This window comes from Stenotrophomonas sp. 220_Sma (assembly GCF_056487375.1).
Genome location: NZ_CM151348.1, coordinates 3432037 through 3887573 on the forward strand (window position 1 = coordinate 3432037; position 455537 = coordinate 3887573).

The following is a 455537-nucleotide window of genomic DNA, read 5'->3' on the forward strand; positions in this document are numbered from 1 at the left end:
CCGGCCAGCTGTTCCAGCAGTTTTTCGACCGGCGTGTTGACCAGTTCGGCAAGCTTGCGGATGGTGGTTTGCTGCGACATTCGGATCCTATGATCTTGTGGGCGCCCCCCCGCATCTGGAGGTGGCGCGGATTCTACGCCCTGAGCGGCTCAGGGCCCTGTTCATTGCCGGCTCATTCGCCGCGTTCCAGTCGGGCGATCTCCTCGGCACGTGCGGCCAGGATCAGCGCAGCGGCGCGCGCCTGATCCAGCCCTTCGATGCCGAAGTCCATGACCTCGTCGGCGGCCAGGTCGGACAGATCCTCACTGGTACGCACGCCGTGGCCGGCCAGCGCATACGCGGTGGCTTCGTCCATGCCCTTCAGGGACAGCAGGTCCTGCGCCGGCTGGCCGTCTTCAAGGCCTTCCTCGACTGCCAGGGCCTCATTGAGCAGCGCATCGCGGGCACGAGCGCGCAGCTCTTCGACGATGTCTTCGTCGAAACCTTCCACGGCCAGCAGTTCGCCAACCGGGACATATGCGATTTCCTCGACGGTGCCGAAGCCTTCGCTCACCAGGATGCCGGCGATCTCTTCGTCCACTTCCAGCTTGTCCATGAACAGCTGGCGGGCCGAAGCCTGCTCGGCCTCCGACTTGGCGGTGACCTGGTCCTGGGTCATCACGTTGAGCTGCCAGCCGGTCAGGCGGCTGGCCAGGCGCACGTTCTGGCCGCCCTTGCCGATCGCCTGGGCCAGGCGGTCTTCGGCAACGGCCAGGTCCATCGAATGCTTGTCTTCATCGACGATGATCGACTGCACTTCGGCCGGCGCCATCGCGTTGATGACGAAGTTGGCCGGGTTGTCGTTCCACAGCACGATGTCCACGCGCTCGCCATTGAGCTCGTTGGACACGGCCTGCACGCGCGAACCGCGCATGCCGATACAGGCACCGATCGGATCGGTGCGCTGGTCGTGGGCGAGCACGGCGATCTTGGCGCGATCGCCCGGATCGCGGGCGCAGGCCTTGATTTCCACCAGGCCCTGGCCGACTTCCGGCACTTCCAGCTTGAACAGCTCGATCATGAATTCCGGGGCGGCGCGGCTGATGAACAGCTGCGGACCACGCGGTTCCGAACGGACTTCGGCCAGGTAGCCGCGCACGCGGTCACCGGCGCGCAGCACGTCGCGCGGAATGCCCTTGTCCTTCGGGATGAAGCCTTCGGCGTTGCCACCGAGGTCGACATAGATGTTGCCGCGCTCGGCGCGCTTGACCACGCCGGTGATCAGCTCACCCACGCGATCCTTCCACGCATCCACGACCTGCTGGCGCTCGGCTTCGCGCACGCGCTGGACGATGACCTGCTTGGCGGCCTGGGCAGCAATGCGGCCGAAGTCCGGGTTCTCGATCTGCTCTTCGATGTAGTCGCCGACGTCCACGCCTTCGGCTTCATCGACGGCGTCCATCAGGCGGATCTGGCGGTCCGGCGATTCCATGACCACGTCATCGGCCACCACTTCCCAGCGACGGAAGGTTTCGTAGCTGCCATCCTTGTGGTCGATGACCACGCGGGTCAGCACTTCCTCGTCGGGATAGCGCTTCTTCGCTGCCGAGGCCAGGGCGGCCTCGATGGCATCGAAGATCACTTCACGCGGCACGCCCTTCTCGTTGGCGACCGCGTCGACTACCAGCAACAGTTCCTTGCTCATTGGCTCACTCCGCGCGCGGCTTCTTTGCCGCCGGCTCGTTGGAAGAAGAATTCGTGTTCGGCTTCGGACGCTTCGGTGCCGGACCGGTCGGCTTGCTCGGGGCCAGCCCCAGCGCCACCCAGTCGGGCATGATCCGTGCCTTGTCGATGTTGTCGGCCGACACGACCACTTCGGCCTTGTCGACGATGAAGGTGATGGCACCTGCGGTCTCGTCGATGGCTTCGATGCGGCCCTGCAGGCGGCGACGGTTGTCCTGCGGCAGCTTCAGCGTGACCTTGGCCATTTCGCCGAGGTGACGGCCGAACTGCTCCAGGTTGAACAGCGGACGATCGACGCCCGGCGAAGACACTTCCAGCGTGTAGTTGCCGCTGATCGGGTCTTCGACGTCCATCTGTGCCGACACTTCGCGGCTGACCCGCTCGCAGTCGTCGACATTGATGATGCGCTCGGGCTGTTCAGCCAGCGGCACGTCGATGTAAAGGCGCAGGGTCGCACCGCCGGGGGCCGGCAGATACTCAACGCCCAGCAGCTCCAGGCCCAGCGACACAACGGTCGGGGCGAGCAGATTCGCGATGTCGGTTGCCTTGTCGCTCACAGCCTGCCTTGATCTCTTGGTTGGGTGCCGGCCTTGGCCGGCATGGAAACATGACGCCCCGGAAACGACAAAGGGCCCGCTGGGCCCCTTTTCCGGAAAGACTCCGGTGACTGGATTCCGGTTGCAACCTGCAGTGCCTGCCGGTTGCGGCCCTCCTTCCGGGTCCGGACTCCCGCTGGGAGGCCGCCTTCAGGGGTATTGCTAGGCCGCTGATGATAGCGACTGCACCGCGCTGGTGCAAGGCTTGGGCCGGCCTTGCCGCACCGGCAGTCGAGCATGGCTCGACTCTACAAAAATGCGGAACCCCAAAGAAAAACGCCTTCGAAGCAGGACTTCGAAGGCGATCTGTTTACTTGGTAGCGGGGGCAGGATTTGAACCTGCGACCTTCGGGTTATGAGCCCGACGAGCTGCCAGACTGCTCCACCCCGCATCAGAAGCGGAATTATGAGTGAATGCTTCAAAACATGCAAGCCTTCCCTCATTCATCAAACCGGTTGGCGCCGATATGAAGTTGGTAGCGGGGGCAGGATTTGAACCTGCGACCTTCGGGTTATGAGCCCGACGAGCTGCCAGACTGCTCCACCCCGCACCGGAAGTGTTTGAACTGCTGCCCCGCTCTTTCGAGGAGGGCTACCGCAACGATGTTCTGGCTGAACCGCTGCAGTGACAACTCAGGCTGCGCATATTACACGAATCGCGCAGCTTTGTGTCAACTTTTATGCAAGATGCGCAAATGCCTGCTGGCACCAGACCATGATCGGGTTCCATGCCAGGCCCAGCGCCAGCAGCGCCAGCGCGTTCACGCCCAGGACCAGGCCCAGCACGCGGTCATTGCTGCGCGGCATGGCCTCGCCCACCGGCTCATCGAAGTACATGACCTTGATGACGCGCAGGTAGTAGAAGCAGCCGACCACGGCACACAGCACGCCGAGAATGGCCAGCCACAGCAGGCCACCGTTGACGGCCGCGCCCAGCACCGCCAGCTTGGTCCAGAAGCCCAGGAACGGCGGGATGCCAGCCAGCGACGCCATGATGCACAGCACCAGGCCAGCCATCCACGGGTTGCGGGCATTGAGGCCCTTGAAGTCTTCGATGTTCTCGGCTTCGAAGCCGGCACGCGACAGCGCGATGATCGCGCCGAAGGCGGCGGTCGACATGATGGCGTAGGCCAGTGCGTAGAACAGTGCGGCGGCATAGCCCTGCGAGCCGCCACCGGCAATGCCCATCAGCAGGAAGCCGATGTGCGAGACGGTGGAAAACGCCAGCATGCGCTTGAGGTTGCTCTGCGCGATGGCCATCAGGTTGCCGATGACCAGCGAGACTGCGGCCAGGCCGGCGATCAGCAGCTGCAGTTCGGTCGACAGCGGGCCCACGCCCATTTCCAGCAGGCGGTAGGCCATGCCGAAGGCGGCCAGCTTCGGCGCCGAGCTGATGAACAGTGCGATCGGTGCCGGGGCACCCTGATACACGTCCGGCAGCCACATGTGGAACGGCGCGGCACCCAGCTTGAAGGCGACGCCGGCGATCATGAACACCGCACCGGTGATCAGCAGCACGCGCTCTTCCGAGTGCGGGATGGCCTCGCGGATGACGTCCAGGTGCAGGCTGCCGGTGGCGCCGTAGATCAGCGACATGCCGTACAGCAGCAGGCCAGAAGCCAGCGAACCCAGCACGATGTACTTCATCGCCGCTTCCGAGGCCAGGCCGTTCTCACGGTTGCTGGCAACCAGCGCGTAGGAGCACAGCGCCAGCAGTTCCAGGCCCAGGTAGACCATCAGCAGGCTGCCCGCCGAGACCAGGATCATCATGCCGGCGGTGCCGAACAGGATCAGCACCGGGATCTCGCCCTGGAACAGGTTGCGGTCGCGCAGGTAGCGCCAGCCGTAGACCAGGGTCAGGCCGCTGAGCAGCACGATCCCGGTCTTCATCACGTCCGCGGCGGTATCGCGCACGAACATGCCATGGAAGACCTCCCCCTGCCCGCCCACGCCGGTGGCCAGCATGAACAGCACCACGGCCAGCGCAGCGAGCGAGAACAGGTGGGTGACGATCTTGTTCCGGTTGCTGACGAACAGGTCGAGGATCATCAGGGCGAAGGCGCTGCCGATCAGCACCAGCTCGGGAGCGAGCGGTGGCAGGTCAGCGGCGGTCAATGGCAGCAGCGGCGAGGTGGTCATCATCAAATCCTGGAATTACAGCAGCTTGCTGGATGCGATCTGCATCGCCAGCTTCGCGATCGAGGGCTCCATCAGGTCGGTCAGCGGCTTGGGGTAGATGCCCAAGGCCAGCACGCCGATGGCGAACACGCCCAGCACCAGCCATTCGCGGCCGTTGATGTCCTTCAGTTCGGCAACGTGGCTGTTGGCCACTTCACCGAAGAAGATGCGCTTGTACAGCCACAGGGTGTAGGCGGCGCCGATGATCAGGGTGGTGGCCGCGCCCAGCGCGATCCACGGATTACGCTGGAAGGCCGCGAGGATGACCATGAACTCGCCGACGAAACCGCTGGTGCCCGGCAGGCCTGCATTGGCCATGAAGAACAGCATGGCGAAGGTCGCAAACCAGGGCATCACGTTGACCACGCCGCCGTAATCGGCGATGCGGCGGCTGTGCATGCGGTCGTACAGCACGCCGACGCTGGAGAACATCGCACCGGACACGAAGCCGTGCGAGATCATCTGCACCATGGCGCCCTGCAGGCCCAGGCGGGCGGCATCGGCGTTGCCGGCTTCACGCACCAGCCACAGGGCAATGAAGGTGCCCAGGGTGACGAAGCCCATGTGCGCGATCGACGAATAGGCGATCAGCTTCTTCATGTCGTCCTGCACCAGGGCGACGAGGCCGACGTAGATCACCGCGATCAGCGACAGCGCGATCACCAGCCACGCCCATTCCTGCGACGCGTCCGGGACGATCGGCAGGTTGAAGCGCAGGAAACCGTAGCCACCGATCTTCAGGGCGATGGCGGCCAGGATCACCGAACCGGCGGTCGGCGCTTCCACGTGGGCATCCGGCAGCCAGGTGTGGACCGGGAACATCGGCACCTTGACCGCGAAGGCGATCAGGAAGGCGAAGAAGATCCAGGTCTGTTCCTTGGCCGACAGCGGCAGCGCGTACAGGTCGGCCAGCTGGAAGCTGCCGCCCTTCATGTACAGGTAGATCAGCGCCACCAGCATCAGCACCGAGCCGAGGAAGGTGTACAGGAAGAACTTCAGCGCGGCGTAGATGCGACGCGGGCCGCCCCAGACACCGATGATCAGGAACATCGGGATCAGCATCGCCTCGAAGAACACGTAGAACAGCATCGCGTCCGTGGCCGAGAAGATACCGACCGTGACGCCTTCCAGGATCAGGAAGGCGGCCACGTACTGGTTGACGCGCTTGTCGATGGCGCTCCAGGCGCCGATCAGGGCAAGCACGCTGACCAGGGTGGTCAGCAGGATCAGCGCCACGGCGATGCCGTCCACGCCCAGGTTGTAGCCGATCTTGTACGCCGGGATCCAGGCATGGGTCTCGACGAACTGCAGACCGTCGATGCCCGCGTTGTAGCCGCTCAGCAGCGAGAGGCTCGCCACGAACGTCAGCACCGCTACGCCCAGCGACGCCCAGCGGGCGGTCTGCGCATCACGGATCGCAAGGATCAGGGCACCACCGATGATCGGCAGCCAGATGAGGACACTGAGTAGAGGCCAGTTCGACACGTCTTCTTATTCCGTACAGGTCATCAACGCAGGTAATGCATCAGCACGCCCAGAAGGGCAATCAGGCCGATGATCATCGCGAAGGCGTAGTGATAGAGGAAACCGGATTGGGTACGACGCAGCATGCCGGCTGCGACGTCCACAACACGTGCCGAAAGATTGACCACGCCGTCGACGATGTTGCTGTCGATCCAGCGTGCGACCTTGCCCAGCTTGACGCTGCCACCGGCAAAGCCATCGATCCACAGCTTGTCGAAGCCGTACTTGTTTTCCAGCACCGACACCAGCGGAGCGAAGGTCTTGCGCGCCTTGCCCGACAGGTCCGGCTTCCACAGGTAGAACAGCGCAGCCAGCAGGAAGCCCGCCAGGGTCAGCCAGAACGGCGGCAGCATCATGCCGTGCAGCGCGAACGCCACCGGCCCGTGGAACTCTTCGCCCAGGAAGGCAACGGTGTTCTTGGCCGGATCGTAGAAATCGACGATGCCGGTGAAGAACGTGTTGACCTGGCCCTTGATTGCGTCGTGTGCATGGTGGCCGGCCCAGTCGGTGCCGTGCAGCATCGGACCGATGCTGAAGAAACCGATGGCGATCGACGGGATGGCCAGCAGGATCAGCGGCAGGGTCACCACCCACGGGGTTTCGTGCGGCTCATGCGCACCGTGGCCATGGCCGTGGTCGTCATGGTGCGCGTCCCCATGATGGGCGTCAGCAGGGTGCGCATCTGCGGCGTGGTGATCGTCATGGGCATGGCCGTGATCATCATGCGCGTCGCGGAAGCGCTCCTTGCCGTGGAAGGTCAGGAACAGCAGGCGGAAGCTGTAGAAGCTGGTCACCAGCACGCCACCCAGCACTGCCCAGTAGCCATAGGTGGCCACCCAGCTGTTCTGCATGTGGGCGTGGATCTCGGCCGCCTCGATGATGGTGTCCTTCGAGTAGAAGCCGGAGAAGAACGGCGTACCGACCAGGGCCAGGGTACCGATCCACATGGTGACGAAGGTGATCGGCATGTACTTGCGCAGGCCGCCCATCTTGCGCATGTCCTGCTCGTGGTGCATCGCGATGATGACCGAGCCGGCACCCAGGAACAGCAGCGCCTTGAAGAAGGCGTGGGTCATCAGGTGGAACACGGCGGCCGAGTACGCCGACACGCCCAGTGCAACCGTCATGTAACCCAGCTGCGACAGCGTGGAGTACGCGACGACGCGCTTGATGTCGTTCTGCACGATGCCGATCAGGCCGGTGAAGAACGCGGTGGTGGCACCGATGAACAGGATGAAGTTCAGCGCGGTCTGCGACAGCTCGAACAGCGGCGACATGCGGGTGACCATGAAGATGCCGGCGGTCACCATCGTCGCGGCGTGGATCAGTGCCGAGATCGGGGTCGGGCCTTCCATCGAGTCCGGCAGCCACACGTGCAGCGGGACCTGGGCCGACTTGCCCATGGCACCGATGAACAGGCAGATGCAGATGACGGTGGCGATCGACCAGATCACCGGCTCGTTCAGCAGCTGCATGCCGAACAGGGTGCCGTCCCAGATCTGCAGCTGGGCGCGCGGGTCAGCCAGCATGCCGGCCTGCGAGAACACCTGCGAGTAGTCCAGGGTGCCGAACACCCACAGCACGCCGGCGATACCGAGCAGGAAGCCGAAGTCACCAACGCGGTTGACCAGGAACGCCTTCATGTTGGCGAAGATCGCGGTCGGGCGCTTGAACCAGAAGCCGATCAGCAGGTACGACACCAGGCCCACCGCTTCCCAGCCGAAGAACAGCTGCAGGAAGTTGTTGCTCATCACCAGGGTGAGCATCGAGAAGGTGAACAGCGAGATGTAGCTGAAGAACCGCTGGTAGCCCGGATCGTCCTGCATGTAGCCGATCGTGTAGATGTGGACCAGCAGCGACACGAAGGTCACCACCACCATCATCATCGCGGTCAGCTTGTCGACCATGAAACCGACGTGGGCCGAGTACTGGCCGACTTCGAAGAACGTGTAGATGTTCTGGTTGAACGGCTGCGCGCCGCCCCACAGCAACTGGTAGAGCGTGTACATCGACAGGCCGCAGGCAACCGCGACGCCGAGGATGGTGATGGTCTGCGCGCCGAAGCGCTTGACCTGGCGACCGAACAGGCCGGCGATGATGCTGCCGAACAGCGGTGCAAGCACCACTGCGATCAACAGACTCTTGGAGAGAGTGATTTCCATCTGTGGATCAGCCCTTCAACGAATCGACTTCGCCGACATTGATCGTGCGGCGGGTACGGAACAGGGTCACCAGGATCGCCAGGCCGATGGCGGCTTCCGCGGCGGCGACGGTCAGGATGAAGAACACGAACAGCTGGCCGGACGGATCGCCCAGCTGACGCGAGAAGCCGACGAAGTTGATGTTCACCGACAGCAGCATCAGTTCGATCGACATCAGCAGGACGATGACGTTCTTCCGGTTGAGGAAGATGCCGGCCAGGCTGATGGCGAACAGCACCGCGCCCAGCGCAAGGATGTGGCCAAGGGTAATCACGGCTGGGTCTCCTCGCCGGCGGCCGGCTTGCTGTTGCTGTGCACGACCGGCGCTTCGGCGCCCATCTTGACCATGCGCAGGCGCTGGCCGGCCTTGACCATGGTCTGCTCACCCGGGTTCTGGCTCTTCACGCCGGTACGGCGGCGCAGGGTCAGCATCACGGCGGCAACCACGGCCACGGTCAGGATGACGGCGGCGAACTCGAACGGCAGCAGGTACTCGGTGAACAGCGTACGCGCCAGCCAGGTGACGTTGGAGCTGTCGGCAGCGACCGCAGCGGCGTTGTCGGCCGGGAACGGGTTGACCGCCCTGCCCTTCACGCCGATCAGGATCAGCATCTGCACCAGCATCGCCACGGCAACAATGAGACCGACCGGCAGGTAGCGGACCCAGCCCTCACGCAGCTTGGTGGGGTCGATGTCGAGCATCATCACCACGAACAGGAACAGCACCATCACCGCGCCGACGTAGACCAGCACCAGCGCCACGCCGAGGAACTCGGCGCCGACCAGCAGCCACACGCAGGCAATGGAGAAGAAGGTCAGCACCAGGCAGAGCACGGCGTGAACCGGGTTGCGCACGCTGATCACCGCACCGGCCGAAACCGTTGCCGCGATGGCGAACACCCAGAAAGCGATATTTACCCAATCCATCTCTCGACCTCAGCGGTAAGCGGCATCGGCGGCGCGACGCTCGGCGATCTCGGACTCGAGACGGTCGCCCAGGGCCAGCAGCTGCGGCTTGGTAACGATGTTTTCGCCACGATTCTCGAAGTGATACTCGAGGATGTGGGTTTCGACGATCGAGTCCACCGGGCAGCTTTCTTCGCAGAAGCCGCAGAAGATGCACTTGAACAGATCGATGTCATAGCGCGTGGTACGGCGGGTGCCGTCTTCGCGCTTGGCCGAGTCGATGGTGATGGCCAATGCAGGGCACACCGCTTCGCACAGCTTGCAGGCGATGCAGCGCTCTTCACCGTTGGGGTAACGGCGCAGGGCGTGCAGGCCACGGAAGCGCGGCGACTGCGGGAACTTCTCCATCGGGTACATCATCGTGTACTTGGGCTTGAAGCTGTACTTCAGCGTCAGCCAAAGGCCGCCCAGCAGTTCGAGCAGCAGCAGGCTCTTGAAGTAATGGGTAATCCTGTTCATCACTTAGACGCCCTTTTGAATCACGCCGAAGAACACCATGACGGCGGTAACCGCGATCCACAGAATGGCCAGCGGGATGAAGACCTTCCAGCCCAGGCGCATGATCTGGTCATAGCGGAAGCGCGGGAAGCTGGCACGGAACCAGATGTAGGCACTGGCGAAGAAGAACACCTTGACGAACAGCCACGGTGCACCGCCCTTCCAGATCCAGTCGACCAGCGGCGAGACGTCGCCGAAGTTGACCCAGCCCTGGATGGGGCTCAGCCAGCCGCCGAGGAAGAAGATCGAGATCAGGAAGCTGATCAGGATCATGTTGGCGTATTCGGCCAGGAAGAACAGCGCGAACGCACCGCCCGAGTACTCGACCATGTGGCCAGCGACGATTTCCGATTCACCTTCCACCACGTCGAACGGCGCGCGGTTGGTTTCGGCAACGCCCGACACCCAGTAGATGACGAACAGCGGGAACAGCGGCAGCAGGAACCAGTCGAAGAAACCGGAATTGCCGGCCTGCGCCATCACGATGTTGCTCAGGTTCAGGCTGCCCGACGCGATCATCACGCCGACCAGGGCGAAGCCCATGGCGATTTCGTAGCTGATCATCTGCGCCGAGGCGCGCATCGCACCCAGGAACGCATACTTCGAGTTGGATGCCCAACCGGCCAGGATGATGCCGTAGATGCCCAGCGAGGTCATCGCCAGCAGGTACAGCAGGCCGGCGTTGGCGTTGGACAGCACGATCTGCGAATCGAAGGGGACCACCGACCAGGCCGCGAAGGCCGGAGCCAGGGTGATCAGCGGGGCCAGCAGGTAGATCGCCTTGTTGGCGCTGCTCGGCTGGACCACTTCCTTGAACAGCAGCTTGAAGACGTCGGCGAAGGCCTGGAAGATGCCCATGCCCACGTACATCGGGCCGTGGCGGACGTGCATCCAGCCGATCAGCTTGCGTTCCCAGACCACGTAGAAGGCCACCGAGATGATCACCGGAACGGTGATCACCAGGATCTTCAGGATGATCCAGATCAGCGCGCCGATGTCACCAAGGCCAAGCAGCCACTGGTGCAGCGGATCGACCGCGTTCAACAGCAATTCGTTCATGCAGCCACCACCGTTACGCGAGCGGCACCCAGCGGCGCGGTCGCGCCGTGGCCCGATTCAATCCAGACCGAACCCGCAGCGACGCGGGCGTCGATCACCACCGGCAGGGTGGCCTTGCCGGCATCGGTGCCGACCTTGGCCATCTGCCCTTCCTGCAGCTGCAGGCGAGCGGCATCTTCAGCGTTCAGCACGATGCGCGGGGCGTTGTTGAGCGGATGCGACTGCAGCGCCGGGGCGCGACGGACCACCGCATCGGTGCGGTAGATCGCGGCGGTCGAAGCCACTTCCAGGCCTTCGCCGGCAACCACCGGCTGTGCCGAGGCGGCAACGGCGACCGACACCGGGGCCAGGCTGGCGCGCAGGCCGGCCAGGTCGGTGAAGTCGAAACCGGCTACCGCCAGCTCACCGCCCAGGGCGCGCAGCACGCGCCAGCCCTCACGGGCCGCGCCCGGCAGCTTGCCGCCGGCACGCGCCGACTGCTCGCGACCATCGAGGTTGGTCAGGGTGGCGTCGATTTCCGGCAGCGCACCGATCGGCAGGATCACGTCGGCAACGTCGCGGGTGGAGACGCAGGCGAACTGGCTGAAGGCCACCACCTTGGCGCCGACCAGCGCCTTGCGCGCGGCGGGAGCGTCGGCGAAGTCCAGGCCCGGCTCCAGGCCGTAGACCACGTACGCCTGGCGCGGCTGCGCCAGCATCGCGGCGACGTCCTTGCCGGCCGGCAGCACGCCTGCGCGGGTCAGGCCAACGGCGTTGGCACCCTGCGGGATGCGGCACAGCTTGGCACCGGTCGCAGCAGCGAAGTCACGCGCGGCGGCGCGGATCGCGGCAGCCTGCGGATGGTTTTCGGCGATGCCACCGACGATCAGCACGGTGTTGTTGCCGCCCTGCACCGCCGAACGCAGCTCGGCGTTGGCCAGCGCGTCGACGAACTTCGACGGCGCGACGATCTGCTTGCCGGCGATGCTGAAGGCGAAGTCGAAGTCCACCGGGTTGACGACGTGGATCTTCGCGCCGTTGGTGGTCTGCGCCTTGCGCAGGCGGGCGTGCAGCAGCGGCAGTTCGTGGCGGATGTTGCTGCCCAGAACGACGATGCGGTCGGCGCCTTCGATCTCGGCGAGCGGCAGGCCGAACACTTCGGCGGTTGCGGCGTCGGAGAAATCGCGGTTGTTGATGCGGTGGTCGATGTTGCTCGAGCCCAGGCCCTTGGCCAGGCGGGCCAGCAGCGCGCCTTCCTCGTTCGAGGTGGACGGGTGCACCAGCACGCCCAGGTTGTCGCCCTGGTTGGCCTTGAGGATCTCGGCGGCCGCGGCCAGGCCTTCGGCCCAGCTCACTTCCTTCCACTCGCCATTGACCTTGCGCAGCGGCTTGACCGCACGGTCTTCGCTGTACAGGCCCTGGTGCGAGTAACGGTCACGATCGGACAGCCAGCACTCGTTCACCGCTTCGTTGTCGCGCGGCACGGTGCGCAGCACTTCGCCGCGACGCACGTGCAGGAACAGGTTCGAACCCATCGCGTCGTGGTAGCCCAGCGATTCGCGCGCGGTCAGTTCCCACGGGCGGGCGCGGAACTGGAACACCTTGTTGGTCAGCGCGCCGACCGGGCAGACGTCGACGACGTTGCCGGACAGCTCGGTGGTCAGCGGCTTGCCGTCGAAGGTACCGATCTGCAGGTTCTCACCGCGGTACATGCCACCCAGTTCGTAGGTACCGGCAACGTCGGCGGTGAAGCGGACGCAGCGGGTGCACTGGATGCAACGGGTCATCTCGGTGGCGACCAGAGGGCCCATGTCCTCGTCCGGCACCACGCGCTTGCGCTCGTTGAAGCGGCTGACCGAACGGCCATAGCCCAGCGACACGTCCTGCAGCTCGCACTCGCCGCCCTGATCACAGATCGGGCAGTCCAGCGGGTGGTTGATGAGCAGGAACTCCATCACCGAGCGCTGGAACTTCAGTGCCTTCTCGCTGCGGGTGGCGACCTTCATGCCATCCATCACCGGGGTGGCACAGGCCGGCGCCGGCTTCGGCGACTTTTCCACGTCCACCAGGCACATGCGGCAGTTGGCGGCGATCGGCAGCTTCTCGTGGTAGCAGAAGCGCGGAATCGAAATGCCGGCCTTGTCGGCCGCCTGGATGATCATCGAACCCTTGGGCACGACCAGCGACTTGCCATCGATTTCGATGGTCACGTGATCCGGTGGCACGTTCGGGTTTACGGGTTGCGCGCTCATGCGGCGGCTGCCTCCACCTTCTTGCCGTCAACCATCGAATGACCGTTGACGATGTAGTACTCGAATTCGTCCCAGAACTGGCGCAGGAAGCCCTGGATGGGCCATGCAGCCGCTTCACCGAACGCACAGATGGTGTGGCCTTCGATCTGGCCGGCCACCGCCTTCAGCTGGTGCAGGTCTTCCATCGTGGCCTTGCCGGCGACGATGCGCTCCAGCACGCGGTGCATCCAGCCGGTGCCTTCACGGCACGGGGTGCACTGGCCGCACGATTCCTTGTGGAAGAACTGGCTGATGCGGCAGGCGAACTTGACGCAGCAGACGCTGTCGTCGAGCACCACGATCGCACCCGAACCCAGGCCGGAGCCCAGCGCACGGATGGTGTCGTAGTCCATCGGCAGATCCTGCAGCTCGGCCGCGGTCAGTACCGGCATCGACACGCCGCCCGGGATCGCGCCCTTGAGGGTGCGGCCCGGACGCAGGCCACCGGCCATTTCCAGCAGGTCGTGGAACTTGGTGCCCAGCGGCACTTCGAAGTTGCCGCCGTTCTGCACGCAGCCGGACACCGAGAAGCACTTCGGACCGCCGTTGGCGGTCAGGCTCAGGCCCTTGAACCACTCCGGACCGTTGCGGATGATCGCCGGCACCGAACCATAGGTTTCGGTGTTGTTGATCGTCGACGGCTTGCCGTACAGGCCGAAGTTGGCCGGGAACGGCGGCTTGTAGCGCGGCTGGCCCTTCTTGCCTTCCAGCGATTCCATCAGCGCGGTTTCTTCGCCGCAGATGTACGCGCCGGCGCCCAGCGCACCGTAGATGTCGATGTCCACGCCCGAGCCCATCACGTTCTTGCCCAGCCAGCCATTTGCATAGGCGTCGGCCAGGGCCTGCTCGAAGTGCTCGAACGGCTCGTGGTGGAACTCACCGCGCAGGTAGTTGTAACCCACGGTCGAACCGGTGGCGTAGCAGGCGATCGCCATGCCTTCCACCACCGAATGCGGGTTGTAGCGCAGGATGTCGCGATCCTTGCAGGTGCCCGGCTCGGATTCGTCCGAGTTGCAGAGGATGTACTTCTGCATGTTGCCCTTGGGCATGAAGGACCACTTCAGGCCGGTCGGGAAGCCTGCGCCACCGCGGCCACGCAGGCCCGAGGCCTTGACCATCTCGATGACCTGCTCCGGCGGGATCTTCTCTTCGAGGATCTTGCGCAGGGCGGCGTAGCCACCGGTCTTCAGGTAGCTTTCGTACGACCACGGGGTGTCGTAATGCAGGGTGGTGTAGACCACCTGGTGCGGCAGCGGCGCGGGGCCGACCGGACCCTTGGATTCGTGGTGATGTGCCATGCCCTTACTCCAGCCCGTCCAGCAGCTCGTCGACCTTTTCCAGGGTCAGACGCTCATGGTAGTGACCGTTGATGACCATCATCGGCGCGCCGCCACAACCGGCCAGGCACTCTTCCTCGCGCTTGAGGTAGACGCGGCCGTCCGGGGTCGATTCACCGTGCTTGATGCCCAGCTTCTTCTCGCAATGGCGGACGATGTCCTCGGCGCCATTGAGCCAGCAGCTGATGTTGGTGCAGATGGCCACGTTGTTGCGGCCCACCTTCTCGGTCTCGAACATCGAGTAGAAGCTGGCGACCTCGTAGGCCCACACCGGCGGCAGGTCGAGGTACTTGGCCACGCCGGCGATCAGTTCGTCGGTCAGCCAGCCCTCGTTCTGCTCCTGGGCCGCATGCAGGCCCTGCAGCACGGCAGAGCGCTTGCGGTCCGGCGGGAACTTGGACAGCCAGTGATCGATGTGAGCGCGGGTCTTGTCGCTCAGCACCACCATCGGGTCGACGTCGCGCGCCGCCTCGAAATTACCTGTCGCCTTCATCGGCCGACCTCAGCGAAATGCATAACGTGAAATTCCAGAAACTGCGGCGCCGGCTTGCGCCGGCTGCCTGCAGCGGGCGTTGGCGTGGCGGACGGCATTACCGGTCAACCTCGCCGAACACCAGGTCGTAGGTACCGATCATCGCCACCACGTCGGCCAGCATGTGGCCGCGCACGATCGAATCGATCGAGGACAGGTGGGCGAAGCCCGGTGCACGCAGGTGCACGCGGAACGGCTTGTTGGCGCCATCGGAGACCAGGTAGCAGCCGAACTCGCCCTTGGGCGCTTCCACTGCCGCGTAGGTTTCCCCGGCCGGCACGCAATAGCCTTCGCTGAACAGCTTGAAGTGGTGGATCAGCGCTTCCATGTCGTCCTTCATGTCCTCGCGCTTGGGCGGAGCGACCTTGAAGTTCTTGACCATGACCGGGCCGGGGTTGGCCTTCAGCCACGCCACGCACTGCTTGATGATGCGGTTGGACTCGCGCATTTCGGCAACGCGGACCAGGTAGCGGTCGTAGCAGTCGCCTTCCTTGCCCAGCGGGATGTCGAAATCGACGGCATCGTACTTGGCATACGGACGCTTCTTGCGAAGGTCCCAGGCAATGCCCGAGCCACGCAGCATCACGCCGGTCATGCCCCACTGGTGGGCCAGTTCCGGAGTGACCACGCCGATGCCGACGGTACGCTGCTTCCAGATACGGTTGTCGGTCAGCAGGGTTTCGTATTCGTCGATGCGCTTGGGGAACTCGACGGTGAAGTTTTCCAGGAAGTCCAGCAGCGAGCCTTCGCGCGAAGCATTGAGCTGCTTCAGCGCCTTGCCCTTGTGCCAGCGCGATTCCTTGTACTTCGGCATGTGGTCCGGCAGGTCGCGGTAGACACCGCCCGGGCGGTAGTACGCCGCGTGCATGCGCGCGCCGGAGACCGCTTCATAGCAGTCCATCAGCTCTTCGCGCTCGCGGAAGGCATACAGCATCACCGCCATCGCACCCAGGTCGAGCGCGTTGGAGCCCAGCCACATCAGGTGGTTGAGGATGCGGGTGATTTCGTCGTACATGGTGCGGATGTACTGCGCACGCTCCGGCGCTTCGATGCCCATCAGGGTCTCGATCGCGCGCACGTAGGCGTGCTCGTTGCACATCATCGACACGTAATCCAGGCGATCCATGTAGCCGATCGACTGGTTGAACGGCTTGGACTCGGCCAGCTTTTCGGTACCACGGTGCAGCAGACCCACGTGCGGGTCGGCGCGCATGATGGTTTCGCCGTCCATTTCCAGGATCAGGCGCAGCACACCGTGCGCGGCCGGATGCTGCGGGCCGAAGTTCATGGTGTAGTTGCGGATTTCCTGCCGGCTTTCGGCGGCGTTGCTGGCGAAGGCTTCGCCGGCCTGGTGTACGTGGCTCACTTCACTGCCTCCTGCGCGCGCTCACCTTCTGCGGTCTGCAGACGGGCGTCGTCGCGGATCACGCGCGGCACGCCGACACGCGGCTCCACCGAGGTGACCGGTTCGTAGATCACGCGCTTCTTTTCTTCGTCGTAGCGGACTTCGACATTGCCGATCAGCGGGAAGTCCTTGCGGAACGGATGGCCGACGAAACCGTAGTCGGTCAGGATCCGGCGCAGGTCCGGGTGGCCTTCGAAGATCACGCCGTACAGGTCGAACGCTTCGCGCTCGAACCAGTTCAGGCCCGGCCAGATGCCGGTCAGCGAGGACACCACCGGCAGCGCTTCGTCAGGGGCGAAGCAGCGCAGGTGCATCATCAGGTTGTGCTGGTACGAACGCAGCTGGGCGACCACGGCGAAACGCTGGGTCGGCATGTGCTGCGGGCGGGCACCGTCGGCGCCGTTTTCCTCGGTGGGGAACTCGCCCCACGCGAAACGGCCCTGGGCCTTGCCTTCGACGCCACGGCTGAAGCCCTGCGAGGACACGTCGGCGGTGTCCCATTCGTCGGAGCCATAACCGAGGTAGTCGACGCCGCAGAGATCCACGGCCTGCTCGAAACCAAACTCGTCACGCAGCGCCAGGGCGGTGGCGTGCCACTCGGCGGCAGGCACTTCCAGCGTCACTTCGCCGCGGGGTTCGACCACGATGACCTTCGCACCTGCGAAACGTGCGGAGAGTCGGTCGATGAAGGATGCTTGCTCTGCCATGGGGGCTTGGCGCGCTCTTGTCAGGTGAAGGGGTCAGCGGGCGATGGTCTGTGTACGCCAGATCTTCTTCTGCAGCTGCAGGATCCCGTACACCAGCGCCTCGGCGGTCGGCGGGCAGCCCGGGACGTAGACGTCCACCGGCACCACGCGATCACAGCCGCGCACCACAGAATAGGAGTAGTGGTAATAGCCGCCACCATTGGCGCAGCTACCCATCGAGATGACCCACTTCGGGTCCGGCATCTGGTCGTAGACCTTGCGCAGCGCCGGGGCCATCTTGTTGACCAGGGTACCGGCCACGATCATCACGTCGGACTGACGCGGCGACGGGCGGAACACCACGCCGTAGCGGTCAAGGTCCAGGCGCGCGGCGCCGGCGTGCATCATTTCGACCGCGCAGCAGGCCAGACCGAAGGTCATCGGCCACATCGAGCCGGTGCGCGCCCAGTTCAGCAGTGCATCGACGCTGGTGGTGACGAAGCCCTTTTCCAGCAGCGGGTTGTCACCTTCCGGCCGCAGGATGTCATCAACCCGGCCTTCCGGCGTGGGGTTGTTCATGAGGCCATCGAGAGTCTGAATCACTCCCATTCCAGCGCTCCCTTCTTCCAGACGTAAATGAAACCGAGGAACAGCATGCCGACGAACAGGCCCATGGTGATGAGCGAACGGGCACCCAGCTCCATGAAGACCTGGGTCCACGGCACGATGAAGATGATTTCCAGGTCGAAGACGATGAACTGGATCGCGATCAGGTAGTAGCGCACGTCGAACTTCATGCGCGCGTCTTCGAAGGCCTCGAAGCCGCACTCGTACGGCGACAGCTTTTCCAGATCGGGGCGGCGGGGACCGAGGAATCGACCAACCAGCATCAGCGTAATGCCGATACCGGTGGCAACGATCAGAAACAGCAGAGACGGCAAATATTCGGCCAGCACAGCGATTCTCTCTTGCCTCTGCCGCCGCGCCTGCAGGCGCTTTGGCATGGGGGAGTGGACGGGAATCTGCCTGGCGCCTTGCGCGCCAGACGAACCCGCTTTACTTACAAATGGTGCCCAAGAGGGGACTCGAACCCCTACGACTTGCGTCGCTACCACCTCAAGGTAGTGCGTCTACCAATTCCGCCACCTGGGCAAACGATCACATCAGACTATCTTCCCGATGCGCCGCGTATTGTAACCGGCTTCAGTCTTTCTGGGAGCCTTCCGAAGGCTTTTCTTCACCAGAAACCGAAGATTCCGCCTGAGCCGGCACATTCGCGGCCGGAACCGGGGCGGCCGGGACCGCATCGGCCTTCGGAACGGCCGGCAGTTCACCCGCCGGAGCCGCCGGAGCGACTGCCGCCGGTGCGGACATCAGGCCCAGATCCTGGTCGGCCGCCGGGCGGCTGCCATGACCGGCATACCAGGCCATGAAGAGGCTGATGCCGAAGAACACGACAGCCAGCCACTTGGTCGACTTGGACAGGAAGTTCGAGGCACCGCGCGCACCGAACACCGTACCCGAGGCACCGGCACCAAAGCCCGAACCCGCCGCCGCACCCGAGCCACGCTGCATCAGGATCAGCGCGATCATGGCCACAGCGACCAGCACGTAGACGACATTGAGGATCAACATCAGCATTGGAAACCGCCCTCGGACAATACTTCTAGGATTAGTTCGCGGCCGCCGCCCGTGCGATGGCCAGGAAGTCCGCGGCCACCAGGGAGGCGCCGCCGACCAGCCCACCATCGACATCCGGCTGCGCGAACAGTTCCCCGGCATTGTCGGGTTTCACGCTACCGCCGTAAACAATGGGCAGTGAATCAGCGATTCTAGCATCGATACGCGCGACTTCGCCACGGATGAACGCGTGCACCTGCTGTGCCTGCTCCTTGGTCGCGGTACGGCCGGTACCGATGGCCCAGACCGGCTCGTAGGCGACCACGGCCTTGGCGAAACCGGCCGCGCCGACCAGCTCCAGCACCGGCGCCAGCTGGCCGGCGATGACTGCTTCGGTCTGCCCGGCCTCGCGCTGTTCCAGGGTCTCGCCCACGCACAGCACCGGCACCAGGCCGGCGTGCTGGGCGGCGGCGAACTTGCGCGCGACCAGCTCGCTGCTCTCGTGGTGGTACTGGCGGCGCTCGGAATGGCCCACCAGGCCATAGCGGGCGCCGACCTCGACCAGCATGGCGGCGCAGACCTCGCCGGTGTAGGCGCCCTTCTCGTTGCTGCTCACGTCCTGCGCGCCAAAGGCCAGGCCGGTCTCGCCGAAGTCCTCGACCAGCTCGCCCAGGTACGGCAGCGGCGGCAGGATCACCACGTCCACCCCCTCCAGCGGCAGCCCGGCGGCGACCTGCCCCAGCAGTTCATTGGCGAATTGACGGCTGCCATGCAGCTTCCAGTTTCCGGCGACGATCTTGCGGCGCATGAGCGGGTGGCTCCTGTGTGAAGTCAGCCGATCATGATACCCGTTACGGCAAAAATCCGTTTCCGTGTAAGCGGTTACATGGATTTTCAGCCAACGGCGCAGCCCCTCGTGGCGGGGGTGGGGTTGGGTTGGTCGCGGAGAGCCCGGTTGGATTTGGGGCTTGGCCGGGCGGGTGGGACTGCGCAGGGGGCGCTGCAAGTCCCCCTCCGGGGCCCGGCCCAGCCGCTGGCGGCTGTGCGTTCGGGCGCTTGCGAAGCAGTGCTTCGCAAGCAAAGCGCCCTCCCCCCTGTAAGCTCGGTCGCCGCTTGCTCGTGTGCGCTGTCCTGCACACACGAGCAAGACCCGGGTTGGGCGTCCTGCCCAACGCGCCCGAGGCATGCCTCGGGCCCATGCGGCTCACGCCCCTGCGCAGCCCCACCCGCCCGGCCTCTGACACATTCCGGCGGTTCCGCCCGCCACGGAAAGAAATAAGAAGATCAAAAGCAAAAGCGGCAGTGCGGGTAGCTGCCCGCACCCATGGCGTGGATCTAGCGTGTCGACCAAGGTCGACACCTACCGGAAATCCCGATTTACCCACCGCCACCGGGAAACTGTCGAAGGCGGGGAGGTGTCGGATGGCGGGGTGTCCGCGGCATGGATGCCGCGGCCAAGCCCCCAGGGACGGGTTCACGGCGTCCCCGCCATCCGACACCTCCCCGCCTCCCTACGGGACACCCCAGAGCCGCTTTGGCTTTGGCTTTGGCTTCGGCCTCTGCGGGTGCAGGGCGCAGCCCTGTGACTCGTCCTGCCATAGGTTGACACCGATGGGTGGATGGTCCGGCCGCCGTCAGGCGGCCAAGAACGCCCGATGCATCGCATCGGGCGTCTGCATTTTAAGGGACAGGTGGGGGCGCTCAGCGTTGTAGATGTCTACGGCCTCAGCCACCATCTGGCGGGCTTGCCCCAGGTCCCGTGGGCGATGAAGCAGGAACTCGCACTTGAGGATCCCGTTGACTCGCTCTGCCAGAGCGTTCTGATAGCAGTCGTAGCCGTCGGTCATCGAGCAGGTCAGGCCGTGCCGCGCATGGATCTTCTGGTAGTAATCCGAGCAGTACTGGATTCCACGATCAGAGTGATGGATCAGCTTCTGCGATGTCTTTCTCCCTTTCAGCGCCATCTCCAGCGCCTGAGCTACCTGCTCTGTCTGTAGCGTTTCATGCACGCTCCAGCCCACGATCTTGCGCGACCAGGCATCGGTGACCAGGCTCAGATACACGAACTTCCCCTGCGTCGGCAGATAGGTGATGTCCGCCACCCACACCTGCTCGCTACCGGTTGGTATTACGCATCCTTGGCCAGGTTTGAGCAGATTCGGATGCCTGCGAAAGCGATGATGGCTGTCGGTAGTCTTGTGATAAGCCCGACGTTTCGGTACCAGCAGGCGCGCTTCCCGAAGTACGTCAAACAACCGGTCACGTCCCATGGTGATTCCCGCCGCCTGCAGCTTCGGTCCGATCAAATGGTGCAACTTGCGCGTCCCGATCCGTGGCTGCCGCACGCGGCAATCGCTCACCAGCGCCAGTGCTTTGGTCTCGCTGGCGCGTCGTCGTTGATGCCGGCACCCCGCTTGATAGAACGCCTGTCGACTGATGCCGAAATGGCGGCAAGCCCTTGCCACGCTTACGCCTTTGAGGCGCCCTTGCGTGAGGACTTGCCTGAAGGCTTTTTTACGATGCGCACCCCGTAATCCTCTTTGAGGACATCCACGATGGCTTCGAAAAGCTGTGCTTTCTCGTTGGCCTCCCGTAACTGGACCTGCAGGGCCTTGATCTGTTGTTCCGGCGTCAGCGGCGTGGCCGGTCCACTTTTGGGAGAAGTCGTCATGGGGGCAGATGATGCACCACCTGACCAATCCTGCCGACCATGGCGGCGAAGCCACTTCAGAACCGTGCTGCTGCCTTGGATACCGTATCGCTCCTGAGCCTTCTTATAGGTCAGTTCTCCACGCTCGACCTGATCGACCACGGACAACTTGAAGGCCAGCGAGTAATCCCGCTGACTGCGCCTGATTGTTGATTTCATTGAACATTCCTTTTCCAGAGGGAAAAGGTGTCAACCCAATTCAGGACGGGTCACTGCAAAGGAAAAGGCCGCCTTTCGGCGGCCTTCACTTCTTATTACTTCAGCTTGATCTCGCGCAGGCGTTCCTCGAGGAAGCCGTGGGCGGTGATCGCCTCCGGGTACCGGCTCGGGTTCTCCGGGGTGATGCAGGACGGCAGCACGTCGATCAGATAGTCCGGGTTCGGGTGCAGGAAGAACGGCACCGAGTAGCGCGGCTGGCGCGCCAGGTCACCCGGGGGGTTGACCACGCGGTGGATGGTCGACGGATACACGTGGTTGGTCAGGCGCTGCAGCATGTCGCCGATGTTGACCACGATGGTGTCCGCGTCCGAGGTGAACGGCACCCATTCGCCCTCGTGCGACTGCACTTCCAGGCCCGCGGCACTGGCACCGACCAGCAGGGTGATGAAGTTGATGTCGCCGTGGGCACCGGCACGCACGTTCGGAATGTCGTCGGTGGTGATCGGCGGGTAGTGGATCGGGCGCAGGATCGAGTTGCCGAAGTTGGTCTTGTCGGCGAAGAAGTCTTCCGGCAGGCCGATGTGCAGGGCCAGCGCCGACAGTACGCGCGAACCCAGGTTGTCCAGCGCCTGGTACAGGCCGTAACCGCGCTCGCGGAAGCCCTCGACCTCGGTCGGCCACAGGTTCGGCGCCATCACGTCGCGGTACTTGGAGTCGTCGGCGATCTCGCGACCGATGTGCCAGAACTCCTTCAGGTCGAAATGCTTGGAGCCCTTGGCGGTCTCCACGCCGAACGGGGTGTAGCCGCGGGCGCCGCCACTGCCGGCCACGTGGTACTTGCGCTTGACCTCCTCCGGCAGGGCGAAGAAGGCCTTGAAGGCATCGTAGGCCGCGTCGATGTCGGCCTGCGGGATGCCGTGGTTGCGGATGCCCGCGAATCCCCATTGGCGGTAGGCCGCGCCCAGCTCGGCCACGAAGGCCTCGCGGTCGCTGTCGAAACGGGTGATGTCGAGGGTGGGGATCTGGCTCACAGCGGTTCCTGGCTTGTCGTTGGGTCTGGAAGGGCCAGCGCATTCATGGCCCACCTGAACATTGTGACAGATCGCCCGGGGGACGCCACTCGATACGAAGAAACAAACCGATACAATGCGCAACCCGCGCGCGGATTAACGATTCCGTCACAACCGGGACTCCCGCCCCTGCTCCACCTGCCGCCTCCGTCCTTCATGCGCCCTGCTGCTCCTTCTGCCAACACCTCCCTGCCCTCCGGCCCGGCACGTCACTGGCGCCGATTGGCCTGGTGGTCGCTGTTCGTGGCCGGCAACGCGCTGCTGGCGATGGCGATCACGCTCGGCAACGTACCGCTGGCCGACAACCCCGGTGGCGCAATCGGCCTGGTTTACCTGTCCGTCGCTCTGCCGGGGCATCTGCTCGCCTTCGGTGCCCTCGCAGGCCTGCTGCCGCTGCTGCTGGGCCTGTGGCCGCGCAGCGCGCGCACGCTGAGCATCAGCGCCGTGCTGCTGCAGGGCCTGTGGCTGTGCCTGCTGCTGGTTGATGCGAAGGTTTTCACTCTGTATCGGTTCCACCTCAATGCCATGGTGGTGAACATGGTGTTCGGCGGCGCGCTGCAGGACCAGGTCGCGTTGTCCTGGAAAACCTGGCTGCAGGCCGGACTGCTGGTCGCCGCCATCTTCGCCGCCGAAGGCCTGCTGGCCTGGGCATGCTGGAAGCTGTTGCCCGCCCTGCCCCGCCGCCGCCGGGTCCTGCAGGCCTGGGCGGTGGTCGCTCTGCTGATGGGGGGGGGCCAGGTCGCCACCGCCTACTACGATGCCCGCGGCGACCGTGACGTCATCGCGCAGTGGAACTACCTGCCCTGGGCGCAGCCGATCACCGCCAAGAGCTTCATGCGCAAACTGGGCGTTGTCAGCGAACAGCAGGCTGGCCTGCCTGACCCGCGCCATGCGCAGCTGCTGTATCCGCTGCAGCCCCTGCGCTGCCAGAACCCACATCGGCCGAATGTGCTGATGGTGGTGCTGGAGTCGCTGCGCCAGGACGCCATGACGCCGCAGCTGATGCCCAATACGACGGCACTGGCACAGGCTTCGCGCGTGTACGACCAGCATTTCAGCACCGGCAACGCCACCCGCTACGGCCTGTTCGGCCTGCTCTACGGCCTGCCCGGCGGCTACTGGCAGAGCATGCTGGACGAACAGCGCGGCTCGCAGCTGTTCCAGGTGCTGGGCCAGCAGGGCTACGACCTGCACCTGTACGGCAGCGCGCCGCTGTACAGCCCGGAGTTCGACCGCACCGCCTTCGCCGACGTACGCGACCAGCTGCACCAGGGCCCCTCCGCCCTGACACCCGACAAGCGTGACGCAGCCATCGTCACCGCGCTGCAGAACGACATCCGCACCAGCCAGGCCGCCCAGCACCCGTGGTTCGGCTTCGTGTTCCTCGACTCCACCCACGCCGGCTACCACCTGCCCGCCAGCTACCCGCCGGTGGCCACGCCGATGGCCAAGGAGATCGACTTCCTGTCCTTCGGCCCGGACCACGACCCGACGCCGGAGCTCAACCGCTACCGCACCGCCGTGCACTACGCCGACAGCCTGGTCGGCTCGCTGCTGGACGACCTTCGCGCGCAAGGCCTGGCCGAGAACACCATCGTGCTGGTCACCGGTGACCATGCCGAAGAGTTCAACGACCTCAAGCTGAACTACTGGGGCCACAACGGCAACTTCTCCGACTACCAGCTGCAGGTGCCGTTCGTGCTGCACTGGCCAGGCCAGGCCAGCGGCCATGAGATGCGCACCAGTTCGCATGAGGACTGGGTGCCGACATTGATGCGCCACGCACTGGGCTGCGAGAACGCCCTGAGCGACTTCAGTACTGGCCAGGACCTGCTGGCCGCGCCCACCACCAGCGAACGTGCGCTGGTGGTGGAGAGCTGGTCGCAGCGCGCGGTACGCCATGGCGATGCCATCTACGTGTTCGACAAGTTCGGCAACGCCACCGCGCTCGACCGGCACTACCGTCCGCTGCCGCAGCAGGCACCGGACGGCGCCGCCATCCGCTCCGCATGGGAAGCGCTGACCCGCTTCCGCAACCGCTGAACTTCAAGGACCGATCCTGCATGAACCGTCCGCTGCGCATCCTGCATACCGAAGCCGCCAAGGGAATGGGCGGGCAGGAGATCTACATCTTCCGGCACATGCAGGTGATGCGCGCGCGTGGCCATGAAGTGTCGTTGCTGTGCCAGCCCGATGCGCGCCTGGCCACACTGGCACGCGACGACGGTTTCACCGTGCATACGCTGCGCATGGGAGGCCTGGCACGCCTGCTGCGCGGCGTGTGGTCGGTATCGCGACTGGTGCGCCGCGAACGCTACGACGTGGTCAACACCACCAGCCGCCGCGATGCGCTGATCGCCGCCGCCGGTGCACGCCTGGGCGGCACGCCGCTGGTGGTGCGCTCGCGCCACCTGATGAGCCCGGTCAATTCGCTGCTGACCTATACCGGGCTTCCGCACCGGGTTTTGACCGTCAGCAGTTTCGTCAAGCAACTGCTGGCCGACCGTGGCATTCCGGCCGAGCGCATCGGCATCGTGCCGCCGATTGCGGTTCCGCCGCGCTGGAGCGAGATCCGCAAGGCCGATCCCTGGCAGTGCCTGCAGGACGCGCGCGCACAGGTGCGTGCCGAGCTCGGTTTCGGCGAACAGGACATCGTGGTCGGCTGCGTGGCGGTACTGCGCGAGCCCAAGGGCCATGCCGACCTGCTGCAGGCGATGATCCCGTTGTGCAAGGCCAACCCGGACCTGCACCTGGTGATCGTCGGTGATGGCCAGGCCGTGACGGAACGACTGCAGGCGATGTGCGCCGAGCACGGCCTGCAGCGCCAGGTGCACCTGCTCGGCTACCGCGATGGAGCCTGCCGGCTGATGGCCGGCTTCGACATCTTCGCGCTGGCCTCGCACAAGGAAGCGGCCGGCACCGTGTTCCTGGAAGCGGCTTATGTGGGCGTACCGATCGTAGCCACGCGGGTGGGTGGCGTGCCGGAGATGGTGGTCGATGGCAGCAATGCGATCCTCACCCGTTTGGGAGACAATGCCGCCCTGACAGGTGCCTTGCGCCTGCTGGTGGACGACCCGGAACGGCGGCGGCAGATGGGCCGCGCTGGCTGGGACTGGATGCACGGCGCGCACCGCTTCACGCCGGACGGCCACGGTGAAGCCACCGAACACTACTACCACCAGTGGCTGAAGGAGCTGGGACATGGCTGATGCGCGAACCGTTCCGGTGCTGATGCACCACCATGTCAGCCCCTCGCCGGGCATGATCACCGTGTCGCCGGAAAACTTCGAAAGCCAGATCGCGTGGCTGGCAGGCAATGGCTGGACCTCACTGACGCTGGACCAGTACGCCGGCTTCCTGGCCGGCAAGCCGGTGCCGCGCAAGTCGATCGTCATCACCTTCGACGATGGCTACCTGGACAACTGGGTGTATGCCCATCCGATCCTGCAGAAGTACGGCATGCATGCCGTGGTGTTCGTGGTCACCGGCTGGATGGGCGAAGGCCCGGAACGTCCGCATGCCGGCATTGCCGGAGCGACGCTGCCGTCGACGCCGGACCATCGCGGCTGCGAAGCGGCGATCTACGAGCAGGACCGCAGTGACGATGTGATGATGCGCTGGAGCGAAGCACGTGCAGCCATCGCCGCCGGCACCTTCGAAGTGCATTGCCACACCCATACCCACACCCGCTGGTTGCGCCGTGACGATCTGGACCGTGCGCAGCGCCGTGCGGGCCTGAGCCGGGATCTGGCGATCTCGCGCGAAGTCCTGCAGGACAAGCTTGGCGACGTGTCCGATACCTTGTGCTGGCCGTACGGTGATTTCGACCAGGATCACATCGAAGTGGCGCGCGAGCAGGGCTTCCGCTACCTGCACACCACCCACCCGTTCGGCCGCAACGTGATCGGTGGCGACCCGGAACGCATCTATCGTTTCGCGATCCGCAACCGCCCGGCCAACTGGCTGCGCAAGCGCATCCGCCTGAGTTACAACCCGCTGATCGCGCCGCTGTTCAATGGGTTCAAGGCACGCCAGAAGAAGATGGTGCCGGGGCCCTGAACACGCCATCCACCCTGGCCGCCGCAAAAGAAAACGCCCCGGAATTCCGGGGCGTTTTCTTTGTACGGATGTGCAGTCGCCTCAGCTGGCGGCTTCACGCACCGCAGCGGACAAGCGGTCCAGCGTCTGCTGCATCAGCGTGGCGTCATCGGCTTCCACGGTGACCCGAACCACCGGCTCGGTACCGGACGGCCGCAGGAACGCGCGGCCACGGCCGGCTACGGCCTGCTGCGCCACAGCCAGCGCGGACTGCACGCTTTCAGACTGCACCGTGGCCTTGGCCGAGACATTGCCCAGACGCACGTTGACGGTCTTCTGCGGCACCCGCACCAGGCCCTTCAGTGCCTGGCGCAGGGTCTGCCCACTGTTGCGCAGCGCGACCAGCACCTGCAGAGCGCTGACGATGCCATCACCGGTGGTGGCCCGGTCCAGGCACAGCAGATGGCCCGACGCTTCCCCACCGAGTACACCGCCGCCCTCGACCAATGCCTGGTGCACGTAGCGGTCACCAACGTTGCTGCGCACGAACGGGATCTGCAGATCGGCGAAAGCTTTCTCCACGCCGTAGTTGCTCATCAGCGTGCCGACCACCGGGCCGCGCAGGCGGCCTTCGTCCTTCCAGGCGCGGGCCAGGATGTACAGCAGGTCGTCACCGTCGACCGGGTTGCCCTGGTCGTCGGCCATCAGCACACGGTCGCCATCACCATCGAACGCGATGCCGAGATCGGCACGGGTCTCGCGGACTTTGGCCGCCAGGTTGTCGATATGGGTGGAACCCACGCCGGCATTGATGTTGACGCCGTTGGGCTCGGCACCGATGCCGATCACCTCAGCCCCCAGTTCGCGGAACAGCAGCGGTGCGATCTGGTAGGTGGCGCCGTGTGCGCAATCCAGCACCAGGCGCACGCCACGCAGGTCGAACGCGCGCGGCACGCTGGCCTTGCAGAACTCGATGTAGCGGCCGACCGCTTCACGCGCACGCGATGCCTTGCCCAGCTTCTCCGATTCGGCGGTGGTGAACGGAACGTCCAGCGCCGCTTCCAGGGCAAGTTCGGTGGCATCGTCGAGCTTCTCGCCCTGGGCCGAGAAGAACTTGATGCCGTTGTCGTAATGCGGGTTGTGCGAGGCGCTGATGACGATGCCGGCGTCCACGCCCAGCGTGCGGGTCAGGAACGCCACCGCCGGGGTCGGCATCGGCCCCAGCAGCTGTACGTCGGCGCCGGCGGCGACCAGGCCGGCTTCCAGTGCCGCTTCGAACATGTAACCGGAAATGCGGGTGTCCTTGCCGATCACCACGATCGGCCGGCGCCCGTCCTGGCCGCGCTGGGCAACCAGGACACGGCCCAGGGCATTGCCCAGGCGCAGCACGAAGTCGGCCGAGATCACGCCCTGGCCGACCCGCCCACGGATGCCATCAGTACCGAAGTACTTGCGGCCTCCCATCACGCCACCTCCGGCGCCGGCTGACGGCCCAGCATTGCCAGCAGATCGGACAGGCGGTCGCGCATTTCGCGGCGGTCGCAGATCTGGTCGATGGCACCGTGCTCCAACAGGAACTCCGAGCGCTGGAAGCCTTCCGGCAGCTTCTCGCGCACGGTCTGCTCGATCACGCGCGGGCCGGCGAAGCCGATCAGCGCCTGCGGTTCGGCGATGTTGATGTCGCCCAGCATCGCGAACGAGGCCGACACACCACCGGTGGTCGGGTGGGTCAGCACCGAGATGTACGGCAGGCCCGCTTCACGCAGCTTGCCCAGCGCGGCCGAGGTCTTGGCCATCTGCATCAGCGAGAACAGGCCTTCCTGCATGCGCGCACCGCCGCTCTGCGAGAAGCACACGTACGGGGCGCCGATCTCGACCGCGGTTTCGGCGGCCAGCGCGAAACGCTCACCCACCACCGAGCCCATCGAGCCACCCATGAAGGCGAAGTCGAAGGACGAGGCCACCAGTGCACGGCCCTTGAGCAGGCCGCGCATGGCGATCAGCGCGTCATATTCGCCGGTGTTCTTCTGCGCGATCTTGATGCGCTCGCTGTACTTCTTCTGGTCCTTGAACTTGAGCAGGTCGGTCGGGCCCAGGCGCGCACCGATCTCGGTGGTGCTGTCGGCGTCGAACAGGGCGGCCAGGCGCGCACGTGCGCGGATCGCCATGTGGTGGCCGCACTTCGGGCAGACCTCCAGGTTCTCTTCCAGTTCCGGACGGTACAACGCGCTGCCGCAGTTGCTGCACTTTTCCCACAGGCCCTCGGGGACACTGCGCTTCTTGCTGGGGGTGTTGTCGGTGCGGATGCCGGACGGCATCAACTTGCTGAGCCAACTCATGCGGGAGGACACTTCCGTTCAGGGCGGCCCAAGGGCCGCAAAGGCGGACAGTCTAGCTCCGCTTTCCCCGCCCGTGCACCCCCTTGCCGGACACGGGGCCGCCGGAAAAAACCATGCTGGGACGTACGTTTAGCGCGGCAACGCCGTGCGGGTAGCGCCGCGCCATGCCCGGCGGATACCCTTGCGCCCCGCACCGCCGGGCATGGCCCGGCGCTACCGTTACTGGTCCAGCGCCTGCCGCAGCGGAGCCAGGAAGGTTCGAGCGCGCTGTGCGGCCTCCTCAGCCGAGCCCGCTTCGGCCAGCGCCGCCACCAGCGCGCTGCCGACCACCACGCCGTCGGCCTGGCGGGCCATCGCCGCAGCACTGTCGGCATCCTTGATGCCGAAGCCGGCCACCACCGGCACCGAAGCGCGCGCGCGCAGGGCCTGCAGGCGGGCACTGGCGGCATCGCTGTCCAGGCGCTCGGACGCGCCGGTGACACCGGCAAAGCTGACGTAGTAGAGGTAGCCACGGGCCAGCGCCAGCAGCTTGTCGGCGCGCGCCTCGCTGGTAGTCGGCGATGCCAGCAGGACCAGTGCCAGGCCCGCTGCATCGAAGGCCTGCTGCGCTTCGCCGGCTTCTTCCGGCGGCAGGTCGACCAGCAGAACGCCGTCCACACCCGCCTCCACGGCTGCCGTTGCGAAGGCCGCGTAGCCATGGATCTCCACCGGATTCAGGTAGCCCATCAGCACCACCGGCGTCTGAGCGTCACGCTCGCGGAACTGCGCAACGGCCTGCAGCACGTAGCGGCTGCCAGCACCACGCGCCAGCGCACGCTCGGAGCTGCGCTGGATGGTCGGGCCGTCGGCCATCGGGTCGGAGAACGGCACGCCCAGTTCGATCACGTCGGCGCCGGCGTCCACCAGTGCGTGCATGACCGGCACGGTGGCCTCCAGCGAGGGATCACCGGCGGTGATGAAGGGAATCAGCGCCTTGCGCTGCTGCTCGCGCAGTCGCTGGAAACAGGCATCGAGTCGGGAAACAGGCATCTCAGGCACATCCTTCAATCAGTTCAATCGCATCGCTGGTCCCCCAGTACATCTGGATGACCCTCCCTTCAAACAGTTCCACGCGGATGCCTAGGGCCGAGCCCGGGTCCTGCCAGGTGAGGTACTCGCCCTGGTCACCGTCGTAGGCATGCGGGCTGGATACCGGCGGCTTCGGGAACTGGGCCATGGCCTGGGCGCGGGTCATGCCGACACGCAGGCCGAACGGCCCGGGCTGCTGGGTCGGCGCCCCGCTCTCCGGATCCAGGCCGAGATCGAAACGGACCACGCGATCTTCATCGGTCATCATCGACACGCCCGGCGGCAGCCCCTTGCCGTCGTAGTACTCGCAACTGCCGCCGATGGCTTCGACCGCCCCTTGCGCGGTCCACGGCCCGAGTGCCTTCAGATCGGTCATATGCTGGCCGATCAGCACCTCACCGGCATGGTCCAGCGCCACCGAGGCCACCGCGGGCGCGTCATCGCTGTCCTTACTTTCCACAGACGGCGGATCTTCGATCGGCGTACGCGCCATCGGGTCAAGATCATCGTTGGCGGCCTGCTGCACAGGCTGCGTGGTGGCCTTGGCGGCCGGTGCCAGCACCGGCGGCTCCGGCGGCTGGCACGCAGCCAAGCCCAGTGCCAGCAGCAGCACGCCACTGTTCCGCAGCAGCGCGCTCACAGCACCAGCCCTTCGCGCGCGGCGATGGTATGCACGTCCTTGTCGCCACGCCCGGACAGATTGCAGAGGACGATCTGGTCACGCGGTCGCTCACGCGCCAGCTTGATCGCCTGTGCCAGCGCATGGCTGGACTCCAGTGCCGGCAGGATGCCTTCGGTGTGCGCCAGCAGATGGAAGGCCTGCAGCGCTTCCTCATCGGTGATGCCGAGGTAGCGTGCGCGGCCGGTATCGGCCAGGAACGCGTGCTCCGGCCCGACACCCGGATAGTCCAGGCCGGCTGATACCGAGTGGGTCTCGATGATCTGGCCGTCGTCGTCGCACAGCACATAGGTGCGGTTGCCGTGCAGCACGCCCGGCCGACCCGCCGCGATGGAGGCGGCATGGCGACCGGTGCTGATGCCATCACCGGCGGCTTCGGCGCCGACGATCTCGACCTGGCGATCATTGAGGAAGGCATGGAACAGGCCGATGGCATTGCTGCCGCCGCCGACGCAAGCGGTGATCGCATCCGGCAGGCGGCCGTACTCGGCCAGCATCTGCTCGCGTGCTTCGCGGCCGACGATGGCGTTGAAATCGCGCACCATGCGCGGGTACGGATCCGGACCAGCCACGGTGCCGATGATGTAGAAGGTGTCCTGCACGTTGGTCACCCAATCGCGCATCGCTTCGTTGAGCGCGTCCTTCAGGGTGGCCGAGCCGGAGGTGACCGGCACCACCGTCGCACCGAGCAGCTTCATTCGGTAGACGTTGATCTTCTGCCGCTCGATGTCGGTGGCGCCCATGTACACCACGCATTCCAGGCCCAAGCGCGCGGCAACGGTGGCACTGGCCACGCCATGCTGCCCGGCACCGGTCTCGGCGATGATGCGCTTCTTGCCCATCCGCGCGGCCAGCAGCGCCTGGCCGATGGTGTTGTTGATCTTGTGCGCACCGGTGTGGTTCAGGTCCTCGCGCTTGAGCAGGATCTGCGCACCGCCGACATGATCGCTCAGGCGCTGGGCGTGATAGATCGGGCTCGGCCGGCCCACGTAATGGGCCAGGTCGCGGTCGTAAGCGGCCTGGAATGCCGGGTCCTGGCGGGCCTGGTCATAGGCCTGGGCCAGTTCCTGCAGCGGGCCGACCAGGGTTTCGGCGACGAAGCTGCCACCGTAGCGGCCGAAGTGGCCCTGGGCATCCGGGAAGGCGTGGTAGTCGGCAATGGGGGAGGCAGACATGGAAGCGACCGCTGGTTCGAGACAGGTGGATACTCTAGCGCACGGGTCGTGACCGGAAAATGGATATTATCTGGCGCATATCGTCAGGAAATCTCACATGAGTCGTTCCCTGCTGCCTCCCCTCAATGCGCTGCGTGCGTTCGAGGCCACCGCCCGTCTGGGCGGGGTTGGGCGCGCCGCGCAGGACCTGCATGTCACCCACGGCGCGGTCAGCCGGCAACTGAAGCTGCTGGAGGATCATCTCGGCCTGGCATTGTTCCAGCGTGCCGGCCGCGGGCTGCGCCTGACCGCTGCGGGCACGCGACTGCAGGCCGCGTGCAGCGAGGCGTTCAGCGGCATCGAAGACTGCGTGCGCGAGCTGCGCCGGCCGACGGCGGCCCCAGCACTGGTGCTGGGCTGCAGCGGCAGCGTACTGGCGCGCTGGATGATCCCGCGCCTGCCCGTGCTGCAGGCCGCCCTGCCCGGCGTGCGCCTGCAGTGGTCGGCGCTGGATGGCAGTTTCACCGAAGCACAGGCTGCGCTGGATGCCGTACTACTGCTGGCGCAGGGGCCGTGGCCACGGGGCTGGCAGGTGCGTGAGCTGGCGCCGGAACGGGTCGGCGTGGTGGTGGCACCCTCGCATCCGGCCGCGCAGCGCCTGCGGCAGGTACCGCCCTCGGCGCTGCTGCAGGAAACGCTGCTGCACACCAGCTCACGGCCGCAGGCGTGGCCGGCGTGGGCGCAGGCGCACGATCTGGACACCGCGAAGCTGCAGCTGGGCACCGCTTTCGAACATCTGTACTACCTGCTGGAAGCAGCCGTGGCCGGGCTGGGCCCGGCGATCGCACCGGAGCCACTGGTGGCCGAAGATCTGGCAGCAGGCCGGCTGGTCGCACCGTGGGGGTTTACCGCCACCGGCGGCTTCTGGGTGCTGGCGCGGCCGGATGGCCCGGCCGATGCACGGGTGGACGCCCTGGCCGACTGGGCAGCAGCGCAACTGCAATGAGACGAGGCCCCGGGCGGCGTTCACCGCCCGGAGCCGGCAACACAGGCCTCAGCGACCGCCCATCGCGACCCGCTGCTGCTCCTCATGCACCTGCTGCTGGTGCGAAGGATCTGCCAGCAGCTTGGCACTGGTCTGCTCCAGCGACGGCGGCGCCTGGGCCAGGTCGACCGCGGTGCGGAAGCCCGGCGTCGTGCCCATCACGAACGCCTTGCCATCCTGCACCGTGATGCTCTGCAGCTTGTCGGCCGCGTCGATTCCGTTCTGCTTTGCATGCAGGGTGATATTGGCGGCAGCCTCTTCGGAAAACACGCTGGGAAGCTTGCTGCGGACGGCGTTGTGCAGTGCGTGGTCCGGATGCGATGCATCGTTCAGCGACGGCCCCTTCGGTACAGCCGCTGCAGGTTCATGGCCCTGCGCACGGCCCGCCGCCAGCGCGGCAGCGGTCTGGCGACCGACAATTCCATCGGCCACCAGCCCCTGCTGTTTCTGCAGCGCGATCACCGCTTCGCGGGTGTGATCACCAAAACGACCATCCTCTGACAACCGATGGCCCTGCGCATCACGCACACCGAGCTGGTTGAGAGTCTGCTGCAACGCCTGCACGTCCGCGCCACGCTGCCCCTGCTTCATCACCTCGCTGGCGGCCGCGTGTGATGCAGCCGGCTGCACGGTGGCGGTTGGCCGGGACAGCGCAGGTTCGCCATTGCCGTGCAGCGGCGCGCGCACCTGGAATTCCGGCTTCGGTGTCAGCGCACCAACGATGCGGGTGCTTCCGCCATCCCAGTACCCGCCCGGCCGGATGGTGACTTCGGCCGGCCCGGTGCTTCCCTGCGAGCCGATGAACTGGATGTTTCCCTGCGCGTCGTAGCCTTTGAAAATGCCGACATGCTGGCCCTGCGACGAGGAGAACATCAGGATGTCGCCCTGCTTCAGCGATCCGTTCGGTTTGCGTGCTTCGGCAGCCGAGGTCACATCGAAATGCTCGCGTGCGTAAGCCGTGGTGTTCGCACCATTGAACAGCGTCGACGTAGTGAACCCCGCAGCGTTCTCGCCACGCACGTCGTAACCCGCGTTCTTCAGGCCTCGCCATACGAACGCCGAGCAATCCACGCCGAAGCGTCCGTCACCATCGAGGTCACGCTCCAGCCGGCTGCTGTCGCGACCCGGGCGCGGATGGTCCGGGCGCCCGTATTCGTACTGGCGGCCTGAGGCCATGAAATGCTGATAGGCCTCGTTGTAGAGCGCGGCACTGCCGACTGCAGCCACGGCCTGGCCCGCAGCAGGCGCCGCCGCTGAAGGCGTCTGTACCTGCGGTTGGGTCTGGGTCTGCACGGGCGCGGCCGCCGGAGTGCGCGTGGGTGGCTGCTGCGTGGCAACCTCACCCGGCTGCCAGCCCTCGAAACGGCGGATGCCGTCGGCCAGCACTTCACGCTCGCGCACGCTCATCTGGCCGACGGTCTTCGAGCGCAGGTCGACACCCTGGCGATCGCCTTCGGCATAGATGGTGGCCGCCTGCTCCTTGTGGTGGGTGGTGCCGCTGTAATCCTTGGTGGAGTAGCTCGGCAGCATTTCCTCCACGGTCTTGTCGCCGAACCGGCGTTCGAGCAGCTGGATCTTCGCTACCCGGCCGGCTTCATAGCTTTCGAAAACCGCGTTGCCCCATTGGTCGAGATCGACCACGCCCTTGTAGCGCCCCTGCGCCGATTCCAGCGCCTGCTCGCGGGTACGCGGATTGGTCACCGTCTTGTCCGCGCTGCCGGCGAATTCAAACTTGAGATTGCCAGGATTGTTGTTGCGCCACGAGACGCTGCCGCCTGATCGTTCGACGACACTGCCATCGTCCATTTCCAGCGTGCGCGTGGTACCTACGCTGCTGACCAGCCGGGTGATTTTCGGATCCGACATGAGCTGTTCCTTTGCCAGTGGTTGATTGGACCGCTCCCCTGGCGGTGATTACATTCCGTTGGAAAACACGTCGAGCACGTCCGCACTGACCCAGCCCTGTGCGCAGTTCCCGGCGTAACGTCCCGGCGCCGCCGCATGGCAGGCCTCGCCCCCCGTGGTCACCAGGCCAGTGATCGGCCTGTCGCCATAGGTGTCACACAACGTGTTGCCCTTGCACTTGCCGACCGTCGCAGCGGGAACCGCAACGACGTAATAGAACAGCGGATTCTGTCCGGTGCGTCCGATGCCCTGCACGCAGACCAGCTGCCCCTTCGACAGCTTCGCGGTCACGCTGGCCTTGCTGCCGGTGGATGGCACCGCACTCAACGTCTCCACGCCCTTGGCATCGGCTACGCCAGCGAAGAAACCCTGGTCGCCACAGTCCGGCAACAGTTCGACATCGTAGAAATCACCGCTGTCCACATCGCCCGCCGTGCAGCCGCTGCCTGTACTGGCGTTGCTGCATTTCACGCCACTGGCCTGGATCAGCGCAGCCAGGCCGTCGGCTGCCGGTGCTGCCGCCGGAACCGTGGCCGGTGCTGTGGCAGGTGCATCTGCCGGTGCGGCAGCGGCCGGTGCCGATGCGGTCGGGGCGGATGAGTCACCGGCCGCACACGCGCCCAAGGCGAGCAGCAGGCTGGGCACGAGCGTCAGGCGGGCCAGGCGGATACGGCGGGAAGAGAGATGGGGCATATCCATTGCGTCCTCGTTCGAAAGGTAAGGCGTATCTCAGGGGCGCGGCCAGCGACACGCACGCGGCATCGCACCCAGCCAAGACAGGCTGGGCGCATTGTGTCCGATCAGATGTTCGGGGGGTGTCGACTTTTTGGCGCTGGAACCTGAATTACCCGAAAGCGTGATACTCATCGCATTCAGGATTCGCCCGCCTTCACGGCACGGCGGAATGCACCGTCGACGATGACATTCCGGGTGACCCCTCAGGTGACGCGGATCACTCCAGAACGGTGCAATCCGCGCGACGCACTTCTTCGACGAAGGTGCGCATCTTGTAGCCGTCCTTGATGCCCGGCTCCAGCTCGATACCGCTGGAGACGTCCACGCCCCACGGCAGCGTCGCCAGCACGGCATCGTAGACGTTCTCAGGGTTCAGGCCACCGGCCAGCAGGAACGGCCGGTGCAACCCGGTCGGAACGCGGCCCCAGTCGAACGCCACGCCGGTGCCGCCACCGCCACCCGGGGCGTGGCTGTCGAACAGGAAGCCGGCAGCGCTGGGGTAGCGCAGCTGCAGGGTGCGGGCGTTGACCTCTTCACGGCCGCCCATGGCGATCGCCTTCAGGTACGGCATGTTGAAGCTGCGGCAGAAGCTTTCGTCTTCCTCACCATGGAACTGCAGCAGGGTCGGACGTACCGTACGCAGCACCTCGCGCACTTCTTCCTTGCTGTTGTTGCGGAACAGCGCCACCACGTCGACCATCGGCGCGATCGCCTGGCGCATCGCGCGGGCCTCGGCCGGTGCAACCCGGCGGCTGCTCTCGCGGGCAAAGATGAAACCCACTGCGTCCACGCCCAGCTCACCGGCCAGGCGGACGTCGCCGGCACGGGTCATTCCACAGAACTTGATGCGCGTACGGTAGTAGGAACGGCTCATAGCGTGACCTCGGCGGGCAGATGCCAGTTGTCGGGGTACAGGGGCCCAAGGAACACCAGGCCCTGCGGCGGTGCGGTGGGACCAGCTACGGTGCGGTCGCGCCCGGCCAGCAGTTCGGCGATCCATTCCACCGGTTTTTCGCCGCTGCCCACCAGGATCAACGATCCGACGATATTGCGGACCATGTGATGAAGAAATGCATTGCCACGTACTGCGACTTCGATCACTTCGCCATGACGGCTGACCTGCAGCGACTGCAGTTCACGCCGCGCATGCAGCGCCTGGCACTGCACCGAACGGAACGCGCTGAAGTCATTCTCACCAAGCAATGCCTGGCCGGCGGCATGCATCAGGGTCTCGTCCAGCGCACGGCGCTCCCAGCTCAGGGTCTGCCGGTCCAGCGCCGGCCGTACCTCGCGGTTGAGCAGCCGATAGCGATAGCGGCGCGCACGCGCGGAGAAGCGGGCGTGGAAATCATCGGCTACCGGCACGCACCAGCGCACCGCGATCGAGCGCGGCAGGCGGGTGGTGGTGCCGAGCATCCAGGCGCGCGGATCGCGCACCACGTCGGTATCGAAATGCACGACCTGGCACTGACCATGCACGCCGGCATCGGTGCGGCCGGCGCAGACCACCTGCAGCGGCGCATCAGCCACCGATGACAGGGCCTGCTCGAGGCTGGCCTGCACGCTGGGACCACCCTCGCCCAGGTTCTGCCAGCCCCTGAAATCGCTGCCGTCGTACTCGACGCCAAGCGCATAACGCATGTGCTACCTCGATGTTGCGGATGGGGCGGCGCTCAGGCCGGATCGCGTTCGGACCAGACCGCCAGTTCGTTGCCACCGGGCTCGACGAACTGGAAGCGGCTGCCACCGGGGAAGGAAAACACCGCGCGCACGATCTCGCCGCCGGCTTCGCGCACGGCGGCCTCGACCGGTGCCAGTGCGTCGGCATACAGCACCAGCAGCGGTGCACCGCTGTCGCTGGCCCGCTGCGGCTGGCCACGGAAGAAGCCGCCCTGCAGGCGGCCATCGTCGAACGCCGTGTAGTCGCTGCCGTAGTCGACGAACGACCAGCCGAACACCTTCTCGAAGAAGGCACGGCTGGCAGCCGGGTCGCTGGACGCGAATTCAACGTAGTCGATGCGGCGTTCGCGGCTCATGGCAAGGTCCTTGTCGGCAGGTTCGGTCACGGCAGGCGCGCCAGCAGTTCACGGGCCTGGGCCTGGCTGTGCAGGTCACCGCCTTCGGCGACTTCCAGCAACAGGGTGCGCGCCGTCTGCGCGTCGCCCAGATCGAGGTAGGCAATGGCCAGTTCCACGCGCTCCTGGCCGGCACGTGGCGACCAGCCGGCGTCGCCGGCAGGCGCGGCTGCGCTCGACGCGATGTCGTCGGAATGAGAGGCCTCGATGCTGCCATGGTCGATGCCGTCGATGGCTTCGGGATGAGCGGCATCCGCCGGCGCCTCGTTGTCATGCGCGTCGGCCGGCAGATCGAACACGCCGCGGAACTGCGGCTGCTGTTCGGCATGCAGTGCGTAATCCGGCACCGCCACGTCGGCCGGCGCCTGCGGTACAACGCGTTCGTCCTGCAGCGGCGCGGCGACGACAGCCTCGTCGGCGGTGGTTGCGGAATCGTCCCAGCGCGGCAGATCGGTCACCGCTTCGGGCAAGGCCACCGCGTCCTCGTCGCGCAGCGTGTCGGCCTGCCAGTCGGCCCGTACCGCGTGCTCGACGACGGGTTCGGCGACCACTACGTCGTGCACTTCGGTTTCGGTCGCCCAGTCGGGCATCGCCGGTTCCTGGCGGCCGTTGCCGGCAACAGCCGATGACCACGAGGACTGCTCGGCCAGCGTATCCAGCGCCGCACCCGCCGGCACCGCTGCGGCCAGGCCGGCGGCATCGTCTTCCTCACGCAGCGGCGGCAGCGGCGACGGCTTGCGACGACGCAGCAGCCAGGCGGCGCCCGCCGCCAGCAGCAGCACCGGCAGCCCCAGCCAGTACCACGGCGTTGCCGCATCGCGGGCATCCGGTGCCTGCGCCAGGCGCTGCTGCGCGGCGGCCAGGTCGTTGTCCTTCATCGCGATCAGCGACTGCTGCTGTTCCTTGAGCTTTTCCAGGTCGGCCACGCGCTGCTTCAGCTCGCCGATCTCGGCATCGCGGGTGGCGATGTCCTCACGCGCCTGGCGCAGTTGTTCGTTGCCCAGCATGTCACCCTCGCTGCCGGCAGCGGTGCCGGTGGTTGTGCCCGCGTGCGCGGCGTCGGACGCCAGCGCCGGAGCGATCTCAAGTCGTGCCCCATTGGCCGCAGCCGGGGAAGAAGCATTCGTGGCAGCCGCCTTGGCAACCGGTGCGGCCATGCCCACCGGTTGCGGCACGGTACGCGCCTGCCTCCATTGCGCGGCATGCTCGCGCACGAGCGTCGCCGCTTCGGCAGCGTCGACCGCAGCAAGCGCATCACTGCCGGGCATGCGCAGCACCGCACCCTGCTTGAGCAGGTTGACGTTGCCGCGGATGAAGGCTTCGGGATTGGCACGCAGCAGGGCAATCATCGCGCGGTCGCGACTGACCTGGTTGCCACGTGCCACCGCACTGGCGATCTGCGACAGGGTCTGCCCGCGCTGCACGGTGATGCTGCCATCGGCCGCCGGTGCAGCAACTGGCGCGGAGGCCGCACGCGGGCGTGCCGGTGCTGGCGCCACCGCTGGTGGCGGCGTCGTGGGCGTCTCTGCTGCTGGCACCGAAGCCGGTGCAGGTTCGCGCACGATGGTATTGGAGAGCGTACCGGCCGGCGCGACGATTTCCGGCTCGGCCACGGCCAACGCACTGGGCGGCGCATCGACCAGTGCCGAGTACTCACGCACCAGGCGGCCCTGGCCCCAGTCGGCTTCGATCAGGAAGCTGAGCGACGGCGTCTCCACCGGCGCCTGCGAGGTGACGCGCACCACCGCCCTGCCCTGCGTGTCGCGGGTCAGTTCGAACTGCAGTTCACTGACCAGTCCGGTTGGCCGCTGCAGGCCGACACGTTCGAAGGTGACCGGTGAGGCCAGCGCCACGCGCAGGTTTTCCAGTTCGGACGGGTCCGCCGAGACCACCGGGATTTCGGCCAGCAGGGGCTGGCCCGGCTTGGACAGGACCCGGATGTCGCCCAACCCCAGGGCAAGCGCCGAACTGCTGGCCAGGGCGAGCAGTGCGGCGGACAGATAGGTGAGCGGGCGCTTTGCGCCCTTGGCCCGTTTATTCATGGGCGACACTATAAAGCGTGCGGACCGGGGTCCGCACCCACCGATGGGAGACCGTCGGTAGTGCCGGCCGCTGGCCGGCATACACGCACGCCCCCATCACGGCAATACCGGCCAGCGGCCGGCACTACCGGTGAGGCAACCGCTGTGATCAGCGCTGCTCGGCGGCGACCAGCTCGGCCAGCTGCACGGCATTCAACGCCGCGCCCTTGCGCACGTTATCCGACACGATCCACAGGTTCAGGCCGCGCGGGTGCGACAGGTCCTCACGGATGCGGCCGACGTACACCGCGTCGGTGCCCGACGCATGCGTGACCGGGGTCGGGTAACCACCGGCTTCGTGACGATCGACCACTTCGATGCCCGGCGACTGCTCCAGCAGCGCGCGTGCTTCGGCGACGGTGACCTTGTCGCGGGTCTCGATCGCCACCGACTCGGAGTGGCCGTAGAACACCGGCACGCGCACCGCGGTCGGGTTCACCAGGATGCTGTCGTCGCCGAGGATCTTGCGGGTCTCCCAGATCAGCTTCATCTCTTCCTTGGTGAAGCCGTTGTCCTGGAAGTCGTCGATGTGCGGGATCAGGTTGAAAGCGATCTGCACCGGGAAACGCTGCGGATCGATTTCCTGGAAGCTCAGCAGCTGGCCGGTCTGCTTGCCCAGCTCCTCGGTTGCCGAACGGCCGCCGCCGGACACCGACTGGTAGGTGGAGACGTTGATACGCTCGATGCCGTACTTGCGGTGCAGCGGCGCCAACGCCACCAGCATCTGCATGGTCGAGCAGTTCGGGTTGGCGATGATGCCGCGCGGACGGTTGGCGACCTGCTCCGGGTTGACCTCGGACACCACCAGCGGCACGTCATCGTCGTAACGGAAGGCCGAGGAGTTGTCGATCACCACTGCACCCGCTGCGGCGAACTTCGGTGCGTATTCCTTCGACACGCTGCCGCCGGCCGAGAACAGGGCGATCTCGACGCCGCTCGGATCGAAGGTGGCCAGGTCCTGGACCTTGACCTTCTGGCCGTTGAACTCGATCTCGCCGCCGGCCGAACGCTCGGAAGCGAGGACACTCAGGGTACCGACCGGGAAGTCACGCTCGGCCAGGATCGACAACATGGTCTCGCCGACCGCACCGGTGGCACCGACGACGGCGACGTGGAAACTGCGCTGTGCATTGCTCATGGGGGAAACTCTCACGAAAACGGGGATGGGGAAAAACACGCACGACAGCTGGGTTCGGGGAACCTCCTCAAGCAGGGCGCGCGGAGGTTCCCTATCGTTTCCCGGTTTTTTTGCCCAGAGTCACGCGCGCGGCCATCGCCGCGTCAGCGTTGATCGCGCTCGGCATGCGCGACGGGCCGCCGTCCAGGCCGAGCCCGGCAACCAGATTATCCACGGCCAGCTGTACCATCGCCGTGCGCGTAGCCAGCGAGGCGCTGCCGATGTGCGGAGTGAGCACGACGTTGCGCAGCGCCAGCAGTTCGGGGCGTACCTTTGGCTCGCCTTCGTACACATCCAGACCCGCTGCAGCAAGGCGGCGGTTGGCCAGCGCATCGGCCAGCGCGATCTCATCGACCAGGCCGCCGCGGGCGATGTTCACCAGCGTCGCCGACGTCTTCATCTTCGCCAGCGCGGCGGCATCGATCAGGTGGTGCGAGGCAGGGGTATACGGCAGCACCAGCAGCAGGTGATCGGACTGCGCCAGCAGCGTGTCCAGGTCCACATAACGGGCCCCCACCTCCGCTTCGATCGCGGCCGGAAGCTGCGAACGGTTGTGGTACAGCACCTTCATGCCGAAACCATGCGCGCCGCGGCGGGCGATGCCCTGGCCGATGCGGCCCATGCCGAGGATACCCAGCGTACTGCCGTGGATGTCGGCACCGAGCATGGTCTGGAACGACCACTGCTGCCACTGGCCTTCGCGCAGCCAGCGCTCGGATTCAGTGATGCGGCGCGCGGTGGCCATCAACAGAGCGAAACCGAGATCGGCGGTGGTTTCAGTCAGGACGTCCGGGGTATTGCTGGCGAGGATGCCGGCCGCGCTGAGCGCGTCGACGTCCAGGTTGTTGTAGCCGACACCGACATTGGCGATCACCTGCAGCTGCGCGGCATCGGCCACCTGTGCTGCGCCGATGCGCTCGTTGAGGGTGATGATGGCGCCGTCGGCGCTGGCCAGCTGTTCGGCGATCTGGTCGGGCGACCAAGCGGTGACGGTGTCGGTGCTGCGCAGCTGCACGCGATCGCGCAGCGGCGCGATGGCCGCGTCGATCAGCGGCTGGCTCACCCACACGGTCGGCCGCGTGTCAGCCATCGATCTGCCCGGGAATGCGCGGGGTGATCGTCCCGACATCGCCGCACTGCGCGCGATGACGCAGCGCCTGGTCCATCAGCACCATCGCCACCATCGCCTCGGCGATCGGAGTGGCGCGGATGCCGACGCAGGGATCGTGGCGACCGGTGGTGACCACCTCGACCACGTTGCCGGCCGTGTCCAGTGACGGGCCCGGCAGGCGCAGGCTGGAGGTCGGCTTCAACGCGATCGACGCGACCACCGGCTGGCCGGTGGAAATGCCACCGAGGATGCCGCCGGCATGGTTGCTGGCGAAGCCCTGCGGGGTCAGCAGGTCGCGGTGTCCGGTGCCCTTCTGCGCTGCGCTGGCGAAACCGTCGCCGATCTCAACGCCCTTCACCGCGTTGATGCTCATCAGCGCGGCGGCCAGTTCGCCATCGAGCTTGCCGTAGATCGGCTCGCCCCAGCCTGGCGGCACGTTGTCGGCCACCACGTCCACGCGCGCACCGACCGAATCACCGGACTTGCGCAACGCATCCATGTACGCCTCCAGTTCCGGCACCTGTGCGGCGTGCGGCCAGAAGAAGGGATTGTCTTCCACCGCCGACCAGTCGAAACCGGCCGGGGTGATCTCGCCCAGCTGCGACAGGTAGCCGCGCACGGTCACGCCGAAGCGCTCGGCCAGCCATTTCTTGGCGACCACGCCGGCGGCCACGCGCATGGTGGTCTCGCGCGCGGAAGAACGGCCGCCACCGCGCGGGTCGCGGATGCCGTACTTGTGCCAGTAGCTGTAGTCGGCATGGCCCGGCCGGAACTGCTGGCCGATGTTGGCGTAGTCCTTGCTGCGCTGGTCGGTGTTGCGGATCAGCAGGGCGATCGGCGTGCCGGTGGTCAGGCCCTCGTACACGCCGGACAGGATCTCGACCTCGTCCGCCTCGCGGCGCGCTGAGGTGTGCCGGCTCTTGCCGGTAGCGCGACGCTGCAGGTCGTGAGCGAATTCGGCCGCGTCCAGCGCCAGCCCCGGAGGGCAGCCATCGATCACGCAGCCGATGGCCGGCCCGTGCGACTCGCCGAACGTGGTGACGGTGAACAGCTTGCCGAACGAATTGGAACTCACGGGCGCTGCGCCGCCAGTTCGGTGATGCGCGCGCTGTGGGCGATCAGCTCGCGGCATTCGACCGCGAAGATGCCCATCTGGCCGACCTTGAATTCGATCCAGGCGAAGTCGACTTCCGGCAGCAGTTTGATCAGGTGCTGCTCGGACTCGCCCACTTCACAGATCAGCAGACCGTCTTCGCTCAGGTGCAGCGGCGCATCGCGCAGGATCTTCAGCACCAGGTCCAGGCCGTCGTCGCCGGCACGCAGGCCCATCTCCGGCTCGTAGGAGTATTCCTGCGGCAGGGCATCGGTCTCGTCGTTGGTGACGTACGGGGGGTTGGTGACGATCAGGTCGTAGTGGCGACCGGTCAGGCCGTTGAACAGGTCCGACTTGAGCAGGGTCACGTTGTGCGCCTGCAGGCGTTCCTTGTTTTCCTCGGCCAGCGACAGCGCGTCGTCGCTCAGGTCGACACCGTCCACTTCCCAGTTCGGGTAGTAGTGCCCCATGGCGATGGCGATGCAGCCCGAACCGGTGCACAGGTCCAGTGCACGATGCACGTCACGACCTGCCAGCCACGGCTCGAAGCCGCACTCGATCAGTTCAGCGATCGGCGAGCGCGGCACCAGGGCGCGCTTGTCGCTCTTGAAGCTCAGACCGGCGAACCAGGCCTCACCGGTCAGGTAGGCGGCCGGGATGCGTTCGTCGATGCGGCGCTGGAACAGTTCCAGCACACGCACCTTCTCTTCCTGCAGCAGGCGCGCCTGGCCGTAGGCCGGGCCCAGATCGTGCGGCAGGTGCAGGCTGTGCAGCACCAGCTGGGTGGCCTCATCCAGCGCGTTGTCGTAGCTGTGCCCGAAGGTCAGCCCGGCTTCGTTGAAACGGCTGGTGCCGTAGCGGATCAGATCGATGATCGTGTGGAGTTCGGCGGCCGTTTCAGCGGTCATGGCGGTACTGCGGGCAAAGTGGCCCCCGATTATAGGGGCTGGCGCCCGCGGCGGCATCCGTTGCGGCAGAAACGATCGGGCCGCAGCCGGTATGATGGAGCCCACTTCGCGCGGGGGCTCCCATGTTCAATCGCAACGCCGGCATCATCCTGCTGATCGCCCTGGCGGCGGGTCTCGGCCTGCTGGCCGCCCAGCAGGTGTTCGCGCCGAAGCCGCCGGCCAATGCCCCGGCCACCGAAGCGATCACGCTGTACCCGCAGCCGCGCGAACTGCCCGACTTCAATCTGGCCCAGTCCGACGGTACCCGCCTGATCCCGGGCGAACTGAAGGGTCACTGGACCCTGGTGTTCCTGGGCTTCACCTTCTGCCCGGACGTCTGCCCGACCACCCTGGCCGAGCTGGCCGGCGCGCAGAACCAGTGGGAGGCCCTGCCCGACAGCCTGCGCCCGCGCGTGCTGTTCATCTCGGTCGACCCGGACCGTGACAGCGCCGCCCGCCTCGGCGAGTACGTGCACGGCTTCCACAAGGACACCCTGGCCGCCACCGCCGATGTGCCCTCGCTGGAGCGCTTCGCCACCTCGCTGGGCTTCGTGTTCCAGAAGGTGCCAGGCAAGCACTTCGACGAGAACCCCGAGGATTACACCGTCGAGCACTCGGCCAGCCTGGCCGTGCTCGACCCGCACGGCCGCCTTGCCGGCCTGGTGCGGCCCCCGTTCAACGCGCCGGCGATTGCCCGCGACCTGCAGAAGCTGACCGAGAAAACCGCCCCATGAGCCTCACCACCGCCCTGACGTACGCCCTGCCCCACCGCCTGCTGTCCTCGATGGCGCGTTCGCTGGCGTACTCGGACGATCCGCGCGTGTCGCGCTGGCTGATCGACACGGTCACCCGCAAGTTCAACGTCAATCTGGACGAAGCGGCCAACCCGGACCCGCGCAGCTATGCCACCTTCAACCAGTTCTTCACCCGTGCGCTGAAGCCGGGCGCGCGCGTGGCCGATGCCGATCCGCGCAGCCTGGTGATGCCGGCCGATGGCCGCATCAGCCAGCTCGGCAGGATCGAAGCCGGCCGCATCTTCCAGGCCAAGGGCCAGTCGTTCACCGCCGCCGAACTGCTGGGCAGTGACGAGGATGCCAAGCCGTACAACGAAGGCCTGTACGCCACCGTGTACCTGTCGCCGCGCGACTACCACCGCGTGCACATGCCGTGGACCGGCACCCTGCGCGAAACCGTGCACGTGCCCGGCCGCCTGTTCAGCGTCGGCCCGGCCGCCGTCAACGGCGTGCCGCGCCTGTTCGCGCGCAACGAGCGCCTGGTCTGCCATTTCGACACCAGCTTCGGCCCGATGGTCAGCGTGATGGTCGGTGCGCTGCTGGTGTCCGGTGTGGAAACCGTGTGGAGCGGCGAAGAAATTCCGGCCTACGGTGACCGCATCACCCGCAAGGACTACCGCGGCCAGGGCATCCAGCTGGAGCGCTTCGCCGAGATGGCGCGCTTCAACTACGGCTCGACCGTGATCGTGCTGCTGCCGCCGGGCGTGGCCGAGTTCGCCCCGCAGCTGGGCGCCGAAAGCCCGGTGCAGCTGGGCCAGGCGCTGGCGAAGCTGCGCTGACAAAAAGGGGACGGAGGGGATTAAGTCGTTTATGCATAAACGACTTAATCCCCTCCGTCCCCTTTTTCCACAACGGAATGCCGGCCAGCGGCCGGCACTACCGGTACGCGCGTTACTGCAGGGCCGGGGCCGGGCCGACGTCCATGCCGTCGTAGTCTTCCACGCCCTTTTCCGCGGCCAGCGCAGCGAATTCCTGGTTGCGGCGGTCCAGCGAGGCTTCGTCGTGGATCTCCACACGCTCCACGTGCAGCACGTGGAACGGCGCGTCGCCCTCTTCCGGCTCCTGCTCGAACAGTTCCACGAAGGTGTAGCCCTGCGCCTGCAGGTGCTCTGCCAGCGCCTGCAACGGCTCAGCAGTGGAGTGCACGAAGAAGTACCCCCACAGCAACGGGCCGTTGATGTCCCAGTCGGTGTTTTCGCGGAGGTTGGCGAACAGGTTGCGGGTGTCTTCGAGATCCATGTGGGTTCCAGAGGTCGTGGGGGATTACTTGTCGCAGCCCTGCAGCTTCAGCGTCTGGCCGTGGCGCAGGCTGTAGGCCGGGGCCTTCAGGCCGTTGGCGCGGGCCAGGGTCGGCACGTCGCACTGGAACTTCGCGGCAATGGCGCCCAGGGTCTCACCCCGGCCCACCTTGTGGCTGCGCACCGGCTTCGGCCGTGCCGCCGGGCGCGGCGTGGCTACCGGAGCGACCGGTGTGGTCGGCACGCTGGTGGAGGCCGCGGCGTCGGCCAACGGCACCACGCCGCCCACGGCCACGCTGCCGGTGTAGCTGGCGGCGGTCGGGCGCTTGATCGCCGCGTTCAGATCGGCGGTGATCAGGGTGCGGGCCAGGTCGGCACGCGGGCCACTGACGCAGTTGCGCTGGTACAGGCCGGCAATGCGGGTGGTGGCGTTGATCAGCGTGCCGGCCGGAATCCAGCCATCGGCCTCATAGCGCGGATTGAGATTGCGCAGCGCGCGCATGTAGCCATCACGGGTGCCGTGGCTGCCCAGGCAGATGGTCAGTTCGTAGATGGTGGTGGACTTGGCCAGGCGCAGCGTGGCCGGCTGCGCACTGATCTTCGGCAGCTCCACACCGTACTGCTGCGGGTGCAGGAAGATCCAGGCCGCGGCGATCACCATCGGCACGTAGTCCTTGGTTTCACCGGGGAACTGGTTGTAGACGCTGTCGGTCCAGAAACTCTGGCCACCGCTCTGCTTGAACACTCGCGCGGCGCGGCCTTCGCCACCGTTGTAGGCGGCCACCGACATTTCCACGTTGTTGTTCAGTTCGCGCAGGCGCTCGTTGAGATAACTGGCGCTGGCCTCGGCGGCACTGCGTGCGTCAAAGCGCGTGTCGAAGCCGGTGCCGTCCGGGCCCAGGCCGAAGCGGCGGCCGGTGGCCGGCATGAACTGCATCAGCCCGGCGGCGCCGGCACGCGAGGAGGCATGCACACGGCCGTTGGACTCCTTGGCCATGATGCCGAACAGCAGCGCTTCAGGCAGGCCACGCTTTTCCCACTCCGGCCACATCACCGCGCGCAGGTTCTGGTAGTTCTCGTAGCTGGTCAGCAGCGCCGGGCGCATGTCGGTCAACCAGCGGCGGATGCCGGCCTGCACGGCGGGGTTGTACTCGACCATGGTGTCGAAGGCATGTCGCTTGTCGTTGAGCAGCGCTGCAGCGCGCGCGGCCTCCGGCACGTCGGCGGTAAGCGGGCCGATATGGTCGGGGTCGGCTTCCAGGCGGTCACCGCCCTCATCGGCCACGTCATCGCTGGCAGCGGCATCAGCATCATGCTTGAGCAGGCGCTTGTAGCTGGCCAGCAGGGTGCCCATCTGGCAGCCCTTCTGCTTCACGCAGTCGTTGAGGACATCTTCCATGTCCTCCAGCGCGGCGTCCGCCTCGTTGCTGCCCTTGGGGTCGGCATTGGCGACCAGCAGCAGCGCATCGCTGTAGCGCTTCTCGGCGGCGGTCATGCGCTGCTGCAGCGCATCCACCTTCACCTTGTCCCGGGCCGAAACCCGCTGCGCATGGGCGTCGGGCGCCAGGGAAACCAGGCCGGCCAGGGCCAGCAGCGGCCAACCGCGGGAAATCAGGACAGGAACGGGCATTGATGGCACTGTGTGCGAAACAGGCAGGCAGAGTAGCGGCGCCGCCAAGGTCCGGGCAAGCCGACCTTCGGCCCGTCACCGCCGGCGGTTAACATTGGGCTATTCACCACAAGGGCTGGACCATGGATCCGATTCTGCTCGGCAAAGGCATCACCGACGATATTGCCGTCACCCTGCTGCCGAAACTCGGCAACCGCCACGGCCTGGTGGCCGGCGCCACCGGTACCGGCAAGACCGTGACCTTGATGACCCTGGCCGAGGGCTTCTCGCGGCTGGGCGTGCCGGTGTTCCTGGCCGATGTGAAGGGCGATGTGTCCGGCCTGGCCGTGCCCGGCACCGGTGCCGAGAACCTGCTCAAGCGCGCCGCCGAGATCGGCGTGGCCGACTACGCGCCGGCCGCCAGCCCGACCATTTTCTGGGACCTGTACGGCAAGCTCGGGCACCCGGTGCGCACTACGGTCAGCGAAATGGGCCCGACCCTGCTGGCACGCATCCTCGAGTTGAACGACACCCAGGCCGGGGTGCTCGATATCGTATTCAAGCTGGCCGACGATCGCGGCCTGCTGCTGCTGGACATGGATGACCTGCGCGCCCTGCTCGGCCTGGTTGCCGAGGAACGCAAGGACATCTCCACCGAGTACGGTCTGGTCAGCGCGCAGTCGATCGCTGCGATCCAGCGCTCGGTGTTGCGCCTGGCACAGGATGGCGGCGAGAACTTCTTCGGCGAACCGGCCTTGGAACTGGCCGACATCATGCGGGTCAATCACGACGGCCGCGGCGTGATCGGCATTCTCGCCGCCGACCAGCTGGTGCTCAAGCCCAAGCTGTATTCCACCTTCCTGCTGTGGCTGCTGTCGGAGCTGTTCGAGCAGCTGCCGGAGGTGGGCGACCTGGACAAGCCGAAGCTGGTCTTCATCTTCGACGAGGCCCACCTGCTGTTCGACGACGCACCGGCCTCGCTGGTGCAGCGCATCGAGCAGGTGGTGCGCCTGATCCGCTCCAAGGGCGTGGGCGTGTATTTCTGCTCGCAGTTCCCCGACGACGTACCGGGCAACATCCTCGGCCAGCTCGGCAACCGCGTGCAGCACGCACTGCGTGCGTTCACACCGCGCGACCAGAAGGCGGTGAAGACCGCTGCCGAGACCTTCGTGCCGAATCCGAAGCTGGACGTGGCCAAGGTGCTCAGTCAGCTCGGCACCGGCGAAGCACTGGTCTCCACGCTGCAGGACAAGGGCGTGCCGATGCCGGTGCAGCAGACGATGATCGCACCGCCGCGCTGCCGGATGGGGCCGATCATCGAGGCCGAGCGCGCCCAGGTGCGTGCCGGCAGCCCGGTCGGCACCCGCTACGACACCGCGATCAACCGCGAATCGGCCGCCGAGCTGCTGGCCCAGCGCGCGCAGAAAACAGTCGAGCAGGCGCAGGCTCCCGCCGCCCGCAGCCGCGAGCAGGACGAAGCGCAGGAAGGCGGTTTCGGCCAGGCGATCAAGGATGCGATCTTCGGCACCAAGCGCCGCCAGGGCATGATCGAGACCATGGCCAAGCAGACCACGCGTACCGTTGGCACCAAGCTGGGCAACCAGATCGTGCGCGGCCTGCTGGGCGGCATCTTCGGCGGCAAACGCTGACCTGCCCTCCCGGGGGCGGAGGCCTTTCCTGTGGAAAGGAACCGGCCCCATCGTTCCCCTGAAAAGAAGTCGCACCACATGTCGCGTTGGCGCCCCCCTGCAGAAAAGAGTACCGCCCTGATCACCGCCTCCGGCCACGCCCGGTTGAAGGCCGAACTGGATGAGCTGTGGCGTGTGCGCCGCCCGGAGGTGGTGAAGGCGCTGGCCGCTGCTGCAGCGGAAGGCGACCGCTCCGAGAATGCCGAGTACACCTACCGCAAGAAGCAGCTGGGCGAGATCGACCGCCGCGTGCGCTACCTGACCAAGCGCCTGGAATCGCTGCGCGTGGTCGATACCACGCCGACCGATCCGCAGGCGGTGTTCTTCGGTGCGTGGGTGGAACTGGAGAACGTGGACAGTGGCGACACCAGCCGCTATCGCATTGTCGGCCCGGATGAGACCGACGCAGGCCTGGGTTGGATCAGCATCGATTCGCCGCTGGCACGTGCACTGCTGAAGAAGCGGCTGGATGATGAATTCTCGGTGGAGCTGCCCGGCGGCCAGTTCACCTTTGCGGTAATCGGGGTGGAATACGAGCCGTTGTAGAGTCGACTGTCAGTCGACTACCGCGCGAAGCGCGGCACAAACCTCCGCAGCCGGACGGCAAACGCACCGCGATCCTCAATCGCGGTTGATGACTCGCCGAAGCCATCTGTCAGGCGTTCACGGCCTCGGAACGAAGAGCAGTCGACTGACAGTCGACTCTACATAGCCCCGTGCAACGGCGGCGGATACTGGCGGGCGGCACGCAACGGGCGGAAGTACTCGGCATCTGCATAGAAGTCGGCGTCCTGTCTCTCGTGCCAGCCCGGAACTCCAGCCAACGGCAGCGGACGCAACTGCAGGGGATCGGTCACTGCCCTGCCTTCGGCAATGGCCGCGGTCACCGCGTCAACGCAGGCAGCATCGGCATCACCCTGCACCACCACGCACTTGCCCACCAGCAATCGCCCCGGCAGCAACGCCTGTTCCATCAGCGCATGCCCGAATACCGCGGCAATGGCGATGTCACCGCCCTGCCAGCGCGTTGGCTCGAACAATGCAGGCCAGTCATGCCCATCCCACGCGCGCAGCAATGTGTCATCGCGCACACGCACGATCACGCCGGTTTCGTCGAACTGGGTCAAGGCGGCCTGCGCGCGGTTGCGCTGTCCGGGTGGCATGGCCTCGATATGCCGACATTGCTGCACGTTGAGTGCCCGCTTCAGTTGCGGGTGGGATGCCCACACCAGTGCATTGAACAGGTCATGCCAGTTGTCGGCACGGGTGGCGATGCGCCCCTGCGCGATGCGGGCCTCGTAGTGCAGGCCATCGGCCAGCAACGCGGCATCCTGTTCGACCAGCTGCCAACCCGGCAGGGACAGGCGTGCGTCAAGTGCCGCGATGGACGGCCAATCGGGGCCAACCAGCAGATCACGGACGTCCTGCAGCCCGGCGAACAGCGGCTGCCCGAACACCTGCGGATCGACCGCCGCACGCGGCGGCGGCACGAAGCGGCGGACGCCGCCCCCGTCACCGGCGGCGGTCGTCGCCGCAGTCACAGCATCTTGAGATCGAATGCCGGGCGGGTGGCGGCCGGCAGCGCGTCACCGTACAGGTCGTGCTCGTCGCTCTCGGTGATGTCCACGTCGACGAACTCACCCACGCGCAACGGCACCTGGTCGGCATTCTGGATGTGCACCAGGCCATCGATCTCCGGGGCATCGGCCTTGGAACGGGCCACCGCGATATCGCCTTCGATGGCGTCGACCAGGCACTGCTGCACGGTGCCGATCTTGGCCTCCAGGCGCGCAGCGGAAATCTGCGCCTGCTTTTCCATGAAGCGGGCCAGGCGCTCCTGCTTCACTTCCTCCGGCACCGCATCGGGCAGGTCATTGGCGGTGGCACCCTCGACCGGCGAATAGGCGAACGCGCCGACGCGGTCCAGCTGCGCTTCGTCGAGGAACGACAGCAGCTCTTCGAACTCGGCCTCGGTCTCGCCGGGAAAGCCGACGATGAAGGTGGAACGCACGGTGATGTCCGGCGCGATACGGCGCCAGTTCTGCACGCGCTCCAGGGTCTTCTCGACCGCGCCGGGGCGCTTCATCAGGCGCAGGATGCGCGGGCTGGCATGCTGGAACGGGATGTCCAGGTACGGCAGGATGCGGTTTTCGGCCATCAGCGGCACCACCTCGTCCACGTGCGGGTACGGGTAGACGTAGTGCATGCGCACCCACGCATCCAGCTCGGACAGGCCTTCGCACAGCGCCTTCAGACGGGTCTGGTAGGCCTTGTCGCGCCACATCTTCTCGGCGTACTTCACGTCCACGCCGTAGGCCGAGGTATCCTGCGAAACCACCAGCAGCTCGCGCACGCCACCACGCACCAGGCGCTCGGCTTCACGCAGCACTTCATCCACCGGGCGCGAGACCAGCTTGCCGCGCATCGACGGAATGATGCAGAAGCTGCACTTGTGGTTGCAGCCCTCGGAAATCTTCAGGTAGGCATAGTGTCGCGGGGTCAGCTTGATACCGTAGTCGGGCACCAGGTCCACGAACGGATCGTGCTTGGGCGGCAGCGCTTCGTGCACCGCTTCCATCACGCTCTGGTAGTCCTGCGGGCCGGACACCGCCAGCACGTTGGGGTACGCCTCGCGGATCTGCTCCGGGCGCTTGCCCAGGCAGCCGGTGACGATGACCTTGCCGTTCTGGTTCATCGCCTCACCGATCGCGTCCAGCGACTCGGTCACCGCCGAATCGATGAAGCCGCAGGTGTTGACCACCACCACGTCCGCCGAATCGTAGGACGGCACGATGTCGTAGCCTTCCGAGCGGAGCTGGGTAAGGATGCGTTCGGAATCGACAAGGGCCTTCGGGCAGCCAAGGCTGACGAAGCCGACTTTGGGGTTCAGCTGGGACATGGAATCGCGGGACTCTGGGGGCCTGGGCCCCTGCCGTCGTGGCAGGGGTTCCTGGGGGCCGGGGCCTGAAAGGGCGCCAGTATACCGGGGTTGGCGGCCGCGCTCTGAATGGCCAGCCGCCCGATCACGCACAGCCGCTGACACCGCGCTAACCCACGCAGCGCCGACAATGCGGTTCTGTTCCCCGCAACGAGATGGAAACGATGGCCGAGTGGATCACCCTGGATACGCATCACGGCCCGGTACGGGCCTGGCACGCCCTGCCGGAGGGCACCCCGCATGGCGGGCTGGTGGTGGTGCAGGAAATTTTCGGCGCCAACCCGCACATCCGCGGCGTGGCCGAGCGCTTCGCGGCCGAAGGCTATGCGGTGCTGGCGCCGTCCTTTTTCGACCTGATCGACGGCACAGAAGCCGATCCGGATGCCCTGCCCTATGACGCCGACGGCGTGAAGCAGGGCCTGGAACGGGTGACTGCACTGGGCATGGAGAAGGCGCTGGAGGTGGTCCGTGCCGCAGCGACCCGGCTGGCCCCCTACGGCAAGGTCGGCACGGTGGGCTACTGCTGGGGCGGTACCGTGGCGATGCTGTCGGCAGTGCGGCTGGGCCTGCCCTCGGTCAGCTACTACGGTGCGCGCAACGTGCAGTTCCTCGATGAGACGCCCAAGGCCCCGGTGATCTTCCACTTCGGCGCCCAGGACAAGAGCATCCCACCGGAGGCGGTCCACGCCCACCGCGAGAAGCTGCCGCAGATGGCCACCTTCGTCTATCCGGCCGATCACGCCTTCAACCGCGAGGTCGGACATGCGTATGATCCAGACAGCGCTACCCTGGCGCTGCAACGCACCCTGGACTTCTTCTCGGAGCATCTTGGATGAGCGAATTCGAACTCGATTCACGCCTGGCCACCGATAGCGTGCTGGTGGCCGAAGGACCGTTGTCGCAAGTGCGGCTGATGAACGACGAACGATTCCCCTGGCTGGTGCTGGTACCGCGCCTGGCCGGGGTGACCGAGTGGATCGAGCTGGACGGCGAGCAGCAGGACAAGCTGCGCACCGAGCTCAACCGCGCCTGCAAGGCCCTGAAGGGCGCCGACGGGGTTGAAAAGATCAACATCGGGGCGCTGGGCAACATCGTGCGCCAATTGCATTTCCACGTGATCGGCCGCCATGACGGCGACCCCGCGTGGCCGGGCCCGGTCTGGGGCAGTGGCCCCGCGCACCGCTACGAGCCGGGTGCGCTGGACCAGCATGTCGCCTACTGGAAGGAACGGCTAGGATATCCAGCCCAGTCCTGAGCGTTTGCCGACCCGATGCGATTCAACCTCGTTGCCGCCGTCCTGCTGATCCTGATCGGCCTGTTCATGCTCGCCAGCAACCTCGGCTGGACGCACCTGAACCTGTCCAAGCTGCTGTTGACCTGGTGGCCGGTGGCACTGGTGGGCGTGGGCATCGCGATGCTGTTCGGTCGCGGGAAATAAGCTGGCGCCGGGCCATGCCCGGCGAGCGCAGCGTGTGGCCGCACCCATGAAAACGCCGGGCATGCCCGGCGTTTTCGTCATGCGATGGCGCGCCGCTCAGGTCCGCGGCAGGGTCACGCCGGTCTGGCCTTGGTACTTGCCACCACGATCGCGGTACGACGTCTCGCAGATGTCATCGGCGGCCGCCTGGAAGAACAGCATCTGCGCCACGCCTTCATTGGCGTAGATGCGTGCCGGCAGCGGCGTGGTGTTGCTGAATTCCAGGGTGACGTGGCCTTCCCACTCCGGCTCCAGCGGGGTCACGTTGACGATGATGCCGCAGCGCGCGTAGGTGCTCTTGCCCAAGCACACCACCAGGGTGTCGCGCGGGATGCGGAAGTACTCCACGGTGCGCGCCAACGCGAAGCTGTTGGGCGGGATGATGCATTCATCGCCGACGATATCCACGAAGCTGCCCGGATCGAAGTGCTTGGGATCGACGATGGTCGAGTTGATGTTGGTGAACACCTTGAACTCGCGCGAGCAGCGCACGTCGTAGCCGTAGCTGGAGGTGCCATAGCTGACGATGCGCTCGCCGTTGGCCTGCTTGACCTGCCCGGCCTCGAACGGCTCGATCATGCCGTGCTGCTCGGACATGCGGCGGATCCAACGGTCACTCTTGATGCTCATGCTTTGTCCTGGGGTACGAGGGGGCGCGAGGATTCTAGCAGGGGGCCGGGCGTCGCCGGCGGCCCCTGCCCTGGCACTTACAGCAGCGACGACAGGATCGGGATCGAGGCACGCGGACGCTTGCCAACCTCCTCGATCAGGCGCTGGGCGGCATGGCGGTAGGCCTGGGCCGGGACCGAATCCGGCTGGGCCACGGTGATCGGGGTACCGGAATCGCCCTGCTCGCGGATGCCGATCTGCAGCGGCAACGAACCCAGCAACGGCACGCCGTACTGCGCGGCCATGCGCTCGCCGCCGCCCTCGCCGAACAGGTGCTCGACATGCCCGCAGCTGCTGCAGGTATGCACCGCCATGTTCTCGACGATGCCGAGCACCGGCACCTCGACCTTCTCGAACATCTTCAGCGCCTTCTTCGCATCCAGCGTGGCGATGTCCTGCGGGGTGGTGACGATCACCGCGCCGGCCAGCGGGATCTTCTGGGTCAGGGTCAGCTGGATGTCACCGGTGCCCGGTGGCAGGTCGATCAGCAGGTAGTCCAGGTCATCCCACAGGGTGTCATTGAACAGCTGGGTCATCGCCGAGGTGGCCATCGGTCCACGCCAGATCATCGGCGTGTCTTCTTCGATCAGGTAGCCGATCGACATGGTGTCCACGCCGAACGCACGCAGCGGCTCGATGCTCTTGTTGTCGGGGCTTTCCGGGCGACCGGACAGGCCCAGCATGGCCGGCACGCTCGGCCCGTAGATGTCCGCATCAAGCACACCCACGCGTGCGCCGAGCTGCTGCAGGGCCACGGCCAGATTGACCGCAGTGGTCGACTTGCCGACGCCGCCCTTGCCCGAACCAACCGCGATCACGTTGCGGATGCGGGCATGCGGCGTAAGTCCCTTCTGGACCTGGCTTGCATGGGGACGGCGGGGAGAACTGTTCACAACGAGCACCGGCGGGGTCAGGGGGAATAACCGAGCATCATACAAGCTGGACGTAACCTGACTGAAATTCAGGATTGCTACAGATTCGTGCACAGATTGTTAAGTTCATGTTACGTTCGACCCGCACTGTTTTGGGCTGCGGAGCTGGCATTTCCAGCCCGCGCGATGGCGCATGCGCAGTGCCGTTTTTGTTTTTGCTCTCCAATGGAACTACATGAACTACGTAAGCAACACCGCACGTCGCAACACGCTCGCCGTCGCCCTGATTTCCGCTCTGATGGCCGCCGCCCCGGCAATGGCCCAGGACAAGGCGACCAACCTGGACAAGATCACCGTCACCGGTTCGCTGATCCCGCAGACCCAGGTTGAAACCCAGACCCCGGTGATGTCCATCACCGCCCAAGACATCCAGACCCGCGGCTTCAGCAGTGTTGCTGAAGTGCTGCAGCAGTCGTCGCTGACCACCGGCGGCCTGCAGGGTGGCCAGACCTCGGGTTCGTTCACCCAGGGCGCCGAAGCTGCCGGCATGTTCGGCCTGAACCCGGGCTACACCAAGTACCTGATCAACGGCCGCCCGATGCTCTCGTATCCGGCGCTGTACAACGGCAGCGAAACCTTCAACAACATCAGCGGCATTCCGATCGACATCGTCGAGCGCATCGAAGTGCTGCCGGGCGGCCAGTCCTCGCTGTACGGCTCGGACGCGATCGCCGGTGTGGTCAACATCATCCTGAAGGAGCGCATGGACGGCGGCACCATGACCCTCCGTGGCGGCACCTACACCGAAGGCGGTGGCAGCAACATCCGCTTCAGCGCCGCCAAGGGCATCAACGCCTTCGACGACCGCTTCCATGCACTGTTCAACGTGCAGATCGAGAACGGCAGCCCGATCTGGGGCTACCAGCGCGACATCACCCGCCAGAACAACCCGGTCGGCTACACCGCCCAGGTCCCGTCGAACGACTTCGCCGTCATCACCAACGCTGACAACAAGCTGCTGATGATGGACCCGAGCCGTTGCGCGAACGTCGCTGGGCTGTATGACGGCACCACTGTGGTCGGCCAGCGCCCGTCGGGCGAGTCCTGCGGTTCGGTGTACAGCGCCGGCTACAAGACCCTGAAGAACGGCAAGAACAGCGGCCAGTTCTACTCGTCGATGACCTTCGACGTGAACGACAACTTCCAGCTGTTCGCCGATGTGCTGTACAGCAAGGAAAAGACCGAGTTCACCTCCGGCTCCAGCGCCCTGTGGTGGGGCACCAAGTCGAGCCTGGGCAGCTTCTACGACCAGGGCCTGGGCAAGGTCGTGAACCTGCAGCGCGCCTTCGCGCCGGAAGAAATCGGCCCGGGCCACTACAACAACATCATGAACTCCGACGAAAGCCGTGCCTACCAGGTCACCCTGGGCGGCAAGGGCATGGTCGGCGACTGGGACTACAGCGCCAGCTTCACCCGTGGTGAGTACCGCCTGGACCAGAACCGCTTCGTGCGCTGGAAGGACAAGATCGATGGCTTCTTCGGCGACAACGTGCTGGGCCCCAAGCTGGGCACCACCGCTGATGGCTTCGACATCTACAACCCGGACTACGCGGCCTTCTACTCGCCGATCACTCCGGACCAGTTCGCCAGCTTCACCGGCTACGGTACCCATCGCAGCAAGACCTGGCAGAACCTGGGCCGCGTGCAGGTGACCAACGGCTCGCTGTTCAGCCTGCCGGGCGGTGACGCCGGCCTGGCCGTCGTGCTGGAAGGTGGCAGCGAAGGTTGGGACTACTCGCCGGACCAGGCGTTCGTCAAGGGCAACGTATGGGGCACCACCGCCGTCGCCGGTGCCGGCCACCGCAGCAACTACGCGGTCACCAGCGAGCTGCGCATGCCGCTGCACGACAAGCTGACCGTCAGCGCGTCGGGCCGCTATGACGCCTTCAAGATCGCCGACAAGACCGTCGACAAGGCCACCTACAGCATCGGTCTGGAATTCCGTCCGATCGAGAGCCTGCTGCTGCGCGGCAAGTACGGTACCGCCTTCCGCGCGCCGACCCTGTCCGATGCCTTCCAGGGCATGAGCGGTTCGTACTCGTCCGGCCAGAACGACTACTACCGCTGCAGCCAGCTGGGCTACGGCCTGCGTGACGAGGCCTGCTCGTTCTACAAGAACACCTCGGTGTACAGCGAAAAGTCCGGCAACCCGGACCTGAAGCCGATCACCGCCGACGTCTGGAGCGCAGGCGTGGTGTGGGCCCCGGTCAGCAACTTCTCGCTGTCGGCCGACTACTACAACTGGAAAATCAAGAACGAGGTCAAGACCCTCAGCAGCGACCAGCTGCTGCTGGCCGAGTACCAGTGCCACAACGGCCTGCCGAACAACACCTCGGCCAGCTGCGGTGACGTGACCAACTGGGTGTCCCGCGATGCCGGTGGCAACCTGACCCGCGTGTACACGCCGAAGCTCAACGTTGCCAGCCAGAACCTGGAAGCGGTGACCGTGGCGGCCAAGTACCAGCAGGATATCGGCCGCTTCGGCTCGCTGATGTTCTCCGGCAACTACACCAACATGCTGAAGCGTGAAGTGCAGCCGATGCCGGGTGCCGCCAAGCTGGATCTGCTGAGCGATCCGTACAACATGTGGTACTACGACAACTTCGCCAAGGTCCGCGGCGATCTGTCGGTGGCCTGGAACATCGCCAAGTTCACCACCACCGTGTACGCCAACTACGTCGGCAGCACCCCGAACTACCTGGCCTACACCGGCCGCAGCTACGGCTACGTCCACTCCTCCGGCGCCAAGGCCGGCAAGTGGGGTTCGTACACCACGTACAACCTGAGCATGAACTACCAGGCACAGGAAGATCTGGTCCTGTCGCTGATGGTCAACAACGTGTTCAACAAGCTGCCGGAAGGCCAGCGCTACAACTACCCGGGCAACGAATCGACCCCGTTCAATGACGGCTTCTACAGCGTCTACGGCCGCCAGATCTCGGCCCAGGTCAAGTACAACTTCTGATCCCGTCGTTTTCCGGACTTCGTGTCTGGACCAGGCCCCGCTTCGGCGGGGCCTTTTTTTTGGTTCCAGGAAGCCTTCGGTAAGGCACTGATGCAGAAGCAGCAAATGCACTACGAAAGAATGCCCTTCATATCGCCATCTTTTGAAACATTCCAAAACAATTGGCGTTAGTCATTGATATATCGCCATTTTTCAGGCAAAAGCCCGATTGACGAAATGACGATCGTGTGTTCCCTGCGTTAAGTGCGTGTTACGGTCAGGCTGAATGGAATGCAACTGAACAGATCGTTAAGCCGACACGGAAGCCGGTAGCCAAGACATCGCTCACTACGGGGATTTTCCATGTCTCGCCATCGTTCCACACTCTCGCGCCACCCACTGACGCTCGCCCTGCTCGGCACACTGCTCGCCTCCGGCACGGCCCTGGCGCAAAGCGGCAACGCACCGACCCAGCTTGACCGCGTGACGGTCACCGGTTCGCTGATTCCGCAGACCGAGATCGAGAACCACACGCCGGTCCTGACCGTGACCGCAGAGGACATCCAGACCCGCGGCTTCACCAGCGTTGCCGATGTCCTGCAGCAATCCTCGCTGTCCACTGGCGGCCTGCAGGGTGGCCAGACCTCGGCCTCGTTCACCCAGGGCGCCGAAGCCGCCGGCATGTTCGGCCTCAGCCCGGGTTACACCAAGTACCTCATCAACGGCCGCCCGATGCTTTCATATCCGGCGCTGTACAACGGCGGCGATACGTTCAACAACATCAGCGGCATTCCGATCGACATCGTCGAGCGCATCGAGATCCTGCCGGGCGGCCAGTCCTCACTGTATGGCTCCGATGCGATCGCTGGCGTGGTCAACATCATCCTCAAGGAACGCATGGATGGTGGCGTCCTCAACGTCCGTGGCGGCGCCTACAGCGAAGGCGGCGGCAACAGCTTCCGCTTCAGCGGCGCCCGCGGCTTCAATGGTGTCGATGACCGCTTCCACGCGCTGGTCAATGTGCAGTACGAAAAGACCAGCCCGATCTGGGGCTACCAACGCGATCTGACCAAGGTCAACAATCCCGACGGCTACAGCCCGCAGTATGTCTCCAACGATTTCCTGGTGCTGCTGCCGGCCAACAACAACCGTTACGCGATGATGGACCCGAACCTGTGCGCCAACGTCGCCGGGCAGTTCGATGGCACCACCGTGCTCGGCACCCGGCCCACCGGCCAGGCATGCGGCTCGACCTATGGCACCGGCTACAAGACCATCAAGAACGGCAAGGAAAGCGCGCAGATCTACAGCTCTGCCACCTTCGACGTGAATGACAATTTCCAGCTGTTCGGCGATGCGCTGTACAGCCTGGAAGAGGTCAAGTACGCGACGGGTTCCGGCTACACGTGGTGGGGCACCTCTTCCGGTTGGGGCCGCTTCTACGACCAGGCCAGCGGCCAGTACATGAACCTGCAGCGCGTGTTCGCCCCGGAAGACATCGGCGGCGCCGGCTACCGCGACATCATGAACACCGACCGCAACAAGGCCTATCAGGTGACGCTGGGCGGCCGCGGCACGGCCGGCAACTGGGACTACAGCCTCAGCTTCACCCGCGGCGAGTACAAGCTGACCGAGCGCAACTTCGTGCGCTGGAATGACCCGATCAACGATTACTTCGAACAGCGCGTGCTCGGCCCGGTGCTGGGAACCACCAGCACCGGCTACGACATCTACAGCCCGAACTGGGAAGCCTTCTACGCGCCGCTGCCGGCCGGTGACTTCCAGACCTTCACCGGCTACAGCTACAGCCAGAGCCGCACCTGGCAGAACCTGGCCCGTGCACAGGTCACCAATGGATCACTGTTCAAGCTGCCCGGCGGCGACGCCGGCCTGGCCGTGGTCGTTGAAGGTGGAAGCGAAGGCTGGGACTACAGCCCCGATCCGGGCCTGATGGATGGCAGCGTCTGGGGCACCACGGCGGTCTCCGGTGCCGGCCACCGCAGCAACTATGCGGTGACCGGCGAACTGCGCCTGCCCCTGCATGACATGCTGACCGTGACCGGTTCCGGTCGCTACGACGCCTTCAAGATCGGCAGCAACACCGTCGACAAGTCCACCTACAGCATCGGCGTCGAGTTCCGTCCGATCGAAAGCCTGCTGTTCCGCGGCAAGTACGGTACGGCGTTCCGCGCTCCGACCCTGTCCGACGCGTTCCAGGGCCGTAGCGGCTACTACGCCAACGGCTCCACCGACTACTACCGCTGCGGCCAGTTGGGCTACGACCCGGCCAACACCACCGGTTGCCCGTATGACAGCGTCTCGGTGTTCGGCACCCGCGCCGGCAATCCGGACCTGGAACCGATCACCGCCGACGTCTGGAATGCAGGTGTTGTGTGGGCACCGATCAACAACCTGTCGCTGTCGGTGGACTACTACAACTGGAAGATCAAGAACGAGGTCGATACGCTCAGCTCCGACCAGCTGCTGCTGGCCGAGTACTACTGCCGTGGCGGCCAGGCCAACAACACCTCGGCCAGCTGCCAGAACGTCAACGACTGGATCACCCGCGATGCGTCCGGCGTGCTGGACGAGATCTACACCCCGAAGATGAACGTCGCCCGCCAGAACCTGGAAGCGCTGACCGCCAGCTTCAAGTACGTGCACGACATGGGCCGCTTCGGTTCGCTTCAGTTCTCGGGCAACTACACCGACATGCTCAAGCGCGAACTGCAGCCGCAGCCGGGCGATGAGTTCCTGGACCTGCTGCGTGACCCGTACGCGATGTGGGTGTACGACTCGTACGCCAAGGTGCGCGCCGATGGTTCGGTCGGCTGGGCCAAGGACAAGTGGACCACCACCCTGTATGCCAATTACATTGGCAAGACGCCGAACTACATGGCGTACGTGGGCAATGGCTACGACTACGTCCACAGCTCCGGCTACAAGGCAGGCAAGTGGGGCTCCTACACCACTTACAACCTGAGCGTGAACTACCGTGCATTGGACAACCTGACCCTGTCGCTGATGGTCAACAACGTGCTCAACAAGATGCCGGACAACCAGCGCTTCAGCTTCGCCGGCACCAGCGGCCAGCCGTACAACAATTACCTGTACAACGCCTACGGGCGTGCCATCTATGTGCAGGCCAAGTACGAGTTCGGCGATCACTGATCCAGGCCCTTGCCGCACCAAAGACCCCGCCCCGGCGGGGTCTTTTTTTGCTGGCCGTCCCTCCAGGGCGTGACGCGCGCCCGGGCATTCACGCCAAGTTGACTGGATTCACGTCTTCGTTCATCTTCAGGTCATATTGATGTGCCCGCCACAAGGACCCTGCCGACCATGGAACTGCGCTTGTCCCCCGCCCGCCTTGGCGCCGCCGCACTGGCGGCGCTGTGCATTGCCCCTGCCCTCGCAAGCCCTCTGCCAGCCGAGGATTTCGCCAAGATCCCCACCATCCAGTCGGTCACCATGAGCGCCGACGGCAAGCAGCTGGTCGCGATCATCGCCGCGCCCGGCAGCGACAACAGCGATACCGCCCTGGCCAACTGGAACCTGGATAACCTCGGCGCCGGCCCGGTCGCCATCACGCCATCCGGTGACCGGATGAAGTTCATCGCGGCAAGCGCACTGAAGGCGGGACGCAACCTCGTCATCGGGCGCCAGGAATGGACAGGCAAACTCGGCGGCTGCGGAGAAGGCAACAGTACGGGAGCCACCAAGACCTTCCTGACCAAGGCCTACCTCACCGACGCCACCCAGACCAAGTTCGACGAGGCGTTCGCCAACAACACCCGCACGCTCGGGGTCAGCCCCGAGACCCTTCGCTGCCTCGAACTTGCGGGTACCGCCTCGCTCGTCCATGGGCTGCCGCTGGATGCAGACAGGGTCATCATCAGCCAGCTCAATGAGGCCACGCTGCAGGCCAACTACTACCGCTTCAACCTGCGCACGGGCCAGACCGAACTGCTGTTCAAGGGCAGCTCCCGCACGTCACCCGGCCTGTTCCATCCCCGCACAGGTGAAGTCCTTACCCAGACCCAGGTCGAATCCGCCGGCTCCGACGATTTCGAACAACGCATTCTGATCAAGAACAGCGCCGGCCAGTTCGAAGTGCACGCCCCCCTGACCACCCGACTGAGCGAACGCTATACGGTGGAAGTCGTCGGCATAGACGATGACAGCGGCAAGCTGTACGTGCTGACCGACCAGTTCTCGGATCTGGTGCAGGCGCGACTGTACGATCCTGCCAAAAAGGAGTTCGACAAGGAGCCTCTGGCCGCCCATCCGTCCTTCTCGATCAGTTCACTGATCCTGGGCACGCGCAAGAGCAACTTCAACCAGGTCCTCGGCTTCTATATCGACGGTCCGCAGCGACAGGCCGTGTACGTGGATCCGCAGATGAAGGCCCTGCAGGAGGGCCTGCAGAAAGCCTATCCCGGCCTGAGCATCTACATCACCGGCTACAACGACGACCTTTCGCGCGTCCTGTTCACCACGGAAAGCAACCGCAACCCGAAGAGCTACTTCATCCTGGCCGATCGCAAGAATGTCGTGCCGCTGGGCAGCGAGCGCCCCTGGGTGGACAGCAAGCAGATCGGTGAACAACGCTGGGTGACCTACACCGCACGCGATGGGCTGCAGATTCCAGCGATTCTGGATCTCCCGCCGGGCTGGAAGCAGGGCGACGGCCCGCTGCCGGCACTCGTTCATCCGCACGGCGGGCCGTGGGCGCGCGACTACACTGGCTGGGATGCATCCGGCTGGGTGCCGTTCTTCACTTCGCGCGGCTACGCCGTGTTGCGCCCTCAGTACCGCGGCAGCGCCGGCCTTGGCCGCAAGCTCTGGCTGGCAGGTGACGCCGAGTGGGGCCAGAAGATGCAGGACGACAAGGATGACGGCGCCGCCTGGCTGGTCTCACAGGGCATCGCCGCCAAGGACCGTATCGCGATCTTCGGCTATTCCTACGGTGGTTTCGCGGCTGCCGCTGCAACGGTCCGAAGCCCATCGCCCTACCAGTGCGCCATCGCGGGTGCCCCGGTCACTGATCTTGGCCGACTGGGCACCTCCTGGAGCCAGAACCGCCTGCAACGCATTCTGCAGGGGCGCACGGTGAAGGGCATGGACCCGATGCAGAACACCGCGAAGGCCACGATTCCTCTGCTGACCTTCGTCGGCGACCGTGACGTACGCACGCCGTCCTTCCATGCGAGGAACTTCTACAACGGCGTACAGGGCAAGGTCCCAGCCCGGTTCGAGCTGATCCCCGACATGCCGCACAGCATGCCGTGGTACCCCGCGCACTTCCGGACGACATTGACGCTCATGGCCGACTACCTGAGCAAGGATTGCGGCCCCGGCGGCCTCTGATCCGTCCCCGGGCACCCTCGCTTTCACCAAGCCCCTGCCGGCCAGGCAGGGGCTTTTTCATGCCCCAAATACTGAATTTCCCTATAACAACAGCAAGTTAAGAGATTTTAATATTCATGTTGCATTTACTTTACGCGACTCATACACTCCATTAACCGAAGCATAACAAGTGGGGATCAAAACGAAATGCGCAACGCCAACCGCCAATCTAAGCCAAGCCGCGTCCCGTTGACTCTTGCTGTGCTGGCCTGCCTGCAGGTCGCACCGGCTCTGGCCCAGGAATCCACCCAGCAGGAAGCAAAGGCGTCAAGCAGCTCAAGCACTTCCACCCGCGCAACCGATCTTGACAAGGTCACAGTCACCGGCTCCCTGATCCGCCGTGCGGACTACGAGACCACTTCGCCGGTGTTCACCATCAACGCCGAAACCAACGCGAAGCAGGGCCAGGTCAACGTGGCCGAGTTTCTGCAGAAGTCGGCCATCGGTTCGGCCGAAACCCAGATCACCCACCAGTTCGGCGGCTTCGTCGTGGACGGCGGCACCGGCGTACAGACCGTGTCGCTTCGCGGCCTGGGCGCCAACCGCACCCTGGTGCTGCTTGATGGCCAGCGCCCCGGCCCGGCCGGTACCCGTGGCGCCGTCGGCGCCTTCGACCTGAACGTCATTCCCACCGCCATCCTGCAGCGTGCCGAGATCGTGAAGGACGGTTCGTCCTCGATCTATGGTTCCGACGCCGTGGCCGGTGTGGTCAACCTGATCACCAAGAAGAACATCGAGCGCCCGGAGCTGACCGTTACCGGCCGCGTCCCGACGGAAGGCGGCGGTGAAGTGTTCTCGGCGTCGCTGGCCAATGGCTGGAACTTCGAGAAGGGCAGCATCATCGCTGCCGTCGAGTGGTATCAGCACAACGAGCTGACCCGCGGCGACCGCGACTTCCTCAACTGCAGCAACGACCTGGTCAAGGACGCCGACGGCAACCGCATCGACCGCGAAGATCGTTCGCTCAATGCCGGTACGCCGCTGGCCAACTGCGTCAACATGCTGCACAACGTGGTCGACATCGGCAGCACCCGCTATGTGCCGTCGGGTGATGGCACCACTGTCGGCCCGCTGCCGGGCTACCGCCCGCGCAAGACCCAGAGCTACGCGCGCGGCCAGGCCTTCTTCGATGAGCCGGTGAACTTCGCGCGCTGGGGCCAGGGCCACATCATCAACAAGCAGGAGCGGAAGACCGCCTACGTGGCCACCGACTTCGGCTTCGATTCGGTCAACTGGAAGACCCAGTTCCTGTTCAACCGTCGCGAAACCGAGACGTTCTCCTGGCGCCAGTTCTTCCCGTATGCCTACATCCCGGGTACCGAGATCGTCGCCAACCCGGTGATGCTGTTCAAGTCCCAGCAGGATGTCACCGTCGATTACTTCTACGCCGCCACCAAGCTTGACGGCCTGTTCAAGGGCACCGACACCTGGGCGTGGGAAGTCAACGCGAACTTCAGCCACTCCAGTGGCAAGTACGGCAATCTGGCCATCCAGGCCTCCAAGAGCGGCGACCTGGACTACACCGACGCGCCGCCCGCGGTGAACTACTTCGACCCGGACTACCTGAGCGGCCGCAAGGTCGACGAGCTGGTCGACAAGCTCGGTGCGTGGGACTGGGGCAAGACCACTTACAAGCAGGCTACCATCAACGCCGTCGTCAGCGGCGACCTGTTCGAGATGCCGGCCGGTGCGGTCGGTTTTGCGGGCGGCCTGGAATACCGCTATTACTCGCTCAACGACCAGCCGAGCGAACTGTCCCGCACTGGCGACATCTGGGGCTCGTCCTCGGCTGATGTGACCAAGGGCAACGACAAGGTCAAGGAAGCCTTCGTCGAGTTCGACGTGCCACTGCTGAAGGGCCTGCCGGCGGTGGAATCGCTGAGCCTGAACGCCTCGGGTCGCGTGTTCAAGTACGACAACGTTGCCGATTCGGACAATGTCTGGAAGGTCGGCCTGAACTGGCAGGTCATTCCGTCGCTGCGTCTGCGCGGTTCGATCGGCACCTCCTACCGCGCGCCGGGCCTGTACGAGCTGTACCTTGGCAACGAGACTGGTTTCTTCCAGCAGGCGAACGATCCGTGCGTACGCTGGGGTGAAAGCTCCAATACCAATTACCAGGCCAACTGTGCGGCCGCAGGTATCCCGGCCGACTATGCCGGCGGCGGCAGCAGCGGCACGGTGTACCGCCAGGGCGGTGGTAATTCGCTGATTCCGGAAACTTCGCGTGCGAAGACCGCCGGTATCGTGTTCACCCCGACCTTCGCCAACCTGAGCGTGGCCATCGATTACTTCGACTACGAAGTGAGCAATGAAATCGCGCAGCTGGGCAGCACCAACGTCATGCGTGGCTGCTACGGCGGCACGGTGTACCCGAACAGCTACTGCGATCTGCTGACCCGCAATCCGGCCAGTGCTACCCAGCCGTATGCGGTGACCCAGATCCAGAACAAGTTCATCAACATCAACAAGCAGCGCACCCGTGGCTACGACCTGACCGCAAACTTCGACCACGATTTCTCGTTCGGCAAGTTCTCGGCCGAGACCCAGGTCACCTACACGATCGAAGACACCCAGGAAGTGTTCTCCAGCGCAGCTGCGAGCGGCCTGGAATCCTCGGAGCTGCTGGGTGACATCGGCCGTCCGAAGGTGGTGGGCAACCTGGCGCTGAGCCTGACCCGTGGTGACTGGTCGTACAACTGGCTGACCACCTACATCCACAAGACCGAAGACATCGATCTGAGCCCGGTGTTCACCTACCAGGGTCGTCCGAACTCCTATCGTGACATCGTGGCCGACTCGCGCATCTACCACACCGCTTCGGTCAGCTACGCGCAGGCCGATTGGGAAATCCTGGTGGGCGTCAGCAACATCTTCAACAAGACCCCGCCGTTGGTTTCCATCGGTGTCGCCGATTCCCGCTACGGCAACGTACCGGCCTTCGCCACCCAGTACGACTACTACGGCCGCACCCCGTTCGTGCGTCTGAAGTACAAGTTCTGATCCACGCCTGATCGCAGTACCCCGACAGACCCGGCTTTTGCCGGGTCTGTCTTTTCCGGGCCACGAAGTGGCCCCCTTGCGCCCGGCCATGACCTTCGACACCCTTGCAGGGCAGGCCGGCGGCGTATTGTTCGGCCCACGGCCGTCCCCGCGGCCCTTCCCTGACTCACTCGGCCTGGAGGCCATCAAAGTGACCCGTACTCCCAAGATCGTGCTGCTGACCCTGGCCGTTTCGGCCGCGCTGGTCGGCTGCGGCAAGAACGAAACCCCGGCCAAGGATGCCACCGCCTCCACGCCGGCTGCGGCCGAAGCCACCAACTACACGCTGGACGAGAGCAAGCTGCCGGCCTACAACGCCTTCCAGCCCAGCGATCTGGATGCCAGCAAGGACGCCTGTGGCGCCTTCGGCGACTACGTGAACAGCAAGTGGCTGGCCGCCAATGAAATTCCGGGCGACCGCACCAGCTGGGGCGCGTTCACCATCCTCGACGAGCGTTCGGTGGCCGTGCAGCACCAGCTGGCTGAACAGGTCGCGCAGGTCAAGAACCCGAACCATATCGAGAAGATCGTCGGCGACCTGTGGGCCACCGGCATGGACGAAGCCAAGATCAATGCCCAGGGCATCGAGCCGCTGAAGGCCGACCTGACCGCGATCGACGGCCTGCAGGACAAGGCGGCCATCGCCGACTACCTGCGCAGCAGCGCGGCCAAGGGTGACAACGTCCTGTTCGGCTTCGGCGCCGAAGCCGACTTCAAGAACTCGGCCGTCAACCTGGCCTACGCCAGCCAGGGCGGCCTGGGCCTGCCGGACAGCACCTACTACACCGATGCCAAGAACGCCGACAAGCTGAAGGCCTACCAGGCACACGTCGCCAAGGTGCTGGAGCTGTCCGGCGTCGCCGCTGCCGACGCTGCCAAGCAGGCCGAGGACGTGGTCAAGTTCGAGACCCGCCTGGCCAAGGCCTCCAAGTCGCGCGTGGAGCTGTCGCGCAACGTCGAGCTGTACTACAACCCGGTCACCCTGGCCGACGCGGACAAGCTGACCCCGAACTTCAGCTGGACCGAGTTCTTCAAGTCGCAGGGCGTAGCCGCGCCGGAGAAGTTCTCGCTGGCCATGCCGGCCTTCCATGAGGAAGTGAGCAAGGCGCTGGGCGATACCGATCCGTCGGTGTGGCGCGCCTACCTGCGCTTCCACACCGTGGACAGCGCCTCGCCGTACCTGGCCGATGCCTTCGTGCAGGAGAACTACGAGTTCTACGGCAAGACCCTCAATGGCCAGAAGGAACAGAAGCCGCGCTGGAAGCGCGTGCTGGGCACCATCGAGAACGACGCCGGTGAAGCCTTCGGCCAGCTGTACGTGAAGGTTGCCTTCTCGCCGGAAGCCAAGGCGAAGATGGAAGAGCTGGTGAAGAACCTGGCCGCTTCGCTGAAGGAACGCATCCAGGGCCTGAGCTGGATGAGCGATGAAACCAAGGCCAAGGCCATCGCCAAGTGGGAAACCTTCACCCCGAAGATCGGTTACCCGGACAAGTGGCGTGACTGGGCGGGCCTGCAGACCCAGCGCGACAGCTACCTGGGCAATGTGCGCGCAGCCAGTGAGTTCAACTACAAGTTCAACCTGTCCAAGATTGGCAAGCCGGTGGACAAGACCGAGTGGGGCATGACCCCGCAGACGGTCAACGCCTACTACAACCCGCTGCAGAACGAGATCGTATTCCCGGCCGCCATCCTGCAGCCGCCGTTCTTCGATCCGAAGGCCGACGACGCACTGAACTATGGCGGCATCGGTGCGGTGATCGGCCACGAAATGACCCACGGTTACGACGACCAGGGTGCACGCTTCGGGCCGACCGGCAACATGGAAGACTGGTGGACCGCCGCTGACAAGAAGAACTTCGAAGGCTTGACCGGCAAGCTGGTCAAGCAGTTCGACCAGTACAAGGTCGACGGCCAGGCCGTGAACGGTCACCTGACCCTGGGCGAGAACATCGCCGACCTGGGCGGCCTGGCTACCGCCTACGACGCCCTGCAAAAGGCCTCCGCCGGCAAGGAAGATGCAAAGGTCGATGGCTTCACCCGCGACCAGCGCTTCTTCTTCAACTGGGCCACCGTGTGGCGCACCAAGTACACCCCGGAAAACGCCAAGGTCCGCCTGGCCACTGACCCGCACGCGCCGGCGCAGTTCCGCGCCATGGGTGCGCCGTCGAACCTGCCGACCTTTGCCGCGGCCTTCCAGTGCAAGGCCGGTTCGCCGATGGCCCGCGCCGGCGAGCAGCAGGTGGTGATCTGGTAAGCCCTGGCTGATGCCAAGGTAGACCTGCAGAGGCCCGGGAATTCCCGGGCCTTTGTTTTTTGCCGCGCCCGTCATCCACGCATGGCGTGGATCTGCTGCGCCTGTGCAGGCCCACGCCATTGGCAGATGCCGACCTTGGTCGGCACACGGCACGGCGGAGCCACCGTGATGCGTGCATGCGGTGTCGATGCCACACACCCGGTAGCGCCGGGCCATGCCCGGCGGATGCGCCGTGATGCGTGCATGCCGCGCCCATGCACGGCTTGCTATAGTGCGCGCGCCCTCAATCCATCACGGATTCGTTCCACATGCCCAATTTCCGTCCGCTTGCCATCGCCCTGGGCATCAGCCTGGCGACTCTGGTCCCGACCCACGATGCCTTCGCCGCCAAGAAAAAGGCCGCGCGTGCCCCGGCTGTCAGTGCCCAGTGCAGCGACTTCTACGACGCCACCAATGCAGGCTGGCTGAAGGCCAACCCGGTGCCGCAGACCGGCGCCACCACCGCGCTGGGCCAGCTGGTCGACCGCAGCCGCCAGCAGCAGCGTGAACTGCTCGACGCAGCGATGAAGGCGCCGCAGGGCAACGTGCAGAAGCTGCTGGGTGACTTCTGGGCCAGTGGCCTGGACGAAGCGGCCGTGGAAGCAGACGGCTCCAACCCGATCGCCCCGCTGCTGACCCGCATCAACGCCATCAAGAAGGCCAAGGATGTGCCGGCCTCGATCGCCGCACTGCACCAGGTCGGCATCCCGGTGGCATTCAACTTCGGCCCCGACGTCGATCTGAAAGCGCTGGACCGTCACATCGGCTACTTCATGCAGGGCGGCATGGGCCTGCCGGATCCGGCGTTCTATACCCGCACCGACGCCGACACCGTGGCGCTGATGGGCCGCTACCGCAACTACGTCAAGCAGATCCTGGCGCTGACCGGCACCCCGGCGGCCAAGCTGGATGCCGAGTCGCAGGCGGTGATCGCGCTGGAAACCGAGCTGGCACGCAATGCACAGTCGCTGGCCGGCATCAACAACCCGTTCAACAACTACGCGCCGATCTCCACCAAGGAGCTCAACAGCCGCTACCGCAACCTGCAGCTGGATGCCTTCCTGAAGGCACAGGGCGTGGATGACGACCTGGTCTCGCTGGCCGACCCGGGCCTGTTCAAGCAGCTCGACGGCATGGTCACCAAGCTCAAGCCGGACCAGTGGAAGGCCTACCTGCGCTGGCGCGTGGGCGACTCGATGGCACCGTACCTGTCCAAGGCCTACCGCGATGCCGAGTTCGAATTCCGCGGCCGCGTGCTGCGTGGCGAAACCCTGCCGCCGCAGCGCTGGGAAGACGTGCTGGAGGCGATCAACGTAGCCGCTGGCCCGATGGTCGGTCGCGAATACGCCGCCCGTTACCTGTCCGCCGAAGATCGTCGCCAGGCGGCGTGGATCGTCGACAAGGTGCGCGAAGTGCAGATCGAAGCGGTCAAGAACAGCAGCTGGATGAGCACCGAAGCCAAGGCCGAAGCGCAGGCCAAGCTGGCTGCGCTGAAGATCGAGATCGGCACCCCGCTGCGCGACCTCGACTACAGCGTGCAGCCGATGGGCCGCGGTTCGTTCGGTGGCAACATGCTGATTGCTTCGACCTGGCGCCATCGCGAGGAAATGAAGCGCATCGGCAAGGGCAACGCCGACCGTCGCTGGGACGTGCTGCCGCAGCAGCCGTCGCTGGCCTACGATCTGGCCCAGAACCGCCTGATCGTCACCGCCGCGATCCTGCAGGGCCCGGTGTTCAACGCCAAGGCCGACGCTGCCGACAAGTTCGGTAGCTTCGGTGGCCTGGTCGGCCATGAGCTGACCCGCGCGATCGATGCCAAGGGCGCGCTGGTCGACGCCAAGGGCGAGCTGCGCAGCTGGTGGACCCCGGCCGACAAGACCGCCTGGACCCTGCTCGGTAACCGCGTGGCCGCGCAGTACAGCGCCTACGACTTCCCGGGCGTGAAGGGTGCCAAGGTCAACGGCACGCTCACCCAGGAAGAGAACCTGGCCGACATCGCCGGTCTGGAACTGGCCTGGGCGGCGTATGTCGCGCAGGAGCCGAAGGCCAAGCAGGCCCAGCAGCAGGGCTTCTTCCGCGCCTGGTCTGCGCTGTGGGCGCAGCAGCTGGCGCCGAACGAGGCCGTACGTCGCCTGACCGCCGACATCCGTGCACCGGGCCTGTGGCGCAGCAACGGCACGCTGGCCAACCTGCCGGCCTTCGGCGCCACCTTCAGCTGCAAGGCCGGCCAGCCGATGCAGCGCAGTGAAGCCGAGCAGATCAAGGTCTGGCGCTGATCCAGCTGCCACACGGGTAACGCAGAGGGCGCCTTCGGGCGCCCTCCTTTTTTGCAGGTGCAGCACGATCCCGGATTAACACCGCGCATGCTATCGCTGCGGCTTCGTCCAACGTGGAGCCCCGACATGGCACACAAGAACACGATCTGTGTCTGGTATGACAACGGCGCGCTCGAGGCCGCCACCTTCTACGCCAGTATCCTGCCCGACAGCGCGGTGACCGCCGTGCATCACGCCCCCGGTGACTATCCGGACGGCAAGGAAGGCAACGTACTGACCGTTGAATTCACGGTCTGCGGCATCCCCTGCGTCGGCCTCAACGGCGGCACCGCGTTCAAGCACAGCGAAGCGTTTTCCTTCCAGATCCAGACCGAGGACCAGGCCGAGACCGACCGCCTGTGGAATGCGATCGTCGGCAACGGTGGCCAGGAGAGCCAATGCGGCTGGTGCAAGGACCGCTGGGGCATCTCCTGGCAGATCAGCCCGCGCATGCTCATCGAAGCGGTGACCAGCCAGGACAAGGCACTGGCCAAGCGCGCATTCAACGCGATGATGCCGATGAAGAAGATCGACATCGCCACCATCGAAGCAGCGATCAAAAAAGGGGACGGAGGGGATTAAGTCGTTTTTTCCCCATTGCCGGTGCCCCCATGCGAATTGCGACTTAATCCCCTCCGTCCCCTTTTTCCGAGGTGCAGATGACCTGGGATGCGATCATCGTTGGTGGTGGCCACAACGGCCTGGTCTGCGCGGCCTATCTGGCGCGTGCCGGAAAGAAGGTGCTGGTGCTGGAACGTCGCGGCGTTCTTGGCGGCGCTGCGGTCACCGAGGAATTCCATCCCGGCTTCCGCAACTCGGTGGCGTCGTACACGGTGTCATTGCTGCAGCCGAAGGTGATCGACGACCTGCAGCTGCATGCGCATGGGCTGCGCATCGTCGCGCGTCCGGCCAACAACTTCCTGCCGTTGCCGGACGGCCGCTACCTGTTGTCCGCGCCAGGCCGCACCCAGGCCGAGGTGGCGAAGTTCTCCGAGCGGGATGCGCAGCGCTTGCCCGCGTACGAGGCACGCCTGGAGATTTTCGCCGACGTACTGCGCGCATGGGCCCTGCGCACGCCGCCGGACCTGGGTGCAGCAGGCGGTTGGCGTGCCCTGCCCGCCCTGTGGCAGATGGGCCGTCTCGGTCGTGAACTGGCGACGCTGGATGCCTCGCTGCGGCAGGAACTGCTGGACCTGTTCACGCTGTCGGCGGCCGAGTACCTGGATCGCTGGTTCGAGAGCGAGCCGATCAAGGCGCTGTTCGGCTTCGATGGCATCGTCGGCAACTACGCAAGCCCGTATACACCGGGCAGTGCCTACGTACTGCTGCACCACGTATTCGGCCAGTGCAATGGTGTGAAAGGTGCATGGGGCCACGCGATCGGCGGCATGGGCGCGATCAGCCAGGCGATTGCGGCCTCGGCACGTGAGGCCGGTGCGGAACTGCGCGTGGAGGCCGGTGTACAGCGCGTGCGGATTGAACAGGGCCGCGCGGTGGGTGTGGAACTGGCCAACGGCGAGATCCTGCGCGCACGCGCGGTGGTCGCCAACGTCAATCCGAAGCTGCTGTACGAACAGCTGCTGGAGCCGACGCAGGTACCCGCTGCCACACGCGAACGCATGACGAACTGGCGCTGCGGTTCCGGCACCTTCCGGATGAACGTGGCGCTGTCGCGGTTGCCGGACTTCCGTGCCCTGCCCGGCCCCGGCGATCACCTCAGCGCCGGCATCATCATGGCCCCCAGCCTGGACTACATGGACCGCGCCTGGCTGGATGCGCGCCGCGAAGGCTGGTCGCGCGAACCGATCGTAGAGATGCTGATTCCGAGCACGCTGGATGATTCACTGGCGCCGCGCGGGCAGCATGTGGCCAGCCTGTTCTGCCAGCACGTGGCGCCGGTACTGCCCGACGGGCGCCACTGGGATGATCACCGCGAGACTGTGGCGGACCTGATGATTGCCACCGTCGAACGGTATGCGCCCGGCTTTGCCGGCAGCGTGCTCGGTCGGCAGGTGCTGTCGCCGCTGGATCTGGAACGCACCTTCGGCCTGGTCGGCGGCGACATTTTCCACGGTGCGCTCAGTGCCAACCAGTTGTTCTCGGCACGGCCGATGGTCGGCCAGGCCGGCTATCGCGGTGCCCTGCCCGGCCTGTACCTGTGCGGTGCGGGCACCCATCCCGGCGGTGGCGTCACCGGTGCGCCCGGGCACAATGCCGCGCAGGTGGTGTTGCAGGATCTGTAGGGCCTCGCCATCGTGGAGGCGCGTGTACCCCGTCGCCTGCATCATCTGCTGTTGGTAGGTGCCAACCTTGGTTGGCACGAGGCAGCAAAGCGTGCCGACCAACGGTCGGCACCTACAGCATCAAATGATCCCGTTCAAAGCGCGCCAACCAAGGTTGGCACCTACCCGCGTGGGAGAAGGTGTGCCAACCAAGGTTGGCACCTACCCGCGTGAAGCGAGGCGCATCGCGCCTCACTTCACGCTGCGCAGATGGTTCGGGCGCTTCGGTGGGCCGGGCGGGCGGCGCTTGTTGAACGGCGATTGTCCGCGCCAGTAGCGGATCAGCAACCAGCCGAACAGCATGCCGCCGAGGTGTGCGAAGTGGGCCACGCCCGGCTGCCAGCCGGTCATGCCCAGCACCAGCTCGCCCACGCCGAACAGGATCACGAAGGTACGCGCCTTCATCGGGATCGGCGGGAACAGCAGCATCACCCGCTGGTTGGGGAACAGCATGCCGTAGGCCAGCAGCAGGCCAAACACGCCGCCGGAGGCGCCCAGCACCGTGGCCGGGTTTTCCAGCAGCGTACCCACCAGCAGCTGGCAGACACCGGCACCGGCCACGCACACCAGGTAATACAGCAGGAAGCGCTTCTCGCCCCAGGTCTGCTCCAGCGGCGCGCCGAACATGAAGACCGCCAGCATGTTGAAGAACAGATGGCCGAAGCTGCCGTGCAGGAAGCCGTAGGTCAGCAGCTGCCAGGGCTGGAAGTTGCCGCCCGGCGAGAATGCGTCGAAGCCCTGCTGCAACGGTTGCAGCATGAACGGCTCGAAGGTCTGCATGCCGAGCAGGAACGGCTGCTGCAGCAGGAACAGGATCGCATTGGCGATCAGCAGGGCCTTGGTGACGGTAGGCAGTCGCGGGAACATGGGAGCACCGGCATGGAACGGCCTCCATCATAGCCGCAGCACCGTGTCTTGTTGGCGACCGGCAGGCGCGGCCTGTTCAGTCGCCAGCGGTGCTCAGCCCGGACCCCACACAGCGGCATCCAGTGCTGCCGCCGGATCAGCCGCCGTCATCCGCACCCGGCCGTTCTCCACCACCACGCCCTCCGCGCGCAACCGCTGTGACTGCTCGCGCCAACCAGCCGAACCTTCCTCCATGGCAATGCGCCCATCCGAGCGCAGCACGCGATGCCAGGGCAGGTCCGGGTCGTCGTTCTGGCCCAGGATGCGCGCGGTCAGGCGCGCACGCCCGGGCAAGCCCGCGCGCATCGCCACCTGCCCATAGCCCATCACCTGCCCCGCCGGGATCGCGCGGATCACCGCCAGGATGCGCGCGCGCGCCTGCTCAGGCGTCAGCGCCGCAGGCGTGTTACCAGCAGAACGCCGATCAGCACCAGCACGGTGCCGGCGATCTGCGCCGGCCCCATCGGTTCGTCGAGCAGCCATAGGCTCATCACGATGGTGGAAACAGGGCCCAGCATACCGACCTGCGCGGCCAGCGACGAACCCACGCGCTGCACCGCCAGCATGATCGCCAGCACTGGCAGCACCGTGCACACGGTGGCATTGACCAGCGACAACCACTGCACCGGCGCCGGTGCCTGCCACAACAACGGCAGCGGATGGGTCACCGCGAAATGCAGCAGCACCAGCACGCTGGCCACGCAGCTGGCGTAAGCGGTCAGCCGCACCGCTCCGATACGCGCGACCACCTGCCCGCTGCCGAACAGGTACAGCGCATAGCTGAGCGCGCTGCCCAGCACCAGCAGGCTGCCAACGATGATCTGCCCACCCTCGCGCTGCAGGTCATGGCCGAACGCCAGCAGCACGCCCAGATAACTCAGCACCAGCGCACCGATCTGCCATCGGCCCGGCCGCTGGCGCGCCAGCAGCACGTTGATCAGCAGCACCAGGGTCGGATTCAAGTACAGGATCAGCCGTTCCAGCGTCACGCTGATGTACTGCAGGCCCTGGAAGTCGAGCAGGCTGGACAGGTAGTAGCCGGTGAAACCCAGCCACAGCACGCGGGCACGGTCGGCCCAGGACAGTGGTTCGGCCCGACGCGCGGCCCACAGCGCCATCAGTACGAACAGCGGCAGCGCCATCAGCATGCGCAGGGCAAGCAGCGTGGTGGCATCCACGCCGTGACGCAGGCCGAGCTTGACAATGATCGCCTTGCCGGAAGCAGCGATGGCGCCGATCGCGGCCAGGCCGATACCCCCCAGCGCAATGCGTGGGGAGGCGGTGGCGATACGGGAAGCGGGATTGGACATCAGGACGACGGCGGGCCGCTCGGAGCGGCCCGGGAAAGCGTGGGGGCGCCCATTGTCGCACGGAGCCGTCCGGTGCCCGCCCTGTAGAGTCGAGCCAAGCTCGACTGTCTTTCCACCGCAGTCGAGCATGGCTCGACTCTACAAAGAGCGACGGCCGAGCATGGGCTCGGCTCTGCAGCAACCGCAGGTCAGCGCATCAGCACCACTTCCTCGGCCGAGGTCGGGTGGATCGCCACGGTGTCATCGAACTGGGCCTTGGTCGCGCCCATTTTCACCGCCACCGCGAAACCCTGCAGGATCTCGTCGGCCGCTTCGCCCAGCAGGTGGATACCTACCACGCGTTCTTCCGGGCCGGCGCAGACCATCTTGAACAGGCTGCGCTGGGTACCGTTGGCCAGCGCCTGCAGCATCGGTCGGAAACGGCTGTGGTAAACGCTCACCTGGTCGAAACGCGCGCGCGCTTCTTCCTCGCTCATGCCCACCGCACCCAGCGGCGGGTGCGAGAACACCACGCTGGCCACGTTCTCGTAATCCATCTTCGACTGCGGGCGGCCACCGAACAGGCGATCCATCAGGCGCCGCGACGCCGCCACCGCCACCGGAGTCAGGCCGACCTTGCCGGCGATGTCACCCACCGCGTGCACGCTCGGCACGCTGGTGGTCTGCCATTCGTCCACCTGCACCTGCTGATGTTCGCCAATGCCGATGCCGAGCGCTTCCAGGCCCAGATCACGACTGTTGCCGCGGCGGCCGGTGGCGAAGAACACCGCGTCGAACACGCTGTCGAGCGGGCCGTCATGGCCGAACGCACGTACGCGTTCGCCATCGCGCTGCAGTTCGCGCAGGCGGTAGTCGAAATGGATGCGCACGCCCTGCTGTTTCAGGTTCTCGGACAACTGATCGGTCAGCTCGTAGTCGAAGCGCTCCAGCAGCCGCTTGCCGCGCACCAGCAGGCTCACGCGGCTGCCCAGCGCCTGCAGCAGGCCGGCCAGCTCCACCGCGATGTAACCGCCACCGATGATCGCCACCTCGGCCGGCGCCGCGCGCAGGTCGAAGAAATCATCGGAGACCATGCCCAGTTCCGCGCCGGGGATATCTGGACGCAGCGGGTGCGCGCCGGTGGCGATCAGGATGTGCTCGGCGCTGTAACGCACGCCATCACTGCAGGCAACGGTATGCGCATCGAGCAGATGGCCGCGCGCCGGAATGCGCACCACGCCGGTCTCATCCAGGCGTTTGTGGTAGCTGGTGTGGATGTTGCTGATGTAGGCCTGGCGATGGATCACCAGTTCCTTCCACGACAGCGCCGGGCGCGCCTGAACATCGAAGCCCATCGCACTGGCCAGGCCGATGCGCTCGTGCAGGTCGGCCGCCAGCCACATCGCCTTCTTCGGCACGCAGCCGACATTGACGCAGGTCCCGCCCAGCTCACCGGGCTCCAGCATGGCCACGCGCTTGCCATGCTGCGCGGCACGGATCGCACCAGCCAGGCCGGCGGAGCCGCCGCCAAGGACGATCAGGTCGTAATCATAGGGTGCAGTGCTCATCGGAATCGCTCGGGTCGGTAAGGGGCAGGATCGATCGCTGGCGTGCGGCCGCAGACGAGATCGGCGATCAGCTGGCCGGTGCCGGCGCTCATGCTGATGCCGAGCATGCCATGCCCCGCTGCAAGCCAGACGTGAGGATGCGCGGGCGCGCGGCCGATCAACGGCACGTCGTCCACGCTCATGGGGCGCCACCCGCACCATTGCTCCTGCAGCTGCGCACCGCGCGGCGCGCGCAGGTAGCGGTCGGCGGCCTGCTGCAGGGCCTGCAGGCGGGCCGTGCGCAGCTGCGGGTCGGCACCGGCGAATTCCATGGTGCCGCCCAGTCGCAACGCTTCGCGCCAGGCAATCACGAACACGGAATGGTCCTTCAGCACCACCGGGCGCTGCGGCACCTGCACCGGTCGCGACCAGGTCAGCGAATAGCCCTTGCCGGGCTGGATCGGCACGCGCAGATCCAGTTGCCGTGCCCAGCGCGGCGACCACGGCCCGGTGGCCAGCACCAGCTCGCGTGCGTGCAGCGTGCGTTCGCCGACGTGCACGCGCACACCCTGCGCGTGGGCGCTGAAATCCTGCACGACCGAGTGCTCTTCGATCACCACGCCCTGTGCACGCAGCACGCGCGCCAGTTCGGCGGTGTAGCGGTCCGGACGCAGCTGCGCATCGCCGGGGAAGTGGATCGCGCCGGCAATGCGATCATGGAAAGCTGGATTGTCGCGCGCATAGTCAGCGCCATCGATGCGCGCCGTGGCGATGCCCTGCGCGTTCAGTGCCTCACACTCAGCGGCGTGGTGATCGAAATTGCGGGCATCGCCAAACACGTAGTCCAGCCCGCGGGTATCGAACTCACAGTCCAGTGCATGCACCTGCACCCACTCGGCCAGGCGCAGCCGGGAATCATTCAGCAGCGCAGCGCGGGCGCGCGTGGCCTGCAGCCAGTCGCGGGCATTGCAGCGTGCGCCGAACTGCAGCAACCAGCGCCACAACGTTGGATCCAGCCGCATACGCACGTACAGCGGCGCGCGTGGATCAAGCATCCATCGCAGCGCGCGCAACGGTATGCCAGGAGCCGCCAGTGGCGGTGCATGGCTGGGAGTCACAGTGCCGCAGTTGCCGTGCGACGTGGCCGCGCCGATGCGCCCACGGTCGATCACCCGCACCTGCCGCCCCTGCGCGCGCAACGCGAGCGCGGCGGCCAGGCCGATGGCACCGGCGCCGACCACGATGACATCCTCGCGCGCGCCCTGCATCGATCAGCCCTGCCCAGCCCCGCGCCGCATCGGCGGCCACTGCCGGTAGGTCATCGCCCGCCACAGCCATTCCATGGGCCCGAAGCGGAAGCGGCGCAACCACGCGTGCGAAATGCCCACCTGCACAGCGAACAGCAGTAGTGCGAACAGCAGCTGCACGCTGCGCGGCATCACCTCGAACCATCCCAGTCCGTAGTGATAGAAAAGCAGCGTGCAGACCAGCGACTGCGCCAGGTAATGGGTCAGCGCCATGCGCCCCACCGGCGCCAGCCAGGCCAGCCGCGTGCGCCAGTGCACGATCCACGCCAGATAGCCCAGGCACATCGGCAGGCCGCCTATGGTCACCAGGCCCATCGCCGCCGTCACCGGAAGGTTGTAGGCGCCCGGTGCCAGGTAGGGTTTCCAGGCAACGCCGATCAACGTGACCAGCAGGCCCAGCGGCAACGCGACCCAGCGCAGCGACGCGTACAGCCGCGGGAAGCGCTCCGGCGCCGCCAGCGCGCCACTGCCGGCGAACCAGCTGCCGATCAGGAACATGCCCAGCACTTCCGGGCCGGTGATCAGCAGCGCCCCCATCGACGTACCGAACTCATTCAGGCGCTGCACATTGGCCTGCGCCCAGCTGCCCTGCCCGTACACCTGCCGCTGCAGCTCAATGCTCCGCTGCGCCTCGGCAAGCATGCCCTGCCCATCTTCGGCCGAAGCCATCGACACCATCGCGCCGACCAGCAGCATCATCGCCACACCGCCGAGGTAGACCATCAGCCCCATCCACGGCAGCCAGCTGCGTGGCGCCTCGCGGCAGGCCAGCAGCGGCAACGAGATCAGTGCATACATCACCAGAATGTCGCCGGACCAGACCAGCAGTGCATGGCACAGACCGATCAGCAGCAAGCCAGCGCTGCGGCGCAGGTAGAACGGGGTGAAGTCGCGCCCGGCGGCCTCAGCGCGCTGCGCCATCACCGCGAAGCCGGCACCGAACAGCAACGAGAACAGGGTGAAGAACTTGCCCTGCACGAACACGTAGACAAAGGCATCGGCCCAGTAGTCGATGCCCTGCCAATGCACGTCGATGCCGGTGAACGCCAGGTCCAGCGGCCCGCTGAAGGCCTCGATGTTCATCAGCAGGATGCCCAGCAGCGCAGCACCGCGCAGCACGTCAAGCACGGCGATGCGTTCGCCGGAAGCCACCGGCTGCAGGGAAGGAGAAGCGGCGTTCACAGGGCGTCCGTCGGGCAGGTCCGCCATTATGCCGCCGGCCTGCGCGCCATGGATGGCCGCGCCGTGTTCCACAAACGCAACGGCCCGCCGAAGCGGGCCGTTGCTGCCATCACGATCGCGCTGCGATCAGTGCTGGTGACCGCCGTCGCCGTGGACGTGGCCGTGGTCGATTTCTTCCTTGCCGGCTTCGCGCACATCGACGATTTCCACGTCGAAGTGCAGGTCCTTGCCGGCCATCGGATGGTTCAGGTCGACGTCGACGACGCTCATGCCGACCTTCTGCACGGTCACCGCACGCGGGCCGAAGTTGGTCTGCAGCACGACCTGCTGGCCCGGAGCCAGCCTGGTGTTGCCGAAGTGCTTCTTCGGCACGCGCTGGGACAGGCCCTCACGACGCTCGCCGTAGGCATCGGCAGCGTTGACGTCGACGCTGAAGGTCGCGCCGGCTTCCTTGTCCATCATGGCGTTTTCCAGGCCCGGGATGATGTTGCCGTGGCCGATCAGGATCGCCAGCGGCTCGCCGCGGTCCTTGGACGATTCGATCGGCTCCTGGCCGACTTCGGAAACGGTGTAGTGGAAGCGGACAACGCGGTCTTTTTCGATCTTCATGCGCAACTCTGTCTGGATCTGCCGGAGGCAGGCGGGTTGGGGCGGGTTGTCGCCCGGCGGGGACGCCGCCATCATGACGGCCAATCCTAAGGTGGCGCATTATCCGGAGATCATGCACATCACGCCAGTTTCGTCCGGCCTGCGCCGGCTCCTCGCCCCGGCCCTGCTGCTGGCCCTGCCCGTGCTGATGACCGCCTGCGGCGGCGGCAAGGCCACCCGCCCCGCGCCACCACCGCCAACCGCGAACTGGCCGAAGACCGTGCCGGACAATCCCGAGGCGGCCAACTCGGTGCTGATGCGCGCCATCAGCCTGGTCGGCACCCCCTATCGCTATGGCGGCAATACCCCCGACTCCGGCTTCGACTGCAGCGGCCTGGTGGCCTACGTCTACCGCGAGATGCTGGACCTGAAACTGCCGCGCACCTCGCGCGACCTGGCGGCGGTACAGGGCCCGAAGATCGACCCGCAGCGCCTGGCCACCGGCGACCTGGTGTTCTTCGGCAGCCGCGGCAGCGTCACCCATGTCGGCATTTATGTGGGTGAAGGGCGCTTCGTGCACGCGCCGAGCACCGGTGGCACGGTCCGGCTGGACTCGCTCAGCGGTCCGTACTGGAAGGACCACTACACCGGGGCGAAACGCGTCCTCCGCTAAGATGAACAGGCGATATGTTCAAAATTGTGACGCACATCACCATACAACTAACGATTTACTAACGGAATTTTTAACTTATTGCCGCTTTTACAGGGCATGATGCCCCATCGTTTTTTTCCTGTGACCGACGCGTGACGACTGACGACCTGAAAAGCGAAGGCCAGACTTCCGTATCTTCACGTAGTGCCCGCCCGCTGTTGCTTGGCCTGGCACTGTGTCTGACCAGCCTTCCGGCCTGGTCGCAGACTGCTCCGAACCGTTCCGATGTGACCCCGGCCCCGGTGGCCGAGAGCACCGCCCGACCGGCCGCCAAGGCCGAGGCTGCCGCTCCGCAGCGCAGCCGCGTCGATGCCGCCGCCAGCGCCACGCTGGCCGCCCTGCTGCCGCACCTGGCCGCCAATGACACCATTCCGCTGATGGACCGCTCGGCCGTGGTAGCCGGTGATCTCAGCCGCCTGCTCGCCAACTACGACACCAGCAGCGCCGCCAATGGCAGCGTTGTCGGCACCGCCGCCGACAACGGCAAGGTGCAATCGCTGCTGCGCCGCGCGATGACCCTGCTGGGCACCCCGTACCGTTGGGGTGGCAGCAACCCGGACAGCGGTTTCGACTGCAGCGGCCTGGTCGGTTACGTGTTCCGCTCGGCCCTGGGTATCGAGCTGCCGCGCGTCTCCCGCGAAATGGCGCACGATGACAACGCCGAACTGATCAACGACCGCACCGCACTGGCTGCCGGTGACCTGGTGTTCTTCGGCCGCAAGGGCCGCGTCGACCACGTCGGCATCTATGTTGGCGATGGCCGCTTCCTGCACGCACCGAGCTCCGGCAAGGACGTCCGCGTGGACACCCTGCTCAGCGGCTACTGGGGCAACAAGTTCATGCAGGCCCGCCGGGTCGATCTCTGATCTGACCGGTTGGCGCTACCGCGCCGCCTGACACGAGAAAGCCGCTGCCCTGCAGCGGCTTTTTTGTTTGCGCCCCCACTGGGTGCCGACCTTGGCCGGCACTGCGCCACCTGCCCCAGTGGGTGCCGACCGTTGGTCGGCACTGCGGCCATCCACGCATGGCGTGGATCTACCAGGGACCTACCCTGATCGGCACCGCGCCAGTCAGCTCCAAAACAAAAAGCCCGCCGGTCAGGGCGGGCTTTTCATCTCCACGCAACCTCAGGCGCGTGGCGGTGTCGGGTCGGGATCATCCACACCCACATTGCTGGACGGGTTGTCATACACCGCCTGGTCAAGCAGGCCGGTTTCCTTGGCCACGATCACCGGCACCAGCATCTGGCCCGTCACATTCGTCATCGTACGCATCATGTCCAGGATGCGGTCGATGGCATACAGGTAGCCGATGGTCTCCAGCGGCAGGTTGGCTGCGCTCAGCACCACCGTGGCCATGATCACCGCGGTACCCGGCACGCCGGCGGTACCGAAGCTGCCCAGCACCGAGGCGATCAGCACCACCACGTACTGTTCCGGGGTCAGCGGCACACCGCTGTACTGCGCGATGAACACCGCGCACAGCGCCGGGTAGATCGCGCCGCAGCCATCCATCTTGATGCTGGCACCCAGCGGCACCGCGAACGAACCGTAGTCCTTGTTCACGCCCAGGTTGTGGGTGATCGAGCGCAGCGCCACCGGCATCGCTGCGAAGCTGGACGAGCTGACGAAGGCGACCTGCATGCCCGGCGCCGCGCCACGGAAGAACTTCAGCGGGTTCAGGCCGTGCGCCAGCAGCAGTGCGCTGTAGACCACCACGATGTGCAGTGCGCAGGCCACGTACAGCGCCAGCACGAAGTGGCCCAGCGGCAGCAGCTTCTCGAAACCGTAGCTGCCGACCAGGCCGGCAATCAGGCCGAAGGTGCCGATCGGGGTGACTTCCAGCACGAAGCGCGTCACCTGGATCATGATGTCGCTCATCTGCCCGACCAGCTTGCGCGCCTCGGTCACCTTCTCGCCCAGCTTGACGATCGCAAAGCCCACCAGGCCCGCGAAGAAGATCACCGGCAGGATCGAGCCGCGACCGGCAGCCAGCACGGTTTCACCGGCCGCATTGACCTTGGTGCCGATGCCGGACAGCGCGTAGAAGACATTGGCCGGCACCACGTCCAGCAGCACCTGCACCACGCTGGGCACTTCGCGCGGCACGTAGTTGCTGGCCATCGACAGCTGCAGGCCACCGGCGCCGGGCTGCAGCACGGTGCCCACGCCCAGGCCGACGCACACCGCCAACGCGGCGGTGATCACGAACCACAGGAAGGTGCGGCCACTGAGCGCGGCGACCGACTTCTGGCCGTGCAGCGACGAGATTGCGTTGATGACCGCGAAGAACACCAGCGGCACGGCGATCATCTTGATCAGGGTGACGTACAGCTCGCCGAGCGGGCCGAACCACGTTTCCGCGGCCGGGCCGAGCGCCCAGCCGGCCAGCGCGCCGAGCACGAAGCCACCGACCACGCGCTGCCAGAATGGAATCCGCAGCCAGGCAGAGACCAGCTTCATAGGCAATCCAGAGGGGAAGGAAGGGATGCTGGCACGATAGCCCAAGGCGGCCCGCGGAACGACCGCCCGGCCGGCAAATCAGTGTGTCATCGGCGTGCCTTGCGAGGGCGGGCATAATGAACGTCCCGTTACAGTTTGTGAGATCCCAGCGTCCATGCGCCGTTCCGTCTCCCTGTTGGCCGCCTGCGCCACCACCCTGCTGCTGGGCGCCTGCGCCAGCACCACCCCCGCGTCCGCCCCGGCCGGCCTGAAGGTCGCCGTCGACCCCGTTGCCCATCCGGCCGGCGAGACCCCGCAGTGGTGGTACCGCAGCGGCGCCGCCCAGGCCGCCGCCAACGGCGCGATGTCCGGCAAGGCCAAGAACGTCATCCTGTTCCTCGGCGACGGCATGAGCCTGACCACGGTGGCCGCCTCGCGCATCTACGAAGGCCAGCAGAAGGGTGGCTCGGGCGAGGAGAACCTGCTGTCCTGGGAGCGCTTCCCGGCCACGGCGTTCAGCAAGACCTACAACACCGATTCGCAAACCCCGGATTCGGCCGGCACCATGACCGCCATCACCACCGGCGTGAAGACCCACATGGGCGCGATCGGCGTCAGCGCCGGCAGCCGCACCGACTGCGCCGACAGCCTGTCCAAGGGCCTGCTGACCTGGCTGCAGCTGGCCGACAGCGCCGGCCTGGCCACCGGCGTGGTCTCCACCGCGCGCCTGACCCATGCCACCCCGGCCGCCACCTATGCGCACTCGCCCGAGCGCAACTGGGAAAACGATACCGACCTGACTGAAGCCGCCAAGGCTGCCGGCTGCAAGGACATCGCCCAGCAGCTGCTGTCGACCTCGCGCTATGGGCGCGGCCCGCTGGTCGCCCTCGGCGGCGGTCGCGGTGAATTCACCACTGTGGAAGAGCGCGATCCGGAATACGACGACAAGGTCGGCCAGCGCCTGGACGGCCGCAGCCTGGTGCAGGAATGGCAGCAGGCGCATCCGCAGGGTGCCTACGTGTGGAACAGCAAGCAGCTGGCCGCCGCCGCGAATGCGCCGGCCATCCTTGGCCTGTTCGAGCCGGACCACATGCGCTACGAGTACGAGCGCCCGCAGGATCCGGGCGGTGAGCCGAGCCTGGCCGAACTGACTGCCGCCGCGATCAAGAATCTGGCCAAGCACCAGGAAGGCTACGTGCTGATGATCGAAGGCGCGCGCATCGACCACGCCAACCACAGCGGCAACGCCTACCGTGCGCTGACCGAGACCGTGGCCCTGTCCGACGCGGTGCGCGTGGCCAACGAACTGACCTCGGCCGACGATACCCTGATCATCGTCACCGCCGACCACTCGCACACCCTGAACTTCGTCGGCTACCCGGCGCGCGGCAACCCGATCCTGGGCAAGGTGAAGGACAAGGGCGGCGAAGACGGCGCCGGCAAGCTGGACTACGCGCTGGACGGCACCGGCCAGCCGTACACCACGCTGAGCTACGCCAATGGCCCGGGCCATACCGGCAGCAGCAACCAGCAGCCGGCCGGTCCGAAGCGTTACCCGCACAACCCGAGCAGCTTCGAACCGGCCAACGGCCGCCCGAACCTGCGCGAGGTCGACACCGAGCATCCGGACTACATGCAGGAAGCACTGGTGCCGATGAAGTCCGAGTCGCACGGCGGCGAAGACGTCGGTATCTGGGCACGCGGCCCGGGCAGCAAGGCGATCCGCGGCACGCTGGAACAGAACGCGATCTACCACATGATCGTGCAGGCCACCCCGGCCCTGCGCGAACGCCTGTGCCAGGCCGGCACCTGCGATGACAAGGGCGTGCCGGTACAGCTGCCGGCGCCGACCGCATTCGAGCGCAAGGCCGAGGCCAAGTGATCGTGAGGCAGGCCCACCCTGCCCCTGCCAGCGGCCGCTTCGCGCGGTCGCTGGTCCTGCTTGGCGTGCTGGTCAGTGCCAATGCAGCGGCACAGGCACCGGCGTGCAAGCTGCTGACCGACGAACACGGGTTGTGGCCGCTGCCCAACTGCGAAGTGGTCGATCACCGGCCGAAGATCAGTGCCGACACCTTGAAGGACCTGAATTACGACGACCATGGCCTGGCCGTGGTGTACGCCGACCAGGGCTTCCACTACGTCAACCGCAAGGGCCGCAGCCTGCCGGTACTGACCTGGGACAACGGCCCGGAAACGCCGCAGGAAGGCCTGCTGCGCGCCCGCGTCGGCAACCGCGTGGCCTACTTCGATCTGAAGTTCCGCCAGGTGGTGCCCGGCACGTTCGATTTCGGCTGGCCGTTCCAGGATGGCGTGGCCGAAGTCTGCAATGGCTGCCGGCGCGGCACGCCGGATGCCGATGGCCACACGCCGATGGAAGGCGGAGAGCGGTTCCGGATCGACCGCTCGGGCCGTCGGGTAAAGTAGGTTTTTCGGCAGGGCTGCGCCCTGCACCTGCCGAAGCCGAAGCCAAATCGAGATCAAAAGCGGCTCTGGTTTCCTGTGAGTTGGGCGGGGCGGTGTGGGTGGTCAGGACACGCCGTAAACCCGTCCATGGGGGCTCGATGGCGCCATCCATGGCGCCAACGGTCCTGCCCACCCACACCGCCCCACCCCCGACAGATTTCCGGTGACGGTTGGACCATCCACGCCATGCGTGGATCAGATCTGTCAGATATCGAATTGAATCCGGGGTCAGATCCGTTTTCCTGCGGAAAACGGATCTGACCCCAAGAGCATTTCCGACAGATCGTGAATATCTGTCGAAGGCGGGATGGGTCCGGTTGCGGGAGTGTCCGCGGCATGGATGCCGCGGCCAAGCCCCCATGGATGGGTTTACGGCGTCTCCCGCAACCGGACCAACCCCGCCAACCCTCAGGAAACCAGCTTCTGCTGTTGCTGTTGCTTGTAACGGGTGCAGGGCGCAGCCCTGCCGAGCAACCCTATACTTGCCGCCGTGACCGAATTCCCTGCCCTCGTTCCGCTGGATGCGCCCGTGCTGGTGGGCTACAGCGGTGGTGTCGACTCCACCGTGCTGCTGCACTGGCTGTGGCGCTGCGCACAGGCCTCCGGCACCTCGCTGCGCGCGGTGCACGTGCACCATGGCCTGCAAGCCGATGCGGACGACTGGGTGCTGCACTGCCAGCAGCAATGCGCGGCACGGGGCATCGAACTGGCCGTGCGCCACGTGCAGGTTGAAAGCGGTACGGGGCTGGGTCTCGAAGGTGCGGCACGGCAGGCGCGACGTGCCGCGTTCGCGGCCGAACTGCGCAACGGCGAAACACTGGCGCTGGCGCAGCACCTGGACGACCAGGCCGAGACATTCCTGCTGCGCGCCCTGCGCGCTTCCGGCGTCGATGGCCTGGCGGCGATGTCCACGCACAGCCGCCTTGGCGAAAAGCCTCTATGGCGACCGCTGCTGGCAGTGCCACGCAGTGCACTCCTCGACTACGCCCGCCAGCATGCACTGCACTGGATCGAAGACCCCAGCAACGCCGACGACCACGCCGATCGCAACTTCCTGCGCCTGCAGGTGCTGCCGCTGTTGCGCCAGCGCTGGCCGCATGCCGCTGCGGCGCTGGCGGGCAGCGCAGTGCACTGCGGGCAGACCCGCGAGCTGCTGGACGAGGAAGACGCCGAGCTGATCGCACACCTGGAAGTCGCTCCACGCGTGCTGTCGCTGCAGCTGCTACGCCAGGTCTCACCGGGGCGCGCCGCGCGCGTACTGCGCGCCTGGGTGACCGGCCACGGTGCGGCACCGCTGCCGGCCACCGTGCTGCAGCAGGCGCTGGACGAGCTGCTGCCGGCCGACAACGATCGCCAGGCGCGGGTGCGCTGGCACGATCACGCGATCCAACAGTGGCGCGACCACGCCTACCTTCTGCCGGCCCGGCTGCCTGCGCTTCCCCACGAGTGGCAGGCCGAATGGGATGGACGCGCACCGCTGGCACTGCCAGATGGCGGACAGCTGCGCCTGCAGGGCACCCCGGCCTTCGATCGCCCGCTGCAGGTCCGTGCACGCGTGGGCGGTGAGCGCATTCTGCTGCCCGGTCGCCAGCATTCGCACGCGTTGAAGGACTGCCTGCAACGCGAACACCTCGCCCCCTGGCGGCGCGCGCAGCTGCCGCTGATCTTTGATGGCCCGCAGTTGCTGGCCGCCGCCGACGTGGTCGTCGCCGCACCGCTGCAGGCCTGGCTGCAGGCGCATGGCGCACAGTTGCAGTGGCGCCCGGGCGGCTGGTGAATTGACCCCCGCGCGCGGCCCGTCCACACTTGCCGCATGGCCAAGAAGTCCCCCGAAAACGCCTCCCCGGTCGCCCAGTTCGAGCAGTCGCTCGAATCGCTGGAGCAGCTGGTGGAGCAGATGGAAACCGGCGAGCTGAGCCTGGAAGCTTCGCTCAGTGCTTACGAACGTGGCGTCGGTCTGTATCGCCAGTGCCAGCAGGCGCTGGAGCAGGCCGAGCTGCGCGTGCGCCTGCTCAGCGATCCGGCGCAGCCGGAGGCATCCGAGCCTTTCGATCCGCCCAGCCATGACGGCTGAGGTTCTGTTCGCGCGCTGGCGCGACCGTATCGAAAGCCAGCTCGACGCCGCGCTGCCCTCGCCTGCCGAAGCGCCGCAGCGCCTGCACCAGGCCATGCGCTATTCGGTGCTGGGCGGTGGCAAACGCATGCGCCCGCTGCTGGTCTATGCCAGTGGCCACCTGTTCGGTGCGCAGCCGGAAAGCCTGGATGCGGCCGCCATGTCCGTCGAACTCATCCACGCCTACTCGCTGGTGCATGACGACCTGCCGGCGATGGATGACGACGCGCTGCGTCGCGGCAAGCCGACCACCCACATCGCCTTCGATGAAGCCACCGCGATTCTGGCAGGCGACGCGCTGCAGACCCGTGCCTTCGGCCTGCTGGCCGATGCACCGCTGCCGGCCACGCTGCGCGTGGCCTGCCTGCAGACCCTGGCCCACGCGTCCGGCGCCGCTGGCATGTGCGGCGGCCAGGCGCTGGATATCGATGCCACCGGCCAGCAGCAGACGCTGGCGGCATTGACCCGCATGCATGCCCTGAAGACCGGCGCGCTGATCCGTGCGGCGGTGCGCATGGGCGCGCTGTGCGGCCAGGCCCACGAACCTCAGCTGGCCCAGCTGGACAGCTTCGCCGACGCACTCGGCCTGGCCTTCCAGGTACGCGACGACATCCTCGATGTCGAGGCCAGTTCCGAGCAACTGGGCAAGACCGCCGGCAAGGACCAGGCGCAGGACAAGAGCACCTTCCCCGCCCTGCTCGGCATGGACGGGGCGAAGGCCCAGCTGCACGAACTCGCGGCACGCATGCAGGCGATCCTGGCCGGGTATGGCGAAGAGGCCGATGCACTGCGTGCACTGGCGACGCTGGCGGTCGAACGCGATCATTGATCGCTCGCCGGGCACCGCCCGTCGCGCCCCGCACATGAAAACGCCCGGCAATGCCGGGCGTTCTCAATTCCGCATGCCGCCGGTATTACTTGATCAGGCGCAGTGCGAACGGGTAGCGGTAGGCTTCGCCGTTGTTGGCCTTGACCGCTGCGATGATGCTGAACACCAGGCTGATGATGCCCACGATCGGGGCCAGGAACACGCCGATGATCACGATGGTCAGGATCATGCTGATGACCATGGCGATGGTCACGGTGATCTGGAAGTTCAGGGCTTCCTTGGCCTGGTCGGTCACGAAGGCCTTGCCCGCGTCATCCTTGTTGATCAGCCAGATGATCAGCGCGCCGATGAAGCCGGTGAAGATGCCCAGCAGGTGCGCGGCCAGGGCCATGGTGCGCTGGTCGGCCGGCACGTCGGTGGTGGCCGGCGGCGGCGGGACGTTATCGAATTCGCTCACGACAAAACTCCTTTTCATTGGGTGGTCTTGACCCACCAGCACCAAGCTGGTTGCGTCAGGCGGGCATAGCTTACGCCATCGACGCCATCAATCATTACCGGCGATGGTCATCCGCCCCAGCAGGATCGAACCGGTCCGGATGTGCGAGCGCGGGTCGACGTCACTGCCGACCGCTTCGATGCTGCTGAACATCTCGCGCAGGTTGCCGGCGATGGTGATGCCATCCACCGGGTACTGGATCTCACCATTCTCGACGCGGAAGCCGCCGGCACCGCGCGAGTAGTCGCCGGTCACCCCGTTCACGCCCTGCCCCATCAATTCGGTCACCAGCAGGCCATCGCCCATCTGCCGGGCGATGTCCTGCAGGGAGCCCGCGTTGGCGGCCAGCTGCAGGTTGTGCACGCCACCGGCATTGGCGGTGGTCTGCAGCCCCAGCTTGCGTGCCGAGTAGCTGCCCAGCACATAGCGCTGCAGCACGCCGTCACGGACCAGGGCCGAAGCACGCGTGGCCACGCCGTCACCGTCGAAGGCGGCCGAGCGCAGGCCACGGCGCAGGTGGGGCAGTTCCTCGATCTGCATCCAGTCCGGGAACAGCTGCTGGCCAACGCTGTCCAGCAGGAAGCTGGCCTGGCGGTACAGCGCTCCGCCGGACACCGCCGACAGCAGGTGGCCGACCAGGCTGCGCGCTACTTCCGGGGCGAACAGCACCGGCATGCTGCCGGTGGCCATCGAACGAGGCTGCAGGCGGGCGACGGTGCGCTCGGCAGCACGACGACCGACCAGGCCCACCTCTTCCAGATCCTCGCGGGCCAGCGCGCTGGTGTACCAGCCATCGCGCTGCATGCCATCGCCCTGGCCGGCGATCAGCGCACAGCCCACCGAATGATGGGTGCCACGCTCACGGCCGAAAAAGCCATGCGAATTGGCGTACACCGACAGGCTCTGCATGCTCGAAACCGAGGCGCCGTCGGAATTACGGATCTGCGCATCGGCCTCACGGCCTGCGTTCTCGCAGGCCAGGGCCAGGTCCACCGCCTCGTCGGCCTGCAGCGCCCAGGGGTGCCAGGCATCCAGATCCGGGAAATCGGTGGCCATCAGTGCGGCCTCGGCCAGGCCGGCAGCCGGGTCATCTTCGGTGTGCCGGGCGATCGCACAGGCCTGCTCGACCGTGGCGGCAAGGCTGGCCTCGTTCAGGTCGCCGGTGCTGGCGCTGCCCTTGCGTTGGCCGAAATAGACGGTGACGGCGATACCGCGGTCACGGGTGGACTGCACGGTCTCCACCTCGCCAAGGCGGACATTGACCTCCAGGCCACGATCCTCGCTGCAGCTGACCTCGGCCTGGCTGGCGCCCAGCGCACGGGCGCGGTCGAGCAGCTGCTGGGAGAGGTCGGCCAGCCGTTCCAGCCGGGCCAGGCTGTCGTCGCCGACAGCGACTTCAGGGGCGATCACGTTCAATGCTTTATCCTGTACGGGTTGGGCCCGGCATCACGCCGGGCGACTTTTTTTGAGATCAGGTAGGAACGATGCGCGGACGCGACGAAGAAACCGGTGAATTCCACGACAAGAGCCGCAGCCAGAACCGGCGCGACGCGCTCGACGTCCTGGCCCTGGGCGAGAAGCTGGTGTCGTTGACCCCGGCCCAGCTGGCACGCCTGCCGATCCCGGAAGACCTGCTGCCGCATATCGCCGAATGCAAGCGCATCACCGCCCACATCGCCCACAAGCGCCAGCTGGCGTTTCTGGCCAAGCACATGCGCCGCGAAGAAGACGCCACGCTGGATGCGATCCGCGATGCGCTGGACGCCAACAGCGAAACCGGTCGCCGTGAAGTGGCGATGATGCACCGCGCGGAAGACTGGCGCGAGCGCCTGCTGGCCGAGGGTGACAAGGCGCTGGCTGCACTGCTGGACGACTACCCGCAGGCCGACCGCCAGCAGCTGCGCACGCTGGTGCGCAATGCGCAGGCCGAGAAGGCCAGGAACAAGCCGCCGCGCGCCTACCGCGAAATCTTCCAGGTGCTGCGCGCCCTGATGCTGCCGGCCGCGCTGGGCCTGAAGGCCAGCGCCGAAGACGCCGACCCCGTCGACAGCGACGAAGCCGACGAGGACTGAGTCCGCGCCGGCCTGGGCGGTGGCGCTGGCCATCGCCCGGCTCAGGCCTGGGTACCGCCGACCGTGATGCCCTCGATCAGCAGCGAGGGCTGGCCGACACCCACGGGCACGCTCTGCCCGTCCTTGCCACAGATGCCCACGCCCTCGTCCAGGGCCAGATCGTTGCCGACCATGCGCACCTTCTGCATGGTTTCCGGACCGTTGCCGATCAGCGTCGCACCCTTCACCGGCGTGGTGATGCGGCCATCCTCGATCAGGTAGGCCTCAGTGGCCGAGAACACGTACTTGCCGCTGGTGATGTCGACCTGGCCGCCACCGAAGTTGACTGCGTACAGGCCCTTCTTCACCGAACGGATCATTTCCTGCGGGTCATGCTGGCCGGCGCGCATGTAGGTGTTGGTCATGCGCGGCATGGTCAGGTGCGCGAACGATTCACGACGCCCGTTGCCGGTCGGCGCCATGCCCATCAGCCGTGCGTTGAGACTGTCCTGCATGTATCCCACCAGGATGCCGTCTTCGATCAGCGTGGTGCACTGGGTCGGGTGGCCTTCGTCGTCGATGTTCAACGAGCCACGGCGACCGTCCAGCGTGCCGTCGTCGACGATGGTCACGCCCGGCGCCGCCACCCGCTCACCGATGCGGCCGGCGTAGACGCTGGTGCCCTTGCGATTGAAGTCCCCCTCCAGGCCATGGCCGACCGCTTCGTGCAGCAGCACGCCGGGCCAGCCCGGTCCGAGCACCACCGGCATCACCCCGGCCGGTGCCGGAACGGCGTCCAGGTTCACCAGCGCCTGGCGCAGTGCCTCGCGGGCGAACGCTTCCGGACGCCCCTCGGCGAACAGTTCCCCGTAGCCATAGCGGCCACCGCCTCCGGCATAGCCGGACTCGCGACGGCCGTTGTGTTCGACGATCACCTGCACGTTCAGGCGCACCAACGGGCGCACGTCGGCTCCCAGTACACCGTCGCTGCGGGCGATCAGCACCGTATCGACGCCGCCGGACAGGCTGACCATGACCTGCTTCACGCGCGGATCGGCGGCACGCAGGTAGCCATCCAGGCGCTTGAGCACCTCGACCTTGGCCTCGTTGCCGATGCCATCGATCGGGTCCAGCGCCGGGTACAGCGCGCGCGCGTTGCCGCGCAGCAGCGACCGCCCGGACTGGGCGCCACCTTCACGCGAGATCGCACGCGCCGACTGCGCCGCCGTCAGCAGCGCATCAGCATGGATGTCGTCGGAGTAGGCGAAGCCGGTCTTCTCGCCGGAAATCGCCCGCACGCCCACGCCCTGCTCGATGGAATGGGCGCCGTCCTTGACGATGCCGTCTTCCACGCTCCAGCTCTCGCGGCGGGCATGCTGGAAATAAAGGTCGCCAAAGTCCACACCGGGGCCGAGCAGCTGGCCGAAGGTGCGCTCCAGGCCAGCGGTATCCAGGCCACCGGGGCGCAGCAGGCGGTCTTGGGCAAGCGTCAGGGCGATGTCAGTCATGTGTCTCGATCTGGGGATGCGGGGGCGCTGAGGCAAGCCCCATGAACAGGAAAACCACGCTCAGCGCGAGTGCGAGCGTGGCAGGTCGGTGACCGTCGGCGGCACCGCTGGAGCCGGGCCCGGTGCAGGCGCCGGCGGGGTTTTGTCGCGGCTGCGTTCAATCACGTCCACCTTCGGCTCCTTCCATGGGCCGGTCACCTTGTAGGTACGGGCGCCGATCTCGCCGAGCGGTTTGGACAATACCGCATTGGTGGCGGCGCCGAGTGCCGCGCCCACCGGGCCGCCGGCCACTGCGCCGACCACGGTCAGCAGGTTGCCGGCGCGCGGGTTGACGTCGATGGTCTGGTCGAACTGCTGGTTGCGCAGGTCGGCCTGGCCGCGGATGGTGATGTTGGCTGCCGGGCCTTCGATCAGCACTTTGTCGGTGCGTGCCATGCCCTGGCCGAACTGCATGCTGCCGTCGATCTGGTTGAACGCGAAGCCCTTGGAGAAGAAGTCGCGGAAGTCGAACATCAGGCGCCGCGGCAGCTGGGTGACACTGAGCAGGCCCAGCACCCGGCCAGCGCCCGGTTCCAGCTCCAGCAGCTGGCCGTTGCGCGCGTGCAGGTCCAGGCGGCCCTGCAGGTTGCCCAGCTGGAAGTCCGACGGCCCCCCACTCCACGTGGCCTGCAGCTGCGCCTGGCCGGAACCGCCACGCAGCTGGCCGCCGTAGTCGAGGTTCTGCATCAATCCGCCCAGGTCCTCGCTGCGCACCTGTGCGGTCAGCTCGGTGCGGCCACCACCGGTGCGGCCCAGCCAGCGACCGCTGATGTCGATCTCCTGGTCGGGCGCACGGAAGCGCAGCTCGTCCACGTTCAGGCCATTGGCCAGCGGCCGCGTACGCAGTACCGCCTGGCCCAGCACCACCTTGCCGAACTTCAGGTCGGCGATGTCCAGCGCGAACGGCGGCAGCTTGGCCGGGTCCATGTCGTTGGCGCCGGCCTGTACCCGTGCCGGTGCGGCCGATGCACCCGGAGCCGCCGGCAGGGATTGCCAGTGCACGCGGTCGAGCTGGCCACTGATGGTGCCGCCGTCTGCATTGGGGACGGTCAGGCGCCCGGCCAGCGACGGGCCGTCCAGGCGCACATCCAGTGCCTGCGCGCCCGGGCGCAGCTGCAACCGGGTCTGCTCGAACACGCCACCGATCAGCTTCAACTGGCCGACCTGCACGTCCACCGCACGCAGCGGCATGGCGTCGTCATCACTGCCACCCCGCGCCAGACTGATCCACTCCAGAGCGTCCAGGGTCGGACTGCGGCCATTGACGGTCAATCCGCTCGGCGGCGGCTCGCGGTCGACATGGTCGCTGCCCAGCGTCACCTGCACACCGGTCTGGTTGTTGTGGCTGCGTGCGGCCAGCGCCAGGCGCTGGCCGAACGCAACGTCGATGCGGCCGGCCCCCATCGGCAGCTGTGCAGCCACGGTGGTCGCCAACGGCTCGGCAGCCGGTTTGTCCAGCGGCGCCGGCAGGTCCAGCCGGGTCCCGACCAGATCGGAGCTCAACCGCAGCTCGCTGGGCGGCGCAGGCGCCCCTGGAGCGACCTTGGGCAGGCTGACCGCGATGGTCCACGGCGAGGTTCCCGTGATGTAGGGCTTGAGCCAGGCCATCTCCGGCGCGCGGTCGATCAGCACGCCAGCATCCAGCGTGGCCGACAGCTGCGATTCGAAGGCCAGTCTGCTGTCGTGCACGTAGCCACCGGCACGCAGGCTCAGGCGACCGTCCTGGCCAAGGTGGCGCACCGACAGTGCCTCGGCATCGAAACCGCCATTGCTGTAGCGCGCCTGCCCCTGCATGTTGTCGAAGGCGAGCTGGAAGCGCTTGTCGACCAGCTTCACGCCGGCCAGATCGACCGTCCCCTGCAGGTGGCCGCCACCTTCATCGTGGTGCAGTGGCTGCAGCAGATCGAAGGTCACATGCGCCGGGCCGGCAGCAGTGAGGTTGTCCAGGGTGTCGCCATAATCCTTGTGCAGCGGGCTCTGCCGCAGCATCGCCAGCAGCTTGCCCGCCTCGCTCTGCGCATCGGCGCGCACATACAGCGGCTGCTGCCCGAAATCCGGAATGCCCGCCTCGAACTTCTGCACCGCCACACCGGCCAGATCGCCGCGCCCATGCATGTCGAAGCCGGGGCCGATGAAGGCGATATCGGCGTCGACCTGGCTCATCAACGGCCAATCGTGCTGGAAACGGATGTCACCGTTGGTGATATGGCCGGTGGCCTCGAAGCGGCCATCGTTGTTGTCGAACGGCCAGTCGTCCAGGTCGCCACTGACCAGGCCGATGCCATTGCGCACCTGGCCGCCGGCCAGCGCCATGTCCAGCCAGTCGGTGGCGCCCTTGCTCATCTTGGAGTGTATCCAGAAGCGCTTGGCCGCGGTCATCGGCACGTCGTCCAGCTTGGCCGCCAGCTGCAGCCACGGCCGCGTACCGTCGCCCTGGAACCAGACCCCGCCGCGCACGTCGGCCGCATAGTCGGTGCCTTCCACGCGCATCGCCGCAGTACCGATACGCCAACCACCGCCCTCGTCGCGCCAGCCCACCACCTGTCCCGCCAGATGCAGGTCATGACGCACACCAAAGCCGGTCGGCCAATCGAACTGCAGCTGCCGTTGCGGCTGCAACTGCAGGCTGAAGCCATCCGCGTCGCCTTCGAAGCGCCCGCCCAGGCCGCGCAGGCCGGGCGAATTGCCCACGCTGGCGAAGCCCAGCGACTGCAGTTCGCCCTGCGCCCACAGCGGGCCATCGCGTTCGCCCGCCAGCTGCAACTCGCGCACATCCAGCTGCGGCCTGGACAGGAACAGCCAGCGACGCAGGCCCGGTTCGAGACGATCGCTCAGGGCCAGCGCACGCAGCGCGGTGCCGGCCTGCACTTCGCCAGAACGGACCCGCAGCTGCTTGCCAAGCTGCAGCTGCAGGCCATCGAGCTGCTGCTCGCCCTCTTCGGTTTTCAGGCGCAGGCGCGGCACCTGCAACGCCCAGCCATCAGCCTGGCGCTGCCAGCGCAGGCGTGCCTGCAACCGCTGCAGCTGCAGCTGCGGAGCCGCCATCGAGGGCATCGGCGCGCCATCGATGCGGACATCACGCAGGTCCGAATCGGTGGTCACCGCCACCGGCGCGAAATCGCGCAGGGTCAGCCACAGGTTGAGTTCGCCCTTGCCTTCGCGCAGGCGCACACCGCCGGCCGCCAGCAGCGGCGACCAGGCATGGAAATCGACCGGATCGGCGCCCAGCCAGGCCTGGCCATTGCCGCGCACGCGGTCCACGTCCAGCACCGCCGTCAACGGCAGCGCTTCGGTCTGGGCCCAGGCACGCACGCCTACACGCAGGCGGTCGCCGTTGACCCGCAGGCGCACGTCGATGCGTGGCAGCGTGGTGTCGATCCCCAGCCCCGGCGCATGCACGCCCAGGCGGCCTCCGATCACCTGCAGTTCGCCCAGCCGGCGCAGCGCATCCAGCGGGTCCCCGCCATTGGCGGCCTGCGGCAGGCCGCGTACCGACCAGCGACCGTCCTCGCCCTGCTGCAGGTCGAGCGCCAGGCCACGCAGGCGCAGCTCGGTCAGCGACCGGCCAGGCAACAGGCCGCTGTACATCGATACCAGCACTTCGGCCTCGCCGATCGCCAGGCCCTGGCCGGCGCCGATGCGCAGGCCCTTGAGCTGCAGCAGCGGGCCGCGCCGGGTCCAGGCGGTCTGCAGCTGGTCGAAACGCACCGGCTGGCCAGCGCGTTCACTCAGCCAGGCGGCAATCCTGTCGGGATGGCGCTCGGCCAGCGGCAGCAGCTGGCTGAGGGTGCCCACCAGCAGTGCAAGCCCGACCAGGCCCACCGCGCAGGCGGCAATGAAATGACGGCGGATCCTTCGCAGTCGCAGGCGCGGCGGCGCGCTCATCGGCCACCGCCGGCCTGCGGCCGGCGAGGATCAGAGCAGAACGACATCGAATTGCTCCTGCAGGTACTGCTCGTCCGCCTGGAAGCGGATGCTCTTGCCGAGGAATTCCTCCAGCTCGGCCACCGCCGCGGATTCCTCGTCGGTGATGCGCGCGACCACCTTGGTCGACGCGATCACCAGCAGGCGCGCGGCATCGAACTGGCGCACGGCACGGGTGATCTCGCGGAAGATCTCGTAGGTCACCGTCTCGGTGGTCTTGATGCTGCCGCGGCCGCTGCACTGCGGGCAGGTTTCCGACAGCTGGCGCTCCAGGCTTTCCACCGTGCGCTTGCGGGTCATCTCCACCAGGCCCAGTGGCGAGAAGTCGTACACCGTGGTCTTGGCATGGTCGCGGGCCAACGCCTTTTCCAGGGTGCGCAGCACCTGGCGGCGATGCTCGGCATCGTCCATGTCGATGAAATCGATGATGATGATGCCGCCCAGGTTGCGCAGCCGCAGCTGCCGTGCCACCGCCTGTGCCGCTTCCAGGTTGGTGCGGAACACCGTCTCTTCCAGGTTGCGCTGGCCGAGGAACGAACCGGTGTTGACGTCGATGGTGGTCATCGCCTCGGTCTGGTCGATCACCAGGTAGCCACCGGATTTCAGCGGCACCTGCTTGTCCAGCGCGCGGCCGATCTCGTCCTCCACCCCGAACATGTCGAAGATCGGGCGATCACCGCTGTACAGCTCGATCTTCTCGGCCAGCACCGGCATGTACTTGGCAACAAAGGCCTGCAACTGCGCGAAGGTCTCCTTGGAGTCCACCTTCACCTTGTCAACGTCCTTGCGGATCAGGTCGCGTACCGATCGCAGCGGCAGGCTCAGGTCTTCATAGATGTTGCTGCACGAGGCCGCTTCGCGGCCACGACGCTCGACCACGTTCCAAACGCGCGACAGGTAGGCGATGTCCTCGGCGATGGCCTCTGCCGGCTGGCCCTCGGCATTGGTACGCACGATGTAGCCGTAGCCCCCGTGCTGCGCCGACAGTTCGGTCACCAGCGCCTTCAGGCGGGCGCGCTCGGTTTCATCCTCGATGCGTGCGGAAACGCCCACGACCTTGGATTGCGGCAGCAGCACCATGTAGCGCGAGGGAATGCTGATCTGGGTGGTCAGGCGTGCGCCCTTGGTCCCGATCGGGTCCTTCACCACCTGCACCACGATGTCCTGGCCGTCGCGCAGCAGCTCGACGATCGGCACGCTGGATGGCGGCGGCAGCGTGGTGTTCTCGGTATCGGCACTGGCCACCGGCGCCGGCCGCACCACGTCGTTGGCATGCAGGAACGCGGCACGCTCCAGCCCGACTTCGACGAAGGCGGCCTGCATGCCGGGCATCACCCGCTGCACCTTGCCCTTGTAGATGTTGCCGACCACACCCCGGCGCCAACCGCGCTCGATGTGCAGTTCCTGCAGCATGCCGTTCTCGATCACCGCGACCCGGGTTTCGCGCGGGGTCACATTGACCAGGATTTCCTCAGACATCGGCAGCCTCCCTGGCGGCATCGGCAGTTGTGGCCGGCACGCCGCAGCGCGCCAGCAGACGATCGGTATGCAGCAATGGCAGCCCCATGACGCCGGAGTAGCTGCCGGAAAGATGTTCGATCCAGCGCTCGGCCCCGCCCTGGATGGCGTAGGCCCCGGCCTTGTCCAACGGCTCGCCGGTGGCCACGTAGGCGGCGATGTCGGCAGCGTCGATCGGGGCGAAGGTCACTTCGGAAATGACCAGTTCGCTGTCCAGCCCGTCCGCGCCGACCACCACCACGGCGGTCATCACCTGATGGGTACGCCCGGCAAGGCGCGTCAGCATCGCCCGCGCATCGGCGGCGTCAGTGGGCTTTCCGAACACGTCACCATCCAGCACCACCTCGGTGTCCGAGCCGAGCACGCGCGCCTGCGGGTCATCGGCCAGCATCCGGGCCAGCCCGGCGCGCGCCTTGTCGGCGGCGACCCGGCAGACATACTGTTCGGCGCTTTCAGCGGGCGCGCGCTGCTCGACGACCTCCAGGTCCAGGGCCTGGAAGGGGCGTCCGAGTCGGGCCAGCAGCTGGTTGCGTCGGGGGGAGCGGGAAGCAAGATAGAGCATCGGCACAGCATAACCTGAGGCCGCCACCTGAATCGTCGGCAACCCGTCCCGGAACGTGCGCAACCCCGAACGGGCTCACAGCGCGTTCATCGCTACGACACCACCCTCAACGGCACAACAAGGAGTTCTCCATGCGCCTGACCGCCACCCCGCTGCTGCTCGCCCTGTCCCTCGCCCTTGGAACCTCGATGACCGCCCATGCTGCCCCGTCGTCGCCGTCGATCGCCGCCCCGGCCGAAGGCACCCTGCTGAACATCTCGGCCAATGCCGAGGCGACCCGCGTCCCGGACGTGGCCACCCTGTCGGCCGGTGTGGTCACCCAGGCCGCCGATGGCAACAGCGCCATGCGCCAGAACGCCCAGCAGATGGACAAGGTACTGGCCGCGATCAAGGCCGCCGGCATCGCCGAGCGCGACGTGCAGACCAGTGGCGTCAGCCTCAACCCGCAGTACCGCTATGCCGACAACGAAGCACCGAAGATCACCGGCTACCAGGCCAGCAACACGGTCAGTCTGAAGGTGCGCGACATCGCCAAGCTGGGCAAGGTGCTGGACGCACTGGCTGCGCAGGGCGCCAACCAGATCAACGGCCCCAGCTTCGAGATCGACCAGCCGGAACCGGTCTACGACGAAGCGCGCCTGGCTGCACTGAAGAAGGCCCAGGCCCGCGCCCAGACCTATGCGAAGTCGCTGGGCCTGCAGGTGCGCCGCATCGTCAGCATTTCCGAGAACAGCAACGGCGGTTTCCGCCCGATGCAGATGATGCGCACCATGTCGGCCGGCGCGGCGATGGACAAGGCCACCCCGGTCGCACCGGGTGAGTCGACCGTCTCGGTCAACCTGGACGTGGTGTTCGAACTGGGTCGCTGATCCCGTTCGCCATTGCCGACAAAGGCGGATCCCGCAGGGGGTCCGCCTTTTTCATGCCCGCAGCCGGCGTTGGCTGAAGGCCAGCCCAACGATCGCCCCCCTGCCTCTAGGCAGTGGCCGCCCTGTCGCGCTACTGATGGACTGCCAGCCGCGTGCGGCAACCCCGCCACGGGCCCTGGTGCGTTGAGGACTTCGTCACTGGCATGGAGGTGGACCATGGTTCGTACGTATCCCGTTGCATCCCCGCATTTCGACCCCGCCCGCGTTGCCGCCTGGAGCGCGGCCATCGCCCTGCATCTGCTGGCCTTCCTGTTGCTGCTGATCCCGGCGACCTACCAGGCCGTGCAGGTCCCACGTGACAAGACTGCGGTCAGGCTGATCGAGAAGATCCCGCCACCGCCCACGCCGCCGGTTCCGATCACGCCGAAAGAGATCGTCCAGGTGGTGCCGAAACCCCGGACACAGCCGGTAGCACCGCCACTGCCTGCACCCACCGCGACCGTGGAGGAGACCCAGGGCATCGCACTGCCGGCCGCCGAACCGGCCCCGCCCCAGCTGGCACCGAGCATCGATACCTCCACGCCTCTGGCCGGCGCCCAGCTGCAGTACCGCAGCGCCCCGCCGCCGGCCTACCCGCTGGCGGCACTGCGCAACCGCGAGCAGGGGACGGTGCTGTTGCGGGTGGAGGTGGACTCCCACGGGCAGCCGGCGGTGGTCAGCATCGAGCGCAGCAGTGGCTCGCGCAGCCTGGACCAGGCCGCACGCCAACAGGTGCTCAGGCACTGGCGCTTCGAGCCGGCCCAGCGTGATGGCGTGGCCGTGCCGGCCATCGGCATGGTGCCGGTGCAGTTCTCGCTGCCGGACTGAGGTGATCGCCGGCCCGGCTGCTTGCCGGGCCGGCGCTTCCGTCCGGACGGGTACGGACGGAACAGGATCAACTGTTATTGATTAAGCAAAAATTCACGACTTCGTCACCTGTCGGAAACCTAGATTGGTCCGTCCCGGAATCTTCCGGAGACAGCCCTCAACGCTACGGTTTTCCAGTTAGGAGAGAAGCTGTGAAACACCTGATCCAACGGCCCGCCAGCCGCCGCCGCACCACCCTGGCATCGTCCATCACCCATATCCTTACCGGCGGCACGCTGCTGCTGGTTGGCGCCGTGGCTTCCACCTCCGCTTTCGCGCAGGAAAAGGCCACCAACCTGGACCGCATCACGGTCACCGGTTCGAACATCCCGCGCACCAACACTGAAACACCGTCCCCGGTGCAGGTGGTGACCCGCCAGGAAATCGACCGTACGGGCAAGACCACGGTTGCCGAGTACCTGCAGACACTGACCGCCGACGGTTCCGGCTCCATTCCCAAGACCTTCGGCAACGGCTTTGCCGGCGGTGGTGCCGGCATCTCGCTGCGCGGCTTGGGCGCGGGTTCGACCCTTGTCCTGTTGAATGGTCGCCGCATGGCCACCTACGGCCTGGCCGATGACGGCCAGAAGGTCTTCACCGACCTGAGCACCATCCCGCTCGACGCCGTCGAACGCGTGGAAGTGCTGAAGGACGGCGCCTCGGCGATCTATGGTTCCGACGCAATCGCCGGCGTGGTCAACATCATCCTGCGCAGCGATTTCCAGGGCGCGATCCTTCGCGCCTCTTACGGCCTGTCTGGCGACAGCGATGGCGACGCGAAGAAGGCGACCCTGACCGCCGGTACCGGCGATCTGGCCACCGACGGCTGGAATGCCTTCTTCAGCCTGGATGTGGCAAAGACCGACGCGATCAAGATCAGTGATCGCAAGAACCGCAAGTGGATCGGTACCGGCGATACCCGCCCGTGGGGCTATGGCAACAACGCCCAGTTCCTCGGCGGCGCCTTCCTCAGCGGCAAGACCCGCGGCGGTGTTGGTCCGAACGGTTCGGTGTATGACGATCGCAATGTGACCAAGGACAATCCTGCCTTCCTGGTCGCATTGCCGGGCTGTGCTGGCCTGACCACCATTCCCGGCCAGACCGAGGCTACTGCACAGGCGCAGGGCTGCCTGTGGGATCCGAACCAGCTGTATCGCGATCTGACCCCGGAAGAGAAGTACGTCAACGTGTTTGGCCGTGCCAGCTTCGCGTTTGGTGAAGGTGGCGAGATCTACACCGAAATCGGCTACTCGAAGAAAGAGACCACCTTCAGCAACACCCCGTCCGGCGTATCCGGCAGCTGGGGCTTCCCCGAAGGCCCGGTCAACGGCAACAGTGGCCCGGGCGCAGTGGTGCTGGGCCCGAATCATCCTGACAATCCCATTCCCGGCCAGGCCTCGCGCCTGCGTTATTCGGCGTGGGATGTCGGTCCCCGCGTGACCAACAACACCAATGAGTTCACCCGCTTCCTGGTCGGCGTCAAGGGCAACTGGGGCGACTGGAGCTACGACACCGCCTATCTGCACTCGGGCACTGATCTGGTCAACAAGCGCACCGGCTTCCTCAACTACGACAACGTACGTTGCGCATTGGCCAACCCGAACTGCGCCGGTGGTGTTTGGCGCATCGGTGACAACGCGGGCATGAACTCGCAGGCGTTGTACGACTTCATCTCGCCGGATATCAGCGCCCGCGCCAAGTCCAGCCTGGACATGTTCGACTTCACCGTGTCGCGCAGCCTGATGGACCTGAAGGGTGGCCCGCTGGGCCTGGCATTGGGTACCGAATGGCGCAAGACCAGCAACAGCCTGACCCCGCAGACCTACACCGACAAGGGCCAGATCATCGGCCTGGGCTACTCGGCCTACGACGGCACCCAGAACGTGTACGCAGGCTACGTTGAGCTGTCTGCGCCCGTGCTGGAAACCCTGGAACTGTCCGGTGCGGTTCGCTACGACAAGTACGAGAGCGGTGAAGGCAAGGCCACGCCGAAGATCGGCATCAAGTGGACCCCGGCCGACTGGATCGCACTGCGTGGCAGCTACGCCGAAGGCTTCCGGGCACCCAACCCGGCCGAGAACGGCGATGGTGGCCTGGCAGCGTTCTCCAACGCGTCCGATCCGGTACGTTGCCCGAACGGCAACCCTGCACCGGGTGCCACCGGGGATGACTGCGGTGCCCTGCCGGTGGCCATCATCACCCGCCCGAACAAGGATCTGAAGCCGGAAGAGTCCAAGAGCTACTCGGTTGGTATCGTCCTGCAGCCGACGTCCACGACCTCGCTGACCATCGATGCCTGGCAGATCAAGCGCACCAACGAAATTGCCCAGGGCAGCACCTCCGAAGCCATCGCCGCCGGCAACGTGTTGCGTGACAGCAACCTGCTCAACGGCGTGCCCGGCACCGGCAGCATCCTGGCAGTCAACACGCAGTACATCAATGCCGCATCGACCCGGGTCCGGGGTATCGATACCGATATCCGCCAGACCTTCGACATCGGCCCGGGCCAGCTGGAGATGGACCTGCAGTGGAGCCATGTGCTCAAGTTTGAGCGCACCGATGCCGACGTGACGGTTGACTACGCGGGTACTCACGGCAACTGCGACGTGACCAACTGCATCGGCACCCCGAAGGACCGCATCAACTTCGGCACCACCTGGAGGCAGGGTCCGTGGAGCGTCAGCGGCGTTGCCAACTACATCTCGAAGATGGACAACAAGGACTTCCGTGGTCCGAACGGCTCCTATCTGTTCGCGTATGCAGACGGAACGGACGTCAAGAAGATCTCCTCGTTCACCACCTTCGACCTGTCGGGCCGCTGGAACATCACTGAAGCCTTCGAGTTGAACGCCTCGGTGCAGAACGTGTTCGATCGCATCGCGCCGCTGGATCCGTCCACCTACGGCGGTGTCAACTACAACCCGCTGCACTTCAGTGGTGCCATCGGTCGCTACTTCACCGTCGGTGCCAAGTACACCTTCAAGTAATACAGGCAACACCCTTCAACGCAACAACTTCGAAGGCCCGGGCAGCTGCCCGGGCCTTCATCGTTCCGCCCCTTGCAGGCATGTTCACGGGCACATGGCTACCGTGTGCACGCGGCATCACCGCCGCAGGGGATCCGCATGGCCGCAACTTCGCAACGCCTGGGCCTGCCCGCGTTGACTGCACTGGTGGTCGGCTCGATGGTCGGCGCCGGCATCTTTTCATTGCCGCAGAACGTGGCGCGCAGCGCCGGGCCTGCCGCCGCGCTGATCGGCTGGGCCCTGAGCGGCGCGGGCATGCTGATGCTGGCCTTCGTATTCCAGGCACTGGCCAACCGCCGGCCTGATCTCGATACCGGCATCTACGCATACGCACGCGAAGGCTTCGGCAACTACATCGGCTTCTCCGCTGCGTGGGGCTACTGGGTCGCCTCGGTGCTCGGCAACGCCAGCTTCTTCGTGCTGATCTTCAGTGGCCTGGGCCACTTCATGCCCGTGTTCGGCGAAGGCAATACCCCGGCCGCCGTGGCCGCATCGTCATTGCTGTTGTGGACCGTACACCTGTTGGTGCTGCGTGGCCTGCGCACTGCAGCCATCGTCAACGGCCTGGTGACCGTGGCCAAGCTGCTGCCGATCGCCCTGTTCCTGGTCCTGGCCGCCGGCGCGTTCCGCATGGACGTGTTCCGCGCCGATTTCCTCGGCGCGCCTGCACTCGGCGACCTCGGCCAGCAGCTGCGCGGCATGATGCTGGTGACCGTGTGGGTGTTCATTGGCATCGAGGGCGCCAGCATCTACTCGCGGCGCGCCGCACGCCGTGCCGACGTGGGGCGCGCCACGGTGATCGGCTTCCTCGGCGTGTGGCTGCTGCTGGTGCTGGTCAGCCTGTTGTCGATGGGCGTGCTGTCGCAGGCGGAATTGGCCGGACTGCCTAATCCGTCGATGGCCTATGTGCTGCAAGCCATTGTCGGCGAATGGGGCGCGACGGTGATCATCATCGGTTCGATCATCTCCGTTCTCGGTGCATTGCTGGCCTGGGTGCTGCTGTGCGCCGAAGTGCTCTATGCCGCCGCGGGTGACGGCACCATGCCGGCCTTCCTGGGGCGTGAGAACGTGCGCGGGGTGCCGGCCAATGCACTGTGGTTGAGCAACGGGCTGATCCAGTTGTTCCTGCTGCTGGTGCTGGTCAATTCCGGCAGCTATACCGGGCTGGTGCTGCTGGCCGCGTCGATGAGCCTGGTGCCCTACTTCCTGTCCACCGCGTTCGGTGTGCAGCTGGCCTGGCGTGGGCAGGCCTATGCCGGTGAACCAGGCGTGCGCTGGCGCGATTTCGTGGTCGCACTGCTGGCCAGCGCCTATGCGCTGTGGCTGGTGTATGCCGGTGGCCTGGACAAACTGCTGCTGTCGGTGCTGCTGTACGTGCCCGGTGTGGTGCTGTTCGCACTGACCAGGCGCCAACGCGGCGAACAGGTATTCACGCGTTGGGAGGGGGTGCTGTTCGCTGCGATCCTGATCGTGGCGATCGCCACGCTGGTGGCGTTCTGGCGAGGCAATCTCGCGCTGTAGACCCGAGCCCAGGCTCGGCTGGTTCATCCGCAGCAGCCGAGCATGGCTCGGCTCCACAACAGCAGTCGCGCAACCTCGACGCTACAAAGACGCAAAAAAAAACCTGCATCTCGCGATGCAGGTTTTTCAAGGTGGCGCCCGAAGTTGGACTCGAACCAACGACCCCCTGATTAACAGTCAAGTGCTCTAACCGGCTGAGCTATTCGGGCAGACGACTAGTATAACCACTCTTCACGCGCGATGGTAGGGGTGATTGGCAATCATTGCGGCAGCCCGATACAGCTGCTCGGCCACCACCAGGCGCACCAGCATGTGCGGCAGCGTCAGCGGGCCGATCGACCACTTCTCATCGGCCAGCGCGGACACCTCCGGCGAATGCCCTTCCGGGCCACCGATCAGGAACGCCAGGTCCCTTCCCTGCCCGCGCCAGTGTTCCAGGCGCTGCGCCAGCTGTTCGGAACTGAGCTGGCGGCCCGGCACGTCCAGCGCCACCACATAGGCATTCTTCGGCAGCGCAGCGATGACCCGCTTGCCTTCATCTTCGGTGGCGCGACGCGGATCGCGCCCCTTGCCACGCAGGCCGGGCTCGATTTCCACCAGCTCGAACGGCAGCCAGTGCGACAGCCGCTTCTGGTACTCGGCGAAGCCCTGCGCCACCCAGCTGGGGGCGCGTTCACCGGTGGCGATCAGGCGGGCTTTCATCAACGGTCCTCCAAAACGTCGACGGCGCCATCGGCGCCGTCGAAGGGATGCATCAACGCGTGGCTCAGGCCACTTCGTCGTCGCTGGACGGCGGCTGGTCGCCGACGGTCCACAGGCGCTCGAGCGCGTAGAACTCACGCACGCGCGGCAGCATCACATGGACGATCACGTCGCCCAGGTCGACCAGCACCCACTCGGCTTCGCGCTCGCCTTCCACGCCCAGCGGCATCACGTCGATGTTCTTGGCGAAGCGCACGACTTCGTCGGCAATCGACTTGACGTGGCGGGTCGAGGTGCCCGAAACGACGATCATGTAGTCGGCAACGCTGGACCGGCCGCGCACGTCGATCTCGACCAGGTCCTTGGCCTTCAGGTCTTCGGTGGCTTGGCGGACGCTGGCCAGCAGTTCCGGCACGGACGGCGGCGGGCTGGGCAGATCGACCTTGATGGTCTGGGGCTGGGTCTGGTTGCTCAAAGTGGATCGACTCGATAAACGTGGGGGCGATTATACGGGGATGGCGCCGCTGCGCCATTCACGGCCTGCCCGGGCGGTACAGCCCGTGTGCAGCCACATAGTCCGCCACGCCGGGTGGCAGCAGGGCGCGCCAGGGGCCGCCGGCGGCGATCTGCGAGCGCACGGCGCTGGCCGATTCCTCGCGCAGCGGGTGGTGCAGGCGCAGGATGCGCCCGGCCGGGCTGGCGAACAGGGCCTGCTCGGTGTCGGCCCAACGCCCTTCCAGCGCCCGGCCCAGCTCGCCATCCACCGCGGCCTGCAACGGACTACCCGGGCGCTCCGCCACCACGAAATGAGCCAGCCCGAACAACGCCTCCCATTCGTGCCAGCGGGACAGGCCAAGCAGGCTGTCGGCGCCGACCAGCCAGGCCAGCGGCCGGCTCGGCCCCAGCTCGCCGCGCAGCTCGCGCAGGGTGTCCACGGTGTAGGACGGCCGACCGGGGAAACGCACCGCGCGATCCAGCTCGCGCCGGTCCAGCAGCAGGCCCGGTTCGTCGCCGATGGCCAGCGACAGCATGCTGCAGCGCTGCTCGGCCGTGGCGCCGGGCACGGCACGGTGCGGCGGATCGGCCGCCGGCAGCATGCGCACGGCAACCTGCAGTTCGTCACGGGCAGCCCGCGCGATCGCCAGGTGCCCGAGGTGCACCGGATCGAAGGTGCCCCCGTAGTAGATCCGCAGGCTCATTGCTCAGGCCCGCGCCAGCAGGCGCACGGCACGCGGTTCGGCCACAGCCACCAGCAGGCGCTCCAGCGCCAGCCAGGCATCGCCGTCGGCGCGCCCCTTGGCGATACGGTCGACCAGTCCCGCTTCAGCCACGAAGCGCTCCCAGCGCTTGCTTTCCGGATGCCGCTGCAGCGCGCGCTTGTACGGTGCCTGCCGCGATTCCCAGATGCCGCGCGATTTCATTTCGGCGGCCAGGTTGCCACCACGGGCCTGCACCCGGGCCAGGCCAGCACCGGCCAGCAGCTCGCGGATCACCATCGGCATCAACGCAGCCACCGCCTCACCCTCGCCTCGCAGGCCGGCCAGCATGCGCAGCACCGCCGGCGGTTGCCCGGAGAATGTCGCCTCCACCAGCCGGAACACGTCATAGCGGGCGGCGTCGGCCACCAGCGACTCCATGCGCTCCACATCCAGCGGCTGGCCATCGGCCAACAGCGCCAGCTTGTCAATTTCCTGGGCGGCAGCCAGCAGGTTGCCTTCCACCCGCTCGGCCAGGCGCTGCACGGCGGCCGGGTCCGCGCGCAGGCCCTTGCCACGCAGGCGGCGCTCGATCCAGTCCGGCAGTTCGTGCGGCTTGATCGCCCACGCCACCGACAGCACGCCGATGCGGTTGACCGCTTCGGCCCACTTGCCCTGGTGCGCCTTGCTCCATTCGTTGGCGGTGATCATCAACACCACGTCCGGCGCCGGATTGGCGCAGAACTGGCTGATCACCTCGGCACCGTCCTTGCCCGGCTTGCCGCTGGGCAGGCGCACCTCGACCAGGCGACGGGCGCTGAACAGGCTGGGGGCATTGAAACTGGCGTCGAGCTGGTTCCAGTCGAAATCACGCCCATCGGCGTCGAACACTTCACGTTCGCCAATGCCCGAGGCGCGCGCACGTGCGCGGATGGCGTCGGCCGCCTCCAGCACGCGCAGGGTTTCCGGGCCGGCAATCAGGTAGACCGGCGCCAGCGCGGTATCAGCGCCCTGGCTGGCCAGCTGCTCCGGACGCAGTTCCATGCGCGCGGCTCAGTGCTTGGCTGCGGGGACCGGCTCGGCCGGTACCGCGCCTTCGATGGGCTTGTCCTTCGGCGCCGACAGGCTGCCGCCCTTCTCGATCTCGGCACGCACCACGCTGTCGATGCGGCGGATGATCGAGGCGGACATTTCCCGGCGCAGTTCATTGGCCAGGATTTCACGTTCGGTGGTGGTACCGGTGGCGTCGGTCGGCGGCGACACGTAGTCGCGCGACAGCTCGATCACCTGCTGGGGCACCAGTTCGCTGCCGTCTTCGCGACGGAAGATGAAGATCACCGCGTAGCGCAGGCTGTATTCCTGCGCACGGCCCTGCGAGTCGATGGCGATCGGCAGGTCGCCCCAGCGCTCGGACAGTACCTGCAGCTGGGCGCTGGGCTCCTTGCTGTCCTCATCGGCCAGCCTGGCGCCGGAGGCCAGCAGGCTGCGGTTGAGCAGCTTGACCAGTTCGCTGTACGGCGCAGTGGAAACCACCTTCACCGGTGCTGTGTCGGTCGGCAGCATCAGCTTGTTGCGCAGATGGAAACCGCAGCCGGCAAGGCCGAGGACAAGAACGAGGGCAAGCAGGATTCGGGTCATGGAGACAGTCTGGCGGAGCCGGGCGATCACGGCAACACACAGCGTGCCCGAAGCCGCGTGAATGCAGGGCCATCAAACGCCGGGCCCTGCACCGGAATGGTACCGGCCACCACGCGGGTGGCCGGTACGGGGTACATCAGGCGGCGACGATGTTCACGATCTTGCCCGGCACGATGATGATCTTGCGCACCGTCAGGCCTTCCATGAACTTGGCCGCGTTGGGCTCGGCCAGGGCCAGTGCCTCGACCTGCTCGCGCGCGGCGTCGGCTGCCACGTCGATGGTGCCACGCAGCTTGCCGTTGACCTGCACGGCCAGGGTCAGTGCGTCGCGCACCAGCGCACCGGCATCGGCCTGCGGGAACGGCTGGTCTTCCAGCAGGGTCTCGCCATGGCCCAGCACCTGCCACAAGGCATGGCTGGCGTGAGGGGTGATCGGGTTGAGCAGCAGCACGATGGCCTGCAGCGCTTCCTGGCGCACCGCGCGCCCCTGCGCGCTGCCGTCCTCGAACTTGGCCAGCGCGTTCATCAGTTCCATCACCGCGGCAATGGCGGTGTTGAAGCTGTGGCGGCGGCCATAGTCGTCACCGACCTTGCCGATGGTCTCGTGGGTCTTGCGGCGCAGTGCCTTCTGGTTGGCATCCAGTGCTGCAACATCCAGCGCCGGAGCGGCGCCATCGGCGGCATGCTTCTGCACCTGGGCCCACAGGCGGCGCAGGAAGCGGGCCATGCCATCCACGCCGGCTTCGTTCCACTCCAGCGACTGTTCCGGCGGCGCGGCGAACATCGAGAACAGGCGCACGGTGTCGGCGCCGTACTTGTCGACCATCGCCTGCGGGTCCACGCCGTTGTTCTTCGACTTGGACATCTTCTCGGTGCCACCGACCACCACCGGCTGGCCGTCGGCGATCAGGGTCGCGCCGGTGATGCGGCCGCGCTCGTCGCGCTGCACTTCCACATCGGCCGGGTTGATCCAGTCCTTCGAGCCATCCGGGTTCGGGCGGTAGTAGGTCTCGGCAATCACCATGCCCTGGCACAGCAGGTTGCGCGCCGGTTCGTTGCTGTCCACCATCCGCGCGTCGCGCAGCAGCTTGTGGTAGAAGCGGAAATACATCAGGTGCAGGATCGCGTGCTCGATGCCACCGATGTACTGGTCGACCGGCAGCCAGTAGTTGCCGCGCTTGTCGACAGCATCACGGGCACCCGGCGAGGTGTAGCGGGCGTAGTACCAGCTCGACTCCATGAAAGTGTCGAAGGTGTCGGTCTCGCGCTCGGCCGCACCGCCACATTCCGGGCAGGTGGTCTTGCGCCATTCCGGATCGGTCTTGATCGGCGAACCGGTACCCGAGAATGCCACGTCTTCCGGCAGCACCACCGGCAGCTGTTCTTCCGGCACCGGCACCGCGCCGCACTTGGCGCAGTAGATCACCGGAATCGGGCAGCCCCAGTAGCGCTGGCGGCTCACGCCCCAGTCGCGCAGGCGGTAATTGACGCGGCGCTGGCCCTGGGCCTTGCGCTCGAATCGTTCGGCCAGGGCTTCGAAAGCGCCCTGGAAATCCAGGCCGTCGAACTCGGCCGAGTTGACCAGCTCGAAGGCACGGCTCTTGTCGCTGTACCAGTCCTGCCAGCGGCTGCCATCCCAGGTGCGCTCTTCTTCAGTGCGCGCATCCTTCAGCGCGATCACCTGCTTGATCGGCAGGCCGTACTTGTTGGCCACTTCATTGTCGCGCTGGTCATGGCCCGGAACGGCCATCACCGCGCCGGTGCCGTAGCCCATCAGCACGAAGTTGGCGACCCACACCGGCACCGGCTCGCCGGTGACCGGATGCAGCGCACGCAGGCCGGTGTCCATGCCGCGCTTTTCCTGGGTTTCCAGTTCCGCCTCGGACACGCCACCCTGCTTCAGGTCGGCCAGCATCGCGGCCAGTTCCGGGTTGTTCTTCGCCGCATGCAGCGCCAGCGGATGTTCGGCGGCGATCGACACGAAGGTCACGCCCATCACGGTATCCGGACGGGTGGTGAACACGCGCAGCGGATCCAGCACGCCGCCGTCAACGTCACGTACGTCGAACTGGATTTCCAGGCCCTCGGAGCGGCCGATCCAGTTGCGCTGCATGGTCTTGACCGAATCCGGCCAGCCGTCCAGCTCGTCCAGGCCGTCCAGCAGTTCCTGGGCGTAATCGGTGATGCGCAGGAACCACTGCGGAATCTCACGCTTCTCGACCAGGGCGCCGGAGCGCCAGCCGCGGCCGTCAATCACCTGCTCGTTGGCCAGCACGGTCTGGTCGACCGGGTCCCAGTTCACCACCGCATTGCGGCGGTAGGCCAGGCCCTTGCGCATCAGGCGGGTGAACATGCGCTGCTCGTGGACGTAGTAGTCCGGGCGGCAGGTGGCGAACTCGCGCGACCAGTCAACGGCATAGCCCATGGCCTTGAACTGGCCACGCATGTGCTCGATGTTCTTGTAGGTCCAGGCCGCCGGTGCGGTCTTGTTCTTGATCGCGGCGTTTTCCGCCGGCAGGCCGAACGCGTCCCAGCCCATCGGCTGCAGCACGTTGTGGCCGGTCATGCGCTTGTAGCGGCTGATCACGTCGCCGATCGTGTAATTGCGCACGTGGCCCATGTGCAGCGCACCGGACGGGTACGGAAGCATCGACAGGCAGTAGTACTTCGGCTTGTCCGAAGTCTCGTCGACTTCGAAGGCACGGGTGGCGTCCCAGTACTGCTGGGCGGCGGATTCAACCTGCTGCGGGTCGTAGGCGTTGGTTTCAGCGCTGGTCATGGAACACGCGGATGCGGCGGCAAAGCGGTACAGCGTACCGCAGTGCGGCAAACGTCTCCAATCCCGCCCGCTGAAGGCCGGCTCCGCGAGCGCCCGAGGCCGGTCTCAGCGCGGCCGCGACAACGGCAGGGCCAGGGCCAGCCAGGCCGTCCAGCAGGCGAACGCAAGCCGTTGTGCCAGCGGCGCCGCCAACACGCCCTGCAGGGCAAACGCCGCCAGCGCGGCCAGTACGCCACAGGCGAGCGCCACTGCGCCCAGCGCGCGGCCATGCGCCTGGCGCAACTGCGACGTGCCCAGCAACAGGGTCCCGGCAACGAAACCCAGCACCCAGATCATCCAGGCGCTGGCATGCAGCTGGCTGGCCGGCCCGTGCAGGTCATCCACATCCAGCGGCAGCAGCCCCATCGCGGCGAACGCCAACCCGGCCAGCAGCAGCATCTGGCTGCCCACCCGGGGCGCCCAGCCGGCGGTTGCCGGCAGCCCACGGCGCAGGCACTCGGCCACAACCACCGCCAGCAGGCCCGGCAGCACCAAGCCCAGCAGATTGAAGGCCAGCGCATGCGGCACCCCCTGTGCTCCCAGCAGCGCCACCGGGTGGCGAGCCTGTGCGTAGCCATCCAGGCCGGCGCCGAAACCGAGCACCGCCAGCACGAACAGCAGTGCGGCGACCAGACCGGACAGGCGCAGCAACGGGGACAGGGACGACATGCAGGCTCCGGAAAGGACGGCGACAGGAAGGCGGCATTGTCAGGCATTTACTACAACCCGGGTTGAGACCGGCATCGATCGTCACCATAGAATCAGTCTCCAGACGCCAAACGATGCTTTCCCCCATGACCGAGACGACCTACGTATTCGACGCCACCACTGCGACCTTCGAGGCCGAAGTCCTGCAGAAGTCGCTGCAGACGCCGGTGCTGGTCGACTTCTGGGCCACCTGGTGCGGGCCGTGCAAGACCCTCGGGCCGATGCTGGAAAAGCTGGCAGCCGAGTACAACGGCGCCTTCGAACTGGCCAAGGTCGACGTCGACAAGGAACAGCAGATCGCTGCCGCCTTCCAGATCCGCTCGGTGCCGACCGTGTTCCTGGTCAAGGGCGGCCAGCTGGTGGACGGCTTCCCGGGGGCCATCCCGGAAGGCCAGCTGCGTGAATTCCTGGCCCAGCACGGCATCGTGCCGGCCGACATCGGCGACGCCGTCGCCGAAGACGAAGCGCCGCTGGACCCGCAGGCGCAGGTGGACGTGCTGCGCGCGCAGATCGCCGCCGAGCCGGACAAGGACGAGCTGAAGCTCGACCTGGCGCTGGCCCTGCTGCAGATCGGTGGCGTGGATGAAGCCGGTCTGCTGATCGATGGCCTGCCCGCCAACCTGGCCACCGACGACCGTGCCGTGCGTGCACGCGCCCGGCTGGCCTTCGCCTCGGCCCTGAAGGACGCCCCGGCCGCCGAAGTGCTGGACGCGCGCATCGCCGCCGATGGCAAGGACCTCAAGGCACGCCACCTGCGTGGCGTACAGCTGCTGCTCGGTGGCCACGACGAAGCCGCGCTGGCCCAGTTCCTGGAAATGCTGCGGATCGACCGCACGTTCGAGGACGGACTGCCGCGCAAGGCCCTGATCGACGCCTTCAATGTGATCTCCGACGAGGACCTGGTCGGCCAGTACCGCCGCCGGATGGCCTCCCTGCTGTTCTGAACGGGAACCCACTTCGTTCAGAATCCCTGCACTGAACGCGGGCAATAATGCGCGGGATGGCGGCCGTACGGTCGCCACGATCCGTTCGGGGGGATGAGGTCGGGGCCATGGGGTCTTGCAGCTGCGCCCCCGCATTGCCGGGATTGCAAACTGTGACCTTCGTCCGCTCGCTGTCGTTCGCCATGCGCTTCCAGGGCGCGCTGCTCTGCGCTCTTCTCTTCCTGCCGGCCATGGCCGCCGCCCAGGACTGGAACTACCGGGTCCGTCCCGGCGATACCCTGTGGGATCTGGGAGGCCTGTACCTCAAGCCCTCGGTGCGCTGGCAGCAGCTGCAACAGCACAACCGCATCGACAACCCCTACCAGCTGCCGCCGGGGCAGCTGCTGCGCTTCCCGATCAGCTGGCTGCGCATCGAACCGGCACCTGCCCGCGTGCTGTCGGTGCGCGGCAAGGTCGAACTGTCAGGTGCCGATGGCAGCGCCTCGCGCGCGATACTCGCAGGGGAACAACTTCGCATCGGTGACACCGTGCAGACCGAAGGCGACTCCAGCGTCACGCTTGAATTCGCTGACGCCTCGCGCCTGCAGCTGCGCGAGTACTCCCGGCTGCGCCTGGACCAGCTCAGCCGCTACGGCCACACCGGCATGGTCGATACCCGCCTGCGCCTGCAGCAGGGCCGCGCCAGCAATCGGGTGACACCTGCCCGTGGCCCGGCCTCGCGCTACATCATCGATGCACCTACGGCGACCAGCAGCGTGCGCGGCACCGTCTTCCGGGTCAGCGCCGGTGACACCGGCCAGGTGGCTGCCACCGAAGTACTGCAGGGCAAGGTCCAGGTCGGCAACACCCACGGCAAGCGCCTGGTCCAGCCTGGACAGGCCAGCCGCAGCAGCAGCGCCGATGCCGCACCGGACGCTGTCTCCGCCCTTCTTCCAGCGCCGCAGCTGCGTAGCGACGAGGTGCGCCTGGCGCCCCTGCCGACCCTGCTCGCCTGGGACCCCGTCGACGGCGCCGCGCGCTACCGCGTGGAAGTGGTACAGGCAGCGACACCGGAAATCCTGCTGTTTGCCGCCACCACCGCCGACACCCGGCTGGCAATCGGTGACCTGCCCCCCGGCCAGTTGCGCATCCTGTTGCGCGCGGTGGATGCGCAGGGCGTGGAAGGCCTCGACGCCAGCGCCGATTTCGAACTCAGCGACCAGCCCCCGCCGCCGCTCACCGTGGCCCCCCTGCATGGGCAGACCGTCAACAGCGACCGCCCGCGCTTCCGTTGGAGCCAGGCGCCGGGCGCGCGCAGCAGCGTGCTGCAGATCGCTGCCGAGCCGAGCTTCGTGCAGCCACTGCAGGAACAGAGCACCCCAGGTACCGACCTGCGCCTGGCGCAGCCGCTGCCGCCCGGCGAGTACTTCTGGCGGGTGGCGTCGCGCGACGGCAACGGCCATCAGGGCCGCTACGGCCAGGCCCTGCCCCTGCAACTGAGCAATGAACCGGTCGACCCTGCCCTGCAGCCGCCTGAGGCCGCGCATGGCGAACTGACCCTGCGCTGGCAGGCCGGCAGCGAAGGCCAGCAGTACCGGGTGCAGGTGGACCGTCGTGGCGACTTCAGGGCGCCCCTGGTCGACCAGACCGTGAGCGAGCCGCAGGTCAGCTTCAAGCGGCCGTGGAGCGGCACCCTGCATGTGCGTGTGCAGTACATCGACGACGATGGTCATGCGGGTGAGTACTCACCGGCCCAGCAGATCAAGCTGCCCTGCCGCCTGTGCTACGGCGCCGGTGGTGGCGCCCTGCTGCTGTTGCTGTTGTTATGAGGCGCTCGCCGCTGCCGTGGCCGAAGCGGATCCTGCTGGCACTGCTGGCCGGGGTGCTGACGGTGATCGCCAGCCAGGGCCAGTGGCTGTGGCGACAGGACGAAGCGGCCTACGACGCCATGGTCGGCAACTGGGACTACCGCCCCGACCCCAGCGTGCTGATCGTGGCCATCGACGAGGGCAGCCTGCAGCGCATCGGCCAATGGCCCTGGCCCCGCTCGATCCATGCCCGCCTGCTCGACCGGCTGACCGATGCCGGTGCCGAGCGCGTCGCACTGGACCTGATGCTGTCCGAACCTGATCGTCGCGACAGCCGCCAGGACGATGAACTGGCCGCCGCGATACGCCGCAACGGCCGGGTGGTGCTGCCGGTACTCGCGGCACCGGCCGCCGGCGACCGCATGGCCGAGGAAATGCTGCCGATTCCGCAGATCGCGGCCAGTGCCGCAGCGATCGGCCACACCGATGTGGAAGTGGATGGCGATGGTGTCGCGCGCGGCGTGTACCTGCGTGCCGGCATCGGCCAGGCCCACTGGCCAGCACTGGGCCTGGCGCTGGCCGACCTGCCGGCGGGCGCGGTGCACGGCCTGCCCGACCCCGCCCCGGAGATCGGTTCGCCCTATCAATGGCGGCGCAACGACTACGTGCGGGTGCGTTATGCCGGACCGCCCGAACGCCTGCCGCAGGTGTCCTATGCCGATGTGCTGGATGGTCACGTGGACATGGCGATGCTGCACGGCCGCCGCATCGTGGTGGGCATGACCGCCAGCGGCATCGCACCGCGGCTGCTGACCCCGACCACCCGCGAGTTCTGGATGAGCGGCAGCGAGTACCAGGCCAACATCGCTTCGATGCTGCTGCAGCACAAGCAGATCGACCTGCTGCCCCGTCTCTGGCAGCACGCCATCAGTGGCGTCCTGGTGGCACTGTGCGTGATCCTGCTCGGCCTGCGCCTGCCATGGCTCGCGGCGCTGTGCTCGCTGCCGCTTCCACCGCTGCTGAGCTGGTTGCTGTTGCGCGCCGGTGACCTGTGGTGGGCACCGGCCAGCGCCATGTTGGGCATCCTGCTGGTGCTGCTGGCCTGGGCGACCTGGCGCGTCTCGGCCTGGCACCGCCTGGCCAACCGCGATGCGCTGACCGGTCTCGGCAATCGCCTGCGTTTCGAGCAGTCGCTGCAACAGGAATGCGATGCCGCGCGACGCAGTGGCAAGTCCTTGAGCCTCGCACTGATCGACGTTGACCATTTCAAGCGCCACAACGACCGCCACGGCCATCAGGTCGGCGACCGCGTGCTGCGCGATGTTGCACGCCTGATCGGTGCGCATGCGCGACGCCCACGCGACATGGCCGCGCGCTACGGTGGCGACGAGTTCGCACTGGTGCTGCCCGATACCCCGGCCGAGGGCGCGCGCCAGGTCATCGAGGACCTGATTGCCTGCGTGCGCGCACTGCCGGCGCCCGGTGACGGCAGCGAAGCAGGCGTCACCCTCACCATCGGCGTGTTCACCCGCGTACCCGACGGCACGCTGCAACCACACCATTTCGTCGAAGGCGCCGACACCGCGTTGTACCAGGCCAAGGCCAACGGCCGTGACGGGTATGTCATCGACGGCGAGGCGTGACCCTCGCCGCCCGGGGTGCAACATACGCATGCGAATGGTTAGACTGGGCGCCTCGCCCTGCGCCCCCGGACCCGCATGAACGCCCGCCTGTTCCGCTTCGGTATCAATCTCTGGCCGCCGTTCCTGTTCACCGGCATCCACGTCACCCGGGTCTCGCCGGACTACCGGCAGATCGACGTCGAACTGCGCATGCGGCCCTGGAACCGCAACTACGTCGGCACGCATTTCGGCGGCAGCCTGTTTGCGATGACCGATCCGTTCTGGATGCTTGGCCTGCTGCACATCCTCGGCCGCGACTACTACGTGTGGGACCGTGCCGGCGCCATCGATTTCCTCAAGCCCGGCAGAGGCACCGTACGTACGTCGTTCCGCATCGATGACGCACTGCTGGACGAACTGCGCGCCGAAGCGGCCGCTGGTGACAAAGTGCTGAGATGGTTCAGCAATGATGTCGTCGATGAAAGCGGCGAGGTGGTCGCCCAGGTGCGCAAGCAGGTCTACCTGCGGTTGAAGCCACACGCACGCTGAGCGCGCATCAGTCGCGTCCCGCAGCAGTCGAAGCCGATTCCTTCTGCAACGGCACCGACAGCCACGGGTTTTCTTCAGCGCTGCGCGCTGGAGAGCGACGCGGCACCTGCAGGTGGCGGCCGTCGGCCGACAGCTGCGGCGCCCGCACCGGCGAGCGGAACTGCACCGGCAGCCGCTGCAGTGCGTCCACCGGATCATCCGTCTGCTGCCGCAGCCAACGCTGCGCCCCCAGCAGCCGCACCATCGCCGCGGCATCCTGTGGCCGTGACGAATAGGCAGGATAGATCGGCGCGGCGATATCGGTCAGCACGCAGCCCATGACGTTCGACAGGCAGCCGAAGTCATGCTGCGGTGGCGCCGGCACTGGCAACGGGCGATCCGCTTCCAGCGCCGATGTGGCTGCCGCGCCACAGGCCCAGCCAAGATTGCCGGCCACGCGGGCCAGGGTGCTGCTGCGATCCAGCACCAGCACGCCGCCGAACTCCCGCGCCGATGTCTCGATCGCCGCCCGGCTCATCGCGTACTCACCCTGCATGGCACGGCACAGGCTCTGTTCCTCGGCCCGCAGCGGCTGCATGGCCTGTTCGCACTCCGCCGGCAAGGGGTGGTCGGCCGGCAGTTCGACCAGCATGTCGGCCAGCAGCTGGGCATTGGCCTGCACCAGGCTGGCACCGATGATGCTCTCGACCAGATAGCTGCTGCCGGGCAACAGCCGCCGGCCCAGCTGCAGGCCACGGCAGGCACCTCGCAGGGCACCGTCGATATCGCCCTGCACATAGGCCAGCGCGCGCGCACTGGTGGCGTCCATCACCAGGCCATAGGTCGGCAACGGAACCAGAATGCCCTCGCCCTTCGGCGGGAACGGCGACATGAAGTAGTCCGCTTCGGCCAGCTGATCCAGCCGCGCATGCAACTGCTGGTGCCCAGCATGGGCCTCCACGAAGCGTTGCGGGTCCGCGCGGACCTGGGCGAGGCAGCCGCTGGCGGCCGGCCCGCAACTGGCACCGGGCCGCGAGCGCAGCTCGGCATGGTTGGCCACCAGGTGTGTCTGGCCGCCGCTGCTGCCCCGCAGGTCGGCCTCCCAACGGCGCACGTCCTCGGCCAATGCCTGCTCGCGCTGGCGGGCATCCAGATCGTCGAACGGCAGCGTCCACAACAGGGCATAACCGTTGTGGCCGGTCGCCGGCAGGCGTGCTTCCAGTCGCTGCTGCGCCTGCAGCCGCGATTCGGGCACCGGCCACATGCGCGAGGCGCACCACACCACGATGGCCAGCACCAGCAGGCCCGCCAGGGTCCAGCCCAGTCCGCGCAGAATCTTCAACACAGCTTCCCTTCCATGTGTCGTTGCCGCAGTCGATTCCCCAGCGTAATCGACCGGCGGTGGCCGCTACAATGCGCGCATGTCGCTCGAAGCCCCCGCCCTGGTCCCCCGCCCCTCCCTGCAGCGCCTGTTCCTGACCGGCCTGCTGACCCTGCTGCCGATCTGGCTGACCTGGGTCGTGGTCAAGTTCGTGTTCGTGCTGCTGTCGGGCATTTCCAGCCCCTTGGTGGTACCGCTTTCCGAGCAGATCGCGACAAGCTTCCCGCATTACCTCGGCTGGGTCCGTGCCGAGTGGATCCAGGACACCATCGCCCTGCTGGCCACCCTGCTGGTGATCCTGGCGGTGGGCGTGGCCAGCCGCCGCGTGCTCGGCCAGCGCCTGCTGCGCTGGGTCGGCGCGATCATCAAGCGCATTCCCCTGGCCAGCATCATCTACGACAGCGCCAAGAAGCTGCTGGACATGCTGCAGACCGAACCGGGCAGTACCCAGCGCGTGGTGCTGATCGACTTCCCGCACCGCGACATGAAATCGGTCGGCCTGGTCACCCGCGTGATCAAGGAACACGGCACCGACCGTGAGCTGGCCGCGGTGTATGTGCCAACCACGCCGAACCCGACCTCGGGCTACCTGGAAATCGTGCCGGTGGAACTGCTGACGCCGACCGACTGGACCGTCGACCAGGCCATGAGCTTCATCATTTCCGGCGGTGCCGTGGCGCCGTCCAGCGTGCCGTTCACCCGTGCCGGCGAACGCACCGGCGAACGCACCGAATGACCCCGGCGCCGATCGAGCGCCCGCTGCAGGACCGCGCGGTCCTGCTGTTCATCGTGCTGGCCGCGTTCTTCTGCGGCAATGCGGTGCTGGCCGAGCTGATCGGGGTGAAGATCTTCGCGCTGGAAGACACCCTCGGCATCGCTCCGCTGAACTGGAACCTGTTCGGCCAGACCGGCTCGCTCAGCTTCACCGCCGGCACCCTGTTGTGGCCGGTGGTGTTCATCATGACCGACACCATCAACGAGTTCTTCGGCAAGCGCGGCGTGCGCTTCATCTCGTGGCTGGCGGTGGTGCTGATCGGCTACGGCTTCCTGTTCGCCTTCGCGGCCATTTCGCTGGCGCCGGCCAGTTGGTGGGTCACGTCGATGGATGGCCACGGCGTGCCGGACTACCAGGCGGCATTCGCAGCGGTGTTCGGCCAGGGCATGTGGACCATCGCCGGCTCGCTGGTGGCCTTCCTTCTCGGCCAGCTGATCGACGTGGCGGTGTTCCATCGCATCCGCCAGGCCACCGGCGAGCGCCACGTGTGGCTGCGTGCGACCGGGTCCACCGCGATCTCGCAGGTGGTGGACAGCTTCGTGGTGATCTGGATCGCCTTCGTGCTGGGCCCGCAGCACTGGCCGACCTCGCTGTTCCTGGCGGTCAGCAGTGTCAACTACATCTACAAGATGGGCTTTGCGATCGCCCTGATTCCGTTGCTGTACCTGATGCGGCGTGCCATCACCCGCTATCTGGGTGCCGAGCGAGCCGCATCGTTGCGCGCCGCCGCTGCGGCTGACTGAAGCCCCAGCAGCAAAAAGCTGACTGCGCCTTCACGCTGGCCGTACGCGGCCGGATCGTGCAAGCTCCACGGTCTGTGTTCCACGGAAGCTCCTGATGCCGCATCCCACCCGCGCCCTGGCCGCCGCCATCGCCGCGTTGTTCCTGTTCAGCGCCGTGCCGTCGGCCGAAGCAGCGAAAAAGAAGGCCAGCCGCCCTGCCGCCGCGCAGACCCGCCAGGCCGCCAAGCCCAAGGCCAGGCCCGCCCGCGCCACCGCGCCGGCCCGTGGCAGTTCGGCGCGCCGCGCCGCGCCACGCCCGGTCGCACCGGCCCGTGCCGTACCCAAGCAGGTGCAGCTGGAGCGCCTGTATGACGAATACTGGGATGCCTCGATGCGGTTGAATCCGCTGCAGGCAACCTTCCAGGGCGAGGCCCGCTACAACGACCAGCTGCCCAACATCCTGTCCGCCGCGTGGCGCCAGCAATCGCACGACTTCACCACCGAGTGGCTGGGCAAGGTCGAGAAACTCGGCAGCGACGGCCTGCAGGGCCAGGACCTGCTCAGCTACGAGATCTTCGTGCGCGACGCGCGCGCTTCGCTGGCCGCCGAGCGCTACCCGAGCTGGATGATGCCGATCAGCCAGTACTACAACATCGGCAGCATCTTGGCGATCCTCGGTGCCGGTGCCGGCGCGCAGCCGTTCAACACCGTGCAGGACTACGACACCTGGTCGCGCCGTTCGCTCGGCATTCCCGAGCTGTTCGACCAGGCCATCGACAACATGCGCCAGGGCATGAAGGCCGGCGTGGTACAGCCGCGCGACCTGATGGAAAAAGTGCTGCCGCAGCTGGATGCGGTGATCAAGCCGACCGCCGAAGAGAGCATCTTCTGGTCGCCGATCCGCACCATGCCGAACACCATCCCGGCTGAGGACAAGGCGCGCATCAGCGCCGAGTACAAGCGCATGATCGAACTGCGCATCATGCCGGCCTACCGCGCCCTGCGCGGCTTCATCGCCACCGAATACCTGCCCGCCACGCGTGCCAGCAGTGGCCTCGGCGCGCTGCCCGATGGCCAGGCCTGGTACGCCAACCTGATCGTGCAGACCACGGCCAGCGACCAGACCGCTGCGCAGCTGCACGCGCTGGGCGAACAGCGCGTTCAGGAACTGCAGGCGCAGATCGCCACGGTGATGAAGGACGCCAAGCTGCGCGGTACGCCGGCCAAGCTGCTGCGCAGCATGCGTAACGACCGCCAGTTCCAGTACGGCGACGCCAATGCGTTGATCAACCGCTATCGCCAGGTGCAGCAGCAGGTCAACGCACGCCTGCCGCAGGTGCTCGATACCCTGCCCAAGTCCGCGCTGGACGTGCGCGCGGTGGAACCGGAGCGTGCACTGACCGCCGCAGCAGCGGCCTACCAGCCGTCTGCGGCCGGGCAACCGGGCGTGCTGTACGTGAACACCCGCGACCTGGCCAGCCGCAAGCGCTGGAACGTGCCGGTGCAGTACCTGCATGAAGCGATCCCCGGCCACCACGTGCAACTGGGCCTGCAGCAGGAGCTGGCCAAGCTGCCGCGCTTCCGCCGCCTGGGTGGCGATCTCGCCTTCGTCGAAGGCTGGGGCCTGTATGCCGAAACACTGGGTGAGAACCTGGGCATCTACACCGATCCCTACGACCGCATCGGCTACCTGTATTCGCGCCTGCTGCGCGCTGCCCGCGTGGTGGCCGACACCGGCGTGAACGCCCAGGGCTGGAGCAAGCAGCAGGCCGTGGCCTACCTGCAGAAGACCGTGGACATGAGCAGCGATGACGCCAACGCCGAAGTCGAGCGGATCATGGCCCAGCCCGGCCAGGCGCTGTCCAACGTGGCCGGCCTGACCACCATTGTCGCCCTGCGCGACAAGGCCAAGGCACGCCAGGGTGCCGCCTTCGACCTGCGCCGCTTCCACGCCGAACTGCTGAAGGATGGCTCGATGCCGCTGGACGTGCTGGACCGCAAGATGGAGCGCTGGATGGCCCAGCCGGCCAGCGCCACGCCCGCGCCTTCACCCTGACCCCTCCGGAGCCGCCATGCGCCCTGCCGTCGCCCTGTTCGCCGTCGTGCTGGGCCTGCTGCCGCTGGCCACCTCCGCCGCACCGGTGCTGACCCCACCGGATGCGGGCATCGACGGCCTGATGCAGGCCTACGATGGCCAGGTACCCGGCGCCGCCGTGCTGGTACTGCACGACGGGCAACCGGTATTCCGCCGCGGCTACGGCCTGGCGGTGCTGGAGGACGGCACCACGATCACCGCAGCCAGCAACTTCCGGCTGGCCTCGGTCAGCAAGCAGTTCACCGCTGCGGCGGTACTGCTGCTGGTGGAGGATGGCCGGCTTGGGCTCGACCAGCCGGCCCGGCAGTGGCTGCCCGAGTTGCCGCCGGCTGCAGCGGCCATCACGATCCGCCAACTGCTCTCGCACACCGGTGGCCTGCTCGACTACGAAGACCTGATGGACCCGGCTGACCCTCGGCAGGTGCATGATGCCGACGTGCTGACCCTGCTGTCGCGCCAGGACCGGCTGAATTTCGCACCCGGCACGCAGTATCGCTACAGCAACAGCGGCTATGCACTGCTGGCAATGATCGTCGGCCGCGCCTCCGGACAGGATTTCGCCACTTTCCTGCAGCAGCGCATCTTCCGCCCGCTGGGGATGGCGCATACCGTGGCCCACCAGGACGGCGAGGACACGGTCGCTGCACGCGCCTATGGCTACAGCTGGATCGATGGCCGTTGGCAACGCACCGACCAGAGCACCACCAGCGCCGTGCTCGGCGATGGCGGCATCTATTCCTCGCTGGACGACCTGGCCCGCTGGGATGCGGCGCTGTATGACGACCGCCTGCTGTCGAAAGCCTCGCGCCGCGCGATGTTCAGCCCGGCCACGGCAACACCCGAACCGGACGTACCGCACTACGGCTTCGGTTGGCGCCTGAATGGCCCGGTGCAATGGCATAGCGGCGAGAGCATCGGCTTCCGCAACGTGATCGTGCGCCACCCGGAGAAGCACCTGACCGTGATCGTGCTGACCAACCGCAACGACCCCGAACCCTATCCGCTGGCGCTGAAGATCGCCCAGCGCTGGCTGGACACCCTGCAATGACCCGCGATGCCGACGCCCTGCTGGGCATCCACCACGCCGCACTGATCTGCAGCGACTACGCACGCTCGAAGGACTTCTACGTGCGCATCCTCGGCCTGCGCGTGCTGGCCGAGAACCACCGTGCCGCGCGCGATTCCTGGAAGCTGGACCTGGCCCTGCCCGACGGTGGCCAGCTGGAACTGTTCTCCTTCCCCTCGCCGCCGCCCCGTCCCAGCCGCCCGGAAGCCCAGGGCCTGCGCCACCTCGCGTTCCGCGTCGCCCGGCTGGAACCCTTCATCCAGCGTCTGGCCGCGCATGGCGTGGTGTGCGAACCGATCCGCGTGGACGAATACACCGGCCGCCGCTTCACCTTCTTCGCCGACCCCGACGACCTGCCGCTGGAGCTGTACGAAGTCGGTTGATCCCCCGTTCCCACGGAAAGTCCCATCCACGCATGGCGTGGATCTACCGTGTCGACCAAGGTCGACACCCACCCACAGCCCGATACCGACAGATCGCCGGAACCTGTCGAAGGCGGGGTGGGTCCGGTTGCGGGGGTGTCCGCGGCATGGATGCCGCGGCCAAGCCCCCAGGGTGAGGTGACCCCCGAGACTTGGACGGGGTCAGGCGGCCGATTGGGCCTGCTCCCGGTACTTTATCGGGCTCAGACCTTTCAGTTTCAGTTTGATGCGTTCTTCGTTGTAGTACTGGATGTATTCCACCAGCCCAGCCTCCAGACTCTCGAGGCTGTCAAAGCTGTTCAGGTAGAAGAACTCCGACTTCAGCGTTCCAAAGAAGCTCTCCATCGCCGCATTGTCCAGGCAGTTGCCGCGCCGGGACATGCTTTGCTTCAACGAGTGCTTTTCCAGCATGTGCCGGTAGTTTTCATGCTGGTACTGCCAGCCCTGGTCGGAGTGGATCATGGGGCGCTCATCCGGGGAAAGCTTCTTGATGGCCTCCTCCAGCATTTGACCCACCAGATCAAATACGGGCCGACGCTTGATCTGATAAGCCACGATTTCGCCGTTGTAGAGGTCCATGATCGGCGACAGGTACAGCTTCATACCCTGCACCTTGAACTCGGTCACGTCAGTCACCCACTTCTGGTTGGGCCGCTCGGCATGGAACTGGCGATTGAGGTCATTGCCAACCACAACATTGGCCGCCCCCTTGAAGGCCTGGTAGCGCTTCACACGCACCCGCGATTTCAGTCCCATCTCCCCCATCAGGCGCTGAACCCGCTTGTGATTGGTCCGATGACCCTGATTGGCTAATTCCAGCGTCACCGTGCGATAGCCATAGCGCCCTTGGCTTTGATCGTAGATTGCACGGATGCGCTCGCACAGGGCTGCCTCATCCTGATCCGGATGGGCCAGGACATGGTTCTGGTAATAGAACGTACTGCGTGACAGCTCAGCTGCTTCAAGCAGAAGCGACAGCGTATGAACCTGCCTCAATCCTTGGACGGCTTGCGCTTTGCGTCCTGCGCCGCCTGCTCTTCCCGGATCAAGGCATCGAGTTTTTTTAGGTAGTCGGTCTCCGCACGCAGATAGGCGACTTCCTTGAGCAGCTCATCGCGGCTCATATCTTCAGGCGGCTTGGACGAACGGGTCTTTTTCATCGGCTTTCGGGGCGGCGGCGGAGGGGGTGCCAACGCTTGGGCACCACCTTGAGCATACAGGCGCCGCCATCGTCCCACCGCGCCGGCATCGCCAATTTGAAAGTAGGTGGTGGCCTCCCGCCCGGACAAGCCGTCCTGGCTCATCTTCTCCAGGACAGCCAGTTTGAACGGGAGGTCATAGGACCGGGCCTGGCGATGAAATCCCCGCCTACCATGCAGCCGATAGGTCGCCACCCAGCGCCTGACCGTGGAGAACTCCAGGCCGTGGCGACGGGCAATGGCTTTGACCGATGTGGAGGTCTTGCAGGCCTCTTTGGCGACCTGCAGTTTGAAACGCGCGTCGTATTTGTTCATGTATCCCTCGGGGTTGGATCTGGTGTCCAACTCCCGGGGGTCACTTCATGGACGGGTTTACGGCGTCCCCCGCAACCGGACCCACCCCGCCATCCCACGGAATGGTCGCTTTTGCCGTTGCCGTTGAGGTTGCCGGCCAGCGGCCGGCACTACCGTGGGTGCAGGGCGCAGCCCTGCAAAGCCCCCCTTCCCCATACCCCGCCGAATGGGTATACAGTCGACCCATGCCGGCAGCGTGCCGGAATGAACCCTGGGAGGGGACCATGCGCAACACCTTCAAGACCCTGCTGCTGGCACTGCCGCTGTGCCTGGCCGCCCTGTCGGCACAGGCCGCCGACGGCGCCGCCGGCCGCTGGAAGACCATCGACGACAAGACCGGCAAGGTGAAGTCGATCGTCGAGATCAGCCAGGCCGCCAACGGCACGCTGACCGGCAAGGTGGTCGACATCCTGCACTCGGACAAGGGCCCGAACCCGGTCTGCGACGGCTGTGAAGGCGCCAACAAGAACAAGCCGGTGAAGGGCATGACCATTCTCTGGAACCTGAAGGCCGACGGCGCCAACAAGTGGTCCGGCGGCACCATCCTCGACCCGGCCAACGGCAAGACCTACAAGTCGAAGATGGAACTGCAGCCCGGCGGCACCAAGCTGGACGTGTCCGGCTGCATTGCCTTCATCTGCCGCGCGCAGACCTGGCAGCGCGAATAAGCCCCCAGGCCCCGCTTCATCCCCGTGACCCGGCTTCGGCCGGGTCACGTCGTTGCGGGCATGCGATACTCTGCGGTTCCCCTCGGCTTCACCCCGCGACCATGACCCGTACCGCGCTCGTCACCACCGCCCTGCCCTACGCCAACGGCCCGCTGCATCTGGGCCACCTGGTCGGCTACATCCAGGCCGACATCTGGGTGCGTGCGCGGCGAATGAGTGGCGGCAAGGCCTGGTTCGTCTGCGCCGACGACACCCACGGCACGCCGATCATGCTGGCCGCGGAGAAGGCCGGGGTCACCCCGGAAACCTTCATCGCCAACATCCAGGCCAGTCACGAACGTGACTTCGCCGCCTTCGGCGTGGCCTTCGATCACTACGACTCGACCAATTCGGCGGCCAACAAGGCGCTGACCGAGCAGTTCTACCTGAAGCTGGAAGCGGCCGGCCACATCAGCCGCCGCTCGGTGGCGCAGTTCTACGACCCGGCCAAGGGCATGTTCCTGCCCGACCGCTACGTCAAGGGCATCTGCCCGAACTGCGGCAGCCCCGACCAGTACGGCGACAACTGCGAAGTCTGCGGCGCCACCTATGCGCCGACCGACCTGAAGGAGCCGCGTTCGGTCATCTCCGGTGCCACGCCGGAAATGCGCGATTCGGAGCACTTCTTCTTCGAGGTGGGCCACTTCGATGCATTCCTGCGCGAATGGCTGGCCGGCGATGTCGCCCTGCCGGGCGTGAAGGCCAAGCTGGGTGAGTGGCTCAATGCCGAAGGTGGCCTGCGCGCGTGGGACATCTCGCGCGACGCACCGTACTTCGGTTTCCAGATTCCGGGCCAGCCGGGCAAGTACTTCTACGTCTGGCTGGATGCGCCGATCGGCTACCTGTCCAGCTTCCAGACCCTGTGCGGCAAGCTCGGCGAAGACTTCGAAGCGCATCTGCGCGCCGGCACCGCCACCGAGCTGCACCACTTCATCGGCAAGGACATCGTCAACTTCCACGGCCTGTTCTGGCCGGCGGTGCTGCATGGCACCGGCCACCGCGCGCCAACCCGCCTGCACGTCAACGGCTACCTGACCGTAGACGGCGCCAAGATGAGCAAATCGCGCGGCACCTTCGTGATGGCGCGTACCTTCCTCGACGCCGGCCTGGAGCCGGAAGCGCTGCGCTACTACTACGCCGCCAAGTCCGGCGGTGGCGTCGACGATCTCGACCTGAACCTGGGTGACTTCATCGCCCGCGTCAACGCCGACCTGGTCGGCAAGTTCGTCAACCTGGCCAGCCGCTGTGCCGGCTTCATCAGCAAGCGTTTCGACGGCCAGCTGGCCGCACAGCTGCCCGATGCGGCGCAGTACCAGCGCTTCGTCGACGGCCTGGCGCCGATCCGTGAAGCCTACGAGCGCAACGATCCGGCCGCGGCGATCCGCCTGACCATGACCCTGGCCGACGAAGCCAACCGCTACATCGACGACGTCAAGCCGTGGGTGATCGCCAAGCAGGATGGCGCCGACGCGCAGCTGCAGGCCGTGTGCAGCCAGGGCCTGAACCTGTTCCGCGTGCTGGTCACCGCCCTGAAGCCGGTGCTGCCGGCCACCGCTGCGCAGGCCGAGGCCTTCCTGGCCGCGCCGGTGACCGACTGGACCGAACTGGCGCAGCCGCTGCTGGGCCATCGCATCACCGAGTACACCCCGCTGTTCACCCGTATCGACCCGAAGAAGATTGACGCCATGATCGACGCCTCCAAGGACACCCTGCAGCCGGCCGCCACTGCCGCCCCCGCCGCCAAGACCGACGCCGCCAAGCCGGCCGCACCGGCACCGGCACCGGCCAAGGACGAAGCCAAGGGTGCCGATGCTCCGGCCTACATCGGCATCGACGATTTCGCCAAGCTCGACCTGCGCATCGGCAAGGTGCTGGTCTGCGAGTTCGTGGAAGGTTCTGACAAGCTGCTGCGCTTCGAACTGGACGCCGGCGAGCTGGGCAAGCGCCAGATCTTCTCCGGCATCCGCGCCAGCTACGGCGAGCCGGAGAAGCTGGTCGGCCGCAGTGTGGTGTTCATCGCCAACCTGGCCCCGCGCAAGATGCGCTTCGGCCTGAGCGAAGGCATGATCCTGTCGGCCGGTTTCGACGGCGGCGCGCTGGCGCTGCTGGACGCCGACAGCGGCGCGCAGCCGGGCATGCCGGTCCGCTGATGCCCGCAGCGGGCGTGGTTGCGGCCACGCCCGCCGGCAGCACCGGCCTCGGGGCAACGCGATGGGAGGCAACGGAATGGAACTGGCGCTGTTCGACTTCGACCACACCGTGACCACCTGCGATACCTATGGCCGTTTCCTGCGCCGCGTGGCCACGGCCGAACAGCTGGCACAGGCGTGGTGGAAAGTCGGCCCGTGGCTGGCCGCATACAAGCTGAAGCTGATCTCGGCCGAGCGCATCCGCGCGCGCGTCACCCGTTTGACCTTCAGCGACCGCCACAGCGATGACATCGCCACGCTGGCCGCCGGCTTCTCGCGTGAGTTCCTGCCCGACGTGGTGCGCCCGGAAATGCTGGAGCAGATCCGCTGGCACAAGGAACAGCAGCACACCGTGGTGATCGTGTCCGGCTCGCTGGACCTGTATCTGCGGCCGTGGTGCGAACAGCTGGGCCTGCAGTTGATCTGCAACCGGCTGGAGAGCCAGGACGGCCGTCTCACAGGTCGCTATGCCGGTGGCGACTGTGGCCCGCGCAAGGTCGAGCACATCCGCCGCCAGTTCGATCTGTCACGCTACGTGCGCATCCATGCCTACGGTGACAGTTCCGAGGACAAGCCGATGCTGGCGCTGGCCCACGAGCGCTGGTTCCGTGGCAAACCCTTGAAGTAACCCCAACGCGCAGCCTTCGCCACGCATGAGCCTGATTCCTCCCCTGACCGAACGCCTCGACCGCCTGCTGCCGCAGACCCAATGCGGGCAATGCGGCTACGACGGCTGCCGCCCGTACGCGCAGGCCATGGCGCGCGGCGAGGCAGGCGTGGACCGCTGCCCGCCGGGCGGCGACGCTGGCGCGCGCGCACTGGCGCAGGTACTGGACGTACCCGCCATTCCGTTTGATCGTTCGCGCGGCGAGCACAAGGCGCCGCAGGTGGCATTGATCGTGGAAGCCGACTGCATCGGCTGCACCAAGTGCATCCAGGCCTGCCCGGTGGATGCCATCGTCGGTGGCGCCAAGTACATGCACACGGTCATTGCCGATCTGTGCACCGGTTGCGAGCTGTGCATTCCACCGTGCCCGGTGGACTGCATCGAGCTGGTGCCAACGTAGCCACCAGACCAACCGGCAGTGGAGCGGCGGGGTAGAGTCGACTGTTGGTCGACTGCTCTTCGTTCCGGCGGCGCAAAACCCCGCGCTGCGCGCGATAGTCGACTAACTGTGTAAACCCACTACGTTGTTCAGCGGCACTCTGGAGATAGGTGGCTGGCCGCCGATCGCCATATGGGGACGATGCCAGTTGTAGTGGTGCAGCCATTGGTTCAGAACGGAATTGCGCTGGTCCGAGGATGCGTACTCGCAGGCGTAGGCCCACTCGCGCAGGCTGGTCTGGATGAAGCGCTCGGCTTTGCCATTGGTCCGCGGCGTGTAGGGCTTGGTTCTGATGTGCTTGATTCCAAGGGATTTGAGCAGCTTGGCAAAGGCGGTGGAGCGATAGCAGGCACCGTTGTCGGTCAGGATCCGCTTGAAGGTGATTCCCAGGCTGGCGTAGTACTCCAGAGCGCCCAGCAACGCCTGGCAGGCGGTTTCGCCCTGTTCGTTGGGGTGGACGCTGCTGAAGGCCACTCGGGAGTGATCGTCGATGGCCACGTGGACGTAGCCCCAGCCACCGCCCGCGGCGTTTCCCCGGCGTTTGGCATCGGTTCTGTGCCCTGGCCGCTGGAAGTTGCCCAGCTTCTTGATGTCCAGGTGCAGCAGCCCTCCTGGCTGATCATATTCGTATCGGATGACCTCCTTGGGCGAATCAAGCTGACACAGCCGATTGAGGCCGTGGGCGCGCATCAGCCTTGAAATCGTACTGTGGCCGACCCCCAGTGCCTTGGAGATGGTCAGGTAGGTCTGCCGCTTACGGCGGCGTTCCTTGATCTGCTCGACCACCAGCTCCGGCGTGGCGTGCGGCGTCTGGTGAGGCTTTGAGCTGCGGTTCTCCAAGCCCGATGGCCCCAACTCCCGGAATCGGCCGAGCCATTTGTAAGCCGTACGCACGCTGACGCCACACGCCTGAGCTGCTTCTTCCGGGCGCAGGCCCTCGTGAAGGATGCGGTGAACAAGAAGTGCTCGACTATGGACGGTCAAACGGGCATTTTTATGGTGGTTCATCCGGGCTCTTTGGGGTCTGGAAAGGTGTGGTAACCGCCATTTTCCAAAGATGTCCCGGATGAACAACCTACAGAGAGATCACAACTAACCGTCGACTCTACCCTCCGCTGGTGGGACCTGACCTTGCCTGCCGCTATGGTACCGCCGCCGTCACTACGATCTCGACCTTCCAGTCAGCGTGGGCCAGCTTGGCCTCGACCGTGGCACGCGCCGGGGTCGCACCCTCGACCACCCACTCATCCCACGCCTTGTTCATGCCGTCGAAGTCAGCCATGTCGGCCAGGAACACCTCGGCGCGCAGCACGTGCTGGCGGTCACTGGCGACCAACGCCAGCAGCTTGTCGATTTCTGCCAGCACCTGCCGGGTCTGGCCGGTGATGTCCTGGCTGGTGTCTTCCGGAATCTGGCCGGAGAGATAGGCGACCTTGTTGTATACGGTCATTTCGGACATGCGCGGTCCGACGTCGTAACGCTCCATCATGGGCGTGGCTCCTGCGGTTGATCAGGCCTGCATTGTCCTCCAAACCGGTCGACGGTGGGTGCACGGGCTTCCTCCGCGACACGTCACTACCGGGCTCCGACGGTCCCACTGGTCAAATGACGATGACAGGCGCACGATGCGCCACGCCCGCGTTGACACCGCCCTCGCCCCTCCTGCCGCACCCTTGCGCCGATGACCGCCCCCGTCGATTCCACCACTGCCTCTTCCACGCCAACCTGGAAGCGGGTTGCCACCATCGTCATCCCCCTGCTGATCCTCGCCCTGGCCCTGCACGGCCTGGCCAACGAGTTCGACGAGCACGGCTATCGCGCCATCCGCCAGGCGTTCCGGCAGCTCAGCGGCACGCAGATCGCGCTCACCGTGGTACTCGGCCTGGCCAGTTACGCCTGCCTGATCGGTTTCGATGCCATCGGCCTGCGTCGCAGCGGCATCCGCGTGCACCCCGCGCGCGTCGGCATCACCGCCTTCCTTGCGCACACGCTGGGCCAGACCGTGGGTTTTGCCGCGTTGACCGGCGGCGCGGTGCGCCTGCGTGGCTACCGCAGCGCCGGCCTGGACCTGGCGCAGATCGGCCAGGTGGTGCTGATGAGCACGCTCGGCTTCGTGTTCGGTGCATGGCTGCTGATCAGTGTGGCGCTGTGCATGGAACCGGCTGCCGCAGCCTTGGCGCTGCCGCTGGATCCCAATGCGGTACGTATCGTCGGCATCGTCGCGTTGCTCGCCTACCTCGCCACGGTGCTGCTGGTCGGCCGCGATGGACGGCAGTTCCGTGTGTTCGGTCATGCCTTGTGGCTGCCCGACCGCCGCACCATGATCGGTGTCACCGTCCTCAGCGTCATTGAGCTGGTACTGGCCAGTGCCGCGTTCTACGTGCTGCTGCCGGACTCCACGCCCACCGGCCTGCCAGGCTTCGTCGGGCTCTACCTGGTGGCAGTGCTGGCCGGCCTGGTCTCCACCGTGCCCGCGGGCCTGGGTGTGTTCGAGTGGAGCCTGCTGAAGCTGTTGCCGCAGGTGGCACCGGCAGCGGTGCTGGCGGCGGCGCTGATCTATCGCGTCACCTACTACGTGCTGCCGCTGGTGCTGGCCACCCTGCTCGCCCTTGCGCCTGCCCTGCGGCAGCCGCTGCAGGCCAGTGCCGGCGCAACCCGCGCCGGCTGGAACGCGCTGCGCCCGTGGCTGCCGCAGATCATCGCGCTGGCGGTGTTCAGCATCGGCGCCGCGCTGGTCATCGACGGCACGCTGCCGACGCCTCGCCGTCACCTGGTCAATGCCTCGCTGCCGATCCTGGAAACATCCCATCTGATCGGCAGCCTCAGCGGCGTTGCACTGCTGCTGATCGGCCAGGGCCTGGCCCGGCGCAGCCATGCCGCGTGGATGCTGGCGATGGCAGTGTGCGTGATCACCCCGCTGCCGCTGTGGCTGCGTGGTGGCCAATGGCTGATCGCAGTTTCCGCAGTGCTGGCGGCGATGGCGCTGTGGGCCGCGCGCCGCGAGTTCTATCGCCAGGGCGCACTGCTGGATGAAGCCTGGTCATGGCCGTGGCTGCGCAACCTCGGGCTTGTGCTGGTCGCGGTCACCTGGCTGCTGTTCTTCACTTACAGCCACGTCGAGTACCAGAACGAGCTGTGGTGGCAGTTCGCGGTGTCGGGCAATGCACCGCGCGCACTGCGTGCGTTGCTGGTGGTCGCCATCGCGCTGGTGATGTTCGGCCTGGCGCGGCTGCTGCACAGCACGCGCAGTCCGCTGCCAGCCGCCGACGAAGCCACGCTGCAGTCGCTGGCGCCGGTATTGGCCGGTGCCACCGATACCCAGGCCTGCCTGGTACTGACCGCCGACAAGGCGGTGTTGCGCGATGACGCGAAACAGGGCTTCGTGATGATGCAGCGCTACGGCGGTTCGCTGATCGCGATGGGCGATCCGGTCGGCCCGCCTGACGTGGCGCGCGCGTTGATCTGGCGCTTCCGCGAGGAAGCCGACCGACTGGGCCTGCGCCCGGTGTTCTACCAGGTGGGCGAGACCTACTGGCAGACCTACCTCGACCTGGGCCTGGGCCTGGTCAAGCTGGGCGAGGAAGCAATGGTGCCGCTGCATGACTTCGGCCTGGAAGGCCGCGAACGCGCCGATCTGCGCCAGGCCTGGAACCGGGGCAAGCGCGGTGGCCTGACCTTCCGCGTGGCACCGGTGGAGGAAATTCCCAGCCTGCTGCCGCGCCTGCACGCAATTTCCAATGCATGGCTGGAAGACAAGGCCGGCGATGAGAAGGGCTTCTCGCTGGGCAGCTACGACCCGGATTACCTGGTGCGCTTCCCGGTGGCGCTGGTTGAGGCCGAGGGCCAGATCGTGGCGTTCGCCAACCTGTGGCAGGCACCGGCCGGCGCCGAGCTGTCGGTCGACCTGATGCGCCACGTCAACGAAGCACCGAAGGGCACGATGGACTTCCTCTTCGTCGAACTGTTCCTGTGGGGCCGCGCGCAGGGCTATGCGCGTTTCTCGCTGGGCATGGCACCGTTGTCCGGGCTGGCACAGCATCGGCTGGCCGGTCGCTGGAACCGACTGGCCGGCCTGCTGGCGCGGCACGGCGAACGCTTCTACGGATTCAGTGGCCTGCGCCGCTTCAAATCCAAGTTCGATCCGCAGTGGCGGCCGCGCTATCTCGCCGCGCCCGGCGGCATGCATCTGCCGGCCGCGCTGCTGGATGCCACGCGCCTGATCTCGCTGGATCCGCGGCGGAATTGAAGCCGCGATCCGCCAGGCATGACCCGGCGCTACCTGCCACCCGGTAGGTGTCGACCTTGGTCGACACGCTCATTCCACGGCACCTTCAGCCCCAGCGCCGACCAAGATCGGCGTCTACCAACAGCTGTCGAGCGTGGCTCGACGCTACATGCGCCTGGTAGGTGTCGACCTTGGTCGACACGCTCTTCCCGCGGCGCCTTCAGCCCCGGCGCCGACCAAGGTCGGCGTCTACCAACAGCCGTCGAGCGTGGCTCGACGCTACATGCGCCCGGTAGGTGTCGACCTTGGTCGACACGCTCATTCCACGGCACCTTCAGCCCTGGCGCCGACCAAGGTCGGCGTCTACCAACAGCCGTCGAGCGTGGCTCGACGCTACATGCGCCTGGTAGGTGTCGACCTTGGTCGACACGCTCATCCCGCGGTGCCTTCAGCCCCGGCGCCGACCAAGGTCGGCGTCTACCAACAGCCGTCGGGCGTGGCTCGACGCTACATGCGCCTGGTAGGTGTCGACCTTGGTCGACACGCTCATCCCGCGGTGCCTTCAGCCCCGGCGCCGACCAAGGTCGGCGTCTACCAACAGCCGTCGGGCGTGGCTCGACGCTACATGCGCCTGGTAGGTGTCGACCCTGGTCGACACGCTCATCCCGCGGTGCCTTCAGCCCCAGCGCCGACCAAGGTCGGCGTCTACCAAACGCTACACCCCGCCCTTCAGGATCACTTCGGCGAGGCGGTCGTAATCGCCACCGAAATGGTGATCGCCCGGCAGCTTCACCTTCCTCACGCCGTCATTGGCCGGCAGGTCCGGGCACAGCGCGTCCTCATCCTTGTCGCCGTACACGCACAGCGTTTTTTCCGCCGGCAGCCTGGCCACTTCCGGTGCGATCGGCAGGCCGTCGCCGCCACCGCCCAGCCAGTTGCTGACATGGAATTCGAAGTCGGCCTTCCTGCCCACCGACAGCAGCACGATGCGCTCCAGCGCCTCACGGGTGCCAGCATCGAGCTGGTTGATGGTGGCCGGCAGCACGTCGGCGCCCTGCGAGAAACCGATCAACATCACCTTGTCGCGGTGCCATTGCTGGCGGTAGTGGTCGATGATCTTCTGCAGGTCGCCCGCAAAGCCCTTCGGTGTGCGCTCGCTCCAGAAGTAGCGCAGCGAATCGATGCCGACGACCGCCACGCCATGCTCGTTGAGTGACGACGCCACGTTCTTGTCCAGGCCAGCCCAGCCACCGTCACCGGAGACGAACACCGCCAGCGTATCGCCGCTGCCGGTCGCCGGCATTTCCACCACGGGCAGGCCCTTCAGTGCAGCAGGCGGCGGTGCCAGGCTGACGCCGGCCTGCGCGCCGATCACCCGTGCCGCAGCCACCAGGCCCGGTGACGCATCACCGCGCGCGGTGCGCTTGAACTCGCGTGCCATCGCGACCTGCTGCACGAACGCGCTGGCCTGGCCGACCTTGCAGCCGCGGTCACCGGCCGCGCTCAACCACGGAAAATTCAGTTCGGCCGGCTGCAGCCTGTCGTGCTTCACACCATCGCCGCAGACCATGCGCTGGTGGTTGTGGTCCGGGCAGAAGCCGGTGGTCAGTACACCGGCGAACACCTGGGTATCGGCCTGCGCTGCCAGCGAATAGGCCATCTCGGCACCTTCGCCATCACCGCCGACCAGCGGCAGGTGGTAGCCGGGCAGATGCAGCGAGGCCTGCAGCCAACGTGAGAAATTCTCGACGTCACCGGAACCGAACGAACAGGTCGGGTCCCCCTCGCGCTTGAGCACACCGCGCAGGTGCGCAATGTCCACTGCCGCGACCAGCGCGCCATCGGCACGCAGGGCCTCGATCGGCAGGCGGCTGGTGTCACCACCGGCCGTGGGTTCGTGGAACCAGATCACCACCCGTTGCGGCGTGCCGGATGGCATGTGCACCGGAATCTGCTCGAACCGCCCATGGCTGAACTGCTGCGGGGTCACGGCCGCCGTTGCCGGCAGCGCGGCCAGCGCCAGTACCACACCCATTGCCCTGCCCAGCCCTGCACGCTTCATATCGCATCCCCGATGGAATGCGCACACGATACGCCGCCGCCGCGTGCACGGCACGTACCGGCGCAGGCCGTTGGGGATTCAGTGGGCTGCGGCCCGACGGCTGCGACGGTACAGCGCCATCGCCAGATACAGCAGCCAGCCAACGATCACCGCGATCACCACTTTCTGTCCCAGCCCACGCGGTGGTCCACCACGCCACAGCACATGCAGCCACAGCAGCACAAAGGCCAGCCATGCCCAGCCCCAGAGCAGGCCCGCAGCGGACTGCCAACCCGGTTCGCGGCGCAGATACCAGGCCTGCAGCAGCATGCCGACACTGGCACACAGGAACGCCGTGTTGGCTGCCAGCCCATGGATGAACGGTGCCAGCAGCGGTGTTGCTTCAGGCAGCCAGCTGTCGCCGATGGCGACCGTCGCCAGGCCCAGCGCGGAAACCGTGAACAGCAATGGTGCGGCCGCACTGCGCCGCGGGCCGATGCTGCCGCGATACAGCGCAATGCCAAGCGCCGCAATGGCCAGCGCCAGCAGGCAGTAGGCAGCGCGCAATGCCAGCCCCCACGGCCCGTGCAGGTACAGGCTCAAGGTCGCCCGCACCCAGTCCAGATCACTGCGCGCAACCTGGGTCCACAGCGCGGTGGCCACGAACAGCACCAGTGCCACCAGCGCCAGCACCGCCGCCGGGCGTGCACGGCTCATGGTGCGGCCTCTGGATGCCGCGTCTTCCACTCGGCCAGCGCCTTGCGGTAGCGCTGCAGCTCATCGGAATACAGGTCCAGCACACACAGCGGGCAACCACTGCCGCAGCATTCGTTGGGGCCGGGTTCTTCCGGTGGCAGCGGGCGGGGATCGGGATCAGGGACGGACACGGTCGGAAACGGCAATCATTGGAAACAGGTCACCAGTGTACCGGGCCGGCTCAAACGCCCAGCTGACGTCGCAGGTTGTCACGGGCGGCCGCGTCCAGGCGCTGGTGGAAGAACCCGCTGAGGAAGATCCGCGGAGCGCGCAGCAGGCCCTGCAGGAAGCGGCGACGGCCGGCACGGTACAGGAAGCCCGGCACCACCCCTTTGTATTCTTCGGCCACGCCACGGTCATAGGCAGCGAACACCGGTTCCGGCGCGGCCAGGATCGCCATGTCGCAGTCCAGGAACAGCGCCGCCTCGGCATCCACATCCTCCGGACCAAGCGCGCCGTGGCGGGCGGTCAGCAGGATCAATTGCTCCACGCGAGCGGCGTCGACAGTGGCAAGCTCTGGCGCCTGTGTGATCGCCTGTAAAGCCAGCTGCGCCGAACGCGCCTCGTTGTCCTTGCGCCCCGCCTGGTAGATCGCATCGTGATAGAGCACGGCCAGATAGATCTCGGCCGGCTGCTTCCAGCCGGGGCCGTCGGCGACATCCTGGCAGTGCTGCAGCACCGCGCGCACATGGCCGAAGTGGTGGTAGGCCCGTGGCGGCGTTGCATAGCTGTCCTGCAGCGCCTGCCACTGCGCCGGGGCAAGCGTCAGCGGTGAGAAGTCCATGACCGGATCATCCCGCCTGCGCCGGCGCCGGGCAAGCTGGCGGTTTTTTCACCACGCACTCACAACGCTTGCCGGGCGGGGCCCGGAGCCAGTTGTCCACAGCTTTGTCGAGCGCTGGTCCACACCGGTTGTGGATGAACGCGGCGCCGACCAACGGTCGCTGCAGCCGGACATCCATGGGCATACACTCGCCACAGGCGGGAGCGCCCGCCGCTGCCGGGAACCGTCATGTACCGTTCTGCCGCCCATTGCCTCACTCTTTCGCTGCTGGCCTTCTGTGCTCCTGCCTTCGGCGCAGGCCAGGCACCGCCCGCCGATGTGGTGACGACCCCGACCATCACCGTGTCGGCCGCACGTGTGCCGACCCCGGAAGAAGTGTTCGCCATTCCCGCGGACCTGCGCGCGATGCTCCAGAAGCAGGTGATCCAGCGCAGCTACTCCCGCGACCAGCGGCTGCAGGCGCTCGTGGAGATGATCTTCGACCAGCACGGGCTGGACCTGCAGTACGACGCCAATGCGACCTACACCGTCAGCGATATCTGGCAGCACCGCCGCGCCAACTGCCTGGCCTTCACCCTGCTGTTCGTGACGCTTGCGCGGGAGGCTGGCATCCAGGCCCGCGTGCAGGAAGTCGGGCAGGTGGTGTCCTGGTACCAGGACCAGGACGCGGGCGTGGTCTACAGCGTCGGCCACGTCAACGCCGGTGTCGACGTCGGTGGGCGTTTCGGTACCGTCGATCTGGACCGCAATGTGCTCTATGACCGCCGCGGCCCGGTTCCCGTCAGCCGTGCGCGGGCGTTGGCGCACTTCTACAACAACCGGGGTGCGGAGCGCCTCGCCGACGGTGATTTCGTCGGCGCGCGTGCATTCTTCGACGCGTCCCTGGCTCAGGACAGCGGGTTCGCTCCGGTGTGGAACAACCTCGGCGTGCTCGACCACCGCGAAGGCAACAACGAGGCGGCGCGGCAGGCGCTGGACCGATCGCTGCAGCTGGAAGGCCGCCAGGATGCCGCACTGACCAATGCCTCCGCGCTGTTCCGCAGCCTGGGCTTGACCGCGCAGGCGCAGTCACTTGAGCGCCGGTTGAAGTCGGTGCAGCGCGAAGACCCGTTCGCGCAGTACATGTTCGGCGCCAAGGCCGAACGTGCCGGCCAGCTGGACCAGGCGATCCGCTATTACCGGCAGGCCGTTCGCCTGTATGACACCGCGCATCAGTTCCACTTCGGGCTGGCACGCGTCTATTTCCTGGCTGGCCAGCTCAAGCGCGCCGATCGCGAACTGCTGCGTGCGCAGGAACTGGGGGGCGCGCCGGAGCAGGCGCGCTACCAGGCCAAGCTGGACAGCCTGGCCCGCTGGCGCGCGCAGCAGCAGGCCAAGCGCTGAAGGCGATCAGGCCTTCTTGAGGAAGCAGGTCTTCAGGACCAGGCCCTTGATCTTGTCCGAGTTGCCTTCGATGTGCTCGGCGTCATCCTCGACCAGGCGGATGTTGCGGATCACGGTGCCCTGCTTGAGCGGGATCGAGGAGCCCTTGACCTTCAGGTCCTTGATCACGGTGACGGTGTCGCCGGCCTGCAGGGTGTTGCCGTTGCTGTCACGCACGACCAGGGTGGAACCGGCGCTTTCCTCGGCGGTCCATTCGAAACCGCAGTCGGCGCAGATCCACAGCGCACCATCGGCGTAGGTGTTTTCCAGGGTGCACTGCGGGCAGGCGGGGGCAGAAGACATCAGCAAGTACCTCAAAGTGAATCAACAGCCGCCATTGTAACCGCCTGGCTCGCTGCCCTTTTCCGGCCAGCGCCCGGCGGCTCGCATGACCCGATCCGGAACCCCCATCCAGAACAGAAGGCCGCAGGAACTTGCAGTCGGCGACGAACTGCAGCAGAGTGCGCGGCCCCTGATCGCCCCCGGAACTCCCCATGCGCCTCGGCATCGACTTCGGTACCAGCAACTCCGCCGCCGCCATCGTGCATGAGGGGAAACTGCTGCCGATCCGCTTCGGCGACGCCGAGCAGTTCCGCACCAGCGTGTACTTCCCTGGCGTGGTGCCCGACCCGGACGACTTCCAGCTCGACGCCGGCCAGGAACACGAGCTGCAGCAGATGATCGACAGCGCCGCGCGCGCGGCCCGCGCCGCCGGCCAGGAACGCACGCCGCAGGCGCTGCGCCGCGAAGCCCTGCGCGCACTGCGCCGGGAATGGATGGAAGCCCGCGCCGGCAAGGAGCGCAGCGCCAGCGACCTGCTGCAGAACGCGGTCTACGGCGACGACGCGCTGGAAGCCTATTTCGAGGAACACGAAGGCAACCTGGTGCAGAGCCCGAAGTCGATGCTGGGCTACAACCTGCACCCGCGCGCGAAGCAGACCATCACCGGCATCGCCGCGCACATCCTCGAGCACATCCGCCTGACCGCCAGCGCCCAGCTTGGCCAGCCGCTGCGTGCCGCCCTGCTCGGCCGCCCGGTGCAGTTCCGCAGCTCGATCGGCGCGGCCGGCAACGATCAGGCACTGGACATCCTGCGCGAAGCCGCCACCCAGGCCGGTTTCGACCAGATCGATTTCCTCGAGGAACCGGCCGCGGCGGCCATGCATTACCACGCCGAAAGCCGCGAGCGGCACCAGGCGGTGATCGTTGACATCGGCGGCGGTACCACCGATATCGCCCACGCCGAGGTTGGTGGCGATGCTGCGCCGCGCATCCACCGCGCCTGGGGTATCGCCCGTGGCGGTACCGACATCGATCTGGCGCTGAGCCTGTCCAGCTACATGCCGCTGTTCGGCCGCGGCATCACCCGCGTGCCCGCCCACCACTACGTGGAAGCCGCCACCGTGCAGGACATGACGCGCCAGCGCGACTTCCGCCAGCACAAATACGACCATGTCGACGAACCGTGGGGCGCGCGCCTGCAGGCCCTGCAGGACACCGGCAACACCGCCCGCCTGTACCGCGATGTCGAACGCGCCAAGATTGCCCTCAGCGCCGCCAGCGAACACCGCAGCACGCTGGACTACATCGCCCGCGACCTGCATGCCGACAGCAGCGCCGACGGCCTGGCCGCCGCCGCCCATGGCTACCTGGAGCAGATCCGCGAGCTGCTGGCCCAGGTCCGCAGCGACATCGGCGGCGACCCGGATGCGGTGTTCCTGACCGGCGGCATGTCCCGTGCCGGCTACCTGCGCCAGGCCGTGGCCGAGGCCTTCCCGGAGGCCCGCATGGTCCACGGCGAGCCCTCGCTGGGCGTGGTCCAGGGCCTTGCGCTGGCGGCAGCCAGCCAGGATTAACAAAACGTTACGCGGTCTAAGTTACTCTTGGTCGGCTAGAACCACGCTGCACCTTCCGCCGGCCACGCCGGTGTGTGTCCACAGTGCAGCCTGGCCCGCCCCGCGGGCCTAGCGGCCATGCCTTCCTGGCTCGTTCATGGTCCGCGCAGCACCTGAGCCGCCATCGAGACCCGCTTTGGGCACCCGCCAGGCCCCTGTGGCCTTACAACCTGACGCAGCACCTGCACCCATCGACTGCCGCCGTTGTGACGCGGTCTGTTGCCGGCTGCCCGTGCTGCTGCAGCCCGGCGACCACGTGCCCGGCCAGTTCCTGTCACGCGACACCCACGGCCGTGCCGTGATGGCGCGCAACGAGGAAGGCTGGTGCGCAGCGATCGATCCCTATCACCTGCGCTGCACGATCTATTCGCAGCGCCCGGCGATCTGCCGCCAGTTTTCGATGGGCGGCGATGACTGCCGCCGCGAGCGGCAGGACTACCTGCGCCAGGCCGATGCCTGGGCGCTTTCCTCCCCTTCCACCTGACAGGAGCAACCATGCCCCGCAAGGCAAAGACCCCCGCGAAGGCCAGCAACAGCATCCGCAGCGAACGCAAGGGCGCGGCCGCCAGCACAGTGGTCAGCAGCGATTCGATCGCTTCGGACCTGGCAGCGTTCCGCAAGGCCGGTGGCAAGATCGAAGTCCTCGGCACCACCTGGGCACTGAAGAAAGCCAGCTGACCCAGTATCGACCGCGGCGGCGCTGCCGCCGCGGCCTGCCGGATCGCGTTCAGCGGTCCAGGCGTACCCGCACACTGCCCGAATGCGACTGGATGCGGATGTCACCATCACCGCCGCCCAGACGCGTATCGAGGTGGCTGCCCGGCCCATAGCGCGGCCGCTCCACCTGCCCGGCGTCACTGTTGATCGAACCACTGAAGCTGTTCACCGACAGCTGTGCCGACACCGTGCGCGGCAGGCTCAGCGTGACCGAGGCACTGACCGATTCGACGTTGATGCGGCCGCCAGGAGCCAACCCGGCCGCTGCCAGATCGATGCTGCCCGAGACGGTCTCCACCGCCAGCCGCTGCACGCGCCCGGCATCCACCTCGACCCGGCCGGACACCGTCTGCGCACCGATATCACCGGACACGCCGCCGCCGGCCTCGATCCGGCCACTGACCGTGTTCACGTCCAGCTTCGGCGTCTGCAGGCGTGCGCTGACGCTGCCACTGACCGTGTTGAGCTTGCTGTCGCCACTGCGGCCAGCCGCGCTCAGGCTGCCGCTGACCGTGTCGGCCTGCAGCCGTCGCACATCGATGCCACTGATGTCCTGGCTGGCGCTGACCGTGCTCAGCAGCAGCTCCACCGAGCGCGGCACGTTCAGTACCAGCGTCGCGCCACCATTGCTGCTGCGGCGCGGGTATTCGATCTCCCAGCGCACACGGTTGGCACTTTTCTCCTGACGCAGCTGCAGGCCGTCGCTGAGCGTGCCGGTGAGCTGCACGTCATTGCGGTCCCAGCCACGCACGGTCACCTTGCCGGCCACATTGCTCAGCTCGATGCGACCGCCCGCGGCCAGGGTGTGGCGCTCGTCGATGCGGGTGTCGGCCAGCGCCACGGCAGGGGCCAGCAGCAGCGCGACACAGCAGGAAATCAGGGTTCGGGTCATGGGGGTCTCCTCAGGTCGTCAAGCCGGACTCGGCGGCATAGGCCGCCTGCCGGGTCAGTTCCAGCCGCAGCGCGTAGGTGCGCTTGAGCTGGCCAAGCAGGTGCGGCGCACGTGGGTCCTGCGCCAAGGCGGCACGGATCTGCGCTGCGCTTTCATCCAGTTCGTGCAGCGCCGGCTGCCATTCCGGCGCCCGTCCATCGGGCAGCGAAGCGACGGCCTGCTGGTACTGCTCGGTCATCGCCGCCGCCTGCAGCTGCAGCGCTGAAGGTACCGGCACCTCCGGCTGCGCATGCCGCCACGGTGCCACCGCGTAGAGCGCCAGGCTGGCCGCCAATGCCGCACCGACCGGCAGCCACCAGCGACGCCGCGAGCGCGCTGGCAGGGCCACCACATTGTCGCCCGGCGCAGGTGCCGCCTGCGGTTCACGCGGCGGCAGCTGCGCCGACAGGCGTGCCCAGCCATCGGTGGGTACGCCGCGTTCGGTCGGCAGCGCGCGCAGCCGGGCCAGCAGATCGTGGTCGGAATCGTGGTCGTGTGTACTCATGTCATGTCTCCCAGCCGTGCGCGCAACAGGCCGCGCGCACGATGCAACTGTGCCTTGGAACTGCCGACGGCCATCTGCAGCTGTTCGGCGATTTCCTGGTGTTTCCAGCCTTCGATGTCGTGCAGTACCAGTACCGCACGTGCCCGTGGCGGCAGTGTCGACAGTGCCCGTTCGAGGTCGCGTTCGGTGCCGGCGCAACGATCGTGCACTGCCAGCTCCTGCAACCCTCCGTCCACTTCGTCGAGGCTGTCGTGATCCTGCCCGCCCGCACGTCCGCGCAGCTCCATCAGTGCCGCGTTGACGCCCAGCCGGTGCAGCCAGGTCGACAGGCTGCTCTCGAAACGGAAGCCCGGCAGCGCCTTCCACGCCTGCAGGAACGCTTCCTGCAGCGCGTCCTCGGCGCGTGCCTGCTGGCCGCCACACAACCGCCACAGCACAGCGAATACACGGGGCGCGTGGCGCCGGTACAGCAGTTCGTAGGCAGCGGTGTCACCGGCGGCGGCCGCCCGCACCAGGGCGGGTTCATCGACGGCGTCATTGGCGGCAGGCGGCGCGGGCATGGTGGTGTCGAGCATATCGCTTGGATGCGGCGACCCGGGAAAAGGTTTAGAGCCGATCGATGATCGATGGCATGCAACCTTTTGGGTGGCTGCTGCATCCATGAAAGGTCCTTCGCGAAATTGCCGTCCAGGAGTCCTGCCATGTCCAGCCCATCCTGCGCCGCCCTGCTGGTGATCACCGCCTGTGTCCTGCTGCAGGCGCTGGGCCTGTCACTGCAGCTGCGTCCCGACAATGGCCGCGCCTGCCTGCAGCAGCACCGCCAGGAGCTGGTGTGCGTGGCCTGGAACCCGGCGGTCGAATCCCCCGCACGCGCCGGGTAACATCAGGGGCCGTTCCCGCCGCCTGTTTTCGCCCCATGATGTTGTCGCTGAAGGATCACCTGCCCGCCTGGACCCACCCGTGGTTGAACTACGCCGGCGTCGCGCTGCAGATCGTACTGGTGCTGCTGGTCGCATGGCTCCTGCGCGTGCTCGCCCGTCGCCTGATCCGCCGCTTCGCCGAGCACTACACGCTGCCGCCGGAAATGGTGATGGGCGCGCGCCGGATCACCAGTTTCGTGGTCTATTTCAGTGCCCTGCTGTACATCCTCAGCCTGCTCGGCGCGAAGCCGTCGGTGCTGTGGACCGCGTTCACCGGCTTTGCAGCCGTGGGCGCGGTGGCCTTCTTCGCGGCGTGGAGCGTGCTGTCCAACATCTTCTGCACGCTGCTGATCTTCACCACCCGCCCGTTCCGCCTGCACGACTACATCGAGGTGCTGGAAAACGGCGAGAAGCCGGGCCTGAAGGGCCGGGTGATCGACGTGAACCTGATCTACACCACGCTGCAGGAAACCGGCGACGGCCACGAGGGCACGGTGCTGCAGCTGCCGAACAACCTGTTCTTCCAGCGCACGGTGCGCCGCTGGCGCGACCCGGCGCAGGCCCCTGGCGGCATCCAGGGCGACGGCTGAGGGTGGTTTTCGGCAGGGCGGCGCCCTGCACCTGCTATGAGCTGGAGCAACAGCACCAGCAACAGCAAAGGCGAAAACAAAAGCCGGCATTCCGTGGGTTGGCGGGATGGATCCGGTGGCGGGAGACGCCGTAAACCCGTCCATGGGGGCTTGGCCGCGGCATCCATGCCGCGGACACTCCCGCCATCGGACCCACCCCGCCCTCGACAGTTTCCCGCGATCTGCCGGAACGGCACGGGGTCGGATCCCGTTGCTACGCAACGGGCTCTGACCCCAATTTGACTATCGATATCTGACAGATTTCATCCACGCATGGCGTGGATTTACCAGATCGCGGAAATCTGTCAGAGGTGGGGCGGTGTCGGATTGCGGGGTGTCAGCCGCATGGATGCGGCTGCCAAGCCTACATGGACGTACTTGCGGCGTCCCCGCAATCCGACACCCCACGGAACGCCAGCTTTTGCTGTTGATGTTGCCTTGGCTTGAAGCATCTGCGGGTGCAGGGCGCAGCCCTGCCGAACAACCTTTACCTCAACTGGCTGTCCTTGCTGCCACGCCGGTTGTAGCCGGCATGCGCCTGCGCTTCGTCGTCATGCGCCTGCTGGCACGCCACGCACAGCCGTACCCCGGGGACGGCCTGGCGCCGCGCCAACGGGATCGGCGCGTCGCATTCCTCACAATGTTCCAGACCAGGCCCCTCGCGCAGCTGGCGCCGCGCGCGGGCGATCGCATCGTCGACGGTGGCGTCGATCTGGTCCTGGACCGCGCCGTCTCCCGCCCAACCGGTGGCCATGGCCATCCTCCGCAGGTGTGTCGCCTGATATGGGGACGATACACCGCGCAGTAAACGGTAGCGCCGAGCCATGACCGGCAGGCCTTCAGCAAGCTGAGCAGAAGGCAGACGGGCCGGAGCAGGCCATTTGCGGCTTAATCCCCTCCGTCCCCTTTTTGGCTTACCAGACCAGGTCGTCCGGCACCTGGAACTGCGCGTAGTAGGCGTCGTCCTCGGCATTGCCGGTGGAGATCTCGGCGGTCGAGCCCGGCTGGCCGTGGTCGACGATGATCGCCTCCGGGGCGCGTTCACGCACTTTTTCGGCAGCGGCACGCGGCAGCAGGGCGTAACCGTCGCCGAGGGCAACGATGACCAGCACGCCCACCGACAGCGCCTTGCGCAGCTTGGGGTCGATCAGCAGGGTGCGGATCGCCGCGCCATCGCTGAAACGGTACTCGTCGTCGCCCTTGTGGGGCACGGCATGGGTGCTGATGATCTGCTTGGCCTGGGCCTTCTGTTCAGCCTGCCTGGCCTGGGCATTGCGCTCGGCGGCCAGTGCGCGGTCGCGCTCGACCTTCTCGGCGCGGGCCCGTTCAGCCTCGCGCTGGACATCGGCCGAGGTCGATTCGGCCTTGCCCTGCCGGGCCTTGGCCTGCGCGCTCGCGGCAGCGCTGGCCTGCGACTTCTTGGCCAGGCCGGCCTTGAGCAATTGTTCCTGCAGCGCGTTGGGCTTTGCCATGGTCGATGCGTACCGCGTGTAATCTTGGATGCCCCATTCTACCGACGCCCCGCCGCCCCTGCATGGCAGTCCTGAAGTACCTCACCGGCTATCCCGAACCCCTGATCGCCCAGGTCAGTGAACTACTGGCGCAGGGCAAGCTCGGCCCCTGGCTGCAGCAGCGCTATCCCGATCCGCACGAGGTGCGCAGCGACCGCCAGCTGTACGACTACACGCAGGAGCTGAAGGACCGCTACCTGCGCAAGTCGGTGCCGCTCAACAAGGTCTGCTACGACAACACGCTGGAAGTGATCAAGCATGCGCTAGGCACCCATACCGCCATCTCCCGCGTGCACGGCGGTCGCCTCAAGGCCAGCCGCGAGATCCGCATCGCCACCGTGTTCCGCCAGGCACCAGCGGCGTTCCTGCGCATGATCGTGGTGCATGAACTGGCCCACCTGAAGGAAGCCGATCACAACAAGGCCTTCTACCAGCTGTGCCAGCACATGGAGCCGGAGTACCTGCAGCTGGAGTTCGATACCCGCCTGTACCTGACCGAGCTGGCCAACCGCGGCCAGCGCTGACCGGCCGCAGCGGCTACACTGCGCGCCCCCTGCCTGACCTTTCCGCCATGGAACCGATCCGTCTCGACAAACGCCTGTCCGCCCTGCTCGGCATCCCGCGCGGTGAAGCGCGGCGCTACATCGAAGGCGGCTGGGTCACGGTCAATGGCGAGGTGGTCGAGCAGCCGCAGCGCCCGGTCGATGACAGCGCGGTGATCGTCGTGGCCGAGCAGGCCAGCGATGAAAAGGCCGAGCGGGTCAGCATGCTGCTGCACAAGCCGGCAGGCGTTGCCGCTGAAACCCTGTGTGCGCTGGTCAGCAGTGACAGCCGCAGCGAACTTGATGCCAGCGACATCCGTCCGCTTCAGCGTCACTTCCACGGCCTGCAGCTGGCCGCCTCGCTTCCGGCCAGCGACAGCGGCCTGGTGGTGGTCAGCCAGGACCCGGCCACGCTGGCCCATCTGCAGCGCAATCTGGGCCGCACCGAACAGGAATACCTGATCGAAGTGGCCGAAGGCGGTCCCGAGCGCGGCCCGTGGCTGATGGCGCGGTTGCAGCAGGAATCGGGCGGCGCCAAGGTCAGCTGGCAGAGCGAGCAGCGCCTGCGCTTCGCCGGCAAGGGCCTGACGGCCAAGGGCCTGCGCGTGGCGGTCACCGCTGCCGGCCTGCAGGTCGCGGCCGTGCGTCGGCTGCGGATTGGCCGCGTGGCACTGGGACCGCTGCCTGCGGGGCAGTGGCGTTACCTGGGCAGCGACGAGCGGTTCTGACCGCGAAGTCCCTGCCATCCACGCATGGCGTGGATCTACAGCGATAGGTCTGTTGGCTTTCATCCACACGCGGCGTGGATCTACCATCGGGGCATGAGCCTGCCCAAGCCCCTGTGGCGACGCCTGCTGCGCGTCGCTGCGATCATCCTCGCCGCGCTGTTGCTGCTGGTCCTGTCCGGGCTGCTGCTGGCCGACCACCTCACCCCGCAGGCACAGGGCGCACCTTCGCATGTGCTGCCACTGCAGCCGGCGCAGACCCGCATCGACCAGCAGATCGTGCCGCTGCAGGACGCACACCCCGGGCAGTCCGGCGTGGCGTTCCTCAGTGATGGCATGGATGCCTTCGCCGCGCGCGCGATGATCACCGCGCACGCAGGCCGCAGCCTGGACCTGCAGTACTACATCTGGCACGACGACCTGATCGGCCATCTGATGGCCAAGGCGCTGTACGACGCCGCCGAGCGCGGCGTGCGCGTGCGCATCCTGCTTGACGACATGAACGCCAAGGACAAGGACGCGTTGATGATGGCACTCGATGCGCATCCGAACATCGAGATCCGCCTGTACAACCCGTTCCGCAACCGCAGCGGCATCGCGCGCACGCTGGAACTGGTGCAACGCGCTTTCAGCGTCAACCACCGCATGCACAACAAGAGCTGGATCGCCGACGGCCGCATCGCGATCGTCGGTGGCCGCAACATCGGCGAGGAATACTTCAGCGCGCGCGACGATGTGAACTTCCAGGACCTGGATCTGGTGGTGGCCGGCCCCGCCGTGCAGCAGGCCAACCAGATCTTCGACGACTACTGGAACAGCAGCACGGCGATCCCGATTTCCGCGCTGGCCTCGTATACCGATGCACAGTTGCAGCAGCTGGTACGACAGTCGGACCTGGATGCCATGCATGCCAAGGCACAGCCCTACCTGCAACGCGTGGCCGAGTCGCGCGCGCTGCAGCGGCCCAGCCCGGAACCGCTGCACTGGAGCGCGAACGTGCACATCGCTTCCGATCCGCCGATGAAGCACCGCGATGACGATCGCCGCGGCTGGCTGGTCAGCCGTCTCAGCGACGAGTTGCGCAACACGCGGCGCAGTGCGCTGTTGATCTCGCCCTACTTCGTGCCCGGCAACGATGGGGTCGAGGCGCTGTCGGCGCTGGCCGCACGCGGCGCGCAGGTGGGCGTGGTGACCAACTCACTGGCCGCCAACGATGTGGCAGCGGTACACGGCGGCTACATGGGCTACCGGGTGCCGCTGCTGAGGGCCGGCGTGCAGCTGTACGAACTGAAGGCACACGGCCAGCTGGATGCCAGCCTGTTCGGCAGCAGCGGCGCCAGCCTGCACACCAAGGCATTCGTGGTCGATGACCGCCGCGGTTTCGTCGGTTCGTTCAACCTCGACCCGCGTTCGGCCTACCTCAATACCGAAATGGGCGTGCTGTTCGATGACCCGGCGCTCGGTGCACAGCTGCGCGACGAGTACCTGCGCCTGGCCGGCCCGGAGCACAGCTGGTGGCTGGCGCTGGGGCGCGATGATGACCTGCGCTGGCTGGAGCGGCAGCCACCGCCGCACTGGGTGGAGGCCGAACCCGGTGCCAGCCTGGGCAAGCGCTGGACCGCGCGGGTGATCAGCTGGCTGCCGGTGGAATCGCAGCTGTAGCGCTCAGGGCGCAGGACCCGCCTCTTCCTGTCCGGCTTCATCCCGTGTTTCCACGCTGCGCCCATGCAGGCGCCGCCAGATCCAGCGCAGCGCATGCGGCGGCGCCGAAGGCAACTGTTCAAGCAGGGCCAGCATGCGACTCTGGCTGGCATGTCCGTGCCGGCACAGCAGGCTGGCCGCTGCGGCCGCGCTGGCCAGGCGCAGGCTGTCGGCCAGCGGGCCATCCGCCTCGGGCGCCAGCGCCTGGTGCACCGGCTCTGGCAGCTCCCAGGCCGCAGCCACGCGTTGCGCCAACGGCAGTGACCACTGCTGGAGCAGCTGCAGCGCCAGCGCCGGCTCCACCGTTTCATCTCGTGCCTGCGCTTCCTGCAGCAGCTGGCGCATCACCAGCGCGGCCCCCAGCCCCTGTACCAGGCCCAGCCACTGGGCGGCGAAGGCATCGCCGAAAGTGACCGTGCGCGCGTGGTCAGCGGCTGCGCGCGAGGCCAGCAGTGCGTGCTCCCAGATGATCGTGCTGAACTGCGGAAACACCTCGCACTGCACCTGCATCACCGGCTGCACCAGAACTGCGCTGATGATCTGTCGCACGCCTTCGGTACCGACCAGCGTCACCGCCCGCTGCAGGCTTTCCACCGGGCGCTCGTGCACCTTGTAGGCCGGGCTGTTGGCGATGCGCAGCAGGTTGCCGGTCAGCACCGGGTCCTGACCGATGATCGCCGCCATCACCCGCGCCGACGCAGCATCGTCGTTGACCGTCTGGATCAGCTGCGGCAGCAGTTGCGGGCGGCGCGGCAGCTGACGGGCCGCCCAGTCCCGGTCCTGCAGCGCGCGCGCCACCGCCTCGCCCAACCCCGCGGCCTGCACCGCCGTGGATTCACCGGCCAGGCGCGGGTACAGGGCCAGTGCATGCAGGCCACGCTGCAGATGTGCAGCGATCTCGGCCGAGGGCAGAGCCTCGCCCTGCAGGCTGGCCGCAGCCGCCGCCACCGCCTGCCGCGACGCCGCCGCCAACCGGGACGGTGCCGTCCCGGTCGAGCGCGCCAGCCAGCCACGCAGTGATCGCCACCAGGCCGGCGTCATCGCCGCCCGCCCTGTCGTTGTGGTGCCCTTGCCGTCACTGACCGCCCTGCCTCTTCACGCGAATCCGGCCACCCGCCGTCGTCGCAGCATCGGCCGAACTTTCATCTTCTTTAACCGGAAGGCCACCGATGTCGACGGCACCGGCCGGGGGAATGGACTAGAATGGCGCCGCGCGACCCGTCCCCCTGCACCGACGACGTCGCTTTTTTTGTTTTGGGACCCTACCGTTCACTGGCCGTTCGCTGCAGTTCGCCGCTGATCGCGCCATCGGAGACGCCATGCTATTCGAAACCCTCGCCACCACCGGCCACGAACAGGTGGTGTTCTGCCACAACCACGATGCCGGCCTGAAGGCGATCATCGCCATCCACAACACCACCCTCGGCCCGGCCCTGGGCGGCGTGCGCATGCGCCCCTACGCCAGCACCGACGAGGCGCTGGCCGATGCGCTGCGGCTGAGCCGGACGATGACCTACAAGAATGCACTGGCCGGCCTCAACGTGGGTGGCGGCAAGGCGGTGATCATCGGCGACCCCAAAGTGGACAAGACCGAGGTGCTGTTCCGTGCCTTCGGCCGCTATGTCGATTCGCTGGGCGGGCGCTACATCACCGCCGAGGACGTCGGAACCGACGTCAACGACATGGAGAACATCTACCTGGAAAGCCAGTTCGTGACCGGCGTGCACCAGGTCCATGGTGGCTCCGGCGATCCCGCCCCGTTCACCGCCTACGGTGCGCTGCAGGCACTGATGGCGTCGATGCGCTTCAAGTTCGGCCATGAGGAAGTGGGCAAGACCAGCATCGCCGTGCAGGGCCTGGGCCACATCGGCATGGAACTGGTGAAACTGCTGCGCGACCGCGGTGCCAAGCTGTACGTCACCGACCTGGACAGCGCGCTGGTTGATCGCGCGGTCAGCGATTTCGGCGCCGAAGCGGTCAAACCGGATGAGATCCACGAGGTGAACGCCGACGTGTTCGCACCGTGCGCGCTGGAAGGTGCGATCAACGCCGACACGCTGCCGCGGATCAAGGCGAAGATCATCTGCGGCACCGCCAACAACCAGCTGTCGAGCCTGGAAATCGGCGACGAGCTGCATGCGCGCGGCATCCTGTATGCGCCGGACTATGCAGTCAACGCCGGTGGCGTGATGAACGTGTCGCTGGAGATCGACGGTTACAACCGCGAACGCGCAATGCGCCTGATCCGCAGCATCTACCACAACCTCACCCGCATCTTCGAACTGTCGCAGCGCGAGAACATCGCGCCGCAGCGTGCCGCCGACCGCATCGCCGAAAGCCGCATCCTGTCGATCGGCAAGCTGAAGATGCCGCTGGGCCGCAGCACCCCGCGCCTGGGCAACCTGCGCGGCGGTTGAACCTGCCGATGTCGCGCCGGGCATGACCGGGCGCGAGCCGTCCTTCAGAAGCCGGTGCTGTAGCGCAAGGCGGCCTGCCGCGCACCTTCGCCACCAACGCGCTGGTCGAAGCCCAGGCTCAGGCGGCCATTGCGGCCCCACCACGATTCCAGCGCCACGCCGATCAGCGCACTGCCGCGCGGCGCGTTCCAGCCCGCCAACGGCGCCCAGGCGTCGACGCCGACGAAGCTGGCCTGCCAGTCCGCATCCGCACCATCAAGCCGTTGCTGCCATTCGGCATGCCCACGCAGCGTCCAACGCCCCCAGCCGCGCTCGCCGCGGATACCGGCCAGCATCTGGCTGCGCTGCACGCGGTTGGCATCGCCCCGCAGGCCGAAACCAAAGCCGCCGAGTTCATTGAAGGCGTCGGTCTCCACACGCGTGGTGCTGGCACCGACGTAGGGCGTCATCGATGCGCCCGCACGCCCCAGCCGGTACCCGCCCTCCACGCTGGCACTGCTGAAACGGCCGCCGTACCGCGCGGAGACGCCATAGGCACCCGCACCGAGCAGCAGCTGACGATCCAGCGCGCGGGTGAACTGTCCGCTGCCCACCTGGGCCAGCGCGTAGCCACGTCCCAGATTCCAGCCGGCATACAACTGTGCCTGCGCCTGGCGATCACGCCCACGATCACCGCCGAAACTGCTGCCACCAGTGCTGCGGGTCTCGCCAAACGCCACGCCCATCAGGCCGTTGCTGCCCAGTGGCAGATCCTGGCCGGCCATCCAGCCCCGGCTGTCGGCAGCGTTGCCGGCGAAGCTGCCCTGCCCCGCCTCACCCAGCGCGCTCTGCCAGCTCCCGCGCAGGCGCGGTGCGGCCTGTACACGATCAAAGCGCTCGGCGATCGCACGCCGCGACATGTCGATGCTGTCGAAGGTCGCTGCTTCGGCTCGCGCATGCGCTTGACCGGACAGGCTCTGCAGGCTGGCGGCCAGGCCCTGCGGGCCACCGCCGGTCCACTGCAGGGCACCGGCCGCTGCACCAAAGGCCGATCCCTGCAGGCCTGTGTTTTTGTCCAGCGCTGCGAATGCACCTTCCAGGCGCTGTGCTGCCGCCTGGGCGGACGCCCCCAGCCCGCTGGCCGCTGCGGTGACGCTGACCTGGGTCAGGTTCAACCACGCGTTGTTGCTGTCATAGCCATAACTGCTCTGCAGCAATGACAGCCCCTGCAGGCCACTGGAGGTAGCCGGCGTACTGAAGGTGCCGCTGAGTCCGCCTGCCGCATGGATCAGGTCCTGCCGGCTGCCGTTCTGTGGCACGTAGCCGGAAACGAAGCCATGCACGCGCACGCCACCGTCGATCGCGGCATTGCCGGTGACCTGCAGCGCATTGGCACCGAGCGCGATCATCAGCTGGCCACCTGCCTGCTGCGTGTAGTTGCCCTCGATGGTGCCGGTGGTGTTGCCGGTGGTGAGGAATACGCTGCTGCCGTTGACCACATTGCCGATCACGCGGGGCGTGCCGCCATTGAACTGCAGGCCGGTCGAATCCGGATCGGACTGGCCGAGGATGGTCACGTTGGAACGGATCACGCCACCGTTCTGCAGCGACAGGATGCCGCGTTCGATGCGGGTGGCACCGGTGTAGCTGTTGTTGCCGGCCAGCACCAGGGTGCCCCCGCCCTGCTTGACCAGCCCGCCGCTGCCGACGATATCGTTGCGCCACGCCGAGCCGGTCGAGGCCAGATCCACGTTGGCGACCACATCACCCCAGTCGAAACGACCCGGACCGTTGATCGCACGACCGATGTCGAGCAGGCCGTAGCCGAACACCGGATCCACGCCCGGCGCGCCGATATCCTTGGCGGTGCCCAGCAGGGTCTGCCGCACCAGATCGTTGCTGAAGTACGGGAAGCGCTCCCAGACCAGCGCCGCCGCACCGGAAATCAAGGGCGCCGCGAATGACGTGCCGTAGTTCCAGTAGTAGCTGCCACCGTTGGCATCGGGGTAGACCGCGCTGCCGGGCGCCGCCAGGCAGTAGCGGGCCGCCTGGCCACAGGCATTGGCATAGTTGGCCAGCGTACCGGGCGCATACGGATCCACGGCGGTGGCCACCAGCCAGCCGCGCTCCAGGTCGGCAGCCGGCAGCGTGCCGGCCACGCCCTGCTGGCTGGGCAGTGCGGCCAGGCTGCTCGGCTCGCTGCGGCCGTCATTGCCCGCGGCGAACACCACCAGCCCGCCATGGTTGATCACGAAGGGGCGATATTCGGCGGCCACCTGCGCGGTGGTCGGCAGGTCGGTCCAGTACAGGCCGCCCCACGAATTGTTCATCACCTTCACGTTGTAGCTGATCAGGTCCTGGTGGACCTGCGCCACGCCCAGCGGGCCGCTGAAGGAATTGCCCTTGCCGCTGCCGTCATCGACGGGCGGCTTGTCGGCAATGATCCGTGCCGACACGATCTGCGCCTTTGGCGCGATGCCACCCGGCCAGGAGCCCGTTGCCGCGCCGGCAGCGAGGCTGGCCACGGCGGTGCCGTGGCCGACCACATCATCGACACCCAGATTGTTCCTGGCCGGATCGATGTAGTTGAGGTTGGCCAGCACCCGGCCATTCAACGCCACCGCATTGCGCTGCACGCCGGAGTCGACGATGCCGATGCGCACGTTCTGGCCGGTCAGGCCGGCAGCCTGTGCGGCGCGCGCATTGGTGACTGACAGATGCGCGTCGAAGGCCGGCTCCTGCGGTTTGACCGGGGGCGGCGTCGTCGGTGGCGGGGTAGTCGGTGGCGGCGGTGGTGGCGGGGTATCGATGCGCACGTTGCCGCCCCCGCCACCTCCACCACAGGCCGTCAGCGCTACCGCCAGCGCGGTTCCCAGGGCAGACCTCACCATCATCGTGCGTTCCATCGATTCCTTCCCATGAACGTTGTCCTGCCTTCATCCCGGCAGGCGTGCGGCCGCGCCCAGCGGCGGCCCTCCCCGACCCTCTATACTTGGGTCGACCCCCACGCAGTCTGCCGGGAAACCGGGGCACATCCAACGGCCCCCGGTCTCCTTTCCGAACATTGCTTACGCATCAACGAGATTGCCATGTCCAACATCGTCATCGCCGCCGCCAAGCGCACCGCCATCGGCTCCTTCCTCGGCCAGTTCAACGGCGTGCCGACCCCGACCCTCGGCGCGGCCGCCATCGCTGCCGCCCTGGAACAGTCGGGCATCCCGGCCAGCGACGTTTCCGAAGTCCTCATGGGCTGCGTGCTGCCGGCCAACCTCGGCCAGGCGCCCGCCCGCCAGGCGGCGATCGCTGCCGGTATCCCGCTGTCGACCGGTGCCACCACGCTGAACAAGGTGTGCGGCTCGGGCATGAAGACCATCATGCTCGGTCATGACCTGATCAAGGCCGGTTCGGCCAGCATCGTTGTCGCCGGCGGCATGGAATCGATGTCCAACGCGCCGCACATGCTGCCGAACTCGCGCACCGGCAACCGCTTCGGCAACTTCCAGGCGGTCGATCACATGGCCCACGATGGCCTGGTCAACGCTTATGACGGCAAGGCGATGGGTGAATTCGCCGAATGCGCCGTGGACAAATACCAGTTCAGCCGCGAAGAGCAGGACGCCTACGCCATCGAATCGGTCAAGCGCGCGCAGGCGGCGCAGGCCAACGGTGCGTTCGCCGATGAAATCGTCGCGGTGAAGGTCGCCACCCGCAAGGGCGAGGTCGAGGTCACCACCGACGAGCAGCCGGGCCGCTCGGACATCGCCAAGATCCCGACCCTGCGCCCGGCCTTCAAGAAGGACGGCAGCGTCACCGCCGCCAGTTCCTCCAGCATCTCCGACGGCGCTGCTGCAGTAGTCCTGCTGACCGAGGAAGATGCAGCCGCTCGCGGCATCACCCCGCTGGCCCGCATCGTCGGCCACGCGACCCATTCGCAGGAACCGGAGTGGTTCACCACCGCCCCGATCGGCGCGCTGCACAAACTGCTGGACAAGACCGGCTGGTCGCTGGACCAGGTCGATCTGTTCGAGATCAATGAAGCCTTCGCCGTGGTGGCGATGGCGCCGATGCGCGAACTGGGCATTCCGCACGACAAGCTCAACGTGAATGGCGGCGCCTGCGCGCTGGGCCATCCGATCGGTGCCTCCGGTGCACGCCTGGTGGTGACCTTGGTCAACGCCCTGCGCACGCGCGGTGGCAAGCGCGGCATTGCCACCCTGTGCATCGGCGGTGGCGAAGCAACCGCAATCGCCATCGAATTGATTTAAATGGGTTTAACGATGATTTCGCAAAAATGAATGCGGGATCGCTTGACACCCAATCTTGGCTTGTCATCATGTTGTCGGCGCGCAGCATGCGCGTTGCCTAATTCTAACGACGAGGATTCACACAATGAGCATCAACAAGCTGCTGGTCGCGATGTCCCTGGCTCTGGCCCTGGCCGCCTGCTCGAAGCAGGAAGCTGCCCAGGACGCCGCTGCTTCGGCCAACGAAGCCGCCACCGAAGCCCAGGCTGCTGCCGACCAGGCCGCCGCTGCTGGCGCCCAGACCGCCGACGCTGCCCAGCAGGCCGCTGACACCGCCGCCACCGCTGCTGACGCTTCGGTTGACGCTGCTGCCCAGGCTGGCGCTGCTGCCACCGACGCCGCTGCCGGCGCCGCTGCTGACGCTGCCAAGGCTGCTGAAGGCACCGCTGAGAAGGCCAAGGACGCTGCTGAAGAAGCCAAGAAGTAATAACTTCTTTCTTCACGCTGTTCTGGAAAAGCCGCTGGTTCGCCAGCGGCTTTTTCTTTTTTCGAATGCGCGCGACTGAGCCGCTGCATCGCGACCCCGTCTTCACAACGGCATGAATAGGCTGGCGTCCCCATCCATTGCAGTACCGGAGACCGCCATGAAGATTCGTCCGATCACCACCACCCTGCTGGCCGCCTCCCTGCTGCTGGCCCTGGCCGCCTGCAAGGGCCCGGAAGCCGAACAGGCCAAGCAGGACGCGCAGCAGGCGGCCGACAGCGCCGGCGCTGCCGCCCGCGACGCCGTCGACAAGGCTGCTGCCGCCACCCGCGAAGCCGCCGACAAGACCGCCGCCGCTTCCGAGCAGGCCGCCGCCGATACCCAACAGGCGCTGGACAAGGCCGCAGACGCCACTGCCAACGCCGCCGACAAGGCCAAGGACGCCGCAACCGACGCCGCCGCGCACGCCAGCGACGCCACCGCCGACGCCGCGCAGAAGGTCGCCGACAAGGCCCGCGATGTCGCCAATGACGCCAAGGCCAACGCCGCCAAGGAAGAAGCCAAGCACTAAGCCTTACCGGCAGCCGAGCACCGGCTCGGCTCCACAGGAAAAGCCGCGGCACTGCCGCGGCTTTTCTGCTTTTCGCTCCCTGCTTTTTCCGCTGATTCCGTGGTGGACCGCACGGAAACCGTCCAAGGCCGCGCGAGTGGGTTGCGCAGGGGTGTCCGCGGCATGGATGCCGCGGCCAAGCCCCCAAGGACGGGTTCACGGCGCCCCCTGCGCAACCCACTCGCGCGGCCTCCGCCGATATCAGCGCCCACCAAGAGGGGCACCGCCGTTGGCCATTCCCTACGGCAGCGCGCGCGCCAGCATCGCCGTCAGCTCCACCCCCGCCGGCAGCGTCCCGAACGCCAGCCCGTGCTCCCCTTCCAGCCGGCTACGCACGAACGCCTCCGCCATCGGGCTGCGCGCACGCAGCAGCAGCGCCGCCTGCAGCAGCAGCGCAGTGCGCTCGCAGAACAGCCGCGCCTGCGCTTCCTCCGGTGGCGGTGCCGCTGCCCAACGCTGCAATGCCGCTGCATAGCGCCCATCACGGTCAGCCACCGATGCCAGTTCACCGCGCAGCGCCGCCATCGCCTCCGGTTCGCGCGCCAGCGCACGCAGCACATCCAGGCACTGGATGTTGCCGCTGCCCTCCCAGATCGAATTCAACGGTGCCTGCCGGTACAGGCGCGGCAGCATCGACTCCTCCACGTAGCCCGCACCGCCCAGGCATTCCTGCGCTTCATTGACAAAGGCCGGCGCGCGCTTGCACAGCCAGTACTTGCCCAGCGCCGTCCCCAACCGCGCCATCGCGGCTTCATTGGCATCCACACCGGCGCGATCCACCGCGCGCGCGATCCGCATCGCCAACACCGTGGCCGCTTCCGACTCCAGCGCCAGATCAGCCAGCACGTTGGTCATCAGCGGGTGCTCGACCAGCAGCTTGCCGAAGGTACGTCGATGACGTGCGTGGTGCAGCGCCTGCGCCAGCGCCATGCGCATCTCCGCCGCTGCACCCAGCATGCAGTCCAGGCGGGTCATCATCACCATGCCGATGATGGTGGCCACGCCGCGCCCCTCTTCGCCCACACGCCATGCCTGTGCGCCGCAGAACTCGACCTCACTGGAAGCGTTGGCCCAATCGCCGAGCTTGTCCTTCAGCCGCATCAACCGGAACGCATTGCGGTCACCATCGGCCAGCCGGCGCGGCATCAGCAGGCAGGTCAGGCCTCCCGGCGCCTGCGCCAGCACCAGGAAGCCATCGCACATCGGTGCGGAAAAGAACCACTTGTGGCCGACCAGACGGTAACGCTCGCCATCGATCGGTTCGGCGCGCGTACTGTTGGCACGGACATCCGAGCCGCCCTGCTTCTCGGTCATGCCCATGCCCAGGGTGATGCCGGCCTTGTCCGCCACCGGCACGTCGCGCGGGTCATAGACCGGCGCAGCGGCCTTGCGCGCCCACTCGGCCAGATGCGGCTGTGAATGCAGTACCGCCACCGCCGCATGGGTCATGGTCAACGGGCAGCTGGTGCCCGCCTCGGCCTGGTGATGCAGGTAGCTCAACGCAGCACGTGCGACGTGCGCGCCAGGCTGCGGCTCATGCCAGGACAATCCTGCGACACCGTGCGATTTTGCCGTGTCCATCAACTGGTGATAGGCCGGATGGAACTCCACGGTGTCGATGCGATGGCCCTGTGCATCATGCGTGCGCAGCCGCGGACGATCACGGTTGGCATCGAAGCCGAGCCGGTACAGTTCATCACCGGCGAGTGCACCATAGACACCCAGTCGCGGCGCGAAGCTGGCGGCGCCTTCGCGCTGTACGGCCTCCATCAGCGCCACGTCGTCGGTCCACAACTGTCGCCCTGCGAACGGCGGCGGCTGGTTCAACACCACATGGGTTTCATACGGTGCGTTGCTGCTGAAGCTGGGTCCACTCATCCGGTCCATCCTGGCGGCAAGAGGTCTGCGGCCCGATTGTGCCGCATCGCCTGCCAAGCCCGTGTTCAGGCCGGTTCTCACCCTCTGCACGAGACGCAGGCCACAGTGACCGCATGGCAGGCAACGACGATCTGGTGGTGCTGCGCCCGGAGGGGCTGTACTGCGCCGCCGGCGATTTCCATATCGACCCATGGCGACCGGTAGCGCGCGCGGTCATCACCCATGGCCACGGCGACCATGCCCGCCCGGGCATGGGGGAGTACCACTGCAGCGAAGGCAGCCTGCCGATCCTGCGCTGGCGCCTGGGTGACGTGCCGGTGCAGGCGCATGCCGAGGGTGTGCCGTTCCGCCTCGGGCAGGTGCAGATATCGCTGCATCCGGCCGGCCACGTGCTCGGTTCGTCACAGGTACGCATCGACGACGGGCAGCAGGTATGGGTAGCCTCCGGCGACTACAAGCGACAGCCTGATCCCACCTGCACGCCGTTCGAAGTGGTGCCCTGCGATACCTTCATCACCGAGGCCACCTTTGCATTGCCGATCTACCGCTGGCCGGACACGCCGGCGGTGGCTGCAGAGATCCTGGCGTGGCGCCGCGAATGCGAACAACGTGGCGAAGCCGCGATCCTGCTGTGCTACGCATTGGGCAAGGCACAGCGGGTGCTGGCCGAGCTGCTGCCGCTGGACGATCGACCAGCCTGGCTGCACGGCGCCATCGCCAATGGCGTGGCGGTGTACCGGCAGGCCGGGGTGCCGATGCTGGAGACGCTCACCGTGGCCGAGCAGGGCCGCCAGCCTGATGCCGCCGGCCAGCTGATCCTCGCGCCGCCGTCGGCTGCGGGCACGCCCTGGATGCGCCGCTTCGGCCGCCACCAGCTGGGCTTCGCATCCGGCTGGATGCAGCTGCGCGGCAATCGGCGGCGCCGCAATGTCGATCGCGGTTTCGTCATTTCCGATCACGCCGATTGGCCAGCACTGCTGCAGACCATCGAACAGACAGGCGCGCAGCGGGTGATCGCTACCCATGGCAATACCGATGCGTTGATTCCGTTCCTGCGCGAACGCGGCGTGGCTGCCGAAGCCTTCCGCACCGATTTCGGGAGCGAGGAATGAAGGCCTTCGCTGCGCTCTACCAGCGCCTGGACCGCAGCACGGCTACGCTGGACAAGCGTGCAGCCCTGGTCGACTACTTCCGCCACGCGCGTGCGCATGATGCGGCGTGGGCGCTGTACCTGCTCAGCGGCGGCAAGGTGGGCGGTGCACGCCGGAAGATCGCCGCCAGCGGCGAACTGCGCGGCTGGATTGCCGAAGAATCCGGCTTGCCTCCCTGGTTGGTGGAAGACAGCTACGCGCAGGTGGGTGACCTGGCCGAAACGCTGACCCTGCTGCTGGATGATCCATCGCAGCCAGCCGCCGACCGCCCGTTGGCTGATTGGATCGAACAGCATCTGCTGGCCGTGGCCAACCAACCCGAGGCAGTACGCCGCGCTGCGGTCGTCGCCGGGTGGCGGCAGCTGTGCAGCAGCGAACGCCTGGTGTTCAACAAGCTGCTGACCGGCGCCCTGCGCGTTGGCGTTTCGCAGCGACTGGTACAGCAGGCACTGGCGGAATGGTCCGGCCTGGACATCGCACGCATCGCCCAGCGCATGCTCGGCGAGTGGGTCCCCTCGCCCGGGCTGCTGGCTCAACTGCTGTCACCGGACGAGCTGCCGTCCGACCGCCAGCAGCCCTACCCCTTCTTCCTCGCCTCCCCTCTGGAAGGCGATCCTGCCGAACGCCTCGGCGCGATCGACGACTGGCTGCTGGAATGGAAATGGGATGGCATACGCCTGCAGCTGCTGCGCCGGCGTGGCGAAGTCGCGCTGTGGTCCCGTGGCGAGGAACGACTGGATGGCCGCTTCCCCGAGATCGAGCACGCCGCGATGGCGTTGCCGGAAGGCTGCGTGCTGGACGGAGAGCTGCTGGCCTGGGACGAGACCGCCAACCTGCCGCGCGCATTCACCGCCCTGCAGACCCGCATCCAGCGTCGCAAGCCAGGAGCAGCGACTCTGCGCAACACGCCGGTACGCGTGCTCGCCTATGACCTGCTGGAGCACGATGGCGCGGATCTGCGTGAGCTGCCGTTGCAGGAACGGCGTACGCGGCTTGCCGCGGTCATCGGCGCATTGGACGATGTGCGGATCCAGCTGTCGCCCGACGTTGCCGCCGTCGACTGGGCGCAGGCGGCGGCGATGCGCGATGTGGCACGCGAACGTGGCGTGGAAGGGCTGATGCTGAAACGACGCGGCTCACCCTACCTGGCTGGGCGACGCCGCGGTGACTGGTGGAAATGGAAGGTCGATCCGCTCACCATCGATGCGGTGCTCCTGTACGCACAGGCTGGCCATGGGCGGCGCAGCACGCTGTACACCGACTACACCTTCGGCGTCTGGGACGGCGACACGCTGGTGCCGGTGGCCAAGGCGTATTCGGGCTTGGACGACAAGGAGATCCTCGCGCTTGATCGCTGGATCCGCGCCAACACCCGCGAACGTTTCGGGCCGGTGCGCAGCGTACGCGCCGAACAGGTGTTCGAGCTGGGTTTCGAAGCGGTCAACCGCAGCAGCCGGCACAAATCGGGGATCGCCGTGCGCTTTCCGCGCATCCTGCGCTGGCGCCACGACAAGCCTGCCAGCGAGGCCGATCAGCTGGCCAGCCTGCAGGCGCTGGCGCGATGACCCGCAGCCAGGCACTGCGCCGGCTGGAAGACTGGTTCGCGGCACGCGGCTGGCGCTCACTGCCCTTCCAGCGCGCGGTGTGGCGCCACTACCTGGCCGGCGAATCCGGGTTGCTGCATACGCCCACGGGCAGCGGCAAGACGCTGGCGATGTTCGGCGGGCCGTTGCTGCAGGCGCTGATCGATCCACCGCCCTCGCCCCGCCGCGCCAGTGCGGTGCGCCCATTGCAGGTGCTGTGGGTAACGCCCTTGCGCGCGTTGGCCAGTGATACCGCACGCGCGCTCCAGGCCGTCGTCGACGGCTTGGGACTGGGATGGCGTGTCGGCCTGCGCAGCGGTGACGCCAGCAACCGCGAGCGGCGCCAGGCCCGCGAAGGCCGCATCGACGTACTGGTAACCACGCCCGAATCACTGGCGCTGCTGCTGAGCTATCCGGATACGTTGCCGCGCATGCGCCAGCTGCGCTGCGTGGTGGTGGACGAATGGCATGAGCTGCTGGGCAACAAGCGCGGTGTGCTGCTGCAGTTGAACCTGGCGGTGTTGCGCGATGCTGCGCCTGCAGTGCAGCTGTGGGGGCTTTCGGCCACGCTGGGCAACCTGGATGAGGCGCGCGACGTACTACTGCCCGGACAGCCCGACGCGCCGATCGTGCAGGGCGTGCGCCCGCGCGCGATCAGCGTGCGCAGCCTGCTGCCGGAACCCGGCGAACGTTTTCCGTGGGCCGGGCATCTGGGCCTGGCGCAGCTGCCGCGGGTGCTGGACGCGTTGATGCGGGCACGCAGCAGCCTGTTGTTCACCAACACCCGTGCGCAGGCAGAACTGTGGCATCAGGCGCTGGCCGCGGTCTGGCCGGAAGCCCCGGACACGCTTGCGCTGCACCACGGCTCGCTGGATCCAGCACTGCGCCAGCAAGTCGAGGATGGCCTGCGCGCGGGCGCGCTGCGCTGCGTGGTTGCCACCTCCAGCCTCGACCTCGGCGTGGACTTCCCCGAGGTTGAGCAGGTACTGCAGCTGGGCAGCCCGAAGGGCGTGGCCCGCCTGCGCCAACGCGCGGGACGTGCGCGTCACCGCCCGGGTGCCAGCGGTTCCATCCAGTGCGTGCCCAGCCATGCACTGGAGCTGGCCGAATACGCCGCGGTGCGCCGTGCATTGGCCCAAGGCGTGGTCGAAGCGCGCAGGCCGCCGACGCTGTCGCTGGATGTGCTGGCCCAGCATGCGGTCAGCCGCGCGCTGGCCGGTGGCTTCGACAGCGATGCGCTGCTGGCGCAGGTACGGCGTACCCATGCCTTCGCATCTCTCGGCGAAGACCAGTGGCAGGCCGTGCTGACGTTCATCGTGCAGGGTGGCCAGGCCCTGGCCCAGTACCCCGATTTCCACAAGGTCGTGCGTGATGCCGACGGCTACTACCGCATGCACGATCGCCGCCAGGTACTGCGCCATCGGCTGTCGATCGGCACCATCAGCAGCGATGGCAGCGTGCGCGTGCAGTTCCTGCGCGGTGGTGGCCTGGGTGCCGTGGAGGAACAGTTCGCCAGCCGCCTGCGTCGCGGCGACCGTTTCCAGTTCGCCGGGCGCCTGCTGGAACTGGTGCAGCTGCGCGACATGACCGCCTTCGTGCGGCTGGCACGAGGGCGCGGTGATGGTGTAGTGCCGCGCTGGCAGGGAGGCCAGTTGCCACTGTCGATGCCGCTCGGCCGCGAGCTGGAGTGGGTACTGTCCGGCGCCGACGACAGTGCCGAATCACGCTGGTTGTCCCCCTTGCTGGCACTGCAGCAGCAGTTGTCGGCGCTTCCCGGCCCAGAGCATCTGCTGGTGGAAGAGGTGCGGCGCCGCGACGGCCAGTTCCTGTTCGTCTACCCTTTTGCCGGCCGTCACGTGCACGAGGCGCTGGCCGCCTTGCTGGCACTGCGCTGTACCCGCCGGCAGCGCAACAGCATCGGCTACGCGGTGAACGATCATGGCCTGGTGCTGGCACCGGCGCAGGCGATCGAACTGGATGCGGCGCAATGGCGAGCATTGTTCACCGCCGATCAGCTGCTGGACGATCTGCGTGCCGCGGTGAACCTGGGCGAGCTGGCGCGCCGCCAGTTCCGTGGCATCGCACGCGTAGCGGGCCTGCTGGTCCCCAGCCTGCCCGGCGGTATGCCGCGATCGCTGCGCCAGCTGCAGGCCTCGGCAGGCCTGCTCTACGACGTACTGCGCGAGCATGACCCCGGCCACCTGCTATTGGCATTGGCCGAACGCGAAGTGCTGCATGACAGCCTGGACCTGCCGGGACTACAGCAGGTCCTGGCAAGGATCGGCATGCAGGCCCTCTCGGTGCAGCACCCGACATCACTCACGCCACTGGGCTTCCCGTTATGGGCCGAACGCCTGCGCGGGCAGTTCAGCAACGAGGACTGGCGCACCCGCGTGCAACGCGCGGCCCAGCAGCTGGAGCGCCGCCATGGCCGATGAACTGCCGCTGCTGCGCGCCGGCGAATCGCTGATTCTGCTTGGCGCGCGTGCGCTGTACTGGCCCGCGCGGCAGGCGCTGTTGATCGCCGACCTGCACCTGGGCAAGGCCGATGTATTCCGCCGCGCCGGCATCGCATTGCCCAGCGGCGGCACCGGCGAAGACCTGCAACGCCTGCAGGGGCTGCTGGACAGGCATGCCTGTCGCGAGCTGTGGATCCTGGGTGACATCCTGCATGGACCGGCGCATCGCGCTGCGTGGTACCAGCAATGGCTGGCATGGCGCGAACGCAATGCTTCGCTGGACGTGCATGTCCTGCGTGGCAATCACGACCGCCAGCTGCCGCATGCTCAGTTGCAGGTACAGATCCACGATGAAGTACGGCTGCAGCCGTTCCTGCTTCGCCATGAGCCGATGCCCGATGCAGAGCTGCATGTGATCGCCGGGCATCTGCATCCACAGGTCGCCTTGCCGCCATTGCGACGGCGCTTCCCCGCGTTCTGGCTGCGTCAGCGGATGACGGTGCTGCCGGCCTTCTCCGCATTCACTGCCGGCATCGTGCCCGTGCCCGCCCGCGGCGAGCAAAGGGTCGCCTGCGTGGAAAACGGCCTGGTGCAACTGCCGGTGGCTTGAATCAGGCCGGACGAATGCCCAGCTGCGGCATCAACTGGAAATCAGGCGTGTCACCCTCACGTCGTCGCGGCAACGCCTGGATCGCCGCCAGCATTTCCTGCGCGCAGGTGCGGATGCGCGCGTGGTGCTCCGCTGATGCATGACTGATCAGGCTGCCGACATGGAACTCGAACACGTCCTCCAGTACGTCGGGCTGGTCCTCGTGCAGCATCTGCAGCAATCCGCGCAGCTTGCAGATTTCCGATTCCAGCTCCTCGACCGCGAACAACATGGCGTCCTCCTCTTCAACATCAGCGGCACATCCGGGCCGCAACAGGCCGCAACGGCAGCGCCGCCCGGGCCACGCGCGATGTTGATCACGGAAAGGAAAACGGGCGACGCGCAATCGCGTGCAACCTACTTCTCGCATATCGGCGGTGAGGCAACCGTTAATTCAGGTGACGACGCGCTTCACGCATTGGCCGTGATCGCGTTGATACGAGGCATCTCCGCTGCGGTGGCCAGTGCGTCGACGAACGCCGGATCCAGTGCAAGTGCACCGAACCAGCCGTGCTGGGTGCCACTGAGCACGCGCAGCATGTGGCCACGGCCCCCGGGCAGGCGCCCCATCGGGCCCAGCAGCACGTCACGCGCCTTCGCCCAGGCGTCGCGGTCGGACTGGAACAGCGGCGTCAGCCAACGACTCCAGCGCTGGTACACCGCAACGTGTGCCCTGCGTTGCGCCTGGTAGGCCTGCAGCGCGACCGTGCTGCCGCCGTAGGTGCGCACCGCATCGCGCAGCGCCAGCGCGTCCAACAGCGCCATGTTCACGCCCTGCCCCAGCTGCGGGCTCATCGCATGCGCGGCATCACCGGCCAGCACCATGCGGCCGTGGTGCCAGCGCGTCATCACCGCATCACGGTAGACTGCGCGCGCCAACTGGCCGGCATCACGCAGATGGGCGAAGCGCGCACTGGCCTGCGGCCACAGCGCATGCAGTTCATCCAGCCAGGGCGTCATGCCATCGGCCTGCCAGCGTTCGAAGTCGGCGCGTGGCAGGCTCCAGAAGAAACTCAGGCGCGGCGTGTCATCACCCGGGCGCGTGCCGACCGGCAGCAGTCCGATCATCTTGCGCGCGGCCACGTAACGCTGCCGCAACTCCTGCACGTGCGGCCAGTCCTCGGCCGGCAGCAGGCACCACAGCGCCCCCCACGGATACACGCGGTCCAGCCCGGCACCGCCGGCGATCGTGCCGCGCAGCGTCGACGCGGCGCCATCGGCGACCACTACCAGGTCGAACGGGCCATGCGTGCGCCCGTCGCTGTCGCGCAGACGGCCGTGTTCGGCATCCACCTCGGTAATGGTGGTACCGGCATGCAGCTGGCCCTCGCCTGCGCGCGCCTCGTCCAACAGCGAGAACAAGGCCCCGCGCTGCATGCCCAGGCCGTGCAGGCGAGCATCCAGTCCCTCGTAGCGCATGTCCATCACCGCGCGCTCGCACGGCGTGTCGCCATACAGGCGGTGCACCGGCGCGGCATGTGCGCGCACGGAATCAAGCAGGCCCATCTGCCACAGTACCTGCAGGCCGCTGGGCTGCAGCAGGAAACCGGCACCCACCGGCCCCGGCGTGGGCACGCGTTCGAAGATCTCCACCTCGTGGCCGTCACGGGTGAGCAGGATGGACACTGCCTGTCCAGCGGTGCCGTAGCCGATCACGGCGATGCGCAGTCGTTCCGTCATGGCCGCATTGTGCCCGAGGCGGGTGGATCGCGAGCGGGTCGCGGGCAATCCGCGCAAAAAAAACCCCGCCGAAGCGGGGTTTTCAACGCACTGTCGAGTGGATCACTCGGCCGGCGTGATGTTCGAAGCCTGGGCACCCTTCGGGCCCTGGGTCACGTCATAGGTGACACGCTGGCCTTCCTGCAGGCTGCGGAAGCCCTTGGAGTTGATGGCGGAGAAGTGCGCGAACACGTCGGCGCTGCCATCCTCCGGCGAGATGAAGCCAAATCCCTTGGCGTCGTTGAACCACTTGACGGTACCGTTCGGCATGGTGATGCGAGACCTTATGCAATGAATGGGTGGTGTACGCTGAACCCGCGCACAAGCTGAGTATGCAAAGCTTGCTCGGGGAAGACAATCACCCCCGTGCCAATTCGCCCACCAGTTCCGGAAGTCCGTTGCCGGCCGCCTGCACGTTGGCCAGCACTTCGGCCATCGTGATCTCCTCGCCATCACCACAGCCGGCAGCCCAGTTGGCGATGATCGCCAGGCAGGCGTAATCCAGCCCCAGCTCGCGTGCCAGGGCGGCTTCCGGCATGCCGGTCATGCCCACCAGATCGCAGCCGTCGCGGCGCATACGGGCGATTTCAGCGATGGTTTCCAGGCGCGGGCCCTGTGTTGCGCCGTAGCAGCCACCGTCATGGACCGTGACGCCGGTCACTTTGGCCGCAGCCAGGATCTTGCTGCGCAGCATTGGTGTGTACGGGTGGCCGAAATCAACGTGGACCACGTCGGTGCCTTCTTCCTCACAGATCGTGCTGATGCGGCCCCAGGTGTAGTCGATGATCTGGTCCGGGCAGGCCAGCACGCGCGGACCAAAGTGTTCGGTGATGCCTCCCACCGTGTTCAACGCCAGCACGCGCTGCGCGCCCAGCTGCTGCAGCGCGGCCAGGTTGGCGCGGTAGTTGATCTTGTGCGGCGGCAGCGAATGGCCTTCGCCATGCCGCGCCAGGAACGCCACGCGATGGCCGAGCAGCGTACCAACGCGCACCGGGCCCGACGGACGGCCGAAGCGGGTGTCGACCTCGTGGGTCTGCACGTCGTCAAGCTTGGCCAGGTTATAGACACCGGTACCGCCGATCACGGCCAGGGCGATCTGTTGCATTCGAAGCACTCCATGAAAAGACGAACGCCGGCACCCGAGGATGCCGGCGGCAGAAGAAGACGCGCCGCGGGCGGCTGCGCCGTTATTCCTTCATCGCGTAGATGGCCGGCACGCAGCGCAGGGTTTCGTTGACGTCCATGCCGAAGCCGAACACGTAACGGTCCGGCAGTTCGATGCCGGCGTAGTCGGCAGTCACGTCCGGCAGCGCGCGGTCGTGCTTCTTCACCGTCATCGCGGCGATGCGCACGTCGGTCGCGCCTTGTTCCAGGCACCAGGTGCGCACGCCCTGCAGGGTGTAACCCTCGTCGAGGATATCGTCGACCAGCAGCACGCGGCGACCGAACAGCGAGGTGGCCGGCTTGTGCTTCCAGACCAGGTCGCCGCCGGTGGTTTCACCGCGGTAACGGGTGGCGTGCAGGTAATCGAACTGCACGTCCTGGCCGCGCGCGCCCAGTTCCAGCGCCAGCTGGCCGGCGAACGGCAGCGCACCGTGCATGATGGACAGGAACAGCGGCACCTCGCCCTTGTAATCGCGCGCGATGGCGTCGGCGATACCAGCGATGGCCTTGTCGATGGTGGGGCGGTCGACCAGCAGGTCAGCCTGGGCCAGGGCCTGGGAAATGGTGAGGTTGGGCATCAGACGGTTCTTCCAAGGGTTTCAAGCAGACGGGATTGGGTGTCGCCATGGCGGGCATCGGCCAGCAGGCCGTCCCAGCCGAGCGCGCCGCGGCCCAGCAGGCCCAGCAGCGCAGCAGTATTGAGGGAGCGTCCCTGCACCGCGTGCAGGGCTTCATCGACCAGTTCCGGGTGGCAGACCAGCACCACGTCGCAGCCGGCATCCAGATGCGCGTGCACGCGCGCCGGCACGCCGCCGGCACTGTGCGAGGCGGCCATGCCGATGTCATCGGAGAACACCACGCCGCGGAACCCGAGCTCGCCGCGCAGGATGTCCTGGATCCAGCGCGGCGAATAGCCGGCCGGTTCCGGTGCCACCTGCGGATAGATCACGTGCGCCATCATCACCGCGTCGGCACCGGCGGCGATGCCGGCCTGGAACGGGACCAGGTCCTGGGCGCGCAGCTCGTCCAGCGCGCGCGGGTCGATCGCGGTATCCACGTGGGTATCTTCCAGCACGGTGCCATGGCCGGGGAAATGCTTGAGCGTGGCGGCCATGCCGACCGCATGCATGCCGCGCACGTAGGCGGCGGTGAACGCGGCCACCACCTGCGGGTCTTCACTGAAGGCGCGGTTGCCGATGGCGCGGTTGCCACGGCCAAGATCGACCACCGGCGCGAAGCTCAGGTCCAGGCCGCTGGCGCGCACTTCGCTGGCCATCAGCCAGGCGTGCTGCTCGGCCAGGGCCAGCGCCTGCTGCGGGTCGGTGGCGTACATCGCCCCGATGTCCTGCAGTGGCGGCAACTCGCTGTAGCCCTCGCGGAAACGCTGCACGCGGCCACCTTCCTGGTCCACGCAGATCAGCTGCGGGCGCGGCGCGGCAGCGCGGATCGCCGCGCTCAGATCGGTCACCTGCTGGCGCGAGGCGAAGTTGCGCTTGAACAGCACCACCCCGGCCACGGCATCGTGCTGCAGCCAGTCACGTTCCTGGGCGGTCAGTTCGGTGCCGGCAACGCCGATCAGCAGCATGGTCGATCTCCACAACGCGCGCCCGCATGGCGCAGTGCCGCATTGTCGCAGAACCGGCCGACAGGCGCAGTGGTCAGAAAAAGGGGACGGAGGGGATTAAGCCGCAATCGGCCGCTACGGGCTGGATACGTCTTAATTCCCTCCGTCCCCTTTTCGGATCCCTTTTCGGATCCGGTCAGACCTTGCAGCCGTCCGGGCCGCAGGCCTCGTCGCCGTCAGCCGGGGCCGCAGGCGCGCCCTGCTCGGCGGCGATCTGGCGCAGGGCGTTGGCGAAGGCCTCGGGGGGCTGCGCCCCGGAAATGGCCCACTTTCCATCGATGACGAAGGTCGGCACCGAGGAAATGCCCAGCGCATGGGCCTGCGCCAGCTTGGCTTCGACCTCGGCCAAGCCGCGGTCGGAGGCCAGCATCTGCGTGATTTCACCCGCGTCGAGGCCGCCTGCCGCGCCCGCCTTGATCAGCACCGAGGGGTCCGCCAGGTTCTGACCGTGCTCGAAGTGGGCGCGGAACAGTGCTTCGCCCACCGCATCCTGCACGCCGTGCTCGCCCGCCAGCCACAACACCCGGTGCGCCGGCAGCGTGGTCACCCGCACCTGGCCCTGGCTGAAGTCCATCGGCAGGCCCTCGGCCCGCGCGGTGGTCTGGGTCTGGCCGAGGATCTGTTCGGTACGCTCAACGCCGCCGAACTTGCGCACATAGGCCTCGCGCAGCGGCACCGGGGTGGCGTCCGCATCCGGGTCGAGCTGGAACGGCTGCCAGTGGATATCGAGTTCAGGCGCGTTGGCGCCCAGCAACTGCACGCCCTGCTGGAAACGATGCTTGCCGATCCAGCACCAAGGGCAGACCACGTCGGAGTAGATGTCGATTCTCATCCTTTCCACATGGGGGCCGACACCCTCGATAAAAGGGGACGGAGGGGATTAAGTCGTTTCCCGCACAGATGGGGTAAAGACGACTTAATCCCCTCCGTCCCCTTTTTGGCGGTTTCACCACTCTGAATACGGGTGGCTGGCCAGGGCAACGTTGTAGTAGCGGGCATCATCGGTGACTTCGGCACCCACCCAGTCCGGCAGGTCGATGGCCTGGTCAGCGCTGTCCAGCTCAACCTCAGCCACTACCAGGCCGGCGTTGTCGCCGAGGAACTCGTCCACCTCCCAGGTCAGGCCGGCGTGTTCGACCAGATGGCGGCGCTTGTCGATCAGGCCGCCCACGCACAGCGCCAGCAGTGCGCGCGCATCGTCCACCGGGATCGGATAGTCGAACTCCTGGCGGGTGTGGCCGATGGTGCGCGACTTCAGGTTCAGCGCGGCGTGGTCGCCCTCGATGCGCACGCGCACCGAGGCGTTCTGGGTGCCGCGGTCGAGCGCGCCCATGTCGTTGATGTAGCCCTGCGCCATCGGGATCACCCGGTGCGCGGCGGCGCGCCAGCCATCACTGCTGACGAGGAATTTGCGTTCGATTTCGATGCCCATCGGGCCATTATGCGCGATGGGCATGACAGCCGATCAGCGCTTCTCGAATACCGCGATGCTTTCCACGTGTGCGGTGTGCGGGAACATGTCCATGGCACCGGCGCTGACCAGGGTGAAGCCCTGTTCGTTGACCAGATAGCCGGCATCGCGTGCCAGCGAACCCGGGTGGCAGCTGACGTAGACGATGCGCTTGAACTGCTTCAGCGGCAGCTGCTGCAGCACTTCGATCGCGCCCGAGCGCGGCGGATCCAAGAGCAGCTTGTCGAAGCCCTGGCGCATCCACGGCGTGCTGCGCTGGTCCTGGGTGAGGTCGGCGCTGAAGAACTGGGCGTTGGTCAGGCCGTTGCGCTCGGCATTCTCACGGGCCCGCGCGACGAGGCCAGCATCACCTTCCACACCGACCACTTCGCGCACGCGGCGCGCCAGCGGCAGGGTGAAGTTGCCCAGGCCGCAGAACAGGTCCAGCACACGCTCGTCCTCACCCGGCTCCAGCAGGTCCAGGGCGTGGGCGATCATCTTCTCATTGAGCTTGGCGTTGACCTGGATGAAGTCCAACGGACGGAACGCCAGCTCCACGTCCCACGGCGCCAGCCGGAACGACAGCGGCACGCCCTGCCCGTCCAGCGGCTGCACGGTATCCACGCCACCGGACTGCAGGTAGATCACGAAGCCATGCTGCTGGCCGAAGGCGGCCCAGGCCACGCGGTCGGCATCGCTGAGCGGCTGCAGGTGGCGCACGGTCAGGACCACGGCCTGGTCGCCAGCGATGAATTCGATCTGCGGGATGTCACGCTTGCCATCGAGCGATTCGATGAACGTGGACAGCGCCTCGACCTTGGTGCCGATCTCGGGGATCACGGTCAGGCACTGGCTGAGGTCGGCGACGAATCGCGGATCCTGTTCACGGAAGCCGACCAGGGTCTTGTCCTTCTTTTCGACCCGGCGCACCGAGAAGCGGCCCTTGCGCCGGTAGCCCCAGCTCTCGCCGACCAGCGGCGCCAGCACGGTGCCCGGCTTCACGTGGCCGATGCGCTCCAGGTTGTCCATCAGCACGCGCTGCTTGGCGACAATCTGCTGGTCTTCGTCCAGGTGCTGCAGCACGCAGCCGGCGCAGGTGCCGAAGTGCGGGCACTTCGGGGTGACGCGCTGCGGCGAGGCCTGCAGCACTTCCACCGTACGCGCTTCGTCGAAATGGCGGCTGCGGGCGGTCTGTTCGGCCATGACCACCTCACCCGGCAGGGCGCCGCTGACGAAGGTGACCTTGCCGCCCTCGCCTTCACGGCGGGCGACACCGCGACCATCATGGCTGAGGTCGAGGATCTCGGTCTGGAACGGGGTACGGTCGATGCGGGAGCGGGATCGGGCCACGTGGCAACAGGCTGCGGGCAAAAATGGGGGCGTATTGTCGCAGATCCTGACCGGCAGGGTCCGGACCCGCTTGCGCCCGCCGCCGCTGTGCTTGATGATTGCAACAGCTGACATGGAGGCAGCCCTGATGCAGATGACCCCGCGGGCCAGCCGGCCCCGCTTCCTGCTTGTCGAGGACGACATCATCAGCCGCGGCTTTTTCAAGGCGGCGTTGGAAACGTTACCGGCGGACGTGGACACCGCAGATTCATTGGCCAGTGCCCTGGCCAGCGCCGAGCCCGGCGCGCATGACCTGTGGCTGATCGACGTCAACCTGCCTGACGGCAACGGCGCGCAGCTGCTGCGCGAACTGCGCCGTTCACATCCCGACACCCCGGCGTTGGCGCATACCGCCGACGGCGATACCTCGATCCATGCGCGCCTGCGCGAGGCCGGTTTCAGCGACACGCTGGTCAAGCCGCTGGGCCGCGACCAGCTGCTGAAGGCGGTGCGCCGCGCCCTGGTCAACAGTCCGGCCGGGATCGTCATGGCCCAGGCGCCGGCCGCGGTCGAGCTGCAGGTACAGGACTGGGACGAGACTGCGGCACTGGCCGCGCTCAATGGCCAGCGCAACCACCTGATCGCGCTGCGCGAGCTGTTCCTGGCCGAGCTGCCGGGCGTACGCGATGCGGTCGAGCAGGCGGTGGACCAGCATGACGAGCGCCAGCTGCGCAGCCAGTTGCATCGGCTGCAGGCGAGCTGTGGCTTCGTGGGCGCGGCGCGGTTGGGCCGGGCGGTGCGCCAGTTGCATCATGCGCCGGAGTCCGGGCAGGCCCAGGCGGGATTCCGCGACGCGGTAGCTGCCCTGCTGCATTAAGGGTTGTTCGGCAGGGCTGCGCCCTGCACCTGCCGAAGCCTTCAAGCCAGGGCAACGTCAAAGGCCAAAGCAGCATTCCGTGGGATGGCGGGGCACTGTGGGTTTGCGGGGACGGCGCAAGTACGTCCATGTAGCCTTGGTCGCCGCATCCATGCGGCTCACACCCCGCAAACCCACAGTGCCCCGCCTTCGACAGTTGGCCGGTGGCCAGTAGATCCACGCCATGCGTGGATGAATCTCAATCGGAATCAAATATTTCGAATTGAAATCGAAACGCATCCACGCATGGCGTGGCTCTACTGTGTCGACCAAGGTCGACACCCACCAGAGCAGAGTGCCGTTCCGACAGCTCGCGAGAAACTGTCGAAGGCGGGGTGGGTCCGGTTGCGGGAGTGTCCGCGGCATGGATGCCGCGGCCAAGCCCCCATGGACGGGTTTACGGCGTCTCCCGCAACCGGACCCACCCTGCCATCCCACGGATAGCCAGCTTTTGCAGTTGACGTTGACGTTGATTCGGCAGGTGCAGGGCTGCAAGCCCTGCCGAACACCCCTCAACGCCTGGGTGCGAGCTGCTCGAGCATTTCCCAGGACTTCAGGCCGCGCGGCCCCAGGTGATGGGCCAGCACCCGCCGCATCGGCAGGCGCAGGCTGGCCAGGTCGGCGGCATCGGGCTCTTCATCGGCGGCCAGCGCCAGCAGCGCAGAACCCGTCGCGGCCGCCCGGCGTTCCCCACCGCGCTCGCTGAGCAGGCGCTGCGCGCCTTCCTGTGGGTCCAGTTCGTAGCGCGCGGCCGGGTCGATCGGCTGGCCGTCGCTGGCGCTGTCCAGATCGAAACCCAGGCCCAGCGCAGACAGCAGCTCGCGCTCAAACCGGCGCAGGGTCCAGGCCAGGCCAGCGCCCACGGCCAGCCGCGCGCGTGCCTCGCCGTAGGCCAGGTACAACTCCGGCAGCGGGTCCTGGCGCGGGGCCAGGCGCAGGGTCAATTCACTCAGATAGAAGCCGGCCAGCATCGCCTGGCCGACCAGGCGCGGGGCAGCATCCAGTGCCTCGGCACCCCGCAGCTGGGCCAATTCGCCCCGCTGCTGGGCACTGAAGCGGATCCACTGCAGCGGCTGCAGGGCCGCGCGCAGCACCTGTCCCTTGGCGGTGGATACGCCACGCGCGAGCAGGCCGATCCGGCCATGCTGCGCGCTCAGCACTTCGACCAGCAGGCTGGTCTCGCGATAGGCCCGTGCATGCAGCACGAAGCCGGTGTCGTCCTCGATCATCATCGAAGCGACTGCAACGGCTTACTCGTAACCGAAGGCCTTCAGTGCGGCCTCGTCGTCGGACCAGCCTTCACGCACGCGCACCCAGGTCTCCAGGAACACCTTGGCGCCGAACAGGCGCTCCATCTGCAGGCGGGACTTGGCCCCGATCTCCTTCAGGCGGGTACCACCCTTGCCGATCACGATCGCCTTCTGGCCCTCGCGCTCGACCCAGATCACCGCACCGATGCGCAGCAGGTTGCCATCTTCGGTGAAGCGCTCGATTTCCACGGTGGTGGCATACGGCAGCTCTTCGCCCAACTGGCGCATCAGCTGTTCACGTACCAGTTCGCCGGCCAGGAAGCGCTGGCTGCGGTCGGTGATCTCGTCTTCGCCGAACATCGGCGGCGCTTCCGGCAGCAGCGCCAGTACGTCGCGCACCAGTGCTTCCAGGCCGTTGCGCTTCTGCGCCGAGATCGGATGCACCGACGAGAAATCGCGGCCGGCCGTGACTTCCTGCAGGAACGGCAGCAGCGCGCCCTTGTCCTTCAGCCGGTCGATCTTGTTGACCACCAGCACCACCGGGATACCGGCGTCGCGCAGAACATTGAAGGCCAGGCTGTCTTCCTCGTCCCAGCGACCGGCTTCGATCACCAGCAGGCCGGCATCGACGCCTTCCAGCGAACCGCGCGCGGCGCGGTTCATCACCCGGTTCATCGCCCGCTTCTGCACCTTGTGCAGGCCGGGAGTGTCGACCAGCACCAGCTGGCCTTCCGGATAGGTGGCGATGCCCAGCAGGCGATGGCGCGTGGTCTGCGGGCGGTTGGAAACGATGCTGACCTTGGCCCCGACCAGGGCATTGGTCAGGGTCGATTTGCCCACGTTCGGGCGGCCGATGACGGCCACGCTGCCGCAATGATGGGAAGTTTGTTCGCTCACTTGGAATCCAGTTGTTCTAGGACGGCTGCAGCCGCCTGTTGTTCGGCAAGCCGCCGCGAGGCGCCTTCGCCCTCGGTGCTGGCGGCCGGGTCGGCTACGTTGCAGCGTACCCGGAAGTGCTTGGCGTGGTCGTCACCGGATTCTGACACCAGTTCATACTGCGGCAACGCCTTCTGTCGGGCCTGCAGCCATTCCTGCAGGCGGGTCTTGGGGTCCTTCTCGGGCCGACCGGAAGCCGGCAATGCCTCGATCGAAGCGCTGAACCAGGGCAGTACCACCGCCCGGCAGGCCTCGAAGCCGGCATCCAGGTAGATCGCGGCCACCACGGCTTCCACGGCGTCGGCCAGAATCGAGTCGCGACGATGACCGCCGGACTTCATTTCGCCGGGGCCCAGGGTCAGCCGCTCGCCCAGTTCCAGGGTGCGCCCGATCACCGCCAGCGCGCCTTCACGCACCAGCTCGGCACGGGCACGGGTCATCGCGCCTTCGTCGGCCTTGGGCCAGCGTCGGTACAACGCCTCGGCCGCCATCATGTTAACGATGCTGTCGCCGAGGAACTCCAGGCGCTCGTTGTGCGGCGCACCGGCACTGCGATGCGTCAGCGCCTGCTTGAGCAGGGCCGGGTCGCTGAAGGCATGACCGATCAGGTCGCCACGTTGGATGAATTTACTGGGCACCGCTTCGTGTCAGGTCCTGGGAAGAATCGAATTTGCCAACCACATCGAGGTTGCCGATCAGCTGACGGCGCACTTCGTAGTTGACCTTGAGGGTCCAGCCATTGTCGCGACGGTCGAACTTCACGTTGGCCGGCTTCACGTTGTCCGAATAGTTGATGTACAGCCGCTTGAAGAACAGGTCCTGGATGCGCGCCGGCTCCATGCTGCCCACGCCCGGCTCGTTGGCCAGGCTCTTCATCGCCGAGCGCACCGCGTAGTACTCCTGGTACATCGGGAACAGCTTCATGGCGATGTAGAGGAAGAAGCCAACCACGATCAGGACCGTCAGGAACGAGGTCAGGGTCATGCCACGCTGCGTGTTCATCGTCTTCATTGCGTTCTCCCCAGATACGCGTTGGATGTGAAAATACTCAGTTGGTGCCCGCTCAGTTGATGCTCGAGCCGATCCGCGACGGCTCGAAGCCATCCTTGCAGAACCAGCCCTGGCAGTTCAGCCAGATCAGGAACGCCTTGCCACGCAGGTTCTCTTCCGGCAGCAGGCCCCAGAAACGGCCATCATCGCTGTTGTCGCGGTTGTCGCCCATCACCAGGTACTTGCCGGCCGGCACGGTCCACTGGCCCTGGCCACGCGGATAGTCGGTCTCCAGCACCGTGTGGGTGCGGCCCGGCAGGTGCTCGACCAGCAGGTTGGCGCCCTCGCCCTGGCCCTTGTGGCCGGCGTAGATCCCCTTGTTGTCGTACTTCAGCGGCTCGCCGTTGAGGATCACGCCGTCGCCTTCGAAGACCACGGTGTCACCCGGCACGCCGATCACGCGCTTGATGAAGTTCTCGCCCTTGGCCGGATCGTTCTCGCCATGGCCGGGGAAGTGGAACACCACCACGTCACCACGCGAGGGCTCACCCACCGGCACGAACTTGGTGTTGCTGATCGGCAGGCGCAGGCCGTAGGAGAACTTGTTGACCAGGATGAAATCGCCGATCAACAGGTTCGGCATCATCGAGCTGGACGGGATCTTGTACGGCTCGGCAATGAAGCTGCGCACGATCAGCACGATCGCCAGCACCGGGAAGAACGCACGCGAGTAGTCCACCAGCACCGGCTCGGAATCGAGCAGGCCCGCGCGCTGGGCGCGACGCTTGGCGAGGTACAGCTTGTCCGCGAGCAGGATCAGGCCCGAGGCCAGGGTCAGCACGACCAGGAGGATCTCAAACAGTTTCATTCAGGGTCCTTTGCAACGTCACCAGACGACCGGCCCCGCAGGGCCGGTGCGGGCTTACTTGTTGTCCATCTGCAGCACGGCCAGGAACGCTTCCTGCGGGATCTCCACGCGGCCGACCTGCTTCATGCGCTTCTTGCCTTCCTTCTGCTTTTCCAGAAGCTTCTTCTTGCGCGAAACGTCGCCACCATAGCACTTGGCCAGCACGTTCTTGCGCATGGCCTTGACCGTGGTACGGGCGATGATCTGCGAGCCAACGGCGGCCTGGATGGCCACGTCGAACATCTGGCGCGGGATCAGGTCCTTCATCTTTTCGCACAGTTCGCGGCCGCGACGGTCGGCATGGCTGCGGTGCACGATCAGCGACAGTGCATCGACCTTGTCACCGTTGATCAGTACGTCCACGCGCACGAACGGGCCTGCGTCGAAGCGCACGAAGTGGTAGTCCAGCGAGGCATAGCCACGGCTGACCGACTTCAGCTTGTCGAAGAAGTCCAGCACCACCTCGGCCATCGGCAGCTCGTAGCTGATCTGCACCTGGCTGCCCAGGTAGTTGATGCCGATCTGGCTGCCGCGCTTCTCTTCGCACAGCTTGATGATGTTGCCGATGTACTCCTCGGGGGTGAGCACGTTGGCACGGATGATCGGCTCGCGGATCTCCTCGACCTGGTTCACCGGCGGCAGCTTGGCCGGGTTGTCCATGTTGATGATCGAGCCATCGGTCTTCAGGACTTCATACACCACCGTCGGCGCGGTGCTGATCAGGTCCAGGTTGTATTCGCGCTCCAGGCGCTCCTGCACGATTTCCATGTGCAGCATGCCGAGGAAGCCGCAGCGGAAGCCGAAGCCCATCGCCTCGGAGCTTTCCGGCTCGAAACGCAGCGCGGCATCGTTCAGGCGCAGCTTGTCCAGCGCTTCGCGCAGGTCCGGGTAGTCCTCGGCATCGACCGGGAACAGGCCGGCGAACACGCGCGGCTGCATTTCCTGGAAGCCCGGCAGCGGCTTCGGTGCCGGGTCGCCGGCCAGGGTCAGGGTGTCGCCGACCGGCGCACCGTGCACGTCCTTGATGCTGGCGGTGACCCAACCCACTTCACCTGCACGCAGCGCCGGCAGCACCTTGCGCTTCGGGGTGAACACGCCGACGTTGTCGACCTGGTGGTTGCGGCCGGTGGACATCACCTGCAGCTTGTCACCGGCCTTGATCTCGCCCTGCATCACGCGCACCAGCGAGACCACACCCAGGTAGTTGTCGAACCAGGAGTCGATGATCAGCGCCTGCAGCTTGTCGGTGTCGCGCGGCTTCGGCGGCGGGATGCGATGCACGATCGCTTCCAGCACGTCCTGCACGTTCAGGCCGGTCTTGGCACTGACCGGCACGGCGTCGGAGGCGTCGATGCCGATCACGGCCTCGATCTCGGCCTTGGCGCGCTCGATGTCGGCGGTGGGCAGGTCGATCTTGTTGATCACCGGCACCACTTCCAGGCCCTGCTCCACGGCGGTGTAGCAGTTGGCCACCGACTGCGCTTCCACGCCCTGGGCCGCATCGACCACCAGCAGCGCGCCTTCGCAGGCGGCCAGCGAGCGGCTGACTTCATAGGAGAAGTCGACGTGGCCGGGGGTGTCGATGAAGTTCAGATGGTAGGTCTGCCCGTCCTTGGCCAGGTACGGCAGCGACACCGACTGCGCCTTGATCGTGATGCCACGCTCGCGCTCGATCGGGTTGGAGTCGAGCACCTGCGCTTCCATCTCGCGGGCCTGCAGGCCACCACAGAGCTGGATGATGCGGTCGGCCAGCGTGGACTTGCCGTGGTCGACATGGGCGATGATGGAGAAGTTGCGGATGTTCCGCATCGAATCAGAAGACATAGGTGGCGGCGGCGCGCGGCGTCGTCAGGGTAACGGTCGATTATCGCATGCCCGGCGCCCGCCCGCGAAAACGGCCTCATCGGACCGGGCCCGGAATGGCCGAAGCCCCGCCAGGGCGGGGCTTCGGGGAAAAGCCGGGGCCGCCGAAGCGGCCCCGGCAGGCCTTACTGGCCGGCCTTGACCGCGACGAACGCGCTGTTACCGCTGCCGGTGCGCACCAGCAGCATCACCACGTCGCCCTTCTTGTAGCTGGAAAGCGCACGGTTCAGCGCGTCCACGCTGCCGACCTGGGTGCTGGCCACCTGCAGGATCACCATGCCCGGAGACAGGCCCGCATCACGCGCGCCCTGGCCCTTGACCCCGGTGATGCGCACGCCTTCGCCCGATTCCAGGCCCAGCTGCTTGCGCTGCGGTGCGGTCAGGTCACTGACGTCCAGCCCCAGCAGGGCATTGGCGCCGGCCTGCGGAGCCGCATCGCTGTCGCCGGTGGCCGGGCCACGCGAACCGGCCTGCCCGTCTTCGGTCAGTGCGGTCAGGGTGGCACTGAGGTCGCGCGGCTTGCCATCACGGATCACGCCCAGGGTGACCCGGCTGCCCGGTGCCATCGCGCCGATCAGCGGCGGCAGGTCGGACCAGCTGTTGACCGGCGCGCCGTTCACCGAACGGATCACATCGCCGATCTTCACCCCGGCCCGGGCTGCAGCCGAGTCCGGCACGATCTGGTTGACCAGGGCGCCGCGGCTGTCCGGCAGGCCCATCGCCTGCGCCTTCAGCCCGTCGATTTCCTGCACCACCGCGCCGAGCTGGCCACGGGTGACCTTGCCGGTCTTCTTGATCTGCTCGACCGCGCTCATCGCCAGGTCGATCGGGATCGCGAAGCTGATTCCCATGTAGCCGCCCGAGGCGGAGAAGATCTGCGAGTTGATGCCGACCACTTCGCCACGGGTGTTCAACAGCGGGCCACCGGAGTTGCCCTGGTTGATCGCCACGTCGGTCTGGATGAAGGGCACGTAGCGCTGGTCCGGACCACCTGTGCTGCGGCCGAGGGCGCTGACCACGCCGGCAGTGACCGAGTGGTCGAGGCCGAACGGCGAACCGATCGCGACCACCCACTGACCCGGCTTGAGGGAGTTGGAGTCGCCAACGCGCACGGTCGGCAGGTTCTTGCCGTCGATTTTCAGCAGTGCCACGTCGTACTGCTGGTCGCTGCCCACCACTTTCGCGGTGAACTCACGGCGGTCACCCAGCTTGACCTTCACCTCGCTGGCATCGGCCACCACGTGGTAGTTGGTCAGCACATAGCCATCGGGCGAGATGATGAAGCCCGAGCCCATGCCGCGGCCCTTGATGCTGGGGCCACCGTCCGGACCGCCCGGGCCCTGCCCCGGCATCGGGAAATCCGGGCCGAAGAAGCGGCGGAAGAACTCCGGCATGTCATCGTCGCCGCCCATCGGGCCCCGCGAGGCCTGGCGGTTGTTGCGGACGATGGTGGTGTCGACGTTGACCACGCCAGGCCCGACCTGTTCGACCAGATTGGTGAAGTCAGGCAGGCCCGTGACCAGCGGCTGGGCCGGGGCCCGCGGCGCGGCGGCCGGCGCGGCCTGGGTCTGGGCGGCCGGAGCCGGGGCCTGCGCGCAGGCCACCAACGGCAGGGTCAGGGCCAGCAGGCCCATGGCCTGCGTGCGGAGTCGGGGAGTCATCGGACGGCAACCTCCGGATCGGATGGAAAGAGGAATACGAGCCCCGCCGGCGGCGGGGCGTGAAAGCGCCCGGCTCAGTCGCGCGGGCGCGGCGGCACCGGCAGGTCGTCCTGCAGGCGCGGCTCGAACGGGTAGAACGCGGCGCCCCCGGCGTGGGCCGGGAAGCTAGCATTGAGCGCGCCACCGGCAGCGGGCGCCAGGCTGGAGCGCGGCCACGGTCGCGCCTGCAGGCCACCAACCTCACCGAACGGCATGTTGCGGCTGGCATTGGCCGGCACGGTCGGGGTCAGCGGCGCCTGTGCGGCGGCCACGGCGCGTTGCGGCATGTCCTCGCGCTGGGCGGCACGCGCGGCCTGCTGGCTGCGGGTAGCGCTGGCGCGACGGGTGTCCTGGCGTCGGCTGGCCGCGGCCATGGCCACTGCCGGTACACCGGCCACGGCCATTGCGGCGGTATCCACCGAGGCTTCGGTTACCGGAGCCGGCGTCGTCGGCGCCGGAGCGGGCGCAAGTTCGGCCTGGCTGGCGATCACCTGCGGTGCCAACGGCTCGCCCGGGGTGGCTTCCTTCAGCTTCTCGCCACCCATGAACAGCGCCACCGCCGCCACCGAGGCGGCCAGTGCGGCGCCACCGCCCCAGGCCCGCCAACCGCTGCGGCGCACCTCGCGGCGCGGCTCGGCCTGCGGCGCCGGTTCGGCAGCGATGGCGGCGGCCACGGCCGCGCTGAAGCCGGCCGGCGCCAGCGCCGAGGCCTGCCCGCGCATCACGTCACCCAGCAGCTGCCAGCGTTCCTGGCAGCCGGCCAGCTCGGGGTCGTGCTCCATCCGGCGCAGCAGGAAGCGCGCTTCGTCGGCGCCCAGCTCGCCATCGACCAGGGCCGACAGCTGTTCGCGATGGCGCTGGTCCAGGCGCTGCCCGGCGGGCGATTGGTGGTTCTGCGATTCGTTGAACGGATTACTGGTCATACGCGGCTCTTCTCACGGGTGGCGCTGCCGATGTCCAACAGCGGCCGGAGTTCGGTGTCGATCGCCTCGCGCGCCCGGAAGATCCGTGAACGCACGGTGCCGATCGGGCACCCCATTTTCTGCGCGATATCTTCGTAACTCAGGCCTTCCACCTCGCGCAGGGTGATCGCCAACCGGAGTTCTTCCGGCAGCGCATTGACGGCCTTCATCACCGTCTGTTCCAGTTCCTGGCGCATCAACTCGCGTTCGGGCGTATCGGTGTCGCGCAGGCGCGTCCCGCTGTCGAACTGTTCGGCGTCACCGATGTCGATGTCATCGGTCGGCGGCCGGCGATTGTGTGAAGCCAGGTAGTTTTTGGCGGTATTCACGGCGATTCGATGCAACCAGGTTGAGAACTGGGCATCGCCGCGGAAACTTCCAATCGCGCGGTACGCACGGATGAAAGTGTCCTGGGCGACGTCCTGACATTCGCTCCAGTCGGCGATGTAGCGACCGACCAGGGCCACCACGCGATGCTGGTACTTGCGCACCAGGACATCGAACGCGGCGCTCTCGCCGTGCTGCACGCGCCGGACCAGTTCCAGATCCAGCTCCTGAGGTGTATCAACATCGGCCATGAGGGGCCGCACTCCTGTCAGCCCAACCGACGTCGGGCAATGAGACTGCCAATCCCGGGAAAAGTTCAGTCGCCGATCACCTGGCGCCGCACCAGCTTTTAACCACCGTTCCGTTAGCGTCCCGGTCCACGGCCATGGATCCGGGGTCGCCACTCCCCTGCTATTGGGATTTGACGCGGGGGAAACAACCTCTGGATCATAGCCGCTTCTCCATACACAACCGGATGGAACGTCCATGCTCTCAGGCTTCGATGGTCTCCGCTTCAGCCACTGGCACCCCGAGATCCGCGACGACGGCGTGGTGGTTCTCTCCCTGGATCGTCAGGACAGCAGCGTCAACGCCATGTCGCAGGACGTGCTGCTGGAACTGGGCGACCTGCTCGAGCGCATTGCACTGGACCCGCCCAAGGGCGTGGTGATCCAGTCGCTGAAGAAGGCCGGCTTCATTGCCGGTGCCGACCTGAAGGAGTTCCAGGAGTTCGACCGCCGCGGCACCGTCAACGACGCCATCCGTCGCGGCCAGGCCACCTACCAGAAGCTGGCTGAACTGCCCTGCCCGACCGTGGCAGCCATCCACGGCCACTGCCTGGGCGGCGGTACCGAGCTGGCGCTGGCCTGCCGCTACCGCGTGGCCTCCAATGACAGCAGCACCCGCATCGGCCTGCCGGAGACCCAGCTGGGCATCTTCCCGGGCTGGGGTGGCAGCGCGCGCCTGCCGCAGCTGGTCGGCGCACCGGCGGCGATGGACATGATGCTGACCGGCCGCACCCTGTCGGCCTCGGCCGCGCGCGGCATCGGCCTGGTCGACAAGGTGGTGGCACCGGCAGTGGTGCTCGACACCGCCGTCGCGCTGGCCTTGTCCGGCACCACCCGCCCGTTCAAGCAGCGCGCGACGGCCTGGGCCACCAACACCTGGCTGGCACGCACCCTGCTGGCACCGCAGATGGTCAAGCAGGTCGCACGCAAGGCCAAGAAGGACCAGTACCCGGCGCCCTACGCGCTGATCAGCACCTGGCAGCGCAGCGGCGGCATGCCGATCCAGGCACGCCTGGATGCCGAGCGGCGTGCCGTGGTGAAGCTGGCCAGCACGCCGACCGCGCGCAACCTGATCCGCATTTTCTTCCTGACCGAGCGCCTGAAGGGCCTCGGCGGTGGTGACTCCGGCATCCGCCACGTGCACGTGGTCGGCGCCGGCGTGATGGGCGGCGACATCGCCGCGTGGGCCGCCTACAAGGGCTTCGAGGTCACCCTGCAGGACCGCGAGCAGCGCTTCATCGACCCGGCCATGGAACGCGCGCAGGCGCTGTTCGCCAAGAAGGTGCGCGACGAGAGCAAGCGTCCCGCGGTGGCCGCGCGCCTGCGTGCCGACCTGGAAGGCAACGGCGTGGCCGAGGCCGACCTGGTGATCGAAGCGATCATCGAGAACCCGGAAGCCAAGCGTGCGCTGTACCAGACGCTGGAACCGAAGATGAAACAGGACGCGCTGCTGACCACCAACACCTCATCGATTCCGCTGGTGGAACTGCGCGACCACATCCAGCACCCGGCGCAGTTCGCTGGCCTGCACTACTTCAACCCGGTGGCGCAGATGCCGCTGGTGGAAATCATCCACCACGACGGCATGGCGCCTGAGACCGAGCGTCGCCTGGCCGCGTTCTGCAAGGCACTGGGCAAGTTCCCGGTGCCGGTGGCCGGCAGCCCGGGCTTCCTGGTCAACCGCGTGCTGTTCCCGTACATGCTGGAAGCCGCCACCGCCTATGCCGAAGGCATCCCGGGCCCGGTGATCGACAAGGCCGCAGTGAAGTTCGGCATGCCGATGGGCCCGATCGAACTGATCGACACCGTGGGCCTGGACGTGGCCGCTGGCGTTGGCCGCGAGCTGGCGCCGTTCCTGGGCCTGCAGATTCCGGCCGCGCTGCAGACGGTGGAACCGGACAAGCGCGGCAAGAAGGATGGCCAGGGCATCTACACCTGGGAAAACGGCAAGCCGAAGAAGCCGGACGTGGCCAGCGATTACCAGGCCCCGGCCGATCTGGAGGACCGCCTGATCCTGCCGCTGTTGAACGAGGCAGTGGCCTGCCTGCACGAAGGCGTGGTGGCGGATGCGGACCTTCTGGATGCCGGCGTGATCTTCGGCACCGGTTTTGCACCGTTCCGCGGTGGTCCGATCCAGCACATCCGTGCGGTGGGTGCCGATGCGATCGTCGAGCGGTTGAAGGCGCTGCAGCAGCGCCACGGCGACCGCTTCGCCCCGCGCCCGGGCTGGGACAACCCCGCCCTGCGCGAACCGGTGGTGTGAGTTGATCGGCCGGGCCTGCGGCCCGGCACCCGCGGTAGTGCCGGCCGATGGCCGGCAGCCCCAAAAGCCAGAGCCGCAGCGGCTCTGGCTTTTCTGTTTGCTGGGCGGGGCGGTGTGGGCAGGCAGGACACGCCGTAAACCCGTCCATGGGGGCTCGATGGCGCCATCCATGGCGCCAACGGTCCTGCCTGCCCACACCGCCCCACCCCTGACAGTTTCCCGGTGACGGTCAGTGACCTTCGGGAGCTGGTAGGTGTCGACCTTGGTCGACACGCTTGGTCCACGCCATGCGTGGATGCGAGCGAAGCGACCGGCGTTTGATTTTGACTTTGATTTTCTTTTTTCTTCTCCGTGGCTGGACGCACACGGAAACCGTCAGAGGCCGGGCGGGTGGGGGGCGCAGGGGCGTGAGCCGCATGGATGCGGCGATCGAGCTTACATGGACGTACTTGCAGCGTCCCCTGCGCCACCCACCCGCCCGGCCAAGCGCGGCTTCTGCTTCTGCTTTTGCCTTCAGCGACCAACCCCACAGCCACGAGGGGCTGCGCCGTTGGCTGGAACCCCAGTCGAGCAAGCTCCACTCTACGGAACAACCTGTTACCCATACGGGGCATGTCCCCGTCACAGCCGCGTGCGATGCTGACCACCTGATCCCTGCCAGCGAGAACGCCCGCATGACCACCATCATCGCCCCGCGCGTGCACGACATCGGCGGACTCGAAGTCCGTCGCGCGGTCCCCACCCTGCAGGCGCGCAGCATCGGCTCGTTCGTGTTCGTCGACCAGATGGGCCCGGCACTCATGCACCCCGGCACCGCCATCGACGTGCGCCCGCATCCGCATATCGGCCTGGCTACCGTCACCTATCTGTGGTCGGGCGCGATCGGCCACCGCGACACGCTGGGTTCGGATCAGGTGATCCGCCCCGGTGACGTCAACTGGATGACCGCCGGCCGCGGCATCGCCCATTCCGAGCGCACGCCGCAGCCGGACCGCGACCATGACAACCCGATCCACGGCATGCAGACCTGGGTGGCGCTGCCGAAATCGCATGAGGAAATCGAACCGGCGTTCTACCACCATGCCGCCGCCACCCTGCCCGAGCAGCGCCGCAATGGCGCATGGCTGCGCGTCATTGCCGGCCGCGCCTACGGCGAAGAATCGCCGGTGAAGGTGTTCGCCGATACGCTCAACGTGGCGATCGACCTCGACCCGGATGCGGAAATCGATATCGACAACGGCCACCGCGAGCGCGCGCTGTACATCCTCGAAGGCGACGCGCAGCTGGATGGCGTGGACATCCCTGCCCAGCACCTGGTGATCCCCGAGGCTGGTGCGCGTGGCCGCCTGCGCGCGAAGACGCCGGTGAAGGCGATGTTGTTCGGTGGCGAGCCGCTGGATGGCCCGCGTCACCTGTGGTGGAACTTCGTGTCCAGCTCGAAGGAACGTATCGAACAGGCCAAGCACGACTGGGAGGCCGGCCGCTTCGGCACCATTCCGGGCGACGACAAGGAATTCATCCCGCTGCCGCAGTACTGAACATCGCGTGTTGCACACATCCGAAGGTGTATCCCTGCACCCGGCGTTGACACTACAGTCACCCGCTGATCATTGAAATGTGACATAAATCACACTTTCGACCGTCAAAGGAGTGCAACACATGAGCATGGGTAAACGCTTGTCCGCCGAGTTCCTCGGCACGTTCTGGCTGGTTCTGGGTGGCTGTGGCAGTGCCGTGCTGGCCGCCAAGTTCGGCGGTGACGGCAATCCGCTGGGTATCGGTTTCCTCGGCGTTGCGCTGGCCTTCGGCCTGACCGTGGTGACCGGCGCCTATGCGTTCGGCCATATCTCCGGCGCGCACTTCAATCCGGCGGTCAGTGTCGGCCTGTGGGCCGGCGGTCGTTTCCCGACCAAGGACCTGATCCCGTACATCATCGCCCAGGTCGCCGGCGGCCTGCTGGCCGGCTTCATCCTGCTGCAGATCGCATCGGGCGCCAGCGGCTTCGCCATTGATGGCAGCCAGGCCGGTGCATTCGCCAGCAACGGCTACGGCGCGCTGTCCCCCGGCGGCTACAGCGTGGCCGCGGCCTTCCTGTGCGAAGTGGTGCTGACCGCCGTGTTCCTGATCGTGATCATGGGCGCCACCCACGGCAAGGCACCGGCCGGGTTCGCCCCGCTGGCGATCGGTCTGTCGCTGACCCTGATCCACCTGATCAGCATCCCGGTCACCAACACCTCGGTGAACCCGGCCCGTTCCACGGCGGTGGCCTTCTTCGCCGGCAGCGGCGCGGTCAGCCAGCTGTGGCTGTTCTGGGTCGCCCCGCTGCTGGGCGGCGCGATCGGCGGCATCATCTACAAGTGGATCGGCAACGACCGCTGAGGCCTGTGCGGACCATTGCGGCCGACCATCGGCCGCAATGGTTACGCGTGTAACCGCGATTTGTGCGATCGCTCACGTTCCGTTAAGGTTGAGTTGACCGTCCGTGCACATGCCGGCCGGGGCGGCATCCGGGGATGGGATGCCAACGCTGCCCGCCCATCCGGCAGCGCCAAACGACACACCACCTTGGGGGATGCATGAAGTTCGCGCCTGTAGTGTTGTCGAGCCTGCTGTTCGCGGTGGCCCAGGCCGCCGCTGCACAGGCTCCCACCGAATGTCCTTCATTGCCGGCCAGCAGCGGCCTGCAGTGGCAACAGCAGGCACAGGCCGATTTCCTGGTCTGCCGCGCCAGCACCGGCGATGGCCGCGAGGTACTGAGCCTGATGCTCAGTGCGCGCGATCCCAACCTTCCATTGAACCGCTCGCTGCGCCAGGAAAAGGGCAGCTTCGGCGGTGAATCGCTGTATTGGTACCAGCCCGATCTGGGTGGCCAGCAGCCGCCCGGCTATGCCGAGCGTCGCATCAGTGTGGTCAAGCTCGACAAAGGGCGTTACGCGCAGATTTCGCTGTATCCGGACAGCGCGCAGGAACTGGGCTCGCTGCAGCAGCTGGCGCAGGGCATGAGCCTGACCCCGTCGGCCGTGGCCGCGGGGCGCTGAAGGTGACGGGGATGACTGCCTGGCAGCATCCCTGCAATGCGAGCCGATCCGACGGTAGTGCCGGCCGCTGGCCGGCACCCAGATCCGCCTTTGTCCGAGGCTGCTGCCGGCCAGCGGCCGGCACTCCCTCAGAACTTGCCTTCCTGGAAATCGACGAAGGCCTGCATCAGTTCCTGCCGCGTGTTCATCACGAACGGCCCGTGGCGCATCACCGGTTCGCGCAGCGGACGGCCGGCCACCAGGATCAACCGCGCACCTTCGCTGCCGGCCGAGAGGTGCAACTGCTCGCCACCGCCCAGCACCGCCAGTTCCTGGCGTGCAACGTCGCGCGCGGCGTCCTGCTCACCCACGGTCATCGCACCTTCGAACACGTAGGCGAACGCGTTGTGCCCCTCCGGCAGCGCATAGGTCCAGGCCCGGTCGGGCGCCAGCGTGATGTCGAGGTAGAGCGGATCGGTGGCCGGCTGCACGATCGGGCCATCGGTGCCGTCCACGCTGCCGGCAATCACCTTCACCTCCACGCCCGGCTCCGGGTGCACCACGGGAATGCGCTCGGGTGCGAATTCCTGGTACTTCGGGTCGGTCATCTTCTCCTTCGCCGGCAGGTTCACCCACAGCTGGAACCCGCGCATCTGCCCGCTTTCCTGCTCGGGCATCTCCGAATGCACCAGGCCGCGGCCGGCGGTCATCCACTGCACGCTGCCCGGGGTCAGCAGGCCTTCGTTGCCGTGGTTGTCGCGATGCCGCATGCGTCCGTCGAGCATGTAGGTGACGGTCTCGAAACCACGGTGCGGGTGTTCCGGGAAGCCGGCGATGTAGTCTTCGGCACGGTCGGTACCGAACTCATCAAGCAGCAGGAACGGATCCAGGTCGGGCAGCGTCGGGCCGCCGATGACGCGGGTCAGGCGCACGCCGGCACCGTCGGAGGTGGGCATGCCACGGATGGTGCGCAGTACGCGGACCGGTTCGGGAAAGCTCATGGCGATTCCTGTTGGATGGGTGCCACTGAAGATGGACGCCACACGGCCGTAGGCCAATGGATGGCTCCGCAACCGATTGTTCCATCCCTGATGTTCGCTGCACGTCAGCGCAGCCGCCGTACGACCAAAGTACTACCGCCGATTCGTCCTGTGCCAATTGACCCTGTCGTGGGCAAGCAGGACTCTTTGTCTGTCTTTCCGGGAGAGAGCACCTCATGAAAGGGTTTTCCAAACTGGGCTGGGCGGTACTCGCTCTGCTCGGCGCGTTCTGTCTGGGTACCGTGGCGCTGCGCCGCGGCGAACACATCAATGCCCTGTGGATCGTCGTCGCGGCGGTGTCGCTGTACCTCGTCGCCTATCGCTTCTACAGCCTGTTCATCGCCAACAAGGTGATGCAGCTGGATCCGACCCGGGCCACCCCGGCGGTGATCAACAACGATGGCCTGGACTACGTCCCGACCAACAAACACGTGCTGTTCGGCCACCACTTCGCCGCCATTGCCGGCGCCGGCCCGCTGGTCGGCCCGGTGCTGGCCGCGCAGATGGGCTACCTGCCCGGCCTGCTGTGGCTGGTGGTGGGCGTGGTGTTGGCCGGCGCGGTGCAGGACTTCATGGTCCTGTTCCTGTCCAGCCGCCGCAATGGCCGCTCGCTGGGTGACCTGGTAAGAGAAGAGATGGGCCAGGTGCCCGGCACCATCGCGCTGTTCGGTGCGTTCCTGATCATGATCATCATCCTGGCAGTGCTGGCGATGGTGGTGGTCAAGGCGCTGGCCGAAAGCCCGTGGGGCATGTTCACGGTGATTGCGACGATGCCCATCGCGATCCTGATGGGCGTGTACATGCGCTACATCCGCCCCGGCAAGATCGGCGAGATCTCGGTGGTTGGCCTGATCCTGCTGCTCGCCGCGATCTGGTACGGCGGCAAGGTCGCCGCCGACCCGGTCTGGGGCCCGGCGTTCACCTTCACCGGCACCCAGATCACCTGGATGCTGATCGGCTACGGCTTCGTCGCCTCGGTGCTGCCGGTGTGGCTGCTGCTGGCCCCGCGTGATTACCTGTCGACCTTCCTCAAGATCGGCACCATCATCGCGCTGGCCATCGGCATCCTGGTGGTGATGCCGGAACTGAAGATGCCGGCGCTGACCCAGTTCGCCGCCAGCGGCGACGGCCCGGTGTGGAAGGGCGGCATGTTCCCGTTCCTGTTCATCACCATCGCCTGCGGTGCGGTCTCCGGCTTCCACGCGTTGATTTCCTCCGGCACCACGCCGAAGCTGCTGGCCAATGAAGCGCACATGCGCTACATCGGCTACGGCGGCATGCTGATGGAATCGTTCGTCGCGGTGATGGCGCTGGTGGCGGCCTCGATCATCGATCCGGGCATCTACTTCGCGATGAACAGCCCGGCGGCGGTGATCGGTGCCGATGCGGCCTCGGCCGCGCACTACATCACCAACACCTGGGGCTTCACCATCACCCCCGAGCAGCTGACCGCGACCGCGGCGGCCATTGGTGAACCCACCATCCTGCATCGTGCAGGTGGCGCGCCAACACTTGCGGTAGGCATCGCGCAGATCCTGCACGAAGCGATTCCCAGTGGCAGCGACGCGATGATGGCGTTCTGGTACCACTTCGCGATCCTGTTCGAAGCGCTGTTCATCCTCACCGCGGTGGACGCCGGTACCCGTGCGGGCCGCTTCATGCTGCAGGACCTGCTGGGCAACTTCGTGCCGGCCCTGAAGAAGACCGAATCGTGGACCGCCAACATCATCGGTACCGCCGGCTGCGTGGCGCTGTGGGGCTACCTGCTCTACACCGGCGTGGTCGATCCGTTCGGCGGCATCCAGACGCTGTGGCCGCTGTTCGGCATCTCCAACCAGATGCTGGCCGGCATCGCATTGATGCTGGGCACGGTGGTGCTGTTCAAGATGAAGCGTGACCGCTATGCATGGGTGACTGCGGTACCGGCGGTGTGGCTGCTGATCTGCACCACCTACGCCGGCTTCATCAAGATCTTCGACAGCAATCCGGCACAGGGCTTCCTGGCACAGGCACACAAGTTCCAGGCCGCGCTCGCCAGCGACACCATCACTGCACCGGCCAAGTCGGTGGCGCAGATGAAGCAGATCGTGGTCAACGCCTACGTCAACACTGGCCTGACCGCGCTGTTCCTGCTGGTGGTGGGCGCGGTGCTGGTGTATTCGATCAAGACCATCCTGGCGGCCCGCCGCAATCCGCAGCGCACTGACCGCGAGACCCCGTACGTGGCGCTGAAGCCGCACGAAATGGTGGATCTGTGATGAGTACCCAACTGGTTCCCGCCGGCCAGTACCAGGCGCACCGCCGCATCTGGCGGCGCCTGGTGCAGACCGCACGACTGTGCTGTGGCATTCCTGATTACGACAACTACGTCCGGCACATGCTGGAAAAGCATCCGGACCAGGAGCCGATGGACTACAAGACGTTCTTCCGCGAGCGCCAGGAAGCGCGTTATGGCGGACGCAACGGTGGCCGCTGCTGTTGAGGGTCCGGTTCAACAGCTCTCGAATGACGTTGAGTAGATCCACGCCATGCGTGGATGAAACCTGGCAGATATCGAGTTGAGTCCGGGGTCAGATCCGTTTCCTCCGGGAAACAGATCTGACCCCTTCCTTGTTCATGGAGACCCATGAAATGCATCCACGCATGGCGTGGATCTACGGAAGCATGACGCCAGGGCGGCCGGAACTCAGCCGGTGGCCATCCACTTCAGGATCAGGCCGGTGACATAGGCCAGGCCCGTGCCGGTGGCATAACCCACCGTACCCAGCAGCACGCCCACCGGCGCCAGCGTCGGATGGAACGCCGCCGCCACTACAGGGGCCGAAGCGGCTGCGCCGATGTTGCCCTGCGAACCAATGGCGAAGAAGAACAGCGGCGCGCGCAGCAGCTTGGCCACCACCCACAGCACCAGCACGTGCGTGGCCATCCAGATCGCGCCGAGCAGGAACAGCCACGGCCGATCCAGCAGCGACAGCAGGTTCATCTGCATGCCGATGCAGGCGATCAGGAAGTACAGGAACACCGTGCCCAGCCGCGAAGCGCCAGCCGCTTCCAGCCGGCGCGCACGGGTGAAGCTCAGGCCCAGGCCCATCGCCGTGGACAGCAGGATCACCCAGACGAACTGGCTGTCCAGGCTGAACTGGCTGGCCCAGCTGACATTGGCCTTGAACCAGCCCGCCAGCGGCGCGGCGATGGCATGGGCCAGGCCGACGCCACCCAAGGCCACGCCAACGATCACCATCAGGTCGGTCATGCTGGGAATGCGCGCGTTCTGCGCCTCGTAGGCACTGATGCGCGCCTTCATCTCGTCGATGGCACGGGTGTCGGCACCATTGCGGGTGTCGATCTGCTGTGCGCGGTTGGCCAGGAACAGCAGGATCGCCATCCACAGGCTGGCACAGGCCACGTCAACCACCGCGAACTGGCCGAAGGTGGTGGCATCGGTGCCGAACACCTCGCGCATGGCGACCATGTTGGCGCCGCCACCGATCCAGCTGCCGGCCAGCGCCGCCATGCCGGCCCAGGTATCACCGGCCACGGTTTCCGGATGGATCAGCTTCATCAGCTGGAACGAAACGATGGCGCCGAGCATGATGCCGGCGGTACCGGCACAGAACACGATCAGCAGTTTCGGACCGAGCTTGATGACGCCTTTCAGGTCGATCGACAGGGTCAGCAGGACCAGCGCGGCCGGCAGCAGCACGTCACGCGCGACCGGGTTGTACAGCGAGGTGTTGTGGCCATCGATGACACCGGCGGTGTTGTAGACGGCGGGGATGAAATAGCACAGCAGCAGGGCCGGCACCCAGGCGAAGATCTTCTTCAGCAGCGGGGTTGGGCCACTGGCGGCCCAGAAGATCAGGGCCAGGGTGGCGGCAATCAGGCCCAGTCCAACGATGTCGTTGCTGATCAGGGCAGTAGCGGGTTCGGTCGGCATGGGATCCTCTGTCGATCGAAAGAGCGGAGAAAAAAAAAGCGCCGCATAAGGCGGCGCAGATCGAGATTAACATTGTCTTCACGCCCGGTCATGCTGCAGTGCCGACACCCCCCATCCCGTCAGGGAGCCCACCCATGCAGCTTGGTGCCTTTTCGGTCAGCCTCTCGGTGAAGGATCTCGCGGCCTCCCGTGCCTTCTACGAAGCCCTGGGCTTCTCGGTCACCGGCGGCGATCCGGCACAGAACTGGCTGGTGATGCGCAGCAACGGCACGGTGATCGGGCTGTTCCAGGGCATGTTCGAGGGCAACCTGCTGACCTTCAACCCCGGCTGGGACCAGCACAAGCAGGAACTGCCCCACTTCCAGGATGTGCGTGAGCTGCAGGCAGAGCTGGATACCAGGGGCATCGAACTGGCGGTCCGCACCGATCCTGATGGCCAGGGGACCGGCTACCTGCAGTTGGCCGATCCCGACGGCAACGTGATCCTGATCGACCAGCACGTGGCGCGACCGAACGGGCGTTGAAGCGGACAGCCATTGCCTGGGTGGGCGTCGACCTTGGTCGACGAACGGCATGCCAACCAAGGTTGGCATCTACCAGAGCACGGCCAGCCACCGCCGGGGCATGCCAACCAAGGTTGGCATCTACCAGGACACGGACAGCCACCGCCGGGGCATGCCAACCAGGGCTGGCATCTACCAGAGCACGCCCAGCCACCGCCTGGGTAGGCGTCGACCTTGGTCGACGAACGGCATGCCAACCAAGGTTGGCATCTACACGAACGGCCGGATCAGCGCGGTCGCGAGGCACTGAAATCGAGCGTGACACGTGTGCCACGCGGCTCGCAGGGCTGCAACTGCAGGGTCCATCCCAGGTGCTCGCACAGCCGCGCGATCAGATCCAGTCCGATGCCGCCGCCACGATCGGCGCGTTCGCCACGGGCCATCCGCGCATGGATCGCCGCGATCTCCTCCGGGCTCATGCCATGTCCCGGGTCCTGCAGGGTCAGCACCGCCGACGAACTCAGGCGCAATTCGATGTGGCCACGGCCACTGTTCTCGATGGCGTTGCGCAGCAGGTTGCCGATCGCTGCCTGCACCACCGCCAGCGGCGCGACGATGTCCACCGGTGCGGCCTGGATGCCGATGCTCAGGTCCTTGTCGCCCAGCAGGTGGCGATGGTCGTCGACGATCTCCGGCAGCAGCTGGTCCAGCGCGATGCGCTCGGCACGCGCCGCCAGTCGCGCCGGATCACGCGCCAGCACCAGCAGCAGTTCGATCAGCTGCTCCACGCTCTGCGCGGTGCGCAGTACCCGTTGCATCTGCTGGCGCGCACGCTCGGGCAGGCCCGGTTGCTCCAGCGCCAGTTCGGCGGCACCGGTCATCACCGCAATCGGCGTGCGCAATTCGTGGCTGGCGGTGCTGATGAAGACCCGCTCGCGTTCGACGAACTGCTCGTTGCGGTCCAGGTAATCGTTCAGCGCATTGGCAATGGTGTGCAGCTCTGAGCTGCCGCGCGGGTCGACCTCGATGCGCTGCCCCTGCACGCCCGGCCTGAGCGCGGCGATGTGTTGTGCCAGCAGGCTCAGCGGACGCACCATCCGCTCCATGCCGAACGAAGCCATCAGCACGGTAACGAAGATCATGATCACCCCGGCCAGCATCACCCAGCGCGTGGCGAACTGTTCCAGGTCATGGAAGTCGGAGATGTCCAGTACCAGCGCGACCCGTCCCATCGACTGGGTTTCACGCACCATCACCGCCGTCTCGCGGCCCTTGACCATTACGCCGTCGTGCAGCCCTGGATGCAGGGTACGCAGGCTATCGGGAAGGTTGACCGCGTCGAAGCGGTACAGGCTCAGCGTGTCCGAATCCTGCCAGCGATAGTGCGGTTCGTGCTCGACATGCTCGACGATGCTGTCGAGCTCGGAGTTGAGCAGCGCGCGCCAGGCGGCATGCTCGGCGTGCTCGTGCACGTAGTTGCCGACGCTGAACACCGCGATCGACAGCAGCGCCAGATAGCCCAGCAACCACCACACCACGCGCCGGTACAACGGCCCCGGCTTACGCGCCCTCATCAGCATTCCTGCCGGCGTCGGCACCCTCCACTACCGCCAACCGGTAACCCACGCGCGGCAGGGTGTGGATCAGCTTCTCGGCAAACGGACCGTCAACGCTGCGACGCAACTCGTAGACATGCGAACGCAGCAGGTCGCCATCCGGCGGCTCGTCGCCCCACAGGGCGAACTCCAGCTGCTGTCGCGTCACCGCACCCGGGCTGGCCCGCATCAGCACTTCCAGCAGCTTGCGGCAGGCCGGGTACAGGTGCAGCACCTGGCCCTCACGCTGGGCCTCCAGCGTCGCCAGGTCCAGCACCAGGTCGCCCACCTGCAGGCGCTTGCGCGGGTTGCGACCCTGCGCGCGCAGCAACAGGGCCTCCAGCCGCACCTCCAGCTCGGGCAGCGCGAAGGGCTTGGTCAAGTAGTCGTCGGCGCCAGCGCGGAAGCCGGCGATCTTGTCCGGAAGTTCGTCGCGCGCGGTCAGCATGATCACCGGCACCTCCGACGCATGCTCGGCGCGCAGCCGGCGCAGCACTTCCGGTCCCTCCATGCGCGGCAGCATCCAGTCCAGGATCACCGCATCGTAGGGGTGGCTGCCGGCCAGGTGCAGGCCGGTGATGCCATCCGGGGCCACGTCCAGCACATGCCCGCGCGACTCGAAATAGTCGAACAGGTTGGCCACCAGCTGGCGGTTGTCCTCGATCACCAACAGACGCATGCACGAAACATCCACGGAAGTTCGTACCATGGTAGCGCCGCCCATGTCGGAATGCGGTCGTCCCGCCCCCTTCTGACGCTTTTCCCACCCCCGCCACCTCAGAATGGCTGTTTTGCTCCCGGAGCCTGCCGTGCCCGTAGCCCTGCCCCGCCGTTGGCGCCTGCCCCTGTTGTGGCTGCTGATCATTGCTGCATTGGCAGCGGGCATCGGCCTTCGGCAGCCGCAGCCACCGGACGAGCCGCGCTTCGTGCTGGCCGCGCGGACCATGGTCGAGAGCGGGCAATGGCTGCTGCCGCATCGTGGCAGCGAGCTGTATGCCGAGAAACCACCGGTATTCATGTGGCTGCAGGCGGCCGCCTACGAGGTGGTCGGCAGCTGGCAATGGTCGTTCCTGCTGCCGTCATTGCTGGGCGCCCTGCTGAGTCTGTGGCTGGTGTCGGATCTGGCACGGCGGCTGTGGTCGCCGCGGCATTCCATCTATGCCCTCGCGGCGCTGTTCTGCACCCTGCAGTTCGGGCTGATGGCCAAGCGTGCGCAGATCGACATGGTGCTGGTGGGGATGACCACCGTCGCCCTATGGGGCTTGATGCGGCACCTGTGCGAACGTCGCAACCTGCCCGCGTTGTGGCTGGCCGGTTTCGCCGCCGGTGTCGGCACGGTGACCAAGGGCGTGGGTTTCCTGCCGCTGCTGCTGGTGCTGCCCTGGTTCGGCTGGTGGCTGTACCAGCGCCGTCGCGGGCACCGTGTGGAGGGTCCGCACCCGGCAACGCTGCTGTGGTTGATCCCGGCGTTCCTGCTGGGCGTGGGCGTGTGGCTGGCGCCGCTGGGCTGGGCCCTGCTGCATACGCCCAGCGCCGAACTGCAGGCCTACGCGCACGAGCTGTTGTTCAAGCAGACCGGCACCCGCTACGCCAATGCCTGGCACCACCGGCAGCCGGCCTGGTACTACCTGCAGGTGATCCTGACCCTGTGGCTGCCGGGCAGCCTGCTGCTGCCGATGCTGTTCAAGCCCTGGTGGCGCCGCATCCGTCGTGGCGATCGCCGCCAGTGGCTGCTGCTGGGCTGGGCCGTACTGGTACTGGTGTTCTTCAGTGCCAGCCCGGGCAAGCGCGAGGTGTACCTGCTGCCGATGCTGCCGGCGATGGCACTGGCCGTGGCGCCGCTGCTGCCCGGCCTGCTGCGCCGCGTGTGCGTGCGCCGCTACCTGTTCGGCTACAGCGTGGTGCTGATGCTGGCCACCGGCGTACTCGGCGTGATGCTGATGACCGAGCACCCATGGGCGTTGGTGCAACTGCAACGCCGCGCCATGCCCGAGACGTTGCTGCCGGTGCTGGGCGATGGCCTGCTGACCTTCGCCATTGCCCTGGCCACGCTGATCGTGTGGCTGCGGGTACGCCGTGCCGCGACGCTGGTACTGCTGACCCACGGCATGCTGTGGATGCTCTACGGCCTGGTGCTGATGCCTGCCCTGGACCCCTTCGCTTCGGCGTCGGCACTCATGCGCCGGGTGGGCGCGCGGATCGGACCCGACGCCGAACTGGCGCTGGTGGCCTGGCGCGAGCAGAACCTGTTGCAGGCCGACCGGCCGGTGCGCGAGTTCGGCTTCAAGCGGCCCTGGGCCGAGCAGTGGCACGACGCCGGCCCGTGGCTGGCCGAGGCACCGGACAAGCGCTGGCTGCTGGTGCTGGACGATGCGATGAGCCCGTGCGTGGACCCGGGCAAGGTGATCGATATCGGTATTGCCAACAGGAATCGCTGGCAACTGCTTCCCGGTACCGCGTGGGACGCGGAATGCCACGCCGAACGGGCCGGCGCGACCGCTGAAGAAGACTGAACGCTGACACGTGCCGGGCAAGCATTAACCCGGCACGAACGAGCGTCCGACCCTTCTCCGACATCCAGGTGACGAGCATGGCCGCGGATTCCCGACCCGCCCTTTCCCAGCATGCCCGTCCGTCCCCTTGATTCGGTAGCGCCGCTTGCGACATCGCCACTGGCGTCAAAATTCGCCGTAACTCACCTCTGGCTGCCTGTCGTAATCGGTCTGCCCGTGTTTACGCTGCTGATGGGTTTCGGCGGCGACCAATGGGTGGCCGATCACCTGTTCCGCCTTGAGGGTGGCCATTGGGCGCTACAGGACGCCTGGGTCACCCGCACGGTGGTGCACAAGGCCGGCAAGTGGCTGAGCACGGCTGCTGCGCTCGTGGCGATCCTGCTGTGCTTCCACCACTGGCGAAAGGGTCGCGATCGCACCCTGCGGTGGGCGCTGCTTTATGTCGTGATTGCCATGGCCCTGGGCACCGGTGTGATCTCCCTGCTGAAGTCGCTGGTGCCCATGGAATGCCCCTGGGACCTGCTGCGCTACGGCGGCCACCAGCCGTTCATCGGGCTTTTCACGGCGCGCCCCGCAGGCATGGCCGCGCAGGCCTGCTTCCCGGCCGGCCACGCCAGCGCAGGTTATGCATGGTTGTCCCTGTACTTTTTCGCCTTGCTGTGGCGCCCTTCATGGCGCTGGGCCGGGTTGTGGATCGGCCTTGGCACCGGCCTGGTATTCGGCGTGAGCCAGCAGCTGCGGGGCGCGCATTTCCTTTCGCATGACGTTGCTACTGCGTTGATCTGCTGGCTGCTTTCGCTGGGCCTGTATCTGATCGTCAAGCGCGTCCTGGCCCGCCGTCAGCTGGACCGTCCCCACCGCCAGGAGGCAAACGCATGAGTGCATCGGTCCAACGCCCCGCCCGCCTTCCCGCGTTGGCGAACCTTCGCCGCTGGCGGCCGCAGCTGTCCACCGAAGCACTGATCGCACTGACCAGCCTGTTCTTCGCGGTGGCAGGCAATGGCCTGTTCTGGCACAGCGCGATGGCCAGCCATCCGGGCAGCCTGCGCTACGCGCTGTCGCTGCTGCTGTTGCTGCTGGGTGCGCACGGCGTGCTGCTGGGCATCCTGGTCTGGCGCTGGAACGCCAAGGTGGTGATCAGCCTGCTGTTGCTGGTAACCGCCTTCGCTGCGCACTACATGAGCCGCTACCACATCTACCTGGATGCGGACATGCTGCGCAACGTGCTGGCGACCGACCCCAAGGAAAGCCGCGAGCTGATGACCGTGTCACTGCTGTGGCCGGTACTGCTGCTGGCGGTGCTGCCGATGATCGTGCTGTGGCGCGTGCAGCTGCGCCGTCGCAGCTGGGGCCGCAGCCTGCTGTGGCGCCTCGGCTTCCTGGTGGTGGCGGCGGTGACTGCCGTCGGCGGCGCGTTGATCTCGTTCCAGGACGTCTCCGCACTGATGCGCAACCAGCGCGAAGTGCGTTACCTCGCGACGCCGGCCAACGTACTGCTGGGCATGCCGCGTGCACTGCGTGGCGACAATCCGGTGCAGCGCGCGCCGAAACTGCCGATCGGCACCGATGCCAAGGCCACCCCGCGCGCGCCGGCCAGCAAGCCGCGCCTGCTGGTGATCGTCATGGGCGAGACCGTGCGCGCGCAGAACTGGGGCCTCAACGGTGGCCGCAACACCACCCCGGAACTGGCCCAGGCCAGTGTGGTCAATTTCCCGGATATGCATTCGTGCGGTACCAGCACCGAGGTTTCACTGCCGTGCCTGTTCTCGCCATGGGGCCGCCATGACTACGACGAGAAGAAGATCCGCGCGCACCAGTCGCTGCTGCACGTATTGAACCGCGCCGGCATCGCGCCGCTGTGGCGTGACAACCAGTCTGGCTGCAAGGGCGTGTGCGAAGGCCTGGACTTCCAGTCATTGTCCGATGCGACCACCCCGGGCCTGTGCGCTGACGGCCGCTGCATGGACGAAATCCTGCTGCAGGACCTGGCCACCCAGGTGCGTGCAAAGCCGGGCGACCGGGTGGTGGTGCTGCATCAGCTGGGCAACCACGGCCCGGCCTACTTCGAGCGCTACCCGCCCGCGTTCCGCCGCTTCACCCCCACCTGCGATACCCGCGACATCGGCCGCTGCTCGCGCGAAGAGATCACCAACAGTTACGACAACGCCGTGCTGTACACCGATCACTTCCTGACCAAGACCATCGGTACGCTGCAGGGCATGCAGGACTACGACACGGCGATGATCTACCTGTCCGACCACGGCGAGTCGCTGGGCGAGAAGGGCCTATTCCTGCATGGCGTGCCCTACGCCATCGCCCCGGCCGAGCAGACCCGGGTGCCGATGACGATGTGGTTCTCGCAGGGCTTCGCCAGCAGCCGCGGGCTGGACCTGCAGTGCGTGCGCAAGCGTTCGGCGGCCTACACCGACCATGACAACCTGTTCCCGTCGGTGCTGGGCCTGATGCAGGTGAAGACCTCGCTGTACGAGCGCGACCGCGACGTATTCGCCAACTGCGAGGGTTGAGGGTTGTTCGGCAGGGCTTGCAGCCCTGCACCTGCAGAGGCAACCGCAACCGCAACGGCCGAAGCAACAGCAACAGCGTGCATTCCGTGGGATGGCGGGGTGGGTCCGGTGGCGGGGGACGCCGTGAATCCGTCCCTGGAGGCTTGGCAGCCGCATCCATGCGGCTGACACCCCCGCCACCGGACCCACCCCGCCTTTGACAGTTTCCTGCGACCTGTTGAATCTCAATCGATCAATTTCGAATATCTGACAGATTCCATCCACGCATGGCGTGGATCTACCAGATCGCGGGGAACTGTCAGAGGTGGGGCGGTGTGGGCTTGCAGGACCGTTGGCGCCATGGATGGCGCCATCGAGCCCCCATGGACGGGTTTACGGCGTGTCCTGCAAGTCCACACCGCCCCGCCAAACCACGGATCGCCCGCTTCTGCTGTTGCTTCGGCCTTTGCCGTTGCTTCGGCGGGTGCAGGGCGCAGCCCTGCCGAACCCAACCGACTTCCGCCACTTGCAGTGGCGGCGACTGCCCACTAGCCTTCGGCCGTCGTTCACCACCCAAGGACCGCCCGTGAAACACCGTCATCTCCTGCTGGCCTCGGCTGTCGCCGCCGCCACGCTGGCCCTGGCCGCCTGCAAGAAGGAAGCTGCGCCAGGCACCGATACCGCCAGCAGCAGCGCCCCGGCCGGCGAAACCGCCGACCAGTTCGTGGCCCGCATCAATGCCGAATTCAAGGCCGCCTACCCGGAGATGACCTCGGCGCAGTGGCTGTCCTCCACCTACATCAACAGTGATTCGGAGCGCATCGCGGCCAAGGCCAACGAGCGCTCGCTGACCCAGCTCAACAGCTGGATCGAACAGGCCGCCAGGTTCGACGGCAAGCCGATGAGCGAGGACAGCAAGCGCGCGATCCACCTGCTGAAGCTGATGTCCTCGATGCCGGCACCGCGTGACCCTGCCAAGCTGGCCGAGCTGACCCAGATCGCCACCCGCATGGAAGGCAGCTACGGTGCCGGCAAGTACTGCACCGATGCCAACGATCCCAACTCCTGCCGCCAGCTGGGCGAGCTGGAGCAGGTGCTCGCGCGCAGCCGCGACTACGACAAGCAGCTCGATGCCTGGCAGGGCTGGCACAGCACCACCAAGAGCATGCGCGGCGACTACCAGAAGTTCGTCGGCCTGGTGAACGAAGGCGCCAAGGGCATGGGCTTCACCGATGCCGGCCAGATGTGGCGCAGCGGCTATGACATGCCGCCGGAACAGATCGGCCCGGAAACCGATCGCCTGTGGGAACAGGTCAAGCCGATGTACGAGCAGCTGCACTGCTACGCACGCGGCAAGCTGGACAAGACCTACGGCAAGGACAAGGCCGAAGTAGGCAACGGCCTGATCGCCGCGCACCTGCTGGGCAACATGTGGCAGCAGGACTGGTCGAATCTGTGGGACCAGCTGGAGCCGTATCCGGGTGCCGGCAGCCTGGACATCACTGCAGCGCTTGAAAAGCAGTACCAGACCAACCTGAGCGCGGCGCTGGCCAAGGCCGGCAAGGATGCCAACGTAGCGGCGCAGTACAAGGCACAGCGCGAGGCCGAACTGCGTACCGCCAAGCAGATGACCGAGCGCGCCCAGGACTTCTACGTGTCGCTGGGCATGCCGTCGCTGCCGCAGTCGTACTGGGAAAAGACCCAGTTCATCAAGCCCGACGATCGCGACGTGGTCTGCCACGCCAGCGCCTGGGACATGAACATGGAAGGCGACGTGCGCACCAAGATGTGCATCAAGCCGAACGAAGAGAACTTCACCACCATCTACCACGAGCTGGGCCACATCTATTACGACCTGGCCTACAACCCGCTGCCGCCGCTGTTCCAGGGCGGTGCCAACGATGGCTTCCATGAAGCGATCGGCGACACCATCGTGCTGGCGATGACGCCCAAGTACCTCAGCTCGATCGGCCTGGTTGATGCGCCGACCGAAAGCCGCGAAGCGGTCATCAACAACCAGATGCGCATGGCGCTGTCGGGCGTGTCGTTCCTGCCGTTCGGGCTGATGATCGACCGCTGGCGCTGGGGCGTGTTCGATGGTTCGATCACCGCCGACAACTACAACAAGGCGTGGTGGGACCTGAAGGCCAAGTACCAGGGCGTGGCGCCGGCCAGCACCCGTGGCGAAGAGTTCTTCGATCCGGGCGCGAAGTACCACGTGCCGGGCAACACCCCGTACACCCGCTACTTCCTGGCGCGCATCCTGCAGTTCCAGTTCTACAAGGGCCTGTGCGACGCGTCCGGCTACAAGGGCCCGCTGCATGAGTGCACCTTCTACGGCAACAAGGAAGCCGGCCAGAAGTACTGGGCGATGCTGAGCAAGGGTGCCAGCCAGCCGTGGCAGGCCACACTGAAGGAACTGACCGGCACCGACAAGCTCGATGCCGGCCCGATGATCGAGTACTTCACCCCGGTCAACGAGTGGCTGAAGCAGCAGAACGAAGGCCAGATGTGCGGCTGGCAGGCCAACGCGGCCCCGGCGGCGAAATGAGAAAAGGGGCGGGTCCGCGAGGATCCGCCCCTTTCCGGTAGTGCCGGCCGCTGGCCGGCAACTGCACGGTGGACATCTGTCTGGCAGCCGGCCAGCGGCCGGCTCTACCGAAACAGCAATCAAACGAAGGCCAGATGTGTGGCTGGCAGGCCAACGCGGCCCCGGCGGCGAATTGAGAAAAGGGCGGGTCCGCGAGGACCCGCCCCTTTCCGGTAGTGCCGGCCGCTGGCCGGCAACTGCACGGTGGACATCTGTCTGGCAGCCGGCCAGCGGCCGGCTCTACCGAAACAGCAATCAAACGAAGGCCAGATGTGCGGCTGGCAGGCCAACGCGGCCCCGGCGGCGAATTGAGAAAAGGGGCGGGTCCGCGAGGATCCGCCCCTTTCCGGTAGTGCCGGCCGCTGGCCGGCAACTCCGCGATGAAGACCCAACCGGCAGCCGGCCAGCGGCCGGCTCTACCGAAATGCCTGTCAGCTGTTCTTCTTCGCGGCCATCGCTGCGGCCAGCTCGGCCTTGAATTCCTCGAAGGTCTGGCCCTTCTCCTTCGCTTCGGCCTGCGCGGCATCGCGCAGCGCATCGGAGTACATCAGGCGCACCGGCGTGCCGTTGCGCTCGTGCAGTTCACCGGCCTGCATGATCAGCGCCAGCACCTGCGCAGCACTCTCGCTGTGGCCAGCGATGCGGCCGTCCATGCCCAGCACCCATTCGCCGTCACGGCGCACGACACCGGCCAGCAGGGTGCGCTGCGCATCGCGCAGCTCGGCATGCGGTTCCACCGGCGATGCCTGCGCGGCGGCCTTGTTGGCGGCCTGCTTTTCCTGGCGACGGCGCTGGTCGCGGCGGGTCTTGGAGCTGGTGGACATGGTGCGGTACCGCTGCGAAGGGGGGCGCAAGGATAGCGCACCCCGCCCGCAGCGCTGCTTCACGCGTGCTCGATCCAGTACGGTCAGTCCAGCACCTTGCCGTGCCGCCAGTAGCCCATGAAGGTGATCGCGCGACGGTCCAGCCCGCAGTCACGCACCAGATGGCGGCGGATCGCCATCACCGCACCCGCCTCGCCGGCCACCCAGGCATACAGCGGCCCGGCCACGCTGGCATCGGCCTGCTCCCAGAGGATCTGCGTATCGACGTCGATCTCCTCCAGCGCATCGCCAGCAGCCACGCTCGAGGTCGCTGACAGCCGTTCCTGGACCGCCTGCAGCAGGGGCTGCCCATAGTCCGCCTGCCCGCGCGGCAGCCAGACCAGCTCGGCCGTGGCCGGCGCCTTCAGCGGTACCGCGTCGCCGGCCTGGGCCACTTCCAGCAGGGCCAGCGTGCGCGGCGGATCCGCCATGGTTGCCAGTTCCTCGAGGATGCCGGCCACTGCCGGCAAGGCGGTCTCGTCAGCCACCAGCAGTACCTGGCCAATCCCTACCGGCGGTTTCCACTCCCAGCCTTCGCTGCTCTCGGCGCAGTCGGCGTCCGGGGCCAGCAGCACCACGCGGTCTCCCGGCCTTGCATGCATGGCCCAGCGTGAAGCGGGCCCGGTCACGCCGTGGATGACGAAATCGACGTCGACCTCGCCCTGCTCGGCGCGTAGCTGGCGGATCGTGTAGGTGCGCATCGGCGGGCGCTGATCGTCCGGCAGCGCCCGGTAGCGCGGGTACCAGTCCTCGCCGCTGGGGACCTGTGGCACCTCCTGGCCGGGCAAGGGGAAGAACACCTTGATCCGCTGGTCCGGGCCTTCGGTCTTCATCCGCGCCACGTCGGCACCGGTGAACACCATGCGGTCCAGGGAAGGGGAGAGAACGCGGCGCTCCTTCAGCGCCACCTCGAACAGGCGGTAGGTCTGCTGCGCAGCCATGGGGGAACCTCATGCAACGACATCGGATTGGCTGGCTGTCGTGCATCCACGCACCGGCTGGCTGGAATGCCCAGCCTAGTCCGGTTGTCCGCGGCTGCAAGGATGTGCCGGCATCCCCGTCCGCCCTACCCCTGCGCGCTGCTCAATGGCCCGTGCAGGCTGCCTGCGCCGCGCGCTCGCGCTGGTGTTCCCAGTACCAGAACACGAAGCCGGCGCCGAAGAACGCGGCCTGGCCCAAGGCCAGGTGCAGCGGGCTGGCGCTGAGCAGCGGCGACACCACGCCGGCCACCACGGTGCTGATCATCAGCTGCACGAAGGCCTGCAGCGACGAGGCCAGGCCGCGCTGGTGCGGGTACATGTCCAGCACCGCCAGCGCCAGGATCGGGAAGATCAGCGCCATGCCCATGCCGCCCAGGAAGATCGGCAGCACCGCCCACGGCAGCACGAACTGCGGGGCCAGCGCCACGTAGCCGACGTTCAACAGCACCGACAGCGCGCACAGGCCGAAACCGATGGCGACCTGGCGGGTAGGCGTGGTGTGCCCGGCCATGCGCCCAGACAGGAACGAGCCGGTGGTCATGCCGCCGATGGTGGGGATGAACAGCCAGGCGAAGCCGCCCTCGCCCAGATGCAGGTGCTGCATCACGAACACCGGCGCCGAGGAGATGTACAGGAAGATGCCACCGAAGCCGATGCTGCCGGCCAGCGCCAGGCGCAGGAAGCGCGGGTTGAAGCCGATGCGCAGGTAATCACGCATCAACGTGCGCGGCGACAACGGCACGCGCGCTTCAACCGGATGGGTCTCCGGCAGGTAGCGCGCAGTGGCCGCCAGCAGGACCAGCCCGAACACCACCAGGAACCAGAAGATCAGTGGCCAGCCGGCGCCGCTGAGCAGGATCCAGCCGCCGATGATCGGTGCGATGGCCGGGGCGATGCCGAACAGCATCGACACCTGGCTCATCAGTCGCTGCGCGTCGTGGCCGTGGTACAGGTCGCGGATCACCGCTCGGCCGACGATCATGCCGACACCTGCCGACAGGCCCTGCAGCGCGCGGAACGCCAGCAGCGTGGTGAGGTCGGTGGACAGCGCGCAGCCGACCGAGGCGCCGACGAACACCACCAGGCCACCGAGGATCACCCACTTGCGGCCCCAGGCATCGGACAGCGGGCCGTGCGCCAGGCTCATCAGGCCGTAGAACAGCAGGTACACGCTGATGGTCTGCTGCACCGCCACTTCGTCCACCGCCAGGCGCTGGGCCAGCTGCGGGAACGCCGGGAAGATGGTGTCGATCGAGAACGGACCGAACATGGCCAGGCCGGCAAGCAGCAGGGCCATGCGGCGGGTGGAAGGAGCAACAGCGGCGGTCATGGAGAAGGCGTCCGGCAGGGCCATGCGCGGCACGCACGGCGGGCGCCGGTCCCCCTGCAGCAGGGACGGCGCCAGATTAATTCGGGTATCCACCCATCATAGGTGGGGATTGCGCCCGATGCCATGCAGCGGTGCACAAAACGCACGGCCGGGCCATCGGCCATTCAGGCGCGGCGGCCATGCCTGGAGGCGGCCGGCGCGCCCGCAACGGGCTATAATCGGCGGGCAACACGGTGGGAGAAGCGGAACACCGCTGCCGAAGGCGCAACGCCCGTAATCGCTCAGGCCCGATACCACCCGTAACACAACTCTGGAGAGACCGGTTCGATCCGGCGCCGAAGGGGCACGAAGCTGCGGTTCGCCGCGCTTCCAAACTCTCAGGCAAAAGGACAGAGGGGCGCCCCGCAGACCGCCGACCGGCGGCTTGTGCCCGTGCGTGTGCCCTTTCCTGACGGATCCTTCGCCATGTCCCAGAACACCCCTTCCCTGCGTGAGCTCGAGCACCACAATGCGTTCGTCGAGCGCCACATCGGCCCCAACGACGCCGAGATCGCGCAGATGCTCGATGTCGTCGGCCACGCGTCGCTGGATGGCATGACCGATGCCATCGTACCGGCCAAGATCAAGTCGCCGGCGCCGCTGGCACTGCCGGAATCGATGACCGAAGTGCAGGCACTGGCGAAGATCCGTGCGATCGCCGACAAGAACACCGTGCTGCGCAGCTTCATCGGCCAGGGCTACTACGGTACCCACACGCCGAACGTGATCCTGCGCAACATCCTGGAAAACCCGGCCTGGTACACCGCCTACACCCCGTACCAGGCGGAAATCTCGCAGGGCCGCATGGAAGCGCTGATCAACTTCCAGACCCTGTGCGCCGACCTCACCGGCATGGAAATCGCCAACGCCTCGCTGCTGGACGAAGCCACTGCCGCCGCCGAAGCGATGACCCTGGCCAAGCGTTCGGCCAAGTCGAAGTCGGACACCTTCTTCGTGCACGACGCCGTGCACCCGCAGACGCTGGAACTGCTGCGCACCCGCGCCGAGCCCATGGGCATCGTGCTGCGCGTCGGCACTCCGGCCGAAGCGCTGGAAGCGGAAGCCTTCGGCCTGCTGCTGCAGTATCCGGATACCTTCGGCCAGGTGGGCGATTACAAGGCGCTGGTCGATGCCGTGCACGCACGCGGCGGCCTGGTGGCCGTGGCCACCGACCTGCTGGCCCTGACCCTGCTGGCCGCTCCGGGCGAATGGGGCGCGGACATCGTGGTCGGCAACAGCCAGCGTTTCGGCGTGCCGTTCGGCTTCGGTGGCCCGCACGCCGCCTTCATGGCCTGCCGTGACGCCTACAAGCGCTCGATGCCGGGCCGCCTGATCGGCGTCTCGATCGACGCGCAGGGCAACCCGGCCTACCGCCTGACCCTGCAGACCCGCGAGCAGCACATCCGCCGCGAGAAGGCCACGTCCAACATCTGCACCGCACAGGTGCTGCTGGCGGTGATGGCCTCGATGTACGCCGTTTACCACGGCCCGGACGGCCTGACCCGCATCGCCCGCCGCACCCATCGCCTGGCCTCGATCCTGGCCGCCGCGCTGCGCAACGCCGGCGTGCAGGTCGGTGGTGACTTCTTCGACACCCTGCATGTCACCGGCGTGCATGCCGATGAGATCCACGCCAAGGCCCGCGCCGCCGGCTACAACCTGCGCGCGATCGACAGCGACTCGGTCGGCATCAGCCTGGACGAAACCACCACCCGCGCCGACATCGTGGCCGTGGCTGCCGTGTTCGGTGCCACGCTGGACGTCGACGCGCTGGATGCCAGCACCGCCGACGCGTTGCCGGCCGGCCTGCTGCGCCAGTCCGCTTTCCTGACCCACCCGGTGTTCAACACCCACCACAGCGAGCACGAGCTGCTGCGCTACCTGCGTTCGCTGGCCGACAAGGACCTGGCAATGGACCGCACGATGATCCCGCTGGGCTCGTGCACCATGAAGCTCAACGCCACCGCCGAGATGATCCCGGTGACCTGGCCGGAGTTCTCGCAGATCCACCCGCTGGTGCCGGCCGACCAGGCGCTGGGCTACAAGGAACTGATCGACACGCTGGAAGCGATGCTGGTCGAATGCACCGGCTACGACGCGGTCAGCCTGCAGCCGAATTCCGGCGCACAGGGCGAGTACGCCGGCCTGCTGGCGATCCGCGCCTACCACCGCTCGCGCGGCGAAGGCCACCGCGACATCTGCCTCATCCCGGATTCGGCACACGGCACCAACCCGGCTTCGGCACAGATGTGCGGCATGAAGGTGGTGGTGACCAAGACCGATGCCAACGGCAACGTCGACGTCGAGGACATCCGCCTCAACGCCGAGAAGTACAGCGACCGCCTGGCCGCGATCATGATGACCTACCCGTCCACGCACGGCGTGTTCGAGGAAGAGGTGGTGGAGATCTGCGAGATCATCCACCAGCACGGCGGCCAGGTGTACACCGACGGTGCCAACATGAACGCCCTGGTGGGCGTGGCCAAGCCGGGCAAGTGGGGTTCGGACGTTTCGCACCTGAACCTGCACAAGACCTTCTGCATCCCGCACGGCGGCGGCGGCCCGGGCGTCGGCCCGTGCGCGGTGAAGGAGCACCTGGCACCGTTCCTGCCGGGCAAGCTGGGTGACAACGGCCCGGTCGGCATGGTCAGCGCAGCCAGCTTCGGCAGCGCCTCGATCCTGCCGATCAGCTGGATGTACATCGCGATGATGGGCCGCGACGGCCTGCGCAAGGCCACCCAGGTCGCGCAGCTCAACGCCAACTACATCGCCAAGCGCCTGGCCCCGCACTTCAAGACCCTGTACACCGGCCGCAACGGCCTGGTGGCACACGAGTGCATCCTGGACGTGCGCCCGCTGGAGAAGACCAGCGGCATCGGCGCCGAGGACGTGGCCAAGCGCCTGATCGACTTCGGCTTCCACGCCCCGACCCTGAGCTTCCCGGTGGCCGGCACGCTGATGGTGGAGCCGACCGAGAGCGAGTCGCTGCATGAGCTGGATCGCTTCATCGACGCGATGATCCAGATCCGCGAGGAAATCACCGCGATCGAAGACGGCCGCCTGGACCGCGAGGACAACCCGCTGAAGAACGCGCCGCATACCGCGACCGCGGTGACCGCTAGCGAGTGGACCCACGCCTACCCGCGTGAACTGGCTGCGTTCCCGCTGCCGAGCCTGAAGCTGCAGAAGTACTGGCCGCCGGTGGCACGCGTGGACAACGTGTACGGCGACAAGAACGTGATGTGCGCCTGCATCCCGGTCGATGCCTACAAGGATGATGAAGTCGAGGCGTGATTCCTCGCTGCATCGGTAAACAGAACGGCCCGCGCAAGCGGGCCGTTTTCATAAGCGCGTGTGGACCAAGGTCCACACCCACAAACATCCGATCACGGATCCGGCATCTGCCCCAGGCTCAACTGCCACGAGACACCGAAGCGGTCCTGCACCCAGCCGTAGCGGTTGCTGAAATCGTAGTCACCCACCGGCATCAACCAATGGCCGCCCTCACCCAGCACGCGTGCGGCACGCTCGAACTGCTCGGCGCCGGAGCACTCCACGAACAGCGAGATCGACGGTGAGAAGGTGAAATCATGCACGTCCAGGCTGTCGAAGCACAGGTAGTGGGTTCCACCGAGCAGGAAGATGGCCTGGCGGACCTGCCCGGGCACGCCGGCACCGGCGCCGTCCGGATGGCGCTGCATTGCCAGCAGGCGGAAATCGGCGAAGGCCTCGGCATACAGGGCCAGGGCCGCTTCGGCCTGGCCGGTGAACATCAGGAAGGGGCGGCTGCGCAGCATGCGGTACTCCTGGTCGACGGGCCGCGGACGGCCCACACGATCAGGATGGCACGGCGGATGTGCAGCCCCCGTGGTAGTGCCGGCCGCTGGCCGGCAGCTTCAGTCACGCCTCGCGCATGCGCCGGGCGATGGCGCTGCTGGCGGCGATCGTGGCAGTCAGTGCCACCATCGACAGGAACTGCAGGCGGGTGTGCGACTCGCTCAGCAGCAGGCCGAAGATCAGTGCCAGGATCGCCAGCGCGCAGCAGGTCAGCCACGGGAAGCCGGCCATGCGGAACGGCAGGCGGGTACCCAGGCGATCCGCGCGGCGGCGCAGCACCAGCTGCGAGACCAGCGACAGCGTCCACACCAGCAGGCAGGTGGAACCGACGATGTTCAGCAGCACCGGCAGCACCCGGTCCGGGAACAGCAGTTCCATCACCGTGGCGGCGAAACCGAACAGCACGCTGGCCAGCACGGCGATGACCGGCACCTGGCGCGGATCGGTCCAGCCCAGCACCGCTGGCGCTTCACGACGCTGCGCCAGCGAATACATCATGCGCGAGGCACCGTAGAGGTTGGCATTGAGCGCCGACAGCAGCGCAATCACCGCGATCAGGGTGATGGCGGTGCCCGCACCCGGGATACGGGCGATATCCAGCACCGCAGCGAACGGCGACTTCAGCGCCTCGCTGGTCCACGGCACCACGGCGATGATCACGCTCAGCGAGCCGATGTAGAACACCAGGATGCGCCAGGCCACGGTGCGGATGGCACGGGCAATGCTGCGCTCGGGATCTTCGGTTTCGGCCGCCGCCACGGCTACGATCTCGGTCCCGCCAAAGGCAAAAACGACAACCAGCAGCGCCGCACCGATTCCGGCCAGGCCCTTCGGTGCGAAGCCGCCGTGTTCGGTGAAGTTGCTCAGGCCCGGCGAGGTCACCTGCGGCAGCCAGCCCATCAGCAGCGCCACACCGATGGCGATGAAGGCCAGGATCGCCGCCACCTTGAGGATGGCGAACCAGAATTCGAACTCGCCGAAGTTCTTCACCCCGAGCAGATTGATCGCGGTGAAGAACAGCATGAAGGCCAGCGCCGCCATCGGTACCGGTATCGCCGGCCAGACCGTGGCAAGAAGCCCGGCCGCGCCTACCGCCTCGGCGGCGATCACGATCACCAGCTGCACCCACCACAGCCAGCCCACGGTGGCGCCGGCGGTGGCTCCCATGGCATCAGCGGCATAGACCGAGAACGCGCCACTGGTCGGCTTGGCCGCCGCCATCTCGCCCAGTGCGTTCATCACGATGATCACCAGCGCACCAGCGACCAGATACGACACCAGCACCGCCGGGCCGGCCGCCTGTACACCCACGCCCGAGCCGAGGAACAGGCCGGCGCCGATGGCGCTGCCCAGACCCATCATGATCAGCTGGCGGGGCTTGAGCGAATGTCCGAGGCGGGACGGCGAAGCGGTCGGAATCGAGTTGGGCATCGGCGGGGCTGGCGGCGGGCTACAGGGGCGACACCTTACCCTGTCCCGTGCCCACGGGGATAGGCACAGCGCAGCAGGCGGCTCAGGCCAGCGCCGGCTCGCCGACGTTGCCACCAATACGGGCCCGGTAGGCGCGCGGCGAGAAACCGGTTTCAGCCTTGAACTTGCGGGTAAAGGCGCTCTGGTCGCTGAAACCGCAGGCCTGGCCGATGCAGGCGATGCTGTCGTCACCGTGCAGCAGGTGCATGGCCATCTGGATCCGCAGCCGGGTCAGCACCTGCTGCGGGGTCATCTGGAACACCTTGCGGAAGCTGCGCTCCAGCTTCGACAGCGAGAAGCCGGTGATGTCCAGCAGGGTCTGCATGCGCACGTTCTCGGCGTAGTGCGCATTGAGGTGGGCCAGGGCCAGCCGCAGCTGCTCGTATTGGGTGCCCAGGCTGTCCTTCTGGCCGAGGTCGCGGGATATGCCGATCAGGCCCTCGATGGCCCCATCGACCACCAGCGGGCGCTTGCAGGTCAGGCACCAGCCCGGTTCGCGGTTGGCGAACAGGTGCAGCTCCATCAGGTTCTCGATCACCTCACCGGACAGCACGCGGGCGTCCTGGTCGACGTAGTCCGCACTGAGGCCGGTCGGGTAGATCTCGGCCGCGGTACGCCCGATCACGTCCTTGCGCGCGCGCAGACCCAGCCGCCGCAGCATGGTCTGGTTGACGTGGGTGTAACGCCCCTGAAGGTCCTTGATGAAGAACAGCACATCCGGGATGGCGTCGAACAGGGCTTCGATGTCGGCGGGCTCGACTCGCATGCCACAAGCATAGCCGAGGCCCCTTGCCGGTGCGATCACCCTTGCGGGACTTGCGCTTAACGCCGCCAGGCCCACCGTGGGGCCAGCCCCCACCGGAGAACCGGCCATGCCCCGCGGTGACAAGTCCGCCTATACCGAAAAGCAGAAGCGCCAGGCCGAGCACATCGAAGAGAGCGAGCGCGAGCGCGGTGCCAGCGAGGGGACGGCCGAGCGCATAGCGTGGGCGACCGTGAACAAGCAGGACGGTGGGGGCAAGCGCAGTGGTACTGGGCGCAAGGTGGCGAAGAAGCTCGCCACCAGGAAGTCTTCCGCCCGCAGCTGACACCCACGATGACAGCCCTTGCCCTTGTGCCCGAACTCTCCGATAGGCTTGCGCCACCTGCCGGAAGGTCAAATCATCAAAGGCGCCGCTCCTGGAGCCTTCAGAAATCCTGAAACTGCACGGGATCGGACCTCCCCATCCGCACTCTTGGTCTACATGAATCCAGAAACGCTGCTCAACGCTTTCCAGAATGCACACAACGAATACTTCCATCTACTGATGAAGCACTACCCGTCTGGCAGACAGCAGGACCAAGACGACGATTTCGCGGCTCCCCGGCTCTACGAGCTCGCAATTGAGGTTCATGCGTGCTCGATTGCATTGGGCCCAACGCCCTTGAAACGATTGTGCGCGCTGGGGCTGGAGCAGCTCTATCCATTCGACAATCCCGTGGATATCTACACGTGGCGAGTCGAGGTAAGGCAAAAGAACATTCCGCACACCCTGTTCGCGTCGATTGCCATTCGGATCGATTCCGAACTTGCCAGAATGCGTCGACTACTCGCACTGACGCCAGATGCGCCGATTGACGAGCTTCTGCCCGACCGGCAGTTCCTGCGTCGCAGCGGTGAACCCTTCTTCCCCGAATCCAAGACTGAAGTCGCCGATACAACACTTGCATCAATAGACAATCCGGCCTCGGCGTCGGTGATGTACGTCGGCAGTATTCATGTGAACTCAGCACCAGAGCATCAAGCCGTGAGCAAGCTAGAACGCCTGGAGAAAACCACGGCCATCGGCTCACACTCATCGACCATCATCAATGCGATCCGGCTGTTCTTCGGCACCTAGCATTGGCATGAACAACTCCAATGCGCGCTGGAGGTACTCCAGCGCGCGAACCATTCATCACGCGGCGGACTTAGGCCGCATATACCTGTCTTGCGCTTCGCCTTCCACCTTGAACACCGACACCGACGTGGTCAGTGCATGCGCCTGTTCTTCCAGTGCGCGGCTGGCGGCGGTGGCTTCTTCCACCAGCGCAGCGTTCTGCTGGGTCACCTGGTCCATCTGCACCACCACCTGGTTGACCTGCTCGATACCGGCGGCCTGTTCCTTGCTGGCCGCTGCGATATCGCTCATCAGCTGGGTGGTGCGCGAACTTGCCTGGGCTACGCGGGCGATCGCGGCTTCCGATTCAACGGTCACTGCCAGGCCGCTCTTCACCTTGGCAGCGGCATCTTCGATCAGTTCCTTGATCTCCTTGGCGGCGACACCGGCACGCTGCGCGAGCGTGCGCACTTCGCTGGCAACCACGGCAAAACCACGCCCCTGCTCACCTGCACGCGCCGCTTCCACCGCAGCATTCAGCGCCAGGATGTTGGTCTGGAACGCAATGCCGTCGATCACCGTGGAGATTTCCGAGATGCGTGCCGAGGACTGGTCGATCTCACCCATGACCGAGGCCATCTGTGCCATCGCCTGCTCGGTCTCGCGCACGGCGGCACCGGCCGCATGCGCTTCACTGTCGGCCTGACGCGCCAGCTCGGCGTTCTGGCGCACGGTGGAGGTCAGTTCCTCCATCGATGCGGCCGCTTCTTCCAGATTGGCTGCCTGCTGCTCGGTGCGGCGCGACAGATCATTGTTGCCGGCGGCCAGTTCCTGCGCCGCGTTGTTGATGCTGTCGGCAGCCACCTGGATGCCACGCACGATGCCGGTCAGCTGTGCGGTGGTGGTGTTGGCATCGTCGCGCATGCGTGCGAACACGCCGTCGTACTCGCCGTCCATGCGTGCGGTCAGGTCGCCGTGCGAGATCGCGCGCAGCACGTCGGAGACATCGGCGATGCTGGCCTGCGAACTGGCCATCATGCCGTTGAGATGTTCGACCATCGCCTTGAACTGGTACTGGAACGCAGCGGCATCACCACGCATGCTGAAATCACCAGCGCGTGCGGCGCGGGCCAGTTCATCGATCTGCGCGTTGATCGCCATCAGGCTCTGCTTCACCGCGGCCAACGTACGGGTCAGCGTGCCCTTCTCGCCCGGGTAGTCGGGCAGGTCGCGGCTGAGGTCGCCGATGGCGTAGCGCTGCATCACTTCGGCCATCAGCAGCTCCACCTGCACGTGCGATTCGACCAGGCTGTTGGTGGCCTGCACCATGCGGCCGAAGTCACCGGGGAACGCCGTGGCGTCCATGCGATAGCGGATCGCGCCCGCCTCATGCTGCTCAGCCATCTGCAGCTGTGCGCCGATCGCCGCCTGCACGCTCTGCCGCACGCTGGCCATCGCCTCGCCCAGCTGGGTCAGTTCGTCACGGCCGCCAAGGCGGAACTCCTGGTCCAATTGTCCCTTGGACAGGCGCTCGGCCAGGTTCACCGCGCGGGCCAGCGGACCGGTCAAGCTGCGGCCGATCATCACCGAGGCACCGATGCCCACCAGCAGCGCGACGCCGCCCAGCACCAGCAGCTGCAGCAGGCTGCGCTCGCCCAGGCGGATCGCCTCGGCGGCTGCCTCACGGCTTTCCTTCTCTTCGAAGTCCACGCCATCGGACAGCGCCTTGTTCCAGCCGTTTGCCGCTTCCTGCACCGGGCCCAGGGTCAGCGCTACGGCGCCCGGGTAGTCGCCCTGCTCCATCAGTTCGCTGGTCTGCTTGTTGAGCGGGCGCGCAATGGCACGCTTGGCCGCGATGGTTTCGGCAATGGCCTTGCCATCGGCGTCGCTGGGCAGCGCCTGGTAGGCGGTCCAGCTGGCCTCGTAGCGCTTCACCAGATCGGCGATGCGCTGCTCGTCGTGGCCGCGGTCTTCGCCCTGGCGGATCAGCATCTCGCGGCGCACCACCATCATCTGGTTGTTGGCATCGAGCATCTGCGACAGCAGGCGCACCTTGGCCACGCTGACGTCGACCACCTGCTGCATCGCGCGCTTCTGCACGACACTGGCGGTGGCGCCGGTGGCCACCACGGCGGCGACCAGCAGCAGCAACAGGCCAAAGCCCAGCCCAAGACGCCAGGCAACCCTGACGTTCCTCAAGTAGTTCATGGGGGTATCCAAAACGGGGGGATGCGCCCTTATCGGCGGCCCGGCAGGCAATCTTGATCGCCGTCCGTCGACGGCGTCGGCCACCGTTCACCTTGGTGAGCCCCCTGCGCAGCAGCACCTGCGCGCTGGACACGGCTGCAATACCCATGGCTGCTCATGCGGGCATCAGATCCCTTTCACGGTGGCTCGGCGGCTGCTGCGGGCAAGGTGGAGGCGTGACCTGCTGGAGATCCCAATGCCCTTGCCCGTGTCCCGATCCACCCTGCTCGCTCTCTCGCTGCTGGCGTCGCCAGCCTTCGCGCAGGCGCCGCCGCCCCACTTGCCCGCACCCATTGCCGAAACGGCCGGACCGGATACCGCACCCCACTCCGCCCTGCACGCCCAGGTGCTGCTGGATCGCGCGAATTTCTCCCCTGGCCAGATCGATGGCGAAATGGGCAGCAACCAGCGACGCGCGGTGTCGGGTTTCCAGGCAGCGCATGGGCTGGACGTAACGGGCGAACTGGACGACACCACCTGGAAGGCCCTGCAGGCCGATACCGTTGGGCCGCTGGCCAGCTACACGCTGACTGCTGAGGATGTTGCCGGTCCGTTCCAGGCCACACCGAAAGGGCCCGCCGCCCAGGCCAAGCTCACATCGCTGGGCTACGGCAGTGTGGAAGAAGCCCTCGGCGAGCGCTTCCATGCCTCCCCTGAGCTGATGAAGGCGCTCAATCCCGGCGTGGACCTGACCAAGGCCGGCAGCCGCATCCAGGTACCCAACATCGCACTGGCCGCATTGCCGAAGGCGGCGAAGATCGTGGTCGACAAATCCGACTCCACGCTGCAGCTGCTGGATGCGCAGGGCAAGGTGATCGCACAGGTGCCGGTGTCGTCGGGCAGCCAGCACGACCCGTTACCGATCGGCGAATGGAAGATCCTGGGCGTTTACCGCGACCCGCCGTTCCACTACAACCCGAAACTGTTCTGGGATGCCCGCAAGGGCGAAAAGAAGGCCACCCTGCCACCGGGTCCGAACAATCCGGTCGGGCGGGTCTGGATCGATCTGTCCAAGCCGCATTACGGCCTGCATGGCACGCCCGAACCCGGCCATGTGGGCAAGACCGAATCGCATGGCTGCGTGCGCATGACCAACTGGGATGCGCTGCGCGTGGCCGATGCCGTGGATACCTCGGTACCCGTGGTGATGCAGGAGTGAGCCGATGCGCCTTTCGCAACTGATCGTGCTGGGCGTTCTGCTGGGGCTGGGTGCAGGCTGGTGGCTGCACCGCGATGCGGGTGATCCGGTACCCGCCCCGCTGCCGCAAGCGCAATCGGCACTGGCAGCGGCGCCGGCGAAGGAATCTGTAGCGACACCCGCAACAGCCCCACCCGCCAACACCGCGCCGTCGGCCGCGCAGACTGCGGATGCACCGTCCGGTCTGCTGCTGCCGGTGCAGGGTATCCATGCGTCCCGGCTGCGCGATACGTTCACCGATGCACGCAGCGAGGGTCGCGTGCACGATGCCATCGACATCATGGCCGATACCGGTACGCCGGTGCTGGCGGTGGCCGATGGAACGGTTGAAAAACTGTTCAACAGCGAGCGCGGCGGCTTGACGATTTACCAGTTCGAGCCCAGCGGGCGCTGGTGCTACTACTACGCGCATCTGCAGCGCTACGCCGATGGCCTGGCGGAGAAGCAGGTGATCAAGCGCGGAGAGGTGATCGGTTACGTGGGCAGCACCGGTAACGCCAGCGCTGAGGCCCCGCACCTGCACTTTGAGGTGCACCTGCTGGGCCCGGAAAAACAGTGGTGGAAGGGAGAGTCGATCAATCCGTATCCGCTGTTGAAACAGGCGGCTTCGACGCCCGACGCTGCCAGTGCCGCAAGGTGATGGTGAATACCACCAGCGCAGCGCCCGGAATCAGCAGGAACAACGCCGCCACCTTCCAGAAGAAGAACGGCCACAGCCACGCGTAGTCCAGGTCGGTCAGCTTCAGTACGTCCATCGGTGGCAGCAGTTCCACCGAGGCCACGCGCCCCGCCAGCGCGGGCTCGACCTCCAGAACGGTCACCCGCAGCCACGAACGCCCGCGCGGCAGCGCATCCCCCCGGCCATAACCGAAGTACGAGGCGGCAAATCCAGCAGGCACAACCGATTCCAGCGCGCGGGTGATGCCGGAACCCGGCACGCCCGAACGCGTTTCGGCGCGGAAGTCGGTCTGATCTGTCGGGGTTTCCACGCGCAGGCGCACCTCAGGATCGATCGCCGTGGAAGTACCGTCATCCGCGTAGCGCAGGCGCAGCCGCAATTGGTCATCGATGAAGCGGTAGACCGTGACCTCGGCCGTCGCACCCGGGCTCAGCACCAGAGGCAGCACCTGCGTGCGTGAGGCCATGTGGTTGGCGATCGCGCCCAGCACCAGCACCGCGCAGGCAAGCACCCACAGGCTCCACAGCACCCACAGGGTGATCCGCACCACCGTTACGCCCTTCACGCTGACATCCGGGTCATCACGTCATTTCCCTGCTGGCCGTGCCGACACAGTAACGAAAAAGCCCCGCTTTCGCGGGGCTCTTCCTGTCACCTACGCCGGGCAGCGCCCGGCGCTACCTCAGGCGAACGGATCCTGCAGGACCATGGTGTGGTCGCGGTCCGGGCCGGTGGAGACGATGCTGATCGGGCAACCGGCCAGCTCTTCCAGCGAACGCAGGTAGGCACGTGCGGCCGGCGGCAGGTCGTCCCAGTTGGTGATGCCGTGGGTGTTCTCGCTCCAGCCCGGGAACTCCAGGTACACCGGGGTGCAGTCTTCCCAGCCCTGCGCGTCCAGCGGCGCGTACTCGGTGCGCTTGCCGTTGTATTCGTAGGCGATGCAGACCTTCAGCTTTTCCATGCCATCCAGCACGTCCAGCTTGGTGATGCACAGGCCGCTGATGCCGTTGATGGCCACGGCGCGCTTCAGCGCGACGATGTCCATCCAGCCGCAGCGACGCGGACGGCCGGTCGAGGCACCGTACTCGGCGCCGCGGTCACGGATGCCCTGGCCGACTTCGTCGTCCAGCTCGGTCGGGAACGGGCCGCCGCCAACGCGGGTGGCGTAGGCCTTGGCGATACCCAGCACGTAGTCGATCGAATCGGCGCCGACGCCGGAACCGGCCAGTGCACCACCGACGGTGGTGTTGGAGCTGGTGACGTACGGGTAGGTGCCGTGGTCGATGTCCAGCAGCGCACCCTGCGCGCCTTCGAACAGCACGCGCTTACCCTGCTTGCGCAGGTCGTGCAGGATGCCGGCCACGTCGGACTTCATCGGCTGCACGTATTCGCCGAAGGCCAGCGCTTCGTCGAAGGTCTTCTGGAAATCGACCGCATCGGTGTTCAGATACTTGGTCAGCACGAAGTTGTGGTAATCCAGCGCGGTGCGCAGCAGTTCTTCCAGCTGCTTCGGGTAATGCAGGTCGGCGATGCGGATGCCGCGACGCGCCACCTTGTCTTCGTAGGCCGGGCCGATGCCACGGCCGGTGGTGCCGATCGCCTTGCCGCCGGCAGCGCGCTCGCGCGCCTGGTCCAGGGCGATGTGGTACGGCATGATCAGCGGCGCGGCCGGGGAGATCTTCAGGCGCGAACGCACTTCCACGCCGGAGGCTTCCAGCTCGGCGATTTCCTTCTGCAGCGCGGCCGGCGAGATCACCACGCCGTTGCCGATCAGGCACAGCGCATCGTCACGCAGGATGCCCGACGGGATCAGGTGCAGGACGGTCTTCTTACCGTTGATGACCAGGGTGTGGCCGGCGTTGTGGCCGCCCTGGAAGCGCACGACGGCGCCGATTTCCTCAGTGAGCAGATCGACGATCTTGCCCTTGCCTTCATCGCCCCACTGGGCACCCAACACTACGACAGACTGACCCATGACGGGCTCCTCATATGTTGCGGCCATCGGGGCCGCGGACGGTTGAACCGTGGCGGGGCTGGCCAGCACCTTGAGGGCGGCTCCAAACGGGGAGCAGCCGGCGATGGAAGGCCCAGACACGGAAAAAGCCGAACGGGGAGGCCCGTCCGGCTTTTGTGCATTATCCGGGTTTCCGGGGTCGGGTGCCACCTTTCCGACGGACGGCTTCACCGGCCGGTCAGCCGCCCCGCCCGGTCGTGCCGGCCGCTGGCCGGCAATGCCAACCAAGGTTGGCATCTACCAGAGCCGGGCCACGCATGTACCGGCCGGTCAGGCGCCTCCCGGTCGTGCCGGCCGCTGGCCGGCAATGCCAACCAAGGTTGGCATCTACCAGAGCCGGGCCACGCATGTGCCGGTCGGTCAGGCGCTTCCCGGTAGTGCCGGCCGCTGGCCGGCAATGCCAACCAAGGTTGGCAGCTACCAGAGCCGGGCCACGCATGTGCCGGTCGGTCAGGCGCTTCCCGGTAGTGCCGGCCGCTGGCCGGCAATGCCAACCAAGGTTGGCATCTACCAGAGCCGGGCCACGCATGTACCGGCCGGTCAGGCACGACCCTTTCAATGCCGCGCCCACCACAGCAGGCTCAGGCCGGCCAGCAGCACCAGCCCGCCGAAGCTGCGCAGGGCTGGGCTGGGCAGGTCCAGCAGGCGCTCGGCCATGCGCTTCCAGGCGAACGGGGCGACGAACAGGAACAGGCCTTCCAGCACCGCCACCAGGCAGACGGCGGCGAACAGATCTTTCATGGGGGACTCCGGAAAAAGCACGGGGCCCGGCATCTGGCCGGGCCCCGTGGGGTACTGCCCTGCGACCTCAGCGGTCGTTCTTCAGGTACTGCAGGAACGGGTCGTTCTTGTCGAGCACGATCACGCCGTTGCCGTCGGTCATGGAGCCACGGTAGGCCTCCAGGCTGCGGTAGAACGCGTAGAACGACGGGTCGGCCGAGCCGGCCTTGCCATAGATGCGCGCCGCATCGGCGTCGCCTTCACCGCGCAGGCGCTGTGCATCACGCTCGGCCTCAGCGATCAGCACGGTGCTGTCACGGTCGGCCTGGGCGCGGATGGTCAGCGACTGCTCCTCGCCCTCCGCACGCAGCTTGGCCGCTTCCTGCTTGCGCTGGGCGCGCATGCGCTCGTACACGTCATTGATCACCTGGCTGTCGGTCGGCAGGTCCACCTGCTTGATGCGCAGGTCGATCATCTGCATGCCGAGGCCCGCCACCGCTTCGTTGATCCCCTTCAGCTGCTCGGCGATCAGCTCGCTGCGGTCGCCGGAGACCAGCTGCTGCAGGGTGCGCGAGTTGATCTGGTTGCGCAGCGAGTCGGTGATGATCGGTGCCAGGCGGGCGTTGGCGATGCGCGGATCGCCACCGGTGGCACGGAAGTAGTCACCCACGTTGGAGATGTAGCCGATGGCGAAGAAGTCGACGCTGACGTCCTTCTGCTCGGCGGTGAAGTAACGCGCCGGGGCGGTGTCGAGCACCTGGAAGCGGCGGTCGAAGACCTTCACCGTTTCCACCACCGGCACCTTGAAGTGCAGGCCCGGCTTGATGTCCGAACGCACCACCTTGCCCAGGTTCAGCACCATGGCAGTCTGGTCCTCACGGACCACGTACACCGAGCCAAGCAGGCCCAGCACCACCGCCACGATCACGGCAATCCAGATAGGACTCTTCATCGGCTGCCCTCCTCACGGCCGCTCGGTCGCCCGGTCGGGCGGCCCACCGGCCGGCCCGGATCACGGGAAGCTTCCGCCGCTGCACCCGGCAGCGACGGCATCACCACCTCCGGATTGGTCACTCCCGGCGGCGCCGAGGTGGTGGGACGGGTATCGCCGGTCATCGGCACGTAGATCAGCTGGCGGCCATCGCCACCGATCACCTTGCGGTTCTCGCTCAGCACCTGCTGCACGGTCTCCAGCCACAGGCGCTTGCGGGTCACTTCCGGGGCGTCCTTGTACTGGGCCTGCAACAGGCTGAAGCGCTGCGCGTCACCCTCGGCCTTGGACACCACGGCCTGCTTGTAGCCTTCGGCGGTGGTACGGGCACGCGAGGCCTGGCCTCGGGCTTCCGGCACGACCTTGGCGGCGTAGGCCTGGGCTTCGTTGATCAAGCGTTCCTTGACCTGCTGGGCACCGTTGACCTCGTCGAAGGCCGGCTTCACTTCTTCCGGCGGACGGGCGTCCTGCAGGGTCAGGCCGGTCACGGTCAGGCCGGTCTTGAACGCCTTCAGCAGCGCCTGCAGGCGCTCCTCGGCGGCCACGGCCAACGGGCCACGGTTGTTCAGTACCGCGTTGAGGTCGGCACGGCCGACTTCCTCGCGCACCGCGCTCTGCGCCGACTGCTCCAGCACCTGGTTGGCATCGACCGTGCCGAACAGGTACTGCTGCGGGTCGTCGATGCGGTACTGGACGTTCAGCGAGACGTTGACGATGTTCTCGTCACGGGTCAGCACCGGCACCTGGATCGAGAAGGTCTTGATCTCGGTGGCATTGACCTTGGTGACCGATTCGATCGGCCACGGCAGCTTGAAGTTCGGGCCGGGCTGCAGGATGCGCGAGAACTGGCCGAAGCGCAGCACCACGCCACGCTGCTGTTCGCCGATCAGCTGGAAGCTGGAGAACAGCACCAGCAACACCACGGCTGCCACCACCCAACGCATGATGCCACCGTCGAACAGGTCCTTCAGCGGCCCGGGCAGTCCGCCCCAGCCACCACCATTGCCACCGCCGCGCGACCCGAAGGGCCCGCGTCGATTGTCCTCGGGGCCTTGTCCGCCCTTGTTGCCGCCGGGTGTATTCCAGGCCATGCACGCTCCATCAAGATTTGGGCTGCGGCGCGGGCCCTTCCCGCACCACCAGCCGTGAAACCATCACCGATCATACAAGATGGGGCGGATCGGCAGGATCGAAAGGGGGGCAACGGGGTAAGGTGGCGTTTTCCTCGAAGTCAGGCAACGCCGATGGCCCCCACCACCCCGTTCACCGCCTTCCGCATCGAAAACGACGACGCCGGCTACCGCAGCGGCCTGGCCCAGCTCAATGTCGACGACCTCAACCCCGGCCAGGTACTGATCCGCGCCCACTGGTCTTCGGTCAACTACAAGGACGCGCTGGCGGGCACCGGCAAGGGCAGGATCCTGCGCCGCTTCCCGCTGGTGGGGGGCATCGACGTGGCCGGCACCGTGGTTGCCAGCACCGATCCAGACTGGCGTGAAGGCGATGCGGTGCTGGCCACCGGCTGCGGCCTCAGCGAAACCCGCGATGGCGGCTACAGCCAGTATGTGCGGCTGGAGTCGCGTGCGGTGATTGCCCAGCCGGCCGGGCTGACCCCGCGTGAGGCGATGGTGCTGGGCACCGCCGGCTTCACGGCAGCGCTGGCGCTGCTGCGCATGCAGGACAACCGGCAGACACCGGAGCTCGGCCCACTGGCGGTCACCGGCGCCAGCGGCGGTGTCGGCGCGCTGGCGCTGTCGATCTTCAGTCGTGCCGGCTACACCGTGCACGCAGTCAGCGGCAAACCGGACCAGGCCGAGTTCCTGCATGGTATCGGCGCCACTGAAGTACTACCGCGCGAGGCACTGTCCGACACCGGCCCACTGCATTCGGCCCGCTTCGGCGGCGGCCTCGACAATGCCGGAGGCGACATGCTTGCCAGCCTGCTGGCACAGACGGTGCCCTACGGCAGCGTGGTCAGTGCCGGCCTGGCAGCCAGCCCGACGCTGGACATGACGGTGATGCCGTTCATCCTGCGCGGCGTGTCACTGCTGGGCGTGTCCTCGGCCAATGCACCGCGCGGGCTGCGCGAAGAAGTGTGGTCGCGGCTGGGCAGTGACTGGAAGCCGCAGCAGCTGGACCGCATCTGCACCGCCGAAGTCGGCCTCGATGGCCTTCCTGCCGTGTTCGAACGGATGCTGGCGGGCGGTTCGCTGGGCCGCACGGTGGTGCGGATCGACTGAACGTCGCAGGCAGGCGACGGACGGCAGATGCGCCCCTCCCGCCAGTAATGGGCCCGCACTACACTGCGGGCATTACATGGGGAACAACATGGCACGCATTCTGATCGTCGACGACTCACCGTCGCAGCTGTTGGGGATACAGCGCATCGTCGAGAAGCTCGGGCACCAGATCCTGACCGCCACCGATGGCGCCGCCGGGGTCGAAACCGCCAAGGCCGAGCTGCCCGACCTGGTCCTGATGGACGTGGTGATGCCCAACCTCAATGGCTTCCAGGCCACCCGCACCCTTGCGCGCGACGAGGCGACCCGGCATATCCCGGTGATCCTGGTGACCACCAAGGACCAGGACACCGACCGCATGTGGGGCATGCGCCAGGGCGCCAAGGCCTACATCACCAAGCCGTTCTCGGAAGACGAACTGTCCGAGGTGCTGGAACGGGTGTTCGCCGGGCAGGGCTGAGCCCGTCCTGGCGGTGCCAACCCTGCTTGGCCCACCGCTCTGGTAGGTGCCAACCTTGGTTGGCACGCTTCTGTAGAGTCGAGCCATGCTCGACTCATCAAGAGCAGTCGAGCATGGCTCGACTCTACATGTTAAAGCCGCCGGGCATGGCCCGGCGCTACCTTCAGATCGTTTCGCCGAACGCCTTGGCCAGATTGCGGTACGCCTTCTTCTGCGCCTCGTCAGTCGCGGCCGGGGCCACGATCTCGATTTCAACAATCTGGTCGCCATCCGGGCTGCCCGGCAGCCCACGGCCGCGCAGGCGCAGCTTGCGGCCGGCATCGGAATCGGCCGGAATCTTCAATTCCACCGCTCCACCCAGGGTCGGCACGCTGATGCTGGTACCCAGCGCGGCCTGCCACGGGGTCACCGGCAGCGTATAGAGGATGTTGCGGCCATCGACCTCGAACTGTGGGTGGGCGGCATACTCCACTTCCAGCAGCAAGTTGCCGCCATGGTTGCCCTGCCCGGCCAGCCGGATCACCTGCCCCGGGCGGATGCCCTTGGGCACGCGCACGTCCAGCTGCTTGCCGTTGACGGTGATGCGCAGGCTGTCGCCGCTGTAGGCCGCTTCCAGCGGAACCGACAGCTTGGCGCGGGTATCGCGGTTGGGCGCGTGGCCCTGGCTGCTGAAGCCCGGCCCCGGACCAGCGCCACCACCGCCACGCTGGCGCGCGAACAGGCTCTCGAAGAAGTCGCTGAAGCCTCCATTGGGGCCGCCACCGCCGAATACTTCCTCGAAATTGAAACCGCCAGCACCACCATAGTTCGGCGGCACGTTGAACTCCTCGCCCGGGCGATAGCCCTGCGCGCGCAGCTGGTCGTAGGCCGCGCGCTTTTCCGGATCGCGCAGCGCCTCGTAGGCCTCGTTGACCGCCTTGAACTTGTCTTCGGCCCCGGCCTCCTTGCTGACGTCCGGGTGGTACTTGCGTGCCAGCCGGCGGTAGGCGGTCTTGATCTCCGCCTCGCCCGCGCTCGGTTCCACCCCCAGGGTGGCGTAGTAATCCTTGAATTCCATCCAGCTACCTCGATCTGCTTCGGCCGCGCCGGTGGCGCCGCCCCGGGTTCATTCTACGCGCCGGCATGCTACGCCGCCCCTCGTGCGGCCACGGTGAGGCCGACTGATCCTGCGCAATGCGGCTGCCATCCCCATGCACCACGCTGTGGCTGGAAGCCCCCGCCGCAAAGCCTGAAGATGGGGCCTGCACACGGGTTTTCCAATGTCTTGACGCCCCTGTCCCATCCGGCCCACTAGCCTGCCCCAGCAAGGAGTTCCCCATGACCATCCATGTCGGCGACCGCATTCCGGAAGTGACCCTCAAGCGCATCCGCGAGGGCATCGAAACGCTCGATACGCATTCGCTGTTCGACGCACGCAAGGTGGTGCTGTTCGCCGTGCCCGGCGCGTTCACCCCGACCTGCTCGGCGCGCCACCTGCCCGGCTACGTCGAGAAATTCCAGGCGTTCCGCCAGCGCGGCATCGATGTCTACTGCATGGCGGTCAACGACCCGTTCGTGATGAAGGCCTGGGCCGCCGACCAGAGCGTGCCCGACGGCCTGCTGATGCTGTCCGACGGCAATGCCGAACTGACCCGTGCGCTCGGCCTGGAGCTCGACGCCAGCGCCTCGGGCATGGGCATCCGCTCACGCCGTTTCGCCCTGTACGTGGTGGATGGCGTGGTGCGTGCGGCCTGGATCGAGCAGCCCGGCCAGTTCGAAGTGTCTTCGGCCGAATACGTGCTGGAGCACCTGCCAACCTGATCTTCCACCGCAAGAGGAAACGGCCAGCCATGTCCAGCAAGCCAGCCAAAGCTCCCAAATCTGCCGCCAAGGTACTCGGCATCAGCGATCGCAAGACCTTGCGCGAGCGTGCACGACGCAACATCGAGGACGGTGCGATCACCGACAGCTACAGCGCCGACCGCAAGGTGGTGATCAAGCTGCTCAACGATGCGTTGGCCACCGAGTACGTATGCGTGCTGCGCTACTACCGGCACTACTTCATGGCCAAGGGCATGCTGGCCGACGCGGTGAAAGCCGAATTCCTCGAACATGCACAGCAGGAACAGGCGCACGCCGGCAAGCTGGCCGAGCGCATCGTCCAGCTCGGCGGCGAGCCGGACTTCAACCCCGATACGCTGACCGCGCGTTCGCATGCCGAATACAAGGAAGGCAGCGACCTGCGCGACATGGTCCGCGAGAATCTGGTGGCCGAACGCATCGCCATCGACAGCTACCGCGAGATGATCAACTTCATCGGCGACCGCGATACCACCACCAAGCGCATCCTTGAAGAGATCCTCGCGCAGGAAGAGGAACACGCCGACGAATTCGCCGACCTGCTGGATGGGTGGATCGGGGAATAGCGGCCCCGCATACGCCTTGGTAGATGCCCACCTTGGTGGGCGCATTTATCGCGTGCCAACCAAGGTTGGCACCTACCAGAGCATGGATCCGTCGGGTCGCCGGGCCATTCCCAGCACCTACCGCAGGACGTTGAACCGCACCTGCGTCCACGCGCCATCCGCCGCCAGTGCGGTCAGCGTATGTGTGCCCAGCTCGGCGAACTCGCGCTGCATCAACTGCGCGCCTCGGGTCTGCGCGATCCAACGGCCATCCAGCAACCAGTCCACCGCCTGTTCGCTGCCCAGCGCGCGCAGCTGCAGGCGCACGCCATGTTCCGAGTTCGGCGCACGCGCCAGCGTGGCGCCATCATTGAGGCCATCGATGTGCAGGGCCACGCTGGCCTCACGCCCGTCGTCGCGGCAATCCGGCGACAGCGCCGGCAACTGCGAGGCAGCGCGTGTGGCCTTGGGCAGCCACGGTGACAACAACGCCGGCCAGCGCGCGATCTCGCGCGCTACTTCCTCATGTGGATTACGGCAATCGGCCGACACACGCAGGCCGGTCCGCGCGTCGGCCAGGTAACGCTGCCGCCCCGGCTGCCAGCGCCGCGCCTCGCGCTCGGGAAAGGTCGGTGGTGCCGCGCCGTCCAGCAGATAGGCCGGCATCCGCCGTTGGCACAGCGCCGTCGGCAGGCCTTCGGCGCGTTCACCGGTCGGCCAGCAGATGTCTTCCTGGCTGACACTGGCCGGCATCGGTGCAGCAGCCGAATCGCCGCGCTGGCGCGGCAGGCTGTCCACCACTTCGAACATCAGCGGCAGCGCAGTCACCGCGCCGTACTGGCCCGGTAGCGGCGTGCCGTCCGGCCGGCCCACCCACACGCCCACGGTGTAGTGGCGCGTGCTGCCGATTGCCCACGCATCGCGGTACCCGTAACTGGTGCCGGTCTTCCACGCCACACGCGGGCGGCCACCGACATCGAACGTACCGACGCTGTAGCCTGGGCGCGGGTTCGATTCCAGCATTTCGCGCACGATCCAGCTGGCGCCCGGCGAGGCCAGTCGCCGCTCGATCATCGGTTCGTCATCGGTGTAGCGCACGCGTCCGGCAATGCCGTTGCGGTTCAGCGCCGCGAACGCGCCGACCAGATCTTCCAGCCGCGCACCGGTACCGCCCAGGATCAGCGAGAGGTTGGGCGTGCTGCCCGGCGGGAAACGCAGCTGGATGCCGGAGTGCGACAGGCGCGCGGCGAAGCGCGCGGCCCCGACCCGCTGCAGCAGGTCCACCGAGGGCACGTTGAGCGACAGGCGCAACGCACTGGACGCGCCGATCGGCCCATTGAAGGCCATGTCGAAGTTGCCGGGCCGGTAGCTGCCGAAACTCTGCGGCGCATCGACCAGCAGGCTTTCCGAATGGATCAGGCCATCGTCCAGCGCCATCGCATACAGGAACGGCTTGAGCGTGGAGCCCGGCGACCGCCAGGCCTGCACCATGTCGACGTGGCCGAGCCGCTGGCGGTCACCAAAGGACAACGTACCGACGTAGGCACGCGCCTGCAGAGTCTGGTTGTCGACCACCAGCAAGGCTGCCGAGGTGCGCTCCGGCAGCGTCGAGAAATAGCTGGCCACGCGCTCTTCCAGCGTGCGCTGCAGGCCGATGTCGATGCTGCTCTGGATACGCGCCTGGCCCGGATGCGCCGAGTGCAGGCGCTGCGCCAGCAGTGCGGCGTGCAGCGGAGGCCGCAGCGAGCGCGCCACCACGTTCTCGATGCGCGCATCCTGCACTTCCTCCGGCGTCCACGCGCCCAGTTCGGCCATGCGTGACAGCACCTTGTCGCGCGCTTTCTGCGCGGCTTCCGGGTGGCGGTCCGGGCGCAGCCGGCTTGGTGCCTGTGGCAGTACCGCCAGCAACGCGGCCTCGGCATGTGACAGCTGCGCCGCCGGCTTGCCCAGATAGGCCCAGCTGGCCGCTTCCACGCCCTCGATGGTGCCACCGTAGGGCGCGCGCTCCAGATACAGGGCCAGGATCTGCCGCTTGCTCAGGTGAACTTCCAGCTGCACCGCGCGCAGCATCTGCTTGAGCTTTCCCCAGGGTGTGCGCGTATGCGGGTCGAGGATGCGTGCGACCTGCATGGTCAGGGTCGAGCCGCCGGAAACGATGCGACCACCGCGCAGCAACTGGCCGCTGGCACGCAGGATCGCCAGCGGGTTGATGCCCGGATGGCGCCAGAACCAGCGGTCTTCGTAGGTCAGCAGCGCCTGCAGGTACAGCGGCGAGACGCTGTCGATCGATGCCGGATAGCGCCACACGCCCTCGGCATCGGCGAACGCACGCAGCGGCGTACCGTCGGCAGCCACCACCAGGGTGCTGGTATCGCGCTGCTTCGGCAGCGGCGGCGGGAAGGCGAAATCCAGCACCAGCAGCAGTGCCAACAGTGCCGCTGTACCCCAGCGCAGCCACGGCCACAGCGGCCGCAGCCAGCGGCGCAGGGCCGCCAGCCGGATCGACATCGTCTTCTTCATTGCAGCGTGCCGGATTGGAGCTTGCCAGCGGGACGGGCCGCGCCGTCGCGGCCCGTCCGCGCGGTCACGGCTGTACCACCGTGATCGTGGTCGGGTTGCTACGGCCGACGCCACGCAGCTGCGGCCGGTACATGTCCTCCACCAGCGGCGGCGGCACCGAGTAGGTACCCGGGGTCACCGCACGCACCAGATAGAACACGTTGGCCTTGCTGCCACGCGAGAGCTTCAGCGCAGCCACATAGCGGTCGTCGCGGAACTCTTCGTGCTTGGTGTCAGCGGCTTCGCTGCGGTCGCTGATGGTGATGCCATCAACCACCACGTCGGCCCACTGCTTGGCATCGCCCAGGTTGAAGTTCTCGATCTCCAGGCCCGCCGGCAGCAGGTCGGTCAGCAGTGCATCGGGCATCGTGGTGTCGGCGGTGACCGTCACGCGAACGATCAGCGCTTCGCCTTCCTTCAGCGGGCGCGGCGACCACGGCTTGCCATCGGTGCCGAAGTAGCTGCGCTCAATGCCCAGCACGCTGTTGTCCGGTGCCGGCGCACTGCGCGGGATACCGGCAACGTCGATGCTGGCGAACATCGGCGGCTGCCCCTGCGGAGTGAAGCGCACGCCGCTGGCCAGCTCGCTGGCGCTGAAATTGCGGCCGAACAGCTTGCGCTCGCCGATGGCTTCGGTGTTGCCACCGATCACCAGTTCACCCTCCACCAGCGCCTTCTGGTTGGCGGCCAGTGCCTTGCCAAGGCGGGCGATCGCTACCTGTTCCTGCGTGCTCAGCCACATCCAGCCGGCATTGCGGCGCGCATCCAGGCCACGGCCCAGATCCACCGCACGGGCATCCCAGGCCGGCTTGGCCAGCTTGTTTTCGTGGGTCAGCGCGATCATCAGCGCGTCATCACGGATGGCGCTGCCGTAGTCGCCGAAGTAGGACGGGCGTTCGCTGCTGGACTTGGCGAAGGCGGCGGACAATGCCGCCTGGCCACGCTTGGCATCGCCCTGCAGCGACAGCGCCACGCCCAGATGGACCAGCGACAGGCCGCCGACCGCCTTGCTGCGCTCGTTGTCATACAGCGTGCGCAGCGTCCCCAGCGGAGCGCGATTGACCCGGGCCAGCACGTAGCCCGAATAGGCCTGGTTGGCGAACTTCAGCTTCTCGCGGTCGTCCTGGCCGTAGAATTGGTTGCCACCGGACAGCAGATCCTCGCTGAGACGGTTGAGCGCCTTCTGCAGCACGTTGTCGGGCACCGCGAAACCGGCGTCCTTCGCGTCGAGCAGGAACTCGGTGATGTACGGGGTCAGCCACGGGTTCACGTAGCCGTCGTCACCCCACATCGAGAAGTTGCCATTGGCCACCTGCATCGACGCCAGGCGGCCAAACGCACCTTCCATGCGCTCGCGACGGGTCTTGGCATCCAGCCCATCGGCACCGAGCATCGACGACGTCGCCTGGTCCAGGATCAACGCAGCGTAGCCCTTGCTGGTGGTCTGCTCGGCACAGCCATACGGGTAGTTCAGCGCGCCCTGCAGTGCACTGGCGAACGGAATCGGCGGCAGCGGACTGACCAGCAGGCGAGCATTCACCGACTCGGACATCAGGCCATCGGTCAGGCTGTTGTCGAGGCTGACCGCGGCCAGCGGATCCAGCGTACGCACCTGCGAACGCAATACCTGCGGCCACGCCGCACGCACCGGCAGGTCGTAGCGGCGATCGGCCTTGAAGCCGTTGCCGTCCACCCGCACCCGCACCTTGGCCACGCTGTGGCCCTCGCGCGCCGACAGCGGGAAGCTCAGCGTGGTCTTGGCATCGGCATTCAACTGCACGCTGCGGCTGCCCTCGCCCAGGTTCAACGGGCCTTCGCTTTCCACCTTCACGATGAACTGGCCCGGCTTGCCGGTGAAGTTCTGCACGTCCAGGGTCACCGTGCTGCGGTCGCCCGGGGCGAGTACGCGTGGCATGCTGGCTTCGGCCAGGATCGGCGCGCGCACGATGGTTTCCACATCGCGCTTGCCGTACTGGTCATCGCTGTAGACCAACGCCGACACGCGCAGGGTACCGTTGAAGTCCGGCACCTTCAGGCGGATCCGGGCGATGCCCTTGGCGTCGAGCTGCACCGGGCCGGAGAACAGGTCCACGGTCTGCACGCGCGCGGTCGGGCGCTTGGCCTGCGGCAACGCCTGCAGCGCCATGTCGCCACCGAACTTCAGCTTGCCGGCACCGCCATCAAAGCTCTCGATCACCCGGCTGTAGATGTCGTAGGCATCGATGCCGAGGCGACGCTGGGCGAAGAAGTGCGCACCGGCATCGGGCACCGGGAAGCGGGTGATGTTGAGGATGCCCACGTCCACCGCCGAGACGGTGACGTGCGCCATCTTGCCGGCCAGCTGCGGTGCGCTGACCGTCACCGGCAGGTCCTGCTCCGGGCGCATCTGCTTGGGCGCAGCCAGGCCGACGGCCACGGTGCGGCCCTTGCGGTCCATCGGCACGTGCACCACGCCCACGGCACGGGCCGGGGTGATCTTGCTCGGCGCACTGCCGCCACGGAACACCAGCGCGGTGATATAGACGTCGTGGCGTTCCCAGTCGGCGGTGACCGGAATCTTGAAGGTCGAACCCGGCTTGGCCTCGATGTCCTGCACGTACAGCATGCGGTCGGTCTCGACCATCAGGATGCCCTTGCCGGCGTGCGGCGGGGTCACCGTCACTTCCAGGGTGTCACCGGCCTTGTAGCCGGTCTTGTCCAGGGCCAGCTTGACCTTGTCCGGGCGCGCGTCCAGGCCGCGGTTGTCATCGCCCCAGCTCCAGCCGGCGCGGAACGGGTAGCGGCTGGTCAGGCCGGTGGACGGATCGAACACGTCCACCCGGTACTCGCCCCACTCCACCGGGAAATCAAAGGCGACAGCGCTGCTGCCGGCATCGACGGTGCGGGTTTCCTTGTTCTCGAAACGGCGGGTGAAATCGTAATCCCAGCGATTGTCGTTGAAGGTCCAGTGGTAGTCGCGCAGTTCGCGCACCAGGGTGATCTTCAGGCCCTTGGCCGGTTGCGGTGTGCCGGCGGCATCCACGCGCATCAGCTCGAAGCGTGCATTGCCGTTGGAGTCGGCGCCATCCTCGGGGTTGAACAGCGGGCGCACGCCGACCAGCGCGTTGGCCGGCCACATCACCCGCTTCAGGGTACGGGTGACGGTACGGCCACCGGTTTCATACAGGCTGCCGGACAGCACCACAGCGATCGGCGCCTTGGCCTTGGCCGCCTCTTCCGGCAACGCCACGTCCTCACGCAGCTGGCCATTGGCCGGCAGCGTGGTATCGATCACGTCCTTGGCCTCGCGCGGCAGCTGCAGGGTCGGGTCACCGAAGAAATAGCCCGGCAGGCCGTCCACCGGCTTCTGCTCGGCGGCCACCGCCATGCGCGCGGTGAAGCGGTTGCCATCGGCCGGCGCGCCATACAGATAGGCGCCATTGGCCTGCAGGCGCAGGTCCTCACCCGGCTTCAGCGTCTTCTGCGCGCTGTCCAGGTCCAGCTTCATGCGCTCGGGCAGGAACTCCTCGATGCGCAGGGTCATGCCCTGGATCGCTTCCTTGCTGGCCGGGTCGGTGCGGAACTCGACCTGCCAGCGCCCGGTCGGCGCCTCGGCGGGGATCACCTGCTCGAAGTTGATGTAGCCCTGGTCACCCGGCTGCAGGCGGGTCTCGCGGAAGGTCTTGCCATCGGGCTGCTTCAGGCGCAGGAACACCGGCTGAGCCTTGACCGGCTTGCCGTCGTTGTCGCGCAGCAGCGCGGACAGGCGCACGGTTTCGCCCGGCCGGTACAGGTCGCGCCCGGACCAGGCATAGACGTCGAACCAGGCATTGTCACGGCCGGCCACGGCGAATTCGCTCAGGTCCAGCGCCGGCTGGTTGAACGGCAGGAAGCTGGTGTCCTTGCCGCTGCTGGCGACCAGCACGTGAGTGGCATCCAGCGTGTAGTTCAGCAGCGCATTGCCGTTGCCGTCGGTGCTGCCCTTCAGTACCACTTCGCCCTTGGCATCCAGCACGCGTAGGTCGATGCCCTTCAGCGGCGCGCCGTCCTTGAGGCCGGCGGTGTGCACGAACAGCTTGTCCTTGTAGGCGCGGGTATGCAGGCCGATGTCGCTGACCGAGAAGAACGCGGTGTCGAACTCGCCTTCATAGTCACCAGTGCGCTTGAGCAGGGCGAAGTACAGGCCCGGCTCCTGCAGTTCCTTGATGTCCTGGGTCGGCAGGTAGGTCAGCACCCGCTCGTTCTTCTTGCCGCCGAGGATGAAGCGGTTGACGTAGACCGGCTCGGCCAGCTTGTTGATCGGGCTGCGCTCGTAGTCGCTGCTCAGCTCCCAGCTGCCGCGGCGGCCACCGCGCTGGTACTGGCTGAAGAAAGTCGGCAGGTCCTTCTCGCGCACGCGCAGGAATTCGACGTCAACCTCGGGCACGTTCACCGAGACCACCGGCAGGCCACGGCTGTCCTTCGCCGGCAGCACGCTGCCCTGCGAGGCGAAGCCAACCACCGGCTTCAGCTCGCCGCTGAACACCTTCTGCTTCAGTTCCTTGCCCAGCCGGCTGCCATCGGCGGCCAGCAGGTCGGGCGAGACCACCAGGCTGAATTCCTTGCCGGCCTCCACGAACGGATAGCGCAGGGTCAGGCCGTCATCGGACAGCGTCCAGCTGCTGTCGTCGGTGCCGACCTTCTCTTCGAAGCGCACCAGCTTGTCGAAATCCTGGGTGCCGACCAGCGGGCGCGAGAACTCCAGCGCCAGCGACAGGCCGTCATTCTTCTGGTCCGGGTAGGCACGCAGCAGGGTGAACTCCTTCACCTGCTCGGCCCGGGTGGTGATCGCTTCACCGCTGGCCTTGGGCAGCTGCCCGCTGTCGTTGCGGCAACCGGCCAGGCCCAGCAACAGGCCTCCTGCCAGTACCGCCGCCGCCCATCCCCACCGCTTCCGCCGTGCCGGACCGCTCATGTCGTCACTCCTTGATCGAGGTGGCCATTATAGGCAGGCCGCGTCAAGGTGTTGACGCGGATTCGGCAATTGCCCGGGGCGCGGGTAGCGCCGGCCGCCGGCCGGCTGGACCGGTAGCCGCCAACCTCGGTTGGCGATAGCCGTGGCAACCAAGGTTGGCACCTACCCAAGCGCCCCTCCCCCGCCGCGCCAGGCACAGGCCGATGCCGGCAACCTGTCTGGCTTGGGATCGGGCGCTCCCCCAATCGTGGCGCGCAATGTCCCGGCGGAGAAAAGGCCGAAGTCGCCCCAAAGTGACGGGTTCAACCCTCGATTGAGCGACTTCCCAATCGGCCTTCAGTCGCCGCTGTAGCATCGGCATCAGGCCTTCTGAACAGCAGTGAACATTGCAATGACACGAGTACGCATGATTCAGGATCCAGCGACCGGTAAGGTCTGGGGTACGCGATGTGACCGAGGTACTGTCGAAGTCACCTCCGGAAGCCCCGGGAAGCTGAAGTCACAGTTGAAAGACTTCCCGAGTCCCGACGAGGCACTGAAATGGGCCATCAAACAGGAGTGGTCGCGGCTGAAAAAGGGCTTCGTACTCGTGAACCCAGCTGCTGCCGCAGGCGAACCCTGCATGCATCGTTACATTGGCGGGGGGTACACGGGAGCCCTGATGATTGCGGGTTGCAATGGGAAGCTGGCGACCAATCAGCACCAGGACGAAGACACGCATGGTGCGGCAACCGACATGTTGCTGCTCATCGGTGAAGACGCTGAGATCATCCATGGTTGGCGATCAAGCAAGACGGACCTTGCCTGGTCGGCACTGCCTACGGATGACCGGACAGGATTCCTGATTCGATTCGACTCTGGAATCTACCTTTGGACTTCAGATGGCAGTCCTCCCCAGCGGATCAGCGATGCATCCGTACTGTCATCGCCCTTCCTGACAAGGTCCAACGGGCATGCCGCATGGCATGACGGTGAGCAGGTAACGGTAATGAGACTCGACAATGGAAGGCACATCATGCAGCTGGCGCGCTCCCCTGCGATGGTTGGCGGGCATTCCGAGCAGATGATGGGCACGCTCTCAGCGGATGCCACGATGCTTGCCTGCTGTGCCAATCCGGGTGAGATCGAGTACATCGATGTCGCCCAGGCCAAGACCGTGCGCCGACATCAGGCTGATTTTGAAATGATCGTCAAGATGGAGTGGAGCGCGGATGGACGCTGGTTGTTGGCCTTGGAAGAGTATGGACGGTGGCGCCTGCTGTGCCTGGACGCGGCAACAGGCGAATCCCGCCCCGGGTGGCCGGAGTTCACTGATATGACACGAACTGACTTTGCACTGGACTGCGATAGCAAGCGATTGGCCGTCATGCACCGCGGTCATATTGCACTTTATGACTTTGCAGACATGAGGGAAATTCGACGCTTTCCCGTCGATCATGTGGTGCGTACCGCGCATCTTGCATGGACGGGAGACAATGCCATTTCGGTACGCACCGACTATGGATGCCTTTCCACATATGTGATCTGATCCGGCTTAGTCTATCGCTATCGCGGGATTACACTATCTCTGAGGAACCTCTGCAGACTGCAGCGTGGACCAAAGCATCCCGGTAGTCGCCAACCTTGGTTGGCGTCGGCCGTGCCAACCAAGGTTGGCACCTACCAAAGCAGGTGCAGCCACGTGCCCGGCAAGCAGGCGCAGCGCCAGATCCGGCGAAGCCCCCTACCCCGGCAGGTACAGGTCCACGTAATCGGTCACCGGCATCGCCGCCAGCGCCACCGGGTCCAGCGATGCCGCCAGGATGCGCTGCTGCTGGGCGGTCGGGAAGCGATGGGCCAGGTGCCGGCGGAACTTGTCCATCAGCAGCGGAATGCCTTCTCCGCGGCGTCGGGCGTGGCCAAGCGGGTACTCCACCAGCACTTCCGGCAGTTCACTGCCATCGTTGAAGCGCACGCTCAGGCCGTTGGCGATGCTGCGCTTGTCCGGGTCCAGATAGTCGGCGCTGAGCTGCGGATCCTCGTGGCAGGCCATCTTTGCGCGCAGCGCGTCGATGCGCGGATCGGCGGCGACGTCGTCCTCATAGTCCTCGGCCACCAGCCGCCCATGCAGCAGCGCGATGGCTATCATGTACTGCACGCAGTGGTCGCGGTCGGCCGGATTGTGCAGTGGGCCCCTCTTGTCGATGATGCGGATGCAGGCTTCCTGGGTGCGGATGGCGATGTACGCGATATCCTCGACCTGCCGCCCCATCGCGCGCAATTGCTGGTGCAGCGCGATCGCTGCCTCCACCGCAGTCTGGCCGTGGAACTCGGCCGGGTAGCTGATCTTGAACAGCACGTTCTCCATCACATAGCTGCCCAGCGGCCGCTCCAGCGTCAGTGCCTGTCCATGCATGGACACAGCCTCGAAGCCCCAGGTCGGTGCACTGAGCACGCTCGGATAGCCCATTTCACCCGTTGCCGCGATCAGCGCCAGGCGTACGCCACGGCTGGTGGCATCGCCGGCGGCCCAGCTCTTGCGCGAACCGGTGTTGGGCGCGTGCCGGTAGGTCCGCAGCGCCTGGCCATCGACCCAGGCCAGCGACACTGCATTGAGCATGCGTTCGCGATCCAGCCCGAGCAGCTGCGCCACCACAGCGGTGGTGGCGACCTTGACCAGCACCACATGGTCCAGCCCGACCCGATTGAAGGAATTCTGCAGGGCCAGTACACCCTGGATCTCGTGCGCCTTGATCATCGCCAGCAGCACGTCGTGCACGGTCGGCGGCGGGCGGCGCAGGGCCTGCGCGTTGCGTCCCAGCCAGTCGCAGACGGCGAGGATTCCGCCCAGATTGTCCGACGGGTGGCCCCATTCGGCGGCCAGCCAGGTGTCGTTGAAATCGAGCCAGCGCACCATCGCGCCCAGATTGAACGCCGCCTGCACCGGGTCCAGCACGTAGTGGGTGCCCGGAACGCGCGCGCCGTTGACCACGCTGATGCCCGGCACCACGGGACCGAGCAGCTTGCTGCAGGCCGGGAAGGACAGCGCTTCCAGCCCGCAGCCCAGCGTATCAAGCATGCAGTGGTGCGCGGTCTGGAACGCCAGCGGTGAGTCGATACGGGCGTCGCGCACGTAATCGACGATGTCCACCAGCAGCGCATCCCACGCTGCACGCTCGTTGGATGGGGTGTGGTTGTCGGACATCGTCGATCTCCTCGTTACGGTGCACGGTTGCCCGTGCACCATGCCAACCAAGGTTGGCATCTACCAAAGCAATTGGTCACTGCGGCCCGGTAGTCGCCAACCTTGGTTGGCGTTTACCAACGCATCACTCGGCCGGCACCCGCACCTTGCCTTCCATCAGCACGCGGGCACTGCGGCTCATGATGGCCTTGCTTACTGTCCACTGGCCGTCAACGAGGCCGGCCTGCGCACCCACGCGCAACGTGCCGGAGGGGTGACCAAAGGTCACCGCTTCGCGTTCGCCGCCGCCGGCCGCACGATTGACCAGGGTGCCCGGAATCGCCGCCGCAGTACCGATCGCCACGGCGGCCGTGCCCATCATCGCGTGGTGCAGCTTGCCCATCGACAATGCGCGCGCATGCAGATCGATGGCCGAGGCCGGAATGGCCTTGCCGCTGGATGACACATAGTCCTGCGCCGGTGCAACGAACGCCACCTTCGGCGTGTGCTGGCGGGTTGCTGCGTCTTCCAGCGTGTTGATCAGGCCCATGCGCAAGGCGCCGTAGGCGCGGATGGTCTCGAATTTCTGCAGCGCGGCCTTGTCTTCGTTGATCGCCGGCTGCAGCTCGGTGCCGCTGTAGCCCAGATCGGCAGCGTTGAGGAATATGGTCGGGATGCCAGCGGTGATCATGGTCACCTCGAAGCTGCCCACGCCGGGCACTTCCAGGGTATCGACCAGATTGCCGGTCGGGAACATCGCGCCCGCATCGCCGTCATCGGACGGATCGATGAATTCCAGCTGGATCTCGGCCGCCGGGAAGGTCACGCCGTCCAGTTCGAAATCGCCGATCTCCTGCACTTCGCCATCGCGCATCGGCACGTGCGCGATGATGGTCTTGCCGATGTTGGCCTGCCAGATGCGCACGGTGCACAGGCCATCGCGCGGCACGCGGGCCGGATCGATCAGACCATTGGCAATCGCGAACGGACCCACCGCAGTGCTGAGGTTGCCGCAGTTGCCGCTCCAGTCGACGAAGGCGGTGTCGATCGACACCTGACCGTACAGATAGTCGACATCGTGATCCGGCACAGAGGCAGTGGAGATGATCACGCACTTGCTGGTACTGGAGGTGGCGCCGCCCATGCCGTCGGTCTGCTTGCCATACGGATCGGGCGAGCCGATCACGCGCATCAGCAGCGCATCGCGCGCGGCGCCCGGCACCTGCGCGGCCTCGGGCAGGTCCTGCAGGCGGAAGAACACGCCCTTGCTGGTGCCGCCGCGCATGTAGGTGGCGGGAATACGGAGTTGCGGGAGGAAGGTCATGGATCAGTATCCTGGATGCGACGAACCAATATCGGAGTTGAGTCCCTCGTCTTCGAACAATGCTTCCATGCCCCGCGAAGCATTCCAGATGCGCACGATGGAAACGTGCGCAGGTAGCTCCACGTAGTAAACCAGGTAGCCGTCGAAGCGACGAACCGGATGAAAACGCAACGGCGCTGGCAACGAGGTCAACAGACCCGCATGCAGTGCGGAACCAGCACCTGGGTGGGCCTCGATCAGCTTGACGACGGATTCCACCGCATCGATGAAGCCGATTTCCAGCACTTCTCCGCCCTGGTCTGCATACCAAGCAGCTGCCTGGTCAAGATCTCGAACCGCTGCAGGGGACCAGTGCGAGGGCTTCACTTGCGGTTCCGTGCACGCTCACGCAGCTTGTCGAAGTGATCCGGCGGCAGAGGCGTCGAAGGCCCCGATGCCAGCCCCTCGGCAATCAACTGCTTGAGCAGCGCTTCAGCCTTGCTGCGCTGACGCTGGCGGATCAGGTCACGCACGTAGTCCGACGTACTGGAGTAGCCGCCTTCGCGCACTTCCTCGTCCACGAACTGCTTGAGCGGATCGGTCAGCGAAATGTTCATGGTGGCCATGAAACTCTCCTTTGGCAGTTTTTGCCAAGTCAGTGTGCGCCCTGCCCTGGTGTCGGACAAGCCCGCCCTCGGCCTCCGGGGGCAGGCATTCAGTCCGGCATCACGCCACCTTGGCGCCTTCCAGGAAGTCCTGGGCGAAGCGCTGCAGCACGCCGCCGGCCTCGTAGATCGCCACTTCCTCGTCGCTGTCCAGGCGGCAGGTGACCGGCACGAGCACGTCCTGGCCGTCGCGGCGGTGGATGACCAGGGTCAGATCGGCGCGCGGGGTGCGCTCGCCGATCACGTCGAAGGTCTCGGTGCCGTCGATGCCCAGGGTCAGGCGGGTGGTGCCCGGCTTGAACTCCAGCGGCAGCACGCCCATGCCGATCAGGTTGGTACGGTGAATCCGTTCGAAGCCTTCGGCCGCGATCGCCTCCACGCCGGCCAGGCGCACGCCCTTGGCGGCCCAGTCACGCGAGCTGCCCTGGCCGTAGTCGGCACCGGCGATGATGATCAGCGGCTGCTTGCGGTCTATGTAGGTTTCGATCGCTTCCCACATGCGCATGACCTTGCCTTCCGGCTCCACGCGCGCCAGCGAACCCTGCTTCACGCTGCCGTCGTCGTTGCGCACCATCTCGTTGAACAGCTTCGGGTTGGCGAAGGTGGCGCGCTGCGCGGTCAGGTGGTCACCGCGGTGGGTGGCGTAGGAATTGAAGTCCTCTTCCGGCAGGCCCATCTTCGCCAGGTACTCACCGGCGGCACTGGACGCCAGGATCGCGTTGGACGGCGACAGGTGGTCGGTGGTGATGTTGTCCGGCAGCACCGCCAGCGCGCGCATGCCAGACAGCGTGCGCTCACCGGCCAGTGCGCCCTCCCAGTACGGCGGACGGCGGATGTAGGTGCTCTGCGGGCGCCAGTCGTACAGCGGGCTGACCGCCGCACCGTGCTCCACGCGCACGTTGAACATCGGGTTGTACACGCGGCGGAACTGCTCCGGCTTCACCGAGGCCTTCACCACCGCGTCGATCTCGGCGTCGCTCGGCCAGATGTCCTTCAGGCGCACCTCGTTGCCGTCGGTGTCCACGCCCAGCACGTCCTTCTCGATATCGAAGCGCACGGTGCCGGCGATGGCATAGGCGATCACCAGCGGCGGCGAAGCCAGGAAGGCCTGCTTCGCATACGGGTGGATGCGGCCATCGAAGTTGCGGTTGCCCGACAACACGGCGGTGGAATACAGGTCGCGATCGATGATTTCCTGCTGGATCTTCGGGTCCAGCGCGCCACTCATGCCGTTGCAGGTGGTGCAGGCGAAGGCGACGATGCCGAAGCCGAGCTTTTCCAGGTCCGGCAGCAGACCGGCCTCTTCCAGGTACAGCTGCACCGCCTTCGAACCCGGCGCCAGCGACGACTTCACCCACGGCTTGCGCAGCAGGCCACGCTCGTTGGCCTTGCGCGCCAGCAGTGCGGCGGCGATCACGTTGCGCGGGTTGGACGTATTGGTGCAGCTGGTGATGGCGGCGATGATCACCGCGCCATCGGGCATCAGCCCCTGCGCCTGCTCGGCCTTGCCCGCTTCCAGCTTGGCTTCGTCGGCGATGCCGCGCTCGGCCAGCTCGGCGGTGGCCACGCGCTTGTGCGGATTGGACGGGCCGGCCATGTTGCGCACCACGCTGGACAGGTCGAAGCGCAGCACACGCTCGTATTGTGCGGTGGCCAGGTCATCGGCCCACAGGCCGGTGGTACGGGCGTAGTTCTCCACCAACGCCACCTGCGATTCCTCGCGGCCGGTCAGGCGCAGGTAATCGATGGTCTGCCCGTCGATGTAGAACATCGCGGCAGTCGCGCCATACTCCGGGCACATGTTGGAAATGGTGGCGCGGTCACCGATGGTCAGTGCCGCGGCACCCTCGCCGAAGAATTCAAGATACGCACCCACCACGCGTTCCTTGCGCAGGAACTCTGTCAGGGCCAGCACTACGTCGGTGGCGGTGATGCCCGGCTGCGGCCTGCCGGTCAGCTCGACACCGATGATGTCCGGCAGGCGCATCCATGAGGCGCGGCCCAGCATCACGTTCTCCGCTTCCAGGCCGCCCACGCCGATCGCGATCACGCCCAGCGCGTCCACGTGCGGGGTGTGGCTGTCGGTGCCCACGCAGGTGTCCGGGAAGGCGACGCCGTCCTGCACGTAGACCACCGGCGACATCTTCTCCAGGTTGATCTGGTGCATGATGCCGTTGCCCGGCGGAATCACGTCCACATTCTCGAAGGCCAGCTTGGTCCAGTCGATGAAGTGGAAACGATCTTCGTTGCGGCGATCTTCGATGGCGCGGTTCTTCTCGAACGCCTGCGGATCGAAACCACCACATTCCACTGCCAGCGAGTGATCGACGATCAACTGCACCGGCACCACCGGATTCACCTTGGCCGGGTCACCACCCTTGTCGGCGATCGCATCACGCAGGCCAGCCAGGTCGACCAGTGCGGTCTGGCCGAGGATGTCGTGGCAGACCACGCGTGCCGGGAACCACGGGAAGTCGAGGTCGCGGCGGCGCTCGATCAGCTGCTTCAGCGAATCGCCAAGCGTAGCCGGATCGCAGCGACGCACCAGGTTCTCGGCCAGCACGCGCGAGGTGTACGGCAGGGTGGCATAGGCGCCGGGCTGGATCGCATCGACAGCGGCGCGCGCGTCGAAATAGTCCAGCGAGCTGCCGGGGAGGTTCTTGCGGTAATCGGTATTCATGGGCTGGCGGAGTACTTGGGGCGGGCCGGGTGCCGGCGGTGCGGCGGCGAAAGCATCCGGCCGGCACAGGGCCGGCCGGATGGATACAGCAGGTGGATCAGACGCGCTTGTCGATGGCGACGAAGTCGCGGTCTTCCGGGCCGATGTAATTGGCGCTCGGGCGGATGATCTTGCCGTCGATACGCTGCTCGACGATGTGCGCGCTCCAGCCGGCGGTGCGGGCGATCACGAACAGCGGGGTGAACATCGCGGTCGGCACGCCCATCATGTGGTAGCTGACGGCACTGAACCAGTCCAGGTTCGGGAACATCTTCTTGATGTCCCACATCACCGATTCCAGGCGCTCGGCGATGTCGTACATCTTCATGCTGGACTGCTCTTCTGACAGCTCGCGGGCCACGTCCTTGATCACCTTGTTGCGCGGATCGGAGACGGTGTAGACCGGGTGGCCGAAACCGATCACCACTTCCTTGCGCTCGACGCGGGCCTTGATGTCTTCCTCGGCTTCATCCGGGTTGTCGTAGCGCTTCTGCACTTCGAACGCCACTTCGTTGGCGCCGCCGTGCTTCGGGCCACGCAGCGCGCCGATGCCACCGCAGATCGCGCTGTACATGTCGCTGCCGGTACCGGCGATGACGCGGCAGGTGAAGGTCGAGGCGTTGAACTCGTGCTCGGCGTACAGGATCAGCGAGGTGTGCATCGCCTTCACCCACGATTCCTGCGGCTTCTCGCCGTGCAGCAGGTGCAGGAAGTGGCCACCGATCGAGTCATCGTCGGTTTCCACGTCGATGGCGCGGCCGTTGTGGCTCCAGTGGTACCAGTACAGCAGCATCGAACCGAGGCAGGCCATCAGCTTGTCGGCGATGTCACGCGCGCCCGGATGGTTGTGATCGTCCTTCTCCGGCGCCACGCAGCCGAGCACGGACACGCCGGTGCGCATCACGTCCATCGGGTGTGCCGACGGCGGCAGTTCTTCCAGCGCCGCCTTCACTGCTGCCGGAATGCCGCGCAGCGACTTCAGCTTGGCCTTGTACGAAACCAGCTCGGCGCGGGTCGGCAGCTTGCCGTGCACCAGCAGATAGGCGATTTCCTCGAACTCGCTGGTGTTGGCCAGGTCCAGGATGTCGTAGCCACGGTAGTGCAGATCGTTGCCACTACGGCCCACGCTGCACAGCGCGGTGTTGCCGGCGGCGGTGCCGGACAGGGCGACGGACTTCTTCGGCTTGAAGGTCGGGGTTGCGGTCGTATCGTTCATGTTTCCCTCCGAAAACTTGATGGTGCAGGGTACTGCTTATTTCTTGGCGGCGAACAGTGCATCGAGCTGCTGCTCGAACGCGTGGTAGCCGATGCGGTCGTAGAGTTCTTCGCGGGTCTGCATGGTCTCCACCACATTGCGCTGGTGGCCATCGCGGCGCACCGCCTGGTAGACGTTCTCGGCAGCCTTGTTGGCGGCACGGAACGCAGACAGCGGGAACAGCTGGATGGCGACGCCGGCCGAGGCCAGTTCATCGCGGCTGAACAGCGGGGTGGCACCGAATTCGGTGATGTTGGCCAGCACCGGTACCTTCACCGCGTCGACGAAGCGGCGGTAGGTGTCCAGGTCGTAGGCGGCCTCGGCGAAGATGCCGTCGGCACCCGCCTCAACGCAGGCGATGGCGCGCTCGATGGCCTTGTCCACGCCGTCCACCTGGATGGCGTCGGTGCGCGCGATCAGGAAGAAGTCCGGATCGGTCTTGGCATCGGCAGCCGCCTTCACCCGGTCGACCATTTCACCCTGCGAGACGATCTCCTTGCCCGGGCGGTGACCGCAGCGCTTGGCGCCGACCTGGTCCTCGATGTGGCAGGCGGCCGCGCCGGCCTTGATCAACGACTTCACGGTGCGCGCGATGTTGAACGCGCTCGGGCCAAAGCCGGTGTCGATGTCGACCATCAGCGGCAGATCGCAGACATCGGTGATGCGGCGCACGTCCACCAGCACGTCTTCCAGGGTATTGATGCCCAGGTCCGGCAGGCCCAGCGAGCCCGCGGCAACGCCGCCGCCCGACAGGTAGATGGCACGGAAGCCGGCGCGCTTGGCCAGCAGGGCGTGGTTGGCGTTGATCGCGCCGATCACCTGCAGCGGCGACTCGGCAGCCAGCGCCTCACGGAAACGGGCACCGGCGGAGAAAGGGGCGGAAGCAGTCATGCGGCAATCCAGGTTGAAGAACGGATGGGTAGGCGCAAGCACCATGCCAAGCTGCAAGCCGTTGATTTCACGGACATGACCGTCACTCAACAGTGAAACATATGAAACACTGAAACAGATGTATCATGAAACATCTCGCCCGTACCCGCCGCCATGTATCTGCCCCGCTCACCCCTGCGCCATGCCGATGCCGACCCCGGACGCCCGGTGATCTGGACGGTCAGCGTCTCGCGACTGACCGGCCTGCTCGGCGACGTCATTCCCGAGTTCGACCGCCGCGCGCGCATCGAGCAGATCAACCTCGGCTTCGAGGAAGCGGTGGAGGTGATCGGCCAGCGCCTGCGCCGCGAGCATTGCGATGTGGTGATTGCCGGCGGCTCCAACGCCGCCTGGCTGCGCGGCCGGTTGGAGCTGCCACTGGTGCCGATCCAGGCCAACGGCTTCGACCTGATGGAAGCACTGGCCCGTGCCCGCCGCATCGCCAGCCGCATCGGCCTGGTCACCCACGCCAGCGACGTGCCGGTGTTCAGCAACTTCCAGCAGAGTTTCGGCCTGGATATCGAGCATCGCCGTTTCGTAACCCGCGAGGATGCGCGCGACTGCATCGCCGATCTGCGCGCCAACGGCATCGAAGTGATCGTCGGCACCGGCATGGCCATCGACCACGCCGAACAGGCCGGCCTGCCCGGCGTGCTGCTGTATTCGGCCGACTCGGTGCGACAGGCGTTCGAACATGCGCTGGAACTGACCCAGACCCTGGCACGTTCCGGCAGCAACCGCCCTGCCCCACGCCGGCGCCCGGCAGCGCGTGCCGATGCGCATGAACTGCTCGGCGACAGCGAAGCGATGGCCCAGGTGCGCGCACAGATCGCGCTCTATGCACCGCACGACAGCACCGTACTGGTGACCGGCGAAACCGGCACCGGCAAGGAACTGGTGGCGCGCCAGCTGCACGCCGCCAGCGGTCGTCGCGGACGCTTCGTGGCGCTGAACTGCGGCGCCATCAGCGAATCGCTGCTGGAAGCGGAGCTGTTCGGCTATAGCGATGGCGCTTTCACCGGCGCGCGTCGTGGCGGCCGTGTCGGCCTGGTCGAAGCCGCAGACGGCGGGACGCTGTTCCTGGACGAAATCGGCGAACTGCCGCTACCGCTGCAGACCCGGCTGCTGCGCGTGCTGGAAGAACGCGAGGTACTGCGTGTCGGCGCCACCGAACCGACCCCGGTGGACCTGCGCGTGGTGGCCGCCACCCTGCAGTCGCTGGAACAGCGCGCGGCAGCCGGCAGCTTCCGGCGCGACCTGTATTACCGTCTGGCCGCGCTGCGCATCGCCCTGCCGCCGCTGCGCGCGCGGCGCAGTGATATCCCGCTGCTGGCGCAGCACTTCTTCCGCCAGCTGCGTGGCATCGATGCGCCACTGGATGAGGATGCGCTGGCGGTGCTGACCGCCGCCAGTTGGCCAGGCAACGTGCGTGAGCTGCGTAATCTGGTGGATCGGCTGCGCATCCACTGGCAGCCCGGTGAAGGGCTGATTGATGCTGCGCGACTGCTGCAGCTGGCACCCGAACTGGTGAATGAGGGCGCTGTAGCATTGCCGGTGGAAAGCAACGGGAAGCGCCCGCCGCGTGCGCAGCTGGAGACGCTGCTGCAGGAACATCGCAATGATCGCGAGGGGATGGCGCAGGCGCTGGGCGTCTCACGCACCACGTTGTGGCGCTGGCTGCGCGCGGAGGGGTTGTAACCACTCGTTGCCTGGTGGGTGCGAACCTTGGTTCGCACCGCTCTTCCGTCAAGCATCTCATCCACGCATGGCGTGGATCTACCTGGCCAGCAGCAGCTCGATTTCCTCCACCTGCACCACCGGCACCTGCCACGGGTGATGCGGCACGATGCCCTGTTCGAAGATGCGCTGCAGCCGCTGCGCGTCGCGTGGCAGGCAGAATTCCAGGCGCACGCTGTCGACCACTTCGGTGCGGCCCGCCTCACCCTGCACGGGCGACGCACCCACGCGCGGACGGAACTGTTCGAACCCCGGCGCCGACCACCACATCCCGTGCTCGTAGTCGCCGGCCGACAGCGCGTCCACCGCGAGGATGCCCTGCTTCACTGCATCCAGTGCTGCCGACGGCACGAACACCACCACACGGTACAGCGGCAGGCGTTGCATCAGGTTGCCTTACGGATACAGCAGGCGCTTGCTCCAGCGCCCTTCGGCACCAGCTTCATAGCACCAGCGTTCGTGCAGGCGGAACTGCGCGCCGTACCAGAACTCGATGCGATCGGGCACCACCCGCAGGCCACTCCAGCCGTCCGGGCGCGGCACGTCCTTGCCCTCGAAGCGGGCTTCGACCTCGGCCACGCGCGCATCGAATTCCTCGCGCGTTGCCAGCGTCTTCGACTGCTGCGAGGCCCAGGCGCCGATCTGGCTCATGCGCGGGCGGCTGGCGAAATAGGCATCGGCTTCAGCATCGGCGACCTGCTCGACACGGCCTTCGATGCGCACTTGGATACCCGCCTCGCGCAGGCTGCGCCACAGGAACAACAGCGCGGCCTGCGGATTGGCCTGCAGCTCCTGGCCCTTGTGGCTGTCCAGGTGGGTATAGAAGACGAAGCCACGCTCGTCGAAGGCCTTCAGCAGCACGGTACGCGCCGAGGGACGGCCCTGCGTATCGGCGGTGGCCACGGTCATCGCATTCGGCTCGACCTCGCGGCTCTGCTTGGCCTCGTCGAACAGGCCGGCAAACGTGGACAGGGCTTCGGCGTACAGGTCGCTCATGATTGCGTTCTTCTCACACGGATTGGGCTATTGTGGCTGCATGGCCGCTGCTGCGTATATGCCCCAGGTGAAAGGATTCCCCGAAACATTGGCCGAACAGGCGCTGGATGATGCGCTGGGCAGCGGTGCAGCGATTCCAGTATTGGCGATCAGCGGCCTGCAGGGGAGCGGCAAATCGACGCTGGCCGCGCAGGTGGTGGCGCGCGCCCAGGCACGCGGCCTGAACGCGGCCACGCTGTCGATCGATGACGTCTACCTCACCCGTGCGCAGCGCCAGCGACTGGCCCGCCAGGTGCATCCGCTGCTGATCACCCGCGGGCCGCCGGGCACCCACGACCTGCCGCTGGCCCACGGCGTGCTGGACGCGGTGGCCGCACGCCAGCCCTTCGCGATGCCACGATTCGACAAGCTGGCCGATGAACGCCTGCCCGAGGCTCAGTGGCCGCAGCTGCAGCAGCCATTGGACCTGCTGGTGTTCGAAGGCTGGTTCCTCGGCACACCGGCGCAGGATGACAACGCACTGGACAGCCCGCTGAACGCACTGGAGCGCGAGGCCGACGCCGATGGCCGTTGGCGCCGCTGGTGCAACCAGGCGCTGGCCCGCGACTACCCGGCGTTGTGGCAGCGCTGCGACCGCCTGTGGTTCCTGCAGCCGCCGGATTTCTCGGTGGTACCACGCTGGCGCTGGCAGCAGGAGCAGAACCTGCAGGCCGCGCAGCCGGGCCGGCACGGCATGAGCCGGCCTCAGCTGGAACGCTTCGTGCAGTACTACGAGCGGGTCAGCCGGCAGGCACTGCGCGCCCTGCCCGCCCTGGCCGACCACGTGGTGGTGCTGGACGGCCAGCGCCAGGTGCAGGACGTACGCTGAGCGCGCCTATTCCACCAGGAAGGTCACCCGCAGGTTGACCCGCCATTCGGTGATCTCGCCACTGCCATTGGTGACCACTTTGGTCTCGTTCACCCAGGCGCCCTGGATGCCCTTGACCGTCTCGGAAACCTTCTTCAGCCCGCTGCGCACGGCGTCTTCCACGCTTTTGGGCGAGGAGGCGGTGATTTCGATGACCTTGGCGACCGTCATGGTCTGTACTCCGGCTGGCGCGGGAGACCCCGCAGGAACGCCTACCCTGACGTGAAGAACGTAAAGGCAAGGGCACGGAGGTGTTAGCATCAGAGGGCATGAATCCTGCTCCGAACCTGATCCTGATCGGCCCGATGGGCGCCGGTAAAACCTGCATCGGCCGCCGCTTGGCCGAGCGCTTCACGCTGGACTTCGTCGATGTCGACCAGGCCATCGTCGATGCCGCCGGCGCCAGCATCCCGACCATCTTCGAGCACTCGGGTGAAACCGGCTTCCGCAGCCATGAGCGCGAAGCCTTGGCCCGTGTGCTGGAAGGCCGCGGCCAGCTGGTCTCCACCGGTGGCGGCGCCGTACTGGATCCGGACAACCGTGCGCTGATCGCCCAGCGCGGCTTCGTGGTCTACCTGCGGGTCAGCGTGGCCGCGCAGCTGGAACGCCTGGCCCGCGACAAAGGCAGGCCACTGCTGCAGCGCCCGGACCGCGAGCAGGTGCTGCACGATCTGGCTGCTCACCGCGACCCGCTGTACCGCGAACTGGCCGACCTCACCCTCGATACCGACCCGTATACCGCTGCCGACGCGACCGCCCACCTGGTGGTCAAGCTGGCCACGCAATGGCAGCGCCAGGACCTGACCGCATGACTTCCCCCGCCCTGTTGCAGGTCGCCGTTGGCGGCGACCGCCCCTACTCCATCACCATCGGCGCTGGTGCCCAGGCCGACGGCTCCGCGCTGGCCTCGCATGTGCGCGGCCGCCACGTGCTGCTGCTCAGCGACAGCGAAGTCGCCCCGCGCTATCTGGCATCGGTCAAACAGACGCTGCTGGCCGCACGCGCGGACCTGATCATCGGCGAGCACGTGCTGGCTGCCGGCGAAGCCTCCAAGACCCTGGCCGAGTTCGGCCGCGCGATCGAAGCACTGGCCGCGCTCGGTGCCACCCGCGACGCCTGCGTGTTCGCCCTCGGCGGCGGCGTGGTCGGTGACCTTGCCGGTTTCGCTGCCGCCTGCTGGATGCGCGGGGTGGACTGCGTGCAGCTGCCGACCACCCTGTTGGCGATGGTCGATTCGTCCGTGGGCGGCAAGACCGCGGTCGACATTCCGGCCGGCAAGAACCTGGTCGGCGCATTCCATCCGCCGCGCGCGGTCATTGCCGATACCCGCGTGCTGGCCACCCTGCCGCCGCGCGAGCTGCGCGCCGGCCTGGCCGAAGTGGTGAAGTACGGCGCGCTGGGCGATGCAGTGTTCTTCGAATGGCTGCAGCAGCACGCCGATGCGCTGCTGGCCGGCGAAGACAACGTGCTTTCCGAAGCCATCGCGCGCAGTTGCCGGCACAAGGCCGCCATCGTCGAGCGCGATCCGTTCGAGAAGGGGGAACGTGCCCTGCTCAACTTGGGACACACCTTCGGCCACGCCATCGAGACCGAACAGGGCTACTCCGCCCCCGGCCGCGATGCGCTGAACCATGGCGAGGCCGTAGCGGTGGGCATGGTGCTGGCGGCGAAGCTGTCCACCGACCTGGGCCTGGCCGACGATGCCGACCGCGCGCGCCTGCAGGCCCTGCTGGAACGCCTCGGCCTGCCGGTGGCGATCCCCGCAGGACTGGACCCGCAGGCCCTGCTCGGCCGCATGCGGCTGGACAAGAAGAACGTGGCCGGCCGCCTGCGCCTGGTGCTGTGGCGTGGCATGGGCCGCGCCGAAGTGGTGCCGGACGTGGATGAGGCAGCGGTGCTGAAGGTGCTGTCGGCCCGGTAGTGCCGGCCAACGGCCGGCACCACCGCGTTGCGGCCGGGGTCACCCTGGCCCCGCTACAATCGGCGCCATGCACGTCTACCTGCAACATCCCGACGCCGGTGCGCAGGCACCGCGCTTCCTGCGCCTGAGCCTGCAGCCGGATCTGTTCGGCGGCTGGGAACTGCTGCGCGAGAGCGGCCGCGTCGGCAGCCGCTCGCAGCTGCGGCGCGAGCTGTTCCTGCAGGCTGACGAAGCCCGCCATGCCTTCGAGAAGGCCCGCGATGCCGAACTGCATCGCGGCTTCCAGATCCTCTCGCACGGCGACTGACGCCGCTGCCAACTTTCGTCCAAGGAATGCCCATCGTGACCAGCCCTCTCCGCAACGATCGCCTGCTGCGCGCCCTGCGCCGCGAACCGGTGGACTGCACCCCCGTCTGGCTGATGCGCCAGGCCGGCCGCTACCTGCCGGAGTACCGCGCGACCCGGGCCAAGGCCGGCAGCTTCCTGGCCATGGCCAAGAATCCGGAGATTGCCTGCGAGGTTACCCTGCAGCCGCTGCGCCGCTTCCCGCTGGATGCGGCCATCCTGTTCTCGGACATCCTCACCATTCCCGATGCGATGGGCCTGGAGCTGTACTTCGTCGAAGGCGAAGGCCCGAAGTTCCGCCACCCGGTGCGTGATGAAGCGGCCATCGCCAGGCTGGCGGTCCCGGACATGGAACAGGACCTGGGCTACGTGATGGACGCGGTGCGCCTGATCCGCCGTGAGCTGGACGGCCAGGTGCCGCTGATCGGTTTCTCCGGCAGCCCGTGGACGCTGGCCTGCTACATGGTGGAAGGCGGCGGCAGCAAGGACTTCGCGCGGATCAAGGCGATGGCACTGAACCATCCGCAGGCCCTGCACCGCCTGCTGGAGGTCACCACCGAGGCGGTGATCGCCTATCTCGGCGCGCAGCGCGCGGCCGGTGCACAGGCGCTGCAGGTGTTCGACACCTGGGGCGGCGTGCTGTCGCCGTCGATGTACCGCGAGTTCTCGCTGCGCTACCTGCAGCGCATCGCCGAGGGCCTGGAGCGCGGCGAAGGCAACGAGCGCACCCCGCTGATCCTGTTCGGCAAGGGCACCGGCCTGCACCTGGAAGCGCTGTCGCAGACCGGTGCCGATGCGCTGGGCCTGGACTGGACGCTGGATCTGGACGAGGCGATGCGCCGCACCGGCGGCCGCGTCGCCCTGCAGGGCAACCTCGACCCGACCACCCTGTACGCCTCGCCGGATGCGATCGCCGCCGCAGCAGCACGCGTGCTCGACACCTATGCCGCCGGCAACGGTGGTTCGCGCGAGGGCCATGTGTTCAACCTCGGTCACGGCATGTCGCCGGACATGGACCCGGCGCACGTGCAGGTGCTGGTCGACGCAGTGCACGCGCACAGCCAGCGCTGAGCATTGCGCATGCGGTTGCGGTTGCGGCGCGATATTGATCGCGCCGTGACCCGCAGTGCGCGATCATGGCGTCCCCCACGCTGCACCGGCCACACCCCATGTCTACATCGCCATCGACCTACAACCGCCAGCGCCCCCTGCTGTGGCTGGTTTCGTTGGCGATCTTCATGCAGATGCTGGACTCGACCATCGTCAACACGGCCTTGCCGGCGATGGCGGCCAGCCTGGGCGAAAGCCCGCTGCAGATGCAGTCGGTGGTGTTCAGCTACGCATTGGCGGTAGCCACCTTCATTCCCGCCTCAGGATGGATCGCCGACCGCTACGGCACGCGTCGTACCTTCCTGGTAGCGATCATCCTGTTCACCCTCGGCTCGCTGGCCTGCGCGCTGGCCCAGCACCTGCACCAGCTGGTTGGGGCACGTGTGCTGCAGGGTATCGGCGGTGCGATGCTGCTGCCGGTCGGACGCCTGGCAGTGATGCGTTCGGTGCCACGCGAGGACTTCCTGCGCGCGATGAGCTTCATCGCCATCCCCGCGCTGGTCGGCCCGTTGATCGGCCCGACGTTGGGTGGCTGGCTGGTCGAGATCGCGTCGTGGCACTGGGTGTTCCTGATCAACCTGCCGATCGGCGTGATCGGTTTCATCGCCGCGATGAAGATCATGCCCGACCACTACGCCAGCCATCGCACCCGTTTCGACCTGCGCGGCTACATCATGCTGGCCTTTGCGATGGTGGTGCTGTCGTTGGCGCTGGACGGCATCTCCGGGCTCGGAACGCCACACGCGCTGGTCATGCTGATGACCGTGGCCGGCCTGGCCGCGTTGGTGGGTTATTGGCTGCACGCCGCCAACTCGACTGCGCCGTTGTTCTCGCTGGCCCTGTTCCGCGTGCCCAGCTACCGCATCGGCATCCTTGGCAACCTGTTCTCGCGCATCGGCAGCAGCGCCATGCCGATGCTGATCCCGCTGCTGCTGCAGGTCGGCCTGGGCCTGGGCCCGATGAACGCCGGCCTGATGATGGTGCCGGTGGCGGCGGCCGGCATGGTGTCGAAGAAGCTGGCGGTGAAGCTGGTCGAGCGCTACGGCTACCGCCGCGTGCTGATGGTCAACACCGTGCTGGTGGGCCTGGCGATGGCCAGCTTCATCCTGATGACGCCCGGCCAGCACCTGGCCTGGCGCCTGCTGCAGCTGGCGTTCTTCGGCGCGGTCAATTCACTGCAGTTCACCGTGATGAACACCGTGACGCTGCGGGATCTGGACCGCGAGTTCGCCAGTTCCGGCAACAGCCTGCTGTCGATGGTGATGATGCTCGCCGCCGGTTTCGGTGCCGCGGCGGCCGGCAGCCTGCTGGCCGCGTTCGGCAATCACCTGGACAGCAACAGCGCCACCGCGGCACTGCATGCGACGTTCCTGTGCGTGGGCGCGATCACCCTGACCTCGACGATGATCTTCTGGCAGCTGCCGGACACCAAGCCGGAGCCACGGCAGGTCGAGCACGTCGCGGAGTGAGGGGGTTCGGCAGGGTTGCACCCTGCACCCGCAGAGGCCCAACCCGAAGCAACAGCAACAGCAACAGCAACAGCAACAGCGAGCATTCCGTGGGATGGCGGGGCAGTGTGGGCTTGCAGGACACGCCGTAAACCCGTCCATGGGGGCTCGATGGCGCCATCCATGGCGCCAACGGTCCTGCAAGCCCACACCGCCCCACCTCTGACAGGTTCACGCGGCTGTGGGTAACGGCGACTGTTGGAACGCGCGGTTGTTGGTAGGTGTCGACCTTGGTCGACACATCTGTCAGATATCGAATTCCAGATTGGGGTCAGAGCCCGTTGCGCGCCAACGGGATCCGACCCCGTGCTCCGACAGATCGCGGAAAACTGTCGAAGGCGGGGTGGGTTCGGTTGCGGGGGCGTGAGCCGCATGGGCCCGAGGCATGCCTCGGGCGAGTTGGGCAGGAGGCCCAACCCCGGTCTTGCCGTGTGCGCAGGACAGCGCACACGAGCAAGCGGCGACCGAGCTTACATGGGTGAGGGCGCTTTGCTTGCGAAGCACCGCTTCGCAAGCGCCCGAACGCACAGCCGCCAGCGGCTGGGCCGGGCCCCGGAGGGGGACTTGCAGCGTCCCCCGCAACCGGACCCACCCCGCCATCCCACGGATTGCACGCTTTTGACGTTGACGTTGCTTCTGCAGGTGCAGGGCTGCAAGCCCTGCAATAAACCCTACCTTCCCATCACCCTGGCAATCGCTTCCACCAGCAGTTCCCCGGTCACCGGCTTGCGCAGGAAGCCACCGATGCCGGCCGCCTCCACCTGCTGCTGCAGGTCCGGGTCGGTACGTGCGGTCACCGCCAGCAGTGGCAGCATGTAGCCCTGGTTGCGCAGATGCTGGGCCAGCTCGAAGCCGCTCAGGCCCGGCAGGTCGAGATCCAGCAGGCCGACGTCGAAATCACCGGCACTGATCTCACGCAGTGCCGCCAGCGCATGGCCCGCATGTACCACCTCGTGCCCGCGCGCACTCAGCAGCCCGCGCACCACATCGGCCACAGTCGCGTCGTCCTCCACCAGCAGTACCCGCAATGGCGGCATGTTGGCCGCGTCCTCGCGGTGCGTTTCACCATCTGCTTCGGCATCGGCATCGACCACCATCGGCAACGGCAACGTCACGCCGAAGCAGGTGCCGCGACCGAGCTGGCTCTCCACCTGGATCCGCCCCTGCATCGCATGCGCCAGTTCGCGGCAGATCGCCAGGCCCAGGCCACTGCCGCCGTACTGCGCCGCGGTACGTGCACCATCGGCCTGCTCGAAGCGGCGGAACAGGCGTTGCTGTTGCTCCTGGCTGATGCCGGGGCCGGTGTCGCGCACTTCGAAATGCAGAGATCGCAGCTCGGCGTCGCTGCGCGCGTGCAGGGTGATGGTGCCGCGGCTGGTGAACTTGACCGCATTCGAAAGCAGGTTCAGCAGGATCTGCCGTACCCGCATCGCGTCGCCGGTGGCCTGCAGGCCGGGCGGCAACTGGTTGTCGAGGGTGAAGCGCAGGCCCTTCTGTGCAGCCAACGGGCCCATCAGCGCCGCCAGGTCCTGCAGCAGGCAGCTCAGCGCGAACGGCTTGGACTGCAACTCCAGACGGCCCGATTCGATCCGCGCCAGGTCCAGCGCATCGTTGACCAGATGCAGCAGGTGCTCGCCGGCGTGGCGGATTGATTGTGTATAGCCGCGCTGCTGCGGATCCAGCGGTGAGGACAGCAGCAGCTCGCTCATGCCGAGCACACCGGTCATCGGCGTGCGGATCTCATGACCAAGGTTGGCCAGGAAGCGGGTCTTGGCCGCCGACGCCTGCTCGGCCAGCTCCTGCTTGTGCAGCGCCAGCTGATAGGCGTGGCGACGCTGCAGGCGCCGACGGTACAGCCAGGCGAACCAGCTGGTCAGCAGCAGCGCGAACGAGGCCAGCACCAGCAGGCCGGACAGGCTGCGCCACCACGGTGGCTGCACGCGGAATTCCAGGCTCTGCACCCGTGACCAGACATGGTCGGCCGACCGCGCCTGCACTTCCAGCCGATAGCTGCCCGGTGCCAGCCGCGAGAACAAGCGCTCACCGGCCGGTCCCACTTCCACCCAGTCCGGGTCATAGCCGGCCAACCGGTAACGATAGGTATTGGACGCCGAATCGGCGAACGACAACAGGCGCGCGACGATGCGCAGATCGCGGTCGCCATCGGCGATCTGCAACGGCGTGTCGTGGGTGAGGTCCAGCACCTGCTCGTTGCGGCGCACCTCCACCCGCTCGATCACCAGCGGCGCACGCCGCATCGAGGGCCGCACCTGCTCCGGGTCGAACACCACCACACCGGCCGGCGTACCAGCCACCAGATGGCCGTCTCCCGACATCACCAGCGTGTGCTCGCGGAATTCCTGGCTCGGCAGGCCGTCATGCACGCCATACAGGCGCACGCTCTGGCCATCGGCGCCGATGCGCACCAGGCCACGCGCGCTGGTTGCCCACGCCACCCCCTGCGCATCGACCACCAGCCCCGAAGCGGAGATCGCCGGGTAGCCCTGCTCGGCACCGATCACGGCCTGCCGCTCCAGCCGGCCCTGGCTCCAGCGGTAGCGCGACAGGCGGCCATCCTCGGACAGCCAGACCTGGCCATCGCTGCCCACGTGCAGTGCATGGATCGCGGTCGCCGGTGCGCCCGGCACCGGCTGGAAGCGCTCGCTTTCCGGCAGCCACTGCAGCAGGCCTCGGCTGCTGGCCAGCCAGATATGGTCCTGCGGCCCGCATTCCACATCGAGATTGAGCTGGCCCTGCTGCAATCCGCGCCGGCCATTGTCCAGCTGGCGCCGCAGGCGCCCATCCAGATCGCGCTGCTGAAGACCCGACGGCAGCATCAGCCAGAGGCTGTCACCATCACAGGTCATCATCGATTCGATGACCCCTTCCATGGTCGCGTCGGCGCCGGCATCCCGGCCCCAGCGGCGCAGATCACGCCGCTTCGGGTCGTAGCGCAGCAGCGCGTCGTTGGAGCCGATCCAGACCTGGCCGCGGCGATCCTCGCGCACCGAGGTCAGCCAGTGCATGCCGTTGACCCAGGTGCGGTGCTGTTCGATGCGGCCGGTCTTCGGATCGAAGCGGTCCAGCGCGCCGTGGCTGCCGACCGTCCAGATGCCGCCGTTGCTGGACGGGCTGGTACCCAGCACGAAGGCATTGCGCAGCGAGCGCGGGTCGTCCTCCAGCCGCGACAGCACCGAGAACTGCCACCAGCGCGGCAGCAGGTGCCACAGGCCGGCGTTGGTGCTGGCCAGCCAGATGCCCCCCTCGCGATCCTCGTAGGCGCCGGTCCAGTTCGGGCGTACCGGGCCACGCGCCACCGCGCTGTACAGCGGCACGGCCTGGTACTGGCCATCGACCGCGCGGCCAAGGCCGGTGCGGGTGTCCAGCCAGTGCCCGCCCTGCTCGTCGCGCAGCATCATGCCCAGCACCTGTTCGCCTTCGGGCAGCTTCCAGGACGGTGCCTCGAAACGACCATCGGGACGACGCACGATGGCACCGGCCATCGTGCTGATCCAGAGGCTGCCATCGGGCTCGGCCGTCAGGCCATTGATCAGCAGGCTGGGAACGATGCCGGCACCAACCCGTTCAAAGTCCGTGCCGGTCCAGCGCGCGACGCCATGCTTGGTGCCTATCCACAGGCTGCCATCGGCCAGGGTTGCCAGATAGGGCACCGATGCGGCCGGCAGGCTGCGTGGGTTGTTCGCTTCGGGCAGGAAGCGCTGCAGCCGGTCCTGGTTGTCCAGGCGGTACAGACCACCTTCGTGGGTGCCGAACCAGACCGAACCATCCGGCGTGGTGGCCAGGCTCCAGACCGTGTTGGTGCCCATCAACGGCTCGCTGCTGCGGTCGTAGAAATGCAGCTGGCGACGATCGGCCGACATCCGTACCAGACCGGCGTTCTCGGTGCCGATCCAGAGCTGGTTGCGGGCATCGACCAGCACCGTCCAGATGCGGTTGTCGCGCAGGCCGTCTTCCGAGCGCCAGATCCGGTAGTTGCGCCCGTCGTAGCGGGCCAGACCGTCGTTGGTGGCGATCCAGAGGTAACCGTAACGATCCTCGGCCATGCGGTTCACGGTATTGGACGGCAAGCCGTCGAACACCGTCACCTGACGCGGGCTCGGTGGCACCGGCTGCGCCGCAGCGGGCGACAGGCAGCACAGGAGGACCAGCAGCAGCATCGCCGCCCGCAGATACACCACCGATTGCCTCCTCACACTGCTTCTGATGATTCCCGCACTACGGGCGTCGGCATGGTAAACCGAAAGTCGCGCCGTTCACGCCCGGCGCTGGCGCATTCAAAGGGCGGTTTGTCGTTTTGCGCGCGCCTGGGCAATGGCAGTCACCAGCATGTCACCGGTCACCGGCTTGCGCAGGAAGCCATCGAACCCGGCCGCCAGGACCTGGGTCTCGGCGTAGGCATCGGAGCGCGCGGTGACCGCCACCAAGGGGAGTTCATAGCCCATGGTACGCAGCTGGCGAGCGATGGCGGTGCCGTCCAGCGCGGGCAGATCGAGATCGAGCAGGCCCACGTCAAAACCATCGGTGGCAATCTCCGAAAGCGCGCCCAGGCCATGCAGCACGTGCACCACGTCGTGGCCACGGCCACGCAGCAGGCCGGCGATGACCTCGGCCACGGTCGCGTCATCTTCCACCAGCAGGATGCGCAGCGGCGGCAGCACCGGCAGCACCGGCGACTCGCCCGGCGCATTGGCGGCCTGCCGGATCCAGGGCAGCGGCAACCACACCCGGAATCGCGCGCCCTTGCCCGGCTGGCTGTCCACTTCGATGCGTCCGTTCATGGCCACGGCCAGCTCCTGGCAGATCGCCAGGCCCAACCCGCTGCCGCCATAGCGCGACGCGGTGCGCGGGCCGTCCGCCTGTTCGAAGCGATGGAACAGGCGGTCCTGCTGCTCGGCGTTGATGCCCGGGCCGGTGTCATGCACTTCGAAGCAGAGTCCGCCACCGTTCTCTTCCAGGCGCACGGCCAGGCCGACGTGCCCGCGCTCGGTGAACTTGATTGCATTGCCCAGCAGGTTGAGCAGGATCTGCCGCACGCGCATCTCGTCGCCGCTGACGCTGATCGGCCCCAGCGGATCGCCCCCACGCTGGAACCCCAGGTTGCGCTGCTTCGCCATCGGCTCCATCAACGCCTGCACCTGGTCGAGCAGGCCAGCCAGATCGAACGGGCGCAGGTCCAGCTCCAGCCGGCCGGCCTCGATGCGGGCCAGATCCAGTGCGTCATTGACCAGCCGCAGCAGGTGGCTGCCAGCCTGCTGGATCGAGCCTGCATAGCTGCGCTGCACCGCATCCAGCGGGGTGGCCAGCAACAACTCGCTCATGCCGAGCACACCGGTCATCGGCGTGCGCACCTCATGGCCCAGCGTGGCCAGGAACCGGCTCTTGGCCTGGGAGGCCTGCTCTGCCAGTTGCTGCTTGTGCACGGTCAACTGCCATTGCTGGCGGCGGCGCAGGCGCGCACGGATCGACCACACCAGGATAAGCAGCAGCAGCGAGCCGATCAGCAGGTAGCCGAAGATCGCCATGCCGCTGCGCCACCAAGGTGGCAGCACCTTCACCTGCAACCGCTGTGAAGGCGTCCACGTGCCACTGGCCGTTGCCGCCTGGACTTCAATGACGTAGCTGCCGGTCGGCAGCCGCGACAGCGTGCGCTGGCCGTCACCGCCCTGCTCCACCCAGTTCTGGTCGTAGCCCTGCACCCGGAAGCGGTAACGGTTGCCCTGCGGATTGGCATAGGAAAGCAGTCGCGCATCGATCTGCAGATCACGATCATCCGGCCCCAGCAACAGCGTGCCGGTGGTCGGCAGCGGTTGCCAGCCGCGGGCATCATCACGCCGCACGCGGACCTCGGCGATCACCAGCGACGACGGCGGCAGCACCGCATCGGCAGCATTCACATCGAACACGACCAGGCCGGTCTGGGCCACCGCGAGCACGCGACCATCGGCATTCACCGCCGGCGGCCTGCTGGTGAACTCGGCGTCGGGCAGGCCATCGCGTTCGTTGAACTGCTGCAAGCGGCGCGTCTTCGGGTCCCACCGCAGCAGGCCACGTGGCGTGGTCGCCCACAGGCGGCCGTCTTCGGCCAGCGCCAGTCCTCCCATGCTGACCGACGGCACACCAGCACTGCCATCGATGCGCTGGATCAGGCGCAGGCTCATGCCATCCCATTGGTAGCGTTCCAGCGCCCCCTGCCGGGCCAGCCACAGCTGCTGCGGATCCACCCACACCAGATCGTAGATCAACCCGCGCGAAACGCCCGGCACCGCTTCGAAGCGCCCGGCCTGTTCACGCCAGATCCCCATGTCGCCCATCACCCAGGCCTTGCCCTGGGCATCAAAGCGGATCTGCTCGACAGGTGAATCGGCGGTCTTGCGGAGATCCTCCAGCGGGTAACTACGCAGCACGCGGCCATCGGCGCTGCGCTGCTGCAGGCCCAGGTTCATCACCGACAGCCAGACCGTGCCATCGGGGGCCTGCCGCATCAGATCGATGCGCTGGCGCAGATCGGCTCCCCCATCGATATGCCAATCGTGCAGCACGCGGGTGGCCGGGTCGTACACGCTGATGCGGCCGGCACGCCCCAGCCACAGGCGCCCGTCCGGCCGCGGCAGCACCGACCACACCGCCCCGCTGCCGATCTCGCGATCGCTGGCCAGCAACTTCAGTACTCCCTGCGCGTCCAGCTGGTACACGCCATGCGCTGAGCCGACGTAGTAATTCCGGCCATCACTGGCTGCACTCAGCAGGTACTGGCTGTCCAGCGGCTTGCCGTCAAGCTGGTTCCAGATCGAAAACCGGCGCCAGTCCGGCGGCAGGTAGGCCAGGCCCTGGGTCAGCAGCGCCACCCACAATCCGCCCTCATGGTCCTGCATCAGATCAAGCACACCGCTCTGGGCAGTGAGGAAGCCACTGCCGCGGTCGCCGTCGAGCCGCCGCAGCATGCTGGCATCTCCACGCAACAGGCCATCGGAGGTGCCCGCCCAGTAACCGCCCTGGCGATCGGCCAGCACCAGTGCCGAACGCAGGCGCGCACTGTCGGCCCAGCGCGGACGGCTGACCCGGTCCTGCGCGTCGATACGGTAGAGGCCGTCATTCTGGCTGCCGGCCCAGATCGAGCCATCGGGGTCGCGGCTCAGCCGCAATACACTCAGCGCCCCCAGTTCGCGCGGCGCGACAGCCTCGAATCCAGTCCCGTTCCAGCGCGCAATGCCCGCCTCGGTGCCGATCCACAGTCGCCCCTGCGCGTCGACAAGGCTGCTGTAGATGGTATTGCTGGGCAACCCGCCAGGACGGGCCGGATCATGCTCGAAGAAGCGCAGGCTGCCGTCTTCACCGAAACGGCAGACGCCATGGCCACTGGTGCCGATCCACAGTGCATCCTCGGCGTAGGCCAGCGTCCAGAACTGGCTCATGCAGGGGCCGTTGACCGCATCGAAGGTCTTGAAGCGTTCGCGGTCGGCATCCAGCCGGGCCACGCCCTTGCCATTGATGCCGACCCAGACGCGGTCCAGGGGATCGACCAGCAGGGTCTCGATCTCGTTGCCGGGCAGCGAGCCCGGCTGCTCCGGATCATGTTCCCAGACCCGCAGGTTGCCGCCGTCATAGCGCACCAGGCCACCATCGGTGGCCGCCCAGATATGGCCCTGGCGGTCCTCGGCCAGCGCCAGCACCATGCGCGAGGGCATGCCTTCAGCTGCACCGAAACGGCGCAGGCGCGGTGTTTCCGCCATGTCGAGGGCCGTGGCCGCCGTGGCGAACGCCATCAGCAGCAGCCCCATTCCCGCGATGCCTCGGCACCACAGGCGCCAACCGCTCGTCATCCTGAACCCCCTGTCCTGTCCCGATTGTCACACAGGGCCGGGTTCATGGCTGCAACAGCCTGTTTCCACCGGTGGACCCACCACGAACTGTTGCAGCCATGCACGCAACGTTGGCGGGGGGCTGTGCGTATGATCGCAACGTCCCCCTTCCGGAGCCCGCCATCGATGCGTCCCTGCCTGGCCCTGCTGCCGATGCTGCTCGCCACCGCCCCCGCCTGGGCGGATGCAGATACCTATCGCCTCGATCCGGTGCATACGCGTGTGCTGTTCACCATCGACCACGCGGGTTACTCGCAGGCGATGGGGACGGTCTCCGGCAGTGAGGGCCGCCTGCAGTTCGATCCCGACAACTGGCGCGAGGCCACACTGGATGTCGAGGTCCCCGTGTCGCGATTGGACCTAGGTGATGCCAAATGGAACCAGGCCACGCTGGCCCGCAGCCTGCTCGACGGCGAGCGTTTCCCCAGCGCGCGCTTCGTCTCCAGCCGGGTCGAACCGATCGATGCCAGGCGCGCCCACGTGATCGGTACCCTGACCCTGCGCGGCGTCAGCCAGGAAGTCACCCTGGACGTGACCCTCAACGCCATCAAGCGCTACCCCCTCCCCCCGTTCCGACGCACCGCCGGTTTTTCCGCCAGCACCACGCTGAGCCGGCGCGCGTTCGGCATCACCGCCTGGCCGGGCGTCATCGGTGATGCAGTACAGCTGAGGATCGAGGCTGAAGCCACCCTCGACCGCAGCGACGCCCCGGGAACTCCCGCTCCCGTTCCGCACTCCGACCCCAAGACGGCCCGCTAGAGGACCTTTCATGACCGCCAAGAACACCCCCGCCGCCTGGGGGAGTGTCAGCCAGATCCTGCATTGGTTGATCGCACTGCTGATCCTCGCCCTGGGCGTGGTCGGCCTGACCATGGGCGAACTGCCCAAGACGCCCAAGTACTTCTGGGTCTACACCGCACACAAGTCGATCGGCATCACCGTACTGGCGCTGGTCCTGTTCCGCCTCGGCTGGCGCCTGTACGCCGGCGCCCCCAAGCCGGTGCCGGGCGTGCCCAGCTGGCAGGAGCGCATCGCCAGCGCCACCCATGTCCTGTTGTATGTGCTGATGTTCGCCATCCCGCTGTCGGGCTGGCTGTACGACTCGGCCAGTGGCCTGCGCCCGTTCCGCTGGTTCGGCCTGGTTGATGTGCCCAAGCTGAGTGGCCCGGATCCGCAGGTCGTCGCGGTGTCCCACGCCATCCACGAATACGGCTTCTGGCTGTTGATCGCGGTGGTGCTGGCCCATGCCGGCGCTGCCTTCTACCACCACCTGTTCCAGCGCGATGCAACGTTGTCCCGCATGTTGCCGCGCGGCTGGCTCGCCTCCCCTCAGAAGGACTGATCGATGAACCTGAAACTGACCACTCCGGCCGCCGTGGCCGCCGCCCTGGCCGGCATGCTGGCCACCGCCCCGGCGCTCGCCGCGGACTACGCGCAGGCCCCCGGCGCCGGCTCGATCCTGGTGTTCGCCACCAAGTACGACGGCGAAGTGTTCACCGGCAGCTTCCCGGGCTTTGCCACCAAGCTCAGCTTCGACCCGGCCAACCCGGCCGCCGGTTCGCTGGACGTGGTGATTCCGCTGGCCGGTGCCAAGAGCGGCAACAGCGACCGCGACTCGACCCTGCAGACCGCCGACTTCTTCAACGTCGGCAAGTTCGCCACTGCGCGTTACACCGCCAAGGGCTTCCGTGCGGTGGGCAACGACCAGTTCGCCGCCGACGGCACGCTGGAGCTGCGCGGCGTCAGCAAGCCGGTCACCCTCACCTTCACCTGGAAGCCGGGCACCCAGCCGGTGTTGACCGGCAAGGCCACCGTCAAGCGCCTGGACTTCGGCGTCGGCAGCGGTGACTGGGCCGACACCAAGACCATCCCGGACGAAACCGCGATCAGCACGATCGTGAAGTTCGACGCGAAATGATCAACGGGCCGGGGCACCGCCCCGGCCATCATCTCCGGTGGTGCCGGCCGCTGGCCGGCAACCTCACCGATGCGGGCAGGTGCCGGCCAGCGGCCGGCACTACCGTTCGACGGCCAGCCAGGCTTGAACCGCAGCCGCGTCGAACGGCCAGTCCAGCTCACGGTCGCCGCGCTCGTCGCGCAGCACCGGCACCCGCGCGCCGTAGCGCGATTCCAGCGCTGGCTGGTCATCCAGGAACACCGATTCGAATTCCGGCGCCCGGGCCTTGGCCAGCTCGGCCAGCGCCATGTCGCACAGGTGGCAGTCGTCACGCTGGAACAGAGTCAACACCGGCAGGGTCCCCTTGGTGGAAATGCTGCGCCGCAGCCATTGAAGTGCGGCGTGAACCGCTAGAATAGCGGTCTCTTCCGGTACCCGCAGTACGGCAACCATGGCTGTCAGCACGTTCGACGTTTTCAAGATCGGCATTGGCCCGAGCTCCTCGCACACCGTCGGGCCGATGAAGGCCGCCGAGCGATTCATCCATCGCTGGCTGCTCGACCCGGGCCGCCTGCACGAGGTCGCGCGCATCCGCGCCGATGTCTATGGCTCGCTGGCGCTGACCGGCCGCGGCCATGGCACCGACAAGGCGATCCTGCTCGGCCTGGAAGGGCAGCGGCCGAACCTGATCGACCCGGACATCATCCCGGCCACGCTGGAGCGCATCCGCAGCAGCAAGCGCATCCAGCTGATGGGCCAGCACGAGATCGCCTTCGACGAGAAGCGCGACCTCGGCATGAACAAGCGCCAGAAGCTGCCGTACCACACCAACGGCATGCGCTTCACCGCGTACAACGCCGAGGACGAAGTGATCGCCACCCGCGATTATTACTCGGTCGGTGGCGGCTTCGTGGTCAACCAGGACGACGCGGCCGATGACCGCATCGTGCCCGACGAGACCCCGCTGCCCTACCCGTTCAAGAGCGGCGACGAGCTGCTGGCGCAGACCGCACGCAGCGGCCTGAGCATTGCCCAGTTGATGTTCGAGAACGAGAAGTGCTGGCGCAGCGAAGACGAGATCCGCGCCAACCTGCGCGAGATCTGGAGCGCGATGCAGTCGTGCGTCGCGCGCGGCATCCGCGAGGAAGGCGTGCTGCCGGGTGGCCTGAAGGTCGGCCGTCGTGCACCGGCGCTGTACCGCGAGCTGTCGTCGAAGCCGGAAGCGGCGATGCGCGATCCGCTGACCACGCTGGACTGGGTCAACCTGTACGCACTGGCGGTGAACGAAGAAAACGCGGCCGGTGGTCGCGTGGTGACCGCGCCGACCAACGGTGCAGCCGGCGTGCTGCCGGCGGTGCTGCATTACTTCGACCGTTTCTGCCCGGGCGCCAACGAGCAGCGTGTGTTCGACTTCCTGCTGACCTCGGCGGCGATCGGCATCCTGTACAAGGAAAACGCTTCGATCTCCGGTGCCGAAGTGGGCTGCCAGGGCGAAGTGGGCGTGGCCTGCTCGATGGCGGCCGGCGGCCTGGTCGCGGCGCTGGGCGGCAACCCGAGCCAGATCGAGAATGCTGCGGAAATCGGCATGGAACACAACCTGGGCCTGACCTGCGACCCGATTGGTGGACTGGTGCAGATTCCGTGCATCGAGCGCAATGCGATGGGTGCGGTGAAGGCGATCAATGCCTCGCGCATGGCGATGCGCGGCGACGGCAAGCACAAGGTGTCGCTGGACAAGGTGATCAAGACCATGCGCGATACCGGCCGCGACATGCAGGACAAGTACAAGGAAACCAGCCGCGGTGGCCTGGCGGTGAACGTCATCGAGTGCTGATGGCCGCAGCCAGGCATGGCCTGGCTCTACCCTGCAGCCGGGCATGAGCCCGGCTCAACATCGGACGACGTCGTCACCGCGTTCCGGTTAGGCTCGGGGCTCCCTCGCCCCGGACTGCCCCATGCGCGTGATCGCTGCCGCCCTGCTTGCCTGCCTGCCACTGCCTGCGCTGGCCGCGCCCACTTACGGGCCGCGGCTGGAGGGTTTCGACTACGGCTATCCGGTGAAGACCTTCGGGCTGGAATCGCAGCGGCAGCCGCTGGAGATGGCGTACCTGGACATCGCGCCGAAGAAGGCGCCCATCGGCGTGGTGGTGCTGCTGCACGGCAAGAACTTCTGTGCCGCCACCTGGAAGGAATCGATCAAGCCACTGGTCGCCGCCGGCTACCGGGTGATCGCCCCGGACCAGGTGGGCTTCTGCAAATCCAGCAAGCCCGAACGCTACCAGTATTCGTTCGCGCAGCTGGCCGCCAACACCCATGCCCTGCTGCAACAGCTGCAGCTGGGTGATGTACCGGTGCACCTGGTCGGTCATTCGATGGGCGGCATGCTGGCGGTGCGCTACGCGCTGATGTTCCCGCAGGACCTGCGCAGCCTGTCACTGGTCAATCCAATCGGGCTGGAAGACTGGAAGGCGCTGGGTGTTCCCTGGCGCAGCGTGGACACGTGGTACGCCGGCGAAATGAACATCAGCTATGACAGCATCCGCCGCTACCAGCTGGACGTGTACTACGACGGCAAATGGAAGCCGGCGTATGAACCGTGGGCGCGGATGCAGTCGGGCATGTATGAAGGCCCGGGCAAGCAGGTCGTTGCGTGGAGCCAGGCACTGGCATCGGACATGGTGTTCAACCAGCCGGTGGTCTACGAACTGAAGAATCTGCAGGTGCCGACCACGTTGTTCATCGGCCAGAAGGACCGCACCGCGATCGGCCGTGACCTGGCGTCGCCTGCGGTGAAGGCGACGCTGGGCAATTATCCGGTGCTGGGCAGAGCAGCGGCCGCGGCCATTCCGGGCGCGACGCTGGTCGAGTTCGCCGAACTGGGCCATTCGCCACAGGTGCAGGACCCGAAGCAGTTCAACAACGCGTTGCTGAAGGCGTTGAAGTCCCGCTGACCAGCAGGCGTGCTCCTGTCGAGCCGAGCATGGGCTTGGCTCGACAGGAACGCTGCGATCAACCCACGATCCGCAGCACGTCATCCAGCAACGCGGCCGCAGTGACTTCCGCACCCGCGCCCGGCCCCTGGATCAGCAACGGCTGGCTGCGGTAGCGATCACTGTGGATGGCCACGCGGTTGTCGGTGCCCGCACCCTGCGCCAAGGGGTGATCGGCCGGCAACTCGCGCAGGCCTACCTGCGCACCCTCGCCATCAACGCGGCCGACGAAACGCAGCACACGACCATTGTCGCGTGCCTGCTGCCAGCGCGCCTGCAGCGGCGCATCCAGCTGCTCGAGCGCAGCCACCGCATCCTCCAGCGGCAGCGCTGCCAGCGCTTCAGGCACCAGTGAATCCACCTGCACCTGCGAAGCATCCAGCGCCAGCCCGCTGCTGCGCGCCAGGATCAGCAGCTTGCGGCGCACGTCCTCGCCGGACAGATCCAGACGCGGGTCCGGTTCGGTATAACCGGCCGCCAGCGCCTCGCGCACCGCCGCCGAGAACGGCGATTGGCCGTCATAGCGATGGAACAGCCACGCCAGCGAGCCGGACAGCACGCCCTCGATGGCGTGGATGTGGTCGCCACCGGCTACCAGCGCGCGCAGGCTGCTCAGCAACGGCAGGCCGGCACCGACGGTGGCGCTGTCGCCATAGCGTGCGCCACTGTCTGCGCAGCTCTCGGCGATGGCCGTGGCACGTGCCAGCTGCGCACCGCGGCCCAGCTTGTTGGCGGTGACCACGTGCACCCCACGCGCCAGCCACTGCACGTGACGTGCGGCCACATCTTCGCTGGCAGTGGCATCGACCACCACGTCACCCCGTTCCAGCCCTTCGGCGCTCGCCCATGGCGGTGAGCTGAGACCGTCACGCGGTGCGCGTCGTGCCAGCTCCAGCGGCAACGCCAGATCACGGTCGATCGCCAGTGCGGTGCGCGAATTGGCCAGCCACTGCACGCTGGGCAGTTCCAACCCGCGTGCCTGCAACGCCTGGTAGCGCTGCACGAAGGCAGAGCCCACCGTGCCGGTGCCGAGCAGCGCCAGGCGTCCCACGCCCAGCGCAGGAATGTCAGCGGCGAGCGCGCTCATGCATCCACCACCTGTTTGCGGCGCGCAGCCGCATCGATCACGGCTTCGGCGCGCTGCAGCGCTGCGCCGAGATCAGCCAGCAGGTCACGCTCGGCCTCGATGCCGACCGACAGGCGCAGCAGGCCTTCGCTGATGCCGGCGGCCGCGCGCGCTTCAGCGGTCATCGCCGCATGGGTCATGGTGGCCGGGTGCGCGATCAGGCTTTCGACGCCACCCAGCGATTCGGCCAGGGTGAAGCAGCGCAGGCCATCGACGAAGGCACGCACTGCGGCATGCGGATCATCGCCTTCGCAGTCGGCCAGTTCGAACGACAGCATCGCGCCGAAGCCGCTTTGCTGGCGCGCGGCGATGGCGTGGCCCGGGTGATCGGCCAGGCCCGGGTAGTACACCGCGCCGACCGCCGGATGCTGGTCCAGCAGGGCGACGATCGACGCGGTGTTTTCCTGGTGCACGCGCAGGCGCGCATCCAGCGTGCGCAGGCCGCGCAGGGTCAGGAACGCATCGAACGGCGAGCCGGTCAGGCCCAGCGCGTTGCCCCACCACACCAGCTGCTCATGCAGTGCCGGATCACGCGCGATCACCGCCCCACCGACCACATCGCTGTGGCCATTGATGTACTTGGTGGTGGAATGCAGCACCAGGTCGGCACCGAACGACAGCGGCTGCTGCAGGGCCGGCGACAGGAAGGTGTTGTCGACTACCACCAGTGCACCGGCCTTGTGCGCGGCCTCGATGACGAAGCGCAGGTCGGTGATGCGCAGCAGCGGGTTGGACGGGGTTTCCACCAGCACCAGCTTCGGCTGCGTGGCCAGCGCCTGCGCCAGTGCGCGCGGATCGGTCAGGTCGGCGGTGACCAGTTCGAAGTGGCCCTTTTTCGCCAGCGCATCGAACAGGCGCCAGCTGCCGCCGTATGCATCGTGCGGCACCACCAGGGTGTCGCCCGGCTGCAGCAATGCGTTCAACACCAGGTTGATCGCGCCCATGCCGGTGGCAGTGATGACGCCGCCGGCGCCACCTTCCAGTTCGGCCAGCGCTTCACCCAGCAGGTCGCGGGTCGGGTTGCCACTGCGCGTGTAGTCGTACAGGCGCTTGTTGCCGAAGCCTTCAAAACTGAAGTTCGACGACAGCACGATCGGCGGCGTGACCGCACCATGCGCGGTGTCCCGATCGATGCCGGCACGGACGGCGGCAGTGGTGCGACTACAGGACGGCTCGTTTGCGTGCAGGCTCATGCGGACTCTCCAGAAGTGCGGAAGGCGGTGGCGAGGATCGCGTCGATGCGATCGGTTTCTTTGAGGAAGGCGTCGTGGCCGTAGGGCGAGCGCAGCACGCGCAGACTGCCGCGCGGGCCCAGCCCTTCGACCAGACCGACCAGGTCGGCCAGCGGCACCAGGCGGTCACCCTCCACCGCGACAACTACGGTGGGCGGCAGGATCGCGGTGGGGTCGACGCGGTGCAGGTCGATCGATTCGGACAGGCGCAGGTAAGCAGTCACCGGCGTGCGCGCGACGTACTGCGCACCGGCAGCGTCGAGATAGTCTTCGGCGGCCACGCGCACGCGGCCATTGATCACTTCCGGCGCGGCATCGAAGCGCTCGCCGAACTCTTCCGGGGTGCGGTAGCTGAGCATGGCGAACTGCCGGGCCAACGCCAGACCGTGGTCTTCGCCGCACTGCAGCTGGCCCAACGCGACCGCGCGGCGCTGCAATGCGCGCCAGGCGGCGGCATACGGATGCGGGCGATGCGCGCCACTGGCCAGCACCAGCTGGCGCACGCGTGCACGGTGGCGGATCGCGAACTGCTGGCCGACCAGCGCCCCGTAGGAGTAGCCCACGAACGCCTTCAGCGTGCGGATGCCGAGATGGTCCAGCAGCAGCGCCAGTGCATCGGCCTGGTCGGCGGTATCGATCGGCACATCCAGTGCACCGTCGGCGCCGATGAAGTCGAAGGCCAGTACACGCAGCTGCTGCGGATCCAGCGCGCGCCCGCTGCCGACCAGGTCTTCAGCCCAGCCCTTCTCGCTGAACTGTGCATTGGACGCCACGTGGCGATGGGCGGAAATACCGCCGGCCAGCACCACCACCGGCGCATTGGCCGGGCCGACCCACTCATAGCGCAGGCGCACCGGGCTGGGGCCGGCGTGACGCATCGACAGCACCGCGGCGAACTCACCGCGCTCGGCATGCACGCGGTCTTCGACCGGCACGCTGACGGGGACAAAGGGTTCGGGGCGAAGCGCGGTACTGGCGGCGAAGCTCATGGCGGGATCCGGTTGGGGAATCGGCCATCGAGCCTTCGCGGGGCCCGCGTTCGAGATGCACGTGGGGTGCATGGTTCGAACCATCTTTCGGTGGACGCCACGGTCCCCGCAGGATTTGGCACCTACGCAGACGCTTTCGCATCCGCGGGCTGCCCCGGCTTCAAAGGGCCTGTCCCTCTGCCGGTCTCGATGGTGGAGCCACGATGCCAGCCCTTTCCGGCACTGTCAATCCCTTCATGCGGATAAAGCGATGAATATTTTCAACGTGACTATGCGAAGGCGGTCGCGGTCGTCCTGTTCAGGATCGGCTACAGTCCCGGCGGTCCCTACCCTCTGGAACCACTGATGCTGCGCCTGCCCCTGACCTGCCTGCTGATGTCCCTGCTGGCGAGCACGACGGCCAGCGCCGGTGACTGGCGCCAGGGCTGGGGACTGGTTTCCCCCGCCACCCCAACCACCCACGCTGGCAGTGCCGAGGGCGCCGCCCCCATGGCCCGGCTGCGCCTGCAGCCGGTCGGCACGCAATGGCAGGCCCGGATCGACAATGGGCTGGCAGGACCGCTGCAGATCGAACTGCGCGCTGCACCCGGACGCCCGGTCGAAGGGCTGCCGCTGCAATCGCTGATCCAGGGCGACAGCAGCCTGGTGGTCGGTCATCTGCCCGCCCCGCTCGATGGCCGCACGCTGGATCTGCGCCTGCAGTCGGTGCCGGGCAACCCGGCCGCACAGGCCGAAGATGTCGCCTATCGCCTGCCGTTCGATGCGGCCCGTCCGCGCGTGGACCAGGCGCCGCAGGGCCGGTTCAGCCACGATGACGAGGAGAACCGCGACGCGGTGGACTTCGCGCTGCCGGAGGGCACCCTGGTGCTGGCCGCGCGCGAGGGGACGGTGATGCAGATCCAGGATGGTTTCCGTGGCAACGGCCAGGACCGCGAACGTGATGGTGCCCGCGCCAACTTCATCCGCGTGCTGCACAGCGACGGCAGCATGGCGCTGTACGGCCACCTGCAGGCCGGCGGCATGCGCGTGCGTCGCGGCCAGGCGGTGGGGGCCGGGCAGCCGCTCGGCCTGTCCGGCAACAGCGGCTTCAGCAGCGCGCCGCACCTGCACTTCGTGGTGCAGGTCAACCGCGGCATGGGCCTGCGCTCGGTGCCGGCACGGATCTTCGCCGAACAGGGCCAGCTGCAGTTCGCCCGCCAGGACGAGGTCGAGGGCGGCATCGGGCGCTGAACGGCCCCGGCCGGTATAATCGGGCGCTTATCTCTTTGAAAAGCGCCCCGGGCGGGCGCCACTGCCATGTCCGAAGTCGCCAACGAAGCGTCGCGTCGCCGCACCTTCGCCATCATCTCCCACCCTGACGCCGGCAAGACCACGCTGACCGAAAAGCTGCTGCTGTTCGGAGGCGCGATCCAGATGGCCGGTTCGGTCAAGGGCCGCAAGGCCGCCCGCCACGCCACCTCCGACTGGATGGCGTTGGAAAAGGAGCGCGGCATCTCCGTCACCTCCTCGGTGATGCAGTTCCCGTACGAAGGCAAGATCGTCAACCTGCTCGACACCCCCGGCCACGCCGACTTCGGCGAGGACACCTACCGCGTTCTGACCGCGGTGGACTCGGCGCTGATGGTGATCGACGTGGCCAAGGGCGTGGAAGAGCGCACCATCAAGCTGATGGAAGTCTGCCGCCTGCGCGACACCCCGATCATGACCTTCATCAACAAGCTCGACCGCGAGGGCAAGGACCCGATCGAGCTGCTGGATGAAGTGGAAACCGTGCTGGGCATCCAGTGCGCGCCGGTGACCTGGCCGATCGGCATGGGCCAGCGCCTGAAGGGCGTGGTCCACCTGCTGACCGGCGAAGTGCACCTGTACGAACCGGGCCGCAACTTCACCCGCCAGGACTCGACCATCTTCCCGTCCATCGATGCGCCCGGCCTGGCCGAGAAGATCGGTGCGCAGATGCTGGCCGACCTGCGCGACGAACTGGAACTGGTGCAGGGCGCCAGCCACCCGTTCGACCTGCAGGCCTACCGCGCTGGCAAGCAGACCCCGGTGTTCTTCGGCTCGGGCGTGAACAACTTCGGCGTGCAGCCGCTGCTGGACTTCTTCGTCGAGCATGCGCCGTCGCCGCAGGCACGCTCCACCACCGGCCGCGAGATCGCCCCGGAAGAGAACAAGCTGACCGGCTTCGTGTTCAAGATCCAGGCCAACATGGACCCGCAGCACCGTGACCGCGTGGCGTTCATGCGCGTCTGCTCGGGCCGCTTCAGCGCCGGCATGAAGACCTTCCACGTGCGCACCGGCAAGGAAATGAAGCTGGCCAACGCACTGACCTTCATGGCCAGCGACCGCGAGATCGCCGCCGAGGCGTGGCCGGGCGATGTGATCGGCATCCACAACCACGGCACCATTTCCATCGGCGATACCTTCACCGAAGGCGAAGCAGTCACCTTCACCGGCATCCCCAACTTCGCCCCGGAACTGTTCCGCCGCGCCCGCCTGCGCGATCCGCTCAAGCTCAAGCAGCTGCAGAAGGGCCTGGCCCAGCTGTCCGAGGAAGGTGCGACCCAGTTCTTCCGCCCGCTGACCAGCAACGACCTGATCCTGGGTGCGGTCGGCGTGCTGCAGTTCGACGTGGCCGCCTACCGCCTGAAGGACGAGTACGGCGTGGAAGCCACCTTCGAGCCGGTCAGCGTGACCACTGCGCGTTGGGTCCACTGCAGCAACGAGAAGAAGCTGGAAGAGTTCCGCGAGAAGAATGCGCTGAACCTGGCGCTGGATGCGGCCGGCCACCTGGTCTACCTGGCACCGACCCGGGTCAACCTGCAGCTGGCGCAGGAACGCTCGCCGGATGTGCGCTTCTCGGCCACCCGCGAAGCGGCGCATACGGTTTCGGTGGGCTGATGCCAGCGGGCCGGATCCCTTTCCGCAAGGAAAGGGCTCTGTCCCCGGCCGTCGCGGGTGGTTCATCCACGCATGGCGTGGATCTACCGCTCACGGATTCATCGGCGCAACGCAGGGATTCACCCACCATACGGTGACGGGCGTGCACACGGCGGCCATCGCGGCGATGATAGGGGGACGCGGGTCCCCCTCCCCGTGAACGATGCCCATGCCCATGTCCACGACGTCCATTGCTTCGATCCGTGAAGAAATCGCCAGCGCCCTGACCCATGGCCTGGGCGCGGTGTTCGCCCTGGCCGCCAGCGCGGTGCTGATCACCCTGGCTGCGATCTACGGCGACGGCTGGCAGCTGGCCAGCGCGATCGTATTCGGTATCGCGCTGTTGCTGCTGTACACCGCCTCCACCCTGTATCACGCCATCCAGCATCCGGTCGCCAAGGGCCGCTTGAAGGTGTTCGACCACTGCGCGATCTACGTGCTGATCGCGGGCACCTATACCCCGTTCACCCTGATCGGCCTGCGTGGTCCGTGGGGCTGGGGCCTGTTCACCGCGATCTGGGCGCTGGCGCTGGGCGGCGTGGTGTTCAAGCTGTTCTACACCGGCCGCTTCAAGGTGCTCTCAACGGTGATCTACATCGCCATGGGCTGGCTGGTGGTCGTGGCGATCAAGCCGATGTGGGCTTCGATCGACGGCGGCACCCTCACCTGGCTGTTCGCCGGCGGCCTGTCGTACACGCTGGGGACCTACTTCTACCACCGTGAATCGATCCCGTATTCGCATGCGATCTGGCACCTGTTCGTGATCGGTGGCAGCGTCTGCCACTTCGTCGCGGTCACCATGCAGGTGCTGTAAACCAGCGTTCGAACGCGGCGTGTGCACACCACGCACATGGACGCTTCGCGCCCTGTCCACGAAGAGGGGGCAACCATGGCGGCGTGAATGCTGCCGCCTCCCCTGCCGCAAAGCGCACGACCCGCTGGCGCCTCCGCCGCCCCGGCCCACGAGGCCGGCGCTGGCTCACGATCCTGATCTTCCTGCTGGCGGCACTCCTGCTGCTGATCGCGCTGTGGGACTGGAACTGGTTCAAGGGGCCGGTTGAGCGTGCGGTGCAGGCACGCACCGGCCGTGCGCTGCACATCGGGAACCTTGATGTCGACCTCGGCCGCACCAGTACGATCCGCGCCGATGCGATCACCTTCGCCAATGCCAGCTGGGCGAAGCAACCCGATATGGCCACCGCAGACCGCGTCGAGATCGACGTGCGGGTGTGGCCGCTGCTGCGCGGCAGCGTGCAGCTGCCCGAAGTACGCCTGACCCGGCCGGACGTGCTGCTGGAAGCAGCGCCGCGCAAGGGCGACCCGGGCAATTGGGATTTCCTCGGTGGCAGCGCCGGTGGGACCAGCCCGCAGCTCAAACGGTTGCGCATCGATGACGGTCGCCTGCAGTTCCTCGACGCGCTCGGCCGTACCGATATCCGCGTGGACGTGCGCAGCGGCCAGCCGAAACAGGCCGATGCGGCGCCACCGCTGCTGGTACAGGGCAAGGGACACTGGCAGGGCAATCCGTTCACCCTGCGTGGCGGCACGGAATCACCGCTGGAGCTGACCGACAGCGACCATCCGTTCCGCATCCATCTCGATGGCCGAGCAGGCGCCACCCACGCGGTAGCCAGTGGCACGCTGACCAATCCCTTCCAGCTGCGCGTGTTCGATCTGCAGTTTGCGCTCAGCGGCCAGGACCTCGCCGACCTCTATCCGCTGCTCGGCATTGCCATTCCGCCGTCGCCACCCTATGCGTTGAACGGCCGGCTCAAGCGTGACCACAACGTCTGGCGCTACGACGCCTTCACCGGCAAGGTCGGCGACAGCGACCTCGGTGGCAATCTGCAGTTCGAAGTGGGCGGTGCGCGGCCGCGGCTGACCGCCACGCTGGAATCCAAGCGCCTGGACTTCGATGACCTTGCCGGCTTCGTCGGTGCCCCACCGAAAACCGGCGGCGGCGAAACCGCCAACGCCGAACAGAAGGCCGAGGCCGCACGGGTTGCCGCCCGCGCACGCGTGCTGCCCGACACGCCCTACAACCTCGGCAAGCTGCGCGCGATGGATGCCGACGTGCGCTGGAAGGCCCACCGCATCAACGCGCCATCGCTGCCGCTGGACGACATGGACGCGCACCTGTTGCTGGATGACGGCGTACTGCGGCTGGACCCGCTGAACTTCGGCGTGGCCGGAGGCGATATCCGCAGCACGATCCGCATGGACGCGCGCCGCCCGCAGATCAGCACCGCCCTGAAGGCCAGCGTGCGCGGCGTGCAGCTCGGCCAGCTGTTTCCGGACGCGAAACTTGCCGAGCAGGCCAAGGGCGGCATCGGCGGCGAGGTGGACCTGAGCGGCCGCGGCAACTCGATCGCCGCGATGCTCGGCAGCAGCAGTGGCAAGGTCGGCCTGGCGATGGGCCGCGGCCATGTCGGCAACCTGGTGATGGAACTGGCAGGGCTGGACATCACCGAATCGCTGAAATTCCTGGTGACCGGCGACAAACAGATTCCCCTGCGCTGCGCCTTCGCCGACTTCGGCGTGCGCGACGGCCTGATGACCAGCCAGGCGCTGGCGGTGGACACTACCGATACGATCCTCATCGGCGAAGGCACGGTCAGCCTGCGCGACGAGACCCTGGACCTGCTGCTGAAACCGCGCCCGAAGGACAAGAGCATCCTGGTACTGCGCTCTCCACTGCACATCAGTGGCACGTTCAAGGACCCGTCATTCCGCCCGGACTTCAAGGCGTTGGGCATCCGGGGAGCCGTGGCCCTGGCACTGGGCAGCATTGCGCCGCCGGCGGCGTTGCTGGCGACCATCGAACTGGGGCCGGGGAAGGATGCCGACTGCGGTGGGCAATATGCGAAGTAGGTTTACAGCGTTGTTCGCGGCGCCTCTTTTCCCGCGCGTAGAGCCGGAGCAAGGCGACAGGCAGGACACGCCGTAAATACGTCCCTGTAGGCTCGGTCGGCGCATCCATGCGCCTCACGGTCCTGCCTGCCGCCTTGCTCCGGCTCCGGACAGTTTCCAGCGCGCGCGGAACGAGAGCGAAATTCAAAGTCAAAAGAAGAAAGCAAATTCAAAAGCTGTTGCCAACCAAGGTTGGCAGCTACCAAAGGCGAGCCACCGCGCATGTATGCACCGCGCTCGCAGGAACGTGTCCAAGGGCGGAGGGCATGGGCGTGCAGGACCGTTGGCGCCATGGATGGCGCCATCGAGCCCCCATGGATGGGTTTACGGCGTGTCCTGCACGGCCATGCCCTCCGCCTCCCGGCGTAGCAGGAAGGCGCGGCTTTGGCTTTGGCTTTGAGCTTCGAAAAGCGGGCCGGCGGGCCCCAGGCCCGCCAGCGAACAACTCACCCTGCCACGATGTACTGCTGCAGCTGATCCAGCTCGCGCCGCTGCGCATCGATCACCGACTTCACCAGGTCGCCGATGGAAATCACCCCCAGCACCTGTGCCCCCTCCACCACTGGCAGGTGGCGGATGCGGTAGTCGGTCACCAGCTGCAGGCAGTGCTCCACCTGCTCGCCCGGCGAGACCGTCACCACCTTCGCCGTCATGATCTCGGCCACCGCCGTATCCCGCGACGAACGATCACGCAGCACGATCTTGCGCGCGTAGTCGCGCTCCGAAAGGATCCCGACCAGCCGCGGACCGTCCATCACCAGCACCGCGCCAATGCCCTTTTCCGCCATCAACCGGATCGCATCGATCACCGCCGCATCCGGCGCGACCGCATGTACTTCAGGAGACTTGCCGTCCAACAGTTGCCGTACCGTGGTCATCTGCCTGCCCTCCGAGGGTGGGTTGCAGGGCCGAGTCTGCCACGGCGGATGCTAGCCAGGCGTCAACCAGGTACAACGGGCGCTGCTTGGATTCCTCGTACAGCCGTCCCAGGTACTCACCGATCAGGCCCAGCGCGATCAACTGCACCCCGCCCAGGAACAAGATCACCGCCATCATCGTCGGCCAACCCGCCACGCGGTCACCGTACAGGGCCGCCTTGGCAATCACCCACACGCCGAATACGAAGGCCACCGCCGCCGTTGCCAGGCCCATGTAGGTCGCCGCCCGCAGGGGAACGGTCGAGAACCCGGTGATGCCCTCCAGCGCGAAGTTCCACAGCCGCCACAGGCTGAACTTGCTGGAGCCGGCCACCCGCGCGTGACGGTGGTAGGGCACAGCAATACGCTTGAATCCGACCCAGCTGAAAAGGCCCTTCATGAAGCGGTGGCGTTCACGCATCTCGCGCAGCGCACTCAGCGCGCGTGGCGACAACAGGCGGAAATCACCGGTGTCGGCAGGGATAGGCGTGCGTGACAGGCGACCGATCACCCGATAGAACGCCGCCGCCGTGGCGCGCTTGATCCAGGCTTCGCCATCGCGGGCCATGCGCGTGCCATAGACGTTGTCATGGCCCTCGCGCCAGCGCGCAACGAACTGCGGCACCAGTTCCGGCGGGTCCTGGCCATCGGCATCCAGGATCATCGCCGCGCCGTCGCGCACCAGATCCAGGCCGGCAGTCAGCGCGGCCTCCTTGCCGAAATTGCGCGACAGCTTCAACGCCGATACGCGCGCGTCGTCCTGCGCCAATCCTGCGATCACCTGCCAGGTACCGTCGTGGCTGCCATCGTCCACATACAGGATGTGGCCATCGATGTCGGGCATTCCGTCCAGCACCGCACACAGGCGGGGATGCAGGCACGGCAGCGCCTGCTCCTCGTTGTAGGCGGCGATGACGAAAGTAAGGCGTTCGCGGTTCATGCCCGGATTGTACGTTGCCTGCAGGTGCATGGCCTGCCGCCCCGAGGGCAGGTGTCCTCAGTCTTCCGACAGGTAAGCCGCGCCGCCCAGCTGCCGTGCCTGGCGCTGGATCCATGCCGCGCGCCGCTGCACGTACGGCCCTGGCTTTGCCGCGTTGTAGCGCCGCGGTGCCGGCAGCACCGCCGCCAACCGCGCGCTCTCGGCCGGGGTCAACCTGGACGCATCCTTGCCCCAGAACGTCTGCGCCGCCGCCTGCGCGCCATAGACGCCGTCGCCGAACTCGGCGATGTTGGCGTACATCTCCAGGATGCGCTCCTTCGGCCACAGTGCTTCGATCAGCACCGTGTACCAGACTTCCAGGCCTTTGCGTACCCAGCTGCGGCCCTGCCAGAGGAACAGGTTCTTGGCGACCTGCTGGCTGATCGTGCTGGCCCCCCGCAGGCGCCCGCCCTTGGCATTGTGGTCGCGGGCCTTCTCGATGGCCTGCAGGTCGAAGCCGTTGTGGTCGGGGAAGCGCTGGTCCTCCGCGGCCACCAGCGAGATCGGCAGGCTCGCTGCCATCTGGTCCAGGTCGCGCCACTGGTAATGCAAGCGATAGGACCAGTCGGCCTCCCCCAATGCCTCGCCATAGCGCCACAGCATGACCGTGGATACCGGCGGGTCGATGAACCGCAGCACCAGTACCTGCAGGCAGCTGAAAGCGGCCAGCAGCAGCGGCAGCCAGAGCAGCCGTTTCCAGCGCCAGCGCCTGCGGCGCGGGACTTCCGCGATGGCCTCCACCTTGTGCTGCTCTCCCCCTGCCCCCATTACTGGTGCATCCTTCTTCTATCCGGTTGTCGGCGCATTATCCGGCAACCGCCCTCGTTTACGCGCGATGTGAGCCGATGACCGCCAACCCCGATTCCCTGATCCGCTTCCTGCTTCCCGACGCTGGCGTCCGTGGCGTCCACGTGCGCCTGCAGGCTACCTGGCAGGAGATCCTGTCCCACGCCGAGTACCCGGATACCGCCGCCGAACTGCTCGGCGAGGCCTGCGTGGCCTCGGCGCTGTTCACCGGCCACACCAAGATCGATGGCCGCCTCTCGATCCAGCTGCGCAGCAGCACCGCGCTGCGCACCCTGTTTGCCGAGTGCACCGCTGCCGGTACCCTGCGCGGCATCGCCCAGCTCAGCGAGGGCACCGATGCGCCGCGCGACCTGTCCAGCCTGGGTGATGACGCCCTGCTCGCGATCACCATCGAGAACCCGGGCCTGGACCCGCGCGAGCCGCAGCGCTACCAGAGCCTGGTCGCGCTGACCGCACCGGAGCTGGACGAGGCCTTCGAGGACTACTTCCGCCAGTCCGAACAGCTGCCGACCCGCCTGCTGCTGGCCGCCGACCGCAACGGCGCCGCCGGACTGCTGCTGCAGAAGCTGCCGGGTGACGAGGGTGACGAGGACGGCTGGGCGCGTGCCAGCGCCCTGTTCGAGACCCTGGGCAAGGCCGAGCTGCTGGCGACCCCGGCCGAGCAGTTGCTGCACCGCCTGTTCCACGAAGAGAAGCCGGAACTGATGGGCGGCAAGCCGCTGTCCTTCGCCTGCTCCTGTTCCCGCGAGCGGGTCGCGTCGATGCTGCAGTCGCTGGGCGAGGACGAGGCCCGTGCCGCAGCCGCGGACACCGGCGCCGTCGAGGTCCGTTGCGAATTCTGCGGGCGGGAGTATCACTTTCCTTTGACGGAGTTCGGCATACTGTTCCACGGTGCCGAGGGGACTGTACCGGCGCCTGAACGGCTTCAGTAAACAGCTTGTCTTGCATCTGGGGGGATCAAGGCTTGTTAAGAATTCATAAACACCCTAGGATCAAGTTCCCGTCTCCGCGGGAACTTCCGTTGTCCGTCCCTGTCTGAACTGGTCCGATGCGTACCTTCCTGCGTCTACCGCTGGCCCTGCTGATCGCCCTTGGCGCGATCACGGGCGTGCACGCGCAGAGCAAGGACACCCGGACCGTGCTGCCGGTATGGAACAAGGGCAGCGGCAAGGTCGAGGCCCTGCTGTATCTGGAGCCCACCGGTGAACAGGCCGCCGGCGCCCGCTGGCACTTCGGCCGCAACTCGCTGGATGCGGCCTTCGGCCTGTCCTCCGGCGATTCGCTGGGCCTGCTCTGCAACAGCAGCAGCGGGACCAGCATGAGCGGCCTGGCCAGTCACTGCATGCTGGCCAGCCTGGGTGACGACGACGACCTCAACAGCCGCCGCTTCACCGGTACCGCCGCGCTGAACCGCGGCAGCAGCCGTCTCGGCATCACCGCCGGCACCGGCCGTGAAACGCTGCCGGCGTGGCTGTCCGGCCCGAACAAGACCCCCTCGCTGCGCGCCGAGCAGAACGACCTGACCGTATTCGCGCAGAAGAACATCGGCCGCGAGGGTTTTGTCTCGATCGCCGGTACCTACGCCAAGGCCCGCCTGGTACCGCTGGCCGACGCCGCACCGTCCATCGTCGACCGCTGGGACAGCAAGAGCCTGAGCATCGGCGCCGGCTACGGCAACTTCACCGGCAGCATCATCGGCCGCGTGATCGACGTGCCGGGCAAGCCCGGCAAGTGGGAGGGCCTGGGCATCGGCCTGACCTGGCGTACCCCGTGGTCTGGCCAACTTACCGTTGGCGCCGAGAACGTGATCAGCCGCGGCAAGAATCCGTTCTCCCCGCGCAATGAAAGCAATGACGACGGCACCGTGCCGTATGTGCGTTACGAACAGGATCTCTGACCCCACCTCCTGGGTCTTCCTGCAGTGACTTCTCCCGGGCGCCGAAAGGCGCCCGTTGCGTATGCGCGTTCGTGATACACGCAGAGCGCTTTTCGACGAATTGGATACCGCGCAATTCACGTCGACATACTGCGATACACATCAACGGAAACTTTTTTCGTCACTTTGCGCTAACAAACGAGACGGATTGATGTCACCTGCGATTCAACCCCTTGATTTCGTGCATCAATTTTCATTTTTACCAAAATCATAGACTTGATTAACGCAGCTTTAATTCTTGGCGAACGCCCGCTACTATCGGCTCAGCCTCGCGATTTGGGAGCGCTTTTCGCTCCCCCGCCGGGCATTAACCCAGCCAAGATTTCTTGGAGAGAGAGAGCCAATGAATTTCCAGTCCAACAAGCTGCGCGATGCCGTTCTGGTCGCGCTCGTTGCCGGTGTGGCGTCCACTGCCACCGCCCAGGCCCAGGAAGCGACCAACCTTGACCGCATCTCGGTCACCGGTTCGCGCATCAAGAGCACCGACATCGAAACCTCGCAGCCGGTCCTGAGCCTGACCCGCGCCGACATCGAAAAGCAGGGCGTGACCTCGGTCGCCGACATCCTGCAGCGCGTTGCCGCCAACGGTGCCGCCCTGAACCGTACGTTCAACAACGGCGGTGATGGTTCGTCCGGCATCAGCCTGCGCAACCTCGGTTCTGCACGCACCCTGGTGCTGGTCAACGGCCGCCGCTGGACCACCGGCCTGGATGGCAGCGTCGATCTGAACACCATCCCGACCGCGATGATCGAGCGCATCGACATCCTGAAGGACGGTGCATCGACCATCTACGGTTCGGACGCCATCGCCGGCGTGGTGAACATCATCACCAAGCAGAACTTCGATGGCGCGGAAGCCAACTTCTACAAGGGCCAGTACAGCGCTGGTGACGGCGAGCGCGAAGCAGCCGACTTCACCATCGGCACCACCACCGACCGTGCGTCGCTGATGCTGGGTGTCTCCTACGTGAAGGAAGACAAGGTCATGGCTGGCGATCGCAAGATCTCCGCCGGTGGCCCGCCGTTCTTCGACGGCCAGAGCAGCACCGGCATGCCGGGTTCCTACCTGCGCAATGACGAGCGCTATGTCCAGATCAATGGCGTGGAAACGCCGTTCAACGCCAATGTCCACGGCTACAACACCGCACCGGACAACTACCTGCTGACGCCGCAGGAACGTACCTCGCTGTTCGCATCGGGCTCGTACAACATCACCGACAACGTCACCTTCCGCACCGAGGCGATGTACAACGAGCGCAAGTCCGAGCAGCTGCTGGCCGCCATGCCCGTCACCGGCATGCGCCTGAGCAAGGACAGCATGTACAACCCGACCGGTGAAGACCTGACCGGCGTCAACCGTCGCTTCAACGAGAGCGGCGGCCGTTCGTTCAACCAGAACGTCAAGAACTGGCACTTCTACGGTGGTTTCGAAGGCTTCTTCGAATTCGCCGATCGCAACTTCGACTGGGATGTCGGCTACCGCTACGACAAGACCGACCAGAACGACCTGACCTACGGCCTGTTCAACCTGGCCAACCTGCGTAACGCCTACGGCCCGTCCGAGCTTCGTGGCGGCGTGCCGGTGTGCGTTACCGCTCCGGGTGGCGACATCATCTCGGGCTGCGTACCGGTCAATGCGTTGGGTCCGGAAGGCTCGATCAGCCAGGGCGCCATCGACTACACCTCGTTCACCGCCCACGATTCCTCCAACCTGGTATCCAAGGGCTACTACGCCAACATCTCCGGCGAGATCGCCCAGTTGCCGGCAGGTGCCCTGGCGTTCGCTGCGGGCTACGAGTACCGCAAGGAATCCGGCCAGTTCGATCCGGACGCCTTCATTGCTGCGGGCCTGAGCACCGGCAACGGCGCCAAGCCGACCAAGGGCAGCTATGACCTGGATGAGTTCTTCCTGGAACTGTCGATCCCGGTGCTGGCCGATCTGCCGGGCGCCAAGCTGCTCGACTTCAGCGCGGCAACCCGCTACTCGAAGTACAGCAACTTCGGCAACACCACCAACAACAAGTTCGGCTTCCGCTGGAAGCCGATCGACGACCTGATGATCCGCGGCAACTACTCGGAAGGCTTCCGCGCGCCGAGCATCAGCAACCTGTTCGCAGGCGATGGTGATTCGTTCGAAACCTACGCCGATCCGTGTGCGGCCGCCAACGGCCCGACCGGTGCAGTGCTGGCGCAGTGTATTGCCCAGGGTGTTCCGGCTGGCTTCGTGCAGCCCAATACCCGCGACGATGATGGCGTGCCGCAGTCCGGTGCCGCACAGACCGCCGAGCCGTTCACCTGGAAGTCCAACCCGAACCTGAAGCCGGAAACCTCGACCAGCAAGACGCTGGGCCTGGTGTGGAGCCCGAGCTTCGTGACCGGCCTGAACGTGACCCTGGACTGGTGGCAGATCAAGATCGAAGACGCCATCACCCGTCCGGCGATCCAGGACATCATGAACTACTGCTACGGCGGCTCGCCGGCTGAGCAGGCAGCCTACTGCGGCCTGATCACCCGTGACCCGACCTACGGCACTGCCGCCGAGCGCTACACCATCACCAACGTCAACATGCCGCTGCAGAACCTGGCGTCGTACAAGGTGGAAGGCTGGGATCTGGGCATCCTGTACCGCCTGCCGGAAACCTCGATCGGCCAGTTCACCGTCACCCTCGACAGCACCTACCTGAGCAAGTGGGAAACCAAGGCCACGGAAGACTCGCAGGTCGAAGGTCGCCAGGGACGTTACCTCGACCAGGATCCGTACTGGCGCATCCGTTCCAACCTGTACGTCGACTGGTCCTATGGTGATTTCGGCGTCAACTACGGCCTGCGTTACAAGTCGGGGATGACCGAGTCCTGCCTGCTGGGTGGTTCGCTGCGCAACTACTGCTCGGATCCCGAGAACCGCGAAAACCACATGGGCGCCACGACCTACCACGACGTCCAGTTCCGCTACAACACGCCGTGGAAGGGCACCATCATGGTCGGCCTGAACAACGTGTGGGACAAGAACCCGCCGGTCTCGTACTCGACCTCGTACAACATGTTCGACCCGCAGTACGACCTGCCGGGCCGCTACATGTACATGCAGTACAAGCAGAAGTTCTGATCGATCCACTGATCAGCTGATGCAGCAACGGCCCCGCAAGGGGCCGTTGTTCTTTGTGCCTCCGGCAATACGTGGATGGCACGCAAGGATGGCACGCAAGGATGGCACGCAAGGATGGCACGCAAGAAAAAAGCCGCGGCAATGCCGCGGCTTTCTCGTGACCAGTACGGCGATCTTCAACCGTTCGGAATCAGCGTCTCGATGAGATGCTCGACATAGGCCTCGAAATCCTCACGCGCCTGCTTGGGCTGCTGCAGCTGCAGCGACAGCTGGAGGAAGCCGACATAGGCGGCGTAGGCCAGGCGTGCGCGGTGGCGCGCATCGGTCGAGCTGAGCCCTGCCTGGCGGAACGAAGCGATCAGATAGTCGAGGCGGCGCTGCGACACGCGGTCGATCACCGGACGCACCATCGGATGGTCCAATGCCTTCAGCAGCTCGCTGTAGATGATGTGCGGCTGCACTTCATGCGCCACCATCTGGAACAGCTGGCGCAGGCGCACGCGCGGGTCCGGTACGTCTTCCAGGCTGCCGAACACCTGTTCCTGTTCGAACAGTTCCCAGCGTTCCAGCGCGGCCTGCAGCAAGGCGTCACGCGAGGGGAAATGCCAATAGAAACTGCCCTTGGTCACGCCGAGGCGCCGCGCCAGCGGTTCCACCGCAACGGCGCCTACGCCTTGTTCAGCAATCAGGTCGAGGGCCGCCTGGGCCCAGTCTTCGGCACTCAGGCGGCTGTTGCGGCCGGCGCGCGGTTCGCCGGCGGAAGCGTCAGGTTGATTCATGGGCTGATTTAACCATACGCCGGGGTTCGTTGCAGTACGCCGTTGCGGGCGAAACCGTCAAAGGGCTCTCCCGCAGGGCTGCCGCACCGCACCATACGATGCAGCATTGACTTCCCTCACAAGCGATCCATACTAGCAAGTATGGTTACGTCCCCTACTCCCGCTGCGTTCCATGACCTGCACCTGGAGGCGGCCCATGGTGCCCGCCTCGCCGCCACTGCCAGCGACCACGGTCGTCGTGGCCGGGTGCTGTTCGCGCACGGTTTTGGCCAGACCCGTCACGCCTGGAATGCCACCGCGCGTGCCCTGTCTGCAGCCGGCCTGCAGACGCTGGCTTATGACGCACGTGGTCACGGCGATTCGGACTGGAATGCCGCCGACCTGCCCTATCACGGCGAACAGTTCGCCGATGACCTGATCGTGCTGGCCGGTGAACAGCCGCGCCCGCCGGTGCTGGTTGCGGCCTCGATGGGGGGCCTGTTCGGCCTGCTGGCCGAGTCGCGCTGGCCGGGCCTGTTCTCGGCGATGGTGCTGGTCGACATCACCCCGCGCTGGGATACCGCCGGTGTCGAGCGCATCCTCGCCTTCATGACCGCCCATCCCGACGGCTTCGCCTCGCTGAGCCAGGCCGCCGACGTGATCTCGGCCTACATGCCGCACCGTCCGCGCAAATCCGAGCAGTCGCTGCGCGCGCTGCTGCGCGAAGACGGTCACGGCCGCTGGCGCTGGCACTGGGACCCGCGCCTGGTGGCCGAACTGGCCCGCGACAGCGAACAGCACCAGGACGCACTGGCCGAAGCCGCGCGCCAGGTGAAGTGCCCGCTGCTGCTGGTCAGCGGCGGTCGCAGCGACCTGGTCACGCCGCAGACCGTGGCCGAATTCCTGGCGTTGGCGCCGCACGCGCGCCATGTACAGCTGCCGCAGGCCACGCACATGGTCGCCGGCGATGACAACGACGCCTTTACCGCTACTGTGTTGGACTATCTGGACGTGTTGCCCGCAGCAGACGCTGCGGCTTCGTCCGCCACAAACGAGCACGTCACCGGAGCACGCTCATGAGCATCGTTCTTCCCTTCCTCGCCCTGCTGCTGGCAGGCGCGTTCGTCGCCTACCACCGCATGCGGCTGGTTACCTGGACGCTGATCAGCGTGGCCCTGCTGGCCGCCTGCTGGTTCATTCCCTACGTCAACCAGACCGCCACGATCGTCGCAGCCGCTGTATTGGCCGTCATCGCCGTGCCGCTGCTGCTGCCGTTCATCCGCAAGCCGCTGCTGACCGGCCCGATGATGAAGGTGTTCCGCAAGGTGCTGCCGCCACTGTCGCAGACCGAGCGCATCGCGCTGGAAACCGGCTCGGTCGGTTTCGAGGGTGAACTGTTCACCGGTGATCCGGACTGGAACATCCTGCTCAACTATCCCAAGCCGCAGCTCACCGCCGAAGAACAGGCCTTCCTCGATGGCCCGGTGGAAAAGCTGTGCACCATGGTCAACGACTGGGAAATCACCCACGTCCACGCTGACCTGCCGCCGGAACTGTGGGCCTTCATCAAGAAGAACAAGTTCTTCGGCATGATCATCCCGAAGGAATACGGCGGCCTGGGCTTCTCCGCGCTGGCCCACCACAAGGTGATCCAGAAGCTGGCGTCGGTGTCTTCGGTGGTCAGCTCCACCGTCGGCGTGCCCAACTCGCTGGGCCCGGGTGAACTGCTGGTGCATTACGGCACCCAGGAACAGAAGGACCAGTACCTGCCGCGCCTGGCCGATGGCCGCGAAGTGCCGTGCTTCGGCCTGACCGGTCCGTTCGCCGGCTCCGACGCCACCTCGATTCCGGACTACGGCATCGTCTGCAAGGGCGAGTGGAACGGCGAGCAGGTGCTCGGCGTCAAGCTGACCTTCGACAAGCGCTACATCACCCTGGCCCCGGTTGCCTCGCTGATCGGCCTGGCCTTCCGCATGTACGATCCGGATGGCCTGATCGGCGATACCCGCGACATCGGCATCACCCTGGGCCTGCTGCCGCGCGACACCGCCGGTGTTGAAATCGGCCGCCGCCACTTCCCGCTGAACTCGACGTTCCAGAACGGTCCGATCCGCGGCAAGGACGTGTTCATTCCGCTGACCCAGCTGATCGGTGGCGCTGCCATGGCCGGCAAGGGCTGGAACATGCTCAACGAGTGCCTGGCCGTGGGCCGCTCGATCACCCTGCCGTCCACCGCCAGTGGTGGTGCCAAGGCCGGTGCCGCCGTGACCGGCGCCTATGCACGCATCCGCAAGCAGTTCGGCCTGTCGGTCGGCCGCTTCGAAGGCGTGGAAGAAGCGCTGGCCCGCATCGGCGGCAAGGCCTACAAGATCAGTGCGCTGTCGCAGGCCACCGCCGCGGCGGTTGACCGTGGTGACGTGCCGTCGGTGCCGTCGGCGATCGCCAAGTACCACTGCACCAACATGAGCCGCGAAGTGATCTCGGACATGATGGACGTGATCGGCGGCAAGGGCATCATCCTGGGGCCGCGCAACTTCGCCGGCCGCAGCTGGCAGGCCGCGCCGATCGCGATCACCGTGGAAGGCGCCAACATCATGACCCGCAGCCTGCTGATCTTCGGCCAGGGTGCGATCCTCTGCCACCCGTGGGTGCTGAAGGAAATGAAGGCTGCGCAGGATCCGGATACCCGTGCCGGCCTGCAGGAGTTCGATCGCAGCCTGTTCGGCCACATCCGCTATGGCCTCTCCAATGCCGTGCGTTCGTTCTGGTTCGGCCTGACCGGTGCACGCTTCGGTGCTGCCCCGGGTGACGCCTACACCCGCCGCTACTTCCGCAAGCTGGACCGTTACTCGGCCAACCTGGCGCTGATGGCCGACATCTCGATGATGACCCTCGGCGGCAAGCTGAAGTTCAAGGAATCGCTGTCCGGCCGCCTGGGCGATGTGCTGAGCCACGTCTACATGACCAGCGCCATGCTCAAGCGCTACCACGACGAAGGCGCACCGCAGGCCGACCAGCCGCTGCTGGCCTGGGCCTTCCATGACAGCGTGCACAAGATCGAAGAATCGCTGTCGGCCGCGCTGCGCAACTTCCCGATCCGTCCGATCGGTTGGCTGATGTGGGCGTTGATCTTCCCGCTGGGCCGTCGTGCCGAGGCCCCCGGCGACCGCCTGAGCCGCCGTGTTGCCGCTCTGCTGATGGCGCCGAACGAAGCCCGCGACCGTCTGGCCAGCGGCGTGTTCCTGACCCCGTGCGAGAACAACCCGGGCGGCCGTATCAACAGCTACCTGAGCAAGGCGATCATGGCCGAGCCGGTGGAGCGCAAGTTCCTGAAGGCGCTGAAGAGCAAGGGCATCGAAGCGCTGGACTTCAAGAGCCAGCTGGACGAGGCCGTGGCCGAAGGCGTGATCACCCAGGACGAGCGCAGCCTGCTGGAAGAACTGCGCACGCTGACCCTGGACACCATCACCGTGGACGATTTCGACACCCACGAACTGCGCGCGGCCAGCTACTACGACCGCCAGCACAAGGACCCGCATTCGCAGGCGGCCTGATCGCCCGCGACACGCGTTGCCTCGACGGCGGGCCTTGGCCCGCCGTCGCTTTATCCGCCGACCGGAACGTCAACCATGTCCACGCCCCTGCTCTCGCTTTACCACCGCCTGCAGCGCTGGCCTGCCGGCAACTGGCTGTTCTCACGCGCGGTGTGCTTCAAGGCGCCCTACTTCGCCAGCATCGCGCCACGCATAACCCGTCTGGAGCACGGCCGCTGCGAAGGCACGCTGGCCGACCGCCGCAAGGTGCGCAACCACATCGGCACGGTGCACGCGATCGCGATGTGCAACCTGGCCGAGCTGACCGCCGGGTTGATGGTCGATGCCTCGCTGCCGAAGGGCATGCGCTGGATCCCGAAGGGCATGCAGGTGCAGTACCTGGCCAAGGCACGCGGCATGTTGCATGCAGTGGCGCTGCCGGCGCAGCCGATCGTGGCGACGGCTGAAGGCTACGCGCTGCCGGTGACGGTGAGCGTGCGCGACCGTGCGGGCACCGAGGTGTTCAGCGCGGTGATCGACATGTGGCTGTCGCCGGTGAAGTAGTGTTCCCGCGAACGGCGCAGCCCCTCGTGGGTGGACGCTGAAGGCCGTTCATCGGTTGGGCTGGAGGGGTGGGGCCAGGCGGGGACGCCGTGAATCCGTCCGTGGAGGCTTAGCCGCGCCATCCATGGCGCGGATACCCCGCCCGGCCCCACCCCTCCAGCCTCTGACAGATCTCTGCGGCGTCCACCCACGAAAGAGAAAAAAGAAGAACAAAAGCAAAAGCGGCCCATCGGCCGCTTTTTTCATGCGCGCAGAACCCACGAGCGCAGCGACCCGCTGTTGCTCTTGATCTTCTTTTTCTTCTCTGTGGGCTGGCCGCGCACGGAAACTGTCAGGGGTGGGGCGGGTGGGCCGTGCAGGGGCGTTGGCGCCATGGATGGCGCCATCGAGCTTACATGGACGTACTTGCAGCGTCCCCTGCACGGCCCACCCGCCCCACCAATCACATGAACAGCTCTACGCGACCACCCCACGAGGGGCTGCGCCGTTGGCTGGAAACTACGCCAGCGCGCGAAACACCAACGCCAGAATGGCCGGTACGGCCTGGATCATGAAAATGCGCCGGCTCACGCTGTACGCGCCATAGCACCCGGCCACCACCACGCAGGCCAGCGAGAACGTCACCAGCACCGGCTGATCGATCACCAGCCCCACCACGATGCCCGCCGCCAGGAAGCCGTTGTACAGGCCCTGGTTGGCCGCCAGCACGCGCGTGGTCTCTGCCTTCTCGGGCGTGTTGCGGAAGGTCTTCAGGCCCAGCGGGCGGGTCCACAGGAACATCTCCAGCACCAGGAAGTACAGGTGCAGCACCGCGACCAGCACGGTCAGCAGCAGCGCGATCAGCGACATCGTTTCTCTCCTCGAAATGACTGGACGGGATCAGCGGTCGCGCGGCAGCTTCTTTTCTTCGCGCAGCACACCGAATGCGGCAGCGGTCATGCACGCGGCAGCCACCACGCCACCGATGAACACCACGTGTGAACCAAACAGCGACAAGCCCTTGTGCACCCAGGTGAAGCTCAGGTCGGCACCACGGTAGACCACCGTGTCGATGGCCGCACCGGCCTTGTAGCGCCATTGGCGGTCCACCCGGGTGTAGATGGTTTCGCGTGCCGGCTTGAAGAGCGAGAATTCACTGGCGCGGGTCAGCACCTGCACCACCGCCACCATCATCGGCAGCGGCGATGCGGCCAGCACCGAGAAGCCGATCAGGATGGCGAACGCGGGAATCAGCAGGGCCGGGGCTATGCCGTGGCGCGACAACAGCCAGCGAGTCAGACTCAACTGCAACAGAAGCGTCAGCGCGTTCACCGCCAGGTCGATGCGCGAGAAGAACGCGGTGCTGGCAGCCGGGTCGTTGAAGGCCGCGCGCACGATGCTGGCCTGCTGGTTGTACAACAGGGTGCCCACGCCCACGCCGAACACCACCAGCACCGCCAGCCAGCGCAGCAGCGGCTCGCGTGCGATCAGCTTCAGGCCGTCAAGCACGCTGCCGCCCATCGGCTTCTCGCCCGAGACCAGCTGCTGCTCGCGTTCGCGCAGCACCGCCCAGTGCCGCAACCGCCAGATGCATAACAAGCAGACAATCAGGAAACCCGCAGACACCAGCATCAGGTTGGCGATGCCCACACGCTGTGCCAGCGCGCTGGTAATGAGCGGGCCCAGGAACGCGCCTATGGTGCCAGCCGCGCCGATGTAGCCGTAATACGCCCGCGCCTGCGCGTTGGAGAACACGTCGGCCATGAAGCTCCAGAACACCGCCACCGCGAACAGGTTGAACACCATCACCCAGAGGAAGAAGGCCATGCCGCGCCCCGGCACGTTGCTGTCGAACAGCGCGTAGAAGCCCAGCAAGGTGACGATGAAGAACCCATACACCGCCGGCAGGAACACCCGCCGTGGGAAGCGGCTGACCAGCCAGCCGTACACCGGCTGCAGCACCAGCATGATCACGAACACGCAGGAGAACAGGAACTGCAGGACGAAATCCTTCAGCGCGATGCCATGACTGGCGAACCAGGCGATCAGCATCGGCGGGAACACCGTTTCCAGGTCGGCCGAGGCGGCCATCGCCTCCCGCACCGGGCGCAGCACGTAGTAGCCGCTGAGCAGGCAGAAGAAGTACAGGAACGACCACCACAGCGCCGGCGACTCACGCAGTGCCGCCGTCAGCCCACGCAACGGCCCCTTGCCCTTCACCGCGCTCACGCGGTGTCCCTCGCCAGAAGACGGCGGTTGGACAGCGGCATGGCAGGCTCCGGGGCGGTGAAGCGCGTACGTTAGCCAATGCACTGCAACATCGCCAGCAGCAGCCTCGCAGAAGGCCGCAACGCAGTGTCACGGCCCCGCCCGGACGACACGTTCCGACACATGCTTTCGGGGCGTCAAAATCCCAACTTTTTCAACGAGATGCGCATTCATCTTCGCTTTGTTTGTGCACAAGGGAAAAGCGGCGCTAGAATCGCCATCAGCAGTCGCGCACGGGTCTCCACGATGAAAAAGAACAGCCTGCGTCGTCCGATCCGTTCGGCGGCCACCGGTTTGCTGGGCATGTTGATGCCCGTTGCCTTGTCCACCACCGCGCAGACCCCGCCGCCATTGCCGCCGATGCCGGCCAACATCGAATCCGCCGCCACCGCCGTCGCCCACACCCAGCCCGCCGCTTACCGCACCGGCCTGGTGCCGCAGGTGCAGCTGCCGGCGGCCGGCTTCAACGTGGCCAACATCGAATCGATGGCGCAGCAACTCACCTATGGCGAGCGTGTGCCCGGCATGGCCGTGGCCATCGTGCAGGGTGGCCGCGTACTCAGCGCGCGTGGTTATGGCGTTACCGATGTCAACAACCCGCTGCCGGTCGACGCCCACACCGTGTTCCGCCTGGCATCGCTGTCCAAGGCCTTCGCCGGCACCATGGCCGGACTGCTGGTCAACGATGGCACGCTGCGCTGGGACAGCAAGGTCACCGACTATGTGCCGGGCTTCCGCCTGAACTCTCCGGAAGCGACCGATCGCCTGACCGTGGCCGACGTGCTCAGCCACCGCGTCGGCCTGCCGTACAACGCCTACGACCGCGACATCGAAGGCAACGCCGAGTACTACGCACTCACCCAGAAGCTGGCCAATACCAGCCTGAAGTGCCTGCCGGGCGACTGCTACGCCTACCAGAACGTGGCCTTCAGCCTGATCGGCGACGTGGTCTATGCCGCCTCGGGGAGCTTCTACGAGCAGTCGGTCGAGCGCCGCATCTTCAAGCCGCTGGGCATGAACGATGCCAGCCTCGGCCTGGCCGGCATCCAGGCCAGCTCGCGCTGGGCGCGTCCGCACGTGCGCAGCCGCAATGGCTGGGTGTCGCTGACACCGAAGCCGACCTACTACCGCGTCGCCCCGGCCGCCGGCGTCAACGCCAGCGCCAGCGACATGGCGCAGTGGCTGCTGGCCCACACCGGCCATCGCCCGGACGTGCTGCCGGCACCGCTGCTGGCCACCCTGCATTCGAGCCTGATCAACACCCCGGGCGAAATGCGTTCGGGCTGGCGCCGCGAGCGCCTGCATTCGGCCGGCTACGCACTGGGCTGGCGCACCTTCGACTACGCCGGCCACGATGTGGTGTTCCATGCCGGTGCCGTGCAGGGCTATCGCGGCCTGGTCGCGCTGGTGCCGGAACGCGATCTCGGCATCGCCATCATGTGGAACGGCGAAAGCGGCCTGCCCAGCGGCCTGCTGCCGACGGTGCTCGATTCCGCGCTCGGCCTGCCGACGCAGCGCTGGCTGGACGTGGACACCGACTTCGGCAGTGACAACCTGATGGCCGAAGGCGCGAGCCCGGCGCAGCAGGACAAGCGCAAGGGCAAGGGTGCTTCGAGCAACCGTGCGGTGGCCTCGCCGCGCTGAGTTGGCGGGCTTCACCGTGTGTGCGAAGGGCGGCCTGCGGGTCGCCCTTTTTATTGGCTCTGACCCGTCCTGAATTGGGTTGACACCTTTTCCCTCTGGAAAAGGAATGTTCAATGAAATCAACAATCAGGCGCAGTCAGCGGGATTACTCGCTGGCCTTCAAGTTGTCCGTGGTCGATCAGGTCGAGCGTGGAGAACTGACCTATAAGAAGGCTCAGGAGCGATACGGTATCCAAGGCAGCAGCACGGTTCTGAAGTGGCTTCGCCGCCATGGTCGGCAGGATTGGTCAGGTGGTGCATCATCTGCCCCCATGACGACTTCTCCCAAAAGTGGACCGGCCACGCCGCTGACGCCGGAACAACAGATCAAGGCCCTGCAGGTCCAGTTACGGGAGGCCAACGAGAAAGCACAGCTTTTCGAAGCCATCGTGGATGTCCTCAAAGAGGATTACGGGGTGCGCATCGTAAAAAAGCCTTCAGGCAAGTCCTCACGCAAGGGCGCCTCAAAGGCGTAAGCGTGGCAAGGGCTTGCCGCCATTTCGGCATCAGTCGACAGGCGTTCTATCAAGCGGGGTGCCGGCATCAACGACGACGCGCCAGCGAGACCAAAGCACTGGCGCTGGTGAGCGATTGCCGCGTGCGGCAGCCACGGATCGGGACGCGCAAGTTGCACCATTTGATCGGACCGAAGCTGCAGGCGGCGGGAATCACCATGGGACGTGACCGGTTGTTTGACGTACTTCGGGAAGCGCGCCTGCTGGTACCGAAACGTCGGGCTTATCACAAGACTACCGACAGCCATCATCGCTTTCGCAGGCATCCGAATCTGCTCAAACCTGGCCAAGGATGCGTAATACCAACCGGTAGCGAGCAGGTGTGGGTGGCGGACATCACCTATCTGCCGACGCAGGGGAAGTTCGTGTATCTGAGCCTGGTCACCGATGCCTGGTCGCGCAAGATCGTGGGCTGGAGCGTGCATGAAACGCTACAGACAGAGCAGGTAGCTCAGGCGCTGGAGATGGCGCTGAAAGGGAGAAAGACATCGCAGAAGCTGATCCATCACTCTGATCGTGGAATCCAGTACTGCTCGGATTACTACCAGAAGATCCATGCGCGGCACGGCCTGACCTGCTCGATGACCGACGGCTACGACTGCTATCAGAACGCTCTGGCAGAGCGAGTCAACGGGATCCTCAAGTGCGAGTTCCTGCTTCATCGCCCACGGGACCTGGGGCAAGCCCGCCAGATGGTGGCTGAGGCCGTAGACATCTACAACGCTGAGCGCCCCCACCTGTCCCTTAAAATGCAGACGCCCGATGCGATGCATCGGGCGTCTTTGGCCGCCTGACGGCGGCCGGACCATCCACCCATCGGTGTCAACCTATGGCAGGACGAGTCACTCTTGTAGAGTCGAGCCATACTCGACTCCGCTGGAACTGTAGAGTCGAGCCGTGCTCGACTGTTCGGGCAAAGCAGTCGAGCATGGCTCGACTCTACAAACGGAAGGCTAATGCGCGAAGTAGTGCATGCCGCCATCCACCGGAATCACCGCGCCGGTGATGTAGCCGGCCAAGGGCGAGGCCAGAAAGGCCACCAGCGGCGCCACCTCCTCCGGATCACCAAAACGCCCGATCGGAATGTTGCGTTCGATGAACTCACGCCGGCTTTCCTCGGTGGGATGCAGCCGGTCCCGGATCTGAGCACTGTTGATGCGTCCCGGCGCGATTGCATTGACCGTGATGCCCTGTGAGGCCAGCGCCGACGACAGCCCTTTGCTCCACAGATGCAACGCCGCCTTCGCCGCCGTGGCAGCATTCACCGCGCGCGGTTCCATTGAACCGCTGAGGTTGATCACCCGCCCCCAGCCCTGCGCCTGCATCGCCGGCAGCAGTGCCTGGGTCAGGCGTCGTGCCGAAGAGAAGTTCAAGGCCATGGCTTCCTCCCAGACATCATCCCCCGCATCCACCGTGGTCGGCCGGCCTCCTCCAGCCGCATTGACGAGGATGTCGACACGCGTCAGTGCCGCCGAGGCTGCATCCGCAATGTGGCGTACCTGCTCCGCATCGGTGAGGTCGCCCAGCAGGACGATCGGTGCCGGCGCGCCTGCAGATTCGATCTCCGCCGCCAGTGCATGCAGCGGCTCGGCACGCCGTGCGCTGATCGCAATGCGTACTCCCTGGGCCGCCAGCAGCCTGGCCACACCGGCACCGATGCCACTGCCCGCCCCGGTGACCAGCGCGGTACGCCCTTCAAGCCCCAGATCCATGATGTTCTCCCAATCCGCCAGCCGGTACATCCGGCCCGCCCAGTACATGCTGTTTGATCACCCCTGATTGATAAACTCCGCGCAGGTTTCAGCATTCAACACCCGGGGTGTCAGATGAATCTGCTGGAGAGCATGCAGGTCTACGTACTGATCGTGGACAAGGGCAGCCTCAGCGCTGCGGCGGCGGCGATGGATATCTCGGCGACGATGGCCGGCAAGCACCTGCGTGCGCTGGAAGCACGGCTGGGAATGCAGCTGTTGAGCCGTACCACCCGGCGCCAGCACATGACGCCCTTCGGCGAGGACTACTACACCCGCTGCCGGGAGATCCTGCGGCTGGTGGAAGAAACGGACGCACAGGCGCAGCACCAGCAGCTGGCACCGGCGGGCACGTTGCGCATCAGTGCGCCGGTGATCTTCGGCACGCACGCACTGGTACCGGCACTGGCCGAATACATGGCGCGCCATCCGGATGTCCGGGTCGAAGTCACGCTGAGCGACCGCGTGGTCGACCTCGCCGAGGAGGGTTTCGAAGCGGCGCTGCGCATCGGCACGCTGGCCGACAGCAGCATGCTGGTGGCGCGTGCGCTGGCACCGTATCGCTTGATGATGTGCGCATCGCCGGCGTACCTGGCCAGGCATGGCACGCCTCGCAGCCTGCGCGACCTCGCCCTGCATCAGTGCCTGTCCTTCGAACCGAGCGCACTCGCACAGTGGCTGCAGGCCGACGCTGGCGAACTCGAGCGTGTGCCCGGCGGCCGGCTGCAGATCAACAACGGCGAAGCGCTGCGCACGGCAGCGCTGCACGGGCTGGGCATCGTGCTGCAGTCGGCACTGCTGCTGGCTGCCGACATCGATACCGGACGCCTGGTGCAGCTGTTCCCTGAGTTCGGCCAGACCGGTCGGCCGATGCACGTGGTCTACGCCCACGATCGCTACCACTCGACCCGCCTGCGCAGCTTCCTGGACTTCCTGGTGGAGCGCTTTCCACCGGCGCCGCACCGCTAGCGTCGACCGTCAGAAAAGCAGTCGAGCACGGCTCGACCCTGCAAACGGCCCATAAAAAAACCCCCTCCCCGCTGGGCAGTCAGGGAAGGGGGTTTCAGGATGCGGCTATCGGGAAGTACTTAGATCAGCGGCGCCGGGGTTGCCGGCAGAGCGACCGGAGCAGCCTTCTTCTTGCGGGCGGCCGGCTTGCGCTTGGCAACCTTCTTCGCTGCCTTCTTCGGGGCAGCCTTCTTGGTCGCCTTCTTCGCGGTCTTCTTTACTGCCTTCTTGGCAGTCTTCTTGACGGCCTTCTTGGCAGTTGCCTTCTTCGCGACCTTCTTGGCCGGCTTGCGGGCCGTTGCCTTCTTGGCAGTCTTCTTGGTGGCCTTCTTGGCTACCTTCTTGACGGCCTTCTTCGCGGTCTTCTTGACGGCCTTCTTGGCAGTGGACTTCTTGGCTACCTTCTTCGCCGCCTTCTTCACTGCCTTCTTCGCAGTGGTCTTCTTGGCGACCTTCTTCGCAGCCTTCTTCACTGCCTTCTTGGCGGTCGCCTTCTTCGCGACCTTCTTCACTGCCTTCTTGGCAGCGGCCTTCTTCGCGACCTTCTTCACCGCTTTCTTGGCGGCGGGCTTCTTCTTCGCAGCTTTCTTGGTTGCCATGGGATGGCTCCTCGTCAGTGATAGGGAGTTGAAACGCCCAGGTGGATCAAACCCGCGGATGCTGCGTGCGGGGACCGCCGGCGCGTCAGGCGCGCCGTTACGGATGCGGCAATGCCCGCCTCGATCGGCGGAGCGGACATCGGAACGGGAGTTGCCTTGCATTTCTCCGGGGGAAGCGGGGCCATGTCCACCGTCATCAGGGTCGCGGTGGTCTTGAAGGGGCTGCTTCGCATCGGACGATTGATTCTGCGCACTCGGTTGGGCAGGCAAGGTCTGCTGAGGCGAAACCTAATCACGGTTTTTTTTACTGTCAACAACCCCCGCGAAAAATTTTCACATCCGCGCCATCCCGGACGCCGCCCTCGCCACCGCCGTGCGCGCCCTGCAACGACCATTGAAGCGGCGCGCACGCGCGCCGCATACGACGAAGTCGATGCGCTCTCTGAACAAAAAACACTTGAAATAAGCACTCTGCGCAGATAGGCACATGTTCCGGACAACAGCTCACGTGCATCGCCGATGGTCACCGGCACCGTCGCCAACGCCAGCACAACGGGGCCGCAACGGGGGGCGAAAAGTTTTCACATTCGATCGCTTGGGCGCGGGGCGGAAACGCGGATTTGCGCAAAACTGCGCACGCTGATCGGCACCGTTCGTCTGTCGGCTGATGCCACGCCGAGGGTGCAGAGCGAACCCGCCGTCATGAGTCCGACGCACTCGCCAAAACAAAAACGGCCACCCGAAGGTGGCCGTTCCAGAACCCGGAAGTGACGACTCAGTGGTCGTCGTTTTCCAGGGCTTCGGCATATGCGTCCGGATCCAGCAGTTCGTTGACCTCTTCAGCGTTGGTCAGTTCGACCACGAACATCCAGCCTTCGCCGTAGGCATCTTCATTGATGGTTTCCGGCTTGTCGGACAGCGCCGAGTTGACCTCGACGACCTTGCCGCTGATCGGGCTGTAGACGTCCGAGGCGGCCTTCACCGACTCGACAACGGCGATCTGCTCGCCAGCCTTTGCGTCGGCGCCGACTTCCGGCAGTTCGACGTAGACCAGGTCACCCAGCAGGCCCTGGGCGTGGTCGGAAATACCGACGGTGACACGGCCATTGCCTTCGACACGGGCCCACTCATGGGACTTGAGGAACTTGAGGTCGCCGGGGATCTCGCTCATGGGACTGCTCCAGAGATATGCAGGGGTGGAAAAAACGGGGCTAGTGTAACCAACCGGCCGCCACTGCTGTCAGTGACGATCGGCAGTTTCGGATCAGGCGTCGGCGAGCACGCCGGGCTGGGCCTGACCTTCGCGCACGAACGGGAACTTGACCACGCGCACCGGCACCTGCCGGCCACGGATGTCGACGGTGACCTCGCCAAGTTCACCGGCCGGTACACGGGCGAAGGCGATGCCCTTGGCCAGGGTCGGCGAGAAGGTGCCGGACAGGATCTCGCCCTGGCCGCCGGCGGTGGTCACCGCCTGACCATGGCGCAGCACGCCCTTCTCGTCCATCACCAGGCCGATCATCTGGCGGGCGGTGCCGGCAGCCTTCTGCGCTTCCAGCACGTCGCGGCCGATGAAGTCGCGGCCTTCGTCCAGCGACACGGTCCAGGCCAGCGCCGCTTCGTACGGGCTGATCTCTTCGTCCATGTCCTGGCCGTACAGGTTCATGCCGGCTTCCAGGCGCAGCGTGTCGCGTGCGCCGAGGCCCGCCGGCTTCACGCCCGCCGCCAGCAGGCGGTTCCAGAACGCGACCACTGCGTCCTGCGGCAGCAGGATTTCGAAGCCGTCTTCGCCGGTGTAACCGGTACGGGCGACAAACAGTTCGACGCCGTCATCGGACTGCACCTGCAGGGCGGCGAAACGGCCCAGCTTGGCCAGCGCTGCGCGATCGCTTTCGCGGGCCAGGCCGATGACGATGTCGCGCGCCTGCGGGCCCTGCACGGCGAGGATGGCCAGGTCCGGGCGCTGCTCGACGGTGACGCCGAACGGTGCAGCCTGCTCGCGCAGCCAGGCCAGGTCCTTCTCGCGGGTGGAGGCATTGACCACCATGCGGAAGAAATCGTCGCCCAGGTAGTAGACGATCAGGTCGTCGATGACGCCGCCGCGCGGATTCAGCATGCACGAGTACAGCGCCTTGCCGGTCACCTTCAGCTTGTCGACCGAGTTGGCCAGCAGGCGGCGCAGGAACGGCTTGACCTGATCACCGCGCAGGTCGACCACGGTCATGTGGCTGACGTCGAACACACCCGACTCGCGACGAACGAGGTGGTGCTCGTCGAGCTGCGAGCCGTAGTGGATGGGCATGTCCCAACCCCCGAAATCGACCATCTTGGCGCCAAGGGCGCGGTGGGTATCGTTGAGCAGCGTCTTCTGGGTCATGACCGGGTCCGGCAGCAGAGGAAACAAGAATCCCCATTATCCCAGATCGGTCGCCCGCAGGTCGCGCCGCAGCGCAGCGGGGTGTTTGGCCGGCCTGCGGCCGGCGCCGCTTTCTACAGCTGGAGCGCAAAGCCTGAGTTCATCGGCTCTGGATTGACTCGGCCGGGGCGGGTCGGAGCGAGTGCTTTTGCTCTTTGCTCTTTTTCTTTTTCCGTGGGCTGGACGCGCACGGAAACTGTCGGGGGCCGGGCGGGTTGGGTTCGCGGGACCGTTGGCGCCATGGATGGCGCCATCGAGCCCCCATGGGTGAGGGCGCTTTGCTTGCGAAGCACTGCTTCGCAAGCGACCGAACGCGCAGCCGCCAGCGGCTGGGCCGGACCGCGGAGCGGGGTCTACGGCGTGTCCCGCGAACCCAACCCGCCCGACCCAGACACATGAACCACCTTCCGCGACCACCCACGAGGGGCTCCGCCGTTGGCTGGGAACCCCTAGGCCACCGCTTCGACCAGCAGCGTGCTGCCCTGCACCGCCACCACCCGTACCAGGCTGCCGGCCTGCAGATCCGGTCCATTCACCTGCCAGGACGCATCGTCAATACTGACCCGTCCCTGGCCACCGACGATGGCCTGCTGCAATGCGACCTCCCGGCCGACCAGCTGCTCGGCACGGCGGTTGAGCAACGGCGCATCGCTGGGTCGTGCCCGCGGCCTCCCCCAGCGCCGGTAGCACTGGATCGAGACCACACTCAGCAGGACGAAGGCGATCACCTGCCACAACAGTGGAATGTCGCTGAACACCGCAACCAGTACGAACACCGCCGCCGCACCAATGCCGATCCACAGCATGAACGCACCCGGCGCCAGCGCTTCGGCCGCGAACAGCAGCAGCGCCAGCGCGCCCCAACCGACGACTTCCCAGCGCATGTCAGCCTCCGAGCGGCGGCGGCCGCTTGCCGGCGGCCTTGTTGTCCTGGCTGGCCAGCGCCTGCTTCGCCAGTTCGGCCACGCCCGCGATCGAACCGATCACGCCACTGGCCTCCATCGGCATCAGCACCAGCTTCTGGTTCGGCGAACTGGCCAGCTCCTTGAACGCTTCCACGTACTTCTGCGCGACAAAGTAGTTGATCGCCTGCACGTCACCCTCGGCAATCGCGGCCGACACCACCTTGGTCGCCATCGCTTCGGCCTCGGCCAGGCGCTCGCGCGCCTCGGCATCGCGGAACGCGGCTTCGCGGCGGCCTTCGGCTTCCAGCACGGTGGCCTGCTTCTCGCCATCGGCGCGCAGGATCTCCGACTGCCGTGAACCCTCTGCCTCGAGGATCTGCGCGCGCTTCTCGCGCTCGGCCTTCATCTGCCGCGCCATCGCATCCAGCAGATCGCGCGGCGGCTGGATGTCGCGGATCTCGATGCGGTTGACCTTCACGCCCCAGGGATTGGTGGCATGGTCGACCACGCTCAGCAGCTGGGCATTGATCACCTCGCGCTGGCTGAGCGATTCATCCAGATCCATCGAACCGATCACGGTACGGATGTTGGTCTGCACCAGGGCGATCATCGCCACTTCCAGGTTGGCCACCTCATAGGCGGCCTTGGCGGCATCCAGTACCTGGAAGAACACCACGCCGTCCACGCGCACGGCGGCGTTGTCCTTGGTGATCACTTCCTGGCTGGGCACGTCCAGCACCTGCTCCATCATGTTCACCTTGCGCCCCACCCCGTACACGATCGGGATCAGGAAATGCAGGCCGGGGGTCATGGTGTGCGTGTAGCGCCCGAAGCGCTCGACGGTCCACTCGTAGCCCTGGGGCACCATCCGTACTGCCTTGAACAGGATCACCACGGCCACGAAGGCCAGTACCACGGTAAAGAACATGGTCGGGAACATCTTGCTTTCCTTATCTATGACGTCCAGGCCCCAGCATAGCGCGTGAAGGCCACATTCACAGCGGAGCTACCAGGGCACGCGCCCGCGCAGGATGTCGGCGAACATCACCCAGTCGCCCATGAACGAGTACAGCGGGTGCTGGAAGGTGGCCGGGCGGTTCTTCTCGAAGAAGAAATGGCCGACCCAGGCGAAGCTGTAACCGCAGAACAGGGCGGCCAGCAACAGCACCGGCTGCCCGCGCAGGATCGCTGCAACGACCAGCAGCAGCACGCCGCAGCTGCCGACGAAGTGCAGCCGGCGCGATACCGGGTGGCGGTGCTCGCTGAGATAGAACGGATAGAACTCGCGGAAGCTGGCGAAGCGGGACATGTGCGTGTTCCGGGGGCCGTGGTCACCGCCATCATGCGCCTTCCCGGGAGGGAAAGCGGCCTGGACAGCGTGGCCGATTCTGACAAGTCAGTGCATGATCCGGTGGCGCTGCCTTTGTAGAGGCGAGCCATGCTCGACTGGCCCTCCCAGTTGCAGTCGAGCATGGCTCGACTCTACATAAGAGCGGAAGCCGTCGAGCATGGCTCGACGCTACAAGAGCCGAAGCCGTCGAGCCTGGCTCGACGCTACAAGAGCCGAAGCCGTCGAGCCTGGCTCGACGCTACACCGGGGGCGTGCGCGGCCCGAACATGATCACCGCCATGCCGGCCAGGCACAGGGCTGCGCCGAACAGGTCCCAGCGGCTGGGGCGGATGCCATCGACCAGCCACAGCCAGAACAGCGCGGTGCCGATGTAGACACCACCGTAGGCCGCATAGACCCGGCCACTGGCGGTCGGGTGCAGGGTCAGCAGCCAGGCGAACAGGGCCAGGCTGGCCGCCGCCGGCAGCAGCAGCCACACGCTGCCGCCCTTGCGCAGCCACAACCACGGCAGGTAGCAGCCGACAATTTCGGCCAGCGCGGTCAGCAGGAACAGCGCGAGCGTCTTCACGCCTTCTCCGCCGCCTTGGCGTGCTGCCACAGTGCTTCCTGCGCATCCAGGTCCATCGACGCCAGCGCTCCACCCTGGGCGTCAGCCTGCGCTTCCATCGCACGGAAGCGGCGTTCGAACTTGTGGTTGGCCCCGCGCAGCGCCGCACCCAGATCGATATCGGCGTGGCGCGCCAGGTTGGCGCAGACGAACAGCAGGTCGCCCAGCTCTTCCTGCAGGCGCGCCTTGTTGCCGGCGATGTCGCCGCGCTCGAACTCCTCGCGCAACTCCTGCAGTTCCTCCGCCGCCTTGTCCAGCACCGGCAACGGGCCCGGCCAGTCGAAACCGACCTTGGCCGCGCGCGACTGCAGCTTCACCGCTCGCTGCCATTCGGGCAGGCCACGCGAGATGCCGGCCAATGCGGAGGTGTCCTGCTCGCCCTTGGCGGCACGCTCGGCACGCTTGATCGCATCCCAGTTGCGGGTCACCCCATCGGCGTCATCGACGCTGACATCGGCGAACACGTGCGGGTGGCGGCGCTGCATCTTGTCGCTGATCGCGCGTGCGACCTCGGCGAAAGCAAAGGCGCCCTGCTCCTCGGCCATGCGTGCATGGAACACCACCTGCAGCAGCAGGTCGCCCAGCTCATCGCAGAGATCATCGAGGTCGCCACGGTCGATCGCATCGGCCACCTCGTAGGCTTCCTCGATGGTGTACGGCGCGATGGTCGCGAAGTTCTGTTCCAGGTCCCAGGGGCAGCCGCCCTGCGGATCGCGCAGGCGCGCCATGATCGCCAGCAGGCGCTCCAGTTCGTTGCTGGCGGCACTGCCGGCGATGGGGGTGTCATGCGCGCTCATGCGGCCTCCAGGGTCAGTCGGACAACCAGTCGCGCCACGGCAGGCTGGTGTCACCAAGGGCAATGAAATCGCCGTTCAACAGGGTCTCGCGGCGGTTGTAGCGGAACGGCTTGCCGGTCGCTGCCGACAGTACCGCGCCACCGGCGGCATGCAGCACGCACTGGCCGGCGGCGGTATCCCATTCAGAGGTCGGGCCGAGCCGCGGATAGACATCCAGGCCGCCTTCTGCAATCCGGCAGAATTTCAGCGACGAGCCCTGCGCGATGGTCTCGATGCGGCCCATGCGCGCCAGCAGCGCCTCGGTTTCCGGCGAGCGGTGCGAACGGCTGGCGGCGACGCGCAGCGGTGCGGTGGCCGGCGTGCGGGTGCGCAGCACGGTGTCGTGCAGGCCCTGCCGCCGATAGGCCAGCTCGCCGCGCATGGCATGCCAGACGATGCCGGTCACCGGGGCCAGCACCACGCCGAAGGCCGGTGCGCCCTGGTAGATCAGCGCGATGTTGACGCTGAACTCGCCGTTGCGCTTGACGAACTCACGGGTGCCATCGAGCGGATCGACCAGCCAGTAGGCGCCCCAGTGGCGGCGCTGTTCCCAGGGGACCTGCGCCGATTCCTCGGACAGGATCGGCAGATCCGGGGTCAGCTGCTGCAGGCCCTGCTCGATGACCTGGTTGGCGGCCAGGTCGGCGGCGGTGACCGGGCTGTTGTCGTCCTTGAGCTGCACGTCGAAGCCATCGGCATAGACCTGCATGATGGCCTGTCCGGCTTCCTGGGCAATGGCGATGGCGGTCTCGCGCAGGTCCGTGGTCAGTTTGATCATCGCAATCCCTGCAGCCACTGGCGGGCAATGAACAGCGCCGCCAGCGAGCGTCCCTCGGAGAAGTCCTCGCGCAGCATCAGCTGGTCCAACTCGGCCAGCTTCCACGGGACGACTTCCAGCTCTTCCGGCTCGTCGCCGGCCAGCTTTTCCGGGTACAGGTCGCGCGCCACCACCAGCCACGACTGGTGACTCATGTAGGTCGGGGCCAGGGTCATCGCGCGCAGCACATCCACCCGGCGCGCGCCGTAACCGGCCTCTTCCTTCAGTTCGCGGTCGGCGGCCTGCTCGGGGGTCTCGCCGGCATCGATCCGGCCCTTGACCAGGCCCAGTTCGTAGCGGTGCATGCCGGCGGCGTATTCACGTACCAGCAGCACGGTTTCGTCGTCGAGCATCGGCACCACCACCACCGCGCCATGCCCCCGGCTGACCAGCCGCTCGAAGCGGCGGCGTTCGCCGTTGGAGAACTCCAGGTCCAGGTGCTGGCGCTGGAAGGGACCGTTCTCCTCATCGGTGATCCGATGGATGATCGGCAAGCGACGGCCGGCACGGTCATCGTTCATGCGGAATCTCCGCGGCGGCCGGCGCCTGCGCCGGGGCCGATAGAATGTGCAGGCAGCAACATGTTCATGAGCCCGAAATGCTAGCAGACCCAACCCCCTCCCCGCTGGCCCGCCACTGGCGGCAGCGCGACCTGCAGGTGCTGTGGCACCCGTGCACGCAGATGCGTGAGCATCCGCACACCCTGCCGCTGGTGCCGATCGCCCGTGGCGAAGGTGCCTGGCTGATCGACCACGACGGCAACCGCTATCTGGATGCGGTGAGCAGCTGGTGGACCAATCTGTTCGGCCACGCCGAACCGCGCATCGGCGGTGCCATCGCCGCCCAGGCCACGCAGCTGGAACAGGTGATGCTGGCCGGCTTCGGTCATGAGCCAGCGATCACCCTGGCCGAACGCCTGCTGGCGCTGGCCCCGCGCCAGCCTGGCCGCGAACCGCTGGCCAAGGTGTTCTACGCCGACAACGGTTCAGCTGGCGTGGAAGTGGCGCTGAAGATGGCCTTCCAGTACTTCCAGAACCGCGGAGAGCCGCGCCGCACGCGCTTCATCGCGCTGGAGAACGGCTACCACGGCGAGACCCTGGGCGCGCTGGCGCTGGGTGACATCCCGCTGTATCGCCGCGTCTATGCGCCGCTGCTGGCCGAAGGGCTGTTCGCGCCCTCGCCCGACGCTTACCTGGCCGAGCCCGGCCAGAGCGCCGCCGATCGCGCGCGGCAGGCGGCGGATGGACTGGCCACGCTGTTCGACCAGCATCCGGGCGAGATCTGCGCGGTAATCCTGGAACCTCGTCTGCAGTGCGCGGGCGGCATGCGCATGCATGACCCGGTGTACCTGCAGCGGGTTCGCGAACTGTGCGATGCCCACGGCGCGTTCATGATCGCCGACGAGATCGCCACCGGCTTCGGCCGCACCGGCACCCTGTTCGCCTGCGAGCAGGCCGGGGTGATGCCGGACCTGATGTGCCTGTCCAAGGGCCTGACCGGCGGCTTCCTGCCACTGGCCGCCGTGCTGGCGACGCAGGCACTGTACGACGCCTTCCTCGACGACTCGCGCGAGCGCGCGTTCCTGCACTCGCACAGCTACACCGGCAACCCGCTGGCCTGCGCGGCCGCGCTGGCGACGCTGGACATCTTCCGCGACGACGATGTGATCGCCCGCAACCGCGGCATCGCCTCGGTGATGGGCACGCTGGCCGCACCGTTCAGCGACCATCCGCACGTGGCCGACGTGCGCCAGGCCGGCATGGTGGTGGCGTTCGAGCTGTCGCGCGATGGCAACAAGCGCACACCGTTCGACCCGGCCATGCGGCTGGGCCTGCACGCCTACAAGGCCGCGCTGAAGCGCGGTGTGGTACTGCGTCCGCTGGGCGACGTGCTGTACTGGATGCCACCCTACTGCGTGGATGACGAACAACTGGAGCTGCTGGCACATACCACGCTGGCGGCGATTGACGAGGCGATTGCATGCGCGTGACCCGCTGCCCCATCGACCTGGCGCTGCACAGCGGCCAGACCGTGACCCTGCCGGAAGAGACCGCCAACCACCTGGTACGGGTGATGCGCCTGCGCGAGGGCGATACCTGTGTGCTGTTCAACGGCGACGGCCATGACTACAGCGCCACGCTGACCGTGGCCGGCAAGCGCGAAGTGCAGGTGCGCATCGACGCCGTGCAGGCCATCGACACCGAATCGCCGCTGGCGATCACCCTGCTGCAGGGCATCGCCCGCGGCGAGAAGATGGACCTGATCCTGCAGAAGGCCACCGAACTGGGCGTGGCGGCGATCATTCCGGTCAACGCCGAGCGCACCGAGGTGAAGCTGGATGCAGCACGGGCGGAGAAGCGCGTGGCGCACTGGAACAATGTGGTGACCTCTGCCTGCGGCCAGTCCGGGCGCGCGCGCATTCCGCACGTGGGATCCCCGCTGTCGCTGGCGCAGGCGGCAGCGGCGCTGCCGCCCGATACGCTGCGGCTGACCCTGGACCCGCTGGGCACACATCGCTTGTCGACGCTGGCGGCCGCTCCGGCAGGCGGCATCGTGATCGCGATCGGCCCGGAAGGTGGCTGGTCGCCGCGCGACCGGGATCAGTTGGCGGCGGCAGAATTCCAGGGCCTGCAGCTGGGCCCGCGCATCCTGCGCACGGAAACGGCCGGCCTGGCCGCGATTGCAGCGTTGCAGGCACGGTTGGGGGATCTGGGGTAAGGCCCGATTCCTGGTAGTGCCGGCCGCTGGCCGGCAACCGCATGATTCCGTGGATGCCGGCCAGCGGCCGGCACTACCAGGAATTCAAAATGCCCGGCGGATGTCCGATCAGGCCGCCAGCGAATCCAGCGCCGCTTCCAGCGCGTCCAGGTTCGGCAGCAGCGCGCTCTGCTCGCCCAGCAGCACACGCATGTGCACGATGTCCGGCAGGGTTTCTTCCGAGGCGTCAGCCAGCAGGCCGTCGCGCGGAACCGAAATCAGCTGCGGGAAGTTCTGCGTCAGCAGGGCGTAGTACGGGCGTTGCGCGTTGCCGCTGAGGGCCTTCAGTACCACCACCTTGTTATGGCCGCTCACGGCTTCCTCGCCCAGTCCCGAAAGACGTGCGAACGACACCAGCGGCACCTGCCAGCCGTGCCAACCGATCTCGCCCACTAGCCAGCGCGGCGCATCGGAGACCGGCTGCACCGGCACGCGCGACATCATTTCGGCCACGGTGGCATTGGGCAGCAGCACGCGCGCGTTGCCGGCCTGGATCAGGACGCCACGGATTTCGTCATTGCTGGCATAGCTCATGGTGCTTCTCCGTTGTCGTCCTGCTCACCCCAGCGCGCGGCAATCGCCTGCGCCAGTTCCTGCGGTTCACCGGCCACCATGCCGGCAGCAACCACCGCCGTGGCCGCAGCCGGGTCGTAGCAGCCCTCGCCCACCTGACCGGCCACCCATGCACCGGCGGCGGCCAGATCCAGCGCCGGACCAACATGCGCAAGGTCAGCGCCGCTGAGCAGGACCAGCGCGGTGTGGTCAGCTGGCAGCGCGGCAATCGCAATGCCCTGCGCGTCGCTGACGAAATGCAGGCCGTCACTGGCTGCCTGCACGCCGATGTCATCGGCCAGCACGTGCACTTCACCCGGAGTTGCACGCTGGCCGGCTTCAGCCAGCTGCACCGGCAACGGCGACACGCGTGCCATCTGCTTGACCAGGTTGCCGTAGCGCCCGCCATCCAGGCGCATGTGCACCAGGACGGGCACGCTCAGCGAAGGCGGCAGCGCGCCGAGCAGGCGACGCAGCGCATCCGGGCCACCGATGCCGGCCAGCACCAGCAGCGATCCGGCGCGTGCGCCCACGGGCTCAGCAGCGTCCAGATCGACCAGGCTCAGATGACCGGTATCGAAGGAAGGCAGCGGAGCCTCCACGGCAGCGTGGTGCGGAGCGGTTGCCGAGGCATCGGCCTCGTCCTCGACCAGCGACCAGGCGGTGTGGTCGAGGGAGACCGGCGGTAGCGGCGGTGCTGCGGACGCGGTCTCTGCCAGCGACGGCAGTGCGGGGGCCTCCAGCCGCTCAGGCACCACCGGCTGCAAGGCCGCCAGCGCCTGTTCCAGCGCGATCGGTTCGTGCAGCTGCGCAGGCGGCGAGTACAGAGTGTCAGCGGGGACCTCGTCAGCCCAGCTCAATGCCTGCTCCAGGTGCGGCTGCAGCGCTTCTTCCTGCGGCGCCGGTGGCGGTGCCGGGTGGCCCGGCTCCAACTGCAGGCTGGGTTCTTCTTCGGCCCCCGGCGGCAACACCTGCTGGTGGCCATGCAGCTTGGCGGACAGATGACGGCCCCAGCGCTGAGCCTCCCAGCCATCACGACGTGCAGCCAGTTCGGCCTCGTCGAAGACCAGGGTCAGACCCGGTGCGGACAGCACCGCTTCCAGGCGCTCCAAGGCGTCCTCGATGGCGGCTTCCAGCGCGATCACCACGAATTGCGGGCGCGCCTCCTGCAGGACCCGCGCCTCCAGCGTGTTGGGATCATCTTCCAGCACCAGCTGCACATCGGCGTGCGACAACGCCTCACGCAGGCGCTCGCGCGCCGCGCCGGGACGGGCCAGCAGGGCCACGGCCGGAGCCGCTTGGGTTTCACTCACGGACACGGGCGATCCCCAGCAGGTCGTACACGTTACGCATCAGGTCCAGTTCCTGGTACGGCTTGCCCAGGTAACGCTGGACACCGATCTCGAAGGCGCGCTGGCGGTGCTTGTCACCGCTGCGCGAAGTGATCATCACGATCGGCACGTCCCTGTAGCGCGGGTCGGCACGCATCGCGGTGGCGAGCTCGTAGCCATCCATGCGCGGCATCTCGATATCCAGCAGCATCAGGTCCGGCACGCGCTCTTCCAGCCGCTCCAGCGCCTCCACGCCGTCGCGGGCGACGCTGACCTCGAAGTTGTGGCGTTCGAGGATGCGGCCGGTGACCTTGCGCATGGTCAGCGAGTCGTCGACCACCATCACCAGCGGCACCTGGCGCTCCTGGCGCGGTGCGTTGGCCAGCACAGGCAGCGTCGGGTTGGCGAGGAAGCGGCGCACCAGCGGCGCCACGTCCAGGATCACCACCACGCGGCCATCGCCGGTGATGGTCGCGCCGTAGATGCCCGGCACCGACGCGATCTGCAGGCCGACCGGCTTGACCACGATTTCGCGGTTGCCCAGCACCTGGTCGATCGCCACGGCGGCACGCAGATCACCGGCACGGACCAGCAGCAGCGGCACCTGGTCCTGGCCATCGGCACGCGCCGGGGCCTGCCCGACCAGGCTGCCGAGGTCGTACAGCGGATAGTCTTCGCCGCTGTAACGGTAGCTGCTGTCGGCGGCTTCGAAACGCTCGCGCGACAGGCGGCCGATACCACTGACCGAGGCCACCGGCACCGCGAAGGTGGTTTCGCCGATCTGCACGAACACCGCCTGGGTGACGGCCAGCGTCTGCGGCAAGCGAAGGGTGAAGCGCACGCCCTGGCCCCGCACCGACTGGATGTCGACCGAGCCACCGAGCTGGCGCACTTCGTTGCGCACCACGTCCATGCCCACGCCACGACCGGCCAGCTGGCTGACCTGGTCGGCGGTGGTGAAGCCGGACGCGAAGATCAGGTTGTCCAGCTCCTGCTCGTTCGGCTGCGCATCGGCGGCCAGCAGGCCACGGTCGATGGCGCGGCGGCGGATCGCCTCGCGGTCCAGGCCAGCACCGTCATCGGCCACTTCCAGCACGATTTCCGAACCTTCGCGGTGCAGGCGGATGGCGATCTCGCCCTCCTCCGGCTTGCCGGCGGCGCGGCGCTGTTCCGGCGCTTCCAGGCCATGAGCCACGGAGTTGCGCAGCATGTGTTCCAGCGGCGCGACCATGCGGTCGAGGACGTTGCGGTCCAGTTCGCCGTGGGTTCCTTCCAGGGTCAGGTGGACCTGCTTGCCGGTATCCATGCCGGACTGGCGGACCACGCGGCGCAGGCGCGGCACCAGGCCATCGAACGGCACCATGCGCGCGCGCATCAGGCCATCCTGCAGCTCGGAGCTGACGCGCGACTGTTGCTGCAGCAGCGAATCGTACTGGCGCGACAGATCGTCCAGCACGCCCTGCAGGCCACCCAGGTCGGCCGCCGACTCGTTCAGCGCACGGCTGAGCTGCTGCAGGGTGGAGAAGCGGTCCAGCTCCAGCGGATCGAACTTCTGGTCGGCCTGGTCCTGCTCGCGCTGGTAGCGGGCGACGATCTGCGCCTCGGTTTCCAGGTCGAGTCGCCGCAGCTGGTCGCGCAGTCGCGCATTGGTGCGCTCCAGTTCGCCCATGGCACCACGGAAGGCACCCAGCTGCTGTTCAAGCCGCGAGCGGTAGATCGCCACTTCACCGGCATGGTTGACCAGGCGGTCGAGCAGGTCGGCACGCACGCGCACCTGCTCCTGCTGCGGACGCGCCAGCGGATCTTCATCGATCACGCCCTCGGCCGGAAGCGGAGCCGACAGCGGCGCTTCAATCGGGGTCGCCAGCGGGCCCGCGGCCTGTGCGGGCACGGTCTCGATCTCGCTGGCCGCACGCGCGGCCGCAGCGGCTGCGGCAATATCGATGGTGGTGCGGACCTCGAAGGCTTCGACCAGATCCTGCGCCGGCTCCACCACGCGGTGCGCGCCGGTGCGGGTGAGCAGCTGGTGCAGGCGGTCAAAGCCACGCTCCAGCAGCTGCACGTCGCGGCGTTCGATCTCGGTACGGCCAGCGGCCACCGCCTCCAGCAGCGATTCGATGCTGTGGCCAAGGTCGCCGATGGCATTGATGCCAGCCATGCGTGCGCCACCCTTCAGGGTGTGCAGATCACGCTGCAGGCCGGCCAGCACCTCGCGGTCCTGCGGTGCATCGCGCAGTTCGCTGATCAGGCCATCGCAGTGGTCGAGCAGGTCCTTGCCTTCCTCGACAAAGATATCGACCAGCTCGCGGTCGTACACGCTGAAGTCGAGTGCATCGGCGCCGTCTTCGGCATCCGCCGCAACAGGTGCCTGCTCGTGGTGCGGCGCACGCGGCACGATGTCGGTCGCTGCAACCTGTGCATCGGTATCGACCGTGCCCTGGCCCGGTGCGTCTTCCATTTCGAAGAAGCGCACCGCAGCAGTGCCGCCCTGCGGCGCCTCTGCGGTGATCTCCTCAATCACCGTCGCCGGGGACGGCTGATCGGCGCTCTCTCCTTCACCGACCGCCGCCTCCCCGCCGACGTCCGCATCCTCGGCAAAGGCATCTGCCTCACCCGGCGCGAGTTCGCTGGCCTGGAGGCCGATCACGGGCCATTGCCCGTCGTCGTCCAGGGTCTGCTCCTCCTCGATCACGTGCAGGCCGGCCTCGAGCGCGGCTGCCAGCGTGACCGGTTCTGCAAAACCCGGCACAGCCATTTCATCCTGCAGGCTCGACAGCTCGCTGTCGAGTGGCAGTGCAGCAGCGTCGTCAATGACGTTGTCATCGTCACTGTCCGAATCAAACGGCAACGGCGTATTCAGGTCGATCGCGTCAACTTCCGCAGACACCGGCAACTCTTCCGCGTCGCGGTCATCCACCGGCAGCGCACTGGCGTCGAGGTACGGCGACAGATCGTCCGCCATGGTCAGATCAGCGTCGTCGACCGTCGCGATCGCCGGCACGGCATCTGATTCGTCCTGGGCGACATCAGGCGCACTTTCAATCGGCTGGATCGATTCAATCGCGCCGGTGTCGTCCGCGGCAGGTTCACCTTCGCCCGGCACCGACGGCCAGCCGGCGTCGAAGTAACGCGAAAGATCGTCGCTGGCGGTCAGCTCACCCACGTCCAGGCCGCTGTCGGCTGCGACGTCCAGCGCCTCCAGCCCGGTTGCAGCTGGAACCGGTTCCAGCGCATCTTCGGCATGCGACTGCGGCTCGGCAATGAAATCGGTCGCCGCATCGAAAGCGGACGGCATGCTGGTTTCGTCCAGCGTGTCCAGCCCGGCCAGCGGCGCTTCGGCCGCGGATGCCTGCTCGGCATCAGGCGCCAGCTCGACGCCCTCTTCGTCCTCGTCTTCCAGCGCGAACAGCGGCCAGCGCGCTTCCGGCAGCTCGCCGGCCAATGCCTGCAGCCGCTGCACCAACGCGCCCTGCGGAACAATCCGCGGCTGTTCGGCCTGCAGCGCTTCCATGGTCGCGGTGATCGCCTGCGCGGTCGCATCCAGTGCGGCTACGCCCTCGTCGCCAGGCACCACGTCGGCGGCCAGGGCGCGCTTGATGTAGGACTCGGCACCGCCGGTGACCGCCGTGATTTCCGGCACTTCGGTCATCGCGAAGGCGCCGTTCATGGTGTGCACCGCACGCAGCAGTGCGTCGCTGACCGGCTGCGGTGCCTGCTGCGCCGAGCGCAGCCATTCCTGCAGGGTCGCCTGGTGGACTTCGACCTCGGCCTCGAGGATCTCGCGCAGTACGCTGTCGATGTTGGCCGGGGTACCGGCGTCTTCCGCCACCGCCGTGGCATCGGCCTGCGCCGACGCAGCGGCCTCGGCTTCCAGCAGGCGGCTGATTTCGTCTTCGCCTTCGGACTCGGCCAGTGTCGCTGCCGGTGCGGCCGCAGCCGGCAACGGCACGTAGAAGGTCTCCTCGCCGGCACCGACCCGATCGGCAATGGCCTGCATCGCCTGCAGGTCCACGCTGATGCGCTGGCCATGGCGCAGCGCGGCGTTCAGCTGCGGCAGCGCGGCATGGGCGTTGTCGACCATCGCCAGCACCGCCGGAGTCGCCGGGCGACTGCCATCGAGCACGCGATTGAGCATGCCTTCGATCTTCCAGGCGAACTCGCCCAGGGTGCGTGCACCCACCAGGCGGCCACTGCCTTTGAGGGTGTGGAAGATGCGGCGGATCGGCCGCAGCCGGTCCATGTTGTCCAGCTGCATGCGCCATGCCGGCAGCAGCGTGCCCAGGTTGGCCAGCTCGTCGTCGAACTCTTCCAGGAACACCTCGCGGATGTCCTCGTCGATGTTCTCGGCATCGTCGTCGAAGCCGGCCTCGAAGCCGGTCTCGGTGCCGGCCACGACCGGGATGTCCGCAGCGGGTGGAGCCGCCATGGCCTGCGGATTGAAATCGGCCGCCGCGGCGCTCAGCTCGGCGAAGAACTGCGCGTCGGCTTCGCTGAAGTCGATGGGCGCGATGGTGTCGATATCAATCACCGACACCGCCGGTGCCGGTGCATCGGAGACCGGCGTCAGCACCTCGGCCATCGGCGCGGGCACGTCCTCCTGCACATCCGCCGGAACCGCGTCCGCTTCGGCAACCACAGGGCTTTCGTCCAGCCGCACGGATGCAGCGGGATCGACGATCTCCAGCGCCGGGTGCAACCCGGCGTCGTCGTCCAGCGACAGCGTCTCCATCGCGTGCAGCGACAGCACGTCGTCGGCATTGTCCAGCGCATCGGCGTCGAAACGGAACACCACGTCGTCACCGGCGGCGACCACATCGTGCTCGGCAGCCACCGGGTCGAACACGGGCGCGGCAACGTCAGCGGTGTCAAAGGGCACCGACGCGTCGACGTCGTCCTCGACATCCATCACAGCCACATCGGCCAATGCCGGCGGTGTTGCCTCCGACAATGTCCACTGCGGCGCCGGTTCCACGCTGGTTTCGGCCCGTTCGAAACTGACCGGGTCGAAGCTGGCGAAGGTCGGACTGCGCTCGTCTTCGGCACTCGCGGTCGGCTCGGAGTCCGGATGGAACGGTGCGAGATCCCATTGCGGTACCTCGGGCGCAGGCGCGCTGGACGCGGCGAAGACCAGCGGTGCATCCGCGTCGTCATGCAGCGACAGCGGTGTGGAGGCGACACTCCCCAGCGCCCCGAACATCAGGCGGTTGTCCACCACCTCCGGTGCAGGCGCGGCCGGTGGCGGATCGAAGGTGAAGTCCGGCAGCGGCACCGGCACCGTGCCGGCGGCGGGCGCGGCCGGCTGCACCGGAATCTCGATGGGCTCCGGCTGCACCGGCTCGGCCTGCAGCGCGATCGGCTCGCGGTCCACCAGCAGCGATGCGAACGGAATCGGCGCGGCGGCAACAGGCGCCACCGCATTGCGGTCCGGCAACGGCCAATAGCGCAGCGCTTCAAGGCTGCTGCGGGTGATGTCGAGGATGTCCTCGCGACCCGGGCGGCGGTCGCGCAGAGCCTCGAGGTAGTACTCCAGGCTGGCCATGGCATCGGCCAGGGTGTCCAGCTGGCGGCCACTGGGCACGCGCTGGCGACCGATCAGCTCGGCTTCGATGTACTGCTGCACACCGCGCAGGTAATCGGCGGCGGTGTTCAGGTCGAGCATGCGCAGCGCACCGGACACATCGCCCAGCAGGCGCGGCACGTCCTGCAGCTCGGCATGGTTCCAGCTGGTTTCAATGAAAGCGACGAAATGCTCACGGGCCGCGGCGAAGTTGGCGATGGCTTCATGCGCCAGCACTTCCACGGTGCGCCGGTTCTCGACCGCGCTCGGATCGTCCTCGCCACTGCCACCGGCGCCCAGATGGGCCACCTGGTCGTCCAGCGAGGCATCCACGTACAGCAGTGCGCCGGCGATATCCAGCAGCAGGTTCTCGTCGATCTGCTGGCGCCCTTCGACCACGCCACGCAGCGCATCGCGCTGCTGCACGACCACGCCGCGGGCAACGCCCAGGCCCATCATGCCCAGCGTATCGGCCACGGCGCCAAGTTCGTTGGCCTGGGTCTGCAGCTGTTCGGGCGCACCGCCAGTACGCAGGTGCAGGTCCAGCGCATCCTTGATGCGCAGCAGTTCTTCCTTCACCGCGCTGCCCACGGTATCCAGCAGCTCGCGGTTGCGCCCGCTCAGGCTGCCCCGGGCATGGTCCAGCTCGGCCTCGGTGGCGCTGACGCTGTCCGGCGCGAACGCCAGCAGCACGCTGTCATGCACGCCCTCTTCGCCACGCGCGGCACGGATTTCGTTGAGCAGCGGCATCAGCACGATCGGAATGTCGCGGTGGCCGTTCTGCAGGCGCTCCAGGTAATCGGGCAGCAGCACGCTGCCGCGCATCAGGGTCGCGCAGGCTTCATCCCGATCAGCCACGCTACCGGCGCCGATGGCATTGGCCAGCTGTTCCAGCTCCTCGGCCACCATCGCCGGGGCGTACAGCTCGACCATGCGCAGGGTGCCCTGCACCTGGTGCAGGTAGCCGGCGCAGATGCGCATGCGGCTGGCATCGGCCGGGTCTTCCGCGTAGTACTCGACCTCGTTGCGCACCTGGCGCAGGGTCTCGTCCAGCTCGGGCTTGACCCAGCCCAGCGCTGCGTGGCTCATCGCATCGCGCAGACTGCTCATGGACGCGCTCCGTTCGCCGCCGCGCGGAAGCCGCGCGAGTTCTGGCGTGGGGAATGGAAATGCTTCATCGACTGGTTCCTTGCTCGCCGCCCTGCCCGCGTCACGCCGGCAGCTTGAAGTCGGCGACCGAACGACGCAGGTCGGCCGCCAGCTGCGCGAGATGACCGATCGATTCGGCGGTCTGCCCGGCACCCTGCGAGGTCTGGCCGGTGATCTGCCGGATCACGCCCATGGTGCGGGTGATGTCCGAGGCCGCAGCCGACTGCTGCTGGGCGGCGATGGAGATGTTCTTGATGAGGGTGTTCAGTGCATTGGACACGCGCTCGATTTCGGTCAGTGCGGTGCCGGCGTCCTCGGCCAGGCGTGCACCGGACACCACTTCGGCGGTGGTCTGTTCCATCGAGGTGACCGCTTCGTTGGTATCGGCCTGAATGGCCTGGACCAGGTTCTCGATGCGTCGGGTTGCGCCCGAGGTACGTTCTGCCAGGCGCTGCACTTCGTCGGCCACGACCGCGAAACCGCGGCCCGCTTCACCGGCCGAAGCCGCCTGCACCGCCGCGTTCAATGCCAGGATGTTGGTCTGCTCGGAAATGTCGTTGATCAGTTCCACGATCGAGCCGATTTCCTGCGACGACTCGCCCAGGCGCTTGATGCGCTTGGAGGTTTCCTGGATCTGGTCACGGATCTGGTCCATGCCCTGGATGGTCTCGCGCACCACGCCGGCACCTTCGGCAGCGATCACCACCGAGCGCTGTGCCACGTCGGCCGACTCGGCCGAGTTGCGCGACACCTGTTCGATGCTCGCCGCGATTTCACCGATGCGGTCCGAGGCCGAGGTGATCTGGTTGGCCTGGTGGCCCGCCGCCTCTGCCAGCTGCATGGCGGTGGCCTGGGTTTCCTGGGTGGACAGCGCGACCTTGGCCGAGGTGTCGTTGATGGTGGTCACCAGGTGGCGCAGCTCGTCCACCGCGTAGTTGATCGCGTCGGCGATGGCGCCGGTCATGTCCTCGGTCACCGAGGCCTTCACGGTCAGGTCGCCCTCACCCAGCGAGGAGATTTCGTCCAGCAACCGCATGATCGCCTGCTGGTTGCGGCTGTTGAATTCCACCTGTGTCTGGTAGCGCAGTTCCTGCTCGCGCGAGCGGCTGCGCACGTTGGTGGAGACGAAGCCGATGATCGCGATCAGCGACAGCGCACCGGACACCACGCCGATCCAGAAGTTCGGGAACAGGCGGGTATCGGACACCGAGCCGAACGAGGAGAACGCCTCGAACAGCTTGCGGCTGTCGTCCAGCATGTGCGCCGACCCCTGGCCCAGCGCGGTGGCGGCGGACTGGGCGGCGAACAGCTGGCGCGAGCTGGCCAGGATCGCATCGGCGTCCTGCTTCATTGCCTCCCACTTCTGCTGCGACTGCTCCAGCGCGGCCACGGCGGCGGCACCGCGCACGGCGGTGATGCCCAGTTCCTCGTTGCCGTTGCGCAGGCCGTCGAGCACCTGCGAGAACACGGTAATGTCGCGTGCCAGTGCATCGCCCGAGGTGGCAGCGGCGCTGCCACCGGCACGCATTTCGGTCACGCGGCGGGCCATCGAACCGGCCACCACGACCTGCTGCAGTGCGCTGTACACCTGCGACGACGGCGCGCCCGAGGCGGACATCGCGCGCACCAGCTCGTTCAGCTGGGCCTGCAGGCCCGGCACCGCACCGGTGAAGTTGTTGGCATTGCCGGCCAGCGCCAGCACGGCGGGCTCGCTGGCGACCAGCTGCCCGGCCTGCTTGCCCAGCGGCGCCCAGGTCTCGGCCAGGGTGGCGATCGCACCGGACACGCCCGGTTCCTTGCCGTAGCGCCCCTGCAGGGTCGACACGTTCTGTTCGATCGCGTTGCGGGTGGCCTTGAAGGCGGTGAACGCCTGCGCGTTGCCGCCCACCGCATCACGGCCCTGGTTGGCCAGCTGCTGTGACAGCACCTGCAGGTCGGCCGCCTTGGAGCCGGCATCGGCCAGGCGACTGCCCTGCCAGGTGGCGACGCCGGTGTTGACGCCGAACAGGATCATCGATGCCAGCAGCAGGAACAACCAGAGGTTGCTGCCGCCCAGCCGCAGCTTGCCGGTCTTGGTGGCGTCCGAAGCAGTACTCATCGTTCAACCTCGATCTTCAATGCAGGGGGCGATGCCCGGCCTCAGGCCGCGGCTTGCCGGAATTCAGGGGTACGCGACAGCAGCGAGAGCGAGAACACGCCCCAGTCGTGGCCGTCGGCGTGGAAGGCGCGATCGACGAAGTGGCCGTAACGTCCTTCGGCCAGCGTGCCGGCCGCGATCTGCTGGTCCAGTTCGAAGCTGCGCTGGCCGAACAGTTCATCGATGGTCAGCGCGACGTCGCCACCCGCCTGGCGCATGATCAGCACGCGCTGGCCTTCCTGCTGCACGGTACGCGTGCCTTCCAGGAAGTACTTCAGGTCGACCACCGGGAACAGGTTGCCGCGCAGGTTGCCCACGCCCAGCAGCCACGGCTGCGCGCACGGCACCGGGGTGACCGGTGGCATCGGCACGATTTCCACCACTTCGCGGAAATCGGATACCAGCCGGCGCTGGCCGACGCGGTAGCCCACGCCACGCCAGAGGTCCTGGGCGAACTGCCGCTCGGGCAGCTGCACCGCATGGGCCAGGCTGCGCCGTTCATAGGCTTCGAGGATGTCGAAGGGCGAGCGCATCAGGCCACCAGTTCGTTGATCCGCGCGATCAGTTCATCCTCGCGCGGCGGCTTGACGATGTAATCGGCTGCGCCCTGGCGCAGGCCCCATGCCTTGTCGGTTTCCATCGCCTTGGTGCTGACGATGATCACCGGAATGTGCTTGATCGCCGCATCACGGGCCATCGCACGGGTGGCCTGGAAGCCGCTCATGCCGGGCAGGACCACGTCCATCAGCACCAGCTGCGGCACCTGGTCGCGGACCAGCTGCAGTCCATCCTCGGCGTTGTCCGCTTCCAGCACCTCATGGCCGGCACGGCGCAGCCACTGGGTGAACACCGCGCGGTCGGTCGGTGAATCCTCGATCAGAACGATACGAGCCATTGTGCCTTTCCCCCTGGTCAGGCGTTGACGTATGTGCGGATGGCACCCAGCAGTTCTTCACGCGTGAAAGGCTTCGTCAGGTACTGCTCCGAGCCGACGATGCGTCCCCGCGCCTTGTCGAACAGGCCATCCTTGGACGACAGCATGATGACCGGGGTCGCCTTGAACAGCTGGTTGCCCTTGATCAGCGCACAGGTCTGGTAGCCGTCCAGGCGCGGCATCATGATGTCGACGAAGATGATCTGCGGTTGCTGGTCTGCGATCTTCGCAAGCGCTTCGAAGCCGTCGGTGGCGGTGACCACCTCGCAGCCTTCGCGCTTGAGCAGCGTTTCCGCAGTCCTGCGGATGGTCTTCGAATCATCGATGACCATCACCCGGAGTCCTGCGAGTTCCCCGCCCGCAGTCGTGTTTTCAGTCATTGCCTATCCCCAAGCGCACGGCCCGATCTCTGGCGGGGGCCGCTACGAAAGCGTATCTATATCGCACTTTCCGCGCCCGCTTCAAGGCCGCCCCATGGCGCAGGGCATGGCACCCTCCTGAACGTGACGGGTTTCGCAATGCGTGCGCGACCGCCGGGCGGACGCTGCGTTGCAGTACGGCGGGGAGGCGCGCGACCGGCGTTGCCGCTACCATCAACGCCTTGCCAGACAGGTGCGCCCATGCCGTTGAACGTCATCGTGGTGATGGACCCCATCGCCCACATCAAGATCGCCAAGGACACCACCTTCGCCATGTTGCTGGAAGCCCAGCGCCGCGGCCATGCCCTGCACTACGTGCGCCCGGGCGGGTTGGCCCTGGAAGGTGGCGTGGCGGTGGCCCAGACCGCACCGCTGCAGGTGCGCGACGACCCGGCCGGCTGGTATGAGCTGGGTGCGTTCAGCCGTACCGAGTTCGGTCCCGGCCAGATCGTGCTGATGCGCAAGGACCCGCCGGTCGACGCCGAGTACATCTACGACACCCAGGTGCTGGATGTGGCCGCCGCTGCCGGTGCCTGCGTGGTCAACAACCCGCAGGGCCTGCGCGACTACAACGAGAAGCTGGCCGCCCTGCTGTTCCCGCAGTGCTGCCCGCCGACCCTGGTCAGCCGCGACGCCAAGGCGCTGAAGGCCTTTGCCCTGGAACACGGCCAGGCGGTTCTGAAGCCGCTGGATGGCATGGGCGGCCGCTCGATCTTCCGCAGCGGCCAGGGCGATCCGAACCTGAATGTGATCCTGGAAACCCTGACCGACGGCGGCCACAGGATGGCGCTGGCACAGAAGTTCATCCCCGACATCACCGCCGGCGACAAGCGCATCCTGCTGGTCGATGGCGAACCCGTCGACTACTGCCTGGCGCGCATCCCGCAGGGTGATGAATTCCGCGGCAACCTCGCCGCCGGTGGCCGCGGCGAAGGCCGCCCGCTGAGCGAGCGCGACCGCTGGATCGCCGCCCAGGTCGGGCCGGAGATGAAGCGTCGTGGCATGCGTTTCGTCGGCCTGGACGTGATCGGTGATTACCTGACCGAGGTCAACGTGACCAGCCCGACCTGCGTGCGCGAACTGGACGCACAGTACGGGCTGAACATCGCCGGCACCCTGTTCGACGCACTCGAGGCCGGCCTGCGCTGATGCCGTCCGCACCTGCCGTACTGCCCCCGCCGCCGCGCGAAGCGCAACGGCTGGGGGCGACCATCGCGCTGTCGGTGCTGGTCCACGCCCTGCTGATCCTGGGCGTGGGCTTCGCCGTGAAGGGCGATGCGCCGCTGGTGCCGACGCTGGAAGTGATCTTCAGCCAGACCCGCACCGCACTGACGCCGAAGCAGGCTGATTTCCTGGCCGCAGCCAACCAGGAAGGCGGTGGCGAACACGACCGCGCACAGCGTCCGCGTGACAACCAGGCCGGCATCGTGCCGCAGGCCCAGTCCGGAATCAGCCCGATTCCGCAGCAGCAGCAATCGGCCGCACCGGTTCCGCCGCCGCAGGCGCGGGTGGTCAGCAGCCGCAATGGCGAAGAGGTGGTCGCGCAGGCACAGCCCCGGCCCACGCCGGATCAGCCCGAACCGGACGCGCCGCTGAGCGCGCGCGAGCAGCGCGATGTGGAAATGGCCCGCCTGGCCGCTGAAGTCCATCTACGCTCGGCGCAGTACGCCAAGCGCCCGAACCGCAAGTTCGTGTCGGCCAGCACGCGCGAATATGCCTATGCCAACTACCTGCGTGCCTGGGTCGATCGCGCCGAGCGCGTCGGCAACCTGAACTACCCGGACGAGGCCCGGCAGCGCCGCCTGGGTGGCCAGGTGGTGATCAGCGTGGGTGTGCGCCGCGATGGCAGCGTGGAAAGCAGCCGGATCCTGCGTTCGAGCGGGACGCCGTTGCTGGATGAGGCGGCGCTGCGGGTGGTGAAGCTGGCGCAGCCGTTCCCGCCGTTGCCGAAGACCGAGGATGAGATCGATATCCTGCAGGTCACCCGCACGTGGGTGTTCCTGCCGGGCGGCACCCTGCACGACGACCGGTAGGGTTTTGGTGCCCGGGCCTGCGGCCCGGGACCCGCAGAGGCGACGGCCACAACCGAAGCAACAGCAGAAGCGGCGGCGGAGATGTCGGACCTGGCGGGGCGGTGTGGGCTTGCAGGACACGCCGTAAACCCGTCCATGGGGGCTCGATGGCGCCATCCATGGCGCCAACGGTCCTGCCCAGCCACCCGCCCCACCTCTGACAGATCCCGGCGCATCGCGTCCCGCTCCGCTGTTGGTAGGTGTCGACCTTGGTCGACACACATCCACGCTACGCGTGGATGCGAGCGAAGCGATCCGCTTTTGACTTTGACTTTTCTTTTTTTTTTTTGATTTTCCGTGGCGGACGCACACGGAAACTGTCAGAGGCCGGGCGGGTGGGCTGCGCAGGGGCGTGAGCCGCATGGGCCCGAGGCATGCCTCGGGCGGGTTGGGCAGGACGCCCAACCCCGGTCTTGCCGTGTGCGCAGGACAGCGCACACGGGCAAGCGGCGACCGAGCTTACAGGGACGTACTTGCAGCGCCCCCTGCGCAGCCCACCCGCCCGGCCAAACCAGGGCTTTTGATCTACGCCCCCCCGCCACGAGGGGCTCAGCCGTTGGCCTTCGCCTTCGCCTCGCGCGCGGCCTGTTGCTCGACCAGGGTCAGTGCCACGTTGTCACGCAGGTACGCCGGCTCGACCTTCTCCGGTGCGATGGCTTCGCCGCGCGCGAAGGCCGGCACCGCGAGCGCCAGCACGTCCGATGCCCGCGGCAGCGCAGTGGCATCAAAGCCGCGCAGGCCAGCGCCCAACTGCGTAACAAGCGCACCCTCGGCCGCACCCAAACCGGTACCAACGCCGTAGGCGGACAGCCCTTCCGGCAGCGATACCGCAGCGGGTGCGCATACGCGCTCGGCATCACGCGCCACCGGCAGGCCGTCCACGCGCTCGAAGCGGGCAACGTAGAGTTCGCCCATCCGCGCATCGATCGCCGACAGGATCTGCGTTTCCTCGGCCGGTGCCCGCAACGCCAGCACCTGCAGCGTCGAGACCGGCAACAGCGGACGGTCCAGGGCCAGCGCAATGCCCTGGGCAATCGCGATCGCAAGACGCACGCCGGTGAACGCGCCGGGGCCGCGACTGAGCGCGATGCCGTCCAGCTGGCGGCGGCTGATGCCGGCGTCGGCCAGCAGCGCCTCCGCCCACGGCAGGCTCAGTTCGGCGTGCCGGCGCGGGGCGATCTCGAAGCGTTCCAGCACCTGCCCATCGACATGCAGGGCAACGGAACAGGCTTCGGTGGCGGTTTCAAAGGCGAGCAGTTTCATCGGATCGGGTCAGAACAAGGGGAACGTGGCACCGGGCGCCGGCTCAGGGCCGGTCGCAACAGCGACTGGGGCAGCCGCATCATCGGACACGGGCGCCCATTGTGGCGTAAAGAAGGCCTGCACATCGGCCAGGCTGCGGGTACGCCGGAACGGCGGCAGCGAATCGAGGAAGACCCGGCCATAGCCCCGGTTGAGCAGGCGCGGGTCGCACAGTACCAGCACGCCACGGTCGCTCTCGCTGCGGATCAGGCGGCCGACACCCTGCTTCAATGCGATCACCGCCTGCGGCAACTGCTCGTCGCGGAACGGATTGCCGCCCTGGCTGCGGATCGCCTCCAGCCGCGCCTCGTACACCGGATCGTCCGGCGCCGCGAACGGCAGCTTGTCGATCATCACCACGCTCAGCGCTTCGCCGACCACATCCACGCCCTCGCGGAAGCTGGCCGAGCCGAGCAGCACGCCATTGCCGGATTCACGGAAGCGCTGCAGCAGCGTCGCGCGTGGCGCCTCGCCCTGCACGAACAACGGCCATGGCCCGTCGCGCAACGCCTCGGCCGCCTCACGCAGGGCGCGATGCGAAGCAAACAGCAGGAATGCCCTGCCCTGCGAGGCCTGCAACACCGGCCGCAAGGTCTGGATCAGCGCAGTGCCGAAACCACGCGCGGCCGGATCAGGCAGGCCTTCGGGCAGGTAGCACAGCGCCTGCTCGGGCCAATTGAACGGGCTTGGCTGGACCAGCGTGTGCGGATCGTCCAGGCCCAGGCGGGTGGCGATGTGATCGAAACCACCGCCCACGGTCAGCGTCGCCGAGGTGAAGATCCATGCCGCGCGACTACGCTCACGATGCTCGCGCAACGGGCCGGATACATCCATCGGCGTGCGCTGGCAGCGGAAACCACGTGGCGTGAGCTCGTACCAGAGCACATCAGCCGCGCTGGCTGTGTCCGCCGGATCGGTATCGAAGTCGAGAGTGGGCTCGTCATCGCCCAACCAGCGGCTGAGCCGCGAGACCGCCTCACGCGCCCGCGCATGGCAGGCATCCAGGCCGGCCGCTGCTTCGCGCAGCGGCTGCAGTGCCTGCTCCAGCATCACCAGGCCCGCCATCACCGTATCGAAGCCGTCGCGCACCTGTGACATCGCCAGCGCGCGCCATTGCGTGCCACGCGGCGGCAGTCCCTCCATCGCCGAACGCAGCGCCAGCAGCGCCTGCTGCAACTGGTCGACCGGTTCCTGCAGCGCCGACTGCGCGCCGCCCACACCGCGTGCTTCAGCCAGGCAATCGCGCCCGAGCTCCTGCCACGGGCGCATGCCAAAACCCTCGCCGAAGAACTGCGCGGCCAGTTCGGGCAACTGGTGCGCCTCGTCGATGACGAAGGCCTGGGCGCCCGGCAGCAGTTCACCGAAGCCATCCTGCTTCAGGGCCAGATCGGCCAGCAGCAGGTGATGGTTGACCACCACCACATCGGCAGCCTGTGCACGCTGCCGCGCACGCACCACGAAGCAGTCATCCCAGAACGGGCAATCGGTGCCCAGGCAGTTGTCGACGGTGGAGGTGACCATCGGCAGCAATGGGGAGTCGTCGGCCAGCCCGTCGAGCTCGGCGATGTCACCGAACTCCGAGCGACCGGACCAGGCCAGGATGCGCTGGAACTGCGCCGCCTGTTCAGGGCTGGAAAAACGCGGCTCGCCGCGCGCCTGCTGCAGGCGATAGCGGCACAGGTAGTTCGCACGCCCTTTCAGCAGCGCACTGCGCAGGCCGACCCCGAGTGCCTGGCGCACCCGTGGCAGATCGCGGTGGTAGAGCTGGTCCTGCAGCGCACGGGTGCCGGTGGAGATGATGGTACGCAGCCCGGACAGCAGCACCGGCACCAGGTAGGCGAAGGTCTTGCCGGTACCGGTACCGGCCTCGGCCAGCAGCAGATCACGCTGCTGCAGCGCATCGGCGATGGCTTCGGTCAGGTGCAGCTGTGCCGGACGCGGGACGAATGCATCCAGGTGCGAGGCGAGCGCGCCGCCGTCGCTGAGGGCTTCGCGGCTGGCATGGACAAGGTCGGACATCAGAGGGAAAGGATACCCGGCCGGGCGCTGCCCGGCACCCGTTTCAAGCCGGAGCCAGAGCACCAGCAACGGCAACGGCGGTCATGGCTCTGGGTTGCACCGAGGGCTGGCAGGGGACTGTGGGTTTGCGGGGACGCCGTAAACCCGTCCCTGGGGGCTTGGCCGCGGCATCCATGCCGCGGACACCCCGCAAACCCACAGTCCCCTGCCTTCGACAGTTTCCCGGTGACGGAGGCACGCGCTTCGTAACGTCGAGCTTGCTCGACTGGGATGTCAAAAGCGGTGGAGGGAACGGGGAAAAACGATGAATTACCGCGAGTGCGCGCAGCGTGCGACCCGCTTTTGATTTTGATTTTGTTCTTGCCTGCGGCCCGCGCGATGTATGGCGGGCCGGGTGGGTGGGGCGTGCAGGACCGTTGGCGCCATGGATGGCGCCATCGAGCCCCCAGGGATGGGTTTACGGCGTGTCCTGCACGCCCCACCCACCCGGCCCATCACCCGCATCCATCAGTGCGCGCGCGCCGCAGAGGGGGCAGCGCCCGATGGAGTGGAATACCTCAGTACCGCTTGATCCCCGGCACCGTGCAGCCTTCCAGCTGCGCATGCGCGGACACCGCGTTCTCCTTCTCGCCGCGCGCCAGACGCGACTGCTCGATCGTCGCCCAGTGCCGGCGGCACAGCGGCCCGGTCTTCGAGCCCAGATCCACCGCCTTGCGCGCGAACGTCTCAGCCTGTGCCCATTGGCCCTGCAACAGCGCCAGCTCGGCACGCTCCTGCAGCACCGCCGGGTCACCGGCCACGATTTCCAGCGCGTGGTCCAGGCTGCTGGCGGCACCGGCCAGGTCGTTGGCCTGGCGCTGCGTCTGTGCGGTCACCCGCAGGTCTTCCACCTGCGAATCACGCAGCGGCTGCACCGACAGCTCCTTGTCGTCCGGACCTGCGGCCGCATCCACCGCAGCCAGGCGCTGTGCCGGCGTGGTGGTATCAACCGGCGGCTTGGCCACCGGCGGTGCGCTGCTGACGCAGGCGGCCAGGGCCAGGCTGAGGCCGGTCAGGGCCAGGGGCTGCAGCAGGGATCGCATGTTCATCGGCATCATCGGCTCGGGGGAGGAGTGGCGGCGGCGGGCGCCGCAGCAGGTTCAGCAGGCGGCTCAGGCTTGCGTTCCAGGCCGAACCAGCTACGCCAGCCACCGCCCTCGCCTTCGGCACCCTGCCCGTCCGGCGACACCGCCGGCGCACACGGTGCATAGGCCGGCGCGTAGCCCACCACGAACGGGAAACGACGCGCGCCCGGACAGCCTTCATCCGTGCTGTTGAGTCCGGTCGGCGCCACCGACTGCCAGTCCAGGCCCTTGTTGCTGACCCGCAGCGGCGCACTCGGCAGGCGCTGGAAGATGCCCGACCAGACCCGCATCGCGCCGGTGGCACCGTACAGGCCGGCCTGCTCGTTCTGGTCGTTGCCGATCCAGATCACCGCCAGATGATCGCCGGTGTAACCGGCGTACCAACTGTCACGGCCATCGTTGGTGGTACCGGTCTTGCCGGCCGGCTGCAGGCGGCCGAGGCCATCGGCGTTGAGCCGCTGCGCGGTGCCGCTGGCAACCACCTGCTGCAGGCCGACACTGATCAGGTTGGCGGCAATCGAGTCGCCTTCCTGGGCCGGTGCCGGGGTCTTGTCGTAACGCTTGAGCAGCTTGCCCTGCGGATCGAGCACGCCACGCACCGCATGCAGCGGCTGGATTTCGCCACCGGACGCGAGGAACTGGTACAGCTGGGCCATCGCGTACGGGCTCTGGTCGGTCGAACCGAGAATCACCGCCGGATTCGCCTCGGCCTTGATGCCGGCCAGCACGTGGATCAGCTGGGTCACGCGCTCGGGGCCGACCTGCATGCCCACGCGCACCGTGGCCTGGTTGTAGGAATGCGCCAGCGCGTCGATCAGGCGCACGGTGCCGTGGCTGCGGTTGTCGGCATTGCCGGGATTCCAGTTGCGGCCGCGGCCGAGCTGGACGGTCACCGGTGAATCGTCGACCCAGCTGGCCAGCGAGTAGCGGTCCGGCTGCGCCAACGCGAGCAGGTACACGAACGGCTTCAGCAACGAGCCGACCGGGCGCTGTGCCTCGATGGCGCGGTTGAAGCCGACTTCGGACACTTCACGGCTGCCGATTACCGCCAGCACGTCACCGTTGTGCACGTCGGTCAGCACCATGCCGGCCTGCAGTTCGGGGCGACGCTTGCTCTCCAGCGACTTGATGGTGCGGGTCACCGCGCCTTCGGCATAGGCCTGCGCGGACGGCGACATGCCGGTCATCACGCTCAGGCCGGCGCCCTGCAGGGCAGATTCCGGATAGTCGTGACCCAGTTGGCGGCGGACCAGATCGACATAGGCGGGGAAGCGGTTGGCGGCAACCAGGCCCGGCGTCTTGGGCACGCCCAGCGGGGCCTTCAACGCACGCTGGTACTCGGCGTCATCGATCAGCGTGGCTTCGTGCAGTTTGCCCAGCACGAAGTTGCGGCGATCCAGCGCGCGTTCCGGATTGCGCCGCGGGTCGTAGAAGGACGGGCCCTTGACCAGGCCGATCAGCAGCGCGATCTGCTCGGTCTCCAGCGACTGCAGGTCGCGACCGAACCAGAACTCGGCGCCAGAGGACATGCCATGGATGGCCTGGCTGCCACGCTGGCCCAGGTACACCTGGTTGAGGTAGGCCTCGAAGATGGTGCGCTTGTCGTAGCGCGCTTCCATGATCAGCGCGTAGAGCACTTCGTTGAATTTGCGGGTAACCGTCTGCTCCTTGCCGATGCCGAGCAGGCCGCTGCGGGCCAGCTGCTGGGTCAGCGTAGAGGCGCCCTGGCGGCTCTGGCCACCGGAGCGGATGGTCACCCACACCGCACGGGCGATGCCGGACAGGTCGATGCCGTGGTGGCGGTTGAAGTCCTTGTCCTCCACCGCCTGCAGGCCGGTCACCAGCAGGTCCGGCGCCTCGTCCATGCGGATCAGGCGGCGTTCTTCCTGCTTCTGGCCGTACAGGGTGGCGATGCGGGCCGGGTCCAACCGCGCGGCCTTCAAGGCCTTGCGGTTGTCGGCGTCGCGCAGCGAGGCGACCGCACCATCGGCCAGCGACAGCTCGAGCCGGCGCGGGGCAACCCGGCCATCGACGTCGTTGTAGCCGCGGCTGGAGATGACGAAGCGCCCGCCGTTCACCGCATAGGTGGCCGGCTCCTTGCCCTGGCCGTCATCGCGGTAGGCGGAGGCGGCCAGCTCGGTCTTCAGCGTGGACGCATCCATCGCCTTGCCGGGGGTGAGCACCAGCGGGCGCGCGTAGACGCGCGTCGGGATCTGCCAGCGCAGCTCGCCGAAACGCTGGGTCACCTGCTGGTTCAGGTACAGCGTATAGGGAATGAGGAACCCCAATCCCAACGCGACCGCAGCCATGCTCCAGGTGATCAGCCGGCGCCGCCACAGCGGGCCGTTGTCCTGCTGGTCGTCGTCGTCGAAATCGTCGATGTCGTCGGAATCGTAGCGTCGGGGCACGGGAATGCGAGAATGTAGGGTCTGGCGAGTCTACCCCAGCCGCTGCGGCTGGCGAATTCTCCCGGGTTCCCCTGCTTAAGCTGGAGTTGCAACCGGATGGCGATGTCCCTGGCCGAGATCCGATACCTGATCAACCGCCTCACGGGCCTGGCCCGCCGGAGCCTGGCCAGCCTGCGTACCCGTGGGTGGCGGGCGACCTGGCAGCGCATCCGCGTGCATACCCAGCGCGCCGTTCCCGCGCCGCGAACGCCGCTGTTCCTGCCGCCGGCACAGGATTTCGCCCCCTTCACGGTGCCGTTCAGCGAAACGCCGGAAGTGAGTATCGTCATCCCGGTCTACAACCACGTCGGCCATACCCTGGCCTGCCTGCGCGCCCTGGCGGCACATCCGCCGCTGGCGGCGTGCGAGATCCTGGTCGTGGATGACGGCAGCAGCGACGCCACCGTGCAGTGGATGCCGCAGGTCGCCGGACTGCGCTATGAGGTGCGCGAGCACAACGGCGGCTTCATCGAGGCCTGCAACGATGGCGTGTCGCGCGCACGCGGCCGCTATGTGGTGCTGCTCAACAACGATACGGTGCCGCAGCCGGGCTGGCTGGATGCCCTGCTGGACACGTTCGCCAGCACACCCGACGCCGGCCTGGTCGGCAGCCAGCTGCTGTACCCGGATGGCCGCCTGCAGGAATCAGGGGGTGTGATCTTCGCCAACGGCAGCGGCTGGAGCTACGGCCGTTTCGAGGCGGCGGACGACCCACGCTTTGCCAGCCTGCGCGACGTCGACTACTGCTCCGGCGCGGCGCTGATGCTGCCGCGCGCCCTCTGGCAGCAGCTGGGCGGCTTCGATACCCGTTACAAGCCGGCGTACTACGAGGACACCGACCTGGCCTTCCGCGTTCGCGCCCAGGGCCTGCGTGTGCTGGTGCAACCAGCCAGCCGGGTGATCCACGATGAAGGCACCAGCAACGGCACCGATACCGGCAGCGGTGTGAAGGCCTACCAGGTGCGCAACCAGGCCATCTTCGCCGCCCGCTGGGCCACCGAGCTGGCCCGCCATCCGGCGGTGGGCGAAGTGCCGTCACCCGCGCTGCTGCTGCGTGGCCGACGCCAGGTGTTGATCCTGGACGAGGAAGTACCCCAGCCGGATCGCGATTCGGCGTCACTGCGCCAGGTGAACCTGATCCGCCTGCTGCTGCAGGGCGGCGCTCATGTGGTGTTTGTTCCCACCCGCCGCGAACATGGCGGTGCCGCCACCGAAGCACTGCAGCGGATGGGCGTGGAAGTCTGGTATGCGCCGTTCCTCGATGGCGTCGCCAGCTGGCTGCGAACGCACGGTGCGCGTTTCCACGTGGCGCTGCTGGTCCGCCACCATGTCGCCCACGAGTGCCTGCCGCTGCTGAAGCGCTATGCGCCGCAGGCCCGCACCGTGTTCGACACCGTGGACCTGCACTACCTGCGCGAACGTCGTGGTGCCGAAGTCGCCGGTGATGCCGGGTTGCTGCGCGCCGCCGAGCGCACCCGCGCCAGCGAGCTGGCGGTGATGGAGCAGTGCGACGTCACCGTGCTGGTCAGTGCCGCCGAGCGCGAGCAGCTGCAGGCCGACGCCCCTTCCGTGCAGGTGGAGCTGATCTCCAACCTGCACGACGTCGCCGGCGCGGGCAAGCCGTTCGAACAGCGCCATGATCTGGTGTTTGTCGGCGGCTTCCGCCATCCGCCGAACCTGGATGCCATGGAGTGGTTCATCGGCGAAGTCTTTGCCGGCATCCGCGCCCGCCTGCCCGAGGTACGCCTGCACTGCATCGGTGCCGCCACACCGGAATCGCTGCTGGCATTGGCCGCACGCCAGCCCGGCGTGCAGATGCACGGTTTCGTCGAGGACATCACGCCCTACATGGACGGCGCACGCATTTCCATCGCGCCGCTGCGTTTCGGCGCCGGCGTGAAGGGCAAGATCAACCTGAGCATGGCCCATGGCCAGCCGGTGGTAGGTACCACCTGCGCCGTGGAAGGAATGCACCTGCACCCGGGCCAGGACGTGCTGGTGGCGGATGATGCGGCGGGCTTCGCCGATGCGGTGGTCCGCCTGTACCAGGATCCGCAGCTGTGGCAGCAGTTGTCCGACGCCGGCCTGGCCAACATCGCAGAGCACTTCTCCCTCGACGCTGCCCGCGCGACCGTGCAGCGGGTGTTCTTCACCTAATCCGGGCGACCGCCGGCGCGGCGCAGGCGGTCTTCGAACGCCGGCAGCTCGGCCAGGTCCGGTTGCAGCAACCGGGCCTGTTCGGCGGCGTGTGCCGCGAAAGCCAGATCGCCGTTGCCGAGCCGTTCGCTGCCGATCGCCAGCCAGCGCTGGGCCAGGCGCAGGCGTGCCGAGGGAAGCCCGGCCGCGGTCGGCGACAGGGTCTGCCACGCCTGCAGGCAGGCACCTGCGGCCTGCACGCGATTCTGCCGCAGGTTGTCGTCGAAGCAGCGGCGACTGGCGGGCAGCAGCCGCGCTGCGGCAGCCTTCACCCGTGCATCGCGTGGCGCCAGTGACTGCGCTTCGCGCAACGCGTCGAACGCACTGTGCCCGGGGGGGCTGATCCATTGCCCGGCACGTTCGGCGCGCTCGATCCTGCGCAGGTGGTCGCGCAGTTGGCGCTCGCGCTGCGTGTTGCTGACCGCCGGCTGCTGCAGCGCCTTCTGCGCCTGTTGGGCGCGCTGCAGGCGTTGCGCGAGCTGCTGTTGCGCCGCCGGCGAAGCACCCAGTTCCGCTGCCAGTGCGGCATCGGCCTGCGCCGCTTCGAACTGGAAATCGTCGGCCTGCTTCTGGCTGCGTGCCAGCACCGCCTGCAAGGTCTGTTCGCGGCCGCGCTGGGCACTGGAATCATCAACCGCCACTGCCAGCACGGCGAGGAATCCCTTCGCTGCGGATTCCAGCTGCCGACGCTGCAAGGCGCGCTGGGCCTGGCGCAGGCGCTGGTCGACGGCCTGTGCCAATGCTTCCTGGCTGGCGGGCAGATCGGCGTGGCCGGCATCGAACTGGCGCGCACGCTGCAGCATCTCGGCTGCCTCGGCCAGCTCGCCGCGCCCGGCCAGGATGCGGGCCTGCTGCAGCAGATCGCTCAGTGCGTCCTCGCGACCTTCCAGCGCCGGCAGATTGTCCGGCTGCAGTACCAGGATGCGCTGGAACAGGGGCAGCGCGCTGCTGTCACCGTCGTCCAGCCGGCCCGCTGCAAAGGCGTTGCGCGCCTGCGCCAGCAGTGCACCGATGCCGGCGCCTGCGCTGCGCCGGGCCTGCAGCTGGCGTGCCACGGCGTCCGCATCGCCCTGCGGCACCTGCAGTTCCCGGGCCAGTGCCAGCGCCTGCGCGCTGCCTTCGAGGTCGTTGGCCTGCAGTTTTTCGCTGGCCTGCTGCAGGGCCGCGGCGCCGGTACGGGCCAGCCCCTCACGGGCCTGCGGACGATCACCATCCAGCGCCAGCACGGCCTGGTAGCGCTCACGCGCACCACTGCCATCGGCGGCACTCAGCCGCCCGGCCGCCAGTGCGCGATCGCCTTCGGCCAGCAACTGTTCAATCTGAGGCTCATCCCAGAACCAGTCGGCCAGCGGCTTGCGCAGCAGCACCAGCAGCACGAACACCGCCAGCGCCGCGACCAGCGCCCAGCGCCACACCCGGCGCGCGTGACGTGCCTGCAGCCACCACCAACGGCCTTCGCGGCGGACGCGGTCCAGCGCAGGATGTTCAGCGCCATGCGGGCGATGCGGAGGCTCGCGTTCCATGCGTGCAGGGTAGCCGGGGCAGCGTGAAGCTCAGCCGAGGCGACGCGCCTCGCTCACGCCGGGCAGCGCATCCAGCTTGCCCAGCAGGGTCGACAGCTGGCCGTAGTCGCTCACCTTCAGGCGCAGGCGCAGGTGGGCACGGCCACTGTTGCGCACGTTGTCACTGTGGATGTCGAGCACGTAGGCGTCTTCCTGGGCGATCAGGTTGGTGATGTCCTTCAGCAGCCAGCGGCGGTCGACCGCAGTGACCACCACGTCCACTTCGTAGCCGCCACCGGCCTGGCCCCACTCCACCGGCAGGATGCGCTGCGGGCTGGTGGCTGCCAGCCGGGCCAGCGCGGCACAGTCTGCACGATGCACGGTGACACCCCGGCTACGGGTCAGGTAGCCGACGATCGGTTCACCGGCCACTGGCTGGCAGCAACGCGCCAGCTGCACCAGCAGGTTGCCCACGCCCTGCACGGTGAACTTGGACTTGCCCAGGTTCTCGCGGCGCGCGGTCGGCCGCGGCAGGGCTGGCGCAGGCGCCGGCTGGCTCGCTGCACGTTCGGCTTCCAGCAGGGTACGACTGACCTGGTTCGGGCCGGTGTCACCCAGCGCCACCTGGATGTAGAGGTCGTCAACGCTGTCGGCATGGAACTTCTTCGCCGCCACCGCCAGATCAGAATGCTGCAGGCCCAGACGCTTCAGCTCGCGCTCGAGCAGTTCGCGCCCGGCCTGCACGTTGCGCGCGCGGTCCAGCTTGTGGAACCAGCTGCGTACTTTTTCGCGCGAGCGGTTGCTGGCCAGGAAGCCGTTGGCCGGCATCAGCCAGTCGCGGCGCGGATCGGCCTCCTTGCCGGTCAGGATCTCGACGCGATCGCCGCTGCGCAGGCGGTAGGTCAGCGGCACGATACGGCCATTGACCTTCGCACCACGGCAGCGGTGGCCCACCATCGTGTGCACCTGGTAGGCGAAATCGAGCGGCGTGGCGCCCTGCGGCAGGTCCAGCACCTCGTCCTTCGGGCTCAGTGCATAGACCCGGTCCTCGGTCAGCTCGGCATCGAGCGCCCCGGCCAGTTCATTGCCCTGCCCGTCCTGCGCCTGCTCCAGCAGCTGGCGCATCCAGGTGATCTTGCGGTCGAAGGACTTCTCCGCGCCCTTGCCGCCTTCCTTGTACTTCCAGTGCGCGGCCACGCCCAGCTCGGCCTGCGAATGCATCTCGTGGGTACGGATCTGCACTTCGATGGTGCGCCCTTCCGGGCCGACCACGGCGGTATGCAGCGAGCGATAGTCGTTGGCCTTGGGCCGGGCGATGTAGTCGTCGAACTCGCTGGGCACCGGCGCCCACAGTGCATGCACCACGCCCAGCGCGGCGTAGCAGGCGGCGACATCGTCGACCATGACGCGCACCGCACGGATGTCGTACAGCTGGTCGAACGCCAGCCGCTTCTTCTGCATCTTCCGCCAGATGCTGTAGATGTGCTTCGGGCGGCCACTGACCTCGGCCTTGATGCCCTGCGCGACCAGTTCGCGCGACAGCACCTTCTTGACGTTCTCGACGTAACGCTCGCGGGCGATGCGGGTTTCGTCCACCTCCCGCGCAATGCGCCGGTAGGTCTCCGGTTCCAGGTGGCGGAACGCCAGGTCCTCCAACTCCCACTTCAGCTGCCAGATGCCCAGACGGTTGGCCAACGGCGCATGGATGTCGCGGGTCAGCTGCGCCAGCGCGCGGCGTTGCTCGTCGTCCAGCTTGTCGGCCGCGCGCATGCGCGCCAGCTGCCGCGCCAGCAGGATGGGCACCACGCGCAGGTCACGGATGATCGCCAGCAGCAGGCGGCGCAGGCCCTCGCTGTTGCGCCCGGCCTCACGTCCGGCATGCAGTGCCCAGACCGGGTCGGCCGCATCCTGGCCATCCAGCAGGCCGATCACTGCGGCCTTGTGGTTGCCCAGCGGCAGTTGCTCCAGGCTGGCGCGCAGGCCGGGCAGATCGAACAGCAGGGCCGCGACCACCGCGCCTTCGTCGGCCGAGAGCATCGCCAGTGCGTCGAGGGTGTCGCCCAGCACCGACCAGCTGGCGCGCATCTGATGGTCGCAGTCCGGCGCTTCCCAGTGCCCGCGCAGGGCCTGGCGCAGCGGAGCAGGCAGCACGGCTGCCGAGGGGCGGTTCAACAAGGCATCCAGGCCGGGGACGGAAGCGCGGTTCACAGCATCGAGCAGGCAAGACAGAGGCCCCTACACTAGCGCCGGCGCCGTTCAGGGACAATCACCGCGGCCACCATCACCCGGCATGAAGACATGCCGCTACACTCGCGGGCAAACCCAGGAGAGTCCCGACATGTCCTCGATCGTCCCGCGTTTCCGCCTACGGCTGCTGGCCTGTGCCGCACTGTTGCTGTCCCTGTCGGCGCCTGCGCTGGCCCAGCGCGTGGTGGAGGGTGACCTGCAGCAGCAGATGTCACCGGCCGAGTTCAAGGCGGCCGGCCTGGACAAGCTCAACGCGCAGGAACTGGCCACGCTGAACCGCTGGCTGCAGGGCAAGGTCGAAGCGGCCACCACCCAGGCGGTTGCGGCCGTACGGGAAACGGCGCGCGAGGAAGGCCGTCAGGAAGTGATCGTGAAGAATCGCGGCTTCTTCGATTTCGGCAGCAGCGAGCCGATCACCGGCGTGCTGCAGGGCGAGTTCCGCGGCTTCGGCAAAGGCCGCGTCTACGTGCTGGACAACGGCCAGGAATGGGAGCAGACCGATGCAAGCACCCTGGCCGGTGTGCGCAAGCAGTCCCCCGCCGTCAGCATCAAGCCCGGTGTGATGGGCGTGTGGTACCTGAAGGTCGACGGCGTGAACACCCAGCCGAAGGTGCGCCGAACCAAGTAACGCCGTGACGTTGCTGCAGAGCCGAGCGTGGGCTCGGCTCTGCAGCAACGACGTCACGCCTGGCGCAATGCAGTCACCCGCTGCGCCAGCTTCTTCGCCGAGATGCCGGTGCGCGCACCCAGCTCCTGCGCGAACAGTGACACCCGCAGCTCTTCCAGATCCCAGCGCAGCGCCTGCCATTGCGGGCGCTCGCGCAGTCCCTGCTGCTCACCCACGTCCAGCGCTTCCAGGAACGGGTGCAGTTCCAGCATGCGTGCCTGGTCACGTGGCGGATCACGCTTGGCGCGCTCTGTGCGCAGGATCATCGCCTTCAGATAGCGCGGGTACTGTGCCAGCGCGTCAGCCGGCGTATCGCGCAGGAAGCCGGGATGGATCAGCCCGACCAGCTGCGCTTCCATGTCGTCCAGATTGCCGCGCGCCCAGCCCATCAACGGTGCTTCCAGCATCGGCTTCAGTTCCGCCACCAGCGCCAGGATGGTTTCGGCCAGCTTCAGCCGCGACATGGCCTCGCCAAACAGCGCCTTGGCCGCGTGCTCACGACGCTGCTCGAAGGCTGCCGCATCGCGGATGTCTTCCAGGCCCTCGGCCAGCACCGCGTTCATCGCCGCATCGACCAGGTCACCACGCAGGCGCTCCTGCGACTCGATCGCCGCATACAACAGGCCGGTCTTGGCACCAACCGGCAGCTGCTTGCGCGCCTGCTTCACCTTCTCGGCCAGGGCAATCTCCAGCAGCCGGCGCACGCCCAGCGGATGGGCCTCCAGCGCCTGCTGGCGATCGGCGAAGATGCGCAGCGCCACGTTGTCGCCCTCGTCCAGCAACGCCGGATAGGCCGGCACGCCCGCTTCACCGGGTACCTGCAGAGGAATCGGCGTGGCCGGGAACGTACGCAGGCCATCGGCGGCCATCTCGCGCCCGGCGCGTGCAGCGAACGCATCGCCGGCACGACCACCGAATTTCGCGCGCAGTGCGTCCAGATCGCGCGAGGTCGCCAGCACCTTGCCCTGCTCGTCGCGCAGCCGCAGGTTCATGTGCAGGTGCGGTTCGATCGAACCAGGCTCGAAATCGAGCGCGGTCACCGTTGCGCCGGTCGCACGTGACAGGAAGCGCGCCAGTTCGCCGGTAATGGCATCGGCGCTGGGCTGCGGGAACGCCTCGTAGAACGCGCGGCCGAAGTCCGGTGCCGGCACGTAGTTGCGGCGCATCGCCTTGGGCAGGCTGCGGATCAGTGCCGAGGCCTTGTCGGCGACGAAACCCGGCGCCAGCCAGCCCAGTTGCACCGGGTCCAGCGCGTTGAGCAGATGCAGCGGCACGTCCAGGGTGACGCCGTCGTCGTCGGCTCCCGGCTCGAAGCGGTAATGCAGTGGCAGGCGCGCCTGGCCCAGCGGCAGGTACTTCGGATAGCGCTCCTGTTCGCTGCCCTCACCCGGCAACAGTTCGACCAGCGACCAGTGCAGGGTCTTGCGCTGTTCCGGCGCCAGCCCCTTCCACCAGGTATCCAGCCCCGCGGCCGAATGGATCTGCGGCGGCACCCGGTCCAGGTACCAGCGCGCCTGCCAGTCCTCGTCGGCGACAATGCCGGCGCGGCGCAGCTTGGCTTCTTCTTCGCGGGCGACCTCCAGCACTTTCTGGTTGTCCGCCACGAAGCTGGCGCGGGTGTTGATCTCGCCGGTCACCAGTGCCTGGCGCACGAAGATGTCGTGCGCTTCGCCCGGCGCGATGCGACCGTAGTGCACCGGCTTCTTCGGCGCCAGCACCAGGCCGAACAGGCTGATCTGCTCGGAGGCCAGCACCTGGCCCTGCGCGCGCGACCAGTGCGGATCGAAGTGCTTGCGCAGCAGCAGGTGCGGCAGTTCGGCGATCACCCAGTCCGGCTCGATCGCCGCCAGGGTCATGCCCCACACCTTCTGCGTATCCAGCAGGTTGGCCACCAGCAGCCACGGCGGCGGCCGCTTGGACAGCGCCGAACCCGGGAACGGCAGGAAGCGACGCTGGCGCGGCGCCTGGAAATCGCCCTTCTCGGTGCGGTGGCCGATCTGCGTCGGCAGGCCCGCCACCAGCGCCCGATGCAGGGTCTGGTACGCAGCGGCACGCACGCGCTCGCTGAAACCGCCGCCCACCGGCGCCTGTTCCTTCTGCGCACGCACGGCTACCGGCGCCGGTACGGCCTCGGCCTTGCCTTCGCGGGCCAGGCGCGCGGCACGGTGCAGCTGGCCTCGGGTGGCTTTCACTGCGGCGGCATCATCACGCGCCGGGGCCGGTGCGCTGCTGCCGGCCAGCAGCGGTGCCATCGAGGCCTCGTTGGCTTCTTCCTTCCAGCCCAGTTCCTCGCACAGCAGGCGCAGTTGGCGATGCAGCTCGCGCCACTCGCGCATGCGCAGGAAGCCAAGGAAGTGGCGGCCGCACCAGTCACGCAGCTTGGACTGGGTCAGGTCTTCGTGGGCCTGCCGATAGGCATCCCACAGACGCAGCACGCCGACGAATTCGGACCGCCCATCGGCGAACTGCGCATGCGCGCTGTCGGCCGCGCCACGCGCTTCGGGCGGGCGCTCGCGCGGGTCCTGGATGCCCAGGAACGAGGCGATCACCAACATCGGCCGCAGGCAGCCGGCAGCCTGCGCGGCCACCAGCATGCGCGCCAGCTTCACGTCCACCGGCAGGCGTGCCATCTGCTTGCCGATGGTGGTCATGCGCCGCTCGGCGTCGATCGCGCCCAGTTCGGTCAGCTGCTGCCAGCCATCGGCCACCGCACGCTCGTCCGGCGCTTCCAGGAACGGGAACTCTTCGATGCGGCCCAGGCCCAGCTGCAGCATGCGCAGGATCACCCCGGCCAGGCTGGAGCGGCGGATTTCCGGATCGGTGAACTCGGGCCGCGCCTGGAAATCGGCCTCGGCATACAGGCGGTAGCAGATGCCCTCGGCGATACGGCCGCAGCGGCCCTTGCGCTGGTTGGCGCTGGCCTGCGAGATCGGCTCGATGTGCAGGCGGTCCAGCTTGTTGCGCGGGCTGTAGCGCTTGACGCGGGCAAAGCCCGGATCGACCACGTAGCGGATGCGCGGCACCGTCAGCGAGGTTTCCGCCACGTTGGTGGCCAGCACGATGCGCCGGTTCGGTCCGGGGTTGAACACCCGGTCCTGGTCCTGGTTGGACAGGCGCGCGTACAGCGGCAGCACCTCGGTATTGCGGTACTTGCGGCGTTCCAGCGACTGGTGCGCATCGCGGATCTCGCGTTCGCCCGGCAGGAAGATCAGCACGTCGCCGCGCGCATCCAGACGGGTGATTTCGTCGATGGCCGACACGATGGCGTCATTGACGGTACGTTCGCCCTGGTCTTCGCCCTCGCCTTCCAGCGCGCGGTAGCGCACTTCCACCGGGTAGGTGCGGCCTTCGACACTGATCACCGGCGCATTGTCGAAATGCTGGGCGAAGCGTTCCGTGTCGATGGTGGCCGAAGTGACGATCAGCTTCAGGTCCGGGCGCTTGCGCAGCAGCTGCTTCAGGTAGCCCAGCAGGAAGTCGATGTTGAGGCTGCGTTCGTGCGCCTCGTCGACGATGATCGTGTCGTAGTTCGACAACCAGCGGTCACTGGCGATTTCCGCCAGCAGGATGCCGTCGGTCATGAACTTGATGCGGCTGTCTTCGCTGACCTTGTCGTTGAAGCGCACCTGGTAGCCGACCAGCTGGCCCAGTTCGCTCTGCAGTTCCTGCGCCACGCGGCTGGCCACCGCACGTGCGGCAATCCGTCGCGGCTGGGTGCAGCCGATCATGCCGGCCTGGCCACGCCCCGCAGCCAGGCACAGTTTCGGCAGCTGGGTGGTCTTGCCCGAGCCGGTTTCACCAGCGATCACCACGACCTGGTGGTCGCGGATCAGCCCGATGATGGCGTCGGCTTCACGCGCAATCGGCAGCTGCGGGTCCAGAGTAATGGACGGCTGCTGCTGCGCCCGTGTCATCCGGCGCTGCACCGACGCCTGCAAGGCCTGCTCGAAAGTGGCGGCCAGTGCCGCATCCTGTGGCTTGGCCTGGCAACGCGAGAGCATCCCCAGCAAACGGCCCCGGTCGCGGCTCATGGCGCCGTCGATGGCGGCGCGCTGTTGGCGCAGGCGGGGCGATGGATTTTTATCGATAGAGTTCATCAATCGGTTCGTTCAAAACTTTGAAAGCGACCAGTCATCACGACCGGTTTATTGTGAAGGCCAACGATTCCACAAGGAGGAACCCCATGGCGAAGACCAAGAGCACGACCAAGGCCAAGACCGGCAAGCAGAAGCTTGCAGCGGCGGCACCGTCGGCGCCGAACATCGATATCGGGATCACCCAGGGCGACCGCAAGAAGATCGCCGACGGTCTGTCGCGCTTCCAGGCCGATGCGTTCACGCTCTACCTGAAGACGCACAACTTCCACTGGAACGTGACCGGGTCGATGTTCAACTCGCTGCACACCATGTTCGAGACGCAGTACACCGAGCAGTGGGCGGCACTGGACGACGTGGCCGAGCGCATCCGCGCGCTGGGCTTCAATGCCCCGGGCTCCTACCGGGAATTCGCTGCGCTGACCTCGATCGCCGAGGAACCGGGCCTGACCGACAGTGCGGACTGGCGTGAAATGGTACGCCAGTTGGTGGTCGCCAACGAAGCGGTCTGCCGTACGGCACGTGAAGTGCTGGACGTGGCGGCCAAGGGTGACGACGCCCCGACCGAGGATCTGATGACCCAGCGCCTGCAGACCCACGAGAAGTACGCCTGGATGCTGCGCTCGCTGCTGCAGTAAGGATTGAGGGGGGTCGGCAGGGCTTGCAGCCCTGCACCCGCCGAATCAACGTCAACATCAACGTCAAAAGCTGGTTTCCTGTGGGTAGGCGGGGTGGGTCCGGTGGCAGGGGACGCCGTAAACCCGTCCATGGGGGCTTGGCCGCGGCATCCATGCCGCGGACACCCCTGCCACCGGACCCACCCCGCCTTCGACAGTTTTTCGCGATCTGCCGGGACAGCGTCCGCTCTGGTAGGTGTCGACCTTGGTCGACACGGATGAATTCATTCGATATCTGACAGATGTGTCGACCAAGGTCGACACCTACCAACAGCCGCGTGAACCTGTCGAGGGCGGGGCGGTGTCGGATTGCGGGGTGTCAGCCGCATGGATGCGGCTGCCAAGCCTACAGGGACGTACTTGCGGCGTCCCCGCAATCCGACACCGCCCCGCCAACCCACGGATCACCCCAGAGCCGGCTGTTGCCTTTGACGTTGCTCTGGCTTGAAGGCTTCTGCAGGTGCAGGGCGCAGCCCTGCCGAGACACCCCCGCCGGGGTAAACTAGCCGGATGGCTTCCCGTCCCGCGCACGACCTGCTCCAACGCGTCTTTGGTTACGACGATTTCCGTGGTCCCCAGCAGGACATCGTGGAGCATGTGGCTGCCGGTCACGATGCCCTGGTGCTGATGCCCACCGGCGGCGGCAAGTCGCTCTGCTACCAGGTGCCGGCCCTGCTGCGTGACGGTTGTGGCATCGTCATCTCGCCGCTGATCGCGCTGATGCAGGACCAGGTCGAAGCCCTGCGCCAGCTCGGCGTGCGTGCCGAGTACCTGAACTCGACCCTGGACGCCGAGACCGCCGGCCGCGTCGAGCGCGAACTGCTCGCGGGCGAGCTGGACATGCTCTATGTCGCCCCCGAGCGCCTGCTGACCGGCCGCTTCCTGTCGCTGCTGTCGCGCAGCCGCATCGCCCTGTTTGCCATCGACGAAGCACACTGCGTGTCGCAGTGGGGCCATGATTTCCGCCCGGAATACCGCCAGCTGACCGTGCTGCACGAGCGCTGGCCACAGATCCCGCGGATCGCGCTCACCGCCACCGCCGATCCGCCGACCCAGCGCGAGATCGCCGAGCGCCTCGATCTGCAGGAAGCACGCCACTTCGTCAGCTCCTTCGACCGCCCCAACATCCGCTATACCGTGGTGCAGAAGGACAACGCCCGCAAGCAACTGACCGATTTCCTGCGCGGCCACCGCGGCGAGGCCGGCATCGTCTACTGCATGTCGCGGCGCAAGGTCGAAGAGACCGCCGAATTCCTCTGCGGCCAGGGCTTCAACGCCCTGCCCTACCATGCCGGCCTGCCACCGGAAGTACGCGCCAGCAACCAGCGCCGCTTCCTGCGTGAGGATGGCATCGTGATGTGCGCCACCATTGCCTTCGGCATGGGCATCGACAAGCCGGACGTGCGTTTCGTCGCGCATACCGACCTGCCCAAGTCGATGGAAGGCTACTACCAGGAAACCGGTCGCGCCGGCCGCGATGGCGAGGCCGCCGAGGCCTGGCTGTGCTACGGCCTGGGCGAAGTGGTGCTGCTCAAGCAGATGATCGAGCAGTCCGAAGCCGGCGAAGAGCGCAAGCAGCTGGAGCGGTCCAAGCTGGACCACCTGCTGGGCTACTGCGAGTCGATGCAGTGCCGTCGCCAGGTGCTGCTGGCCGGTTTCGGCGAGACCTATCCCCAGCCCTGCGGCAACTGCGACAACTGCCTGACCCCGCCCGCCTCTTGGGACGCGACCATTCCGGCGCAGAAGGCGCTGAGCTGCGTCTACCGCAGTGGCCAGCGTTTCGGCGTCGGCCACCTGATCGATGTCCTGCGCGGCAGCGAGAATGAAAAGGTCAAGCAGCAGGGCCACGACAAGCTCAGCACCTACGCGATCGGCCGCGACCTCGACGCGCGCACCTGGCGCAGCGTGTTCCGCCAGCTGGTCGCCGCCAGCCTGCTGGAAGTGGACAGCGAGGGCCACGGTGGCCTGCGCCTGACCGATGCAAGCCGCGACGTGCTGACCGGCCGTCGCCAGATCAGCATGCGCCGCGACCCGGCCAGCAGCACCAGCGGGCGCGAGCGCAGCGCGCAGCGCACCGGCCTGTCGGTGCTGCCGCAGGATCTGGCGCTGTTCAACGCGCTGCGCGGCCTGCGTGCCGAACTGGCCCGCGAACAGAACGTGCCGGCTTTCGTGATCTTCCACGACAGCACCCTGCGCAACATCGCCGAACAGCGCCCGACGAGCCTGGACGAACTGGCCCGGGTCGGCGGCATCGGCGGCACCAAGCTGAGCCGCTACGGCCCGCGCCTGGTCGAGATCGTGCGCGAAGAAGGGTAGCGGCGGGCCATGCCCGGCGGCCCGTGGATCGGCCGCGCTTCGCGCTCGCTCGGCATGACCCGGCGCTACTCCTACGCTGCTGCCCTTGTAGAGCCGAGCCCACGCTCGGCTGCTTCTGCGGGGACGACAGCCGAGCATGGGCTCGGCTCTACATACATTGGTGCAGCTCCAACCTTGAACCGGCCATTCAGCCGGAAGTGCATCCGCGCCCGCTTGCAGCTAGATTAGCGTCATGTCCCTGGCCTCGACCCTGCTCCGTGTCGTGCTCATGCTCAGCCTGTTGCTCAACGGGCTGAACGCGGCCATGGCCAGTGGTCACGAGGAAATGGGCCGGATGGCGCACGCCGTAGCCACTGCTGTTGACGGCGGCACCGCCGACTGCCACCACCACGCCGGCATGCAGGCCGACGAGGCTCCGCAGGCCAAGGCCCCCGCCCATGACGCTCATTGCCAGATCAAGGACTGCGTGCGCAGCTGTGCCCAGCACCCGCTGCTGGTAGTGCTGCCGTTGCCGGTCATGGCCGGCCCGGCATTGTCGCTGGCCCCGCAGCCGATGCCGGCTAATGGCCGCCCGGCGCCGCCGCTGCCGCCGATCTCGCGTCCTCCCATCGGCTGATTCCACACGCACCGTGCGCCCTGCGCACCGCAGCCGGCCGCCTGCCGGCGTCTTTACGTGTCTGGAGTCACCACCATGAATACCCGCATTCCCCCCGGTCCGGGCGCTGTGCCCATGCCGTCGCGCCGCCTGTTCGTGCAGGGCCTGGCCGCCGGCGGCGTGGTTGCCGGCATCGCCGCTGTCGGCGTGCCGCAGCGCGCGCTCGCCGCCGCCACGGCCGCCCCACGGCTGGCCGGCGCCCCCGCCGTGCTCAGCGACACCCGCATCGAACTGGCCATCGGCGAATCGCTCGCCAATTTCACCGGCCGCACCCGCCCGGCGATCACCGTCAACGGCTCGCTGCCGGCACCGATCCTGCGCTGGCGCGAAGGCCAGACCGTCGACCTGTTCGTGCGCAACACGCTGGAACGCCACCCGACCTCGATCCACTGGCACGGCATCCTGCTGCCCGCCAACATGGACGGCGTGCCCGGCCTGAGCTTCAACGGCATCGGCCCTGGTGAGACCTACCACTACCACTTCGAGCTGAAGCAGTCGGGCACCTACTGGTACCACAGCCACTCCATGTTCCAGGAGCAGGCTGGTCTGTACGGCGCGCTGATCATCGACCCGGCCGAACCGGCGCCGTACCACCACGACCGCGAGCACGTGATCATGCTGTCGGACTGGACCGACATGGACCCGGGCGCGCTGTTCCGCCGCATGAAGAAGCTGGCCGAGCACGACAACTACTACAAGCGCACCCTGCCCGACTTCCTGCGCGACGCGAAACGCGACGGCTGGTCGGCGGCGCTGTCCGACCGTGGCATGTGGGGCCGGATGCGGATGACGCCCACCGATATCTCCGATATCAACGCGCACACCTATACCTACCTGATGAACGGCACCGCCCCGGCCGGCAACTGGACCGGCCTGTTCCGCAGCGGCGAGAAGGTGCTGCTGCGTTTCATCAATGGCGGGTCGATGACCTACTTCGACGTACGCATTCCTGGCCTGAAGATGACCGTGGTCGCTGCCGACGGCCAGTACATCCACCCGGTGAGCATCGATGAGTTCCGCATCGCCCCGGCCGAAACCTACGATGTGATCGTCGAACCGAGCGGCCAGGACGCCTTCACCATCTTCTGCCAGGACATGGGCCGCACCGGCTACGCCGCCGGAACACTGGCGGTTCGCCATGGCCTGCAGGCACCGATTCCCGCGCGCGACCCACGCCCGTTGCTGACGATGAGCGACATGGGTCACGACATGGGCAGTGGTGGCCACGGCGGTCACGACATGGCCGCGATGAAAAGCATGGAAGGTGGCTGCGGCGCCAGCATGGGCCACGGCGCGCACGGCGGCGGCGATGCCGCCAGCAAGGCACCGAAGCACCCCGCCAGCGAACGCAACAACCCGCTGGTGGACATGCAGAGCTCGGCCTCCGAACCGAAGCTGGACGACCCCGGCATCGGCCTGCGCGACAACGGCCGCCAGGTGCTGACCTACGGTGCGATGCGCAGCCTGTTCGAAGACCCGGATGGCCGCGAGCCGAACCGCGAGATCGAGCTGCACCTGACCGGACACATGGAGAAGTTCTCCTGGTCGTTCGATGGCATCCCATTCGCCAGCGCCGAACCACTGCGGCTGAACTACGGCGAGCGCATGCGCATCGTGCTGGTCAACGACACCATGATGCAGCACCCGATCCATCTGCACGGCGTGTGGAGCGATCTGGAAAACGCACAGGGCGAGTTCCAGCTGCGCAAGCACACCATCGACATGCCGCCGGGCACCCGCCGCAGCTATCGCGTGCGCGCCGATGCACTCGGCCGCTGGGCCTACCACTGCCATCTGCTGTACCACATGGAAGCGGGCATGATGCGCGAAGTGAGGATCGAAGAATGAGCCGCTCACTGCTTTCCCCCAGCCTGCTGGCCCTGGGCCTGGCCGCTGCATTGCCCGTGTTCGCGCAGTCGCATGCTGGTCACGACATGGCCGCGATGGATCCGCCCGCGAAGACCGTGAAGGCACCGGTCGAACCGGTCGATCATTCGAAGATGGATCATTCGAAGATGGATTCGGGCGCGATGGACCACTCAGCCATGGATCACTCGAAGATGGACCATGGTGCGAGGCAGCCGGCGACGATGGACCATTCCACGATGGACCACGCCGCGATGGACCACGGATCGCCTGCACCGACCGAACCGCGCGAACCCATCCCGGTGCCGACCGATGCCGACCGCGCCGCGGCCTTCCCGCCCATCGCCCACGGTGCGATGGAGCATGCGCCGGAGATCAACAGCCTGCTGCTGATCGACCGTCTGGAACATTGGGATGGCAAGAGCAGCAATGGCCAGGCCTGGGAGGCCACTGGCTGGATCGGCGGCAACATCAACCGCCTGTGGCTGCGCACCGATGGCGAACGCAGCCGTGGCCGCACCGAATCGTCGTCACTGGAAGCACTGTATGGCCGCAGCGTGTCGCCGTGGTGGGACGTGCTGGTCGGCGTGCGCCAGGACTTCCGCCCGGCCGACTCGCGCACGTGGGCGGCGGTCGGCATCCAGGGCCTGGCGCCGTACAAGTTCGAGAGCTCGGCCACGCTGTACATGGGCTCCGGCGGCCAGGTGCTGGCCAAGGCCGAAGTCGAGTACGACGTGCTGCTGACCAACCGCCTGATCCTGCAGCCGCTGCTGGAAGCCACCGTCGCGGCCAAGGACGAGAAGGAGTACGGCATCGGCCGTGGCCTGAACAAGGTCGAAGCCGGGCTGCGACTGCGCTATGAGTTCAGCCGCCGCTTCGCGCCCTACATCGGCATCAGCCACGAACGCACGTTTGGTGACACCGCCGACTATGCCGGTGACCACGCGCGCGACACGCGCTGGGTGGCTGGCGTGCGCATGTGGTTCTGAGCAGCAGATCGTGAGCAATGGCCAGCCCCGGCAGCCGCCGGGGCCGGCTACACTGCGCCACGTTCCAATGCAGGCACCGCCATGTCGTTGCAGATCCGCCGCGCCACCCTTGCCGACGTCGACGCGTTGTCGGCCATCGCGATTGCCACCTACAACGAAACCTGGGGCGATTCCTATCCGCCGCAGGAGCTGCACGATTTCCTGCAGGCGCACTACAGCAGCGAGCCACAGCGCATCGAACTGTCCGATCCACGCAGTGCCATCTGGCTGTTGATGGACGGTGACGCCGTGGTCGGCTATCTGGCCGCCGGTGCCAACACCCTGCCGCACACGGATGCACGCGACGGCGACATCGAACTGAAGCGGCTCTACATCCTGGCCGCACACCAGAACGGCGGCCATGGTGCACGCATGATGGACGCGTTCATGGCCTGGCTGGACCAGCCGCAGCGCCGCACCCTGTGGGTGGGCGTGTGGGAAGAGAATTTCGGCGCACAGCGCTTCTATGCGCGTTACGGCTGCAGCAAGGTTGGCGAGTACGACTTCATCGTCGGCGACACCCACGACCGCGAGTTCATCCTGCGGCGGCCGTGATCTCGCGCCCCATGTGGAGTCGAGCCATGCTCGACTGCACCTGATCCGTAGAGTCGAGCTTGCTCGACTGCACCTGATCCGTAGAGTCGAGCTTGCTCGACTATTGGTAACAAGAGCCAGTCGAGCAAGCTCGACTCTACAGCGCCTCAGAAATCGAACAGCTCCGACAGGAAGCTGTCCTTCTTCTTTTTCTTGTATCCGTGGCCCCGATTGTCCTCGTAGCGCTGGCCCAAGTGGCGGGTATCACGGTGCATCACCGGCGGCGGAGAGGATGCCGGATGCTGCTGTACAGGCGCGGGCGGCGGCACGGCCGCACCGGCACCGGCACGCTCGATGATCTTGTCCAGTTCACCACGATCCAGCCACACGCCCCGGCAGCCGGGGCAATAGTCGATCTCGATGCCATGGCGTTCGGCCATCTGCAGGGTCTGGGTCTTGCACACGGGGCACAGCATCGGCATTGCTCCTGTCGGTCCTGCATCGACTGTACCTGTGCGGTGATGACTGTGCGGCAACGCATGACCGATGGCACAGGGACTTCCGACGCGTGCCGATGCGGCGGCAGTCGCACACACTGGCCCCCTGTTCCGCAGGGAGTGCGTACATGACCGCGTTGTCCCGCCTGCCCACCGCCGCGCGCCTGCTGCTGGTCCTGCTGGGCGTTGGCCTGGGCCTGAATCTGCGCGATATCGCTGCGGCCGCAGGGACTCCGATTCCCGCCCTGCCCATACCCTACGGCGGCAGCCTGCTGGACAACGCGCTGGCGGTGCTGGTGGCACTACTGCTGGCCACGCTGCTGCGGCCCCGTGGCATGGGCCTGCTGGGCAGCGTCGGGCTGCGCGGGAATGGTTGGGGCGGCCCGATGTGGGTGTTGCTGGCCAGCCTGCCGTGCTGGCTGGGCCTGGCGATGCTCGGCACCCCGAACACCGCGCTGACCGCGCTGGACGCCACCATGCTGGCCGTGCTGTTCCCACTGGCCGAGGAAGTGCTGTTCCGCGGCCTGGGCTTCGTGCTGCTGGTGAAGATCGTGCGTGGTCCGTGGCCGCTGCTCGCGCTGCCGCAGGCGCTGCTGTTCGGCATGGTGCACTGGCTGGGCTTCGGTGGGTTCGACGGCGGCGGCATCGCGCTGTTCGTCGGCGCGGTGATCGCCCTCGGCGGCTTCATCTTCGCCTGGCTCGACCACCTCGACGGTGACACCCTGTGGTGCGGCCTGGTCCTGCACGTTTCGATGAACCTGGCCTGGAATGTGTTCAGCCTTGATGACGCCGTCGCGCTCGGCTGGCAGGCCACCAGCCTGCGCATCGGCACCGCCCTGCTGGCGGTGCTGGTGCTGGCCTGGCACGTGCGCCGCCAGCGGCGCGGGCGGCTGTAACGCCCACTTAGCTTGCCGTGCACGCCGGGCTCACTACCGGCTTGCGCATACTTGCGCGCCTTTCGCTCCCCCTGTTGTCCGGAGTTGCCGCGTCATGTTGCTGTCCAAGCGCTTTGTGGAACCGCGCGTCCTGCTGATCGAGGACGCCGAGGAAACCCAGGAACTCAGTCGCCTCGCCCTGGAAAGCCAGGCCTGCCAGGTCACCGCTGTCAGCAGCGCCGAGGCCGCACTGGGCCTGCTCAACGCCGGCGAACCGTTCGACCTGCTGTTCACCGACGTCTGCCTGGGCGGCATCAGCGGCATCGAAACCGCCAACCGCGTGCGTGAGCACCTGCCACAGCTGCCGATCCTGGTCACCTCCGGCATGGACCAGCACCGCGTGCTGCCGCAGCTGCGCGCCGGCATCCACTTCCTGCCCAAGCCGTACAGCATGAGCGAGCTGCTCGATGCCATCCGGCTGTGCTTCCGGCACGCAGCGGATGCCACGCTGATACCGCCGCCGCAGGCCAGCGCGGCCTGAGGCAATCATCCACGCCTGGCGTGGATCTACTGATTCCGTTTCTCTTCGGCATGGATCCACGTCAACACCACCGGTAGATCCACGCCATGCGTGGATGCAGCCCCCCATCAACCGCCGGTGTACGGCCCTTCACCCGGCATCACCTCCAGCAGTGCGCGAGTGATCACCCGCGGGTAGACCGTGAGATGGTCCTCGCCGTCAATCACCACGTTGTCCACCTTCAACTTGCGCCCCGTGCGCTTCAGCTGGGCAGTGAAGTCCGCGGTCTGCCTCAGCATGTCGTTGCCGGTGGAATAGCGTGGCCCTGGCTTGTCCGTCTCGTAGCTACCCACCGACAGCAGCACGCGCGTAGGCTGAGCCGGAACCACAGCGCCATCCTGCATGCGCGGCAGCAGAAGCTGGTCGAACCACAGCGAAGGACTGGACAGGATGTAGGTGCTGAACATGTCCGGTTGTGTGGTCAGCACATAGGCACCGAACAGCGCGCCATAGGAATGACCAGCGAACATGCGCCGGGCGGGATCGGTGCGATAACGCGCATCGACCATCGGCAGCACCTGTGCGGCCAGGAAATCGCGGTAATGTGCCGCACCGCCGTAGGTGACGTCATCACTGTAATAGCCACCGACCGTGCGCGCCGGATTGCTGGGCGTGTAGTCGCGCGAGCGGCTCTGCTTTGAAGTCAGGCCTTCCTGCGGCGGCAAACCGACCAGGATGAAATTCTCGATGTTGACGCCCTGCTGCCCCACCAGATTGCGCACGCTGCGCACCAGCGGGAAGCTGTACAGCGCATCGGTCACGTACAGCACCGGATAGTGCTTTTCCGGATGTGCGGCGTAGTCGGCCGGCAACGCCACCCAGATCGGGTAATCGCGGCCGACCGGATCGTGCACGCGCAGCGCCTCGGTATCCGGCAGCACCACGCCCGGCGCGGCGGTGGCCGCGCTTTCCTTCGCTTCATTCTGGGTTGCCGGTTGCGCCACCGACATCGCACAACCACTCACGGCCAGGCAGGCCGCCACACTCCATCCACGCACACGCTGCATCCACACTCTCCCGTTGCGGGCGACGCACCCGGGTGGCGCCGCTACCGCATCCTCACACGTCGCGCGGCGCCGCGCCACGCGCGGTCAGGGCGAGGCCGGCGGCGGCGCCGGGAACAGCGTGCGCAGCGCCTGCAATGCGGCCGGGTGGTAGATCGTCGCGTGGGTTTCCTCCGGCAGCGGCAGGTACTTCACCAGCGGCGACGGCGACGCCTGCTGCAGCAGCGTGGCCAACTGCGCGGCGGACGCAGCCAGCTCCGGCTGCCCACTGCTGGCCAGGAACACGCGCGGCTGCGCACGCGTCACCGCCGGCAACTGCTTGGCCGCAGCGGCCAACATCGTGCCCCGGTTCCACCACAGGCTGGGGTCCAGCGCGATGTAGCTGTTGAACAGTGTCGGCTCCTGCAGCAACGTCTCGACCACGAACAAGCCGGCCAGCGATTCACCGATCAGCGCGCGCTCGTCGGTGGTCGGGTAGCGTTGGCGCACCTGCGGCATCAGTTCATCGCGCAGGAAGCTGCGGTAGGCCGCTGAACCGCCGATGCGGGGCGCGATCTTCTGGTCTTGTGGGTCGCTGCTGGGGCCCGTCATGTCGCGGCGGCGTTCGGTGTTCTCGATGCCTACCAGCAGGAACGGACGCATGCTGCCGTTGCCGCTCAGCACCTGCACCAGCCCGGCCACATGCAGGAAGTCCTCGCCGATGCCGCCATCGGCCATGTACAGCACCGGCAACGCCGCCTTCGGGTCCAGGCCCCACGGCTGCGGGCGGTAGACATTGATGCGGCGGGTTTCGCCCAGCGCCTTCGATTCAATGGTGAAGGTCTCGCCGATGACCAGCGGGGTTGCGGCGGCGGCCTGTGCGGACGGTGCCGGCTCGGCGGCCATCAACGGCGCGGCGGAGACAGCGGACAACAACAGCGACAGCACGATCAAGCGCATGGAGCGGCCCATCCTGGGAAAGTGCCGAGCATAACGCCAAGGCCAAGGCGTCGGCCGATTCGGCAAGCCTGCACGTATGCTACGGCGCTGCGCGATGCTTGAACTGTATCGGGAAATGACTGCAATCGCGTTTGCTAGCATTCGTCGTTTCCTACAAGGAGTTGGGACATGGGGGGCTTCAGCATTTGGCACTGGATCATTCTTCTGGCGGTCGTCCTGATCCCGGTCGGCATCGCAGCCGTCATCGCAGCGATTGTCCTCAGGCGAAAGTAGATCCACGCCATGCGTGGATGCGCATTCTGGGGATGCCTCAAGCGCATCCGCGATGGCACGCGCGAAGCGTGCCGCCGTTGGCATGCTGACCGTGGCGGAAATGCTGCACGCCGCTGAGCGCTGCCGGTCGATGGCCACGCCCGACTGCCATCTGGATGAAAGGGGGGGCGATGGGTTGTTCTTCGCCGGCCGCAGGCTGGCGGAACGGGTGTGCCGGGATATCCGGCCGGCGTACCCCCGCTTTACCCAGAACCGGTCCATACTTGGGACGGGCTGGTCGCCAGTCCCTTCGAAACCTACAAGGAGGTTTGCATGTTGAGTGCCGTGCTCATCGCCGCGCTGGCCGCCAGCCCGGCCGCGCCCGTACCGTATGCCGATTGTCTGCTCGGCAACATCCAGCCCGGGCTGTCTGATCGTGCCGTGCAACTGGTGCAGGAGGCCTGTGCTGCAAAGCATCCGGAGAGCTTCGCCGCAGCGATGGAACTGGAACGCAGAACCAACCTGCAGCGGCTCACCTATTTCGAGGCCGCAAAAGCGGAGGCGGCACGCTCTGCGAATGCGGCAGCAACGGCCGCACAGGAGGCTGCCGACGCGGCGGCGGCTAAAGCGAAGAATGCGCGGACGAAGTAGTTGCCTTGGACAAGCGCCACAAAAAAGGCACCGCATTGCGGTGCCTTTCTGAATGACCTGGGTCATTGAATGCAATGGTGGGCCGTGAAGGATTCGAACCTTCGACCAAAAGATTAAAAGTCTTCTGCTCTACCGACTGAGCTAACGGCCCATTGCACTGCCCCAGCCTTTCGGCGGGGTGGGCATTCTACCCTACTTTGCCGGGCCGGGTGAAACCCTGGTGCGTCGAGGTTGCCGGCCAGCGGCCGGCACTACCCCGATCTGGGCCGCCGGCTTAAACCTTCCGGGCCTCCGTCGCATCCCATCTGTGATCCTTCCCCGGAGCCACGGATGCGCCTGCCCTTCTGCCTCATTGCCGCCCTGCTGGTGCCCTGCGCAGCACTGGCCGCCCCGCCGCAGGTCGTCACTGATGATATCGGCCGCTTCTGGGCTACCTATGACGCCGTGCGCACCGAGCCCGACGTTGAACGCCAGGTCGCACTGGTGCAGGAGCGCTACATCGATCCAGGCAGCCCCGGCCTGCATGCGCTGATGCAGGTGCGCAACTACACCGCCCGCGAATACGCCACGGCCATGCGTACGTGGCCGCGCTTCTGGACGTCGGTACGGCCATTGACCGCCAACGCGCAGCAGGCCAGCGCCACACTGGAACGGGACCTGACTGCCTTCCGTACGCTCTACCCCGCCCTGCGCCCCGCCACCATCACCTATGCGGTCGGTGTTCTGCGTACCGGCGGCACGACGCTGGGTGACAAGGTGCTGATCGGAGCGGAGATGGCGCTGGGCGATGAGCGCGTGGACGTGAGCGAGCTGCCGGAGCCGATGCGCAGCCGCCTGCGGATCTTCTACGACAGCCGCCCGGGGGCGAACAACGCGCAGAACAACCTGCACGAGTACGTGCATACGCAGCAGCGCGAGACCACCGGCAGCCTGGCCCAGTACGCGGTGCGCGAGGGTGTGGCCGAGTATGTGGCGGAGCGGCTGAGCGGGCGCCGGCCGGCATTATCCTTCTACGACTACGGCGCAACACACGAGGCGGAAATCCGCGCACGCTTCATTGCTGAGATGAACGGGGAAAATCTCGACAACTGGCTCTACAACAGCGCCCGCAATCCGTTCGGGGTGAGTGATGTGGGCTATTACGCCGGGTATCGCATCGCGCAGGGGTACATGCGGCAGCAGGCCGATGAGAAGGCGGCGATCGCGCGGATGATCGAGCTGGACTATGCCGATCCGAAGGCGGTGCGGGCGTTTATTGAAGCATCTGGGTGGTTGCGGCAGCGGTAGCGCCGGGCCATGCCCTGCGGACAGTGCCAACCAAGGTTGGCACCCACGGGAATGCCGGCCAGCGGCCGGCACTACCAGATTCCAGACCCCGGCGGCGCCGGGCCATGCCCGGCACCCGTATTTCAGGCGTACAGCGTCGGGTCGGCTACGCCGGCTTCGGTGAAGCCCTGCGCGCGCAGGCGGCAGGCATCGCAGTGGCCGCAGGCGGCGCCGTTGGCGTCGGCGTTGTAGCAGGACACGGTCAGGCCGAAGTCCACGCCCAGGCGCACGCCTTCGCTGACGATCTGGCCCTTGCTGAGGAACTGCAGCGGTGCGTGCACCTTGATGCCCGCGCCTTCCACGCCCGACTTGGTGGCCAGGTTGGCCAGCGCCTGGAACGCGGCCACGAACTCGGGACGGCAGTCCGGGTAGCCGGAGTAGTCCACGGCGTTGACGCCGCAGAAGATGTCGTTGGCGCCGAGCACTTCGGCCCAGCCCAACGCCAGCGACAGCATGATGGTGTTGCGCGCCGGCACGTAGGTGACCGGAATGCCGGCACCGCCGGCCTCGGGCACGTCGATGTCGTCGGTCAGCGCCGAGCCGCCGATGCTGCGCAGGTCCACGTCCACGGTCTTGTGCGCGATAACGCCCTGGGCCTTGGCCACGCGGGCGGCAGCATCCAGTTCGGAAGTATGGCGCTGGCCGTAGCGCACGCTCAGGGCATGCACGGCGAAGCCCTGTTCCTGGGCCATGGCGATGACGGCGGCTGAATCCATGCCGCCGGAGAGAAGCACGACTGCCTTCTTCATGGGTAAAACATCCGGTTGGGAGGGGAAAGCCAGCACGCTGTCCCGCGCCGGAGCTACATCAAGGAACGCTGCCTGGGCTCATCGGCCCGGCTCATCGTTCCACAGGATTTTATGCAACTGCATCTGGAAGCGCACCGGCAGCCGGTCCTCGACGATCCAGTCGGCCAGCTGGCGCGCGGTGATCTCACCCTTGCTCGGCGAGAAGAACACGGTGCAACGCTTCACCAGATCGTGCTCGGCCAGCAGGGACTTGGCCCAGTCGTAATCCTCGCGGCTGCAGATGACGAACTTGATCTGGTCGCGGGCGGTCAGCAACGGCAGGTTGTCCCAGCGGTTGCGCGCCACTTCGGCCGAACCCGGGGTCTTGATGTCGACCACGCGCGATACCCGGGGGTCCACGGCGCTGACGTCCAGCGCACCGGAGGTTTCCAGCGAGACATCCATGCCGGCGTCGCACAGCTTCTGCAGCAGTACCAGGCAGCGCTTCTGTGCCAGCGGCTCGCCACCGGTCACGCAGACGTGGCGCACGCCCTGGGCCAGCACCTCGGCCACGATGTCGTCGATGTCCCACCAGGTGCCGCCATGGAAGGCATAGGCGGTGTCGCAGTACTGGCAACGCAGCGGGCAGCCGGTCAGGCGCACGAACACGGTCGGCCAGCCGGCGGTATCGGCTTCGCCCTGCAGCGAGGTGAAGATCTCGGTGATCTTCAGGCGTGGCAGCGGCGACTGCACGATCTCACTGGGCGTGGCGGCGGCGCTGGACGGGGTAACGGCGGTCATGGCGGGGACTTCTTGGTGGGACACGTGGCGGGTGGGCTACCGTGGCCGGTAACGAAAGCAGCCGAGCATGGCTCGGCTCTACAACTGCAGCCGGTCGGGTGTGGCCCAGCCGGTAATGCAAGCCGCCGGGCGTGGCCCGGCGCTACCGGATCCGGGCGGGTTTGCCGGTCCGGAAACGAAAGCAGCCGAGCGTGGGCTCGGCTCTACAGGACACGTATTGTACGCCCGGTCAGCGGATCAGCGGATCTGCTTGCCGAGGCGGATCGACTGCAGGCGGTCCTGCGCGGTGCGCGCGGCGTCCGAGCCAGGGTACTGCGCCACGACGGTCTCCAGCGTCTGCTGGGCCTGGTCGACCTTGCCCTCGCCATACTGCGAGAGGCCGACCTTGAGCAGGCCGCCAGCGGCCTTGTCGTGGGTCGGATAGCGCGAGAGCAGTTCACGGAACTGGGTCTCGGCCATCGGGAAATTGCGGGTGGCGTAGTAGCTCTCGCCCAGCCAGTACAGCGCGTTCGGCGCGTAGACGCCGTTCGGGTACAGCTGCAGGAAGCTCAGGAACAGCTGCGCCGAATCATCGTACTTGCCGGCCTTCAGCGAATCGAAGGCGACGTTGTAGGAGGTGCGCTCGTCGCCGGTGGCGGCAAGGCTGCCGGCATCACCATGGACGGAAGGCGGCCGCTCGGAAGTGGCCGCCGCTGCGGGTTTTGCCGGGGCCGGGGCGGCCTTCGGCGCGCTCGCCGGAACGGGCGGCAGGGCCGGGGCGGCATTGCCCCCTTCCAACCGGTTCAGGCGGCTGTCCAGATCCAGGTACTGGTCCTGGGCGGACTGCTTGAGCTGGGCGTTGTCGTGCTGCAACTGCTCGATCGAGGCCTGCAGGCTGGTGACCTGCTGCCGCAGCTGATTGATCTGGTTCAACAGGTCCTGGTTGGCACTGTTGTTGTACATCTGCTGCTCGATCGCGCCAACGCGGTCGGCCAGGCTCTGTCGCTGTGCATGCGCCGGTGCGGCAGCCACGAGGGCTGCCGCAACGACCAGCATCAGTTTGATGCCAATACGCATGGATTACTGCGCGGTGTAGACGATTTCGACGCGACGGTTCTGCGACCAGCAGGACTCGTTCGACTCGGTGCAGACCGGACGCTCTTCACCGTAGGACACGACGGTCAGCTGCGAAGCCGAGCCACCGTTGGCCTGCAGGGCCGAGTTGACGCCGTTGCCACGGCGCTCGCCCAGGGCCTGGTTGTACGCGCGCGAACCGCGCTCGTCGGTGTGGCCCTGCAGGGTGATGCGCGAGGACGGACGGTCACGCAGGTACTTGGCGTGGCACGCCATGATGGCCTGGAATTCCGGCTTCACGTCTTCCTTGTCCAGGTCGAAGTAGACAACGCGCTGGCGCAGGCAAGCGTCGGTGTCCAGGTCGCCCGGGCCGTACAGGCCGGAGGTCGACGGAGCGGTCGGGGTGGTGGTCGAGGTGCCGGTGTCAATCGGGGCTGCCGGCTCTTCCTTCACCTTCTTCGAGCAACCGGCCAGGACGGCCACAGACAGCAGGGAAACAAGCAGAACGCGGGTGGACTTGTTCATGGCGATACCTTTGTGGCTCCTAGGCCGATGAGGGGTTCAAGACAGCGAAAATATTAACACTCTTTTAGCGCTGGGTACGGTATGGGGACCATGCCGGTTCGCGCACATCTCCGTCAGCCAGAACCAACCGCTGGCGCACGCGCGCATCGGCAGAAACGGCGTACAGCACACCACGGCCACCCTCGCGGGCGGCGTACAACACCATGCTTGCGTTGGGCGCAAAGCTCGGAGATTCATCCAGCGAACCCGGGGACAGCGTGCTCCAGCGGGGCGAACCCAGCGAGCTGTCCATCATCGCGATCTTGTAGCTGTTGCCCGAGCCCTGGGCGACGGCGATCTTCTTGCCATCGTAGGACACCGAGGGCTTGGCATTGTAGTTGCCCTGGAAGGTCACGCGCTCGGCGCTGCCGCCGCCCGCACCAACCTTGTAGACCTGCGGACGGCCGCCGCGGTCGGAGGTGAAGTACACCGCGCTGCCGTCCGGTGCCCAGGTCGGCTCGGTATCGATGGCGAAGTGGTTGGTCAGCTGGGTCAGCTGCTTGCTGCCCAGGTCCATCACGTAGATTTCCGGGTTACCCGAGCGCGACAGGGTCAGGGCCAGCTTGCGGCCGTCCGGCGAGAACGCCGGGGCGCTGTTGATGCCGCGGAAGCTGGTGACCAGCTCACGCGCACCGGTGCCGATGTTCTGGATGTAGATGGCCGAATTGCCACGCTCGAAGCTGACGTAGGCCAGCTTGCTGCCATCCGGGCTCCACGACGGCGACAGCAGCGGCTCGGCCGAGCGCACGATGGTCTGCGGATTGAAGCCGTCGGAGTCGGCCACCATCAGCGCGTAGCGCATGGCGTCGCCCTTGCCGCTGGCGGTCACGTAGGCGATGCGGGTCCAGAAGGCGCCACGGACACCGGTGATCTTCTCGTAGATGGCGTCGGCCATCTGGTGGGCGACGTCACGCATGGCGTTGCCACGGGCGGTCATCGCCAGGCCCAGCAGGCGCTCGCCCTTCGGTACGTCGAACAGTTCGTACTCGACACGGTAGGCGCCGGCACCGGCGTCGAGCACGCGGCCGACCACGATGTAGTTCTGCTTCAGCGCGCGCCAGGTGGCGAACTGGATGTCGCCGCCCCGCACGGGCTTTTCGACGATCTGTGCTTCCGGCAGCGTGCGGAACTGGCCCGAACGCTCGAGGTCGGCGCGGACCACGCCGGCGACGTCGGTCTGCGGTGCAGCCGCCGAACCCTGGTAGGGCATCGGCACGATGGTGATCGGCAGCGCGGAGGCATTGCCGCCGATGATGTCGATATCCAGCCCCTTCTGCTGCGCGACGGCAGCAAAGGGCAGCAACAGGGCCGCAAACACGGCAAGCCAGCGAGGCATCTTTTTCATGGAGCGCTCAATAGGGGGAAACCGGAACGAGGGATAACAAAGCGGGAGTGAACCGCTTCGCAATCATGAAGCAAGGGTACGTGAATTCCGGGTCAGTTCCAGCCCGTCCTCTCACGCACCGTTAACGTCGTGGCTAACATCGCACCGCCTGCCCCGGCCACACCGCCCCGCAGGGTGGTATTCCACAGCAGCCCCCAGCCTGCCCGGCTGAAACCGGGCCCGCCAGAGGCAAGCGCGACATCCTTGGGCGCAGGTGACCCGAGAGCCACCTTGCCCTGCCCGCCTCAGCGATCCTGGGCAGTAAAGGTGAAGTTGAGCGTGCGTGCGAACACAGACTCGAAGCCGCGGTACGGCAGCGGCTGCGCGTTGAGCACGGCGGCCTCGATCGAACGCTTGCCGGCCTCGTCGTACGGGCAGTTCGGGCTGACCTTGGCCTGCATCACCGTGCCCCCCGGAATCTGGGTGATGGTGATCTGGCAACGCTGGCCGAGCGGCACCGTATCCGGGCGCACCCACTGCGACAGCACCTTGGCCTGGATCGCGGCCGCGTACTTGGCCGAAAGATCATCGCTGTTGCCACCGCCACCGGCGGCCGGCTGGGAGGCACCGCTGGAACCGGCAGCGGCACTGCCGGCAGCATTACGCGCGGCTGCCACCTGGCGCAGCTTCTGCTCGGCCAGCTTGGCTTCCTTCTCGGCCTGCTCGCGGCGGGCACGGATCTCGGCGATCTTCTTCTGCTTCTCGGCCTCGGCCTTGTCAGCCGCCACGCGCTCCTGCTCGGCCTGCTTCTTCTTTTCGTCCGCTTCCTGCTGCTTGGCCAGGCGCAGCTTCTGCTCCGCTTCTTCCTGGCGCTTGCGTTCGGTCAGGTCGATCTGTTCCTGGCGGCGCTTGGCTTCCTGTTCCTGCTTGGCCTTCTCCTGCGAGATGGCCAGCGCGCTCACCGCTTCCTGGTCCTTGGTGTCTGGCTGCGCGACACGCTCCTGCGCCTGTTGCTGCTGCGGCGTGGGGGCGTCCTGCGGGCGCGGTTCGGGAATCGGCTGCGGCGGCGGGATGGTGTCTTCAGGCACCGGGATCGGCTCGGCCACCGGCGGCGGCAGGTCCTCCAGCTTCTCCGACTGGCGCAGGGCCTGGCGCGCGGCGGAGGCCTCGGACGCGGACAGCGCCAGGCTGGCCTCGACCGAGGGGTCGCCGGCGGCGGCATCGGTGTTGCGCTCGGGCGACCAGAACCAGGCCACGATGAACACCAGCGCGACCAGCAGGTGCACCAGCAACGCCAGCGCCAGGGGCAGGCCCCAGCCGGGTTCGCGCTGATGCGGGGGTGGCAGGGCGTCAGCGTGCATCGGTGGCCAGGCCTACCTTGTCTACCTTGGCGCGCTTGATCACATCCATTGCAGCAATGACCTTTTCATAGGCCACGGCGCGGTCGGCGGCGACGATCACGCGCACGCCCTTGTCCTGGGCGGCGATGCCGGCCAGACGGCCTTCCAGTTCCTCGGCCGACACGGCGGTCGGGTCCTTGGCGTCGGGCAGCTTCAGGCTGAGCTGGCCGTCCTGGCGCACCGAGACGATCACCGGATCCTGCTTGCTCTCCAGCGCCTTGGCGTTGGACTGCGGCAGGTCGACGTCGAAGCTCAGGGTGAGCAGCGGTGCGGTGACCATGAAGATGATCAGCAGCACCAGCATGACGTCGATGTAGGGAACGACGTTGATTTCCGATTTCAGCTTGCGGCGCTTGCGGCGACCGATGGCAGCGGACATGGCTTGGACTCCCGGGTCAGGCGCTTACTCGTCGCCAGCGCTCTGGCGCTGCAGGATGGAGCTGAACTCTTCGGCGAAGGTCTCGAACCGCACCGACATGCGCTCCACGCGCGTGGTGAAGCGGTTGTAGGCCCACACCGCCGGGATCGCCACGAACAGGCCGATGGCGGTGGCGAACAGTGCCTCGGAGATGCCCGGCGCGACGGCGGCGATGCCGGCCTGCGCACCGCTGCTGATCATGTCGTGCATGGTCACCATGATGCCGAACACGGTACCGACCAGGCCCACATAAGGCGCGGTCGAGCCGATGTTGGCCAGCAGTTCCAGGTTGCGCTCAAGCTGATCCACTTCGCGGGTGTAGGTGGTGCGCATGGCACGCTGTGCGCCTTCCAGCTGGGCGCGACCGTCCAGGCGGCGCTTGTCGCGCAGGCGGGTGTACTCGCGGAAGCCGGCTTCGAAGATGGCTTCCAGGCCGCCGACATTGCGGCTGCGGTCGGTGGCCGAGCTGTACAGCTTGCCCAGGTCCGCACCGGACCAGAAGCGGTTCTCGAACTCGTCGGCTTCGCGGGTGGCCTGCTTGAACACGCGGGCCTTGCGGAAAATGATCACCCAGCTGACGAACGAGCCGACCAGCAGCAGCAGCACGATGATCTTCACCGGCAGGCTGGCCTTGGCCATCAGTTCGAGGTAGTTGATGCCGCCGCCAGTGGTGGCCTGGGCAAGGGTCTGTGTCGCGGCATTGCTGACGTCGGCCGGCAGTGCCTCGGTGACCGTGGCCTGCAGGGCCAGGAGCGTTGCGATCATCCGTTGTTCCTCAGTGTTCGGATTCGGGGTGGAGGTGGGGTTGCAGCACGGCAAGGACGGCCTCGTCCATGCCACGCGGGCGGAAACTGGCCGCTTCCAGTGCGGCGATGCGGACCTGCGCCGACAGCAGCAGCTCGCCGTCGCGCAGGATCTGCTGGTCGAAGACCATGCTGGCCTTCTTCAGCTGGACCAGACGGGCACTCACCTGCAGGGTGTCATCCAGCCGTGCCGGCTTGATGAAATCCATCTGCATCGAGCGCACCGCGAAGACCATCCCGTGCTCGGCGCGCATGCGCTCCTGGCCGTAGCCCAGCGCACGCATCCATTCGGTCCGGGCCCGTTCCATGAAGGCCACGTAGCGGGCGTGGTAGACCACGCCACCTGCGTCGGTATCTTCCCAGTAAATGCGTGTCGGCCAACTGAATCGGGGCTCAACCGACATCGGGAACCTCCGCGAACAGGTCCTGCGGCGGGTTCTTCGGCTTCAGGCCCATGTGCCGGTAGGCCTTGTGGGTGGCCATGCGGCCACGCGCGGTGCGCACCAGGAAGCCCTGCTGGATCAGGTACGGCTCGACCACGTCTTCCAGCGTGCCGCGCTCTTCAGACAGCGCCGCGGCCAGCGATTCGATGCCGACCGGGCCGCCATCGAAGTAGTCGACCATGGTCTTGAGCAGGCGCCGGTCAAGCTCGTCGAAGCCCTCCGGGTCGACCTTGAGCATCTTCATCGCGGCCTGGGCCACGGCCTCGTCGATGTGGCCGCCGGCCTTCACCTGCGCATAGTCGCGCACGCGGCGCAGCAGGCGGTTGGCGATACGCGGGGTGCCACGCGCGCGGCGCGCGATCTCCCCTGCCCCATCGGCCGTGCAGTCGATGGCCAGGATGGCTGCCGAGCGGCGCACGATCCGGGTCAGCTCCTCGACGCTGTAGAACTCCAGGCGCTGGACGATGCCGAAGCGGTCACGCAACGGCGCGGTCAGCAGGCCAGCACGGGTGGTGGCACCGATCAGGGTGAACGGCGGCAGGTCGATCTTGATCGAGCGGGCGGCGGGGCCCTCGCCGATCATGATGTCGATCTGGAAATCTTCCATCGCCGGGTACAGCACTTCCTCCACCACCGGCGACAGGCGATGGATCTCGTCGATGAACAGCACATCGTGCGGCTGCAGGTTGGTCAGCAGCGCGGCGAGGTCGCCGGCCTTTTCGATCACCGGGCCGGAGGTGACCCGCAGGGCCACGCCCAGTTCGTTGGCGATGACATGGCTGAGGGTGGTCTTGCCCAGGCCGGGCGGCCCGAAGATCAGCACGTGGTCGAGCGCGTCGCCGCGCCCCTTGGCCGCCTGGATGTAGATCTCCATCTGCTCGCGCACCGGCACCTGGCCGAGGTAGTCGGCAAGGCGCTTGGGGCGGATGCTGGCGTCGGCGGCGTCATCCTCGCGGGTGGCGCCGGCGCCGATGATGCGGTCGTCGGTCATGTGCTGATTATGCGGCAAAAGCGCGGGTTTCGGCCGGGCTGCGCCCGGCACCCGCAGAGGCAACGGCAACGGCAGCATCCAGAGCAACAGCCGAAGCGGGCTTCCTGGGGAATGGCGGGGTGGGTCCGCTTGCGGGAGACGCTGCAAGTACGTCCATGTAAGCTCGGTCGCCGCATCCATGCGGCTCACGCCCCCGCAAGCGGACCCACCCCGCCTTCGACAGTTTCCTGCGGCCTGTCGGAACGGCGTTCTGCTTTGGTGGGTGCCGACCGTTGGTCGGCACGGGGTCAGATCTGGTAGGTGTCGACCTTGGTCGACACGGTATATCCACGCCATGCGCGGATGGACCTGAGGAGTCGAGTGGTCTCCGCAAGTGGAGCCCCCTTGTTGTTCAAGGGGGCGCGCCGACAGGCGCGGGGATAAGGTGGAATGCGCGGAACGCCGGCGCCCAAGGCGCCTGCGTTTCAAGGGGGCGCGCCGACAGGCGGGGGGTTAAGGTGGAATGCGCGGAACGCCGGCGCCCAAGGCGCCTGCGTTTCAAGGGGGCGCGCCGACAGGCGCGGGGATAAGGTGGAATGCGCGCGGGACCCACGGTTTGCGCAGCAAATCGTGGGACGTAGCGCAGGTGGAGATTAAATCTCCACCTGCGCGCCCAGTTCCACCAATCTGTTGCCCGGAATGCGGAAGAAGCCCGTGGCCGGGGCGGCGTTCCTGTGCATCAGCGCGAACAGCTTGTCACGCCAGATCGGCATGCCACGGTTGGCGGTGGCGACGATGGTTTCGCGGCTGGCGAAGAAGGTGGTGTCCATCGGGTCGAAGTAGATGCCGCCGTGGTCGCACGAGCGCATCAGCGCCAGCGGCACGTCCGGGGTCTCCATGAAACCGAAGCGCACGTAGACGCGGTAGAACTCGTCGCCCACCGATTCGATCTTCAGCCGCTGCCCTTCCATCGCATAGGGAATGGGCAGGGTTTCCACGTGCAGGAACACGTTGCGCTCGTGCAGCACCTTGTTGTGCTTGAGGTTGTGCATCAGCGCATGCGGAGCCACGGTCGGGTCGGCGGTGAGGAATACCGCGGTGCCCGGCACGCGTACCGGCGGCGCCAGCATCAGGCCTGGCAGGAAGGTGTCCAGGCGAATGCCGTCCTTGCGGATCTCATCGCGCAGCAGCTCGCGGCCACGGCGCCAGGTGCGCATCATGGTGAACAGGAAGATGCCCAGCACCACCGGGAACCAGGCGCCCTGCAGCAGCTTGGCGCCGTTGGCGATGACGAAGCCGAGGTCGATGACGAAGAACACCACACACAGCGGCAGGATCCACTTGCGCGCCTTCGGCCACAGCGAGCGCGCCACCAGGGCCAGCAGCAGGGTGTCGATCAGCATGGTGGCCGACACCGAGATGCCGTAGGCCACCGCCAGGTTGGAGGAGCTGCGGAACGCCAGCACCAGGCCGATCACCATCACCGCGATGCCCCAGTTGATACCCGGGATGTAGATCTGGCCGATGGTGTCGTGCGAGGTGTGCTTGATCCGCATGCGCGGGATGTAGCCCAGCTGCATGGCCTGGCGCGATACCGAGAACGCGCCGGTGATGACCGACTGCGAGGCAATCACCGCGGCCATGGTGGCCAGGATGATCATCGGATACAGCGCCCACGACGGCACCGCTTCGAAGAACGGATTTTTCACCGCCTCGGGGTGGTTGAGCACCAGCGCACCCTGCCCCAGGTAGTTCAGCACCAGGCACGGCAGCACGAAGAAGTACCAGGCGTGGCGGATCGGCTTGGCACCGAAGTGGCCCATGTCGGCGTACAGCGCCTCACCGCCGGTCACTGCCAGCACCACCGCACCGAGGATGAAGATGCTGTGCCAGCCATGCTCCATGAAGAAGCGGATTGCCCACCACGGGTTGAACGCCTTCAGCACTTCCGGTGCATCGACGATGTTGTAGATGCCGATCGCCGCCAGCGAAATGAACCAGATCGAGGTGATCGGCCCGAACAGCTTGCCGATCTTCGCGGTGCCGAAGCGCTGTACCGCGAACACCGCCAGCAGTACCACCACGGTGATCGGAACGATGAAGGCGTGCAGTCCTGGCGCGGCAACTTCCAGGCCTTCCACCGCACCCAGCACCGATATCGCTGGGGTGATCACGCCATCGCCGAAGAACAGCGAGGCACCGAAGATGCCGAGGATGCCGACCACATAGGCCGAGCGCGACCCGTTGCGCAGCGTGCGCTGGGTCAGCGCCATCAGCGCCATGATGCCGCCCTCGCCGTCGTTGTCGGCGCGCATGATGATGGTCACGTACTTCAGCGTGACCACGATGTTCAGCGCCCAGAACGCCAGCGACAGCACGCCCAGCACGGTGTCGTGGTCACTGTTGAGCCCGTAGTGCGGCGAGAACGCCTCCTTCAGGGTGTACAGCGGGCTGGTACCGATATCGCCGAAGACCACGCCGATCGCACCGATGATCAGCGCCAGGCCTCCGGCTGGAGGGGCGTGACCATGACCGCCTGGGGCGGCCGCGTGCGGGGTTTGACTGCTGGACATGGGACTCCTGGCGAAGCTCAGGCGGTAGGTTGGGGAAAGGGACGCGGCTCAGCGCAGCGCCGACTGCAGCGCCTTGCGGATCACGGTGGCCACTTCGTCACCTTCGTTGAAGGCATCGCGGGCCATGCGCGCCGCTTCGGCCGGCTTGTAGCCCAGCTGCTGCAGGGCCACGGTGGCATCGGACAGCGGATCGGCCGGGGCCGGGCCGCTGCCGGTGGGCAGCGCGCCGCCGGCACCGAACTGCGCCGCGCGGTCACGCAGCTCCAGCACCATGCGCTCGGCGGTCTTCTTGCCGATGCCCGGAATGCGGGTCAGCGCGGTGATGTCACCGGCCTGGACCATGCGCGCGAACTCCTCGACGGTGACGCCGGACAGCACCGCCAGCGCGATCTTCGCGCCGATGCCGCTGACCTTCTGCACGTCGCGGAACAGGCGCCGCTCACCTTCGCGCAGGAAGCCGTACAGCGAGACGCTGTCTTCCTTCTGCGAGTAATGGGTATACAGGGTGACCTCGCGGCCGAGCTCGGGCAGGTCGTAGAAGGTGCTCATCGGCGCCTCCAGTTCATAGCCCACTCCGTTCACGTCCACCACCAGCCACGGCGGCGCCTTGTAGGCGACGATGCCGCGCAGTCGACCGATCATTGCGTGCAGCTCCTCATTTGCGGCCCCACGCCTGGCGGGCACTGAGCCCCAGGCGGTTGGCCGTTGCCCTTACGTGGGCATGGGTGATGGCCACCGCCAACGCGTCGGCCGCGTCGGCCTGCAGCTTGGTTTTCAGGTTGAGCATGAGCCCGACCATGTGTTGAACCTGTTGCTTTTCGGCGCCACCGCGCCCGACCACCGCCAGCTTGATCTCGCTGGCGGCGTATTCGTGCACCGGCAGGTCACGCAGCACCACGGCGGAAATCGCCGCGCCACGGGCCTGGCCCAGCTTCAGCGCCGAATCGGGGTTGCGGGCCATGAACACGCGTTCGATGGCCACTTCCTGCGGCTGGTACTCGCGGCACAGGTCAGCCAGGCCCAGCACCAGCAGCTTCATGCGCTGCGGGAAATCGTCGGCGCCGAGCAGCACCAGCGGCTGGTGGTGCACGTGGCTGACGCGGCCGGTGGCGTCGACATCGATGATGCCGACCCCGGTCCGCTGCGAACCGGGGTCGATGCCGAGGATGCGGGTCATGCTGCACTCCTGGCGGGGCGGAACGGGAGGCGCTGGCAGGCGTATGGGCTCATGACTGTCCGCGGTGACCGTTCAACGGCCCGCGCCCAGGCCGTCGAGGACGGCTCAGGCGTAGGCGTCGGCGCCGAGTTCGGCGTTGGAGTACACGTCCTGCACGTCGTCCAGGTCTTCAAGCATGTCCAGCAGCTTCTTGACCTGCAGGGCAACCTCGCCCTCGACCTTGATGTCGTTGTCCGCGCGGAAGGTGATTTCGGCGTGGTCGGCGACATGGCCAGCGGCGGCCATCGCATCCTTGACCGCGTTGAACGCGTCAGGGCTGGTGACCACGTCGATCGAGCCGTCGTCCGGGTAGACCACGATGTCATCGGCGCCGGCCTCGATGGCCGCTTCGGTGATGGCTTCCTCGTCGGCACCCGGGGCGAAGCTGAGCACGCCCAGGCGCTTGAACATGAAGGCGACCGAGCCTTCGGTGCCCATGTTGCCGCCGCACTTGCTGAACGCATGGCGGACATCGGCCACCGTGCGCACGCGGTTGTCGGTCAGGCAGTCGACGATCACGGCCACGCCACCCGGGGCGTAGCCCTCGTAGCGGATTTCCTCGTAATCGACGCCTTCCAGTTCACCGGTAGCCTTCTTGATGGCGCGCTCGATCACGTCCTTGGACATGTTCACGGCCAGGCCCTTGTCAACGGCCACGCGCAGGCGCGGATTGTTGTTGGGGTCGCCTCCACCGCCGCGCGCGGCAACGCCGATCTCGCGGATGATCTTGGTGAAAATCTTGCCGCGCTTCGCGTCGGACGCGTTCTTGCGGGCTTCGATGGAGGGGCCTCTACCCATGGGTGCTACCGTCTGGCTGCTTCAGGATCAAGGCGCGGATTCTACCTGATCGGGGGCGGCAACCGTGTCTAGGGTGGAGGGATGCCGCCAGGTCATGCCCGGCGGAGAGCGTGCGAACCAACGGTTCGCACCCACCGAGGCAGGCCGGTCGCACCTACTCAATCATGCAGCGGCGGCGTCGCGGCTGTGATCGAACTGGCCGTGGCGCAGGAAATGCGCGGTCTGCCGCGCGGCATCGGGCGATACCACCAGGCCACTGTGGCTGGTGCGCACCACGCAATGGTCGGCCAGGCCCGGCAGGCGTGTCTCGGCCAGGGCCACGGTACCGTCGGAGGCATCGTCGATGGCGCCCAGCAGGCTGCCCAGCCCGTGCGGCACCGAACCGGCGATCAGGCCAACCTCGGCCCTGCCCTGCCAGTCCGGCAGGCCATCGAGCAGCAGATCGCTGCTGCGCCCCAACGCCAGGCCCCAGCCGTGCTCGGACAGCGAACGCGCAGTGCCACTGCCGCGCAGCGGCGAGCCCAGGCAGACCACGCGCTGCACATCCAGCTGCGGCTGGCGGCGCAAGGCCTCCAGCGCCAGCAATCCCCCCAGGCTGTGGCCGACCAGCGACAACGGGCCGGCATCGGCCAGCCGCTCCAGCAGCTGCGGCACGGCCACGTCAGGGCCACCGAACACCGAGGAGTAACCGAACGCGTGCACCTGGAAACCACGCGCGCGCAGGCGCCAGGCCAGCGGCCCGACCCAGGCACGGGCATTCCAGATGCCATGCAGCAGCAATACGGGGGGAGTCATGCAAACAGCCTGGCGGTCAGCGGGGCGGAAACGTACGGTGATTGAACACGCGCGCGCAGCAAGCGGCGGTGAACGTCAGGTCGCGCGCGGTGCGCGGCGCAGGATGAACTCGAGGTCCTGGGTGTCACCGACCGGGAACAGGTACTCGCCGGCCTTCTCGAATCCATAGCGGGCGTAGAAACGCTGTGCGCCGAAGTTCTCCGACCACACGCCCAGCCACAGCGTGCGCGGGCCTTCGTGTTCCAGCCAGGCCAGCGCGGTTTCCAGCAGGCGGCTGCCCCAGCCGCAGCTCTGCTGCGTCTTGATCAGGTACAGGCGCTTGAGTTCGCCGTCACCGGGCTTCACGTCCGGGTGCGGCAGGCCACAGGGTCCGGCGGCGGCATGGCCGACCGCCTCCCCGTCCAGCTCCAGCAGCCACACCGCGTAATCCGGGTGGGCCAGGATCACGCGCTGGCGCTCGACCGTGTAGGCCTCCTCGAGGAAGGCCTGCAGGTCCTGCGGCGGATACAGATGGCCGAAGGTTTCGGTGAACGTGCGGGCAGCCAGCGCCGACAGGGTCGGCGCGTCGTCCACGGTGGCGCGGCGGATCGAATACATGCAGGAAGTTGACGTCAGGGCGAAGCGCGGGTCAAGCCTTTTCAGGCGATTCCGATTCCGATTCCGCTTCTTCTTCCTCTTCCTCGTACTCCTCTTCGTCCTCGTCCTCTTCTTCGCCTTCCTCGTCCTCGTCGTACTCTTCCTCTTCGTCGTCCTCGTAATCCTCGACGCCGAAGTCTTCACCGTCCCAACGGCCTTCGCCGTCGGCGACGAAGGTCAGGGCCATCGCCGCCGGGTTGGTTCCGACGCGAACCAGCCAACCACCGAACACGCGCGCACGCTCGGTGACCAGGGTGGCCTCGGAGCCTTCATTGCCCAGCTTTTCCCACTCCAGCGAAAACGCAAACTCGGTCATTGCCTGGATCTCCTGATCAGTTGGTCTTGGGGCGAACCTGGATGTGCACTTCGGCCAGCTGCGCGTCGACGATCGGCGACGGCGCGTCGGTCATCAGATCCTGTGCACCGGTGGTCTTCGGGAACGGGATGACGTCGCGGATCGACTCGGTGCCGGCCATCAGCGCGGCGATGCGGTCGATGCCGAAGGCGATGCCACCGTGCGGCGGCGCGCCGTAGTTCAGCGCGTCGAGCAGGAAGCCGAACTTGGCGCGGGCTTCCTCGGCGCCGATGCCGAGCAGTTCGAACACCGCGCTCTGCATGTCCGGACGATGGATACGGATCGAACCGCCGCCGATTTCATTGCCATTGAGCACCATGTCGTAGCCGCGCGAAACGGCGGTACGGGCATTGGCGCGCAGGTCGGCGATGTCGTCCACGGCCGGTGCGGTGAAGGGGTGATGCAGGGCGACGTAGCGCTGTTCTTCCTCGTCCCACTCGAACATCGGGAAGTCGGTGACCCACAGCGGTGCCCAGCCGTCGGCGACCAGGCCGAAGTCCTTGCCGGCCTTCAGGCGCAGCGCGCCCATGAAGTCGGAGACCTTGTTGTAGCCACCGGCGCCGAAGAACACGATGTCGCCGTTACCGGCGCCGACGTGGGCGACCAGCGCAGCGAAGGATTCCTCGCTGAAGAACTTCTGGATCGGCGAGCTGATCTCGCCGTTGTCGGCGATCTTGATGTAGGCCAGGCCCTTGGCGCCGTACTTGGCGGCATGCGCTGCGTATTCGTCGATCTGCTTGCGGCTGAGCGCTGCACCGCCCGGGATGCGCAGCGCGGCGACGCGGCCTTCGGCGTCATTGGCCGGGCCGGTGAACACGGCGAACTCGCTGTCCTTGACCAGCTCGGCCACGTCGACCAGCTCCAGCGCGATGCGCAGGTCCGGCTTGTCCGAGCCGTAGCGACGCATTGCCTCAGCCCAGGTCATGCGCGGGAAGCTGGCATCCAGCTGGACGTCGACCACTTCCTTGAAGATGGCGCGGATCATGTCCTCGACGAAGTCCTGCACGTCGCGCTCGCGGACGAAGGCGAATTCCATGTCCAGCTGGGTGAATTCCAGCTGGCGGTCGGCACGCAGGGCCTCGTCGCGGAAGCAGCGCGCGATCTGGTAGTAGCGGTCGAAGCCGGCCACCATCAGGATCTGCTTGAACAGCTGCGGGCTCTGCGGCAGGGCGTAGAACTCGCCCGGGTGCATGCGCGCCGGCACCAGGAAGTCACGCGCGCCTTCCGGGGTGGCCTTGGTCAGGATCGGGGTCTCGATGTCCTGGAAGCCCTTTTCGTCCAGATGGCGGCGCAGGGCCTGCACCAGCTTGATGCGGGTGCGCTGCATGCGCTGCATTTCCGGGCGGCGCAGGTCCAGGTAGCGGTACTTCAGGCGGGTTTCCTCGCCCGGATTCTCGTGGGCGTGGAACGGCAGCGGCGCGGCCTTGTTCAGCACGGTGATGGCGGTGGCGATCACTTCCACCTTGCCGGTGCGCATCTTGTCGTTCACCGCGTGGCGGGCACGCACCACGCCTTCCACCTGCAGCACGTCCTCGTAGCCCAGCGACGCGGCCACGGCGAACACGTCGGCGTTGTCGACTTCCACGGTCACCTGCACGATGCCTTCATGATCTCGAAGATCGATGAAGCAGACGCCGCCCTGGTTACGGGCCACGTCGGTCCAGCCGGCGAGGGTGACAGTCTGGCCAATCAGGGTCTCATCGACCAGGCCGCAGAAGTGGGTACGCATGGGGGAAGCTCCGCTGGAGAACGCCGGCACCGGATGGGGGCCGGAAAGCCTCGTATTCTGCGGCCGAGGCCCCGGCCGGGGCAAATCCGGCCAGTCACACCGGCTTGATCGCCCCCCTCCCTATAGTCGGGCACCTGCCACCGTATGGGATGCCGCCATGAAACCGCTGTCCCTGGCCAGCCTGGCCGTAACCCTCAGCCTGGGTGCCGCGGGCACCCTTGCCCTGCCCGCCCCTTCCGCGCATGCGCAGAGCGGCGTGGTCCGCTGCGAAAGCCAGAACAACCGCGAACGGGTCTGCAACACCGGCTGGCGCAATGCGCAGCTGGTGCGCCAGCTGTCCGGCTCGGACTGCGATGAAGGACGCACCTGGGGCAGCCGTAACGGCAGCATCTGGGTCACCAACGGTTGCCGCGCCGAATTCGTCGAGGCCCGCGGTGGCTGGGGCGGCGGCAATGGCGGTGGCTGGGGCGGCAACAACGGCCGGCCCGGCGAGACCATCCGCTGCGAGAGCCAGAACAACCGCGAGCGCAGCTGCCCGGTCGGCTGGCGCAATGCCCGCCTGGTCCGCCAGCTGTCCGGCAGCCCCTGCAACGAAGGGCGTACCTGGGGCGTGCGCAACGGCGCGGTCTGGGTCAGTGGCGGCTGCCGTGCCGAATTCGCCGAAGCCCGCGGCTGGGGCGGTGGTGGCGGTGGCTGGGGGGGCGGCAACAGCAATTACTCGGTTACCTGCAGCAGCAACAACAACCGCTCGCAGACCTGCGACTGGGATGAGCGTCAGGGCCGCCCGGTGCTGCAGCAGCAGCTGTCCGGCAGTGCCTGCCAGGAAGGCCGCAGCTGGGGCTACTCACGTGGCCAGGTGTGGGTGAGCAACGGCTGCCGCGCGCGTTTCGGTACGCGGTAAGTACACGGTCGGAGCCCTGGCCGACGGCCAGGGCTCTGGCCCCGGTCCGGTATCCCGCATCCACGCATGGCGTGGATCTACTGAGGGCCTTTCTGGGGTCGAGGCCCTCCGCAGGAGGGATCCGACCGTGGGATCACGGGGCGGACGCTTTATCGTCGCCCCACGGTGCAGGCGGCAGGGCAACCGGCTTGCTCAGGTCGAACTGCACGCGGAAGCGGCGGCCCTCCGGGCGGGTCAGCTCGTAGACAAAGGTCTGGTCGGGATCAATCTCCATCGCCCAGGTGTTGTGCGTCGAGGCCAGCATGTCGGCGCGGCGGAACATCGCCACCGAATCGGCGTCGGCGGGGAACTGCTGGCGCTCGGCGGTGCCCGGCGGCGTGCTGTCGCCACCGTAGAGGGTGATCGCGTCAGGGCTGCCGTCTTCGTGGCGATGATCGTGCTTCAGGCGCAGGCCGGTTTCCGTGCGGGTCAGCACCCAGGTCCGCGAGTGGTCATCGCCGACATGGAACGGGATGCGCAGCTCGTGCGCCGGATCGGCACAGCCGCGCACGTGCATGACCAGGCGCTGCCCGGCGAACGGATCCTTGCCGGTCGGTGCCGGCGTGTCCTCCACCACCTTGCCGGCATAGGCCTGGCCGCAATGCGCGGCCACGGCAGCCATGAAGGCGTCGGCCGGTGCGGTCGCCAGATCATGGGCGACCGTATCGGAGCGCTGCGAACACGCAGCAAGGCTGAGCAGGAGGGCGGAAGCGGTGACAACGGCAGGCAGTTTCATGCCCCAACCCTAACGGCCATGGCCGAAGTGCGCAAACCGCACGCGCAGCATCCGCTCAGCGATCGACTGCAGATGCCGCTGGCAGGGTTTCGGTGGCCGCCACCGGCGCGGCTTCGCCTTCACCCGCAGGTTCCTGTTCAACCGGATCGACATCGAACGGCGTGCGGAACACCAGCGACGGCAACAGCGTGGTCAGTGCGGCATACAGCAGCAGCGCGCCGAACAGCACCGCCGGAATCTGGAAGCGCTCGCGCATGATCGCCGCCAGCACCAGGGTGAAGATGAGGGTCGGGGCCAGCGCCAGCGAGACCCTCAGGCTGCTGCGGAAGCTCTCGCCGAACATCACCCGGCGCTGCAGCCAGACCACGCCGATGCGCAGCGGCAGCACCACCAGGGTGATCACGATGCCCAGCCCCAGCGCCTCGAAACTGAGTGCTTCGCTGGGCACCTTGGTGCCGGCGTTGAAGAAGTAGAACGGCACGAAGAACGAGGCGAACAGGCGCAGCGCATGCAGGTTCTCGTGCGAGGCCAGCAGCGGCATGCGCTGGTGCAGCAGGCGCGCGACCAGGCCGGCGATGAAGGCACCGACCAGGTAATACACACCCAGCAGATAGGTGATGTACGCCGCGACCATGCCGACCATCACCAGCAGCGAGAACTCCGAACCCGGCGCGTGCGGCGCCACCCAGCGGCCCAGCGCGATGAACAGCAGCGGCAGGCCGACCATCATCGCCAGCAGGGCCAGGCTGGACAGCGCCATGTGCCCCGGATCACCGGCCTGCAGCACGATGAACAACGCCGCCAGCGCCAGAAGTTCACCGGCAATGGCCTTGCTGGTCACCCAGAACCGCTCGTCCTCGCTCAGGCCCAGCCGCGACAGCGAATCCATGATGAAGCCGGTGGACGGCGTCAGCAGCGCCAGCGCCAGCAGGCCGGCGGCCTGCCACGGCAGCCCCGCGTAGCGCCAGGCCAGCCAGCCCACACCGAACAGCGTGCCGGTACGGATCACCAGATGCGCCAGCAGCGGCCACATGCCACGGCGCAGCGCCTGCAGATCCACTTCCAGGCCGGCGAACAGGAACAGCGAGGAAATGCCCAGTGTGGCCAACAGACCGATCACCGCGTCGTGCGCCTGGTCGCCCAGCCAGAGCATGCCGATGATGCCGAACAGCAGGCAGGTCAGCGGCGCGGGCAGGCTGAAACGCTGCAGCGCGCGCGGGATCACCAGCAGCGCAAAGATCAGCAGCAGGTAGATCAGTTCATGGCTCATGGGGGACTTCCGTGTGATTCGAACGCGCGCAGGATGCGCGCGCCGAACCGATCCGGCAAGCCACTTCTGAATGACCCCGGTTACCTCAACCGATCAGCCGATCGGCGATGCGGCCTACCTGCGCCAGCACCGTGGCACGCTGTTCGTTGCTGATCGCACCCGCCTGCAGGTAGGCGGTCAGCACCCAGGGCGTGCCGCCGGCCAGCGGCCACAACACGGCGATGTCGTTGCGCGCGTCCTCGCCGTTGCTGCCGGTCTTGTCACCGACGCGCCAGCGCTTGCCCAGGCCCGCGCGCAGGCAGGCGTCGCCGGTTTCGTTGTCGATCAGCCAATCGGCCAGCTGCTGCCGCGACGCCGGCTGCAGCACCTCGCCCAGCACCACGCGCTGCAGGGTCGCAGCCATCGCCGCCGGCGTGGTGGTGTCGCGCGGATCGCCCTTGGCAAAGCTGTTCAGCTCCGGCTCCAGGCGATCACTGCGGCTCACCGCATCACCGCTCGCGCGCAGGAATGCGGTCACCGCGGGCGGGCCACCGACCACGCCGAACAGCAGGTTGGCTGCAGTGTTGTCGCTGGTGATGATCGTGGCACGGCACAGATCGCGCACGGTCATGTCCTTGCCGGCGTGGCGGCGGGTGACCGGCGCGTGCGAGAGCAGGTCGGCATCGCGCACCGGCACGCGCGTGTCCAGCAACGCGGGCCTGCGCTCGGCCTGGCTGAGCACGGTGGCGGCCAGCACGCTCTTGAACGTGCTGCACATCGGGAAACGCTCGTCCTGGCGATGACCGATGCGGCGACCGCTCGCAGTGTCCAACAGGGTCACGCCGAGGCGGCCGGCACAGGCCTTTTCCAGTGCGGCGAAGTCGGTGGCGGCGGTGAGGGCGGCATCGGTCGGTGCACTGGCGGCGGTCTTGCCCGCCGCACGGGCCAGCAACGGCAGGGCAAGCGAGGAAGCAACGGCGGCACCACTGAACTGCAGGAATCGGCGACGGGCGAGCATGCGGGGTTCTCCTGGGGACCGCCCGATTATTGAAGCCTCGCACGCAGGCGACCAGCGCGAAAAATCAGCGGAAGGCATTAGCTGGATTAATGCCTGTCGCAATCAACCCTTTAATTCTTCTGAACTGGCTACTGGGAAGGTAGGATCAGCCATCACCCTGGCTCACGACTACTCTGATGCTGCACCCTACCCTGCCGCTGAACGCGCTGCGTGCCTTCGAGGCGGCCGCACGCCACCAGAACTTCACCCGTGCCGCGCTGGAGCTGTGCGTCAGCCAGGCCGCGCTGAGCCACCAGATCCGCGGGCTGGAGGACCGGCTCGGCATCCGCCTGTTCCATCGCCTGCCGCGCGGCGTGGCGCTCACCGAGGAGGGCGCGGCGCTGTATCCGGTGCTCAACGAATCGTTCGAGCGCATCTCGGCCAGCATCGCGCGCTACACCGGTGGCCCGGCCCGTGAAGTACTGACTCTGGGCGTGGTCGGCACCTTCGCCACCGGTTGGCTGCTGCCACGGCTGGCTGCGTTCGAGGCCGCGCACCCGGACATCGAGCTGCGACTGCAGACCCACAACAACCGCATCGATCTGGCCGGCGAGGGCCTGGACCTGGCGATCCGCTTCGGTGATGGCGACTGGCAGGGCCAGGCCTGCACAGCGATCCTCGACGCGCCGTTTGCACCGCTGTGCGCACCAGCATTGGCGCGGCGGCTCAAACAGCCACGCGACCTGGGCACCCTGCCCCTGCTGCGCTCCTACCGCAGCGACGAATGGCCGCGCTGGCTGCAGGCGGCAGGAGTGAGTGGCGTGGAAGCCCGCGGGCCGGTGTTCGATTCGTCGTTGACGGTGGCGATGGCCGCGGTCGGCGGTGCCGGCGTGGCGCTGCTGCCGCTGCGCATGTTCGAGCAGGAGCTGGCCGAGGGTCGCCTGCTGCAGCCATTCAGCACCACGCTGGAGCTGGGGCGCTACTGGCTCACGCGACTGCGCTCGCGTGCCGAGCGTGAGCCGGCGAAGCGGTTCCGCGAATGGCTGCAGGCGCAGGGATGAAAAAAGGGGACGGAGGGGATTAAGTCGTTTGTGTCACTAACGACTTAATCCCCTCCGTCCCCTTTTTTTGCGTGGTCAGGACTCCAGCAGTTCCATCCACGCTGCCTCAGCTTTTTCCAGCTGGGCGGCAGCGGTTTCGCGGTCACGGCCGATCACCGCCATGCGGGTGGCATCGGCGTAGTTGGCCGGGTCGGCCAGCTGGCGGTCCAGCTCGGCCAGGGCGCTTTCCAGTTCGGCCACCTTGGCTTCGGCGGCGGCCAGCTTGTGCGGGTTCACCGGCTTCTTCTGTACCACCTGAGCCACCGGCGCGGTCTTGACCACCACCGGCTCTTCCACCTGTTCCATGCGCGCCTTGGTGCCCTGCGCCTGCGGACGGGTGCGCAGCCAGGCCGCGTAGGCGTCGAGGTCGCCGTCGAACGGCTCGACCACGCCATCGGCCACGCGCCAGTAGGTATCGCAGACCAGGCCGATCAGATGGCGGTCATGCGAGACCATCACGATCGCGCCTTCGAAGGTGGCCAGTGCCTCAGCCAGCGCTTCGCGCATTTCCAGGTCAAGGTGGTTGGTCGGTTCGTCCAGCAGCAGCACATTCGGCTGCTGCCAGGCGATCAGCGCCAGCGCCAGGCGCGCGCGCTCGCCGCCGGAGAAACCATCCACCGGCTCGAACGCGCGGTCGCCCGGGAAGTTCCACTTGCCGAGGAAATCGCGGAACGACTGGTTCGGTGCGTCCGGGGCGATCTCGCGGAAATGCTCCATCGGCGACTGGCCTTCGTGCAGCGACTCCACCGTGTGCTGGGCGAAGTAGCCGATCTTCAGGTCCGGGTGCGCCATGCGCTCGCCGACGATCGGCGCCAGCTCGCCCACCAGGGTCTTCACCAGGGTGGTCTTACCGGCACCGTTGGGACCGAGCAGGCCGATGCGCTGGCCCGCTTCCAGGCCGAAGCCGACGTTGTGCAGGATCACCGCGTCCTTGCCGTAGCCGGCCTCGACGTGGTTCAGGCGGATCAGCGAGAACGGCAGCTTGGCCGGCGGCGCGAACTCGATGCGGAACTCGCGCTCGGCACGCACCGCTTCGGTGCCGGCCAGCTTGGCCAGGCGCTTCATGCGGCTCTGCGCCTGCGCGGCCTTGCTGGCCTGCGCCTTGAAGCGGTCGATGAAGCTCTGCAGGTGGGCACGCTCGGCCTGTTCCTTCTCGTGCGCGATCTGCTGCTGGCGCAGCTGTTCGGCGCGCTGGCGCTCGAAGTCGGTGTAGCCGCCCGGGTAGAGCTTGGCGCCGCCACCGTGCAGGTGCAGGGTGTGGGTGGCCACGTTGTCGAGGAACTCGCGGTCATGCGAGATCAGCAGCAGGGTGCCCGGATACTTCAGCAGCCACTGCTCCAGCCAGTACACCGCGTCCAGATCCAGGTGGTTGGTCGGTTCGTCCAGCAGCAGCAGGTCGCTTGGCATCATCAGCGCGCGGGCCAGGTTCAGGCGCACGCGCCAGCCGCCGGAGAACGAGGACACCGCGCGGTGGTGGGTCTCTGCCGGGAAACCGAGGCCGTGCAGCAGCTTGCCGGCGCGCGCTTCGGCGTCGTAGGCATTGAGCTCGGCCATCTTCGTGTGCGCCTCGGCCACCGCTTCCCAGTCTTCGCGGGCGGTCGCCTCGGCCTCGGCGGCCAGCACGGCGGCCACTTCGGTATCACCGCCCAGCACGAAGCTCAGCGCCGGGTCCGGCAGCGACGGGGTTTCCTGGGCGACGCTGGCGATGCGCACCTTGCCGGGCAGATCGACATCGCCCTTGTCCGCCTCCAGCTCGCCCTTCACCGCCGCGAACAGGCTGGACTTGCCAGCACCGTTGCGGCCGACCACACCCACCCGGTAACCGGCGTGCAGGGTCAGGTCGACATTGGACAACAGCAGCCGCTCGCCGCGGCGCAAGGCGAAATTACGAAGGGAAATCATCGGGGGAGGCGTCCATATAACCAGATGGAATGTGCTGGTGAGCACTGTTCCTGCGACGCAATTCTAGCGTTAACGAATACTTGACGCGTCCCGGGATGCGCGGCGGCCGGCGTTCCTCTCTCCCACGTCCTTGCCGCGCGCGTCCCGGGCTCCCTCCCCCGCCAGTGCCGATCCGGGCTAAATGGTTGCTGCTGCAACGTTTTTTCCGATGACCGGCATTTGACACGCACTGAATATCCCGTTAATTCCTGCTTTGCGCACCGCAACAACCGCCGTCCGCCTCACCCCCGTGATGTCGATTCCGGTGCCGCCCCCGCCAACCGGAGCTCCGTCCCGATGACCCGCAAGACCAGCCTGATCGCCGCCGCCGTCGCTGTCGCACTCGGTGGCTCTCCGTTCGTTGCCGCTGCCCAGCAGGCCGGCACCGCCGCCAACACCCTGGACACGGTGATCGTCACCGGCACCCGCGTGGCCGACCGCACGGTGGCCGAATCGCAGTCGCCGATCGACATCATCACCCCCGAAGCCCTGCAGTCCACCGGCACCAGCGAGCTGGCCACCGCGCTGTCGCGCGCCCTGCCCTCGCTGAACTTCCCGCGCCCTGCCCTGACCGATGGCACCAGCGGCGTGCGCCCGGCGCAGCTGCGCGGCCTGTCACCGGACCAGGTGCTGGTGCTGGTCGACGGCAAGCGCCGCCACACCTCGGCGATGATCAACGTCAACGGCAGCATCGGCCGTGGTTCATCGGCGGTGGACATCAATGCGATCCCGATCGCCGCCATCGAGCGCGTGGAAGTGCTGCGTGACGGTGCGTCGGCGCAGTACGGCTCGGACGCCATCGCCGGCGTCATCAACATCGTGCTCAAGGGCAGCGGCAGTGGCGGCAGCCTGGCGGTGGACTACGGCCAGTACTCCGCTGGTGACGGCAACAAGTACCAGCTCTCCGGCGATACCGGCGTCGAGTTCGGCAACGGCCGTGGCCGCGTGCACGTGGCCGGCCAGATCAGCCAGCAGGACGAAAGCAACCGCGCCGGCCCGTACCGCGGCACCACCCCGAACACCGGCAACTTCCCGAGCATCGGCCAGAAGACCTTCATCGTCGGCGACCCGCGCGTGGATGCGACTGCGGCTTCGGTCAACGCCAGTTTCGATTTCAGTGACCGCGTGACCGGCTACGCCAGCGCGCTGCTCAGCAACCGCGACATCACCTCGTTCGCGTTCTACCGCTCGCGCAACCACAGCGGGCAGAGCGCGCTGCTGGCGCAGACCTACCCGGACGGCTTCGTGCCGGAGATCAACCAGTACTCCAAGGACCGCTCGCTGGTGGCCGGGGTCAAGGGCAACACCGATAACGGCTGGACCTGGGACCTGAGCCTGAACCACGGCGAGAACACCCTCGACTTCCACACCCGCAACAGCATCAACTACAGCCTCGGCGCAACCAGCCCGCGCTCGTTCTACGACGGCACGCTGAAGTACCAGCAGGACATCTTCAACGCCGACCTGACCAAGTCGCTGGACTGGGGCCTGGCCTACCCGGTCACGCTGTCCTTCGGTGGTGAATACCGCAAGGAGAAGTGGGACCAGAAGCCGGGCGAGCTGAACTCGTACACCGGCAGTGGCGCGCAGGGCTTCGGTGGCTTCACCCCCACCAATGAAGTGCATGCCGACCGCCACAACTACGCGGTCTATGCAGGCCTGGAAGCGGACCTGACCGAGAAGTTCTCGGCCGGCATCACCGGCCGCTACGAGGATTACTCGGACTTCGGCGACCGCTTCTCCGGCAAGCTGTCGGCGCGCTACGCGTTCACCGACAAGGTTGCGCTGCGGGCCACCGCGTCCAGCGGATTCCGTGCACCGTCGCTGGCGCAGCAGGGCTACCAGGCGGTCACCAGCCAGTTCCTCAACGGCGTGTTCGTCGAGCGCGGCACCTTCCCCACCACCAGCCCGGCTGCGCAGGCACTGGGCGCCTCGCCGCTGAAAGCCGAGACCTCCACCTCCTACAGCCTGGGCCTGGTGCTGCAGCCGGTCGACCGCCTGTACATCACCGTCGACGCCTACCAGATCGACATCGATGACCGCATCGCATTGTCGTCCAGCATCACCACCAACGCCGCCACCAGCGCACTGCTGGGCACCCTCGGCCTGCCGCAGGTGACCGCGTTCTCGTACTTCACCAACGGCCTGGATACGCGCACCCGTGGCGTCGACTTCGTGTCCAGCTACACCGTGCCCTTCAGCGCCAGCAGTCTGGAACTGACCGCCGCGTACAGCTACAACGACACCGAAGTGCGCCGCGTTGGCGGCACCCCGGCGGTGTTCGGCACGCTGGGCCTGACCCAGTCGCTGATCGGCCGCGATGAGATCGGCCGCATCGAGGACAGCTATCCGCGCGACAAGGCGATCCTGAGCGGCACCTGGCGTTCGGACCACTGGGAACTGGGCCTGGCCGCGACCCGCTACGGCAAATTCACCGTGCGCAACTCGGCCACCGCACTGCGCGACCAGACCTACGGCGACGCCTGGGTGGTGGATGCCTCGGCCAGCTACAAGCCGAGCAGCAACTGGACCCTGACCGTGGGCGCCGACAACCTGCTGGACAAGTACCCGGACCGCACCGAAGACCTGCAGAACTCCACCTTCGGCATGCTGCCGTACAGCAACTACTCGCCGTTCGGCTTCAACGGCGCGTACGTATACGGCCGGGTCAAGTACACCTGGTAAGCGCTGGCGGGCGCCTCTCTGGTAGTGCCGGCCGCTGGCCGGCAACTCCCTGGTGGGGTCAGATCCTTTTTCCTGCGGGAGAGGGATCTGACCCCATTCGCATTTAAGGTTTGCCGTATCTGGCGTCATCGGTGAAAATCGGGATACCCCCGTTTTTCTGCGAGTGCCGATGCACCATGACACCGACCTGATCAACATCGTTGCCGTTGGCCTCGGGCTCGCCTTCATCTTCGGCGCGCTGGCCAACAAGCTCCGCTTGTCTCCCTTGGTCGGTTACCTGGTTGCTGGCATCTGCGTAGGCCCGTTCACCCCCGGCTTCGTCGCCGACCAGGCGCTGGCCAACCAGCTGGCCGAGCTGGGCGTGATGCTGCTGATGTTCGGCGTCGGCCTGCACTTCTCGCTGAAGGACCTGATGGCGGTCAAGGCCATCGCCATCCCCGGTGCCATCGGCCAGATCGCGGTCGCTACCCTGCTCGGCTGGGGCGTGGCCTCTTTGATGGGCTGGCCAGCCCTGCATGGCGTCATCTTCGGTTTCTCGCTGGCCACCGCCAGTACCGTGGTGCTGTTGCGGGCGATGGAGGAGCGCCGCCTGCTGGAAACCATGCGCGGCAAGATCGCGGTCGGCTGGCTGATCGTGGAAGACCTGGCCTGTGTGCTGGCGCTGGTGATGATGCCGGTGATGGCCGGTGTGTTCGGCCCCGATGCGGCCAAGGAATCGCACTCGCTGGGCAGCGTGCTGGCCGACATCGGCTGGACCTTCGTGCAGCTGGGCCTGTTCGTGGCGGTGATGCTGGTGGTCGGGCGCCGGGTCATCCCGTGGATCCTCGAACGCATCGCCGGCACCGGTTCGCGCGAACTGTTCACCCTGTCGGTGCTGGCGATCGCGCTGGGCGTGGCGTTCGGCTCGGCGATGCTGTTCGGCGTCTCGTTCGCGCTGGGCGCGTTCTTCGCCGGCATGCTGCTCAACGAATCGGAGCTGAGCCACAAGGCCGCACATGATTCTCTGCCGCTGCGCGATGCGTTCGCGGTGCTGTTCTTCGTCTCGGTCGGCATGCTGTTCGACCCCAACATCCTCGTCCAGCACCCTTGGCAGGTGCTGGCCACGGTGCTGATCATCATGTTCGGCAAGTCGGCCGCCGCGTTCTTCATCGTGCGCGCGTTCGGGCACCCGACCAGCACTGCGCTGACCATCTCGGCCAGCCTGGCGCAGATCGGCGAGTTCGCCTTCATCATCGCCGGCCTCGGCGTCGCGCTGCAGATCCTGCCGAAGGAAGGCCAGTCGCTGGTGCTGGCCGGTGCGCTGGTGTCGATCATGCTCAACCCGCTGGTGTTCGGGCTGCTTGACCGTTGGCAGGCCAAGCAGGAGCAGTCGCCCCAGGCCGCCGAGCCGGAAGAGGCCACCGGTCCCTCGCGTGACCTGCATGACCATGCCATCGTCATTGGTTACGGCCGGGTCGGCAGCGAGCTGGCGCAGGTGCTGCGCGACCGTGGCGTGCCGGTGCTGGTGATCGATGACAACAAGGAGCACGTCGAACAGGCGCACGCCAAGGGCCTGGCGGCGATCCGTGGTAGTGCTGCTGCCGACCGCGTGCTGGCCGAAGCGCATCCGGAACGCGCGAAGATTGCGGTGCTGGCGATTCCTCAGCCGCTGGAAGCCGGTGAGGCGCTGGCCAAGCTGCGTGCGATCAATCCGGAGCTGACCCTGCTGGCGCGAGCACACAGCGATGCAGAGGTGAAGCATCTGTTGGAGCACGGTGCGGATGGCACGGTGATGGCCGAGCGCGAGCTGGCCTATTCGCTGGCCGAGATGGTGATGGCCACGCCGCCGTATCGCGGGCTGGGACAGCACAGTATTCCGGTGGTGTGAGGAGTGTGGGTGCGGCAGGGCTTGCAGCCCTGCACCTGCTGAATCAACTTCAACTTCAACTTCAACTTCAACTGCAACGGCAAAAGCAAAAGCTGACTCTCCGTGGAATGGCGGGGTGGGTCCGGTTGCGGGGGGCGCTGCAAGTACGTCCATGTAAGCTCGGTCGCCGCATCCTTGCGGCTCACGCCCCCGCAACCGGACCCACCCCGCCTTCGACAATTTCCTGCGGCTGTTGGTAGGTGTCGACCTTGGTCGACACGGCGGTGCATCTGACCCCGGAAACAAAAAAATCCCCGGTCGACCCGCATCGACCGGGGATCTGGATCGCCACGTTGCCATGCCTTGGAGAGGCAGTTCCACCGTAGCGCATCGCGGTGCCGGTGGTGATCGCCTGTGGCGATGACGACCAAGCGTGCGGCTATCAGGCGCCTGCCAGGGCCTGCTCCAGGTCGGCACGCAGGTCGCCGATGTGCTCGATGCCGATCGACAGCCGCACGGTGTCTTCGCTGACACCGGCCTTGGCCAGTTCGGCGGCATCCAGCTGGCGGTGGGTGGTCGAGGCGGGATGGGTGGCCAGCGACTTCGCATCACCCAGGTTGACCAGGCGGGTGAACAGCTTCAGCGCATCGAGGAAACGTGCGCCGGCTTCACGGCCGCCCGGCAGGCCGAAGGTCAGTACGCCCGAGCCGTGCCCACCCAGGTAACGTTGCGCGGCGGCATGCTCGGGGTCGTCGGCCAGCCCGGCGTAGCGCACCCAGGCCACCTTTGCGTGTGACTTCAGAAACTGCGCGACAGCCAGCGCGTTGGCGTTGATGCGCTCCATGCGCAGCGCCAGGGTTTCAATGCCCTGCAGGATCAGGAACGCGTTGAACGGTGACAGCGCCGCGCCGGTATTGCGCAGCGGCACCACCCGCGCGCGGCCGATGTAGGCCGCCGGCCCCAGCGCTTCGGTATAGACCACGCCGTGGTAGCTGGGGTCGGGCTGGTTGAGCCGTGCGAAGCGCTGGGGTTGTGCAGCCCAGTCGAAGCGGCCGGAATCGACGATCGCGCCGCCCAAGCTGTTGCCGTGGCCGCCGAGGTACTTGGTCAGCGAATGCACCACGATGTCGGCGCCGTGCTCGAACGGGCGCAACAGGAACGGGGTGGCCACGGTGTTGTCGACGATCAGCGGCACGCCGGCGGCATGCGCGAGCTCGGCAATCGCCGCGATGTCGGTGACGTTGCCACGCGGGTTGCCGATCGATTCGACGAACACCGCCTTGGTGCGTTCGTCGATCAGCGCGGCGAAGGCGGACGGATCGGCCGGGTCGGCGAAGCGCGCCTGGATGCCGTACTGCGGCAGGGTGTGCGCCAGCAGGTTGAGGCTGCCGCCATACAGCGCACTGGAGGCAACGATGTTGTCACCGGCCTCGGCGATGGTCTGGATGGCATAGGTGATGGCCGCCTGCCCCGAGGCCAGCGCCAGCGCACCGATGCCGCCTTCCAGTGCGGCCAGGCGCTGCTCCAGTACGTCGGTGGTGGGGTTCATGATGCGGGTGTAGATGTTGCCGGGCACCTTCAGGTCGAACAGATCGGCGCCATGCTGGGTGTCATCGAAGGCATACGCCACCGTCTGGTAGATCGGCACCGCCACCGCGCGGGTGGTCGGGTCGGGACGGTAGCCGCCGTGCACGGCCAGGGTTTCCAGTTGCCACTGCGGGTCGCTCATTGCGCCAGGCTCCATCCGGGGAAACCGCCACCATAGGCCAGCCAGAACCACGCGCTGAAAGCTGCTGGCGATGACGCCAGTACCACCGGTTATCAGGTTGGCCGCGATTCAGGCAGCCGTCATGGGCCATTGCTAGGCTTCGCCGCCGGGCGCTCCTGCCCGGGCACGGAGGCCCAACGCGCATGCAGCCATCCCCTTGGACACCCACCGCCAGCGGCACGCCGACCCCGGTGCTGCTGGTGGAGGACGACCGCCGCCTGGCCGAGCTGGTCAGTGACTACCTTCACGAACACGGCTTCGCCGTGCAGCATGTGGCCCGTGGCGACCTCGCCGGTGCGGCCTGCCGCCAGCACGCGCCGGAACTGGTGGTGCTGGACCTGATGCTGCCCGGCCTCGGCGGCATAGACGTGTGCCGGCAGATCCGCAGCTTCTCCGATGTGCCGATCCTGATGCTGACCGCCTGCGAGGACGACATCGAACAGGTGCTCGGCCTGGAATCGGGCGCCGACGACTATGTGCACAAGCCGATCGAGCCGCGCCTGCTGCTGGCCCGCCTGCGCGCCCTGCTGCGCCGCCGCCATGGCAGCAGCAACACCGGCACCCCCTGCCGCCTCATGCACGGCGAGCTGCTGATCGACCGCATGCAGCGCGAGGTGCATCTGCACGGCCAGCCGGTGGACATGGGCACCACCGAATTCGAGATCCTGTGGCTGCTGGCCAGCCAGCCGGGGCAGATTCTCTCGCGTGACCAGATCCTGCAGGCGGTGCGCGGCATCGGCTTCGACGGGCTGGACCGCAGTGTCGATGTCAGCATCGGCAAGCTTCGCCGCAAGCTGGGCGATGACGCACGCGAACCGCGGCGGATCAAGACGGTGTGGGGCCGCGGCTACCAGTTCAATCCCTCGTCCTGGTCGGCATGAAGCGGCTGTTCCTGCGCCTGTGGCTGGTGGTCGGCGCGAGCTTCCTGATCACCCTGCTGCTGATCAACGTGATCTTCGATCGCATCTACCTGCCGTTCCAGCAGCGTGTATTCGCAGAGCAGGTGCGCGGCCAGTTGTATGCATTGCGGCAGGGGTTGGACGGAAAGGACTCCGCCGCCCAGCAGGATCAGCTGGCGCAATGGCAACCCCACTATGGCATCGCATTGGCTCTGCTGCCGTCAGCACCGGCCCTCGCGGCCGGCGAACAGGAACAGCTGCAGCGCAACGGGCTCATTTCCCGGCAGAAGTTCGAGATCGTACTGGCGCCGCTTGATCCACTGCATCCCGATGGCCCCTGGCTGCGCCTGCATCTGCCAGGCGAGCCGTCGATGACCCTCTATCTCACCCTGATCGCCTATTCGGTGATGCTGGCCCTGTTCGGGCTGTGCCTGTACGCCTGGGTGCGCCTGCTCTGGCGCGATCTGGACGCGCTGCGCGTGCACGCCGATCGCATCGGTGCCGGCGATCTGCAGGCGCGCGCGCAGGTTTCGCCACGCTCGCAGATACGCGTCATCGTCGACCATTCCAACCGCATGGCCGCACGCGTGGCCGAACTGGTCCAGCGCCAGCGCGACCTCACCCATGCCATATCGCACGAACTGCGCACGCCCATCGCGCGCGTGGCCTTCGGCCTGGACCTGATGCAGGACAGCGACGATCACGAACGCCGTACACGGCTGGCACAGGGGCTGCACGGCGACCTGGCCGAACTCAACCGGCTGGTCAGCGAACTGCTGGCCTATGAGCGTCTGGAGCATCCCGGCGAAGGCGAGCCGATGCAGCGCATTGAAGCCAACGACTGGCTGCAGGCCTGCCTGGCCGATGCACGCCGTGATGCCGAACGAGCCGGCGTGGTCCTGCGCGTGCAGCCCAGTGCGTTGCCGCGGGTGGATGCCGAACCGCGGCTGCTGCAGCTGGCGCTGAGCAATCTGGTGGGCAATGCGCTGCGCCACGCGCGTTCGCAGGTGGAAGTGTCGCTGGTCGGTGTCGGCGGCCGCGCGTGCCTGCGCGTGGATGACGACGGCCCGGGCATCGCCGAGGCCGACCACGAAAAAGTGATGCGCCCGTTCACCCGCCTGGATGACAGCCGCAGCCGCGACACCGGCGGCTTCGGGCTGGGCCTGGCCATCGTCAGCCGCATCGCAGCCCGCCACGGTGGCGAGCTGCGCATCAGCCGCGCCACGCTGGGTGGCGCGCGCCTGGAAATGCACTGGCCGCTGGCTGCCAGCTGAACGCCCACGGGCGCCATTACAGTTGATTACAACTCCCGCACAACTGCGGAGGGATCGGTCGCCGGCATATCGCCACGCTGGCGACCCTGCAGCACTCGCCGGATGCGCGCGCTGCTTTCCTCCCATTGTCGAGAGATTCCATGTCCCAGCTTCGCCGTTCCCCCACCCTGCTCTGCCTGGCCCTGCTGCCGCTGTTCGCCGCGCCGATCGCCCACGCCAAGGATGACCACTGGACCTTCGAGCTCGCCGCTGGTGGTGGCGTGACGCCGCGCTACAGCGGCAGCGAGGAATACCGCGCGACGCCGTCGCTGTCGTTCGATGTCACCTCGCCGGGGGGATGGTTTCTGGGCACCAGTGGCATCGGCTGGGGCACGTCCATTGGCGAGCACACCCGCGTGCGTGCCTACATCGGCGCCAGCGGCATCCGCCGCGACAAGGACTCCCTGCTCGGCGGTTCGGACTTCCTGCGCGGCATGGGTGATATCGATACCCGTCCCCTGGTCGGTGTCTCGGCTGGTTATACGCTGGGCGAAGCCGTGCTGAGCGGCGCCTGGCAGTTCACCCGCAAGGACGAGGACAAGGCCGAGAACGGCCTGGCCACCCAGCAGATCCACCTGAACCTGAGCATGCCGCTGTTCGACCTGGCCGGCGGTGTGGTCAGCGGCAGCGTGTCCACCGACTACGGCAACCGTGGCTACATGCAGACCTGGTACGGCGTCAGCCCGGAACAGGCGGCGCGCACCGGCTTTGCCCAGCACACGCCGAAGGCCGGCCTGGTCAGTGCCGGTCTTGGCCTGAAATGGAGCCACCGCGTGGGCCGCAACGGCAACTGGTACATCTCGGCTGAGGGCACGCGACTGCTTGGCGACGCCGCCGACAGCCCGATCGTGCAGAAGGCGAACCAGTTCGGCTTGATGAGCGGCTATACGCACCGCTTCTGAGTGAGCGCCGGGCATGGCCCGGCGTACTCCGCAGGAAACGGGGCGCTGCGACCAGGCAGCGCCCCGTGTGAATCACGCCTTGGCGAACACCAGGTGGCCGCCGTCGTTGCCGACTTCAATGGTGTCGCCGTTGACGAAGGCGCCGGACAGGATCTTCTGCGCCAGCGGGTTCTCCAGCTGCGACTGGATTGCACGCTTCAACGGGCGCGCGCCATAGACTGGATCGAAACCGACGTTGCCGAGCAGGTCGAACGCCGCATCGGAGACCGCCAGCTTCAACCCGCGCTCGGCCAGCCGCTTCTCAAGCCCACGCATCTGGATGCGCGCGATCTGCTTGATCTGCTGCTTGTCCAGCGGGTGGAACACCACGATGTCGTCCAAGCGGTTGATGAACTCCGGACGGAAGTGCGCCTGTACCACGCCCATCACCGCCGCCTTCATCTGCGTGTAGGCCTCCGGACTGTCGTCGGCGCTCATGTCCTGGATCTGGTGCGAGCCCAGGTTCGAGGTCATCACGATGACGGTGTTGCGGAAGTCCACGGTGCGGCCCTGGCCATCGGTCAGGCGGCCATCGTCCAGCACCTGCAGCAGGATGTTGAACACATCCGGATGCGCCTTCTCCACTTCGTCCAGCAGGATCAACGAATACGGACGGCGACGCACGGCCTCGGTCAGGTAGCCACCCTCTTCGTAACCGACGTAGCCCGGGGGCGCACCGATCAGGCGGGCGACGCTGTGCTTCTCCATGAACTCGCTCATGTCGATGCGGATCATCGCGTCGGCACTGTCGAACAGGAACTCGGCCAGCGACTTGCACAGCTCGGTCTTGCCGACGCCGGTCGGGCCGAGGAACAGGAACGAACCGGCCGGGCGATTCGGATCGGACAGGCCCGCACGCGAACGGCGCACGGCATCGGAGACGACCTTGATCGCTTCCTCCTGGCCGACCACGCGGTTGTGCAGCACCTCTTCCATGCGCAGCAGCTTGTCGCGCTCACCTTCGAGCATCTTGTTGACCGGGATGCCGGTCCAGCGCGACACGACCTCGGCGATCTCCTCGTCGGTGACCCGGTCCTGCACCAGCTTGAAGTCCCTGTGTTCGGCTTCCTGCGCGGCGGCCAGCTGTTTTTCCAGCTGCGGCAGCAGGCCGTACTGGATCTCGCTCATCTTGGCGAAATCCTGGCGGCGCTGCGCGGCTTCCAGCTCCAGCTTGGCCTGCTCGACCTGCTCCTTGATCTTGGTCGCACCCTGCAGCGCGGCCTTCTCCGACTTCCAGATTTCATTGAGGTCGGAGAACTCGCGCTCCAGCGCCTCGATGTCGTTCTCCAGATCGGCCAGGCGCTGCCGCGAGGCCTCGTCCTTTTCCTTCTTCAGCATCTCGCGCTGGATCTTCAGCTGGATCACCCGGCGTTCCAGGCGGTCCAGCTCCTCCGGCTTGGAGTCGATTTCCATGCGCAGGCGCGAGGCCGCCTCGTCCATCAGATCGATGGCCTTGTCCGGCAGCTGGCGGTCGGTGATGTAGCGGTTGGACAGCGTCGCAGCGGCGACGATGGCCGGGTCGGTGATCTCCACGCCGTGGTGCACCGCGTACTTTTCCTTCAGCCCGCGCAGGATGGCAATGGTGTCTTCCACCGACGGCTCACCCACGAAGACCTTCTGGAAGCGGCGCTCCAGCGCGGCATCCTTTTCGATGTACTTGCGGTACTCATCCAGCGTGGTGGCACCGACGCAGTGCAGCTCGCCGCGTGCCAGCGCCGGCTTGAGCATGTTGCCGGCATCCATCGCGCCATCGGCCTTACCCGCACCGACCATGGTGTGCAGCTCATCGATGAACAGGATGATCTGCCCTTCGCTCTTGGCCAGGTCGTTGAGCACGCCCTTCAATCGCTCCTCGAACTCACCACGGAACTTGGCACCGGCGATCAGCGCGCCCATGTCCAGCGACAGCACGCGCTTGCCGCGCAGGCCCTCGGGCACTTCGTCGTTGATAATGCGCTGGGCCAGGCCTTCGACGATCGCGGTCTTGCCAACGCCAGGTTCGCCGATCAGCACCGGGTTGTTCTTGGTCCGGCGCTGCAGCACCTGGATGGTGCGACGGATTTCCTCGTCACGGCCGTTCACCGGATCGAGCTTGCCGCTCTCGGCGCGCGCGGTCAGGTCGATGGTGTACTTCTCCAGCGCCTGCCGCTGTTCCTCGGCGTTCTCCGACTGCACGTTCTCGCCGCCACGCAGCTTGTCGATGGCGGTCTGCAGGCGGGTCTTGTCGGCACCGGCGGCGCGCAGCGCCATGCCCAGCGTGCCCCTGTCTTCCAGCGCCGCCAGCACGAACCACTCGCTGGCAATGAAGGCATCGCCATTCTGCTGGGCCAGCTTGTCAGTGTGATTGAGCAGGCGTCCGAGGTCGTTGCCCATCGAAACGTTGCCAGCCTGGCCGGACACCTTCGGCAGCGCATCCAGTGCCTCGGTCAGGCGCTCGCGCAGCACCGGCACGTTCACCCCGGCCTGGGCCAGCAGCGGGCGCGTACTGCCACCCTGCTGGTCCAGCAACGCGCTGAACAGGTGAACCGGTTCGATGATGCTGTTGTCGCGGCCCACGGCCAGCGACTGTGCGTCTGCCAGCGCCTGCTGGAAACGCGAGGTGAGCTTGTCCATCCGCATTGCGAATCCTCATCGGTCATCAGGGCCGGCCCGCGCCGGCGATGCTGGAAAGATGCGGTTGCCCCACCCCGTTTCAAGGGTGACTGCGACTGCACCCCGAGGCCAGTCAGCCTGCGGCCAGCATGCCGGAACGGGTGTGGTCGGCGCGTTGATCCCGATCAGTTCTGCGCGATGGACCGGCTCAGCGGGTGATCGCGCTGCGGATCGCCCGCAGCTGCTGCTTGACCGCCCGCGCCTGCGCCGGATCCATGCGCAGCAGGGCCTTCTGCCCGATCGAGCGTGACTGCAGGGTGGGATCGACGAAGCGATAGCGGCCCCGTTCGTCGCGCTGCACCAGCGGCGGCTGGGCCAGTTCCGGGGTGTCCAGCAGGTGGTCGATCACCGTGACCAGACGGTCGTTGAAATAGCCCTCGGGCCGGCCAAGGTCCACGTAAGCCTGCTGGATCAGCGGATAGAAGCGCTTGTAGGACGTGGCCGTTGCCGCCGGGTCCAGCGCGGTGAAGGCCTGTACGTAGGGCGCATAGCGCGCCGCGTTGCTGGCGGCGATGCGTTCACCGCCTTCGCCCGGCTCGACCTGCAGGCTGCCCGGCAGCGGGCGCGCGGCCAGCGCTGTGGGTGGCACGCTGGGCTTGTCCAGGTTGTCGACCTGAGTGACCAGGCGCTGGATCAGATGGTCGCGCAACAGCAGGGTCAGCGGACCCTCGCCCTGGAACAGCTGGCTCAGCGCGTCCCAGGCAGCGGCATCGCTGTCAGCCAGCTTCGGCAGCGCCGGATCCGCCGCGGCCTCGGTATCCAGCGGATGCTTGATCGGAGGTAGTGTTGGGGCGGGTTCTGCGGCCGCCTTCGGTTGTGCCGGTGCGCCGGTACTGGCCGGGGTTGATTGCACCGGCACCGAAACCCCGTCCGCCAGGCTCTTCAGCTGGTCGCGGAACAGCCAACCGCCCGCGCCACCGATCACCACCACGCCCAACACCCAGGGCCAAACTGCTTTTCCACTCTGCATGATGCAGCACCTCGTTTTCACACGCATGGAGAAGGTGTGACCCGGCTGATTTCCGTGGGTTCCCCACCCGTTCCGGTAAGGTTCGGGAAACGCGTTGACAGCGCAGTGCGACGGGCGGCCCAATGAGCAGTCCAGCCTCTTCGACGAACGACCCATGGAGCTTTGCCCGGAACCGGTGCCTTTCCGCATCAGCACGCTCGACCTGACACTGGTGTATCGAGAGCATAACGCGAGCGCACAGGTGAACGTGGAGGCACAGACGCTGGAGGACTATGCAGCGCAGCCGGGCATGCGTTACCGCTCACTGCAGGTGGATTTCGAACTTGTCCATGAAGCGCGTTGCCGGGGCGGAAATTTTCACGAGATGCGCCACGGCGAGATCTTCGAGGAAACCGGACCAGCCGATGAAACCGCGCACTGGCGGCAAACCGGTCTCTGCCCTTTCCCCGGCTTCTACCGGGTCATCCACGATCCTGGCCTGGCGGCACTGCTCGCGCACTACGATCCCCGCAATGTCCACGACCTGCAGCTTTTCATCCTTGCCGCACATGACAGCTACGTTGAAGTTCTGGCCAAGGGATATCGCTACACGCTGGCTGGCAGCGTCAATGAACACGACATCATCACCGTCGCGCCATCGGCCTGAACACTCCGACATCCAACGCCAGGTAGGCATTGCACTCACGCCCGCTTTGCGCGAGCAGCGCGACGCTATGCATCCTGTCCCGTGGAGACACAGCCATGCAATACGCGCTGTATTACTGGACCGGCATCCAGGGCCGTGGCGAGTTCGTGCGGCTGGCGCTGGAAGATGCCGGTGCCGACTACATCGACATGGCGCGGGTGCACGGCGATGCAGTGATGCAGCCGTTTCTCGATGGCAGCAGTGAAGGTGCGCAGCCCTTCGCGCCGCCGTTCCTGAAGGCCGGTCGCCAGGTCATCGCGCAGGTCGCGGCAATCCTGGATTTCCTGGGCCCGACGCTGGACCTGGTGCCGCAGGCAGCCTCGCGGCGGATGCAGGCGCTGCAGTTGCAGCTGACCATCGCCGACCTGGTGGCCGAGGTGCATGACACCCACCATCCGATCGCTGCATCGAAGTACTACGAAGAGCAGAAGACCGAGGCCAAGGCACGTGCCGCGTCGCTGCGCAGCGAACGGCTACCGAAGTTCCTCAGCTACTTCGAGCAGGTGCTGGCCGCCAACGGTGGCCGCCATGCACTGCGCGAGCACTCGTATGTGGATCTGTCGCTGTTCCAGCTGCTGAGCGGGCTGAACTACATGTTCCCACGCCGCATGCAGGCACTGGAACCGACCCTGCCCCTGCTGCGCGCGCTGCAGGAGCGGGTGGCGAAACGACCCAACATTGCCTCCTATCTGGACTCGGAACGGCGATTGCCGTTCAACACCAACGGCATCTTCCGCCACTACCCGGAACTCGATGGAGAGCGGTAGTGCCGGCCGCTGGCCGGCAGCTGCACGCTACGTCCGAGGTCCATGAGGATGCCGGCCAGCGGCCGGCACTACCACGGGTCAGCTGTTTTCACCCAGCGGCTTCACCGCCTGCTTCTGCAGTGACAGCAGGCCCAGCAGCAGCGCCAATGCCACATAGGCGCCGGCGAACTGCCAGCTGATGATGCGCGCCAGGCCGTCCAGATCCCACGGCAGGTAGATGCCACCGCGCGGGTCCACCGAGTGGATCAGGCCGAACAGGGTCAGCACCGCCGCCACCAGCAGGAAGCCGCAGGCGCGGCGCAGGCGGCCATCAACCATGGCCGCCACCGCAGAGATCCACAGCATCGAGGTGATGATGAAGCCATTGCCGAGGGTGAAGATCACCGCCAGTTCCGGCAGGCCGTGGCCATCGAGCTTGGTCAGCAGCTGCGGCAGCTGGTCCGGTGCGATCCAGCCTGGCGCCTTGATCGCCAGCAGGTACGCTACCGACGGCAGGAAACCGAACACCATCGCGCCGGTATGGTGGCGCGGCGTGGCCTGGAAGGCCTGGGTGGTGATGTCGATGGCCACGTACACGATGATCGGTGCCAGCACCGCCAGCGGCAGCCACTGCACCAGCCCGGAGATGATGCCGAGCATGCCGCCGATGCCAACGAACAGGCCGGTCAGCAGCGTGTAGCCGCTACGCGCGCCCATGTGCTTGTACGCCGGCTGGCCGATGTACGGCGTGGTCTGCGCGACGCCGCCGCAGACACCGGCCACCAGCGTGGCTACCGCCTCCACCAGCAGGATGTCGCGGGTGCGGTAATCATCACCGGCTGCGCGTGCGCTTTCGGAGACGTTGATGCCACCGACCACCATCAGCAGGCCGAACGGCAGCAGCAGCGGCAGGTAGGTCATCGCGGTGGGCAGGCCGTCGAGGAAGCCCAGCGTCGGCAGCGGCAGCACCACCTGTGGCGGCACCCACTCCGGCACGTGGAAGCCCGGTGCGCCCAGCCCGGCCAGGCCAAGGCCGTAATACAGCACGGTGCCGAACACGAAGGCCAGCAACACGCCGGGGCCACGCACCGGCAGCTTGCCCTTGGCGATCAGCACGTACAGCAGCAGGCCCAGCGTGGTGAAGCCGACCAGCGGCGAGCGCAGCGTTTCCAGCAGCGGCAGCAGGCCCATCAGCACCAGCGCGATGCCGGCGATGGAGCCCAGCAGCGCGGCCCGCGGCAGCGCGCGGGTGACCGCTTCGCCAAAGAAGGACAGCACGAACTTGAGCACGCCCATGATGACCAGCGCGGCCATGCCCAGCTGCCAGGTCGCGATACCCGCGGCATGCGGATCCATGCCCTGCTGCTTGAAGGCGATGAAGGCCGGGCCGAGCACCAGCAACGCCATGCCGATGCTGGTCGGTGCATCCAGGCCCAGCGGCATGGCGGTGACATCGTCGCGGCCGGTACGCGCGGCCAACCGGCGCGCCATCAGGGTGTACAGCAGGTTGCCGACCAGCACGCCGAAGGCGGTGCCAGGGAACATGCGGCCGAACACCACGTCGGCGGGGAACTGGAAGATCCCGACCAGGGCCATGGCGATGAAACCGAGGATGGAGAGGTTGTCGACGACCAGGCCGAAGAAGCCGTTGAAGTCGCCGGCGACGAACCAGCGACGCGGTGCGGCGGAAGCGGGAGCGGACATGGAAGGGGCGGTGGGGGTGGGGACCGCCGATGGTAGGCCCAGCGGGGCCGGCGCGCCAATTCCGTGGTGGAATGATGGGTTCCAGCCAACGGCGGGGCCCCTCGTGGCTGGGTTGGTCGCGGACAGCGATTTCTGGGTTGGGCCGTTCGGGATGGGCTGCGCAGGACACGCCGTAAACCCGTCCCTGGGGCTCGATGGCGCCATCCATGGCGCCAACGGTCCTGCGCAGCCCATCCCGAACGGCCCCTGACAGTTTCCTGCGCGTGCCAGCCACGGAAGAGAATCAAAAGATCAAAAGCAAAAGCGGGTCGCTTCGCGCTGAGCCGAGCATGGCTCGGCTCTACGAGAACAATTCGATCATTTCCACGCTATCCACGCATGGCGTGGATCTACCGTGTCGACCAAGGTCGACACCCACCAGCGCAATATGCCGTTCCGACAGATCGCAGGAAACTGTCGAAGGCGGGGTGGGTCCGGTTGCGGGGGCGTGAGCGCCATGGATGGCGCGACCGAGCTTACATGGGTGAGGGCGCTTTGCTTGCGAAGCATTGCTTCGCAAGCGCCCGAACGCACAGCCGCCAGCGGCTGGGCCGGGCCCCGGAGGGGGACTTGCAGCGTCCCCCGCAACCGGACCCACCCCGCCATCCCACGGATAGCCGCCTTTGCTTTTGAAGTTGCCGGCCAGCGGCCGGCACTACCGCGGGTGCAGGGCGCAGCCCTGCATCGACCAACCCCCTACTTCTTCAGGAAGTTGTCCACCAGCAGATGCTTCACGTCGTCGAAGCGGCCGTTCAACACCGCCTTGGCCGCATACAGCGCCGTACCGGCCACCTGCTTGGCCTCGATCTGCGGCGGCATCACCAGTTCAGCGCGGCTGGTATGCACATCCAGCAGCGCCGGGCCGCGCTGCGCCAGGAAGTCCTGCACCGCCTCCTCCAGGTCCTCGCTGCGGGTGACCGTGCGGCCATGGAAGCCGATCACCTCGGCCAGGCGGCCGAAGTCCGGGTTCTTCAGGTCGGTGTAGTTGTCCAGCAGCCCCTCCACCTTCTGCTCCAGCTCGACGAAGTTCAGCGAGCCGTTGTTGAACACCACCACCTTGATCGGCAGGCTTTCCTGCACGGCCGTCAACAGATCGCCCAACAGCATCGCCAGGCCACCATCGCCGGACAGCGAGATCACCTGCCGACCCGGGAACGCCTTCTGCAGGCCCAGTGCCTGTGGCATCGCGTTGGCCATCGTGCCGTGCAGCAAGCTGGTCAGCGTGCGGCGGCGGCCGTTGACACGGATGTGGCGCAACACCCACACCATCGGCGAGCCTCCGTCGGCGGTGAACAGTGCATCATCGGTGGCGTACTTCGACAGCAGCGCGGTCAGGTGCTGCGGATGGATCAGCTCGCCTTCGCCCGGCTGCTCTTCCTGCTCGCGCTTCCTCAGTGCCTTGTCACGGCGCTCGATGCACTCGTCCAGGAAACTGCTGTCCTCGCGCGGCGGCAGCATCGGCAGCAAGGCGTCCAGCGTCGGCGCGATATCACCGACCACGCCAAGGTTCACCGGATGGCGGCGACCCAGGTGGCTGCCATCGCGGTCGACCTGGATGATGGTGGCCTTGTCCGGGTAGAACTGGCCCCAGGCAAAGTCGGCTCCGAGCAGCAGCAGCGTGTCGCACTCCATCAGCGTGTGAAAGCCGGATTCGATGCCGAAGATGCCGGTCATGCCCATGTTGTACGGGTTGTCCGGCTCGACGAAATCCTTGGCGCGCGAGGTGTGCGCCACCGGCGCCTGCAGGCGCCGGGCCAGCTCCAGCAGTTGCGCGTGTGCGCCCTGGCAACCGGCACCAGCGTAGACACCAATGCGCTTGCCCTGCCCCAACAACTCGGCGATACGCTGCAGTTCCGCGTCGGAGGGACGCAGCACCGGCTGGGTGTAGTGCACCGAGAACGGCACGTCGTGCTTCACTTCGGCCTGGCTGATATCGGCGGGCAGGATCACCACCGCTACGCCGCGGCGACTGATCGCGGCCTGGCAGGCCAGCGTGACCACGCGGCGCGCCTGTTCGGCGCTGTGCACCTGCTCGCAGAACACTGAACAACTGGCATACACCGCCTTGAAGTCCACTTCCTGCGGGAATTCCATGCCCAGCTCGCTGGTCACCACCTGGCTGGCGATCAGCACCATCGGCGCACGGTTGCGATTGCTTTCGAAGATACCGTTGATGAAGTGCAGGCCACCGGGCCCGCAGGAGCCAGCACACGCCGTCAACTGGCCGCTCACCAACGAATCGGCGCCTGCGGCGAACGCTGCCACTTCTTCATGGCGTACGTGCACCCAGGCGATCTCGCTGCCATGCATCGCATCGGTCACATGATTGAGCGTATCGCCCACGATGCCGTAGCAACGGCGGACACCAGCCTGCTGCAGGGCGTCCACCACGATTTCGGCCACGCGCTTGCTCATCGGATACATCCTCGAACGGGGGAACATCCGAGGCTAGACCCGATGAAGTGATGCCACCGCAAAAAAAGGGGACGGAGGGAATTAAGTCGTTAACGGCACAAACGACTTAATTCCCTCCGTCCCCTTTTTTCTTCAATCGTTGACGTTGATCCAACCTTCCACCGCGCCCAGCTTCGGATTGCGGTAGCGCAGCTTCATCCAGCCATCCTGTTCATCCAGCATCTCCACGTGGTCGCCCTGCACCAGGTAGCGTTTGGTGCTGGATGTGCCGGGCCGATCGAACAGGAACAACCGCGCTGGCACCACGGTGGCCTGCTGGCCACGCAGCGGCCCGTCGGGCGGTGCGCCCAGGCCATCGGCGATGGCGGTCTCCAGCACACGACCGGCGGGATCATAGGTACGCCAGACCGCCAGCGGACCCTGCTCGTCGGTCTGTTCCCATTGCAACGCGGCGTTCACCGTGTCGCCCAGCATCAGCACACTCTCGCTGCGGTAGAGGTAGAGCGTCGCGCCCGAGAACCGGTACTGGTCGGCGTACCACATCGGGCCACTGCGGCAGCTGCTGGTCAGGGTTCGAGTGGCAGCATCCACGCTCAACCCCATCAGGTCACCGCAGCTGTCCTTGCCATGGGTGTCCGCCTGCAGCGCGCGGAACCCGGCACTGGCCGGATCGAAGCGATACACCGCCACCGCCTCGTTGACCATGCCCACCGATGCACGCGCAACCAGTTCCGGGTAGCCATCGAAATCGACGTCCTCCAGTGACCAGCGCGAATTGCCGTCGGCGTCCGCCGCACCCGCCAGCGTCTGGCGCTTGCCCGACGGTGACAGCTGCACCGCGATGCTGCCGTCCTGCTGGGGATCGGCGTGCGCCTGCACGTGAGCGGCCACCTGGAACCGCAGCGTCTCGCTGTCGTCCCCACGCGCCTGCGCCGTCGGTGCCAGCACGCCGGCCAACACCAGGCCCAGCAGGCATTCCCTGTAGTTCATCACTGCTTCCTGCGGCACCGCGGCGGCACCTTCAGCTCAGAACGATACCTCGACCGGCTGCCGCGACCACAGCACCGATTGATGCTTGGTCTGCTGCTTCCACGCCAGGCGGATCGCCTCGATATCGGCGCGGCGCTGCGGGGTGTCCTCGTGCAGCACCACCAGCACCTTGGTGCGCAGGCGGTTGGGCGAGGCATCACCGCGGAACAGCCACTGGCCGTAGGCATCGAATACGGTCAGGCCATCCGGGAAGCGCGGGGTCACTTCCTTGTCCAGGAAGGTGCGCCACTGCGTCTCGCTGATGGTGTCGGCCTGCGGACGGTTGCCGGCGCCCTGCTCCTCGCCCACGCCGAAGTACAGCTCGCTGCGCACCCAGCCGTGGCCGGCGGACGGGCGTGCGGCATCGCCCTTCAGTTCGGCGGTGGTAGCCGTGGCGTAGGCGCTGGGCGCCTGCGAAGAGAGGCTGGCGCAGCCACTGGTGGCCAGCAGCACGGCGAAGACGAGGCCAAGGTGTTTCATCGGTACAGCTCCGGGGAAGGGGGACAGAGGCGAGCCGGCAGCGTACAGCGCCACTGGCCCGGCGTGCTGATGCCAGCAGGGCATCAGCTCATGCCGGACCGGCAGGGACTTGCATCTGCACCGGCCATCACGCGAAGATAATATATCGCTTCATCCGGATGGATGTAAGTGAAACTATCTCCCCCTTCCCCGTCGTCGTTGTTGCTGGAGCCCCCATGTCCATCCGCCTGCCCGCGTCGCCGCTCGGCCTCGCCATCGCCCTCGCGCTTTCCTCCACCGCCGTCCCGGCTCTAGCCCAGGACGCCACCAACCTGGACACGGTGATCGTCACCGGCACACGCGCGGCCGACCGCACCGTGCTCGAATCCACCTCGCCGGTGGATGTGCTCACCGCCGAGGACATCCGCAAGGCCGGCGTGGTCAACGGTGAGCTGGGCAGTGCGCTGCAGGCCCTGCTGCCGTCGTTCAACTTCCCGCGCCAGTCCAACTCCGGCGGCGCCGACCACGTGCGCGCCGCACAGCTGCGTGGCCTGTCGCCGGACCAGGTGCTGGTGCTGGTCAATGGCAAGCGCCGCCACCACACCGCGCTGGTCAACACCGACAGCAAGATCGGCAAGGGCACCACGCCGGTCGACTTCAATTCGATCCCGGTCAGCGCGATCAAGCGCATCGAAGTGCTGCGCGACGGCGCCGGTGCGCTGTACGGCTCGGACGCCGTGGCCGGCGTGATCAACGTGATCCTCGACAACGGCGGTGACGGCGGCGAGATCGAGGCCAGCTACGGTGCCAACCACACCGACCTCAAGCCGATCGGCCGCACCCTCACCGACGGCCAGACCGGCAACATCAGCGCCAAGGTCGGCACCTCGCTGGGCGAGGACGGCGGCTTCCTGCGTGTCGGCCTGGAGTACAAGCACCGCAACGGCACCAACCGCGCCGGCTTCGACCAGATTCCGCCGTGGGACCAGACGCCGGACAACCTGGCGCTGCAGGGCAAGCGCAACTACGTGCTGGGCGATGGCAAGAGCAAGGACATCAACCTGTGGCTGAACACCGAGATCCCGGTGGGCCAGACCTCGACGTTCTACGCATTCGGTACCTTCAACCAGCGTGATACCGAAGGTGCGAACTACTTCCGCTACCCCGATGGCGATGCCAACTGGAAGCAGGTCTATCCGAACGGTTACCGGCCGATCTCCGAAGGCGAGAACCGCGACGTGCAGGCCGTGGCCGGCGTGCGCGGCCAGTGGGGTGAATGGAGCTACGACGGCAGCCTGGATTACGGCCAGAACGACTTCACCTACCGCCTGCGTGATTCGCTCAACGCGTCGCTGGGCCCAACCAGCCCGACCCGCTTCAAGACCGCCGACTACGAATACGCACAGACCGTGGGCAACCTCGACCTGAGTCGTGTGTTCACCCAGAGCGACAGCATCAGCCACACCCTGGGCCTGGGCGTGGAAGCGCGCCATGAGCGCTACCAGACCCGCCCGGGTGACCCGGCCAGCTACGCCGCCGGCCCCTACACCGATCGCCCGACCGGCTCGCAGGCCGGTGGCGGCCTGACCCCGCAGGATGCAGCGCGCCTGTCGCGCGACGTGGCCAGCGCCTACGCCAGCCTGTCCAGCCAGTTCGGCGAGAAGTTTTCCTCCGATCTGGCCGCACGCTACGAGCACAACGACGATTTCGGCGGTGAACTGACCGGCAAGCTCGGCCTGCGCTATGAATTCACCCCGGCGTTCGCGCTGCGCGGTGCCATTTCCAACAATTTCCGCGCGCCGTCGCTGGCGCAGATCGGCTACGAATCCACCTCCACCGGCTACAACGCCGGCGGACAGCTGGTGCAGGGCCGCCTGCTGTCGGTCAACAATCCGATCGCACGCGGCCTGGGTGCGCAGAACCTGAAGCCGGAAAAATCGATCAACACCTCGCTGGGCTTCACCAGCCGCATCGGTGAGCACTTCGACCTGTCGCTGGACTTCTTCCAGATCGACATCGATGACCGCATCGCGCTGTCGGAGAGCATCACCGGCGATGCGCTGACCGACTACGTGGCGGCCAACTACGGCGTCAGCGGCCTGCAGAGCGCCAGTTTCTTCGTCAACGCCGCCGACACCCGCACCCTCGGCGCCGAACTGGTGAGCAACTGGCGCCAGTCGCTGGGCGATGGCCAGCTGCTGTTGACCGGCACCTATGCGTACACGAAGACCACGCTGAAGAACGTGCTGGCCACGCCGGCACAGCTGCGTGCACTGAATCCGGACTACGTGCTGTTCGGCATCGAAGAGACCAACACGCTCACCGATGCTACGCCGCGTACGCGTGGCAGTTTCTCGGCCGCATGGAGCAACGACCACTGGTCGCTGAGCACCCGCGTGAACCGCTACGGCAGCGCCACCCGCGTGTTCAACTTCGGTGACGGCTATATCCCGCGCCAGACCTACCAGGCCGAGTGGCAGCTGGATGCGGAAGTGGAGTACCGCATCACCCCGCAATGGAGCGTGGCCATCGGCGGCCAGAACCTGACCGACAACTACCCGGATCGATCCAACAGCGATATCCACTACTTCGGCAACCTGCCGTACGACGTGCTGTCGCCGATCGGCAGCAATGGCGCGTATTACTACGGCCGCGTCCGCTATACGTTCTGATTGCATTGGACCAATGACTCCCGGTGGGTGCGGACCGTTGGTCCGCACGGCCTGGATTCCATGCAAGCTTCCCCTTCGTGCCGACCAACGGTCGGCACCCACCGGAGTGATCGCGCTGGGTGGGTGCGGACCGTTGGTCCGCACGACACGGTAGTGCCGGCCGCTGGCCGGCAACCTCAGGGTGCATCCAGGGACCATGACGGTGCCGGCCAGCGGCCGGCACTACCAGATCCGTAGCCTGCCCTCGACCCCACGTACACGCCCGCGCTGGCAAGCTGGGCGTCATGGCTGAACCGCTCCCCCTGCGTCCGCCACCGCCATTGCTGGATGACGCCTGCGCGTTGTTCCTCGATGTCGACGGCACCCTGATCGAATTCGCTGCACGCCCGGATGCCGTGCAGTTGCTGCCGGATGTGCGTGAAGCCATCGGCCGCATCAGCGACCGCCTGGAAGGTGCCGTGGCACTGGTCAGTGGCCGCCCGCTTGAGCAGCTGGATCAACTGTTCGCTCCCCTGAAATTGCCCGCCGCCGGCCTGCATGGCCACGAACTGCGCGGCGAAGACGGTCGCGTCCTGCGCGACGAACACGACGACGACACCGCCGAGTGGCTGCACGCGCTGCACCAGCAGGCGATGCGCTTCGCCCATGGCCATCCCGGCGTGCTGGTGGAAGACAAGGGCGTCGGCCTGGCGCTGCATTGGCGCGGTGCGCCGCACGCGGCAAGTGATGTGCGCGCCTTCGCCGACCGCCATGTGCGTGGCCGTGCCAGCTACCGCCTGCAGCCCGGCGACCATGTGGTCGAATTCGTTCCCGTCGGCACCGACAAGGGCCGTGCCGTGCGGCGGATGATGCAGTACCTGCCGTTCCGCGGCCGCCTGCCGGTGTTCCTCGGCGATGACCTGACCGATGAGTTCGGCTTCGACGCCGCCAATGGCCAGCATGGCTGGAGCGTACTGGTGGGCGAACGGGAACCCAGCAAAGCCGTGTTCGCGCTGCCCGACATACGCAGCGTGCACGCCTGGCTGCGTGAGAATGCCTATTGACCCGGCCACCCCACGGCCGCAACCGAGATGTACCGCGTGATGACCCAACCCGATCTTGATCTGGGCGTGGTCGGCAACGGCAGCTTCGGCGCCCTGGTCGACAAACGTGCCCGCGTTGTCTGGAGCTGCCTGCCCACCTTCGACGGCGACCCCACCTTCTGTGCCCTGCTCGGCCCCAACCAGCAGACGGGTGGCGACTTCGCCATCGAGCTGGAGGACTTCGCGAGCAGCGAGCAGGAATACCTGACCAACACCGCGATCCTGCGTACCGTGCTGCGCGACGCGCACGGTGGTGAACTGGAAATCCTTGATTTCGCCCCGCGCTGGCGCCAGAACGACCGTTTCTACCGGCCGGTCAGCCTGATCCGCCAGGTACGACCACTGGCCGGCAGCCCACGCATCACCGTGCACGCACGGCCACTGGCCGACTGGGGCGCACGCGTGCCCGAGTCCACCTGGGGCAGCAACCACGTGCGCTGGATCCTGCCCGAACACGTGCTGCGGCTGACCACCGACGTGCCGGTGCGCTTCATCCGCGATGGCCTGCCGTTCGTGCTCAACCATCCCATCCACCTGATCCTGGGCGTGGATGAATCGCTCAACCGCTCGATCAGTGGCTATGTGCAGGAAGCCTTCCAGCGCACCCGCGACTACTGGCGCGAATGGGTGCGCTACCTGTCCATTCCACTGGAATGGCAGGACGCGGTGATCCGCAGTGCGATCACCCTGAAGCTGTGCCAGTACGAGGACAGCGGCGCGATCATCGCGGCGATGACCACCTCCATTCCGGAAGCGCCCGGCAGCGTGCGCAACTGGGACTACCGTTACTGCTGGCTGCGTGATGCCGCGTTCGTGGTGCGCGCACTGAACCGCCTCGGCGCAACGCGCACGATGGAACAGTTCCTCGGCTACATCTTCAACCTGGCCACCACCGATGGCACGTTGCAGCCGCTGTATGGCATCGGCTTCGAGGCCAAGCTGGACGAGGACGAAGTACCCAGCCTGTCCGGCTACCGCGGCATGGGCCCGGTGCGGCGCGGCAACCTGGCCTGGGTGCAGCGCCAGCACGATGTCTACGGCAGCGTGGTGCTGGCGTCCACGCAGTTGTTCTTCGACCGCCGCCTGCAGGACCCGGGCGATGCGCACACCTTCGCCCGCCTGGAACCCTTGGGTGAACAGGCGTTCGCCCTGCACGACGTACCCGACGCCGGCCTGTGGGAATTCCGCGGCCGCACCGAGGTGCACACCTACACCAGCGCGATGTGCTGGGCAGCGTGCGATCGCCTGTGCAAGATCGCCGTGCGCCTGAAGCGCGATGACCGCGCCCATTACTGGCGCGAGCGTGCCGACACCATCCATGCGCGCATCATGGCCGAGTCCTGGAGCGAGGAGCTGGGCCACTTCACCGATACCTTTGGTGGCCATCGGCTGGATGCCTCGTTGCTGCTGCTGGCCGACATCGGCTTCATCGACGCGATGGATGCGCGCTTCATCGCCACCGTCGACGCCATCGGGCGCGACCTCAAGCATGGCAACTCGCTGTACCGCTATGTCGCGCCGGATGACTTCGGCGAACCGGAAACCAGCTTCACCATCTGCACCTTCTGGTACATCGATGCGCTGGCGGCGATTGGGCGCATGGACGAAGCACGCGGGATGTTCGAGCTGCTGTTGAAGCAGCGCAACCATCTTGGCCTGCTGTCGGAGGATCTGGCCTTCGACAGCGGCGAGGCCTGGGGCAATTTCCCGCAGACCTATTCGCACGTCGGCCTGATCACCGCCGCGATGCGCCTGTCGCGGTCCTGGCAGGAGGCATCGTGAGTCGTCTGGTGGTGGTTTCAAACCGCGTGGCCGTACCGGGCGAGAACCGCGCCGGTGGGCTGGCGGTGGGCCTGCTGGCCGCGCTGAAGGAACGTGGCGGCATGTGGTTCGGCTGGAGCGGCAAGAGCGTGCGCGACGGCAGCGGCACGCTGCACACACAGAAGGACGGTGACATCGAATTCGTCACCCTCGACCTGAGCAAGCGCGAGGTCGATGGCTACTACAACGGTTTCGCCAATCGCACCCTCTGGCCGTTGCTGCACTTCCGCCTGGATCTGGTCGACTACGACCGGGGCACCCGCGAGACCTACCATAAGGTCAACGCGCTGTTCGCCGACAAGCTCGCGCCGCTGCTGCGCGAGGACGACATCGTCTGGATCCACGACTACCACCTGATCCCGCTTGGTGCGCTGCTGCGCGAGCGTGGCATCGGCTGCCGCATCGGCTTCTTCCTGCACATCCCGATGCCGTCGGCCGACCTGCTGCAGGCCATGCCCGACCACCTTCGGTTGTTCTCCGCGCTGTACGCCTACGATCTGGTCGGCTTCCAGACCCAGCGCGACGCCGATCGCTTCCAGACCTACCTGCGCCTGTTCGGCGGCGGCCGCGTGCTCGACAACGGCGAGCTGGAAGCACCGGGCGGGCGCCGCTTCCGTGCGGCGGCGTTCCCGATCGGCATCGACACCGAGCTGATCGCGCGACAGGCCGGCACCGCCGCCGCCAAGGCCGCTGTGAAGAACCTGCGCAACAGCCTGCGTGACCGCCAGCTGGCGATCGGCGTGGATCGCCTGGACTATTCCAAGGGCCTGCCCGAACGCTTCCTCGGCTTCGAGCGCTATCTGGAGCGCCATCCGGATCAGCGCGGCTCGCTGACCTACCTGCAGATCGCCCCGGTCTCGCGAGGCGATGTCACCGAGTACCGGCAGCTGCGCAGCCAGCTGGAGCAGATCGCCGGCCACATCAACGGTGGGCACGCCGAACCGGACTGGACGCCGCTGCGCTACGTCAACCAGAACTTCACCCATGCCACGCTGACCGGCTTCTACCGGGCGGCGGCAGTGGGCCTGGTCACGCCGCTGCGCGATGGCATGAACCTGGTAGCCAAGGAGTACGTAGCGTCGCAGGACCCGGAAGACCCCGGCGTGCTGGTGCTGTCGCTGCTGGCCGGCGCCGCCGACGAACTCAAGCAGGCGCTGCTGGTGAACCCGCATGATCTGGACGGCGTGGCCGACGCCATCGCCACCGCGGCAACGATGTCGCTGCGCAGGCGCAAGGAACGCTGGCACGCGATGATGGAGCACCTGCGCACCTACGACATCAACCACTGGCGCCGCAGCTATCTGGACGCGCTGGAAGGCTGACGAGGCCGCGCCTGTAGCGTCGAGCCTGCTCGACTGGCTCTTGTAGAGTCGAGCCATGCTCGACTGCTATCGGCAGGGAAAAAAACCCCAGTCGAGCATGGCTCGACTCTACAGAAGGCCGGCGATCAATCCAGGAACCGCGCGGCCTGCTCCGGTGCGGGCAGGTAACAGGCGTCATGCCGCCCGAACCAGCGGTAGCGGTTGCGGGCCAGCGCGCGGTACGCCGCATCACGCCAGCCGCGCGGCACCGTCCGCAGCACGCCGGTCAGGCGCCAGACGCCACCCAGCCCAGCCAGTACGCGCAGGATCGCATCGGTATCGGTCCAGGCGCCCTGTGCGTCCAGCAGCAGGAACGACATCGGGTCCTGCGGGTCCAGCCCATGCGCGCGCAACATCGCGCTGCCCTGCGCGCCCTGCATCGCCGCAAAGCGGTAGCGCCCCTTGCGATCGAAACGCAGCAGGAAGCGCACCCAGCGGTTGCACAGCGCGCATACGCCATCGAAAACGATCACCGCGCTGCCGGCCTCGGCGGCGGAATCACTGCGGTTCGAGCCAGCCTTCATAGCGGATCAGGGCTCCGGCCCAGGGCAAGGTCACATCGACCAGGAAAGTGTAACGCTCACCCTGCCAGGCTTCGCGGCAACGCACACCACCAAACCAGCGCCTCGGCAGCGGCAGCAGCCCGAACGCCCAGACCCGCCGCACCGACCAGTCGATGCCACCGTCGCGGGCCTGCAGATCAAATTCGAAGCGCACCGCGCCCAGCTGCTCGCGCAGGTATCCCTCGTGTACCCACAGCCGCGACACCATCGGCCAGCGACCGAATCGTCGTGCCCATTGCTCGCCCTGCCCGTGGGCACTGAACGCCACTTCGGTGGGCAGCGCGTCGCCGTCCTTCGGCAACTGCGCCAACGCGGCCAGCAGCGGCACCAGCCAGTGCCGCCCTCTCACGATGCGCGCCTGCCCCACGTAGCGGCAAGGCAACGGCGCGGCATGCAGCGCCTGCACCGGCGCGGCCAGGGTGGCGAAGGCCGGCCCCAGCACGCGCGCGAACAACGGCGTGGTCAGGGCGCGATCCAGGCCAGGGTCGCCATGCGCCCGGTGCGACGGTCGCGCCGGTGCGAATACAGGTCGGGATCGGCCATCGTCGACACCGTGCCGCCATACACCTGCGCCGGGTCCATGCCCGCCGCCTGCAGGCGCTGACGTGCCAGGGCGAACAGGTCCACCTTCCAGTGCCCCGGGCGTGTCGCCACAAACGCCGCCTCAGCCGCCGGATCATGGCCGACGAAGGCGTGGAAGACCTCTTCGCCGATCTCGTAGTCGGCCGGCCCGGCCGCCGGGCCCAGCCACGCGCGAAGCTGCGCGGGCGGGGTCTGCATGGCGGCCACGGTGGCCTCCAGCATGCCGTCGGCCAGCCCGCGCCATCCAGCGTGAGCGGCGCCCACCTCGCTACCGTCGGCAGCGGCGAACACCACCGGCAGGCAGTCGGCGGTCAGGATCGCCAGCACCACGCCGGGCACCGAGGTCACCGCAGCGTCGGCCACCGGTTCGCTTGCGCCTGGCACCGGCGGCGTTGTGAAGCGCAGCACGGTACTGCTGTGCACCTGGCGCAGCCAGTGCGGTGCCGAGGGCAGCGCCAGCCCCTGCTGCAGCAGCTGGCGGTTGTGCTCCACGTTGGCCGGGGTATCACCATCGGCCGCGTGCCGGTTGCCCAGGTTGAACTGCGCGAACGGCGCCGGCGAAATGCCCGCACCGTGCCGACGCGTGGTCAGCGCATGGACGCCCGGAGGCGCCGGCCAGTCCGCCTGCAGCAAAGGCAACGCGGCGGCCATCACCAGCGGTCCCGCTCGCGTGCGGCGAAAGCTTCGCTGTCTTCGCGCAGCACCTTCATCAGGTGCAGCATGTCGTCCGGCACCGGCGCGGTGTTGCGCACCGGCTCACCGGTGATCGGGTGCGTGAACTCCAGGGTCTCGGCGTGCAGGGCCTGGCGCTTGAAGCCGCGCAGCGCGGCTACCAGCTCATCGCTGGCGCCCTTGGGCAGCTTCAACGCACCGCCGTACAGCGGGTCACCGATGATCGGATGGCGCACATGCGCCATGTGCACGCGGATCTGATGGGTACGGCCGGTTTCCAGGCGGCACTCCAGCGCGGTGTGCGCACGGAAGCGCTCGCGCAGTCGGTAATGGGTGATCGCTTCCTTGCCATCCTCGCGCACGGCCATCTTCAGGCGGTCGCGTGGGTGGCGGTCGATCGGGGCATCGGCGGTACCGCCGGCCACCAGCGCACCCATCACGATGGCCAGGTACTGGCGGTGCACGTCGCGCGCGGCCAGCTGCTCGACCAGTGCGGTCTGCGCTTCCAGGGTCTTGGCCACCACCATCACGCCGCTGGTGTCCTTGTCCAGGCGGTGCACGATGCCGGCGCGCGGCAGCACCGCCACCGAGGGGTCGCGGAACAGCAGGGCGTTGACCAGGGTGCCGCTGTGGTTGCCCGCACCCGGGTGCACCACCAGGCCGACCGGCTTGTTGATCACCAGCAGGTGCTCGTCCTCGAACAGCACGTCCAGCGGGATGTCCTCCGGCTGGGCGTCGGTCTGGGTCTCGAGCACCACGTTGAGGGTCACGAGTTCGCCGCCGCGCAGCGGATCGCGCGGGCGCACCTGGGCGCCGTCCAGCAGCACCTCACCGGCCTTGATCCACTCGGTCAGGCGCGAACGCGAGTATTCGGGGAACAGTTCGGCCACCACGGCGTCGAAACGACGGCCGGCAGCGGTGTCGGGGACGATGGCCTGGCGGGCCGATTCAGAGGGTTGTTCAGACATGGCAGGGGGCATTCTTTGAAATTTTGGGGTCCCGGCGGCCGGTTTCAGTCGCTGGACAGGACACTAGGCTATCATCGACCCTTCGTATTCCAGCCGCGTCCCGCCTCGACCCCATGATCCGACGCTCCGCCATGCTCTCCGCGCCCGTCCGCCTCACCGCCCTGCTGCTGGTGCTGGTCATCGCCGCCACCGGCTGCCACCGTGGTGCCAAGAAGGGCGATCGCCCCGATGAAGGGACGCCGGTCGAACAGTTGTACGAGAAGAGCCACAAGCTGATGCAGGGTGGCAACTGGAGCGGCGCCGAAGCCAGCTTCCGCCGCCTGGTGGCCCAGTATCCGTACGGTCCGTACACCGAGCAGGCGATGATCGAGACCGCCTACGCCCAGTACAAGGCCGGCAAGCACGATGACGCGGTGTCCAGCATCGACCGCTTCATCCGTACCTACCCGACCCATCGCAACATCGCGTACCTGTACTACCTGCGCGGCCTGGCCAACTCCAACCGCAGTACGGTTTTCCTGCGCCGCGTATGGTCGCTGGATGCCAGCCGTCGCGACCTGTCCACGCCGCACCAGGCGTATTCGGACTTCAACATCGTGGTGGACCGCTACCCGAACAGCCGCTACGCCGCCGATGCGCGCCAGCGCATGCTGGAGCTGCGTGACGTGTTCGCCCAGCATGAGCTGGACAACGCCCTGTACTACATGCGCCGCGGCGCCTGGGTCTCGGCCGCCGGCCGCGCCAACTACCTGCTGGAAACCTACCCGCAGAGCGCGTTCCAGTACGACGCCGTGGCTGTGCTGGCCGATTCCTACACCCACCTGGGCAACAAGACCCTGGCCGACGATGCCCGCCGCGTCCTGCAGCTGAACCAGCCGGACCACCCGTGGCTGGAAGGCAAGTGGCCGAAGTACCCGTGGATGATCCGCAAGCTGAACCCGTTCGCCGGCGAGAAATCCGCCAGCACCGGCCAGCGCAACGCGCGACTGGAAAAGAAGTAAGAGAGGGCCCCGAAAGGGGCCTTTTCTTTGTCGGTAGATCCACGCCATGCGTGGATGGTTCGTACGCCCATGGACCACGACACTAGGAATTCTACGAATTCCCGGCGGATGCGACGCCGGTCGCATCCCGCTCCGGCGACGCCCTCCATACTGCGGCGCAACGGCCATCCCGGCCGTGAAGGAGCGCCCCATGACCCTACCGCCCCGCCGTTTCCGCCCCCTCGCCTGCCTCCTTGCCACCGCCCTGCTGGCGCTGTCCTCGGGCCCCCTGGCTGCCGCACCGGGTGCACCGGGTGATCTGCTGTCTGCTGCCCCCTATCGGGCGTCATGGGTGCCGTCCAAGGCTGCGCAGGCCTACAAGCTCCACTACCGCACCCCGGATCTTCGCGGCCAGCTGGCCGAAGGCACCGGCCTGCTGTACCTGCCCGCCGGCGCGGCTCCAGCGGGCGGCTGGCCGGTGGTGTCCTGGGCACATGGCACCCAGGGCATCGCCGATCGCTGCGCGCCCTCGGTGTCCGGCCCCTACCAACCCGAACGCGACGGGCGCTTCCTCGATCAGTTCCTGGCCCAGGGCTATGCGGTGGTCGCCGCGGACTACCAGGGGCTCGGCAGCCCCGGCGAGCATGCCTATCTGCACGTCCGCACGGCCGCGCGCAATGCCATCGACCTGGTCAAGGCCAGCCGCCAGTATCTGGGCAACGCAGCGCTGTCGCCGCGCTGGGTCTCTGTTGGTCATTCACAGGGTGGCGCTGCAGCCCTCACAGCCGGGCATCTGGCGCCCACCTATGGTGGTCCTTCCCTGCACTACCGTGGCAGCTTCACCACCGGCACGCCTACCGCAGTCGAGCTGACCGCGCTGGTGATGAAGCCCGACAACCGCACCGCCAATCCTGGCGCGCTCAACGCGTATCACGCGTATCTGCTTGATGGCCTGCTGCAGGTCGCGCCGCAGATCGACCGCGTCCTCAGCGACACCGGCCGCGCCCGCGTGGCAGTGGCACGCGAGCAGTGCCTGGGCGAACTGGCCGCCACGCTGGACGGTGCGGATACCGGCAGCATGTTCACTGCACCGCTGACCAGCGTGCCGGGCATCTGGGCGGTGCTGTACGACTATCTCGGCGTACCGCGCCGCGGCTTCAGCCAACCGCTGATGCTGGGCCACGGCAGCGAGGACCGCGATGTGCCCTATCTGACCACCCTGCTGTATGCCGCAGGCCTGGCCCTGCGAGGCGAGCCGGTCGCGTTCCGGCGTTACCCGGTCGACCACCGCGGCACGCTGGATGCGGCGGCGGCGGATGGCCTGGCGTTTGTGCGGGCACGGCTGGGGGACGGACGCTTCAACGACGCTGCGGAAACTGCCAGCCTCGAACAGCTGCTTGAGGACGCCCAGTAGATCCACGCCATGCGTGGATGCGCGGTATACGGGTTGCCGGCCAGCGGCCGGCACTACCGAACGCAGTAGAGCCACGCCATGCGTGGATACGCGGTATGCGGGTTGCCGGCCAGCGGCCGCCACTACCGAACGGAGTAGATCCACGCCATGCGTGGATGCGCGGTATACGGGTTGCCGGCCAGCGGCCGGCACTACCGGACGCAGTAGAGCCATGCCATGCGTGGGTACGCGGTGTACGGGGTTGCCGGCCAGCGGCCGGCACTACCGAACGCAGTAGATCCACGCCATGCGTGGATGCGCGGTATACGGGTTGCCGGCCAGCGGCCGGCACTACCGGACGCAGTAGAGCCACGCCATGCGTGGATGCGCGGTATACGGGTTGCCGGCCAGCGGCCGGCACTACCGGACGCAGTAGAGCCACGCCATGCGTGGATGCGCGGTATGCGGGGTTGCCGGCCAGCGGCCGGCACTACCGAACGCAGTAGAGCCACGCCATGCGTGGATGCGCGGTATGCGGGGTTGCCGGCCAGCGGCCGGCACTACCGGACGCAGTAGAGCCATGCCATGCGTGGATACGCGGTATGCGGGGTTGCCGGCCAGCGGCCGGCACTACCGGACGCAGTAGAGCCACGCCATGCGTGGATGCGCGGTATACGGGTTGCCGGCCAGCGGCCGGCACTACCGAACGCAGTAGAGCCACGCCATGCGTGGATGCGCGGTATGCGGGGTTGCCGGCCAGCGGCCGGCACTACCCGCCAACCGCAGCTTCAGCCCTTGTAGCCGTTGCTGATCGGGTAACGACGCTCGCGGCCAAATGCCCGGCGCGAGACCTTCGGCCCCGGCGCGGCCTGGTGCCGCTTCCACTCGCTGATGCGCACCAGGCGCAGCACCCGGTCGACCACGGCCGCGTCGTAGCCGGCCGCAACGATCTCCGTGCGCGACTGCTCCTGGTCGATGTAGCGGTACAGGATGCCGTCCAGCACGTCATAGGCCGGCAGCGAATCCTGGTCCAGCTGGTTCTCGCGCAGCTCGGCCGACGGCGGGCGGCTGATCACGGCCGGCGGGATCACCGGCGCGCCGCCCACGGTGTTGCGCCACTTCGACAGCCCGAACACTTCGGTCTTGTACAGGTCCTTCAGCGGCGCATAGCCACCGCACATGTCGCCGTAGATGGTGGCGTAACCCACCGCGTATTCGCTTTTGTTGCCGGTGGTCAGCAGCAGGCCACCGAACTTGTTGGCCAGCGCCATCAGGATCACGCCACGGCTGCGCGACTGCAGGTTCTCTTCGGTCACGTCCGGCGCAGTGCCTTCGAACATCGGCGCCAGCGATTCCATCAGGCCCTTGAACGCCGGCTCGATCGATACTGCCTCCAGCTTCACGCCCAATGCCTGGCACTGTTCGGCGGCCAGGTCGTTGGACAGGCCCGCGGTATAGCGCGACGGCAACCGCACCGCGGTGACGTTTTCCGCGCCCATCGCGTCCACGGCCATGGCCAGCACCAGCGCCGAATCGATGCCGCCGGACAGGCCCAGCCACACCTTCTTGAAGCCGTTCTTGCGGCAGTAGTCCTGGATGCCACGGGTCACTGCGCGCCAGGCCAGCGCGTCCATGCTCTCGTCGCCATCGTCCATCCACACGTGCGGCATGAAGCGGCGGGTTTCACCCTCGTACTCCACCACCAGCCACTGGTCGACGAAGGCGGCGGCGGCCGGGTGCACGGTACCGTCGCCATCGGCCACCACCGAGGCGCCGTCGAACACCAGCGCGTCCTGGCCACCGACCACGTTGAGGTAGGCGATCGCCGCCCCGCTCTCACGGGTGCGTGCGGCCAGCACCGCATCGCGCTGGGCATGCTTGCCACGCTCGTAGGGCGAGGCATTCGGCACCACCACCAGCTGCGCACCGGCGCGCACGGTGTCGGCCAGCGGCTCGGCGAACCACAGGTCCTCGCAGATCAGCAGGCCGACCGGAATGCCGTTGACCTCGAACACGCAGCTGCCGCCATCCGGATCGACATCGAAGTAGCGGCGCTCGTCGAACACCGCGTAGTTGGGCAGCTCGCGCTTGCGGTAGGTCTGCTCGACCAGGCCGTCACGCAGCACGCTGGCGGCGTTGTAGACCACCGCACCGGCCGCCTGCGGCCAACCAACCACGGCGGTGATGCCACGGCAGGCAGCAGCGATGCGGGCCATCGCCTGCTCGCACTCGTACAGGAAGCCCGGGCGCAGCAGCAGGTCTTCCGGCGGATAACCACTCACCGCCAGCTCGGGGAACATCACCAGCTCGGCGCCGTACTCGTCGCGCGCCTGGCCGATCATCTCGATGATGCGCTCGGTGTTGCCGGCGACATCGCCGACCGGGAAGTCGAACTGCGCCATCGCGATGCGGATCGAAGCCATGGGAATCCAGCCTGTGGTTGCAATGTGCCCATTGTAGCGCTGCGCCATGCGCGCGCCGGGCGCGCTCACTGCGTGGACAGCCCCGGCTCAGTAGATCCACGCCATGCGTGGATGGGCTTTCCTGGATGGCTGGGCACCAGACGCAGAAAGGCCGCCCGGAGGCGGCCTTTCTGTTTGAAGCAAGAGCGTCAGTCGAGCATGGCTCGACTCTACACAAGCGGTCTTATTTCACCAGCTTGGCGATGGCAGCGCCCAGGTCGCCCGGCGAGCGGACGGTGACAACACCGGCAGCTTCCATGGCGGCGAACTTGCCTTCGGCAGTGCCCTTGCCGCCCGAGGCGATCGCACCGGCGTGGCCCATGCGCTTGCCGGCCGGAGCCGACGCACCGGCGATGAAACCGACGACCGGCTTCTTCACGTGGTTCTTGATGTACTCGGCGCCGGCTTCTTCAGCGTCACCGCCGATTTCGCCAACCATGATGATGCCTTCGGTCTGCGGGTCTTCGTTGAACAGCTTCAGGCAGTCGACGAAGTTCAGGCCGTTGATCGGGTCACCACCGATGCCGATGCAGGTGGACTGGCCCAGGCCGACTTCAGTGGTCTGCTTGACCGCTTCATAGGTCAGGGTGCCCGAACGCGACACGATGCCGATCTTGCCCGGCTGGTGGATGTGGCCCGGCATGATGCCGATCTTGCACTCACCCGGGGTGATGACGCCCGGGCAGTTCGGCCCGATCAGCACGGTGTCCGGATGCGAACGGGTCAGCACGTTCTTGACGCGCAGCATGTCCAGCACCGGGATGCCTTCGGTGATGCAGACGATGACCTTGATGCCGGCAGCAGCGGCTTCCAGGATCGCGTCGGCCGCGTACGGCGGCGGCACGTAGATGACCGAAGCGTTGGCGCCGGTGCTCTGCACGGCGTCGGCAACGGTGTTGAAGACCGGCAGGTCGATATGGGTGGTGCCACCCTTGCCCGGGGTCACGCCGCCAACAACCTGGGTGCCGTACTCGATCATCTGAGTGGCGTGGAAGGTGCCCTGCTGGCCGGTGAAGCCCTGCACGATCACCTTGGTGTTCTTGTTAATCAAAACAGACATGGGAATTCCTTGGTGTCGAATCAGGCAGCGTTCTTGACAGCTTCAACGATCTTCTTGGCGCCATCGTTGATGTTGTCAGCCGGGATGATGGCCATGCCGCTGTCACGCAGCAGCTGCTTGCCTTCTTCCACGTTGGTGCCTTCCAGGCGCACCACGACCGGAACCTTGACGCCCACTTCCTTCACGGCGGCGATGATGCCTTCGGCAATCATGTCGCAGCGGACGATGCCGCCGAAGATGTTGACGAAGATGCCTTCAACCTTGTCCGAGGACAGGATCAGCTTGAAGGCTTCGATGACGCGCTGCTTGTTGGCACCGCCGCCCACGTCCAGGAAGTTCGCCGGCTCGCCGCCGTTGAGCTTGATGACGTCCATGGTGGCCATGGCCAGGCCTGCGCCGTTGACCATGCAGCCGATGTTGCCGTCCATGGTGACGTAGTTGATGTCCAGCTCCGAAGCGATCACTTCGGTCGGATCTTCCTGGGTCTTGTCGCGCATGGCGACCAGGGCCTTCTGGCGGAACGCGGCGTTGTCGTCGCTGTCGAACTTGCCGTCCAGCGCGTACAGGTTGCCGTCGTCCAGGATGGCCAGCGGGTTGATTTCAACCAGGGCCAGGTCCTTTTCGTTGAACAGGCGGTACAGGTTCACCATGATGCTGGCGAACTGGCCGGCCTGCTTGGCGGTCAGGCCCAGCTTGAAGCCGAAATCACGGCCGTGGTAACCCTGCACGCCTTCGACGAAGTCGACGTTCAGCGAGTGGATCAGCTCCGGGGTTTCAGCGGCGACCTGCTCGATCTCCACGCCGCCTTCCGAAGAGGCGATGTAGGTGATGGTCTTGGTGCCACGGTCGACCAGCACCGACAGGTACAGTTCCTTGACGATCTCGCCGGCGGTGGTCACCAGCACCAGGTTGACCGGCAGTTCAACGCCAGCGGTCTGGTAGGTGGCCATCTTGGTGCCGAGCATCTTGGCCGCAGCGGCCTTCACGTCGTCGGTGGTCTTGCAGAACTTGACGCCGCCAGCCTTGCCGCGGCCGCCAGCGTGGATCTGCGCCTTGACCATCCAGGGGCCCTGGCCCAGGGAGTTGGCAGCGGCAACCGCTTCGTCCGGGGTCGCAGCGACCTTGCCGGCCGGGACCGGGATGCCGTACTCGGCAAGCAGTTGTTTTGACTGGTATTCGTGGAAATTCATGCGTCACCGTGGGAATAGGAACGACCGCACGCAATTCCTCAGGGCCCCGGCGGGGCGCCGGCATGGACCGCGGCGGGCCCACTATTGTGGCCGAGCCAGCGCCGGGGCGCAAAGAAGTCTGTACAAAACGCCACACCCGGCCAGATTTTCACCGCCATTCAGGCAGTTGCGCCCGGGCCGGCGTTGGCCACCGGTATCCACGGCAGGCCAAATGCGCGATCCGGGCGGCTCCGGCGGCGTCCTGCCGGGGGCCCTATACTGGTCAACCAAGGTGTGTAGTGTCGGGCTTGCCCGGCGGCTTCCACCGCGGGCCATATAGAAGCGACGAACCCGCCCGGCTTCAGGGGATGCCAGGCAGGGCCGCCGCAGATTCCAGACCCAGGCAGCCAGAAGGGGAGTTCCGGCGTGTCACCCAGTGCTTCATTGATCGACCGCATCGAATCGATTCCGCGGCGTGAGCTGTACTTCTTCGCGCTGTACCGGGTGCTGATCGCCGCGGTCATCGCCGGCCTGCTCTACAGCCCCCTGTCCGGCATGGTCGGCGAGGCCCATCACCCGCGTCTGGCCGATACCGTCGCGGCGATCTATCTGCTGCTGTCGCTGCTGGCCCTGGCGATCGGCCGCAACGAACGCTGGCTGCGCCCGATCGTGGTCAGCAGCGTGCTGGTGGACATCATCGCCGCCACCCTGCTGGCGCATGCCCTGCCCGGTGCCAGCGCCGGCATTTCGATGTCGCTGCTGTTCAACATCGCCGCTGCCGCCACCCTGCTGCCGCTGAGCTGGGGCCTGGGCCTGGCGGTTGCTGCCAGCCTGGCCACCGGCATCGAATACCTCTGGAAGGTGCTCGAAGGCGGTGATCCCACCCGCACGCTGGCCGAGCTGGCCATGTTCGCCACCAGCTACCTGGCGCTGGCCTTCATCAGCTACCAGGTGGGCAACCGCGCGCGCCGCAACCAGCAGCTGGCCAACCAGCGCGGCGACGAAGTGGCCAACCTGTTCCAGATCAACGAACTGATCATCCGCCGCATGCGCACCGGCGTGCTGGTGGTGGACGCCGACAACCGCATCACCCTGGCCAATGAAGCGGCCTCGATGCTGCTCGGCGACAACGACGGCATCGGTGAGACGGGACGCCTGGATCTGGCCAGTGCCGCGCCGGAACTGGCGCGCCGCCTGCAGCGCTGGCGCAACGGCTGGGCGCAGGACGAACTGCCGCTGCAGCTCAACCCCGACCAGCCGGAAGTGCAACCGCGCTTCGCCCGCCTGCTGGCCGGCAGCGAACTGGCGCTGGTATTCCTGGACGACTCCAGCGTGGTCTCGCGGCGCGCCGAATCGCTCACCCTGTCGGCGATGGGCCGCTTCTCGGCCAGCCTCGCCCACGAGATCCGCAATCCGCTGGCGGCGATCAACTACGCCGTGCAGCTGCTGGAGGAAGGCACCGGTTTCAACGAAAGCGACCGCCGCCTGCTGCAGATCATCCGCCAGCAATGCCAGCGCACCAACGGCATCGTCGAGAGCGTGCTGGGGCTGGCACGGCGCGAGCGCGCCACACCCGAGAACGTCGACCTGGTCGCCTTCGTGCGCCGCTTCGTGCTGGAGTACAAGCAGGGCCAGACGCTGGAAACCGACAGCATCGAACCGATCATCAGCGACACGGCGGTGATGGCGCAGGTCGACAGCAAACACCTGTACCAGGTGCTCACCGTGCTGGTTCACAACGCACTGAAATACGGCCGCATCGGCCAGCAACCGGCGCGCGTGCGCCTGCGCGTGGCGCAGCACGAGCGCAGCGCGGTGATCGACGTGATGGACCGTGGCCCCGGCATTCCCGAGAGCGTTGCCGCACAGCTGTTCCGCCCGTTCTTCACTACCTCCGAGCACGGCACCGGGCTGGGCCTGTATATCGCCCGCGAGTTGTGCCGCGCCAACCAGGCACGGCTCGACTACATCCCGGTGCCGGCAGGAGGCTCGTGCTTCCGCCTGGTGCTGCCCGGCCCGCACACGCTGTTGCCCACCTGATTCCAAATCTGTGCGTCAAACATTTGTCGCTTCCAGCCCCCTCGTTTATCTTTCACGCCCATGAACGAAACCCGCAGCGCCCTCGTCGTCGACGATGAACGCGACATCCGCGAACTGCTGGTACTGACCCTCGGCCGCATGGGGCTGCGCATCAGTACTGCCGCCAACCTGGCCGAAGCGCGCGAGCTGCTGGCCAGCAACCCGTACGACCTGTGCATCACCGACATGCGCCTTCCGGATGGCAACGGCATCGAGCTGGTCAGCGAGATCGCCCAGCACTACCCGCGCACACCGGTGGCGATGATCACCGCATTCGGCAGCATGGACCTGGCCGTGGAAGCGCTGAAGGCCGGCGCCTTCGACTTCGTCAGCAAGCCGGTGGACATCTCGGTGCTGCGCGGCCTGGTCAAGCACGCGCTGGAACTCAACAACACCGAACGCCCTGCGCCCGGCCCCGCCACCGAACAGGCTGCACGCCTGCTCGGCGCTTCGCCGGCCATGGACGTTCTGCGCACCACCATCGGCAAGGTCGCGCGCAGCCAGGCGCCTGTCTACATCCTCGGTGAATCGGGCGTGGGCAAGGAACTGGTCGCGCGCACCATCCACGCCCAGGGCGCGCGTGCGGCTGGTCCGTTCGTGCCGGTCAACTGCGGTGCCATTCCCGGCGAGCTGATGGAGAGCGAGTTCTTCGGCCATCGCAAAGGCAGCTTCAGCGGCGCCCATGCCGACAAGCCGGGCCTCTTCCAGGCTGCACACGGCGGCACCCTGTTCCTGGACGAAGTGGCCGAGCTGCCGCTGCAGATGCAGGTGAAGCTGTTGCGTGCCATCCAGGAAAAGTCGGTGCGTGCGGTCGGTGCGGCCAACGAAGAACCGGTGGACGTGCGCATTCTCTCGGCCACGCACCGTGACCTGGCCGAACTGGTCGAGGACGGGCGCTTCCGCCACGACCTGTACTACCGCATCAACGTGATTGAACTGAAGGTGCCGCCGCTGCGCGAGCGCCGCCAGGACCTGCCGGAACTGGCTGCCGCCGTGCTGGCGCGGCTGGCCCGAAGCCACGGCCGTGCCACACCGCTGCTGGCGCCGTCCGCGCTGGAAGCGCTGGCCCACTACGCGTTCCCGGGCAACGTGCGCGAGCTGGAGAACATTCTGGAGCGCGCGCTGGCACTGGCCGAAGAAGACCGCATTGGTGCCGACGACCTGCGCCTGCCGCAGCACGCCCCGCGTGCGCCCGGCGGCGCAGCACCCGCAGAAGCCGTGGCAGACCTGCAGCCGGGCGGTGCCGCCCTGCCCTCGTACATCGAGCAGCTGGAGCGCAGCGCCATCCAGCGCGCGCTGGAAGAGAACCGCTGGAACAAGACCCGCACGGCTGCGCAGCTGGGGATTACCTTCCGCGCGCTGCGCTACAAGCTGAAGAAGCTGGGGATGGAGTAAGGGCCGAACGGCCCTGGTAGGCGCCAACCTAGGTTGGCGTGCGCCACCGCACCATCCACGCATGGCGTGGATCTACCCACCAACGCGGTAGTGCCGGCCGCTGGCCGGCAACCTTATGCATCGCGGCATCCACGCATGGCGTGGCTCTACCCACCAACGTGGTAGTGCCGGCCGCTGGCCGGCAACCTCATGCATCGCGTCATCCACGCATGGCGTGGATACACCCACCAAACGCGGTAGTGCCGGCCGCTGGCCGGCAACCTCATGCATCGCGGCATCCACGCATGGCGTGGATCCACCCACCAACGTGGTAGTGCCGGCCGCTGGCCGGCAACCTCATGCATCGCGCCATCCACGCATGGCGTGGATCTACCCACCAACGCGGTAGTGCCGGCCGCTGGCCGGCAACCCCCATGCATCGCGTCATCCACGCATGGCGTGGATACACCCACCAAACGCGGTAGTGCCGGCCGCTGGCCGGCAACCCCCATGCATCGCGTCATCCACGCATGGCGTGGATTTACCTCAATCCTTGGTAACGCGATTGATCTCGGCCAGGCTGGTCACACCCGCTGCCGCCTTCTTCAACGCCGACTGCCGCAGGTCATTCACCCCGATCTGCTGCGCCGCCTCGGCAATCTGCAGTGCGTTGCCACCGGCCAGCACGATCGTGGCGATCTCATCGGTCATCGGCATCACCTGGTAGATACCGGTTCGGCCCTTGTAGCCCTCGGTGCACTCATCGCAGCCCACCGCCTCGTACAACTGGATGCCCGCATCCAGCTGCGCCTGGGTGAAGCCCTCGGCCAGCAGCGCGTGCTCCGGCAGGTTGGCCGGTCGCTTGCAGTTGCCGCACAACCGGCGTGCCAGGCGCTGGGCGATCACCAGCGTCACCGAGCTGGTGATGTTGTATGGCGCGATGCCCATGTTCATCAGACGCGCGATGGTCTGCGGCGCATCGTTGGTATGCAGCGTGGACAGCACCATGTGGCCGGTCTGCGCCGCCTTGATCGCAATCTCGGCCGTCTCCAGGTCGCGGATTTCGCCGACCATGATGATGTCCGGATCCTGTCGCAGGAACGAGCGCAGCGCTGCAGCGAAGGTCATGCCGCGCTTGTTGTTCTGCTGCACCTGGTTGACGCCGGGCAAGCGGATTTCCACCGGGTCTTCGGCGGTGGAGATGTTGCGCGTCTCATCGTTGAGGATGCCCAGCGCGGTATACAGCGACACCGTCTTGCCGGAGCCGGTTGGGCCGGTCACCAGCACCATGCCGTACGGCTTGTGGATGGCGTCGTGGAACAGCTTCTGCTGGTCCGGCTCGTAGCCCAGCTTGTCGATGCCCAGCTTGGCCGCGCTGCCATCCAGGATACGCAGCACCACCTTTTCACCGAACAGGGTCGGCAGCGTACTGACGCGGAAGTCGATCTGCTTGGTCTTGGACAGGTTCAGCTTGATGCGCCCGTCCTGCGGCACGCGCTTCTCGGCGATGTCCAGCTGCGCCATCACCTTCAGGCGCGCGGCGATGCGCTGGTTCAACTTCACCGGCGCGCGCGCCACCATCTTCAGCAGGCCGTCGATGCGCAGGCGCACGCGGTAGTCGTCTTCGTAGGGTTCGAAGTGGATGTCCGATGCACCCTTGCGGATCGCATCGACCAGCACCTTGTTGACGAACTTCACCACCGGAGTGTCGTCACCCTTGGCGTCGATGCCGGAGTCGCTGCCCGCGTTGTCTTCGTCGCCCAGTCCAACGTCGAGGTTGGCCATGCCCTCGTCGTCGCCGCCCAGCGCATCGCCGATGGTGTCGTGGCTGGCGTGCCACTGCTCCAGCGTGCGGCGGATCTGGTCTTCATCCACCAGGATCGGCTCCACCACCAGATTGGTGTGGAACTTGATCTCGTCCAGTGCATGGGTTGGGTTGCTGGTACCCACAAACAGCTTGCCACCGCGCTTGAACAGCGGCAGCACGTTGTGTTTGCGCAGCAGTTCCTCGCTGACCAGGCTCATGGCGTTCTGGCTGGCGTCGAAGGTGGACACGTCGAACAGCGGCATGCCGAACTCGACCGCGTTGGCGGCGGCGAGCTGCGAGGCGCTGACCAGCTTGTTCTGCGCGAACCACGTGGGCAGCGGCTGGCGAGCGGCCGTGGCCTTGGCCATGGCGTCGCGGGCGGAGGCCTCGTCCAAGACGCCGTCTTGGACCAAGCGGCGGGCCAGGCCGGTGATGCCGACGAGGTTGGGGGTGGTAGTTGCGTTCATGATCAGGACCTTGGAACAAACAGGGAACGATACCTCGGCATACTCTGCCTCGCCCTTTGCACTGGGAAGGGTCAGGATAGCCACCAGAGGTCGCTAGCCACCAAGCCTTTACTCAGGACTGAGATCGAGTCATTTTCAAGCCACATCGTCGCAGAATTGACGCGATCCCGTTGTCGTCAATCCACTCTGCATAGCGCCTGTAGTCGGCATCCATCAACAAGTGGCGTTCCTCTGTACGAGCACGGACCCAGTAAATTGCATTGACCGCCAGCATAGCCAGACAAGACAACAGAACCCCAACCGCCCCTCCATTTGAGATGAAAGGCACTGAAACAAGCCACCAGGAAAGGTTCTTACATATATAGGCCGGATGCTTGGTCCAGCGATAAGGCCCATGCGTGATGATTCCGCGGTGGGTCAAATTGGAGAAACGGGTCCCAAATACAACGGTGGACCATGTGTAGACAAATGTCAGCAGAAGAATGGAAATCGCCCAAATAGCCGCAAGCGCACTCCCCTCGGAAAGCCAATTCTTCCAATCATTTGCGTTCCGCGCAATCAACCAAGTATCCAGAACCAGCGCACTCAACGGCGGATAGCATGCCAGTGCTGACAACCATCCAAGCACCGTCGAGTCAACCGATCGAATCTCTCCCCCAAGATGCTTAGAGGTTGAAACATATCCGATCACACCGAATGCAGTGTCGATGGCATATAGGGCAATCATTCCCAGGGCATACCAGCGAAGTGATCCTGTGGACGGAAGTGCGTACTCAAGACTCGCTAGCCATGTCCACGACCACGCAAGCATCAAGGGCAAGAAAAAGCACTTTACGCACCACGCCAAGAGAGCATTTCGCTGACACTCATTCGGCCGCCCCCCTTCAAACCACGCTCTGACAGCATCTCCTGCGTCAGGAATCGTCGAGCCCAACAAGCTTGGGCGGAGTAATCCCAATAGAAGCAGGATGCTACCGGCGACGAGCAAGAAGGGCAGAGCCAGTACAACAGCAGCTCCACTATCTCCCCCAAAAATGAACTGCAAAAGCAAAATTGCAACCTGCAAAATCGAAATCGTGAATACCCCCCACAGCGCACTTCTTCGATCATGCATCAGTAGCGCATGCGGCAACCGTCTCCATTCGAGCAGCCACATAGGAATCGCTGCACCCAGAACCAGTAGCAACCACAACGTATAGCTACTGCATTCAAGTGATCTGCCAAGTACAAATCCCAACAACGCGCCCAAAGCCCCCCAGCTTCCGACGCGCGCCCGCACTGCAGACTCGGGACGCATGCTCATAAAGTCCAGCCTCCCCAGAAAACAAAACGGGGGACCGCACTGGCCCCCCGCTTAATCAAACCCTAAGCACTAAACTAAGCGCAATTAGGTGCCACTGGTGCCGCCGCCGCTGGTGCCGCCACCGCTGGTCGAGGCTGCGCCCTGGCAGGAACCCGGACGGAACTTGGTATTAATCGAGCCTTCGCAGGTCCAGCTCGGGATAACACCCTTGCTGCCGTCGCCTTCCGGAGTCAGGGTAATCGTTTCGCCGTCGATGGCGGTATCACCAATGTTGCGCGCGGTGGCAACAATCTTGCCATCAGCCCATTCCAGCTTTTCCACATACTTGGTCTGCTGGAAATCCGGCTGCCAATCATCACCCGGCAGCTTGTTGTTGCTGGCCACGAATTCCGACACGTCGGTACGCAGCGAAGAAGCAGCCAGGATCACTTCCGAGACCTTGGCCTTCTTGGTGTAGTTCGAGTATGCCGGCAGCGCAATGGCAGCCAGGATGGCGATGATCGCAACAACGATCATCAGTTCGATCAGGGTGAAGCCCTTCTGGTTCTTCATGGTGGTACATCCCCAAGATAAGTGGTGGTTGATGTCGGGGGTGGCTGCCGGCCGGCCAAATGACCGGATGAGCAGGCTGCCCGTCCCCGCGGGTGGATCAACGCAGGTTACGTGCCAATCTCCCATGGCAGCGTCTCCCCGATTTCCCCGCGCCAATGATGGCATCAATTTCGCGGATGGGAACCCCCCAGAAGCGAATCTGCGATGGACGCGGCAATGTGACGCGGTACGTCACCTTTCGTCTCGCCAGGTCGAAAACCCTGCGCGGCGTCACGCCAGCAGACTCCCCGGACGGCCCTGAACCGGCTACCATCGCCGGTCAGGATGCCCGCCTGGGGATGGCGGGCCTTGGGGAGCCAACATGTCTGTCAGTCGCAGTGCGATCAAGAAAGAGCCCGTGGCGCGTAGCACCATGGAGCTGCAGCCGTTTGTCTGGGAGGGGACCGACAAGCGGGGGATCAAGATGAAGGGCGAGCAGTTGGCGAAGAACGCCAATCTGCTGCGCGCCGAACTTCGCAAGCAGGGGATCAATCCCGGCCAGGTCAAGCCCAAGCCGAAGCCGCTGTTCGGCGCGGCCGGCAAGCCGGTGAATGCCAAGGACATCGCCTTCTTCAGCCGGCAGATGGCCACCATGATGAAATCCGGCGTACCGATCGTCTCGGCGCTGGAAATCATCGGCAGCGGGCACAAGAACCCGCGTATGAAGAAGATGGTGGATGGGATCCGGGCTGACATCGAGGGTGGCTCTTCGCTGCATGAAGCGATCAGTCGACATCCGGTGCAGTTCGACGAGCTCTACCGCAATCTTGTGCGCGCCGGTGAAAGCGCCGGTGTGCTGGAAACGGTGCTGGACACGATCGCTTCCTACAAGGAGAACATCGAAGCACTGAAGGGCAAGATCAAGAAGGCTCTGTTCTACCCGGCCATGGTGCTGGTGGTGGCCTTCCTTGTCAGCACCATTCTGCTGGTCTGGGTGGTGCCGCAGTTCGAGGAAGTCTTCAAGAGCTTCGGTGCCGACCTGCCGGCTTTCACCCAGATGGTGGTGAACCTGTCCCGGTTCATGGTGTCGTGGTGGTGGCTGATGGCCATTGTCATGATCGGATCGGTGGTCGCCATCGCCATGACCTACCGGCGCTCGGAGAAGATGCAGCACACGGTCGACCGGCTGGTGCTGAAGGTGCCGGTGATCGGCCAGATCATGCATAACAGCTCGATTGCCCGTTTCGCCCGCACTACGGCGGTGACCTTCAAGGCCGGCGTGCCGCTGGTGGAGGCGCTGGGCATCGTGGCTGGCGCCACCGGCAACAAGGTCTATGGCGAAGCCGTCCTGCGCATGCGCGACGACGTCTCGGTCGGCTACCCGGTCAACATGGCCATGAAGCAGTTGAACCTGTTCCCGCACATGGTCATCCAGATGACCGGCATCGGCGAAGAGGCCGGCGCCCTGGACGCCATGCTGTTCAAGGTGGCTGAATACTACGAGCAGGAAGTGAACAATGCCGTGGATGCCTTGAGCAGCCTGCTGGAACCGATGATCATGGTGTTCATTGGTACCATTGTCGGTGGCTTGGTCATCGCGATGTACCTGCCCATCTTCAAACTCGGCGCCGTCGTCGGCTAAAGGTATCAATGGCATTTCTCGACCAGCACCCCGGCCTCGGCTACCCCGCCGCGGCCGCCCTGGGACTGCTGCTGGGCAGTTTCCTGAACGTGGTCATCCTGCGGCTGCCCAAGCGGCTGGAGTGGCAGTGGAAGCGCGATGCGCGCGAAGTCCTGGAGGAACCGGACTTCTATGAACCACCCCCACCGGGGATCGTGGTGGAGCCGTCGCATTGCCCGCACTGCAAGCACAAGCTGAGCTGGTACGAGAACATCCCGCTGTTCAGCTGGATCATCCAGGGCGGCAAGTGCCGCCACTGCAAGGCGCCGATCTCGCTGCAGTACCCGCTGGTGGAGGCGCTGACCTCGGTGCTGGTGCTGGCCTGCGTCTGGCAGTTCGGCTTCGGCTGGCAGGGCTTCGGGGCCATCGTGCTGACCTGCTTCCTGATCGCCCTGTCCGGCATCGACCTGCGAACGCAGCTGCTGCCCGACCAGTTGACCCTGCCGCTGATGTGGCTGGGGCTGATAGGCAGCATCGACAATCTGTACATGCCGGCCAAGCCCGCCCTGGTGGGCGCGGCGGTGGGTTACCTGTCGCTGTGGACGGTCTGGTGGCTGTTCAAGCAGCTGACCGGCAAGGAAGGCATGGGCCACGGCGACTTCAAGCTGCTGGCGGCCCTGGGCGCCTGGTGCGGGCTGAAGGGCATCCTGCCGATCATCCTGCTGTCGTCGGTGCTGGGCGCCATCATCGGCTCGATCTGGCTATACAGCCGCGGCCGTGACCGCGCCACGCCCATCCCGTTCGGGCCGTACCTGGCCATCGCCGGCTGGCTGTACTTCATGTGGGGTGCGCCACTGGTGGAGCAGTACCTGGTGATGAGCGGGCTGCGCTGAGGGGAGTCCCCATGAGCCGCTATGTGGTTGGCCTGACCGGAGGCATCGCCTCCGGCAAGAGCGAGGTGACCCGGCGCTTCGAGGCGCTGGGGATCGTGGTGGCCGACGCCGATCTGGCCGCACGAGCCGTGGTGGCTGCCGGCAGCCCGGCGCTGGCCCGTGTCGCCGAGCGTTTCGGCGCCCACATGCTGCTGGCCGATGGCAGCCTGGACCGGGGGCGCCTGCGCGCCCACGTGTTTGCCGACCCGGCCGAGCGGACGGCGCTGGAAGCCATCACCCACCCCGCCATCCGTCGGCTGATGCAACAGCAGTGCGAGCAGGCTGAGAGCCCCTATGCGATTGCCGCGATTCCGCTGCTGACCGAGGTGGGGGGGCGGAAAGCCTACCCGTGGCTGGACCGGGTGTTGCTGGTGGATGCGCCCGAAGCCGTGCAGCATGCGCGGCTGATGCAGCGCGATGGCATTGATGCCGCGCTGGCCGACCGGATGATTGCTGCGCAGGCCAGCCGCGCACAGCGGTTCGCGCTGGCCGATGACGTGGTGGTCAATGATGGGCAGCCGGAGGACCTGCAGGTGCAGGTGGAACAGCTGCATGCGCGGTATCTGGGGTTGGCCGGGGGTTGAGGCCTGGTTGCCGGCCAGCGGCCGGCACTACCGAAGTGCATCCACGCATGGCGTGGATCTACAAGTGCGGGACGCGGCAGCGATCACGGTGGTGGCACAAGCGACACAGGGCGCGATGCAAGATCGGCAGGGTTAGTGCCGACCAAGGTCGGCACCTACCGCTTACAACGGCTTCGGCGAGAACGTCAGGGTGGCGATCACGCCACGCTGGCCGCCGGGGCGCACGCTTACCTGCCAGCCGTACAGGTCGCACAGGCGGCTGACGATCGACAGGCCGATACCGCCGCCCTGCGAGTGGCCGGCATGCGTGCCGCGGTAGCCACGCTGGAACAGCTTGGCCGCGTCTTCCTCGCTCAGGCCCGGACCACTGTCGGTTACCGACACCGAGTTGGTGCCGACGAACACGCGCACCTCGCCGTCCTGCGAGTACTTCACGGCGTTGCCGATCAGGTTGCCCAGTGCCACCGACAACGCCGCCTCGGGCGCGTCGATCACCAGATTGCGCTCACCTTCCAGCAGCAGCTCCAGCGGCTTGCCACCCAGCTGCGCACGGTGTGCGTCCAGCAGCTGCTCGGCCACGCGGGCCACATTGCTGGTGCCCTGCCCGCGCTCGTTGCGCGACAGCAGCAGCAGCGCGCCGATCAGATCGCTGCACTGCTGTTCGGCGCGCTGGATGCGCTGCAGGCGCTGCAGCACCTTCTCGTCCAGGCCGGGCCGGGTCAGCAGCAGCTCGGTGGCGCCACGGATCACTGCCAGCGGCGTGCGCAGCTCATGGCTGACGTCTGCATTGAATTCACGGTCGCGCTGCACCACTTCGGTCAGCCGCGAGGAATAGTCGTCCAGCGCCTGGGCCAGCTGCCCCACTTCGTCGTCGGGAAAGCGTGGGGCCAACGGCTCGGGATCACTGGTGCCGCCGCGATAGGCACGCAGCCGCGCGGCCAGATCCGACACCGGCTTCATCACCTTCGAGGCCGACCACCAGCCCAGCACCAGCGACAGCACGCTGAACACCAGCACCGACAGCACCAGCGCGCGGTTGAGCTGCTTGCCGCCGCGCACGCTGTCGGTCATGTCATAGGCGAGGAAGAACCAGGCGTCCGGCGTCTTGCGCACGGCCAGCTTGTAGGAGTACGGCTCGCCGTGCTCATCGCCGCTGACGCTGTGGATGCCATCGGAGAAGCCCGCCCACTGCGCGCGCTCTTCGCGCACCCGGTCGAACTTGTCCTTCGAATAGGCATAGGCCTTGATCTGCAGCACCGGTGCGTCCGGGTTATGCCCGGGGTGCTCGTAATAGCGGCGCGCATACTCGTCGATGTTGCGGTTCATCAGCTCTTCCACCAGCTGGTTTTCCACGCGCAGGCGGGCCCAGTTGGTGGCGAACGCAAACAGTGTCGTCAGGCAGAAGCCCAACAACACGAACGAAACGATGATGCGGCTGCGCAGGCGCCGCCGATAAGGCGTGCGCCGGCGCTCCCCCTTGGTTGCCACCGAATCAGGCTTCCGGGGTGGCGATGCGGTATCCGATGCCATGGCGGGTCTGGATCAGCGGCACTTCAAACGGCTTGTCGACCACCGCGCGCAGGCCATGGATGTGCACGCGCAGGGAATCCGAATCGGGCAGTTCTTCACCCCACACACGGGTTTCCAGCTCCTGGCGGGTCACCACGGCCGGGGCCGCTTCCATCAGCGCCTGCAGGATCTTCAGTGCGGTCGGGTTGAGCTGCAGCAGCTTGCCCTGGCGGCGCACTTCCAGCGTATCCAGGTTGTATTCCAGATCGCCGGTTTCCAGCACGCGGGTCTGCACGCCCTTGCCGCGTCGCGACAGGGCGTTCAGACGCACTTCCACTTCCTGCAGCGCGAACGGCTTGATCAGGTAGTCGTCCGCGCCGGAATCGAAGCCGGCCAGCTTGTTGTCCAGCGAATCGCGGGCGGTGAGCATCAGTACCGGGGTCTGCTTGCGCGCTTCATTGCGCAACTTGCGGCAGACCTCGATGCCGTCCATGCCTGGCAGATTGAGATCCAGCACGATCGCGTCGAACTCGTGCACCACGGCCAGGTGCAGACCGGTAACCCCGTCAGCCGCGAAGTCCACGGTGTGGCCCCGGTCCTCCAGGTAGTCGCCCAGGTTGGCCGCAATGTCGCTGTTGTCTTCGATTACCAGGATTCTCACTGTCACCTCTAATTTACGAATTTGCCGATGCGCTGGGCCTGGCCCATATCACGCTGTGCCTTATCTTTCCGCCGGGCGCGCTCGGCAACGGTAGTGCACTGCGTCGTGGACCGGTTCGAACCCGTGGCCTTTTCACGTTGGCATATTAGACGACTATCTTCACGTGCCTGTGTCAAAACCGTGTTCACGATCTGCTGGTCGTTGAAGACATCGGTTCGTACCTGTTCAGGCATGGAATCGCGGTCAGGATGCTGCTCGACGGCCGTACGCATGCGCACCAGCGCCTCGCGTACACGGCTGCGGTCGGTCTGCTTCAGTTCGCTGTAGGTCTCGCCATCGTTGAGTTCGATCTCGATGCGCTCGATCTGCTGCTGCAGCGGCTTGCCGGGGACAAAGACCTCACCGGACTGGTTCGATGCAGAGGCGGCGGTGGCCAGGGTCAGGCCCGAGATCAGGACCGCCGACATCAGGAGGGACTTCATGACAAACGAATCCTTGTTTGAGTTGAGTGTTGACTGTATTCGCACCACCTTCACGCCAGCAAGTGCCATGCGCAGGGGCATCGGACGGCCTAGTGGTTGGTGGCAGGGTTGAAGTTGTTGAAGGTGCGCTGGTCGTTGAGCAGGGCCTTGCCCTTTTCCTCGATCCGGCGGCGCTCGGCCACGGTCAGGCAGCGGCTTTTAGGCATGTTGCTGCCGGTGGTGCGGGTGTGCTGGCAGATCTGGCGGCTGTCCTCGTGGGCGCGGACAAGAACGGTATTGATACGCTCCTGGTCGTTGAACACCTCCGCCTGGACCTGCGGCGGGAGCTCCTGAAGCGTGCGGTGGTCGCCCATGCGCTGGGTGATGCGCGCCAGTGCCTGCTGCACCTGGGCGCGGTCATCGGCGGAAATCTCGCTGTACTCGCCGTCATCGAGGGCCTTCTCAACCCGCCGGACCTGCTCGGCCACCGGGGCCTGCCCATCCATCTGTATGGCGGTCTTCTCCGGCTTGGCGAAGACAGCACCAGACAGCCCCAGCAACAACGCGATCATCGTGATGCGGTACATCGCCAGCCTCCGGATCCATCCAGGAACGATGGGCGCCACTCTACGGCCGTCACGCCGCCTCCACAAGGGACTTCCGGCGGCATAAAAAAGACCCAGGCGGTGCCCCGCCTGGGTCTGAAGTCGTATCCCGATACCGATCCTGCTGAGAGGCAGAGCTGCGGTTCGCTGAAGGCTACGCCGACGCCGATTAAAGGCGTGTTAAAGCCGGCCTCATTTGCCCATGAGAATTTCAAGCCATTGATTAATCATGTTTTTTTGATCTTCTCGACGTGCTCGATGATACGCGTGGCCACATCCACCCCGCAGGCGGCTTCGATGCCCTCCAGCCCGGGCGTGGAGTTGACCTCCAGCACCAGCGGGCCACGCGCGGAGCGGATCAGGTCCACGCCACAGACCGACAGGCCCAGCGCCTTGGCCGAACGCACCGCCACCTGCTGTTCGGCGCGGCTGGCCTTGGCCGCCACCGCGGTGCCGCCGGCATGCAGGTTGGAGCGGAAGTCACCCTCCGGCGCCTGGCGCTGCATCGACGCCACCACCTGGTCACCGACCACGAAGCAGCGCAGGTCGGCGCCCTTGGCTTCCCCGATGAACTCCTGCATCAGGAAGTTGGCGTACAAGCCCCGCAGGGCCTCGACGATGCCACGCGAAGCGCTGGCCTTCTCGGTGAGGATCACGCCCCGTCCCTGGGTGCCCTCGTTGAGCTTCACCACGTGCGGCGGCGGACCGAGCATCGACAGCAGGTCGACGGTGTCATCGGGGTTGTCGCCGAACACGGTGACCGGCATGTCGATGCCCTTGGCTGCCAGCAGCTGGTGCGCGCGCAGCTTGTCGCGCGAACGCAGGATCGCATCGGACGGGTTGGGAGTGCGCGCGCCCATCAGCTCGAACTGGCGCAGCACGGCGGTGCCATAGCGGGTGATCGAGGCGCCGATGCGCGGGATGACCATGTCCACGCCGGTCATCGGCCGGCCCTTGTAGTGCATCGAAAAACCATCGGCGGCGATGCGCATGTAGCAGCGCAGCGGGTCGAGGATGCGAACGGTGTGGCCGCGCGCGCGGGCCGCCTCGACCAGCCGGCGGGTGGAGTACAGGGAGCTGTTGCGGGACAGGATGGCGAGCTTCATCGCGGCAGGATCGGACGGCAGGCGCGCAGCATAGCGCGGGCGTGTGGCGGGCGGATGATGCCCTGCAGGCCGCCGCATCTGCGTGCCTGCCGGGGCTGTGCGAAGATGGCTGTTGCCGGCTACAGGACAGGACACGGCCGGCTTACACAACCCAAGGAGAACCACAGATGCGAATGGGAATTCCGCTGTTGTTGCTGTTTGGCCTGATGGGGAGCGCCGCACACGTACAGGCTGCGCCCACCCATGCAGTCTCCCGGCTCTACTTCGATGCCAACAACACCCTGATCGGCCAGGGCCTGCGCTACTGCACGGGCAAGACACAGCACCAGGGCGTTGCCTCACACGCCAATACCCGCTGGATCGATGTTTCCTACGCCTGCCAGGGCGACTCGACCGACGTTTCCTATGGCAGCTGGGTGCCTGCGCAACTGCGGCAGGACTTCTGCACGCTGTATGACGCCTGCACGTCACTGATGCCGTGGCCGGAACCCGGCCTGCCCGGCACCCTCGGCAACGGCTTCTACTCAGACTGACAGCCGGTAGTCGCCGCACTGTCTCCGGCGATGGCAGCATCGTCGCCGGAGACCCCACCCACTACACCCCGGAGACTTCATGCCGTTGACGATCCTTCCGCGTTTCTCCGAAGTGGATGTACTCGGCCTCGTCACCAACACCGCCCTGCCCGTCTGGTTCGAGGAAGGTCGCCAGGAGATCTTCCGCCATTTCAGCCGCGAGGCCAGCATGCGCGACCTGACGCTGATCCTGCGCCGCTACGAAATCGACTTCCTGCAGCAGATACAGCCGGGACACGAAGTGCGCATCGAGACCCGCATCGAAAACATCGGCCGCTCCTCGCTGTCGATCGTGCAGCAGGCGTTCCAGTTCGAGGCCCTGGTGGCCAGCGGGCGCTGCGTGATGGTGCATTTCGACTACACAACCAACGCCTCGCGCGCCATCGATGCAGAGCAGCGCCGGGCATTGTCAGGGCTGTTTACCGAGGAGTATGCGCAACAGGTGCAGGCGGCAGGCGCATGAGCCATACGGAAGTCCGGTCATCCGCACCCGGTACTGCCCGCAGCCCATTTCTTCAGCTTTTCCAGCGCTTTCCCGGCCTGCATCGACGACGCATGCCGGAACCTCCCTGTTTGATTCGACGCAGTCTAACCTGTGACTGAGGGCCGCTGATCCGCGCGGGGCAGGCGCAGCGAGAAGCCCCCATCGCGGACACGCACGGCCAATGCGGTTTCCCGCCATTCCACAGGCAGCGCCAATGCCGTATGTGGCGTGGGGATGCGTGTGATCGCCTCGAACGTCCAGTGTTCCTCATAGGCTTCGCAGCGAAGCGTTCCGTCATCGCCGACCGCGATCACATCGATCCAGGCCCCACTCCGGGTCTTGCCAGTGCCGCCCATCGCACGGCGGCCAATGGCCAGCCAACGCCCCTGCCAGTGAACGAGCCATACGCCCTCGATGGGACGCAGATCCCCATCAAGCACGCTTCCCGCCACCACCACGCATCGACCGGACGGGCTGGCAATGACCGTCTCCAGATCGCAGGCGTGACGGTCACTGGGCTCGCCATCAAGACAGAGCGCGTACGGGCAGATGCGCGCGAACAAGGTCGGATGCGCAGTCAGGCGCAGGTCGTCGGGAAGCAGCGGGATGGCCTTCAGCACCCGGGCATCAGGTAGGACATGCCGCAACACCTGCGGCACCCCGGCGGCCAGCGCCGGATGCTCCTGTTCCAGCCATAAACCCCGGCAGGGGCGCAGCGTGGTCGATCGACTGGGAATATCCCGCAACCACATCGCGGCTTCGGCATCCCCGCCAAGCTGCCGGCGCTCGTGCAGTTCCTGCCAGAACAGGCTGGGAACAATCGCCAGCAGGTGCATCACCCTCTTGTCCGCTTCGTCGTAGACGATCACCGCTTCGCTGCGATCACTGTAGCCACTGGCCACACGCAGCGCGCTGCCCGCCAGCGCCAGCCACTCGCCGCTGGCATCGTGGCTGCCTGCGGTGGATACGCCCTCGACAATGGCGCCATCGCGCAGCATCAGGGTGCCGTAGGCCGGCCCGCCCATGCCCAGCTCGCCCCAATCCAACAGCACATCATGCGTGGGCGGCCGGGTGGCGAAGGGCAGCTTCGCCCGCGAGCGCAGCAGTGCGCCCCCTACGGCATCGCCGACCAGATCGAAGTGCTGCAGCACGCCGCCCAGGGCAAGACATGCGGCCAGGCCAACGACCACACCCCAAGGCGACCACCACACCACGCAGATCGCTACCCATATCAGGAACGGCAGCCACTGGGTGAAGCGGCGGAGGGCGATTCGATCAACGGTCATGCAGGCTGGGCGGCGGCGACTGTGCACCATTCAAACCTTCAACGCTGTGCCAGGCAATGGGGTTCGAACCGGCAATGCCGCTAGACTCTCGCTGATGATGGAATCGATGACTGCCGTGAATCACCGGAATCTGCTGCAGGACATGCTGCCGCGATGGAGAGCACTGGCCAAGGCCCCGGGCCTGCCGCGCCGCACGCTTCGCCTGCCGGATTGGCAGGCGGACTGGAACGCAGGCATGGCCTTGCTTGCACGCCATGCGCGCAATGGCGGTGAATCTGTGGAGGAACCGCTGCAGGGACATGCGGCCCTGGAGCATGCCTACGGCTGGGAGACGGTTGCACAGACCGGCAGCAACCTGCTGCTGAAAGGCATCGACCGCGGCTTCGCCCCCGCGGCGTTGCAGCAGATGCATGCCGACGTAGCAGTTCTCTGGCTCGAGCATGCGCATTTGCTGGCCCTTGCCCGGGACAGCCTGCAACAGCAAGGCCACGACATCGCGCTGGCTGCGTCGTTGCAATCACGTACAACGCAGCACTACGAGTACGCACTGCAGCTGTTGTCACTGGGCGTGCTGCTGGATGCGCAGGAACGCCTGCCGGCGCTGGTGGAGAAGGTGCTCTGTTTCGACACCGACCGCGTGCTGGACTACCTCAGCGCGCCGGCGCTGGGCCTGGTGGAAGCCAGTGATGAGGTCTTTCATCCGCGACCGTTCGCCGAGCTGTTCGCGCCGCTGCGCGACGGTGAAGCGTTCGACCCTTCACTGCTGGCCGGCTACCTGCAGGTGCAGTACCGCGATTTCTTCCTGCTGCCGCCAAAGGCTCAGAAGCGGACCCGGCGCCTGATCGGGCCGAACGCGTGGGGCTACTGGGCATTTGAAGTGGCTGCGCTGGTGGTGCTGTATGGCGGTGACGACGCCACGCTACGCACCTGCCCCCACTACCCTTCCGACCTGGTGGACTTCGCCCGGCGTTGAGTCAGGCACCCGGCAGGCCGGAAACACCGCCGAATCGATTCTCTTCCTCGTTGCCCGGCAGAAGCATGACCGGGAAGAGGACGAACACGCCCAACGGGATGAAGGCGATCACGACGTACCAGCCGGACTCGTCGATGTCGTGCAGTCGTCGAACGGCCAGGGCCAGCATGGGCGGAAGGAGGACGATGACCGCGCAGACCGTCATGACCCACCCCAGCGTCCGGAATGGCTCGAAGGCCTCCCCATCGAGCAGCACGGTGCCCGTCAGCCAGTATCCGCCGTCCATCAAGGTGTAGCCCACTGCCACCACAAGGGCAGCAGACAGGGAGTACGACCAGAACTCCTTCCGGTTGGATCGCCCTGAAAAATCAAAGCAACGCCTGAGGGGCAAAAGTGCGGGGATCATTCGCGCTCCGGGCAGCGGACGATGGGAGGCAAGGGTTAACGATCTTTTAGCATCCCCAAGCCCAGCACCAACTGAACCCTGCGGCCCGGCGGACCCGGCAGACAGCGGAGGTTGCAGGAGCCCGCCGCGGCAGCCCCGCAGCCGGAGACGCAGCGCGAACTACCGCACATTTCCATGGGCGTGGGCATTCTGAATCGGATCACTGGCTTGCAGCAGTGGCGGATTGGTCGAATTCCAGTTTTCCAGAATGGCGCCTCTGCTAGCGTCACGACTCACTCATGGATTCGAGGTTTTGAATGGCTGCGATTTCTTTTCCGCTGATGCTGGCACTGCTTTCCGCGCAGGCCCCGATGGCCGCAAACGCAGAAAGTGACTACGCCAGAGCCGCAGCAGCATCGATCGGGCCGGGCATCTGCGACCCCGGTATGGACATGCTGCCGAACGGTGGAGGCGTGGTGATCCGGCGCTGCGGCAAGAACGGTACGGTCGCGGGCGTTGGCAGCAATATCGATGCTGCGACGGCCAACACCAATGGCTTCCTAGCCGTCGCCGAGGAAGGCCCGGTATGCAGTGTTTTCGCACGCGATCCCTATGTCAGCATCCCGGCACCGGGTGTGGGCATCAAAGGAGAGTGCAGTTCCACTCCGATTTCCGCCTATGGCATGACGACCACCACTGCGGGACAGAACCTGCTTGAGCTGGCCATCACCCTGGCGGCGACGCAGGCGCGGTGCAATGTCGACTACTACTATGGGTCGGCACATGGCTATAAGTATCCCTACAGCTGCACTCGCCCGGGCCAATCCTGGAGCGTTGCCGGCCTTGGCTCCAGCGTCGACGATTCAAACGCGATGGCAATGCGGCTTGTGAAGAAATCATCCAAGACCGGTACGCACTGCTATTTTGACAACGCCGAGTTGAATGGCGTCGTCTTCCGCGCATACCTGCACTGCAACGGATCGACCTATACCGGTTTCGGGAGCTCTGTAACTGCCGCGGCCAAGGACGCGGCTGCGCAAGCGGGCGCATAAGCTACGCGGGCTGTGGTTCGGAGGAGCCACAGCCCGACGCATTGAAGAATGAGGTTCCGGCGCCGTTGCCACACGCTGGACTGGGGTGTGGTTCAACGATTGCGCCGCGTCTGCCTGGGGTGAATACCCTGGAGACATGGAGCGGGCGATGGGAATCGAACCCACGTCAGTAGTCGGGTGGGAAGGTGGCCTCGCGGCCACCCTCCCCCCTCAGAACCGTGCGTGAAAGTTACCCTTCACACGGCTCAAGCAGTCACGAACCCCCTTCTTCTATGGGAGGGGGCGACAGCCGTAGCCTGGCACGGGCGTGAAGCTGCTCGTGACAGGTGGTGTGGAGCAAAACAAGGTTGGAGAGGCGGTCAGACCCCCCGTACACCCTGAAAACCTTGTGGTGGATGTGCCAGCTGGTGCTGGTCAGTTTCCGCCCACAGCAGGCGCACTTGGCCTCTTGCTTTGTCCAAAGCCATAGCAGTTTCCTTTTCCCGGTCAGCGAGCGCTTCATGCGGTACTGCAACCGCTGATTAAAGTAGCTCTCGTCTTTGGGGTCGTAGGGGCTAACGTCAGACCGCACCTTGATGTACTCGCCGACCTTGAGGGACGACAGGCGCATCAGAGTGTGTTTACCAACACCGAAGATCCAGTCGCGGGACTTGTCGCGCCGGAAGTACCGACGTTTGATCCAGCGGAGACCTTTGGTGGGGTGACGGCGTTTGGCCCAACACCAGACCGCGTGGTGGATAAGGTGATCCAATCTTGCGAACGGTTCTGAAGCGTTCACGACTTGGTGATACATGCCCCACCCCCGAATGATCGGGTTAAGGACGTGCAGTACGTCGTCTTGGGTGGATCCCCGCAGTAGCCGGAGCTGGCTGCGGATCTTAGCCATGAAGGCGTTGGTGTTTTGTTTCGACGGCCTTCTAAGGAGGAGATTTCCAAATTTCCGGAAGTTCCATCCCAAGAAGGCGAAGCCTTCGTCCATGTGTGTGATCTTCGTCTTGCTTTCGGAGAGCGTGAGCCCTCTTTCTGCGAGGAACTTGACGACGATCGGCTTGACCTTGCGTTCCAGGATCTCCGCAGAGGCTCCTGTGATGACAAAGTCGTCTGCGTAGCGGACGAAGTTGCACTTGTTGCGGCGTGGGAGCGCATCGATGAGCCGGCCCAATCCGTCAAGGACAATGTTTGCGAGCACGGGGGAAATGATTCCGCCCTGTGGTGTACCCGCGTCCGTCGGAAACAACTTACGGTCTTCCATGAAGCCTGCTTTCAGCCACTGCGACAGCACATGCCGGTCAATTGGTACGTGTTTCATCAGCCAGTCGTGACTGATGTTGTCGAAGCAGCCTTTGATATCCCCTTCCATCACCCAGCGTGAGCTGGTCTTCGTGCTCAGACAGGTCTTCAGGTGGGCGGCAGCGTCAGCTGTCGACCTGAAATTACGGAACCCGTATGAGTGAATGTCCCCATATGCTTCGGCGACGGGGTCGAGCGCAAACAGATACAGCGCCTGCATTGCTCGATCTTTCATCGTCGGTATACCGAGAGGGCGGGTGCCACCTCGGGCCTTGGGGATGTGGATTCGGCGAAGCGGTTTTGCCTTGTATCCCTTGCGTTGCAGGGAGTTGATGGCATTCCACTTTGCCGCAGGTGTCGACCACGTTGCACGGTCTACACCCGGGGTACGACGGCCTTGGTTCTCCGTGACTCGACGTACAGCCGTTGCTTTGGCTGCAGTTGAGCGGACAAGTAGTTTCTGTAGGCGTGTGACCCTACGCCACTGCTTATCCTTAGCTGCCTTCGCTATTCTTGCCTGCATCCTCGACACAGCGCAGCTTGTGGCTTTCCAGTTGATGGAGTGCCAGTTGCTGAGGTGTGAGGAGGCGACATCACCATCGATGATGGCGTCCATATCTACCTCCTGGAGTGGAGCGGGTGAAGGGAATCGAACCCTCGTCAGTTGCTTGGGAAGCTCGTCAGGAATCTCTACGATTCAATGGCTTACCTATGATTTCCGCTCCGCAATGCGCCGCGCTGCAGGTTCATTTTTACCGAGAGAAACGCAGCATCCGCAGCAATTGCGGAGCGCTCCCGGGCCTCTCAGACACCACGCTGCAGCTGCTGAAGCCCTGCCCTCACCCACGCCTTGCGTGCGTCCTTCGGGCGGGGCTTGGTCTCCTTCGGCGGTCGACGCGGTTCCAGCGCTTCCTTGATCCGCTCGATCTCCTTCGTCCCAGCCTCGGCCAGGCGCCGAGCCTGTTGCTGCTGCTCACGGGTTGGCGGCAGGCCGGGCAGTGGCGGCGGCGGCTGGATCGGGGTGCTGTCGGTCAGCCGGGCGACGGCCTCGCGAAGGGGCAGATCGGGATAGAGCCTGGCCGCGCACCAGCGCTCGGCGTAGCGCTTCGCCTGTCGGACGTTGGCGGCGCGCGCTTCCTTGGTGTGCCACATCTTCTGGCCTTCCATCCACAGCCGGACGCCAGGACCGCCATCGAACGTGACGTTCGCCGTTTCCCGGCCGTTGTACCAGAGCGCCCAGCGCTCGCCGGTCTGGACCCAGCCAGACGGGATCGGCGCGGTGCGGAAGCCTTGGTAGGTGGAAGAGATCATGGCCGGAAGAATACGGCCGACCGTCGCAGATCCTGCGAACGCGGCAGCAACCTGCCTGAATCGTTCGGGATCGGTGCCGGCGCGGCGCTGCTCAAGCGCCCCCGGGTTGAGCTGCCTGCGGCCCCGGATCCGGCACAGTCAGAATGCCAGCGCCGGCGGCTGGGCACTATCGGGCAACCACCCACTGACGTTCGGGGTTCTCCCTACGCGGCCAGCTGGTGCTCGTAGAACGGATGCCGCTTGTCGTCGAAGATCCGGTACAGCACAGCCAGGTCGGCTGGGTTCGGATTGAGCCACGCGTCGACGTGCTCGGGCTTGATGTTGATGATGGTCCGGTCGTGCCCGGCAGCGGCCACCTCTGGCTCCGGGTCGTCGGTGATAGCGGCAAAGGACAGCAGATCCGGCTCCTTGCCGACCGGATCCTTCCAGTGCGACCACAGGCACGCCACCAGCATCGGCTCTCCAGTGCGCGGGGTGAACTGCACCACCTGGTTCTTGCCGTCCGGCCCCTCCACGTTCTCGTAGAAGGTATCGACCACCAGCAGGCCGTGGGTGTGGCCGAAGGCCGGCGCCCAGAACTTCTCCAGGCTGTCGCGGCGGGCGTTGTAGGTGCCCGGGAAGCGCTGGTCGTAGTTGGCCGGCTTCCCGGCGAGCCGGCACTGGTAGCGCATGGGCCTGATCACCAGCTTGCCTCCCTCGGAGACGATCACCGGGGCATACACGCCGGGGAAGATCCGGCTATCCCGGTCCTTGGGGTCGGTACGCTTCAGGTCGGCGAGCTTCGCCAGAGCGCGATCGATCTTGTTGCCGGCAATCCGCACGTCCTCCCGGGCCTTCTTCGTCTCCTTCACCTGCAGCGCGCGCTCGGCGTCGGCCAGGCGTTTGCGGTTGGCGAACAGTTCCTGCTCAAGCACCGCGGCCTCGGCCCGGTTCCACTGCTCCACCTCAGCCCACACTGCCAGCTCCTCCGGGCTGGAGCCGGCGCGGAAGGCGTCGTCCATCGCCTTCGGGGTCTTGGGCCGCTTCTTGCCCGGGTCGTGAGCATAGAGCGCAGCGAATTCCTGCAGCGACAGCGTGGCGCCGGTCATCCGGACCAGTTTCTGATAGGCGGCGGTGATCTGGGCGGAATAGCACATGGGCGCAATCTGACACGCCCCTTCGTTCAGTCGCCGTGACGCTGCAGCTTAGTGGCCGGTCACGTCGATCAGCACGAAGTGGCCCGATGCGCTGAACTGTGTCGCATTGTCGGACTGCGGGATCAGGGCAGTCGCGCCGGCATAGTAGAAGCGCCCCGAACCCGCTGCACCGGTCCCATCCCCCTGCGGCCCGGTCAAGCGGAAGCCCACGCCGCGCTCAATCCGCTGACACGACCGAGACGATATAACCGCGTAGCGTCTGCCAGTCGGGACCTGCATGTAGGCACCCTCAGCCGCTCCGAACGGAGCAGTCGTCACGCCCATGATGCGTAGGGGCTTCGCCCAGGAAGCGAAAGCCAGCTCGCCGGTGTGCTCTCGGTAGACCTCGATGCCGGTCTTGCCCGGCGTTCCAGTCACAACCGAGTCGTATACCCACACCGTTCCGAACACAAACGACGAGCCCGTGTAGGCTGACACTCGCCAGTTGTTGCCACCGAGATTGGTCAGAATCACGCTGAGCCCGAAGTTGTTGTTCGGACCGGTGACCGCAACTACGGGGCTCTTGGCCTGGAAGTCACGGGTGACGAACCGGGTTACTACGATCCCCGACACCTCGTACGCAACGGCGCCAGCTTCGTTGATATCGAACTTGTGACGTAGATGGAAGTTGAGCAGGTCACTTCGGACCTGCACCGTTCCAGATGGGGTGTATGCCTCAAACCCTCCTACTAGCATTTCAGTGAACCCCGTAAAGGACAGTTGCCGGAACCAAGGAAAAGGCCGGCTGCCCGTTGGCATCCACATCAGTGCCCCAGTACACCCGGCCATCTGAATACCAAACACTCGGTGTACGGCCAGGCTGCGCCGGAGGCGGCACCACGTAGAAGAGGAAATCCCCTGGTGGCAGCGGCCCCACCCAGGTCGAATTGCCGTGCACGGCGTCGGTCTGAACCGTGCCGATGAACAGCCCCAAGCGGGTGGTGTAATCAATCTCCAGCGATCCGTCGAGATTGAAGGTCTGAATGCCCGCAGGCATGCGCTCTACTCCTCTAGAGATTGACGGGAGGGCGTTTGCCACTCCCGCCTTTTGCTATTGCCACCAGCCCATGCGCGTGGCGAGCTGCCCGTTCGGGTAGTAGGTGCGCCAGTTCCCGTCGCTGTACTCCGTGCGCTGGCCACCTCCCGACGAGGACACCCGGAACACGTCCGCCATAACATCAAAGGCAGAGCTCTCTCCTGTAGCAGAGAGCTGCACTCCACCAATCTTTTTGTCAGCTCGAACACTCACCCCCCACTGCGCGGTGGCCTGCGCACCTGATGCGGAAAACGTCGGGGGCTTGGTTGCTCCATCGGCGACTTCGCTGAACATCGGATACCACATCCAGTAGAAGGGATCCGACTCACCTGTGCCCACCAACAAATAGAACACCACAGCCTGCACAGCTCCAATTGGAGCTTTACCGATGACGAACGGCCGGTTGTACTGATCCAGTGGAAGTTTCGCTTGCCCAGTCGGGCCCACGACAGGTGTGAGCATCCGCCCAATGACCTGATCCGCTGCGTTCTTCCATTCAACGTACAGCTGTATCCGACAGCGATGGACATTTATGTATGCGGAAAAGCAGTAGAACCTGCCTGCTACCACAGGAATACCCGGCCCCCAGCCAGCATTCTGCGAACCTGCAGCCCACTGCCCTGCACGGTAGCCAGACGCAGCGGACCGCACACCGTAGGGCAGATACGCTTCGTTGCTGCTACTTGCGAATTGATTCGGTGCAACCCAGGTGACGTTGCTCCAAGCGGGGAACAGACTATTGGGTATCAAGTTGCCGGAGCTTCCTTGCTCATTGATCTGCGCCTGCATGGTCACCACCACGGCCGCGTCAGCCTTATCCTCCAGCCCGACTTGCACTCCTTGAAGTGCCACGGCGTTAGCGCTGATCCTCCCGTCCTGCCGCGAAACCTCCGTCTTTAGCTGATCGAAACCATCCGCCGATACATCCCCCACCTGCGTCTTCAGGCTCACCAGGTCCTGCGCAGTCGCGTCCAGCTTGCTGCCCTGCTGGTTCACCGCCGTGGTGAGCCCGGCCGTTGCCGATGCGTTGGCACTGATCAGCAGCTCATCGGTCACGTCGTAGAACTCGATGCGATCGACAAGCACCGTGGCGTCGCCTGTCCCACGATTGGTAATCCACACCTGGCTCATGGCCTCGGTGCGGTCGTCCCCCACAGGATGCTCCAGCACGAACCGCTGCCAGGCACTCGTGAGGTTCGGCGTGGTCTGATCGTTGTTGCCCTCCCCAGCACTATGGCGAACCCGGCAGCGCGCGGTCAGCGTCGCATCACCGGCCAGCACCCTGGCAACGATCACCGAACGCAGCTTGCGACCAGTGCGCCCTGTCTTCAGTGGAACCCAGCGACCGCCGTTGGCGTAAACGAACGGCGAACCGGCTGCACCTGCCTTGTGCACCATCTGAATTGCGCTGCCCTGCTGTCCGCCTCCAAGGACCCAGGTCACATCACCATTCTGTTGGTTGCTGTTCCCCTTGACGAAGGGCGCCATATCACCGTCGAACATGGCATTGACGTTGAGGTTCTCGCCACGGTTGAAGGACGCATTGACGGTGCTGGACAGCACGGTGAGCTGGTTTGCTGTGCTGGTCAGCGTGCCCTCGGCGTTCGCCACCCTCGTTGTAAGCCCGGTGATGGCTTGCGCGTTCGCCTCCGATGATTGCTGTGCACCATAGGCCTCAGTTACGTCGGTGATGACAATGTCATCCAGCAGCAGAATCGACCCGATCACGCGTTGGGACTTGGGGTCGGTCGCGTGACCAGGGAGAGAAACGAACAAGCGCCCCTGTGCCGCAGACGCGTTGGTCGTCACGTACCCGCTCACCTTCGTCCACGAGGTTTTCGACAGACTGGCGACACCCCAATTCACAGTCGTCCAAACATTGCTCGTACCGCCAACACCTGCAGCAGAGGTCTGAACCCCAATGCGTAGATAGCTCTTGTTGTCGGGCGGAATCTCAGCGCTACCAGAGGAAAGTGCTGCCCACGCCTCGACGTACAGGCGTCGAACCCCGACGAGGGGAATGAACTCGGTGACCGGATAGCAATCGGCATTTAGATCAGGGCGTGCGTCAGACGGCACCTGAATCAACAGGCCACGATTTCCATTGCGCTTTGCCGACGTGTTGACGGTGAACGTCGTGCCATAGCCCTGGGACAGCAAATGGCCATCCGCGAACTGCTCAAACGTCCCCGACGGGAACATCCCACCGCCGCCGGCCAAACTGGCCTTCATCTCCGACTGCAGCTTGGTGACACTGGTCGAGGTCGAATCGATCTTTCCCTCTGCCGTCGTCACGCGGGTCGTGAGGTTTTGCAGGGCAGATGCGTTGGCGTCGGTCCTCCCGGAAACGCCGGTCAGGTCGCTGCGAAGCGCCGTCAGCTGTCCAGCCTGCGACGTGACTGTGTTGCCCAACTGCGTCACGCTGGTGCTGAGGTCCGAGATCGCTTGAGCGTTCGCGAGAAGTTCGGTCACCTCCTCCAGCGCAACGTCGTCGACCCACAACGTACCAGTCGTGTGGTTCATGGTGAGCGACAGCTGCAACGCCGTGATGGATGTGTTCTCCGCAACGGTATAGACCGCTCCCAGGTAGGTCCATTCGCTCTTCCCCGGCAAGAATGGCGTTGCACCGCCAACAAGTGCCGCCGTCTGCGTACCCAGCCGCAGCTTGCTGTTGTCAGGCGTTCCGTTGAAATCAGCAGTGGTTCTGTACCAGCAGCCATAGCGATACTTCTTGCCAGGCTTTGCTTCCATGTCCCGGCCGCCCGGCAAAATCCCGTTTGCTACAGCAGTGCGCACGCCGTTTACACCGTCTGCACGAAACGCTGCGCCTCCTGCACGACCTTCCGTTGCAGCAACCAACATGGTCGGGCTGCTGTAGGACCAACCCACATCACGGCCAGCCTGCCAGCCACCGTTCACGACCAGGTTGCTTCCCTGCGAAATCATCGACGGCAACGTGGCGTTGATAGTCGTGATCGACTGCGCCAACGCGTTGGTGGTGGTCGCGGTGGCCTCCTGCAGCGCCGTCACCGATGCCGCGGTTGCCAGCGAACCGGTGCCGACCGGCATGCGAGCTTCCATCGTGCTGATGCGCTGCACCTGCGCCGAGTCCGCAGCCACTCGGGCCTTCAGCTCCTCGTAGGCCAGGCCAGCGGTCAGCTGCAGCGGATCCGTCCCGTTGTAGTTCCCGCGCATCTGCACGGCCAGCGCGGTGCGTTGCGTGGCCTCCGCCGCGTCTGCCGTGATCCGGGCTTGGGTTTCCTCCTGCACCAGCGCCACCGACGCACCCGGCTGCGGACGCCCGACGGCGATGTAGTCGATCAGGTAGTAGCTGGAAACGGTCTGCGCCGCCCCCAGCTGCAGGCGAATCGCATCAACCGTGGCCGGCCACCAGGCAATGTCCTGCACGTCGACGGTGGCCACGCCATTCACGTCCCACGCCGGTTCCGGGATGGCTGCACGCTTCTGCGTATTCCATGCCTGGTCCGTGGCGGTGATCCACTGCAGGAACCCGCTCCACGTCGGCGAGCCAACGCGCTTCACGCGCAGCTTTACGAAGCGGTATGCGCTGCCGTCTACGGCCAAGGCCACCGGCGACTGCACCCACGGCGCGGTGGCATGGTTGGCGGGCCGCAGCCAGCCGTCCACGAGCGTCGGCGCGCCGTTGCCCGTCCACCCTTCGGTAGTCTGGTTGAACGGCCAGAGCTTGATGCTGTCGAACTGCGTGCCGCTGCCGGCCGCAACCTCTGACACTGCGCGCGCCAGCGATTCATCGGCGCTCTGCCGCAGTTGCTGCTCATGGCTGATCGCCGCCTCGCGCTCCAGCTTCTCATTCAGGAGCGCATCGATTCGCGCCTGGGCCTCCGCACTGATCGCCTGCATGGCCTCGGTCACGCCCTGCTGCCGCAGCAGTGCCTCGGCGACCAGGTCCTGTGCAGCCTGCGCCAGCCCGGCAGCGCGTGCCGCCGCCTCGTCTGCGATCGCCTGGATCCGGGCGCTGATCTCCGCCGCCAGCTTGGCCTGCTGCTCGGCCAGGTCCTTGGAGGTCGTGGGCGGGACAACACCCACCACGGTTCCGGTGCCTGTCTTGCCGCGCACGGTCGGGGTGATCTGGAACCACCACGTCTTGCCGCTGCCGTCGCTATAGACGTACCGCGTCTCGGTGGTGCGGTGGATCTCCGTCCAGGGGCCGTTCTGGTTCTCGCTGCGCGAGATGACGTAGACCACGCCCTCCAGATTGACGGCGTCCCATTCGAGCACGACGCCGTCGGCCACCGGCGTGGGGGTAACCCCGTTCGCCGGCGGCACGTCCGGTGCCTTGAAGGGCACCGGGAACCACGTGGAAAAGCGCGGTGCCACCGGAGACGCGGACGGCAGCCCGCCCACGCCGATTTCCACCAGCGTGAGTTTCCTTGCTTGCATTGCTGATTACCTCGCGTTGAGTGCTTCGCGCAGCGCTGAACTGCTGGCGTTGCGTACGCCCTGGGTAGTGGTAGACACGAGTTGGCGGAGCAGCTGGTTCTGCTCGGCGAGCAGAGCGTTGCTCTGCTGTACTGCGGCAGTGGTTTGCGTCTGAGCGTCGTTGTTCACGACAAGGTCGAACACGGCCCGGCTGAAGTTGTCCGGCAGCGCCTCGATGGCGTCTGCCAGCGCCCCCATGCTGGTGCCGTCCTGCTGATTGAGGTCGCCAACTTTCATGCCATCGATGAGGCCCGTCACGCGGCCGTATAGGCTGTTGTAGTCCTGCCCGCTGGCGTAGAGGTTCCGACCAAAGCCCAGCGCGGCCTGAGCGGCCGCCTGTGCGGCGCTGGTGTCGCCTCCGGACACCGCCCGCTCCAGCTCCTTCATCGCCTCGCCCAGCTTCTCCTGGTCCGTCAGCGGCGAAAGATCGCTGATCGACAGGCCGTACTGCATGGCCTTCTTGTCCTTGTCGATCTGCGCCTGCAGCTTGCCCATGTTGGTGGCACGCAGCGCCTCGATCTTGGCCAGGTCCTCCGCACGGGCGCCGGACAAGCCCAGCGCCTTGGCGTAGTCATTGGCCGACTTCACCTGCTGGCGATACGTGCGCTCGATCGACAACGCCTGCGACTGGTACTGCGTCAGGTTGGCCGTCATCAGCTGGGTGCTCACGTCGGCCATGAGGCTGGCGTAGTTGCCGAGTAGCCCGGTCACCTTCTGCACCTGGGTGGCCAAGTCCGTGCCGGCGACGCCGGCCAGGTCCTGGAAGTAGTCGACCGCCTTGTTGACCTTGTCGACTTCCAGCCCGTTGAGTGCTCGGCCCAGCTCATCGGCATTGCCCACGGCCAGCGCGATCGACGCACTGAGTGCGGTGAACACGTCCGCCGACTCGAAGTAGCCGTCGAGCTGGCCACCGAACCCCGCCGCCTTGACCGCCTCGGTATACAACCGATTGGTCATGTCGCTGAGGTAAGCCTCCAGCTGCGCCTTGGCCTCGGTCGAGTCCGCCGACAACTGGAGCTTGCCCAGGTCTACCCGCACGCTGCCGAGCTTCTGGGTCAGGTCCACACCCAACTGCTTGGCCAGATCGGTCGCCGCGCCACGCACCTGCCGCGCCGCCATATCGAACGTGCGATCGATGCCCGGATCTAGCGCGCCGAACTGCGTCCACTTCTTGTCGCTGCGGAACAGGCCGCCCTTGGCCTTGATATCCGCATAGCTCTGGCCGTCGAACCCGCCGAAGCCATAGCTGCCGGTGATGCCTTGGCCTGTGACCTTGGGCGCCTGTCGGCCGAACAGCTTGGCGTGGATGCTGGAGCCAGACAGGATCGAAGCGACCTTGTCGTTGAAGCCGAGGGCACGGAACCCCTTGTCGGCCAAGCCGACAGCCCCGGCGGTGGCGATCTTGCCGGCCCAGCTCTCCCCATTGGCGATGTTCCAGCCTTGATCGAACAGCTGGGCGTTCTTCATCATGCCGGCCACGATCCAGCCGATGATCGGCACCGCCGCAGCCGCCGAGCCGGCCGCACCAGCACCGGCACCGGCACCAGCGCCGGCGCTCCCGCCGCCGATCAGCCCCGAGAAGCTGGAACCGGTCAACCCGGCCATGCTGGTCACGTCGCCGAAGCCTGTCAGGGTTCCCGCCGCGGCACCTGCCGAACGACCGAAGCCGAACAGGCCCTGGCCCTTGGAAAGCAGCCCGGCCACCGTGCTCACATTCTGGCCGCCGGCCGCAGAGCCATTGCCGCCGAACAACCCCATCAGACTCTGCAGGTTCAAGCCACCGCCCTGCCCGTTCACCCCATTGAGGATCTGCGTCTGGATCGGGATCACCAGCTTCTGCTGCAGGAACTCGCGGGCCAGATCGCGCAGGCCCCGCTTGGCCGCGTCCTTCAGGTCGTCCCACAGGTTGTCGAAGTCGCGCATGCCCCCGGCAACAAAGTCGGCCATGGCATCGGCCGCATCGCTCACCCCGCCCACCACGATCGCGGCCCATGCCTCGACGTTGGCCGCTGCCTCCTCAGCGCGCATGGACAGGTCTGCCGATGCCCGCGCCGCGGCCAGCATGGACTGCTCGTACTGCTCGTAGCTCGCCGCCCCCTTGGATAGCGCCAGCGCCTCCTTGCCGCCAGCGGCCTCCACCGCCTTCTGCAGCTCCTGCCGCATGTCCCGCTCGTTCATCATTTCGCGCCGCGACAGCTCGCGCGCACGGCCGACTTTGCCGAGCATGGCGACCTCGGCATCCATCGTCGCAAGGAGCGCCTCGGGGCTGGCCAGGGCCTTCTCGATTTCAGAAGCGACCCTCGCATACGCCAACGCGCTCTCGCCCATCAGTACATTGGCGTCAGCCTGGGCGATGGCCCCCTTCTCCAGCAGCTCGTTGTACTGAGCCATGTTGTTGAGGTGCCTCGCCATGGCCTCGGCAAGTGGGCCGTTCATCGCCCCGGCTGCCTCCTCTGCTTGGCGCCGGTAGCGCTTGATCGACTCGGCATCGGCATCGCGATCCTTCGCACCTGCACGCTCTGCGGCTGCCGACGCCTTGCGCGACTCCGTGAAGTTCTTCTGCGCAGCGGCCAGCTCCGTCTGGAGCCGGATGTACTGGGCGCCCTGTTCAAGGTACTGTTTGACCTTCGGGTCGTCGCGCTTGGAGAAGTCGACGCCGCTGGCTTGGGCCTCCTTGAACCAGTCGCCCACGTCCAGCTTTGCCACCTCTGCCGCGCTCTTGCCAACGCGCGCCAGCTGGCCAGGCAGCGACTGCATCGCCGACGCGATCCGCTTCCCAGCAGCACCGGCCGAGTCCCCCAAGACATTGAACGAGCCCGACAGCGCGTCGGTGGCACCCTTCGCCTGAGTGCTGCTGCCAGTGAACGCATCCAAGATCGCCCGCTTGCGATCGACCTCCCTACCAGCAGTCGCAGCGGCGGCGGTCTCTTCCGTGAGGCTCTTGGCCACCGTAGCGGCAGCGGGCGAGCCAGCAATCATCGCCCGCCATGCTGCCTCCAATCCGCTGGAGAATTCATCGGCGCCAATCTTTCCAGCCTTGAAGGCAGCATCGAGCCGTTGGGTTTCTTGAATGAACTCGGATGCCTGGCTCGCTGTAGCGAAGTTCGTCGCCGCCGCCACCATCTCAGTGATCGAGCCTGTGATGGTCCGATAGTTCTCATCGATCTCCTTCTGCAGGCGCAGAATTTCACCGGCCTGCATCTGGGCGTTGAGGGTCTTGAACTTCTCGATGGCGGTGTCAGCTGCACCACCGAAATCGATCAGCGCGGCCGATGCTATCGCGGTGTTGTCGCGGAAGATCAGCCACCCGGCTGCGGCGGTGGCCAGCATCGTGACGATACCGGCCGGGCCTCCAAGCATCGCGAGCGTCGAAGCTCCAGCGCGCGCCACCCATCCGGCATTTGCGGCAGCGGCCTGTCCTTGTGCTTGAGCAAGCAGGAGGACGGCCTGCCGATGCTCCAGGGTCGCGGCAGCTGCCTTGGAACTGACAGACACGCTTCCGCCGATCGCAGCGGCGCGCCGCACCTCCGCCTGAGCATCAAGCATTGCTGCGCGGGTCCGTAGCTCAAGCTGCTGCGCCGCGGCGACGTTCTGCGCGGCTGCGGCCCGATCTGCTGCCATTCCAGCGTTAGCTGCAGCCACCCGCGCCAGTAGGGCCTTCAGTAGTGGGCCAGATGCCACGGCAGCGCCAGCAACCGCTACCATTTCCAAGTTGCTGGCAAGCGCCCCAATGCCCGCAGAAAGCGCTTGGGAAGCCCCCGTTGCCTCATCTGCCCTGCCGATCATCTCAGTCAGGTTGGTATTTAGGTTGGTGATCGACTGCGAGACACGGACTTGCATCTTCCCGAACGAGTCATCAACGCCGTCAGACATTTTCAGCAGAGCGTTGACGATCTGATCGGCTGCGACACCGCCATCCACCACGAACTTGCGGAGACTGCCGCGGGCAATGCCCATTCCGTCTTCAATGGTCTGCACCAGCTTGGATGCGCCATCGACCATCGAGTTGAACTCTTCGGCGCGCAACGTACCTGCCGCCAGGGCCTGGCCAAACTGAGTAAGCGCGCCCTCCGACGCAGCTGCGCTACTACCCGACATGGCAATCGTCTTGTTCACCGTCTCCACGATCCGCGCTGTCTGCGCGCCCGTTACGCCGAGTCGATCCTGAACCATTGCCAGGTTCTGATAGAGACTCGCGGTGGCGTCCAACGGCTGATATGTCGCTTTGGCGATCCGGACCACATCCTGCTGGGCCGCAACAAACTCGGCCTGCGAGGCGGTGACCAGGCGAATGCGGTTGCTCATCCCGGTCCATTCGTCAGCCCGGCCGATTGTCGCCTTGACTGCCGCCAGAGCCGAGCCCATCCCGACCGCCTCAAGCGTCACGCGACGGAACCCTGCCGCCACGTCATCGGCACCACGTCGCGCTGCCTCAGACATCGCCGACTGAATGCTCGACATGTCCCGTTGCACTACTCGGGCCGCTTTGCCGCTGTCCCGCTCGAACGATCCGGACTTCAACAGAAGGTCGACAGTGAGGGTGTACAGGCTCATGGTTTCATCCATAAAAAAGGCCCGCACTGGGCGGGCCTTGGGCTACAGGTTTTCCGGGCTTTGCGCCCGATCTCTACTCAACTTCGACTTTCTTCCCGATACGCTCAAGCCAGCAGAGGGCGGTCCCCAGTCGGTAAACGGCCCATGACATGGCCAGCGCCCACCCGGTGCTCAGCACCACCGCGAACACGTTGAGCAGGTTCCAGTCGTGGGAAACCCCGCCCCACGACGTAACGCGGGGCACACGTCCAAAGGCGAACACGCCAACCACTCCCGCAACCAGCGACAGCAGCACCATCAATCGGCCCACGTCCTCCAGCCCAGATCCAGCCTTGGCTGGCAGCTTTTCTGGCCGGGGATCCCCCTCCGGTACATCGACTTTGCTCGTGTGTTCAATCATTGCCGCTCCCTGCTCGTTGAGATCGGGATTGTGCCAGCGGGCAACCTGCACAACAAAATCAGGCCGGGATCTCCTCAAACTCCATGTATCCCGAGAAGTACTGCCGGCTGATGTTCTCGGCACTGGGCAGCTGGGTCGGGAAGCCATAGAGGGCGGACCGCGCCGCCAGTGCCGGATCAAACGCCTTCGTGACCATATCCCGGTACTGGGGTACGACACAGGAGCGCCGCCGGCCCGAGAGTGCGGCCCCGATCGTCTCCCAATCCATGCCGCCGAGACCGTTGCCGCGCACAACCGGCGTGGAGCGGCCCGACAGCGTGCAGGTCAGGCGGCGGTACAGCGCCCCGGGAACCGTATTGACCTGGCCGCCCTTGGTCCGGGCATGAACGCTGGCGTCGATAGTGGCCACGGCCCAGCCGTCCTTGATACCAACGTCTACCGCCCGGAAGATCGCAATCTCGCCTACGTCCACGTTGGTGGCGGTGGTGGCGATCTCCACGGACACCACCGAGACCAGGGCGCCGGCCTGCGGGAACAGCCAGGCGCAGACGCTGCCGTCGGGCAGACGCACAGTGGTCCCGGTCGCGCCGGCAGCGCTGACCTGCACGCCCGGCGGAATGTTGAGGCCGAGAATCGCGATGATCCCCGGGACGACAGCGACGGCCAGGGTGATCGTGATCGCCAGCGAGCTTGTGCGCCGGATCCGAGAGGACCTGCCAGGCTTGCCGTCGAAGAGTGCCGAGCCCTGGTCCGCACTGAGCCACGTGCCGCCGGTGAGAGTCACCGTCGTGACTGCCGGCATGCCATATCCAATCAACACGTCATCATCCCCACACCGTCAGCACCACGTCCCCCGTGGCAGGGTTGCGCTCTACCCGCCGCACCAGCACCGGCTTGCCGTCTTCAAGGCCGTATCGACCGTAGGTAAGCCGACCGATCTGCCCAGGCAGAGGCGCCAGATCCTGATCACCACGGACCGCGAGCTGGTAGAAGTGGCGCTGCACCTGGTACATGCCCAGGACGCGCTCAATCTCCTGCTGCGCATCGCCCGCGTGCCAGAACAACGAGATGACCGGGTCCGCAGCCTCGGCCCGCTGGTAGTGGGCGTGCAGCGGACCAGCACCATACACCTGCCCCCGGTAGAGGCCGGTCAGCTCATCGCGCCGGGACTGGGGCACGTCGACAACGTCGGTGACCAGGTCCGATGCGCCCAGCGCCTGGCCGTTGGGTCGGTAGGCCATGCGTCGGGTCAGGTTTGGCGCATCGTCGGGCACCATGACCAGATCAGCCGCCAGATCATCCTCCGACAGGTCGAAGGCGAACGCACCGGCATGTGTCTCGGGCGCGGTCACGCGGACAAAGCGCAAGACGCCAGCAGGATCCTGATAGCAGCCGGCGCCGTAGCTGGGCAGGAGGGAATTCAGCGCTGCGCGGCCGGTGATGGCTGTGCCCGCGTAGTAGCCGATCCCCATGTAGCCCGTGGCTTGGTCGATCACCGCGCAGTCGCTGGCCGACCACGCCGCTCGGCCCAACCGGGCCATCACATCACCCACCGCCTGCTCCAGCCGCGCCGGCATCATGCCCGCGCCGATGCTGGAGGCGTCAACCACCACCGGCGTCACCGGTGGCGACTTCAGCAGCAGCTGTTGCCCGTCCGGCGCCTCGTTGTAGGTGTTGATCTCCATCAGGTCGCCGCGGTCCATCACCGCATTGACGTAGACCCGGCTGTCAGCGACGAACATCGATGTTGCGTCCGAATTGGCGCCCATGGCCGGGATGCTGGCCACTGCGCCAATAACCACCGGCTGGGGCTTCCACGCCAGTGACGCGACATTCGGCAGGAACACGCCCCGGTTGATCGTCTCGTCCAGGTAGTCGTGCGCATCGCGCAGGTGCAGCGTCTTGGTGCCATCATCATTGATCTCGATCTGTTCGATCGCGCAACGGAAAGCTGGGACCGCGTCGGCCCGCATGCCGCTCTCGGGTGCCAGCAGGATCTGCACCGAACTGCCAGAGGCACCGGTGCCCGCCAACCCGTCCAGCAAACCTTCCGCGTCGACCACGACGCACTCGGCGGCCGCTGCCTGCGACACCGGATCACCGCCCCACGGCCAGAACGCCAACTCCTGGATCAGGTTGACGCCTTCGGCCACGAGACCCTCGTAGCGTGCGTTCGCCGGGCTGTCGCCGGGGGCTGACAGCCAGTCCACGTCCGCCAGCCGGGTCGGGTTGACGGGTGCAGAGGGCAACCGCCAGCCTGCAGCTGCTGCCTCGCTTCGCGGCCCCCACTGGCCGGCGTTGACAGCCAGGCAGAGCCCTCCAGCCTTCGAAGCTCCCAGCGAAGCGGCGAAGAACAGTGGCCCGGACAGCTGCAGCTCGCGCACCAGGATCTGCGCGCCGTTGAGGTAAAGCCGGATCTGGCGCGGTGCCCCGAAGACCACCTGGAGCCCGACAATGTCGCCATGGGTAGCCGCCGGCAGGCCAGTGGCGATCGCACCGCCCGCCTGTAGCAGGCGCCCGGCGGCGAGGTCCCAGCCGATGCTGGCGAGGTCCGCACCCAGCGCCTTGTTCAGCGCTGCAGGGCCAGTGGCGAAGCCTACGAGTGCTGCAACGGCGTCATCACCCCACACGGCAAACTCCACGCCCACCGTCCCGGCATCAAGGCTGAAGTCGGAACGCGCGTGACTGGCCAGCGTAGTGGCGCCAGTGGTGGCCAAGGTAAGCCCGCCATCTCGCGCAGCGAGTACCGGGCCAATGGGCGTGGCGGCGAACCGCCCGAAAGTGTCGGTCATGGTCATCCCAGTCCGTCGAACCAGTCCTGCGCCTCGTCCTCATCGGAGCGGGGCAAGAGGGCGTCGAGGTAGTGCTGAAAGGAGCGCTTGGTCCCGCCCTGGCTGTGCGAGGCGGTGATGTACGCGGCGAAGGCAGCGGGCTTGATGTACAGGCTCACGGGGTCGATGGGGTTCCGCTTGTGGAACTCCCACCATTCCAGGAACTCGCGACGCGACATGGTGGCCCGCAAGTCCGACACCGTCCGGTGCAGGTGACCGGCGAGGACCTTCCAGAACCAGTCCTCGCCGCGCTGCCTTAGCCGTTTCCCGCGTCGGCCTGCGCCTGGGCGGCGTCGTCGCCGAAACCGGAGTGCTTCATGGCCACGCGCTGCAGCTCCGCAGCCACCAGCGGCTTGAGCTGGGCGGCCTGCGCCGCGTTCAAGACCGGCTTGCCATCCTCATCGCAGATGGTTGCCGCGATCAGCTTGGCGCGGTCGCCCTCACCCCACAGCTTGCGGAACTCCGCATCCGGCAGCTCGCGCACGTGGAACTGTGCCTTGGCGCCGTTCGGCAGGGTGATTGTGTCAGCGTGCACGTCCTTGGACGCGAACATGCCCAGGTTGGTGAACGACTGCAGGATGCTCACGGGCTGCTGCGGCTGGGTATCGGTGGTTTCGTTGGTCTTGCTCATTGGCCGTTTCCTTGAATGGCGACAGGGCGCGCGGGCCGCGCACGGCTAACACGCGGAGGATCCGCGCACCCTGCCAAAGAGAAGGCCCACCGAAGTGGGCCGGGAGTGGAGAAGCCGTTGCCGCCAGTTACGGGCCAGCAGCAGGGCGGTGCGTAGTGACTGCGCCGGAGCCGCGGATGGTGATCGTGGCCTTCCACACGTCGTTGTCGGCAACCTGAACCGCGAAGTTCTGCACGAAGCCGTCGAACTGCTTGCACAGCACCGTGTCCGGCGGGGTGATCTTCCCGCCTACAGCCGCCGGCTTATCCACGCCCTCGGTCTCGGACAGTGGAGCAGTTACCAGCCAGTTCACGACAGCTCCGGTCCGGTGCAGCTCTTCCAGCTTCTCGTGATCGACGCTGTCGTAGATGATTTCGATGCTGGTGCTGCCGGTGGCCTTGCGGCCGGCCACGAACTGATCCCAGTCGTCGTCAAAGCTGGAAACATCGATTTCCGACGCCTGGCCATCGGGGAAGCCAACCGAACGCAGGCGTGTCACCTTGATGACCTCGGCCGCAGCGATGGCGACGAACAGCTGGGAGTGCTTCGACTTGATTACCTTTCCCATAGGGATTTCCTTGTGTTGCGCCCGTCGCCGGGCATGAAAAAGGCCCCTTGCGGGGCCGGTGGGTTGCCGTTGTGTGGATCAGCGCAGCTGCAGCAGCCGCACGTCGAATGAAATGCCTACCGAATCCGTGCCGTCGCTGTCGGGCGTCGGGTTGTACGACTCGATGCCGCCCACGCGCTCCACCACGTCGCGGATAGCGACGCCAACGGCGTTGGCTTGGCTGAGGACCTCGCCCCATACGATCATGCGTACCCGCCAGCCGTCAGCCGGCGGCGGATCGGAGAGCATCGCAGTTGGCGAGCCGTTGACCACCTCCCAGGTTGCGTAGGGGAGCGGCGTGTTCTGGGGCGCGCTGCCCAAGAACAGGCGGACGGGGTCGCCGAGCTGCTGCCGGACGGTCGGATCGCCTTCCAGCAGCGATTGGATCAGGGGAACCATCATCGCCAGCCATCCTTCTTCAGCTGCTTATCCAGCGCCGCCCAGGTCTCATCGATGACCACCTGAGCTGCTTCCGGACCTTTGGGCCTCACCGGCGGGCGTGAGAAATGGAGATGCCCGCATCTTCTTGGTGCCGAACTCCACGAACCGCCAGTAGTAGGCCCACCCTCGATCGACATAGGTTTTACCAGTCCGCCCACGCCGTTGATTGCGCTTGGTGTTGGCGTACTTGCGCCGGCGTCCAGTCTTCACGCCCACGGTGAAGTACTCGCCGCCTTGACCTACACCTGCACGCTGCCGGCCCTTGGCGCTGGCTCTGCGCGTCACGATCTGCGAGGCCATGAATCCGGACGCCTTGGGCACCCTACGCCTGGCGTCGTCCCGGATGACGTTGCCACCCTTGCGCATGCCGGCCTGCACCGCCCTTCCCTGGATCGCCCTGGGTGCCTCCCTCAGTGAACGCAGGAGACCGTCCAAGCCATCGATCTTCACCTGCTCAGCCATCGGACACCCCCGCGTCGACCATCAGTGTGAGATGGCGGCGTGCCGTTGGGTCCGGCAGTACCGCGCGAATCGCGTACACCTGCCCATCGAACAGAACGCGCATCGTGGACAGCACCCCGGGTACGTACGGGATCTCGATCCGCGCGGTAACCTCACCGTGCTCAGCCGTGGCCGCAGTGAACTCTCGGCCCGACAGTGGCACCACTTCTGCCGGCACGTCAGCCCGCCATCTACGCCATTGCTTCGTGTCCCCGCCGAGCGGATCACGCACCGGGCCGTAATCCTGCAGCTCGATGCGATGCCGGTACTTGCCCGCCCGCCTCATGGAAGCACCCGCCGGTAGGGGAACATCAAGCGGTCCAGTGTCGGGTTCTCAGCCAGCTGCGTGCCGGCCACCACTGCCTCGCGGTTGGCGTACAAGTCACCCAGCAACAGCAGCACGGCCGCGCGCAGAGGCCCCGGAAGCGGGCCAGGCGTGGTCGTGAACTTGACTGGGTAGGCGCCGGCTTCGCTATCCAGAGTGGCCGGCTCGATCGGCAGCGGCGTGCGCCCTTCGCCGACCGGGGTCCATTCGTAGGATGCCGACGCCAGCGCGTAGCCGGTGGTGCGTTCCACCGACTCCCTTGCCGCCGTGATGAATGCACCAATCAGCACATCGTCGGCGTCGTGGATCACGACCAGATGCGCCTTCGCTTCGCTCAGCGACACAGGCTCATCGGTCGCCGGGGTCAACGTGCGCAGCATGGGTCAGGCCTCCTGCGCCACCGAGGCGATCGCGTTGGGATGGGGGTCGATCAGCCCGCCAAGGCGCAGTGCCTCAACGTGAGCCGCCTCGACCTGGATCACCTGGCCGACCTTGCTCAGGTGGTTGTCGCTCAGCACCAGCGCCGGTACGGTCTCACCGGGGGACGGCTCCGGCTCCCCACTGTTCAGGACCGTTTCAACGTCGGCGGCCAGCGCATTGACCGCATCGCTGTCGTCGCCTTCGTCGGCCTGCGCATCGGCAACAGCGGCAGCTGCATCCGATTGCTCACCGACCTGGCCGAGCTCTTCGCCCGCTTCATTGACGGCGTCAGCTGCTGCAGTGGGGGAATCCGATGCATCGAGCGCGGCATCGGTCGCCGGCTCAACCGGCGCTGGAGTGTTCTTCTGCTTTGCCATGATCGTCTCCGAGAGACGCCCCATCATGGGGCGCCCCTCCATTCGTGGATCGAGCGGTTAAGCCGCGGCACCGTGCTTGAAGGTCTTCACCGCGCCGCCTACGTCGATCAGGTTGCCGCCGGAGCGCATCCAGGCCATGAAGCCCACCTGGCCCTTCTTGACGTAGGCCGAGTCGTTGAAGCGGAACAGGGTCAACGCCATCACGTCGCGGATCTTGTAGTAGCTGAAGTCGCCGAACGCGATCGACGTGGCGCCGGCGGCCGGGACCGGGGCGTGCTGGTTGATCTGGATATCGCGATTCAGCAGACGATCCGGCGCACCGCCCGGGTTGCCCTGCTCGTAGCCCGGCACGAAGATCGGGCGGCCCTGGTCATCCTTCACCTTGCGAATCAGCTTCAGCATGTCGTCGTGGAACATCCACTTGGCCAGCTGGCGGTACGCCAGATCGACGCTGTGTTCCAGGTCAACCAAGTCGTCGTAGGTAATGATCGGCAGCGCCGAGACCGCACCGATCTTGCCCACAGCAGCTGCGGTGAAAGCGCCCATCGGCTGACCCACGCCACTGCCGACGGTGTAGTTGCGATTGGTGATACGGCCCAGGCGGGTCTGCAGGCGCTTCTCGATGAAACCGGCGATATCGGCGGTGCTGTCCTGCAGCAGCTCCCACGGTACGGTCACCACCTTGGAGCTGTACTTGTAGACCTGCAGGCCCTTGGTGCCGAAGGCAACGTCCTGGTCGGTCGCGGCCTGATTCTCCTGGACCAATTCGCCCTCTTCGGAGGTGCCATCACTGGTCGGGTACTGCATCGGCTCGCCGCCGGCGGTGCTGAACACATCGGCCACCTGACGCATGCCGCCGAATGCCTTCAGGGCGTCCAGGATCTGCTTGGCCAGCGTGGTCGGAACCGTGTAGCCACCCTGCTCCGGGTTGACTGTCGGGTTGCCCGACATGGCCGCGTTGACCTGCCTCCAGTCCTCGGCGTTCAGGGCACTGTCGCCGCCACGCGCCCAGCGGTCGAACAGGCGCATCTCGTTGGACAGCTCATGGCCACCCCGGTTGCCGGTGGTGTGCTCGCGCACACCCTGCTCGCGCAGTGCTTCATCGGCCGTCAGGTCCATGACCTTCTGGTGGCGCTCGATGGCCGCGTCGATGCGCTCGATCTCGGCCACATTCTCGTCGTACTTGGCCTGGTTCTCCGGCGTCCACTTATTGCCATCGCCGGTGCTGGTGTCCAGCAGGTTACGGGTGTCCTTTGCCAGCGCGGTGCGGCGCTCCCGCTCGGCCTGAATGTTGAAGGGCATTGGTGATTTCCTCGTGTCGAAAAAAAACCGCCTTTCGGCGGTCGGGATGAACTGCGGGCGGGAGTCGCTTACGCAGGGTTCTTTTCCAAAAGCGCAGTCTTGCGCTCCAGGTTGGCCAAGTGAGCAACGATGGCGCTGTCGTCGTCAGCACTACTGCCCAGAGCAGCCAGCGCAGCCGGGGCGTTGTCGTAAGCGGAGAGATCCCAGGTGTTGGAGGCCCTCTTCGTGCCTACGACCTCCACTACCTCGTCGGCGAATCCGTGTTCCTTGGCCTCGTCAGCCGTGAACCACGTCTCAGCATCCATCCACGCCACGACCTCGGCCTGGTCCTTGCCAGTGCGCCGGGTGTAGTCACCAGCGAGGCCGGTGTCGATCTTGGCCAGCAACTCACCAGTCTTGGTCATCTCGGCCTTGTTGCCGATGGCGATGGTCCAGGCGTTGTGGATCATGAAGCCGGCACCCTGGCTGATCTCCACCTTGTCGCAGGCCATGCAAACGCCCGTAGCGGCTGACGCGGCCAAGCCGTCAATGTGGGCGATGACCGTTGCCTTGTGCTGGGCAATGGCGGTCATCATCGATCGAGCCGCGAACACGTCACCACCGGGCGAGTCAATGCGCAGGTGGATCACGTCCGCATCAATGCCGGCCATGGCCTGAGCAAACATCGTTTCGTCAATGTCGCCCCACCAGCCGCCGATTACACCGTGCAGGTAGATGGTCGCCTCCTTGCCTTCGGTCTCGGCCCGGATGGGTTTGGACTGGCTGGCGTTGTTCTTGGCCAGCTGCAGCAGCTTAGGAATCGGCATCTTCAGGGTTCCTTTCAGGGTCATCGCCGTCCGGCTTGGCCGGCGGCGCGGGGTCTTTCGGTTGGTAAAGTTCGTCGCCGCCCTCGATTGGGGGTAGGTTTTTGAGGCGGCGGACTTCGTTCACGACCATCCAGCCCTTCGCGCCAGGGCCACCGAGCGCCTTGCTGAAGTACTCGGCCTGAGTCTTGGAGTCGCCGGCCATGAACATATCCACGTTGTGCTCAACGAAGTAGCGTGGCGTGCGGAACATCTTTCGGTTCAGCTCGTCCTTGGCCCGTTTCAGATGCGGGCCGAGCGTGTATTTCACGAAGCCGATGCCCATGCTCTCGATGCCAGTACCCCAGCTGGTCGCCTTGCTCGTCTCGCCGATCATGTGGGGCGGAACACCAAAGGCACGGGCTACGTCGATGACCTGCCACTGGCGTGACTCCAGCAGCTGCTGATCGACCGCTGACATGGTCAGCTCCTTGATATCGAGCCCTTCGGTCAGGATCAACGGGATGCGCCGGTTTCCCTGAGTACCGCCGTACTTCTTGACCCAAGCGTCGCGGAAATCATCCTGCATCGCCTGGTTCATCTTGTTGGTGGCCGTGATCGCCACCTCGGGCTTACCGCCCTCACTGAAGAACTTACCAGCATGCTCATCCCCTTGGATGGCAATGCCGATGCCATTCCGGGCACCCCACTGGATCACCGACATGCCATGCACGCCGTTGAACCCGAAACCAGGGATATGCAGCACGTCGTCCTGGTCGACCGTGAAGTAGCCGTCCACATCGTGGAACGTGTACTGCAGCCGCGTCGGCGCCCGTGGGCTGCTCTTCTCCTGCTTCAGGATCATCACCCGGTCGCGCGGCCAGGGAATCAGCCCAGTCACTTCACCGGCGCGATTGCGCGTCATGTAGGCCAGGCCATCACCGCGCAGGAGCATCTGCCCCACGATGAACTCCCAACCGGCGGCGCTCGACCAGCCGGAGGAAAACTGCTCGTTGAGCAGCCACCAATAGTCATGGTCCGCCCGCTTTCGATGACCGTCCACCCGCTCGAAGACGGGCAGCGGCAGCTGTGCGATTGCACCGGCGATCAGCGAGACGGCAGCGAACACCGCCGAGACCCGCATTGCTGATTCCGGGCTGACGACAGCGCCGGAGGCCGTCGTCGGGTTCCCGAACACCTCGAACATTCCCATGCCGGAGGACTGGATCACCTCGCCGTCGACCAGGTTGCTGATCGTCGGCTCGATACGGTCGCGGGCATCGGCCCGCCGGTTCTTCTCGAATAGTCCGAACATCAGTCGATCACCACGAAGCCTTGTTGGGTTGTGCCTGTGTCCCGCGCCTGCATGGCGCGGCCCATGGCCATGATTAGCGCCACCGCGCCGTCGATCTTGTTTTCCATCTTTTCCTTGCGTGGATAGACGTGCTCCTTCGCGTCCACCCTCGCCACGACATTGCCCATCATCCAGGTCATCGCCGCGTTGCCGTCGTGCCACAGGCGTCGCGAAAGGATCAGCGCCTCCACTTCCTTCATCGGCTCAGACAGGTTGCGCACGGATTGCGCCATCTCGACAACCGGCAGGCTCTCCTGCTCCAGACGGGTCATCAGATACGCCGCCTGGGCCGGATCGAAGGCAATGTCCTGCACATCGATGCCTTGCGCCGCAAGCTCCTTCAGTTCCTCTTCGATGAAGGCGTAGTCGGTCATGTTTCCCGGCGTGGCCACGATCAGGTCATCCAGCAGGAACTGCTGGTACTTCTCGTTTTCCTCCACCGCAGATTCGGGAACATAGAAGCGCGGGATGGCGTAGAAGCTGTCGCCCTTCTCGAACAGCAGCACGACCGCCGCCACGTCCAGCTTCGACGCCAGATCGACGCCGACCCAGCAGGGGCATCCAGCAAAGTCCGAGATCTCAAACCGGCGTTTCTGCCGCTGCCAGGCCAGCATGTTCATCCAGGCCAGCTTGGCGCCCACCCAGTCGTTCAGGTGCTTGGTGCGGTACGCACTTTGCTTGCTGGCAGAACGCTTTGCTTTGGCAAGCATGTCGAGCAGGAACTGCTCGAACACGGACACCCCGAAATTCGGGTTGGCCTTCCGGAGCACCTCCGGATCGTCCCAGCGGTCGCCCTCGTCAATGCAGTAGATCGCGGCGAACACCGTCTCGTCAGTCACCTCCCCGCGCAGAATGCGGACCGCATCGCTCCGCATCTCGAAGCACGGGCCTGACAGGTTGGTCCCCGCCGTGGTGATGATCGACAGCAGGGGCTGCTCGCGCGCGCCCATGCCGGTTTCCATCGCGTCGACCATGTGGTCGTCGTCGTGCTCGTGGTACTCGTCCACAAGCGCCGCGTGCGGGCTGGAGCCGTCGCCCGGCTTGCCGATCATCGTCTCGAACTTCGACATGTCTTCCATGACGAAGAGCGGGCCGGGGTTCTTCGGGTTGCCGGCCTGCTCGATGCCGAACCGCGAGCGCAGCGCTGGCAGCTTCTGCACCATTTGCCAGGCCGGCCGGAACACCTCGTAGGCCTGCTTTTCGCTTGTGGCGCCCGAGTACACCTCGGCACCGGCCTCACCGTCGGCACAGAACAGGTACAGGCCGCGCGCAGCCAAGCGAAGCGACTTGCCGTTCTTGCGGGCGATCTCCTCGTAGGACCGGCGGAACCGCCTGTGCCCGGTCTTCTTGTGGACCCAGCCGAACAGGTTGCACTCGATGAACCGCTGCCAGGGCTCCAGCACCAGCAGCTTCTTCTGGGAAGCCCATTTGCCCTTGGTGTGCGGCATCTTCTCCATGAAGCGCACCGCACGGTCGGCCTTGTCGGCATCGTACTTGTAGGGCCAGTCGGCCCCCTTGCGCTTCAGGTCATCGAGGAACCGCTGGCACGCCAACCGGATGTACTCGCCAGCGATGATCTTCCCAGCCGTCACGCCCCTGGCGTAGGCCTTGGCTGATTCGGTGGGCGTCATGGATCAGAACTCGTCGAATGGGTTGCCCTCCGGGGTCTTCTCGGTCCCCAGCTTCTGGCGGTCGGCCGGGGTCAGCCCCAGCCGCGCCAGGCAGCCGATCAGGTGGGAGTACTTGGCCGCGACGAACTCGCCGCGGTTGGCACGGAACTCGGCAAGCAGCGAGGACGCCACTTCCATGATGAAACGGTCGGCGCTGGTCAGCACGCCCGGCAGGGCGCACTTCTCCAGCTCCTTCCACACCTCGGCGACCTCGCCGGGCAGATGGCTTGGCACCTTGCCGAGCGGCTTGCCCGTCTTGGGCGCTTCCTTCTTGTAGCGCTGCGGGTCCTTCTTGGTCGCGCCCTTCAGCTCGGCCAGTTCCCTCGGCTGTCGATGGCGGGCCATCGGACCTCCCAATCCTGAAATTCAAATTCTGCGGACGCGCGAAGAAAGGGGGGCGCGCGTATCGGTCGAGGAGGGCCCTCAACTTTGACCCTCCCCCCTCCCCTTTCGTTCAGCTATCTGTGGATAACTGTCGCTCCATTCAGGTCCGCCAGGGCCGCTCGCTACCCTGCCGAACCCACCGTTCTCCCGTGCTGTCTTGCCGCTGTGGCATGGCCGGCACAGCGGCTGCAGGTTGCTGTCGGCGTGGTTGGCGTCGTCACCATCGATATGGTCGACCTCAGTGGCCGCCCGCACCTTTCCCTGCTCAGCACAGCATCTGCACAGCGGCTCACGGGCCAGCACCACCGCACGGATGCGGCGCCACAGCGTGGAGTTGGTGGGCAGCGCGCGGCGCGCCTGTCTCTTGCGCACCTGGGCGCTGGTCTCCTTGTAGGGGCGCCAGCCGGCCGCACGGTGCTGCGGTGGCCTGGTGGGCATCAGTAGGGCTTCCCGTCCAGGTCAAGGCGCGCAGGCTCGGCACCTTCTTCCTGCACCGGTGCGCCGGCCTCCTCGCCCAGCAACTGCGCCACCGATTGCACCAGCAGCCCCACGTGCATGGCCAGTTCTGCGATCTGCTTGCCCTGCTGCTCGATGATCCCTACCAACCGATCGATGCGAGCGTCAGCGCTACCGTCAATGCGTGCGGCCAAGGCGGCAACAGCAGCAGCGCGTGCAGCCTGCTCATTAGCCAGCTCAGTGGCCAGTGCCTCAATCCGTGCAGCGTCCATCAGCAACCCTCGTCGTTTGCAGCACCAGGCCGCGGCGTATCCACCGATCAACCCGGTCCCAGTCCGGCTCCATCCCGGTTGCCCGGGCGAACCACATCACTGCGGCGAGGTAGCAACGAAGCCACCACCGCATGCGTACTGCCGCACGCACTGTCGCAATCATCAGAACTCCTCCACTGCCCAGCCGCCGCCGTCCCGCTTGGGCCTCACCTTCACTGCGATGAAGCGGAACGGGTACATGGCCGCTGCAATCTTGATCTTGGCGCGGGCATCGTCCTGCCAGTGGCCCTTCACTTCGTGGAAGGCCATGACACCGTCGGCCTCCAGCACGGCAAAGTCCGGCGTATAGAAGGTGTTGTCTGCCAGACGCAGCCTCAGACCCTCGAACCTGTGCCACTGGATCTCACCAGCTGCCTGCAGCGCGCGCAGCCGCTCTGCATACGCAGCCTCAGTCTTGTTCATCTCGCCGGCCTTCAACCGGCCCAGTGCCAGCATCCGGCGGTTCATAGCGTCACCGGGTGCCGGTCAGCTGCGATCACGGCCTGGCAGGCTCGGACGTGGTCGTCGGCGTCGCGGCCGATTTGAACAAGAGCGCCCGCGACCTCTGCTCGTAGTTCGGCGTGCGCATCACGTTCGACGGCGCCGGCGACGGCTTGGGACAGGAGGCTGGTACTGCAGGTGGCGAGGTCGTCGCGCAGCTGGAGGCTGCCATCACGTACGCCAGCTGCAACAGCAGCAGGGACGGCCTCG

Annotated in this window: 389 protein-coding genes, 5 tRNA genes, 1 pseudogene and 2 riboswitches (2 of these 397 only partly in view); of the genes and pseudogenes, 150 read left to right on the forward strand and 245 right to left on the reverse strand. The window is 66.5% G+C overall.

What is annotated here, in order from left to right; all coding sequences use genetic code 11:
• From infB to ACZLIB_RS16305, 24 genes are all read right to left on the reverse strand, one after another.
• On the reverse strand, positions 1 to 80 hold the start of the coding sequence (gene infB, locus ACZLIB_RS16190) for a translation initiation factor IF-2 (RefSeq protein WP_478468124.1). The gene continues 2566 nt to the left of window position 1, outside the view; the window shows 80 of its 2646 coding nt (coding positions 1-80); it begins with the start codon at positions 78 to 80; its stop codon lies beyond the left edge, outside the window.
• Positions 81 to 172: 92 nt separating this feature from the next.
• The gene (nusA, locus tag ACZLIB_RS16195; RefSeq protein ID WP_005410449.1) at positions 173 to 1684 is read right to left on the reverse strand and encodes a transcription termination factor NusA; all 1512 of its coding nucleotides are present in this window, start codon (positions 1682 to 1684) and stop codon (positions 173 to 175) included.
• Between the two features lie 4 nt (positions 1685 to 1688).
• Positions 1689 to 2279 (reverse strand): ribosome maturation factor RimP, encoded by a 591-nt coding sequence (gene rimP / locus ACZLIB_RS16200; RefSeq protein WP_032128649.1) that lies wholly within the window; start codon positions 2277 to 2279, stop codon positions 1689 to 1691.
• 354 nt (positions 2280 to 2633) lie between these two features.
• Positions 2634 to 2710, reverse strand: a tRNA-Met gene (locus tag ACZLIB_RS16205).
• 82 nt (positions 2711 to 2792) lie between these two features.
• Positions 2793 to 2869: transfer RNA gene (locus ACZLIB_RS16210), tRNA-Met, on the reverse strand.
• A 127-nt stretch (positions 2870 to 2996) separates the two neighbouring features.
• Positions 2997 to 4457, reverse strand: coding sequence for an NADH-quinone oxidoreductase subunit NuoN (nuoN, locus tag ACZLIB_RS16215; RefSeq protein ID WP_032128648.1), 1461 nt, complete (start codon positions 4455 to 4457; stop codon positions 2997 to 2999).
• Between the two features lie 15 nt (positions 4458 to 4472).
• Entirely contained in the window at positions 4473 to 5981 is a 1509-nt protein-coding gene (locus ACZLIB_RS16220; RefSeq protein WP_032128647.1) for an NADH-quinone oxidoreductase subunit M, read from the reverse strand.
• A 23-nt stretch (positions 5982 to 6004) separates the two neighbouring features.
• Positions 6005 to 8182, reverse strand: a complete 2178-nt coding sequence (gene nuoL / locus ACZLIB_RS16225) for an NADH-quinone oxidoreductase subunit L (protein WP_478468126.1) — start codon at positions 8180 to 8182, stop codon at positions 6005 to 6007.
• A 7-nt stretch (positions 8183 to 8189) separates the two neighbouring features.
• Complete coding sequence (nuoK, locus tag ACZLIB_RS16230) at positions 8190 to 8495, reverse strand: NADH-quinone oxidoreductase subunit NuoK (protein WP_005417921.1); 306 nt, start codon at positions 8493 to 8495, stop codon at positions 8190 to 8192.
• Positions 8492 to 9148 carry an NADH-quinone oxidoreductase subunit J gene (locus ACZLIB_RS16235; protein WP_032128645.1) on the reverse strand — a complete coding sequence of 219 codons (657 nt, stop codon included), beginning with the start codon at positions 9146 to 9148 and terminating at the stop codon, positions 8492 to 8494. The genes nuoK and ACZLIB_RS16235 overlap by 4 nt, the downstream gene beginning before the upstream one ends.
• A 9-nt stretch (positions 9149 to 9157) precedes the next feature.
• On the reverse strand, positions 9158 to 9646 hold the full coding sequence (gene nuoI, locus ACZLIB_RS16240; protein WP_006381128.1) for an NADH-quinone oxidoreductase subunit NuoI: 489 nt from the start codon (positions 9644 to 9646) through the stop codon (positions 9158 to 9160).
• Positions 9647 to 9649: 3 nt separating this feature from the next.
• Positions 9650 to 10744, reverse strand: coding sequence for an NADH-quinone oxidoreductase subunit NuoH (nuoH, locus tag ACZLIB_RS16245; RefSeq protein WP_006381129.1), 1095 nt, complete (start codon positions 10742 to 10744; stop codon positions 9650 to 9652).
• Positions 10741 to 12975, reverse strand: coding sequence for an NADH-quinone oxidoreductase subunit NuoG (gene nuoG, locus ACZLIB_RS16250; protein ID WP_478468128.1), 2235 nt, complete (start codon positions 12973 to 12975; stop codon positions 10741 to 10743). Before nuoG ends, nuoH begins: the two co-directional genes overlap by 4 nt.
• On the reverse strand, positions 12972 to 14312 hold the full coding sequence (gene nuoF, locus ACZLIB_RS16255; protein ID WP_006381131.1) for an NADH-quinone oxidoreductase subunit NuoF: 1341 nt from the start codon (positions 14310 to 14312) through the stop codon (positions 12972 to 12974). The genes nuoG and nuoF overlap by 4 nt, the downstream gene beginning before the upstream one ends.
• Before the next feature lie 4 nt (positions 14313 to 14316).
• Positions 14317 to 14844, reverse strand: coding sequence for an NADH-quinone oxidoreductase subunit NuoE (gene nuoE / locus ACZLIB_RS16260; protein ID WP_006381132.1), 528 nt, complete (start codon positions 14842 to 14844; stop codon positions 14317 to 14319).
• 97 nt (positions 14845 to 14941) lie between these two features.
• On the reverse strand, positions 14942 to 16249 hold the full coding sequence (locus ACZLIB_RS16265; RefSeq protein ID WP_006458796.1) for an NADH-quinone oxidoreductase subunit D: 1308 nt from the start codon (positions 16247 to 16249) through the stop codon (positions 14942 to 14944).
• Complete coding sequence (locus tag ACZLIB_RS16270; protein WP_005410462.1) at positions 16246 to 16995, reverse strand: NADH-quinone oxidoreductase subunit C; 750 nt, start codon at positions 16993 to 16995, stop codon at positions 16246 to 16248. Before ACZLIB_RS16270 ends, ACZLIB_RS16265 begins: the two co-directional genes overlap by 4 nt.
• Positions 16996 to 17028: 33 nt before the next feature.
• Positions 17029 to 17583 (reverse strand): NuoB/complex I 20 kDa subunit family protein, encoded by a 555-nt coding sequence (locus tag ACZLIB_RS16275; RefSeq protein WP_005410463.1) that lies wholly within the window; start codon positions 17581 to 17583, stop codon positions 17029 to 17031.
• Positions 17574 to 17930 (reverse strand): NADH-quinone oxidoreductase subunit A, encoded by a 357-nt coding sequence (locus tag ACZLIB_RS16280; protein WP_008265012.1) that lies wholly within the window; start codon positions 17928 to 17930, stop codon positions 17574 to 17576. Before ACZLIB_RS16280 ends, ACZLIB_RS16275 begins: the two co-directional genes overlap by 10 nt.
• A 111-nt stretch (positions 17931 to 18041) precedes the next feature.
• A tRNA-Leu gene (locus ACZLIB_RS16285) sits at positions 18042 to 18126 on the reverse strand.
• Positions 18127 to 18177: 51 nt separating this feature from the next.
• Positions 18178 to 18615: a preprotein translocase subunit SecG gene (gene secG / locus ACZLIB_RS16290; protein ID WP_010486424.1), complete on the reverse strand. Its 438-nt coding sequence runs from the start codon at positions 18613 to 18615 to the stop codon at positions 18178 to 18180.
• Positions 18616 to 18646: 31 nt separating this feature from the next.
• Positions 18647 to 19402: a triose-phosphate isomerase gene (tpiA, locus tag ACZLIB_RS16295; protein WP_032128643.1), complete on the reverse strand. Its 756-nt coding sequence runs from the start codon at positions 19400 to 19402 to the stop codon at positions 18647 to 18649.
• 826 nt (positions 19403 to 20228) lie between these two features.
• Positions 20229 to 21463 (reverse strand): IS3 family transposase gene (locus tag ACZLIB_RS16300; RefSeq protein WP_478468130.1). Its coding sequence is split into 2 segments (ribosomal slippage): positions 20229 to 21112 and positions 21112 to 21463, totalling 1236 coding nucleotides; the frame shifts between segments, so codons are not numbered across the junction.
• A 95-nt stretch (positions 21464 to 21558) separates the two neighbouring features.
• On the reverse strand, positions 21559 to 22494 hold the full coding sequence (locus ACZLIB_RS16305; protein ID WP_478468132.1) for an isopenicillin N synthase family dioxygenase: 936 nt from the start codon (positions 22492 to 22494) through the stop codon (positions 21559 to 21561).
• 195 nt (positions 22495 to 22689) lie between these two features.
• Here ACZLIB_RS16305 and ACZLIB_RS16310 point away from each other — a divergent pair, with 195 nt between their 5' ends.
• The 3 genes from ACZLIB_RS16310 to ACZLIB_RS16320 are packed head-to-tail and all read left to right on the forward strand — an operon-like array spanning position 22690 to position 26592.
• Entirely contained in the window at positions 22690 to 24576 is a 1887-nt protein-coding gene (locus ACZLIB_RS16310; RefSeq protein ID WP_049398727.1) for a DUF3413 domain-containing protein, read from the forward strand.
• Positions 24577 to 24596: 20 nt separating this feature from the next.
• Positions 24597 to 25742 carry a glycosyltransferase family 4 protein gene (locus ACZLIB_RS16315; RefSeq protein WP_032128255.1) on the forward strand — a complete coding sequence of 382 codons (1146 nt, stop codon included), beginning with the start codon at positions 24597 to 24599 and terminating at the stop codon, positions 25740 to 25742.
• Positions 25735 to 26592 (forward strand): polysaccharide deacetylase family protein, encoded by an 858-nt coding sequence (locus tag ACZLIB_RS16320; RefSeq protein ID WP_032128254.1) that lies wholly within the window; start codon positions 25735 to 25737, stop codon positions 26590 to 26592. The genes ACZLIB_RS16315 and ACZLIB_RS16320 overlap by 8 nt, the downstream gene beginning before the upstream one ends.
• A gap of 81 nt (positions 26593 to 26673) precedes the next feature.
• Here the strand turns inward: ACZLIB_RS16320 and glmM are convergent, their stop codons facing one another.
• The 5 genes from glmM to trpB form a co-directional block, all read right to left on the reverse strand.
• Positions 26674 to 28035 carry a phosphoglucosamine mutase gene (gene glmM / locus ACZLIB_RS16325; RefSeq protein WP_032128253.1) on the reverse strand — a complete coding sequence of 454 codons (1362 nt, stop codon included), beginning with the start codon at positions 28033 to 28035 and terminating at the stop codon, positions 26674 to 26676.
• Positions 28035 to 28910, reverse strand: coding sequence for an acetyl-CoA carboxylase, carboxyltransferase subunit beta (gene accD, locus ACZLIB_RS16330; protein WP_005410473.1), 876 nt, complete (start codon positions 28908 to 28910; stop codon positions 28035 to 28037). The genes glmM and accD overlap by 1 nt, the downstream gene beginning before the upstream one ends.
• Before the next feature lie 219 nt (positions 28911 to 29129).
• Positions 29130 to 29939, reverse strand: coding sequence for a tryptophan synthase subunit alpha (trpA, locus tag ACZLIB_RS16335; protein ID WP_285303114.1), 810 nt, complete (start codon positions 29937 to 29939; stop codon positions 29130 to 29132).
• A gap of 1 nt (position 29940) precedes the next feature.
• On the reverse strand, positions 29941 to 30618 hold the full coding sequence (locus ACZLIB_RS16340; protein WP_478468135.1) for a hypothetical protein: 678 nt from the start codon (positions 30616 to 30618) through the stop codon (positions 29941 to 29943).
• Positions 30615 to 31832 (reverse strand): tryptophan synthase subunit beta, encoded by a 1218-nt coding sequence (trpB, locus tag ACZLIB_RS16345; RefSeq protein ID WP_014647880.1) that lies wholly within the window; start codon positions 31830 to 31832, stop codon positions 30615 to 30617. Before trpB ends, ACZLIB_RS16340 begins: the two co-directional genes overlap by 4 nt.
• A 97-nt stretch (positions 31833 to 31929) precedes the next feature.
• Here trpB and ACZLIB_RS16350 point away from each other — a divergent pair, with 97 nt between their 5' ends.
• Positions 31930 to 32817, forward strand: coding sequence for a LysR family transcriptional regulator (locus ACZLIB_RS16350; protein WP_032128249.1), 888 nt, complete (start codon positions 31930 to 31932; stop codon positions 32815 to 32817).
• Positions 32818 to 32865: 48 nt separating this feature from the next.
• Here ACZLIB_RS16350 and ACZLIB_RS16355 read toward each other — a convergent pair whose 3' ends face one another.
• The 10 genes from ACZLIB_RS16355 to prmB form a co-directional block, all read right to left on the reverse strand.
• Positions 32866 to 34722 carry a C40 family peptidase gene (locus tag ACZLIB_RS16355; protein ID WP_478468137.1) on the reverse strand — a complete coding sequence of 619 codons (1857 nt, stop codon included), beginning with the start codon at positions 34720 to 34722 and terminating at the stop codon, positions 32866 to 32868.
• Between the two features lie 48 nt (positions 34723 to 34770).
• Positions 34771 to 35460: a hypothetical protein gene (locus tag ACZLIB_RS16360; RefSeq protein ID WP_478468138.1), complete on the reverse strand. Its 690-nt coding sequence runs from the start codon at positions 35458 to 35460 to the stop codon at positions 34771 to 34773.
• A gap of 253 nt (positions 35461 to 35713) precedes the next feature.
• A complete protein-coding gene (locus ACZLIB_RS16365) occupies positions 35714 to 36370 on the reverse strand; it encodes a phosphoribosylanthranilate isomerase (protein ID WP_019660598.1) in 657 nt (218 codons plus the stop codon).
• Positions 36367 to 37137: a tRNA pseudouridine(38-40) synthase TruA gene (gene truA / locus ACZLIB_RS16370; RefSeq protein ID WP_049398724.1), complete on the reverse strand. Its 771-nt coding sequence runs from the start codon at positions 37135 to 37137 to the stop codon at positions 36367 to 36369. The genes ACZLIB_RS16365 and truA overlap by 4 nt, the downstream gene beginning before the upstream one ends.
• A 32-nt stretch (positions 37138 to 37169) precedes the next feature.
• Entirely contained in the window at positions 37170 to 37532 is a 363-nt protein-coding gene (locus tag ACZLIB_RS16375) for a VOC family protein (protein ID WP_125895654.1), read from the reverse strand.
• A gap of 26 nt (positions 37533 to 37558) precedes the next feature.
• Positions 37559 to 39613, reverse strand: a complete 2055-nt coding sequence (locus ACZLIB_RS16380; RefSeq protein WP_478468140.1) for a FimV/HubP family polar landmark protein — start codon at positions 39611 to 39613, stop codon at positions 37559 to 37561.
• A gap of 148 nt (positions 39614 to 39761) precedes the next feature.
• Positions 39762 to 40790 carry an aspartate-semialdehyde dehydrogenase gene (locus tag ACZLIB_RS16385; RefSeq protein WP_012511725.1) on the reverse strand — a complete coding sequence of 343 codons (1029 nt, stop codon included), beginning with the start codon at positions 40788 to 40790 and terminating at the stop codon, positions 39762 to 39764.
• Between the two features lie 91 nt (positions 40791 to 40881).
• Positions 40882 to 41919, reverse strand: coding sequence for a 2-hydroxyacid dehydrogenase (locus ACZLIB_RS16390; RefSeq protein ID WP_478468142.1), 1038 nt, complete (start codon positions 41917 to 41919; stop codon positions 40882 to 40884).
• Positions 41912 to 43015, reverse strand: coding sequence for a chorismate synthase (gene aroC / locus ACZLIB_RS16395; RefSeq protein WP_459001321.1), 1104 nt, complete (start codon positions 43013 to 43015; stop codon positions 41912 to 41914). The genes ACZLIB_RS16390 and aroC overlap by 8 nt, the downstream gene beginning before the upstream one ends.
• Positions 43012 to 43941 carry a 50S ribosomal protein L3 N(5)-glutamine methyltransferase gene (gene prmB / locus ACZLIB_RS16400; protein WP_458075011.1) on the reverse strand — a complete coding sequence of 310 codons (930 nt, stop codon included), beginning with the start codon at positions 43939 to 43941 and terminating at the stop codon, positions 43012 to 43014. Before prmB ends, aroC begins: the two co-directional genes overlap by 4 nt.
• Positions 43942 to 44063: 122 nt before the next feature.
• Here prmB and ACZLIB_RS16405 point away from each other — a divergent pair, with 122 nt between their 5' ends.
• The gene (locus ACZLIB_RS16405) at positions 44064 to 44714 is read left to right on the forward strand and encodes an SCO family protein (protein WP_478468145.1); all 651 of its coding nucleotides are present in this window, start codon (positions 44064 to 44066) and stop codon (positions 44712 to 44714) included.
• Positions 44711 to 45553: an archaetidylserine decarboxylase gene (gene asd / locus ACZLIB_RS16410; RefSeq protein ID WP_125895651.1), complete on the forward strand. Its 843-nt coding sequence runs from the start codon at positions 44711 to 44713 to the stop codon at positions 45551 to 45553. Before ACZLIB_RS16405 ends, asd begins: the two co-directional genes overlap by 4 nt.
• 112 nt (positions 45554 to 45665) lie before the next feature.
• Here the strand turns inward: asd and ACZLIB_RS16415 are convergent, their stop codons facing one another.
• Both ACZLIB_RS16415 and ACZLIB_RS16420 read right to left on the reverse strand, forming a co-directional pair.
• Positions 45666 to 46013, reverse strand: coding sequence for a ribonuclease E inhibitor RraB (locus ACZLIB_RS16415; RefSeq protein ID WP_032128242.1), 348 nt, complete (start codon positions 46011 to 46013; stop codon positions 45666 to 45668).
• Between the two features lie 24 nt (positions 46014 to 46037).
• On the reverse strand, positions 46038 to 47642 hold the full coding sequence (locus tag ACZLIB_RS16420) for a transglycosylase SLT domain-containing protein (protein ID WP_478468147.1): 1605 nt from the start codon (positions 47640 to 47642) through the stop codon (positions 46038 to 46040).
• A gap of 122 nt (positions 47643 to 47764) precedes the next feature.
• Between ACZLIB_RS16420 and ACZLIB_RS16425 the strand changes: the two genes are divergently transcribed.
• Both ACZLIB_RS16425 and greB read left to right on the forward strand, forming a co-directional pair.
• Positions 47765 to 49270: a helicase HerA-like domain-containing protein gene (locus tag ACZLIB_RS16425; RefSeq protein WP_478468149.1), complete on the forward strand. Its 1506-nt coding sequence runs from the start codon at positions 47765 to 47767 to the stop codon at positions 49268 to 49270.
• A gap of 78 nt (positions 49271 to 49348) precedes the next feature.
• The gene (gene greB, locus ACZLIB_RS16430) at positions 49349 to 49855 is read left to right on the forward strand and encodes a transcription elongation factor GreB (protein ID WP_032128239.1); all 507 of its coding nucleotides are present in this window, start codon (positions 49349 to 49351) and stop codon (positions 49853 to 49855) included.
• 158 nt (positions 49856 to 50013) lie between these two features.
• Here the strand turns inward: greB and ACZLIB_RS16435 are convergent, their stop codons facing one another.
• Together ACZLIB_RS16435 and rimO are read right to left on the reverse strand one after the other, a co-directional pair.
• On the reverse strand, positions 50014 to 50850 hold the full coding sequence (locus ACZLIB_RS16435; protein WP_478468151.1) for a DUF3025 domain-containing protein: 837 nt from the start codon (positions 50848 to 50850) through the stop codon (positions 50014 to 50016).
• Positions 50847 to 52208, reverse strand: coding sequence for a 30S ribosomal protein S12 methylthiotransferase RimO (rimO, locus tag ACZLIB_RS16440; RefSeq protein ID WP_049398716.1), 1362 nt, complete (start codon positions 52206 to 52208; stop codon positions 50847 to 50849). The genes ACZLIB_RS16435 and rimO overlap by 4 nt, the downstream gene beginning before the upstream one ends.
• A gap of 203 nt (positions 52209 to 52411) precedes the next feature.
• Between rimO and ACZLIB_RS16445 the strand changes: the two genes are divergently transcribed.
• Genes ACZLIB_RS16445 through ACZLIB_RS16455 form a run of 3 tightly spaced genes read left to right on the forward strand, consistent with a single transcriptional unit; the run spans position 52412 to position 53685 of the window.
• A complete protein-coding gene (locus tag ACZLIB_RS16445; RefSeq protein ID WP_478468153.1) occupies positions 52412 to 53083 on the forward strand; it encodes a dienelactone hydrolase family protein in 672 nt (223 codons plus the stop codon).
• Positions 53080 to 53502 carry an HIT domain-containing protein gene (locus ACZLIB_RS16450; protein WP_049398714.1) on the forward strand — a complete coding sequence of 141 codons (423 nt, stop codon included), beginning with the start codon at positions 53080 to 53082 and terminating at the stop codon, positions 53500 to 53502. The genes ACZLIB_RS16445 and ACZLIB_RS16450 overlap by 4 nt, the downstream gene beginning before the upstream one ends.
• Before the next feature lie 15 nt (positions 53503 to 53517).
• On the forward strand, positions 53518 to 53685 hold the full coding sequence (locus tag ACZLIB_RS16455; protein WP_005418011.1) for a LiaI-LiaF-like domain-containing protein: 168 nt from the start codon (positions 53518 to 53520) through the stop codon (positions 53683 to 53685).
• A gap of 96 nt (positions 53686 to 53781) precedes the next feature.
• On the opposite strand, the gene dcd is transcribed toward ACZLIB_RS16455, so the two are convergent.
• Positions 53782 to 54354 carry a dCTP deaminase gene (gene dcd / locus ACZLIB_RS16460; RefSeq protein ID WP_010483020.1) on the reverse strand — a complete coding sequence of 191 codons (573 nt, stop codon included), beginning with the start codon at positions 54352 to 54354 and terminating at the stop codon, positions 53782 to 53784.
• 77 nt (positions 54355 to 54431) lie between these two features.
• On the reverse strand, positions 54432 to 55286 hold the full coding sequence (apbC, locus tag ACZLIB_RS16465; protein ID WP_026347084.1) for an iron-sulfur cluster carrier protein ApbC: 855 nt from the start codon (positions 55284 to 55286) through the stop codon (positions 54432 to 54434).
• 214 nt (positions 55287 to 55500) lie between these two features.
• Here apbC and ACZLIB_RS16470 point away from each other — a divergent pair, with 214 nt between their 5' ends.
• The 8 genes from ACZLIB_RS16470 to ACZLIB_RS16505 all read left to right on the forward strand — a co-directional run bounded on the left by ACZLIB_RS16470 (position 55501) and on the right by ACZLIB_RS16505 (position 73565).
• Entirely contained in the window at positions 55501 to 58290 is a 2790-nt protein-coding gene (locus ACZLIB_RS16470; protein WP_180836621.1) for a TonB-dependent receptor plug domain-containing protein, read from the forward strand.
• Positions 58291 to 58632: 342 nt separating this feature from the next.
• Entirely contained in the window at positions 58633 to 61440 is a 2808-nt protein-coding gene (locus ACZLIB_RS16475) for a TonB-dependent receptor domain-containing protein (protein ID WP_478468155.1), read from the forward strand.
• Between the two features lie 168 nt (positions 61441 to 61608).
• The gene (locus tag ACZLIB_RS16480) at positions 61609 to 63636 is read left to right on the forward strand and encodes an alpha/beta hydrolase family protein (protein ID WP_478468157.1); all 2028 of its coding nucleotides are present in this window, start codon (positions 61609 to 61611) and stop codon (positions 63634 to 63636) included.
• 186 nt (positions 63637 to 63822) lie between these two features.
• Positions 63823 to 66675 carry a TonB-dependent receptor plug domain-containing protein gene (locus tag ACZLIB_RS16485; RefSeq protein ID WP_049423803.1) on the forward strand — a complete coding sequence of 951 codons (2853 nt, stop codon included), beginning with the start codon at positions 63823 to 63825 and terminating at the stop codon, positions 66673 to 66675.
• 190 nt (positions 66676 to 66865) lie between these two features.
• Positions 66866 to 68968, forward strand: a complete 2103-nt coding sequence (locus ACZLIB_RS16490; protein WP_049398732.1) for a M13 family metallopeptidase — start codon at positions 66866 to 66868, stop codon at positions 68966 to 68968.
• A gap of 308 nt (positions 68969 to 69276) precedes the next feature.
• On the forward strand, positions 69277 to 71283 hold the full coding sequence (locus tag ACZLIB_RS16495) for a M13 family metallopeptidase (protein ID WP_049460715.1): 2007 nt from the start codon (positions 69277 to 69279) through the stop codon (positions 71281 to 71283).
• Between the two features lie 126 nt (positions 71284 to 71409).
• Complete coding sequence (locus tag ACZLIB_RS16500) at positions 71410 to 71904, forward strand: VOC family protein (RefSeq protein WP_032128230.1); 495 nt, start codon at positions 71410 to 71412, stop codon at positions 71902 to 71904.
• Positions 71905 to 71981: 77 nt separating this feature from the next.
• Complete coding sequence (locus ACZLIB_RS16505) at positions 71982 to 73565, forward strand: phytoene desaturase family protein (protein ID WP_478468159.1); 1584 nt, start codon at positions 71982 to 71984, stop codon at positions 73563 to 73565.
• A 231-nt stretch (positions 73566 to 73796) separates the two neighbouring features.
• Here the strand turns inward: ACZLIB_RS16505 and ACZLIB_RS16510 are convergent, their stop codons facing one another.
• From ACZLIB_RS16510 to ACZLIB_RS16540, 7 genes are all read right to left on the reverse strand, one after another.
• On the reverse strand, positions 73797 to 74471 hold the full coding sequence (locus tag ACZLIB_RS16510) for a rhomboid family intramembrane serine protease (protein ID WP_032128229.1): 675 nt from the start codon (positions 74469 to 74471) through the stop codon (positions 73797 to 73799).
• A gap of 93 nt (positions 74472 to 74564) precedes the next feature.
• Positions 74565 to 74993 (reverse strand): MGMT family protein, encoded by a 429-nt coding sequence (locus ACZLIB_RS16515; RefSeq protein WP_478468161.1) that lies wholly within the window; start codon positions 74991 to 74993, stop codon positions 74565 to 74567.
• Positions 74900 to 75820 carry a DMT family transporter gene (locus ACZLIB_RS16520; protein WP_049423794.1) on the reverse strand — a complete coding sequence of 307 codons (921 nt, stop codon included), beginning with the start codon at positions 75818 to 75820 and terminating at the stop codon, positions 74900 to 74902. The genes ACZLIB_RS16515 and ACZLIB_RS16520 overlap by 94 nt, the downstream gene beginning before the upstream one ends.
• Positions 75821 to 76008: 188 nt before the next feature.
• The gene (gene gorA / locus ACZLIB_RS16525) at positions 76009 to 77367 is read right to left on the reverse strand and encodes a glutathione-disulfide reductase (protein WP_478468162.1); all 1359 of its coding nucleotides are present in this window, start codon (positions 77365 to 77367) and stop codon (positions 76009 to 76011) included.
• Positions 77364 to 78614, reverse strand: coding sequence for an NAD(P)/FAD-dependent oxidoreductase (locus tag ACZLIB_RS16530; protein WP_478468163.1), 1251 nt, complete (start codon positions 78612 to 78614; stop codon positions 77364 to 77366). Before ACZLIB_RS16530 ends, gorA begins: the two co-directional genes overlap by 4 nt.
• A 3-nt stretch (positions 78615 to 78617) precedes the next feature.
• On the reverse strand, positions 78618 to 79862 hold the full coding sequence (locus ACZLIB_RS16535; RefSeq protein WP_478468165.1) for a DUF418 domain-containing protein: 1245 nt from the start codon (positions 79860 to 79862) through the stop codon (positions 78618 to 78620).
• Between the two features lie 99 nt (positions 79863 to 79961).
• Positions 79962 to 80444: an FKBP-type peptidyl-prolyl cis-trans isomerase gene (locus ACZLIB_RS16540; protein ID WP_478468166.1), complete on the reverse strand. Its 483-nt coding sequence runs from the start codon at positions 80442 to 80444 to the stop codon at positions 79962 to 79964.
• Between the two features lie 73 nt (positions 80445 to 80517).
• On the opposite strand from ACZLIB_RS16540, the gene ACZLIB_RS16545 reads away from it, so the two are divergent.
• Complete coding sequence (locus ACZLIB_RS16545; protein ID WP_065428014.1) at positions 80518 to 81096, forward strand: C40 family peptidase; 579 nt, start codon at positions 80518 to 80520, stop codon at positions 81094 to 81096.
• A 131-nt stretch (positions 81097 to 81227) separates the two neighbouring features.
• A complete protein-coding gene (locus tag ACZLIB_RS16550) occupies positions 81228 to 82001 on the forward strand; it encodes a C40 family peptidase (protein ID WP_005414115.1) in 774 nt (257 codons plus the stop codon).
• 261 nt (positions 82002 to 82262) lie between these two features.
• Here the strand turns inward: ACZLIB_RS16550 and ACZLIB_RS16555 are convergent, their stop codons facing one another.
• Complete coding sequence (locus tag ACZLIB_RS16555) at positions 82263 to 83597, reverse strand: dicarboxylate/amino acid:cation symporter (RefSeq protein WP_006381938.1); 1335 nt, start codon at positions 83595 to 83597, stop codon at positions 82263 to 82265.
• Between the two features lie 154 nt (positions 83598 to 83751).
• Between ACZLIB_RS16555 and ACZLIB_RS16560 the strand changes: the two genes are divergently transcribed.
• The 5 genes from ACZLIB_RS16560 (at position 83752) to ACZLIB_RS16580 (ending at position 88981) form a co-directional block, all read left to right on the forward strand.
• The gene (locus tag ACZLIB_RS16560; RefSeq protein WP_032128997.1) at positions 83752 to 85458 is read left to right on the forward strand and encodes an alkaline phosphatase; all 1707 of its coding nucleotides are present in this window, start codon (positions 83752 to 83754) and stop codon (positions 85456 to 85458) included.
• Positions 85455 to 86000: a WG repeat-containing protein gene (locus ACZLIB_RS16565; protein WP_032128996.1), complete on the forward strand. Its 546-nt coding sequence runs from the start codon at positions 85455 to 85457 to the stop codon at positions 85998 to 86000. The genes ACZLIB_RS16560 and ACZLIB_RS16565 overlap by 4 nt, the downstream gene beginning before the upstream one ends.
• A 529-nt stretch (positions 86001 to 86529) precedes the next feature.
• On the forward strand, positions 86530 to 87816 hold the full coding sequence (tilS, locus tag ACZLIB_RS16570; RefSeq protein WP_478468167.1) for a tRNA lysidine(34) synthetase TilS: 1287 nt from the start codon (positions 86530 to 86532) through the stop codon (positions 87814 to 87816).
• A gap of 36 nt (positions 87817 to 87852) precedes the next feature.
• Positions 87853 to 88113 carry an exodeoxyribonuclease VII small subunit gene (locus ACZLIB_RS16575; RefSeq protein WP_005410522.1) on the forward strand — a complete coding sequence of 87 codons (261 nt, stop codon included), beginning with the start codon at positions 87853 to 87855 and terminating at the stop codon, positions 88111 to 88113.
• A complete protein-coding gene (locus tag ACZLIB_RS16580; RefSeq protein ID WP_049398680.1) occupies positions 88103 to 88981 on the forward strand; it encodes a polyprenyl synthetase family protein in 879 nt (292 codons plus the stop codon). The genes ACZLIB_RS16575 and ACZLIB_RS16580 overlap by 11 nt, the downstream gene beginning before the upstream one ends.
• An 85-nt stretch (positions 88982 to 89066) precedes the next feature.
• On the opposite strand, the gene ACZLIB_RS16585 is transcribed toward ACZLIB_RS16580, so the two are convergent.
• Both ACZLIB_RS16585 and pmbA read right to left on the reverse strand, forming a co-directional pair.
• On the reverse strand, positions 89067 to 89438 hold the full coding sequence (locus ACZLIB_RS16585) for a DUF4870 domain-containing protein (protein WP_010482972.1): 372 nt from the start codon (positions 89436 to 89438) through the stop codon (positions 89067 to 89069).
• Between the two features lie 87 nt (positions 89439 to 89525).
• Positions 89526 to 90893 (reverse strand): metalloprotease PmbA, encoded by a 1368-nt coding sequence (gene pmbA / locus ACZLIB_RS16590; protein WP_478468168.1) that lies wholly within the window; start codon positions 90891 to 90893, stop codon positions 89526 to 89528.
• 68 nt (positions 90894 to 90961) lie between these two features.
• On the opposite strand from pmbA, the gene yjgA reads away from it, so the two are divergent.
• Positions 90962 to 91549 (forward strand): ribosome biogenesis factor YjgA, encoded by a 588-nt coding sequence (gene yjgA, locus ACZLIB_RS16595; RefSeq protein WP_049398682.1) that lies wholly within the window; start codon positions 90962 to 90964, stop codon positions 91547 to 91549.
• A 41-nt stretch (positions 91550 to 91590) separates the two neighbouring features.
• On the opposite strand, the gene tldD is transcribed toward yjgA, so the two are convergent.
• From tldD to ACZLIB_RS16615, 4 genes are read right to left on the reverse strand one after another with little or no spacing between them, the layout of a single operon-like run.
• Complete coding sequence (gene tldD / locus ACZLIB_RS16600; protein WP_478468170.1) at positions 91591 to 93036, reverse strand: metalloprotease TldD; 1446 nt, start codon at positions 93034 to 93036, stop codon at positions 91591 to 91593.
• A gap of 60 nt (positions 93037 to 93096) precedes the next feature.
• Positions 93097 to 96960: a YhdP family protein gene (locus ACZLIB_RS16605; protein WP_478468172.1), complete on the reverse strand. Its 3864-nt coding sequence runs from the start codon at positions 96958 to 96960 to the stop codon at positions 93097 to 93099.
• 30 nt (positions 96961 to 96990) lie between these two features.
• A complete protein-coding gene (gene rng, locus ACZLIB_RS16610; protein WP_010482960.1) occupies positions 96991 to 98478 on the reverse strand; it encodes a ribonuclease G in 1488 nt (495 codons plus the stop codon).
• Entirely contained in the window at positions 98471 to 99079 is a 609-nt protein-coding gene (locus tag ACZLIB_RS16615) for a Maf family nucleotide pyrophosphatase (protein WP_478468174.1), read from the reverse strand. Before ACZLIB_RS16615 ends, rng begins: the two co-directional genes overlap by 8 nt.
• A 131-nt stretch (positions 99080 to 99210) precedes the next feature.
• Between ACZLIB_RS16615 and ACZLIB_RS16620 the strand changes: the two genes are divergently transcribed.
• From ACZLIB_RS16620 to ACZLIB_RS16635, 4 genes are all read left to right on the forward strand, one after another.
• Positions 99211 to 99948, forward strand: a complete 738-nt coding sequence (locus ACZLIB_RS16620; RefSeq protein ID WP_182266489.1) for an SIMPL domain-containing protein — start codon at positions 99211 to 99213, stop codon at positions 99946 to 99948.
• 216 nt (positions 99949 to 100164) lie between these two features.
• Positions 100165 to 100815, forward strand: a complete 651-nt coding sequence (locus tag ACZLIB_RS16625; protein ID WP_049462718.1) for an energy transducer TonB — start codon at positions 100165 to 100167, stop codon at positions 100813 to 100815.
• Positions 100816 to 101006: 191 nt separating this feature from the next.
• On the forward strand, positions 101007 to 103841 hold the full coding sequence (locus ACZLIB_RS16630; protein ID WP_478468175.1) for a TonB-dependent receptor: 2835 nt from the start codon (positions 101007 to 101009) through the stop codon (positions 103839 to 103841).
• 138 nt (positions 103842 to 103979) lie between these two features.
• A complete protein-coding gene (locus ACZLIB_RS16635) occupies positions 103980 to 105401 on the forward strand; it encodes a basic amino acid/polyamine antiporter (RefSeq protein WP_478468177.1) in 1422 nt (473 codons plus the stop codon).
• 132 nt (positions 105402 to 105533) lie between these two features.
• Here ACZLIB_RS16635 and ACZLIB_RS16640 read toward each other — a convergent pair.
• From ACZLIB_RS16640 to ACZLIB_RS16675, 8 genes are all read right to left on the reverse strand, one after another.
• Positions 105534 to 105610, reverse strand: a tRNA-Asn gene (locus ACZLIB_RS16640).
• A gap of 22 nt (positions 105611 to 105632) precedes the next feature.
• On the reverse strand, positions 105633 to 106103 hold the full coding sequence (gene rlmH, locus ACZLIB_RS16645; RefSeq protein ID WP_005418108.1) for a 23S rRNA (pseudouridine(1915)-N(3))-methyltransferase RlmH: 471 nt from the start codon (positions 106101 to 106103) through the stop codon (positions 105633 to 105635).
• Between the two features lie 64 nt (positions 106104 to 106167).
• Positions 106168 to 106578, reverse strand: a complete 411-nt coding sequence (gene rsfS, locus ACZLIB_RS16650; RefSeq protein WP_005418109.1) for a ribosome silencing factor — start codon at positions 106576 to 106578, stop codon at positions 106168 to 106170.
• 58 nt (positions 106579 to 106636) lie between these two features.
• The gene (gene nadD, locus ACZLIB_RS16655; protein WP_478468179.1) at positions 106637 to 107302 is read right to left on the reverse strand and encodes a nicotinate-nucleotide adenylyltransferase; all 666 of its coding nucleotides are present in this window, start codon (positions 107300 to 107302) and stop codon (positions 106637 to 106639) included.
• A gap of 3 nt (positions 107303 to 107305) precedes the next feature.
• Entirely contained in the window at positions 107306 to 108343 is a 1038-nt protein-coding gene (holA, locus tag ACZLIB_RS16660; RefSeq protein ID WP_032128985.1) for a DNA polymerase III subunit delta, read from the reverse strand.
• Positions 108344 to 108352: 9 nt separating this feature from the next.
• Positions 108353 to 108937 (reverse strand): LPS-assembly lipoprotein LptE, encoded by a 585-nt coding sequence (locus tag ACZLIB_RS16665; RefSeq protein ID WP_032128984.1) that lies wholly within the window; start codon positions 108935 to 108937, stop codon positions 108353 to 108355.
• 136 nt (positions 108938 to 109073) lie between these two features.
• Entirely contained in the window at positions 109074 to 111716 is a 2643-nt protein-coding gene (leuS, locus tag ACZLIB_RS16670; protein WP_121504589.1) for a leucine--tRNA ligase, read from the reverse strand.
• 105 nt (positions 111717 to 111821) lie between these two features.
• Positions 111822 to 112424, reverse strand: coding sequence for a DUF998 domain-containing protein (locus ACZLIB_RS16675; RefSeq protein ID WP_164080896.1), 603 nt, complete (start codon positions 112422 to 112424; stop codon positions 111822 to 111824).
• 125 nt (positions 112425 to 112549) lie between these two features.
• Between ACZLIB_RS16675 and trxA the strand changes: the two genes are divergently transcribed.
• The 4 genes from trxA to ACZLIB_RS16695 all read left to right on the forward strand — a co-directional run bounded on the left by trxA (position 112550) and on the right by ACZLIB_RS16695 (position 117365).
• On the forward strand, positions 112550 to 113407 hold the full coding sequence (trxA, locus tag ACZLIB_RS16680) for a thioredoxin (RefSeq protein WP_049463215.1): 858 nt from the start codon (positions 112550 to 112552) through the stop codon (positions 113405 to 113407).
• 107 nt (positions 113408 to 113514) lie between these two features.
• Positions 113515 to 115215, forward strand: a complete 1701-nt coding sequence (locus tag ACZLIB_RS16685) for a FecR family protein (RefSeq protein WP_049421053.1) — start codon at positions 113515 to 113517, stop codon at positions 115213 to 115215.
• Positions 115212 to 116837, forward strand: a complete 1626-nt coding sequence (locus ACZLIB_RS16690; RefSeq protein ID WP_478468181.1) for a CHASE2 domain-containing protein — start codon at positions 115212 to 115214, stop codon at positions 116835 to 116837. The genes ACZLIB_RS16685 and ACZLIB_RS16690 overlap by 4 nt, the downstream gene beginning before the upstream one ends.
• Before the next feature lie 75 nt (positions 116838 to 116912).
• Complete coding sequence (locus tag ACZLIB_RS16695; protein WP_032128978.1) at positions 116913 to 117365, forward strand: DUF4442 domain-containing protein; 453 nt, start codon at positions 116913 to 116915, stop codon at positions 117363 to 117365.
• Between the two features lie 7 nt (positions 117366 to 117372).
• Here ACZLIB_RS16695 and ACZLIB_RS16700 read toward each other — a convergent pair whose 3' ends face one another.
• Positions 117373 to 118689, reverse strand: coding sequence for a hypothetical protein (locus tag ACZLIB_RS16700; RefSeq protein WP_478468183.1), 1317 nt, complete (start codon positions 118687 to 118689; stop codon positions 117373 to 117375).
• A 76-nt stretch (positions 118690 to 118765) separates the two neighbouring features.
• Between ACZLIB_RS16700 and ACZLIB_RS16705 the strand changes: the two genes are divergently transcribed.
• From ACZLIB_RS16705 to gloA2, 5 genes are all read left to right on the forward strand, one after another.
• Positions 118766 to 119461 carry a DUF502 domain-containing protein gene (locus ACZLIB_RS16705; protein WP_005410547.1) on the forward strand — a complete coding sequence of 232 codons (696 nt, stop codon included), beginning with the start codon at positions 118766 to 118768 and terminating at the stop codon, positions 119459 to 119461.
• On the forward strand, positions 119458 to 120243 hold the full coding sequence (locus tag ACZLIB_RS16710; protein ID WP_049437362.1) for a queuosine precursor transporter: 786 nt from the start codon (positions 119458 to 119460) through the stop codon (positions 120241 to 120243). Before ACZLIB_RS16705 ends, ACZLIB_RS16710 begins: the two co-directional genes overlap by 4 nt.
• A 94-nt stretch (positions 120244 to 120337) precedes the next feature.
• Positions 120338 to 122278, forward strand: coding sequence for a DUF885 domain-containing protein (locus tag ACZLIB_RS16715; protein ID WP_478468185.1), 1941 nt, complete (start codon positions 120338 to 120340; stop codon positions 122276 to 122278).
• Between the two features lie 16 nt (positions 122279 to 122294).
• Positions 122295 to 123365, forward strand: a complete 1071-nt coding sequence (locus ACZLIB_RS16720; RefSeq protein WP_478468186.1) for a serine hydrolase domain-containing protein — start codon at positions 122295 to 122297, stop codon at positions 123363 to 123365.
• Positions 123362 to 123766: an SMU1112c/YaeR family gloxylase I-like metalloprotein gene (gloA2, locus tag ACZLIB_RS16725; protein ID WP_049463208.1), complete on the forward strand. Its 405-nt coding sequence runs from the start codon at positions 123362 to 123364 to the stop codon at positions 123764 to 123766. The genes ACZLIB_RS16720 and gloA2 overlap by 4 nt, the downstream gene beginning before the upstream one ends.
• 201 nt (positions 123767 to 123967) lie before the next feature.
• Here the strand turns inward: gloA2 and ACZLIB_RS16730 are convergent.
• A protein-coding gene (locus ACZLIB_RS16730) for an IS3-like element ISStma2 family transposase (RefSeq protein ID WP_132810585.1) occupies positions 123968 to 125319 on the reverse strand; the annotation gives its coding sequence in 2 pieces (ribosomal slippage) (positions 123968 to 124872 and positions 124872 to 125319; 1353 coding nt in all).
• Between the two features lie 263 nt (positions 125320 to 125582).
• On the opposite strand from ACZLIB_RS16730, the gene ACZLIB_RS16735 reads away from it, so the two are divergent.
• The 4 genes from ACZLIB_RS16735 to rnfB all read left to right on the forward strand — a co-directional run bounded on the left by ACZLIB_RS16735 (position 125583) and on the right by rnfB (position 129321).
• Positions 125583 to 126026 carry a DUF2147 domain-containing protein gene (locus ACZLIB_RS16735; protein ID WP_032130402.1) on the forward strand — a complete coding sequence of 148 codons (444 nt, stop codon included), beginning with the start codon at positions 125583 to 125585 and terminating at the stop codon, positions 126024 to 126026.
• 101 nt (positions 126027 to 126127) lie between these two features.
• Entirely contained in the window at positions 126128 to 128215 is a 2088-nt protein-coding gene (gene metG, locus ACZLIB_RS16740; protein ID WP_478468188.1) for a methionine--tRNA ligase, read from the forward strand.
• Between the two features lie 76 nt (positions 128216 to 128291).
• The gene (locus ACZLIB_RS16745) at positions 128292 to 128882 is read left to right on the forward strand and encodes an HAD family hydrolase (RefSeq protein ID WP_049463206.1); all 591 of its coding nucleotides are present in this window, start codon (positions 128292 to 128294) and stop codon (positions 128880 to 128882) included.
• A 25-nt stretch (positions 128883 to 128907) separates the two neighbouring features.
• Positions 128908 to 129321 carry an Rnf electron transport complex subunit RnfB gene (gene rnfB, locus ACZLIB_RS16750; RefSeq protein ID WP_080291848.1) on the forward strand — a complete coding sequence of 138 codons (414 nt, stop codon included), beginning with the start codon at positions 128908 to 128910 and terminating at the stop codon, positions 129319 to 129321.
• A gap of 102 nt (positions 129322 to 129423) precedes the next feature.
• Here rnfB and ACZLIB_RS16755 read toward each other — a convergent pair whose 3' ends face one another.
• Positions 129424 to 130368: an IS481 family transposase gene (locus tag ACZLIB_RS16755; RefSeq protein ID WP_478469928.1), complete on the reverse strand. Its 945-nt coding sequence runs from the start codon at positions 130366 to 130368 to the stop codon at positions 129424 to 129426.
• Positions 130369 to 130501: 133 nt separating this feature from the next.
• Entirely contained in the window at positions 130502 to 130849 is a 348-nt protein-coding gene (locus ACZLIB_RS16760) for a RidA family protein (protein WP_005410556.1), read from the reverse strand.
• A 192-nt stretch (positions 130850 to 131041) separates the two neighbouring features.
• Between ACZLIB_RS16760 and mprF the strand changes: the two genes are divergently transcribed.
• A complete protein-coding gene (gene mprF, locus ACZLIB_RS16765; protein WP_478468190.1) occupies positions 131042 to 133606 on the forward strand; it encodes a bifunctional lysylphosphatidylglycerol flippase/synthetase MprF in 2565 nt (854 codons plus the stop codon).
• Between the two features lie 694 nt (positions 133607 to 134300).
• On the opposite strand, the gene ACZLIB_RS16770 is transcribed toward mprF, so the two are convergent.
• The 4 genes from ACZLIB_RS16770 to ACZLIB_RS16785 all read right to left on the reverse strand — a co-directional run bounded on the left by ACZLIB_RS16770 (position 134301) and on the right by ACZLIB_RS16785 (position 137166).
• Positions 134301 to 135647, reverse strand: coding sequence for a virulence factor family protein (locus tag ACZLIB_RS16770; protein ID WP_053092114.1), 1347 nt, complete (start codon positions 135645 to 135647; stop codon positions 134301 to 134303).
• Between the two features lie 78 nt (positions 135648 to 135725).
• A complete protein-coding gene (locus ACZLIB_RS16775; RefSeq protein ID WP_032130397.1) occupies positions 135726 to 136343 on the reverse strand; it encodes a DUF998 domain-containing protein in 618 nt (205 codons plus the stop codon).
• A complete protein-coding gene (locus ACZLIB_RS16780; RefSeq protein ID WP_049398321.1) occupies positions 136340 to 136513 on the reverse strand; it encodes an oxidoreductase-like domain-containing protein in 174 nt (57 codons plus the stop codon). Before ACZLIB_RS16780 ends, ACZLIB_RS16775 begins: the two co-directional genes overlap by 4 nt.
• Positions 136514 to 136563: 50 nt before the next feature.
• Positions 136564 to 137166, reverse strand: a complete 603-nt coding sequence (locus tag ACZLIB_RS16785; protein WP_478468191.1) for an HD domain-containing protein — start codon at positions 137164 to 137166, stop codon at positions 136564 to 136566.
• Between the two features lie 228 nt (positions 137167 to 137394).
• On the opposite strand from ACZLIB_RS16785, the gene ACZLIB_RS16790 reads away from it, so the two are divergent.
• The gene (locus ACZLIB_RS16790; RefSeq protein WP_032129363.1) at positions 137395 to 138549 is read left to right on the forward strand and encodes a tetratricopeptide repeat protein; all 1155 of its coding nucleotides are present in this window, start codon (positions 137395 to 137397) and stop codon (positions 138547 to 138549) included.
• Positions 138550 to 138555: 6 nt separating this feature from the next.
• Here ACZLIB_RS16790 and ACZLIB_RS16795 read toward each other — a convergent pair whose 3' ends face one another.
• A complete protein-coding gene (locus tag ACZLIB_RS16795) occupies positions 138556 to 138891 on the reverse strand; it encodes a zinc ribbon domain-containing protein YjdM (protein ID WP_010482882.1) in 336 nt (111 codons plus the stop codon).
• A gap of 191 nt (positions 138892 to 139082) precedes the next feature.
• Between ACZLIB_RS16795 and ACZLIB_RS16800 the strand changes: the two genes are divergently transcribed.
• The 3 genes from ACZLIB_RS16800 (at position 139083) to ACZLIB_RS16810 (ending at position 141161) form a co-directional block, all read left to right on the forward strand.
• Positions 139083 to 140444 (forward strand): Hsp70 family protein, encoded by a 1362-nt coding sequence (locus tag ACZLIB_RS16800; protein WP_478468193.1) that lies wholly within the window; start codon positions 139083 to 139085, stop codon positions 140442 to 140444.
• A 229-nt stretch (positions 140445 to 140673) separates the two neighbouring features.
• Positions 140674 to 140967 (forward strand): YkgJ family cysteine cluster protein, encoded by a 294-nt coding sequence (locus tag ACZLIB_RS16805; RefSeq protein WP_053462562.1) that lies wholly within the window; start codon positions 140674 to 140676, stop codon positions 140965 to 140967.
• 11 nt (positions 140968 to 140978) lie between these two features.
• Positions 140979 to 141161: a hypothetical protein gene (locus ACZLIB_RS16810; protein WP_005410566.1), complete on the forward strand. Its 183-nt coding sequence runs from the start codon at positions 140979 to 140981 to the stop codon at positions 141159 to 141161.
• A 49-nt stretch (positions 141162 to 141210) separates the two neighbouring features.
• Here the strand turns inward: ACZLIB_RS16810 and ACZLIB_RS16815 are convergent, their stop codons facing one another.
• From ACZLIB_RS16815 to ACZLIB_RS16825, 3 genes are read right to left on the reverse strand one after another with little or no spacing between them, the layout of a single operon-like run.
• Positions 141211 to 142092 (reverse strand): DUF4097 family beta strand repeat-containing protein, encoded by an 882-nt coding sequence (locus ACZLIB_RS16815; RefSeq protein ID WP_032129361.1) that lies wholly within the window; start codon positions 142090 to 142092, stop codon positions 141211 to 141213.
• 10 nt (positions 142093 to 142102) lie between these two features.
• A complete protein-coding gene (locus tag ACZLIB_RS16820; RefSeq protein WP_032129360.1) occupies positions 142103 to 142636 on the reverse strand; it encodes a hypothetical protein in 534 nt (177 codons plus the stop codon).
• Positions 142633 to 143211 carry an RNA polymerase sigma factor gene (locus ACZLIB_RS16825; protein ID WP_032129359.1) on the reverse strand — a complete coding sequence of 193 codons (579 nt, stop codon included), beginning with the start codon at positions 143209 to 143211 and terminating at the stop codon, positions 142633 to 142635. Before ACZLIB_RS16825 ends, ACZLIB_RS16820 begins: the two co-directional genes overlap by 4 nt.
• Before the next feature lie 126 nt (positions 143212 to 143337).
• On the opposite strand from ACZLIB_RS16825, the gene ACZLIB_RS16830 reads away from it, so the two are divergent.
• Positions 143338 to 143517: a hypothetical protein gene (locus tag ACZLIB_RS16830; RefSeq protein WP_049398314.1), complete on the forward strand. Its 180-nt coding sequence runs from the start codon at positions 143338 to 143340 to the stop codon at positions 143515 to 143517.
• A 35-nt stretch (positions 143518 to 143552) separates the two neighbouring features.
• Positions 143553 to 144146, forward strand: a complete 594-nt coding sequence (locus ACZLIB_RS16835; RefSeq protein ID WP_080291803.1) for a mechanosensitive ion channel family protein — start codon at positions 143553 to 143555, stop codon at positions 144144 to 144146.
• A gap of 526 nt (positions 144147 to 144672) precedes the next feature.
• On the opposite strand, the gene ACZLIB_RS16840 is transcribed toward ACZLIB_RS16835, so the two are convergent.
• Positions 144673 to 144939: a DksA/TraR family C4-type zinc finger protein gene (locus tag ACZLIB_RS16840; protein ID WP_032129365.1), complete on the reverse strand. Its 267-nt coding sequence runs from the start codon at positions 144937 to 144939 to the stop codon at positions 144673 to 144675.
• 160 nt (positions 144940 to 145099) lie between these two features.
• Entirely contained in the window at positions 145100 to 145657 is a 558-nt protein-coding gene (locus ACZLIB_RS16845; protein WP_478468195.1) for a DUF2058 domain-containing protein, read from the reverse strand.
• Positions 145658 to 145719: 62 nt separating this feature from the next.
• Between ACZLIB_RS16845 and ACZLIB_RS16850 the strand changes: the two genes are divergently transcribed.
• The 3 genes from ACZLIB_RS16850 (at position 145720) to ACZLIB_RS16860 (ending at position 148625) form a co-directional block, all read left to right on the forward strand.
• Positions 145720 to 146220, forward strand: a complete 501-nt coding sequence (locus ACZLIB_RS16850; RefSeq protein WP_032129356.1) for a M48 metallopeptidase family protein — start codon at positions 145720 to 145722, stop codon at positions 146218 to 146220.
• Positions 146221 to 146267: 47 nt separating this feature from the next.
• Positions 146268 to 146966, forward strand: a complete 699-nt coding sequence (locus ACZLIB_RS16855; protein ID WP_478468196.1) for an RNA pseudouridine synthase — start codon at positions 146268 to 146270, stop codon at positions 146964 to 146966.
• 93 nt (positions 146967 to 147059) lie between these two features.
• A complete protein-coding gene (locus tag ACZLIB_RS16860; RefSeq protein ID WP_478468198.1) occupies positions 147060 to 148625 on the forward strand; it encodes a phospholipase D family protein in 1566 nt (521 codons plus the stop codon).
• Positions 148626 to 148628: 3 nt separating this feature from the next.
• On the opposite strand, the gene ACZLIB_RS16865 is transcribed toward ACZLIB_RS16860, so the two are convergent.
• Positions 148629 to 149705, reverse strand: coding sequence for an HDOD domain-containing protein (locus ACZLIB_RS16865; RefSeq protein ID WP_478468200.1), 1077 nt, complete (start codon positions 149703 to 149705; stop codon positions 148629 to 148631).
• A 278-nt stretch (positions 149706 to 149983) separates the two neighbouring features.
• On the opposite strand from ACZLIB_RS16865, the gene ACZLIB_RS16870 reads away from it, so the two are divergent.
• Positions 149984 to 151081 (forward strand): Glu/Leu/Phe/Val dehydrogenase dimerization domain-containing protein, encoded by a 1098-nt coding sequence (locus ACZLIB_RS16870; RefSeq protein WP_010482852.1) that lies wholly within the window; start codon positions 149984 to 149986, stop codon positions 151079 to 151081.
• 44 nt (positions 151082 to 151125) lie between these two features.
• Here ACZLIB_RS16870 and ACZLIB_RS16875 read toward each other — a convergent pair whose 3' ends face one another.
• Positions 151126 to 153966 carry a S8 family serine peptidase gene (locus ACZLIB_RS16875; RefSeq protein ID WP_478468202.1) on the reverse strand — a complete coding sequence of 947 codons (2841 nt, stop codon included), beginning with the start codon at positions 153964 to 153966 and terminating at the stop codon, positions 151126 to 151128.
• Between the two features lie 183 nt (positions 153967 to 154149).
• Here ACZLIB_RS16875 and ACZLIB_RS16880 point away from each other — a divergent pair, with 183 nt between their 5' ends.
• The 3 genes from ACZLIB_RS16880 (at position 154150) to ACZLIB_RS16890 (ending at position 156359) form a co-directional block, all read left to right on the forward strand.
• The gene (locus ACZLIB_RS16880; protein WP_010482849.1) at positions 154150 to 155325 is read left to right on the forward strand and encodes a thiolase family protein; all 1176 of its coding nucleotides are present in this window, start codon (positions 154150 to 154152) and stop codon (positions 155323 to 155325) included.
• Positions 155326 to 155449: 124 nt separating this feature from the next.
• Complete coding sequence (locus tag ACZLIB_RS16885) at positions 155450 to 155791, forward strand: hypothetical protein (protein WP_004153024.1); 342 nt, start codon at positions 155450 to 155452, stop codon at positions 155789 to 155791.
• A gap of 157 nt (positions 155792 to 155948) precedes the next feature.
• Positions 155949 to 156359: a hypothetical protein gene (locus ACZLIB_RS16890; RefSeq protein ID WP_005410582.1), complete on the forward strand. Its 411-nt coding sequence runs from the start codon at positions 155949 to 155951 to the stop codon at positions 156357 to 156359.
• A 279-nt stretch (positions 156360 to 156638) separates the two neighbouring features.
• Here the strand turns inward: ACZLIB_RS16890 and ACZLIB_RS16895 are convergent, their stop codons facing one another.
• Complete coding sequence (locus ACZLIB_RS16895; protein WP_423175145.1) at positions 156639 to 158276, reverse strand: acyl-CoA dehydrogenase family protein; 1638 nt, start codon at positions 158274 to 158276, stop codon at positions 156639 to 156641.
• 113 nt (positions 158277 to 158389) lie between these two features.
• Here ACZLIB_RS16895 and ACZLIB_RS16900 point away from each other — a divergent pair, with 113 nt between their 5' ends.
• Genes ACZLIB_RS16900 through pdeM form a run of 4 tightly spaced genes read left to right on the forward strand, consistent with a single transcriptional unit; the run spans position 158390 to position 164079 of the window.
• Positions 158390 to 159388: a ligase-associated DNA damage response exonuclease gene (locus ACZLIB_RS16900; RefSeq protein WP_478468204.1), complete on the forward strand. Its 999-nt coding sequence runs from the start codon at positions 158390 to 158392 to the stop codon at positions 159386 to 159388.
• Entirely contained in the window at positions 159385 to 160992 is a 1608-nt protein-coding gene (locus ACZLIB_RS16905; RefSeq protein WP_125895836.1) for an ATP-dependent DNA ligase, read from the forward strand. The genes ACZLIB_RS16900 and ACZLIB_RS16905 overlap by 4 nt, the downstream gene beginning before the upstream one ends.
• Complete coding sequence (locus ACZLIB_RS16910; RefSeq protein ID WP_478468205.1) at positions 160989 to 163448, forward strand: ligase-associated DNA damage response DEXH box helicase; 2460 nt, start codon at positions 160989 to 160991, stop codon at positions 163446 to 163448. Before ACZLIB_RS16905 ends, ACZLIB_RS16910 begins: the two co-directional genes overlap by 4 nt.
• Positions 163438 to 164079, forward strand: coding sequence for a ligase-associated DNA damage response endonuclease PdeM (gene pdeM, locus ACZLIB_RS16915; RefSeq protein ID WP_132810593.1), 642 nt, complete (start codon positions 163438 to 163440; stop codon positions 164077 to 164079). Before ACZLIB_RS16910 ends, pdeM begins: the two co-directional genes overlap by 11 nt.
• A 1-nt stretch (position 164080) precedes the next feature.
• Here pdeM and ACZLIB_RS16920 read toward each other — a convergent pair whose 3' ends face one another.
• The 9 genes from ACZLIB_RS16920 to rlmD all read right to left on the reverse strand — a co-directional run bounded on the left by ACZLIB_RS16920 (position 164081) and on the right by rlmD (position 171425).
• Positions 164081 to 164350, reverse strand: a complete 270-nt coding sequence (locus ACZLIB_RS16920; RefSeq protein ID WP_032129345.1) for a hypothetical protein — start codon at positions 164348 to 164350, stop codon at positions 164081 to 164083.
• 179 nt (positions 164351 to 164529) lie between these two features.
• Positions 164530 to 165798 (reverse strand): FAD-dependent oxidoreductase, encoded by a 1269-nt coding sequence (locus tag ACZLIB_RS16925; protein ID WP_049461632.1) that lies wholly within the window; start codon positions 165796 to 165798, stop codon positions 164530 to 164532.
• A gap of 102 nt (positions 165799 to 165900) precedes the next feature.
• Complete coding sequence (locus tag ACZLIB_RS16930) at positions 165901 to 166107, reverse strand: cold-shock protein (RefSeq protein ID WP_005410590.1); 207 nt, start codon at positions 166105 to 166107, stop codon at positions 165901 to 165903.
• A gap of 88 nt (positions 166108 to 166195) precedes the next feature.
• Positions 166196 to 166942, reverse strand: coding sequence for an S-methyl-5'-thioinosine phosphorylase (locus ACZLIB_RS16935; protein ID WP_010482830.1), 747 nt, complete (start codon positions 166940 to 166942; stop codon positions 166196 to 166198).
• A gap of 82 nt (positions 166943 to 167024) precedes the next feature.
• Positions 167025 to 167579, reverse strand: a complete 555-nt coding sequence (locus ACZLIB_RS16940; RefSeq protein ID WP_005410592.1) for a hypoxanthine-guanine phosphoribosyltransferase — start codon at positions 167577 to 167579, stop codon at positions 167025 to 167027.
• Complete coding sequence (gene nagZ, locus ACZLIB_RS16945; protein WP_032129343.1) at positions 167579 to 168586, reverse strand: beta-N-acetylhexosaminidase; 1008 nt, start codon at positions 168584 to 168586, stop codon at positions 167579 to 167581. The genes ACZLIB_RS16940 and nagZ overlap by 1 nt, the downstream gene beginning before the upstream one ends.
• Before the next feature lie 175 nt (positions 168587 to 168761).
• Positions 168762 to 169457, reverse strand: a complete 696-nt coding sequence (locus ACZLIB_RS16950) for a DsbA family oxidoreductase (RefSeq protein WP_132810595.1) — start codon at positions 169455 to 169457, stop codon at positions 168762 to 168764.
• Positions 169458 to 169571: 114 nt separating this feature from the next.
• Positions 169572 to 170057 carry a CYTH domain-containing protein gene (locus ACZLIB_RS16955; protein WP_049421258.1) on the reverse strand — a complete coding sequence of 162 codons (486 nt, stop codon included), beginning with the start codon at positions 170055 to 170057 and terminating at the stop codon, positions 169572 to 169574.
• A gap of 33 nt (positions 170058 to 170090) precedes the next feature.
• The gene (gene rlmD / locus ACZLIB_RS16960) at positions 170091 to 171425 is read right to left on the reverse strand and encodes a 23S rRNA (uracil(1939)-C(5))-methyltransferase RlmD (RefSeq protein ID WP_125895832.1); all 1335 of its coding nucleotides are present in this window, start codon (positions 171423 to 171425) and stop codon (positions 170091 to 170093) included.
• A gap of 127 nt (positions 171426 to 171552) precedes the next feature.
• Here rlmD and ACZLIB_RS16965 point away from each other — a divergent pair, with 127 nt between their 5' ends.
• Positions 171553 to 172281: a response regulator gene (locus tag ACZLIB_RS16965; protein ID WP_032129364.1), complete on the forward strand. Its 729-nt coding sequence runs from the start codon at positions 171553 to 171555 to the stop codon at positions 172279 to 172281.
• Positions 172282 to 172832: 551 nt separating this feature from the next.
• Here ACZLIB_RS16965 and recO read toward each other — a convergent pair.
• The 9 genes from recO to rpoE all read right to left on the reverse strand — a co-directional run bounded on the left by recO (position 172833) and on the right by rpoE (position 181506).
• Entirely contained in the window at positions 172833 to 173552 is a 720-nt protein-coding gene (gene recO, locus ACZLIB_RS16970) for a DNA repair protein RecO (protein ID WP_032129846.1), read from the reverse strand.
• A gap of 18 nt (positions 173553 to 173570) precedes the next feature.
• Complete coding sequence (gene era / locus ACZLIB_RS16975) at positions 173571 to 174467, reverse strand: GTPase Era (RefSeq protein WP_010482823.1); 897 nt, start codon at positions 174465 to 174467, stop codon at positions 173571 to 173573.
• Entirely contained in the window at positions 174464 to 175144 is a 681-nt protein-coding gene (gene rnc / locus ACZLIB_RS16980; RefSeq protein ID WP_032129847.1) for a ribonuclease III, read from the reverse strand. The genes era and rnc overlap by 4 nt, the downstream gene beginning before the upstream one ends.
• Positions 175134 to 175517, reverse strand: coding sequence for a DUF4845 domain-containing protein (locus ACZLIB_RS16985; RefSeq protein WP_121504615.1), 384 nt, complete (start codon positions 175515 to 175517; stop codon positions 175134 to 175136). Before ACZLIB_RS16985 ends, rnc begins: the two co-directional genes overlap by 11 nt.
• Before the next feature lie 52 nt (positions 175518 to 175569).
• Positions 175570 to 176364 (reverse strand): signal peptidase I, encoded by a 795-nt coding sequence (gene lepB, locus ACZLIB_RS16990; RefSeq protein WP_032129848.1) that lies wholly within the window; start codon positions 176362 to 176364, stop codon positions 175570 to 175572.
• A gap of 54 nt (positions 176365 to 176418) precedes the next feature.
• The gene (gene lepA / locus ACZLIB_RS16995; RefSeq protein WP_032129849.1) at positions 176419 to 178212 is read right to left on the reverse strand and encodes a translation elongation factor 4; all 1794 of its coding nucleotides are present in this window, start codon (positions 178210 to 178212) and stop codon (positions 176419 to 176421) included.
• A 179-nt stretch (positions 178213 to 178391) separates the two neighbouring features.
• Positions 178392 to 179927 carry a DegQ family serine endoprotease gene (locus ACZLIB_RS17000; protein WP_032129850.1) on the reverse strand — a complete coding sequence of 512 codons (1536 nt, stop codon included), beginning with the start codon at positions 179925 to 179927 and terminating at the stop codon, positions 178392 to 178394.
• A gap of 74 nt (positions 179928 to 180001) precedes the next feature.
• Positions 180002 to 180889, reverse strand: coding sequence for a sigma-E factor negative regulatory protein (locus ACZLIB_RS17005; protein ID WP_049421254.1), 888 nt, complete (start codon positions 180887 to 180889; stop codon positions 180002 to 180004).
• Positions 180886 to 181506, reverse strand: coding sequence for an RNA polymerase sigma factor RpoE (rpoE, locus tag ACZLIB_RS17010; RefSeq protein ID WP_010482816.1), 621 nt, complete (start codon positions 181504 to 181506; stop codon positions 180886 to 180888). Before rpoE ends, ACZLIB_RS17005 begins: the two co-directional genes overlap by 4 nt.
• A gap of 235 nt (positions 181507 to 181741) precedes the next feature.
• On the opposite strand from rpoE, the gene ACZLIB_RS17015 reads away from it, so the two are divergent.
• The 4 genes from ACZLIB_RS17015 to ACZLIB_RS17030 all read left to right on the forward strand — a co-directional run bounded on the left by ACZLIB_RS17015 (position 181742) and on the right by ACZLIB_RS17030 (position 186843).
• Complete coding sequence (locus ACZLIB_RS17015) at positions 181742 to 183805, forward strand: 3-hydroxyacyl-CoA dehydrogenase NAD-binding domain-containing protein (RefSeq protein WP_478468208.1); 2064 nt, start codon at positions 181742 to 181744, stop codon at positions 183803 to 183805.
• 674 nt (positions 183806 to 184479) lie between these two features.
• Positions 184480 to 185343 carry a pirin family protein gene (locus ACZLIB_RS17020; RefSeq protein WP_032129853.1) on the forward strand — a complete coding sequence of 288 codons (864 nt, stop codon included), beginning with the start codon at positions 184480 to 184482 and terminating at the stop codon, positions 185341 to 185343.
• A 121-nt stretch (positions 185344 to 185464) separates the two neighbouring features.
• On the forward strand, positions 185465 to 186184 hold the full coding sequence (gene aqpZ, locus ACZLIB_RS17025) for an aquaporin Z (RefSeq protein ID WP_032129854.1): 720 nt from the start codon (positions 185465 to 185467) through the stop codon (positions 186182 to 186184).
• A gap of 197 nt (positions 186185 to 186381) precedes the next feature.
• Positions 186382 to 186843, forward strand: a complete 462-nt coding sequence (locus ACZLIB_RS17030; RefSeq protein ID WP_071229554.1) for a hypothetical protein — start codon at positions 186382 to 186384, stop codon at positions 186841 to 186843.
• A gap of 128 nt (positions 186844 to 186971) precedes the next feature.
• Here the strand turns inward: ACZLIB_RS17030 and ACZLIB_RS17035 are convergent, their stop codons facing one another.
• The gene (locus ACZLIB_RS17035; protein ID WP_132810597.1) at positions 186972 to 187823 is read right to left on the reverse strand and encodes a pirin family protein; all 852 of its coding nucleotides are present in this window, start codon (positions 187821 to 187823) and stop codon (positions 186972 to 186974) included.
• Between the two features lie 215 nt (positions 187824 to 188038).
• On the opposite strand from ACZLIB_RS17035, the gene ACZLIB_RS17040 reads away from it, so the two are divergent.
• Both ACZLIB_RS17040 and ACZLIB_RS17045 read left to right on the forward strand, forming a co-directional pair.
• Positions 188039 to 190120 (forward strand): carbon starvation CstA family protein, encoded by a 2082-nt coding sequence (locus ACZLIB_RS17040; protein WP_049401342.1) that lies wholly within the window; start codon positions 188039 to 188041, stop codon positions 190118 to 190120.
• Complete coding sequence (locus tag ACZLIB_RS17045; RefSeq protein WP_005410613.1) at positions 190120 to 190344, forward strand: YbdD/YjiX family protein; 225 nt, start codon at positions 190120 to 190122, stop codon at positions 190342 to 190344. Before ACZLIB_RS17040 ends, ACZLIB_RS17045 begins: the two co-directional genes overlap by 1 nt.
• Positions 190345 to 190548: 204 nt before the next feature.
• On the opposite strand, the gene ACZLIB_RS17050 is transcribed toward ACZLIB_RS17045, so the two are convergent.
• Positions 190549 to 191799 (reverse strand): DUF819 family protein, encoded by a 1251-nt coding sequence (locus ACZLIB_RS17050; RefSeq protein ID WP_049421249.1) that lies wholly within the window; start codon positions 191797 to 191799, stop codon positions 190549 to 190551.
• 134 nt (positions 191800 to 191933) lie between these two features.
• On the opposite strand from ACZLIB_RS17050, the gene ACZLIB_RS17055 reads away from it, so the two are divergent.
• Complete coding sequence (locus tag ACZLIB_RS17055; RefSeq protein ID WP_049401346.1) at positions 191934 to 192323, forward strand: VOC family protein; 390 nt, start codon at positions 191934 to 191936, stop codon at positions 192321 to 192323.
• Positions 192324 to 192589: 266 nt separating this feature from the next.
• Here ACZLIB_RS17055 and ACZLIB_RS17060 read toward each other — a convergent pair whose 3' ends face one another.
• Positions 192590 to 193876 carry a sensor histidine kinase gene (locus ACZLIB_RS17060; protein ID WP_032129860.1) on the reverse strand — a complete coding sequence of 429 codons (1287 nt, stop codon included), beginning with the start codon at positions 193874 to 193876 and terminating at the stop codon, positions 192590 to 192592.
• Positions 193863 to 194576, reverse strand: a complete 714-nt coding sequence (locus tag ACZLIB_RS17065; RefSeq protein ID WP_032129861.1) for a response regulator transcription factor — start codon at positions 194574 to 194576, stop codon at positions 193863 to 193865. The genes ACZLIB_RS17060 and ACZLIB_RS17065 overlap by 14 nt, the downstream gene beginning before the upstream one ends.
• A gap of 130 nt (positions 194577 to 194706) precedes the next feature.
• Here ACZLIB_RS17065 and ACZLIB_RS17070 point away from each other — a divergent pair, with 130 nt between their 5' ends.
• The 4 genes from ACZLIB_RS17070 to ACZLIB_RS17085 all read left to right on the forward strand — a co-directional run bounded on the left by ACZLIB_RS17070 (position 194707) and on the right by ACZLIB_RS17085 (position 201465).
• A complete protein-coding gene (locus ACZLIB_RS17070; RefSeq protein ID WP_478468210.1) occupies positions 194707 to 196410 on the forward strand; it encodes an ArnT family glycosyltransferase in 1704 nt (567 codons plus the stop codon).
• Between the two features lie 111 nt (positions 196411 to 196521).
• Complete coding sequence (locus tag ACZLIB_RS17075) at positions 196522 to 197289, forward strand: phosphatase PAP2 family protein (protein WP_049401351.1); 768 nt, start codon at positions 196522 to 196524, stop codon at positions 197287 to 197289.
• On the forward strand, positions 197286 to 198935 hold the full coding sequence (locus ACZLIB_RS17080) for a phosphoethanolamine transferase (protein ID WP_478468211.1): 1650 nt from the start codon (positions 197286 to 197288) through the stop codon (positions 198933 to 198935). The genes ACZLIB_RS17075 and ACZLIB_RS17080 overlap by 4 nt, the downstream gene beginning before the upstream one ends.
• Positions 198936 to 199500: 565 nt before the next feature.
• Positions 199501 to 201465, forward strand: coding sequence for a M2 family metallopeptidase (locus ACZLIB_RS17085; protein WP_478468212.1), 1965 nt, complete (start codon positions 199501 to 199503; stop codon positions 201463 to 201465).
• A gap of 470 nt (positions 201466 to 201935) precedes the next feature.
• On the opposite strand, the gene ACZLIB_RS17090 is transcribed toward ACZLIB_RS17085, so the two are convergent.
• The 3 genes from ACZLIB_RS17090 to ACZLIB_RS17100 all read right to left on the reverse strand — a co-directional run bounded on the left by ACZLIB_RS17090 (position 201936) and on the right by ACZLIB_RS17100 (position 204677).
• Positions 201936 to 202328: a hypothetical protein gene (locus ACZLIB_RS17090; protein ID WP_008265644.1), complete on the reverse strand. Its 393-nt coding sequence runs from the start codon at positions 202326 to 202328 to the stop codon at positions 201936 to 201938.
• Positions 202329 to 202411: 83 nt separating this feature from the next.
• The gene (locus tag ACZLIB_RS17095; protein ID WP_478468213.1) at positions 202412 to 203308 is read right to left on the reverse strand and encodes a siderophore-interacting protein; all 897 of its coding nucleotides are present in this window, start codon (positions 203306 to 203308) and stop codon (positions 202412 to 202414) included.
• A gap of 142 nt (positions 203309 to 203450) precedes the next feature.
• The gene (locus ACZLIB_RS17100) at positions 203451 to 204677 is read right to left on the reverse strand and encodes a multidrug effflux MFS transporter (RefSeq protein ID WP_049401428.1); all 1227 of its coding nucleotides are present in this window, start codon (positions 204675 to 204677) and stop codon (positions 203451 to 203453) included.
• 300 nt (positions 204678 to 204977) lie between these two features.
• Positions 204978 to 205080: riboswitch (glycine riboswitch) on the forward strand.
• 62 nt (positions 205081 to 205142) lie between these two features.
• Between ACZLIB_RS17100 and gcvP the strand changes: the two genes are divergently transcribed.
• Complete coding sequence (gcvP, locus tag ACZLIB_RS17105) at positions 205143 to 208010, forward strand: aminomethyl-transferring glycine dehydrogenase (RefSeq protein WP_049401358.1); 2868 nt, start codon at positions 205143 to 205145, stop codon at positions 208008 to 208010.
• A gap of 92 nt (positions 208011 to 208102) precedes the next feature.
• Here gcvP and ACZLIB_RS17110 read toward each other — a convergent pair whose 3' ends face one another.
• From ACZLIB_RS17110 to ACZLIB_RS17120, 3 genes are all read right to left on the reverse strand, one after another.
• Positions 208103 to 208513, reverse strand: coding sequence for a VOC family protein (locus tag ACZLIB_RS17110; RefSeq protein WP_005410627.1), 411 nt, complete (start codon positions 208511 to 208513; stop codon positions 208103 to 208105).
• A gap of 103 nt (positions 208514 to 208616) precedes the next feature.
• Positions 208617 to 209984, reverse strand: a complete 1368-nt coding sequence (locus ACZLIB_RS17115; RefSeq protein ID WP_014038111.1) for an amino acid permease — start codon at positions 209982 to 209984, stop codon at positions 208617 to 208619.
• A gap of 82 nt (positions 209985 to 210066) precedes the next feature.
• Positions 210067 to 210789: an AraC family transcriptional regulator gene (locus ACZLIB_RS17120; protein WP_032127825.1), complete on the reverse strand. Its 723-nt coding sequence runs from the start codon at positions 210787 to 210789 to the stop codon at positions 210067 to 210069.
• A 106-nt stretch (positions 210790 to 210895) separates the two neighbouring features.
• On the opposite strand from ACZLIB_RS17120, the pseudogene ACZLIB_RS17125 reads away from it, so the two are divergent.
• Positions 210896 to 211108, forward strand: a pseudogene (locus ACZLIB_RS17125) (hypothetical protein); the annotation flags it as partial.
• 51 nt (positions 211109 to 211159) lie between these two features.
• A complete protein-coding gene (locus ACZLIB_RS17130; protein ID WP_180860544.1) occupies positions 211160 to 211903 on the forward strand; it encodes a hypothetical protein in 744 nt (247 codons plus the stop codon).
• Positions 211904 to 211960: 57 nt separating this feature from the next.
• Here ACZLIB_RS17130 and ACZLIB_RS17135 read toward each other — a convergent pair whose 3' ends face one another.
• On the reverse strand, positions 211961 to 214090 hold the full coding sequence (locus ACZLIB_RS17135) for a methyl-accepting chemotaxis protein (protein ID WP_478468215.1): 2130 nt from the start codon (positions 214088 to 214090) through the stop codon (positions 211961 to 211963).
• A 235-nt stretch (positions 214091 to 214325) separates the two neighbouring features.
• Between ACZLIB_RS17135 and ACZLIB_RS17140 the strand changes: the two genes are divergently transcribed.
• Together ACZLIB_RS17140 and ACZLIB_RS17145 are read left to right on the forward strand one after the other, a co-directional pair.
• Positions 214326 to 215288: a L,D-transpeptidase family protein gene (locus tag ACZLIB_RS17140; RefSeq protein WP_132810612.1), complete on the forward strand. Its 963-nt coding sequence runs from the start codon at positions 214326 to 214328 to the stop codon at positions 215286 to 215288.
• Positions 215289 to 215292: 4 nt separating this feature from the next.
• Entirely contained in the window at positions 215293 to 215967 is a 675-nt protein-coding gene (locus tag ACZLIB_RS17145; protein ID WP_478468218.1) for a M23 family metallopeptidase, read from the forward strand.
• Here the strand turns inward: ACZLIB_RS17145 and ACZLIB_RS17150 are convergent.
• From ACZLIB_RS17150 to hflK, 5 genes are all read right to left on the reverse strand, one after another.
• A complete protein-coding gene (locus tag ACZLIB_RS17150) occupies positions 215903 to 216571 on the reverse strand; it encodes a hypothetical protein (protein WP_478468219.1) in 669 nt (222 codons plus the stop codon). The two genes, ACZLIB_RS17145 and ACZLIB_RS17150, sit on opposite strands and share 65 nt — an antisense overlap.
• A 117-nt stretch (positions 216572 to 216688) precedes the next feature.
• On the reverse strand, positions 216689 to 217981 hold the full coding sequence (locus ACZLIB_RS17155; RefSeq protein ID WP_014038120.1) for an adenylosuccinate synthase: 1293 nt from the start codon (positions 217979 to 217981) through the stop codon (positions 216689 to 216691).
• Positions 217982 to 218575: 594 nt separating this feature from the next.
• Complete coding sequence (locus ACZLIB_RS17160) at positions 218576 to 218761, reverse strand: DUF2065 domain-containing protein (protein ID WP_005410640.1); 186 nt, start codon at positions 218759 to 218761, stop codon at positions 218576 to 218578.
• A gap of 67 nt (positions 218762 to 218828) precedes the next feature.
• A complete protein-coding gene (gene hflC, locus ACZLIB_RS17165; RefSeq protein ID WP_010482785.1) occupies positions 218829 to 219692 on the reverse strand; it encodes a protease modulator HflC in 864 nt (287 codons plus the stop codon).
• Positions 219689 to 220822: an FtsH protease activity modulator HflK gene (gene hflK, locus ACZLIB_RS17170; protein ID WP_049401370.1), complete on the reverse strand. Its 1134-nt coding sequence runs from the start codon at positions 220820 to 220822 to the stop codon at positions 219689 to 219691. Before hflK ends, hflC begins: the two co-directional genes overlap by 4 nt.
• A 153-nt stretch (positions 220823 to 220975) precedes the next feature.
• Here hflK and ACZLIB_RS17175 point away from each other — a divergent pair, with 153 nt between their 5' ends.
• Together ACZLIB_RS17175 and pilH are read left to right on the forward strand one after the other, a co-directional pair.
• Positions 220976 to 221971, forward strand: coding sequence for a YhdH/YhfP family quinone oxidoreductase (locus tag ACZLIB_RS17175; protein WP_478468221.1), 996 nt, complete (start codon positions 220976 to 220978; stop codon positions 221969 to 221971).
• Between the two features lie 88 nt (positions 221972 to 222059).
• On the forward strand, positions 222060 to 222431 hold the full coding sequence (pilH, locus tag ACZLIB_RS17180) for a twitching motility response regulator PilH (RefSeq protein WP_005410644.1): 372 nt from the start codon (positions 222060 to 222062) through the stop codon (positions 222429 to 222431).
• A 163-nt stretch (positions 222432 to 222594) separates the two neighbouring features.
• Here the strand turns inward: pilH and ACZLIB_RS17185 are convergent, their stop codons facing one another.
• Positions 222595 to 223488 carry a DnaJ C-terminal domain-containing protein gene (locus tag ACZLIB_RS17185; RefSeq protein WP_180838652.1) on the reverse strand — a complete coding sequence of 298 codons (894 nt, stop codon included), beginning with the start codon at positions 223486 to 223488 and terminating at the stop codon, positions 222595 to 222597.
• A 260-nt stretch (positions 223489 to 223748) separates the two neighbouring features.
• Between ACZLIB_RS17185 and ACZLIB_RS17190 the strand changes: the two genes are divergently transcribed.
• Together ACZLIB_RS17190 and ACZLIB_RS17195 are read left to right on the forward strand one after the other, a co-directional pair.
• Entirely contained in the window at positions 223749 to 224231 is a 483-nt protein-coding gene (locus tag ACZLIB_RS17190) for a peroxiredoxin (RefSeq protein ID WP_032127816.1), read from the forward strand.
• Between the two features lie 29 nt (positions 224232 to 224260).
• Positions 224261 to 224836 (forward strand): ferritin-like domain-containing protein, encoded by a 576-nt coding sequence (locus ACZLIB_RS17195; protein WP_478468222.1) that lies wholly within the window; start codon positions 224261 to 224263, stop codon positions 224834 to 224836.
• Between the two features lie 117 nt (positions 224837 to 224953).
• Here ACZLIB_RS17195 and pbpC read toward each other — a convergent pair whose 3' ends face one another.
• A complete protein-coding gene (gene pbpC / locus ACZLIB_RS17200; RefSeq protein WP_478468223.1) occupies positions 224954 to 227335 on the reverse strand; it encodes a penicillin-binding protein 1C in 2382 nt (793 codons plus the stop codon).
• A 64-nt stretch (positions 227336 to 227399) separates the two neighbouring features.
• A complete protein-coding gene (locus ACZLIB_RS17205) occupies positions 227400 to 232307 on the reverse strand; it encodes an alpha-2-macroglobulin family protein (protein WP_478468225.1) in 4908 nt (1635 codons plus the stop codon).
• Positions 232308 to 232812: 505 nt separating this feature from the next.
• Here ACZLIB_RS17205 and ACZLIB_RS17210 point away from each other — a divergent pair.
• Positions 232813 to 233835, forward strand: a complete 1023-nt coding sequence (locus ACZLIB_RS17210) for a WD40 repeat domain-containing protein (RefSeq protein WP_478468227.1) — start codon at positions 232813 to 232815, stop codon at positions 233833 to 233835.
• Between the two features lie 195 nt (positions 233836 to 234030).
• Here the strand turns inward: ACZLIB_RS17210 and ACZLIB_RS17215 are convergent, their stop codons facing one another.
• The 7 genes from ACZLIB_RS17215 to prpB all read right to left on the reverse strand — a co-directional run bounded on the left by ACZLIB_RS17215 (position 234031) and on the right by prpB (position 242303).
• Positions 234031 to 235491, reverse strand: a complete 1461-nt coding sequence (locus ACZLIB_RS17215) for a bifunctional 2-methylcitrate dehydratase/aconitate hydratase (protein ID WP_478468228.1) — start codon at positions 235489 to 235491, stop codon at positions 234031 to 234033.
• 124 nt (positions 235492 to 235615) lie between these two features.
• Positions 235616 to 236794 (reverse strand): 2-methylaconitate cis-trans isomerase PrpF, encoded by a 1179-nt coding sequence (gene prpF / locus ACZLIB_RS17220; RefSeq protein ID WP_478468230.1) that lies wholly within the window; start codon positions 236792 to 236794, stop codon positions 235616 to 235618.
• A 3-nt stretch (positions 236795 to 236797) separates the two neighbouring features.
• Entirely contained in the window at positions 236798 to 237160 is a 363-nt protein-coding gene (locus ACZLIB_RS17225; protein WP_478468232.1) for a type II toxin-antitoxin system RelE/ParE family toxin, read from the reverse strand.
• Entirely contained in the window at positions 237157 to 237399 is a 243-nt protein-coding gene (locus ACZLIB_RS17230) for a type II toxin-antitoxin system ParD family antitoxin (protein ID WP_049401389.1), read from the reverse strand. The genes ACZLIB_RS17225 and ACZLIB_RS17230 overlap by 4 nt, the downstream gene beginning before the upstream one ends.
• 100 nt (positions 237400 to 237499) lie before the next feature.
• Complete coding sequence (acnD, locus tag ACZLIB_RS17235) at positions 237500 to 240118, reverse strand: Fe/S-dependent 2-methylisocitrate dehydratase AcnD (RefSeq protein WP_478468234.1); 2619 nt, start codon at positions 240116 to 240118, stop codon at positions 237500 to 237502.
• Positions 240119 to 240215: 97 nt separating this feature from the next.
• A complete protein-coding gene (prpC, locus tag ACZLIB_RS17240; RefSeq protein WP_014038133.1) occupies positions 240216 to 241373 on the reverse strand; it encodes a bifunctional 2-methylcitrate synthase/citrate synthase in 1158 nt (385 codons plus the stop codon).
• A gap of 36 nt (positions 241374 to 241409) precedes the next feature.
• The gene (gene prpB, locus ACZLIB_RS17245) at positions 241410 to 242303 is read right to left on the reverse strand and encodes a methylisocitrate lyase (protein ID WP_005418360.1); all 894 of its coding nucleotides are present in this window, start codon (positions 242301 to 242303) and stop codon (positions 241410 to 241412) included.
• Between the two features lie 153 nt (positions 242304 to 242456).
• Between prpB and prpR the strand changes: the two genes are divergently transcribed.
• Entirely contained in the window at positions 242457 to 244040 is a 1584-nt protein-coding gene (prpR, locus tag ACZLIB_RS17250; protein ID WP_478468236.1) for a propionate catabolism operon regulatory protein PrpR, read from the forward strand.
• Positions 244041 to 244118: 78 nt separating this feature from the next.
• On the opposite strand, the gene ACZLIB_RS17255 is transcribed toward prpR, so the two are convergent.
• Together ACZLIB_RS17255 and pdxH are read right to left on the reverse strand one after the other, a co-directional pair.
• On the reverse strand, positions 244119 to 244466 hold the full coding sequence (locus ACZLIB_RS17255; RefSeq protein ID WP_478468237.1) for a YqfO family protein: 348 nt from the start codon (positions 244464 to 244466) through the stop codon (positions 244119 to 244121).
• A 9-nt stretch (positions 244467 to 244475) separates the two neighbouring features.
• Positions 244476 to 245075, reverse strand: coding sequence for a pyridoxamine 5'-phosphate oxidase (gene pdxH / locus ACZLIB_RS17260; protein WP_142806555.1), 600 nt, complete (start codon positions 245073 to 245075; stop codon positions 244476 to 244478).
• Between the two features lie 40 nt (positions 245076 to 245115).
• Between pdxH and ACZLIB_RS17265 the strand changes: the two genes are divergently transcribed.
• The gene (locus tag ACZLIB_RS17265) at positions 245116 to 245943 is read left to right on the forward strand and encodes a kinase (RefSeq protein WP_478468238.1); all 828 of its coding nucleotides are present in this window, start codon (positions 245116 to 245118) and stop codon (positions 245941 to 245943) included.
• 6 nt (positions 245944 to 245949) lie between these two features.
• Here ACZLIB_RS17265 and ACZLIB_RS17270 read toward each other — a convergent pair whose 3' ends face one another.
• Positions 245950 to 246153 (reverse strand): dodecin family protein, encoded by a 204-nt coding sequence (locus tag ACZLIB_RS17270; RefSeq protein ID WP_005410663.1) that lies wholly within the window; start codon positions 246151 to 246153, stop codon positions 245950 to 245952.
• Between the two features lie 98 nt (positions 246154 to 246251).
• Here ACZLIB_RS17270 and ACZLIB_RS17275 point away from each other — a divergent pair, with 98 nt between their 5' ends.
• From ACZLIB_RS17275 to mdtD, 5 genes are all read left to right on the forward strand, one after another.
• Entirely contained in the window at positions 246252 to 246794 is a 543-nt protein-coding gene (locus ACZLIB_RS17275) for a shikimate kinase (protein ID WP_032127802.1), read from the forward strand.
• On the forward strand, positions 246791 to 247903 hold the full coding sequence (gene aroB, locus ACZLIB_RS17280; RefSeq protein ID WP_478468240.1) for a 3-dehydroquinate synthase: 1113 nt from the start codon (positions 246791 to 246793) through the stop codon (positions 247901 to 247903). The genes ACZLIB_RS17275 and aroB overlap by 4 nt, the downstream gene beginning before the upstream one ends.
• A gap of 67 nt (positions 247904 to 247970) precedes the next feature.
• Positions 247971 to 248210, forward strand: coding sequence for a WGR domain-containing protein (locus ACZLIB_RS17285; RefSeq protein ID WP_032127800.1), 240 nt, complete (start codon positions 247971 to 247973; stop codon positions 248208 to 248210).
• Positions 248211 to 248236: 26 nt separating this feature from the next.
• Positions 248237 to 249319 carry a uroporphyrinogen decarboxylase gene (hemE, locus tag ACZLIB_RS17290; RefSeq protein ID WP_032127799.1) on the forward strand — a complete coding sequence of 361 codons (1083 nt, stop codon included), beginning with the start codon at positions 248237 to 248239 and terminating at the stop codon, positions 249317 to 249319.
• A 98-nt stretch (positions 249320 to 249417) separates the two neighbouring features.
• Positions 249418 to 250827 carry a multidrug transporter subunit MdtD gene (gene mdtD, locus ACZLIB_RS17295; RefSeq protein WP_010482759.1) on the forward strand — a complete coding sequence of 470 codons (1410 nt, stop codon included), beginning with the start codon at positions 249418 to 249420 and terminating at the stop codon, positions 250825 to 250827.
• Between the two features lie 710 nt (positions 250828 to 251537).
• On the opposite strand, the gene ACZLIB_RS17300 is transcribed toward mdtD, so the two are convergent.
• Positions 251538 to 255065: a hybrid sensor histidine kinase/response regulator gene (locus tag ACZLIB_RS17300; RefSeq protein WP_478468241.1), complete on the reverse strand. Its 3528-nt coding sequence runs from the start codon at positions 255063 to 255065 to the stop codon at positions 251538 to 251540.
• 96 nt (positions 255066 to 255161) lie between these two features.
• Entirely contained in the window at positions 255162 to 258707 is a 3546-nt protein-coding gene (locus ACZLIB_RS17305) for a hybrid sensor histidine kinase/response regulator (protein ID WP_478468243.1), read from the reverse strand.
• A 165-nt stretch (positions 258708 to 258872) separates the two neighbouring features.
• Here ACZLIB_RS17305 and ACZLIB_RS17310 point away from each other — a divergent pair, with 165 nt between their 5' ends.
• The 3 genes from ACZLIB_RS17310 to ACZLIB_RS17320 are packed head-to-tail and all read left to right on the forward strand — an operon-like array spanning position 258873 to position 260664.
• Positions 258873 to 259505, forward strand: coding sequence for a YceI family protein (locus ACZLIB_RS17310; protein WP_049420948.1), 633 nt, complete (start codon positions 258873 to 258875; stop codon positions 259503 to 259505).
• 10 nt (positions 259506 to 259515) lie between these two features.
• On the forward strand, positions 259516 to 260088 hold the full coding sequence (locus tag ACZLIB_RS17315) for a cytochrome b (protein ID WP_005410672.1): 573 nt from the start codon (positions 259516 to 259518) through the stop codon (positions 260086 to 260088).
• Positions 260089 to 260091: 3 nt separating this feature from the next.
• The gene (locus ACZLIB_RS17320; RefSeq protein ID WP_010482754.1) at positions 260092 to 260664 is read left to right on the forward strand and encodes a YceI family protein; all 573 of its coding nucleotides are present in this window, start codon (positions 260092 to 260094) and stop codon (positions 260662 to 260664) included.
• 99 nt (positions 260665 to 260763) lie between these two features.
• On the opposite strand, the gene ACZLIB_RS17325 is transcribed toward ACZLIB_RS17320, so the two are convergent.
• Complete coding sequence (locus tag ACZLIB_RS17325; RefSeq protein WP_032127830.1) at positions 260764 to 260994, reverse strand: glutaredoxin family protein; 231 nt, start codon at positions 260992 to 260994, stop codon at positions 260764 to 260766.
• Between the two features lie 100 nt (positions 260995 to 261094).
• On the opposite strand from ACZLIB_RS17325, the gene ACZLIB_RS17330 reads away from it, so the two are divergent.
• Together ACZLIB_RS17330 and ACZLIB_RS17335 are read left to right on the forward strand one after the other, a co-directional pair.
• Complete coding sequence (locus ACZLIB_RS17330) at positions 261095 to 262477, forward strand: L-serine ammonia-lyase (RefSeq protein ID WP_024956918.1); 1383 nt, start codon at positions 261095 to 261097, stop codon at positions 262475 to 262477.
• A 121-nt stretch (positions 262478 to 262598) separates the two neighbouring features.
• Positions 262599 to 263594, forward strand: a complete 996-nt coding sequence (locus ACZLIB_RS17335) for an alpha/beta fold hydrolase (protein ID WP_478468246.1) — start codon at positions 262599 to 262601, stop codon at positions 263592 to 263594.
• 58 nt (positions 263595 to 263652) lie between these two features.
• Here ACZLIB_RS17335 and ACZLIB_RS17340 read toward each other — a convergent pair whose 3' ends face one another.
• The 3 genes from ACZLIB_RS17340 to metX are packed head-to-tail and all read right to left on the reverse strand — an operon-like array spanning position 263653 to position 266980.
• Positions 263653 to 264720: a homoserine dehydrogenase family protein gene (locus ACZLIB_RS17340; protein ID WP_049401405.1), complete on the reverse strand. Its 1068-nt coding sequence runs from the start codon at positions 264718 to 264720 to the stop codon at positions 263653 to 263655.
• Positions 264717 to 265952: an O-succinylhomoserine (thiol)-lyase gene (locus tag ACZLIB_RS17345; protein WP_478468248.1), complete on the reverse strand. Its 1236-nt coding sequence runs from the start codon at positions 265950 to 265952 to the stop codon at positions 264717 to 264719. Before ACZLIB_RS17345 ends, ACZLIB_RS17340 begins: the two co-directional genes overlap by 4 nt.
• Positions 265949 to 266980, reverse strand: a complete 1032-nt coding sequence (metX, locus tag ACZLIB_RS17350) for a homoserine O-succinyltransferase MetX (protein ID WP_049401407.1) — start codon at positions 266978 to 266980, stop codon at positions 265949 to 265951. The genes ACZLIB_RS17345 and metX overlap by 4 nt, the downstream gene beginning before the upstream one ends.
• A gap of 77 nt (positions 266981 to 267057) precedes the next feature.
• Positions 267058 to 267176, reverse strand: a riboswitch (SAM riboswitch).
• Positions 267177 to 267325: 149 nt separating this feature from the next.
• Here metX and ACZLIB_RS17355 point away from each other — a divergent pair.
• The 4 genes from ACZLIB_RS17355 to ACZLIB_RS17370 all read left to right on the forward strand — a co-directional run bounded on the left by ACZLIB_RS17355 (position 267326) and on the right by ACZLIB_RS17370 (position 272791).
• A complete protein-coding gene (locus ACZLIB_RS17355; RefSeq protein WP_121504649.1) occupies positions 267326 to 268210 on the forward strand; it encodes a M23 family metallopeptidase in 885 nt (294 codons plus the stop codon).
• A 66-nt stretch (positions 268211 to 268276) separates the two neighbouring features.
• A complete protein-coding gene (locus ACZLIB_RS17360; RefSeq protein ID WP_049401409.1) occupies positions 268277 to 269881 on the forward strand; it encodes a peptide chain release factor 3 in 1605 nt (534 codons plus the stop codon).
• A gap of 214 nt (positions 269882 to 270095) precedes the next feature.
• Entirely contained in the window at positions 270096 to 270734 is a 639-nt protein-coding gene (gene trhA, locus ACZLIB_RS17365) for a PAQR family membrane homeostasis protein TrhA (protein ID WP_005410682.1), read from the forward strand.
• 83 nt (positions 270735 to 270817) lie between these two features.
• On the forward strand, positions 270818 to 272791 hold the full coding sequence (locus ACZLIB_RS17370) for an AsmA family protein (protein WP_478468249.1): 1974 nt from the start codon (positions 270818 to 270820) through the stop codon (positions 272789 to 272791).
• Positions 272792 to 273276: 485 nt separating this feature from the next.
• Here ACZLIB_RS17370 and ACZLIB_RS17375 read toward each other — a convergent pair whose 3' ends face one another.
• Genes ACZLIB_RS17375 through mtgA form a run of 3 tightly spaced genes read right to left on the reverse strand, consistent with a single transcriptional unit; the run spans position 273277 to position 275494 of the window.
• On the reverse strand, positions 273277 to 273708 hold the full coding sequence (locus ACZLIB_RS17375; protein ID WP_019336409.1) for a CBS domain-containing protein: 432 nt from the start codon (positions 273706 to 273708) through the stop codon (positions 273277 to 273279).
• The gene (locus ACZLIB_RS17380; protein ID WP_049401430.1) at positions 273668 to 274687 is read right to left on the reverse strand and encodes a glycosyltransferase family 2 protein; all 1020 of its coding nucleotides are present in this window, start codon (positions 274685 to 274687) and stop codon (positions 273668 to 273670) included. The genes ACZLIB_RS17375 and ACZLIB_RS17380 overlap by 41 nt, the downstream gene beginning before the upstream one ends.
• 57 nt (positions 274688 to 274744) lie before the next feature.
• Complete coding sequence (mtgA, locus tag ACZLIB_RS17385) at positions 274745 to 275494, reverse strand: monofunctional biosynthetic peptidoglycan transglycosylase (protein WP_478468250.1); 750 nt, start codon at positions 275492 to 275494, stop codon at positions 274745 to 274747.
• A gap of 77 nt (positions 275495 to 275571) precedes the next feature.
• Between mtgA and hslO the strand changes: the two genes are divergently transcribed.
• The 3 genes from hslO (at position 275572) to ACZLIB_RS17400 (ending at position 280575) form a co-directional block, all read left to right on the forward strand.
• Positions 275572 to 276465, forward strand: coding sequence for an Hsp33 family molecular chaperone HslO (gene hslO, locus ACZLIB_RS17390; RefSeq protein WP_071228203.1), 894 nt, complete (start codon positions 275572 to 275574; stop codon positions 276463 to 276465).
• A 116-nt stretch (positions 276466 to 276581) separates the two neighbouring features.
• Positions 276582 to 277430 (forward strand): XOO1806 family protein, encoded by an 849-nt coding sequence (locus ACZLIB_RS17395; protein ID WP_049420960.1) that lies wholly within the window; start codon positions 276582 to 276584, stop codon positions 277428 to 277430.
• Between the two features lie 382 nt (positions 277431 to 277812).
• Positions 277813 to 280575 carry a TonB-dependent receptor plug domain-containing protein gene (locus ACZLIB_RS17400; protein WP_032130066.1) on the forward strand — a complete coding sequence of 921 codons (2763 nt, stop codon included), beginning with the start codon at positions 277813 to 277815 and terminating at the stop codon, positions 280573 to 280575.
• Positions 280576 to 280751: 176 nt separating this feature from the next.
• Here the strand turns inward: ACZLIB_RS17400 and ACZLIB_RS17405 are convergent, their stop codons facing one another.
• Positions 280752 to 281354: a TetR/AcrR family transcriptional regulator gene (locus tag ACZLIB_RS17405; RefSeq protein ID WP_006464233.1), complete on the reverse strand. Its 603-nt coding sequence runs from the start codon at positions 281352 to 281354 to the stop codon at positions 280752 to 280754.
• Between the two features lie 141 nt (positions 281355 to 281495).
• Between ACZLIB_RS17405 and ACZLIB_RS17410 the strand changes: the two genes are divergently transcribed.
• From ACZLIB_RS17410 to ACZLIB_RS17420, 3 genes are all read left to right on the forward strand, one after another.
• Entirely contained in the window at positions 281496 to 282413 is a 918-nt protein-coding gene (locus ACZLIB_RS17410) for an alpha/beta fold hydrolase (protein WP_032130065.1), read from the forward strand.
• Entirely contained in the window at positions 282410 to 284887 is a 2478-nt protein-coding gene (locus tag ACZLIB_RS17415; RefSeq protein WP_478468251.1) for an acyl-CoA dehydrogenase, read from the forward strand. Before ACZLIB_RS17410 ends, ACZLIB_RS17415 begins: the two co-directional genes overlap by 4 nt.
• 75 nt (positions 284888 to 284962) lie before the next feature.
• Positions 284963 to 285430: a hotdog fold domain-containing protein gene (locus ACZLIB_RS17420; protein WP_478468252.1), complete on the forward strand. Its 468-nt coding sequence runs from the start codon at positions 284963 to 284965 to the stop codon at positions 285428 to 285430.
• Between the two features lie 498 nt (positions 285431 to 285928).
• On the opposite strand, the gene ACZLIB_RS17425 is transcribed toward ACZLIB_RS17420, so the two are convergent.
• Positions 285929 to 286279, reverse strand: a complete 351-nt coding sequence (locus ACZLIB_RS17425) for a DUF1304 domain-containing protein (RefSeq protein WP_107433148.1) — start codon at positions 286277 to 286279, stop codon at positions 285929 to 285931.
• Positions 286280 to 286309: 30 nt separating this feature from the next.
• Positions 286310 to 287638, reverse strand: a complete 1329-nt coding sequence (locus tag ACZLIB_RS17430; RefSeq protein WP_478468253.1) for an NTP/NDP exchange transporter — start codon at positions 287636 to 287638, stop codon at positions 286310 to 286312.
• 285 nt (positions 287639 to 287923) lie between these two features.
• Here ACZLIB_RS17430 and ACZLIB_RS17435 point away from each other — a divergent pair, with 285 nt between their 5' ends.
• Both ACZLIB_RS17435 and ACZLIB_RS17440 read left to right on the forward strand, forming a co-directional pair.
• On the forward strand, positions 287924 to 289321 hold the full coding sequence (locus tag ACZLIB_RS17435; RefSeq protein WP_032130059.1) for a serine hydrolase domain-containing protein: 1398 nt from the start codon (positions 287924 to 287926) through the stop codon (positions 289319 to 289321).
• 113 nt (positions 289322 to 289434) lie between these two features.
• Positions 289435 to 290669 (forward strand): IS3 family transposase gene (locus ACZLIB_RS17440; RefSeq protein WP_251476039.1). Its coding sequence is split into 2 segments (ribosomal slippage): positions 289435 to 289786 and positions 289786 to 290669, totalling 1236 coding nucleotides; the frame shifts between segments, so codons are not numbered across the junction.
• A 159-nt stretch (positions 290670 to 290828) separates the two neighbouring features.
• Here the strand turns inward: ACZLIB_RS17440 and ACZLIB_RS17445 are convergent.
• On the reverse strand, positions 290829 to 291587 hold the full coding sequence (locus ACZLIB_RS17445) for an SDR family NAD(P)-dependent oxidoreductase (RefSeq protein ID WP_049400632.1): 759 nt from the start codon (positions 291585 to 291587) through the stop codon (positions 290829 to 290831).
• A 114-nt stretch (positions 291588 to 291701) separates the two neighbouring features.
• Here ACZLIB_RS17445 and ACZLIB_RS17450 point away from each other — a divergent pair, with 114 nt between their 5' ends.
• Positions 291702 to 292595, forward strand: a complete 894-nt coding sequence (locus ACZLIB_RS17450; protein ID WP_049463542.1) for a LysR family transcriptional regulator — start codon at positions 291702 to 291704, stop codon at positions 292593 to 292595.
• Between the two features lie 119 nt (positions 292596 to 292714).
• Here the strand turns inward: ACZLIB_RS17450 and ACZLIB_RS17455 are convergent, their stop codons facing one another.
• Positions 292715 to 293395, reverse strand: a complete 681-nt coding sequence (locus ACZLIB_RS17455; RefSeq protein WP_182266552.1) for a histone — start codon at positions 293393 to 293395, stop codon at positions 292715 to 292717.
• A 21-nt stretch (positions 293396 to 293416) separates the two neighbouring features.
• Between ACZLIB_RS17455 and ACZLIB_RS17460 the strand changes: the two genes are divergently transcribed.
• On the forward strand, positions 293417 to 293716 hold the full coding sequence (locus ACZLIB_RS17460; RefSeq protein WP_125895567.1) for a hypothetical protein: 300 nt from the start codon (positions 293417 to 293419) through the stop codon (positions 293714 to 293716).
• Positions 293717 to 294008: 292 nt separating this feature from the next.
• Here ACZLIB_RS17460 and gcvH read toward each other — a convergent pair whose 3' ends face one another.
• The 9 genes from gcvH to nudE all read right to left on the reverse strand — a co-directional run bounded on the left by gcvH (position 294009) and on the right by nudE (position 300686).
• Positions 294009 to 294404, reverse strand: coding sequence for a glycine cleavage system protein GcvH (gene gcvH, locus ACZLIB_RS17465; RefSeq protein ID WP_005410701.1), 396 nt, complete (start codon positions 294402 to 294404; stop codon positions 294009 to 294011).
• A gap of 93 nt (positions 294405 to 294497) precedes the next feature.
• Entirely contained in the window at positions 294498 to 295610 is a 1113-nt protein-coding gene (gene gcvT, locus ACZLIB_RS17470; protein WP_032130056.1) for a glycine cleavage system aminomethyltransferase GcvT, read from the reverse strand.
• Positions 295611 to 296098: 488 nt separating this feature from the next.
• Positions 296099 to 296533 (reverse strand): NfeD family protein, encoded by a 435-nt coding sequence (locus ACZLIB_RS17475; protein WP_478468255.1) that lies wholly within the window; start codon positions 296531 to 296533, stop codon positions 296099 to 296101.
• Position 296534: 1 nt separating this feature from the next.
• Entirely contained in the window at positions 296535 to 297494 is a 960-nt protein-coding gene (locus ACZLIB_RS17480; RefSeq protein WP_005410704.1) for an SPFH domain-containing protein, read from the reverse strand.
• Positions 297495 to 297560: 66 nt separating this feature from the next.
• Positions 297561 to 297863 carry an Mpo1-like protein gene (locus tag ACZLIB_RS17485; RefSeq protein ID WP_049422150.1) on the reverse strand — a complete coding sequence of 101 codons (303 nt, stop codon included), beginning with the start codon at positions 297861 to 297863 and terminating at the stop codon, positions 297561 to 297563.
• A gap of 280 nt (positions 297864 to 298143) precedes the next feature.
• A complete protein-coding gene (locus tag ACZLIB_RS17490; RefSeq protein WP_032130110.1) occupies positions 298144 to 298473 on the reverse strand; it encodes a YnfA family protein in 330 nt (109 codons plus the stop codon).
• Entirely contained in the window at positions 298470 to 299309 is an 840-nt protein-coding gene (mazG, locus tag ACZLIB_RS17495) for a nucleoside triphosphate pyrophosphohydrolase (protein ID WP_049422149.1), read from the reverse strand. Before mazG ends, ACZLIB_RS17490 begins: the two co-directional genes overlap by 4 nt.
• 13 nt (positions 299310 to 299322) lie before the next feature.
• The gene (gene cysQ, locus ACZLIB_RS17500) at positions 299323 to 300126 is read right to left on the reverse strand and encodes a 3'(2'),5'-bisphosphate nucleotidase CysQ (RefSeq protein WP_049400405.1); all 804 of its coding nucleotides are present in this window, start codon (positions 300124 to 300126) and stop codon (positions 299323 to 299325) included.
• Entirely contained in the window at positions 300123 to 300686 is a 564-nt protein-coding gene (gene nudE / locus ACZLIB_RS17505; protein WP_010482713.1) for an ADP compounds hydrolase NudE, read from the reverse strand. Before nudE ends, cysQ begins: the two co-directional genes overlap by 4 nt.
• 77 nt (positions 300687 to 300763) lie before the next feature.
• Here nudE and bioA point away from each other — a divergent pair, with 77 nt between their 5' ends.
• Entirely contained in the window at positions 300764 to 302155 is a 1392-nt protein-coding gene (gene bioA, locus ACZLIB_RS17510; RefSeq protein WP_285303450.1) for an adenosylmethionine--8-amino-7-oxononanoate transaminase, read from the forward strand.
• The gene (locus ACZLIB_RS17515; RefSeq protein WP_478468257.1) at positions 302146 to 302883 is read left to right on the forward strand and encodes a 16S rRNA (uracil(1498)-N(3))-methyltransferase; all 738 of its coding nucleotides are present in this window, start codon (positions 302146 to 302148) and stop codon (positions 302881 to 302883) included. Before bioA ends, ACZLIB_RS17515 begins: the two co-directional genes overlap by 10 nt.
• A 108-nt stretch (positions 302884 to 302991) precedes the next feature.
• On the opposite strand, the gene ACZLIB_RS17520 is transcribed toward ACZLIB_RS17515, so the two are convergent.
• From ACZLIB_RS17520 to pilG, 7 genes are all read right to left on the reverse strand, one after another.
• Positions 302992 to 303456: a chemotaxis protein CheW gene (locus ACZLIB_RS17520; RefSeq protein ID WP_065723902.1), complete on the reverse strand. Its 465-nt coding sequence runs from the start codon at positions 303454 to 303456 to the stop codon at positions 302992 to 302994.
• Entirely contained in the window at positions 303453 to 304793 is a 1341-nt protein-coding gene (locus ACZLIB_RS17525) for a chemotaxis protein CheB (protein ID WP_478468259.1), read from the reverse strand. The genes ACZLIB_RS17520 and ACZLIB_RS17525 overlap by 4 nt, the downstream gene beginning before the upstream one ends.
• Complete coding sequence (locus tag ACZLIB_RS17530; protein WP_478468260.1) at positions 304780 to 311472, reverse strand: Hpt domain-containing protein; 6693 nt, start codon at positions 311470 to 311472, stop codon at positions 304780 to 304782. The genes ACZLIB_RS17525 and ACZLIB_RS17530 overlap by 14 nt, the downstream gene beginning before the upstream one ends.
• A gap of 100 nt (positions 311473 to 311572) precedes the next feature.
• Complete coding sequence (locus tag ACZLIB_RS17535; protein WP_032130100.1) at positions 311573 to 313609, reverse strand: methyl-accepting chemotaxis protein; 2037 nt, start codon at positions 313607 to 313609, stop codon at positions 311573 to 311575.
• A 41-nt stretch (positions 313610 to 313650) separates the two neighbouring features.
• Positions 313651 to 314181, reverse strand: coding sequence for a chemotaxis protein CheW (locus tag ACZLIB_RS17540; RefSeq protein WP_005410716.1), 531 nt, complete (start codon positions 314179 to 314181; stop codon positions 313651 to 313653).
• A complete protein-coding gene (locus ACZLIB_RS17545; protein WP_005410717.1) occupies positions 314181 to 314543 on the reverse strand; it encodes a response regulator in 363 nt (120 codons plus the stop codon). Before ACZLIB_RS17545 ends, ACZLIB_RS17540 begins: the two co-directional genes overlap by 1 nt.
• Positions 314544 to 314560: 17 nt before the next feature.
• The gene (gene pilG, locus ACZLIB_RS17550; RefSeq protein WP_005418455.1) at positions 314561 to 314962 is read right to left on the reverse strand and encodes a twitching motility response regulator PilG; all 402 of its coding nucleotides are present in this window, start codon (positions 314960 to 314962) and stop codon (positions 314561 to 314563) included.
• A 240-nt stretch (positions 314963 to 315202) separates the two neighbouring features.
• On the opposite strand from pilG, the gene gshB reads away from it, so the two are divergent.
• The gene (gshB, locus tag ACZLIB_RS17555; RefSeq protein WP_012511876.1) at positions 315203 to 316150 is read left to right on the forward strand and encodes a glutathione synthase; all 948 of its coding nucleotides are present in this window, start codon (positions 315203 to 315205) and stop codon (positions 316148 to 316150) included.
• Positions 316150 to 317034, forward strand: coding sequence for an energy transducer TonB family protein (locus ACZLIB_RS17560; protein WP_478468261.1), 885 nt, complete (start codon positions 316150 to 316152; stop codon positions 317032 to 317034). Before gshB ends, ACZLIB_RS17560 begins: the two co-directional genes overlap by 1 nt.
• 588 nt (positions 317035 to 317622) lie before the next feature.
• Here ACZLIB_RS17560 and tsaB read toward each other — a convergent pair.
• The 4 genes from tsaB to mrcB form a co-directional block, all read right to left on the reverse strand.
• The gene (gene tsaB, locus ACZLIB_RS17565; protein ID WP_478468263.1) at positions 317623 to 318336 is read right to left on the reverse strand and encodes a tRNA (adenosine(37)-N6)-threonylcarbamoyltransferase complex dimerization subunit type 1 TsaB; all 714 of its coding nucleotides are present in this window, start codon (positions 318334 to 318336) and stop codon (positions 317623 to 317625) included.
• A 9-nt stretch (positions 318337 to 318345) separates the two neighbouring features.
• Positions 318346 to 320394: an ATP-dependent DNA helicase gene (locus ACZLIB_RS17570; protein ID WP_478468264.1), complete on the reverse strand. Its 2049-nt coding sequence runs from the start codon at positions 320392 to 320394 to the stop codon at positions 318346 to 318348.
• Positions 320395 to 320951: 557 nt separating this feature from the next.
• Positions 320952 to 321491 carry a hypothetical protein gene (locus ACZLIB_RS17575; protein ID WP_080355139.1) on the reverse strand — a complete coding sequence of 180 codons (540 nt, stop codon included), beginning with the start codon at positions 321489 to 321491 and terminating at the stop codon, positions 320952 to 320954.
• The gene (gene mrcB / locus ACZLIB_RS17580) at positions 321488 to 323926 is read right to left on the reverse strand and encodes a penicillin-binding protein 1B (RefSeq protein WP_478468265.1); all 2439 of its coding nucleotides are present in this window, start codon (positions 323924 to 323926) and stop codon (positions 321488 to 321490) included. The genes ACZLIB_RS17575 and mrcB overlap by 4 nt, the downstream gene beginning before the upstream one ends.
• A 96-nt stretch (positions 323927 to 324022) precedes the next feature.
• Here mrcB and ACZLIB_RS17585 point away from each other — a divergent pair, with 96 nt between their 5' ends.
• Positions 324023 to 326122, forward strand: a complete 2100-nt coding sequence (locus ACZLIB_RS17585) for a glycosyltransferase (RefSeq protein WP_049400496.1) — start codon at positions 324023 to 324025, stop codon at positions 326120 to 326122.
• Here ACZLIB_RS17585 and ACZLIB_RS17590 read toward each other — a convergent pair.
• On the reverse strand, positions 326119 to 327684 hold the full coding sequence (locus ACZLIB_RS17590; protein WP_478468267.1) for a coiled-coil domain-containing protein: 1566 nt from the start codon (positions 327682 to 327684) through the stop codon (positions 326119 to 326121). The genes ACZLIB_RS17585 and ACZLIB_RS17590 overlap by 4 nt on opposite strands.
• 30 nt (positions 327685 to 327714) lie before the next feature.
• The gene (locus tag ACZLIB_RS17595) at positions 327715 to 329871 is read right to left on the reverse strand and encodes a RelA/SpoT family protein (protein ID WP_032130198.1); all 2157 of its coding nucleotides are present in this window, start codon (positions 329869 to 329871) and stop codon (positions 327715 to 327717) included.
• A 130-nt stretch (positions 329872 to 330001) separates the two neighbouring features.
• On the opposite strand from ACZLIB_RS17595, the gene ACZLIB_RS17600 reads away from it, so the two are divergent.
• The gene (locus ACZLIB_RS17600; protein WP_032130197.1) at positions 330002 to 330538 is read left to right on the forward strand and encodes a hypothetical protein; all 537 of its coding nucleotides are present in this window, start codon (positions 330002 to 330004) and stop codon (positions 330536 to 330538) included.
• Positions 330539 to 330591: 53 nt separating this feature from the next.
• On the opposite strand, the gene hrpA is transcribed toward ACZLIB_RS17600, so the two are convergent.
• The gene (gene hrpA / locus ACZLIB_RS17605; protein WP_478468269.1) at positions 330592 to 334674 is read right to left on the reverse strand and encodes an ATP-dependent RNA helicase HrpA; all 4083 of its coding nucleotides are present in this window, start codon (positions 334672 to 334674) and stop codon (positions 330592 to 330594) included.
• A gap of 86 nt (positions 334675 to 334760) precedes the next feature.
• On the opposite strand from hrpA, the gene ACZLIB_RS17610 reads away from it, so the two are divergent.
• The 6 genes from ACZLIB_RS17610 (at position 334761) to ACZLIB_RS17635 (ending at position 341768) form a co-directional block, all read left to right on the forward strand.
• Complete coding sequence (locus ACZLIB_RS17610) at positions 334761 to 335309, forward strand: Dps family protein (RefSeq protein ID WP_006439098.1); 549 nt, start codon at positions 334761 to 334763, stop codon at positions 335307 to 335309.
• A gap of 549 nt (positions 335310 to 335858) precedes the next feature.
• Positions 335859 to 337664 (forward strand): DNA helicase RecQ, encoded by a 1806-nt coding sequence (recQ, locus tag ACZLIB_RS17615; protein ID WP_478468270.1) that lies wholly within the window; start codon positions 335859 to 335861, stop codon positions 337662 to 337664.
• Positions 337665 to 337896: 232 nt separating this feature from the next.
• The gene (locus ACZLIB_RS17620) at positions 337897 to 338280 is read left to right on the forward strand and encodes a CopL family metal-binding regulatory protein (protein ID WP_049400501.1); all 384 of its coding nucleotides are present in this window, start codon (positions 337897 to 337899) and stop codon (positions 338278 to 338280) included.
• A gap of 75 nt (positions 338281 to 338355) precedes the next feature.
• The gene (locus ACZLIB_RS17625; protein ID WP_107431695.1) at positions 338356 to 340167 is read left to right on the forward strand and encodes a copper resistance system multicopper oxidase; all 1812 of its coding nucleotides are present in this window, start codon (positions 338356 to 338358) and stop codon (positions 340165 to 340167) included.
• Positions 340164 to 341174 carry a copper resistance protein B gene (locus tag ACZLIB_RS17630; protein ID WP_132810654.1) on the forward strand — a complete coding sequence of 337 codons (1011 nt, stop codon included), beginning with the start codon at positions 340164 to 340166 and terminating at the stop codon, positions 341172 to 341174. Before ACZLIB_RS17625 ends, ACZLIB_RS17630 begins: the two co-directional genes overlap by 4 nt.
• 81 nt (positions 341175 to 341255) lie before the next feature.
• Entirely contained in the window at positions 341256 to 341768 is a 513-nt protein-coding gene (locus tag ACZLIB_RS17635; protein WP_478468272.1) for an N-acetyltransferase family protein, read from the forward strand.
• 146 nt (positions 341769 to 341914) lie between these two features.
• Here ACZLIB_RS17635 and ACZLIB_RS17640 read toward each other — a convergent pair whose 3' ends face one another.
• Complete coding sequence (locus ACZLIB_RS17640; RefSeq protein ID WP_132810656.1) at positions 341915 to 342223, reverse strand: TFIIB-type zinc ribbon-containing protein; 309 nt, start codon at positions 342221 to 342223, stop codon at positions 341915 to 341917.
• Between the two features lie 149 nt (positions 342224 to 342372).
• On the opposite strand from ACZLIB_RS17640, the gene ACZLIB_RS17645 reads away from it, so the two are divergent.
• Positions 342373 to 343140, forward strand: coding sequence for a CPBP family glutamic-type intramembrane protease (locus tag ACZLIB_RS17645; RefSeq protein ID WP_478468273.1), 768 nt, complete (start codon positions 342373 to 342375; stop codon positions 343138 to 343140).
• Positions 343141 to 343234: 94 nt separating this feature from the next.
• Positions 343235 to 343660, forward strand: a complete 426-nt coding sequence (locus ACZLIB_RS17650; RefSeq protein WP_049400506.1) for a response regulator — start codon at positions 343235 to 343237, stop codon at positions 343658 to 343660.
• Positions 343661 to 343767: 107 nt separating this feature from the next.
• On the opposite strand, the gene ACZLIB_RS17655 is transcribed toward ACZLIB_RS17650, so the two are convergent.
• Together ACZLIB_RS17655 and ACZLIB_RS17660 are read right to left on the reverse strand one after the other, a co-directional pair.
• A complete protein-coding gene (locus ACZLIB_RS17655) occupies positions 343768 to 344706 on the reverse strand; it encodes an alpha/beta hydrolase (protein ID WP_478468275.1) in 939 nt (312 codons plus the stop codon).
• An 84-nt stretch (positions 344707 to 344790) separates the two neighbouring features.
• The gene (locus ACZLIB_RS17660) at positions 344791 to 345642 is read right to left on the reverse strand and encodes an alpha/beta hydrolase (RefSeq protein ID WP_049422915.1); all 852 of its coding nucleotides are present in this window, start codon (positions 345640 to 345642) and stop codon (positions 344791 to 344793) included.
• A 585-nt stretch (positions 345643 to 346227) separates the two neighbouring features.
• Here ACZLIB_RS17660 and ACZLIB_RS17665 point away from each other — a divergent pair.
• Positions 346228 to 346545, forward strand: a complete 318-nt coding sequence (locus tag ACZLIB_RS17665) for a hypothetical protein (protein ID WP_032128523.1) — start codon at positions 346228 to 346230, stop codon at positions 346543 to 346545.
• Positions 346546 to 346620: 75 nt separating this feature from the next.
• Here the strand turns inward: ACZLIB_RS17665 and ACZLIB_RS17670 are convergent.
• A tRNA-Lys gene (locus ACZLIB_RS17670) sits at positions 346621 to 346696 on the reverse strand.
• Positions 346697 to 346875: 179 nt separating this feature from the next.
• On the opposite strand from ACZLIB_RS17670, the gene ACZLIB_RS17675 reads away from it, so the two are divergent.
• Entirely contained in the window at positions 346876 to 347832 is a 957-nt protein-coding gene (locus tag ACZLIB_RS17675; RefSeq protein WP_478468277.1) for a DUF2268 domain-containing putative Zn-dependent protease, read from the forward strand.
• A 122-nt stretch (positions 347833 to 347954) separates the two neighbouring features.
• Here the strand turns inward: ACZLIB_RS17675 and queC are convergent, their stop codons facing one another.
• The 18 genes from queC to aspS all read right to left on the reverse strand — a co-directional run bounded on the left by queC (position 347955) and on the right by aspS (position 364477).
• A complete protein-coding gene (gene queC, locus ACZLIB_RS17680) occupies positions 347955 to 348620 on the reverse strand; it encodes a 7-cyano-7-deazaguanine synthase QueC (protein WP_049422913.1) in 666 nt (221 codons plus the stop codon).
• 78 nt (positions 348621 to 348698) lie between these two features.
• Positions 348699 to 349400: a 7-carboxy-7-deazaguanine synthase QueE gene (gene queE / locus ACZLIB_RS17685; RefSeq protein ID WP_010481613.1), complete on the reverse strand. Its 702-nt coding sequence runs from the start codon at positions 349398 to 349400 to the stop codon at positions 348699 to 348701.
• 237 nt (positions 349401 to 349637) lie between these two features.
• Positions 349638 to 350456 carry a tol-pal system protein YbgF gene (gene ybgF / locus ACZLIB_RS17690; protein ID WP_010481611.1) on the reverse strand — a complete coding sequence of 273 codons (819 nt, stop codon included), beginning with the start codon at positions 350454 to 350456 and terminating at the stop codon, positions 349638 to 349640.
• 3 nt (positions 350457 to 350459) lie between these two features.
• Positions 350460 to 350978: a peptidoglycan-associated lipoprotein Pal gene (gene pal, locus ACZLIB_RS17695; RefSeq protein WP_478468278.1), complete on the reverse strand. Its 519-nt coding sequence runs from the start codon at positions 350976 to 350978 to the stop codon at positions 350460 to 350462.
• 64 nt (positions 350979 to 351042) lie between these two features.
• A complete protein-coding gene (tolB, locus tag ACZLIB_RS17700; RefSeq protein WP_049411092.1) occupies positions 351043 to 352362 on the reverse strand; it encodes a Tol-Pal system beta propeller repeat protein TolB in 1320 nt (439 codons plus the stop codon).
• A gap of 284 nt (positions 352363 to 352646) precedes the next feature.
• Complete coding sequence (gene tolA / locus ACZLIB_RS17705; RefSeq protein WP_005410750.1) at positions 352647 to 353702, reverse strand: cell envelope integrity protein TolA; 1056 nt, start codon at positions 353700 to 353702, stop codon at positions 352647 to 352649.
• Positions 353692 to 354120, reverse strand: a complete 429-nt coding sequence (tolR, locus tag ACZLIB_RS17710) for a protein TolR (RefSeq protein ID WP_049400778.1) — start codon at positions 354118 to 354120, stop codon at positions 353692 to 353694. The genes tolA and tolR overlap by 11 nt, the downstream gene beginning before the upstream one ends.
• 24 nt (positions 354121 to 354144) lie before the next feature.
• The gene (gene tolQ / locus ACZLIB_RS17715) at positions 354145 to 354924 is read right to left on the reverse strand and encodes a protein TolQ (RefSeq protein ID WP_006438802.1); all 780 of its coding nucleotides are present in this window, start codon (positions 354922 to 354924) and stop codon (positions 354145 to 354147) included.
• Positions 354925 to 354934: 10 nt separating this feature from the next.
• The gene (gene ybgC, locus ACZLIB_RS17720) at positions 354935 to 355366 is read right to left on the reverse strand and encodes a tol-pal system-associated acyl-CoA thioesterase (RefSeq protein ID WP_071229045.1); all 432 of its coding nucleotides are present in this window, start codon (positions 355364 to 355366) and stop codon (positions 354935 to 354937) included.
• Entirely contained in the window at positions 355356 to 356396 is a 1041-nt protein-coding gene (ruvB, locus tag ACZLIB_RS17725; RefSeq protein WP_010481595.1) for a Holliday junction branch migration DNA helicase RuvB, read from the reverse strand. The genes ybgC and ruvB overlap by 11 nt, the downstream gene beginning before the upstream one ends.
• A 632-nt stretch (positions 356397 to 357028) precedes the next feature.
• Positions 357029 to 358948 carry a potassium transporter Kup gene (locus tag ACZLIB_RS17730; protein ID WP_032128529.1) on the reverse strand — a complete coding sequence of 640 codons (1920 nt, stop codon included), beginning with the start codon at positions 358946 to 358948 and terminating at the stop codon, positions 357029 to 357031.
• Between the two features lie 48 nt (positions 358949 to 358996).
• Positions 358997 to 359590: a Holliday junction branch migration protein RuvA gene (gene ruvA, locus ACZLIB_RS17735; RefSeq protein WP_005410756.1), complete on the reverse strand. Its 594-nt coding sequence runs from the start codon at positions 359588 to 359590 to the stop codon at positions 358997 to 358999.
• A gap of 13 nt (positions 359591 to 359603) precedes the next feature.
• A complete protein-coding gene (gene ruvC, locus ACZLIB_RS17740) occupies positions 359604 to 360125 on the reverse strand; it encodes a crossover junction endodeoxyribonuclease RuvC (RefSeq protein ID WP_032128530.1) in 522 nt (173 codons plus the stop codon).
• A 105-nt stretch (positions 360126 to 360230) separates the two neighbouring features.
• Positions 360231 to 360962 (reverse strand): YebC/PmpR family DNA-binding transcriptional regulator, encoded by a 732-nt coding sequence (locus ACZLIB_RS17745; RefSeq protein ID WP_032128531.1) that lies wholly within the window; start codon positions 360960 to 360962, stop codon positions 360231 to 360233.
• 162 nt (positions 360963 to 361124) lie between these two features.
• Positions 361125 to 361757: an esterase/lipase family protein gene (locus ACZLIB_RS17750; protein ID WP_032128532.1), complete on the reverse strand. Its 633-nt coding sequence runs from the start codon at positions 361755 to 361757 to the stop codon at positions 361125 to 361127.
• Between the two features lie 75 nt (positions 361758 to 361832).
• Entirely contained in the window at positions 361833 to 362354 is a 522-nt protein-coding gene (locus ACZLIB_RS17755) for a GNAT family N-acetyltransferase (RefSeq protein ID WP_032128533.1), read from the reverse strand.
• A 31-nt stretch (positions 362355 to 362385) separates the two neighbouring features.
• Positions 362386 to 362709, reverse strand: a complete 324-nt coding sequence (locus ACZLIB_RS17760) for a hypothetical protein (protein WP_049461392.1) — start codon at positions 362707 to 362709, stop codon at positions 362386 to 362388.
• 16 nt (positions 362710 to 362725) lie between these two features.
• Entirely contained in the window at positions 362726 to 364477 is a 1752-nt protein-coding gene (gene aspS / locus ACZLIB_RS17765) for an aspartate--tRNA ligase (protein WP_032128535.1), read from the reverse strand.
• Positions 364478 to 364634: 157 nt separating this feature from the next.
• Between aspS and ACZLIB_RS17770 the strand changes: the two genes are divergently transcribed.
• A complete protein-coding gene (locus tag ACZLIB_RS17770; RefSeq protein ID WP_032128536.1) occupies positions 364635 to 365378 on the forward strand; it encodes a DUF3011 domain-containing protein in 744 nt (247 codons plus the stop codon).
• Positions 365379 to 365511: 133 nt separating this feature from the next.
• Here ACZLIB_RS17770 and ACZLIB_RS17775 read toward each other — a convergent pair whose 3' ends face one another.
• From ACZLIB_RS17775 to blaL2, 3 genes are all read right to left on the reverse strand, one after another.
• Positions 365512 to 366153 carry a hypothetical protein gene (locus ACZLIB_RS17775; RefSeq protein ID WP_478468280.1) on the reverse strand — a complete coding sequence of 214 codons (642 nt, stop codon included), beginning with the start codon at positions 366151 to 366153 and terminating at the stop codon, positions 365512 to 365514.
• A gap of 55 nt (positions 366154 to 366208) precedes the next feature.
• Entirely contained in the window at positions 366209 to 367423 is a 1215-nt protein-coding gene (locus ACZLIB_RS17780) for a cation:proton antiporter (protein WP_032128538.1), read from the reverse strand.
• An 85-nt stretch (positions 367424 to 367508) separates the two neighbouring features.
• Complete coding sequence (gene blaL2 / locus ACZLIB_RS17785; protein WP_049400784.1) at positions 367509 to 368420, reverse strand: L2 family extended-spectrum class A beta-lactamase; 912 nt, start codon at positions 368418 to 368420, stop codon at positions 367509 to 367511.
• Between the two features lie 176 nt (positions 368421 to 368596).
• On the opposite strand from blaL2, the gene ampR reads away from it, so the two are divergent.
• Complete coding sequence (ampR, locus tag ACZLIB_RS17790; protein WP_012511908.1) at positions 368597 to 369460, forward strand: LysR family transcriptional regulator AmpR; 864 nt, start codon at positions 368597 to 368599, stop codon at positions 369458 to 369460.
• Positions 369461 to 369535: 75 nt separating this feature from the next.
• Here ampR and ACZLIB_RS17795 read toward each other — a convergent pair whose 3' ends face one another.
• Positions 369536 to 371401, reverse strand: a complete 1866-nt coding sequence (locus tag ACZLIB_RS17795) for an ABC-F family ATP-binding cassette domain-containing protein (RefSeq protein ID WP_032128540.1) — start codon at positions 371399 to 371401, stop codon at positions 369536 to 369538.
• A 336-nt stretch (positions 371402 to 371737) separates the two neighbouring features.
• Between ACZLIB_RS17795 and ACZLIB_RS17800 the strand changes: the two genes are divergently transcribed.
• Both ACZLIB_RS17800 and ybaL read left to right on the forward strand, forming a co-directional pair.
• Positions 371738 to 374125, forward strand: a complete 2388-nt coding sequence (locus ACZLIB_RS17800) for a TonB-dependent receptor plug domain-containing protein (protein ID WP_189719928.1) — start codon at positions 371738 to 371740, stop codon at positions 374123 to 374125.
• 169 nt (positions 374126 to 374294) lie between these two features.
• Positions 374295 to 375992, forward strand: coding sequence for a YbaL family putative K(+) efflux transporter (ybaL, locus tag ACZLIB_RS17805; RefSeq protein WP_182266583.1), 1698 nt, complete (start codon positions 374295 to 374297; stop codon positions 375990 to 375992).
• A 421-nt stretch (positions 375993 to 376413) separates the two neighbouring features.
• On the opposite strand, the gene ACZLIB_RS17810 is transcribed toward ybaL, so the two are convergent.
• Positions 376414 to 377700 (reverse strand): O-acetylhomoserine aminocarboxypropyltransferase/cysteine synthase family protein, encoded by a 1287-nt coding sequence (locus ACZLIB_RS17810; protein WP_478468283.1) that lies wholly within the window; start codon positions 377698 to 377700, stop codon positions 376414 to 376416.
• Positions 377701 to 377882: 182 nt separating this feature from the next.
• Between ACZLIB_RS17810 and ACZLIB_RS17815 the strand changes: the two genes are divergently transcribed.
• The 3 genes from ACZLIB_RS17815 to ACZLIB_RS17825 all read left to right on the forward strand — a co-directional run bounded on the left by ACZLIB_RS17815 (position 377883) and on the right by ACZLIB_RS17825 (position 380853).
• Complete coding sequence (locus ACZLIB_RS17815; RefSeq protein ID WP_049461520.1) at positions 377883 to 378620, forward strand: winged helix-turn-helix domain-containing protein; 738 nt, start codon at positions 377883 to 377885, stop codon at positions 378618 to 378620.
• Positions 378617 to 379912, forward strand: a complete 1296-nt coding sequence (locus ACZLIB_RS17820) for an ATP-binding protein (RefSeq protein ID WP_164080389.1) — start codon at positions 378617 to 378619, stop codon at positions 379910 to 379912. The genes ACZLIB_RS17815 and ACZLIB_RS17820 overlap by 4 nt, the downstream gene beginning before the upstream one ends.
• A 140-nt stretch (positions 379913 to 380052) precedes the next feature.
• Positions 380053 to 380853, forward strand: a complete 801-nt coding sequence (locus ACZLIB_RS17825) for a MipA/OmpV family protein (RefSeq protein ID WP_478468285.1) — start codon at positions 380053 to 380055, stop codon at positions 380851 to 380853.
• Positions 380854 to 380925: 72 nt separating this feature from the next.
• Here ACZLIB_RS17825 and clpB read toward each other — a convergent pair whose 3' ends face one another.
• On the reverse strand, positions 380926 to 383511 hold the full coding sequence (gene clpB / locus ACZLIB_RS17830) for an ATP-dependent chaperone ClpB (RefSeq protein ID WP_478468286.1): 2586 nt from the start codon (positions 383509 to 383511) through the stop codon (positions 380926 to 380928).
• Between the two features lie 181 nt (positions 383512 to 383692).
• Positions 383693 to 384514, reverse strand: a complete 822-nt coding sequence (locus ACZLIB_RS17835) for a DUF3014 domain-containing protein (protein ID WP_478468288.1) — start codon at positions 384512 to 384514, stop codon at positions 383693 to 383695.
• Positions 384515 to 384668: 154 nt separating this feature from the next.
• On the opposite strand from ACZLIB_RS17835, the gene ACZLIB_RS17840 reads away from it, so the two are divergent.
• Positions 384669 to 385160 (forward strand): hypothetical protein, encoded by a 492-nt coding sequence (locus ACZLIB_RS17840; protein WP_478468289.1) that lies wholly within the window; start codon positions 384669 to 384671, stop codon positions 385158 to 385160.
• A gap of 95 nt (positions 385161 to 385255) precedes the next feature.
• Positions 385256 to 385966, forward strand: coding sequence for a glutathione S-transferase (locus tag ACZLIB_RS17845; RefSeq protein WP_032128550.1), 711 nt, complete (start codon positions 385256 to 385258; stop codon positions 385964 to 385966).
• A gap of 78 nt (positions 385967 to 386044) precedes the next feature.
• Here the strand turns inward: ACZLIB_RS17845 and ACZLIB_RS17850 are convergent, their stop codons facing one another.
• From ACZLIB_RS17850 to ACZLIB_RS17865, 4 genes are all read right to left on the reverse strand, one after another.
• A complete protein-coding gene (locus tag ACZLIB_RS17850; protein WP_107431318.1) occupies positions 386045 to 387649 on the reverse strand; it encodes a SulP family inorganic anion transporter in 1605 nt (534 codons plus the stop codon).
• A gap of 735 nt (positions 387650 to 388384) precedes the next feature.
• Entirely contained in the window at positions 388385 to 390103 is a 1719-nt protein-coding gene (locus tag ACZLIB_RS17855; protein WP_478468291.1) for a thiamine pyrophosphate-dependent enzyme, read from the reverse strand.
• Positions 390104 to 390235: 132 nt separating this feature from the next.
• Positions 390236 to 391093, reverse strand: a complete 858-nt coding sequence (locus ACZLIB_RS17860) for an XAC2610-related protein (protein ID WP_478468293.1) — start codon at positions 391091 to 391093, stop codon at positions 390236 to 390238.
• A gap of 36 nt (positions 391094 to 391129) precedes the next feature.
• Complete coding sequence (locus ACZLIB_RS17865; protein ID WP_075676432.1) at positions 391130 to 391612, reverse strand: DUF3574 domain-containing protein; 483 nt, start codon at positions 391610 to 391612, stop codon at positions 391130 to 391132.
• Positions 391613 to 391827: 215 nt separating this feature from the next.
• On the opposite strand from ACZLIB_RS17865, the gene ACZLIB_RS17870 reads away from it, so the two are divergent.
• The 4 genes from ACZLIB_RS17870 (at position 391828) to otsA (ending at position 398488) form a co-directional block, all read left to right on the forward strand.
• The gene (locus ACZLIB_RS17870) at positions 391828 to 394263 is read left to right on the forward strand and encodes a TonB-dependent receptor plug domain-containing protein (protein ID WP_478468295.1); all 2436 of its coding nucleotides are present in this window, start codon (positions 391828 to 391830) and stop codon (positions 394261 to 394263) included.
• A gap of 284 nt (positions 394264 to 394547) precedes the next feature.
• Complete coding sequence (gene otsB, locus ACZLIB_RS17875) at positions 394548 to 395306, forward strand: trehalose-phosphatase (protein ID WP_032128814.1); 759 nt, start codon at positions 394548 to 394550, stop codon at positions 395304 to 395306.
• Positions 395307 to 395345: 39 nt separating this feature from the next.
• A complete protein-coding gene (locus ACZLIB_RS17880) occupies positions 395346 to 397127 on the forward strand; it encodes a glycoside hydrolase family 15 protein (protein WP_049398205.1) in 1782 nt (593 codons plus the stop codon).
• Positions 397124 to 398488 (forward strand): alpha,alpha-trehalose-phosphate synthase (UDP-forming), encoded by a 1365-nt coding sequence (otsA, locus tag ACZLIB_RS17885; RefSeq protein ID WP_478468297.1) that lies wholly within the window; start codon positions 397124 to 397126, stop codon positions 398486 to 398488. The genes ACZLIB_RS17880 and otsA overlap by 4 nt, the downstream gene beginning before the upstream one ends.
• A 125-nt stretch (positions 398489 to 398613) precedes the next feature.
• Here the strand turns inward: otsA and ACZLIB_RS17890 are convergent, their stop codons facing one another.
• Genes ACZLIB_RS17890 through rluD form a run of 4 tightly spaced genes read right to left on the reverse strand, consistent with a single transcriptional unit; the run spans position 398614 to position 401312 of the window.
• A complete protein-coding gene (locus ACZLIB_RS17890) occupies positions 398614 to 399051 on the reverse strand; it encodes a thiol-disulfide oxidoreductase DCC family protein (protein ID WP_423175301.1) in 438 nt (145 codons plus the stop codon).
• The gene (locus tag ACZLIB_RS17895; RefSeq protein WP_478469942.1) at positions 399026 to 399532 is read right to left on the reverse strand and encodes a DUF4166 domain-containing protein; all 507 of its coding nucleotides are present in this window, start codon (positions 399530 to 399532) and stop codon (positions 399026 to 399028) included. The genes ACZLIB_RS17890 and ACZLIB_RS17895 overlap by 26 nt, the downstream gene beginning before the upstream one ends.
• 20 nt (positions 399533 to 399552) lie before the next feature.
• Positions 399553 to 400323, reverse strand: coding sequence for a peptidoglycan editing factor PgeF (gene pgeF, locus ACZLIB_RS17900; protein WP_049398202.1), 771 nt, complete (start codon positions 400321 to 400323; stop codon positions 399553 to 399555).
• On the reverse strand, positions 400323 to 401312 hold the full coding sequence (gene rluD, locus ACZLIB_RS17905; protein ID WP_080291790.1) for a 23S rRNA pseudouridine(1911/1915/1917) synthase RluD: 990 nt from the start codon (positions 401310 to 401312) through the stop codon (positions 400323 to 400325). Before rluD ends, pgeF begins: the two co-directional genes overlap by 1 nt.
• Positions 401313 to 401425: 113 nt before the next feature.
• Here rluD and ACZLIB_RS17910 point away from each other — a divergent pair, with 113 nt between their 5' ends.
• Both ACZLIB_RS17910 and ACZLIB_RS17915 read left to right on the forward strand, forming a co-directional pair.
• On the forward strand, positions 401426 to 402313 hold the full coding sequence (locus tag ACZLIB_RS17910; RefSeq protein ID WP_029379759.1) for an outer membrane protein assembly factor BamD: 888 nt from the start codon (positions 401426 to 401428) through the stop codon (positions 402311 to 402313).
• A gap of 190 nt (positions 402314 to 402503) precedes the next feature.
• A complete protein-coding gene (locus ACZLIB_RS17915; RefSeq protein WP_478468299.1) occupies positions 402504 to 403706 on the forward strand; it encodes a lipase family protein in 1203 nt (400 codons plus the stop codon).
• Between the two features lie 767 nt (positions 403707 to 404473).
• On the opposite strand, the gene ACZLIB_RS17920 is transcribed toward ACZLIB_RS17915, so the two are convergent.
• From ACZLIB_RS17920 to sucC, 3 genes are all read right to left on the reverse strand, one after another.
• Complete coding sequence (locus tag ACZLIB_RS17920) at positions 404474 to 406108, reverse strand: NAD+ synthase (RefSeq protein ID WP_182266598.1); 1635 nt, start codon at positions 406106 to 406108, stop codon at positions 404474 to 404476.
• Positions 406109 to 406331: 223 nt separating this feature from the next.
• Positions 406332 to 407207, reverse strand: a complete 876-nt coding sequence (gene sucD, locus ACZLIB_RS17925; protein ID WP_005410793.1) for a succinate--CoA ligase subunit alpha — start codon at positions 407205 to 407207, stop codon at positions 406332 to 406334.
• 20 nt (positions 407208 to 407227) lie between these two features.
• On the reverse strand, positions 407228 to 408397 hold the full coding sequence (sucC, locus tag ACZLIB_RS17930) for an ADP-forming succinate--CoA ligase subunit beta (RefSeq protein WP_004154430.1): 1170 nt from the start codon (positions 408395 to 408397) through the stop codon (positions 407228 to 407230).
• A 405-nt stretch (positions 408398 to 408802) separates the two neighbouring features.
• Between sucC and ACZLIB_RS17935 the strand changes: the two genes are divergently transcribed.
• Positions 408803 to 410416, forward strand: coding sequence for a sensor histidine kinase (locus ACZLIB_RS17935; RefSeq protein WP_032128821.1), 1614 nt, complete (start codon positions 408803 to 408805; stop codon positions 410414 to 410416).
• Between the two features lie 60 nt (positions 410417 to 410476).
• Complete coding sequence (locus ACZLIB_RS17940) at positions 410477 to 411850, forward strand: sigma-54-dependent transcriptional regulator (RefSeq protein WP_032128822.1); 1374 nt, start codon at positions 410477 to 410479, stop codon at positions 411848 to 411850.
• A gap of 525 nt (positions 411851 to 412375) precedes the next feature.
• Here ACZLIB_RS17940 and pilB read toward each other — a convergent pair.
• The 3 genes from pilB to ACZLIB_RS17955 form a co-directional block, all read right to left on the reverse strand.
• Entirely contained in the window at positions 412376 to 414103 is a 1728-nt protein-coding gene (pilB, locus tag ACZLIB_RS17945) for a type IV-A pilus assembly ATPase PilB (RefSeq protein WP_478468301.1), read from the reverse strand.
• A gap of 112 nt (positions 414104 to 414215) precedes the next feature.
• Complete coding sequence (locus ACZLIB_RS17950) at positions 414216 to 415406, reverse strand: isoprenylcysteine carboxylmethyltransferase family protein (RefSeq protein ID WP_478468302.1); 1191 nt, start codon at positions 415404 to 415406, stop codon at positions 414216 to 414218.
• Between the two features lie 84 nt (positions 415407 to 415490).
• Positions 415491 to 415958 carry a pilin gene (locus ACZLIB_RS17955; RefSeq protein ID WP_478468303.1) on the reverse strand — a complete coding sequence of 156 codons (468 nt, stop codon included), beginning with the start codon at positions 415956 to 415958 and terminating at the stop codon, positions 415491 to 415493.
• Positions 415959 to 416319: 361 nt separating this feature from the next.
• Here ACZLIB_RS17955 and ACZLIB_RS17960 point away from each other — a divergent pair, with 361 nt between their 5' ends.
• From ACZLIB_RS17960 to coaE, 3 genes are read left to right on the forward strand one after another with little or no spacing between them, the layout of a single operon-like run.
• Entirely contained in the window at positions 416320 to 417579 is a 1260-nt protein-coding gene (locus ACZLIB_RS17960) for a type II secretion system F family protein (protein ID WP_478468304.1), read from the forward strand.
• A gap of 8 nt (positions 417580 to 417587) precedes the next feature.
• A complete protein-coding gene (locus tag ACZLIB_RS17965) occupies positions 417588 to 418451 on the forward strand; it encodes a prepilin peptidase (RefSeq protein ID WP_032128827.1) in 864 nt (287 codons plus the stop codon).
• An 11-nt stretch (positions 418452 to 418462) separates the two neighbouring features.
• The gene (gene coaE, locus ACZLIB_RS17970) at positions 418463 to 419074 is read left to right on the forward strand and encodes a dephospho-CoA kinase (RefSeq protein ID WP_478468305.1); all 612 of its coding nucleotides are present in this window, start codon (positions 418463 to 418465) and stop codon (positions 419072 to 419074) included.
• A gap of 162 nt (positions 419075 to 419236) precedes the next feature.
• On the opposite strand, the gene ACZLIB_RS17975 is transcribed toward coaE, so the two are convergent.
• The 5 genes from ACZLIB_RS17975 to rimK form a co-directional block, all read right to left on the reverse strand.
• Positions 419237 to 420604, reverse strand: a complete 1368-nt coding sequence (locus ACZLIB_RS17975; protein ID WP_032128829.1) for a sensor histidine kinase — start codon at positions 420602 to 420604, stop codon at positions 419237 to 419239.
• Positions 420567 to 421244: a response regulator transcription factor gene (locus ACZLIB_RS17980; RefSeq protein ID WP_005410804.1), complete on the reverse strand. Its 678-nt coding sequence runs from the start codon at positions 421242 to 421244 to the stop codon at positions 420567 to 420569. The genes ACZLIB_RS17975 and ACZLIB_RS17980 overlap by 38 nt, the downstream gene beginning before the upstream one ends.
• Positions 421245 to 421252: 8 nt before the next feature.
• On the reverse strand, positions 421253 to 421726 hold the full coding sequence (locus tag ACZLIB_RS17985; protein WP_032128830.1) for a hypothetical protein: 474 nt from the start codon (positions 421724 to 421726) through the stop codon (positions 421253 to 421255).
• A gap of 89 nt (positions 421727 to 421815) precedes the next feature.
• On the reverse strand, positions 421816 to 422292 hold the full coding sequence (locus ACZLIB_RS17990) for a hypothetical protein (protein ID WP_197616790.1): 477 nt from the start codon (positions 422290 to 422292) through the stop codon (positions 421816 to 421818).
• 245 nt (positions 422293 to 422537) lie between these two features.
• Positions 422538 to 423416 carry a 30S ribosomal protein S6--L-glutamate ligase gene (rimK, locus tag ACZLIB_RS17995; RefSeq protein ID WP_100440696.1) on the reverse strand — a complete coding sequence of 293 codons (879 nt, stop codon included), beginning with the start codon at positions 423414 to 423416 and terminating at the stop codon, positions 422538 to 422540.
• Between the two features lie 167 nt (positions 423417 to 423583).
• Between rimK and ACZLIB_RS18000 the strand changes: the two genes are divergently transcribed.
• Together ACZLIB_RS18000 and ACZLIB_RS18005 are read left to right on the forward strand one after the other, a co-directional pair.
• Entirely contained in the window at positions 423584 to 423949 is a 366-nt protein-coding gene (locus tag ACZLIB_RS18000; RefSeq protein WP_223224661.1) for a hypothetical protein, read from the forward strand.
• Between the two features lie 79 nt (positions 423950 to 424028).
• Positions 424029 to 424451 (forward strand): acyl-CoA thioesterase, encoded by a 423-nt coding sequence (locus tag ACZLIB_RS18005; protein WP_478468306.1) that lies wholly within the window; start codon positions 424029 to 424031, stop codon positions 424449 to 424451.
• Positions 424452 to 424576: 125 nt separating this feature from the next.
• Here the strand turns inward: ACZLIB_RS18005 and ACZLIB_RS18010 are convergent, their stop codons facing one another.
• Positions 424577 to 425758 (reverse strand): hypothetical protein, encoded by a 1182-nt coding sequence (locus ACZLIB_RS18010; protein ID WP_478468307.1) that lies wholly within the window; start codon positions 425756 to 425758, stop codon positions 424577 to 424579.
• On the opposite strand from ACZLIB_RS18010, the gene ACZLIB_RS18015 reads away from it, so the two are divergent.
• Entirely contained in the window at positions 425757 to 426731 is a 975-nt protein-coding gene (locus tag ACZLIB_RS18015) for a PoNe immunity protein domain-containing protein (RefSeq protein ID WP_478468309.1), read from the forward strand. The two genes, ACZLIB_RS18010 and ACZLIB_RS18015, sit on opposite strands and share 2 nt — an antisense overlap.
• A gap of 1 nt (position 426732) precedes the next feature.
• Here ACZLIB_RS18015 and ACZLIB_RS18020 read toward each other — a convergent pair whose 3' ends face one another.
• On the reverse strand, positions 426733 to 427137 hold the full coding sequence (locus ACZLIB_RS18020) for a DUF805 domain-containing protein (RefSeq protein WP_049425112.1): 405 nt from the start codon (positions 427135 to 427137) through the stop codon (positions 426733 to 426735).
• Positions 427138 to 427433: 296 nt separating this feature from the next.
• Here ACZLIB_RS18020 and ACZLIB_RS18025 point away from each other — a divergent pair, with 296 nt between their 5' ends.
• The gene (locus tag ACZLIB_RS18025; RefSeq protein ID WP_099560231.1) at positions 427434 to 428168 is read left to right on the forward strand and encodes a hypothetical protein; all 735 of its coding nucleotides are present in this window, start codon (positions 427434 to 427436) and stop codon (positions 428166 to 428168) included.
• Positions 428169 to 428421: 253 nt separating this feature from the next.
• On the opposite strand, the gene ltrA is transcribed toward ACZLIB_RS18025, so the two are convergent.
• From ltrA to ACZLIB_RS18160, 27 genes are all read right to left on the reverse strand, one after another.
• On the reverse strand, positions 428422 to 430074 hold the full coding sequence (gene ltrA / locus ACZLIB_RS18030) for a group II intron reverse transcriptase/maturase (protein WP_478468310.1): 1653 nt from the start codon (positions 430072 to 430074) through the stop codon (positions 428422 to 428424).
• A gap of 188 nt (positions 430075 to 430262) precedes the next feature.
• A complete protein-coding gene (locus ACZLIB_RS18035; RefSeq protein WP_478444954.1) occupies positions 430263 to 430769 on the reverse strand; it encodes a hypothetical protein in 507 nt (168 codons plus the stop codon).
• Between the two features lie 203 nt (positions 430770 to 430972).
• The gene (locus ACZLIB_RS18040) at positions 430973 to 431905 is read right to left on the reverse strand and encodes an SOS response-associated peptidase family protein (protein WP_478468312.1); all 933 of its coding nucleotides are present in this window, start codon (positions 431903 to 431905) and stop codon (positions 430973 to 430975) included.
• A 48-nt stretch (positions 431906 to 431953) separates the two neighbouring features.
• Complete coding sequence (locus ACZLIB_RS18045) at positions 431954 to 432598, reverse strand: hypothetical protein (RefSeq protein ID WP_478468313.1); 645 nt, start codon at positions 432596 to 432598, stop codon at positions 431954 to 431956.
• Positions 432599 to 432641: 43 nt separating this feature from the next.
• A complete protein-coding gene (locus ACZLIB_RS18050) occupies positions 432642 to 432941 on the reverse strand; it encodes a hypothetical protein (RefSeq protein ID WP_346484655.1) in 300 nt (99 codons plus the stop codon).
• Between the two features lie 54 nt (positions 432942 to 432995).
• Complete coding sequence (locus ACZLIB_RS18055; RefSeq protein ID WP_478468314.1) at positions 432996 to 437402, reverse strand: hypothetical protein; 4407 nt, start codon at positions 437400 to 437402, stop codon at positions 432996 to 432998.
• 6 nt (positions 437403 to 437408) lie between these two features.
• A complete protein-coding gene (locus tag ACZLIB_RS18060; RefSeq protein ID WP_478468315.1) occupies positions 437409 to 441995 on the reverse strand; it encodes a tape measure protein in 4587 nt (1528 codons plus the stop codon).
• 73 nt (positions 441996 to 442068) lie between these two features.
• Complete coding sequence (locus tag ACZLIB_RS18065) at positions 442069 to 442446, reverse strand: hypothetical protein (protein ID WP_107432117.1); 378 nt, start codon at positions 442444 to 442446, stop codon at positions 442069 to 442071.
• Positions 442447 to 442453: 7 nt separating this feature from the next.
• The gene (locus ACZLIB_RS18070; RefSeq protein ID WP_478468317.1) at positions 442454 to 443197 is read right to left on the reverse strand and encodes a hypothetical protein; all 744 of its coding nucleotides are present in this window, start codon (positions 443195 to 443197) and stop codon (positions 442454 to 442456) included.
• Between the two features lie 22 nt (positions 443198 to 443219).
• A complete protein-coding gene (locus tag ACZLIB_RS18075; protein WP_478468318.1) occupies positions 443220 to 445187 on the reverse strand; it encodes a hypothetical protein in 1968 nt (655 codons plus the stop codon).
• A gap of 2 nt (positions 445188 to 445189) precedes the next feature.
• Positions 445190 to 445405 carry a hypothetical protein gene (locus ACZLIB_RS18080; RefSeq protein WP_458074028.1) on the reverse strand — a complete coding sequence of 72 codons (216 nt, stop codon included), beginning with the start codon at positions 445403 to 445405 and terminating at the stop codon, positions 445190 to 445192.
• A gap of 77 nt (positions 445406 to 445482) precedes the next feature.
• Complete coding sequence (locus ACZLIB_RS18085; RefSeq protein WP_478468319.1) at positions 445483 to 445857, reverse strand: hypothetical protein; 375 nt, start codon at positions 445855 to 445857, stop codon at positions 445483 to 445485.
• A gap of 127 nt (positions 445858 to 445984) precedes the next feature.
• Complete coding sequence (locus tag ACZLIB_RS18090) at positions 445985 to 446464, reverse strand: phage tail tube protein (protein ID WP_478468321.1); 480 nt, start codon at positions 446462 to 446464, stop codon at positions 445985 to 445987.
• A gap of 78 nt (positions 446465 to 446542) precedes the next feature.
• A complete protein-coding gene (gene gp17 / locus ACZLIB_RS18095) occupies positions 446543 to 446905 on the reverse strand; it encodes a tail completion protein gp17 (RefSeq protein WP_478468322.1) in 363 nt (120 codons plus the stop codon).
• Between the two features lie 45 nt (positions 446906 to 446950).
• The gene (locus tag ACZLIB_RS18100) at positions 446951 to 447406 is read right to left on the reverse strand and encodes an HK97-gp10 family putative phage morphogenesis protein (protein ID WP_478468324.1); all 456 of its coding nucleotides are present in this window, start codon (positions 447404 to 447406) and stop codon (positions 446951 to 446953) included.
• Positions 447399 to 447731, reverse strand: a complete 333-nt coding sequence (locus ACZLIB_RS18105) for a phage head closure protein (RefSeq protein ID WP_164171528.1) — start codon at positions 447729 to 447731, stop codon at positions 447399 to 447401. Before ACZLIB_RS18105 ends, ACZLIB_RS18100 begins: the two co-directional genes overlap by 8 nt.
• The gene (locus ACZLIB_RS18110) at positions 447728 to 448150 is read right to left on the reverse strand and encodes a head-tail connector protein (RefSeq protein WP_478468325.1); all 423 of its coding nucleotides are present in this window, start codon (positions 448148 to 448150) and stop codon (positions 447728 to 447730) included. The genes ACZLIB_RS18105 and ACZLIB_RS18110 overlap by 4 nt, the downstream gene beginning before the upstream one ends.
• Before the next feature lie 3 nt (positions 448151 to 448153).
• Positions 448154 to 448567, reverse strand: coding sequence for a hypothetical protein (locus tag ACZLIB_RS18115; RefSeq protein ID WP_478468327.1), 414 nt, complete (start codon positions 448565 to 448567; stop codon positions 448154 to 448156).
• 57 nt (positions 448568 to 448624) lie between these two features.
• Positions 448625 to 449869 (reverse strand): phage major capsid protein, encoded by a 1245-nt coding sequence (locus ACZLIB_RS18120; RefSeq protein WP_478468328.1) that lies wholly within the window; start codon positions 449867 to 449869, stop codon positions 448625 to 448627.
• A gap of 68 nt (positions 449870 to 449937) precedes the next feature.
• On the reverse strand, positions 449938 to 450699 hold the full coding sequence (locus tag ACZLIB_RS18125) for a head maturation protease, ClpP-related (protein WP_478468329.1): 762 nt from the start codon (positions 450697 to 450699) through the stop codon (positions 449938 to 449940).
• Positions 450662 to 451966: a phage portal protein gene (locus ACZLIB_RS18130; protein WP_478468330.1), complete on the reverse strand. Its 1305-nt coding sequence runs from the start codon at positions 451964 to 451966 to the stop codon at positions 450662 to 450664. The genes ACZLIB_RS18125 and ACZLIB_RS18130 overlap by 38 nt, the downstream gene beginning before the upstream one ends.
• A complete protein-coding gene (locus ACZLIB_RS18135; protein WP_478468332.1) occupies positions 451966 to 453636 on the reverse strand; it encodes a terminase large subunit in 1671 nt (556 codons plus the stop codon). Before ACZLIB_RS18135 ends, ACZLIB_RS18130 begins: the two co-directional genes overlap by 1 nt.
• Positions 453637 to 453639: 3 nt before the next feature.
• Complete coding sequence (locus ACZLIB_RS18140) at positions 453640 to 454020, reverse strand: hypothetical protein (protein WP_478468333.1); 381 nt, start codon at positions 454018 to 454020, stop codon at positions 453640 to 453642.
• Positions 454021 to 454098: 78 nt separating this feature from the next.
• Entirely contained in the window at positions 454099 to 454497 is a 399-nt protein-coding gene (locus ACZLIB_RS18145; protein WP_478468334.1) for an HNH endonuclease signature motif containing protein, read from the reverse strand.
• A complete protein-coding gene (locus ACZLIB_RS18150; protein ID WP_478468335.1) occupies positions 454497 to 454787 on the reverse strand; it encodes a hypothetical protein in 291 nt (96 codons plus the stop codon). The genes ACZLIB_RS18145 and ACZLIB_RS18150 overlap by 1 nt, the downstream gene beginning before the upstream one ends.
• 162 nt (positions 454788 to 454949) lie before the next feature.
• On the reverse strand, positions 454950 to 455282 hold the full coding sequence (locus tag ACZLIB_RS18155) for a DUF1064 domain-containing protein (RefSeq protein WP_478468336.1): 333 nt from the start codon (positions 455280 to 455282) through the stop codon (positions 454950 to 454952).
• Positions 455283 to 455290: 8 nt separating this feature from the next.
• Positions 455291 to 455537 carry the 3' portion of a lysis system i-spanin subunit Rz gene (locus ACZLIB_RS18160; RefSeq protein ID WP_478468337.1) on the reverse strand. 230 nt of this gene lie beyond the right edge of the window, so 247 of the gene's 477 nt are visible here — the last part of the coding sequence; its start codon lies off the right edge, out of view; it ends in the stop codon at positions 455291 to 455293.

What these genes read in the sequence shown, in the direction of transcription:
- ACZLIB_RS17455 (WP_182266552.1), bottom strand. Translation starts at nt 293,395, where the DNA reads ATGCAAGGCAACTCCCGTTCCGATGTCCGCTCCGCCGATCGAGGCGGG.
- ACZLIB_RS16880 (WP_010482849.1), top strand. Translation starts at nt 154,150, where the DNA reads ATGTCCAACATCGTCATCGCCGCCGCCAAGCGCACCGCCATCGGCTCC.
- coaE (WP_478468305.1), top strand. Translation starts at nt 418,463, where the DNA reads ATGAGCCGCTATGTGGTTGGCCTGACCGGAGGCATCGCCTCCGGCAAG.
- gcvH (WP_005410701.1), bottom strand. Translation starts at nt 294,404, where the DNA reads ATGAGCGAGATCCCCGGCGACCTCAAGTTCCTCAAGTCCCATGAGTGG.
- ACZLIB_RS16235 (WP_032128645.1), bottom strand. Translation starts at nt 9,148, where the DNA reads ATGGATTGGGTAAATATCGCTTTCTGGGTGTTCGCCATCGCGGCAACG.
- ybaL (WP_182266583.1), top strand. Translation starts at nt 374,295, where the DNA reads ATGCACCATGACACCGACCTGATCAACATCGTTGCCGTTGGCCTCGGG.
- ACZLIB_RS16355 (WP_478468137.1), bottom strand. Translation starts at nt 34,722, where the DNA reads ATGTCGGATCCGAAAATCACCCGGCTGGTCAGCAGCGTAGGTACCACG.
- ACZLIB_RS17000 (WP_032129850.1), bottom strand. Translation starts at nt 179,927, where the DNA reads ATGACTCCCCGACTCCGCACGCAGGCCATGGGCCTGCTGGCCCTGACC.
- gcvP (WP_049401358.1), top strand. Translation starts at nt 205,143, where the DNA reads ATGTCCCAGAACACCCCTTCCCTGCGTGAGCTCGAGCACCACAATGCG.
- tpiA (WP_032128643.1), bottom strand. Translation starts at nt 19,402, where the DNA reads ATGCGCCGCAAGATCGTCGCCGGAAACTGGAAGCTGCATGGCAGCCGT.
- ACZLIB_RS17640 (WP_132810656.1), bottom strand. Translation starts at nt 342,223, where the DNA reads ATGCTGTGCCCCGTGTGCAAGACCCAGACCCTGCAGATGGCCGAACGC.
- ACZLIB_RS17800 (WP_189719928.1), top strand. Translation starts at nt 371,738, where the DNA reads ATGACCCGCAAGACCAGCCTGATCGCCGCCGCCGTCGCTGTCGCACTC.
- rimK (WP_100440696.1), bottom strand. Translation starts at nt 423,416, where the DNA reads ATGAAGCTCGCCATCCTGTCCCGCAACAGCTCCCTGTACTCCACCCGC.
- ACZLIB_RS17140 (WP_132810612.1), top strand. Translation starts at nt 214,326, where the DNA reads ATGCCCTTGCCCGTGTCCCGATCCACCCTGCTCGCTCTCTCGCTGCTG.
- ACZLIB_RS17545 (WP_005410717.1), bottom strand. Translation starts at nt 314,543, where the DNA reads ATGGCTCGTATCGTTCTGATCGAGGATTCACCGACCGACCGCGCGGTG.
- ACZLIB_RS16900 (WP_478468204.1), top strand. Translation starts at nt 158,390, where the DNA reads ATGGCAGGCAACGACGATCTGGTGGTGCTGCGCCCGGAGGGGCTGTAC.
- ACZLIB_RS17075 (WP_049401351.1), top strand. Translation starts at nt 196,522, where the DNA reads ATGCCCGTCCGTCCCCTTGATTCGGTAGCGCCGCTTGCGACATCGCCA.
- ACZLIB_RS16360 (WP_478468138.1), bottom strand. Translation starts at nt 35,460, where the DNA reads ATGGATATGCCCCATCTCTCTTCCCGCCGTATCCGCCTGGCCCGCCTG.
- ACZLIB_RS16795 (WP_010482882.1), bottom strand. Translation starts at nt 138,891, where the DNA reads ATGTCTTCTGCCCCCGCCTGCCCGCAGTGCACCCTGGAAAACACCTAC.
- ACZLIB_RS16770 (WP_053092114.1), bottom strand. Translation starts at nt 135,647, where the DNA reads ATGAAGCGTGCAGGGCTGGGCAGGGCAATGGGTGTGGTACTGGCGCTG.
- ACZLIB_RS17135 (WP_478468215.1), bottom strand. Translation starts at nt 214,090, where the DNA reads ATGAACTACTTGAGGAACGTCAGGGTTGCCTGGCGTCTTGGGCTGGGC.
- ACZLIB_RS17400 (WP_032130066.1), top strand. Translation starts at nt 277,813, where the DNA reads ATGAATTTCCAGTCCAACAAGCTGCGCGATGCCGTTCTGGTCGCGCTC.
- ACZLIB_RS18155 (WP_478468336.1), bottom strand. Translation starts at nt 455,282, where the DNA reads ATGCTGGCACTGGGCCGGTTGAAGGCCGGCGAGATGAACAAGACTGAG.
- ACZLIB_RS16480 (WP_478468157.1), top strand. Translation starts at nt 61,609, where the DNA reads ATGGAACTGCGCTTGTCCCCCGCCCGCCTTGGCGCCGCCGCACTGGCG.
- pdxH (WP_142806555.1), bottom strand. Translation starts at nt 245,075, where the DNA reads ATGAGCGACCTGTACGCCGAAGCCCTGTCCACGTTTGCCGGCCTGTTC.
- ACZLIB_RS16965 (WP_032129364.1), top strand. Translation starts at nt 171,553, where the DNA reads ATGCAGATGACCCCGCGGGCCAGCCGGCCCCGCTTCCTGCTTGTCGAG.
- ACZLIB_RS16500 (WP_032128230.1), top strand. Translation starts at nt 71,410, where the DNA reads ATGGCACACAAGAACACGATCTGTGTCTGGTATGACAACGGCGCGCTC.
- ACZLIB_RS16800 (WP_478468193.1), top strand. Translation starts at nt 139,083, where the DNA reads ATGCGCCTCGGCATCGACTTCGGTACCAGCAACTCCGCCGCCGCCATC.
- ACZLIB_RS16715 (WP_478468185.1), top strand. Translation starts at nt 120,338, where the DNA reads ATGCCGCATCCCACCCGCGCCCTGGCCGCCGCCATCGCCGCGTTGTTC.
- ACZLIB_RS17630 (WP_132810654.1), top strand. Translation starts at nt 340,164, where the DNA reads ATGAGCCGCTCACTGCTTTCCCCCAGCCTGCTGGCCCTGGGCCTGGCC.
- ACZLIB_RS17950 (WP_478468302.1), bottom strand. Translation starts at nt 415,406, where the DNA reads ATGAGCATGCGTCCCGAGTCTGCAGTGCGGGCGCGCGTCGGAAGCTGG.
- ACZLIB_RS16310 (WP_049398727.1), top strand. Translation starts at nt 22,690, where the DNA reads ATGCGCCCTGCTGCTCCTTCTGCCAACACCTCCCTGCCCTCCGGCCCG.
- ACZLIB_RS17975 (WP_032128829.1), bottom strand. Translation starts at nt 420,604, where the DNA reads ATGGCATCGGATACCGCATCGCCACCCCGGAAGCCTGATTCGGTGGCA.
- nuoF (WP_006381131.1), bottom strand. Translation starts at nt 14,312, where the DNA reads ATGGCACATCACCACGAATCCAAGGGTCCGGTCGGCCCCGCGCCGCTG.
- ACZLIB_RS18135 (WP_478468332.1), bottom strand. Translation starts at nt 453,636, where the DNA reads ATGACGCCCACCGAATCAGCCAAGGCCTACGCCAGGGGCGTGACGGCT.
- ACZLIB_RS17860 (WP_478468293.1), bottom strand. Translation starts at nt 391,093, where the DNA reads ATGAACTACAGGGAATGCCTGCTGGGCCTGGTGTTGGCCGGCGTGCTG.
- ACZLIB_RS17460 (WP_125895567.1), top strand. Translation starts at nt 293,417, where the DNA reads ATGTCCACCGTCATCAGGGTCGCGGTGGTCTTGAAGGGGCTGCTTCGC.
- ACZLIB_RS16695 (WP_032128978.1), top strand. Translation starts at nt 116,913, where the DNA reads ATGAACGCCCGCCTGTTCCGCTTCGGTATCAATCTCTGGCCGCCGTTC.
- ACZLIB_RS17745 (WP_032128531.1), bottom strand. Translation starts at nt 360,962, where the DNA reads ATGGGTAGAGGCCCCTCCATCGAAGCCCGCAAGAACGCGTCCGACGCG.
- ruvC (WP_032128530.1), bottom strand. Translation starts at nt 360,125, where the DNA reads ATGACCCGCATCCTCGGCATCGACCCCGGTTCGCAGCGGACCGGGGTC.
- ACZLIB_RS17880 (WP_049398205.1), top strand. Translation starts at nt 395,346, where the DNA reads ATGACCCAACCCGATCTTGATCTGGGCGTGGTCGGCAACGGCAGCTTC.
- acnD (WP_478468234.1), bottom strand. Translation starts at nt 240,118, where the DNA reads ATGAATACCGATTACCGCAAGAACCTCCCCGGCAGCTCGCTGGACTAT.
- ACZLIB_RS16545 (WP_065428014.1), top strand. Translation starts at nt 80,518, where the DNA reads ATGACGGCCAATCCTAAGGTGGCGCATTATCCGGAGATCATGCACATC.
- ACZLIB_RS16940 (WP_005410592.1), bottom strand. Translation starts at nt 167,579, where the DNA reads ATGCCCAACCTCACCATTTCCCAGGCCCTGGCCCAGGCTGACCTGCTG.
- ACZLIB_RS18120 (WP_478468328.1), bottom strand. Translation starts at nt 449,869, where the DNA reads ATGCCCTTCAACATTCAGGCCGAGCGGGAGCGCCGCACCGCGCTGGCA.
- holA (WP_032128985.1), bottom strand. Translation starts at nt 108,343, where the DNA reads ATGGAACTGCGTCCGGAGCAGCTGGCCAGCCAGGGCGCTGATACCGCG.
- ACZLIB_RS17890 (WP_423175301.1), bottom strand. Translation starts at nt 399,051, where the DNA reads ATGAAGGCTGGCTCGAACCGCAGTGATTCCGCCGCCGAGGCCGGCAGC.
- ACZLIB_RS17780 (WP_032128538.1), bottom strand. Translation starts at nt 367,423, where the DNA reads ATGAGCCATGAACTGATCTACCTGCTGCTGATCTTTGCGCTGCTGGTG.
- recO (WP_032129846.1), bottom strand. Translation starts at nt 173,552, where the DNA reads ATGATGATCGAGGACGACACCGGCTTCGTGCTGCATGCACGGGCCTAT.
- ACZLIB_RS17560 (WP_478468261.1), top strand. Translation starts at nt 316,150, where the DNA reads ATGCCGTCCGCACCTGCCGTACTGCCCCCGCCGCCGCGCGAAGCGCAA.
- rluD (WP_080291790.1), bottom strand. Translation starts at nt 401,312, where the DNA reads ATGTCTGAACAACCCTCTGAATCGGCCCGCCAGGCCATCGTCCCCGAC.
- ACZLIB_RS18020 (WP_049425112.1), bottom strand. Translation starts at nt 427,137, where the DNA reads ATGATCCCCGCACTTTTGCCCCTCAGGCGTTGCTTTGATTTTTCAGGG.
- ACZLIB_RS18010 (WP_478468307.1), bottom strand. Translation starts at nt 425,758, where the DNA reads ATGACCGTTGATCGAATCGCCCTCCGCCGCTTCACCCAGTGGCTGCCG.
- metG (WP_478468188.1), top strand. Translation starts at nt 126,128, where the DNA reads ATGACCCGTACCGCGCTCGTCACCACCGCCCTGCCCTACGCCAACGGC.
- ACZLIB_RS16885 (WP_004153024.1), top strand. Translation starts at nt 155,450, where the DNA reads ATGAGCATCAACAAGCTGCTGGTCGCGATGTCCCTGGCTCTGGCCCTG.
- ACZLIB_RS17035 (WP_132810597.1), bottom strand. Translation starts at nt 187,823, where the DNA reads ATGAGCTTTCCCGAACCGGTCCGCGTACTGCGCACCATCCGTGGCATG.
- ACZLIB_RS17585 (WP_049400496.1), top strand. Translation starts at nt 324,023, where the DNA reads ATGGCGATGTCCCTGGCCGAGATCCGATACCTGATCAACCGCCTCACG.
- ACZLIB_RS16690 (WP_478468181.1), top strand. Translation starts at nt 115,212, where the DNA reads ATGAGGCGCTCGCCGCTGCCGTGGCCGAAGCGGATCCTGCTGGCACTG.
- ACZLIB_RS16845 (WP_478468195.1), bottom strand. Translation starts at nt 145,657, where the DNA reads ATGGCAAAGCCCAACGCGCTGCAGGAACAATTGCTCAAGGCCGGCCTG.
- ACZLIB_RS17345 (WP_478468248.1), bottom strand. Translation starts at nt 265,952, where the DNA reads ATGAGCCTGCACGCAAACGAGCCGTCCTGTAGTCGCACCACTGCCGCC.
- ACZLIB_RS16935 (WP_010482830.1), bottom strand. Translation starts at nt 166,942, where the DNA reads ATGCAACAGATCGCCCTGGCCGTGATCGGCGGTACCGGTGTCTATAAC.
- nuoL (WP_478468126.1), bottom strand. Translation starts at nt 8,182, where the DNA reads ATGGAAATCACTCTCTCCAAGAGTCTGTTGATCGCAGTGGTGCTTGCA.
- prpF (WP_478468230.1), bottom strand. Translation starts at nt 236,794, where the DNA reads ATGACCTTCCTCCCGCAACTCCGTATTCCCGCCACCTACATGCGCGGC.
- ACZLIB_RS16505 (WP_478468159.1), top strand. Translation starts at nt 71,982, where the DNA reads ATGACCTGGGATGCGATCATCGTTGGTGGTGGCCACAACGGCCTGGTC.
- aqpZ (WP_032129854.1), top strand. Translation starts at nt 185,465, where the DNA reads ATGAGCATGGGTAAACGCTTGTCCGCCGAGTTCCTCGGCACGTTCTGG.
- ACZLIB_RS17990 (WP_197616790.1), bottom strand. Translation starts at nt 422,292, where the DNA reads ATGTACCGCATCACGATGATCGCGTTGTTGCTGGGGCTGTCTGGTGCT.
- rnfB (WP_080291848.1), top strand. Translation starts at nt 128,908, where the DNA reads ATGAGCCTGATTCCTCCCCTGACCGAACGCCTCGACCGCCTGCTGCCG.
- ACZLIB_RS16515 (WP_478468161.1), bottom strand. Translation starts at nt 74,993, where the DNA reads ATGGCTGCTCGACGAACCGATGGGGCCGGCGCAGATCGCCGGCACCGT.
- ACZLIB_RS18015 (WP_478468309.1), top strand. Translation starts at nt 425,757, where the DNA reads ATGCAGGCTGGGCGGCGGCGACTGTGCACCATTCAAACCTTCAACGCT.
- aspS (WP_032128535.1), bottom strand. Translation starts at nt 364,477, where the DNA reads ATGCGTACCCACTTCTGCGGCCTGGTCGATGAGACCCTGATTGGCCAG.
- ACZLIB_RS17005 (WP_049421254.1), bottom strand. Translation starts at nt 180,889, where the DNA reads ATGACCAGTAATCCGTTCAACGAATCGCAGAACCACCAATCGCCCGCC.
- bioA (WP_285303450.1), top strand. Translation starts at nt 300,764, where the DNA reads ATGCTAGCAGACCCAACCCCCTCCCCGCTGGCCCGCCACTGGCGGCAG.
- ACZLIB_RS16685 (WP_049421053.1), top strand. Translation starts at nt 113,515, where the DNA reads ATGGGGTCTTGCAGCTGCGCCCCCGCATTGCCGGGATTGCAAACTGTG.
- ACZLIB_RS16665 (WP_032128984.1), bottom strand. Translation starts at nt 108,937, where the DNA reads ATGACCCGAATCCTGCTTGCCCTCGTTCTTGTCCTCGGCCTTGCCGGC.
- ACZLIB_RS17195 (WP_478468222.1), top strand. Translation starts at nt 224,261, where the DNA reads ATGTCCAGCAAGCCAGCCAAAGCTCCCAAATCTGCCGCCAAGGTACTC.
- ACZLIB_RS17730 (WP_032128529.1), bottom strand. Translation starts at nt 358,948, where the DNA reads ATGTCCAGCAGTCAAACCCCGCACGCGGCCGCCCCAGGCGGTCATGGT.
- ACZLIB_RS16955 (WP_049421258.1), bottom strand. Translation starts at nt 170,057, where the DNA reads ATGGGCATCGAAATCGAACGCAAATTCCTCGTCAGCAGTGATGGCTGG.
- ACZLIB_RS16455 (WP_005418011.1), top strand. Translation starts at nt 53,518, where the DNA reads ATGCGATTCAACCTCGTTGCCGCCGTCCTGCTGATCCTGATCGGCCTG.
- ACZLIB_RS17160 (WP_005410640.1), bottom strand. Translation starts at nt 218,761, where the DNA reads ATGAAAGATCTGTTCGCCGCCGTCTGCCTGGTGGCGGTGCTGGAAGGC.
- nuoE (WP_006381132.1), bottom strand. Translation starts at nt 14,844, where the DNA reads ATGAAGGCGACAGGTAATTTCGAGGCGGCGCGCGACGTCGACCCGATG.
- ACZLIB_RS16895 (WP_423175145.1), bottom strand. Translation starts at nt 158,276, where the DNA reads ATGAGTGGACCCAGCTTCAGCAGCAACGCACCGTATGAAACCCATGTG.
- blaL2 (WP_049400784.1), bottom strand. Translation starts at nt 368,420, where the DNA reads ATGCTCGCCCGTCGCCGATTCCTGCAGTTCAGTGGTGCCGCCGTTGCT.
- nagZ (WP_032129343.1), bottom strand. Translation starts at nt 168,586, where the DNA reads ATGCTGCTGATCGGCGTTGCCGGCACCGAACTGACCGCCCAGGAACGT.
- ACZLIB_RS16760 (WP_005410556.1), bottom strand. Translation starts at nt 130,849, where the DNA reads ATGATGGAGCGTTACGACGTCGGACCGCGCATGTCCGAAATGACCGTA.
- ACZLIB_RS16530 (WP_478468163.1), bottom strand. Translation starts at nt 78,614, where the DNA reads ATGCAGGGCGCGCGCGAGGATGTCATCGTGGTCGGCGCCGGTGCCATC.
- ACZLIB_RS17405 (WP_006464233.1), bottom strand. Translation starts at nt 281,354, where the DNA reads ATGAATCAACCTGACGCTTCCGCCGGCGAACCGCGCGCCGGCCGCAAC.
- clpB (WP_478468286.1), bottom strand. Translation starts at nt 383,511, where the DNA reads ATGCGGATGGACAAGCTCACCTCGCGTTTCCAGCAGGCGCTGGCAGAC.
- ACZLIB_RS17380 (WP_049401430.1), bottom strand. Translation starts at nt 274,687, where the DNA reads ATGAACCGCGAACGCCTTACTTTCGTCATCGCCGCCTACAACGAGGAG.
- rimO (WP_049398716.1), bottom strand. Translation starts at nt 52,208, where the DNA reads ATGTCCCAGCTGAACCCCAAAGTCGGCTTCGTCAGCCTTGGCTGCCCG.
- ACZLIB_RS16575 (WP_005410522.1), top strand. Translation starts at nt 87,853, where the DNA reads ATGGCCAAGAAGTCCCCCGAAAACGCCTCCCCGGTCGCCCAGTTCGAG.
- ltrA (WP_478468310.1), bottom strand. Translation starts at nt 430,074, where the DNA reads ATGGACGCCATCATCGATGGTGATGTCGCCTCCTCACACCTCAGCAAC.
- ACZLIB_RS16580 (WP_049398680.1), top strand. Translation starts at nt 88,103, where the DNA reads ATGACGGCTGAGGTTCTGTTCGCGCGCTGGCGCGACCGTATCGAAAGC.
- ACZLIB_RS17535 (WP_032130100.1), bottom strand. Translation starts at nt 313,609, where the DNA reads ATGAGTACTGCTTCGGACGCCACCAAGACCGGCAAGCTGCGGCTGGGC.
- ACZLIB_RS16785 (WP_478468191.1), bottom strand. Translation starts at nt 137,166, where the DNA reads ATGGACTTCTCACCGCTGACGCTTGCCCCGGCGCAGTGGCAGGCGCTG.
- ACZLIB_RS16815 (WP_032129361.1), bottom strand. Translation starts at nt 142,092, where the DNA reads ATGACCCGAACCCTGATTTCCTGCTGTGTCGCGCTGCTGCTGGCCCCT.
- ACZLIB_RS17480 (WP_005410704.1), bottom strand. Translation starts at nt 297,494, where the DNA reads ATGTTCCCGACCATGTTCTTTACCGTGGTACTGGCCTTCGTGGCCGTG.
- ACZLIB_RS17775 (WP_478468280.1), bottom strand. Translation starts at nt 366,153, where the DNA reads ATGAAACTGCCTGCCGTTGTCACCGCTTCCGCCCTCCTGCTCAGCCTT.
- ACZLIB_RS17810 (WP_478468283.1), bottom strand. Translation starts at nt 377,700, where the DNA reads ATGAGCGACCCGCAGTGGCAACTGGAAACCCTGGCCGTGCACGGCGGC.
- ACZLIB_RS18070 (WP_478468317.1), bottom strand. Translation starts at nt 443,197, where the DNA reads ATGCCGGCAGTCACGACGGTGACTCTCACCGGCGGCACGTGGCTCAGT.
- ACZLIB_RS17910 (WP_029379759.1), top strand. Translation starts at nt 401,426, where the DNA reads ATGATCCGACGCTCCGCCATGCTCTCCGCGCCCGTCCGCCTCACCGCC.
- ACZLIB_RS17270 (WP_005410663.1), bottom strand. Translation starts at nt 246,153, where the DNA reads ATGACGGTCGCCAAGGTCATCGAAATCACCGCCTCCTCGCCCAAAAGC.
- ACZLIB_RS17340 (WP_049401405.1), bottom strand. Translation starts at nt 264,720, where the DNA reads ATGAGCGCGCTCGCCGCTGACATTCCTGCGCTGGGCGTGGGACGCCTG.
- dcd (WP_010483020.1), bottom strand. Translation starts at nt 54,354, where the DNA reads ATGAGCATCAAGAGTGACCGTTGGATCCGCCGCATGTCCGAGCAGCAC.
- ruvB (WP_010481595.1), bottom strand. Translation starts at nt 356,396, where the DNA reads ATGACCGACGACCGCATCATCGGCGCCGGCGCCACCCGCGAGGATGAC.
- ACZLIB_RS17760 (WP_049461392.1), bottom strand. Translation starts at nt 362,709, where the DNA reads ATGACCGAGTTTGCGTTTTCGCTGGAGTGGGAAAAGCTGGGCAATGAA.
- ACZLIB_RS17620 (WP_049400501.1), top strand. Translation starts at nt 337,897, where the DNA reads ATGTCCCTGGCCTCGACCCTGCTCCGTGTCGTGCTCATGCTCAGCCTG.
- ACZLIB_RS17215 (WP_478468228.1), bottom strand. Translation starts at nt 235,491, where the DNA reads ATGTCCGACAACCACACCCCATCCAACGAGCGTGCAGCGTGGGATGCG.
- nuoN (WP_032128648.1), bottom strand. Translation starts at nt 4,457, where the DNA reads ATGACCACCTCGCCGCTGCTGCCATTGACCGCCGCTGACCTGCCACCG.
- aroB (WP_478468240.1), top strand. Translation starts at nt 246,791, where the DNA reads ATGACTTCCCCCGCCCTGTTGCAGGTCGCCGTTGGCGGCGACCGCCCC.
- gorA (WP_478468162.1), bottom strand. Translation starts at nt 77,367, where the DNA reads ATGAGCACTGCACCCTATGATTACGACCTGATCGTCCTTGGCGGCGGC.
- ACZLIB_RS17420 (WP_478468252.1), top strand. Translation starts at nt 284,963, where the DNA reads ATGTCCACGCCCCTGCTCTCGCTTTACCACCGCCTGCAGCGCTGGCCT.
- nadD (WP_478468179.1), bottom strand. Translation starts at nt 107,302, where the DNA reads ATGAGCCTGCGGATCTACTACGGGGGCACCTTCGATCCGGTGCACCTC.
- leuS (WP_121504589.1), bottom strand. Translation starts at nt 111,716, where the DNA reads ATGACCAGCGCTGAAACCAACGCCTACGACCCGCAGCAGGTTGAATCC.
- gcvT (WP_032130056.1), bottom strand. Translation starts at nt 295,610, where the DNA reads ATGACCCAGAAGACGCTGCTCAACGATACCCACCGCGCCCTTGGCGCC.
- pal (WP_478468278.1), bottom strand. Translation starts at nt 350,978, where the DNA reads ATGAACAAGTCCACCCGCGTTCTGCTTGTTTCCCTGCTGTCTGTGGCC.
- hflK (WP_049401370.1), bottom strand. Translation starts at nt 220,822, where the DNA reads ATGGCCTGGAATACACCCGGCGGCAACAAGGGCGGACAAGGCCCCGAG.
- greB (WP_032128239.1), top strand. Translation starts at nt 49,349, where the DNA reads ATGTCGCGTTGGCGCCCCCCTGCAGAAAAGAGTACCGCCCTGATCACC.
- ybgF (WP_010481611.1), bottom strand. Translation starts at nt 350,456, where the DNA reads ATGCGTATTGGCATCAAACTGATGCTGGTCGTTGCGGCAGCCCTCGTG.
- ACZLIB_RS18080 (WP_458074028.1), bottom strand. Translation starts at nt 445,405, where the DNA reads ATGTCGCGTCGCGAGTTCCTGGAATGGTGGGAGTTCCACAAGCGGAAC.
- ACZLIB_RS17145 (WP_478468218.1), top strand. Translation starts at nt 215,293, where the DNA reads ATGCGCCTTTCGCAACTGATCGTGCTGGGCGTTCTGCTGGGGCTGGGT.
- ACZLIB_RS17015 (WP_478468208.1), top strand. Translation starts at nt 181,742, where the DNA reads ATGCTCTCAGGCTTCGATGGTCTCCGCTTCAGCCACTGGCACCCCGAG.
- yjgA (WP_049398682.1), top strand. Translation starts at nt 90,962, where the DNA reads ATGCGCGGACGCGACGAAGAAACCGGTGAATTCCACGACAAGAGCCGC.
- ACZLIB_RS17610 (WP_006439098.1), top strand. Translation starts at nt 334,761, where the DNA reads ATGGCGAAGACCAAGAGCACGACCAAGGCCAAGACCGGCAAGCAGAAG.
- ACZLIB_RS17675 (WP_478468277.1), top strand. Translation starts at nt 346,876, where the DNA reads ATGCGCCTGCCCTTCTGCCTCATTGCCGCCCTGCTGGTGCCCTGCGCA.
- ACZLIB_RS16930 (WP_005410590.1), bottom strand. Translation starts at nt 166,107, where the DNA reads ATGCCGAACGGTACCGTCAAGTGGTTCAACGACGCCAAGGGATTTGGC.
- ACZLIB_RS17485 (WP_049422150.1), bottom strand. Translation starts at nt 297,863, where the DNA reads ATGTCCCGCTTCGCCAGCTTCCGCGAGTTCTATCCGTTCTATCTCAGC.
- ACZLIB_RS18145 (WP_478468334.1), bottom strand. Translation starts at nt 454,497, where the DNA reads ATGCCCACCAGGCCACCGCAGCACCGTGCGGCCGGCTGGCGCCCCTAC.
- ACZLIB_RS17940 (WP_032128822.1), top strand. Translation starts at nt 410,477, where the DNA reads ATGAACGAAACCCGCAGCGCCCTCGTCGTCGACGATGAACGCGACATC.
- ACZLIB_RS16390 (WP_478468142.1), bottom strand. Translation starts at nt 41,919, where the DNA reads ATGGCTGACACGCGGCCGACCGTGTGGGTGAGCCAGCCGCTGATCGAC.
- ACZLIB_RS17055 (WP_049401346.1), top strand. Translation starts at nt 191,934, where the DNA reads ATGCAGCTTGGTGCCTTTTCGGTCAGCCTCTCGGTGAAGGATCTCGCG.
- ACZLIB_RS17190 (WP_032127816.1), top strand. Translation starts at nt 223,749, where the DNA reads ATGACCATCCATGTCGGCGACCGCATTCCGGAAGTGACCCTCAAGCGC.
- prpR (WP_478468236.1), top strand. Translation starts at nt 242,457, where the DNA reads ATGTATCTGCCCCGCTCACCCCTGCGCCATGCCGATGCCGACCCCGGA.
- ACZLIB_RS17665 (WP_032128523.1), top strand. Translation starts at nt 346,228, where the DNA reads ATGTTGAGTGCCGTGCTCATCGCCGCGCTGGCCGCCAGCCCGGCCGCG.
- ACZLIB_RS16710 (WP_049437362.1), top strand. Translation starts at nt 119,458, where the DNA reads ATGACCCCGGCGCCGATCGAGCGCCCGCTGCAGGACCGCGCGGTCCTG.
- ACZLIB_RS17090 (WP_008265644.1), bottom strand. Translation starts at nt 202,328, where the DNA reads ATGTCCACCAGCTCCAAGACCCGCCGCGACCAGCGCCGTCGCCAGGAA.
- ACZLIB_RS17155 (WP_014038120.1), bottom strand. Translation starts at nt 217,981, where the DNA reads ATGGGTCAGTCTGTCGTAGTGTTGGGTGCCCAGTGGGGCGATGAAGGC.
- ACZLIB_RS17080 (WP_478468211.1), top strand. Translation starts at nt 197,286, where the DNA reads ATGAGTGCATCGGTCCAACGCCCCGCCCGCCTTCCCGCGTTGGCGAAC.
- ACZLIB_RS16275 (WP_005410463.1), bottom strand. Translation starts at nt 17,583, where the DNA reads ATGGGAGTGATTCAGACTCTCGATGGCCTCATGAACAACCCCACGCCG.
- ACZLIB_RS17840 (WP_478468289.1), top strand. Translation starts at nt 384,669, where the DNA reads ATGGAGCTTTGCCCGGAACCGGTGCCTTTCCGCATCAGCACGCTCGAC.
- ACZLIB_RS17520 (WP_065723902.1), bottom strand. Translation starts at nt 303,456, where the DNA reads ATGAGCTATGCCAGCAATGACGAAATCCGTGGCGTCCTGATCCAGGCC.
- ACZLIB_RS18025 (WP_099560231.1), top strand. Translation starts at nt 427,434, where the DNA reads ATGGCTGCGATTTCTTTTCCGCTGATGCTGGCACTGCTTTCCGCGCAG.
- ACZLIB_RS18150 (WP_478468335.1), bottom strand. Translation starts at nt 454,787, where the DNA reads ATGGACGCTGCACGGATTGAGGCACTGGCCACTGAGCTGGCTAATGAG.
- ruvA (WP_005410756.1), bottom strand. Translation starts at nt 359,590, where the DNA reads ATGATCGGTCGACTGCGCGGCATCGTCGCCTACAAGGCGCCGCCGTGG.
- ACZLIB_RS17655 (WP_478468275.1), bottom strand. Translation starts at nt 344,706, where the DNA reads ATGCAGCGTGTGCGTGGATGGAGTGTGGCGGCCTGCCTGGCCGTGAGT.
- ACZLIB_RS16320 (WP_032128254.1), top strand. Translation starts at nt 25,735, where the DNA reads ATGGCTGATGCGCGAACCGTTCCGGTGCTGATGCACCACCATGTCAGC.
- ACZLIB_RS17285 (WP_032127800.1), top strand. Translation starts at nt 247,971, where the DNA reads ATGCACGTCTACCTGCAACATCCCGACGCCGGTGCGCAGGCACCGCGC.
- ACZLIB_RS16870 (WP_010482852.1), top strand. Translation starts at nt 149,984, where the DNA reads ATGCTATTCGAAACCCTCGCCACCACCGGCCACGAACAGGTGGTGTTC.
- ACZLIB_RS17425 (WP_107433148.1), bottom strand. Translation starts at nt 286,279, where the DNA reads ATGTCGCTGATCGCGCTGCTGCTGACCGTGCTGGTCGCGGTGCTGCAC.
- tolQ (WP_006438802.1), bottom strand. Translation starts at nt 354,924, where the DNA reads ATGATCGCAACGCTCCTGGCCCTGCAGGCCACGGTCACCGAGGCACTG.
- ACZLIB_RS16705 (WP_005410547.1), top strand. Translation starts at nt 118,766, where the DNA reads ATGTCGCTCGAAGCCCCCGCCCTGGTCCCCCGCCCCTCCCTGCAGCGC.
- ACZLIB_RS17515 (WP_478468257.1), top strand. Translation starts at nt 302,146, where the DNA reads ATGCGCGTGACCCGCTGCCCCATCGACCTGGCGCTGCACAGCGGCCAG.
- gshB (WP_012511876.1), top strand. Translation starts at nt 315,203, where the DNA reads ATGCCGTTGAACGTCATCGTGGTGATGGACCCCATCGCCCACATCAAG.
- ACZLIB_RS17045 (WP_005410613.1), top strand. Translation starts at nt 190,120, where the DNA reads ATGAGTACCCAACTGGTTCCCGCCGGCCAGTACCAGGCGCACCGCCGC.
- ACZLIB_RS17230 (WP_049401389.1), bottom strand. Translation starts at nt 237,399, where the DNA reads ATGGCCACCATGAACATTTCGCTGACCGATCCGCTCAAGCAGTTCGTG.
- hemE (WP_032127799.1), top strand. Translation starts at nt 248,237, where the DNA reads ATGCCCATCGTGACCAGCCCTCTCCGCAACGATCGCCTGCTGCGCGCC.
- trxA (WP_049463215.1), top strand. Translation starts at nt 112,550, where the DNA reads ATGACCGAGACGACCTACGTATTCGACGCCACCACTGCGACCTTCGAG.
- ACZLIB_RS18105 (WP_164171528.1), bottom strand. Translation starts at nt 447,731, where the DNA reads ATGAGGCGGGCGGGCAAGTACCGGCATCGCATCGAGCTGCAGGATTAC.
- ACZLIB_RS17030 (WP_071229554.1), top strand. Translation starts at nt 186,382, where the DNA reads ATGAAGTTCGCGCCTGTAGTGTTGTCGAGCCTGCTGTTCGCGGTGGCC.
- ACZLIB_RS17855 (WP_478468291.1), bottom strand. Translation starts at nt 390,103, where the DNA reads ATGAGCAAGCGCGTGGCCGAAATCGTGGTGGACGCCCTGCAGCAGGCT.
- ACZLIB_RS16415 (WP_032128242.1), bottom strand. Translation starts at nt 46,013, where the DNA reads ATGGATCTCGAAGACACCCGCAACCTGTTCGCCAACCTCCGCGAAAAC.
- ACZLIB_RS17445 (WP_049400632.1), bottom strand. Translation starts at nt 291,587, where the DNA reads ATGGATCTGGGGCTTGAAGGGCGTACCGCGCTGGTCACCGGGGCGGGC.
- ACZLIB_RS17850 (WP_107431318.1), bottom strand. Translation starts at nt 387,649, where the DNA reads ATGTCCGCTCCCGCTTCCGCCGCACCGCGTCGCTGGTTCGTCGCCGGC.
- mtgA (WP_478468250.1), bottom strand. Translation starts at nt 275,494, where the DNA reads ATGGGGGCAGGGGGAGAGCAGCACAAGGTGGAGGCCATCGCGGAAGTC.
- ACZLIB_RS16560 (WP_032128997.1), top strand. Translation starts at nt 83,752, where the DNA reads ATGCGCCGTTCCGTCTCCCTGTTGGCCGCCTGCGCCACCACCCTGCTG.
- ACZLIB_RS17110 (WP_005410627.1), bottom strand. Translation starts at nt 208,513, where the DNA reads ATGCTGCGCAGCCGCCCCTTCCTGATGTTCACCGGCCAGGCCGAAGCG.
- ACZLIB_RS17755 (WP_032128533.1), bottom strand. Translation starts at nt 362,354, where the DNA reads ATGTATTCGATCCGCCGCGCCACCGTGGACGACGCGCCGACCCTGTCG.
- ACZLIB_RS16405 (WP_478468145.1), top strand. Translation starts at nt 44,064, where the DNA reads ATGTTCAATCGCAACGCCGGCATCATCCTGCTGATCGCCCTGGCGGCG.
- pbpC (WP_478468223.1), bottom strand. Translation starts at nt 227,335, where the DNA reads ATGAAGAAGACGATGTCGATCCGGCTGGCGGCCCTGCGCCGCTGGCTG.
- ACZLIB_RS18050 (WP_346484655.1), bottom strand. Translation starts at nt 432,941, where the DNA reads ATGCCTGCGGGCATTCAGACCTTCAATCTCGACGGATCGCTGGAGATT.
- ACZLIB_RS17450 (WP_049463542.1), top strand. Translation starts at nt 291,702, where the DNA reads ATGAATCTGCTGGAGAGCATGCAGGTCTACGTACTGATCGTGGACAAG.
- ampR (WP_012511908.1), top strand. Translation starts at nt 368,597, where the DNA reads ATGCTGCACCCTACCCTGCCGCTGAACGCGCTGCGTGCCTTCGAGGCG.
- accD (WP_005410473.1), bottom strand. Translation starts at nt 28,910, where the DNA reads ATGAGTTGGCTCAGCAAGTTGATGCCGTCCGGCATCCGCACCGACAAC.
- trpB (WP_014647880.1), bottom strand. Translation starts at nt 31,832, where the DNA reads ATGTCTGCCTCCCCCATTGCCGACTACCACGCCTTCCCGGATGCCCAG.
- ACZLIB_RS17435 (WP_032130059.1), top strand. Translation starts at nt 287,924, where the DNA reads ATGAAAAAGAACAGCCTGCGTCGTCCGATCCGTTCGGCGGCCACCGGT.
- ACZLIB_RS17530 (WP_478468260.1), bottom strand. Translation starts at nt 311,472, where the DNA reads ATGAGCAGTCTGCGCGATGCGATGAGCCACGCAGCGCTGGGCTGGGTC.
- ACZLIB_RS16485 (WP_049423803.1), top strand. Translation starts at nt 63,823, where the DNA reads ATGCGCAACGCCAACCGCCAATCTAAGCCAAGCCGCGTCCCGTTGACT.
- ACZLIB_RS17355 (WP_121504649.1), top strand. Translation starts at nt 267,326, where the DNA reads ATGCTGCGCCTGCCCCTGACCTGCCTGCTGATGTCCCTGCTGGCGAGC.
- ACZLIB_RS16555 (WP_006381938.1), bottom strand. Translation starts at nt 83,597, where the DNA reads ATGAAGCTGGTCTCTGCCTGGCTGCGGATTCCATTCTGGCAGCGCGTG.
- gp17 (WP_478468322.1), bottom strand. Translation starts at nt 446,905, where the DNA reads ATGATGGTTCCCCTGATCCAATCGCTGCTGGAAGGCGATCCGACCGTC.
- ACZLIB_RS16615 (WP_478468174.1), bottom strand. Translation starts at nt 99,079, where the DNA reads ATGCTCTATCTTGCTTCCCGCTCCCCCCGACGCAACCAGCTGCTGGCC.
- lepA (WP_032129849.1), bottom strand. Translation starts at nt 178,212, where the DNA reads ATGCGGAACATCCGCAACTTCTCCATCATCGCCCATGTCGACCACGGC.
- ACZLIB_RS17960 (WP_478468304.1), top strand. Translation starts at nt 416,320, where the DNA reads ATGTCTGTCAGTCGCAGTGCGATCAAGAAAGAGCCCGTGGCGCGTAGC.
- ACZLIB_RS17965 (WP_032128827.1), top strand. Translation starts at nt 417,588, where the DNA reads ATGGCATTTCTCGACCAGCACCCCGGCCTCGGCTACCCCGCCGCGGCC.
- ACZLIB_RS17825 (WP_478468285.1), top strand. Translation starts at nt 380,053, where the DNA reads ATGTCCCAGCTTCGCCGTTCCCCCACCCTGCTCTGCCTGGCCCTGCTG.
- ACZLIB_RS16920 (WP_032129345.1), bottom strand. Translation starts at nt 164,350, where the DNA reads ATGTTGTTCGCGGTCGAGGAGCTGGAATCGGAAATCTGCAAGCTGCGC.
- ACZLIB_RS18035 (WP_478444954.1), bottom strand. Translation starts at nt 430,769, where the DNA reads ATGATCTCTTCCACCTACCAAGGCTTCCGCACCGCGCCGATCCCGTCT.
- ACZLIB_RS16675 (WP_164080896.1), bottom strand. Translation starts at nt 112,424, where the DNA reads ATGTCGTCCCTGTCCCCGTTGCTGCGCCTGTCCGGTCTGGTCGCCGCA.
- ACZLIB_RS17095 (WP_478468213.1), bottom strand. Translation starts at nt 203,308, where the DNA reads ATGGCTGCGCAGCAGACCTACCGCCTGTTCGAGGTGGCGCTGAAGGAG.
- ACZLIB_RS17985 (WP_032128830.1), bottom strand. Translation starts at nt 421,726, where the DNA reads ATGAAGTCCCTCCTGATGTCGGCGGTCCTGATCTCGGGCCTGACCCTG.
- prpC (WP_014038133.1), bottom strand. Translation starts at nt 241,373, where the DNA reads ATGAACGATACGACCGCAACCCCGACCTTCAAGCCGAAGAAGTCCGTC.
- nudE (WP_010482713.1), bottom strand. Translation starts at nt 300,686, where the DNA reads ATGAACGATGACCGTGCCGGCCGTCGCTTGCCGATCATCCATCGGATC.
- cysQ (WP_049400405.1), bottom strand. Translation starts at nt 300,126, where the DNA reads ATGATCAAACTGACCACGGACCTGCGCGAGACCGCCATCGCCATTGCC.
- ACZLIB_RS16850 (WP_032129356.1), top strand. Translation starts at nt 145,720, where the DNA reads ATGGCAGTCCTGAAGTACCTCACCGGCTATCCCGAACCCCTGATCGCC.
- trpA (WP_285303114.1), bottom strand. Translation starts at nt 29,939, where the DNA reads ATGCCTGTTTCCCGACTCGATGCCTGTTTCCAGCGACTGCGCGAGCAG.
- ACZLIB_RS16790 (WP_032129363.1), top strand. Translation starts at nt 137,395, where the DNA reads ATGTACCGTTCTGCCGCCCATTGCCTCACTCTTTCGCTGCTGGCCTTC.
- ACZLIB_RS17575 (WP_080355139.1), bottom strand. Translation starts at nt 321,491, where the DNA reads ATGATGCCGATGAACATGCGATCCCTGCTGCAGCCCCTGGCCCTGACC.
- ACZLIB_RS18075 (WP_478468318.1), bottom strand. Translation starts at nt 445,187, where the DNA reads ATGACCGACACTTTCGGGCGGTTCGCCGCCACGCCCATTGGCCCGGTA.
- ACZLIB_RS16905 (WP_125895836.1), top strand. Translation starts at nt 159,385, where the DNA reads ATGAAGGCCTTCGCTGCGCTCTACCAGCGCCTGGACCGCAGCACGGCT.
- ACZLIB_RS16830 (WP_049398314.1), top strand. Translation starts at nt 143,338, where the DNA reads ATGTCCAGCCCATCCTGCGCCGCCCTGCTGGTGATCACCGCCTGTGTC.
- ACZLIB_RS17310 (WP_049420948.1), top strand. Translation starts at nt 258,873, where the DNA reads ATGCGTCCCTGCCTGGCCCTGCTGCCGATGCTGCTCGCCACCGCCCCC.
- pgeF (WP_049398202.1), bottom strand. Translation starts at nt 400,323, where the DNA reads ATGGCCGCCGCGTTGCCTTTGCTGCAGGCGGACTGGCCGGCGCCTCCG.
- prpB (WP_005418360.1), bottom strand. Translation starts at nt 242,303, where the DNA reads ATGACTGCTTCCGCCCCTTTCTCCGCCGGTGCCCGTTTCCGTGAGGCG.
- metX (WP_049401407.1), bottom strand. Translation starts at nt 266,980, where the DNA reads ATGAGCTTCGCCGCCAGTACCGCGCTTCGCCCCGAACCCTTTGTCCCC.
- tolB (WP_049411092.1), bottom strand. Translation starts at nt 352,362, where the DNA reads ATGAAAAAGATGCCTCGCTGGCTTGCCGTGTTTGCGGCCCTGTTGCTG.
- prmB (WP_458075011.1), bottom strand. Translation starts at nt 43,941, where the DNA reads ATGACCGCTGAAACGGCCGCCGAACTCCACACGATCATCGATCTGATC.
- ACZLIB_RS18040 (WP_478468312.1), bottom strand. Translation starts at nt 431,905, where the DNA reads ATGTGCTATTCCGCCCAGATCACCGCCGCCTATCAGAAACTGGTCCGG.
- nuoG (WP_478468128.1), bottom strand. Translation starts at nt 12,975, where the DNA reads ATGAGCGCGCAACCCGTAAACCCGAACGTGCCACCGGATCACGTGACC.
- ACZLIB_RS18110 (WP_478468325.1), bottom strand. Translation starts at nt 448,150, where the DNA reads ATGCTGCGCACGTTGACCCCGGCGACCGATGAGCCTGTGTCGCTGAGC.
- ACZLIB_RS17750 (WP_032128532.1), bottom strand. Translation starts at nt 361,757, where the DNA reads ATGACTCCCCCCGTATTGCTGCTGCATGGCATCTGGAATGCCCGTGCC.
- ACZLIB_RS17475 (WP_478468255.1), bottom strand. Translation starts at nt 296,533, where the DNA reads ATGCGCTGGGAAGTCGTCGGTTGGGGCGCGCTGGCGCTGCTGCTGTTC.
- ACZLIB_RS18125 (WP_478468329.1), bottom strand. Translation starts at nt 450,699, where the DNA reads ATGACCCTGAAAGGAACCCTGAAGATGCCGATTCCTAAGCTGCTGCAG.
- ACZLIB_RS16350 (WP_032128249.1), top strand. Translation starts at nt 31,930, where the DNA reads ATGAGTCGTTCCCTGCTGCCTCCCCTCAATGCGCTGCGTGCGTTCGAG.
- ACZLIB_RS17815 (WP_049461520.1), top strand. Translation starts at nt 377,883, where the DNA reads ATGCAGCCATCCCCTTGGACACCCACCGCCAGCGGCACGCCGACCCCG.
- ACZLIB_RS16835 (WP_080291803.1), top strand. Translation starts at nt 143,553, where the DNA reads ATGATGTTGTCGCTGAAGGATCACCTGCCCGCCTGGACCCACCCGTGG.
- ACZLIB_RS17660 (WP_049422915.1), bottom strand. Translation starts at nt 345,642, where the DNA reads ATGCGCTTGATCGTGCTGTCGCTGTTGTTGTCCGCTGTCTCCGCCGCG.
- ACZLIB_RS16825 (WP_032129359.1), bottom strand. Translation starts at nt 143,211, where the DNA reads ATGCTCGACACCACCATGCCCGCGCCGCCTGCCGCCAATGACGCCGTC.
- ACZLIB_RS17315 (WP_005410672.1), top strand. Translation starts at nt 259,516, where the DNA reads ATGACCGCCAAGAACACCCCCGCCGCCTGGGGGAGTGTCAGCCAGATC.
- ACZLIB_RS18000 (WP_223224661.1), top strand. Translation starts at nt 423,584, where the DNA reads ATGCGAATGGGAATTCCGCTGTTGTTGCTGTTTGGCCTGATGGGGAGC.
- ACZLIB_RS16470 (WP_180836621.1), top strand. Translation starts at nt 55,501, where the DNA reads ATGAACTACGTAAGCAACACCGCACGTCGCAACACGCTCGCCGTCGCC.
- truA (WP_049398724.1), bottom strand. Translation starts at nt 37,137, where the DNA reads ATGCGTTATGCGCTTGGCGTCGAGTACGACGGCAGCGATTTCAGGGGC.
- ACZLIB_RS17395 (WP_049420960.1), top strand. Translation starts at nt 276,582, where the DNA reads ATGCGTACCTTCCTGCGTCTACCGCTGGCCCTGCTGATCGCCCTTGGC.
- ACZLIB_RS17955 (WP_478468303.1), bottom strand. Translation starts at nt 415,958, where the DNA reads ATGAAGAACCAGAAGGGCTTCACCCTGATCGAACTGATGATCGTTGTT.
- ACZLIB_RS17320 (WP_010482754.1), top strand. Translation starts at nt 260,092, where the DNA reads ATGAACCTGAAACTGACCACTCCGGCCGCCGTGGCCGCCGCCCTGGCC.
- ACZLIB_RS17770 (WP_032128536.1), top strand. Translation starts at nt 364,635, where the DNA reads ATGAAACCGCTGTCCCTGGCCAGCCTGGCCGTAACCCTCAGCCTGGGT.
- ACZLIB_RS17335 (WP_478468246.1), top strand. Translation starts at nt 262,599, where the DNA reads ATGCGCGTGATCGCTGCCGCCCTGCTTGCCTGCCTGCCACTGCCTGCG.
- ACZLIB_RS17375 (WP_019336409.1), bottom strand. Translation starts at nt 273,708, where the DNA reads ATGACCACGGTACGGCAACTGTTGGACGGCAAGTCTCCTGAAGTACAT.
- ACZLIB_RS16635 (WP_478468177.1), top strand. Translation starts at nt 103,980, where the DNA reads ATGGCCGCAACTTCGCAACGCCTGGGCCTGCCCGCGTTGACTGCACTG.
- ACZLIB_RS16445 (WP_478468153.1), top strand. Translation starts at nt 52,412, where the DNA reads ATGGCCGAGTGGATCACCCTGGATACGCATCACGGCCCGGTACGGGCC.
- ACZLIB_RS17265 (WP_478468238.1), top strand. Translation starts at nt 245,116, where the DNA reads ATGGCCGCTGCTGCGTATATGCCCCAGGTGAAAGGATTCCCCGAAACA.
- rng (WP_010482960.1), bottom strand. Translation starts at nt 98,478, where the DNA reads ATGTCTGAGGAAATCCTGGTCAATGTGACCCCGCGCGAAACCCGGGTC.
- mprF (WP_478468190.1), top strand. Translation starts at nt 131,042, where the DNA reads ATGACCGCCCCCGTCGATTCCACCACTGCCTCTTCCACGCCAACCTGG.
- ACZLIB_RS17645 (WP_478468273.1), top strand. Translation starts at nt 342,373, where the DNA reads ATGACCGCGTTGTCCCGCCTGCCCACCGCCGCGCGCCTGCTGCTGGTC.
- tolA (WP_005410750.1), bottom strand. Translation starts at nt 353,702, where the DNA reads ATGCACGCTGACGCCCTGCCACCCCCGCATCAGCGCGAACCCGGCTGG.
- ACZLIB_RS17060 (WP_032129860.1), bottom strand. Translation starts at nt 193,876, where the DNA reads ATGAGGGCGCGTAAGCCGGGGCCGTTGTACCGGCGCGTGGTGTGGTGG.
- ACZLIB_RS16420 (WP_478468147.1), bottom strand. Translation starts at nt 47,642, where the DNA reads ATGCCCGTTCCTGTCCTGATTTCCCGCGGTTGGCCGCTGCTGGCCCTG.
- ACZLIB_RS17795 (WP_032128540.1), bottom strand. Translation starts at nt 371,401, where the DNA reads ATGATTTCCCTTCGTAATTTCGCCTTGCGCCGCGGCGAGCGGCTGCTG.
- ACZLIB_RS16605 (WP_478468172.1), bottom strand. Translation starts at nt 96,960, where the DNA reads ATGAGCGCGCCGCCGCGCCTGCGACTGCGAAGGATCCGCCGTCATTTC.
- ACZLIB_RS18100 (WP_478468324.1), bottom strand. Translation starts at nt 447,406, where the DNA reads ATGGCTGAGCAGGTGAAGATCGATGGCTTGGACGGTCTCCTGCGTTCA.
- ACZLIB_RS17540 (WP_005410716.1), bottom strand. Translation starts at nt 314,181, where the DNA reads ATGCGCTCGCCCTTCGACATCCTCGAAGCCTATGAACGGCGCAGCCTG.
- ACZLIB_RS16855 (WP_478468196.1), top strand. Translation starts at nt 146,268, where the DNA reads ATGGAACCGATCCGTCTCGACAAACGCCTGTCCGCCCTGCTCGGCATC.
- ACZLIB_RS16775 (WP_032130397.1), bottom strand. Translation starts at nt 136,343, where the DNA reads ATGAGCCGTGCACGCCCGGCGGCGGTGCTGGCGCTGGTGGCACTGGTG.
- ACZLIB_RS16385 (WP_012511725.1), bottom strand. Translation starts at nt 40,790, where the DNA reads ATGAGCAATGCACAGCGCAGTTTCCACGTCGCCGTCGTCGGTGCCACC.
- ACZLIB_RS17920 (WP_182266598.1), bottom strand. Translation starts at nt 406,108, where the DNA reads ATGGCTTCGATCCGCATCGCGATGGCGCAGTTCGACTTCCCGGTCGGC.
- mazG (WP_049422149.1), bottom strand. Translation starts at nt 299,309, where the DNA reads ATGAGCGCGCATGACACCCCCATCGCCGGCAGTGCCGCCAGCAACGAA.
- ACZLIB_RS17100 (WP_049401428.1), bottom strand. Translation starts at nt 204,677, where the DNA reads ATGACCGCCGCTGTTGCTCCTTCCACCCGCCGCATGGCCCTGCTGCTT.
- pdeM (WP_132810593.1), top strand. Translation starts at nt 163,438, where the DNA reads ATGGCCGATGAACTGCCGCTGCTGCGCGCCGGCGAATCGCTGATTCTG.
- ACZLIB_RS16865 (WP_478468200.1), bottom strand. Translation starts at nt 149,705, where the DNA reads ATGACGCCGGCCTGGTGGCGATCACTGCGTGGCTGGCTGGCGCGCTCG.
- ACZLIB_RS16810 (WP_005410566.1), top strand. Translation starts at nt 140,979, where the DNA reads ATGCCCCGCAAGGCAAAGACCCCCGCGAAGGCCAGCAACAGCATCCGC.
- ACZLIB_RS16495 (WP_049460715.1), top strand. Translation starts at nt 69,277, where the DNA reads ATGCCCAATTTCCGTCCGCTTGCCATCGCCCTGGGCATCAGCCTGGCG.
- ACZLIB_RS17635 (WP_478468272.1), top strand. Translation starts at nt 341,256, where the DNA reads ATGTCGTTGCAGATCCGCCGCGCCACCCTTGCCGACGTCGACGCGTTG.
- ACZLIB_RS17115 (WP_014038111.1), bottom strand. Translation starts at nt 209,984, where the DNA reads ATGCCCAACTCGATTCCGACCGCTTCGCCGTCCCGCCTCGGACATTCG.
- ACZLIB_RS17020 (WP_032129853.1), top strand. Translation starts at nt 184,480, where the DNA reads ATGACCACCATCATCGCCCCGCGCGTGCACGACATCGGCGGACTCGAA.
- ACZLIB_RS17185 (WP_180838652.1), bottom strand. Translation starts at nt 223,488, where the DNA reads ATGGAATTCAAGGATTACTACGCCACCCTGGGGGTGGAACCGAGCGCG.
- hrpA (WP_478468269.1), bottom strand. Translation starts at nt 334,674, where the DNA reads ATGAACTCTATCGATAAAAATCCATCGCCCCGCCTGCGCCAACAGCGC.
- rpoE (WP_010482816.1), bottom strand. Translation starts at nt 181,506, where the DNA reads ATGGCCGATGTTGATACACCTCAGGAGCTGGATCTGGAACTGGTCCGG.
- ACZLIB_RS17120 (WP_032127825.1), bottom strand. Translation starts at nt 210,789, where the DNA reads ATGCGAGTCGAGCCCGCCGACATCGAAGCCCTGTTCGACGCCATCCCG.
- ACZLIB_RS16270 (WP_005410462.1), bottom strand. Translation starts at nt 16,995, where the DNA reads ATGGCAGAGCAAGCATCCTTCATCGACCGACTCTCCGCACGTTTCGCA.
- ACZLIB_RS16985 (WP_121504615.1), bottom strand. Translation starts at nt 175,517, where the DNA reads ATGAAGACGATGAACACGCAGCGTGGCATGACCCTGACCTCGTTCCTG.
- hflC (WP_010482785.1), bottom strand. Translation starts at nt 219,692, where the DNA reads ATGAAGAGTCCTATCTGGATTGCCGTGATCGTGGCGGTGGTGCTGGGC.
- ACZLIB_RS18055 (WP_478468314.1), bottom strand. Translation starts at nt 437,402, where the DNA reads ATGCAAGCAAGGAAACTCACGCTGGTGGAAATCGGCGTGGGCGGGCTG.
- ACZLIB_RS17865 (WP_075676432.1), bottom strand. Translation starts at nt 391,612, where the DNA reads ATGAAACACCTTGGCCTCGTCTTCGCCGTGCTGCTGGCCACCAGTGGC.
- ACZLIB_RS17360 (WP_049401409.1), top strand. Translation starts at nt 268,277, where the DNA reads ATGTCCGAAGTCGCCAACGAAGCGTCGCGTCGCCGCACCTTCGCCATC.
- ACZLIB_RS16520 (WP_049423794.1), bottom strand. Translation starts at nt 75,820, where the DNA reads ATGTCCAATCCCGCTTCCCGTATCGCCACCGCCTCCCCACGCATTGCG.
- ACZLIB_RS16510 (WP_032128229.1), bottom strand. Translation starts at nt 74,471, where the DNA reads ATGTTCCCGCGACTGCCTACCGTCACCAAGGCCCTGCTGATCGCCAAT.
- pilH (WP_005410644.1), top strand. Translation starts at nt 222,060, where the DNA reads ATGGCACGCATTCTGATCGTCGACGACTCACCGTCGCAGCTGTTGGGG.
- recQ (WP_478468270.1), top strand. Translation starts at nt 335,859, where the DNA reads ATGGCTTCCCGTCCCGCGCACGACCTGCTCCAACGCGTCTTTGGTTAC.
- ACZLIB_RS18090 (WP_478468321.1), bottom strand. Translation starts at nt 446,464, where the DNA reads ATGGGAAAGGTAATCAAGTCGAAGCACTCCCAGCTGTTCGTCGCCATC.
- ACZLIB_RS17050 (WP_049421249.1), bottom strand. Translation starts at nt 191,799, where the DNA reads ATGCCGACCGAACCCGCTACTGCCCTGATCAGCAACGACATCGTTGGA.
- ybgC (WP_071229045.1), bottom strand. Translation starts at nt 355,366, where the DNA reads ATGTCGGTTGAGCCCCGATTCAGTTGGCCGACACGCATTTACTGGGAA.
- nuoI (WP_006381128.1), bottom strand. Translation starts at nt 9,646, where the DNA reads ATGAACAGGATTACCCATTACTTCAAGAGCCTGCTGCTGCTCGAACTG.
- ACZLIB_RS17255 (WP_478468237.1), bottom strand. Translation starts at nt 244,466, where the DNA reads ATGCAACGCCTGCCGCTGTACCGTGTGGTGGTGTTCGTGCCGTCGGCA.
- ACZLIB_RS16755 (WP_478469928.1), bottom strand. Translation starts at nt 130,368, where the DNA reads ATGAACCACCATAAAAATGCCCGTTTGACCGTCCATAGTCGAGCACTT.
- ACZLIB_RS17305 (WP_478468243.1), bottom strand. Translation starts at nt 258,707, where the DNA reads ATGACGAGCGGTTGGCGCCTGTGGTGCCGAGGCATCGCGGGAATGGGG.
- mdtD (WP_010482759.1), top strand. Translation starts at nt 249,418, where the DNA reads ATGTCTACATCGCCATCGACCTACAACCGCCAGCGCCCCCTGCTGTGG.
- ACZLIB_RS18140 (WP_478468333.1), bottom strand. Translation starts at nt 454,020, where the DNA reads ATGGCCCGCCATCGACAGCCGAGGGAACTGGCCGAGCTGAAGGGCGCG.
- sucC (WP_004154430.1), bottom strand. Translation starts at nt 408,397, where the DNA reads ATGAATTTCCACGAATACCAGTCAAAACAACTGCTTGCCGAGTACGGC.
- ACZLIB_RS17205 (WP_478468225.1), bottom strand. Translation starts at nt 232,307, where the DNA reads ATGAGCGGTCCGGCACGGCGGAAGCGGTGGGGATGGGCGGCGGCGGTA.
- ACZLIB_RS16950 (WP_132810595.1), bottom strand. Translation starts at nt 169,457, where the DNA reads ATGAGAATCGACATCTACTCCGACGTGGTCTGCCCTTGGTGCTGGATC.
- ACZLIB_RS16910 (WP_478468205.1), top strand. Translation starts at nt 160,989, where the DNA reads ATGACCCGCAGCCAGGCACTGCGCCGGCTGGAAGACTGGTTCGCGGCA.
- ACZLIB_RS17600 (WP_032130197.1), top strand. Translation starts at nt 330,002, where the DNA reads ATGTCCTCGATCGTCCCGCGTTTCCGCCTACGGCTGCTGGCCTGTGCC.
- secG (WP_010486424.1), bottom strand. Translation starts at nt 18,615, where the DNA reads ATGCTGATGTTGATCCTCAATGTCGTCTACGTGCTGGTCGCTGTGGCC.
- rlmH (WP_005418108.1), bottom strand. Translation starts at nt 106,103, where the DNA reads ATGAAAGCCCGCCTGATCGCCACCGGTGAACGCGCCCCCAGCTGGGTG.
- ACZLIB_RS16745 (WP_049463206.1), top strand. Translation starts at nt 128,292, where the DNA reads ATGGAACTGGCGCTGTTCGACTTCGACCACACCGTGACCACCTGCGAT.
- pilB (WP_478468301.1), bottom strand. Translation starts at nt 414,103, where the DNA reads ATGAACGCAACTACCACCCCCAACCTCGTCGGCATCACCGGCCTGGCC.
- ACZLIB_RS16315 (WP_032128255.1), top strand. Translation starts at nt 24,597, where the DNA reads ATGAACCGTCCGCTGCGCATCCTGCATACCGAAGCCGCCAAGGGAATG.
- queC (WP_049422913.1), bottom strand. Translation starts at nt 348,620, where the DNA reads ATGAAGAAGGCAGTCGTGCTTCTCTCCGGCGGCATGGATTCAGCCGCC.
- ACZLIB_RS18115 (WP_478468327.1), bottom strand. Translation starts at nt 448,567, where the DNA reads ATGGCAAAGCAGAAGAACACTCCAGCGCCGGTTGAGCCGGCGACCGAT.
- ACZLIB_RS17040 (WP_049401342.1), top strand. Translation starts at nt 188,039, where the DNA reads ATGAAAGGGTTTTCCAAACTGGGCTGGGCGGTACTCGCTCTGCTCGGC.
- tsaB (WP_478468263.1), bottom strand. Translation starts at nt 318,336, where the DNA reads ATGAAACTGCTCGCCTTTGAAACCGCCACCGAAGCCTGTTCCGTTGCC.
- ACZLIB_RS18085 (WP_478468319.1), bottom strand. Translation starts at nt 445,857, where the DNA reads ATGAGCAAGACCAACGAAACCACCGATACCCAGCCGCAGCAGCCCGTG.
- ACZLIB_RS16625 (WP_049462718.1), top strand. Translation starts at nt 100,165, where the DNA reads ATGGTTCGTACGTATCCCGTTGCATCCCCGCATTTCGACCCCGCCCGC.
- otsB (WP_032128814.1), top strand. Translation starts at nt 394,548, where the DNA reads ATGGCTGAACCGCTCCCCCTGCGTCCGCCACCGCCATTGCTGGATGAC.
- glmM (WP_032128253.1), bottom strand. Translation starts at nt 28,035, where the DNA reads ATGGGAGGCCGCAAGTACTTCGGTACTGATGGCATCCGTGGGCGGGTC.
- trhA (WP_005410682.1), top strand. Translation starts at nt 270,096, where the DNA reads ATGTCCACGACGTCCATTGCTTCGATCCGTGAAGAAATCGCCAGCGCC.
- ACZLIB_RS17625 (WP_107431695.1), top strand. Translation starts at nt 338,356, where the DNA reads ATGAATACCCGCATTCCCCCCGGTCCGGGCGCTGTGCCCATGCCGTCG.
- ACZLIB_RS16365 (WP_019660598.1), bottom strand. Translation starts at nt 36,370, where the DNA reads ATGAGCCGTTCCTACTACCGTACGCGCATCAAGTTCTGTGGAATGACC.
- ACZLIB_RS17415 (WP_478468251.1), top strand. Translation starts at nt 282,410, where the DNA reads ATGAGCATCGTTCTTCCCTTCCTCGCCCTGCTGCTGGCAGGCGCGTTC.
- ACZLIB_RS16860 (WP_478468198.1), top strand. Translation starts at nt 147,060, where the DNA reads ATGAGCCTGCCCAAGCCCCTGTGGCGACGCCTGCTGCGCGTCGCTGCG.
- ACZLIB_RS17175 (WP_478468221.1), top strand. Translation starts at nt 220,976, where the DNA reads ATGGCCCCCACCACCCCGTTCACCGCCTTCCGCATCGAAAACGACGAC.
- ACZLIB_RS16720 (WP_478468186.1), top strand. Translation starts at nt 122,295, where the DNA reads ATGCGCCCTGCCGTCGCCCTGTTCGCCGTCGTGCTGGGCCTGCTGCCG.
- lepB (WP_032129848.1), bottom strand. Translation starts at nt 176,364, where the DNA reads ATGAAACTGTTTGAGATCCTCCTGGTCGTGCTGACCCTGGCCTCGGGC.
- ACZLIB_RS16925 (WP_049461632.1), bottom strand. Translation starts at nt 165,798, where the DNA reads ATGACGGAACGACTGCGCATCGCCGTGATCGGCTACGGCACCGCTGGA.
- ACZLIB_RS17835 (WP_478468288.1), bottom strand. Translation starts at nt 384,514, where the DNA reads ATGCAGAGTGGAAAAGCAGTTTGGCCCTGGGTGTTGGGCGTGGTGGTG.
- ACZLIB_RS18060 (WP_478468315.1), bottom strand. Translation starts at nt 441,995, where the DNA reads ATGAGCCTGTACACCCTCACTGTCGACCTTCTGTTGAAGTCCGGATCG.
- asd (WP_125895651.1), top strand. Translation starts at nt 44,711, where the DNA reads ATGAGCCTCACCACCGCCCTGACGTACGCCCTGCCCCACCGCCTGCTG.
- ACZLIB_RS17870 (WP_478468295.1), top strand. Translation starts at nt 391,828, where the DNA reads ATGTCCATCCGCCTGCCCGCGTCGCCGCTCGGCCTCGCCATCGCCCTC.
- hslO (WP_071228203.1), top strand. Translation starts at nt 275,572, where the DNA reads ATGACCGCCAACCCCGATTCCCTGATCCGCTTCCTGCTTCCCGACGCT.
- ACZLIB_RS17590 (WP_478468267.1), bottom strand. Translation starts at nt 327,684, where the DNA reads ATGGAACGCGAGCCTCCGCATCGCCCGCATGGCGCTGAACATCCTGCG.
- nusA (WP_005410449.1), bottom strand. Translation starts at nt 1,684, where the DNA reads ATGAGCAAGGAACTGTTGCTGGTAGTCGACGCGGTCGCCAACGAGAAG.
- ACZLIB_RS17570 (WP_478468264.1), bottom strand. Translation starts at nt 320,394, where the DNA reads ATGTCCGACCTTGTCCATGCCAGCCGCGAAGCCCTCAGCGACGGCGGC.
- ACZLIB_RS16475 (WP_478468155.1), top strand. Translation starts at nt 58,633, where the DNA reads ATGTCTCGCCATCGTTCCACACTCTCGCGCCACCCACTGACGCTCGCC.
- ACZLIB_RS16450 (WP_049398714.1), top strand. Translation starts at nt 53,080, where the DNA reads ATGAGCGAATTCGAACTCGATTCACGCCTGGCCACCGATAGCGTGCTG.
- sucD (WP_005410793.1), bottom strand. Translation starts at nt 407,207, where the DNA reads ATGTCTGTTTTGATTAACAAGAACACCAAGGTGATCGTGCAGGGCTTC.
- pilG (WP_005418455.1), bottom strand. Translation starts at nt 314,962, where the DNA reads ATGACTGAAAACACGACTGCGGGCGGGGAACTCGCAGGACTCCGGGTG.
- ACZLIB_RS16620 (WP_182266489.1), top strand. Translation starts at nt 99,211, where the DNA reads ATGCGCCTGACCGCCACCCCGCTGCTGCTCGCCCTGTCCCTCGCCCTT.
- ACZLIB_RS17845 (WP_032128550.1), top strand. Translation starts at nt 385,256, where the DNA reads ATGCAATACGCGCTGTATTACTGGACCGGCATCCAGGGCCGTGGCGAG.
- ACZLIB_RS16820 (WP_032129360.1), bottom strand. Translation starts at nt 142,636, where the DNA reads ATGAGTACACACGACCACGATTCCGACCACGATCTGCTGGCCCGGCTG.
- ACZLIB_RS17065 (WP_032129861.1), bottom strand. Translation starts at nt 194,576, where the DNA reads ATGCGTCTGTTGGTGATCGAGGACAACCGCCAGCTGGTGGCCAACCTG.
- gloA2 (WP_049463208.1), top strand. Translation starts at nt 123,362, where the DNA reads ATGACCCGCGATGCCGACGCCCTGCTGGGCATCCACCACGCCGCACTG.
- ACZLIB_RS16425 (WP_478468149.1), top strand. Translation starts at nt 47,765, where the DNA reads ATGGATCCGATTCTGCTCGGCAAAGGCATCACCGACGATATTGCCGTC.
- ACZLIB_RS16890 (WP_005410582.1), top strand. Translation starts at nt 155,949, where the DNA reads ATGAAGATTCGTCCGATCACCACCACCCTGCTGGCCGCCTCCCTGCTG.
- tolR (WP_049400778.1), bottom strand. Translation starts at nt 354,120, where the DNA reads ATGTCCGCTGCCATCGGTCGCCGCAAGCGCCGCAAGCTGAAATCGGAA.
- ACZLIB_RS18005 (WP_478468306.1), top strand. Translation starts at nt 424,029, where the DNA reads ATGCCGTTGACGATCCTTCCGCGTTTCTCCGAAGTGGATGTACTCGGC.
- ACZLIB_RS16375 (WP_125895654.1), bottom strand. Translation starts at nt 37,532, where the DNA reads ATGAGCCGCGAACGCCGCATCGACTACGTTGAATTCGCGTCCAGCGAC.
- ACZLIB_RS16875 (WP_478468202.1), bottom strand. Translation starts at nt 153,966, where the DNA reads ATGGAACGCACGATGATGGTGAGGTCTGCCCTGGGAACCGCGCTGGCG.
- ACZLIB_RS17410 (WP_032130065.1), top strand. Translation starts at nt 281,496, where the DNA reads ATGGTTACGTCCCCTACTCCCGCTGCGTTCCATGACCTGCACCTGGAG.
- ACZLIB_RS16380 (WP_478468140.1), bottom strand. Translation starts at nt 39,613, where the DNA reads ATGAATAAACGGGCCAAGGGCGCAAAGCGCCCGCTCACCTATCTGTCC.
- ACZLIB_RS17915 (WP_478468299.1), top strand. Translation starts at nt 402,504, where the DNA reads ATGACCCTACCGCCCCGCCGTTTCCGCCCCCTCGCCTGCCTCCTTGCC.
- ACZLIB_RS18130 (WP_478468330.1), bottom strand. Translation starts at nt 451,966, where the DNA reads ATGTTCGGACTATTCGAGAAGAACCGGCGGGCCGATGCCCGCGACCGT.
- ACZLIB_RS16540 (WP_478468166.1), bottom strand. Translation starts at nt 80,444, where the DNA reads ATGAAGATCGAAAAAGACCGCGTTGTCCGCTTCCACTACACCGTTTCC.
- queE (WP_010481613.1), bottom strand. Translation starts at nt 349,400, where the DNA reads ATGACCGCCGTTACCCCGTCCAGCGCCGCCGCCACGCCCAGTGAGATC.
- ACZLIB_RS17820 (WP_164080389.1), top strand. Translation starts at nt 378,617, where the DNA reads ATGAAGCGGCTGTTCCTGCGCCTGTGGCTGGTGGTCGGCGCGAGCTTC.
- nuoH (WP_006381129.1), bottom strand. Translation starts at nt 10,744, where the DNA reads ATGAACGAATTGCTGTTGAACGCGGTCGATCCGCTGCACCAGTGGCTG.
- ACZLIB_RS16840 (WP_032129365.1), bottom strand. Translation starts at nt 144,939, where the DNA reads ATGGCCACCGGTTGGGCGGGAGACGGCGCGGTCCAGGACCAGATCGAC.
- tldD (WP_478468170.1), bottom strand. Translation starts at nt 93,036, where the DNA reads ATGACTGACATCGCCCTGACGCTTGCCCAAGACCGCCTGCTGCGCCCC.
- ACZLIB_RS17275 (WP_032127802.1), top strand. Translation starts at nt 246,252, where the DNA reads ATGAATCCTGCTCCGAACCTGATCCTGATCGGCCCGATGGGCGCCGGT.
- ACZLIB_RS17330 (WP_024956918.1), top strand. Translation starts at nt 261,095, where the DNA reads ATGGCTGTCAGCACGTTCGACGTTTTCAAGATCGGCATTGGCCCGAGC.
- ACZLIB_RS16535 (WP_478468165.1), bottom strand. Translation starts at nt 79,862, where the DNA reads ATGGCGGACCTGCCCGACGGACGCCCTGTGAACGCCGCTTCTCCTTCC.
- ACZLIB_RS17650 (WP_049400506.1), top strand. Translation starts at nt 343,235, where the DNA reads ATGTTGCTGTCCAAGCGCTTTGTGGAACCGCGCGTCCTGCTGATCGAG.
- ACZLIB_RS16735 (WP_032130402.1), top strand. Translation starts at nt 125,583, where the DNA reads ATGCGCAACACCTTCAAGACCCTGCTGCTGGCACTGCCGCTGTGCCTG.